Raw genomic sequence first — 412,737 nt, 5'->3', positions numbered from 1 at the left:
CTTCTTTCCGTCGCTCTGGCTCTACCTTCCGTCGCTCGGATTTCTTTCCGTCACTTCGACTCTTCCTTCCGTCGCTCGGATTTCTTTCCGTCACTTCGACTCTACTTTCCGTCGCTCTGGCTCTTCTTTCCGTCGCTTGGATTTCTTTCCGTCACTTCGACTCTTCTTTCCGTCGCTCTGGTTCTTCTTTCCGTCACTTCGACTCTTCTTTCCGTCGCTTCGACTCTTCCTTCCGTCGCTCGGATTTCTTTCCGTCACTTCGACTCTTCTTTCCGTCGCTTGGATTTCTTTCCGTCACCTCGCCTCTTCTTTCCGTCGCTTTGGCTCTACTTTCCGTCGCTTGGATTTCTTTCCGTCACTTCGCCTCTTCTTTCCGTCGCTCTGGCTCTTCTTTCCGTCGCTTTGACTCTTCCTTCCGTCGCTCGGATTTCTTTCCGTCACTTCGACTCTTCTTTCCGTCGCTCTGGCTCTACTTTCCGTCGCTTCGCCTCTTCCTTCCGTCGCTCGGATTTCTTTCCGTCACTTCGCCTCTTCTTTCCGTCGCTCTGGCTCTACTTTCCGTCGCTTCGCCTCTTCCTTCCGTCGCTCGGATTTCTTTCCGTCACTTCGCCTCTTCTTTCCGTCGCTTTGACTCTTCTTTCCGTCACTTCGACTCTTCTTTCCGTCGCTCTGGCTCTTCTTTTTATTGTTTTAGAACCCTTGATACTAAAGAGATTAAATTTATGCTCATTCTACAAAACAATCCATTCCTAGTTTAAGTGAACTTATTCACAAAGTTATTTTATTATTGAATAAATGCAAGTGTCTGTTAATCGACATCCATCTGCTGACAAATCTTCATTCCTTAGTGTTCCTTCTAACTTAAATCCGAGTTTTTCTGGAATGGAACGACTCTTATAATTTGTTGATTCACACCTAATTTCAATTCTTTTGAATAAGTTTTGATTTAATCCAAAATTAAAGTTGAATTAATCCAGTATCCAATTTCACATTTTGGAATATCCCAATCAATCCCCTGAGAGCTCGCTACTCCAATAAATTCATCAGTTTCCTTATGAAAGATAAGAAAACGAAGGCTTTCTCTTTTTAAAAAGCTGATATAAGCATTTCTTAGGTTAATCTCTGTTTCTTCAATGCTAGGAATTTCTTGAGCAAAGGGCATCCACGCTTTTAATTCAGTAAAGGAATCTCTAATTGCTTGGTTAACAATATTTCCGTCTCCAGAATAATTTGGAGCACGAAGAATTAACCTTTCTGTTGTTAATTGTGTTGGAATATCTAATAGTAAAGGATTATACATTTCATTTTCCCCTTTCAAATCAATTTCTAGATAAATAAAAATTACAACAAAAAACTCTCCCTCCCAAGACATTCCTCTTGAAGACTAGAACCAACTTAGTTTATTGATATGTCACCATATCAACCTCTTACCCTACTTAATATCGTCAGAACCCGTCTCACGATCCTATTTTTTTCCAGTTAATGGTAAGATGTCAGAGGCTTTTTTCATTAAGATCACTATTACTCCTTTTCAGCAAATTCTCATCAACGCTTGATGCATTTAGAATTTTTATATAAAATTGTAATTATTGTCAATAAATCTCTTATCCAACTATCCTGTGTTGTTCAATAAAGAAAAAAGAGCTGCAGATGCAACTCAATTTTTTTCAAGTAAGGCACCCCGTTCGTGAAGTAATACATTAGCCTTGATTACTTTTTTCAAATTCATTCTTTAATATAGACATAATATATAAAGACTCGAAACCTTTATCATTTTTTATACATTCCCTTAATGTTCCCTCAACCACAAATCCTTGTTTTTTGTAAAGATTAAAGGCACGCAAATTGTTTACTTTTACATCTAACCATAGACGATTAGCATTATGTTTCGTAAATACCCACTCTTTAATAAGTCTGATTGATTCCTTCCCATAACCCTTTCCTTTATCCCTAATAGTAATCCTTACAAGCTCGATGCTTAAATCAGGATTCTCTAATCCAGCAATAATCATATAGCCTACTGGATGATTTCCTTTCCCACCTTCTACAATCAAGTGTAATATATCAGTATTTTCGATTGCCTTTTCATGCTTTTCTTTAGACCATGGGATGATAAATTTTGCATTTTCTTCATTTGATTCTAAGCTACAAACAAAATCTATATCCCTTAATTCGGTATTTCTAAATGTTAATATTTCAGATTTCAAAATCAAGAAAAACCCTCCTCACTTTTCTTTCAATTCTAATATATAATACAACTTGCTTGTTCAATTATCCTGCACAGTTAATTTAATAAAGAAAAAAGAGCTGCAGATGCAACTCAATGATCTTCAAGTAAAGAACCCCGTTAATTGAAGAAGACACTTTTAAAATATTAGCGAATTTCTTTAATCAATATTAACTAGACCGGACATCAAAATATCCATAATCACTAAAAAAAAAACAATAATAGGATACAAACAATTACATAAGCAACAGATTTCAATATTCCTTTCGGTGCCATGAGGAATCCTAAGTTAAATTACTTGCAAAGGTCAATAACCTCAAAAAAAGAGCGTCAATCCTTATTGGATTAACGCCCTGATTTATTTTAAATCCTTTTTATTCCTGATCAAACCATAGTAGCTCTTTATCATCAACGTCGCCATTATAATTGATAAGAATTTCATCTCCAGCTTTTATATCTGTGTAAGCAAAGAAGTCAAATGTGCGATTTTTAAAATTAATCTCATAAGTTGCATTAGGTTCATAAGAATGGTTAAACAACATTCCATAACCAAGAAGGATAGCTGATTGACCGATTCCATATTCAAAAGCATAATCACCGAGTAAAGTTTGCTCAATGTATTGGTGCTGTTCGTTTGGATAAGAAATAACAGGTGCTTCGTGTAAAAGCTCTCCTTTTTTGATATCACATGTTGCAAATACCCCTCTATTGAATTCTCCATCACTTAAAGGAGATGTTTTTATCTCTATCATGTTTGTTCTCCTACTCACTTTTAATATATTCTGTAATACGTATAGCTAATATGTCGTATCATAATTAGCGTGATTCTTTTGGTGGTTGGCAAACTTCACATTTACGTTGATTTTTATTTTTAAATTTTGTAAATGTTTTTTCAAAATTGCTACCACATGCACATTTTAATAGTAATTTTTGAGAGAAACCGTGATATTCAGTCGTTAGTAACTTACTTTCTGAATTATTCTCTACAAATTCTTTAATTTTATCAATCGTCCATTTTTTATTCAATCTCTTACACCTCTATATTTTATCTCATGCGGAGGCTTTCCTAGCGTCCGTTCAGTTATAAGGAACTTCTTTCATTACCTTAAGCTATTCATTATAACATGAACTGGTAAATAATAAAACAGATTCAAAATACCTTCATCTAACGCCTCACTACAAAAATTGATACGTCTTCGGTTACTAATCCCAAAACGTTATTATTGGCAGCCTTTCTTTGTTATAAGTTCCACCAAGAAAGATTTATTATGCCGATTCCATACATCAAATACCAATCATCTGCTTAAGTTGTTCAAAAGGGACATATCCAATGATGGGTTCAGATGATTTATTGTGAATAAACAAACGGGAATAAGGAATTCCCATTACCTTATATTCTGCTGCAATATCTGGGCTTTTTTCTACATTTACCTTTATAATTTTTATCTTACCACTGAATTCTTCACTGAGTTGATTAAGAACCCCTGCAAGCATTTTACATGGGCCACACCACTCCGCCCAAAAATTTAATAACACAATTTTTTTAGTTTTTAATTGTTCTCTTAATTCTTTCTTTGTTGTTACATGAACAATCGACATAATTCTTTTCCTCCCTTGTGAAAATAAAAATCTTGAAGTTATAATATGCTTAAAATTATTATTAGACCCTACTCTCCCTTTCATCACACATTAAAGACCTTTAATGTCCACAATAGAGCAAAAACAACTGCCATTGTATCTATTAATGAAGACTGACCTTTAGCTGTCTCCCACACTGCAAAACATTTTCCTGTGATGTACGCCCTACCTTATCAACAAAAAAGCTATCATTGTTTTTCAAATGACAGCCAAGCTACTCTGGAAATCGGTTCGGACGCACAAAGTTTGGTACTTTATTTCAAGTCGTGATCTAAAATAATTTTGTTTAAATAGCCATCCTCACCATGAAGGTTCTGAATGGATTTAGTAATGACAGTTATATTTTCAATGTCGAGGCAGAAAGTTCATGACCATTTATGGCGATCACTAATCCTCTATTTCTAAACCATGTAATGCTTTCCATTAATAATAGTTCTATCTTCTTTTCCATACAATACGTTTTTTGGATTGATCACGATGAGTAAAACCGCTACTACTGAATAAAGAATTGCGCTGTACATGATTAGCTCCAATAAATTACCATTTATTAAGCCAATAAAGAAATTAAATAATTGGTGGATAATGATTGGAATGATTAAATTTTGATTTAAATTATAAAATGCTGTCATGACGATTTTAGTGGAGATAAGTGCAATCATAAAAAATAGTATATATTTGAGTAAATCCATGCCCATATACCCTGTAGTAAACCAAATAGGAAGATGCCACATCCCCCACCAAAATCCAATGATTATCGAAGCTTTTAATGGCGAATGCTTCTTTTGAAGCTCCATTTGAGCGAATCCTCTCCACCCTAGTTCTTCACCTAGCGGCCCAGAAAGTAGGTTTTTAAAAAAGAAATAGATCAGCATTCCCCATGAAGAAATCGTAAAAACAGAGTCTACTTCATTGTTTTTCGATACGAGAAAAACAATCATCAAAAATATAAATGTTTGAATCAGCATCGCAGAAAGAATCACCGAAAACTTAAGCTTATTGTTAAATTTCTCTTTAACAAATTGCATAAAACTTTGCCTAGGATAGATTTTTTTAAACAATATGGCAAAAGCAAAGGTTGAGGACCAAGCTGATATACAGAGCGTTACATCAAAAATCCATTTAGGAAATCCTAACACTCTTGTGGCTCCGACAAGACAAAAAAGTGGCAAAAAAATGATATTGGTTAGTAAAATAAAACTTGCTACCGGTTTTTTAAGTTTCTTTTCTCTATTCATACATATTCCCCGTTTCAAACTAAATTTCGTTTTAAGATACCTTTAGCTTAAACCTAGGGGTTACTCTCAGGTCAACACTTCCTTCAAATAAATGAAGCAATATATTTAGAAAAACCCGAACAAATGGCTCGGGTTTTACACTATACTACTTTTTGTCCTAATCTCAATCTATTCATCGAAATAGGAAGTTTTAATATTTTTCTCATCCAAAAATTTTTCGATTTTTAATTGCTGCCTTCCGTTCGCTTTAGTAAAATGCTCTGAAGCAAAATCTGATATATCTGTAAGGTTACCATTTTCGACCATCCCAACAATTTCATCTTCAAATTGTATTAACGTTTTTCTGATCGATGAAACAAATTCATAGATTGTCTTTGAAGGTTCTTTATAATCATCAGGGATAGTATTATTACTAATAAAATCAATGAAATTCGCATCATTCTTTTCCCCTTCAGCTACTAAAGTATGTAATTTTTCCTGATCAGATTTAGAAGCATCCTCATATGTAGAAACAATTATCTGCATTTCTCTGTCTAACACATGACTATAATCCATATACTTTTTTATACTGGCTTTCATTTCTTCTTCGCTAATCGTTTCATTCTTTTTATTAGAAACAAAAATATCGTCAGGAATTTTAACGAGTACATTGTTAACAGGTTTTTCCTTACTTTCTTTATTGTTTTCTTCGTTAGGCATTGTTTCTTGTGAACAAGCACACATCAATACAATCGTGAACACCATGAATAAAAATAAAGTAAATCTTTTCATATGTATCTCCTTCTTCATCCATCTTGTCATTAATTTGACCTTTCTTATAATTCACCTTCATTCACGAAATCGTCTCTACTTCCTTAATGATCGAGCCATTTTACAATAAATGATTACAGGCTATACACTTCGCACCCTAGTGTACTAGTTAAATAGTACACTATGACTTTAAATTCCGCAAGTATTTTTTCAAATAAAAGGAAGAACCCCTATATAAAGGGCTCTCCCTTGATAAAAATGAACAAAGTATGGCTCTTCAGTAAAGCGAGGGAACTAATAAGTTTCACTTGATAGGTACATAAATCTCTAAAAATACCCGTTCAAGTCCATCTTCATAAGTGGTCAGTAATAGGTTTATATAAACTTGTCCCAAAAGTTCATACCCTTTTTCTACTGCGATTTTTCTTAAACTCGCTTCCACGTGTTGATCAATATTTTTTCCGCCAGTTGACCATCTTCCATCTTCAATTATTGTATAAATACATTTTGGATGGGATAGGATCTCACCGTCTATTTTTCCATCCAAGTCTTCCAATTTTCTTACAATGATAAACTTATCTTCTATAATACCTTCTTCATTAAAGTTGATGACTCTTCTTAAAGATGTGAGCGTAACTGCTTTTTTTAAACTGTCCACATTCTTTTTTAAAGTGTCATATTCATCATATGCAGTATAATGTTCTATTTCCCCCTTTATTTCTAAAGGTTTCATTTCCTTGACTATGTATTGCCCTAAAAATTGTTTAATATTCTCACAATCTTCTTTTACTATATGAAGCTTTTTTAATAGAAGTTTTTTATATTCTATTTCCCGTAAAACCTCTTGTTCTTTCTCTTCTAATAATAATTGTATCCCCTCAATACTCTTACTTTTTCTTAATTCCTGAATTTTTTTAATTTCAATATCCATTTCTCTATAGAAATTGACTGTTGTTATATCATAAATATCAAAACGATTATAAATTCTATATCCATTCTCCATATTTTGCTTTGGCTTTACTAATTCCTTTTCCTCATAAAATTTCAACGTATCTCTAGATACACCTAAAAAATTAGCTACTTGCCCAATTGTGTACATTTTCCTCTCCTACCTTTGATGCAAAATCTTTTTCGAACTACATAACCATATAATACCATTCGAAAATTAGAGATGCCAGATGATACTCAGTAATTATTTTCCTAAAAAAATAAAAATAAGAGCCGTCGAAACAGCTCCAGGTTTTTAAAAACCTTTATTCTTCAAATGATAAATTTGTCGGTTCCTCTAAAAGATGGTTTTCAAAACAAATGTGGGTTGTAGGGATATCGTTATCAACTACTTCAAAACTAAGCCCATCCAGCCAAACTTCTCCTTTTCCTGTCAGTAAAATACCGAACGATATTATTGCACTATTTTCTGGTACATCCAGAACTATAGAATATCGATTCCAACTATTTGTACCAATGATTGGTCTATCACTCATATTATCAAATTGCAAAATATCCTCCGATGCATTATCTACTCGCATCCAAAGTCCCGCAAATTGTTTAACATTTTCAGTTTTAATAAACCCCGATAGTTTAACTCTTTTATTTCTAAATTCATTTGCCTTAAATTGTTGCATCATTGTTGCAAATTCATCTGGATCCCGAACCGTTTTTGATTTTAAATATCCCGATGCTTTTCCTTGATGAACAGTTTCTTGATCTATTCCTATTTCATAATTATAAGGATGACTCCCACTTATGAACCAGCCTTTAATTTTTTCTTCCATTATTGATTCCTCCTTGTTTTTTCTCATAGCTCTCATTACTTTTCTGTATTGCCCTGGTGGCAAACTATATAGTTTTTTGAATGCTCGTGTAAAGGATTCTTGTGACTCAAATTGATAATAGAACGCGATATCAATAATTCTTTCATTCGTATGAAGAAGTATACTTGCAGCATTTGCAAGTCGCCTCATTCGAATATATTCCGTGACAGACATGCCAACAGAGGTTTGAAAAACTCTGTGAAAATGATATCTTGAAAATCCGCTTACTGCATCAATATCATTGGCGGAAATTGGCTCATGTAAATGTGATTCAATCCAATTTATTGTTTTTTGAATTAGCCAATCATTTTTCAACGGTATTTCACCTCCTCTTCCCTTATAATCATAACGAATAAAAATTAATAATTTTTGACTTTTTTTGCGATATTTTTCAAAACCGCAAATACTTTAACAAAACATCTTCAATTAAATACGACACTTTAATTCATGTGTAAAATTCGACTACGGGTATAATAGCAAGTGACTATTTTACTCCTTTTACCATTCTGCCTTTCACTTTAAGCTATCCACCTAAAAAAGATAAATGCTTAAACTTGCTAAAAGAACTTATTCTGCTTTAACATAATTAAGCAATGATAAGTGACAGTATCCATTACTCTTACACAATCTAAAAAAATCTTTACCGAAGGAGTGGTAGAATTGGCACGTGTTTTATTTATTAACGGTGGATCAGAAGGACATATCAATCCAACTATTGGCGTTGTGCAGGAGTTAATTTCGCGTGGAGAAGAGGTCGTGTTCTTTACGATTGAAGCTTTTCGAGAGCGTATTGAGCAGACGGGAGCGACTGTGCGCACATTTGATGGTCAAAAATTTATCCAAGCTTTTATTTCAGGTGGAAGAAATCATTTACTTGAAAGGGTCAATGGACTTTTACTTACTGCAGATGTCGTCATACCTAGCGTTCTTGAACAGATTAAAGGAGAACATTTTGATTACATCATCCACGATTCTATGTTTGGCTGTGGCTATTTACTTGCCAAAATCCTTAAGCTTCCAGCAATCAGTTCATGTACATCTTTTGCCGAGACTAAACAATCATTTGATAAAACATTAGAACATCTTTCAAAAAATATTCCAACCGAAGTTTTAAAAAAGGTGAACGATGATTTTCAACAGCTAACAGCAAAAATTAAAGAAAAATATGGCGTTGAAATCCATTCACCTTATGAAGTTTTTTGTAATCCCGCACCACTTACAATCGTTTATACAACGAGGGAATTTCAACTTAACGGAGAAGCATTTGATCAATCCTATAAATTTGTAGGCCCATCCATTTCTTCACGATCCACACAAGAAGATTTCGACTTTACTGCAATCGAAGGTAAAAGCCCCATTTACATTTCACTCGGTACAGTCTTAAATCAAGCTATTGATTTCTATAAACTTTGTTTTAAAGCATTTGGAAATACTGAGCATACCATTGTTATGTCTATTGGAGGACAAACAAAACTTGATGAATTGGGAGAAATTCCTGACAACTTCATTGTAAAACCTTATGTTCCACAAACCGAATTGCTAAAATACACTAAATTATTTATCACACACGGCGGCATGAACAGTACGAATGAAGCGCTCTATAACGAGGTTCCGCTAATCGTTATCCCACTTAGTGCAGATCAGCCTTTAATCGCTCAGCAGGTAACCACTATCGGAGCAGGTATTCAATTACAAATGGAAAGTTTGACGGCAACTCAACTATATGAAACTGCAAATCATGTGTTAAACACCCCTTCCTTCCATATAGCTGTTGCAAATATTAAAGACTCCTTCCAAAAATCAGGTGGGTATCACAAAGCTGTCGATGAGATTTTCAAATTTACAAGTCAATAGGATATATAAATTTATTAGCTACCATCATTGGTGGCTTTTTTTATGTAGATAAAAAAGCTAGGACAACATCCCAGCTTTTTGCACGTACTTTGAAAAAGGAGGAGCTACGAATCACCATTTTTTAATGTAATCGATCATCAAACATTAATTGTATTTGAATACCGAACGGGTCCTCAAGTATCCCATATGCTTTACTAAAAACATTACTTGATAACGGAACAATAATTCTTACTCTCTCATCTGTCGTCAAGCTTTTGTAAAAATGTTTGATTTCTTCTAAGTTCGCACTTTGTATACACAATGAGGTGTTGTTCCCTACTACATATTTTTCTGTGACATCCATTGTATTCTCTGCCATCATTATCTTTGTTTTCCCAATTGTTAGGACAGAATGAGTAATATAGTGTTTATTCTCCTCAGTAATGTGCAGCGAGCTATCATGATTTGCCATGTCTTCATAGGTAACGAATAACAATTCCTGCGCATTAAAATGCTCTTTGTAAAAATCAACCGCTTCCTTAGCTTTGCCGTTCATGGATAAGAAAACGGCTACTTCTAGTGTTGTACTCAAAGTATCAATCTCCCTTTAAATATTGATTTTAGGAAATATCCTATCAATTGATATTACCTTGACCTTATTTTAAGATATAAAGGTATCAAAATATGATACCTTTATTCAGTAAAAGACTCCTACTTTTCCAAAGATTTTGCGATGATTGCAGATATGAATCCTTTTTTCGGGTGTTCCCAACAGCTACTGAATGAAGATAAAGCCTCCGGCGGATGTCACGGATTTTCAAGGGAATGAATTGTGCTCGTACAATTCAAAATCCAGACGCCATGACCGTCGAAATTATTAGGAGATTCACATGAAAAAATCAGAAAGATTAAATGACATGATTAGATATTTGAATAGTCATGAGTACTTTAATTTAAGTGATCTAATGGCTAAATACAATATTTCCAAAAGTACGGCTCTTCGTGATATTAGTTCATTAGAACAATTGGGTATGCCTATTTTTGCTGAGCATGGTAGGCATGGACGTTATGGTATTTTAAAAAATAGACTGTTATCCCCTATTATTTTTACAATTGATGAAGTATATGCTCTGTACTTTGCCATGCTAACATTAGAATCTTATCAATCAACCCCATTCCATTTAAGCGTTCATAAACTTAATGAAAAGTTCGAAAACTGTCTATCTAACAATCAAATACAACAAATTCACAAAATGAAAAAAGTTCTTCAATTTGAAGTAAATCAGCATAATAATATTAGCCGTTTTTTAGATAAAATTTTAAAAAGTATTCTTACTGAAAGTAGCTGTAAGATTCATTATTTGAAAAATAACGAGCAAAAAAATTACCATATTCAATTTTTCAAAATTTCCGCTAGGTTTGGTCAATGGTACGCTACTGGAATAGACTTCAATACAAAAAAATATAGAGTTTTCAGATGTGATAGAATCACTTTTATTGAAGAACAGGATATAAACTTTCACTTTTCTTTAGATGAACTTATTAATCGTTCATTAGAAATTTATCAATCCGAGGAGAGTATTGACTTTGAGGTAGAAATTTTAGCAGCAGCAAAGGATATTTTTTATAAAGAACATTATCCTTCCATGACATTAGAACTTGAAAATAAAACAGTCGTGAAGGGATTTTATAATCCTGGCGAAGAGGAGTTTATCGCTAACTATTTTATAAGGTACGGTCAAACTATTATTTCAGTGAAGCCTGAATCATTAAAACAAAGTATTCAAGCTAAAGTAGAAAGCCTCTTAGATCACTTCAAAAAATTATAATTTTTTGGGTTGCCCAGCTGAGTATAAATGATTTTAATCAAACAAAGAAAAGGAGAAAAGCACTTTTCTCCTCTTTTTTAAAACACAGCTATGCTTTACCATCATCTGTCTTTAACCAATTTACAATCGCTACTATCGGGAATGTGATTAATGCTGTTAGAATTGCAACTATAGGTGCAACACTAATTGTTTGTGCAACATACATCAAGTACATAATTGGCGCAAGTAATAGAATACTTGGAACTGTCCATCCTCCAACTGCTATATAACGGTATACGCCAATAGCCCAATTCGCTTTTAATACAATTGGTAAAATCAACAGTAAACTAATGATCGCTGGGATCGTAAATGCGTAACTAACACCTTTGAACGTAAAACTAGTCATCACGGCCAACAAAATCCATAATACCTGCGTACTCATCACGAAATTCGCTAGACTGCATTTTTTCGCAATCCACTTCGTAAAAAAGAAACTGAACACAATAGCGAGTAGGAGCATCAACGTAAGAATCGTCGTATCATAAGTACCAAACATAACCATACTATATTCATTTATTCCACCGTAAAATACGATAGTTAAGAGATGAACTAAAAGGAAATAGAAGATGAAAATGGCAACAAGACTACCTATCATCGCAAAGAAAATTAAAACAAAACCCTTAATTTGTATCACTTGCTTTTTAAAGCAGTAGTAGAATATCGCAGCTGTTAGGACTAGTAAAACAACCATCAATGGGATGACTACCTTTTCAGAGTACACGACTACTATCTTTTTCATTAGTGGAAAGTAAATTGCATCACTTTTACTTTCTTCTATGACTTTAAACTCTTTTGCATCCATCATCATAAACTTTTTCACTAAAGGAAAAACATAGCTCCCAAAGTGACGAATTGTTCCCTCATCACTATTTTCCACACGATCTATCTCCGTATGATACGCCTCTAATCCATTCATATTGGCAAAATTATATCCTAATTTTTTTGTCACTTTAAATTCAGTAAAATCTGTATCGTTCGGCATCCTTTTATACATTTCAGAAACAAATGAATAAGCCACGGGGTATGGAACGGTCTCTTTATACAATTGCACTAACTTTAAATCATTTGGACTCGTTTCAAACAAAATCGGTACCCCTGTATTTCCTCTTGCTTCGAAATTTAACATTACACTTATTTTATTTAAAACATCCGTTCGATCTTTAAAAGCACTCGCTCCAAGTAAACCTACCTCCTCTCCGTCTGTTAGCACAAAATAGATTGTATTTTTAGGTGCCGGCATTTGTTTTAACGCTCTTGCAGTCTCCAAAATTGTGACAACGCCGTAACCATCATCAGAAGCTCCTGGGGCCTCTGATACAGAATCATAATGAGCTGTTAATAAAATCGCATGGTCATCTCCTGAAGTTCCCGGGATTTTCGCAATAATATTTTCAACAGTCTCTGGACCTATTTCCGCAGCAAACTTCTCATCTCTAATATCTTTAACTAGCTTCGCTTGAATTTCAACAGGCACATCTATACCTTGAAAGTATTTGACAATATAATCTTTGACCCTTTTATTTGCAGGAGAGCCCATTGGATGTGGTTCCTTTGCAACTTCCTTTAAATAATCAAGAGCTCGTTCTGATGAAAAATCCTTTTCAGTTCCCCCCATTTCTTCTGATGAAGGACTTAAAAATTGGCTAAAACTTATAAATAATGTTAACAAACCTAGTAATATCGCAAAAATAAGCAATCTTCTTTTTTTCACCTATTACTCTCCTCATTCTTTTTATTTATTTAATACCAAATTTCATGGCCACCTAGCCCTATCATATGGTTTATTTTCCATTTATTTCGCAATCCCACACTAAGAAATAATGTAAAGGCATACACAAAGATTCTTGATATTACATCATGTCCACCATATCGTTGAATTCAGTTCGGTGCATTCAAAAAACACACAACATGATTCAAAATATGATTGGATTGAAGAGAAATTAAATTGTATTTAGAATTGTTGCAAAGCGATAATGAAATAATAAAATACATTCAAACACATCAAAATCTTTCTCACCGTGAAATCATTCAAAACTTGTTGCATCTTTTCCTCAATATGGTTTAGGGGATTCTCAATATTTCGCATTAATTTAAGCAACACAAAAATAAAAATTGAGTGTTGCTTTCCTCCACTTTAGATTGATGAAGAGTTGCCCATGAAAAAACGAACACCTACTTTTTTAGAGAATAGAAAAATATCCTTTATTTTCTTACAACATCATTGACAATGCATTAGATTTTTTATATTTTGTAATAATGCGTAAAATTTGTCAAGCGGCATGAAAACAAAGAATGGGGTGTATTAAATGAGGATTATAAAAGTTGTAGATCATAACCACAAATGGAGCAACGACTATCAGAAAGAGGAACGTTCAATTAGGGCGATCCTTCAAGAAGAATTGGTGAATTGTTTTCATATTGGAAGCACATCAGTTCCAGGCTTAAAAGCAAAACCAATTATTGATATTTTACTAGTAGTCAATGATATTCATAAATTGGAGTCATTTTCTAAGCAATTTCAAGAGATTGGCTACGAAGTTAAGGGCGAATTCGGGATAACAGGAAGAAGATATTTCCGGAAAGGTGGCGATCATCGCACACACCAAATTCACGCTTTTCAATATAACAACATTGCAGAAATAGAAAGACACTTAGCATTTAGAGACTACCTTCGAGAGCATCCCGAAGTTTGCAGGCAGTATGGGGAAATAAAGAGCCAACTTGCCAAGCAGTATCCAAATGATATTGATGGCTATTGTAACGGGAAAAACGATTTTGTCAAAAGTGTTGAAAAAGAGGCTATTAAATGGCATTGGTCTGTCCGTTAATATCGATAACCATTTAGTGGCTGTCCTTGAAAGCCCACATTACTATGAAGAATTTAGGATGTTGAGTATTTATCGGACAATATTATATAAGCCGGTGTAATGAATGAAAAAACCGTAGCCTTCTAAAATGCTATTTAGCAGGCACATAAAAATAATTTTTAATAAATTAAATCAAACCGTATCGAGACGAGTATTTTGAGCATTATTTAGCCCTGCAAACAACATTTAGTATGACGTCAAAAATAGATATTCGCATTCAGTATATAAACATAATCCCGCTATAACATGCTTCTTTTGTAGAAAGCGTTCCTGCTTATTACGGGAACGCTTTCGAATCTCCCCATATGAAACAAACATTCACTTCTGCTGACTAATTTGTCATTTTTCTCATCACCCACTCAATCGGTCCTCTGTTAAATTTTTTGCTCCATAAAACAGAAAATAAAATACTCGCTACGAAAAACAATAGTGTAAATACTAATGAAAATGCTAACGTTTGGTTTTCTAACCTATTTAACAATGCCAATATACCAACACCGATGAATACATGGCTTACATAATGGGTTAAGGTTAATTGTCCTGTTTGAATAAGTGATTGTATCAACCATTGTCTAGCAAACTTTTCTACAATATAAATAGAAACAACGATGACGATTGTTGCAGAAGCTGAATTTGATAAAATATATAAAAGGTTTGGTGGAATTGGCCCTGTTTGAAACAAGAATTCTGCACTGTTTACATCCAACATCGTTAGAGATAGGCGCATTAAAACTTGTGAAAGTACCTCTATAGTAATGAGAGAAAATATAGAAATAATTAACATTTTGTTTCTAATTGCTTTCTCCGATAAATTCAGTCTGCCAAGAATCATTCCAAGTAAAAAGAAACAGATCCAAGGGAATACTGGGTGATACCCATTAAACAAAAGATTTCTGATAAAACCTTCTATAGTCCAAAAATCTAGATATTCCATAAATGGTTGATCTGGATGCCATCCCTTCAAATAATTCATCTTCACTTGTAAGACTTGTGAGGTAATTAAAAAAAAACTAGATAGAAAGATCATGAGCTTTGTAGAAGCTACGATAAGAAACGATGCAATCAGCATATAAATACCATAATAATGGAGGATATCTCCAGTCCAATCCGCCACATATAAAAGTAAACCTAAAATGGAAAGAAAAGCGGAACGTTTCGATAATTTCAACCTATTTTCTTTAATAGTAGAAAGGTCTCCGCCATTTCTAGCTTTTCTTGTCATCAAAGCAACTCCGATACCGGCCAACGTCACAAAAGTGGCAGATGCTCTTCCTTCAAAAAGTCCAGTAAACCATATTAACCAATCCGGCCCTCTTCCTGTTGCTCCCATAATAATTTTAAAGTTGACTATAAGCATTCCAAACATAGCCAAGGCTCGAGCAAAATCTAATCCTTCAATCCGTTTAGATTGTAACTGTTCGGTCATAAATGTTCCTCCTTATGTTATAGCGCTCTGCTTAATACATCATCAATATAAACTATAGGGTTGACCTAATGTCAAACCGACTTTTTTTGCCCAACTCACAATTCATTTGCCCATTATAACCTACACAGCGCAAATCCTTTAGATTTATCACAGGGAATTTATGCCTACAAATGATTCCAATCCTCTTATTATCAATGATTACTGTTTTATCCTAGGTTTATTGTTTGACATTAGGCTAGCCCTAAAGTTTATATTTATCTAGAGAAGAGGGATATTATGGATGAAACAATTACAATAAATCAATTGGCTAAAATATTTGATATTAGTCATCATCAAATACGATATTACGAAGAAAAAGGGCTCTTATTTCCATCCTTCACGGATAATAATAGGTACCGAAAATATTCTCTGAAGGAAATTTATCAACTTGCTCAAATATTAATGTTGAGAAACTTAAATCTGTCAATCGCACAAATTAAAGACATGTTAACTTCGTATGAAAAAAATGATTATTTGAGTTTGTTAAGAGAAAAATCAAAAGAACTTTCAGACGAAATAAATAAACTGCAAAAGATTAAAAAGGCAATTGATCACCATTATGTAAATATTACAAACAAAAAAGTAAATTCAATAAAATATTTAAAAGAAAGTCATTTAGAAAAAGTAATCACTTTAAAAGCGCAGGAAACATTATCAGCGAAAGATTTTTTAAAATTACAATTATCAACGCAATTTTTTTATAATGATATTATTTATGTTTTTGAAGAAGATGAATATCATATATGTATAAAAACAGAACATAAAACTGATTTCATTATGAATGAAGGTAAATATAGTTCTATATTTATGATTATTGGTGAAAATGATGATGAATTTGGGGAACAAATATTATCCATTATCGACAAGAAAAATGCCCCTATCTATGCAATGGAGCTGTCAAGCGGGATTTTTACTAATAGTAATATTCTTGAGTTAGAAGTTCTAATTCCAGAAAAAAGTGATATCTAATCAGTTTAATTTTTTGAATATTCACCACACGCTAGAATGTTATAGTACAAACAACAAAGGGGTTAGAAAGCTGTTATTGCAGTAAGATTTTGCTCGAACTCATTTACAATCAAATGTGTATCTATCATTCAGGACTCAATCAGAACAGACGAACTCCGAATGACTCGAAATGGGTTAATAAATTATAGTGTTAACGGCTCGCATATTGAACAGAATCGTTCAACATGCGAGCCGTTTTTACCTAAATTATACATTCATATCTGTAATAGCAGGAATATTTATTTCCTTTACACATGAAACTGGTGATAAATTAATCACACATTGGACAATGGCTACAATATCCTGTACAGGAATACGTGTACCTTCATACAATTTAATTGCTTTTTCGGCCCCTTCTTCAAAAGGTACTTCGGCAGCCAATTCTCCTGGATTAATACACGTTACAGTGATCTTATCTTCTCTCACATGCTCGCGTAAAGCATTTGTAATGCCTCGTAAGCCAAATTTAGATGTCACAAAGGAAACTTGTTTATTATTCGTATGATCTAAGCCTGCTGTCGATCCTATTAAAATTATTTTTCCATTTCCCGCCTGCCTCAAATTAGGTAATAACGCCTGAATATATGTAATTGTGGAAGTTAAATTAATATTAATTAAGTTTGCAATATCCCCAACCTCATCTTTATCAAACGTATAGTCATCTTCAAAACCACGCTTTTCCCATACTCCAACATTGTAAATTAATACATCCATAGCAACGCCTTGTAAAGCTTCTTTTAAAGTAGGAATATGTTGTTGACTAGATAAATCAATAGCCAGCCATTTACGACTGACGCCATCATTTATATCTAAACTACTTGGTCGTGTTCGAGACACCACCCAAACTGTATCCCCTTTTGTAGGTAACCCCTTTACAAATGCATCACCTAATCCTTGGCTTGCTCCAAATATTATAAAGTTCTTACTCATCCAATCACCCCTTCTATATGACTACAATGTAAGTATAGTAAATATAAAAAACAGTAACAACTAATGTGATTTATGGGAATATTTAGGTACAAAAAAGTATTGACCCCCTCCAATTTAAACTTCTTTCACCCAATACGTTGTGCAATCATCACTTCGATCTAAGAAACCATATTCAATTAGGTATCTTCTTATTGATACGTAATCACTATAAATAGGCTTTAAAATTGAATTTATTTCTTTTTCGTTATATTTACGCCCTACCTCAAACTTCGTTACAATGTATTGCAATATAATAATTTTTCGTTTTTCTTTACTTGGAAAACTTTCAATTGATCCATCTAAGCCATTTTTAAAATACGTCGCTAGTACTTTTTCTTTCTCGTCTACAGTAATCGCATAACGTTCATCCACCTGTGTTGCCCCCTTATGAATTGGTTCGTAAACTTTTGTTGTTTCTAAAGCTCGCATAATTGCTAGAAAAACTTTTGCTTGTCTTTCTTTTTCTTTCAATTTAAATCGATGCTGTCGAATGGTTGAAATGCTATTTGCAGAAGTGCTATTAACAATTTCTTTATCTGGCGCCCCTGTTGCAAATAGCTTAAGCAATTCGGTTTGGATATCTGATAGCCCTGTATCCTTCTTATCTAATTGAAGTAACGCTTCAAACACAGAGATATGTTCATTCTCAATATGGCGTTGCATCGCTTTTTTAGCCGTAAAAAAACGATCATCTATTTTGAATACTTCTTCGGCATCAAATATTCCTTTACAAAATACACACTCATATGCATCACCTGTATCTACATATTCCCTCGATAATTCATCTATAGTTAAATCGGTTAAACTCATAATCAAAACCTCTCTTTGTTCATCATTTAATAAACAATATACAATAAGTTTATTTGTAAACAACGGTAGCATTTGTTTATCTAAAAAAGAAGAATCCATTTTGACAATACTCAATCAAAATAGATCCCTCTCCGCTTTTACTATATAAAAAGTTAATATTCGTTTTTTTCACTTTGCCGATATATGAAAACACTGCTTATTATGCCAAGTCCACCAAATAGCAAAACCCATATATTCTTAAAAAAAAGTCCATAGAGGGTCATTACACTACTAATAATTCCACTTGAAAAAACACTGGCTACGATGGATTTTTTTGTTGGTTTAGGGAATTGAATAGAGGTTCCCAGATTTTTATTTCCCCATTTACATGCCGTATCCATGATATTTTGTAGTTTGTCTAACATCCTCTTCTCCCCCTAGTGTTAAAATACGAAAAAAGAAAAAAATGCATTGGACATTGCACCCAAAAAAGCCAACATGGAAAATGATAAACACACCATTCCGGCAATCTTTTTCGCCTTCCGTTCTCTATTGTTTTTAGACATTAAAACTAACCCTAAGATTAGTAGGAAGATTGCTAAAATGATATTCATTGCGATAAAGAACGGTGCTGTTTCTTTTAGAAAGTCTATAATACTCCAAAATAAACTCATTGAAATTTCCTCCTATTTAATAGAATAGAGCTTCTATTCAAAGATGCTTGCGACCAATTGCTTAGTCATAAATTGAAATGCGGCTAAATGATCACAGTTTTTTAAAATTCCTTCTTTACTCGCAATGCTTGAAAGAAGGACGGTGAAGGTCGAAAAGGCTAAAGTTTCTGGTACCTTCAATGTAAGATTTGCTTGTTTGATTGCTGTACGGAAAAGTTCACTACTATTAAACATTAGTTTTTCTTTCATTTCCTCCGAAAGTTTATTATAAAACGATGTGAAATCAGTCGTTTTCACGTCATAAAGAAATGGTTTGCTTTCGTATTCATAGTAAAGCTGGATTATTGCTGTTTCAAAGCCGGACTTTTCAGGGCATTGTTCAATTCGCTCAAGGAAATTTCCATATATAGTTTCTTGAACGTCATATAGAACTTCAAAAAAAAGTTCTTCCTTACTGGAATATAAATTATAAAAAGTACCTGTTGATATTTCTGCTTTTTTACACAACGCGCCAATGCTTGTTTCTTTATAACCCTGAGAAATCCAAAATACCATACACTCATCTTTCAATTTACTTTTAATCAGAGTTTTATCTTCTTCTGAAAAAACTTTCTTCCCCCTTGCCATAGATGATTCCCTCCTTTATGAATTATTTATATGAATATTCATATATCATATTCACATCTTATCATTAACACCAATTTTTAACAAGGTATTAAATAACAAATTAATTCATTTCATTGAAAATCACTCTAAACTTTTGATCTCACAGTACATAAAAAGCCAACGTTTTGAATAATGTTTTCTTCAAAACGTTGGCTTTTCTTTTTTTATTTTCCCCACATTTCACAAGCATTTGTCACTGTAAGAACTTCCTCCATTCCTCCCAAGCTTCCATATAGCCATTAAGATCGTGAGGATGAACTTTAATACACACGCCAATACGTGTATATAATTGAAAAACAACTTCATTCAAAAGTTGTTCCTTCGAAAAGGATGCATTTCCGTTCCACAAGGAAAACGATGAAAAAAGTGTATGTAAATCTAGACTATCTGGTGAAGAACAAAATGCATAGGTAAAATCGTAAATTTTAGGACCGATTAAAGGTGATGGGTCAATTACGCCTTTTAACTGATTACAAGCATATACAAAAATATGAACACCTGTATCTCCGTGTAGGTAATACTTCTTCTCTTGATTATGGTAAGTTTTTAATTTATTTACCAATAACTCTACTCTTTTATGATCCTCACTCGGCAAGAGCTTACCTATATTCATTTTAGAAGACTCGAAACTACTCTGATTAAAGTCTGACCAGGAGCTTCTATTAATACCATTTACTCTTCCCCAAGGAATGTCTTTGTCCACCTTTTCATTATGATTGAATAACTCTTGCGTTAAAATTTCCATCCATTTCAATTTCAATCCTTGATGATAGTGTGTTTCTCCGGGTATATAAGCGTACACAATAAATTCTTTTTTATGATCAGTGTAAAGAACATCCGGCAACAAATTTACCTTTTTATAGGCAAGCAGGAATTCCTTTGCGGAAGATATTTCCACAGGATGGTCGATCTTTATCACAAAGTTTGGCATTTTTTAGCACAGTATCATATATAAAATACCTTTAGTTGTACCACTTTTTAACTTCTTTAATTCTAGATGATGATTTTATGACCAAGCCTTTATTTATTAGTAAATCCATGATTTCATTTATTTTTTCCATTTCTCAATCCTCTTTAGACGATTTAGTTCACTAACTTAATAAGTTCGCTTGCCTTTTTCAACAATCCTGCTTTTCAATAAGAAAAGCTGCCTATGTCTTTGTACTCCGTTAGCTCAATAAGATAAGTTGCCTTTAACTTTACCCAGTGACTAATTTCATTATCGGCATACTGTCATTAGTGTTTCACAAATATCCACCCTAGGAACAAAAAACGGCAGATATGCATCTCTTAAAATTCATACCTGCCAAGCTGCTTACTCAAATTTATTAAAATGTATGTTCTTCAATTTAATGAATGTTGTTATATATTTGCTCGATATAAAGTGAGTAATCTGCATCTAGTTTTTCTTTATTTTCAATGATGATTTTACCTTCATATAATGATTCACCAGTACGTAAATCACCGATAAGGAACAAATGACCACCCGAAACACGATCGACTAAATATAGTTTACCATCTGTAATTTGTAAAGAAGGTTTTTCTTTAGCATTAATGCTTGGGTATATAAAGTTTATAGGCTCTTCCCACTGATTCTTCTCTATATTATAACGGTTCAGTACTAAACCATTGGTTGAACGAACAGGAATGAATATATCTTTTTCTTGAAGAATGATCCAGTGCTTATATGGTTTTAATTCGGCCGGAATTGTCCACTCCTTCTGTTCATTATTCAGATAATTATACAAATACATTGGGCTAGAGATAATTTCACGCTCACCATCTTCTAGATATTTGTATTTTTCAACCATATATAAGAAATAATTTTCATTTTGTATTTTTTTATTGTCATTAAATATATCGATGCTGGCGCGGCTTACCTCGTCTGACTCTATTTTTGCAATAATTGAGTCTTGTTCTAATTCCTTTTTGTTTTCATCAACCGTATATAAGTGCAACTCTTCCTCATCATTGAGATTGCTTGTTGCTAATATTTTTATTTTCCCATTTTCTACATAGACATCTCTCTCATTGATCCAGTCATATCTTACTTGGTCTGGCATATTGATTTCAAATGAAGAACTTTCATTTGTATTTTTATCAAGTATATCGATTTGCAGAGTGAAAGAACCTCCTCGGCCCTCTTTATTTGAAAAAATCGTGTAAATTAAACGGTCTTCGTCTTCAAAATACTGACTAGGATTTGCTTCTTTTCCACGCATAAACTTACGGTGTTCTTGAATATATTTTTGAAACATCACAGGGTAATATCGTCCCTTCAACTCTCCGATAAAAGACTCACTCTTATTAGTCGAACCATCCTTTGATATATCTAAGCTACGATAAATTTCATCACTTTGATAAGTTGCATGAAGGATAAGATTGTCGATTTCTCCCTTATCTCCGTTAGTAGTTTCAATTTTAAAAGATACATTCTTTGCCATTGCCTGTTGAATATAGTAAGAACCGATTGTCGTCAAGATGATTAAACTAATCAATATCGTTTTCCAATATTTTTTCATTACGATCCCCCCTTAGACCATGATTTTATATTTTAGCAAATGATTTGCGATCCAAATGGCACTGACTAATACGATGATGCTTATTAACAGTTCCATTAGGAAGACTTCTAGTGTGTAAAAATAGCCATTTAATAACCTATTTACTAATAGTGGCGCAATAAATACTCCGAACGAAAGTATTCCATAAACGATTGCGATAAAAATGCCTTTTAAACCGTAACTTCGTTCAATTAAAATGGCCGTGAATAGAACAGCTACAAAGATTAGCCCGACTCCATAAATCAGGAAAAATTCCGTTAAGGTATTCGGATACAACCATTCCAACATTTGTAAACTTTCAAAATCATAAATGGAAAAATGCGATTGTAAATCTGTTGGTATAATATGATTAACAATTTGTATTTCGATTGAGATTAATACTATTTGCAAGGTAACTAAACCAAGTACAAAAAACATAATTGTCGTTAATTTTGAGAAATAAATAGTAATTCTTTCAGTTGGCAACATTAATAATCTATAAATAAATGTATTTTTTCCAAACCAGTCCCGATACCAAATAAAGAAAACATAAATCATCAACATAGCTATGCTAAAAAAGATTGGCAGCAGAAACCATTCAGAATCAACGAACTGATGAAAAGAAAATAACCCGTATTCTTCAATATATTGGCTCATTGATAGTTGATTTCTATACATCACCTGATCCGCGCCATTCATATATTCTTTTGACACGACAATCGCCCCAATGAACTGACTGACAATTATCAATCCTATTAAAGTTAGGTACAGTTTGAAAAATCGATTTACTTCGAAATTAAGAAGTTTTAAATAGTTTTTCATCCACGATACACCTCTCTCATGACATCAACGACTGATTTCCCTTCCTTTTCACGCACTTCCTCTACGCTAAATTCTTTTAATACTTCACCGTTATCAATAAGCACTGCCCTATCAATCAAGTGTTCAATATCACTAATTTCATGGGTTGTGATAATCACACCACGATCTTCAATTAAATGACTTGTAAACACTTCTGCAATCTGCTCCCGAGAAAAAATATCAATACCAGAGAATGGCTCATCCATCAGTAAGTAATCCACATTTAGTGCCAAACCTAATATCATATTGACTTTAGCCATATTCCCCTTTGATAAATTGGCAATCCGTTCAGTAGGATCTAGTTTAAAAAATTTCAGCAACTCTTCTGCCCTTATAGGATCCCAATTTTTGTAAAAATTAGCCATGAACGCAAAGGCTTCACAAATTTTCATTTGCGGCAACATCGTAATCGTATCTGGAATAAAGGTAATTTTTTCAAAGCTTTCTCTTCGGATTTTTTCACCATCGATCAAAATTTCGCCACTATTAATTGGAGTGAGTGCCATAATAGCTTTCATGATCGTCGTCTTCCCTACTCCGTTAATTCCGATTAAACAAGTAATTTCACCTTTTTCAGCAGTAAAAGAAAGACCTTTTAATACCCGTTTTCTGCCGTATTTTTTCTCGACATTTTTTACTTCAATCATTTCGATTCCTCCGATTCTCCGCTTTCGGCATCATGCTTTTTCTTAACTATTTCCAACACTTCGGATAACGGCACATCGATGGATTTAATAGAACCTAAAAATAAGTCAACCGCTTCGATAATCAATTCCTCACGGACACTTTTAAGGACCGCTTCATCTTTAGTAATGCAGCTCGGCATATTCCCCTCAGTAAAAATCAATCCTTGTTCCCCCATTTCCTTATAAGCTCGTTGTGCAGTATTTGGGTTAATCTTCAGCTGGTTGGCTAGCTCTCTTCTTGATGGAATCTCCTGGCCAGGCTCAAAATACCCCTTGGCGATTTGCTCTTTAAAATGCCGGATAACCTGAACGTACACTGGATCCCGATTATTAAACTTTACAGTCAATTAACTCAACTCCTAGAAAATCATATTTTCGTGTATTAAGCACTTAATACAGTTTGAGCATAAGGTGGGCTAAGTACTTTTAAAGAACTATCCGATATATTATTTAGCCATTACCCCGCTAATCGATCTCGGTGTATTAACAGCTTAATACACCACCCTCAAAAAATGCAACAGTGTATTAAGCACGCAATACACCTTTCGTAATGTATTATATGCTTAATACACTTCCTATGTCAATCAGTCCCATGGAAATATATCTCAACGTTTAAAAAGACAACCAATTGTTAAACTAATTTGCCACGGAATTGAAATAGAAAAAAGCTCTACTCCATAATGAAGTAAAGCATGCGTTTGTTTAATAAGAAACTAGAATTCAAACATTGCTTAATTACCTTGTCGATACTTCACAGGCGTTAGGTGCCAATAATGACATTATTATAAATTTTATGTAAAATCACCCTAACTACTGTAGTCACATCATCTCTCAAATAATTTGGAAATCCATCTTGAAACATTTGCTTTGTATAATGATACCAAAGTGTAGAACAACTAAACCAGATGATTAAATAAATAAAGAGCAGCCTATGAGCCAAGCAACCCGTTTGTTAGATTGTTTCCAAAATCTCCGTTGCGATTACATCAAGTTCTTCTGCGAGTTCATTAGGTGTAGGTGTTTCAACCACTTTTATAAAACACTCTCTAAACTGAACTCTTGACTCTACTGGCAATTCAATAACCAAAAACTTTAAAATAAACCACTTCTTCGTTGAACGAGTAATCTATCTATAATCTTTTATTCCACTTTCAAAAGCCTGTCTATCGTCATTCCCAATCCCGTGCAAGGCTTCTTGTAGAGCAAATGTACTTTTATAAAATTTAACTCGCTCAGATATTTCAATACCGTTAGGATATTGGTGAATACACATATCAAAAAAATCCTCACCATAGCTAGAGAGTATTCCAGCAAAGTCATACGCTGGATCACCTATACCAGAACCACCAAAATCTATTATTCCTGAAATCATACTTGTTTCTGGATTCCACAAGATGTTAGACGCTCCGAAATCTCCGTGTATAAGGGTTGTATCTAAATTTGAGAATGCTTTCCCTTTTAGGAACGTTTCAAAAGATTGTGATATTTCCTTTTGAGCGTCTTGTCTGATAAAAGGAAATAATGTATTTTGAATTTTATCATACAGCTTATACATCTCCTCACTAGGATTACGAACCTTTAGTTTCAAATCCCGGCTTGCTTTTTCTCCTGAAATAGAATGGAGTTCTACAAGAAAAGAAACAAGTTGTTTTGCCAACCCTTTTACCAATTCAATACTCTCAACCCCTGTTAAACTTTCATTCCACAAAGGAACACCATCTATTAGTTTATAGCCAGTAAAGACCTTACCTGGTTCTATCTCTTCTAAAGACTGATAGATGGGATACGGAATAGGAGTAGAAACGATTCCTTTAATATATTTCAAAATATCCGTCTCTCTCCTTAATTGAATGATGCCATTTTTATATTTTGGAAATCTAAAAACCAAAGAATTGTTGACAATTAACACATCATTATTCTGTCCAATTTCATTAGGATAAAAGTCTTCAATGGAAAGGTCAGAATAAACAGATTGAATGTTTTCAATAAAGTTATTATTCATTTTAAATCCCTCCTTGTGGTCACTTTCTATTGTTTTGATCACCAAACTTGTTTAACTTTCCTGCACAGTAGTTTACCTACAGTTCTTCACAAACGTTAAATAGATTTTAACATAAATATCCAACAAAAAAATCACCTCTAAAAAACGAGGTGATTTTCATCAATCTTTATTATAAACAATCTATCTTTTTAAGCTACTATGCTCTAGTAGCCAAAAGCGAATATATGCATTCATTTTTACGAAGCATCTTCAAATTGACTATTATATAGATCCGCGTAGAATCCTTTATCTGCAAGTAAATCTTCATGATTACCACTTTCAATAATATCACCGTCTTTCATCACTAAAATCAAATCGGCGTTTTTAATGGTTGAAAGTCTATGCGCAATGACAAATGATGTTCTGCCCACCATCAATTTATCCATTGCTTGTTGAATAAGTGCTTCAGTACGCGTGTCAACAGAGCTAGTAGCTTCATCTAAGATAAGCAAAGGTGCTTTTTTAACCATTGCCCTCGCAATCGTAATAAGCTGTTTCTGTCCTACAGATAAACTTGTATGATCGTTTAAAACTGTATCGTAACCTTTTGGCAACGTTCTAATAAAGTGGTGCAAACCTACTGCTTTACATGCCGCAACTACTTCTTCATCGGTTACATGATCTTTGTTATAAATGATATTTTCCTTAATGGTACCTTCGAATAGCCAAGTATCTTGCAGCACCATGCAAAATAAGTCGTGAACATTTTTACGAGTAATAGATTTAGTAGGTACGTCCTCAATCATAATTTCCCCGCTATCTACTTCATAAAAACGCATGAGAAGATTAACAAGCGTTGTTTTACCAGCTCCAGTAGGTCCGACAATGGCCACTTTTTGACCGGCTTTTATATTTGCAGTGAAATCTTTAATAATCAGCTTTTCTTTCGTATAGCCGAACTTAACGTTTTCAAACTTCACATTCCCTTTAACATCTTTGGCATGTAAAGTGACTTTCTTATCACTTTCATCTTTTAGCTCTTCTTCTTGTAAGAACTCAAATACACGTTCACTTGCTGCGGCAGTTGATTGCAAGCTTGTAGCTGCCTGTGCTAACTGAGACAACGGCTGCGTAAATAAGCGGATATACACCATAAAGGAAACAATAACACCAAATGTAATGGAACCGTTCATTGTTAATGCAGCACCTACTACACAAACAACAACATAGCCTAAATTTCCAATAAAGATCATGAGCGGCATCATCATGCCTGACATAAACTGTGCTCGCCAAGCGCTATTAAAAAGACTTTCATTAATTTCATTAAATTTTTGCGTTGCCGCTTTTTCCGCGTTATACACCTTCATGACATTATGCCCTGAATAAATTTCTTCAATATGGCCATTTATTCTACCAAGGTCTTGCTGCTGGCGTATAAAGTATTTTCGGGATCTTGAAATAATAAAGGTCATTAATACAAATCCAACGAATGTTGCAGCAATAGCAGAAAGTGCCATCGTAACATTAATATAGAACATCATAATCAAAGATCCAAAGAACATAACTCCCGCTGTCACTAACGAACCAATACTTTGGTTTAGAGACTGTCCAATCATATCTACATCATTCGTGACACGACTTAACACATCTCCGTAGGTTGTAGAGTCAAAGTATTTCAGCGGTAATCTATCGATTTTGTTCGCAATATCTGTCCGTAACCTTTTGGAAACTCGCTGCGTAATAGTAGCCATAATAAACGCCTGTATATAATTGAATATAAAGCTCAATCCATACAAAATAGCAAGTAACAGTCCAATTTTTCCTATTGCCGTAATATCAATCTCACCGGGCATGCCTTCCATGATCAAATCGGTGATTTCACTCAGCTTATTGGGTCCAATGATTGTGAAAATTGTTCCTGCAACTGCCAATACAATGGCAAAGATAATCGCTGGTAAATAAGGTTTACAATAGGCAATCAACTTTCCCCAAGGCTTTTTAAAATTCTTGGGCTTTTCTCCAGGAGCCATCATATGACCTGGACCACCCGGACCTTTTCGGGGCTTATTTGTTTGTGTATTACTCATTTTCCAACTCCTCCTTCGATAGCTGTGAATAGGCGATTTCCTGATAAGTCTTACAAGTTTTCAATAATTCACTATGTTTCCCCATACCAACGATTTTACCTTCATCAAGAACAATAATTTTATCAGCATCTTTAATCGTTCCAATTCGCTGTGCCACAATCAAAGAGGTTGCTCCTTTTGTCTCTTTTTTCAAAGCAGAACGAAGTTGACGGTCTGTTTTATAATCTAGAGCAGAGAACGAATCATCAAAAATAAAGATTTCTGGATTTCGATTCACCGCTCTTGCAATAGAAAGACGTTGTTTCTGTCCTCCTGAAAGATTTGTTCCACCTTGTGCGATAGCCGCTTCATAATGGCCGTCCATTTTCTCCACAAACTCTTGCCCTTGCGCAATTTCCACCGCTTTTTTAATTTCCTCATCTGTTGATTGAGTCTGACCGTTATCACCGTAGGCAACATTAGATTTTACCGTACCTGAAAATAATACGGCTTTTTGAGAAACGTAACCAAGCTTATTATAAAGAGCTTCATGTGTATATTCTTTCACATCGATTCCGTCGACTAATACCTCTCCCTCGGTAGCATCGTAAAATCTTGGGATTAAATTAATCAGCGTACTTTTACCACTACCCGTAGAACCGATTAATGCGACAGTTTCACCTTTATGTGCTGTAAAGCTAATATCTTTTAAAACATAGTCCTCTGCATTAGGATATTTAAAGCTAACATTACGCAGTTCAATTTCACCTTCGATCCCCTTTGGTGACGATTGCATTGCTCCCTCCATAATTGTCTGAGGTGTATTTAGTACTTCATTCACACGTGCTACAGATACTGCTGCTCTCGGTAGTAAAATGAACGTCATTGATAATAGCATAAATGCCATAACTACCTGCATTGCATAAGATGAAAATACTACCATATCACTGAACAAACCGATGCGATCCATGCCCCCTGCATTCGAAATCAAATGAGCTCCAATCCAGTAGATAGAAAGAGTTAAACCTGACATAATCAGACCCATTCCTGGCTGCATAAGTGCCATAAGGCGGTTCACAAAAAGATTTGTATCCGTTAAATTCTTATTTACTTTTTCAAACTTTTCTCCCTGATACTGTTGTGCGTTATAAGCATGAACAACACGAATACCAGTTAAACCTTCTCTTGTTACCCGGTTAAGATGATCTGTCTGTTTTTGAACAATTTTAAATTTCGGTAGCACAAAGATAATTAAGTTGCCTATCATAATAAGTAAAACGATGACAGCCACCCCAGTTGCCACTGACCACTCCCAACTTTTCCCGGTAATCTTCAAAATAGCCCATATTGCAAGGATAGGAGCCTTAATCATAACTTGAAGTCCCATTGCAACCGTTTGCTGTATTTGCGTTATATCATTAGTAGAACGAGTAATGAGACTTGCGATTGAGAAACTATTAATCTCCTCCATAGAGAAAGATAGCGTTTTATCAAAAACGCCTTTTCGCAATTCCTTGGAAAGAGACGTTGCTACCCTTGCTGCAAAATAGCCCACAATAACTGCCAATATCATACTGCCAAGGGCACATAACAGCATCTTTCCTCCAGCTGTCCATATCTCGCTCGTTTTACTGCCCTCTGTTTGCACAAGAGTCGTAATTTTAGCCATATAATCTGGTAACTTCAAATCCAAATAAACTTGCCCTACAATGAACACAATACTAGCAACAATTAGCGTCCATTCTTTCGCTTTTAAATATTTAAATATTTTCACCATATTTGCAGTCCTCCTCATTTAGTTAGCATGCTAACTATATAGTCATAAAAACACCAAAATAGCGTCTTCTTCAAGATTCTATATTTTCTTTCATAGCATCCATTACTTCAAAAAACACATTAACCTTCTCTTCCGGGATACCTGTTAGTAATTTTTGTTCAAGAAGCGCTCTACGAGTCATGATACTGTCATGTATTTTCAGCGCATCTTCTGTTAAGACAATTTTTTTGAGTCTTGAATCGTAGGGTACAGATTGCCTTGTAATCAAACCGTTATTTTCCATAGCCTTTAGTATTCTAGATGCTGTTGATTTACGAATAGAAAAGTCTCTTTCAAAATCTTTTTGAAAGACATCTTTATTTTGGTTTTTGTAAAGATAACTTATCGTCCACCCATGCATGGCAGTAAGGTTATCTTTTTCCATTAGGCTTTGATCCAATTGTCTTCTCATTAAGAGCGACAATGTACGCAACTCTAACCCAACTGATCTCTTTTTGCTCAATTTTCTACCTCCTATATGATAACGTGCAAACTTTAGTATTTAAAATGTGTACTGGTGGGGCATGTCGTATTTAACTCATTACATAATTTTAGTCGTAAGACGCTTATGCCCTTAGGTAAAAGATCATCATGTTCAGATTTATCTTCTATTCAGTTTGCCATATTGCCTGCAAAAAGTTCAACAAAAAAGTAAAACCACTTTTTAGTTAAAATAAAGTATGCTAAGTACTGACAAAATAACATTGTTCATTTTCACTCTTCTAAGCCTGAACATTAAAAATTTTACAGCTTGGAATCCGTTGGAAGAAACGTTTTTTCAGTTTAGTTAGGGATTAAGTTTACATATCTAATTTAGAAATGGGAAGAATATAAATGAGCTAGAACCCAATAAGAATTTACAATTTTCAGGAGGATAAGTATGTCTACATTTAATTTGGGTGATAAAGTCCCCGATTTTACTCTTCCAGCAGTTAATGGCGAAGAATTCTCTTTTGTATCTCATCAAAACCAGCATAAAAGTTGGCATCTCATTATCTTTTTCAGAGGATCATGGTGCCCTGTTTGTCTTCATGACTTAAAAGAGCTTGAAGAAAGCAAAAGTTATTTTGAAGGCAAGAATGTACACCTAATTACAATCTCAACGGACCAGTTAGAAAATTTAAAGAAAATGGTTGATGAACATAACATTACTTTTACAGTCTTAACTGATCAAGCGTTAAAAACATTAAAAGCATATGATGTTTTTTATCATGGAGAAAATGCTCCATATGAGGATCATGGTACGCATGGAGAGCCAGCTTATTTCCTGGTTGATGAAAATGGACAATTGCTATATCAACAAAAACAAACCAGCCCATTTGGACGCCCATCATCTACTGAACTTCGCAAAATTATCCAATATATCGGAAAGAATTTAAAGACAAATCAATAAATAAAAATATTTGATTGGGCTCAATTGGAGAGCAACATATGTAGAAAAACAATCCATCTCGAATAATTTGCTTTATACGATTGCTCTAAAATCTAAAATGTTTAAAAATTTAAGGTAATCTCATTTTGAGTAAGATGTGATTACCTTTTTCTGTATATGGAATCAACAAAGCTAAATTTTATTTGTAGCTACTAACATAAATTCGAACTTCGTAAGTTATTCATTAGACTATATTTTCATGTTTAATTCTCTATTGGGGTTATAGAATTGTAACCATTTATCAGCTTCACTAACCATCCACGTTCCAAAGTCATTTAAAAACGATAACAATAGATTTGCATCTATTATGGGTGTTATGGCATATTCAAGTGCTTTTTTCATGTCGTTTTCCTTTTCAGGGAAATAGTCCGAAAATAATTTATAAGCAGGATATAAATCCCTTGTATATGTATTTGCTTTAGTAATGACAAGCGCAAGTCCTGCTCTTACTAAAATTTTCATTATCCACTTGCAACAATCTTTCATATCCTCCATATCAGAATTATCTTGAAGATCATCACAGGCATTTTTAATTTGACCTTGTAAATGAATAAGGTGGTCATTTGCTAAAGCTTCGTCAGCTCTATATTTTGGTAATTGGGGTATTAAGTCTGCTCCAAACACACATATGCCATGGGTTTTGAGTATGAAACTAATGATTGAAAAAGATGACGTATTTAAAATATCTTCTACACAGTAGTAACTCAGTTCAATACCATCTACACAAGTATGTTTTTGATTTAATTGTTGTTCTACTTCTTTTAACCGCTTTACCTGTTGTTTATTAGGGTTTTGCTTTGTAACCGCTATTGTGTCTAAGTCCGCTACGCCTTCAATACCTATCCCTTTTGGAATAGATCCTCTTATGTATACACTATGTAAGTCATCTTGAAGGTGAGTGGAATACGTATTAACCACATCGTAGATCACAGGATGAAAAATTGGGTTGATTTTATCCCAGTCTGAATGGTTAATAATGTGGCCGTCTCTATCAGTAATACATAAACTTCCAATTTCTTTAATAGTAGTCATCTCATAGCTCCTTTTATTAATTTATAGTCACTTTGTCTACCTACAATGCTACGCCTCTCACATTGTTTGTATGTAGCTCATCATACCCTACTAGAATCCGCTGAACTATTTTCATAGCATTTTATCGTTTGCCAAAAGTCTGCATCTTTTGTTCTCTTGTAAAATTTATAAAAGGGTTCTTTTTGGTGAGCAAGTTCTTTATAGATATTAATTATTTCCTGTAAAAGATTTTCGATATGCTGTACAGGCACTCTTTTCACAAATAGCTCCCCTGCCTGTGCATTTTTACCCATTGGAACAGCGCCTAAATATACATCGAAGCTATCTTTCTGATATACAAGCCCAATATCATCATAAACGGCATTATAGCAAGCTGATGCACAGCCATTCATATTAATGCGAATCCTGCTTGGTACTTCCAAGCCTTCCAGCTGCTGATACAGCTCCTCTGTAATCTGTGCTGCCTCCATTTTATCGCCATCACAAAAATCACAAGCCTTCATAGCTACAATCTGACCTTGCTTTACAATATATAAGCCCACCTTTTCCAGCTTCCTTTTGGCCGTCATTAATTCTATTGTCGGTATAGATAGTAGTATACTGTAGGACGCAGAATATTTAATAGCACCCCTCACTCCGACTACCTCTGCGATTGTTTGAAATTGTGCTGGTGTATAATGTTTGTTGATAATGCCAGGGCTCACAGCAAGACGTGTAAATTCACCTTCTCTGTTTAACTTAGCAAATGTTTTTTCAGGAATATTATGGCTAAAAGCATTTATAGTCATTTTTACCCTCCTATGAAAAAAGCTAGCACATGGCTAGCTCTTCTTCTTTATTGAAAGCTTTCTGGATAAAATCCTTGTGCCAAAATTCGAATTGCTTCAGCCGCACGAACACCCTCAGATGCTGCTGATAGTGGTAAAATAACGAAACGTCCGTTTACTACCGCTTCCGTTTCTTTTAGTGCCGGATCATTTTTTAGGAAATTAATTTTTTCTTCAGCAGTAGTTGAACCATAGTCAATTACAACGATAACTTCAGGGTTGCGCTCAACTACATCTTCCTTTGAAACGGTTGTCCAGCCAGACTCAACATCGCCGAATATATTTTTTCCACCTGCTACTGTCACAAGTTCATTCATGAAGTTTTGTGCAGCTGTGAAAACTTCTTTCTCACCACTATCAAATACAAGAATACGTAAATTACCCTCCTCTTGCGGAAGCTTCGTACGAATGTCCTCTACATCTTTTGTCATTTGCTTTATTAATTTCTCTCCACGCTCTTCCACATGGAATATCTTAGAAATATTGCGGATATCGTCAAAAATATCCTCTAACTTAGGATTTGTAATGCTTGAAGATGTATGTAAATAAGTGTGGATGCCAAGTGCTTCTAGTTCTTCTGGTGTTCCGACACCCTTCTCACTAAACCCACTTTTCCAGCCTGCATATAAAAAATCTGCTCCTGCATCAATCACTTGTTCCTTTGTTGGGTATTGTTCAGCTAATACTGGAACTTTTTCATACGCTGCTTGTAACGGTGGATAAATTGCATCATCTAAATATGCTGTTCCGACCATTGAATCCTCTAAGCCTAACGCTAGCATAATCTCTGTCACATGCTGATTTAAGCTAATTGCCTTTTTTGGTGCTTCCGAATAGACTTGTGTCGTATCGTTATTGTCAATCGTTACTTCCGTTGCTCCTGCTTTTGCTGGTTCTACTTGTTCGCTTTTCGATAATGATTCCTGTTTTTCCTCGCTAACACAAGCTGTTAACATACTTAGCATTGCGATTGCAAGAACAAGCCATACGCCTTTTAATGTCTTCATGTCTACTTCTCCTTTTTTCTAAATAATCTATAGAAAGAAATCTAAAACTCCTAACTAACTATAAAAATTGCTCAGATATATAAAAAATATGCGGCTTTTTCGTGACAGGATGTACACTAACTTCCGCATGTACACCAAACACCTTTTGTAACAATGAGGGTGTTAATACATCAAACGGAGTTCCATATGCCGCTATTTCTCCGTCCTTTAAAACATAAATTTTATCGCAATAAGTTGCTGCAATATTTAAATCATGCAAGGCTGCAATGACCGTGATCGGCAAGCCCCGTACTAAATCCATGAGCTGGAGTTGATGCTGAATATCTAAATGATTCGTTGGCTCATCTAATACCATGACCTTAGCCTGTTGCGCCAATGCCCTTGCAACAACGACCCGTTTTTTCTCACCACCAGATAAGGAACTAAAAGTGCGTTCACTTAAATGCAGTACCCCTGCTTGCTGCATCGATTCCTCAACAATAGCTAGGTCTTCTTTTGTATCTACTTCCAAAAGCCTTTTATGCGGTGTACGTCCCATTGCCACAAGATCTTTAACAGTGAACTCAAATAGCACTGGTGTTTCCTGCCCTACGACGGCAAGTTGCTTTGCTATCAACTTTGAAGATTGCTTGTAAATATTTTCATTAAATAAAAATACTTCTCCCTCTTGAGGTTGTAGCATACGGTACATATTTTTTAAAAGGGTCGATTTCCCACTGCCATTTGGACCAATTATGCCCACAAACTCTCGTTCTTGAATATGTACAGAAACATTGTTTAATATTTTCACCTGCTGCACGGCAAAAGTAACGTTTTTTGCAACGTATACCATTTAATTCTCCTCCCCGAAAGAATACATTTGCTTACGCAACATCCATATAAAGAATGGGCATCCGCATAAAGCCGTTATAATTCCAATCGGCATTTCCTCAGGTGCAATCACAATGCGCGCAGCTGCATCAGCCCATATTAAAAATATCGCACCAATTAATGCACTGACTGGCAGTACAAACTTATAATTTGAGCCGACAATCATGCGTACGATATGTGGAATAATCAGGCCAATAAAACCAATTGCACCACTTACAGCAACAAGGACACCTGTTAATAGGGAAATTACTAAAATTAGTAGTAATCGAAATTTCTCTAAATTAACCCCTAGCGTAACAGCAGATTCTTCGCCAAGTAAAAGTAAATTCAAATGGCGTGCATGTAGACGTAAAATTATGTAGACGATCGTTAAAACTACGAACGGAATCATTATATTCACCCATTTCGCTCCGGCCAAACTTCCCATCATCCAATAGATCACTGCCTTTATGCCCCCCTCTTCCTTCGTTATCATCAGCATAAAATTCGTCATTGCTGACAAAACTAGTGACACGGCAATTCCGGCTAATAATAATCGAACAACTGAAATTCGCCCCCCAACTCGTGCTAAGAAAAACACAATCAGTACTGCAATTGTTGCACCTATAAAAGCAGCAAATGATAGCGCATACATACCTAAAAATGAAAAAGTGCCAAGTAAAATAACAGATGTAGCCCCGACAGATGCACCGGAAGATACCCCCAAAATATAGGGGTCCGCGATTGAATTACGAACTAAAGCTTGAATAGCAGCACCCGAAATAGCAAGCCCCGCTCCGACTATTATGGCAAGTACTACGCGAGGAGTACGAATTTGCCATATGATGATTTCCTGTGAACGGCTCCAATCCAATGTAATGCCAAGTGGATTGAACGGGATATGCGATAAAATAATGCGCCATACAATACTAGGTGTAATAGACACAGAGCCTACCATGATCGCTAACGTCATGGATATTAAAACGACACCCGTTAATACGAATAAAAGTAAGTTGATTTTTCTTGTTGTTGGATTCTTCAAAACGCTCTCCTCTCTTAAAGCAAAGGGCATAAAAAAAATCCCCTTATTTACAAGAGGATGGCATAGTTAAATAAAGGGCGTCGATTCCCAGTCACTACAACCATCCTCGTGGTTCTATGTAAGTTTGTTGCTTTTATTGGCAGGTCTCCTGGCTTAGGTTCATCATCTATACGCCTTCCCATAGCTCGCTACAGTGACATATTGTATAGACTCTCCATTACAGTTGCGGGACAGCACCGGATTTGCACCGATTTCCCTTTTAAGCAAACGAACAAGTCATTCGCACCAACAAAATAATATTTTATTAAGTTATAAGAGGAACAATATCAGAATATTTTCCAGATAGCAATTATAATATATATTACAATTAAGCAAAAATGGTGATAAACGAGCGATTAATAGCTGCAAAACAGAACTATTGAACATTAATTATTATTAGAAAAATAAATAAATTTAGATAGCGATTTATCTTACCTTACTATACAAATTCCTCACAGTACACTATGAGTAATCGCCTTCCTCTCTATATTTAATATCAGGGTGGATAATCCGGTGTTTTAATTTTGACTGAATTAAAATGTCTAAAAGACTAAACTTAGAGTTCTTAATAAAAGATGGACTCAATTATTCATATAACCGTTATCCTTAAAATTCATTTATAATTATTAAACATAAAGTTGTAATTATTATTAATAGGAGAAGAGCATATGAAAATAGTAATTGCAGAAAAACCAGACCAGGCTGCAAAATTAGCTTCCCCCTTTTCTTTTACAAAAAAGCCTGGTTATTTCGAAGTTAAGCCAAACACCTACTTTCCGGCTGGAGCACTTATCACATGGGCGATTGGACATCTATGTGAACTGAAAGCCCCGGAAGAATATAATTCTACATGGAAAAAATGGACATTAGAAACATTACCTATTATTCCAGATCGATTTGAGTATAAAGTGACGAAGTCAAAGTATAAACAATTTAATGTAATTAAAAGTTTAGTAAAAAGATCAGACATTGAAGAAATCATTATTGGTGGTGATGCTGGGCGTGAAGGTGAATTGATTATCCGTACCATTTTAAGAGTATGCGGTGTTAATAAACCGATGAAACGTCTATGGATATCATCTTTAACAGAAAACGCTGTAAAAAATGGGTTTGCAAATTTACTACCAGAAGAGAAAACACGTGATATATATTTTGAAGCACTAAGTCGTTCATGTGCAGACTGGCTAATTGGCATTAACACATCCAGATTATACACGGTACTCCTCAAAAGAAATGGCGTGAAAGATGTATTTTCAATTGGTCGTGTACAAACACCTACACTTGCACTAATAGTAAAAAGAGAGCATGAAATTGCAAATTTTAAATCAGAACCATTTTGGGAAGTAGAAACAGAGTTTGATTTCGATGGAAAATTGTTAAAAGCAAAATGGCATAAAGATAACATTTCAAGAGTTCAAGAGGAACGACAAGCCATTGCGATTGCTAATTTCTGTCTCAATAAAAATGTAGAAATTAATAGTATTAAAAGAGAAACAAAGGAATATGCTCCCCCATTGTTATTCAACTTATCTGCATTACAAGCTACAGCAAACAAAGCTTATAAATTGTCACCACAAAATACGCTGGATATTTTGCAAAAACTTTATTTAAAGGGTGTTGTTTCCTATCCAAGATCTGATTCACAATTTTTAACGAAGGAAGAAGCAAAAACACTACCAAAGATACTAGAGCATTTAAGTAAAATTGATAAATACAAAGGTCTTCTTCCGCCACCGACAAGTTCAATTATGAATAATAAAAGATATGTGAATGAAAAAAAAGTAACCGATCACCATGCAATTATTGTTACCGAGCAAATACCTGATGTAGCAAAGCTAAGTCCAGAAGAAGAAAAAATATATGATTTAATTGCAAGACAAGTCATTGCAGCACATTACAACAATGCCATATTTTCTTACACAACAATTCATTCACTTGTTGATAAACGTGCAGAGTTCATCTCTAAGGGCAAAGTGCTAATAGAAGAAGGTTGGCGTAAGGTTATTTATCATTCTAAAGATTACTCACCTACAGACAAAGATGAACTGCTCCCCCTATTACATGAAAATGAGCAAGGTATCGTTGCGAAAGCGAACGTGAAAAAAGGTGAAACCCAGCCACCAAATCGTTTTTCTGAAGGTAATTTGATTACCGTAATGAAAACAGCGGGTAAACATTTAGAAGATGCGGAATTAGAAAAGGTCCTATCGAAAACGGAAGGATTAGGTACTGAAGCTACACGCGCTGGAATTATTGGTACATTAAAAGAGCGAAACTATATCGAAGTTAAGAAAAACCAAGTCTTCGCAACGGCTAAAGGAATGTTACTTATTGAGGCACTAGGTGAAAGTATCTTAACGTCCCCTTCCATGACAGCCAAATGGGAGCAACGACTATCTGAAATAGGTGAAGGCAACGCTTCTCCTAAAGCATTTATGGAACAAGTCAAAAAGCTTGCTGACAAATTGATTTCAGATGCTAACAAGCGTGAAAAGGAATGGGCATTTAATCAAAATGCAGTCGATAAAATCACTGCAAATAATCCGTATACTAAAAAATATACTAAAAGAAAAACAGTTGTTGGGAAATGTATCCTTTGCGAAGGATCAATCATAGATCATGGCACTTTTTACGGTTGTTCAAATTATAAAACAGCAAATTGTAAATTCTCGGTTTCAAAGAAACTATTAAGAAAAACTATTTCACAATCGAATATGAAAAAACTCTTGGCAGCTGGTGAAACAGACTTGATAAAAGGATTTCAAAAAGGCGAAAAAACTTTTAATGCCCACCTTATTTGGGATAAAAAAGAACGTAAGATTAATTTTAAATTTCCACAATAACTTATTGAAAATCGTTTGTATAAATTTAAAATAAAGATTAATCAAATTAATACCTATGCCTTGATAGGGAAAAAGAAAGAGCATGTTTTAAAAAAGGAATAATCAAAACATGCTCTTTATATATGGTCATTCTATAAATATTTTGATCATTTCTATGATCGCGAACGAAAGAACCCGCCGAAGTGACGGAAAGAATCGCCAGAGCGACGGGTGGAACTATCGAAACGACGGAAAGAATCGCGAATGACGGAAGAACGCGCCGAAGTGACGGAAGAATCGACCAGAGCGACGGATGGAACCATCAAAACGAAGGAAAGAACGGACGAAACGACGGAAAGAATCGCGAACAACGGAAGAACGCGCTGAAGTGACGGAAGAATCGGCAGAGCGACGGATGAAACCATTAAAGAATAAACATTCAAACATTTTTCGGTGAAATATAGTAATGCCGATATTTTTTAGCAAAGCCTAACTCACTATTTATCATAATGTTTTTATAGCAACTTTAGACCTTTTGTTGTTCCAACGTCACTCCATTCCTGTTTCTCTATTTTACGGTGGAATAATTTTCACACATTCTTCACTTGTTTCTCAAAGTATTCATTTTGCAAAATACCCATATGAATGATGTCATACCATGTACCATCTCTAAATAGACTTTGTCTACTGCTTCCTTCCTGATGAAACCCTATCTTGTTGTACAAACTAATAGCTTTATCATTAAATGAAAATACTTTCAGGTAAACTCGATGGAGATTCATTTCGTAAAAAGCATAATCCAGTAGTAATTTCAATCCCTCTGAACCATATCCTTTTCCCCAATATTCCTTTTCACCGATGTCAATAATACATTCAGCATTTCTATTTTTATAATCAATGTTGATTAATGCAACAATGCCAATTGGTGATTCCTTTCCTTTTTCAACCATAATATAGCTTTTCCCTGCATGAGTGCCCAAAATAACATGATCTACAAAATCTTTCGTTTCTTCCATCGGATAAACATCTAAAGATGGATTCGTGGAATGCATAACTTCCACATCATTTCTCCATTTGTGATATAGTTCTGTATCTTCTTTGGTCATTTTTCTTAGTCTCACCCTAGATGATTCAAATAACATAATATTCACTCCTCGTATGTTTCGGATTTTGGATTGATTAATTTTTCTAAAGAGAACAGTAAGACGGATAATTGATCCTTTACTTTTGTTTGTTCATGTCCCAGTTGAAATGTGTCCAACATTAAACCGTTAATAAATGATAGGATATATCTCGCAATTGAATCAGTAGATTGTTGAGGTCTAAATTCTCCTTTACGCATACCTTCTTTTAATACTTTTTCTATTGCTTCAGTAGTTCGATTATAGCGTTCAGAAATGTAAGGGAAATTATCTTTATTATTTACGTATTTATATGATAAAAAGAATTCCGCCTTTGCAAAGACCAATGTTTGGTCAATTGCCTCAATATAAATTTGCTGTTCTTCAATCCAGCTTTTTAATTGTGGCCAAAGTAGGCCTTCATCAGATGGCACAAAATATTGAATGTCTTTCTGGTCATCATATTTTAAAACTTCGATAAAAACATGATTAATATTATTGAAATAGCTATACAATGCACCTCTGGATATTCCAGCTTTGTCCATAATATCTTGCATAGTTGTGTGAACAAAACCTTTCTCGATAAACACCTTCTTAGCCGCTTCTATCAGTTCTTTCTCTCGTTCTTTTTTATATTCTTCACTAACTTTTGGAGCCATAAGCCACCTCCTTAATGAGTGACAAAATGCACCTAAAAAACTATACACTATTGTCGTTTATATGTCAGATTATACCGACACTAGTGTATAGTTTCAACCTTTTATATTCATAACATGGGCGATGTCTTAAAAAATTCATATTCTACTATATACGAATGTGATGAGTCAGCATTTAAGAAAGCAATCCGACTAAGTATTTCACAAGTAGAGGAAAAGAAAATAGAACTTGGTATTCAACAATTAGCAGCTTGTATAATCGAAATGTATAAGAAAACTAAAGATTATCCAATATCATTTAAGCCTTATCTTAAAAGAGCGGATAGAATAGACTGACACTCTTATTATTTAGAGAAATATCCCGTAGATGTTAGATATAATAACTACTACGGGGTGTTTATACTACTTTCAATTAAGTTCGTGGCAACCATGACTTTTTCCATCTGAATGAAAATGAATTAGAAATATTAATATTTGGGACTGCTAGAAATCTATATAGTTGCCAAGTATTCGTTATATCTTTTATTAATTCTCTCCGAACAGATAAACCTATTTCAGCTAATCTGTATAATTTCAAAGCATTTTAAACAATCCTGTTTTTTATTTTGCTCAATTAAGAATTCTAACAGTAGAAACATATACTGTTCATTGAATTCATCTAGCTCTAGCAACTTTTGTAAGCAATTATATTTCAAAAGAGAATTAACAAAATTTGTACTTACAACATACTCTTCAAGCGCATGCAATACTCTTTGCTTTAAGCGGAGTCTTATTTGAATAGCCCATGAATATTCTTCCCCCATAGCAATTTAGTTATTGCTGAATTGACGTCTCATATTGATTCTCCCATTCTGTAAATTCATTTTTCCCCCAGCCAAATAAATGGAACCCCTAGTAATCTATTCATAATGATTGACATCTTCATGAATAGTGCTAATATTGGAAATAAATTAAATAAAATAAATAACTTATCCGCTAGGGGTGCCTTTGTAAAGGCTGAGATTGAAGTGTAACTTCGGGACTCTATGAACCTGACCTGGTTAATGCCAGCGTAGGGAAGTGGTATACGGAAATTTGTCCTTTTCATCTCCAGCCACTTTCTTTACCAAAAAGAAAGTGGCTTTTTTGCATCCTACATTTGAAAGGCGGGTAAGTCTTAAAGAGGTGACCCCCATTACTCTATTATCAAAAGCGATTCATCTCATTTCTAATGGAAAAATGCCAATGGAACAACTAAGTGAAATTTTAGCAGACATCCATCCATATGCCGACGCTATCCATTTGCGTGAAAAACAAATGACGGCAAAAGAATTATATGAAGCAGTCAACCTGCTTTCCCGAGTTGGCGTTCCGTTATCCAAAATAATCATTAATGACCGGGTAGACGTTGCCGTTATTACAGGTGTGGAAGGAGTCCAACTAGCCTATCATAGTTTGAATGCATCTATGATTAAAGCCAACTTTCCTCAATTGACGGTTGGCTGTTCCATTCACTCGGTCGAAGAAGGAAAAAAGGTTCAACGCTTGGGAGCCGACTATGTGATATATGGTCATATTTTTTCTACCCAATCAAAGCCAGGATTGGAACCAAGGGGTTTAGAGGAATTAAAAAAGCTTACTGGTTCACTAGATATTCCTGTTATTGCAATCGGCGGTATTGCTCCTGAAAATACTAAACAGGTAATAAACAGCGGGGCCGACGGTATTGCTGTGATGTCAGGCGTTTTAAACGCCGATGATCCTCTATCTGCAATAAAAAGCTATCAAAAAGAAGTTAAAATGGAGATGTGTTGAGTGAAAAATACATTTGATGTTGCCATTATCGGGGGAGGAATTAATGGCTCTTCCATTGCCTATCAACTTTCTAAACTAGGAAAAAAAGTCGTCATTCTTGAAAAAGGAACTTTGGCCAATGAAGCCTCCAGTGCAGCAGCAGGTATGCTGGCAGCACAGGCGGAAATGGAACACGACGGTCCATTTTTCCAGTTGGCATTAAAAAGCCAGGCGATGTTCCCCTCCATCACTAACGAATTACTGACATATACGGGGATCGATATCGAATTTGTGAATAAAGGCATGTTAAAAATTGCAGAAACGGAAGAATTAGCTACAGCGTTAAAAAGTCAGGTATTGTTCCAGCAGAACTGGGATTCCGGCATCCAATGGCTCGATGCAACACAAGTAAGAGAAATGGAACCTGCATTAGCACCAACTGTTGCCGGTGCTATGTTCCTTCCAAATGACGGCCATGTGCAGCCTGCAAAATTATCACTTGCCTTCGCAAAAGCTGCAGAGCATTTTGGTACAGAAATCCGCGAAAATACAGAGGTTCTTTCTTTTATCTATGAAAACGGCGTTGTCAAAGGAGTATACACATCAGCGGGAGCCTTCTATTGTGAACAGGTCGTTGTCGCTACCGGCGCCTGGGCTGCCGATTTAATGAAAAATACGGGAATCAACTTGACCGTTTATCCTGTGAAAGGAGAATGTTTTTCTGTAAAGCCGAATAAGCCGATCGTTCACAGGTCGATTTTTTCAGATAAACGCTGTTATTTTGTTCCTAAGCGAAATGGCGAAATTTACATTGGGGCCACAGTCGTGGAAAATACGTTTGATAAACAAGTAACGGCTGGAGGAATTGCTACCTTGATTGAGCAAGCCGTGAAGCTGATTCCCCAGCTGAAAGATGCCCCGTGGGAACGGGTGTGGGCAGGAATTAGGCCGCAGACAGCTGATGGGATTCCCTATATTGGCGAGCATCCTACTATTAGGGGGCTATTTGTAGCTGCCGGACACTATCGAAACGGAATTCTATTAAGCCCGCTTACTGGCAAACTCACAGCCCAGTTGCTTACAGGTCAAGTGGAAGATGAACAGTTTCTTTCTGCGTTTCGCATTGATCGATCTCAAATATCAGTTAGTTAGGAGGACAAATCTTGGAAGTGATACTAAATGGAGAAAATTTGAAGTTGTCAGAGGAAATTGTGTACGTTTCGGACCTGCTCGAATATTACAAACTGCTAGATAAAGTAGTTGTAATTGAGGTAAATGGAGAGATCCTGAACAAAGTTGATCATCAGGAAACCCTGCTCTCTGACCGAGACCGCATTGAAATTGTACATTTTGTTGGAGGCGGATAATTATGTTAAAAATAGGTCCTTATTCATTTCAATCCCGTTTGCTGCTTGGAACAGGAAAATACCCTAATTTTGATATCCAAAAGCAGGCTGTTGCTGAATCGGATTCAGAAGTCCTGACATTTGCCGTTCGGAGAATGAATATCTTTGAAGCGAACCAGCCAAATTTTTTACAAAAGCTTGATATTAAAAAATATACTTTATTGCCAAATACAGCAGGAGCCAAAAACGCAGTCGAGGCCGTCCGCATTGCAAAGCTAGCGAAAGCATCCGGCCTTTGCGATATGGTTAAAGTAGAGGTTATTGGATGTGACAAAACATTACTTCCTGACCCTATTGAAACGTTAAAAGCAACAGAAGAATTAATAAAGGAAGGGTTTATTGTGCTTCCGTACACATCAGATGATGTTGTTTTAGCCAGAAAGCTGCAGGAATTAGGCTGCCATGCCATAATGCCAGGAGCCTCACCAATCGGTTCCGGACGGGGAATCATTAACCCGCTTAACTTGAGTTTTATCATTGAACAAGCAACGGTGCCCGTTATTGTCGATGCTGGTATCGGCTCTCCTGCTGATGCAGCAATGGCAATGGAACTGGGTGCTGATGGAATTTTATTAAACACAGCTGTATCTGCAGCAAAAGACCCTGTCAAGATGGCAAAAGCTATGAAACTTGCTATTGAGGCCGGACGCCTTTGCTTTGAAGCTGGTAGAATTCCGAAGAAACGATATGCCACAGCGAGCAGTCCTTTGGAAGGGATGAGTATTGGATGAATGATCGCTATTCACGACAGCAATTATTTGCACCAATCGGAGAATCCGGACAGCAAAAAATTTCAGCTAAACATGCATTGATTGTTGGAGCTGGGGCGCTGGGAACAACAAATGCCGAAGCACTAGTCCGCGCGGGAATAGGTAAACTGACGATTGTGGACCGAGATTATGTGGAATGGTCAAACCTGCAGCGTCAACAGCTATACGCTGAAGATGATGCAAAAAACAGGATGCCTAAAGCGATCGCAGCAAAAAAACGCCTGGAGGCCATCAATTCAACTGTAACAGTCGAAGCAATAGTAGCGGATGCGTCAGTGTTTGAGCTTGAAGAATGGGCAAAACAGGCCGATCTCATGATTGATGCGACCGATAACTTTGAAACAAGAATGATGATGAATGATGTCTCGCAAAAATACTCAGTACCCTGGATCTATGGCGCTTGTGTGGGGAGCTATGGTATTACATATACGATCATTCCTGAAAAAAACCCTTGTTTTTCATGTTTATTGGAAACAGTTCCTATCGGAGGTTTAACGTGCGATACCGCGGGAATCATCGGTCCTGCCGTGCAAATGGTTACTGCCCATCAGATAAGTGAAGCTTTAAAAATATTAGTGGATGATACAGCAGTATTACGGAATAAATTACTATCTTTTGATCTTTGGAAAAACCAACATAGTGCAATAAAAGTGGATAAGATGAAAAAAGATGATTGCCCATCATGCGGGAACAATCGGACATATCCCTACCTATCCTTTGAAAATCAAACAAAAACAGCTGTACTATGCGGAAGAGATTCTGTTCAAATCCGGCCTTCCGCGAAAGAAGAACAGGATTTAGCCAAACTGGAAAAAGTTTTTTTGCAGCAAGGCGGAAATGTTCAGCGCAACCCTTATCTGTTATCTTATAGTGTCGATAATCACCGTTTGGTTATTTTTAAAGACGGGCGAGTTTTAGTCCACGGAACAAAAGATATTGCAGAAGCGAAAACACTGTATCATCGCTATTTAGGATAAAAATTTGAATGAGGCTGGACAAAAAGTTTTTAGCTGTTGAAAAACCCGAACTCATGACGAAATGCATTTAACGTTTCCTAATAGTTCGGGTTTTCTTTTTATATACTGCTTTTGAAATTTACCTTCTTAAGGACCGCATAGCAACTCCATTTTTCCCCCATCTTGTACCGCTTTGGTGGGATATATAATAAACCCTTTCGTATCTCCAACTGTACCCTATCGAGTAGAACTCTCGATAGGGTACGGTTTAAGATTGATGCAGTTTTAATAAATGCTGATTAATATGTCATGCCCCCGGGCAAGGCTTTGTTCATAAAAATGGATTAACTGATCGAGTTCCACTATAAGTTCTGCGAAAAGCTCCACGGCTTCATCGTCCGCCCAAATATCCGGATAAATCTGTTTGGCTCTAAAAATTGCTGGCTTGAATTGTTGCTGCAAGACAGTCCTATCCATAGAATGAAGAGCTTCTAAAATCCGGGGAAGCTCTTCAGAACCAATGACGCTGACAAATTCTTCAGTATCCAGTACGTGAACGCCGACAATGGCCTTGCTTAATGGGTGGTTCTCGATTGGCTGTGAGGCAGAGATCCCTGTTAGCAAACAATGCAATCCGTCCCATAATTTATCCATTTCATTTACGGGACAGCTATGATTTTCCATAAGCTCCTCAAGTCGCTTGACGATATGAAAATTATTTAACTCGGCAATTTCATCCGCTAAAGCATTGTTTAATGATAAGTAACTGGCCATAATTCCCATCGTGTATCTTCCCCTTTATTTTCTATCAATTATATCTCATCATTCAAAACGGGGCGTTTGGTCCGCCCCATTCCGATAAAAGGGAATTAGCACTAATTATTTCAAATCGTTATTTTATCATTTAGAAGAACGCTTGGCTGATCACAAGCTATTTTATAGACAAATTTTTTCCGTGCAATATGGTAACTTTTATCTTCTCCATAAAAGTTAACCTTCATTTGTTCTAATTCTTCATGGCGATATTCTGCTAATGGCTTTTCTTTTTCATCTCTTTCTCGTTCTGCTTGTTTATTTGCAATAATTTCATCATAAAGAGACGAAGATGCCCAATATTCAGCAACTTTTTGTATTTTTTCATTAAATTCCTGGACATTACCTTTAAAATAATCATCAATTAATCCGATTTCTTGTGCTTTTAATGTACTTAAGGCAGGACATGTTTCAGTAATTTCAAAAGCTAGCTCTTTCCCCAAACGCTTTGGTAATAAATACGTCCAATATTCTGAACCATATAGGTTCCCCATTTTTTTATAATGAGGATTTAAAACAACACCTTCTCTTGCAAAAATAAAATCACCTGTAAGACCTAATATGACCCCTCCTGCACCGGCATTTCCTTGCATTGCAGTCATAACAATTTTGTCTGGTGTATTTAGAATTTCAAGAATCATATCATCAATCGCATTAATATTTTCCCACGATTCATCCCCTTGATTTTCAGCATATTCAATAGTATTTAAGTGAATGCCATTAGACCAAAAATCATGTCCACCCATTAAAACTAATACTTTACTATTTTTTGTTTTCGCTTCTTTAATGGCTTGTTGAAGTTTCTTACAGTGTGAGGTGTGCATAGCGCCATTATAAAAATCAAAATGCAAGTACCCTACTTGATTTTTTTCTTTATAGTAGATTTCTCTGTATGTTCTTCCTTCAATATCGTCAAAAGGATTAATAGGTAATTCAGGAACATTCCTTAATAAATGTGCTAGAGCAAGTGATGCTGGTAACTTTATTCCACCTTTTTTCTTTACGTGACTAATCCAAACACTCCCATCAATCGTTCCTACACAAACTGCATCATCACGATAGCCAAGAATTTCCCCACTATTCCCAACTATTCTGTCATCTACATGACAACCGAATAAATAGTACTCTTCACCGAATATAGTATCGAGAACGCCAGGGTTACTATCAGCAGCACGAATTTTTCTTGCAATAGTTTCAGAATTATCACTAAGCCAATGAATTCTACGGTCAGATTGTTTCATTGTTGGTAAAAGTGTACCTTTCACATTTGAATGATTATAATCTAATGGTTCAGGAAAATACTCTTCTTTTTGATACGCCTTAAACTTCTCCAATAAATCAAGTAATCCTTTTACAGCTGCATGTGTTGCTTCATGTCTGTATAGCGTACTTTTACTAACTTCACGCATCGAATAATTATTTGAAGACCAAATATCTCCTGCATCCATTTCCTGCTCTGCTTGAAGTAGTGTAACTCCCCATTCTCTCTCCTGCCCCATGATCGCCCAATCAATAGAAGAAGGTCCTCTATCCCCTTTAATACCAGGGTGTACAATAACACATACATACTTCTTCCAAATTTCCTCTGGGATGGCAGTCTTCAGGAACGGACAGACAATCAAATCTGGTTTTGAAACTTCTATTGCTTGAATCATTGCGTCTATTGTTGAGGTGATATGAATATCCACTTCATATTTTCTATCTGTCAATTCAACGTAAAAACGTTGGCTCATGCTGTTATGTGCGGATGTTATAAATAATATTTTCATTTTAATCCTCCGATATCTTTCTATTTGGTAATGATAAACAAATTTAACAGGGCTTGTTATTGTCTTTAAATACACAATGTATACCCCATTGAACCAATGGCGTGCGTTTTTTCGGATACTTGATTGGTCTTTTAGTTCGCATTAGAATTCCTAAATGTAGCCTGCTTATGTGCTGATGAGTCATTTACTAGTTGACAATCATGCATTATGCACGTGGGCATTTTCTTTTTCAAGCCCTGAAAAAAAAGCGCCCTTTAATTAGGAAAATTTCCCAATGTTCTCATTTTATTTTTTCGAGGGATGTGAGTCAATGCAAGACATAAAATAAATACAATAAAAAACTTCAAAATTACAAAATTGACATATAATAGACAAATTATCAATAATAACCAATTTATTGACGTTGGAAATGTTGATATATCAATAGTCTGAACCACTTTTCAGAAAAAGACTTTTTTGATCGTATTTTTATATAACCCCTTTGATGAGTACGTTTTGGAAAAGTAAATTGGTTATAATTAAATCCACTAAGCTGAAGGCGTTTTAGTAATTGCTGATGGGGGAAAATGGACAAAACTAGTCAAAACTTTAAAAAGTGCGAGAAATCAATTCCTGATTTCCCGCACTTTTCTGATTTTCTCACTAAATCTCTGCCTCTTCCCTTTACGAAAACAGATAGTTAGCTTTTACATATTAAACTTGCATCAACTGCAACGCCTTCTTTACCTCCTGTACATCTTTTGCTAATACGCTCTTCACATTCGATCCGAACCATTCCAATGATGCATCTACCTCCACGATTGAAAGTACTTCTGCTAGAAATTCATTATAATCAATTGCACCTTCAAACAATGGAACCATCCCTTCTCTCGACCCTGCCGCAGCATAAACATTGTTTGGAGCAAAAACATCGAGGTGTGCGCGTGAGGCAATATTTTTAAAGTGAAAATGTGAGATATAAGGACGAAGTTGCTTTGTGGCGACAATAGGATTTATCCCTGATTCCCATATATGCAAAACGTCAAAGTTCACTCGTAGGCTTGAGTGATTCGTTTCTTCGAGTAACTGCATCGTCGATGGTAGATTATCTGTCAATGTATTCGGATGCGTTTCAACAAGCAAATATTGCCCTTTTGACTTAAGATAATCACAAAGCATTCTTAGTCTGAAAATAAGTTCTTCCCTTTCTTTCCGACTCGTGTCTGAGCTGCCCTTCTTTCCTACAAATGTGCGAATCTTATTTGTTCCCCAGCGCCTAGCAAGGGCAGATAACTTCTCTGTTTCAGCCATCATCTCGGAAATTGGTGCTTCTAATGGCAAATAATCACTAAGCATACTCGTTTCTAAACCGTAGGAGCTTAGCCAATCTGCTCCATAATGTAGTTCATCTGCCAAGTTCTTTGCATGAACACCCCACAGCTCGATTCCTTGAAAACCTTGATTTTTTGCAAATTGGGCTAATTGGTCAATGGAGTGGAGATAGTGCCGAAACGAGATTGTACAAATAGATAGTTTCATACTATAACCTCTTTCTTATGCTGTAATGTTAACCATGCTTCAAAACTTTCTTGTAATCCATGCTTAATCTTGAACTCAAGGAGATTTTGTTCTTCTAATTTCGCGAAAATATCTTTAGCTACTAATAAATCTTGTGTCATCGCAAGTTTCATCACTCGATACTGTATCGTTGTATAGCCATTCACTAAACGCTCAATATCATCACACCATGTGTCAAAGCTTTCCTCATCGCGGCCAAGTGCTTCCCAAAAAAATGCAAACGCATGTTCATACGCATATTTTCTGATCGCTATAACCGGCAATTGTTTTAATGCAGTCGGAAGTTTTGACATATTTTCTTTTTCTTTTCCTGCAATATACTCTTTCATAATCTCGGCAATTGCATCGGTCAACGGATTACAATGCAGCTTTATACATGTATTAAAATAGGCTTCAACCGTCTCTGTAGTTGGCGCAATAATCGTCTCAGAATTAAAGTAATAACCACCTTCGACAGTTGGCTCTTGGATTGCAGCTAAAATTCTCTCTTTCGGCAAAATCCCTTCCCAGCGAAAATCAGGGTCATACATAAACCAATCTTCCTCATTTTCTGTTGATTCTAGCATCACATAATGAGGGAATGGACGTTGATGAAATTTATTCTCTCGCTCTGGAAGCATCGATAAATCTAGCATCACCATCACATGTTGATGTGGAGATTTATTCTCTAATAACTTTAGCAGTTTGTTTATATTGTCTTGTTTAGATTGCTTGTCGTCATACCATTTGTATAGCTTGATTCCATAGAGCATTTCATACCATATTTGAAAGAAATGATGATCAATTTGATCAGAGTGGTATGTTAGCACTCCTTTATCGAGCACATCAAAATCTGCGTCCCATACCCCAAAATAGTAAGGCCTATGATCGACGCCTTCCGTTCTCTTAATAACCTCACAAACACAGCTTACAAAACAATGCACTTTTATCATTTTTAGCCTCCGATTATTCTACCTTTTGCTGTTTTTCTAAAAAGCTTGCCAGTGCTCCTACTGTTTTGAAATCTTTAGGAACGAGAACCTCATCAGGAATGGAAATGCCAAGATCCAACTCTATATGAAGAATCAGTTGAAGGACCATAATGGAGTCCATATACAAATCCTCATTTAATCGGGCACCTTCATTAAAAGAAGACAGTGTCTGCAACTCTAATGAATTTTCCAAAATTTCATAGATGCTCTTAATCAATTGTTGTCGCGTCATACTGGTATGCCTCCAAGCTTTTTTCTACTTACTTTGCCATTCGGTAGCTTTTCAATTTCATGAACAAACACAAACTCCATCGGAATTTGATGTGGGGCGAGATATTTCCGGCACCATTCTCTAAGCTCCATATTATCTATCGGTTCGGTAGACACGTATTGTGCGCATACTCGCTCTCCTGATAAGTTGTCTTGTTTCTTATAAACGACTGCTTCGACTATTCTTGGGTCATTCATTAACACGGTTTCAACTTCTTGCGGATACACATTCAAGCCTGCTACATTAATCGTGTCATCCATTCTTGCAAGAAAAGAAAGAACATTATCTTCTATAAAGCCGAGATCTTTTGTATAAATTGTTTGTGTAGACGATTCAATGATAATTTCGCTCGGTGTTTGTTTGTCACCAGCTGTCACCTTCACATGAGGAAGGGGGTAGCCCATTTGTTTCGGATCTTTCACATTAGGATGAATCGCAACACACCCGGATTCAGAGCAGCCATACTGCTGTAATACTTGGTTAGATTTCTCTCTTAATGATGTCAACCAACTGTGCGGCATCATAGTTCCTGACGTCATCACACGATCAAATTGTTGATCAATAGGTAATAATCGACTTAATGTATAAAGTAACGCTGGAGCCGCATAGAGTATGTGCTTAGAAAATTCTTTTAGTTTTTTCAAAATATATTTAGGATTACTATTCGTAATAATAACTGGCTTTGCCTCTCTTCTCATGCAAGCCAAAACACCACAAATGAATCCATAAGAATGCGTAACCGGACAAGCGACAACAGAATTTGTCATGGAATCGACAGGTAAAGTCTTCACATAACTTGCAATTTCTTCTTCCACTGAACTCCACGTTCGTTCAATACATTTCGGTGTTCCTGTTGTACCTGAGCTCATTTGAACTAATACGCCTTCTTGGTTATTGGAATGATTTGATAGTTCGGTGAAAGTATCAATCGATTGGAACATTAAAAGATGACTACCTGCTGAAGAAGCTATCCGTACAGCTCCCTCTTTTGGCGTCGCTGGATGGATTGGAACAACTGATCCACCTTTTTCGCGAATGTATAAACAAAGAGCTATATATTGGAAAGTGTCATCCGTACAAATAGCTAGTCTGCGATTGTTACACGCCCTTAGCTGCGGTAAGCTTTCATATATTTCAAATTGCTTCTCGATATCTTCTACTGTATAAAATTGATCATTGACATAAAACATCATCATTTCCCCTTTTTATCTGCTTGCGCCAACGCATTGTTGACGATGTGTCGAAAATTACCTTCTTCTTGATTGTGAAGTTTCTTTGTTAGCAAAGATTCAACATAAATTTGTGTGCTAGTATGCTGAAGCTGTTCATTTCTTGAGCATAATGATGGAAAGCGTTCAAAGTGCTTATGTATTCCGTCCTTAACTCGACTCCAAAAATGTGTTTCTGCAAATCCATACTGCTCTTCTAGCACATAAGATAGTTCACTTAAATGAAACACGAATAGTGTATCCATCGCTAACTCTCGTAAAGCCTCAACAGAAGACATCCAATAATAATGATCGACAGGTGCATCTTTAAAGCGATCGTGTATCGTTTCAAAGTCTGGAATTAGGCTTCTGTCTGCAATGAATTCTTCCATAAATTCGACACTGTCATGGAAATCCCTTAGTACAACCCGAGTCGGCCACCCATTTTGATGTAATAAAATCATATTTTGCGCATGGCCCTCAACCGCAATACCATGGGCGACAAGCAGGTGCCACACAGGAATAACACTCACTTCGATCAAGCGTTTTACCCATTCCTCCGTTCCATATCGGCAAAGCCAATCATCAATAAATGGACGCCCATCTATCTCCATCATCATTAGTACCGTAAACGGTACCGCTTCCTCCTCATCCTTCATATACGAGCGCACGCTTCCTCGCCATATGGAGCCAAGCTGTCCTTCTAGTTTGCTATTATGTTTGTTTACATTCGGTTCAAAAATAATCCCTGCATATTCTTCCAGTACAACAAGAGACGCTTCCTCTCGTAAATAGGCGTCTAATTGAATCACCTGTTTAAGCCATGCTGAAATATGAGGAGCAGCACAAACAGCATGAGCATGTAACTTTCGTAATGAAGAGGTATTCACCATATTCATCGAGCATTTTAATTGCGCCTTTTTTGGATTTGTAAAATTCCATAATGTTCGCACTGATTGGGTTGCCCGATAGTAATCTCCTTGCACTTTTAGAGGTATTAGATCTTTTTGCTCCATTAAGCCAGCTAGTTCATGCTTCATGTTATGCCACTGCCAAGGATGAACAGGTAAAAACGTATATTCTTCAAATGTTCCATCGAAAACCGCTAGCGTTGCAAGAAGGTCTTCCCACAGCAAAAGCCCTAGCTCTCTTTTCCAAAAGTTCTCTTCCTCTTCAAGAACAGAAATTCGTACGTAGCTTCTTCTCACTGCAACCCATTGCAGGGTAAATGATTGCTTTGCCTCAGGGCCATAGTGTTTATGGTCGTCGATCGTAAAACCGGTTCTGGATTTAAAACAAGGATGATATGGATGTCCTTCAATGATTTCTGATTCTAATTCTTCATAGCTCGAATTTCTTCTCGACGTCGGCATTTGGAGATGTCGATCATTCCATTCACATAGCTTACTCGTTAAATGAAGTTCTTTTAGTAATCGAACTTTGTCTCTATGAGTCGAAAGTAATTCATCAACTAGAGCCTCAAGCGTTGCCTCTAGTAACGTTTCCTCTTTTCCTACTAGAAAAATACTATCTCCCTGTATTCTTATGCGATCAAATGCCATTCTTCTTCCTTTACAACGATAGGTGCATTTCTGACCAACAAGCGTAAAAATTGAAGTCCATTTATCTAGACGAGTTTCTTCATATTTAATTAGTCCTTCAAAAATCATTGCTTCTACAAGTTGCCGCCTTACACGTAGCTCTCCTTGTTTAGAAGCTAAAGGCTGTAGCTGCTGCATACTCTGCCTCCTCATGCTGAAGAACGAACGGATTTGGAATTTTCGTATATACCGCTTGTTCAAGTTCGGCTTCTAGTTCATCTACATCGTGAAACCTTGTTAATAGATTTGCTTTAAACGCAAGCTCTTCTTGTTGTAAAATGTTACGAACAAATGCCTTCCCGAAACCTGTAAATTCTTTTTCTAATACGTGCAGTTGATCGGTAGACCACTTCAAAAGAATTTTTTCATCGATTAGCTGATCTGCTCCAAATCGAGAAATAACGGGAAACAATTGATTCATAAACAAATAATATGTAAATCTATCTTGAATAAGGGAATCTTCGTAAAATAGCTCAGCTGTTTCATGTAAAGAAGGCTCTATTGAAAGAAGTTCTTCTTTATATGCTTTTGATAAGTAATATCCTTGGTTATCACGATAATAATAAGTAGTTGGATAACATGAAGAAATGTTTAACAGACTATTTTGCTGGTGTGCTTCAAGAGCTATCCCATGCTCATCGTATAATCTTAATAATGATTCAATAGCACATTTCCAATAGACTTTAAACCAATCTAAACTTACACTCTGTAAAGAGCGGAACTCAGATTGTGAGATTGTCTTAATGAGCTGACACAATTTTGATTTTTCATTTGGTAAGGGCTCTTGCACGAGAGTAGCGATCATGCATATTCCTTCATCATATCCTTTAGGAAATACGTTTGAGCGAAAAATAACCTCAAACCCTGATTCCGTCTGATTTGGGAACTCTACAGTCATATAGGCTGGGTCATCAATCATTCGGAAATATGGATAATTTTGCAAGAAATTAATCTTATTCATTAACCGAGCCATAACAATTCCAGCTTTTAGTTCATGCGTTCTATTTACCCTCAATGAATTCGTTATTTTTACAGGAATTGAAAACTTATACATCATCTCTTCATTTGGGCTATATACTGTTCTTATCGAAGAGGTTGCTGTATACAATGCCCCAAGCGCACCTTCGTATTTTATCAATCCTTCAGCAAGCGCTTTTTTTACATACTGTTGCTGTAAAAGCCACTGTGCTTGAAGCGGATGCATCGGAATGAGGCAATCTTTCTTTGACATAACAAAATCAGGTTGTGATTTTGTTAAAGACTGATAAATGAGTTCACTCGCACTTTTTTCTAATACAGAGGACTCTTTCACAATTTTAGGGTCGACACGAAAATAGTGAAGTTGGAAAGATCCTTGTAGCTCTGGAGCAAAACTCATTTGTTGCCAATTTGCCATACCTTGTCTGCTTTTAGGTGTCGGATGAAGCCAATGTCCAAATAAGAGAGACTGCTCAGCTTCAATAAATGTAGCGTTTGCTCCATGTTGTTTTTTATCTTTCAAACTATTTTCAATATAATTTGCCATTGTTTGATAGCTCTCAATGATGCGCAGAATAAGTTCATCAAAATGGGGAGAAAATTCAGGACATCCATCCGCCTTTTCCATTAAATGTAGCTCTTGAATGAGCATGATGAGTATCGTTAATTTATCTTCGACAAGCCATTGTTTTTTATTCGTACAATACTTCAACGAAACACCAAATTTATGTCTTCCAACAAGAGATTTGTATTCCACACCTAATGCAATACGGGTGTTTTGTATCGGCAACTCAAGCTCTAACATATGTCCCTCTGTAATTAGGATAGTTAGTCGCTGTTCTGTTATCCACTCCTCCTTTTCGATCCAATGTCCGTTTTTCACTTCTCGTATATAACAATTCATAAACGCCTGAAACGTTGCATTTTCTGCAATCTGTTTAGCAATCTGTTGCATGTAATTAGCCATCCTTTCACAGAATCTTCTAGCTAGTAAATGATAATGGTTCTCACCGTTTGTTAAAAAAATTTGTCTTTCTCGCTAGAAAGACAGATAATAAGAAGTAAATGGAAATAAATGTGTGGCTGACGAATGGTACACATTCCTAAAAATTAAAAGAACATTAAAAATTTATTAGGATAATATGTACGCGATATGATTGATAATGATTATCATTTTCAACTATATTTACATAATACAGGAAATTCATAATTGGTCAAATGTCTAAAGACCTATATAGCAATACAAGTAGCAAAGATTTTTTCTTCTATCACTTATCCGATTTTATTGATTTGTGATCTATTGTGACGACAAAATAGTACAAGGAGAAAACGCTATCTCGGAATGAATGTACTTTTGTTTTTGTATACCCATAATTTTTTTATTAACAAAATAAGAGCCGCATTAATATGCGACTCTTCATCTCTACTTTATTAATTCCCCTGACTTAGATTTTTATGACCGAACTTTGCTAAAAAAGGGATATGTTTCGTTAGTTTGTTATAGATTTTAAATAGAACTTGTACAACCGGCTCCAAAACTTTGGAGAACTTGATAATGACTAAACTTGCCCCAAGTGACAGAAGGGCTCCACCAATCACATCGGCTGGATAATGTACGCCGACGAAGATACGTGAAATACCTACTAAGATGGCCCATACTAATACAGGATACTTCCACGAATCTTTTCGTAAAAGTAACGTCCACGCTAGAGCGAATACTAATACTGAATGATCACTTACAAACGAAGAATCATCAGCATGTGGGACTAACTGATGAACATCATATGTAATGAATGGTCGTGGATGATAGTTGAATAGGTGAATGAGTGCGTTTAGACCCAATCCAAGTAAACATGTAAAGACAATGTAAAAAGCTGTATATTGTTTTTCTGTCCTTTTTTCTTTGTTTGCTGTAAACCATAAAAATAACATGAATACGATAACGATATAAGGAACGCTATCAGTGATGAAAATCATTCCTTTATCCAGCAAAGAATAGCGACCAGCTAGATCATTAATCCATTGAAATATTCCATAATTCATTTTTAAATCTCCTTGCTTTTCATTTCTCAGTAAATTAACGTTTTTCAAATATGCGCTACTGCCATTTGAATAACCCTTTCATACATGACGTCATCGTAAGCCTCATAGTTTCTTTTATTTACAAAAAAATCCCCATTCATCAACAAACCGCAGATGAAACTGAAAAATTCAATTTCTCTCCCAAATTCTTTTTTTACAATATTGAATCACAAACTAGAAAATATTATAGTAAGCTAGCAAAAATCAGCATAAAGATGATAGAATGTTTTAATAAAGGGGGCTTTAAATATGGGGAAATTAAGCAAAAGGAATATACTGTGGATTGTGCCAATCGGAATATTAGGGGTGTTCTGGTATTTTTACGGTCCACAAAAGGACATTACAGATAATGAATATATTACATATGTAAAAAACTATTCATTCGAACATAGTAGTAAAACAATTGAATCGGGTTTTGCTAGCGTTTGTCAAAATCCATACTGGGTGTATTTTGAAACCCAAAAAGGACAGGATGTGGTTGAATTTAAAGGAGACTGTCCAGTCAATAATAAAGCCTCGAAAGTGAATGTTCAATTTTTAGTTGATCGTGATATGACAAATGTGAGGTACGGTGCAATGTTAGTCGATAATACAATGCAAGAGGAAGCGGATCGAGATCAATACCTTCTCGCATTAGTAGGGAAATAAATAGGTAAAAGCTCTCGGTTGAAAGCGACCGAGAGCTTTTTTTGATCGAATCGACGGATAGCAGAGCCATACTGACGGATTGAGCTACTCAACCAGCGGATAACTCCTCACAACAGACTTAAAAAATAAATTATTTGACAGCTTTCCAAATGGTCCATCTGTCCTTTTCAACTATAAAACTCTCAGTTGAAATCGACTTATCCATATAATTCACTAATTCATTTAATTCTTCATCGTCTAACTCGTGCAAAATACTTCTGCCTGTTCTTTCCCGTAAATCTTTTAACAATTGCTCTTTTTGTTTATACACATTTCTTGTTTCCCATAGCTGTACTTCTTGCACCTCGCTAAACCCAATTGCCTTAAGTGTTTCAATTACTAGCTCACTTCTATGTCTGCGTTTTATTTCTTGCTCTCTTAATTTTGGAAAACGCTCAAAGAAATAGCCTCTAATATGGTGGTCATCACCTTTTAATAAACAATCTTCAGGTGTCCGGTCTTGGATAATGTAAATCCCTTTATCCTCCAAAATTCTATATGCCTCTTGAAAACAAGCTTTTAAATCTTGGATATGATGAATTAAAGCTCTTTCTAGTACTAACTGGAAGCTGTCATTGTCTAAGCCTGTAGCTAATGCATTTCCTTGCTTGAAAGTAATATGATCATAGTTTTTACAATTTTCTTTTGCCCCAACGAGCATAGCCTGTGAAAAATCCACACCTATTACAGAAGGTACACCCATATCTGCTAATGCTTTAGCATAAATGCCTCCGCCACAGCCAATATCTACAGCCTTCGAAGTATGCATGATCGGGACAAGTTCTTTTATTGCTTCGATCCACGAGTGGTCAGCCTGTCGAGTTGTATAAGTAGTTTGATTGTCTTTGTTGTGAAAATCAATGCTCATCTTTATCACTCTTTTCTTGATGGATTTTCCTACTAACATTATTTTACAATCAGTCGAAACATAAGTAAAATCAATGTTAATTATCAATTTCCATAAATTAATCTTATTACCTAAGTTATATCCTCCCAATAAACCGATGATCATGACAAACAAGCCTGGAATCCTCAGAATTTTAATTGCTCCAATACAGGTTGGTGTTTGGAATGATCTTTTGGGATATAAATCGCTCCATACAATCTCTGAGTCGCTATTTTGGAGAGTCCCATTACTGGGTGAAAAAGCATTGTCCTAAGGTGCAAAAGGACATATAAAGGAAGCAACATTTTACCGAGTATTTACGCTGGTTGATCTATCCATGACTACTTTTCCGCTATGTTTGAAAGATTAGGAGATTCCTTTCTTCAGTGAAGTCCTTTGGAACTCTGCTGCAATTTCATTATGCTGAATTGCTGTTGTAAGTATTTTAGTATTACTTCTAATAGTAGTAAAACGTAGTTCCTATAAGGAAAACGCTGTTTCACCAGAAGGATTTTGATATAATATGAAGGAGGGTGAAGTTTAAGAATTGTTTGAAACAACAAAAAAACTCACGCATTTATTTATTGCATGAATCTTTTTATTTTTATCTATTCAATATCTACAGACTGGATAATGTTTAGCTCAAGGATTCGAATTTCCTTATTTAGCTTAGCAATGGCTGCTTCTATTTGTTCAAAGCGTTCTAAATAATTTTTACTGGCATTGTGCGTAGGTAGCGTTTCTTTTAACGCTGCCTGCCCCGCATATAAAATCTCAAGTAAATCCAGCTTTTCAAAATAAGCTGTGCTATATTGTATTCCCATTTCACAAAGCCCCTTACTGTTACTTTTTCACCACTAATAAAAATCCTAGCCTTTACTAGCACTATAACCGAAAAAAGCAAATGCAAAACTATATCTTAGTTATCATTTATTAACCAATAAAAGGTATATAACAATGCCTTACCTATATTTCCGTGGTTAAAACATACTTATCTATTTTTTAATATAGAATAGACAAATGTATCATGCGCCTGACCGTTTTGATACATATAATCTCGAAGAATCCCTTCCTTTTGAAAGCCCACTTTAGTTAGCAGTTTATTCGAGGCTTCATTTTCTATAAATACAACAGCACCTATACGGGTAAGACCCATATGCTCAAAGCCATACGACACAATTTCGGTAACCGCTTCTTGTGTATATCCTTTTCTCCAATAATCAGGATGAATTTCATAACCGATCTCTGCCCGTCTATGGCTAGGCGACCAAGCGTTATAACCAATTGTGCCGATTATACCTTTTGTTTCCTTTCTTTCAATCCCCCACCTTATCCCTCTTTTTTCAGCAAAGTTCTTTGAAAATAAATTCACTAAACTTTGTGCTTGCTGTAAATCAATAAATGGCTCTTGTCCATAATAGCGAGTGACTTCTTTATGAGAAAAGCAATTAAATACACCCTCCGCATCATCCTGCGTTAATTCTCTTAAAATAAGTCTTGCTGTCTCTAAATTAGGAAACATTCATTCTCCCCCTTTATTATCATCTATTCTCCACACTTCTAGTAAAATCCTTTAAAAACAAAAAAAGCACACCCAATAGAATGTGTGCTCACTTTGTTAAAGTGATGTTAGCCAAAAATTTGTGCGGCTATAGCAAATAGTGTATTATTTCTAGTCGGCATTTCCTCTGCATGAAGAATCATAACTGGAGGTCTATTTACCTCTGTAAAACCATTTTGCTCTAACCACTTTATCATTTCAGCATGTCCAGATGGTACATCCATTCTTAATTTTCCATGATGGTCTTTCGCTAAAGTATTCATTATGAGACTAGCTGTAATAGAATTAAGTGCTATGATTGGGCCTAACATTAGATTTATCGGACCTTGAATGGACAACCCAAAGCCAATAATATTTGTTTGATGATCTCTCACAACGATACAATGCTTAGCTTGTTTTACCCTATTCCGTAAAAAATTACTTCTTTTATCTCCAAAGGCGGCTGCATCTAAGCGGACAATTTCAGCAAAATCACTCTCATTATAAACTTCAATCGTATACTCATTAGAAGCTAAGTTATGTACACCGCTATAATTGTCAGCCAGATATTTATGCACATAATCTACAGTTGTAAAGCCTAGCTTCTTATATAATGGTTCTCCGTCTTTCGTTGCGACGAGCATAATAGCTGTATGTGGTGAAACACTTTCAATACATTTTTGAGTAACTAATTTCCCTAGGCCTAGTCCTCTGTAATTTGCATGCACAATGACCATCCCTATCGAAGCTAAATTTGTATCATATGTCATAATGGCAGCACTTGAAACAATTTTCCCTTCAGCATTTTTGTGCCCAAATATTTTACCTGACATCATCACGGTTTTAATTTCGGATTCATCATAATCCCACCCGACAGAGTCAGAAAGATCCATTAATCCAGGAATATCATTTGCATCGAATAATACTAACTGTAACTGTTTATGAGATGTAGTCATTTAATCCCCCTATAAGAACGTTTGTTTCTATTTTACACATATTTTATAATGTGTACAAGTAATTTTTTTGAAAGTTTAGATTTATCATTTAAATTTGGTGATGACCATTTGCATTTTATTACGTTCATTCGGAGTGAAGACTGGAGCGTAAAAAACACCTATTGACCCAATGAAAGCGCTCTACCGGAATGGAAAGAAACCAACGCTTTCGGTAATTAAACCAAACTATTAAAGTTATTCATAATTTTTCTATTTATGCCTTTTAAAAATAGCAAAAATCTTTATAATTGTAACTAGAACTATGCACTCCTACTTTAAGCATATTTAGGTGATTGAAAATGACATCTTATGAACGAATACTTATTATGGTCCCGCCGTTTCCCTAGCTACGTCTACTCTTTGCTAAAGAAGTAGATTTTGCTTGTAGGAGGGCAATAAGTTGAAAAAACATGTAGCACCATCTTTACTATTAATGATTGTTCTTGTAGCTTTTCCACAGATTAGCGAGACAATCTATTCACCATCTCTACCTGATCTTTCAGATGCTTTGAATGCTTCAAATCGCTCTGTACAGTTAACCTTAAGTATTTATTTTATAGGGTTTGCTTTTGGGGTTTTTTATTGGGGATGGATTTCTGATTTTATTGGACGAAGACCGGCCATGCTAGGCGGTTTAATTTTTTATAGTATTGGCAGTTTCATGTGTTTTTACGCAGAAACTATTACTTTTCTATTAGTTAGTAGATCTATACAAGCTTTTGGGGCGGCGACAGGCTCGATAATAACGCAAACCATCTTGCGTGAAAGCGTATCTGGTAGTAAGAGACATGCTATGTTTGCGCAAATTTCTGCGGTGATTGCCTTTACCCCTGCAGTAGGGCCGCTGATTGGTGGCTGGGTCGATCAAGCATTTGGTTTTAGAGCTGTTTTTTTTGTGCTCGTTGCAATGAGTATTTTGTTGTTTATTTACACTTATTTTAGACTTCCAGAAACAACAGATACATCAATGAGAAAAAAAATTGCTATTTTCCCAGTTGTAAAACGTATTATTTCATCTCCACGGGTACTTGCCTTTGGATTGCTAATTGGTGGGATAAATGGCGTGCTATTCAGTTACTATGCCGAAGCTCCCTTTATCTTTATTGATCATTTCAATTTATCACCAGGACTTTATGGATTTCTTGGTATAATTGTGGCGCTTGCCTCTATTATTGGTGCCATGATTTCCAAAAGACTCGTCAGCAGCTATCAGCCAGAGAAAGTAATTCATCTCGGTTGCTCTGTGATGACTGTCGGCGCTTTATTGCTACTAATCGTTAGTTCTTTCCCATTGCCTAATATTGTCTTACTAGTGGGCATTTTAGTAACCATTTTTATTACCTTATTAGGATCAGGAATTGCTCTACCTAATTGCTTAAGCCTTGCACTTGTCAACTTTCAGGACGTTATCGGGACAGCTGGCGCAATTTTCAGCTTAGGCTATTACTTACTTGTAAGTTTAATAACATCAGGTATGAGTTTCCTGCATAATGGTTCGTTGACGATTATGCCACTCTATTTTTTCACACTATCGATGATACTGTTTTTATTCGGAAGAAAATTTATTGTTTAAAATATTGTAGCGGGAATATATAAACAATAGCACTTCATTTATCGGCCACCCTATTTTATATAAGGGTGGCTGCCTCTTTACTGAAAATAATAATTGACGACTTCTTCAGCAGAATGAAAGATAATATTACTTTGGGTTTTATAAATAAACTTAGGTGAAGTACAAGCTTTTTCAAGACTTTTTGCGTACTTTAATGTATCTGTCATTTGCTCAATAATTTCAGAGTAGCCATCAAGATTATTGGAGATTTTCGGCATCATTATATCGGAAACATCCAAAACAATAGAAACTTGATCCTCTGCATAATTATTTAAATTGATGAAAAAGCACTCCTCTAAATCTTTCGAATGCTTGTCAACATTAATAACTGCTTCACTATATTTTGCGATTAGTCCAGTAGATGTCACTGTAATTGTAAATCCTTGTTCGGTTAGTTTTTTATTAATGGCATCTAAAAAAGTTTTGACTTCCTCATCCATTTTAGGCGTTACAGTTGTCTGGATTAAATGATCACAATTTTGATGAATGGTATCAATTTCTGCCTGATTATCAACGAGTAATTTAAAGTTTGATATCGAGTACACACTAAATCTCCCCTTTATTATAAGTTTGACATTAGGGCGTTTTTTTAGACATTTTTTAGCCATATATTTTTAGGCTGTTTTCAAAAAGATTGTTACTGTTAAAACATAAAAACAGAGTTAATCTACAAGATGTGTAAAATTAACTCTGTTTTTATGTTTGCTATTTCTTAAAGCTAATATTGAAAGCCCCTAAATAAAGAATGTTATTCATTGTTTCGTTTTATCATTAGTTTACGATCCTTGTCTAATGGGTGATTCCCCCGCATATCCACTCGTTGTCTATTCTGATTCGATTACGGGAACTAAAAAGATATAACAAAAGGCTGTCACAACAGCCTTGCTAAACTTAAAGTAAATGTTTAACCATTGTATAATAGCTACTTCCAGGCGGATAATCTTTTATTTCTCCAACAACTTGATAATCTCTCGCTTCATAAAACGTACGTGCTTGAAAGTCATATGTAGTTAATAATGCCTTCGTAGCACCCATTTGCTTGGCTGTTTCTTCAGCTTTGGCCAGTAGCTGTCCACCAATACCTTTTCCACGGTATTCTTTACTAAACCAAAATTTATTGATTTCAACCCAACCCCAATAAACCTCAGCTGTGATGCCGCCTATCCATTGCTGTTGATGATCAGTAACGATTAGGTTTAACGAACGAATAGACCCCTTTTGTCTACTTTCTTTATGATACGGTGAATGTTCATCGTTATACTCTTTTAATTTTGTATTTAAAAACGTAGTAAAGTCATCGTGATTTTCTAATAAAATCTCAATTTGATAATCCATATAAATCCCCCTTCTATATGTATTCTATGCTTTATAACGCTCCATTAGCTTTTCCTGATGCGCTGAAAAAATTTCTTCCAGTGAAATATCATATTTATTTGCTATAACAATAATATTCCCTAAAACATCTCCAAGCTCCTCTACTAATTCTTGCTTATTTTCTTCATATGATTGAATCTTTTCATCTGGTCTATCTCTACCAATCTCTAACGCTCGTATAGCTCTCGCCACTTCTCCAGTTTCTTCAGCTAGAAAACCAATACGCGTAAAAATGCTTAAATCAGACCAACCACGAGTATCATAGTAATCCTTTAACCATTTTTGAAACTCATTTAATTCCATTTCTATTTCCTCCATTTCTTTCCTCTCGAATTTAAATTATACTATAAAAGTGAAACGTGAATCAGGGGGCTTTTTCATCCCCCGCTAAAGTTCACTGCCCGTTATTGCGGAAATATACTTATCAGATATGGGGGAACAATGATGGATAGTATTGCAGTATTTTGCGGATCAAGCATCGGTGCATCAGAAGCATATAAAGAAGGAGCTATTCTTCTAGGAAAAGAATTAGCAAAACGTAATATTACCTTAATTTATGGCGGTGCGAGTGTAGGTGTGATGGGAACAGTTGCAGACACGGTACTTCGTGAAGGCGGCAAGGTGATCGGGGTTATTCCGACATTGTTAGAGGAAAGAGAAATTTCTCATAAGCATTTAACAGAGCTAATTGTCGTCAATTCTATGCATGAACGCAAAAGCAAAATGATGGAACTTGCTGATGGCTTTATCGCTTTACCCGGAGGCCCTGGTACGTTAGAAGAATTTTTTGAAGTATTCACTTGGAATCAAATCGGCCTTCTGCAAAAGCCTTGTGGACTTTTAAATATCAATCATTATTATGATTTACTCATTGGGTTATTTGACCATATGCAAAACGAACAATTTTTACAAGCCCAATATCGAAATGCCCTACTTGTAGATGAAGACGTTGTGGGACTATTAGATAAATGTGCAGCTTATGCTCCTCCTACGGTTAAAACGTATCAAACGAATAAATAGGATATTGGATTGAATTTAATAAACATTCTTCTGTTACAAAAAAACAGCTGAAATCTATGAAATCAGCTGTTTTTCATTTGTCTAAGAGATTTAAATAAAATATGATCTTTCTACACAATGGGCCGTTGATTTCCGTACCAACTGAGTGCTTTCTTAGAGGCGTCCGATAAACCACTTTGGTTGCGTAGCTTCGCTTTCGCACAGATTTCTCCAGGGTATTATCTGTGACGCTAATCCCAAGGAATCACTCAGGCTCCACTCCAATCAACCAATCCACATAGCATGGATCTATTGGTAATAGATGCTTCCGTGCTTATGTATTACAGTCTATAGTGTCTCAATCTTTAATTCCCTAGCCTGTATCATTAATTCACAAAGTGGACAGTCAAATAATACGTGTAATTCAAACCCTGTTTTAGTTTTATAAATTTCATCATATAGCCACCAAGAACCTTCTAATTGTTCTGGAATTGAACACTTCTCTATATCACTAAAAGTTAGTTTTACATTTGTGTCGTACCAACCTACACTTGTTCCAGCTATCATAAGTGTAATTGAAGTTTCAGTGGAGGAGAAAGATAATACTTCTCCATCATGTAATGATTTTGTATGTATTTCAAGAACTTGAGATGGTAGCTGCTCTTTTATTTCTTCAAATTGTTGTAAATACTGTTTACATATATTTCGACTACGACTTTGATAATTTTCATTCCACTCTTCAGCCATTTTTCTTAATTTTTGAGATGGATATTCTGTTTTTAGAGAACCCTCTAAAATATATGGATGAAATGGCGCCGGAAGAAACGTTAATAAATCATTTTTTCGCCATTCCAACTCTGCTTGTAACATTTCAATATAGCTTGTCCCATCTTCGTTTTTCCAATTTAAACTTTCTTCCCAATCTTCTTTACAGTCAGGAAAAGTTAAAAAGCCATAGACTTGCATTTCGCGATACCAATTTTTAGTAAAATATTTCAATTAAAAATCCCCTTCTCTTACTGATCTTTATCGTTTTTCTTCTTGATGAAGAAAATGAAAAAACGAAACTATCACGCTCTAACAATATTCCATCTAAATCAAAAATACCGCTTGAATCATTCATATGCGTCCGTTTTATTTAAAACTCCATTCTATAACTCCTTTCGTTTTTTCACTGCCACTACCGCTATCATGACCATTACTAACTTCATCACCAAAATTAATGCATAAATGCTAAAGGATATGATCGCTGGCAAAAGCACTAACCACCAAGACCATGCGATAACATCCGTGAGCTTTAATACTATAAAGACAATTGTTAATACTTCAGCAATTCCCATATTCACACCTCCATACACCTGATTTTCATCATTCCGAATTTAGCGAAGTCTCAAACTTTATTGTTTTACAACTATTTAAGCACTTTACCTACAATATTTGAACTTTTTCGATCATCACCAAAACGTGTGGTTGATTTCTGTTCCGACTGGGCGCTTTGTAGCTGACGCTTCGCTTTCGCTACAGAAAACATTTGTTGCTGACGCTTCGCTTTCGCTACAGAAAACATCTGCTGCGCTGCAGGGTCTCTGGCCAACACGATGTTGTGCACGAAGACGTTATCACAGGATATGATTCTTTTAGCCTTCGTTCCTCTATTACTGATACCCAAGGAGTCGGCCAGTCGGAACGAAGGTCAACTATTTACATAGTAGACGTTTTAACAAAAGTCAGCCACAACTTTTGGTAATGAACCAACTTTTTAACAAAAAAGAAGAACCTTTTCATTTGGTAATTCGTCTAAATATTGAAAAAAAACAAGTTCCAGAGTAAATAAAAGGGAGAAATGATTATGAAAAGACCAATTAAAAAAACTTGGATGATTGCTTCAGCACTAACAATAGGAATGGCTGTTCTGACGCCACTTCATGCAGGAGCTACTGCAGTGGAACCAACAAATGGTGTTACTGTTCAAATCGAACAACAAGTTACAGGAACAATTCAAGGAATCAGTGATGACGGGCTTTTTTTAAAAGGTAGGGATGGTAAAAATTACTATATAAACTTCTATAAATTTTCTGAAGAACAACTAAAAAAAATGAACCTAGTAGAAGGACAGGAAATCACAGTTGAAGGCAGCGTAATAGAGGATTTTTCAGACTTCTATACATTCGAAGTTTATAAAAAAGAATTGCCTAAAGAGGTAACAAATGAAGATTTAACAAAATTAGAAAAAATGTTTAACGAAGCGAAGAAGCTAGAAAAAGAAGCTGACAAAGCATATAAAAATAATGTTGAAGATGCAGAAAAGAAATATCAAGAAATTCATAATATTTATGTAGATATGGGTAAAATTATTAAGCCATATTATTTAGCTACTTGGCAACCTGAACCATTTGAGAAATATCTAGAAAATATCGGCTTTAGTGAAAAAAATATAGAAGAAAATGATAATAAACAGCTTAAAGCTATTTATGAAGAATGGATAAAGCTTGAAAAAGATAATCAAGATGAAAAGGCTAACGAAAAAATGAAAGAGTTCCACAAAATCCTTCAACCGTATTTTGATAAACTTTATCCAACTCCAACATTTGAAGTGTTTATCGAAAGATTTGAGTTAGATATCCCTGCTGAAGATTTAGCAAAACTAAAAAATATTTATGATAATGCTCAAAAAGCAGAAAAAGATAACAATACCGATGATTCTGTTAAATTATGGGAAGAATTCTATTACATCATTGATCAATTCATTAAGCCTCAAACATTTGAAGAATACATGGCTGACTATGATTTCAAAGTTAGCGAAGCGGATAGCCAGCAATTAAAACAGCTCTATGAAGAAATCTTAAAGCTAAATCTAAAAGAAGACAAAGTAAAAATTGAAGAGAAATGGGCAGCATTTCACGATATTTTAGAACCATATTTCCAAGCAAATAAAGAAATTTTAATTTCACCTTCTAAACTAACAGTTAACGGTCAAGACTATCTTCCACAATAGGTAAAGGATGGGGTGTCTCACCAATCAATGCAGATGATTGGTCGGATTCCCCTTTTTAGACTTATTTCATCTATTTTACCTCTATAGCAGAAATACTTTTGTATCATCTTCCAGAAATATTATATCGATAAGTCCCCTTCTGTTTCGGTACAGCGAAAACACTATCATCTACCTTTATTAGCTCGGTCTCATCGCGACCCAACTATTTCCATACTTCTATCGCATCATTAGGTGGCTTCTCAAAATTTATTTAAATTTATGGTGAAACAGAAAACGGAACAATTCTTTTATTAGCAATAATTTCTGGTGGTAGGATTTTTAACAACGCCATTCATTATTTAAAAGGTTTTTCCAACAATATGTACCTTAATTTATGTTCGATGTTTTAAATTTTTTTTTAAAATAATGAACCTTTTCATCTGGAAATACGTCTAAATATTGGAAACATTAGTTCCAGAGTAAATAAAAGGGAGAATTGATTATGAAAAAACCGATTAAAAAAACTTGGATGATTGCTTCAGCACTAACAATAGGAATGGCTGTTCTGACACCACTTCAGGCAGGAGCTACTGCAGTAGAACCAACAAATGGTGTTACTGTTCAAATCGAACAACAAATTACAGGAACGATTAAAGGCATCTACGGGGATGGCATTGATCTAAAAGGCAGAGATGGTAAAAACTACTATATCAGCTTTTATAAATTTTCGAATGAACAACTTGAAAAAATGAACTTTGTAGAAGGTCAAGAAATCACTGTTGAAGGTAGCGTAGCAGAGGATTATTCAGATTTCGACACATTCGAAGCTTATAAAAAAGAATTGCCTAAAGAGGTAACGAAAGAAGAGCTAACAAAATTAGAAAAATTATTTAATGAAAAGAAAAAGTTGCAAAAAGAATTGTCAAATGACATGACAGAAGAAGAAATCGATAAGAAACTTGAAGAAATTGGTAAAATATATAAAGAAATGGATAAAATCACAAAACCATATATTTTAGCTAAGTGGCAACCTCAAACATTTGAAGAATATATGGCAGATTTCGAATTTAGTGAAAAAAATATAGTTTTTGAAGAAAATGATAATAAAAAACTTAAAAGTATTTACGAAGAATGGGTAAAACTTGAAAAAGATGGTCAAGAGGAAAAGGCAGTCGAAAAAATGGATGAGTTTTATACAATTCTTCAACCGTATTTTGAAAAACTTTATCCAACTCCAACATTTGAAGATTTCATAGGAGGATTTGAGTTAGATATCCCTGCTGAAACTATAGCAAAATTAAAAGATATTTACGATAAGGCTCAAAAAGCAGAAAAAGATGACAATGCTGATTTGTCTGAAAAACTATGGGAAGATTTCTATTACATCATTGATCAATTCAGAACGCCTCCAACATTTGAAGAATACATGGCTGACTATGAATTCAAAGTTAGTGAAGCGGATAGCAAGCAATTAAAACAGCTTTATGAAGAAATCTTAAAGTTAGATAAAAAAGAAGACAAAGCAAAAATTGAAGAGAAATGGGAAGCATTTAATAATATTTTAGAACCATATTTCATTGCAAATAAAGAAATTTTAATTACTGCTTCTAAAGTAACAATTAACGGTCAAGAATATACTCCACAATAAGGAAGAGAATGGAGGTATCTCAACAATCATTTAGGATGATTGTTGGGATTCCTTTTTTGTTATTCCATAGTATTTCAAGTTTTTTGGATCATCACCAAAACGTGTGGTTGATTTCCGTTCCGATTGTTTACATAGTAGACGTTTTAACAAAAGTCATCCATAACTTTTTGTGATGAAGAGGATCAAATTATCCAATTTATGCAATCAATCGTGTAGTTAAGTAATTAATTATGTAAAGACACATTGAAAATTAACCTTCAATGTGTCTTTTATTATTTAAAATACCATTCATTTACTTCTATAGCAAAAATATTAGAAGATCCCTCTTTGTCCCATTTTCCAGAAATACTATATTATAAGTCCCCTTCTCTCTCGGTACAGAGAAAACACTTCTTTCTCATCGCGACTCAACCATTTCTACTTCAAACCCATCAATATATTTCGCAAACATTATGTTTACTGTTGGTACTAATTTACTCTCTGACTATCCAACAGGCTTTGGTAGTCCAGTATTCCAGATAAATACGATAATAAATAACATACTAATTATTTTTACCTTTAGACTTCTCAATTAAAATCTCTCCTATTCAGTATATATAATTGCTATTATCATTTCGTTGCAGAGGAAAATGAACTTCACTAATTTGCCACCAGTAAATTATGTATAACAAAAAAATGAATTAAGTGAATAATTAGCAAGCCTATTTGACACATTACATATAGGAGGTGGAAGAGTAATGTCTAAAATAATTGGTGTGGAACAATCGTTAACAAACGTTGAAGACGCTTTAAAAGCAAAAGGTTATGAAGTTATTCAACTTCGTACTGAAGAAGATGCAAAAAAATGTGATGCCTGCGTAATTACTGGGCAAGACAGAGATATTATGGGGATTAGTGATCCTATTATGGCAGGACCTGTTATTGACGCTGATGGTCTTTCTGCTGACGAAGTACTTCAACGTGTCGATAAATATTTCCACTAATAAAATGACTAGGTGCTGTCGCTATAGCTTTGCTGACTATAGAGCAGCACCTTTTAATATTTTCTATATATTCTAATAAATTGTAAATGAATTTGACCTCCATTTTTAGTTACCAAAGCATAAGAGACCACCCTCACAAGGAGTAGCCGTTTAAATAAATTTTATTGGCAAACACCTAAAGGATTATCGTCTGGATCATAAAAGGTAAAGAATTTCCAAGAACCCTCTCCGTGAATAGGATTGACCTTTACATTCTTTTCAATTAGAAATTTATAGGTTTCTTCAATATCATTATTAGGGATAAAAATTGTAATATTTACCCACCCCAAAATTATTATTTGGAAACTCCATTGGTTTATGATTTAAAGTTTTAACTAAACATACTACGGTTTGAGAATGTTCAGCAATCTTCATTACAGCAGCCTCCTCTTCGATGTAGATTAATTCAAAACCAAGTATTTCTGCATACCAATCGGCTGAAATTTTTGGGTCTTTAACAGGAATAAAAACACCCTCCATCCCCATTAAAAGTGGTTTAGTCATAAAAATATTCTCCTTTTAATCTTTTTATCAACTTATATTTGACAATTTTTTGCGAAATCCTTTTTTTAAATAAAATCCCTCCTATTCCAGTATTTAGTTCCAAAAGACATCTTTCATTTAGATTACCTCTAATCAGATATATTTTCATAATATTCCCATTTACAAACAATACTTGAAGAGACTTTGTTATTTGTTCAAAATAAATTACATTTTCTGCATTTGGCTATTGAAAAATCATGACGATCGTTTCGACTCTTCCTTCCGTCGCTCTGGCTCTTCTTTCCGTCACTTCTCCTCTTCTTTCCGTCGCTTTGACTCTTCCTTCCGTCGTAAATTAATTAGAGATAATCGAAGAGAGACATCATTGCAGATTTATTCATATAACATCCTAGATTTAAATTTTTATCACACAAGTATTCCCATTTATAACAAGGACACAAAGTGATAAGTATCCTCAAAAAAATGGCCATCGTATCTTAACTAACACAACTGTTTCATATGCTTCTCCGATATGGAATGGCATACTGCTATAACTTTTTCAATTGATAAAAGTCCAAAACAAAAAATAATAATACTCGATAGCAAAGGTTTAATAGTTCAATGGAAAAACCAAAAAAAGACAGCATTAATTCTACAAAAATTTGTAGATCTATCCTGTCTTTTTTTACAGCAACACTTATAGAAAACAGCCTTTAATGCTATGTCACTTTATACTTTTGATTAATCAAATTCTAAAACATTTTTTTCTACTACTACTTGATAAACTTCTTTCGTACTGATTAAAATCGTTTTATAATGTTCTGTTTCAGTAAATGAATACCAAGGCTTCTCATTGAAACCATTAGAAAGCTCCTCTGTAAATGTTTCTTGTTCAATATTATTTTTGATTTTATATTCTTCTTCACGGCCTTCGTCAAAGTAAAACTTTACTTTATATTCATACTCCATAAATCGACACCTCCCATCTACTTATATAATGGGTTGTAAGTACAAAAATTATGAAACATAATAAAAAGCCACACCTAGTTAGGTATGACATTTTTATATGCTCCACTTCTACTTAACTCTTCACTCACAATTCTTTAAAACGATTCCCCTCAAAATCCATTGGTTCATTGGAAAAAACAAACATCTTATCCGCATTACTCTTAAATAAGAGAGCTATTTTGCATACATAATTCTTTAAAATTACAACCTTTACAGTGCCATTTTTCAAGGGATTGCTCAAATTCCTCAAGGTCCACGGGTTCATTAGAAAAAATATCCGCCTGATATTTTTTCATTTCTAGTACACTTCGCTGAAACGTATGTAATATATTGTCCATATCAAATGCTGTTAAGGCATATTTTTTTCGTTTACCCGTCAATAAATATTCATTATAGACATCAATTTGGTCAAGAGATACACGATATTTCTGTTGAATATAGTATGCGTAGAGCGCTAATTGCTGGCGATCATCATCGGATTCTCCGCCTGTTTTCCAGTCGATAATAATCCACTTGTCTGCTATTTCATCGTAATAATGAAAATCCATTACGACGAAAACTTGTATCCCCTCTATTTTCATGGAACGAAATTGTTCAGGCTCACCAATTTTTAGGGAGCCTTTTTGAGCGGTAATTTGCTGGAATGTTGCACTGTTTAGAAAGTTGTCAAAGACTGCGGTCATTCGCTCCTTATAGTCTTGTACAAGTTCAGGATTTAACTGCCCATCGTAATAAATTTCCTGCATCATATAAAATTTATTCGGCTTATGTCTCCATAAATCTACATGGCGTGTAGAATCGATAAAAGCAGCATTAAGCTGGCCACGTGCACGATTTACTAGCTCAGCAACAGTCGGCGCCTTACCGGTCTGCAAATAATCATTGATCGATTGCTCGATTAAGTGATGGACGATTTGACCAAATAAAATCGGCATGGATTGGAGCTTTTTTAAGCGATAGACATGTTGATGAGACGGCTCTACATTATAACTTAGCCAGCCATTATGAGAAAAATAATATTCATAGCCATATTTTCGCGCACAGCTTGTTAACGTTTTATGACGTGACAGTGACCACGAAAAAGATGGAAAAGGTGTGATTTCAAACATGGATATCGCCTCCCTATATCTGTATTTTATCCATTTTGCCTTGGCGTAATTGCCACTGCTGCTTCGCTTTCACGGCATCCGCTGGAGGCTTTATCTTCATTCAGTAGATCTGTTTGGATATCCGCTGAAAAGGATCACATCCCCATTTATCTTATTACATAGATGTGTCCTCTACTGAATGAAGATAAAATCATATAAGAGTTGTACTATTAGCACAATGGTTACGATACGTAGTAATAGCTTAACTTGGCTTGCCTTAACCTTTCTTGCAAGGATAATCCCTATTTGCGCACCAATGACAGAGCCAACCATTAACACGATGGTCAATGGCCAATCAATTTTACCTGTAGCAATATACGTAATTGCGGCTCCAGAGCACATCGCAAAAACACCTACACGTGACAGACCTACAGCTTTCATATAAGAGATTTTCTCATGAGCATATGTATAAAGTGCTAGCGTACTGCTCCCAGGACCGAACATCCCATCATAAAAACCAACACCAAGAAGTATTGGACCGTTTTTACGATTCATTGTAAAGCTTTCTTTTTCTCCAAATTCAGCTCCACCTATAAAGGACATAATAAGGGCAAAGCCTAATAAAGTAATCGCAATGAACGTCAATGTTTGACTGCTCATAAACGATGCAAACAGACCACCGAGGGTACCACCTATTAGGGAAACAAGTAGTACTGAACGCATTTCTGACCATGACAATTCTTTTCTTTTATAAATCGTATAGAAGCTTGAAAAGGCGCTGACCATATTTGAAACTTTATTCGCACCAATCGCTGAATGGACTGGTACCCCCACTAACATCATAGTTGGTAATGTAATTAACCCTCCACCTCCAACTAATGTTCCAATGACGTTGCCAGTGATACCTATAAGTAAAAATAGCAAGTATTCCATTTAATCCTTCTTTCTATAACACACAAAATGGTATTCATATGATACAGTATAACAGACTGCTACTTAACTTCCTTCAACAAGTGTATTATGTAGCGAAAGCGAAGCGTCGGTACAACAATTATGCCGAGGCAAAATGTAACTAGATAAACTACGAGGTGAACGAATGCTTGAACAACAAAAAAACACTTACACCGCGTTTTTGTAAGCAACTAACGCTAATTGTGGCGACCATTTTCTTAGCTGGCATTACGGCAACGCTAATCCAATACAGTAGGCTCCCCGCAACTATACCTGTTTTGCAAAGCTTTACAAGTGAACATGCGCAATTTGGTCCGAAAATCGCTATTTTTTATTTACCCTTTATTGCCTTTATGCTATTTTTACTTTTACAATACTTAGAGATTAGAGCTGCTTATCCTATTCCACGTAAAAATAAGCCTACCTTATCTCATACAGAGCGACAAAATGGGATCATTATTTTTTGTCTCATCAAAAATAGTATACTTCTGTACTTTACATATTCACTTTTCAATGACTTAGCAGTAGCTTTAAGCCATCATCGTATTTTACAGCAGTGGCATGCTTATTTATTTCTATTTGTACTGTGTACTATATTTATAATGGGAGTCGTTCGTGGAATTTTTTTGAGTAAGAGGGAATAGAGCATACTCCACTCTAATACTGCGTTGATGGGTAATTAAAACTATTAATAAAGCATAATAATTAAAACAAGTATTGCACTAATAATACTTATTTTTATCGTTTCTACTTTATATATAGAATATGTCTGTACTATGATATTATATGTGTCATAGACAAGGTTTCGTGCTATTCTCCTTATATAAGTGCCCATAGCAGCCTCATTTCTAAACCGTCCTTTATAAACACGGATAAAGGTTTCCTGTGTTAAATCCTCCGCTAAAACTGGATCCGAGACCATATAGTAAATAAATTGAGATAAATGCATTGAAAATATTGTTCATAAAGCTCTTCAAACTCCATCTTCTCACCTCTCTTACTTTAATAGACGAATGAATAAACAAGATCTGTATGTAAAATGTAAATTTACTAAGTAAAAAATAGACTACCTGACACCATATAGCATCAAGTAGCCTAAATTTCTTACAGATCAGTTTTCATTTTTTCAAATGCATGTATTAACACATATTTTTGTACACCGCGAGCCATTTCAATGCTTTCCTGGGCATGCTGATGAAGGGCTGTTTCATTGTTCTTTTTGTATGCATAAACCGCTTCAATTGCTGGCTGCATCCACGGCTTTGTTAGCTGATCGCTGCGCATGTCAGTTGTTCGTTCTTCAAGTGCTGCGATATAACATTTTGCATAGCTAGTTAAAGGCTCTTTTTTTATTTTATCGGCCGCATCCTTTGCTTCCTCTAAATTCTCTTTCATGATCGCCATTAGAAATTTATAGTTATACTTCATTGCTGGCTGCTTATATTTTACGATGGCTGTTTCTAATGAGTGAAGCTGCTCTTCCCTAGTCCCATAAGCAAGAGTGTAAGGATAGGCAAAAAACGGATCATTTTTACGATCTTTTACTAATTTATCTACCATCTTCATATTATTTGTCCTAAATAAAATATGTATATGTCTATAAAGCATTGCCATCACTGTAAGGGCAATAATGCAGATTGTAATGGATAAGTGCACGCCTGCTAGTGATAGTAGTATTGTTAAAATAAATATGAACAAATAAAATATGGTAAGTTTTGTAATTCTCATAATTCCTCCTACTGTAGTTTCCTCCGCATTTTTCGAGAAAAAATAAAGCCAGCTCCAAGGAAGAATACAAGCGCCATAAACTTCATGAGAGGAATAATAAATAACTTGCTAATCACGAAAACAACCAAAATATAATAGACTACCATTAACAGTAAAAATAACGTCAGTTTATTCACTGTGCTTCCTACTTTCATTCAGTGCTGTTTCAATGGCCGCTAGCGCTTTCGGTCCCATTCCATGTAAATTTTTCAACTCTGATAAATCAACCTTTTCCAATTGCTCTAATTTTGTATAGCCTGCCGCATTCAATGCACGTATAGCAGGTTTCGCTACTCCCTTTGGCCATTCCGTCATTTATGCTCGTCCCTTCTTTTTTCGTCTTTTGAATAACACTACTCCTATAATACCTAATATTAGTATAGCAAGTGAGACGACAAAAAAGTCGTAAATGCTATATTATTATAACGGTTTATTACGGTGATATTCGCGTCCTGAATCCGCTTTGTGCTTGCACAAAGAACTCCCTTTCCAATCCGGAGACTTCAGCTGCTGAGAAAGTTAATATTAAACCTACAAGCAAGCAACCTTTTACTACCTGCTTGTTGAACTGTACTTCAATCTTTATTATGCAATCGAATAGGATGAAATGCAAATAAGCTAGGTCTTTAGAGCACATTGAACATTGCCATGAAAGAGGCAATCAGATTACTAATGCCATGTATGCACCAGCTTGTTAGGATGGAGCCATTAGACTTTCTCTCATTGATCCACCCCAAGAAATAACCTGCAAAAGCGGCTGACATAACAACTAATACGACGACTCCAAAAGGAATAAAAGAAAATATCATCAATCCATGTAAAATGCCAAATAGTAAACTTTGTACGATATTTCCTATTTGAAAACCAAACCTATGCATGAATCGTTTCAGTAAAAAGCCTCGGAACAGTAGCTCCTCTGAAAACCCAGTTTGTACAATAGCATAGAAAAAGGCTGGTATGAGCGCTGAAAAACCAAGTCCTGTAAAACGATTGGACGCTAAAATTGAACTGTCTAAGTAAAGATAAGTAATTATAGTGAGTGGTAAGGTTAATAAAACAATAATGAATAAAAACCATATAAAATATTTCCCTTTATTTTCAATGACAAGCTTTTTGAGGCCGATCCATCTTAAAAATGATTGTTGCTTTCTTGCTGTAAAAAACCACCATATAAACGGTATAACTGAAAATAATATGACTTGAAAAATTGCGCTTAGTACACTTTCCAAAACCATAATTTCCCTCCTCTGTTCAAAATGTTTTACACGAAGAATGACAAGTGATGGTAAGCTGTTTTCCGGAAATCGCTAGTTGATGGTTGAAGTTCGCCGGCAACATCTGCTTTTCAGCCGCTTAATGTTTGAATTGCGCTGCTAACTCCTGCTTTTCCGCCACTTAATGCTCGAATTGCGACGCTAATTCCTGCTTTTCCGCCGCTTGATGTGGAAACTCGTAGGTGCTCTATATTGCGTCCTTCTTCATGTTAAGCATATTAAACAACAGAGTTGAAATCAAGATTTTTTTTAATGATAATCATTAAATAATTAACCATTATAAATAAATATTAAATGTTATTCAGTAAACATTTAAAGAGCGACTAGAAAACTCTAGTCGCTTTTACTCTTTATTTGGATTTCGTTCAATAAATTCTGTAATGTCATCTTTTAAATCATAAACTAAATTAAAATAATGACGCTCATTCATTGCACCCTTCTTGCGCCATTTTTGCATTTCTTGATAGTGGAAAGTGATAAAATAACTTTCAATCTCACGACGTTCTATCCCTTCCTTTTTTGCCATATCGACAATAGAAAGACCTTCTTTCCAGTATTGATCATAGACGTCTTGCGTTATCCCAAGCACCTTACAAATAGCAGCATAATCGTATTTCACATGGTAAACAAGCTGTCCATCTTCACCATTTGCATGTTGTTGAATTACATTATTTGCATAACAAATTGGTGTAAAGCTCATTATAAGTAGGCTCGTGAGAACTATTTTTTTAAATGGTGCTTTCATGGTTAAACCTCCTTCATGTTTTCACTAGTGTGTGAGGTTTAAAAAAATCATATTCCTTTGATCACAATGCTTTTCGAAAAGAAAAGCACCATTTTTCATATCCTAATCGATCTTCATAAAAACGATGCGCACCAGTCCTTTGAATACCAGACTCTAAAGCAATATAGTGCGCGCCATTTTCTTTGCCCCATTTGTGAAGATAATGCAATAATATTTCTCCATAACCTAATGAACGATACTTCTCATCCGTCACTAAATCATAGACAAAAATATGGCGTTCACTGTAAAAGTTGACTCTCCAACTTAATCCGGCGACAGCCACAATGTACATATTTTCGTATAAAGCAAATAACAAATAGCCATCTTGGGTCATTTCTTTTAATAATTGGAGGTATTTTTCTACTGTTAATTCCGTACGAAGCTGCACCAGAACGTAATATGCTTCCATCCACTCCTGCTGCGTTGTTAATTGTTTGATTGCTACAGTCATTATTCAAAACTCCTCTTACCAATATTTAATATAATGAAATACTCCGTCGTCTATTTTCATCCCGAGCTTCTCATATAATTTTTGAGCACGAACGTTGTCTGTCGCTGTTTCTAAAGCTATATAACGCGCCTCTTTCTGTAAACAGTAAGAATAACACTGTTCAATTAGACCCTGTGCTACACCTTGTTTCCTAGCATGCTCTACCACGAATAAATCGTTTAGAATATACGCCTGTTTCATTGCAACAGAAGAAAAAATAGGATATAGCTGGACAAAACCAACTGGCTGCGCATCCAAATAAGCTAAAAAGATTACCGATTCCTCCTTATTTAAACGCTCCATTAGAAACCGCTCAGCCTGTGCTAAATCTGATGGTTGACCATAAAATTCTCGATAGGCATTAAATAATGGCACGACGTCTCCAACAGTTGCAAAGGTAGCTGTACAAATCTCCATAATCGTTTCTCCCCATTTCTTTTACTATGTAATTCTTGTATTATGATAAAAAATGAACTGGCATTTAAAAAGAAACAGTTTTCTACATTCCAACATGTCAAGGAGGGACTTTATGGACGATTTTATTTTCTTATTTACAGATCAAGAGGCAAAATATAAACAAATTTATCAACAAATCAAATGGTTAATCGAACAACGCAGATTAACAACGAATGATTCGCTTCCTTCTATTAGAAGGCTAGCCGAAACTTTACATGTTAGTCGGAATACAACTTTAACTGCCTATGAGCAACTCGTAGCGGAAGGATACATACGTGGTGAAAGACGAAAGGGCTATTTCGTGAATGAATTTGAAAAAGTTTTTTTTCAGGAGGAGGAATGGCCTAGCCTTAGTCAAGAAATTAAAACTAACAGTGGAGATGTCATCATTGACTTTCGGGCTGGAGCTGTCGATCAACAACATTTCCCTGTAAAAATATGGCGGCAAATGGCTAATCAAGTGTTACCTTTACAAAAATGCTATGAATATGGCGACCCTTTCGGTGAGCCACTTCTAAAAGAACAGCTTGTACATTATTTGCTTCAAGCTCGTGGCGTTCATGTAAATGAAGAGGACATTATTATCGGTAGTAGCACCCAGCAAATGTTAATTTATCTAGGCTTTCTATTAAAGCAACATTTCCCAAGTGTTATTTTAGAAGACCCTGGCTACAACGGTGCACGAGAAGCGTTCAAGCTGCATGACTTTCAAATAGAAACTTTACCTGTGTCGGAAAAAGGTGCAAAGCTTGAGCATTTAAAGCATTTACATTCGCGCTTACTCTATGTCACACCTTCTCATCATTTTCCATACGGTGTTTCCATGAGCATTCAGCAGCGTCAAACTTTAATTCAGTGGGCTAAAAAAGTTGATGGTTATATACTTGAGGATGATTATGATAGTGAATTTCGTTATACGCAACAGCCATTTCCTGCTCTCGCCTCACTCGACAAGTCACGTGTGATTTATATGGGGACATTTTCAAAATCATTTTTACCAGCTATTCGTTTAAGCTATATGGTACTACCGCAATCACTTATACAGCCATATAAAGAACGCTTTGCTTATTTTGAACATAACGCCTCGTCCTTACATCAATTAACAATGGGGAAATTCATGGAACAAGGTGAATGGACACGGCATATTAAAAGAATGCGTATCACCTATAAACATAAAATAAATGCTCTTGTAGAGGAGCTTAACAAACAGTTCGGAGAAAAAATTACGATACTTGGAGAACAATCTGGGCTTTATATATTAGTGAAGGTGCAAACTCAATGTTCAGAAGAGCAGCTCATTCAAAATGCACAACAATACGGAGTCAAAGTCTACCCTACTAGCCCATATTTTCTACAACAGCCAAGCTCTACACCCATTATACAATTAGGCTTTAGTAAATTAAAAATGGAGGACATCATTCTTGGTGTACAACTGCTAAGAAAAGCTTGGATTAATAATACGCCATAACTGCAAGGGTTATGGCTACTCTTTATCTCGATCATCATATGTTTTTATCAGCACATTCAACATGTTCCACTCTTCTTGTCCAATAGTTTTTATCCCGAGTGGATCTTTAGGTAATCTGATTGCGGTTTTCACTTGGAGCTGAGCAGTTCTTGCGTTGACCCGATTCGTTTTCTTTTGAATCAATAAAAAAGGAATTTGTACAGCTGTCCCTGCACAAATCCCCCAAAAATTTTTTAAAAATAATCAATAAACGTTGGAATGCCTACTGGTAGTACAGTCTCTAGTAGTGCAATTTCAATGGCATTGCCTTGTAAACGCTCAATTTTTTCTAAATAACTCGGTCGTTTATAGCCTAGTAACATCGTGGCAAGTGTTTGAACTGTTAGTTGAATAGCATTTTCTGACTGTGTCTCACTTACTTTTTCAACTGCAACTTTTCCGTCTTGCTTCGTTATAACAAATGTACCATTATTCCATGCAACAATGCGATCACGAACAGCTAGTCTAAGCTGAAAATCATTTCCTGTGAATGGGTAGCGTAATAGAAATTCCTTTACGTCAACAATTCGTGCCATAAAATAAGGGGATACCTTCTGAATAATTTCACTATCCTCTAACAGAAAGGCAACGGCTTCATTGCCTGTTGTTTTACCATAGACGTTGTAAATCATTGAGTTATGTGCTGAGACAAAATTCCATAAACCTTTACGCGCTTCTTCCAGCAAATAGACAATTTCGTCGATGTAAAAATTTTCCTCCATAATACGGTAAAACATATAACCCTGTGGTATATCATCCTCATCATAATAAACCGCTGCCTGGAGGTTGACATCACTATCGATAAATTTTTCCTCCCAAAAGTCTTCCTGAAACTTTTCATTCCATGCGATACTATTACGAACCATGACACCGTGCGTTTTCTTTGAATAATGCGCATAAATAGTCACAACGTCTTCATGTTTCGGATCGACACGACGGATTTTTCCATTTAGGCCACCGTAGCGAGGAAGCTGCGTATCTTTGATTTGAAATTCCACAATATCACTCATAATTTCCCAACCCCTTTTTCGGTAATAAGGGATAGAATATGGGAATAAATAGGATATGCATTGTCCTTCGTTTCGCATCCGCTCTAGAGTCTCAATAATAAGACTTTCCATCAAACCATGCCCAGAATATTCAGGGTACGTTCCGACAGCAGTGATGCCTCCCATTTCATAAATCCTACCATGAACGTTTACCTCAAAAGGTAGGCATAAAATTTGAGATACAAGATGTGAGCCATCGAACCAACCAATCGCATGTCCTTCATTAAATTGCTTACTTTTGGCATTCACAAAGCGACGATCCTTATGAATGGACATGGACATTTGAAAAACATAATTAAGCAAATCTATAAACTGTGCCATTTCATCTAATCGAATTTCTCGCATAACTAAGCCTTTACGTTGATTCATGATTCTCTCTCCTCATCAAATAACTCTGAAAAAATGGTTTCCGGTGCATTTAAAAAACGCTTCGTAACAATGTAATGTATAGTATCCTCATAACGAATAGCTTCAATCTCTCCATTATCAAAACTATAAATTGTAGCATTCGGATAGCCAAGTAAAATAGGTGAATGTGTGGCGATAATAAATTGTGCCTCGTGCTCTAAATCTTTGATAATTTTGAGGAGGCTTAGCTGTCTCGTTGGTGACAACGCCGCTTCAGGCTCATCTAATAAATAAATGGCCTTCCCTTTAAAGCGATTCATAAACAGCGAAAGAAAGGACTCCCCATGTGATTGATGATGTAACGACTTACCACCAAAAGCGGCATACTTATTTGGATGATTATCCAACAAATCAATATGACTCGCAAATTGATAAAACGTTTCCGAACGTAGGAAAAAGCCATTTGAAACCTTTGGCCACCATGATAAACGAATGAATTCTCCAAGTGCAGATTCCGCTTTATGTACTTCATATATATTTTGACGGCCGCCCCCCGCTGTATTAAAATCACAGCGATCAGCTATAGCCTCCAATAGGGTTGATTTCCCAGAGCCATTTTCCCCTACAAAGAAGGTAACGTTCGTAGGAAACTCTAGCTCCTGTAAATCCTGCAAACTTGGTATATTAAAGGGATATTGATCTTTCTCTGCAATTTCTCCCTGTATTACCTTACATGACTTTAAATACATTTCGTTTCCTCCCTTATTACTATTATAACGTGCCTACGCTTTTTGCCAAACATAAGCCACGCATAGCTCTAAAGGAAATCAATGCCGAAAAGTCAAAACATTAATGCAAATCATAAACTCATCATTGAACTTGACCTATAACAATACCTAATCCCTAGGTACAAAAATTATATTATGAGCATTAAAAACACCGTTGTAACTACTAAAATCTATGAAATATTTCCCGAGAAATAAATAAAAAACATGTCGAAAGTTGCAATAAAAAATAATAAAATTATGCCATAATATAGCGATTTACAAAAAATAATGAACTAGCATAATCAGACTGACTCCCATTTTGAACTGCTATTTTTCTCGTTACAGCTAATATTAAACATAATCTGTTAATTCCGAAAATAATTTCCCTTACATTCCGTTTATGTCTTTATTACAACCCCCTATTTTTTTATCCTTAAAGATTGTCTACCAAAAAGATATACCACCTTATGTTTTGGGATGCTCAATTCAGTCAGCTCTTATTTTTTTAGCGTCAAAAAAATAGACAAACCGAAATTCTCAGTTTGTCTACATTATTAGTAGTTTTACTCTAAAGCTTTGGAAATAAAATTAAACATATAAGAGTTCATCTTAGGTCCTCCATTCATCGGGTTCCCATTAATAACAAATGAACCTCTATGAACACCTATAATCTGATTATCAGTGTTTATTAATGCTGAACCCGATTGTCCTGGTGCAGTATCAATTGTATAAAAGGCTACAGATGCATCCTCTCTAGTAATATTTCCTCTCGTACCAAATTGAGAAATTTCACCACTCGCCTGCATTAAATCTCCCGGATAACCATAAATACCGATATTTTGATTAAGAAGATTATTCACCTGTTTGATTCCAAGAGTTCCTGCAACATCTCCTGCCTGTTTATTGTCTTTTGATACATCCAAAACAAGAATAGCGAAGTCTTCAGAGCTCGAACCAGTTGAAGCCCAATTAGCAGCTACATAATAATCATTAACTTTATAAGAACCAAATAATCCAACACTATTACTTACACCAGGGTAAACCTTTGCACTAGTTATAGTTTCTTTTGTTTCTGGATTTATTACACAATGTCCATTTGTTAAAACTTTATTTTTGCCAACTAAAGAACCTGTACAAGAACCACCTTTTCCATCAGGCCAATTTATTTCGATATACGTAATTGCACTATATGGCAATTCTTTAGTATTCTCTACTTTTTTTCTACTATCGTCACCGATGACAATACGTGGTGATATTTGTAAAGGTCCTCTAGCAGTAGAATCATTAATAACAACTGGTGGTGGTGTAATATCGATAAACGAGTGACCTTCCATTATTGAATCAATCTGGATAGGCGAAATTTCTCCCGAACCTTGAACACTTGGTATTTCATTATTTAATGACCAATCGCTAACATTAAACTCCTCATATTTAATGATTTCACCTTTCGAGTTTACCATGTCATAAGGATGTGACATTTTACTTGGATCAAATGAAAATTCACCTAAAGACTCATCTGCAAAAACATTCATTGGCACTAATAAAAAGATAAGCATAAAGAACAACCTAATAGTAATTTTTTTCATTTTATTCCTCCCTTTGGTTTAAGTCTATTTATAGTTTAATAGAAACGGAAGGAAAAATAAAGATAAAATATTAAAAATTGGTAAAATATAAATAATTCTGAATATAATTAAAAATTTAGTGATCTTAATACATTTCAATCTTCAGGATTAAAATCTTTTCTCTATGCTCTACCCCAATTAACAATGTTCTAGATTTTTAGCTCTTATCATACATTGAGTAAAACCTTCCCCTTGCTCATTATCCTCATAAACCCCTGTCTTTTTTACATTACATACAAGCAATAATAAAGGAAGGTTTTTTTCTAGGCTTACTAAAACATTTATAAGGAGAAGGATTATGTTTGTAACTCATTTCTATGAAAACAAGACGTCCGTTTTAAGTCAGCTGCTCGTAAATTTACCTACTGTCGAAGAGAACATTAAAATTAAAGGACGTAAAGCTAAAGTTGTTCAGATTGTTCAAATAGACGACAACAACTATCAGGTAAGTATCATTTTTGAAAAAATAGCTAAAAAACAACCATTAAAAGAAATTGGCAAGAAAAAGAGATAGCTCTTCCCTATTCACCTTCCGACGCTATCATTTAATGATAGCGTTTTAACTTTAAAAAAAAGGGAATCGAACTATAAGAGAAAAATCCATTGCGAATTATTCTCAACGATAAAATCGTCTTCAAGAAAAGCATTTGACTTTTTAATTGATAACAATTATCATTATCAATAGATTATTTCTTACTCCGAAATGCTTAGTTCAGCATCCCCCTATTTTTTTGAAATAAGCATGTATCAAACGGATATTCTTACATCAGACTAAGAATATCTTTTTTTAACTTTTATCAACAGCTGTTTGACACCCGTTGAAAGAAGTTTAATTCTCCGTCGAATGTTTACTTAATTGGAGAGATTTACATAAATAAAGGAGCTGTTTTACATGGATTATCGTATTGAAAAAGACACTATGGGTGAAATTAAAGTACCTGCAGATAAAATTTGGGGTGCTCAAACGCAGCGCAGTAAAGAGAATTTCCAAATCGGAACAGAACAAATGCCTATTGAGCTAGTTCAAGCCATGGCCATTTTAAAGAAAAGTGCTGCGATAGCCAATAATAAATTAGGTAAGCTTTCAGATATAAAAGCACATGCGATTGTGCAAGCAGCAGACGAAATTTTAAAGGGTCAATGGAACGATCAATTCCCTCTTGTAGTTTGGCAAACTGGTAGTGGTACACAGTCAAATATGAATGTCAATGAGGTAATTGCTCACCGTGCAAACCAACTTTTACAAAATGTTGGCGAGGCTGAGCGCATCCATCCAAACGATGATGTCAATAAATCTCAAAGCTCAAACGATACCTTCCCAACGGCTTTGCATATTGCTGCAGTATTAAAAGTTGAAGATTATTTACTGCCGCGACTACGCTTATTAAAAGAAACACTTGATGACAAAGCAGAAAAATTTAAAGATATTATTAAAATTGGTCGTACACATTTACAAGACGCTACACCTTTAACTTTAGGTCAAGAAATTAGTGGCTGGGTAGCAATGCTTGCTAAATCTGAGCAAATGATTGTCCAAAATATTAAATATATGAAGGAATTAGCGATTGGTGGAACAGCAGTTGGAACAGGTATTAACGCACATCCCGAATTTGGTGAGCGTGTAGCAGCAGAAATTAGTCAATTAACAGGAAAACATTTTACTTCGGCTGCAAATAAATTCCATGCACTGACGAGTCATGATGAAGCTGTTGTCGCACATGGCGCATTAAAGGCTCTTGCAGCTGACTTAATGAAAATTGCCAATGATGTTCGCTGGTTAGCGAGTGGTCCTCGTTCTGGTATTGGTGAAATTACGATTCCAGAAAACGAGCCAGGCTCATCTATTATGCCTGGTAAAGTAAATCCAACTCAAAGTGAAGCGATGACCATGGTTGTTACACAAGTTGTTGGTAATGATGCAACAATTGCCTTTGCCGCTTCCCAAGGTAACTTTGAGTTAAATGTTTTCAAGCCAGTAATTATCTATAACTTCTTACAATCAACTCGCCTACTAGCAGACACAATGAAATCATTTAATGATAATTGCGCTGTCGGTATCGAGCCAAATAAAGAAGTGCTTGACCACAATTTACAAAATTCATTAATGCTTGTAACTGCACTAAACCCTTATATCGGTTATGAAAATGCGGCAAAAATTGCGAAGAAAGCCCATAAAGAAGGCACAACATTAAAAGAAGCAGCGATTGCAACAGGTTTACTAACAGAAGAACAGTTCGATGAATATGTGGACCCTGCAACGATGATTTATCCAAATGTAAAGTGATATAAGTGCAAGTTGAACACACAAAGCTGACAGAACTTTGATATATCAACGTTTTGAGGTAATGGGCTCTCTTCTGACCAAGCAAGTTATTGTATAGTACAGCATGTTTTTGGGGCTAAGTTGGGGCTAATAAAATACGGCGAGCGTGTGTACAGGAATATGTGAGTATAAAAGATTGGGGCTAATATGCTTCAATCTTTTTTGTTGGTCAATTTAAGAATAAATTACTCACATAAAAAATAGCACTGCTAGTCACAGTGCATTTCTATAAACAAAAATAATAAAAACCCACACCTTGTTAGATATGACTTATTAAGTATGTACTATTTAAACAATGCTATTATTGAAATAATTGTTCCAACAATGGCTATGATTATTGCACGTCTATCCTTACTTTCTTGAACATTATTTTTCAAAATATTTTTAAAAGCTCTTATTAATTTTGTTAATTCATATAAAATTGGAATCCAAAAGATAGTGAACAAAAACACTAAAATATAGTTATTTAGTTCATTTAATTGTCCCCCACTATTAATAAATTTATGAACTTCTAAAATAATTGTAAAAATAATTGCATAAGGAAAAAATAAACGTACTATTTTAAATGAACTAAAGCTAATAATTTTAGGTTTACTGAAAATATAAATGCCTTCAATAAGCATCACTAAAGCACCTATAAATATCGTCATCTCACCTGCACTAAAGTAAATAAATATATCAGTGATAACTCTATTATTTGCAATACACAATTTGGACAAGAATAAAGCTAAAACAATGGATAGTCCTAACAATATTAAATAATGTTCTACTATTTTTTGAATACTTCAGAAGGGGGGCTTTATACACATGAGGAAAAAAATATTAATTTTAGTAGCAATGTTACTACTATCAGTTATCACTTTTTTACCTACCAAAGGATTTGCTCAAACACAAGAATTCCTTAGTCAACAAGAAATTGATAGGTTATTAACAAATAATGATGTAATATCACCCACAAGTAGAGTTACCACTTTAGATGAAATGAATTTGATAGAGAATTACTACGAAGAAAACCCTAATGCGATGGACGAAAATATTGAAGAAATATTAGATAAATTAAACTTAGACCAAGTTGAAATAATACCTAGTGAAAAAATTGATGAATTAAATGCTACTAAAAAAATTCAAGCAAGGGGTAGTGTTAATCTTGGTAGCGTAGTTTTTCGTGATATGAGTCATAGTGATACGCTATTTTATGCATCTTTATATGCTAGAAATGCTGGTTTAAGTAGTATAGATCAGATTGGTGGCAGGGTTTATGGTTATGCAATGCTACCAAATACTAATTACTCTACAATTGTAATGAATAATTTTTTCAATGAAACCTACATTAAACCGTTTATTGATAGAAAAATAGGATCTTATAATATCGCTCACTATAAAAATAAAGCCTCATTCATGGCAGATTATGTAGTAAAAGATGGAAATAGTGTATTAACACCTACACCTGCTGGTGTCGAATTTAATGGTATTAAATGATTTAATCAAAGTTAAAGAAGCTCTATGACCTAAAACAGTTCATAGAGCTTCTTCTTGTTTTAACAACGTAAAAAACCACTATCTTTCAAAGTATAATGCCCAGACTCCGTAATGCTTTCAAAAGAATATATAATAGAATTATTATTCTCAAACTCTTTAAAAAACTTAACGCTTTCAAAATTACACAATAGATTGCTAAAGCTTTCAACACTTCCAAAATCTTGATTTTTCTTATATACCTCCACTGCCTTTTCTAACGATTCTCTCAAAGCAACCCTAGCCATTTCTGTAAGTTCTTCTTTTTTAGATAGTTTGCTCGTCCTTTGATGATCTTTTAATAAATCCATTATTTCACTATCACTTAAAAGTTCAGAGCTACGCATAATTTTCAAATAACACCCTCCTAATTCATAAATAAGTCTTATATGACGTTACCAGTTAATAGTTTTTTATATATACTGTTATATGTTTTACCTTTTATTTCTACACTATTATTGTATGTTTCTTCTGCGTTTTTCTCAAACTCTTTTTGTAAATAAATCTATATGATTTAACACCGTATGAAAACTCATACAATTCCTTAAAGTATTGCTCCGCTGATCGTATTAAATACTTGGCCAACTCTTTTGATGTCGCATCCTTCAAAAGTGAAAAGACCACTCATAAAGAGTGGCCCTGTCAAACTAATAATTCGAAGCAATTACATACTTGAGAAAGAATTTGAAATCTTTTGATTTCCTCTTTGTTCAGCTCTTTCCATAGCTCCTGCATTCCTTTCGTATATTGGTGAAGCTTTGGGGCTTCAATGGAGTAATATGGACTTTGATAATCGAACAATCACTATTGAGCGTCACAGAGGAAATAACGGTGTTGGAACCACAAAGACACAAAACAGTGAGCGCACCATAAAAGTTGATGATATTGTCTTGCAGCAGTTAAAGAGTTATAGAACGGCTGTCAAAGCTTTGTTGCTATCATATGGCCGTAAATTAAATGATAATATTTCGAAAGATGACTCTTTTATTTTCATATCACCTTATAATGGTGAACCTTTCATTCCCACAGGGTTAAACGCAACATTTAATCGTGCTGTAAAGGCAGCTGGACTTCCAGCGACTACAATACACGGATTACGGCACACACATGCCACAATTTTGATGAATAACGGTATCCCTGTTAAAGCAATTGCTGATCGTTTAGGAAATACGCCTGAAATGATTCATACTGTTTATGGTCATGTTCTTCAGGAATTGGAGGAACACACTATTTCAGTATTTAGTCAAAGCTTAAAAGAAAATGGGGCTAAACGTGGGGCTAACTTATAACAAAAACTCATCTGACCCTTTATATATCAACGTTTATAGATAATCAATTATTTTACCAAATGTAAAATAACAGGCGTGCAAGTTAATCATATAGCACCTTGATAATGTGTTCCATTATATACTTGGCTAATTGAGGCTAAAATCGAGCAATTAATAAATCTTTAGTGAGCATATTTATAGAAAAAAGTAGGATTGGGGATATACCTCAGTCCTTTTTTATGGTTTTAATGCCATCACCTCAAGCCTATTTTGGTGCATAATTTTAATTTACTTCGATCCATAAAAATACTCCCATTGGATAAACAGATTTTAATCTATCTACCTAATTGGGAGCATTTCATTTCGAATAACCGGGCTTTATATTTTTTTATGTAGAACAAAATTAAGCAAGATAATATTCACACATATTTCAATTTCTATATTCCTCTCTAGTAATTGATCTTCTTTAAAATCTAAAAGTTCTTTTTCTGTTACATTTATAATTTTGGACAAGCTTTCTGTTGTTATCTCGTATTCCACTAACAAACTATTCAATATTGACTTTACCCTATCTTTAGCATTAAAATCATTAAAACCAAAATTCAACATTGTTAATTTATACTCAATTTCTTCAAATTTTTCATTTGTGATGCTAATTGAATCTTTCATTATATTTTCTATGTCATTTATGGGTATATCAAACATTTTAGAGAGTTGTTGAAGCCGTAAATTAAATTTTTTAATTAACTCTTGAAATTGTTCTCTAAAATAATCAGATTGGGTCGGTCCATTAGTGAGAAAAGATATTTCTACTTTTTTCTGCTTTTCATCCATACTATTTCACCTCTACTTTATTTTAGTGAAAATACATATGTTGTTATGAACAAAGGCGGCGTAATATCTACAATGGATAATAGTGATGTCAGTCATGCTTTCCGTTCAACAATAACTGATACTGTTACTTCAGTAGATGATCAAGTACCCTCTAAGATAGACACTAAAAAGTCTCTCTTAGAGGGTATCTTTATTTACAATTAACATAAAAACTAGATGGAGCACCGTTTAAGTGCTTTGTAAATTCCTAATTACTTCTCTCCAACTGGTTTTAATAATTTCACTGGAATCCAATGTGTGGACTCGTTGTTGTCACCTTTTTTCCAAGTTACATTTAGATAACCATTAATTTCAAGACCTTCTGAAAATAAAATACTTCCCTTTTTCAATGTACTTATCGTTGCAGATCCTTTAATTGGATCGAGTATAAAATCTGTATCTTTTGTTAGCTCAAAACGCACGCCTATTTCGCTTCTTTTCGACTCAGAGATTTTAAGATCTATACCAGGATACTGTATACACTCTTTAGAACTAACATCATTCGGACCGCAATAAGAAATTATTTGTCCATTATTTGTAAAAGAAAAACCCGGGTTGGTTCTTTCATTGAACCACATTCCGTAAGTTGCGGTATTACTATCACGATTAATAAAGATATAAGTTGGATTTTTATAAAAAGTTGAACGAATTTTTATTGGTACTTCTTTGAAAACTACCAAATCCGTTGCTTGTACCCGATATTGCCCCATCTGGTAAAATGTTTTGCCATCATATTTTTCAATATCATACGTTCTAAAGAAATTATTTCGCTTGACCACTAACGAATCAAACGTACCATTTGGATTTTTCTTGTACACCTTGATGTCTTTTTTAAAGGTCATTTTTCCGGTTTGGTCTTTTACAACTTCTGCTCCATCATACATCACTTTCGCTTCCGATTTTGTTGGATGTACTACTGCAAAAACAAATGCTACTAGTAACACCATAAAAAATTTTTTCATGATTCTCCCCCTCGTAGCTTTATTTTAAATAACACACTCCAATAAGCATTAAATACCAATATATTCTAATATTTCGGATCATCACCAAAACGTGTGGTTGATTTCCGTTCCGACTGGGCGCTTTGTAGCTGACGCTTCGCTTTCGCTACAGAAAACATTTGTTGCTGTCGCTTCGCTTTCGCACAGTCAAAACATTTGTTGCTGTCGCTTCGCTTTCGCACAGTCAAAACATTTGTTGCTGTCGCTTCGCTTTCGCACAGTCAAAACATTTGTTGCTGTCGCTTCGCTTTCGCTACAGAAAACATCCGCCACGCTGCAGGGTCTCTGGCCAACATGATGTTGGTCACGAAGGCGTTATGACTGGATGTGATGCTTTTAGTCTTCGTTCCTCTATTGCTGATCCCCGAGAAGTCGCCCAGTCGAAACGAAGGTCAACTATTTATATAGTAGACGTTTTAACAAAAGTCGTCCACAAACTTTGGTGATTAATTAATATTTTACCAAAAATATAATGTTCTACCAATAAAAAAATACAAAAAAGATTGAACCTACATGTATCAAACGCTTTTGCAACTCATCACTATTCTTTTTGTAAATGAGCGATATTAGTCCCCTATTTTTAACTAGACATGACACTAGTTAATGTTTTATGATAAATCGATTAGAGAATATCAGCTGATTAAAAAATTGTAGAGGGGTGTTCGTTGATGACAAATAGCAAAATGAATCCAAAGGTTGATGAATTTTTAGGTAAAGCTAAAAAGTGGCAGGAAGAATATTCGGCGTTGAGAAATATCGTTCTTGCTTGTGAATTGACTGAAGAATTTAAATGGATGCATCCTTGTTACACACTTGAGAAAAAAAACATCGTGTTAATACATGGATTTAAAGATTATTGTGCCCTGCTCTTTCACAAAGGAGCCTTATTAAAGGATGCCAATGGGGTATTAATTCAACAAACTGAAAATGTACAGGCAGCGCGCCAAATTCGTTTCACCAACATTCAAGAAATAGTTGGCATGGAAACGATTATAAAAGATTATATTCTAGAAGCCATCGAAATTGAAAAAGCAGGTTTAGAAGTGCCCATGAAAGAGCATAAGGAATACATAATTCCTGAAGAACTTCACCATAAATTCAATGAAATGCCTACCTTAAAAACGGCTTTTGAAAAATTGACGCCAGGACGACAAAGAGCATACATTCTACATTTCTCTCAACCTAAACAATCCAAAACTCGCGTGTCGAGAATTGAAAAATACACGCAACACATCCTTGATGGTAAAGGATTAAATGATTAGTTTATTAAATGGGAAAATAAATAACTCTGTTATAAAAAAGTCGAAGCAAATGGCTTCGATTTTTTTTATTTCGGCTTTAATAGAGATTCAAAGAAAAAAGACTATCTGTTTAGTAGATAGCCTCTTCGATAACATAACGACAGTTTTACTCCTCCCAGAACAATTCATCTAGGGTTTTATTTAACGTTTTACATATCGCGATACATAAATTCAAAGTCGGGTTGTATTTACCTAATTCAATTAAACCGATTGTTTGCCTAGTAACCCCCACTTTATCAGCCAATTCACCTTGTGATAAATCATGTTCAATTCGAGCCATTTTTAAGCGTATGTTTTTCACATTGATCACCACTATCTTCATCTTCTAACATTCTTTGAATAACTCGATCACTTTTCTTTTTAGCAAGCCCATAAAATAAGAGTAAAATTCCGGCAATACATGATGCATACAACAACAGTGACACAAAAAATACCAAAAAGAAAAAATATATTGCTTGTGGTGTACTTTCTGCGTAGTTGAATGCACTGTTAACACCCATAATAATTGCAATAATCATACCAATAGCAACACCGAAAATAATAAATTTAGTACTTAATTTAAACTTACTTGTACTATTGTGAATCTCTACTTCATCAGTAAAGATGCCGAGATAGGCTACTCTACCACAATAATAAACTGCTGAGAATAATAAAATCAACCGTTCAGTTGATACATTTTCTGAGGACACTCCCTCTGTTATGAATTTTATTAGGATCGATATTAAACATATTACAATGACAAAGAAAAAAATCTCCTTGTAAATTTTATTTTGCTGATTTTTAATTCGTTCATCGACGTGTTTACTTTTCCAAAACATCCATATTTTCCCCCTTTATTTTATGATTTTAATTATACAGAATATCTGTCTCTTTGCAATATATATATTGCAAAAAGTTAATTATATTTTTCATTAATGAAATGATACCCTTTGTGCGTACGTCTCCCAGACGTCGGTTTTACAAAAGACAAAACAAAAAAACCACTCATTTGTGGGAGGGCACTGAAAAACTTACGTTTTCATAAAAGCGAACCTTTCTCAGATGAAAATAAGGCACTTCTTGTTCAATTTTGAACAGGAAGTGCCTTATTTCTGTCTCTATTCCTTATTTATTTTCGTTTAATAGCTTTAATATCCGTTTTAAATTGACAGCGAATATCGTTGTAGCTCTTGAATTTCCATGCCAAATAGACCCGCAGTCGATGCCGTATCGTACCCGTGTCCGTTTTTTAATTCACTATTCTTCGCTTCTACTTTGTAGCGATTTGCGGTTAATTGCTTAAATGCTTCCGTATTTTGAAATGCCTCTTGTTCGGCATGTGTATCCGACTTAATTGTGACAGAATATGTTTTACTTTTTGAGCCTTCTTTATAACAGCCCTCTCTCCTTGGACATACTTTGCATTTTTCAATGTCAAAATAATAGGTCTGACTTTGACTCTTACTCGTTCCTTTTTTACCCGTACGTGCTTTTCTTGTCGCGAGATGACCCGCCTTACAAACAAATCAACGGGATATGTGTCTTATACCCGAAGAAAGAAGATGTACTTAAACATACGAATTGGAGGAATGGCATTACGTCCATTGTCTAAACAATATTTTGTTTTTAACTCTTCTAAAATGAATGAAAAATCAACAAGTTCATTGATTTGATGAAGTATATTATCTTTTGGCACAACAATATCGTAGATCGCCATATATGGACTTAAATGAAGGGTTTCTTGATTTGAAATCATCGGGGGCACCACCTGCACATTATTTTTTTATTATAAAGGAAAGCGTGACTAAAATAATAGTGTGATACATTGCGTTGTTTGGAGAAGCATCGCTCGACTCCTGCGGGAAAGCGAGACAGACGAGACCCCGCACGAAGCGAAGCGTAGGAGGAGGCTCGGCGCTCGCCCGCGGAAAGCGAGCGGAATGCTTCGGAAAACAACAGTAGCGTCACAGTGCCAAATGAAAAAAGCGAGGTATTCAACGATTTACTCGTTAAATACCTCGCGATGTGAGAAGATATAGACTTTTTCAGTGCCCTCCATTTGTGGAGTGGTCATTTTTATTATCTTTATTAAGGTTTAAGCTTTCGATCTATCAGTTAAACCTAAAGTCAATATGCTCGATCGGCCAACAGACGATACTTGTTGTACCCATTATTTTTTCTTTAGGGATGAAACCTAACTCAGGATTTCTACTATCATTACTTACACGACGATTATCACCTAATACAAAGTAATGCCCTTTAGGTACAGTAGTTTCACCTAAGTCTTGTTCTAACGTAAAATCATATGTAAGTGACCCAGGATCTTTTAAATCCTTCTTGTACTGATCTAAATAAGGTTCACTGTACTTTTCCCCGTTTATGTATAATTGATCATCCTTATACTCAATTTTATCTCCTGGTAGACCAATGATACGTTTAATAATATTTTTTTCTTCATTATCTATCATCATGTTATTAATAACGACAATGTCAAATCGATCAATTGGCTTAAATTTTGGACCAATTTTATTAACAATAACACGATCACTTTCTTCCAATGTCGGTTCCATAGAAGCACCCTTTACGAGTACTGGCGTAAATAAAAACTGCTTGACTAAAAATGCCACCAATAAAGCGAAAGCAATTGCTTTTACCCATTCAACAAACTCATTTGTCTGTTTTCCCTGTATTTCTTCTCCCAAAATTCCACCTCCTAGTATTTCTCTTAATTAATACGTAAAAAAAGGAAAATAGTTTCAATTTTCTGTTCGTAATTTTAAAATAATCAAATATAGGGAGACAAGTGCGTCTCCCTCTTCTTTAATATAGGCAGCCTTTTCACGTCCTCGAACTCGTTCCAATACTTCTACCGCCGTCATTCTCCCAACGATCAATGTCCCAAACAACATCAACATCTTCCCAGCCGTCTTGTATTTCTCCGTTAGGAAGGGTACCATTTCTTACTATAGAAATAACACATCATCCTTTTTAATAATATTTCATGTTTCTATATTATGTAATGTTATTTGTTTTGTTCATCGCCAAATACGGGGGATGTAAAAAGGAAGGATTACTTTTAGGTCTGAGAGTATTTGTTGCAACTGGATCAATGTTATGAATTTTTTTAGCTAATAGGAATTTCCCCAAAGTTAAGGTAGTGAATCGTTAATGTAGTTAAACTAACTGATATGTTTTTTCTGGAAAAAAGTATACTGTTCATGAAAATAAAGAGGCTTAATTGAAATAAATTTTGTTTAACCAAGTACAATTGTAATTCCCTTTGTTTATACAACTATACAGGGAGTGGCGAGCATGATAGCCCCCGACCGGTTAGCTGCCATTGATATAGTTGGTTTCTTGGCTAGCGAATCATGCGGGTAGAGGCTCCGTGTCAAGTGTAATTATTCACGCACATGTATAGAAACGTAGTTAATTTAGCGAAAGTGTACATGATTAGACTAGCAAAAATGTACATTGTTATTTTGACATTTGCAGAGGTTAGGACAAAAGGTTTTAAGCAACTAGAAAAGCCGAACTATTAAAAATTACTAACACAGCATTCTACAATAGTTCGGCTTTTTGTTTTCAAATAATAAAAAGTGAATTTTACCATTCGGCTTTGGACACAGTTAAATTAGGTATGTCCCAGCCTGTTTATACGAAAGAGTGAAAGCTTTGAGGGGCTAATAAGATAGAAACTTTCGTTTTATATTTTTCCAACCTAAAAATTCTTTTATATATTCAGCAGGAGTTATGACAAGTAAACTTTTAAATTCTTTGTAATAATGGGAAGGATCATAGTAACCATATTGGTCAATGTTTACAGGTGTCTCTTCAAAGGAAAAATGTTGAAGTAGGAGTTGAATACGAATGAATTTGCTTAGCTTTTTTGGTCCAAAACCTGTTTTTTTGTAAAAAAGTTCTCGGATATATCGCTCAGAATAACCTGTTTTATGCTGAATTACAGCTGGTAAAAACAGCCCATTATTTTCAATAATAGAATCAAAACAAGTTGCGAATATTTCATCACCCAAGCTTTTATCCTTTTTTTGAGAACCAAAATACTCATTACAAATCTGCACCCTTTGTTCGAAATCTTCTGCTTCAAAAACAGATTGTATAAATTTAGAGTCTAGTGTGCAGCCTAATTCAACATTAACAAACGGTTGTTGAACAATATGTTTTAATGCGCAATTGTATTGAATAACTGTTTGTTTTGGATTTAGACGAACACCAAAATATTTACCTTTTGGGGTAAATGAATAAATTTCACGTGTAGTCGGGGTATTCCCTAAGACAACCTGTTTATTTTTGCCCATGTAAAACATTAAATCTTGGCAGGCATCAGGAATGACATGAATATCACTATTAATGCCTATTGGTTCAAACTCATAATAAAATAGTATATCCTGGTTTAAATGGCTGTTTGGAGCAAGTTCTCTATAAGAATACGTTTTTTGGACCAATTCAGGTTGGATTGGATAATAGCTACTCAATAAACCGCCCCCTTTAGTTCACTCTTAGGTAAAATTAAAAGAATCCTTGCGCTTGTTCATTGTAACTAGCTAAGACACATTTAGTTGATTGATACGATTCTAAAGCTTTTAAATGATTTTCTCGACCGATACCTGACTTTTTATAACCGCCAAATGCTGCACCTGCAGGGTATTGGTGATACGTATTTATCCAAACACGTCCTGCTTGGATCTCTCGACTTGCTTTATAGGTAATGTTTGTATTACGTGACCATACAGCTGCCCCTAATCCATACATCGTATCATTTGCGATTTCAATCGCTTCCTCAAAGGTTTTAAACGTAGTCACTGCCAATACAGGACCGAAAATTTCTTCTTGGAAAATACGCATTTTGTTATGGCCTTTAAAAATAGTTGGTTGAATAAAATAACCATCTAAATTATCAAGGTGATTTTCGGCGCCACCGATTAAACATTCTGCACCATCTTGTTTGGCAATTTCAAAATAAGAAATAATTTTTTTATGTTGTTCTTCTGAAGCCTGTGCACCCATCATTGTTTCAAGTTCGAATGGATTACCAACTTTAATTTGCTTTACTCGTTCAATGGCTTTTTCCATGAAACGATCATAAATAGACTCATGGATCAAGGCTCTAGATGGACAAGTGCAAACTTCACCTTGATTTAAAGCAAACATAACTAATCCTTCAATTGCCTTATCTAGATATCCGTCATCAGCATCCATGACATCCCCAAAGAAGATATTAGGCGATTTGCCACCTAATTCTAGTGTAACAGGAATTAGATTCTCAGATGCATATTTCATAATTAGTTTGCCGACAGCTGTAGAACCCGTAAAGGCCACTTTGGCAATACGTGGGCTTGAAGCTAACTCTTTTCCTGCCTCTACACCAAAACCATTAATGACGTTTAAGACACCTTTTGGTAATAGGTCTTGAATAAGTTCAACTACGAATAAGAATGATACCGGCGTTTGTTCTGCTAATTTTAAGACAACACTATTTCCTGCAGCAAGTGCTGGTGCCAATTTCCAAGCTGCCATTAAAATAGGAAAGTTCCATGGAATGATTTGGCCAACTACACCAATAGGTTCTTGGTAATGGTAAGCTACTGTATCCCCATCAATAGGCGTCACTTGCCCTTGTTGTGCGCGAATGGCACTTGCAAAATAACGGAAATTATCAATTGCCAATGGAATATCAGCATACATCGTTTCACGAATCGCTTTCCCGTTATCCCAAGTTTCTACCCTTGCAATTTTTTCAAGATTTTCTTCCATACGATCAGCAATGGCTAGTAAGATTCGTGCCCGTTCTGCTACGGGTGTTTTCCCCCAAGTTTTTTGGGCTTCATGAGCGGCATCTAATGCTAGCTCTACATCTTCTTTTGTTGAACGGGCTACTCGTGTAAATACTTCTTTCGTGATAGGTGTACTATTATCGAAATACTCACCATTTACAGGTGCTACCCATTCACCACCGATAAAATTGTCATATTGCCTTTTGAATTGAATGCCAAATTCTTCAATACTCGGTTTAACATTTACCTTTACCATAATGATCGACCCCCTTTAATGATGATTATGATGCTGTTGTTCCTCTTTTACAGGCACCTCATTTTGAATCTCAAAACTACTTACTACTAGTACACAAATCATTACACTAGCCACAATGTAAATATGCTTTGGAATGGCTTTTATAAAGACAGGAAACATTTCACGATTCCATACACCGATAGAAATGATAGCACTTACAATAAATAGCATTGTAAAGAAGATAATGCTTAATGTTAAATATTGAGAGGTCATTAATGTTAGCATCACGCCCATCATTGCTCCCATAAAGCTAGATCCTACACTTTCCATGAATAGGTACAATGGTAACCCTATTGATAGTAAATAGCTTAAGACAATAGCAATAATAATAGATGCTATTGCACCTAATACCATATCGGAAAGCCACGTAGCCATATTCATCCCAACAGCGGTACTCATTGTCATAGAAATCAGCATTATACAGCACTTGGCCATGCCATGATTGGCAAAACGCTGTTTTAATAAACGGTTAGTGATTACCGTAAAAGTAACAATTACCAACATGCTTAGGAATGGTAGCATATTATCACTCCTCGTAAGCGTTTTATTGTATATGACAAGACGACGTTGTGTGACACTTCTTGGCGGGTCTAGGAACGTCTATCGCTGGGTTTCGATCAAAGAATCCGACTGGTTTTAATTGGAAATTTATGTATGCAGTTGGCATGACAGGCCAATCTTCAGGGCGCGGAATATGATGATGGCCCATTGTGTACCAAACGACGATATCTTCATCATCAATTGAACGGTTATTCTCAACGTATTTTGGGAGTCCATCTCCTCCAGCATGTTGATTTGGATACATACCTGTTGCATATTTTTCATTTTCATCAAATTGCGTAACGTGTAAATGATGTTTAAGGAAACCAGCACGTTTCATAACGCTTGCTTCGTCATGAGCAAATGGGAAGCAATTTTCACCAGGCAAAATTTTATATCCAACCGGTTGATTCACCCGGTTAAGTGAGTTTTTATTGATAATTTTCCAAGTACGCTGCGTTTTTAAATCTAAATTACGTAACGCTTCCTTCTCCGTTTTAAAAATACGTGAAATAGGATAGAAACCATTGCCGTTCGGATTGTGTTCTCCCAATGTTTCTGATACTGTTTCTGTTTCAACTACTGAGTTATTTTTACCGTCTAGCATCATATCAAGTCGGAAATTAAAGAAGTGTTGATGATGTGATGCGTTTAATCCTGGAGAAATCTCAGATCCATATTTTGTTTGAATGCCATCCTCACATGTACCAGTGTTTAAAATACCTGTAAGTTTGACTTCAGCTTCAATCGTACCGTCTTGGTAGAAGCTCCAATAGAAGCCATAATCATAATTGCCAACTGTACAGAAAAATGAAATCACTAGACGACGTGAGCGCCGTACTTCTACATGGCCTGTACGCCAATCTGTATGTTTCCAACCAATCCCGTAATCTTCTTCGTGTAAGCAAATGGCATTTTTGATCGTACGCGCATTTCCTTTAACATCAGCTACAATACCATCAAAGTATTGAATTTCTCCTAAGCAGTCGCAACCTAGCTCTAACGAATTGGCTAATTGACCCATGCCATATTCACCAGCATCAAAGGCATTTTGTGTGTTATGCGAAAATGTTGGTTCACCATAAGGGACGACCATTTCTGATAATGCTGCACGATAAAGAACTGGACGATCCTTGCCTTTGTCATGGTAATTAATTGTGTATAATACAAGGCCCTCTCGTGGAGTAAATCCATAGCGGAAACTCCACTTTTGCCATTTGATCAAATTACCTTCAATTGTAAAGCTTGGACCTTCAGGTTGAATGATTTCCAATGGCTTTAAGTCATTTCTAAACACAATGGATTCATCAACTTCAGGATGGTAATTCCCTGATGTTGTTGGAATTGGACGTATTCCATGATCTTCTACTTTGTAAACTTCCATTTTGTTTAGGTCTACATACGATACAATACCTGTTAAAGGGTATGCATATCCGTTATCTTCTAATGATTGTTTTTGCCAACAAATCGCACGAAGTAAACGTTTACCTTCATGTTCCTGAACGCCAAAATTCCCTGCTGACCAAGGATCCACCATAATTAAATCAGGATTGTCAATGCCACGTTTCTGTAAAGCTGCTACAAAATCAGGGTGGCTCTTTACTAATTCTTCACATTGCTCAAATTCCTCAAGGGCTACATTCGGTTGTACACCAGGGATATGTTCGTAGGAATCAACTTTTTCTGAAGTTAAATTTACAACTGCTTCAAATGTTTTCAATTCTTTATCATCTAAAATCACTAAAAATACTTGGCGATCTACCGTATTACCTGGTTTGTAATTTAGTACTTCTGATTTTTTAGGTTCATGTAACATGACCGACATAAATCGTACATGTTCAGACAACTGTTGCTGTTCCTTGACAATTTGAACAGCTTTTTCAATTTCTACTTCAGATAATGGTGATAATGGGTGGCTTAGCTCAACGTTTGGATTAACCTTTACTGACATCCTATCAACCCCTTATAATTTGTTCCCTTTCATTATAATCAGAAAATTCAGTGAAGTGATTGTAAATAACGGCATTATTATAGATAGGTTGATTTTTAGCTAATAAAATACATTTTTCTACTTTAAACGTTCTGTATTTTTGTAAAAAATCCCAATTGAGCAGCAGTTACAGTCATTTGCATTACTCCATGTAATTTCCTTAAATTAAATATGTATTACGTGTTTGCAAAGGATAGTATTCTTTACCCGTTCCGTTGGCTTGTTTTAGAGAAAAACGTAGTATTTGAAAAACAAGTGGAGCAAATGTTTATTTCAGCTTGTAAACAGCCTCAATAAAAAGACCATCAAAAATGATGGTCCTACTCAAGAGCATCTTCTATATTGGCAGATCTAATTGTATAATGAAGTTCCTTTATATTAAATTCTTGGCTGTTTATGCGCATTATTGAAACCTCTTTTACTTAGTTTTAAAGATAGTACTTGGCTCAATGTTCACGAATCGATTGTGCCAAACGGACTCGTGGTGCTTGATAATTTGTTGTGCGTTTAATACGTGACTATCTAGGGTGGTATGTGCACCTTCCACTATAATATTATGATGGTATCCATGACTATAGGCATTCCGGATGGTCGTATCAAGACAAAATTCTGTTTGAGCACCAGCGAAAATAAGCTGCTCAATTTGTTGTTCCTGTAAGTATTGCGCTAATTCCGTTTGATAGAATGCATCCCACGTTGTTTTTTGAATTACTTTATCATCTGGTTGTCTTAGAAGTCCGTGATATAGGTCCCAGCCTGGTTTGCCAAATGCAAAATCGTCATCTTTATTTGAATCCGTATGCTGGATAAAAATAATTGGAACTTCGCTGTGCCGTGCCCATGTTATTAACATATTAATGTTATCTAGTACTTTTTCGTAATCAAATAAGTAGTTTTCACTATCCAAAAAAAATGCTTCCTGCATATCCACTATCATTAATGCCTGCTTCATATAGTTCTCCTTTCGGAATCTGACTTTAATTCTTTCATTGTACAAAAAACTTTTTTCCATTTAAAGAGAATTATGAAAAGAGAGGGAGACTTTCATGGATGTTGGTACGAAGGAATATCACAGGACGTGATGTTTTCCTCTACCCTTGGGTGGCAAGTACTAATTTGTCAGCAAGTTTTATATTCTCCTTTAAATAATTTGGTATAGAAGAATTATCGAGTATTTGTTCAGTTGTCATCCACACGACACTGTCAACTTCATCAGGACTCTTTGCAAAAGCTTCTCCGTGCTGATGATGACAAAGAAATACGATGTCTACTACACTAATACCAGCATCCGTCAAGAAGGAGGAACTATTAACATACCTTAGATTTGAAACCTCCACCCCAACTTCTTCGGCAATTTCCCTTATAAGTGTTCTTTCTAAAATATTTGTTGAGAACCCCTCCTTTTCGACCTTCCCACCAACTAGAGACAATACTCCCCCTGCATGTTCCTCTTTTTCACTACGTTTTATTAACAGCCAATTTTTATTTTTGTATATTGCAGCTTCCACATTAACGATAAACATATTATCGCCTCCTAAAAAAGTATATTATATGTATTTTCTGCATCAGAAGAGTCTTCTCCTTTTTCGATTTATTTTACCGTAAGTATTTTGTTGCATGGTAGAACGAATGTTAGCAAAAACGATTAAACGGCTTAAGCCCACTAGTTTAAAGGGGTTAAGCCGTTCAAAATATTGTCCACAATTTCCTCCGTCACTTGACAAGAAGAAGTTCAATTGTTTTATTTCATTAACTCTTCAACAAATTCAACTGGTACATATGTTTTTGTTGGTTCTAATAAAGCTGGTGCTACTTTAAAATAACGAAGTGCTTTATTATAGCCATATTCTTTTTGATCACGTGTAATTGTATAAGATAATGCGCCTTTAGAAATAATGGCACCATTTCCTGTTGATTCTACTTTAAAGCCCAACTCTTCGGCAATTAAACGTAGTGGTACCATTTTAGTACCTTCGACCTCATAAAAGTCTTTATTAATAATTTCTTGTACTGCAGCTTTAGATGGATCCACTTCACCTGGCTCTTGTGCAATCGTATCTAAAACGATAACTTTTGAAGGTGGTGTTTGTGCTGGGATACTCATTGTTGCAATTGTATAGAACACTAGTAAATGTTGTTCTGCTAAATCCTCTGCCTTTACTTTTTTACCAGACAGGCTAAGTAATTCCGTTTCTTTACCAATATTTAGTTTTAACGTATTATCAGTATTCACTAATTCTTTATTGAAAAAGTTTACTTCTACAGTTCCCATTTCTTTTGTTTCAACAATAATTACCTCTGGGTTATATTGTGGTGGATAAATCATCAGCATTGGCTTATTTGCATACGTGTATGCCGTTACTTTATCACCTTTTTGTAGTTTAACTTCTTTACCAGTATTATCGAAAACTAGTGTTTCGTCATTCACGACAAAAACATTTGTATTGTCTTCCTCTTTTACAGTGTAATATGTTGAATCATCACGTTTTTCAACACTCTCAATTGTTCCAGCTATTTTAATAAAAATAGGTTGAACTTGTGGATTTTGCTCATTATTATCAGTAGCGTTCGTCACAACCGCTTTTCCTTCGTTTGCTGATGCAGTTGGAGCTACTACAGCGCCCCCGATTAATAATGCTGACATGGCAAATGGTACGACTTTCGTCATTTTCATAAAAAAGCATCTCCTTCATTTCACGAATTCATAGTAGTAGTCGGCTATAAAAGAAAAAGGTTACAATATTGCCATCATTTATTTTAATCCGCTAAAAAAGCCGTGATTCTTTTACGGTAAAGAATCACAGCTTTCTCTTATGCTGGCTTCGATGAGTATTTTGTTCGGTTCGCGAGTATTTCCTTGCTTCGCACACGTTATTGCGTTTAATCGTATTAGTTTAAAACATAAATTGAAGAAGATTTAATATACGCTGTAAAAAATATTCCCGTTCGTTTTGTTTCTTCCTTATTTTCAAAGCCATATCTGGGAGATCGGTAATGACGCCATTGACATTTTTCCGAATAAAATTGTGTAATGACTGATCTTTATTTAATGTCCAGACAAACAGTTTAATTTTTTGTTGCTTCATCTCTGAAATCAGCTGATCCGTTACCCAAGCTTCCTCAAGTGATATAAAATCAACTGTTTCATCCATCGGCCCGATATTTAATGCATAGACAATCCCTACACGTAAATTCGGTGCCAATTTTTTTAACTGTGACATCATTTGTGGGTCTGATGATTGGACATAATACGTATCGAGCACCTTATAAGCTTTTAGTTTTTCTACTAACTTGGGCAATACATCTTCTGTTTCTTTACCATGAACTTTCAATTCAATCAGTAAGGAAACATTTAAAGCTTTTGCTATTTCAATAAAATCATCTAAAGATGAAATTTTGTCATTAAAACCATTAGCATGAATCGTTAACGTCTTTAATTCACCGAGTGTCATATTGGCTATAACACCATTTTTACCTGTAAGTCTTCTTAATGTTCGATCATGAAATACAACGAATTGTCCATCTACCGTTTGCTGAATATCGACCTCGATTAAGTCTGCACCTGCACTTGCTGCGCTGACAAGGCCACTGATTGTATTTTCCACATTCCCCTCTGTGTAGCCACGATGAGCAATAATTTTTGTATCTGGTACATAAACACTTTTCTCTAACGAAATAATATTCATCACACTTAATGCGATAAAAACAAACAAAATGATAAATAACAATGGCTTATAGCGCCTTCTTCGAAATTTCGGTGTAAACCTTGTCTTGCTTAAAGGGGTGTAATAAGTAAAGGCTACCATTACTTGTGAAATCATTGCTTGCAGTATACTAAATAGCACGACGAAAACTATTTCTAATAAAGCAATAGTGATCCCCGCAGTGACAAGGGCTGTACTCGGTATCAAACGCTCCAACATATATAATGGCAAAGTACTTATAAGTGTAATGCCAAGCATCACAAGTAGAAGAACTGTAACTAGCATAGCTAATAATCCAAGAAGCTTTAACAAGTCCCGCTTTGAAAAACGCCAGCTGTATATTAATGAACGACATAGTGATATTTTGGGCTGGATTGTAAAAATCGGCAAAGCCAATATACTACGTATGCCCACTATTACTAAAACAATTACCATAGCAAAATAAAGTAAACGACCCGAACGACTACTCATTATTTCATCTATCAAAAAGTGCGGAATGGTCATCTCTTGTGTTAACGTTAGTGGAAATATAAATGAAGCTAATGGCAATAAAAGTGCACTATAAATAAATAAAAAAATGATTTGAATACTAAAAAAAGAAAGTACCTTACGATTAAGCTGTTGCCATATGTGTAGATATCGATATCGAATTCCCCGTTGTTGATAAAAAGCCATTAAAAAAAGAAAGCCCATTTCATAATAAATAAATAGAAAAATAAGCACAATCAAAAAAAGAAACATCAAAATGACAAAGGGATGCACCATAAAACTTTGAATATTTTGCTCCGTAATATGTGTGTAGCCCGTTACTCGTAGTATTAGCTTAAATACGATAGCCGTCATTGGAACAATTAATAAAAACTGAAATAACTTAATCAGCGCGAAAACCTGTATATAATCGATGCGATACATATAAATATTGTAGACAGCTTGTCGCATTACTTGTCCCTCTTTATGCATTTACTCACCTCAGTCATACCTATCGTATCCCCTATCTTAAGCATCTTTCCGATTTTTATAAGCTCTTCCTATACAATATGTAAAGTCATTTATTTCTAATTATTTTCTGCTCTTGAAATACAATTTGTTCCATATAATATGCAAGGAAAAATGATAAGATTTCTGTATTTTTAGTGTCTATAAATATTTTTTTGAAACTTTTTTGTATGTAACTCGGTAAATAATAGAATCGATACAAAATAAGGGGGCTAATAATTTTGACACAAACAATGTTTCATCCTGGTGATATTATTAGTACAACCATACTTTTTGTCATTTTCCTAGCGATATTTTTCGTGATGATTCATACGATTAAAAGAATGAAATCGACTGCTCCTTCGCCTCCACAAGAAACACTTCAGCAACAAGTAGAGGATTTAACAGTACGAGTGACAATACTTGAGCAACAATTGGAAAATTTATCAGAAAGACGCTAGCTCCTAAAGAATGAAAAAGAGGCTCGGAGAAATGTGTCTCAGTCAACAAAAATACCGAACTATCCAATGAAACGCTTATGAAGTGTTTCGGTATAGTTCGGTTTTTCTATTCGGCTTTATTAAGGAACCATTTACTTTGTCCAAGCCTCTTCATGTTCTTATAAAAATATTATGTCAATGAATTAAGATGTTATAAAAGACTCTATAGCAAAACACAGGTTGATTTCCGTTACGACTGCGCTCTTTCCTGCGGGCATCGGGGCAACAAATGCTTTTTTTGCGCGAAAGCCATGCGACAGCAGAAATGTGTTTTCTGTGTGAAAGAGTAAAACACTTTAAAGTCACAAGCCAGAATCATTTTTTCACTTGTTTTAAAATCTTCTATAAATCAAATTTCATAAAATAACGTTCTTTGTTAAATAGATGCATTAAAGTAAAATACAATATGGTTCATTTTTCACTCATTATTACGTTTAACGCTCCAGCTGCTTTTGGCCATCCCACAAAAATGGCCATTTGTGTTATTAAGGAAATAATCTCCTTTCCATTAATTCCATTTTTTTCGGCCAATTGTAGATGAAATCGTATACATGAAACATGGTCAGATAGAATTCTTAATAGTGGTTATTTAAACGAAGACAGGAGACATGTTGTAACAGGTATCCAGAAAGAATCAAGACAAATTGACCTTTATAGTGAATTATCCTTGATTAAAGTACCTGTATAATTATTAAGGGTGGAACTGATGGTTCACTTTTGAAAGAAATGGAAGTTGGAAATATAGGAATTACCTTAATGATGTGAACATAATTGAGATAGCTAGTTCGGGACATGAACTATGGGAGCCAGATTTAAATAAATATCTTCAAATAATTAATGCATTCTTAGAAAAATTGGATAGTTCTTGTTAAGCTAGGTCCTGCACCGTAGGGGTGTTTTTATGTTCGATAGAACTCTTTACTTAGGAATCCCCCACTTCTAAACGAAGTGAAAGTGGGGGTAGTTCAATCAATAATTCCAATTTCTAGAGCCTTGTGGACAGCTTCTTCCTTGTTACGCACTCCCAACTTTGAGTAAGCTGTTGAAGCATAGTTCCTGACCGTACCATTCGATAAATATAGCCTTGAAGCTATCGTATTGTATCGAAGTCCTTTTGCTACTAGCTGCAATATTTCTATCTCCCTAGCTGTTAGCTCATAAGCGGTTGCTTTTGATTGTGGTGTCTCTTTTTGCTCAACAAACTTCTCAAATATTTTGTGAGACATCCCCTGATCAATCAGTGTCCCACCTTTGTGAATAAGTCGGATCGTATTAGCTAGCTCCAACGTTTCAATAGATTTGAGTACAAAACCATCCGCACCGTTGCGAAGCGATTCTAACGCCTGTTCGGTATCTTGAAACGTTGTAAAAATCAATACGCGGATATGTGGCCATTGTTGCTTAATCTTTTTGGTTGCTTCGATTCCATCCATGTGCTGCATATCTAAATCCATAAGTATAACGTGGGGTTGAAGGCGCCCACACAAATCGATGGCTTGATTGCCATCCTCAGCCAAACCGACTACATTTAAATCTTCATATCTATCGAGTAGTGTCCTCAAACTTTCTCGAACAAATGGCTGGTCGTCTACAATTAACAAACGAATAAGTCCATCTTTTATTTCAATTTGTCGCGGTATGGTACATGTAACAAGCATTCCTTCCTCTGGCTTTGTATATACAGACAATTGCCCCTGCAAATTCATTGCCCGTTCTTTCATCGCATTCATACCGAAGCCTTCCTGCCATTCTACATTTCCTTTTCCGTTATCTTGAACTTCTAACCTCGTATATTGTTGTTCAAACTGCAATGAAACTATAATTTCAGTCCCCTGACCATGACGTACTGCATTTGTAAGACATTCTTGTAAGCAACGAATGAATGCGATCTTCGCTTGCTGAGACAGTTGATATTCCTCTCCGAATGTCCTAAAACTTACATTTACCTGAGCGTGCTCCTGAAATTCGGCTCCAAGATTTTGTAGAGATTGAATCAAGGAAGACGATTGACACGGAGAATCCATTTGATGTAGGTAACCTCTCACGTCCTCGATGCTTTTACGTCCCATTTCAAGCAAAGAATCTAGCCTCTGTATACCCATTTCAGTAGCAAGTTCGGTACGCAACGTTTCCATCCCCATAATAATAGAAGTATAAGCGTGACCAACTGTATCATGAAGCTCGCTCGACAGCCTGTTCCGTTCTTCTGCGAGTGTAATACGTTCAATCTGAGACATATATTGCTCAAGTACCGCGTTTTGTTTACGAATCGCTTCATTTTGCTTATGATTGACAATTAATAAATGGAAAGCGAAGCCCATTACATAAGCAAGTCCATGGTAGGTAACCATAATCCAATAGCTATTACTTGGCGCAACCGCATAGAAAATTCCAGTTGTTATAAAAACTGTTGTTGGAGCTGTCCAATAATAGGAAAGATGCTGACTATTCGCAGCAATTAGAAAAACCGATATAAGAAATGTAACGTTAGCTCCCGGAAATAAAGAAGTTAAATATATACACAGTCCCCCATATAGCAGTATTTCTGTGAACAAGTAGTATTTGTAATTGAACAATAAGGCTACCCATGGAATCGAGAAGGCAATAATTTCCCAAAGAATAATAATCCAAAGTGGCAATGTTAAACTATCCTGAAAATCGAATGTGGTTATGGCGATAGAGACACTAACAAGTATACGGACTCCTAACATAATCCAATCGTACCAAACCCAATACTTAACCATTTCAAACAAGTCATTTACCCCCTAAATAGCCTACCTTTTTACTTCCTATATTATAAATTAATCCTTCATACATTGTTGTTGTACTTTTTAATTTCACACTGCAATTCTCTCATAGAAGGTAAACTTCTATTGATTTAGTTGCCGGATCATGCTACGTGTATAGCCCCCAATTTTCTTTGTCAAACGATCTACTATTCTACTACTTATGGCGATAAATACTATACCCATAGACATTACAAAGAGTGACTTGGCAAAAGTATCTATCTGTATGAATATAATATTCATTTCGATGTAGCTATACAGTAGCGGTGCGAACAGCAACATAAGTGGCATTATATAAAAAATGGTTGCACAAATGAGACTAAAAATGCCAATCACAAATTTCTGCATTAACCAATAGACAGCAGACCAATTGCGACGATCGGTAAGCACTAATTTCACCTGAGTCCAGTTCGATGTATCTATTGTTATACTTCTATCATAAGAGTCTGTTGAAATATCTGTATAAATTTTCGTCTGTATGCGCTCGAATTGGATAAAAGGTGTAGTAGTCTGTAGTACGCGTATAACTAGTGGAATCCCAATTACCGAAAATGAAAGGGTGAAGCTGAATAGCAGAGCTATTAGATAAAAACAAAAATAAAACAATCCTGTAACGAAAGTTAGCAATAAAAAATAACCATTCTGGATGAATCTTGATTTCATAAAGTTCTCGCTCCTATCTATGTAATAACCGAATTGTACTGCTTTTTTTGTCATTTTCACTAGTGTAAAAGTGTCATATGACAATTCTAAACGATGCTAAAAAGGGGAGAGTAACCTACTTCTGGTTAAAAAAGATGCTTATATCAATCACCATAAAACAATCCCGTTCTTGCAGATGCAAGAACGGATTGTTTTGTACTTTTATTGAATATGAGATGGACTTGTTTTTCGAATATGAAAAATAATATCAAATTGCTCAAGCAATGACTTATCAAAGTATGCCGATTCGTTCGGTACGAGTCGTGCTCCTATACTTAGTAATGGTCTTTTTGTTTTAACCCATTTCTCTGCTGGTCCTTTAAGGTTACGGTTATCCAATAAAAACATTTTATAGGGTACTTTTCCGAGGGTATAATTGAAACTATTTACATCTTGTGGAATCGGGTCCGTTATAATCTTATCTTGGGTGTCATTGTATAAGGTGAAATTCCCCTCCGTGGTTGTACTGCCAATTGTGACATAATTATTGTCTAAACGTTCCTTCAAATACTGCCCCGCAACATAAGGGTATAATTTCTCATCGATAATTCCTTTAGCTATATGAATATTGTGTCCCCATACCATCGTTTTACCACCCAATGTCTCTTGTGCCCACATTGCATGATCGGCCAAGTATTGCTCATGTAGCTTTAACATACTTGGATAGTCGTTAGGAATTAGCATTGTGGTAAATTTCTCTATTGCACTTGCCGTTGCTTTCGCCCAGATGTACTCGGGTGAAGCTATTTCTGTGTTGGCTTGCTTATTCTCATCTTTTAATAATCGAGCTACTCTCTCAGCGTTTGCCTTGAACTTTTCTTTTATTTCAGGAGCAAGGTCCATATATTCCTGTGTACTTCCATTAAAAGCCGACAATTCTTTATAATTTTCTTCTACTTCTGCCAGCAAATCTGGCCGATGCAGCCTTACATAATCAATTACTTTATTAAAGCAGCCTTGGTCCAACTCCTTTAAGTCGAGCCCAATAAATTGGATCTTTTTTTTATTGGATGGATCAGCATTATAATCTTTCATCCACTCAATCATGGCTATAATTTCATCAGTAGGATATAAATAATTTAAAAATTCCCTAGGGTTTCCTTTTCCTGTTTGGATATATTCATTTAGTTTTAAGCCGTTTCCCCAATCTTCTTCCATTGTGAAATTTGTAAAACCCATCTCAGTAACTAAATATTTCACAAGGCGAAACTTCATAGTGAAAATTTCAGAGCTTCCATGAGTATTCTCTCCTAATCCTACATATTGTGCGCTCCCAATCATCTTCTTAAGTGGTTTTAAATCCTCAAATGATTTTGACGGCTCTATCGTTTTTAATGGATAAGCCTGTGATTGTATTGATTTAACTATATTTTTTTGGATTGATTGGCCTGAATTTTCGACTGCTACTTTTTCGACTGCTACTGTTTGAGCCTTTCCTACTTCTCCACATCCTGTGACTAATAAAGCTGTACTAACCATTGCAATTATTCTTTTCTTATTCATTTTTTTCCACCTCAATTGAATTATTTGTAAAAGCAAGATTGATTCATGTACTTGCACGAATCAATTGCCTTAATTCAATTGTTATCTATCCCATATCATATTTTCTAGTTACATATTGTCATAAGGTTAATTGACACAGGTCATAGGAAAATCATTACACTTTTGTACTATCGGCTATGACAACTTATAAATAATAATTACATTGATGAGTCGCAAGTAAGACTAGATTATAAATTTGGGAGGGATTTTAAAGATGAATTAATCTGTATGCCAAAATATTTTTATTCTAAGTTGTGTCTGTGGAAATGACAGGAAGTAAATACGATAAACAAATGAATTAAAGGGGAAGGGCGGATTACAATGATATTACACGCAAAATCGTTCCACAATAAAGATAAAATCCAACGTGCTAAAATAGGACTTCAACTCTTTCTGAGTATTTTAATCATTACTTCTATCATCCTAAATGTAGTAGTAATAATTACGAAAAGTATGCCGCTTATTGTGGTATATATGTTTACCCCAGCATTTTCTTCTGTTTTGACTCGCATAATACTGAAAGAAGGGTTTAAAGATGTATCTTTTAGTCTCGGTAACTTAAAGATATGGAAGGGGATTGGTTTTGCTCTGCTAATCCCTATGATTATTTGTGGAATTACTTATTCTATCGCCTGGTTGAGCGGAATTGCGGGGTTTCAGAATCCCGAAGGTGGTATGTTAGAACCAATCTACAATATACTTGGGCTTCAGTATCTAACGGCCCCATTCAGTTTCATTTATCTAGTAGTATTGAGCGGCATTTTCGGAAGTTTACTTAGCTTAATCCCAGTTTTGGGAGAAGAAATGGGTTGGCGAGGTTATATGCTCACAAGGCTAGTCGATGCAGAGTTTTCACGGCCCATCCTTATTAGTGGATTGATTTGGGCAACGTGGCATGTTCCAATAGTTATTGCTGGTCTATATGTAGAGGGACCATCTGTCCTTCTTTCAGTACTTGGCATCTATTTTTGTATTGTGCCATTCAGTTATATTACAGCCTATTTACGACTTATCACAGGTAGCATTTGGCCTTCGGTTATCATCCATACTACTTGGAATGCCATTATTCAAGGACCTTTCGCACGTGCAAGTACAGGATATCAAACTGAGATTTGGATTGGAGAATCTGGTTTGATAACCGCTACTATTATCTTAATTACTGCAATAATTACGTCTCAAATGGTAAATTTCACCAAATAGCATACGGATGTGTTTTAAATTCAATTAGTGAAATGTAACAAGGCGAAATAAGATGCTCCTAAAAATATTAGGAAAATATGGTTAACTTATTCATAAAGATCATAATTAGTCACATGTTATATACAAATATAATGGAGGTGCAATTATGAATATTCAAAGACATGAAAGTAATACAAATGAGATTCTTAAAAGGAAACTATGAAATCGCTATTGACTCGTAATCGGTGTATGGTAGCACTCATAGTCAAGAATTTACAATTGAAAAGTAGCTTTCACTAATTTAGCAATCGGGCGTGATTGTTAAGAAGCGTAGCTGTCCTTATTAAACTAAAGCACCCTTTAGTAAAAAAAGGAAAGGATTCTACATATTAGTAATATCTAATATGTAGAACCCTTTAAATTTCCTATCTTTTTTTAAATTAGGTCTTGATAAGCCTAATGCATTGGGATTATTCAATAACACAAGCGCAGCGACTAAGTAATGAGGAGAAAGGAACATTAAAAATAGGACTAACAGAATCTGTTGCCCAAAAATTAATCACGCCGATATTAAACTATTTAAACAATGAAAAACCGTACATACATTGTGATTTTGTCGTGGGAAATACAGCGCTTTTATTACCAATGGTAGCTCAAAATAAAATTGATTTTGCTGTTTGTGGAAACACCAAAGATAGCTCCAATGTGAATTTCAAGCCACTTTGTAAAGAACGAATAGAATTTATTGTCAATAACCCTAATCATCCAATATTAGAAAAAGAGACAGTTGAAATATCAGATATCATTAATTACCCTATTATAATTGGAGAGAATAGCTGTTTTTATTCTCAATCTGTAAATGCTTTCTTATCAGAAAACAATTTATCCTTTAAAAGAGTCTACAATTGTAGTGCATTGCATCTCATTCCACAAATGATTTTTGGGAATGTAATAGGCATTATCCCAAACGGAACTTGTTTAGAACAAACAAGTATACGATTAAAGGTCAATGGATTTGATCCCCAAATGCCTATAGGGTTATTAATTTCTTTTAAAAAAAGAAACTATTTAAGCCAGACAAAACTACAACTTATGAAATTAATTGAATCGTTATTGGTCTAAAAAACAAGATTGTTGCTATTCAAAAAATAGTGAATGTGAGGGTTTTAGTTAAAAAAGTGATAAGTGAACAAAAGAGCTTCATATTTCCTAGTACGTAAATTAAGACAAACTTAAGATTTATCCTACTTTTTTCTTCATTAATTTAACTTATAATCTTTTAAGTAAAGAAGTATAAGGGAGAAAATAAGAATGAAAAAGTTGAGCTTTTTAATTTTTGCAATTTGTATAGGTGTAACAGCCTTTAAGATAGTACCGTTCTCTCAAGATGAAAAAGGTGTAATAGTAAATACCTATAATGCGAATGGTGTAGCGGAGAGTAAGTTGTCCCCTGGAACTATGAAAAACGTAGAAATTCCAGTAGAACAAATTTATCAAGGAAATTTGCTTTTAGTCAACAGTAAGCACCCAGTTCACAATGAAAGTATAAAATCAGATGTCATTCATTTATATGCTCGCAAAGAATTAGTAAAAGGATACAGAGTGTTTAATAGCGAAACATATTTATCAGAAGATATAGCAAGTAAATTTTCGAATATGGTTCTTGATGCGAAAAAAGATGGCGTTTCTAATTTTTTAATTTCCAGTGGTTTTCGAGGATTTGATGAGCAAACTAAACTTTATAAAGAAATGGGTTCCAATCGTGCCTTGCCAGCAGGTTACAGCGAGCACAATTTAGGTTTATCGCTTGATGTGGGGAGTACACAAGGGAAGATGGAGGTAGCACCTGAGGGAGAGTGGATTGCAGAGAACGCTTGGAAATACGGTTTTACGCTACGTTATCCTGAGGATAAAACGGATATAACGGGAATTATGAATGAACCGTGGCATATCCGCTATGTCGGTTTACCGCATAGTGCGATTATGAAAGAAAAGAATTTTGTTTTAGAGGAATATTTAGACTATATAAAAGAAGAAAAACATATTTCTGCTACTGTAAATGGTCAAAAAAATGAAATCTTTTATTATCCTGTTACTGAAAATATCACTATTAATGTGCCGGCCAATCTTCGTTATGAGGTATCGGGCAATAATACGGATGGTGTGATTGTGACAGTATTTCCTGATGACGTGTAGAACACTCGACTTTTCACGGAGAGTCCGCGGCTTCTGTGGAATGACTTGCGCTGAAACACCCAATGAAGTAGATTGAAACCAAGCCCGTGGAAAGCGCCACTCGGTGTGAAAATCAATGTTATTAATTATTTATTTTAGCGACACAAAAACGCTGTAAAGTTTATTCTTTACAGCGTTTTTCATAAACGATACGCCCATTAACAACCGTATAAGCGACTTTTACTTGTGGAATATTTTCGATAGCTATTGTAAAAAGATCTTCTTCTAAAATAGTGAAGTCTGCAGTATAGCCCTTTTCAATCTTCCCTCGAGCATGGTCTTGAGCTATTATTTGTGCAGCTCCTATCGTATAGAGCCTAACTGCCTCAAAGCGTGAAATCTTCTCTTCCGGACCGTAGCCATTATGCGATTCCCCAAAATTCCGCCTTGTAACTGCAGCATATATACCATATAAGGGATTTGGCACTTCAATCGGGGCATCACTGCCACCTGCAACAACTAATCCACGATCTAGTAGTGATTTTAATGGGTGTAAGCCTTTTGCCCGTTCCTCCCCTAGCCTAGCTAGTTCTGCCTCATACTCTCCCTGCACAAATTGAGGCTGCATATCTACTGCGATAGGCAACGCAGCGAGTTTTTCTAAAATCCCTTCATCGACTAAGCTACAATGAATAACACGATCTAATTGACCTTCTCGAGGCGGATGAGCAGCAAATACTTGTAAAATTGTTTCAATGGCTAAATCGCCAATGGCATGCACTGCCACTGTTTGTCCATGTTGACGTGCAAGTTTTACATATTCCACTAGTTGTTCTGTTGAATGTACAAGCATACCGCAATTGCCTGGTTCATCACAGTACGGTTCACGAAGAGCAGCAGTACGTCCTCCAAAGGCACCATCGATAAAGATCTTCATGGCACCAAACTCTAAATACGGAGAAGATACTTCTTTCATCTTAGCAACTTCCTCAAATACCGTGTGGTGTTGTAATAAATGAACTTTAAACGAACGCTTTGCCTCGATGATCTTTCGAAAAGCATGTATTGGTTGAAGCGGTGGCCCGTAATAGCTTAAATCCTCAGAATGAGCACCTACTAAACCATATGATTGCAGCGATATTACCGCCTTTTCGAGGGCATCCTCAATATATTCAGACGTAATATGAGGCATATGGTTGACAATCATATACAATGCTGCATCTTTTAAAACCCCTGTTAGCTGTCCATCCACCTTATCAATGACCCCACCCTCTGGAGATCGTGTGTCATTAGTTATTCCCGCAAATGCCAGCGCCTTGGAATTAGCTAAAATTAAATGGTGACAGCTACGCTTAATAATTAAATGTGCTTCCCCTAAGGCATCAAGCTCCGCTAATGTAGGGAAAATAGGATTTTTAAATTGCGTCTCATTAAGCCCAATCGCGATTACCCATTCATTTGCGGGAACTTCTATCATCCGCTCACGAATAATTGCCAGCAGCTCTTCCTTACTTCTGACGTTCGATACATCAATATGCTTTAATTTCTCCCCGTAGCCAATAATATGTAAATGACTATCGACAAAGCCTGGATACATCACATTGCCTTGCAAATGTTGAATAGAAGTAGCATGTGGCGACAAGCTATCTACCGAGCCTGTCGCCACAATTTTTCCTTCTTTTACAAGGACTGCTTCAACTGTTTCGGCAACTTGCGCCATCGTGTAAATTTTTCCACCCGTCCATAATGTTGCCAAAACAATTCCTCCTATGCAATTGCTTCTAATTACGTCTCGGCATAATTACCGTCCGGAATCGGCTTTAATTTCTTTCAGCGAGTGTTTGGCCCCCACTGAAAGAAATTAAATGTGCTCGCTCTAAGCGACGACGTACTATTACACCAAACCATGCTGCTAGAACAGCTTTCACAATACCTACGACGATAAATGGTGCCGCTCCACCCATAAAAGCAGCTGTCCAAGTTAAATCTCCGACAATTTTTAACCAAGTCGTTCCAAACGCCAATGTCACAACCATTCCTATGATGTTCGCGACAATTGCATGGAAAATAGTCAGTCCAAATGTATCTAAGTATAAGCCCATTATAATGGCCGTAACAAGGAATCCAACAATATAGCCACCTGTAGGACCAACTAAAATACCTAATCCCCCTGACATACCGCTAAATACCGGAAGACTAGCTGCACCGAGTAAAATATAAAGCAGTACTGATAGCGTACCAACTCTTGTCCCTAAAATCGTTACGACTAAGCCTACTGCTAATGTTTGTCCTGTAATTGGAATAAGTGGTAGCGGAATCGTTACTTGTGCAAGAACAGCAATAATCGCTGCACCAAATGCCGCTAACACAAAATTATATGTACTACTCTTTTTCAAACTAAATGGCCTCCCTTTGTACGTTAACTCATGTTGTAAATAAGTTAACACAAAGATATAGCAAAAAAAAACTGTTGTCAATCTATTTTGAAAAATTGCTATAAAAAAAGAAATTGCTATAGTGAACTAGCAATTTCTCTTCACAAATTACCAAAGCGGATCGTTGGTAGGGTCATTTTCTTGCAAATCAAAGACATATGGTGCTAATTGACGATAATAAATAAGAACGCCAGCTATAAAGAAAATAATCCCAATCGTAATATTATTAAAAATAAATTGCATAAAAGTAAAAAAAGGAACCGGAAATACTAAAATGCCACCTATTTGCATAGATTTTTTTGTACGATATTGTTTTTTTCTACAATAAGGACATTCGAGTTGTCCATTTTTCCGGTACATTTTTCGTGCTTGCTTCTCGGACCAAGTTTCCCCACACTCAATGCACACCGGTAGGCCATATCCTTTCTTGATTAGCACAAGTTTGACGATAAAGGCAACGCTTACGAAAAAGCTAAAAAGCAAAATACCTTTTACGAAATCGTTTTGTAAAAATGTCAATATACTCCATGCATCCGCTTCTTGCTGTAAGCTAGCTGCCTGATGATTCCCTGATTTTTTATTGTGTGATAATAAATAACTAAAACCAATGACAAAAATCGTAAACGTTGCTAATACCACACGATATTGCCACGGACTACTTCTTCTTTGTTTCGTTTTTCGATAAGCTTTTTGGGCTATTGCTTGTTTTTTTTCATCTGTAAGTTTTACATCCCGAAGTTCATTTAGTACATCTTCTTTAAATTGATTCATGGCGTAACACCTCCCAATCATAATCACCGATTGCTGTTGCAAGTTGCTTTCTCGCACGTTGTAATCTTGTACGTATTGTTGCTTCTGGACAACATACGAGCTGCGCAATTTCTACTGTCGTCATATCTTCAAAATAATAGAGAATTAATACTTCCCTATATGTAACAGATAATGTAAACAAAGCTTCTACTAGCTCTCGCCTTGTGGACTTAGCAAGAAATTCCTTTTCAGGCGTGATTGCTGTCGTACGCCCTGTTATTTTTTCAAAGAGTGTCAGTCGTTTACTTTTCCAGCTACGCAAATAATCATGGCTTCGATTGACCGTCATTTTTACTAAATATGTACGTAATGATGATTCTTGACGAAATTGCTCCTGCTTTTGATAAAAGGCGATAAACACATCCTGCACAATGTCCTCAGCCGTTGCTTCATTTTTCACATATAAATAAGCAACCTTTAGTAAGTAATCACCGTGCTCTGCAATAATTTTTTCGATATCCATTTGTTGTCTCACCTTCTTTCTAAACTACTGACGGATGCCACTTCATTTCCGATTCATTTTATTAAAAAAATTTTATAAAGAAAAGAATCTGCCAAACTCCAACGACTGTGCGTTGAAATGAAGCAGATCCTTTATGATTAAATCTTTAGCGGATGTTTAAGAAATTAAAAATATTTCGCTGAATAGAACGCTTACATTTTAAAATTCGCCAGTACCATGATCTGACCTGTTTATATACTATTTCCCACATCATTATATTGATTAAAGAACGTAATTTGGTTACGTCCATTGCGCTTGGACGTATACAATGCTGTGTCCGCATTATGGATCAGTTCTTCGACCGCAGTAATTTGGCCTTGTTTATTTGTACTTACACCAATACTAAATTCTAAATGGACAGTCTCATCATTAATTAGTAAAGACAGAGAATTTAATGTTTGATAAAGATTTTCCGTCATCGTTTGAACAGATTCACCTTCCTGTAATTTGCAAAGTACAATAAACTCATCTCCACCAAAACGAGCTACTATCGATTCATATGCTTGAAAATAGTCCTTTAATGTAGTTGCAGTAATCGTTAAAGCATCATCACCAAACAAATGACCATTTGTATCATTGATTTCCTTAAAATGATCTAAGTCAATCATCATTAATGCTAATTGCTGATTATCTACTGAAGCTTTCTCCACCATTTTCTCTGCTTTCTGATCAAAATAGCGTCGATTATAAATATTCGTTAATGGATCAATGTAAGAAGTTTTTTCAAAATGTTTTTTCTGGTCATCGTACTCCATCTCAAATAATAAATGAGTATAATTTTCCCTTTGAATTTCCAATAAAACGTCAATATATTCCTTTTGTATCGAGCACAATATAATTTTATTACCTTGCTTTTCTATTAGCTTCACCAAAGAATTGTAGATCGTTTGAAGCATAGATAAATCATTATTTTTTAAGGCATAGTGCTTCGACTTTTGGTACAAATCAATGGCCTCGCAAATGCGTCCCTGTTTTTCACAAAGTAAAGCATAGGCATTTATAACCTCCAATTGTAGCTTTGAATAAGGAGGTTTCTGAATCGTCACTAACAACTCTTGCAATAATTCAGCTGCTTCATCAAATTCCCCCAAACTAATTTGGGCAACAGCTAAGTTTATTTTTGAATACATAATCCCTGAATATGGATTTTCATGCTTGGTCTCAAAATAATTGGCATAGTATAAGCTCTTTAATGCAAAATCCTTTGCTTTTTGATAGTTCCCTGAAGAGTTTTCTAAGTCGCTCAAATTATTATATATTTTCCCTATACTATCTATATGTTGAATACGCTCAGCAATCTTTAGTCCCTTAAACATAAACTCTTTAGACTTCTTTATATGGCCAAACGTTCCCCAATAAATAGCTACAATAATATAATGATGAATTAAATCAATATCATCGCCATATTGAAAGGTTAATTCGCGATACTTCTCAAGTACACTAATAGAAACTTGCAAATCACCTGTTTGGAAATAGCTTGCACAGCTATAGCGTAGTAACAGGATTGCTTTTTTATACATACCAAGCTCAATAGCACTTTCAATTGCGGCACTACTTAATTCTATATATTCTATAAAGCGATTTGCATCATACAATTCATTTAGTGTAATCCATAGTTCCTCAAACTCCTGTGTATTCATACCGCCCCTCCTTCTATTAACCCCTACTTCTTTAATACTATCTTTATGTGCATAATATTACAATTCCTCAGACTCATTTATTTGTAAATTAATGAGTAAATTTAACCTTAAAATACCATACAGTGATTCATTTATCCCAAAAAGATAATATACACCCCTATAAAAACGACCTTTGAATATTTATGATAGTACAAAAACTATAATTTCCCAACACAGAAAAAACAAGCCCCCTTCTTTAAAGAGACTTGCAGAATGTTTGAAATGAATAAAAATTACCGTCGCTGGGCACTTCATCTGCTTTGTTTCAGAATGTTAAAAAGCACGTAGCAGTCCACGTTCTTCATAATCTTGCAGCAAAAATTTGATAAAAACCTCTAGTACAATGTCCTCTGCCGTGTCATAAATATGCGAGACGTAAGAAATGCTCTGCATGTTCATTCATAATTTTTTCAAGTATGCCTCCCAACTCCCCTTATAAACTACTGCCAATAATTGACCGTTTCACTTCATTTCATAAAAATTTGAAAATTCATATTGACCTTGGAGCATACTCCAATATTAGGATAAAATTAGGAGGTGCTTACATGCTTATTAAACAATTTGCAACTAAGTATAATTTATCTACCGATACCGTACGTTACTATGAAAAAGAAGGATTACTACATCCACATAAACAGGACAATGGCTATCGAGTGTATGATGTCACTTGTGAACATACTATAAAATTTATTTTAGTATTAAGACAGCTCAGCTTTACATTACAAGAAATTAAACAGCTGCTGAGAGCAAAAGCCAACTTCAAATACCTGCAATCAACAAACAGTACAGCTATTCTCAACAAAAATCACCAACATTGAACAGCAGTTATTTTTTTATCAGCAGGCACTTCAATCCTTACAGCTCACTCAAACATTAATGGCTGAAGTATCAGACGTTTAAATAAAAATCAGGGTTGAAAACTTTGTATAATATTTTTACACAATATTAAGGACTTGACTAAAGTTTCGCTGCTAACAAGCTTTTTCGCGGTTCTATCAGCGATTTTTGCACTTTTATCAGCGATGTTCGTGGTTCTATCAGCGATTCTTGCACTTTTATCAGCGATGTTCGCGATTTTATCAGCGATTCTTGCGCTTTTATCAGCGATTCTTGCGCTTTTTTTTGTAGTTAGTTGGAGTATGTTTGGTTCACCCTAGGCAACATTTCCATTAAATAGGATGTGGCATTTTATGTTTGAATTTGCGATATTCTCTTTAGCCGTTATAGCTCTTTATACAACTGGATGAACAGTGTCCGTATTTAACTAACGCTAAAAAATCCACGTTTTTAAAGTGGATTTTTTAGCAGGTATGTGTATATCGTTGTAAGGTTAGCTTTAATACCGTTTACTCCCTTCCACTCCTTATACTCCTTAGGTAGATCAAATTCAGCAATAAAATCTTCTCGTGACAATTTTCGTTGAAGAGCTTCTTTTGCACGTTGGGTCATGAAAGATAAATACTCAATTAATGTATCGCATAAAGTCAAATCAGCAATATTACCATGACCAGGCACAAGTATATTTATATCGATTTGTTTAACTCGCTTTAATATCGTCAAAAATTCTTCTGGATTATAAATCGGTACATGTAAGTTTTCAGTCGCTATATCACCCATAAAAGCTATTTTTTCTTTAGGAAGGTACATAAATGTATCACTCGGTGAATGTCCACCGCCTAAACAGTATAATTTCACAGTTCTTTCGGAACCGGTGATAGTTAATTTTTCTTCAAACAACAAGGATGGTAGTACAATTTGTAATTGAGATAGGTCATCTAACACTTTCGACATTTCTTGATATTGATTGATTAAGCTTGCTTTTATAATGTTGTCTTCTGTCGAATCGATTTGATTTTTTAACTGAAACAGGTAATGATTCATGTCCTGCTCTTCCTTCTCATAATCTTCAATCTTATTTTTTTCTTTGCACAATTTCTCCGTTACATATGTAGAAACAATCGTTGTATCTGAAAATACTTGATTTCCAAAAACATGATCCCCATGATAATGACTGTTAATCAAATACTTTACTTTCTTACCCGTTAAACTTTCAGCTTGGCGCCTTAACTCATCCCCCGCTGAAGGAGTACTTAGCGAATCAAAAACTAGAAGCTCATCACCTAAATCAATTATTCCTGCATTACTCCAAGCACCCTGACCCGGTTTAGCAATAGCAGCAAACACACCGGCACATAAAGTACGCAAAGTAAAATATTTTGTTTCTACAATCCCCTGTTCCATTTATAACTCCCCCTAGAAGTTTTTACATATTATAACATTCACATTTGAAGATAAATCAAGAAAATCCACTCTTTTTACAAAGTGGATTTTCTCATTGTATTAAATAAGTCGCTTAATCTTCGTTTCATATAACGCAACAATTAGTAAGCCACCTAGTATAGGGGTTAAAGAACTAAAACTAAAATAAAAACCTTCATCATTGTATTGTCCTAAGAAATGAAATTGTAGCCATGGAACGCCATATGTTTCACCTACACCGTATAAAAAAACTGTGCTAAATAAAAACAATGCGAGACATTTTATAAATTCATTTCTTTTCATACCCATTCACCTCACTTAACGATGGTCATTTGTTTTGTATAGGCTACAAGATCTTCAATTGTTCGCTTAGAGTCTACAATAAACATGCTATATTGATAGCCGTTTTCCTGCCAGCTAATCGAATGGAATTTATTCTCGTCCATTACAATACCTTTTTGACCTCGGATGTCCATTTCTTTTTCACCTTTAATAGGCTCTACCTTCTTAGCACTACTATTTGCTTTAAAAACTGTTACTGAAATATCTTGCTGACCATTTTTCGCATAACTAAAGGTATACTCTGAACGATCTTCTATCCCTTTATCTAATGAAATTTCCTCCAAAGTTAGTCCGTTTCCTTCTGGCACCATTAAAAATTCGCCAAGCTGTTCTTTCACTGTATCCAGTGTCACTGACTCGGATTCAGGTACATTTATTTCTTCCACTTTTGCATCCTTTGGAATATCAAGTGTAAATTGTGCATCATCAATTTTTGCCTTTTCATCTATTTTCGTATACTCTGTTATCATTTTATTTCCAGCGCCATTTGTGATTGTTTTTAACGTTACCCATGTTTTTTTATCGACCCATACTTCTATATCGCCTATTAAAGTATCATCTTTTTTAGCTTTCGCTACAACTTTATACGTATCTCTTCCAGCAATCTTCTCCTCTCCCGCCATTTTCACATCATGTGTATCCTTTACTGCGTTAAATAGTAATTCTAACTGGTCTCTTTGTGATGGGATTTCATCTACCCCACCTTTACTAATATCTATTTTATGAACAGTGTTTTTCACAACATCATACATAATAACCTGTGAGCCATTGTTGACTGCGATGCTATGCTCACCATTTTCAGCAGTTGATTCAATTCGTCGTTTACCATCTTTAGTCCACTCTTTGACTTGAATTTTTCCACCAGCCTCGCCCATATCCATTGTGTATTCACCGTAATAAGCGAGTGGTTCTTTCGTTTCCTGTAATGCATGATCAATAATTTCCTGTGGTGAATACGCCCCCTCTGTATTACAACCTACTAAGCTAAATGTTAATGCGGCAACTAAACCTGCTGCTCGTAATGATTTTTTCCACTTCATTATGAATTCTCTCCTTTAAATGGTGGCAGCCAGCAAAGTACAGCTGTTCCAAAGCCTTCTTTCGATACAAGCTCTACTGTCCCACCGTGTTTTTCTATTATTTGTTTTGCTATATTTAATCCTAGTCCAGTGCCACGCTCCCCAGCCTTTGTCCGTGCTGTATCTGCTTGGTACATGGGCTCGAATAGTTTCTCAATATCCTCTTTTTTGACACCTTGCCCGCTATTTTGCACAATGATATACATACCATGCTGCTTATTCAGTGCTGGTGATACAAAATCAAAGCACCCTATAGGACATTGTCCAGCATTAACGGCTGCTAAACCTATCGTTGTCCCCACTGCTCCATAACGCCAAGCATTACTCATTAAATTGTCGATCACCCGTTGTAGCTGCTTCGGATGCACTGCATACATACCCGCTATGTCACAAGTAACTTCAAGCTTAAATCCTTGATCTTTACATAGCTGCTCATAATCTGAAAGTGCCATTTCAAAAAACTCGGCCCCATCAACTGCAACAAGTTCTAAATGATAGCTTGTCGATTGCAGTAAAGTGTACATTAGTAAATCCTCTAGCATATGTTTCATCGTTTCAGATTTTGTTAAAATAATTTGTCGGTACTCGTCTTGCTGTTCTTTTGATAATGCCTTGCTTTGTAAAGACTCAGCATATGCTTGAATAGCTGTAAGAGGTGTTTTTAAATCATGGGAAATACTTGCAATCATTAACTCCTTTTGCCGTTGTTCAGTTTTCAAGTGAGCACGTGCTGTTTCAATTTCGTCCTGCATGGCAAGAAAGGTTTGAGCAAGTTCTCCAATTTCATCTTTTCTAGCCACTAAATTTGACTCAACATGCTCTCCCTTTGCAAAAGTACGCATTTGTCGCATTAGTTCATGTAACGGGCGATTTAATTTACGGTTAAGTAGCATCATAACTGCAAAATAAATAAGGAGAAATAATACAATAGAGCTAGCTATTACAAGCCAAGAACGACTTTCTACGCCTTTTACCCAATCCTTCCTAACTAATTGAATCTCATAAACCCCAAGCAATTCTCCATCTTGATAAACAGGCTCTTTATAAGTAAAGGCATTGTAATTTTGCTTTAGCTCATATAAACCTTTAAAAACTCTATCTTTAGAATCAAACACCAGTTTCAATGGATCAGAGGAATACAAACGTAAGCCTGATTTCGAGTAAAGTGTAATGGAGAGCTGATCATTCGTTAGTGCTTCAATTTCTTTTATATCTGCATTTTTCGTATAATACAGCGGATTTTCCAGAATAGATTTTACCTGATTGAGCTCTGTTAATTTTTCGAAATACTCACCAACGTTTTTATCTTGATAATAGGCATTAATCCATACATAAAGGCTATAAGCACCTGTTATCGGTAAAACCATCACGATGAAGAAAGTGATGAGTAACCATGTTTTAATTTTCATAGTAGCTCACCGATAAAGCGATAACCTTTGCCCCATACTGTTTGTATATAATACGGTGATTTTACTGGATCTTTTAGCTTTTCCCGTAGTGCCTTTATATGTACTGTTACTGTATGTGTTTCATCTACGCTCGCCTGTTGCCAAATATGTTGATAGAGCTCTTCTTTTGAAAAGGTTTGGCTTGGATTTTTCGCAAGTAGTTTTAACAGAGCAAATTCCTTCTGTGTTAAGGCAAGCTCTTGATCATTAAGGCGCGCTGTTTCCTTTTGCCAATCAATTTTTAAACCGTGTGTAAAGGATGTAACTTCTTCCGCTAATTCTTTTTTCGTATAACGTTTCCAGCGACGTAAGTGTGAGGCTACACGTGCCTTTAACTCCTCTAAACTAAATGGCTTCGCTATATAGTCGTCAGCGCCCTGCAAGCCCTCAACCTTATCTGCCTCTTCCTTACGCGCACTCATCATTAAAATAGGAACATCACTTTCCCAACGAATATTTTGGCAAACCGTCAGACCATCCATCTCAGGTAACATCCAATCGACTAACACTAAATCGAACGTATCCGCTTGAAAATCAGTTAATCCTTCAAGTCCTGTTGTTGCCCAAGTAATTTGGTAACCCTCTTGCTCAAGCGTATCCTTCACAATACGTCCTATCGCCGTATCATCCTCAATTAGTAATAGCTTTTCTCTCATCTGTTTTCCTCCTGAACTAACCTTACTATGTAAAAAGACATTTTTTCTGAACTTTATACTTTCTTTATAATTATCATAGATTTGGTTATCCGTCACTTCTCATTTTTTCCGTCGGCCAGGATGAGCGATCTGTCGGCTTCTTTTTGAATTCGTCGAACTGGGCTGGTTATCCGTGGTCCTACTCGGCCTTTCCCTCGTTTTGACTTTTGCTTTCCGTTTTGCTCGGACCTTCCGTCGATTCGCCTTTTCTATCCGTCGTTCTGCTCGGCCTAGAAGTGGCTTGGTGATGTTTTGACCCAAAAATAAATGTGACAAAATCGGTAATATATGTAATTTATTTAAAAAACTACAATTTCCGACAACATTTTCATTTTTGTTGTGTTATGGTTGTATTGTTCTATTAAATGCAACTTATTAATAGAAAAAACTAATACAAAGGGGAGTTAATTATGTTAAAATCAAAAATTTCAAAAATGGTAGGATCACTTGCTTTATCAGGAGCTATACTTATTCCTGCAGTATCAGCGAATGCGTGGACTGAGTATGTTTATGTCAAGGACTTATATCCCGATGCAGTTGATTATATATTTGTAAATAACGGAGCAAATGACAAGTATGTAATCGTACAAGAAAGAGGATATGATGGCAAAATATACGAAACAAAGGTAAAATGCGATAAAATGGTTGGTAGTAAGTGTCATGTAGCAGTTGAAAGAAACTAGATAGGGCATTTTAGTATTTATTGGAATACATAAATACTAAAAAAGGCGCATTGACTCATTAACGAGTTATGCGCTTTTTTTGTTTCTCAGGGAGTGAAACCTAGTTGTTTAGTTAGTATCAAGAATTATAATACAAACATCACTCCACTATTTAATTTTTAACATATATAAACCAAAGAAAATTTCGATAGAAAACAAATTAAATTAATAGATGGAAAGAACCTCAAGAAAAATGGTTTCTTGAGGTTCAGCAAAACTTAAAATAATATTGATTCTTATTTAGACAAATTTTCTAAACCAATAAAGGATAATTGGTTTTTTTCATTAAACCCAAAACTAACTCTTTCACTTACTATTTTTTTGAAACTTTTAAGTCGTTAGAAAAGATAATATATAATTTTTCGTACGCAAGGCAAAGCTTAAAACTCTCAGGTTCGTCCCTATATCTACGATAAGGCATTAAAGGTCTATTTGACAGGTCGTGGAGGTTCATACGGCGGCGCTGTACGTTGGAACAATGGTCCAACTTACGGTGTTCCTACACTGGCTTCCAATACCCAAGGTGTTCGGATTGCTACATTTACTATACCTAAAGGAACTAGTGTTACACATTCAGTCTATACTTCTACAGCTGGCTCGCTTAACACCCCAGCGGCGATACTGATTACAGAGTAATTAAATATATTACAGAATTTCTCGTTAAATAAAGGAACCCTGTAGCTTATCGTAAATTCTACTATGAGCTACAGGGTTCTCTACATATCGTAATAAAATATTCATTTCTTGCAACGTAAAACTAGGGAAAACGGGAAAACTGCTATATTGGGCAGCACTAATTATTTGAGCTATATCTATAAGGATAAAACCTGAAAGAATCTCTTCCCATCCCCACATTAATCTAAATGATTTTTTTATATTGAGATAGTCGTCTTTATTAAGAACATTAATAACTAGCAGATCAGTTTAATTACTGCTATTTCTTTCATAATTCCATATCTGATAATCAAGTAATCGTGGGGTAATATTCGAATACTGTTTTATAAGTATTTTAGTAGTTTCCTCTAATAAACTTTGCGCTTCTTCAATCTTAACCTTTCTCTGAAGCGCTTTTTCTAAAAATCGTACTATCATTCTATCAGGTTTTACCCACTGGTCATCCCCAGCTAACATGTAAAAATAAACAAGTGAAATACCACTTTTTTGACCTGGTATGGCTCTAATTTCTTTTTCAAATTCTTCATTACCGTATATTTTTTTTACATCTTGTAAATAGTTTACTCCATGCTTAATTAAGACTTTACAGAATAAATAAACTGCTTCCACTTTTAATATGCCGTTTGTTGGGGAGGTTCTTTGCTTATTCTTGAATACATCGCTCACAAATATTTCTAATTCTAAACTTTCAAAAGAACTTAGAAATTGTTCAATTGAAAATTGTTCATTTATTTCAGGAATTTCGGTTCCAAAGCGTTCCTTATTAAGTTTAAAATAACTACAAAACCTATTTACTGTATTTTTAACCCCTTCATACCGAACACCTATAGAAAATACTGAGTCAATAACACAAAGTGGAAGATTAGGGTAATAATATTCATCAGGGAGTTTTGCACTTTCTAGTTCTAAAACTTCCTCACAGAATACAGCAATTTTATTATTATCTTTATTTAGTGCTTGAGGCATAACCATTCTCCTTTTAATCTTTGATTTCTTAACTATTTTTAACCTCAAAAATAATAGTTCATAGCAAGTCTAGCTTATAAGTAAATTCACTTATCTTTTCTCCATTACTCATATATCTATGTAAATCATAAAACTCCTGTTTTAAGTATTCAACCAAATGTTGATTATATAACTTCTATTTAGACACCCGCTCTAAACGGTCAATTATTCTTTCCATCGCACTGCTCTGGCCTCCGTCACTTCGTCTTTTCTTTCCGTCGCTCTGCTCTGGCCTTCCGTCGCTTCGCCTTTTCTTTCCGTCGCTCTGCTCTGGTCTTCCGTCACTTCGTCTCTCTTTCCGTCGCTCTACCCTGTCTTTCTGTCTGTCAATCCATTTCGAATTAATTAAACAAAAAAGGAATGCACGCAATTTGTGCATTCCCTCCCACTATGTTAGAAAAATAAACTTAATATGAAATAAATAGCTGCAGCCATGACTGCGGAAATTGGCATGGTGATTACCCATGTTGTCACGATTTTTCGTGCCATGCCCCATTTAACACCTTTTACACGGTGTGCTGTTCCTACTCCCATGATAGATGAAGAAATTACATGTGTTGTAGAAACTGGTAAGTGAATTAATGTTGCACCGAAAATGATGGACGCAGAAGCAAGGTCTGCTGCAACACCGTTTACTGGACGGATTTTCATAATCTTGCCACCGACTGTTTTGATGATTTTATAACCACCTACAGATGTACCAAGACCCATTGCACATGCTGCTGCAAAACGTACCCAGAAAGGAATGTCATCTGTGTGATGCAAGCCTCCTGCAATTAAAGCGAGCGTAATTATCCCCATTGCTTTTTGAGCATCATTAGTACCGTGAGTAAATGATTGTAAAGCTGCTGTACCAATTTGCATTGTCCGGAAGCCTTTATTCGTTCGATATAAATTTGTATCCTTAAATAGAACTTTCAATAAAGTCATCATTAAGAAACCGGCTGCAAACGCAAGTAATGGCGAGAAAATAAGTGCTTGAATGATTTTTATAAAGCCGCTATAGTTCAATACATTAAAGCCAGCAGCTGCAATTGCAGCACCCGCCACTGAGCCAATTAATGTATGTGATGAACTAGATGGAATTCCAAAGTACCACGTTACTAAATTCCATGTAATGGCAGATAATAATGCCGCTAAAATAACGACTGAACCTGTAGTATCTCCATTAAAAGCATTTAAGCTAAACGGGTCAACAATATCTTTTGTTAATGCTTTCGCTACCCCAACGAATGTAATAGCTCCAATGAAGTTCATAAGTGCAGCCATGTATACTGCAGTACGTGGCCTCAATGCCCTTGTCGATACAGAAGTTGCAATCGCGTTGGCTGTATCATGGAAGCCGTTAATAAAATCGAACACAAGCGCGAATATAACGACTAATATTGTTATCAGTAATATCGTATCCATTTCGTACTCTCCATCTTACGCGTTACGCATAATTATTGTTTCAATTGTATTAGCTACAGTTTGACAGTAATCTGCAATATCTTCAAATTGTTCATAGATACTCTTGAATACCATGAGGCGCATCGGATCTTTTTCTTGAATAAATAATTGCTTCATTGATGAGCGGAAAATTTCATCACATTCACGCTCATAGTCCTTAATTTGAATAGCATGTTTACGCATTTCAACAAGCTTTTTACTATTTAATAGCTCCATTGCTTGGACCATTTCATCTGTACTTTTCGCAATATATGTTAAGAATTGGCGCATCGGGTCTGTAACTTCTGTTAAATTGTACATGTCAAAATGAGCAATACAGCCTTCCATTCCATCAATAACATCATCTAATTTATTCGCAAGTGATAAAATATCTTCACGCTCGATAGGTGTCATAAATGATTTATTGAGCATAACGATAAGCTCGTGAATCAATTTATCTCCACTTGTTTCATATCGCTTCATTGTGTCTGCGATTTCTTTTAATGAATCTATATTTTCAATACGTGCGTTATGAGCGTAATAAATACCTTCTTTAACGTTTTTAGAAATGTTTAATAATGCTTTAAAAAATGGATCTTGCTTGTTTGAGTTGAACATCATGTTCCTCCTGTTGAATGAATATTGTCGATTTCTGCAATCATCATAACAAAACTTTCACATAGTTCTACAAATTTTTAAAGATAAAATAGTTGAATTTACAAAAATGTAATATAAAATTTGCCACAATTATTTTTAGGTACTTTTATAAGTTGAAAACGTTGGAAACTCGATAACAAAAAATATCAATTTTCCTTAAAAATCACCGTTTTTTCTTTTATTTTTATAAAAATACTTGAAAAAACTATTTTTTTCTTCATTTTTTCTTCATTATCAATGTTAAGGAATTGTAAACGATATTTACATAACGAAAGATAAACTACATTGTCATTTATTACAATTCGCAGTACTGTTATAAGAAAAGTTTATCTTACAAATAAGGATGTGAGTATCATACATATGGATATCGATTTACTATCACTTGTAATTCTTTTAGCACTTGGCTTTATCGCATCCTTTTTAAATGCGATTGTCGGTGGCGGAGGATTAATATCGTTACCTGCGCTTTTGGCTGTTGGTTTACCTCCAAGTACAGCAATTGCCACAAACAAACTTGCCAATACAGTTAGCAATGGGACTAGCATGTTAACTTTTTTACGAGCTGGCAAAGTTGATGTGAAAAAGAATAAGAAAATAATGCCTTTTATTTTTATTGGTTCATTCATGGGTGCATATACGGTGCATCTCGTATCTCCAGCTATTTTAAAGCCTCTAATGCTTGTTATGCTCTTACTAGTAACAGCTTATACGGTTTTCAAAAAAGATTGGGGTCAAAAACCTGAAGAGCGATCATTAAGTACTCTTAAGAAAATAGCCTTCGTTGGCGCTTTTGCTGCTGTTGGCTTTTACGATGGTTTCTTCGGGCCTGGTACTGGTTCTTTTTTTATTTTCCTTTTATTAATGATGGGAAATGATTTCTTACAGGCAGCGGGAAATGCAAAAGCCTTTAATTTCACATCGAACTTAGCAGCGCTTGCTATGTTTTTACTATTAGGGAAGGTTAATTTTGTATACGGTCTACCTATGGGCTTCGTTATGATTTTCGGTGCGATAATGGGGTCAAAATTTGCGCTGAAACGTGGGACAAAAATGATGCGTATTATTTTTATCATCATGACTTGTACATTAATTGTAAAAAATGCATGGGATTATTTTAATCTCCATTGAGAAAAACTCCTATCGATTTCATTGACAATATTTATCAATCGATTGACAAAATATATTAGCGTGCTATAATTCTTTTAGGCTTCACCGCGTTGAAGCGAGGAAGTAACAAGTAGGAGGATTAGCATGTTTCGAATTGAAGCTAAGAGTAACCCTCGATTTATTGAGGCAAGCTTTATAATACTATTAATAATTGCCATGATGGCGCTCAGTATTGGTTTTTTAAAAGCAACACCCCATATACCTATTTTTCTTGTCATTTCACTTTTAATTGCCTATGGATTACTAAAAAAAGTTCCTTTTCGTGAGCTTGAAACTGGTATGATTGCTGGTGCAAGTGCTGGACTTGGGGCTGTTTTTATTTTCTTCTTTATTGGTATTTTAATTTCCAGTTGGATTATGGGTGGCACAATTCCAACACTTATCTACTACGGCTTTTTAACTATTACACCAAGTTTTTTCTTTGCGATCGTATTTTTGATTTGTAGTATCGTTGGTGTTTCTGTAGGTAGTTCTTTAACTACTGTAGCAACTGTTGGCGTTGCCTTTATGGGAATTGCTGGTGCAATGGACATCTCTTTAGCAATAACAGCTGGTGCGATTGTTTCAGGAGCTTTCTTTGGTGATAAAATGTCTCCGTTATCGGATACAACAAATCTTGCATCTGGTACGGTTGGCGTCGATCTTTTCGAGCATATTAAAAATATGGGTTGGACAACGATTCCAGCATTCGTAATCTCATTCGTCCTTTATGCAATATTATCACCAACAGAAGCAAATACTTCATTTGAAACAGTTGAGCAATTTAAAGATGGATTACTGTCTACTGGACTTATTCATTGGTATACATTATTGCCAATTGTTGTTCTTGTTATTATGACTTTTTACAAAGCGCCTGCACTTATCACACTCGCAGTTGTTTCAATTATTGGTGTAGGACTTGCCTACATACAAGAACCGATTGCACTATCGAATGTCTTTAAAATCCTTTTTGAGGGCTATGTATCTTCTACAGGGAATAAAGACGTGGATGCATTACTGAGTCGAGGCGGTATGAACAGTATGCTATTTACAATTTCCTTAGTCTTATTAGCTTTAACAATGGGCGGTCTATTATTTACGCTTGGCATTATTCAAAGTATTTTAGCGAAGGTAGAGAGCTTATTTAAAAGCGCTGGCTCTGTCATTACAGGAGCTGCCATTACGGGGATTGGTATTAACACATTAATTGGTGAGCAATATTTATCTATCCTACTTACTGGGGAAGCTTTTAAAGCACAGTTTGCAAAGGTAGGACTTGCCCCTAAAAATTTATCCCGTGTTATGGAGGACGCAGGTACTGTAGTCAACCCTCTTGTTCCATGGAGTGTTTGTGGTATTTTCATTGCTAGTGTACTAGATATACCAACAACAACTTACCTGCCCTTTACTTTCTTCTGTCTACTAGGACCAATTTTGACGATTATCTTTGGTTGGAGCGGTAAAACATTAACAAAGCTTGAAAGATAAGATTGGTAGCTGATGAGTTTGTCAGCTACCTTTTTCTATTCTAGGCCGCACTTCATCATCCCACGTAATTTTCTAAAAAAACGCCTTTATTTTGATAGCGTTCATCGAAACAAATGCTTATGTGATCAAAAATATGACTTTATTTCAACATTTGGAGAAAGTTTAATAGATTTGCTTGCACAAGGAATTTGATAGCAAAAGTGATTTAGCTCACGAATCTGATGGTAAAGGACCTATAAAATAACAAAAGAGTATGTTTTGAAATAATAGTTCAAAACATACTCTAATTTTTGCTCTACTGACTACTTAATGATGTTGTCACCTTTAGTAAAGTACTTACTCATTTTTTTCATTGTCCTTTGATGATAAAAAGTCTTCTAATGCCTGTTTGTTCTTATCGAGGTCAATATCCAAGACGTCACCTACGTTGACACGTTTGTCTTCATAGCCATCTGCAACAGGAATTCGTAAAGTATCAATACCTTTAGAGTTCCCTTTTACTATCCCTTTTGCAATTGTAAGGATTGTTTTATTATCAACATTTGTATCAATGTAGGAATCTGCAACGCCAAGTATTTTTGGCAAATTCATTAAGCTCGAAACACCGATTTGTTCTTTCACCTTACCCAAAACCTCTTGCTGGCGTTCCACTCGCCCAAAATCACTTAAGCGATCGTGACGGAAACGTACATAACCTAATAACTCGTTTCCATGTAAAACTTGTTCCCCAGGATGTAATGTCATACCAATTCCATGAGACATTTCATAAGGAATATCAACCTCTATCCCATCAGGTGCTAAAAGATCTATAATTTTAGGGAATCCTTTAAAATCTACAAGAGCGTAGTAATTTACATCAATATCAAAATTTTGCTTAATTGTTTTCCTTACAAGTTCAGGACCACCTAAAGCAAAAGCAGCATTTATTTTATTCATTCCGTGCTCTGGGATGTCGACATACGTATCCCTCATAATTGAAACAAGCTTGACATCATTTGTCGTTTGATCGTAGTGAGCAATCATTAAACTATCCGATCTACCATCCTCGTCTCTAGCGTCACTTCCCATTAATAGCACATTAATTTGACCAAATTGCACATCCGCTCCTTCGAATGGGTCAAACGCCTTTTCGTTATCTTTTAAATGACTATCGTCTGCCATAGCCAATCCGCTATTATATTGATAAACTCCATAAATAATCCCTGCTACGATTACTAATGCGAATGCTAAGAACAAATTCCTTAGCCATTTACGGCCCTTTTTGCTTCTTTTCATAAATAAATCCACCTATCACTTAAGTCTAAGTTATTTTTTTAGTAATGCATTTGTAGTGAGTTGCACAGCTATTGCATCGTCTAGATAACCAATAGGAAATAAATAATCCGGTATAACATCTACTGGAATAATAAAATATAATAATGTACTTCCAATTAAGGTTAGTTCAAAAATAGTTCCCTTCCCCAATGTAAACTTCTCATATAATTCTTTTAATTTGCTTATAAACGGCCCAATGCTTCCTACACTCTTTATTTTTTCGTCAAAATCATTAAGAATCGAATTTTTACCTTCCTCTGTTTGCGCATAGAGTCCATAGCTTTCTAGTTTCTGTTCAACGTGAGACACCGAAAATTCATCATCATAAACATTAGAAGATTTAAGAAGAGATTGTATTGCGTCAACAGAGGTATGAATATCTGAATCTGATTCTTCTTGTCTCTGTTCAATTGGGTATCCTGCTGCTTCAAAAAGATTGATTAAAGGAACATCAAGGCATTCTGCAAATTTTTCTAAATGTTGTGGTGTCGCATTTCTCTTACCATTTATTATCCGTGAGATCGTAGCTGTGTCGATTCCAGTGAGTTCACTAAACTTCCGCATAGATAATGAACGTTCTTTCAATAACTCTCTCAGCATTAAACCAAGTGTACTGTTTTTCTGTTCAGCCATTATCGATTCTCCCTTCTTACAGGCTTAAAGTAGTGTCAAACATGAAATGATCATTCTCAAGAAGTGTATAATTATGTTGACATTTTGTCAACAAATTAATTAGAAGAAAGCAGCAAAAGCGATGATTATCAACATTACTCCACTAATTATTGTTCCAAATTGCCCTACAGTAAATGAACCAATCCGAACATCTGCTACTTTACTCCCTAACTTGACACCTAACCAAACAGTAATAAAACTCCCAATTGCAGCAAGTATCGAGATGACAAGTGGTGAAAGACCAAGTAGACCTGCACCTACACCATTCGTTAATGCATTCGCCGCTAAGGCAATGCCGAGAAGTACAGCCTCTCCCCATCCAATTTCCCCAGACTTATTGAATTGAGCTTCCTCGGGATTTCTTAAAATATCTTGAACATTATTATTAGCATTGTTTTTATTCTCCTTTGAAGTTTCTTGTTTCCGCGGTTTCGCCAAAAGAATAATCCGAATTCCGATTATACATAATAATATCGCTCCGATGACAACAGGAAGCATACCTGGAAGAATTTTTGACAGCCATACGCCAAATGTAATGCCTGCCATACTCATTAGAAAACAAATGATCGAGATTAAAATATTTTTATCAAATCTAACATTTATCTTTCGAATGCCGTAAGAAAGTCCGACACCCAAATTATCAATACTAGATGAAAAAGTAAAAGCCAAAATGATTAACCAAGTCATCATACCACATCCCTTATTTTTTTATATCATATTACACGTATTGACAAATGGTACCTACTTACCCGAAAAATGTTGACAAAAAAACAACTTTATTTTGGTAACACAATAAAGTGTGTGAATGAATGGCTTTCAGCGATTACAATCCGGCTGGGGCTTTCAATGAACCAATTAAGCCAACGGGTATTAGTCAAAAAAGGTGGTCGTTTCGTTGCTGAAATGGGAGGTCACGGTAATATTGCGTCTATTGTTTGGGCACTGCAAAAAAGTATGGAGGAATTAAAACTGTCTTATATTGAGGATTACTTCCCTTGGTATTTTCCAACTTTAGAAGAATATCAGTCGAAATTAGAAGGCGCTGGATTTACAGTTGAAATGATACGCTATATGAGCGCCCAACACCGCTTCTAGGCGAAAACGGGCTACGTAATTGGCTAAAAATGTTCAGTTATAATATGCTAAAGCATTTATCAGAAACTGAAAAAGAACAGATTTATGAAAAATGTGAAAAATTATTACAGTCAAAATCTTATCAGAATCATCAATGGTTTGCTGATTATTGCAGATTACGTTTTGTTGCCATAAAAAAATAACAGCCATTACACACATGAAATCGCTGATAATTAACGTAGCACGTAAAAACGCTCGGAAAATATCCAAGCGTTTTTCTTGCTATTTATTTAATTCCAGACTGCATTTCGTAATTTCTAACGAGCATTCCGTTTGATTTTAACATTCCTAACTTCTCATAATAAGGGACTAAGTCATCATCACAACATAAATCAATCATATAGATATCTTCAAGTTCCTTTAACATTTGTTTGACTAATTCCTTGCCAATACCTTTATTTTTATACTCCGGCAAAACTTCAAGGAACGGAATGTAGGCAGATAAAACGCCATCGCTAATCGCTGTTATAAATCCTACTACTTGATTCGTATGATCATCTAAAGCAATGACTATCTTACTACTGTTTGTTAACAGCTTTAAGTGAGTTTGTGGATTAGGTGGATTCGGCCAATCTACAAAAAAGCCATTCAACATTTCAGAAGAAATTCCATCGAGAGAATTTTGGTATATCAACTTATATCAACTCCTAAATTATTCTTTCATTTTTAGGTAGATGATAGGTATTAAAAATATAGTAGCAAAATGGCAACCTCCAAACATTTCTGGGATTGCTATAAGATATTCGATTTCAAGTTCTTAAAGTCCTTCTTTTTGTACTTTTTGATTACACTCAAGGAATAAATCTTGGTTATATCCAGTAATTTAAGTAAACAACTAGAATGTATATTTTCATTTACTTTAAATATTCTTCATAGCATTTTCAAAAACCGCCTTAATTTAAAGTAAAAAAACCCCTCACAAGCATGATTTTACACAAATTGTGAAGGTTCATAAAAACATTCTATCTATCATGAACGAGGGATTAAAATCACCAAAACACCAATTAAACAAATGCCTGCTCCAACGAAATCCAAGATGTCTGGTTTTTTCCCATCGATTCCCCAGCCCCACAAAATGGAAAGGACAATAAAAACACCTCCATAGGCAGCGTAAACTCTTCCAAAGGTTGGGAAGGACTGAAAAGTAGCGACAACTCCATATAAAGCCAACACAATCCCGCCTATAACTCCCCAATAAAATGGTTTACCTTCTCTTAACCAAAGCCAAATTAAATAACCACCCCCTATTTCGCCAATTCCTGCGAGGATAAATAATAATGTTGCACTAATCATTTTTTTCACTCTTTCTGTATATGTTTCAGTATCTGCTCTATTATACATAAAAGCACGTTACAAATAATGAAATCAAAAATTCTCCTGTAAAACGAAGGGTAAGAGACAGTTTAATTAAACTGAGGTGAAAATATTTAAAGATGATGTCGCTATTATGACTCCCGTTTCCCGTAACAATCGGGTATAGATTATCGTTATTAGTACATAAAGACCCTACTATAATATTTTGATTAATAACCCCATTTGGTAATTGCGTATATTATTTCTTTTGGGTTCGGATCGTGTTCTAAATAGCCTAGATAGTGAGAAACTAGAACACCATGGCTAAAATCTTGACTAATAATCCAAATAGCATCATTGTTGATATGTTCCCATAGAAGTCTAAAGTTCAATAATGCCCATTTTCCGTCAACAAGAAAGATTGGACAATCATCTATGCCAAAAAACAAGTACACTAATCTATTTTCAATTGTAATTCCTTCCACATAATGAATAACCTCTTGTTCCCAACTAAATTCTTTTCTGAAATCACTATATTTAATCGCAAAATCCACTTTATGTAATTCATAATTCCATTTCTCGTGAACTTTATTTAAAATTTTTTCTAATTCTGGAGAAGTAATCAACTCACTTTTTTCTATAACACTTGAAATATGTTTAGGAAATAAATTCATTAAATTAGTTCTCTGATTTTTTTGTTTGACAACTTTTATTTTTTGCTGCATTAGTCTTTTTCGTTCATCCATAATCTCACCCCAATGCATTTTAGCACTCTTATAAAAAAATTCGTGTGAAAATACCGATTTTCAATAATTCTTGAATTAAATCACCCCAATCATATATTCCCACTTTAGATAAAAAGTGAAATTCAAATTAATTACGATGTTTATAGGCTTCAGCAAAGGCGCTTCTTCCTCTCTACTACAATCCCCAGTATGTAATCGTATCTGCTATGCCTATAATAATCAGCATAACACCCGCCACAATTTGTATCACTCTTCCCATTTTCATACTTGTACGCATAATGAATCTTTTTGCGTCAAAGAAATGAACAAGCCCCAGTATCACTAGTAGTGGTACTGAAGTTGCTATACCAAAAATGGCCGGTAACACTACACCATATGAGGAGGTTACGACTGTTGGCATTAACCACACGAAAAATAGCACAAACATCGTAGGGCAGAAGGCTATGGAAAAACTAGCGCCCAGCAGAAAGGAGCCAATTTTACCTTCTTTTAATACAGTCGGAATATAATTAGGAATTCGATTTAAAAATTTTAATTTTAAAATTCCTATTAGCACGAGTCCTGTTATGAACATGATCGGACCAAGTGCTTTGCGAAAAATAGGAAAATACTTAGTCATCTCAGTTTCAAAGGACTGACCGAAAAGCCAGGCGAAGAAACCTATTAAACTAAATACAACGACTTTCCCTAGAATAAAAAACACAATTTCTTGCCAATTGTTTTTCATTTGCAAAGTCCGACTTCCATAAAAGGTGATAGCACTCATGTTCCCCGTTAATTGACAAGGTGCTAAAGCGCCTATTAATCCAAGAAGAATCGCAATAATGAACGGGGAATGTTCGTAAGAGTTTAAAAAAACTGTAATCGGTCCACTAATGACTTGGCTTATTTTCGAAAATAAACTATACATCTATAAACACCTTCTATTTTAGATAAACTGCTTAACATGCCTCAATATCCTCTCGAAAAAAACATAAAAGAAAAATCCCGTATTAAAAATTAACACAGGATTTTAAGCAAACTGCATTTTAACTACAATTAAACATTAATCCACCTTAATTTGACCCATCATTCCATTATCCTCATGCTCCAGAATATGACAATGGAACATGTAGACGCCCTTATGCTTAAATTGTACAGCTATTTTTACTGTCTCATCTGGTTTTACGGAGATACTGTCCTTCCATCCTTGTTCATTTTCAGGTGGCTTTTTCTCATCGCGTGAGAGTATTTTAAATTGTGCTCCATGAATATGGAATGGATGAATCATCCCACCCATCATATCTGGCTTATTATAAATTTCCCATACCTCAGTAACACCTTGTTTTTGGGTAAAATCAATTCTTTCCGGATCAAATTTCTTGCCATTTATCGTGACCATGTCCATCATCCCAAAGAGTTCCACTTTTTTTGTAACAGGTAAATCCATTTCTTTATCTTCCAATGAAAGATCATTCAAATTTTTAGGGACCATACTCGTTTCTCCACTTTGATCAGTAACTACAAGTGGTAAAAGGACAGATCCATCCTCATTTATTAAAGCTAGGTCATTCACGTTCTGGATTTTTGAAAAGTCAACTACGATTTCTGCCCTTTCGGATGGCGTTAGTGTCATCTCTTTTAAAGAAACGGGTTCATTTAAGAAACCACCATCCGTGGCGATTTGAAGAAAGGAATCCCCAGTACTCAATTTAAACGTATAATTTCTCGCATTTGACCCATTTAATAAGCGAAGACGCACTTTCTCTTTGTTTACAGTTAATTTAGGATTGTACGTTCCATTTATTAATAATGTATCTCCAATCGTGCCGTCCGTGTTCATTGCAGCACTATAATTCAATTGTTTCTTCTCATCAAATGTTCTATCTTGGAAAATCAAAGGAAAATCGTTCTTCCCATAGTCATTTGGCAATCCTAGACTTTTTGAATGATCATCTTCAATGTAAATCAAGCCTGCAAGTCCGTTATATACCTGTTCAGCCGCTCTTCCATGTGGATGAGGATGGAACCATAGCGTCGCCGCTTCCTGATTCACTTTAAATTCGAGGGTTTTTTCTTCGCCTGGTTTAAGAATGCTTTGTGGACCACCATCTTTTTCCCCCGGCACCTCTAGTCCATGCCAATGAAAAGTTGTATCCTCATCCAGTTCATTTATAGTTCTAATCTTTACAGTTTCACCTTTTACAAGACGAATCATCGGGCCGAGAAACGACCCATTATACCCATACGTATTTGTTTGAACACCATCGAATATTTCTGTTTTTCCTTTTTGTGCCCTAACTGTGTATACAACTTCATCTTTTTTATTACGTTTAAGTTCAGCAGGGATTTTTACTTCATTTACTCCTGTCGAATTATTTAAACTAACGACATTACTATGACTCTCATGACCATTCATCATGTCATGATCCATGTCCTTCATATCTTTTGAAGAGTGATCCATACCTTCCATCTTCATCTTGTCATGATCCATGTCCTTCATATCTTTACTATTTCCTTGGCTACAAGCCCCAAGTATGCTCAAACTTGCGATAATACTTGCTACTAATACTATTTTCCTCATATCAACCATTCCTTTCACCATAAGTATATAGAACAGTTGTGTAGGAATTATGTAGAAAGAGGCATTTGTATCCAAAATGTAGTTCCTCTATTTTTTTCACTTTTGACGGAAATTGTACCGCTATGTGCTTCCACAAGTTTTTTGGTAATTGTCATACCAATACCATTGCCAGTATATCGATTTTCCACTCGATAATTTCGCTCAAAGATTTTTTTACTTGTTTCTTCATCCATACCAATTCCATTATCATGTACAAGAATTATATAATCGTCATTTTCTTTAAATAATTTAATTAGTATAATGCCATCTTTTTGCACATGGTACATAGCATTTTTTATAATATTGTGTAGAATTTGATTCAATCTCAAAGCATCTACCTTTGCATGGATTGTTTTGTCTAAATCTAAATCTACCTGAATTTCTTTTTCAAGTAATTCACTTGCCAAGGTAATCACAGACTTTTCAATTACATTAGCAATCGGTTGCTCTTTCATCATGACCTTAAATGTAGGATTATTAATATCATTTAAGGTATCCAATTCTCCAACAAGAAGAATTAGCCTATCAATTTCCTCAACACATGCTTTCAAACGAGCTGGAGTAGCTGTCCAAATCCCATCTTCAAATGCACTTAAATAGCTTTTTATTGAGGCTAATGGATTACGAATTTCATGTGCAAGATCCTGTGTCATTTCTTTACGACGGAGTTCATAAGTGTTTAACGTTTCATCTAGTTTCATCAGTGATCTACCTAATTGACCAATTTGATCATTAATTGTATAGCTGATCTTTAAGTGCCGGTCTCCACGCACTAATCTTAACGCAAAATGATTCAGTTCTTGGATAGGTTTCGTTAATGTTTTTGCAATTAACAAACTAGAAATTAGTATAAAAATAAGCAAAAGGCCTAATGACCACATGGCCGTTTCCCTTAATGCCATATCAAAATGGTGAATTAATTCCTTAGAATCTGTAATATGGAGCATCATCAAATGTTCATGACCTTTATACAGTAATATCCCTGTGATAAATAAAAGTATGCTTGTAGAAAAGATAGCTATAATTAAGGCAATTTTTATATGAAACTTCATTGATTTATAACCTTTTCATTTATTTTGTAGCCCAAACCGAAGACAGTTTGGATGTACTCTTCCTTAACTTTTTTACGGATATTTTTAATATGTTGATCCACAATACGTGAATTCATGTCCGAATCAAAGCTATATATTTTTTGAATAATATCACCCCTGCTAAAAACCTTTTTAGGATTTTCAGCTAGTAATAGTAAAATGCTAAATTCATGTGGTGTGAGCTGAATACTTTGATGATTTACTAATACTTTTCTTTCCTCTTTATGGAGTTCCAACTTTCCTAAAATAATAATTTGGTTTTTATATGAACTGGGTAACAACCTCTCTGCTCTTATTAATATTTCTTTAGGGTGAAATGGTTTAACGACATAGTCATCTGCACCCATTTCAAATCCAATTACTTTATCATCAATAGAGATTTTTGCTGTAAGCATAATCACAGGAATATCGTAATTTGATTTTACATAATGGCAAATGTCTTCACCGGCTATATCAGGTAACATTAAATCTAAAATAATCATATCAAGAGGTACTTGATCAATCATTTGGATTGCGGATTCTCCAGTATGTGCAACATATGTATAATCTCCGTTTTTTTCAAAATAAGATGCCAATACCTCTGTAATCTTTTCTTCATCATCTACGATTAACACTTTCATGTTCCAATTACACCAACTTTATATAAGAATTCATAAAACAAATTTCATACATACTCACAAGCTAATAACCTGTTAATGAATTTTTTAGATTTTGAACTTTAAGTTAGAGAAATCTTTAATTCTTGCTCTATATTAATTATTAACTACATCTTTGTAAATCAGATGACAAAAACATCACGTTGTTCTGCGTCTCTCAAAAATCTCTTTTTTCGCTGCAACAATAAAAGTTCGTAACCATTCTGTTTCCATAGACACGCCTCTCTAGTTTTTTATTCATTATATCGAATTCTATTTACATCTTGAAACATTTTCTACACAACATTAACGCCTTGGCATAATTGCGTCCGTAATTGGCTCAGATGTTTTTTTGCGCGAAAGCGTAGCGGCAGCGGCACAGATGCAGGGCAGATAGCCTTTGTCGCAATGGATGCGAGGATTTAGGCTAACATCCTTTATTAACCCCTTTCCGCCGTGACATCCGCCGGAGACTTTAACTTATGTACACCTGCAAAAAAAGCAGTTGAAGCTCTACAATTTCTTGTATCTTCAACTGCTTTTTATTTTGTCTAATAGTACATGACTAGCTGGACATACCGAGGACGTTTCCCTACTCTTGTAAATCTGTTAATATCACAACATTTGGATGCATTGTTAAAACACTTGCTGGCACATCTTCCGTATAGTCAGAAGCAAGTACATGTTTTAAAACATCACGTTTTGCATCTCCAACAGCGATTAACAAAATGCATTTTGCGCGCATAATGGAGTGAATCCCCATCGTTATGGCTTGCGTCGGAACTTCTTCGATAGAATCAAAGAAGCGTGCATTTGCTTGGCGAGTAGATTGTTCAAGCGTTATCAGATGTGTCAATGAATCAAATGCTGTTCCTGGTTCATTGAAACCGATATGGCCATTTTGTCCAATACCAAGCAATTGGAAATCTAACGGATGCTGTTGTAATAAAGATTCATAGCGTGCAGCTTCCTCTGTAGGGTTATCAGCTAAACCATTCGGCAAATAGGCTTCTTTAAACGCTTTATGACGAAATAAATGTGTAGCCATATAATATGCATAGCTTTGTTCATGTTTAGCACTTAGTCCAACATATTCGTCTAAATTAAAGCTAATACAATCGGAAAAATCAACCTCAGTCTCACAGATTTTAGAATATAGCGGTTCCATTGTACCTCCTGTAGCTAAACCGAACGTTGTAGCACCGTTATTTTTTGCATTCGTTATAATGTCTACTGCACGAGCGTATAATTCATTTCTAGAAGAATAACGTTCTAATTTCAATTCTAGATGCCCCTTTCCTCAAATTCATTAAAGCTCCATTCCTTGTAAATCACATTCTAAAAGTTGTAATCTTCCCTTTTTATTCAAATCCTTGTTTATTACTTTTTAATAGAAATAATATTATTAGAACCAGCTCGTTGGAAACCTGATTTTTCAAGTGTAACTCCTCGTCCAATTAAATTTGTAAATACAATTGGTGTGACGATAGAAGGTACTTTGTCTTTAATGTTCTTTAAGTTTGCTTTTAATAACGGATCACCCCGTTGAATCAACTGCCCCTCTGAAACTATCATTTCAAACCCTTCACCGTTTAGCTTGACAGTATCTAAACCAACATGAATTAGTATTTCTACACCTGTATCGGATTTTAAGCCGATAGCATGCTTCGTTGGAAAAATCATGACTACTCTTCCATCAAACGGTGCATAAACCGTACCATCTGTCGGATGAATGCCAAAACCTGGTCCCATTATACCTGATGAAAAGGCTTCGTCAGGCACTTCAGCTAACGGTATTAAATCACCTGTCATGGGCATTTCAAAATCATCTGAAGAAATTGTTGCTTGTGCTACAGTCTCTTTAATAACAGACGGATCTTGCTGTACAGAAATATGTGCAGGAGTTGGGTTACCTTTTTTCAGGCGATCTTTCATAGCTTCAGCTAAAAATTCGACGGATGTACCGATAATCACTTGTACGTTTGTCTTATTAATTCGCATAACACCTCGCGCACCCGTTTGTTTTAACATTTTTTCATCCACCTGATCCACATTGCCAACAGTCATACGAAGACGGGTTGTGCAGTAGTCAACTTGCTTAATATTAGTTGGTCCACCTAACGCTTCGATTGTTTTGTAAGCTCGAACATCTAAATCGTTAGATAGAGCTGAATCAGCTTCCGTTCCGTCCTCCTCTTCATCCTCACGACCAGGTGTTTTTAAGTCTAATTTCTTGATTAAGAAATAAAAAATAACGAAGTAAATAGCGCCAAAACCTAATCCCAATGGAATTAATAGCAATGGTCTATCTGCTAAACCAAAGTTTAATAAATAGTCAATTAAACCTGCTGAAAAACCGAAACCATCACGGAATCCAATCATATAAGAGATCGCAAGCGAAATACCTGTTAATACAGCATGGATACCATAAAGTACAGGTGATAAGAACATAAAGGTAAATTCAATCGGCTCTGTCACGCCTGTTAAAAATGCTGTTAACGCGATGGATACAAACATACCACCGACTACTGCACGTTTTTCCTTTTTCGCTGCAAAATACATCGCAAGACACGCTGCTGGTAATCCAAACATCATGATTGGGAAGAAACCTGCTTGGAAATGTCCTGCTGTTGGGTCTCCAGCTAAAAAGCGATGGATATCCCCTTTGACCAGTTCGCCTGCAGCATTTGTAAATTCGCCAAAATCAAACCAGATGATTGTATTAATAACATGATGTAGACCGACTGGAATTAATAGACGATTGAAAAAACCATACATTCCAACCCCAAGTGATCCTGCACCAATAAACCAGTTCCCTACTGCATCGATTCCACCTTGAATTGGTCCCCACACTAAAGCTAAAATACTAGCTAAAACCGCCATTGTAATAGACGTTATAATCGGTACAAATCGCCGTCCTCCAAAGAAGGATAACCATTCTGGAAATTTAACATTATAAAATTTGTTATACAGTAAACCTGCTGTAACACCAGCAATAATACCGCCAAATACGCCCATATTTAAGTCTTTATTAACGGCCCCTAAGACTGCGACTAATATAAGATGGGCAATGGCACCTGCTAACGCAGCACCACCACTATTATCGTGCGCAAAGCCTATAGCAATACCGATTGCAAAAATAATGGGTAAATTACCTAAAATAGCATCACCTGAAGCAGCCATAATGCTCGCAATATAATGCACAACGTTATTCGGTACTGCACCAAGCATATCATCAGAGCCTAAACGTAATAGTAATGCAGCTGCTGGTAAAGTAGCGATTGGAAACATTAACGACCTACCAATTTTTTGTAAGAAAGCTAACAATTTTCCGCCCCCCTTTAGGTATAGTTGTCTATACCAATTATTGTACTATCTATTATATTCTTTATCTAGAAAAAAACAACCAATTTTCAGAATTTTCGATTTTTATAGCTTGTATTCAACCTGTATGTATTTTATATTCTAAAAATTGTCTCATCCAGACAAAAAAAGCACCTCCAATTGTTAGTTATATTTCTAACAATTGAGGTGCAGTTCATGAAAGCTAACGCATTTTTATGCTGTTACATCACGTTTCATAAATGTCATATAGCTGATCACAAGGAAAATTACAGCGTAAATCGCAAGAATTGTGAGTGAGAATGGCATTGTCATACCATCTATTATAAAATTGCCTTTTTCATACTGTGTTAAGTCTGAATGTGTTAGCCAAATATATTTAACGATTTTAAATCTGCTTAGGAACATCACAATCATTCCACCTGTAAAAGATAAGAACATCGTTAAGCCAATCGCTAAAGAGCTTGAACGGAAAACTGAGCCCACTAAGAAAGCAAACAAAATTGACATAACAAAGCTTCCGCCAGAAAGTAAGTAGTGATAAGCTAAATCATTCCATACTGCTTTTTCAACAATTTGACCATTGACCATTTCTAGCTCAACACCAGTTGTACCGCCAAATAGTATCAGTCCAACAAGAGCACTTACTACTACATTGACAACAAACAATAAGAGTCCAAATATGAAAGTTGTAAGTAATTTTGACGTTAATATTTTTGCTCGGGAAACCGGACGCGTTAATAGCATTTTAATCGTACCAGTAGAGAATTCACTAGATACAATACTTGCTGCAGTAATAACTGTAAACAATGTCACTAAAGTCAGCATGCCACCTGTCAATGACATAAAACTCTCTACGCTACCATCTACTTGTGACGGCACATTATTGGCTAATCGATACTCCGAAATAGCAATTTGCTCCTCAAAGTATTTTTTATCCTCTACCGATATATTGTCTTCGTTCATAAACTCTTTATTATTATTAATGGCCTGTTGTTCACTTTCCTGCCACGTTATATCTTCTGTTATTTTTGTATCAAAGTATTTCAGCATAATACCTGGACCAATAATAAAGAGGATAACTAGCGCGACCATTACCCAAGTTCCTTTTTTATGCCATAATTTCATCCATTCATTTTGAATTAGCTTCAGCAATTTGGCCACCTCCTGTCATTTCTAAGAATTGATCCTCTAACGTTTTTTGATGCGGTTGTACAGCAAATAATTGAATTCCTTCATTCACAAATTGCATTATTAGTTTCGGTATATCCTCTTTCTTTATTTCCACCACATAACCGTTATTTTCTGTCACAAAGTTGTAATCAAGCTTTTGTAGAAGTGCTGCAGCCTGATCATTTGGTGTAGCTTCAATATAATAAAACGAAGAAGTTTCAACGTTGATATCACGAATATCAATGAGTTTGCCATTTTGTATAACAGCTACTCGATCACACATTAACTCAATTTCGGATAATAAATGACTGGAGACAAAAACAGATACTCCATCCTCCGCCGCGATTTTACGTAAATACATACGAAACTCTCGGATACCTGCTGGATCCAGCCCATTTGTTGGTTCATCTAAAATTAAAAATTTTGGTCGATGAAGCAGTGCCTGTGCAAGTCCTAAACGCTGACGCATCCCTAACGAATACGTTGATACCTTTTCATGAATGCGTTTCTCAAGACCAACTTGTTTAACGACCTCTTCAATACGCTCTTTTGTCACATTTTTATGCATACGCGCAAAGTGCAGTAAGTTTTTATAGCCCGTCATAAATTTATACATTTCCGGATTTTCTACAATTACGCCGACCTTACTAATCGCTTCTTCATAATTGTCCTTTAGGGAAAGACCATCAATAATGACGTTCCCCTCAGTTGGATGCATAAGCCCTGTCATCATACGGATTGTCGTCGTTTTCCCTGCGCCATTCGGTCCTAAAAATCCAGTAATTTGACCTGGATATAAATCGATATTCAATTGCTGAATCAATTGCTTACCACGAATGGTTTTTGAAATATTTTGCAATTGAACAATAGGTTGTGTTGTCATTAATTTCACCCTTTCTTATAAAATGCCTTCATCCATTGCACAGCATCCTTATTCGACATATCTCGAATCGTCTCTACTTCCTCATGTGCAATAATCGAACCATTTTGCAATAAAATGATTTGATCTAAAATAGGCTCTACTTCATATAATTCATGTGTTGATAATAAAATTGTCTGATGTTCAATATCAGTAAATTGAATTAACCCTTTAATGAGCTGTTCACGAACAATAGGATCAAGACCAGAAAATGGCTCATCCATTACATAATAAGGTACTTCTCGCCCAAGAGTTGCGGCCATTTTCATTCGACCACGATTGCCCTTTGATAATTGCCGTAGTTTCACACTTTTATCAACTTGCAAAAACTCCGCAACAATACATGCCTTATCATACGAAAAATCTTCGAATTGAGAAGCATAATGCTGAAAAAGCTGCTCACCTGTGTAAAAATCAAAAAATAAATCAATATCTGGTAAATAAGCAATTTTATCAGCACTTCTACGTGTAACAGGTGTTCCATTTAGCAATACTTCCCCACTTGATGGACGTAATATGCCTGTCAACACTTTTAGTAGTGTCGACTTGCCACTACCATTTTCTCCAACAAGCCCAATGATTTGTCCAACCGGAAAGGAAAATGACACATCCTGAAGAATAGGCTTTTTCATATAACGAAAAGAAACATTCGATAACTGTAGCATTTATTTCACCTCACGATTTATTTTGTAAAACAACAATCATCTCTTCCTTTGAAAATCCAAGTGCTTCAATGGAAGTTAAAAAATGATCTGCTAATTGTGTTTTCATTTCTTCGCGTAAAAGCGCAATTCGCCCTTCTTCAGTTGTAATAAATGTACCTTGACCTCGTTTGGTTTCCGTTATATTCATCGCTTCTAACTCCTTATACACCCGTTGCACAGTATTTACGTTAACACCTGTCTCCACTGCATATTCTCGAACCGAAGGAAGTCGATCCCCAAGCACTAACTTTCCTTTCAGGATGTCCCCACATATCCTATCTACGAGCTGACTATAAATGGGCTTATCACGTGAAAAGTCGATTGTCATCGTAAAACCACCTTTTCAAACCACTTAGTCGCTATGATAAATAGGACGGCTACCAAAATAAAAGTTGCTACTTCATCTACGATATACATGGTGCCCCAACTTAAATTCATTGTTTGTGACTTCGGAAAAAATGGTTCCAGACCCGTTAATGGAATACCTATACGATGGAAAATATTATCATATAATTTACTTTCTGTAAATTTGAACCATAAATTCAAACTAAAGAAAAAGGTAAACATAGTGATAACCACAGAAAAGTTACCAAATAAGTGTTTCATTTGGAGATTAAATGCAAAAAATAGTAGCACTATCACAAACATCATCAATTGGAAAATAACAATAATTGATACAACAAGCATAATCAATAAAAGCATTTGGGCGAAGTTGCCTATAATCTCTTCTTTGATATTGTATATAGCTATACTTACAAAGATAAAATTGAAGATAGCGTATCCTATTAAGGAAAATACAATTTTCACACCTACAAGCTGCGCAATGGAACTAGTTGAATGCAGCCAGATCTCTTTGGTCCTTAAGTCATTACGGATGCTAACTAGATATTGTAATATCGAAAAAAATCCACCTAACAAAAGTACTAATATCGAAAAGAAAAATGGCAGCTGGTTTTCCATCGTAAATTCACCACTAAAACGCCTAATTAAATATGGAACGATTAATGACAGCATAATCCCAATAAAAATGCCACTGAATAGCCACGCCCTATAAAGCAACCATTCCTTTTTCAACAGCCCTGCAAAATTTTTCAACATAAACACCTCGAGTCATAGTGTACTAGTTAAATATTACACTATGACTTTTAAGTTTGCAAGCATTAAATGCAAAAAAAGGAAGAACCTAAAAAAATAGGCTTCTTCCTTCAGTTGTAATGCAATATATGCGTCTTCTGCAATATTGGGGGTGATTTCCCGAGGCGGAAGTGTTCCGGCTTATGTTGGCATTCGCTGCTAAAAGTGTGAGTTGCGCCGCTAACCAAGCAAGGATCGCCACTAAAACTTGGAATTCCGCCGCTAACCAAGCGAGGATCGCCGCTAAAACCCAAAATTCCGCCGCTAACCAGGCAAGGAACAGTCCGCTGAGCTGCTTGGTCGGCAGGAAGTTGATCAAGAAGGCGTTATTACAGGACGCATTCGTTCCCCCCCAGATTCTCATTCAGCCTTTGTTGATCTAACAACTTATATCCCTATTTCCCACATTTTCTCCGTTACTTTCCCTAGTCTGTCATCAATATTCGTTCCGTCAAACTTTGGAAGCTTTAGCTCACTTACGATTTTTCCATCTCGCATAAACAAAACACGCTCTGTCCGCGCCGCTACCTTTACATCATGAGTGACAAGCATTATCGCAGTTCCGCCCTCGTTAATTTCGGAAAAGATGTCCATAATCTCCTGTGCTGATTTTGAGTTAAGAGCACCTGTTGGTTCATCGCCGAAGATGATTTTCGGGTTGTTCAAAAGCGCTCGACAGATCCCTGCTCGCTGTAGCTGCCCTCCCGAAACTTGTGTAATGTCGCGCATTTTAAGCTCCTCTATACCAACTCTCTTCATAAGTGCTCGTGCCTTCTCTGATATTTTTGCAACATTTTTTCTATTCTCGCGCATTAATGGCAGAATAATATTATCTAGAAGATTTAGATTTTTAAGCATCGTTGGCTGCTGAAATACAAAGCCCATTTTAGTTCTACGTACATCTGAAAGTTCAACCTCCCCGATTGACGATAGATTAATGCCATCAAAAATAATCCTTCCGCCGTCAATACTGTCCATGCCGCTTAATGCAAACATTAGCGTTGATTTACCCGAACCAGAGGGTCCCATTATTGCAACAAACTCACCCTCGTTTATGTCAACGGACGCTCCGTCGAGAACATTGCACTTTTCATCACCCTCGCCGAAAGATTTTACAATATGTTCACCGATGATAATCTTCTTCATAAGCTACTCCTTTATATTTTCGGATATTTTTATTTTCCCCGCGCCCGATGTACCAATTATTGTTGTGATTAGTACCGAGCAAACCATCATTAACGGACAAAGCACGTACGCGGAAAGTGGATTGATTGAAAAACTAAACGACGACGCCCCAAACGAGGAGATAACCGCCCCTGCCAGTACTTCTCCGAGTGTATTTGCTAGTAGAGTACCAAGAATAATTCCGATCATTGATACGAATACCGCTCGCGATGCAAACTGTATCGTAATATCCGGGTTTGTAAAACCTAATGCTTTCATAACGGCAATAGAATATCTGTCCTTTGTGACAAGCATTTTCATAAACAACAGTGTTACTAGTACCGTTATTATGAGTGCTATGGCAATTGCAGCAATGGATGCCTTACCTACCGATTTTATAGTCGAGCCGAATGTTTGAGTTACAAATTCATCGATATTGGAAATCTTAGCGAAAGTAAATCTGTCCGCATACTCTGAGACTTTTTCATTAACAAGAGATTTATGTGAAAGCTTCGCGCAGATCACGCTCCACATTATACCTTCCGAATTATCAGTAAAAACAGCCTTTGCCGTTTTTCCGCCGTTCGTAATGTCAGAATAAATGCCACTTACCGTGAGCTTTATGTCCTTCCCCTTCCTCACGACCGTAATGACATCACCGACATTTTTCCTCATTTCATCAGCGTTCAAGGATGAAAGTGCAATTTCGTTTTCAACTACGGGTGCTCTGCCTTCGGTATATTGAATGGGGAATATCGAATGGTCGCCAAGCTCGATTTTTATATTTTCTTCCGAACCGTCTTCCATTTTTGTTTTAAATGTCTTTGTTGTAAGGATGGTATATTTTGAAATGAACCTGTCGTTGTTCATAGATGTTAAAACTTCGGCAGATTTTTTAGAAATATGATCAGTCTGCTGAATATCGATACGAATATCGTAGTTTCCAATACCCATATATTTAATGAAACTTGTTGAGGAAATCGTGTTGTAAAGGTTTTGTGGAACAATTATGATAAATGATGAAATTACAAGTACGGCAAGCATTGTAGCGTAAAGTCTTTTCCTTGCAAGAACATCTTTGATACCGAGAAAAATATTCGTGTTAAGCAACTTATTTCTATGCAGGCAAAAGCGCTTTGTCCCTGCGTTTTTTTCCTGTGAAATGCCAAAACGTATTGCTTCTGCAGCAGATATTTTCCGAAATCGTCTTAGTACTCCGCTTACATAGGCAATTATCGCTAGGAATACAAGCAGAATGCCAATTATTCCTAATACCGCGGCAAACGAAGCGTTTTTGCTTTCGCCCATATAAAGTCGGATATTTTCAAGAAGCAGGTCTTTGAATATTAACGAAAGTGCAAAACCGAGAATACTCCCCGCTGCTGCAATCGCTGTGTACTTCGCAAGATAAATTTTCTTAATGTCAGAAAGACGCAGCCCTAACGCCTTCATAACACCAATTTCACGGTAATCATCCTCGATTTTCGCAAGGAGTGTAAAACGGATGCACAGAAAGGCGATTGCAACGACTAGAACGCTTATAAGAAGGATAACTGCTATCAGCAGCCCATCGGAAATTGCGTTAAGTGTTTTGAAAAGTGGATATGTAATCGTTGGTCCGTTCGCTTCAAGCCCTGCGGAGGCATAAGCAGTTTCAAATTCACTAAGCGCAGATAAATCCTTTAATCTAAACTCAATCAAATATTCCGTACTTCCATTGTCTTTTATTGCCACGTAATCATTCGGGCTAACTAAAAATCTTTTTGAGGAAGACAACATAGAATTCATCTGTGAATCACGAAGGAAGCCCGCCACAGTAAATTTCTTTCCACCGATTACGGCTTTATCACCGACCTTTATATCGATGTCCTTCATATAGTTTATCGGAACATAAAGCTCCCCATCGGATACGTTTATGACGTTTCCATCAAGATCAAGAAGATAATCAAATTTTTCACTCTGTATACTGAAACCATTGTCTTGAACATTATTTACAAGCGAACGATCACCTAAAATAATTTGCCCATTGTCCATATTAAGAAACTCAAGCACTTGAAATTCATCAACATAGTTGTTTTGCTCCGCGAAATTCGTAAGTCGTACAGTATCAATATCCCCCGAGTGCATTTGCATAAAATGCGGCGTTTTCGCTTGATTCATTAGAGAATCGATCGCACCAGAAAGATTGACAATAAGTATCGCCGAAAGGGAAACGAGCATGGCCGCAGCAGCGACAAATATCATTGTTGTCAACGTTATCAGTTTGCTTTTAGCAATGTCATTACGGATTAATCTGAAATACATACGTCACCTCTGTTTTCAAGCTTTTTAACTGACTTCAAATTGAACAGAATGAACGAAGGAACACATAATAAAATGCCAGCGATTATGATGAGTAAGCCCGTTCCTTTACCATAACCTGTACCGGTGTTAGCAGGCAATCCGCCGTCAATTAGCTGCAAGTATACCCGAAAGCGAAGGCAAAAACGCAAGTAAAAATCTAAGCGTCATTGCCGATGCCTTTCCCGTCTGCTGGAAAACATAGATCGCAAGCCCAAACACTGTAAGCCCGCTCCTTATTGCTGAAATTAGCTGCCCTGACCAAAGCAGAAGAATTTTTTTGAAAATATCCTCTGAATCAACCATCGTTGTTTCTATTTTCTTCACCGCCATTGCCAAACATTTTCATCATGTACATAAGACTTCCGCTTTCGACACCGAGTAGTCTTTCTACGTTGAAGACAAAAGCTGGTATACGCGCAGCACGTTCTTCATCGGTTATATCAACCATATCATCATCAAAAACGGTATTCGTATAGGCCACAATCATTTCCATACATTCATACGGATACGGTGTACTGAATAGTCCTTGCTCAATCCCCTCACGGATTATTTCCGTCAGTATTGGGGGAAGACCGTTCATAATAACCTTTTGTATTTTCTGATGCATAAGCGCGTTCTGAGGCTTATGTATATGGTCAATAATTTCCTTGCCGTTTCCATCACTTATGTTTAATGCCATCACAACACGAACAATTCGCTCGTGAACGGCTATGCTCTTATCTGCAGCAATTCGAGTGGCTGCACTTAAAATTTGAGCATTATACCGCTCAATTAGCGCGTCCATAATATCTTCCTTCGACTTGAAGTGATAATACAGCGTTCCTCGTGCAATTCCGACCTTTTTGAGAATATCGTTAGTACTAGTGCCATCAAAGCCCTTCTGACCAAAAAGCTCATCAGCCACATCCAGTATTTCGTTTCTGCGCTCCATCGCTTCTTTTCTCATTTTTAACCCTCCTCATAGACCGACTGTCTGTCGATGAAAATTATAGCATTTTACAATAAATTGTCAATAGGCGGCTGTTCCGATTTTGTAAATATCTAGAGATCAATTATAAATTCATCCATACAAAATTATCCTTTTAACGCATAATAAGTGATAGAATAAAATGTAAAAAGTTAATGTGTTAAGTGAGGTAAACATCATGGCTGAAGTAAAAAAAATCGATTATACAATAGGAAAAAAAATACGTGAAGGCTTACAGGCCGATTGCCAAAGCTGTTTTGGTCTATGTTGCACAGCTTTAAATATTGCTGCTTCTAGCGACTTTGCCATTAGTAAAGCAGCTGGCACACCTTGCCCTAATCTACAATCCAATTTTAGCTGTCAAATTCATAGTACACTTAGAGATCAAGGGTTTAAAGGATGTACAGTTTTTGATTGTTTAGGGGCAGGGCAAAAAGTGTCACAAACAACTTTCCATGGACAAGACTGGCGACAACACCCTGAAATTTCAGAGAAAATGTTTCGTGTTTTTCCGATTATGGAACAACTGTATGAAATGATTGCCTACGTCGCAGAGGCATTATCGTATACGGTCGATTCATTCCTATTTAACAAGCTACATAGACAATTAGAACAGCTACAGCGTGCAACTGAGCTAGAAGCAGATGCAATACTAGCAATAGATATTCCTAATTTCCGACTGCCGGTGAATGTTTTACTGTTAGAAACAAGTGAGCAAATTCGCCAAAGCTTTATCGAAAAAATTAATGGAAAAAGCGCTCGAAAGTATGACTATCGTGGAGTTGATTGGATTGGAAAGAATTTAAAGGGCAAGGATTTAAGAGCAACTGATCTTAGAGGAGCTTATTTAATTGCCGCTAACCTACAAAATGCAGATTTAAAAGGTGTTGATTTTATAGGTGCGGATTTACGTGACGCCAATTTATGCGGCGCAGACCTTTCTAGCAGTATGTTTTTAACCCAAATGCAAATAAATTCAGCACAGGGCAATCAACAAACAAAATTACCCTCCCACCTAAAACGTCCGTCACATTGGCATAACTAACTTCTGAAAGAGGGGAAGTCAGCAATCCCCCCTCAAAAATTGAGAAAAAACACTATATTGTTTGCTGAAAGCTGGATGGTATCTAAAATAGATTGATTAAAATTAATCACCGCTTTGACTGTTCAAAGAGATGCAATGCAACATATGAAGATGTCGAAGCGCTCCTGGAAATGAGAGAACAACATAACAAAAGGACTTTCGTATATGAGTTATAATACGCATAAGTCCCCTAGATTGTGGAAGCAAAAATTCATAAAAAAATTGTAACCAATGATTAAACAATCCCTACTCTAGTAAAGCCACATTTATAGATTATTAATTACCAATACATTTAAAACCCAACCAAGAATTGAAATGATAATAATACTCCAAGCATTTTTCTTACGCTGTATTACACCTACAATTCCCATAATCACCCCTAGTAATGGTGAAAATAGAATACCTATAATATATGCAAAAATATTGTAGGTATTATAACTGTAGGTTTCATTACTTTCATTACCGTGTTTTTCACTAACCATCTTCATTCCCCCGTCTACTTTAGGCCAACTTGATGTTGGTCACTGAGTCATGTGTTGATGTTCATAAAACCCTATTGTGCTGTTGCTTGGCTTTAGTACAGATAAAACCTATTATTGCTGGTGCTTTGCTTTCGAGCAGATAAAATCTATTGTTGCTGGTGCTTTGCTTTCGAGCAGATAAAATCTATTGTTGCTGTTGCTTCGCTTTGACACAGATAAATTGCCTCTAAGTTCCTCTATATCAGTGGAGGCTTTGACATCCGCCAAAAGAGATCCAACTTTGAGTTAGCTCTCGTAGTAATTTTATGTAGCCTATTCGAATTAAAACGCAAATAAGTTACTCCTTCTTCCATTTATAGGGAATATTTGCCCAATCGTAAAATATATTAAAAAGGAAATATAAAATTGAAGTTCCAATAATTTGCCCCCATTGAATGTCATCACGAAATACCATTGAATGATAATAAATAGTATGAAAAAAATTAGCGAATAGTGTATATTTTGGTTCATCACCAAAAGTTGTGGATGACTTTAGTTTAAACGTCTACTATGTAAATAGTTGATTGGAGTGGAGACTGGGCGACTCCTCGGGGATCAGCGTCACAGATGAGACCCTGCAGCGCAGCGAAGCGGCTCATCGGACGCCCCCAGGAAGCTCTGCTCTGCGCGAAAGCGAAGCGTCAGCGGCAAAGCGCCCAGTCGGAACGGAAATCAACCACACATTTTGGTGTCGATCCTATACTTTTCTTTATATCTTTTACCATATCCATCCTCCCCATACAATAGTACCCTTTTCTACTTGTTCAGGAAAGGCAACAATACAATTAATTACATAAAGTCGTAAAGTTGTATTGTAAAAATGAGCCTATTTATTTTCCTTTTGTAACGATGCAGTAAATTATATCAACGTCCAATTTACAAAAAAATAAACCTTTGTTTAGTGCTCATATAGATTCATTTTTTTATTGAAAAGCAAAAAGGCAGATGAAAATAAATTCATCTGCCCCTCCTATTTATTTTTGTTTCTTTTTATAAATGACCGTAGCTACAACAAGTAAAAGTAAAATCGCTTGTCCAATCATTGTTTCTACTGTTGGATAAAAACCAATGAAGCTCATAACTGGCAAGCCATCTACAATTGTTGTTGAGACTGTATCTCTTAGCTGCAGTGTATGCAGACTGACACCAATTATTTTAAACGCCAATACATAGATTAACACTGTTGCCACTGCGAAAAATTTATGAATTGGAATTTTTCCACTTGCTTTCAGTAACACAACTGCAAAAATAGTTAATAATATAAGTGCTACTACGATACCTAGCACAAATTGAGATGTCTCCATTTTAGGTGCAATCCCCGCATAAAAGACAAGTGTTTCTGCCCCTTCACGGAAAACGGATAAGAAGCTAATTACTGCCATCGCAAACACCGAGCCACTTGAGATGGCATTGCCCATTTGTTTGGAGATATAGCGATTCCAGCTTGTCACGCTTGATTTACTATGGAGCCAAATACCAACGCCAATCATCATCGCTGCTGCTAGTAATCCAATATAACCTTCCATCAGCTCTCGACTTGTATCAATTGTCGCAGATTGGAAAAGTGTCGACATTAAAACAGCTGCTATCGCTGATACGAAGATGCCTACTAATGCGCCAACATATATCCATTTGCGCATTGTTTTTTGTCCAGATTTCTCTAAGAACGATACTAATGCCATAATAATAAGCAGTGCCTCTAAGCCCTCTCGCAGTAAGATTAATGATGCATCCCACAGAGTATAATCCGAGTCACCTTGAATCAGTTCAATTTCAGTGCGGAAAGTATCAAGCTTACTTTGAACTGCTTTGGTATCGACGTTAGACTTTAATAAGTCACTAACGAGGATCGGCATATCACTTTCAATTTTTGTATAAAGGCTGCCGTTACGTGTGGAAATACCAATTTCTACACTTGGCCATATTTTAATGAACTCTCGAATTTTATCAGATGCAGCCTTGTAATCACCTGCATCGATAAAATCGTTTGCCTCATCAATATAAGCGACTAGTGTTGCTAAAGAATACTCACCTTCAACAACTTCCGCCGTATCATTACCTGCTACAAAATCCTCGATTGTTTGTTTTAATTCTGCATATTGAGATTGCATTAAGGCTACATCTGGCTTTTCCGAAGCAAGTGAGATTCGGATAAAGGCCATCTGTGTTTCAATTTGTCCGTACATCGCAATACTTTGCTCACGTACAGGACGTTCTATTTTCTTCCATTTCGTATTAAAATCCTTATATGCTGCGTCGATTTTAGTTAAATCACCACTTGCTAAGGCATCTTCAAATGCTTTCATGTTAGGTTTAAATTTTGTGCCAAATTCTGCTCGCTGCGCAGCTTCATCTACAGGATTCTCAAGCTTTTCTAAAGCACGTAAGGCATTTGACAAGTCAGACAATGCCTTTAAACGCTCTTCTTTGGAAGTAGCTTTAACTGCTTGCGCAAGAATTTCATCTACTTTTACTTTTGCGTCCTTTTGCTCAGACGTGACCGATGCCCAGTCTGTGGCAAATTGTTCAAGTGCATGTTCTGCCTCGGCTTCTTTGTCCTGCTTCGTATTCATTAGCGCATCACTAATAGAAATGTACAAATGACTATATGATTGCGCTGCCTGCACTGGTACTGCAAGTGCCAATAACAAGCAAAGTACTAAACTACAGCGCGTTAAAAAGTGCTTCACCTATATAACTCCCCTTTGATACACCAGGGAAGCAAGCAAACACTGCGCTGCCTCGATGGGTAATGTACTCATTCAATTTATCCATTCGCCCTAAGCTATTTTGGACTGTTGTAAACTGGGCTGGGTCTTTTTGATAAGATATAAATAATAGTCCGGCATCATGCGTACCCGTATTCGTCATAACTCCAGATGCATAAGAGTATGAACGACGTAAAATACGTGCACCCGATTTACGTGCCAAGTGCACATGTGAAGTATCTGGCATAATATATTCACCATTACTATCCTTCGCCTCTACATCGAAATCATCAAATTCTTTCTTTTTACCAATAGGTGCACCACTATCGCGATAACGACCAAATGTTGCTTCCTGATCTTTTAAAGATGTACGATCCCATGTTTCAAGATGCATCTGTATTTTACGAGCTACTAAATAAGAGCCACCTTTTAGCCAACCTTTATCGACCCATACTACTTTATTTAAATCTTTTTCATCGGTACTCGATGGATTTACCGTACCATCCTTGAAAGCAAATAAATTTCTAGGTGAGCCTCCGCCAGCTGGGAATGAGTTAAATCCTGCCTGTGACCATTTAATTTCTACCTTACCAGAAGCTGCACGAACTAAATTACGTACAGCGTGGAATGCCACTTGTGGATCATCCGCACATGCTTGAATACAAAGATCCCCACCAGTAAATTCTTTTTGTAATTGATCCTTCGGGAAATGAGGTAAGTCTTTTAATTCCTCAGGCTTCAAATGCTGGATACCAAGTTTATCAAACAAAGAAGGTCCTACACCTATTGTAATCGATAAGTTTGAAGCATCTAAGCCATCCGCTTCACCCGTATCTCCTGTCGGCACTCTAGTATTTGTTGTTAAATCTACCATTAATTCACCATTCATTAAACGTACAACAAGAGGTGTCCATTGTTTGAACAACTCTTGTAGTTCTTTCTTTGATGTAAATAAAACATCCAAAGAAGCAAAATATATATTTGTCTGAACAGGTGTAATAATGCCAGATTGATGTTTTCCATAGAAATCAACTTTGTTAACTGCTGTCGTGCTGTCTGCAACAGGCTCAAACACATCATAGCCCATTACTTTCATAACACCACCTAAGCCAGAAGCACCGATTGCTACACCAGCTACTCCCATACCTGTTAACTTTAACATGTCACGTCTAGATATTTTTTTATTGATCCATTTTTCATCATTTGACACTGTCATTTATTATCACTCCAAAATAATACCCATTTGGCTTAATGGTTCTCCAAGTTGATTTACGGCTGCTGCAAGTGCTTTTGTGTTTTCTTCAGTTAATTCTTCATAAGAAACATACCCGCCATTAGCCGTTGCATGCTTGGCCAATAAATCATCTACTGCTTTGAACTTTTCATCCAATGTTACTACTAAGTCTTTGTCTTTCGCTTCTAATTTCGGACGTAGGATTTCAAAGATTTTTTCTGCACCTTCAATGTTGGCTTTAAAGTCATATAGGTCTGTGTGAGAATAGATTTCTTCTTCACCAGTGATTTTAGATGTTGATACTTCATTTAATAAATCAACCGCACCTGTAATCATTAAATCTGGTGATACTTCTACAGTTTGAACTAAAGCGTGTAATTCTTTAGCGTCTGCTAGTAATTGATTTGCAATTGCCTCGTAGCCTGCAGTTTTATTTTCTACCCAAAGCGCATGTTCAAGCTTATGATAACCTGACCATTCTTCTTCGCCCTTACCTTCTTCTTTAATATCAGCTAAACGACCGTCAATACGTGGATCCAGGTCGCCAAAGCTCTCAGCGATTGGCTCTGAGCGCTCGAAATACATACGTGCTGGTGCATAGGCAGCTTTTGCTTTTTCAATGTCACCGGCTTTAAATGCGTTCACAAATTTTTCTGTTTCTAGTAAGAATTGATCCATTTGCTCTAAGGCAAATTTTTGATAGGCAGCAGTTTCAACGGATAAATCAACTTTTGTACCTTTTTCTACTTGCTCTGTTGCAGGCTTATCTTCTTTTTTAGCTTCATCTGTATTGCCACAGCCAGTCATAAGAATGCCCCCTGCAACTAATACTGACAATAATGATGTTTTTTTCATGCTAAGTACCTACTTCCGAAATAGTTTATATAAGAATGATAATGATTATCATCCTCGATTGCAAGAAGTATTTTTAATTAAAGAAAAAAACATCATTATCTAGGTGATAATAATGTTTTTTCTTCAATATAAGATTCTAAACTATGAAATTTTTGCTTGTTTTACATTTTCACTTTTTCCATATAAAAAATAATAAAGGACAATTGAAACTAAAATAACGAATACCATCGCAAAGAAAATAGCACTGTACCCCGAAGTCGGAACGAAGAATCCTAAGAAATAAGGACCAACACCTAAACCTAAATCATATAAAATAAAATATGTCGATGTCGCAAGTCCTAAACGTTCATTTGGTGTAACTTTAATAGCGATTGCTTGCGCTACTGAATTGAAATTGCCATAGCCAATTCCTATGCAAGCAGCAGCTAGTAAAAAGACAATACTACTTGTCGCCGAACTAAAAGCGTACATACCGACTGCAAAAATGACTAGACATGGATAAATTACAATGTTCGCACCTCTAGTATCAAGTAATTTCCCTGTAAATGGACGTGTCGCTAAAATGACAATTGCATAAATAATAAAGAAATAACTTCCCGCTGTTACCAAATCAAGCTCTTTCGCATAAAACGTCATAAATGACATAACCCCTGAATAGGCAAAGCCAATAACGAGCGCCACAAAAGCAATTGGCACAGCACGCATTTCGATAAAATTGGATAGCTTAAATCCTGTTTTCTCAGCCATTTCTTTTGCCTTCTTCGGTGCATCTGGAATGGTTACGATAAAATACATCAAAAAGCAAACAATAGCTAATACGGAATCAACAGCAAAAATCATCCGGTAATCTGCAAACAGCTGTGTTAAAAGAATACCTACAAAAGGTCCTATAGCCGTTGCTAAAATAGCACTTAAGCTATAATAACCGATACCTTCCCCTCGTCGCTCAGGCGGTAAAATTTGGGCAATAATTGTTCCTGTCGCCGTACTAGCCACCCCAAGTGCAATCCCTTGTACTAAACGATTAAGCATAAGAAAGGGCAAATTCGTCGCGATAAAATAAGACATCGTTGATAGCATAAACAATAATAATCCACAAAATAGTGTTTTTTTGCTACCCCAATCCCCAATGATACGTCCAGTCCCGAGACGACCAAATAATGTACCAATAATAAAAATACTCGATACAAGCCCTGCGGTACTAGTTGAAGCCCCAAAATGCTCAACCGCATAGCCTGCAATTGTTACCATCAATAAAAAAAATATTAAGGTAATGGTAAAGTTAATGACTGAGACGATTAAAAAGTCCTTCGTCCAAAGTTTTTGTCTAGATGCTTCCACTTTTTTTCTCTCCTACTGATTGATGTTTGCACAAATGTTCGCTAAAACTTGTGTCGCAATTTCAATATCTCGCTCTGATACCCCTGCGAGTGCCTGTTCCATAGTTGGTTTTAAATGCGCTTGAATTTCTTGCACAATCAATTCACCATTAACCGTTAATTGTACAAGCTTTTCACGTTTATCCCTACCCGCTACCGTTTCCACGTAGCCAAGGTCCACAAGCTTTTGTACAAGCCTTGTCACACTCGGCTTTTCAATATACATAAAATTCGCAATATCAACAAATGTATGTGGCCCTTTATCCTTCAATAATCGAAGGAGAGCCCATTGAGAGCTATACAGTTGATATTTCCCTAACTGCTCATTCACTAAATTAATAAACGGTCTGTACATTAAGCGGTACTGATTAAAAAACTCTTGTTCAATCGTCAAAAATATCACTCCTTTTTAGTTAGTTAGCCTAACTAACTATATATCTTTATTTTTTATTTGTCTAGTCGGAATTAGCGAGAAATTTGGCATTTTGAACTGGGGAGCCGTCGGGCTGGTTGTTCTTTCCGTCACTTTTTGGTTTTTATCCGTCGGTACCTTAGTTCCTTCCGTCGCTTCAAGACTTCTTTCCGTCGATGGGGCTTTGCTTTCTGTCGGCCCCTAATTCTATCCGTCACTTTAGGGTTTTCTTTCGTCGGTACCTTGATTGCTTCCGTCGCTTCGACACTTCTTTCCGTCGATGGAGCTTTGCTTTCCGTCGCCCCTAATTCTATCCGTCACTTTAGGGTTTTCTTCCGTCGGTATCTTAGTTCTTTCTGTCGCTTCGAGACTTTTTTCCGTCGATGGGGCTTTGCTTTCCGTCGCCCCTAATTCTATCCGTCACTTTAGGGTTTTCTCCAGCGGAACCTTGGTTCTTTCCGTCGCTTCAAGACTTTTTTCCTTCTACATTTTTTAGCAAAATTTCAGACCGCTTGAATTTTTGCAAGTTAATTAATAATTAAATATTTCCTATTACTTTTTGTTCCCTCAGCTTTCAAAGGTAACTTTTGTAGTAATTTATAAGCGGTATTCGGCGAATCGATTGCAAAAAACTCACAAAAGCTTCTATTTGTTAACGTTTCGCCTACTAGCAATCGATAATCTTCAAGCCTCCTAAAAATGGCCTCTCGATCAACTGCTCCGCAGCATTGACAATACCATTTTGGGTAACGATAGTTCATTGTCTGTCCATTTAAACAACTTTCGCATAGCACGCCTTTTACTAAATCCTGAACAGGCAATACTATTTCTCTTTTTATGGGCCTATGCATGGACAATAATTTAGAAGCAAATTGAAAGAGCTTTTTCTCATTCACCACTGTCTCTTTATGCAGTTGAAGCCATTCTCGTACGTGATAACGTAAACCTGAAACATGAAAAATTGGTTGTCCCCTTAAACTTTTCGATAAAATAGCATTCTTCGTTGCCAAAACGACAGCATATTGAACGGGAATCTCAAGCCTTGACTGTTGTAACATACCCATCATCCACTCCATATGGCGTCTACTTTGATGAATTGGATTCGTCATTCCCACGACATCGCCTTCTGTTGTAGTTCGCGTAAATTGATGAAAAGATTCATCGAAATCTAGAAAGCCTGTCACATTTTTAATTTCGAGTATCAATATAAATTGAGGACAAAGTAAAACGGTGTCTATTTGATGAGTAGTACCATACTGATTAAGAATTTGTAAATCATGAAGAAAATAATGAGGTTGAGGTAACATGATTTCAAGCCATTCGGCATCTACTCTTTGCTCCCCAGCAAAGCCTGCGTGTATACGCCTCAACCTCTCAAAATAATTAATGTATTCAGTATGTGTGCTAGGTAATCTTCGTATCAATGCCTCTAATATTTTGTGTTGCTCCGATTCATGACGTTCTAATAAAATCATTTTTTCACCTCCTATACCTATTTTATAAAAAAAGAACCTCATAAAAAGGGGTTCAAAAAAACTTGAAATACAAGGGGTAAAAATAAAATTTTTCACCTAGTTTTTTAGACAGAAAGAACGAAAAATTTCCAACGTTTCAGCTCTTGATAGTATTTTTTTGCTCGCTTTCCGTCGTTCTGAGACTTCTTTCCGTCGATGGGGCTTTCCTTTCCGTCGCTACAAATTCCATCCGCCTCCTTAAGATTGCTTTCTGTCGTTGTCCTAGTTCTTTCCGTCGGTCTGAGTCTTCTATCCATCGATGAGACTTACCTTTCCGTCGCTACAAATTCCATCCGTCTCCTTGAGATCGCTTTCCGTCGTTGTCCTAGTTCTTTCCGTCGTTCTGAGACTTCTTTCCGTCGATAGGGCTTTCCTTTCCGTCGCTACAAATTCCATCCGTCTCCTTGAGATCGCTTTCCGTCGTTGTCCTAGTTCTATCCATCGATGAGACTTACCTTTCCGTCGCTACAAATTCCATCCGTCTCCTTGAGATTGCTTTCCGTCGTTATCCAAGTTCTTTCCGTCGTTCTGAGTCTTATATCCGTCGATGGGGCTTTCCTTTCCGTCGCCACAAATTCCATCCGTCTCCTTGAGATTGCTTTCCGTCGTTGTCCTAGTTCTTTCCGTCGTTCTGAGTCTTCTATCCGTCGATGAGGCTTTCCTTTCCGTCGCTACAAATTCCATCCGTCTCCCTGAGATTGCTTTCCGTCGTTGTCCTAGTTCTTTCCGTCGTTCTGAGACTTCTTTCCGTCGATGAGGCTTTGCTTTCCGTCGCTACAAATTCCATCCGTCTCCCTGAGATTGCTTTCCGTCGTTGTCCTAGTTCTTTCCGTCGTTCTGAGTCTTCTATCCGTCGATGAGGCTTTCCTTTCCGTCGCTACAAATCCTATCCGTTTCCCTAAGATTGCATTCCGTCGCTACAAAACCTTTCCAAAAAAACAACTGAACAGCTAAAGCCATTCAGTCGTTTTTTCGTAGTAAATATAAAAAATATGGTGCACCGATACATGCGACGATAATACCTGCTGGCACTGTCGCACTTGAAATAGCTACGCGGCCAATTGTATCCGCTAGCATTAGTAAGCTTGCACCGATAAACAATGTTACGGGTAAAAAGAACTGGAAACGCGGTCCGACAAGCTGCTTTGCAATATGTGGAGCCATGAGACCAATAAAGGCAATGCCTCCTGTGACTGATACAGCTGCCGCAGCTAGTGCTACAGAGACAATTATTAATTGTAAGCGCTCTCGTTCGATGTTTAAGCCTAAGCCAACCGCCGTTTGTTCGGTCATTGCCAGTACATTTAACACATTTGCTTTATAAAAAATAAATGGAATGCCTAGCACAAGCCAAGGCAATAAAGCCCAGAAAAATGGCCAATCTGCTCCCCAAATATTGCCTGCAAGCCATTGCGCGATAAATTGCACATCATTACGCTCAGCTGAGGAAATTAATATGATCATTACACCCGATAAGGCAGATGCTACACCTACTCCGACTAAAATAAGTTGGACCGGCTGCACACCTTCATTGCGCTTATACGAGAAAAAGTAAATGCAGAGTGCCGTTAATAAAGCGCTACAAAATCCTACAAGCGGCAACATATACGCAAAGTTAGGTACATCTCCATTGACAAGGAGATAAAAAAGTGTAATCCCAACACCTGCACCCGCATTAATCCCAATAATACCAGGGTCCGCTAAGTCATTACGGGTCACCCCCTGCAAAACGGCACCAGCTAAAGCTAAAGCCATACCGGCTGCTGCCAGTACAAACAATCTGGGCAAGCGAACAGAGAACAATACGAATGATTCTTTGAAACTACCATCTCCCATTAAAATCGGTATGATGCGATCAATCGAAACCGAAGCTGCTCCCATTGAAATACCCATAACAAAAATGACTATTGTTAATAAGATCCAAGCAATTAGCCAGCTACGTTGTTTTTTTCGCCCGACATTAAACAATTTGACGCCCTCCCTTCCGAACAAGAAGTAAGAAGAACGGAAGGCCAATAATTGAAATAATCGCAACTACCGGAGTTTCATATGGCGCATTAATTATTCTACCTGCAAAATCCGCTGTTACCATAAACCATCCACCGATAATAGCACTCATCGGTAAAACAAATCGATAGTCTGTCCCTACAATTACACGGACAATATGTGGCACCATTAACCCAACAAACGCTAGATTACCTACAAGTGCTACTGCGGACCCTGCAAGAATGACAACGACAAACATCATAATTCCTTTAATAACGGCTGTATTTTGTCCTAACCCAACAGCTACTTCTTCATTTAAACTTAAAATGGTTAACTGACGACTAAACGCAAACGCAACAATTAATCCGACCAAAATAATAGGAGCAATTATTAAAGCTTGCCATGTAGTGCCTATTAAACCACCACTCGTCCACATCGAAACATCTTTTGAAATTTGAAATAATATCCCCGTACCATCTGCTATTGCTTGTAATAGCGCGGATACAGCAGCCCCAGCCAAAACTAACTTTAATGGAGAAAAACCATTTTTTGTTGAAGCGCCAATACCATAGACAGCAATCATCCCTACGCCTGCACCTACGAAACATGCAAAAATAAGCATATAATACGACGAATTTGGGATAAATGCCATCGTCAATGCAAGTGCTGCATTCGCACCTGCTGTGAGGCCAAGAAGTCCCGGATCTGCTAATGGATTTCTAGTAACCCCTTGCATAATAGCCCCAGCAACTGCGAGTGCACTACCTACAAAAATAGCAGCAATAATTCGTGGAAATCGAATTTCCCGTAAAATAGTATAATGCTTACCGCCGTCTCGTCCTACAATTGCTTGAAAGACATCTTCAATACTCGTATTTGCCGCTCCGATACAGAGCGAAATCGTAACTGTCACTGCTAATAAGATCAGTGCAAGCAACACCTGAAGCCAAAATGGGAAATGTCGAAACTTTGTCATTTGCCTTCGCTACTCTCTACTGAAATTATTGTAAAAATTTCTTTTTAAAGAAATCTAGTTGATTTTCTAAAGTGATTGGGTCATTAAAATAAAATTCGTTGCCATTCACTTCAAATAAATGACCATTTTTCTCAGCCTTTAAATCTTTAAACCACGCAGCATTTTTGATGGCGCTATCCTCGCCTTTAAATGTACTAAAAATCACATAGTCACCCGCATAATCACCTAATACCTCTTGAGAAATGGCTAAATAACCTGGTTTTAAAGCACCTTCCTTCACTTTCTCAGGCATTTTCAAGCCCATTTCTTGATATAAAATTTCTGTTCCGCGACCCCAATTATCGCCATAAACATACATTTGTTTATTGAACATTTCTGCAACCGTAACCGTTGCGTCTTTGCCGATTTTTTCTTTAATTTTTGTACCCGCTTCTGCAGCACGCTCTTTAAAATCTTTTACCCAATCAGTTGCTTCTTTTTCTTTATTGACAACTTTACCGATTTCAATAAATTGCTGTAAATAATCTACTTTACCATAAGTAAATAATACGGTTGGTGCGATTTCTGCTAATTTATCCGCATTTTCAATACCATTTAAACCAATAATCAAATCTGGCTCAAGCTCGATAATTTTTTCGATATCCGTATTCTCAACAACTACTGCATCTTTAATATCATCTTGGAATTTCGGATTATCTGCAGCCCATGAATCGACACCGACAACATTAACGCCAAGCTGTAGTAAATCTCCGACAAATGAAGATAATACAACTACACGTTTAGGGTTAGCTGGTACTTCAATAGGACCTGATTCTGATTGATACGTTATCGTTTCTGCGGATGCTTTATCTTTAGAGCCCTCATCCGTCTTCTCTTCTTTATTGCCGCACGCTGCAAGCACTAGTACGACCATCATAAACATTGGTAATAGCCACTTTTTCATAAATATATCTCCCTTTTACACTGTTTCTAGTAAGTTATATGTAATGCACATTGGCTTATCTGTTCGTGGATCTTTACCAATGACTGCATCAATATTAAACACTTTTTCTAATACTTCAGGTACCATGACTTCCTCTGCAGTACCAAACTTCACAAGCTCTCCTTTTGATAGCGCCACGATAAAATCTGAAAAACGTGCTGCTTGATTTAAATCATGTAGCACCATAACAATTGTGCGTCCCTCTTCTTCGTTAAGCTTGTAAAGTAATTCTAAAACCTCTAACTGATGGGCCATATCTAAATACGTTGTTGGCTCATCTAAAAAAATAATATCGGTCTCTTGCGCTAATGCCATCGCAATCCACACCCGTTGACGCTGTCCACCTGATAAGGCATCAACCGTGTTCTGACGAAAGTCATCCGTTTTAGTTACCTTTAAGGCCCAGTCAATCATTTCTTTATCTTTTTGCGATAAATTACCGAAGCCCTTTTGATATGGAAATCGACCGTAGGATACAAGCTCTTCGACTGTTAAACCATGTGCACTTTCCGGGCTTTGTGGCAAGATAGCAAGTTCTTTCGCTAATTCTTTCGTGTTCATCTCGGAAATATTTTGACCATCTAATATGACCTGCCCACTTTTATGCTTCAAAATCCTTGTAATAGCCTTTAAAAGTGTTGATTTGCCACAGCCATTGGAACCAATAATGGTCGTTATTTTACCGTCTGGAATTTGTAGCGATAAATCATGCACAATCGTTTTGTCCTCATAGCCGATACGAATCGATTCAACTTGTAAACGCACAACATAACCTCTCTTTCCTTTTACTTCTTTCCATGCTATGATAACGATTAGTCGATAATGATAATCATTATCACTATAGTTAGTCTAGTTTTCCTATAAAGTTTTGTCAAACACTTTTTAACTTCTTCCAGTAAGTGTCTTTTGTAACGTACGTGAAACGGTAGTTACAAATATCTTGCGACAGGTACAGGAGTCTCCTACCTCTATCGATTCTAGACGCAATATGCTAAGGCATAATTGAATATTTATTTTTTAAGGATGTGGTGATATAAATGCAACATTTATACGATGTAACAATTATTGGTGGTGGCCCTGCAGGTCTATATAGTGCCTTTTATAGTGGTTTACGGGGATTAAAGACGAAATTAATTGAGAGTCAGCAGCAGCTTGGTGGGAAAGTTTTACTTTATCCTGAAAAACTCATTTGGGATATTGGTGGACACCCTCCTGTATTAGGTGAACAATTTGTAAAACAGTTAATTGCGCAGGCAAAAACCTTTGATCCAACCATTTTAACAAGTACAAAAGTCGATTTCATCGAGCGCCAAGATGATATTTTTGTTCTACATACTACACAAGGAGATAAACATTATTCTAAAACCGTTCTTTTAGCAGTTGGTGGTGGTATTATTAACCCTCAAAAGCTCTCACTAGAAGGTGCAGAAAAATATGAAATGACTAATTTACACTATACTGTGCAGTCTTATCGACACTTTGTGGACAAGGAGATTATTATTTCAGGAGGCGGAAATGCGGCTATTGACTGGGCAGTTGAACTTTGTCCTATCGCTAAAAATGTAACTGTAGTTTATCGTAAAGATAAGTTATCTGCGCATGAAGCAACAATACAAGAAGCTTTAGATGCTGGCGTAAAGATTGAATGCCATACAACTATTTCAAAATTGACTGCTAATGCTGATAAAACAGCGATTCAACTAGTGACATGTGAAAACTCAAAAACAAAGCAAAGCTATACGCGTCAAATCGATGAAGTAATTGTTAGTCATGGCTATAACCGCGAAGCATCATTAGAATTGGATCAATCACTGACCATTCCGAAAAAAAATGATTACTATTTCGAAGGAAAAGCAACGGGAGAAACTGTGCAGCCTGGTATTTTTGCAGCGGGTGATATTTTAACGTTTGAAGGAAAAATCAATCTACTTCTAGGTACCTTCCAGGATGCAGCTAATGCCGTAAACTCTATCAAAACGTATTTAGAGCCTACTGCCTATCGTCATGGGGTCGTGTCATCACATAATGAAGTGTTTAAAGAGAAAAATCGCTCTATTATTGAAAAGCAACTTAAATAAGCATTCTAAACAAGAACAACAACCCCTCTTAAGAAACGTTATCTTCAGAGGGGTTTTAAAGTCTTTCTTACTATTTTTATAAGGCGGACTTTAAAAGATCCATCGAAATAATCTACCTAAAGAAATTTAAAAATGCGCCCATTTGCCGTAACATACCAACTCCATTTGTTATTGTTCCTGCATGGTTCATAATGGTATTTAAATGCTGTGGTAATCTTCCAAATCTAGAAGTTTGGGGCTGCTGATTAGGGTAAAAGAAAGGTTGCCCTCTTCTACCTTGAATAGGAGGGCCAAAACCTTGTCTATATCTTGGTGGGAATGGTCTCGTTCTAGGATTCGGTGGATAAAATGGCATCAATTCACCCCCTATCAAATATCTTTTTACTAGTATACGTCTGTATTTTTTTATTGTTTAGACTATCGGAGAAGTTGCTAAAAAAATATGTAGATATGTATTGTAAAATGTTGAAGCCCAACTATCTATAATTCTCCTCTTCCTTTTTGTAAAGATTCCTCATGACATCTCTGGAACCATACTATTTTTAATTTCATATTATACAAAAATACGAATAAAGAAGGGATTCCGATTCAAAATTCAAAATATCTAGATTTTCTGTCCAAATTTGGTGTAGGCGGTGCCCATCCCGGTGGTATTAATCTAACAAAGGAAATATTCAAGGTAGAAAGCATTAGCGAAAATTCCCGCATTTTGGATGTAGGCTGTGGTACAGGCCAAACTGCTGCCTACTTGGCGGAGACATATAAAGCAAAAGTAACTGGTATTGATATCAATCCTGAAATGGTGGCAAAGGCTAAAAGGAGAATGAAAAAAAATCACTTACCCGTAAAAATAATTCAATGCTCAATTGAACAAGTTCCATTACCTGATCATACATTTGACTTTATTATTTCTGAATCTGTTCTTTCTTTTGTCAATAAACCTAATGCCCTTAAAGAAATTTTCCGTTTATTAAAAAATGGCGGTCGGTTTATTGCCATCGAATTTACTATTCATCAACCACTTGAAGAAAAAATTGAAAAGGAAATCAAACAGTTTTATGGATTTGATTCTTGTTCAATGAAAAAGGATTGGGTAGCTTTGCTTAACCAGGCTGGTTTTAAAAATATTCGTATACAAAAAAATAAATCGATCTTCTCCATTCCTGAACTTCATCACTCGAAGGATATTGCACCTGAACTTTATGAAGTAATGGATAAACATTTTGATATGAACTTAAAGTATGATGGCGTTTTAGACTATAGAATTTATTCATGTACTAAATAATGTGGGTAGAGCAGCAGACCTGTTCAACAAAGTTATAGCGGGAAATTAATCCTCTGTGTCTTTCCCGCTTCTTTCTTTTTTCCCCATTCAGATTAAAATGGAGCAAAATTTCCTCCTTTGTCATCCGTTTGCATATATTTATCTTCATTAATCGCAACTGCATGAATGCCCTCAATAAAAGTATTAATTAAGATCAAGAAGCTTTTATTGATATTAAGTGGCATCCCAAAGCCCCCCATTTGTTCAATAGAAGTGAATCCATGTAGAATACTTCTTAATCCTCTGACCATATGAATCGCAATTTCTTCATGCAAATTATAGGCATCAAGCACTTGAAGTACAAGTTGCACAACAGCTTCTTGGGCTTGCTGTAGTTCTTGATCGTTGGCATCCGGAAAGCGAGTGCTAGCATCGTATAACCCCGGGTGCTCTCTAACAAATTGAATATATGCCTGACTAATTGCACGAACAGCATCATCACCTGAACGTCCTACTGCAGCTTGTAGCATATATTCATTTAGTTTTTTTACGCCTTGAATAGCTAACTTCTGCTTCAATTCATTTAATCCATCAAGATGGTTATACAAGGAAGGTGGCCGTATTTCCAATTTTTCAGCTAATAGTCCAATTGAAAGTTGATCCAATCCTTGTTCATCAACTAGCTCCGTTGCCTTTTGTAAAATAATCGATATATCTATTTTCATTCGACGGGACATTTTTTTCACTTCCTATTTAGATTGTCTAAAATTTTTTTCTGCTTCGGCTATTGCTATGTCCAAAAGCTCCTGTGGTTGCTTTAACATTTTCCCGTGCCCTACAGCAAGTAAGCTTGGATTTAAAGCCCTTAATTTTTTTGCACTTATTAGTGCTGTGCTTTTATCCCAAGTTGCAAGAGCAGGAAATGGAAACAGCAGATTCATCACTCCAGACACTAGTAGTTTTCCTCTAGTTACGAGGGCATCACCAGCAATTAAACTTCTATTTCGTGTATCAAAAAGAGTGATGGAACCAGGTGTATGACCTGGAGTTGCTATCACTTCTAATGAGCCAACACGATCACCCTCTTCGAGTAATAAGTCTGGTTTAGTTTTAATATTTTTTGGTATGCCCCCCCGAATTGGTGTATTTTTTTCATTTGGAAGTAATGCACTATTTCCTTCCAATAACAAAGCATCTCTCGAAGAAATGCACACCTGACTATCTGGTAATAATTCTTTTAACGTATCTAGAGCTCCTATATGATCACTATGTGCGTGAGTAATAATGATTCTTGTAATCGGTTTACCAATACTTTCAGCCGCTTTTATTATACTTTTTGCACTATATGGTAGGGCTGCATCGATCAGTGTAAGCTTGCTTTCTTCTTCTACAATATAACAATTAACAGGAAAAACTCTTGGCATAAATGACAATTGAAACACGGTACCATTCTTCGTAATCTTCATTCTAAATCATATCCCCTTCGTTAACTAATTGTATTATAATTTTAACTAACGAAATTAGTTTTCGCAATATTTAAATTTATAATTTAGATAAGACTTTGATTAAAAGCCTTGAATAATCTTTAACTTGCATAAAAAAACTACACCTCAATTGTTAGATGCTGTGTCTAACAATTGGGTGCAGTTCTTTTCTAAAATTTATAATTCAAGCTCGTTATTTTTGGACTGAATGATGTAGGAGTTATATGAGTCCCACGTATAGTGTCCTACATTAAATTCTTTTAGGTCAATTATATCCTTTAAATATTAAGGGACAGTACAATTCCAGTTCAATTTTTCTATCTTAAGTGGAAAATTGTTCGACTCTTCAGTTACTCCATATAGATGATGTCATTTATTTTGAGAAAGTTAACAGACTAATTGCTAATAATTTTATTGTTAGTTTCAATGCTAATCAACTTGTTTAAACGACGAGAAACATTATATATCAACAAATGAGGAAGGTCCAATTCGTATGCCAATTAACCTCCCCATTTCATTGTTAACCCGTTAGTTTTCGCTAAAATGACACCTGTCATAAAGAACCTTTGACTGGTGTGAATATGTTTTTTCGTTTCGTTTTCTTATCATTATTGTAAGAAAACAAAGAAAGAGTGATTTTATGATGAAAGTTCAACAAAGATTACCCCTAATCGATATGTTACGAGGCTTTGCCGTATTAGGGACACTTGGCACAAATATTTGGATTTTTGCATATCTTGGAGACATTTCGTATATCACAACGAGTAGTTATTCAGGTTGGTGGTCATTGAACGATTTTTTACGAATGGCAGTCCTTTTTTTAGTTAACGGTAAACTCCTTGGTTTATTAACAATCATGTTTGGCGTTGGTCTGGAATTAAAATATCAGCAAGCTTTACGAAAAGGAAATGTTTGGCCAGGCATGTATATTTGGACGATAGTCTTTTTATTTATGGAGGGTCTTATCCACTTCACCTTCGTTATGGAATATGATATTTTAATGAGCTATGCTGTGACAGCTATTATCGTTGCCTTTATTATCAAATTTGGTGACAAAGCGATTAAACGTGCATTATACGTTTTTGGTAGTTTCCATGCACTAATGATTCTATTGATTTTAGTCGGCACATTGCAGGGTGGTGCTAATGTTTCCATTGGGCTCGATCCAATCGTTAGTCTTTATGAACATGGCACTTGGTTTGAGCAAATACAAAATCGTTTAACATATTTTCTTTATTTTAGAACGGAAGCTATTTTTATTATCCCCATGAATATCTTTTTATTTTTACTTGGTGTTAAGCTAATGAGGAATGGTGTATTTTTACAAGATGATAGAGGACGTCAGGCGCGTCAAAAGCTATTCAAAATTGGGATTTTTATTGGGATACCTTTAAATCTCCTAATCTTTATTCCTGGAGGCGTATTTGATTTACCTGTTCGATATTTATTTGCACCAATCCTATCTATTGGTTATATTGGAATATTAGGTAAAATGGTAGAATATAAGAAGCTTGATTGGTTATGGAAGAGGTTTGGTGAGATTGGGAAAATGTCTTTAAGTTGCTATGTGCTGCAAAATATTATTGCATCTATCATTTTCTATGGCTGGGGCCTAGGATTAGGTGGAAAATTAAATAGTATTGAAGTTATCAGCATTTGGCTAACCCTTTCCCTTCTACAACTTTTCATTGCACATATTTGTATCAAGCATTTTCATATTGGGCCAATGGAATGGGTTCGGAAACATGCCATTCAAAGTGTCACACAGAAATAATCGCAAAGGGTTGGTGTGAACTATAAAGATTTATCCAAGAGATCAGGCAAAACACTATTTAATTATCGATGTTGTATCACTCGTTTTTTTATTTACTATGGTATTAAGTTCGAATTCTCAATTACCGTTAATAGCTAAAATAATAATTCTTATGTTATTTTTAATAGCCTTCTATGTTGCTTTATGGTTTAAAGATTGGCGTTTACTGTTAGCTTCTTTACTAGGCTTTACACTTATTATCATACTGGGTATTTATGAAGGGTCTACTATGTTATTGTTTGGATTTACATTTGCTGATTTAATTGGGAGAGCTAAAAAAAAATGGCATATTGCTATAGGAATGATTGCCGTTGCCTTAATGTTTTTTATAGTTATTTGGTTTGAATCGGGAGCATCTTATAAATTACAATTTCAAGCATTGATCCCCATAATGATCATTCAGCTACTATTTCCAATGCTAATTTACTACGTAGAAAAGTCCAAAAAATTACAATTGGAATTAACGGAGGTAAATACCCAGCTTGTTCAGCAAGAAGAAAGACAACGTATTGCAAGGGACCTCCACGATACGCTTGGCCATACATTGACAATGATTAAAGTAAAAACCGAGCTAACTACAAAATTAGTCGATAAAGATACGATGCGTGTGAAAGATGAGTTAAATGATATTTTAGCAACAACACGAACAGCATTAAAGCAAGTAAGAGAATTAGTTTCCGATATGAATTTTATTTCGTTAGAAAGTGAGCTTAATCATTGTAAGCAACATTTACAAACAGCAGATATCTCCATAAAAATAAAAAATAACTGTCCTAAGCTACTACTAGCTAGTGTGGAAGAAACGATGCTGTCCTTATGTCTTCGTGAAACAACAACCAATATTATTAAACATAGTCAAGCAAAAAAATGCCAAATAGATATCAACTATATGCATGGAATTTTAAAGATAAACGTTGTGGACGATGGTATTGGCTTACATAACCAAGGGCACGGGAATGGACTCTCATCGATGAAAGAACGAATGAATGCCCTTCAAGGAAATGCTTCCGTTGACAATTTACCGACAGGCGGAACGATTGTGACTTTATCAATGCCCATCCAACACTATAAAAAGGAGCCAACTACATGATAAGAGTATTATTAGCAGAAGATCAACAAATGTTACGTGGCGCCTTAAAGTCCTTATTGTCGTTTGAGCCAGATATAGAAGTGATTGCAGAAGTTTCAGATGGTCAAACAGCATGGGAATATATTCAACAAGAGCTACCCGACGTTTGTGTATTGGACATCGAAATGCCCAACCTTACTGGTCTGGAACTTGCCGAAAAAATAAGACAGGCAAATTTACCGTGCAAGGTGATGATTGTAACTACCTTTGCACGCCCTGGCTATTTACAAAAAGCGATGGATTGTGAGGTACAAGGTTATTTATTAAAAGATGAACCAATCGACTATTTAATTGAAACAATACGAAAAGTGATGCATGGTGAAAAAGTAGTTAGTAGAGATTTAGCTGCTACGTTATTTATGAAAGAACAGAATCCACTAAATGATCGTGAAATTGCAGTTCTGCAGCTTGTAAAAGAAGGACTCACAACAAATGAGATTAGTAAAAAATTATTTTTAACGAAAGGCACTATTCGAAACTATTTATCTACTTCTATTCAAAAACTTCATGTCGAGTCTAGACAACAAGCTGTGCAAATCGCCAGTGATAAAGGGTGGCTTTAGAAAAAGAAAAGCGATACTGTATTCCATATTTATAGGATACAGTAATCGCTTTTTTAATGGACTTCTTTTTTATTTTTAGATACTAAATTTATTATTATTTCAACGAGTACCACAGCAATTAATGATAGCCCAAATAGTGGCATCAGTATACCTAAAATAATCATGAAGATGATAAAAGGAATGGATACCTTTTGAGAGATTTTAGGGGGTGCAGATAGCATACCTTGTTTCTTTCGTAATAGCCATGTACTAACTCCCCAAATAATAACTACTAAAAATGCAAGACATACTAGTAAATTGATTAATTTATTTGCCCAACCAAACAAGTGACCTTCATGTAAAGGAATTCCCCATGTGAACCATTTGGCAAGAATACCATAGTCCTCATATCCAACCTTGTCTATAAATTTTCCGCTATATTGATCAAAATACATGGTCGTTTCATCATATGGACTAACATCAAGCCCTGTAACACCAGTGTTACTAGATTTTGCAACTGTATAGACACCGTCTTCACTAGTAGGATAAATAATAGCGTATGGTTTTGATATATTCATTGCATCAATTTCATGTTGCAGCTTTTCTACACTCAGTTGGTTAGGGTTAGCAACATAGCCCATATTAGCCCCCATACCATGGTGCGCTGCATGTGCCGAATCGGACGATGGAGGGGTTTCTTGACGAGTAGCCCAAGGAATCTCACTGACATCAGATGTAGGTGGCTGCTGCTGTAATAACGGCGTACCGAAAGATGGATGATCTTGTGAAGCTTGATAAATATATTTCCCCATTAGCGCTGACCATGGTAAACCTGTGAAAATAATAACAAGCATCGGAATTGTTATAATTGTTCCTATAAGTGCATGGAATTTTCTACTCTTTTGACGTTTATTCGTGTGCTTTGTTTTCTTTAGTATTTTTGCTTTAAACGTCATGTAAATGCCTGAAAGTAGTAAAAAAATAGCCCAACAAGCCGCTAATTCTACTAAATAATTGACAACCGTTCCTCCAATAAATAAGGAACTATGAGCATTTCTCATAATATTTGCAAATGTGTAATCAGCATCCTGACCACCGATAATTTGGTTATGACGATCTAGGAATACATATTTCTCTTTGCCATCTGCATTCTTCATCGATAAACGAGTATTGTAAGGCTCTTCTAACTCTATAATTTTATTTGTTTTATAGCCAGCATATGATTCTTCTGCAAGTTTAACAGCATCATCAATAGTTTGAACCTCGGTTTTTCCACTTTCACCAAAAAAGTATTTATCATATAACTGATTTTCAACATTGGTATAAAATAAATAACCTATACCACTTAACGTTAGTGAAATAAGAAGTGGAGTAATAAATAACGCGGCATAAAAGTGCGTTCGCCAAAAGCTCTGATAAAGCGTGTTCTTCATGTCTAATTCTCCAATCTATAATAATAAGCGCAAAATTATTATATAGATAAAAAGTGAAATAAGTATGAAGTCCTAGAGGTTTTTTTATGACAATTAGATGTATTCCTATTGATATAATTAGATTAAAACCGTATTTTCATAGAAAAAGTGTCACTTTAGACGTTATTTTGCACATCGCTTCATTCTTGAAGTTATTACTGTTTGCACAGCTGAATGAACCGAAAGTCTACGCGTCATCAGTGACACGCTGATATCAGAAGACCAGCAAAAAGCAAGGTATAGAGTCCATCAGCTCTTCGCAGTTAGGTCTGCTGATCAAATCAAGTGCCATCTGAGTTTTTCCAACAGATTTTTCTAGACTTGGTCACGCAAATTAATGAGAAAACGGATTTTAAGCAGCGTCGAAAAAATACAACACCACTAAAAATCATTGATTCCAGCACACTGCCATTGAACTTAAACAACCATATATGGGCTAAATTCCGTAAAACAAAATCAGGTGTGAAGTTACATTTGCGCCTTGTTTACCTAGAAAAAGGTAGTTCGTACCCTGTTATTCTAATTTCTTAATATCCTCTATCAGCATTTCAACATTTTCTTTTTTTGTGCCCAACTGGTACAAAATCTTACAACACTTTGGGTATCATCGATTTTTTCCCATAAGGAAAAAGAATATTTTTTGCTTAATTTCCTTAATACATCATTTGGCAAAATGGGAAACTGTTGATTTGTTTTGGATTATCGTAATGAATAGCCTTTTAAACAAACGCCTCTCGAATAGTTGTTTAAAAATTCTTATTCCATGAACAGAGGAGGTTGGTGGAAGCAATAGTAATTAGGTTTGACTGGGAAAATTGTCGATGATATAAAAAAAGACACCGAAGTGTCTTATGGTTTTCAAAATAAGCATACCGATAAAACATTATGCTTATCTTGGGAGCGAGGTATTTTAGCGGTGACTGTATACAAACCATGTAATGCTTGCTGTTAATAATGCTGACGAAATCAAAGCTGTAAGAACACTATATGTTCGCCAAATAAGTATGGTTGACCAATCGAAAGCACAGCACAGTATACCCAGGGCAATCGTAGCGATCAGGAAAATAACTGTTATGATTATTCTCTTTTTTGTCATTGGCTGTCGCTCATTCGTTTTTCTTCTGCGTAATCCTAAGAGAAGTAGCAAAACGGCCAATAGGCAAAGAATAATTGTGAGAGACGACAAAATGATATCCAAAAGCTGTGTGCCGCTCATTTCATATGACTGAGTTAGATTGCCGTCTAATATATCTTTAACTTTAAGTACCAGGTTTATATTGGTATTTGCGCCGTTGCTCAGCAAGCAAACGGCTGTTCGTTCATTTAGCAGTATGGCTACTTCGGTTCTGAAATTTGGATTGCCCCCAGTGTGTTCTATAATCGTTTGGTCGGCGTTTACCGACCAGCCTGCCGCATAATACATATCGTTGACAGCCGAAACAGACATATCACCCCTATGTGATTTTTCGATAATCGTGTGAAATATTTCGGGTATGTCCTGCACGATACCCATCTGTATGCCCATCCAACGCGCCATATCTTTTGTATTAGAAATGATGTAGGCTGCGGGTTTATTCCCAGCATAATCCGGAGCTTTAAAGGGAGTTGTCATAAAAAAGGAAGAACGGTAGCCCTGTGCCAACTGTCCAGTGGCTTGAGCATCTTCTTTATAAACATACGTCTGGTGAAGACCCAACGGCTTCAATACCTGTTCACTCATAAAGTCTTCATAGCTTTGTCGTGACACAATCTCAATAACCAAACCCAATATGTCATAATTAACGGTTCCGTAGTTATACTGTTCACCGGGAGGGAACGCCAATTCAGCATCCACGAGCATTTCCACAGTCTTTTGCAACATATCCGGTGTATTGCCTTGTGGAATATTTTGAGTATGCCTAATATTTGTTAGACCACTGGTATGGTGAAGAAAGTTATTTAGTGTAAGGCTTTGCATATCAACAGGTTCCCCTTGATACTTTAACGTAAACCAAGGTAAATATTTTTGGACAGGGTCAGTCATTGAGAGCAGCCCTTGCTCTTCCAACAGCATAATACCCATACCGGTAAAAGCTTTACTGACCGAGGCTAACTCATAGAGTGTATTTTCACTTGCAGGCAACCCCTTTTCACGGTCTGCATACCCTGAAGAAAAGTAGAGCACTTCATCATCAGCAAGTATTGAGATTGACATTCCCGGCACACCTGATATACGACGAGCATCATCTAGCAACGCTTGTATTGCCGCAGATTTCGAATCTGACAACGCATAACTTTGTGTTGCAAATCCTGAGAATAATATAAATATCGTTAATACAAAAACAATAATCTTTTTCATAAACCCTCCTTTTTGAAAAATTATAAGAAAATCCAACTACTAAACTAAATTGATTGTGATAGTTACACTTAAACGAACAGATGTGATAGTTCAATAAGAAGTAAACAAAGATGGATGGTAATTTGAAACAACTTCAAAGAGCCATGCTGCGTTGAATGTAGTAAGGTTCTTAGCTTTTATTAATCAAAATTCAATAACTTTATTGTCATTATACACCAAAACATATGCAAAATAACGTCTAAAGAGTCAAAAAAGGCTACATAATGTTCTCCCTTTTAAGGGACATTATGTAGCCTTTTAACCTTGGTGAAGACTATTAATCAGTGGGGCTATTACGCTACTTTTTATCCAATTAGTTCTTTCATTACATTCGTATACGCGGTTAGAATATCATTTTCATGAACAGCATTTTGCTCTATATACTCTTCAACTATCTCATTTAATGTTTGAGAAGTACTTGTATATTGCGTTTCCATGACTTCAAATTTTAATAGATTTTCATAATACTCGATTACTTGTGGATTCATGTGTAACACTCCTTCAATTTTAGCATAAAAAAACATCTTTCCTTCATCAGAAAGATGCCTACTATGACAAATACACGACATAATACGGTGATTGACACGGCGAAAAAAGCTTTCTATTCGTTATAGAAATAGAAGCTACCTTTTTAGCAATCATCGTACTATGAGCATGCAGAAGAATTTCTCTAGTCACACTCAACACCCCCTATCCTCGTAGGTTTTTTGGCTGTACTAGATAAAGGCAGGTCTCCTGGCTTATGTTCATCACACTTTTCACCTTCCCATTACAATGCGTAACAGTGGTCTTTTGAAACATGCTCACATTTACAGTTGCGGGACAGCGTCGGATTTACACCGATCTTCCCTTTTAAACAAATCGAATTGCTGATTTGTACCTCTATCTTATTATTCCGTTTTTAATATTATACCATAGTGGTTTGTGTACCTATAACGTATAAATTATATAGAGAACACAACACATGCTTATCATTCAATGAACTTTATTGTAAAGTTGGTACTTCATAAAGTCAAATTTTAAAAAAACACCCACGGAGTAGTCTTTTTACGGATTAATTAAAGCGCCTTAGTGTAAACTTAAGTCTCTTTCTAGTTTATTAAATATGGTGAAAATATAACTGTTAATCAATTTGTTCTATGTATTGGGAAATAATACTTACAATTTCGAAGACGGGTAAAGTCCCATCAACAATGATATCAGAATTCGGTTTTATTGTTTCTAACATCTCTAGATATCCACGCCTTCCTTGTGAAATATACCCCTCCATATCCATTAAAATATTCTCAACAGTACTATTCTTAAAATCTCTAGATACTCGACGTGCCATAGCAATATCCAAAGGAGTATCAATAAACACAGTAAAATCAATGAATTTACTTGTTTTAGAATGTTTATAGGCAAACGGAAAGTCCATCACTATGTAATTTAAAGGTTCAGTTAGTAATACTTCTAAATCACTCATTAGAGGAGCCAAGTTCCACTCATCATAATTAGCTCCATTGTCAATCCAATCGATAATATCATCAGGACCATCAAAATCATATTCATCAAAAAATAGTATTTTAGAATTTTGTAATCTTTCGTTTAGGTGCGTCGATATAGTCGTTTTTCCTCCGCCAGAAACCGCAGCAATAGCAATAACTAGTGGTTGCTTTCCTTTTTTCATAAAATTCCTCCACTTTTGTATTTTTTTATCTAAATCTATTCTGTCCAACTAAACTACGCCTACAATTTTATAATACCTGATTAATCCGTTTGAAAAGCCTCAAACATTTGAAGAATACATGTCTGACTTTGAGTTGTTAGTGAGGCCTATAGTAAGCGATTAATATAACTTTATGAAGAGTATCAAGCACTTAATAAAATAAGGGGAAATATGGTGATCTTTTTACAATATTTTAGACCCATATTTTAAAGCAAATGAAGAAATTCTTATCTCAGCTTCTAAAATAATGAAAATCAGCCAAGACTATTTTCCACAACATTAACGAGTAAAAATTCGGGGTTATCCAAAAAGTCATTAAACAAATGATTTAGGGATTAACCCCTTTCTTATCTCCGCACAATATACCCTACTATACGTGGCACTATTACGGGGTTCTTCTTCTGTTTTTTGTTTAGTTATTTTATAGCAAGGACTCTTTTGTATGATTGAAAAATGCTTTCAGACTTTTTAACTATAACTAGATCTTAAAATGTAGATTGTTGTACTTGTTGACGAAGTGTTTTTGCTGCTGCTACCATATTCATCAATGCTGAGATCGTTTCTGGCTCCTTCCTTGTTTTTAAACCACAGTCAGGATTCACCCAAAATTGATTTTTTGATAAAACCTGTAAACTATCCTGCATTATGCTTAGCATTTCCTTTTCACTCGGTACACGTGGACTATGAATATCATAAACGCCTAGCCCAATTCCTTTTTCATACGGATTGACTTGCAAAGAAGAAATTAACTCGCCATGGCTACGTGACGTTTCGATGGAAATAACATCAGCGTCCAATGCACTAATTGGCTCGATAAAATCATTAAACTCGCAATAGCACATATGTGTATGGATTTGTGTTTCATCCTTCACGCTAGATGTAGCAAGTTTAAAAGCATTTACCGTCCACTCTAAGTACGTTCCCCAATTTTCTTTACGGAGCGGCAAGCCTTCTCGTAATGCTGGTTCATCAACCTGAATAATTGCAATACCTGCAGCTTCAAGTGCTTTCACCTCTTCTCGAAGTGCCAAAGCAATCTGATACGTTACATCCTTTCGAGAAATATCATCCCGTACAAAGGACCAATTTAAAATTGTCACAGGACCCGTAAGCATACCTTTTACATAGCGTTTCGTTTGGCTTTGGGCATAGGCTGTTTCTTTGACTGTCATCGGTGCATCCCATGCAACGTCACCGTAAATAATTGGTGGCTTCACACAGCGGGAACCGTATGAAACAACCCAGGCTTTTTCCGTAAATGCAAAACCTGTTAGTTTTTCGCCGAAATATTCAACCATATCTGTGCGCTCAAATTCACCGTGCACAAGAACGTCGATATCTAATTCCTCTTGAATAGTAATCCAACGCTTTGTCTCATGTTCTACAAATACTGCATAATCCTCATTTGTAATGTGTTTCTTACGCCATGCACTTCGTGTACGTTTGACTTCATCTGATTGCGGAAAGCTCCCAATTGTTGTCGTTGGGAACAGTGGTAATTGCAATGCTTGCTGTTGAATCTTTTGCCGTGCTTTAAAATCACTATGGCGTTCAAAGTCTTGTATCGACACTGTTTGAACCGCTTTTTGAACATCTTTATTTTGACGAATCGGATGATTTTTCAAAGCTTCAATCGCCTTCATACTTTCCGATAGTTTGTAATTTGAGGGACTGTCTTGGCCCTGTAAATATTTTGTTACTTCTATAATTTCAACTAATTTTTCATCCGCAAAGGCGAGGGCATTTTTAAGAACTGGTTCAAGCTTCGTTTCAAGTGTAGTCGTAATTGGAACATGCTGTAAGTTACATGAAGATTGAATCCATAGTTCTTTTGCGTCACTTAGCTGTTCAATAGCTTTAATAGTTGAGCTAACTTCTGCTAGATTGGAACGCCAAATATCTCTTCCATTAATAATACCAACAGCCAATATTTTATCTTTTGGGAAGCCAAATTGACGTAATGCCTCCATGTTTTTACCGTAGCCATGCACAAAGTCTAACCCAATCCCACGAACAGGAAGTTTTACAATTGACTCATACGCTGTTAATGATTCGAAATAGGTTTGTAGCATAATTTTAGCTTCGGGTACTGAGACAGCTAATTGTGTATAAATTTCTTGAACAAGTTTAACTTCCGCTTCATCTAATGTTGTGGCAAGAAGTGGTTCTTCTAATTGAATCCACTGTGCACCTGCATCCACGAGCTCCTTAATGACATGCGTATAAAGTGGTAGTAATGCTAAAATGAATGTAATCTGCGATATTTTGTCATAGCCTTTTGTTAATTGACAAAATGTATAAGGGCCAATCAATGTAGGCTTTGCAGTAATACCAAACGCTTCCTTAGCCTCTAAAAAATCCGCCAAGATTTTATTTTCTGTTAATTGCAAAGCTTGTCCATCGTATTCTGGCACAATATAATGATAATTTGTATTAAACCATTTCGTCATCTCACTAGCCACGGCTTTTTTACTACCACGAGCTACCCCATAGTATGTTTGTAAATCAACTTTGCCTCCCTGCCAATCAAAGCGCTTTGGAACTAAGCCAAACATCATTGCCGTATCTAACATTCTGTCATAAAGGGTGAAATCTCCAACAGTTATCAGGTCTATTCCGAGTTGAAGCTGCTTGGTAATTCGGGCTAGACGAATATCCTTTAAGTTCTGCAAAAATTCACCCTCTGAAAGCTCATTTTTCCAAAAAGCCTCTAAAGCCTTTTTCCATTCACGATCTTCTCCGATATACGGATAACCAACTATAGTACTTGTATAAATCATGTTCATCTCTCCTATTCATTAATTATGCCTCGGCATTATTGAGTCCGGAATCGGCCTATGTGCTTGAGCCCAGTACGAGGGCCGACATGATGTCGGTCATTTCGCTCTTCTTTCTGATTCCGTAACAGAGGCGTTAACTTCTAATAAGAAGTAAAAAAAAGCCACTCTCCTTTTTTTGGAAAATGGCTGTTATCGCAAATTAAAAATAGCTATGAAAAAACAATACGAAATTGTTACAAAATATCGCATGATTCTTTGTCGCACAGGGCCGATACGGTCACATCTCACCACCTATTTCCACGTAGGTATTTGGTGTGTACTAGAAATTGGCAGGTCTCCTGGCTTCTCATCAACACGCCTCACAGCCTTCCCAGTTTCCCAGTGGCAATTGTGATTTGCTCCGATATACAGTTGCGGGACAGCGTCGGATTTGCACCGACTTCCCTTTTAAGCCAAACTTTCATTTGGCACCAACTCTTACACATTATTTAATTATGTTTTACTATAACACACATTTTTCAGAAAAGTAGATTTATTTCCATATTTCAATCCAACACTTAGGAGCCCCACACATCTAATTACCAAAATACCCCTTGTAAATGAGTGTATATTTTGTTATTTTTAAGTTAGTTATCTAACTAACTAATAACAATGGGGGTGTCAATAAATGGCAAAGCCTACTGGTATCGAAAAGTCAGATTTATTAATGGCTGCCAAGTACAGTTTAGTAGAAAAAGGGATTGAAAAATTCACCTTAAAGGCTGTTGCTGAGCAAGCTGGTGTAACACAAGGAACTATTTATTATCATTTCAAATCAAAAGAGCAAATCATTCTCGAAATAGTTCAAGACATCTGTGAAAATTCTTGGCATGAGATTTTGACGACCGATCAAGAAATGATTCAATCTGCTCTTCTCTCTGCAAAAAGTCGATATGAAAATGATGCCTTTTATCATAAATTATTTTTTACCTTAATCGTCTATGGCTTTACGAACCCGACTATTAGACAGCAAATAGGACAAATTTTAGCGGCCGAAAATGAACATTTGCGCAATATTTTCAATAAATTATGGGATACATCACCAATTGATGGTGTGTCGATGGAAACTTGGAGCATTTTTTTCAACGCGCTAATTGATGGCTTGGCCATACAAGTGATGATGCGGGACGATTTCGATGTAGCTATATTTTATCAGCAATTAGAAAAAATCCTTGAGACATTGCATCGTCTAGGAAAATAATTAGAGGAGGAACACTATGCGATTCTTTTTATGCTGGGGTTTTGGCATTTGGTTTGTAGCAAGTGCCGTGTTTCGATTGATAGGGCATTACTTTTTTACCTTTAAAGAACCTCTCCTCATGATAGCTACTTACATTGTAGCTTTTCCAATCGTTTGGCTAGCGACAATACCGATTTATTCTATAAAAAAATAAAAGGTACAGAGCGATTACTGGCTGCAATCTGCATCGCATTACCTGGAATGCTTATCGATGCAGTCGTGTTATTAGTCTTCGACGATATGTTTCCCAATTTATCGGCTGTCTTAGATCGATATTTCGCCTCATGGCTATTATGGGCTTGTTCCCTATTTGTCATGACTGGTTTTACAAAGGCCACATTCGTGAGAAAAAACTATTCCTTCGTCAAATTAAAGGATTTGACAATATTAGCCTAGAAGTAAGTATCGATTACAATTAAAGGAGTGGGAAAAATGGTGATAGGCTTACATCACGTTCAAATAACAATTCCAAAAGGTGAAGAAGAAAAAGGGAAACATTTTTACTGTCAAGTATTAGGACTACATGAACTTGAAAAGCCTGATTCGTTGAAAGGACGAGGTGGATTTTGGTTACAGGTCGGCAATAAAGAGGTACATGTGGGGACAGAGGATGGCTTTGATAGATTAACGACAAAAGCTCATATTGCTTATCAAGTTGAAAATATAGAACATTGGAAGAAGGTATTAGCCGAACATCATATAGAAATTTTCGATTCAGTTCCTATTCCTCATTTTGAACGCTTTGAATTTAGAGATCCATTCGGTAATAGAGTAGAGATGATTCAAGAAATTTAAGGAAAACAGTTGACTGGAAGGCATGCTGTAAATCTTTAGCAAAGCAACGCCGTTTTAACATAATGTCATCAGCCTTCTAAAGAGCAAAAAAGATCCACACACAAAGGCAGTGCCTAAATTTGTAAGCATAATGAGAAGTACTAGGGGCGTTCGAGACCTATCTCGCTTGCGCTCTAGTGTCTCATTTGTGACGCTGATCCCCAATGCTCACTCTCCTCTCTAATCAAATTCCCGAAGCCTAGATCTGACATCTCATTTCACACTATTTTATAGTGATAGCAACTACTTATCTTTAGTTGTAAGCGTGGAACAGCCGTGCGAAACAGTTCAACACTCACTCCATGGAACCGCTATTTCTCGCTAAATCCCAAAGACGAACTATCGCTAAGTATTCCATGGTAATGTATAAGTATGATTGTCGTTTAGTCTTTCAATGCCTACTTTCAACGCATAAAAAAGCTTGTACTTCCTGCCCCTTTGACTTTCGTTTTCCACTAACACTTCACCCAACTGAAACATTTGTAATAAAACTGTAAATTAAGGCGATGAAGCCTTTTATATAAGGTGTTTACAGCGAATCCCCATCCAGCGTGGTAACAATTTCCTCAAAGAAGCCCTACTTTTTCATGCTACGATTAATTCCAGTGACAAACCAAATTAGGATTAATCCTAACAATAGCTTCAGGAGGAAATTAACAACATGAATAAACGATTTTTAACAACAACATTAGCATTGACGATAGGTTTTAGCACAGTGGGGATGGTACAGCCAACTGTTCAACCTATAGAAGTTGAGGCTGCAACAACAAATGCCTATAATAACTCACAAGCTGTTAATGCGAAAGCAGATCAACTAATTCAAACTGGAAAAAGCTTAATTGGTAAGGCAACGTACAGCAATTCTGTATACAAGGCTACATATCCTTATAAATTTTCTTGTGCTTCATTTATTATGTACATTTTCGAGAAAAATGGTGTTGACCTTGCAACTTATAATGAAGATTATATGTTACAGCAAGGAACGCCGGTTAACAGAAATCAATTACAAAAAGGTGATTTACTATTCTTTAAGAGTAAAAAAACTGGGACAGACCCTGACCACGTTGGTATGTATATCGGAAACAACAAAATGATTCATATGGCTGATTCTAAGCAAAATATTGTGATTTCTGATTTAAATAGTAAACCATATTATAAAGATAATTATGTAGGGGCACGTAGAGTATTACCTTCATTACTGTCAGCTAATCCTGCAACGAAAGGCGATAAGATTGTTGAAAACGCCTTTAATTATAAAAATAAAGTAACGATGAGCTCAACAAATAATGAAGCAAGTCTTCGCTTTACAGCGCCAGGATATGTAGATTTCGTCTATCGTAAAAGTGGCGTTAAACTTGGTACAACCAATTTAAAGCAACTAATGAATGTTGGAACAACGGTTTCACGTACCAATTTAAAAAAGGGTGATTTAGTGTTCTTTAATAGTGTTAAAGGCTCTAAAAACCCTTCACAAGTAGCTATCTATGCCGGAGATCAACGTATTATCATTCCAAGTTCAAGTGGTATTACTACAAGAGTACTAATGGTTGACTATTATAAAGAGCATTATATTACAGCAAAACGTGTTTTTTAAGAACGTTTACTAGCATCATTTCAAATACTTGAATTTGCAATGCTCAACACAATTAATGTTTGCTGGAACAAATGTATTTCAGCCCTACAAAAATACCGAACTATCCAATGAAACGCTTATGAAGTGTTTCGGAATAGTTCGGTTTTTCTAGTTATCGTGTTTTGTTAATTTAGAGATTATTTGGCTTTATGAAGGAGCCTTTTCGTTATGTCCCAGCTTGTTAATTATTTACGTTTTAACTGATTCGCAAATTCTATCATAGATCTGCTAGACATTGGACCTTTAATAAGGACAATGGTTTCACTATCAAGCTTCTGCTTTAGTACATCTAAAACACCTGTCACATCTTTAAACTTATGAACATCTGCCTTGGTGCCGTCCTTCAACGCTTGGTTCGCAATATTTTCTGCTCTATTGCCAATAGTAATAAGCGTATCAATAGTTCTTTTCGCAACCATTGTGCCAATTTCTCGATGATATTTTTCTTCGAAATTTCCTAACCTCTTAATGTCACCTAAAATAAGAATTACTTTCTTCCCTTTTCCTATCGTATCTAAAACTTTTAGTGCCGCTTCAACAGAAGTCGGGTTATTTGTCCAAGTATCATCTATTATAGTACATTTACCGATGCCTGTAGAAAATTCTAAGTGTCTTGCCATCGCTTTGAACGTTTTTAATTGCGAAATTGCAACAGCAATGGAAAGTCCCATTTCCTTTACGGCAGCTATAGCCGCTAATGCGTTATATACTTGGTGTTCTCCGTATCCTGGAACAAATAAATTGTATTTGTTATTTGACACTTTTAGTACAAATTTCATGCCGCCTTTTGTAAATTGTATATTCGTAGCTTGATAATCTGCCTTTTCGTTAACGCCAAAGGTAATAATCTTTCCTTTAAATTTATTTAGGGGGATTTTTTTAATGTTTTCATCATCACCATTAATGATTAACGTGCCATCTTTTCTTATTCCTTCTACAATTTCAGCCTTTGCCTTGATATAGCCATCTAGATTATTGCATCCATCTAAATGATGGACACCAATATTCGTAATAATACCAATCGTAGGCTGATAGATCATACATTGGTGTTTAATATTACCGATATTACCTAGCCCTAATTCAAAGATAGCTGCTTTTGTATTCTGATCAATTCCAGTCAAGTACGGTAAGGATTGCCGTGGCTCATTTTTACTACTGACAGATGCTTGAACATTCCATTCCTTACTAGCTATATGTTTAATCATTTCTTTCGTTGTCGTTTTACCACATGTTCCGGTCAAAGCAACGACTGGTATTTGAAATAAATTTCTGTAATGTCCCATAAATTTCCAATAGGCATGCAAAATAGTCTTGACGCGTATAACGGTCGTATTTTTCAGCGCATTTTTCAATTCCTCTGATGATTTATCAGAAATGACAAGAGATGGTCCCTTTCGATCTATTTCTTGCCAGTTAATTTGATCACTTTTACTAACAAACATAAGTGTATGATTTTGAGTCAGTTCATGTCGGTTATAATAAATTGCATGTTTAACAGACCAGTGTTCAGAACCGCTTAATAATTCTCCTTGTAATAATTTTCTTATATCGCTCACACTTATATGTTGCAAGTTAACTACGCCCCCTTTCTATAAAATTATTTCTGAATAAATGCGTATCATAGTTTATGCATTTCTAGCAATTAACTATAAATATGCTCTTTCTAGTAAATGATAAAAAATAATATTTATTTAGGTGAAATCTATTCAGAAGTTGAAGATTTTTTTATTTTTAAATCATCTGCCAACTTAGAAACTTCTTTACTATACATATCACCTTTAATGAAAAGAACTGTATTTTCATCTACAATTTCTTCTAACAATTTATAGACGCGCGTACTATTTTTAAAAATATACACCGGTGAACTCATTCCTGCCTCAATGGCGTGAAGCGCCATAATACTTGCATGTTCCCCTATTGTAATCAGTACATCGACTCCAATTTCACTAATTAATTCTCCCGCTTGTTCGTGAATTATATATCCCCAAGACCCTAAATCTGTTATCGTCCCAATAATGGCAATCTTTTTCTTGCCTTCTCCGAGAGCCTTCAAAACCTTTAATCCTGCCTCCAAAGAAGTAGTCGTTATATTCCATGTATCATCTAGTAATATGGAATTATTAATGCCCTTAAACACCTGAAGCTGCTTATTTAATTTTCGGAATGATTGCAGTTGTTCAGCTGCTAAAGAAATCGGCAAACCCATTTCACAAATAGCTGCAATTGCCGTGAGCGCATTATATACTTGATGCTCGCCAAAACCTGGTACATAGATTTCATAGAGTTTCTTCTTGTGATAAACATTGAACAGCATACCATTTTTGTGGTAGCGAATATTTCTTGCCTGAAAATCACAGGATTCATGCTTACCTACTTTTATAATGCGTCCTTGAAACTTTGATAAATCTATTTTACTGGTGTTGACATCATCAGCATTAAGGATTAAGGAGCCTGTGGGACTAATAATGTCCAGCATTTCACCCTTTGCTTGGATATACCCCTCTAAAGTTTTACAATAATTCAAATGGTGTGCCCCAATATTTGTAATAATCCCAATAGTCGGCTTGAAATAGTCCCCCGCAAGTTTGATGTCCCCCGGTGAACCAACAGCAGTTTCAAAAACGGCTGCATCGGTACGATCATCAATATTCAGTAAATATTGTAAAGAAGCAGTTCTAGAATTACTACTAAGTGGCGTGGATACTACATTTTTTTCTGCAGAAAGGATATGTTTGATCATTTCCTTCGTCGTCGATTTTCCAGAAGTACCCGTAATGGCTACTACAGGGATATTAAATTGATTACGATAAAAATTTACAAACTTCCAATAGGCCTCATCTGAATCTTCTACTCTAATCATAATTATTTGCTCAGGTAATTCATTTTGACTGTATCGTCTATCGGTTACAAGCACTATAGGATAAAGTGACTTATACTCTTTCCAGTTCACAATACGCTTATTTGTAAAAAGGACGGTATTTGGTTTTTTCACTTGCTTCAGTCGATAAGCTCCATGTTGAATCAACACTTCGTCCGACCCTTGCACTAATTGGCCTGCAGTTATCGCTTTTAAATCCTGCACCGTAAGAGGCTTCATATCAATCTCCCCTCCTTTCCCCTCTAGTATATGTAACTTCTTAAAAGTTGCTTGGATGGATGCAAGATACATAACTAGAAGAAATCACTTTCTTCGCATATATATATAGTTGATTAAGTATCTAACGAACAATAGAAGGAGTGATATAACTGAAAACAATTATATTTATCGGCACTAACAAATCCGGGTCAAGTCGTGAAGCAACAAGAGCAGCAGAAAACCTAGGTTATTATACTGTCCTTTTTACAAACAACAAAAAGCAATTACAACAGCGAAAAGCCTACCCAGATATTCATAAAATGATTCTTATTGATACTTCGAATATAGAGGACATGAAAGATGAAATTTATAATTTAACTAAAACTGGGTTAGAAATAAAATCTATTGTTAGTTTTGTCGATCCTTTTGTCCATATTGCCTCAATTTTATGTGATGAATTTTGCGACAACTATACATCTTCAACAGCTATCGAAATAATGGAGGATAAAGAAAAAACGAGAAATTTTTTAAAAAACCAGCCTTATTCTCCTAAGTTTTTTCTTCTCAAGCCAAATGAGTCCTTTTCTAATAACATAGAGTTTCCACTTATTGTGAAATCTCCAAAATCAACAGGCTCCAAAGATGTATTGTTAGCAGACGACTCAGACCAACTGAAGAAACATCTGAGCCATCTGCGCAGTAAAAATCCCCGTGAAACAATAATGATTGAAGAATATATCGAAGGCCCACAATATTTAGTAGAAGCACTTGTCTATAAACGGCAAGCTAATATCATCGGTATTATTGAACAAGAAATTACTCAAGGTAAACGTTTTATCATTACTGGTTATGGTGTTCTCGTTAAGGCTCCAAAAGAAATTCAAGCAGGCCTTGAGGAAGTTCTTCAGTCTATTGTTAAAGCGTTTAACATCGAAAATGGTGCTCTGCATTTAGAGCTTCGTTTAACAAAGAATGGCTGGAAGCTTATAGAAATTAATCCGCGAATCTCAGGGGGAGCAATGAATACGATGCTACACGCCGCCTTTGGATTTAATTTAGTGAAAGAAACACTTAAAATATTTTTAGGTGAGCGTCCCGATATCAAACCAAAGCATAGAAAGTTTGTCTATACAAAATACGTCATTGTGGAAAGTAAAGGGATTTTAGAAAAAGTTATTGGAAGAAATAAAGCAGCTCATTCACCTGGAGTTGTGGATGTCTATGTGAAGCCGAGAAGAGGGACATTGCTAATCCCTCCCTTATCAATGGGACATCGTTATGCATATGTAATCGCGGAAGGTGCAACATTAGCGGAAGCTAAAAATAAAGCCATTAACGCCGCAAAAGAAATAAAGTTCATTCTAAAATCTTAATTTCTTTCAATGCCCTCATTATTTAGCTATAAAAAATATCCCGAATAATTGTATCCTTCAAAAGGTCAATTACTCGGGCTTTTTATTTATTCTTGAAATTTTTGATCTAAAAATTTCACCGTATCAAACATATTCGTTTTACTAGCACCCTTTACTAAAATGGTGTCGTGAGGTTGTATCACTTTCTCTAAGAGTTCATGTAATTCATCCTTATTCAGGAAATGATAAATTTTAGAAGGATCCATCCCTACTGCCTTCGCTGCTGCGCCCATTTCCTCCGTTCTAAAACCATAAGTGATGAATAAATCTATGTTTTGCTCGTAAATGTATTCGCCCAATTTACGATATTCCTCTTCTCTCAAATCCCCTAATTCTCGCATTTGACCAATAATAGCAATTTTACGTTTCTTCGCTATATTTGTAAGAACATCAATAGCTGCACGTACGCCCTGAGGATGGGAGTGAACGGTATCGTCAATAACTGTAATATTATCGCGACAGTTATAAATTGTTAATCGTCTAGGTGGTTTTTTGAAATTTAGCCCTGTTTTAATATGTGCTGGACTAAATCCTAAATAATCTGCAACCGCAATGGCATTGAGTGCATTATATACATGATGTTCTCCTAAAATTGGGATATACATTGCAATTTCCTGCCCATGCAGCTTTATTTTAAAGGACATACCGATGTCCTTATATTGGATATCATAAGCTTGGTAGTCCGCTGTGCTATGAATACCTACTGTTAGGATTTTTCCTTTAAATTGCTGTGTCTCTAAATACTTAGAATTATCATCGTCCTTATTGAGGATTAATAAACCGTTTTGATCCATCCCATGTATTAATTCCGATTTCGCCTTAGCTACTCCTTTAATATCTCCATCAAAATTACCGACATGAGCTAAACCGATATTTGTAATGATACTAATATTCGGTTGGATAATGCTACAGTGATTTGTTATGATACCTGGATAAGCCATCCCATACTCAAGCACTACAGCCTCATGTGAAGCATTAATTTCTTCTTTATGTTTTTTCGTATGCTCTGTTGTATTCCAATAATCTTTTGACTCAAAGATATTCCATTTTACCGATAAAATGGAGGCAAGAAATGCTTTTGATGTTGTTTTTCCAGCACTGCCGGTAATCGCAATAATCGGTAAAGCCTTTTCTTTTGCTAAAGGTTTTTGTTCTGGTAAAGGTTTTTGTCCTGCTAAAGCTTTTTGTTCTGGTAAGGCTTTTTGTTCTGGTAATGCTTCTTCTACTAAAGATTCTTCTACTAAAGCCCTTTCATCAGATGAATCTTTAATTTTCCTATATTGCCTGATTTCCCTTTTAATTTGCTTCTGGTTTTTAGCAAGGTACATTGCATACCTTATAGTATTGATGACCACATCTAATTCTAAATAAAAAGCTGGAGGGCAACCTGGTCGCCAGTTCACTTCATACATCCAAATTTTCCTTTGTTCATCTAAGCCTACATCAATGCCAATTTCATCAATAACTTCTCCAAATTGCGTCATCTGGATTTCATCTAAATGTCGAGCTAGTGATAAAGAAAAATGCTCTAACATACGCCGAATATCATAAGCATCTTCTTTAAATTCCTGCTCTAAAAATGGATCTAAATAATTCGTAAAACCACCGTTGTTAATATTCGGTATAATCGAGCCATTTGGTGCAATTCGCGGATAAATCGTCGTTATAACCCATTTACCTTCACCGTTTTTTTGAACATGTAGACGAAAATCATAAATTTGACCTGATTTTGTTTTGGAATGAATATAGGGTTGCACGATAAAGGTGCCTGTAGAAAGTTGCTCTCTAATTAACTCATCTAGCTTTGACTGTGTACATAACGTAGTTTCCCTATCCTTCTTTACCTCAAAGTTAGTTCTTCCTACTTTCGAAATAAAATAAATCCCTTTTCCCTTCCGGCCATCTATCGGTTTAAATACGACTTTTTTATAAAAAGCCATAAATTTATGGAGTAATTCAACATTTTCAACAACCTCAGATGGAATTAAATATTTATCAAATTCCTTTGCTTCTTTAAGTCGCTTCATGACATTCCATTTATTCCCTATAGAATGAGTTGTAAAAGGTATTTCCTTTTTCAATTTCTCAATAATATCCTTTGATACCGATAATTTTTCTGGACTTCCTGCATTGTATATAACATCCGGGAAGGGCATCATTTTTTCATGCCAATCACCATTTTCATATACCTTTCCTCTAATGGAACGTTTATCAAAGTCAACGCTTTTTGGCGTAAAGTAAAAAAATTGAGCGCCTTCTGCTTGTGCAACGGCCGCAAATGCATATGACTTTAGAACAGTTCTAGGATCTAGCCGATGATGCAACATTCCAATAATTGTCATCCATTAATCTCTTCCCTTCATAGGATTCTCTCTAATAAATTCAATGACTACAACGTGCACCTAGACAGATGCTCTAATTTTCATGTTATTTTAGTCGTATTTTCGGCTTTGTGCTTAGGCTGCACGAAGGACGACACGATGTCGGTCATTTCAGTAATGCCACAGGCTGATGCAGGTTAGCTAGCCGTTATCGTATAGATGCGATATTTTTAGGCTAACATCTTTTTTAGCCCCTTCGATTTCCGTAACATCCGCCGGAGGCTTTAGCTTCACCATTTGGGCTCAATGATAAATTTCCCTTTTAACATGTCAGGCTTTAATAACTGAATTGCAGATATACCACTTAAGTCAATGGATTTTTCTGAGGATGTTCGCTCTAATCGGACAACCTCTGCTATTAAATTCGTATCATGTCCTTCATAATCATAGGCTCGCAAAAGCGAAACTGTTCCGCGGCAACTTTCTCGATCAATAGCCTCTATGCGAAAAAACTCTGTTTCAAACTGCTTTACAGTATCCATCAACCTTAAATGACTGCCGTTGTGTGTTATTAAAAAAAAAGGAATCGTATCGCCTCCCACTAATTTCACAAGAAGCTGACCAAAATATTTAGAATGAAAATCCTTTATCATATCCTGGAGTGCTTTTATGTCGTAGAGCGCTTCACATAGAAAATGTTTTTTTTTGTTTTCATTATTCATTTCCTTCGCTCCTTCCAAGTCTTAATAAGCCATTTCTCAAAAATTGTTTTAATTTACTAGCATTGATACTAGTGGAAGATCAACTGCCATGAACGAAAGTTTCACTTTATTCAACATCCTCTCGTTATAATATGTAAAGACAAGAAATATGATAATTTTTTTCGGATAAAACTGGTCATGTTGATTGCATATGTATGCTTCAAAGCAGAGTGAAAACATTTACACTATTTTTACGCAATCTTCGTAAACTATGACGAAAAATCAAATTAATTTAAAAAGTTTTTTATTTCAGGATAGCTTTCAATAAAAAAAATCGTATTTAATAGTGAACGATGAAATAGATGCCTCACCTGTTTGCCTTGATAAGTTTTCGGATAAACAATAGTTCTATTCACTGGCTATTCAAGCAAACTGGTAAGAAGCGACTAAACTTAGAAAGGAGTTTGTTATGAACATACAAGCTGAAAATGTCGTTTATGAACTACAACATCACAATGAACATGCTTTACATTTCATCATTGAGCAATATGGTGGATTACTACGAAGCATCATCACTAAACATCTCTTTCCTTACTTAGAAGAAGTTGATGAATGTTTGGATGACACACTACTTGCTATTTGGGAAAATGGTGAATTTTTCGATGAAGCGAAAGGATCTTTTAAAAATTGGATTGCGATCATTGCTAAATATAAAGCGCTGGATCGAAGAAAAAAATTACAACGTTATAATGATCGCTACATCTCAACTTTAGAATTTGAAGAGTCTTTCACAAATACTGAGAGGACAGAATTAGAGGACGTCGAAGAGCTGTTACAACATTTATCTGTTGAGGACCAATTATTATTTAAAAAATATTATTTAGATAATGTAAATTCCAAGAACATTGCAAAAGAATTTAATGTGTCTGTCCCGGTTATACATAACAGACTTTCCCGTGGACGTCATAAACTTCGTGCATTAAAACAAAAATGGATTACAGGGAGGCTATAAAAATGAGTGAATTATTTAAACTATTTAATCGAGCAAAGATTCAAACAGAAAAATATGATGAAACCCCGTTGTCAGATTTAGAAATAGCACGTATAAAAAAACGACTGCATTCAAAATTGAAAACTCAAACATCAAAAAAGAAGAAGCTTACAATTTTAAGTGGAGTAGGTATCGCTATGCTTGCCGCTACAATAGCCATTTCTAGCCCAAATGCACTTGCTAAATTGCCCATAATAGGTAGCTTTATTGAACAATATATGAATCACCCAGCTGTTAATGACGAAATGTATACAACGTATAAAAATATAATCGGACAAACAAAAGAAAATAAATATGGAACCTTAACGTTAAATGAAGTTATGTTAGATCAAGGAGAACTTTTCATCACGACTACTTATCATAGCAATAAACCCGTTCCAAACTCGGAATATCTTCAATTTAATAAGCACCTTCCAGACACAGATTACCTGCCCCTTATCCCTGAAATAAAAATAGATGGGAAGGAAGTAGAGTCTGGCGGAGGAGGAGCAGGTAATGATAAAATCGATGACCAAACATTTGTCATTTATAGTCAGATTAGCATTCCAAATATTGAGCTTTCTAAGCCACATGACATTCAGTTTTCTTTTAAAAACGATAAACTTAGTGACCCTTGGGAATTTAATTTCACTGCCACAGGTGAAGCCATTGCGGCTAAAACAACAGAAACCATGATTAATCAATCTTTTTCTTTACCGAACGGACAGAAAGTTGTAGTTGAAAAAATTACTCAATCACCCGTTTCATTAATTCTTTATTATCATATGTTTCCGGCGCCTGACAAGACAATGGATTATGATGTCCAATTTAGATTATACGACCAGAATAATAATGAGTTAGGTCAGTCTGCTTTTAAAACAATGCTCGAAAATTCTACACTTCGCTTCCAGAAGGAAAATATGGAGCCAATAACAAATATCACACTCGTTCCGCACTCTATTAATGTAAAAAGTGGCGTTCCTCACAAGGATGTTGTCAAAGTGTTTCATGAGTACACAATTACTACCCAATTGAACAAATAAGTCTACCAACCTTGAATTATAAAAAAGAAAACGTCCAATTTGACAATGGACGTTTTCTCTTTAGACGTTACGTTGTGGCATTATTTTGACTCCCATGATTTAGTAGAATAACTCCACCAATGATTAATGTAATGCCTAAAGCCGAGTAAAGATTAAAAATATCTCCCCATACAACAATTCCCACAATGACTGTTAATGCTGTGCCTACACCGGACCAAACGGCGTACGCAATGCTTAGTGGTAGCGTTTTTAAACATAGAGATAATGAATAAAACGAAATGCCATATCCAAATGCGACAGCTATTGAGGGGCCTAGAACTGTAAATGCTTCTGAAAACTTAAGCATCGTTGTTGCAAATACCTCACTGACAATGGATAATGTTAAAAATAAATAACCCTTCATTTACAAATCCCTCCTTAATGTCCGCTACCTGCAAGGTTAAGAATAACTACACCGACAATAATTAATAAAATACCGATAATTTTTTTTAGGTTGAATAACTCCTTATAAAAGACTACACCGATGACCGCCGTTAGCGCCGTTCCTACTCCCGCCCATATCGCATATGCTGTACCAATTGCTATAGATTGTAATGTTAATGATAGAAAATAAAAAGCTGTTCCATATCCAACTACTACACCCACTGACGGTAGTAATCGTTTAAAGCCATTTGTCAGTTTCAACATCGAGCTAGCAAAAACTTCTGAGATAATTGAAATGAATAAAAAACCAAAAGCACTCATGTATGTTAGTCCTTCCTTGTCATGTGCATTAATTGTTCAAAGACACCGTCTGTCGCCTTAGCGGAAATCGGTGCGATATTTAATAGTTTCGAATAATACAATCCATCAATCGTTAACCGAATCAGATGAACAATGGATTCCTCCAAACCATCTTGGAACAATTCGTCTAGTAAACAGTCATAAACTGTTGAGATGGCTGAATGGTCATTTTGCATAATTTGAATCGCAATATTTAAGGATGCCCCGTTCGCTAGATCTTTTTGTGATGCGAAGATAAATGCTCTCGTCAATCTCCCTATCCCTTGCTCAAGGCTTGCTAAATGTTCATAGGATTGTACAACCTCATTTAAAATCGTCTCAGCGATTGCAGTTTGCAGCGCATCCTTCGTCTTAAAATGATACAATAATCCACCTTTGCTAATATTTGCTTGACTAGCTATTTTATCTAAAGTTAAAGTACTTAAATCATTGCCCTTTAAATAATCAATCGCCGTTTGGATAATATGTGAACGTTTTAAATCTGCTTTGGATGACATATAATCGCTCCCTTTAAAAATAAAAAAACCGTCTGGTCGGTCTTTTTATATTTTATACCTCTTATTTCACATCCGTCAATTACAATGCCAAAAATTTTGGGATCTGATGCTGGATGAACTTGTGAAAAGAACATAGTAATAAGGAGATTGAAGCCAAGCTCGCGGAAAGCGCCAGTCCGTAATGAAAATCAACCTATGCTTATAGCTACACCAAATTTCGAATTCATTCTTTTGTCACCAAACTAAAGCCCTCTCAAAAAATTGAGAGGGCTCCTTAAATTAGCGATTCTTTCCGTCGTTTCTTCCGTTCTTTCCTTCGTTTCGATGGTTCCATCCGTCGCTCTGGCGATTCTTTCCGTCACTTCGGCGGGTTCTTCCGTCGTTCCCGATTCTTCCGTCGTTTTGGCCGCTCTTTCCGTCGTTTCGATAGTTTCATCCGTCGCTCTGCCGATTCTTCCGTCACTTCAGCGCGTTCTTCCGTCGTTCCCTATTTCGGCAAGATAAACGTTTCTTTTTTGCCTTTTGAAGTATCCTCCGCTCCTTTATTTCGGATAGGACCTAATTCAATTTTAAAAGCTTTATCTTTCCAAATTTTTTCATATTGCTCTTGATCTAAAACGAATACTTGTAATAGCTCGCCAGTTTCTCCAGCTTTAATAACTTCATTATAATTGTAATTTAATAGCATACCTCCCCTTAATGAATATTGCTTACCATCATTAACTGTCAATTTTATGACATAGATGATATTCACTTATCGATATGTCAACGTTAAGCTGCATTGCTCTCTTTTAAATCCGAGATAAAACAAAAAAAAGCTAGAAAAGATAAGCCTCTCATTTCTAGCTACTTATAGCTAGATGATTTTCGTCTTATAACAATCCTGCCTTTGTTAAATAGTCTCGTGCCACTTCTTCTATGTTTTGGCCTTTTACATTTACTCGATAATTCATTTCGCGCATCTCATCATCTGTTATTTGATTTGACAGCTTATTTAAGGCTGTTTCAATCTCAGGGTATTTTTCTAACGTCTCTTTCCTTAGTAAAGGAGCCCCTTGATAAGGTGGGAATAGTTGCTGATCATCTGCTAAAACTTGCAGATGATATTGACGTATTTCACTATCCGTTGAATAAGCATCTAATAAATCTATATTTCCTGATTCGATCGCCTGATATCTAAGCTTCGGCTCCATCGTTGTTATGTTAGAAAGTGTAATACCGTAACGCTTTTGGATACCCAAATAACCATCTTCTCGATCATTAAATTCCAATGTGAAACCTACTTTTATCTTTTCTTGGATAGGCTTAATGTCTGAAATTGTTTGCAAATCATAAGTATCAGCCATTTGTTTCGATACTGCCAATGCATACGTATTGTTATATCTCATCGGACTTAGCATCACCATGCCAAATTTATTCATCATGCCTTCTTTAGCCTGATGATAAACATCTTCCTGATTATTATTGATGGCTTCCTCTTTTAAAAACTCTGAAATTGCCGTTCCAGTGAATTCTGGATAAATATCGATGCTGCCAGATTTAAGTGCATTAAAAACAAAGGATGTTTTACCAAGTCCAGGTTTTAATTGCACCTTTAAGTCTGTTTCATTTTCAATAAGCATTTTATACATATTAATAAGAATCTCTGGCTCAGAGCCAAGCTTACCTGCAATGATAATTTCTTCTTTCTCTTTGAAGTTTAGTAATGGGAAAATCATCATTATTAATGCCACTATACTAATAATACTTAATGCCGAAATTGTTTTTTTAAACGACAGTGATTCTAGTTTTTTTAATAAAAAATCGAAAACTAATGCTAAAATCGCCGCAGGGACAGCCCCTAAAATAATAAGTGCGGTATTATTTCGGTCAATTCCAAGCAAAATGATATCCCCTAATCCCCCAGCCCCGATTAATGCCGCTAAAGTTGCCGTTCCGACGATTAATACCATAGCTGTTCGAATCCCTGCCATAATAACAGGCATAGCAAGAGGCAATTCTACTTTCACTAATCGCTTTCGCGTATTCATCCCCATCGCCCTCGCAGCCTCTTTTAAAGACGGATCTACTTCGTTTATCCCAGTAAATGTATTACGTAAAATCGGAAGAAGTGCGTAAACAACTAAAGCAATAATTGCAGGTACTTTTCCGATGCCAAACAACGGAATCAACAACCCTAATAACGCCAATGAAGGAATCGTTTGTAAAACTGCACTAATACCGATTATACTTTCTGCTATTTTCTTTTTATTCGTTAAATAGATTCCTAGAGGGATAGCAATCACTACTGCAAGAAATAATGCAATGAATGAAATTTGAATATGCTCGACTAATGATGCCAATAGCTGGCCTTTTCGTTCGTTAAACACACTAAAAAAGTTAGCCATTTAAATTACCTCTTTCTAAGGAATCATGTGCTAGATAACGAAGCATCGTTGCTCTCGTGACAACACCAATTATTGTCCCGTTCTCTTCCACACTTAAACATTCATATTGAGCTAATTTTTGAAGAATGGTATGCAAAGAATTTTTTGAAGAAATGGTGTTCTCTCGATTTCTTTGCTGAACCTTATCAGCAATTGGTCTAAGTACAGCTTGGATATGAAAAGTCCCATACTCTTTTACCCCAACAAATTCGCGAACAAAATCATTAACAGGCTTGTCTATGATTTCACGTGGAGTACCAATCTGTATAATTTCTCCATCCTTCATTACACATATACGATCACCAAGTTTTAAGGCCTCTTGCATATCATGCGAAACAAAGACAATTGTTTTTTGTATCGTTTGCTGAAGCTCGAGAAGATCATCTTGTAATTTTGTGCGGCTAATCGGATCTAAGGCACTAAAAGGCTCATCCATTAAAATGATTTCGGGATCAGCTGCTAATGCACGAACAACACCGACCCTTTGTTGTTCACCACCAGAAAGCTCATTTGGCTTACGCTGACTATATTTGTCTGGTTCAAGTCCAACCATATCCAATAACTCGCTAACTCGTTGCTGGATTTGCGGTTTACTCCATTTCTTTAATTCAGGCACAACAGCTATATTTTCTTCAATCGTCATATGGGGAAAAAGAGCAATTTGTTGTAGGACATAGCCGATATTCCATCGTAATTCATGAATGTTGTAATCACTAATTCTTTTACCATTAATGCGAATAGTTCCTTCTGTTAAATGAATTAATCGATTAATCATCTTTAATAAAGTTGTTTTTCCACAACCACTCGGTCCAATAAGAACAAAAAATTCTCCTTTTTTAATCTCTACATTAATAGCTTTTACTGCGACTTGATCATTTACATATTTTTTTGTGACATTTTCAAATGCTATCATTGTATAAGCTCCTTTTAGTAATGTGCCTCCAATGTTAGTTCAGAATGGACATCATTTGCAAAAATTACCTTAATCATTTTAGCAACAATATATATTGACTTAATGTTTTAATCTAGAAATAAACTCCTATTTTTATCCTCTTCATTTCATATACGTTCAGCATAGTAGGTCTAGAACTATCTCTTTTAAAAGGAATATCGAGTTACTATATATATTTCAGTAACTAAAATCATTTTAAACTTAATTTTTTGTTTTATATCAAGACATTGGTCCTCTTGACGCTCTCCTCTATTTGTCTCATAATTTCCATAGAAAATCGTATACTGTTTTTGAATACAAATAAATAACCTTCCATAAAGATTTCCTTTCAAAATGACTAACTTTATAAATGTGCATACTACCATTTTTGATTTTTCAGCAATGATAGTAACTATATTTTAATGGGTCTTTCATTTCTCGATTATGCTGGAAATTAAGGAACTAAATGAGGGGTTTTTTCGTTATATAAATGATGTACTCTATTAAAAAAACCGACTTTATTTCTATTTATAACTTTGTAATAATTAGAAATATATGAACCCCGTTATTGACAAGAAAGGAGGAAGATGTGGTAATCTACCAACATCAATAACAATGAAATACTTCATTAATTTTTTCAAAGTTCTTATGATTACTGTTATTGTTATCAGTATTTCATTTTTTATGGTGACTCAATTTTTCAATACTCATGAAACTAAAGAGTCTGTAGTTGTCGATAGCAGCCCTAGTATAGAGGAGTTTATTGGCTCTATTGCTGAAATTGCTCGGAAACAAGGTTCCGATAATGACTTGTATGCATCGGTTATCATTGCGCAAGCGGTGTTAGAAAGTGAGCATGGACAAAGTGGCCTTGGATCTGCCCCAAATAACAATTTATTTGGTATGAAAGGTAGTTACCAAAATAACTCGGTAACAATGGAAACATCTGAGGATGATGGTTCAGGTAATATGACAAAGGTGAAGGCTGCATTTCGCAAATACCCTTCCTATGAAGCTTCCATACAAGATTATGTGAAATTAATGCGCAATGGGGTTTCCTGGAACAAAAATTTCTATGCAGGCGTTTTTAAAAGCAATACAAAATCCTATACAGATGCTACAAAGTTTTTAACAGGCTCCTATGCAACAGATTCACGATACAATGAAAAGCTAAATGCAGTGATAGCAAAGTATGATTTACAACAGTATGACAGTCCTGTGAAAGATAAAAAAACAATTACTGTAGCTGATGGTGACTCTCTTATGCATATTGCAGAGGCTCATAATGTTAAAGTTACATCCATAAAACAATGGAATCAGCTTCGCTCTGATAGAATTGAAGCCGGTCAACAATTAAATATTTATAAATATTAATATAAAAAATCTCCATGAATAATTATAGACATGGAGATTTTTTCTTATACTAACTTATTAATCTGTAAATCACAGTTTCTAAATCAAAGACTCGTTTATTCAAAGCGTAAGTTCTACCTTCTACCTGCTGAGCAATTTTTCCAGTAAACTCACTTAAATTTTCGATAATATTTTTCTGAAGCTTTGCTTGCCCAATTTTAAGTTCATATACATCATTCTTAAGTATTTGTACATCACTTTTAAGTTCATGCACATCATGTTCAATTTTATCTAAGCGCAGTTCAATTCCGTCAAAACGTTTGTTCATTCCGACTAATTGATAATCTATATTTTCAAAGCGAGCGTCCATTCCATCTAGCCGTAGGTCAATTCCATCAAATCTTTGATCAATAGTCTCAAGACGTTGGTCAATTCCATCAAGTCGCTTGTGCACTGGTGTTAATTCTTCTTTTAAAACGGAACGTAACAACTCTTTTAACTCTAGATTCAATTCATATCCCCCAATCCCCTAAATTTTGATTTCATTATAGCATAATGCAAATAGGTTATCTCTATCAATAATTTCCCGAGTCGTCTCAAAGATTAAAAAAAGAGAAGCTACGTCTAGCGGAGGGCACTGAAAAACTTACGTTTTCATAAAAGCGAACCTTTCTCAGATAAAAATAAGGCACTTCTTGTTCAATTTTGAACAGGAAGTGCCTTATTTCTGTCTCTATTCCTTATTCCTTATTTATTTTCGTTTAATAGCTTTAATATCCGTTTTAAATTGACAGCGAATATCGTTGTAGCACCTTGAATTTCCATGCCAAATAGACCCGCAGTCGATGCCGTATCGGCGCAAAAGCGTGCAGCACATGAGTTAGCGGATGAAGCAGTCAAAGAAATCATTTTAAAAGCGTATCATTTCCGAGGACGTAAGAAAGGTGCACGTCAAATTAAAATGACGTTAGAAAATCAATATGGGATTACGTATAACTTAAAACGTATACGCCGCATTATGAAGAAATTCGAGATTGTATGTCCAATTCGAAAAGCTAATCCGGCACGTAGAATGGCCAAAGCGACAAAAGAACATCGTACATGTCCAAATGAATTACAGCGTAACTTTAAACAAGGTGTAGCAGGAAAAGTATTATTAACAGATATCACGTATTTGACGTACGGAAACGGCAAACGTGCTTATTTATCAACGATTAAGGACGCTGAGACAAACGAAATTTTAGCGTATGAAGTATCAGCTTCATTAAGTATGGATATCGCGCTCAATACTCTTCGTAAATTGAAGCGAAATCACCACCATTTAACGAACGATGCATTTATTCATTCAGATCAAGGATTCCATTATACGAATCCAAAATTCCAGAAACTTGTGAAGGATATGGGACTAGGGCAATCTATGTCACGCCGAGGAAACTGTTGGGATAACGCCCCGCAAGAATCCTTCTTCGGCCATTTTAAAGATGAAACTAATCTGAAAGCGTGCGAAACATTAGAAGAAGTAAAACGAGAAGTGAAAAGTTATATGATATATTCCAACCATTATCGAGGGCAATGGAACTTGAAAAAGCTGCCGCCTGCAAAATACAGACAGCAGCTTCAAAAGGTTGCCTAGCTTTTTTTTCAAAATGTCCTTTACAAAGGGTACACTTTACCCCTTAACATTTAGGAAATCGGCTTTTTCTTTTAAAAATTTCACTTAGAATATTCCAAGAAGTCTAATTAACTTTAGATCCATTCATAAAAAGTCATCATAAAACGACTATTCTTCAAATGGCCATTTTGGTAGCATTTTTACCAATGACTTATCTTGACGTTTTCCTAATACATAGTCAGCCTGCATAATCGTATGAATCTCCCGCGTGCCTTCATAAATAACTGGTGCTTTCGAGTTACGTAAATAACGAGCGACTGGATATTCATCCGAATAACCATATGCTCCATGAATTTGGACAGCATCATCCGCAGCTTTATTCGCAAAATCACAAGCCTGCCACTTTGCTAATGATGTCTCCCGCGTATTACGTAAACCTTTGTTTTTCAACTCTCCAACACGATATACAAGTAAGCGGCTCATTTGATAGCCCGCTTCCATTTTGGCAATCATTTGCCCTACTAGCTGGTGCTCGCCAATAGGCTTACCAAATGTTTCGCGTTCATGACAGTATTTCACACTCGCCTCAAGACATGCTTGAATAAGACCGACAGCACCTGCAGCTACTGTAAAACGACCATTATCTAGTGCAGACATGGCAATTTTAAAGCCCTCTCCCTCTTCTCCAAGGCGATTCTTTACAGGTATACGTAGATTTTCGAAAAAGAGCTCGCCCGTATTACCAGCACGAATACCGTATTTACCTTTAATGGCCATCGATGTAAAGCCCGTCATCGAACGCTCTACGATAAATGCGCTAATACCATGATGCTTTTTCGATTTATCAGTGTAGGCAAAAACGATAAAATGGTCAGCTAGATCACATAAGGAAATCCATGTTTTCTGTCCATTTAACACGTAAAAATCTCCATCCCTTACTGCGGTGGTAGACATTGCAGCTACATCTGACCCTGCTCCAGGCTCTGTTAAACCAAATGCCCCAATCCGAACTCCCTTTGCCTGCGGAACAAGATATTGTTGTTTTTGAGCCTCTGTTCCCCATTGCATTAAGGTCATGCTATTTAAACCTGTATGAACTGAAACAGCTGTACGAAACGCTGTATCGCCACGTTCAAGCTCTTCACAAACGATGGCGAGTGCATTGTAATCCATCCCACTACCACCGTATTGTTCTGGTACACAAACACCCATTAAACCTAGCTCAGCAAGTCTTGACCAAATTTTCGGATCAAAGCCACCCTCAGCATCCCACTTCGCAATATGTGGCATAATCTCAGCATCCACAAACTGCCGCACTGTTTTACGTAGCATTTCTTGCTCAGTGGTAAATTCAAAATTCATGACCAAGCACCTACCATTTCACAATCATTGCTGATATATGAGACGTCTCCTTAATGACTACACCACGTTTTGCCATCTCTTTAATATAAATGTCGCCCGGAACAATTGATTCAGGTGCAAATACACCGTGTTCTGTAATTTTATTTTCCCCAATCATTTGAGCAACGACAGAAATTGTATTTGCTGTTGCACGAGCCATAGCCGTTTCATTAATGGTCATATCTTTACGCACAACCATTTCGAACTCATAAGTCACTTGTTGTTGCGCTTTTTCACCTGCTACAATTACGCGTAGTAGCACTGCATCAGGTTTTGTACCAAGTTCGAGTTTCTTTTTAAGTGCCTCACGAACAACTGGGCGCACAGAAACCTCTTGATCTTCTACCTCTACCTTATTACTAGCATCGAGGAATCCTAAATCTGCTAATAACTTAAACTTCTCTGCATGTCCTTTATAACGAATTGTTTTATATTCTAGTGTTTGGACATTCGGGAATGTCTTATACAATGTCGATATACCGCCAGATGTATAAAAAGCCTCAAGCACACCAAAATCTTTGAAATAAATAGGTTCAACACCTGATAACGATGGAACTTCTTGAAGTTTACCTTTTTGAATCATTTTTGACGGCTCTGTATAATGATCAAAGACACCATCTAGGGAAAATACACGTGTATAGTGAAGAGGTGGCTTCGGCTCTGTTGGAATACCACCTACAAATAGTTTAATAGATTCTACCTCATCTAATTTCGAAGCACCGTAACCCGCTAAAATGTTGACCATACCTGGAGCAACACCCAAGTCCGGAATAATAGTTACACCTTTAGCTTTTGCCTCTTCGTCGAGATCTAATATTTTTTCTGTTACACCGCCAATATGACCACCTAAATCCACGGAATGGACACCAGCTGTGATTGCTGCTCTTGCAACACGCTCATTAAAGGAATAGAACAATGCATTAACGACTACATTGCCTTTTGAGATAACTTCCAATAACGAGTCATCGCGCTCAGCATGAAGCTCTACAACTTCAATCTTATCTGTATTTAAAGTGTCTACAAAGTTCTGCGCTATTTTCACGTCTATATCCCCTAAAAATACACGCTCCACTTTGCTATTTTTTATTAAATCACGAGCTACCTCTTTCCCCATTAAACCTGCACCTAATACAACAACTTTCATCAAGAACATCCCCTTTCATTGATCTGTTATTCTGTATCGATTTGTGCTCTTTGTAATTTACCGCTATAGTCTACATAAATACTTTTCCATTCTGTATAGACATCTAAAGCAGCTACACCCGAGTCACGGTGACCGTTCCCCGTACCTTTTGTGCCGCCGAATGGCAAATGGATTTCAGCACCTGTTGTGCCAGCATTCACATAAACAATACCTGTATCTAAATCTCGTTGCGCGCGGAAAATCGTATTCACATCTTGTGAGAAAATTGAACTGGATAAGCCAAATTTTACGCTATTGTTTACTTCGATTGCTTCATCCAAACTTGCTACTTCAATTAAAGAAACAACCGGACCAAAGATTTCTTCCTGTGCAATAATCATGTCAGGTTTCACGTTGGTAAATAGTGTAGGCTCATAATAAACCCCTTTATCGTAAGGAGGCTCAGATAAAATTCTACCTCCAGCTAACAACGTCGCCCCTTCTTGTTTGCCGATTTGCACATAGTGATTAATCTTTTCCAATGCGGCTTTGTTAATCACAGGTCCAATCTTCACACCTTCATCCAGGCCGTCCCCAATTGTTAGCTTTTGCATTTCGTCTAATAGACGTTTTTCTAGTTCCTCTCTTACATCTTTATGCACGATCACGCGACTACATGCCGTACATCTTTGACCGGCAGTGCCAAATGCGCTCCATAAGATACCTTCAGTAGCTAGCTGTAAATCAGCATCATCCATAACTATGACTGCATTTTTCCCACCCATCTCTAATGAAATCTTCTTCAGGTGTTTACCACCTAACTCTGCTACTTTACTACCTGTTGTTGTAGAGCCGGTAAATGAAATGACCTTAACATCTGGATGTTCAATCAATGCTGTTCCAACTGTTGGCCCCGTACCAAAGACGATATTTGCCACTCCGCCTGGTAAGCCAACTTCTTCAAAAATTTTGCCCATCTCATACGCCATCATTGGCGTCTCATTTGACGGCTTCCAAATGAACGTATTGCCAGCAACTATTGCAGGGAATGACTTCCAAGTCGCAATCGCTACAGGGAAATTCCACGGAGTTATTAAACCTACAACGCCAATAGGTGCCCGTACACTCATGGCAAATTTATTAGCTAGCTCTGACGGTGTTGTCTCCCCAAATAACCGTCGCCCTTCACCAGCCATATAGTAGGCCATGTCTATCCCTTCCTGTACTTCACCTCTAGCTTCTTCAATAACCTTCCCCATTTCTTTTGTTAAAACGGTCGCCAAATGTTCCTTCTTCTCTTTCATTTTTTGACCGATGGCATATAAATAGTCAGCACGTTTAGGTGCAGGTACTAATGCCCAGCTTTTTTGCGCAATTTTTGCAACCGCTACCGCTTCATCTACCTCACTTGCAGTAGATAACGGTATTGTAGCTAGCTGCTCCCCATTAGCAGGGTTGGTCACTACTATACTTTGTAAATGTGAATTTGTTACCCATTCACCGCCGATATAGTTTTTAATTTCCACTACATACACCCCCTGAACTATCTATTGTGCCTCTGACTCAATGTTACCAACTGCATTGCTTTCAAACAGATATCATCTATTACTCTATAGTATATAAAATTAAGCGTGTCAAAATTCCGAATTTTAAATATATAGAGGTTTAAAGAGCGTGCTTTTACATCAATAACATCGGTGACAATCATCAGAGGCTTTATTTTCGTTTGCTGAACCATTGATGTCAGTTACGGATGAAAGTCTTTTGTGAGCAAATATGCCTCGGCATATTTGCGTTCGGAGGTTTTAACCTTTCAGCGGGATGTTTGCCATTCGCTGAAAGAAGTTAAAACAATCACAAATTCCAGCTAAACAAAAATAGAAAATACTCATTCCAGTGTTTTATATTCGCCATTTACTAGTTTATTCCCTTTTTTTCTAAAATATTTAATTATACGATGAAACTAATACAACTTATAATCGTATATAATAACAAAATTATTTTTTGGAGGAATCCTTTATGAATAATCACGAAATTGACTACAAATTATATGGCGACGATATGCAATACGTGCAAGTTGAGCTTGACCCTCAAGAAACAGTGGTAGCTGAGGCTGGAGCTTTAATGATGATGGATGATTCTATCCATATGGAAACGATCTTTGGCGATGGTTCAGCAGGAAGCCAAGAAAGTGGACTTATGGATAAATTATTTGGAGCTGGCAAACGTCTAATTACAGGTGAAAGTTTATTCATGACGACATTTACGAACGTTGGTTCAGGTAAACGCCATGTGTATTTTGCTTCTCCATACCCTGGTAAGATTATTCCAATGGATTTAAGCCAATTGAACGGCAAGATTATTTGTCAAAAAGATGCCTTTTTAGCTGCTGCAAAAGGAGTTTCTATCGGCGTTGAATTCCAGAAAAAAATCGGTGTTGGCTTCTTTGGTGGTGAAGGCTTCATTATGCAAAAGCTTGAAGGTGACGGCATGGCTTTTGTACATGCAGGTGGCACTATTCACGAAAAGACTCTAGCACCTGGTGAAGTATTACGTGTTGATACAGGCTGTTTAGTTGCTATGACATCTGATGTAGATTACGATATCGAAATGGTCAAGGGCGTAAAGACTGCATTATTTGGTGGTGAAGGTATCTTCTTCGCTACTTTAAAGGGTCCAGGTAAAGTATGGATTCAATCATTACCATTTAGCCGTTTAGCAAGCCGTGTCTTCGCTGCAGCACCAATTTCTCAAGGCGGTGGCGGTCAATCTAGAGGTGAAGGCGGCATTGGCGGTTTATTTGATATGTTTAATAAATAATGGACGCTATTTAATCAATTATGCCTCGGCATAATTATAGCTGTCGCTACAGCTAAACAATGCGTCCGGAATCGGCTTTTGTCTTTTTATGCAAAAGCGTAGCGACATCAGCACAGTTTTTTTGCGCAAAAGCGTAGTTCTAACGTAGCAACAGGTATAGCTGGAATTAGTTAAAGGAGCACATCTAATCACGATGTGCTCCTTCTCTTATAATTACAGTTGATTTACACCATTTATTCACCAAAAATTAATTCTTTACCGTTTTACCACGAAAGGACCCTACCTTTAGTGTCATCAATCTATTCGATTCGTTACAGCCTTGCCCTGCCCATATGCGGTAAGCTCTTTAACGTTTAGCATCAGCATAGCCGTTCTAGTTTGCAGCGAGGCACTACCGATATGCGGGAGTGCTACAACGTTTGGAAGCGTCAATAAGGGATGATTCAAAGCAATAGGCTCTTGTTCAAAGACATCTAGCCCTGCAGCCCATAGCTTACCGTTTTTTAACGTATCATACAGTGCATTCTCATCGATAATGCCACCACGTGAAGCGTTAATTAATACCGCGTCATCCTTCATTAAAGCAAGTTCTTCTACGCCTATAAGTCCTACAGTATCATTGTTAAAAGGTGTCATAATCACAACAAAATCCGATTGTTTTAAAAGATCCTCCACCGATACATATTGAAAGCCATACATTTCTTCTACCTCATGGCGGCGTCTACGATTGTTGTATAAAATTTTCATATCAAAACCTTTTGCTCGTCTTGCAACAGCTTGGCCAATACGTCCCATACCAATAATTCCTATAGTGGATCCTGAAACATCTTTACCTACTAATTGCATCGGATACCAGCTTTTCCATTTACCCTCACGCAAATATCGTTCACTTTCTGGAATTCTTCGAGCAGTCGCAAGCAATAATCCCCATACTAAATCTGCAGTCGTATTTGTTAAAACTCCTGGAGTATTAGTTGCCATTATTCCGCGCTTACGCAAAGCTTTGACATCAATGTTATTGTATCCAACAGCTAAATTAGTCACGAGTTTTAGTTTGGGTGCGTGTAATAATAACTCTTCATCGACTTGGTCAGCAAGCGTTACCCACAATACTTCACAATCTGCAACAGCTGCCAATAGCTTTTCCCGTGGTATAACAATTTCCTCCTCCTCCCATTGTTCGATATCATAATACTCTTGCAACGGTTCAACTATATGCGCTGGGAACTTTCGTGTAATAAATAATTTCTTTTTCATATTCCGAACACCCCTCAATTCAATTCGCCTATAGCGTAACACTTAGAACGCTCATTTTCTAGGGAATTCTTATCTTTACGTGGCACTCTTCAAACTTCAGAAAGGCGATTTTGTCTTATTTATAAAAAATAATAATAAATTGTCATAACGTGTGATTGATTTCCATTCCGACTGGGCGACAGAATAAAGTAACAGGATTCATATAAATTTGTGTGTGAATCTTCTTTAGAAGGTGTATGTCGATAAAATTTAAAAGTTGGGTGATAAAACCCGAAATTTTATCGATAAATTTCAAAAGTTGGTCGATAAAACATAAAAGTGTTTCGATAAATTCAAAGAGATGACATTTTGTTAAAGCGTATACCATGTGAATAAGTGGAGTGAAGCGGCTCATCGGACGCCCCCAGGAAGCTTTAGCGTAGTGCTAACGTAGTAGCAGCAACAAATGTTTTTTTCTGTAGCGAAAGCAAAGCGTCAGCTACAAATGTTTTATCTGTGCGAAAGCGAAGCGGCAGCTACAAATGTTTTATCTGTGCGAAAGCGAAGCGGCAGCAACAACAAAGCGCCCATCCGGAACGGAGAACACCCCCTCACTATGATAATAAATAAAAAACTATGCACGGGCTTTATGCATAGTCGTTAGAAATCTCTAATTGTTGTATCTAATCGATTGGCAACTTGTTTTAATTCCTCGGAAGATTCTCCAATCGTTTCTATAATTTCCGCCAGTTCCGTTATTTTTAGTCCGACGTTTTGGAAGTTTGAGATAGAACCGTTTACTGAGCTAGATATTGCGTCGAATGCTTTTAAAGATTCCTCATTTTGCTCAATACTATTGTTCACCATCTCTTGAATGTCATGAATTGCTTGAACAACTTGTTGTGTAATCCCATTAGACATAGTTATGAGATCCGCAATTTGTTCAACCGACGTTTTCGTCTGATCTGCAAGCTTACGAACTTCGCTCGCTACGACAGCAAAGCCTTTTCCGTGCTCTCCTGCACGTGCAGCCTCAATAGCCGAATTTAACGCAAGTAAATTTGTTTGACCAGAAATATTTTTTACTATTTCAATAACAGCATTAATTTTGGAGGAAGAATCATCTAATTGCTCCACCATACCCGACATTTCAACTGTCTTATGATGAATTTTCCCTGTTTGCTCATTAATTAATATTATTTTAGAATAACCTTCAGACGATACCTCTTGCATTGTTTTTGCCTCATCGATACTTTCCTTCAAGTATTCATTCACTTCCTTGGTGTTATAAACGAGTTCTGTCACTGTTTCATTGGTACTATGAGATTGGGTCTCTAGCTGCGTAGATATCCCACCTATAATTTCCTTAACATGTTCTCGAACACTATGCTGTTGCTTCTCAATTAGTGTATTAGCATAATTATCATATTCTTCTAGAACAATCTGTTGTTCAAAATTACACATTTTACTAACGGCCTCACAAAACTTTTCTTCTTCATCCCTCGTTAATTGAAGCTTATAAACAATCTGTCTTAAAAATTTTTCAAGATTTTGAAAGGCTGCTAAATACCACTTAGGATACAAGTTAATCTTCACATGGATTTTTGCTACTTGCCTTCTCTTCTTCAAAAATGCATCGTCTATACGCCCTTCGAACATTTCTATAATATGATGGCTTAATGTTTGGCGTAACTTCTCACTAGAGCTATACTTTTCAATCACCTCACGTAATGTTGGCACACTCTCAATCGCATGATAAAATGCCGCCACTACCTCTTCAACATTTCGTTCAATATACGGTTTTAAACTTCTAATTAACTGTAAATCCTCTCTAGTTAAATTTACTAGATTTAACTGTAGTAAACGTTCCTGATCTTGAATAATAACCCCTATACTTGATTCATCAGTAATCTCAATTGTATTCTTCTTAGACTTATTTCCAATTTGGAACAATTTTCCCACCCCGTTGTATGTCTATTCTACTAAATATAATCAGAAAACAAAAACCTCTCTGAATTCAATTATAAGTTCTTTACAACTGTAATGACAATATATAGGGAAAAAATATCTGTTTTCAATACGCGATAATCTATCATACTACTCTCGAACAATACTTATTAACCATGCATTTCTTCTTAATTTAATCATTTATGCCTCGGCCTAATTGCCGCTGTCGCTTCGCTTTCGCGCAGAAAACATTTGCCGCTGTCGCTTTGCTTTCGCGCAGAAAACATTTGCCGCTGTCGCGCAGTCCGGAATCGGCTTAGTACTTAGAGGGTCAACACGATGTCGGTCATTCGTTTATGCCACAGAACGTGGCGTTCGTAGGCTTAGTTCCTCTTTTGGCCGAAAACGTAGCAACAGGTAAAATTTGTAACCTGCTGAAAGAAATTAAAAAAAGCCACTCATTCTTAATAGAAGAGTGACTTTATTATTTACATAAAGATAATAACAGCTAGTACAGCAGCTAGTACTATACGATAAATAGCAAAAGGCATTAATTTCACTTTTGAAATAAGTGCTAAGAAGAATTTAATTGATAGTAATGCGAAGATAAATGAGCTAATAAAGCCTACTACATAGAATCCAAAATAATCCATAGATAGCGTATCCCAGTTTTTCAGTACAGATACTAAACTAGCACCCGCCATAATTGGTACTGCCATAATGAAAGTAAAATCTGCCGCCACACGGTGACTCATACCAAATAGTACACCACCGGATATGGTAGCCCCTGAACGGGAGAATCCTGGCCAAAGTGATAAACATTGTACTAATCCTACTTTAAAAGCTAAACCATAAGAAATTTTATCTAAAGAATCGACTCTTGGTCTTTTCGGAGCTAATTTATCGGCAGCAATCATTAAAAGTGCTCCAGCTACTAAAGCATAAATAACATGCTCTACTTTAAATAAATGATCATCGATAAAATCTTTGAACGCAAAACCTAATATAACTGCTGGCAACATACCCACAATCACATGTAGTAAGTTGAAGTGACCTTTCACAGATTTCGATTGGCCATCAATTTTATAAAGTCCCACTAAATTTAACATTCGCTTCCACATAACAACGACTACGGCTAAAATGGAGCCAAGCTGTACAACAATTTTAAACGTATTGGCGGGATACATCCCTAAAAACTCCTCTGTCTTTAGCCACATATCGTCTACAATAATCATATGTCCTGTCGACGACACTGGCGCAAACTCTGTCATTCCCTCGACAAAGCCCAAAATAAGCGCCTTTAATAATTCAATGATATCCACGTTTTCACCTTACCTTTTATAAATTAAATACTAACATATTATAAAATACACTTTTTCATATACTATGACTATAACATTCAGTTATGAGTAGACTACCTTATCACCATAACGTGGGATTGATTTCCGTTCCGACTGGGCGCTTTCGCACAGAAAACATCCGCTTCGCTCATCTGTGAAGCTAGTCCCCAAGGAGTCGCCCAGCCTTCACTCCAATCTACTTAGTCACATGTCATTTATTTCAAAATGTCTTCAGATGACGGACCAAAATCATCATAATACAGAGATTGCAATTTACCAACTAACGGAAATTTATATCTACAACCCATAACTCGGAACGGCTGCCTATTCGCATTGGCGGACCCCAAAAGCCAAAACCTGATGAAACAAGTGTATGCATTTTTTCTTTTATCTTATAACCATAATCAAGTTCAAATACACGAGCCGTTATATACTGATTAGGCCATAGTTGACCTTTATGTGTATGCCCTGACATATGGAAGTCTACGCCCATTTTTGCAGGGGTAATTAAATCATTTGGGGTATGATTCATAACAAACCAAGGCAAATCATCTGCAGTCTTCAATGCATCTAATTGCTTTCTATCCTTATTTGTAATATCCTCTTGCCCCGTTAATACTATCACATTATCGATTCTAATAGTTTCATCACACAAAACTTTTACATTAGCATTTTCCATCTCTTTAATAAATTCAGGGATTTTCTTGCCATAGTATTCGTGATTGCCTAGTACACCGTACACTCCATATGTCGATGTTAATTGCTTCATCACATCTGCCATTCCATCTTTAGCAAACCATTTAGGATCGTCATCCACAATATCCCCCGCTAAAAAGACGATGTCCGGTCGTGCTTCATTCGATAAAGTAACAAAGCGTTGTAAATGGCTTTTATTTGAGAGAACCCCTAAATGAAAATCTGAAGCAACTACAACTCTCATCAAATCTAGCTCACTACTCTTTTTATCCATCGTTATTTCTAAATGACGGACAACAGGTGAATATGCTAAATAAGTGCCTACAATACTTAGTACAAAAAATATAGCAATCGCTATACTTCCAATGATCTGTACACTTTTAAAGGGGCTTAACCAAATAATCAAGTGTGCTAACAAGCACAGCATTAATCCGTATTCAAAAATAAACATCCAGTAATTATGGATTATTGAAAAGACTCGTAAGGACTCATGCAATCTACTAATAACAATACTAAACGCAATGATATACAGTACTACCCAATATAAAATTGGGGAGCGGAACCATCCCATTGCCACAAGCCACTGTCTCAATCCCCATCCTAAGTAAAAAGTTAACGCACTATATATACTTATTAATAGAATTCCACCGATTACTTTAGGCATTTCAGTTCCCTACTTTCATATAGTCTTAGTTGATTATAGCATTATACTTAATTTTTAAATTTGCATTAAGTATTTCTATTGAAAGTATGTAAGGGCAACCAATGTGCTCATTATATTGTACATTTTTCTTGTCATTTAATTGTATGATTTACATGACAATTTAATTAGAAAGGTGACAATATCGTAATCTAGGCTCTCTTCTGGTTTACAATGAGACCTAAGAAAGCACCTATAAATAATACACTTTAATTTTTCTGAATTTTTAAGTAACATTGTAATTGCAAGAAAAAATTTCGCATGTACGGGAGAAAAAAGGGGTGTTGTTCATGGCAAAATATAAATTTGAATCAACAGAGCATGAGTTATTTCGTAAAACATTACGTAAGTTTTTAGCAGAAGAAGCTGAACCATACTATCCACAATGGGAGAAAGATCAACTTATTCCACTTGAGTTTTGGCGTAAGCTTGGAGAAATGGGCTATCTATGCCCTCAAGTAGAAGAACAATACGGCGGTCTCGGACTAGATTTTAGTTTTGGCGTTATTATTCAAGAAGAGCTTGAGCGTATAGGTTCGAGCCTTATTGGCGTTGGTCTGCATAATGATATTGTCGTTCCTTATATTGAAGCATACGGCTCAAATGAGCAAAAATCACGCTGGCTACCAAAATGCGTTACAGGCGAAAATATTACTGCCATTGCTATGACAGAGCCAGGTACAGGTTCGGATTTGGCAAACATTCAAACAACTGCTATTCGTGATGGCGATCACTATATCGTCAACGGGCAAAAAACATTTATTACAAATGGTATTCATGCTAATTTAGTAGTCGTTGCTGTAAAAACAAATCCTCAGGCTGAAAAAAAACATCGCGGTATTAGCCTCCTTGTCATCGAGGACGGGACGCCGGGCTTCACGAAAGGTCGCAAACTCGAAAAAGTTGGCATGCACGCGCAGGACACAGCAGAGCTCTTTTTTGAGGATTGTCGCGTACCTGTAGAAAATCTCCTTGGCGAAGAAGGTAAAGGCTTTATCTATATGATGGAAAAGCTACAACAAGAGCGTCTAGCAGTAGCCATCGCTGCGCAAACGGCTGCTGAGGACATGCTGGCCTTGACAATTGATTATGTAAAATCACGCAAAGCTTTCGGAAAACCAATTAGCGACTTCCAAAACACACAATTTAAAATAGTTGAAATGGCAACAAAAATTGAACTGGGCAAATCATTTTTAGAATCTTTAATAGAGGAACATATCGCAGGAAATGATGTTGTGACAAAAGTTTCGATGGCAAAATACTGGATAACGGAAAATGCACGCGAGCTTGCTATCCAGTGCATGCAGTTACATGGTGGCTACGGTTATATGGAAGAATACAAGATTGCTAGAAGATATCGAGATATTCCTGTCATGTCCATTTATGCAGGTACTAACGAAGTCATGAAAGTGATTATTGCCAAGAATTTAGGACTATAACTAGGTATTAAACAAAGTAAGGTTCTTCGGCGAAACGAGGCATTCATTAAGTGATGGATGTTAGTGCCGTATCGACGGATGTTAATCCTCAGCGACGGATAAAAGTGCCTTAACGACGGATTGAAAACTAACCGACGGATGTTAGCGCCGTATCGACGGATGTTATAGACTAACCGACGGATAAAAGTGCCATAGCGACGGATTGAAAACTATGCGACGGATGTTAGTGCCGTATCGACGGATGTTAATCCTCAGCGACGGATAAAAGTGCCTTAACGACGGATTGAAACCTAACCGACGGATGTTAGCGCCGTATCGACGGATGTTATAGCCTAACCGACGGATAAAAGTGCCATAGCGACGGATTGAAAACTATGCGACGGATGATAGTGCCGTATCGACGGATGTTATAGCCTAACCGACGGATAAAAGTGCCTTAACGACGGATTGAAAACTATGCGACGGATGTTAGTGCCGTATCGATGGATGTTATAGCCTAACCGACGGATTCAAGTGCCGTATCGACGGATGTTATAGCCTAACCGCCGGATTGAACCGGCAAAGTCGTGGATAGAAACGCCATAATCGTGGATAGATCGGCCAAATCTGTTTTTCAAAATAAAAGAACAGCGGCAAAATGTTTGCCGCTGCTTTTTTGTTTATGCTGTTGGAATTCGAACAATTACTTTAAATAAATCTCCATCTACCTCTATACTCATACGAGCACCATGCAAATCTACAATGGATTGTGCTATGGCTAAGCCTAGCCCTGAGCCCTCTGTATGGCGTGATGCATCAGCTCTCTTAAAGCGTTCAAATAACTCATCAGCATTCTCGCTAATTTCATATTTTGCAACATTCTTCACCGTGAATTCAGCATCACCTTCTGCCGTCCGTTTCAATGTTACATAAACACGTGTGCCTTCTAATGCATATTTCAACACATTAACGATTAAATTATCGATTAATCTCCACCATTTTTGTCCATCCACATATGCGTAGATTGGCTCATGTGGTTTTGTCATGCGTAAATCTAAATGCGCCTGTGCTAAATCTTCCTCATGCTCCCCTACTGCCTGCTGTATAAGCTGGGTTAAATCAACTCGAGTGCGATGAAGCTCCATATTCCCACTTGCCATTTTAGATACTTCAAAAAGATCTTCAATCAGTAATTTTAGACGTTCTGATTTTTTATCAAGGATATGAATGTATTGCTTACGCTCTTCCTCTGTAACATCAGGATTTTTCAATAAATCTGTATACGTAATAATAGATGTTAACGGCGTGCGTAAGTCGTGACTAACATTCGTAATAAGCTCTGTTTTTAAACGCTCACTTTTTGCCTGCTCATGCATAGACGTGCGTACGCCTTCCCTTAAATGATTAAGATTTTCTGCATGCCCAGCGAGTGGTGATTTGCCCATTACCTTGACATCGCGATTTAAACGTCCTTCTGCCATATCCTTCGTGTCCTTCATAATTCGGTTTAAATAGCCCATTCTAGAAAGGAAGAGAATCATGGCTGGTATACCGATCATTGCGCAGATAACCAACATTAAAAAGGGGAATCCGCCACCTGCTGCCATTGTAGCAACAAGGCTGCCACCACCGAAAAACGCTGCCCCAATCATAACAACGGAATGTAATGCTATGGAACGATTTATAAATAAATCTGTGATTGATCCGCCAAGTGACCATAAATAACTAGCTTTTAAGTCTTCTTTTAATTTCTGTGTTGTATTCACTCGATCATACAACCAAATAAGCTGTACAAAGAACAGCATTGCAATAATGATTAAGGCACCTATTTTAAACAACAAACTAATTAAGTAATGTACATAGTTAGATTGATACGGAACAAACTCAATCGACTCAAAAGCAATTTCAGATGCTATAATATATATGAATGCACTTATTAATAAGAATCCAATTGGGTAATCAATTTTCATCTTTGCAAGAGCTTCTTTTTCTTTTAAACCTTGTACCATCTGCAGCACTTCTTTACGCCCTTTCCATGCAAAGATAGCTGCCACAATACTCGTTAGCCATATAAAGTAGAACATGTATTGATTGCGTGTAAAATGGTCATATCCTCCCAAGATATCGGCTTCTTGAGCTGATTTTTTTGAAATGGTTATGATACCAGTGTAATCAGAACTTTCCCTCAAATCCTCTATATCCACGTAACTATCAGCCCGGTAGCTTAAATTATCACTTATATTCCAAGCAGTTAATGGGTGTTGTCCGTTATACTTAATTTTGAACGCACTACTATCCGAAACATCACCGGAACGATATGTTTTGCCTGTTTCAATGTTCGTTAATTCATAAGACCAATAATTATAATTTTTCGCAAAACTCTTTGCTTCTTCATTTGCTGCCTTTATATATTGATCAACAAGCTCTTCCTTTTGAGCTAGAATTTTTTTACGGACATGCTCATCATCCTCGAAATTACCCGTAATATCTTTAATTATTGCATCCCGCTCTTTCTCAAGCTTGGCTTTTAATTCCGTTGCATTTACATTAGCAGCTTCTTGGATACGTCCTTCATATTGAGTTTTAATACTATCTATCTGTTCTCCTAATGTTCCATAGCGATTACGATGTTCCTCTATTTCACTTTGTGTAACCACAATTTTACTTTTCAAATCCTCAGCTATTGGCATGTTCAACACTAATGGTCCTAATTCTGACTGAAAATTATCAAGTTCATGCTGGAAATTTTCAGATTGAAAATACGACTTTCCAATATATTGGTACCCGATCTTAGAGAACGTAAATATACCGAAAATTGCCCAGATTAAACATAAAAGAACGAGAAGAGGTTTCCAATTTTTTAACATACTTTTAACTCCTCTCTAAAAAATTCTCTCCAGTAATTGTAACATCCCGGAAGAGCGTGAAGTTACTATTTGGTAGGCATACACACCGAAATAAATTAGTCCAATAAGCCCTGCTACAAACCCTGCAATTGTAACATACTGCTCTATTTTATTTTTCCATTTTATAGCCAACGCCCCACACCACCTTTAAATAGCGTGGATTTTTCGGATCTGCTTCGATTTTTTCACGTATTTTTCGAATGTGTACAGCCACAATATTTTCTGCATTGTAAGCCTCCTCATTCCACACACGCTCATAAATCTCTCTTATCGAAAATACCCGCCCTACATTTTTCATTAATAATTCCGTAATCTTATATTCGATTGGTGTTAATCGAACAGGCTCACCTTCTAAAATGACTTCCTTTGCATCTTCATCTAATACAAGTCCGTCGATTTCCACCTTTGCTGCTCCCTCATTGTACGTCCCAAGTTGTACATAACGTCGCAACTGAGATTTCACTCGAGCCAGCAACTCTAGCGGATGAAAAGGCTTTGTGACGTAATCATCAGCGCCTACAGACAAGCCATGAATTTTGTCGCCATCCTCCGCCTTTGCACTAAGCATAATAATTGGAATGTTGCGCTCTTCTCTAATTTTAAACGTCGCTGTAATTCCATCCATATTTGGCATCATAATATCTAAAATAATTAAATGTACTTCATTGTTTTCTAATTTTTCGAGTGCCTCTAAGCCGTCAGCAGCTTTAATGACATTGTAGCCTTCATTCTTTAAATAAATTTCAATACCATCACGAATATCTTGATCATCGTCTGTTACAAGAACTGTTAATTTCGTCATGATATACACCTCGCTCTCAATTAATAGTGTACCTTTTAAATCTTAAAAACCAGTTAGTATAAAAATGAAGAATTTCTTAAGGTTTTAACTTTGGCGGGTGTCACGGAATCGAAAAGGATTTCACAAAAGGATGCTCGCCGTTATCGCAGGACGTGATCGTTTTAGCCTTCGTTCCCATCCCCAAGGAGTCGGCTAGACGCCCCTCCAATACAGGGCAATATATATGTCAAAGAAAAGACCTGCAGAAAAGGCTAGTCTAGTTCCCTCAGATAGCCCCTTCCCCATTGTTACATAGTTGATGTTCCCCGCAAGATTTCCAAAGTTCCCTTTCTAAAGCATCACTAAAGACAGGAGAGAGCTACTAAACGATAAAATGGTTCCAATAGCTACACCTGTAAGCCGAATTGATGAGAAAAAAAGACCTAGAATAAATGTCCATTTCCTTGAACATTTCAGACAGCTTTTTTACATTGCAAAATGGTAATAGCTAATCATCATTATTGCCCCCGTAACCGTCACAACTCATTAACATTAATAATACAGATTTATCCAAAATCAAACAATTACCATTTTCCTTTTTCTTTCATTTATTAACCTATAGTAGGCTTTCTATTAAAGGGAGGTTATAATAAAAGCAATAAAAGGAGCGAAATTTATGTATAAAACAATTGAAGAAACAGCCATCGAACTTGGTATGCCAGAGGATCAAGTTCTTCGCCTAGTTTACGAGGGCCGTATTCGTTCAGTATACGACGGTGACCAAATACTAATTAATAGCGGGCAATTTAGCACTTATTTTGAGCAGTTAGATCGCATTAAAGAGGAAATAGAAATTTGGCGGAATACACCTATTCCAGAGGATATCGATGTTAAAGATGAGGATTAAAAAATGCCTATCATTCAAACAAGTAGAACATTGTTGAATGATAGGCATCTATTATATTGTTACGACAAATCCAGCTCGCTTACCGATAATTTCCGCATAATCCTCAACCATTACACTAGCTGTTGGATACATGCCTGCCCCAGGTCCAACTAGCGTCAATGTGCCAATATAATTAGTATCTAATGCCACAGCATTATTGACATCATCAACTGGATAAAGTGGATGTTCTTTATCAACTAATTGCGGGCCAACCTTTGCGACCACTTTACCATCTGCTAGTTTCTCAACCTCAGCAACGTGGCGGTAACGCAAGCCTTTTTCACATGCTTCTTTTACTTGCTCTGCCGAAATACTATCAATACCTACTACTTCGACGTCAGCCCAGTCTGGTTGTTCTCCAAATGCCAAAGCACTTAAAATCATTAATTTTTTAAAGGCATCCTGTCCTGAAATATCATTATATGGATCTGCCTCTGCATACCCTAAATTTTGCGCTTCTTTTAGTGCGGTCTCGAACGACCAGCCTTGTGAACGCATTTTCGTTAAAATATAGTTGGATGTCCCATTTAAAACACCCTGGATACGACTAACATCATTGACAAGCAAAATGTTTTTCATCGTTTTAATAACTGGTACACCGCCAGCAGTCGTTGCCTCAAAGCCTACAAAAACACCGTTTGCTTTTGCAAGATCCTGTAGTTCCAAGCCTCGTTTTGCAAACATTACTTTGTTAGCGGTGATGACATGACATTTATGTTCAACAGCGCGCTTTAAATAAGTAAATGCTGGCTCCTCATTGACAATCGCCTCAAAAACAACCTGCATACCTGGTTCAGCTAATACTTCATCCATACTAGTTGTCATTAAATGCGCTGTGCCTGGTACACGTTCACGGCTAGTATCAGTAACTAAAATTTTTGCTACTTCTAGCTCAATTCCTAATTTATTTTTAAGCTCTTCACGCTTTTCGTTTAATATATGGTAAATTCCTTGACCTACCGTTCCAAATCCTAATATAGCTGCCTTTATAGTTGCCATTGTTGTATTCCCTCCAACTTACATTCCGCAGTTTCATTAAATTTATTTCGTCTCAGCTTAATTCGTACATATTTTGAATTGTGCGCCGACTTTATAAAGCAGGTCAATTTGCCGTGTTTCTAACACTTCGTTTTCAAACAGATATTTAGGTTAAGTCATCTAACCTTCGCTACTCTGAACGAAAATAAAAAACCTTTGAAACACACACAAATTCAAATAATTCAAAAATCAACTTAAAGAAAATTGTAACGTAAATACTTACATTGCACAAGAAAAATCTTTCTAGGATGGACATTTGTTTTCTGTAGACGTGCAAAAGAAATCGTTTTCATCCCTTTTATTATATGATTTTTCACTAGAACTATAATGATGGAACAATTATTGACTGTTCTTTTATCAATTATGCCTTGGCAATTGCGTTCGCATCCGGCTTTATGCTGGCACAAAGCCGATTCCATGCGCCGGGGGCTTCAGGCCAATATGATGTTAGCCACTCAGTTGTTGCTGTCGCTTCGCTTTTGCACAGATAAATTGCCACAGGACGTGGCGTCCTTTAGTTCAGCAAATGTCTTTTGTACCCATAAGCGGAGCGATAGGTTCAGACGTTTGCAAACCTACTGAAAAGAAACTTAACTACGCATTAATCTCACCAACTATAAATGTGAGAGATTTCTTCTGTAACAGCGCTTCCGTTACAAATATATTTGCTGAAAGAAGTTAAAAAACAAATGCCTTTCTTCTATTATATATATGTATGTAAAGACATTCATAAAAATTGTTCTTTTGAAATATATTAATAAAATTTTTTCTGTATTTTTTCATCGTCTAATTTAAAAAACTCATTCCCTGTAGCAGCAGAGAATGAGCCAAAAATATGAGGGATAATTAACTAGCGTTGGCAAGCAATTTATAACGATATTGTATTAAAGCTTGTTGAACTAATCCTATTTCCTCCCGCGTAAAATTTGGTATTGCATACGTACGTTCAACTAATTGGAATGTACCGTATTTTAAATAATACTCTGTCGCTGGAAGAGGAATATGATTTGCTCCATAGCTTTCATAAGCTTCGAAAACTTCTTTTACTGTATAGCCTTCCTCTTTGACATAAACCATTTCAATAAAAGCAGAATGTCCAAAGTTCTCTTGCCATTTACGTTCAACTGACGCAAGTATGTTTTGAATGGACATGTTGTTCACAAACACATGACCTTCATTTAATTCATAAATAAGATAAGATGCAATGTTTTGCGCACTATACACATTTCCCATTTAAAACACTCCTTTATCATCAGTTTTGTAGCAAGAGTAGCTACTGGCTGAGTAACTACTCCTCTTCATCTATTCAAAAGTGGGGGAGCACTTATGAAACTAAATTAGTTTTAGCATTAATTGAAAACATTGGTTCTAGGTTGGTAGCCCTTCGAACACTTTTCTTATTACCTAGTATAAAACAAGGAATTTAAAAAATCAATAATACTTATAAAATTACTAGGTATTAAATTTTCAGCTTCTTCACCAAATGAGGCGAGCGGATGATGTAGCAACGTTTGACGCATTACCAAATGAGGCCTATCGAATGAGAAAATACGTCAACACTACAACATTACCAAAGTCCTTTTTATTAAGCTTCTACTTTTTGTTGTGAAGCTGTTACTTGTTCAATAGCTTGTTTTAAATCTTCAATGATGTCCTCTACCGCCTCTAAACCGATGGATAAGCGAATGAGCGACTCGGTTACGCCAGTTTGGATTAGCTCTTCAGCAGATAATTGCTGATGTGTAGTAGATGCTGGATGAATAATTAATGATTTTGCATCCCCTACATTTGCTACGTGCGAGAATAATTTCACACTATCTATTAATTTACGCCCTGCTTCACGTCCACCTTTAATACCAAATGTAAGCACTGAACCGAAGCCATTTTTTAAATATTTTTTAGCTAAATCATGGGTAGGGAAATTTTCTAAGCCATTGTAATTTACATATTCCACAGATGGGTGGTTTCGTAAATATTCAGCTACCGCTAATGCATTTTCATTATGTTTAGGAATACGCAAATGAAGCGTTTCTAAACCTTGTAATAAATTAAATGCTGCATCTGCACTTAATGTTGGACCAAAGTCGCGTAGTAATTGCACACGCAATTTTGTGGCGAATGCTGCCTCTGCTGTGTCAATACCATAACGTAAACCGTGATAAGAAGCATCTGGCTCAGTAAAACCTGGGAAACGGCCACGAGTCCAGTCGAACTTCCCTGCATCTACTACAACGCCACCTAAAGTTGTTCCGTGGCCACCAATCCATTTTGTTGCGGAATGAACAACAATATCTGCACCGTAGTCAATTGGTGTAGAGCCATATGGTGAAGCAAATGTGCTATCAATAATTAATGGCAAGCCGTTTTCATGTGCTATATTTGCTACTGCTTCAATATCTAGTACCTTTAAACTTGGGTTACCGTAAATTTCAGCGAACACGGCCTTTGTTTTATCAGTAATAGCTGCTCGGAAATTTTCTGGATTTGTTTCGTCTACAAAAATCGTTTTAATACCGTAGTTTGGTAGTGTGTTGGCGAATAAATTATAAGTACCTCCGTATAAAGAGCTACCTGCAACGATTTCATCGCCTGCCCCTGCAAGATTTAAAATGGAAAATGCGATAGCTGCTGCACCAGATGAAAGTGCTACTGCTGCTGTACCGCCTTCTAATAAAGCGACGCGTTTTTCAAAAACATCTACAGTTGGGTTTGTAATTCGTGTGTAAATATTGCCGGCTTCCTCTAAGGCAAAAAGACGTTGCGCATGAGCTGTGTCTTTAAAAACGAAAGCCGTTGAGCGATATATCGGTACTGTTCGTGATCCTGTTACCGGGTCTGGCTCTTGGCCACCATGTAACAGCAATGTTTCTGGTTTAAATTTTGTCATTGTATACCTCCAAATGGTTATTTTTTTACGATGGTACCGGAGATGAGGAGGATTTTTTTAGTAGAAAACAAAAACCCTCTTCAGCTAAGAAGAGGGTTGCGGTTGCAAGTTTTCCTCCCCTTATCTGCCAGATCCAATAAGAATCTGTAGGAATTAGCACCTTAGCAAGTTCATCACTTACTGGTTGCCGGGCATCATAGGGCCTATCCCTCCGCCGCTCTTGATAAGAGTATGAGATTCAATTTCCATCGTTGTTACACAGTATAAACATAGACTTTTTCACTGTCAATACTAAAATTTTATTTTTTCTGAAACTTCCGTCTGCTTTTTTACGTAATACGAACGCATACACTATTTTGATATTTATAGTTTTTATCACCAAAATGTGGGGTTGATTACAGTTCCGACTATGCGCTCTCCTAGGGGACCCAGTCTCTACTCCAATCAACTTTAGGGCATTTGTTATAACAAACGTCATTCCTAACTTTTAGTGACGAGCCTATTTTATTTTGAAAGGAGAATTTTTATGATAAAAGCCGTTATTATTTTTCTTCTTGTTGGTTATTTGATTGGCTGTATTCACGGCTCTAAAGTTGCTCAGTTTTTATCTGGAGTAGATTTAAAAAAGACTGGTCATGGCAATGCGGGTGCATCTAACGCAACACTTTCCCTCGGCTGGAAATACGGCATATTAGTTGCACTGATCGATATCGGCAAAGGCGTTGCGGCTATAATCTGTGCACATGCCTATTTAGCAGATATAACACAATTAACAGAAATACAAGTTTGGCTCTTTACGTATATTGCAGCTGCCGGTGTCATTCTAGGTCATAATTTCCCATTTTATATGGGCTTCAATGGCGGTAAAGGAACTGCTTCAATCATTGGGATATTACTTGCGATTGATTGGACAATTGGCTTATTTGCACTCATTTTATTTGTTATGTTATCTTTCGTAACGAACTATTTAATTGTCGGTGTACTTGAGTTTTATCTCGTTTTCTGTATAGCCACATATTTATGGATTCCTGGAACAGTCCCAACGATTATTGCCCTATTACTTTTTGGTATAGCCATCATTTTGCATATCGAAAATATTAAGCGCTTGCTGCTAGGAACTGAGCCTAAAGTGACTTCAGCATTCAAAAAGAAAAAATAAGGATCATCACCAAAACGTGTGGTTGATTTCCGTTCCTACTGGGTGCTTTGTAGCTGACGCTTCGCTTTCGCTACAGAAAACATTTGTTGCTGCCGCTACGTTAGCACTACGCTTTCGCACAGAGCAAAGCTTCCTAGGGGCGTCCGATGAGCCGCTTTTGGTGCTGCCGCTACGTTAACACTACGCTTTCGCACAGAAAACATCCGCTTCGCTGCAGGGTCTCTGGCCAACAGATGTTTTTTGCGCGAAAGCGTGAGTACAACGTAGCGACAGCAGCACGATGTTGGTCACGAAGGCGTTATCACAGGATGTGATGCTTTTAGCCTTCGTTCCTCTATTGCTAATCCCCAAGGAGTCGCCCAGTCGGAACGAAGGTCAACTATTTACATAGTAGACGTTTTAACAAATTCATCCACAACTTTTGGTGATGAACCAAAAATATAATATCTTTTGGATATTTTTGTCTTTTCTATGACCATCAATTTTCTCGCAACTGCCCATTATCGCTATATATAGAGGGTATTTCACATACTAGTTTTTTTACAATAAATAGACAAATTAACTTTCTTCATAAAGCATTTTACTAGCCGATGTGAAAATTATAGTCATGTTTAAGAAAGGATGAAAAAGTATGTCTACTTCTGAACAAGCAAAACCAAAACGTAATTTGAAACCACTCTGGATTGGATTAGCCTTCGCTTCATTAATCATCATTACTTTTTTACCTAACAACGGCGATTTACCTGTAGCCGGACAACGCGCTTTGGCTATTTTAGCTTTTGCTGTCATCCTTTGGGTTACAGAAGCAGTATCCTATCCCGTTAGCTCTGCTATGATTATTGCTCTCGTTACAATCTTATTAGGGTTAGCTCCATCAATGGAAGATTCAACGAGAGAGCTAGGCACTTCGGATGCATTAAAATTAGCATTAAGTGGATTTAGTAATTCAGCAGTAGCACTAGTAGCCGCAGCACTTTTCCTAGCGGCAGCCATGCAGATTACCAATTTACATAAAAGACTTGCGCTTTGGATCCTTTCACTCGTAGGGACAAAAACGAAAGCCATTGTATTCGGTGCTATTTTAGTATCTATTGCACTCGCATTCTTTGTCCCTTCTGCTACTGCACGTGCAGGCGCAGTTGTGCCAATACTACTTGGGATGGTAGCAGCATTTGGTTTACCACGTGATAGTCGACTTGCTGCTCTACTTGTCATTACCTCTGTGCAAGCTGTCTCTATTTGGAATATCGGTATAAAGACGGCAGCAGCTCAAAATATGGTCGCTTTAAACTTCATCAAAGAACAATTTGGTGTGGATATTTCTTGGGGTGCTTGGTTACTTTATGCAGCTCCCTTCTCAATCATCATGTCAGTCGCTCTATTTTTCATTATGATTACACTAATTAAGCCTGAAACAAGTAATATTGCAGGTGGTAGAGAAGTAATAAAAAAACAGCTTGCAGAACTTGGTCCACTAAAGGCTCCTGAAATTCGTTTAATCATAACATCAGTAGTTTTACTATTTTTCTGGGCTGCTGAAGGCAAACTTCACCCATTCGATACGACAACTGTCACAATCGTTGCAATCGCCATTTTATTAATGCCAAAAATCGGAGTCTATTCATGGAAGCAAGTTGAACCACATATTCCTTGGGGGACAATTATCGTCTTCGCTGTAGGAATTATGTTAGGCACTGTCTTGCTTAATACAAAAGGTGCATCGTGGTTATCTGATAAAGTATTCGGTTCACTCGGATTAGATTCTATGCCAATTCTTGCAACAATCGCGCTTGTTACTTTATTTAATATTCTTATTCATTTAGGCTTTGCGAGTGCAACAAGCTTAGCATCTGCGCTTGTACCTGTATTTATCGTTTTAGCCTCAACATTAACGACTAATGTCGATCAGGTTGGTTTCGTTATCGTACAACAATTCGTCATTAGCTTCGGCTTCCTCTTACCTATTAGTGCACCGCAAAATATGCTTGCGTATGGGACAGGAGCCTTTACAACAAAAGATTTCTTAAAATCCGGTATTCCATTAACGATTATTGGATACATTCTAGTTCTTTTATTTTCTGCAACCTATTGGAAATGGATTGGTTTACTGTAAGAAGCAAGGTTTTTTTAAACAACTGAGGGGATTTACCTAATCACTTCCCAGCTTACCTGATTCACTTCTCGAGAATGCTTTTGGATTTCATTTTTAACAAATTAAAAGCCTTGAAGGAACAAGTCAACTGTCCTTCAAGGCTTTTATTACTTTATTATTTCGATAAAGCTGGATTCTTCATCGTACCATTTTTAGCGTAGTTCACATGCCATGAGAGCGCTTTTTCTAGATTGTGTGGCGTATGGTGTCCACCTGTTGCTTCATTGGCATCATTAAAATACTTCCATAATTGCTCACGATATTCCGGATGTGCACAGTGATCGATAATGAGGCCAACCCGTTCTTTTGGAGCAAGTCCACGTAGGTCTGCTACTCCCTGCTCTGTGACGATTACGTCTACATCATGCTCTGTATGGTCTACATGCGAGACCATTGGCACGATACTAGAAATATTTCCACCTTTTGCGTAAGATTTCGTGACGAAAATACCTAATCTCGCATTACGTGCAAAGTCCCCAGAGCCGCCGATTCCATTCATCATTTTTGTGCCAGAAACATGCGTAGAATTCACATTCCCATAAATATCTACCTCTAGCGCTGTATTAACAGAAATTAACCCGAGTCGGCGAATAATTTCTGGTTGGTTAGAAATTTCTTGCGGACGTAATACTAGTTTATCTGCATATTTTTCAAAATTACCATAAACTCGGTTTCCAACTTCCTCAGAAAGGGTAATAGAAGTAGCAGATGCAAAGTTTACCTTCCCTGCATCAATTAATTCGAATACTGCATCTTGCAGAACTTCTGAATATACTTCTAAGTTCTCAAACTCTGAATCTTTAAAGCCTAATAAAACAGCATTTGCTACTGAGCCTACACCTGATTGAATGGGTCTTAAGCTTGTTGTTAAACGACCTACTTTAATTTCTTCACGTAGGAAGTTTAATAAATGATTGGCCATAATACCTGTTTCTTCATCTGCAGGAACAATCGTTGATGGTGCATCTAAAATATCTGAAATCACAATGCCTTTTACTTTATCTAAATCTAGTGGTATACCAATTGTGCCAAGCCGATCGCATACATTTTGTAATGGAATCGGATCACGTTTTCCCTGTGATCCCGGTACAAAAATATCATGGACACCTTCTAATGCATCAAGCTGAGCTATGTTCAATTCAATGATGATTTGGTCTGCTTCTTGCACAAAAATAGGAGAATTGCCAACTGAAGTAGTAGGAATTAGCAAGCCGTCTTCTGTAATAGCAGCCGCTTCAATAATCGCAAAATCAATAGGACCAATAATTCCTTGGCGCACTAGCTCCGCATTATGTGATAAATGCGCATCAACAAATGTAATTTCGCCACTGTTGATTTTATTACGAATACCGGCATCTGCTTGGAAAGGTCCACGTTTACGAATAACGCCAGCTTCTGCTAAGTATTGGTCAACTTCCGGGCCAAGCGATGCACCTGTATATACATCTACCTTGAAGCTCTCTTTTTTCGCTTTCTCCACAAGTGCAAGGGGCACCACTTTAACATCACCAGCACGTGTAAACCCACTCATCCCAAGTACCATACCATCCTTAATCCAAGACGCTGCTTCTTCTGCTGTTACAACCTTGCTCCGTAACTGTTCATTACGAAGCTTTTTCGCCAACTTTTCTGCCATCCCTCTTCCTCCATCCCACTTTATTTTGATTAACTAAATTACTCGGTTTAATCCTCGTGGTATAGTCATCCAATTATTAGAAATCCAACCAAATAAACCACCCGTATATAATTTTAAACTATTTAGAATTTTTAATCTATAACTAACGAAATATTTTATATTACGAGAAATTTTATGCATCGCAAATTATTTAAAAATAATTTTCAACACCTTCTATAAATTTTGCCTTGGTGTAATTGTAGCTGTCGCTTTGCTTTCACTACAAAAATATTTCCTGAAGGAAGATAAATTCGATTTTGAAGAAGAAGCGTGATATGCTCTTGATATATAAAGGGGAAAAGGAGATTTTATAAATGGTTAAAGAATTATTACGGAACCACTCCTCGGTTCGTATTTATGATGGAAATCCGATTTCAAAAGAAATTATAGAAGAATTAATTTCTACTGCACAAATGGCTGCTACGTCCCATTTCGTACAAGCTTATAGTGTAATTTGGGTAACAGATGCAGAGAAAAAAGAAAAATTAGGGTTGCTCTCTGGTAATCCTCGTCAATACGAAACTTCTGGCGGTGCCTTTGTCTTCTGTGTAGATTTCAAGCGTCTGCAAACAGCAGGTAAATTAGAAGGTGTCGATATTGTGGCTGATTCAGCAGAAAACGTACTTGTTGGAGTAGCTGATGTATCATTATTCGCTCAAAACTTTGTCGTTGCGGCGGAATCTATGGGATATGGGATTTGTTACATTGGAGGCGTACGTAATAAGCCTGAAGAAATAAGCGAATTATTCAATCTACCTGACTATGTTTTCCCACTTTTCGGCTTAACAATTGGGGTTCCTGCTCGTCGTAATGAAGTGAAACCTCGTTTACCAGTTGCAGCAGTATTACATGAAAATGAATACAATGCAGACAAATACGAGGAGCTTTTACCAGCTTACAACGACACAATGGAAACATACTATAATAATCGCTCATCTAATCGAAAAATTGATAACTGGACAAAGCAAATGGCTGATTTTTTAATTGAACAGCGCCGTCCTCACATTAATGAATTTTTAGCGAAAAAAGGGTTCAATTGGAAATAATTTCATCAGCAAACTATGTGGAGTTACTATCAAATGATAGTAACTCCCCTTTTTTCTATTCTACATTGTCCGCCCGTTAGCCGCTACCGCATGGATGCTATGTTTTCTAGGCTAACACCCTTTATTAATTCCTCCGATTTCCATGATACCCGCCAGAGGCTTTAACTTCTTTCAGCGGATGTTTAGAAATCCGCTGAAATGAGTTAAATTTAGGTATAAATTGAACAAAAAGACTCTTTCCTTTTCAAACAATTCCATTAATACTAATAGATGACCGCTATGTGAAAAGGAGTTATGTATAAATGTCCTATATCAATAAACACCTTGCTCGTACATTAGAACAACAACATAAGCGAAGTGTAAGAGGTCTATTTTTAAAAATTCAAGACTTAAATAATGAATGTACTTTATTAAGAAAACGACTTGAACCGCATATCGACTTAGTCGTTTATAAAGATGCTATTAATTATGTGAATCAATTCGTTTCCCACACTACTATCCTCAACTTGAAATTTATTACAAATACACAAAATCTAGAGGTCGTGGTGTTACATGCACTTTTATTAGCACATATATTAGAAAACGAAGATTCTCATCCTTTTGAATATGAACATCATTTACTGCAAGGGTACATACATGAAATATTTGCGTTAAACGATCATGCAAAAGCACTTTTTACTAACCACCTGGAAAAGATGCTTCACTATATGGAATCTCAGCCAACATAAAAAGAGACGATCTTCTTAGCATAGTACTACTAGATCGTCTTTGTTCCTCATTCAAATTGACTTCTATTGTAATCCTTTAATAATCAGTGATCGAACTGGTAAGAACTGCTCTCCTGTATCTCCGTAAGTGAGAATGACATCATCACCTTCTTGCAAATAAATGGCAAGCGGTTCTGTTTCTGAGCTTACTAAATAGTTTTCACCGTTATTTAGTAAGAACGATACAACTGTATAGTCACCGAGACGTTCCTTGTAAACGCGAAGCACCTTTCCACTTGCATTTTTCTTTTCCGCATGTGAACTTCCTTCGACTGTAGTTCCACCGCGGCTTAAGGCTGTTTTATATAATTTTAATGCCTCTTTAGGAGTCGTTGCATATACGGAAATTTCAGGATTTGCCGCAGATACGATGAAGTAATTTTGTAAGAAACCATTTGAATCAAGTACCGCTGTTAGCCAGCTTGCTTCACCGTAAAAGTTATACAACACCGGCATTTCTCCAGACCATTTTTTCTCTATAAATTTCTTCTCGATAATTTGCAAGTTACCTTGTGAATCCATATAAGAAGCGTCTTGATTTCCAGTATAATAGGTTGCTTGCCCTGTTCTAGCATTTGTTAAGGAATAGCCAAGCATTGAATCGACACCCTCTTTAGGGCTCGTAAAGTCTGTGAAATAATACATTTCGCCCTTCTCGTTAAAAATTGGGCTAACATTTTCCTCTGTTCCCTCATCAGAAGGCAGCTTTACATCTTTCTTACCAAACTTACTGTTCCAAAATCCATGAACATAATTACCGAAATAACTATTTTGTAAGCTTACCGTCTCTGGAGAAACCGCTCCATCAATAAATTCTGGAACATCCTCCAGCTTAATCACTTCTGATTTTCCTGTTAGCGCATCTACAAGCACAATCCCTTTTACATCGAAGCCATTACGCGCAGAAATAAATTCACCATATGAACGAATGTAGTATGGTTTACCATCATCATCAATTTCAAGTTGTACATCTCCGCAAAAAACAAGGAATGGATGTTGTAAACGTATATGACGTTCTAAATTTGAATTTAAATAAGCAGACGGAACATACTTCATTTCCTGCTTAACAAATTTAGGATTGTCCGCTGAATCCGTTGCACTCATCATAAAGTAACCAGGAGTCGAACCACCGTTCATCCATTTAAAGAAACCAGAAAACTCAACTGGGGCAATATAAACATACTCACCATTCACTTTTTGAATTTGTAAGCGTCCTAGCTCATAATAACTTGTATTCGGTACTTGTCCGAACGCTTTTTTCATCTTATTGCGTGCGAATTTAGGAGGAACACTAGCTGGTGTTTGTGTTTCATCGAATGGTTTTATTTCAACCTCTTCCTTCATTTCAGCTGATTTAAATTTTTCATTAGCATTCCATAAAGGAGCTGATAATACATACACGGCAACACCTAAACTAGCTAAAAATAAAACACCCTTTATTTTTCTTTCTATACCACCTGCAAGAAGCGCGCCGCCTAATGTTAATAAAATAATAACGGGCCAAAAAGCAAGCCAGTTTACATCCATTGTTGTTACATATACTGTTATACCAGTAGCTAAAAACCCTAGTACAAATACACTGATAAAGAAGTAACCAATGACCTTTTTAGATCCACCATCTTCTCGTTTTTTTGTTATAAGCGGTGTTAATAAAACACTCGCGATTAGCCCAATGACTGCCGAAGCTATTAATAGCTTAGTCATTTTGTTCACCCTCTCTAACCTTACTGTCCACTTATTTACGACTACATACCAAAAAAGTTTCATACATAAGATAAATGGGTACCCTCTCGTACATTTCTTTCACAAAAGAATAAAGGAAATTGTTACATAGATAAAGAATTTCAAAGAAAAGGAGATGAGAATTTTGTCTAAAAAATTTTTAATAGCATTTATTATTTTGTTCGGTCTTTATTATGTTTTTTTCCTGTCCCATATTGCAGAAAGCTTGATACTTATCTTTAAAGTTATTCCAATGCTGTTAATCATTATCTTAGCCGCTACATCAAAAAATTTAGGCATTAAAAAGTATCAACTACTGATTGTCATCGGACTTGTGTTTTGTATGGTCGGCGATTATACCCTACAATGGTTTCTAATTGGTCTAACAAGCTTCTTAATCGGGCATATTTTTTATATCCTAGCCTTTTTTTCTACGAATGAACGACAAGTACCTGCTTGGGCGAAGATTGTCTTACTCGTTTACGGAGCAAGTATGGCTGTGTGGATTGCAGGTACTGTATTTTCATCAGGAGAAGTCGTGCTTGGTATCGCTGTAATTGCCTATGTTTCCGTCATATTAACGATGGGTTGGACTGCCATTCGAACAGGTTCTACATTTGCAACGATTGGCGCTCTGCTCTTTATTTCATCAGATTCCTATTTAGCTATTAATAAATTTGTTATGCCTTTACCATTTTCACATGAGATTATTATGTTGACATATTACAGCGCCCAAATACTAATTGCCTTAAGCATTTCTCAATATTCCGAAATCCGAAGTAAAGTGTTACAATAATAACAATTATGACTCGGCATAATTATGTCCGGAGGTTTTAGGCCAACACGATATTGGTCACTCAGTTGTGTGTTGTTGGTGTTGTAGTTGCTTTGCTTTGCTTTCGCACAGATAATTGCCACAGCATGTGGCGGTCTTAGACTGAGTTCCTCTATTTCAGTGGATGTTTGCGCGCCCGCTGAAAGAAGTTAAACACATACACATTAGGAGGCCATACTTATGAAAGAACAAGTAATCGAGCGTTTAATTCGTTATGCAAAAATTGATACACAATCTGATTTCACAAGCGAAACAACTCCTTCAACACAAAAACAATTTGACTTATTGCATGTACTAAAAGATGAACTTGCTGCAATAGGCTTAACTGACATTACATTAGATGAAAATGGTTATTTATTTGCAACACTCGAAGCAAATACAGATAAAACAGTGCCTACTATTGGCTTTTTAGCACATGTGGACACTACAACAGATTTTACTGGCACAAACGTTAAACCACAGCGCATTGACAACTATGACGGTGGAACGATCCAGCTCAATGAAAATCTAGCGATGTCGCCAACAGATTTCCCTGAGCTTAAAAATTATGTAGGTCAAACGTTAATTACAACGGATGGTACTACATTATTAGGTGCTGACGATAAAGCTGGTATCGCAGAAATTATGACGGCTATGGAATACCTAGTAAATAATCCTTCTATTAAACATGGTAAATTGCGTATAGCGTTTACACCTGACGAAGAAATTGGCCGTGGTCCTCATAAATTCGATGTGGCTGCATTTGGAGCCGACTATGCTTATACAATGGATGGCGGACCACTTGGCGAGCTACAATACGAAAGCTTTAATGCTGCAGGCGTAAAGGTTGTGACAAAAGGTACGAGTGTACACCCTGGATCTGCGAAAAATAAAATGGTCAATGCCATCACAATGGCGATCGCTTTCCAAAATGAAATGCCTACTGATGAAGTACCGGAAAAAACGGATGGTTATGAAGGCTTTATTCACTTAATGGGCTTTAACGGTTCGATCGAGCATACTGAGCTCTCATATATTGTCCGTGACCATGACCGTCAAAAGTTCGAAGCGAAAAAACAATTAATGCTTGATGCTGCGGCAAAAATTAAAGCCCAATATGACGAGGATGCTTTAAGCATTACAATGGAAGATCAATACTATAATATGGGCGAAAAAATTGAGCCTGTAAAAGAAATCGTTGACATTGCACGCGCAGCGATGGAAAAGTTAGATATTACGCCAATTACATTACCAATCCGTGGCGGTACTGATGGTTCACAGCTTTCTTACATGGGCTTACCAACACCAAACATTTTTGCGGGTGGCGAAAATATGCACGGTAAATTCGAATATGTATCTGGTGAAACGATGGAGAAAGCTACACAAGTCATTATCGAAATCGTACAGCTCTTTGAACAACAAGGAAAATAATTATGAAGAAGGGTCTACCCCTTCTTCATAATTTTTTAAAAATCAATAACTGAATTTTCAAATTACATAAAGGATTTTGAGGTGATTTTAATGAAAGAAATTGCATTAGGCATTTTAGCCTCACTTTTTTTTGCTGTTACATTTATATTAAATCATGCAATGGAAATGCAAGGTGGTAGTTGGCTTTGGAGTGCATCTTTGCGGTATTTCTTCATGCTTCCGTTTTTACTTGTGATCGTCTTCTATCGAAAAGGTTTTTCCAAACTATCAGGTGAAATGAAGGCACAGCCTGTCGCTTGGCTATTTTGGAGCTTTATTGGATTCGTATTATTCTATGCACCACTGACATTTGCAGCAGCGTTCGGTCCAGGTTGGCTCGTTTCTGGAACATGGCAATTGACAATTGTCGCTGGCGTATTACTAGCTCCCCTATTTGTTTCAATAGTAGCTGAGAAAACAGTACGTCAAAAAATACCGCTTATTTCATTACTAATTTCATGTGTCATTTTAGTTGGCATTTTACTTATCCAACTACCACAAGCACAATCTGTTCCGTTTAAAAGTTTAATGCTTGGTATTTTACCTGTTGTCATCGCTGCATTTGCCTACCCTCTTGGTAATCGCAAAATGATGGAAATCTGTGGCGGACGCATCGATACATATCAACGAGTTCTCGGCATGACCATCGCCTCGATGCCTGTATGGATTATGCTAGCTATCTATGCATTAGCAACGGTTGGGCTACCTTCCATCAACCAAGTGATGCAATCGTTGCTTGTTGGTATAAGCTCTGGTGTCATCGCCACAACATTATTTTTCATTGCAACGGACCGTGTTCGCGATCACCAAGGAAAGCTTGCAGCAGTCGAAGCAACACAATCCACAGAAATACTCTTTGTCATTATTGGTGAAGTATTATTGCTCGACATTGCATTCCCAAATCCAATTGCACTCGCAGGCTTAGGTGTCATCATTGTTGGCATGCTGCTACATAGCTACTATACGATGATACTAGGGAAAAAAAGCGCTGTTCATAGCAGCAGCCCTACTCAGTAATATGAAAAATGTACATTACTTAATTTACTTTTAGTATTGTACATTTTTTATTCTAGAGAGCACTATAATTTGTAAATCATTGTTTTAGATGTCCCTACTACTTCATAATCTTTAAAACCTAGTTTTTGATACATATTAATAGCCGTGTCATTTTCGAGGTCTACACTAAGTGAAATGGTATTGTATCCTGCATCCTTTGCTTGTTGAATTATTTTATGCATTAGTAAAGTCCCCACCCCTCTTCCTCTTACTTCTTTTGAAACAGCCATTCCTATTTCAGGCGTGTTGCCATCAATATAACCGTAGCCTTTATTATTGTCGCCAAATAATCTGTACCAGACTGCCCCAACAGTTTGATTTTCTGTATCAAAGGCAATCAACACTTTAGCTCCCTTTCTCCCCCAACCTTCATGATATGTTCTTATGCCAGGCGAGTTTAGTAAAACTTCTTTTGATGGTTTATTCTCAGGAATATGGATAGATTCATATAACATATCTAGAAAGAACTCAAACTCTTTTTCATTACCACCTTCGAGATTTCTAATAAAGAACATAAAATAAACACCCCTCCTCATTAAGGTATATTATATATTAAATTGTAATTTTTGGTATAATGATCTAAGGTTACATATTTTTTAGGATTAGCGTGAGGTTGAATCACAGATGAGACCTTGGAGAGAGCAATGCGAGTGAAAAGCGAAGCGGAGCCTAGCCGGAACAGAAATCAACCACACGTTATGATAGGGATTTCATTTTTATCGGAACATATTATCATTTTATCGGAATATTATGCCGTTTTATCGGAACAATTGCCGTTTCAATCAAAAAAAGACGACTCAATCACAATGGAGTGAGTCGTCTAGAGATTTTACGTTCCCAAAAAATGAGGGGGGTTTTAGGAGCGTTATCATGAACTAGCAAACTTCTGGAGAAAAGTAGCTAAAGTTCATCCTCTCTACACTGTATTGTAGAGGAGGAATAATCTTTATACGATAATGATAATCATTATCAATTACAAAGTCAACATTAATCTGAAAATTTTTTAAGTTTTTTTTACGCCTTCTTCAGCGAGCGACGATATTGCCATTGCTTTAGCTGAAAATGAAAGAAACAACCTATACAAAAGCCTGCAATTGCTAGCGATAAAGCTATAGCGACCATTCCCGTAAAGAGATAGCCAACCACCTGCCATTGAAGCAAGTAACCTAAAATCCCTCCTGCTAAACAGAAACTAGCAATACTAGAATTAAATTTTTGCTGTTGCGCATCCTCTGGTATATATGTAGATAGCGCATTTTTTAGAAACAGCTTCCCTACCCGAATAATAGGATTGTAATTGCATAAAACACCAAGTAAATTTGCTACTAAAGGAATTGCTAAAATCCAAGCAACCCCCGTGATCCACGTTAGAATGACACTTAACAAAATTGTCCATTGATTGAGTCGAACGAGGGGCCTTGGAATTGCATGAGGCTGTGACATTTCAAAACCCACCTTTCAGATACGTTTAATGCATTTTACTATATTGCATACCATTTGTGAAGCAAAAATGATTAATTTATAATTGAAGTAGCAGAAGATTGAAAGAAAAGGTGATGACAATGCCAGCATTAACGATGGACCAAGTTCGACAATTGAATTCCTATAGCATTTATACAACAGAACCAAAGCGGACATTATTTACATTAGCTGATATACATAAGGACTTTTACCACCCTGACTTTTTAAACCTTATGATGGGAATAACGGAGGCAGCAACAGAAACAGCCGCTATTTCGCACTTTGCACGCCGCTACGGTATGTTTTTCGCTATGCAACTTTACATGCTTGCTGCCTATGATGAGGTATGGAATGGAAAACCTATCGAGCTTCGCTTTGATGCAGCAAAAGAATTCGACAGTTTTACAGTCGCAATGTTTGTTAACCCTAACGATTGGCGCTATGTCGAGGAGGAAGAACGTCAAACTGTTATTGAGAACATTCTATATGATGGGCATGTTATCGTTCAACAGCTCCGTAAAGTAACATCTATTTCCCCTCTTACTATTTGGGAGAATTTCTTTGGATATCTACTTTGGCACTATCATGTATTGCTTTCTAATCCTGGACTAGCTGATCAAGCGATGGAGGATATTGAAGCTTTAGAGGACCCTAAAACATGGGCTCGCTTCTCCAACAAATCTTGGTGGGCACAATATACAGGAGGTCAAAGCCCCACTACTTTAGTGAACGTTCCTGTACGAAAATCATGCTGTTTTTCTAAAGACATACCTGGTTTAATGGCTTGTGGCTTTTGCCCGATGAAATAAAAATCTCCTAAAAAAAGCCTTACCTCTCACAATAAAAGGTAAGGCTTTTTCTGTTATTTATTTTTCATAAACGACAAACCAATCATTTTGCTCCTCAAACATAGAAGTACCTGTATACCCCTGCTTCAAAAGCTGTTGCTGACTAACTGTATCTCCCATCGATATCGACTGCTTTTCTGTAAAAGTAGGTAGCTCTTGACGCAAATCTTTATAAAAAATATAGCGTAGCTTATCTACATACTTAATCTTTAATCCCTTCACGACTAATCCTTGAGAAAATTTATCTTTCAAGCTAGGGATATTATATGGCTTTACTGTTGAGCATACATAATCATATTTTTCTAAATCGATATGTCCCATAACAATTTGGGCTAATGTTTTTTGTAATCCATAGCCACGATATGTTGGTGAGACATTCGATATTTCTTGATATAACACTTTATGAAATTCATCCTCGGCAATTCCACAATCATAGCCAAGGTGTTCGGCATCAACAGGTGGATTCAATAATGCACGAAAGGCAATTAACTCATCTCCTACGTAAGCACCTATCATCATGCCATTGCCGCTTAAAATATAGTTAAACTCCTCAGTGCTTAGTGGTTGTAAAACACTTTGGTCCGCTAATGCTTGATAAACTACAAGCTGTAAGTTTTCAATCTCTTGCAAATGCTGAAGATTTAATGTTGTCACAAAAAACGGCGTTTCTCCAAGCATGCCTTCGTAAATTTTTTCCATTCCGCCGCCTCCTTAGGCTGTTACAATTGTTGAGAACTTACATAATTCTTGAAGGATTTCTTCATCTATGTCTACACCTAATCCTGGTTTTTCATTTAAACAAATAAATGGCACATCATAGTGTAAGTTTCCAACATCCTTAGAGAATTTTAATGGACCTGTTAATTCTACACTTGTCATTATTTTTTTAGAGAATGCTACATGGAAACCTGCTGCTGAACCAACCGATGATTCTACCATTGAACCGATTTGACATTCAATGCCTGCCATTTCAGCCATCACTGCTAGTTTCATAGCAGGATAAATTCCACCGCACTTCATTAATTTAATATTGACTTTATCTGCAGCACGCTTTGCAATAATTTCACGCATTTCACGTACACCGCGAAGCCCTTCATCAATCATTAATGGTACATCTGTTTTCGACTTCACTTCTACCATACCATCAATATCTTCACTATCTACTGGCTGCTCTAACCAATCGATATTTAGATCCTTTAATGCACGTAAACCTTGTAAAGTAGTTGACGCATTGCCCCATCCTTGGTTTACATCTACTCGAATGGCGATATCTTCACCAATACGTTCACGCACCGCTTTAATTCGAGCAACATCACGGCCTACCTCTGTTCCTACCTTCATTTTAAAAGATCGATAGCCCATCTCTACACGGGTAACCGCCTCTTCTGCCATCGCCTCAGGTGTTCCAATGCTTAGTACATGTGTAATCGGGAATTTCTCATGATAACGCCCACCTAGTAGTTGATACACTGGGACTTGTAATGCTTTCCCTGCAATATCGAAACAAGCAATGTCAATCGCTGCTTTCGCTGCTGGTGCATCCTTCACGACTTTATTCATTTTATCGTGAAGTTTTTCAAAGGCCATTGGGTCTTCTCCGATGATTGCAGGGGCAAGCTGGTTCTTTAATACAGCATATGTGCTCTCCCACGTCTCCCCTGTTACGTGCTCATCTGGTACTGCTTCACCGTAGCCCACAATTCCTGTGTCTGTCGTCAACTTCAAAATAATAGAAGGCATTGTATCATATGTAGCATAGCTGATAATAAATGGATCAATAAGTGGTAAATGAATTGCAAAAATTTCTACTTGTTGGATTTTCATTTTGATCAATCTCCTGTATAATATAGTTGTCGCTAATACGTCGCTAATTGTTGAAAAAATATAGAATAGAAAAGGAACTTTGCCTATGTCTACTAAAATAGCGATTATCTGCTCTAAAGCATTTATGAAGCGTATAAACAGTATCGCACAAAACATAGAGAATATTCAAATAGATTTTCACCTTTACAAGCAACCTACAGAAGCACCCGTTTTGTTAAAGGAAATGAAGCCATGTGATGCCCTATTATTCGGGGGAACACTCCCCTATTTACATGCCCGACCTGCACTGTCAGAACTGCCAATCCCATGGAATTATATTAAACAAGATGAGACGGCAATTTCTACAACTTTATTATCGCTTATAGCCAATCATGCAGTACCTTTAAATAGAATTTCCATTGATGTTATGAATCCCGCTATTGTAGAAAATGTTCTAACAGAAATAGAGTATCGTGGTTCAAAACCATATATCCAACCTATTTCTATCACGAAATCCACCCACTCTATATTGCAGCATCATATAGCTTTATGGGAGGCTAACAGCATTGATTTTGTCATAACAAGTATCCATAGTGTGTTCGATGAATTACAAGCTCTTCAAATACCTGCAATGCGCATGTTAGATGCTACTAACTCCATTGTACAATGCTTAGAGGAAACGAAATCCCAATCACTTCTTCTAAAATCCGAATCTGTCAAAGCTGTAGTTGGACTTTTAGAAGCTCTTGAAAATAAACCTATAGAACATGATATGTTAACGCATATCGCCGCTACTACACATGCAACTTATAAAGAAATTTCACCTTACTCTTTTGAGCTATATACGACAGCTGGGCATTTGCAAAAGGCACTCGAAAAAGAGACCTTACAGAACTTGTACCATCAAACTGATCAGCCATTTAAACTAGCTTTTGGGTATGGTCATTCAATATTTGAAGCTAACCAAAATGCTAAAAATGCTTTAACATTTGCTAAACCTTGTGAAATTTATATACTAGATGAACATAAAAATTTGCTAGGTCCATTTCCAAAATCGGAAGTAAAACTAGCTTTAAAAACAGATGATCCTTACATTTTACAAATGGCAAAGCAAACAAGCTTAAGTCCATTAAATATATCCAAGATCATTCATTTTAGCCGAGAGCGACAATCAGCGCAATTTACATCCCATAATCTTTCTGAATACTTACAGGTTACTCGTCGCACAACAGAGCGCATAATTAAAAAATTAGTGGATAACGGTTATGCAAAAGTTGTTGGTGAAGAAATGACACATCAACAAGGTCGCCCACGCACAATATATGAATTGAATTTTGCAACCTATTAAGAGCAATGATGCCGAGGCATATTGCTTCCTTCTGAAAGGAATTTAACTGAAAGCTCTCGCAGATGCCTTTGCATCCGCGAGACTTTAATTCCTATCCGAAGAGATTTAATCAGCCATGACCATATCAGTATTATTTAGTTCTTCCTCTTTTTTGCGCTTCTCTGCTGCTTCCATTTCTTCCGGTGTCAGCTTAACAATTGCAAATCCGATATATGCATAAAAAATAGAAATGATAGGTACAAGGAAATTAATAATTGCATATGGTGCATATTCCATAGCGCCTACCCCTAACGTTGCTAAAATAAAGACTCCACAAGTATTCCATGGGAAAAATACAGAAGTTAGTGTGCCCCCATCTTCTAACGCACGAGATAAGTTTTTCGAATGCAAGCCACGCTCTCTATACACATTCGCAAACATACGTGACGGAACAACAATTGAAATATACTGCTCAGAACATGTGGCATTTGTTGTAATACATGCAGCAATCGTTGAAGCAACTAAGCTTCCTGTTGATTTAGCAAATTTCATAATGACATTCATAAGAGCTTTTAACATGCCGGAATATTCTAACACCCCACCGAATGTCATAGCCACAATTGTCATTGAAACCGTATTCATCATCGAATCTAAGCCACCACGGTTAAATAGATTGTCCACCATGTCATTGCCAGTTGAAATCACAAATCCTTCTTGTAAAGCATGTACAGCCATTGTAGGTGTGCCGCCTTGTACGAAGATTTGTAGTAAGAATCCTGAGATTATTCCGATAATTAAAGCTGGAATTGCAGGGACTTTTTTCGCTACCAATACAATTACACCAACTGGTACAAGCAATAACCAAGGAGAAATAACAAAGCTTTCCTCCATTACTTTTAATGTTGTTAAAATGCTTTCGGATTTCATTGAGATATCTGCGAAGCTTCTTCCCATGATACCAAATACAACAATGGCAATGACTAATGCTGGAATTGTTGTATAAAGCATGTGCTTAATATGATCAAATAAGTCGGTACCTGTTAAACCTGCTGCGAGGTTAGTAGTATCCGACAACGGTGACATCTTATCACCAAAGTACGCGCCTGAAATAACAGCTCCAGCAATCATTGCTGCAGGGATTCCCATACTTAAACCGATACCCATACCAGCAACACCGATTGTCGCCATCGTCGACCATGAGCTACCAATTGCCAGTGAAACAATGGCACATAACAGCATGATTGTTACTAAAAACCAAGCTGGAGAAATTAATTTTAAACCAAAATAAATCATTGTTGCGACAACACCGCCGCCAATCCATGCGCCAATTGTCAAACCTACTAAAATAATAATAACAATGGCTGGTAAAGCTAGACGTATCCCCTTATACATCATTTCCTCAATTTCTATCCACTTAAATCCATGTATTTTAGCGACAATGGCTGCTACAGTTGTTCCAATAATAAGTGGTACGTGAGGACTTTGCTTTAACACAACTACTGTAACTAGCATAGCTATAATCATTATTGCAAAAGTCAGAAGTGCCCAACCCGCATTAATCTCTTTTTTCATGAATCCATCCCCTTTTTTGCACTAATTGTTAATCTCGATTGTCAAAGACGCAAATAATTTTTACGCTTTTTTAGCGTAATATTCAAAAAATTAAAAGTCAACGCAAAAATTTTATGCTTCTCTAGCAATTTCGACTATTTTTGCGCATTAAAACGCTTTCAAATAGCCATTTGAGACAATACAAAATATTCATACATTTCTACAAAAAAGAAAAGAAAAAGGAACTATATCAAAAGAATTTTGCACTTTTGATATAGCTCCCTCTCGCTAACGTTATTCATATTCAGGTTTTTTTTCTAGCACACAAGCAAGTACCTGTGCAGCATCAATTAGTGCATTGCGTTCAAAAGTCATTTTTGGATGATGTAATCCTGGAGTTAAGTCGGCACCAATCCCAATCATCGTTGCTTTTAATTCAGGTTTTTTAACTGTGTAAAAATGGAAATCGTCACTTCCAGGTGTTGTTATTTCCTCAGCTAAATGCGTTTCTCCAAGCGTTTCAATAATCGCGTCTTTAGCCATACGTGCAGCAACTGAAGAAACCTCTGCGCCAGGTGTGAAATCTAACCATTCCCACCCCATATCAATCTCAAACTGCTGCTTGATTGATGTTAAGCCAAACTCAATACGACTACGAAGCAATTCTAGTTGGTTATTACGTTGCGCGCGAATATCCATAGAGAAGCTCGCAGTACCTGGAATAATATTCGTACTACCACCATCTGCAACAATTTTCGTTAACTTTGCCGAATGAGGCTCGAAAGGTGATAAATGTATGCTATTGAGCATTTGTTGTACGGCCATAATAACATCGATTGCATTTTTACCTTGATGAGGTCTAGCACCATGGGCATCAGTACCTCGTATTGTTCCTTCTAAAAAATATGCCGAACCATGATGGATAGCGGGTGACACCTTGCCAAGTGGTAGCTCTTCAATGGGTCTTAAATGAACACCAAATAAATGCGATACGCCCTCAACAGCTCCGCGTTCAAAGGCTGCACAGGCTCCATTTCCAAGTTCTTCAGCAGGCTGGAAAATAAAACGAACGCGATGTTGCAATGGTTGATCTTTTAGCAGTAATAAAGCACCTAGCACCATCGTGATATTTGCATCATGCCCACACGAATGGTTCGCTTGCCACTTCCCATCCACTTCTTGCCACAAAGCATCTATATCTGCACGTACAGCAACAATTTCATCACCTGTACCAATTTCTGCAATAAGCCCTGGAACATCCCCTAACAACCGATAGGATACGTTTAACTCATCTAAAATCGACGCTATCTTTTTAGTAGTTTCAAATTCCTTCCAACTCACTTCAGGGTATTTATGAAAATGATCAAACCATTGATAAATTTTCTCCTCTAACATTACAGCATTTGACATAACTACACCTCTATACGCATTTTTGTTTCCCATTATACAGGAAACTATTTCGTAAAAAAAAGAGGACAATGAACATAACGCGTAGGTTGATTTATGTTTCGACTGGGTGCTTCGCTGCACGTCTTGGGCAAAAAACGATGTTGACCAAGTCGTTATCACAGGACGGGATGGTTTTAGCCTTCGTTCCTCTAATGCTGATTTCCAAGAGTCGCCCAGTTAGAACGAAGGTCAACGGATACATTTTAAAAAATATCACTTTCAATTTTTCTAAAAAAAATGAAGGACCGTGTTAAAAGTTATTTCTACCTTTAGCACAGTCCTACAAATATTTATTATAAACTTGTAAAAAAACCTTCTGGATATTCATCATAATGCACCATCAATAGTTGCTCCTCATTTTTTTCCTCTTCCATATTAAGCTCCAGTTCCTGATCCATTAAATATGTTTCAAATTTTGAGTTAAACAAATTTTTCATTTAATCATCTCTCCTTTTTATTTGATTGAATTTTCTGATAAAAGAATTATACAATGACCTTTGTAAAAAAACAATAAACGATGCTCCTTATGCATAAAAAGTATAAAAACCATCTACTTTTTAGATTAAAATTCGGCGTTAATGAGAAAAAGAGATGTATCATTACGATACATCTCCCTTCATGGTAAAACTTATAAAACAAGTGTTCTATATACTTTGCACGCTTCCATTACCCCGTAAACATGCAAAGCATTTACTAACCTAGAAAATGAGTAAGCCCTTTTTACCTATTCCTTAAGCTATAGCGCCCGTTTTACTTTTTTGATCACCATCACCGTTATCTTTTTGTTGCGTTACATATTGAATAACAAACATAACAATAAAGATTGCTAAACCAGCCCAATCTGAGAATTTTTCTGGATAGATCAGTAATAAACCAGCTGCAATCGCAATAATACGTTCAAACCAATGCAATTTGCGATACCAGAAACCGATTACTCCCGCACCTATCGCTACCATCCCTGTAATGGCCGTGATTACTACCCATATAATTTCAGGTATAGTTGTATCAATCATTAGTAATGCCGGTGAAAATACAATCATATACGGAATAATAAATGCTGCAATCGCAAGCTTCGCTGAGTTTACACCTGTTTTAATTGGATCTCCACCAGAGATTCCCGAAGCCGCAAAAGCTGCAAGTGCAACAGGCGGGGTTATATCAGCAATAATACCAAAGTAGAATACAAAGAAGTGTGCCGATAATAACACAACTACTGGTACTAATTCCTGTGGTGTATTCGGTGATAATAACGCTACGATCGCAGGAGCAGCAATTGTTGATGTGATTACATAGTTCGCTGTTGTCGGAGCTCCCATTCCAAGAATTAAGGAAGCAATCATCACAAAAATTAGCGTTAAAATAATACTACCACCAGCTAATTCTACTAAACTATTAGCTAAACTTAAGCCTAGACCTGTTTTTACAACAACACCTACGATAATACCCGCACAAGCTGTTGCCGCTACAACACCAAGTGCTGTACGAGCCCCTTCAACTAATGCATCAATAATATCCATTGGCTTTAAACGTGTTTCCTTATTAAACATAGCAACGCCAATTGAAATAAGAATACCGTAAAGCGCTGCATGCATGACTGGTGTACCTGTTAACATTAAAACAATGATAGAGATTATCGGTAATAGAAGGTAAATTTTCTTAAATACCTCTCGACGATTTGGCATTTGATCATCACGTAAACCTTTTAAACCTACACGTTTCGCTTCGAAGTGAGTCATAATCCAAATGCCTGTAAAATAAAGCAATGCAGGTATCGCCGCAGCCTTTGCAATATCCCAATACGTTATTCCACGACCGATAAATTCGACCATTAAAAACGCTGCTGCACCCATAATCGGAGGCATTAACTGCCCACCCGTAGATGCTGCTGCCTCAACCGCACCTGCGAACTCCTTACGGTACCCAAGCTTTTTCATCATTGGAATCGTATATGATCCAGATGTTACAACATTCGCTACAGAGCTTCCTGAAATCGTACCTTGAAGTGCACTAGAAAAAACCGCCACTTTTGCAGGACCACCAATTAATTTACCTGCAAGAGATACTGCTAAATCATTAAAGTATTGGCCAACACCTGTTTTGACAAGGAATGCTCCAAAAAGCAAAAACACAAAAATAAATGTGGCTGAGACACTAATTGGTGTTCCAAAAATCCCATCTGTCGTAAAATACATGAGATTAACAATACTCTCAATATCTTGCCCTCTATGCGCCATGAAATCTGGGAAATATGGTCCGAAATAGGCATATATTAAGAAACATATAGCAATGATAGTAATCGGTATACCTACTGCACGACGGGCTGCTTCAAGCACCAACACGACAGCTATAAGACCTACAATAAAATCTGTTTGCGAAATAGTACCGTTACTATTAACAAGCTCTGTATAATTCATTGTCCAATATGAACCTACAACAATGGATAATACCGCTAAAATATAATCAAACCATGCTATTTTATTCTTTGCTGCTTTTTTTCGAGCAGGGAATAACAAGAAAATTAGGGTCAAACCAAAACCTAAATGTATCGTGCGCTGAATTTGCGCTGGAAATTGGCCTTTAATTGCCGTGTAAAGCTGGAACAATGAAAACGCTAGTAATCCAAAGAAAATGACATGCTTCATAATGCCCGATACCGTTCGGACATTGGATTCAATATCATATTTCTCAAGTATCGCTTGTTGCTCTTCAGCTGATATTTGTTCGAATTCTTCTTTTTTTACTTCGTCGTTTGATGTATGCTGTGTCGTCATTTCATCCTTACTCCCTTCCATTGTTCATAAAGCGATAAACGCTTCACCTCAAATAAATAGGATTTTCCCCTTTGTAAGTCTTTTTTTAAATCGTATTCATAATTCTCGTAATCTAATACAAGGTCTAAATCCAAATCGGCAATATAAATCGTAAAATTTTCAATGACTTCATTGTCAAACTGCAAAAAATATTTACCATTGCGTTCTGTTAATGTTTGATTTTTTTCTGCATAGCTTGGCATGCCGATTGCTAAACTTTCATACTCCATCCCTAACATTTGAATACGTGTTCCGTCTATGCATTTATAATGTTCGAGTACATCCGTTTTATGGATAGAGTGAGTATATCTAATTTCAAATGTATCCTCAGTTGTCAGTGGTATATAATGCACTATCGGATCATTTATACGTGTTTCCGTAAATGCGAATACCTTTTGAAGAGGAAGAAAAATGACTAGACTAAAGCAAATACATAAAAAAGCTAAAACAATTATGATTGTTCTCTTTCGCACTGCATCTGTTCCCCCACATCAATTATGCCCTGGCATAATTCAGTGATTGTCGCCGGAGGCTTTAGACCAACAAATATTTTTGCGTGAAAGCGTAGTACTAACCCAGCGTCAGCAGCATTTATGTTGGTCACTCAGTCATTGTAGCTGTCGCTTCGCTTTCGCACAGATAAATTGCCACAGGACGTGGCGTTCTTAGACTGAGTTCCTTTATTTTAGCGAATGTCTTTTGTACCGAAAGCGTAGCGACAGATACAGGTGTTTGAATTCGCTATTACTCACGGCTTATACTTAATGGAAGAAAAGAGACTCGAAGCTTTACGCAATCCGAGCCTCTTCGTATTAAGAAAATAACTTTTCACTTGCTATAAGCTATAGTTTGATAAAATTTAAACCCAAATGTTCTGTTATTTCCTTTCATCAAAGTATTTTTGAGCACCTGGATGAACATCAATACTAATACCATCTAAACCTGTCTTCGCTTTGATAAACTCCCCTTTCGCATGGGAAATCTTACCTGAATTATCATAAATAGCTTTCGTCATCGAATAAACAACATCTTTCGGAAGATCTTTTTTCACTGCTAGCATAGCAAGAACCGAAACTGTTTCTGTGTCATTCGCAATCCCATACGTACCAGCTTTTACTGTATCTTTTGCATAATAAGGGTATTTAGCAATTAACTCATCTGCTTTACCAGCATCCATACCGATAATATTCACTTTAGTTGTTGCATTTAATGCCTCTACTGCACCAGTTGGCGTACCTGCAGTAATAAACGCTGCATCAATTTGGCCTGATTGTAGACCGTCAGTAGACTCACCGAAATCAAGATTTTGCGCTTTGATATCATCCATTGTTAAACCATGGATTTCAAGTAATTGTTCAGCATTTGCGTAAGTACCAGAACCTGGCGCACCTACAGATACCTTTTTCCCTTTTAAATCAGCGTATGATTTAATGCCTGATGCTTCAGTCGTTACTAATTGTACTGTTTCTGGATAAAGTGCACCTAAAGCAGCAATTGAATCGATTTTTTTGCCTTCAAACATAAATTTTCCTTCAGTAGCGTAGTAAGCAATATCTGATTGTACAAATGCAATTTCACCTTTACCATCTTGCAAAGCCGTCATGTTGGCAGCAGATGCTTGAGATACTTCAGCAGTTGTTTTAATGCCTGTTTCTTTAGAAATGAAATCAGCAAACGTTCCACCTAGTGCATAGTAAGTACCTTGCGTTCCACCTGTTAATAAGTTTAAAAATTTCGGCTTTTCAGATGATGCCGATTCGCCCTTATTCGAGTCCTTTGAACCTGTTCCGCTATCAGACCCACACGCAGCCAAAATCAATAGCGCAAAGGCACTTAATAGCATTAATAGCCTAAATTGTTTTTTCTTCACTGTAACCTTCCCCCTTGGTTAAAAGTAATAATCTACTTAAAATTATCAAACATAGTATAATAATGTCAATCTATTTATAGTAAATTCAGTCTTTTATAATTATACTATTTTTCTTAAATACCTATTATTCATGGAGTTCACCAATAACTACCTCACACTATTTTTATCTACATTAAACTATTAAATTCTTTTTGCAAGAAAACTTTTCTAGTTCCCGTATGTATAAAAAATGTATGTTTATAATTAAAATAACCGTTTAATTCTTCTTTTATAAGAGGAATACTTATCATCATGTGAGGGGATTTCCGTTCCGGCTTATATACTTAACATTCATTTTAATAAACCAAAATATTGTCGATTTTTACCCCCAAAACAAAAATACTGTATCTAAAGTGTTTTGCTTCAGATACAGTCGAGTCATTTTCCTTATTGGATAATGCCACAAGCAATTCTAGCACCAGAATTACCGGAAGGATCTGTTTTATAATCATCCTCAGATTCATGAATGATTAATGTAGTACCTCCATCACGTAACAATGAGTTAGCCGCATTTTTTTCTAATGTTTGTCCTTCAGCTAAGAAAGTCATATCTACTTTACCATCTTCTCCAACTTCTAAATTCGGAAGATCCCCTAAATGGTATCCCTTAGGATTAAGCTTCCCATGCTCTTTATGCGTCGGATTAAAATGCGGACCTGCTGATTCAAATGTTGGCGGTTCACACTTCCCAACTGCATGGATATGAATGCCGTGAGTTCCGGGTGGCAATCCTGATAGCGCAAGTGTCACCTTAACCCCATTATCCTCTTCCTCAAAATAGGCATTGCCATAGCTTTCATTATTTTTACCAATTACTTTCGCAGTTGCAGTTGGTCCTGAACTTGCGTTAACTGCCACTTTTTGCTCCTTCTTTTCAAAGAAGCTACAACCACCGACAAATACTAATAAAGAAATAATTATTAAGCTCATTTTTTTCATAAAAATACCTCCTCTATTTCAGATGGTTGCCAACATTCCTTCCACTTATGCAATTTCGCTGAGAATTTTGTGAATTGTTGGTTACAAAGTAAACTTTGTACACTTGGCTTTTAACCAATGTTGATTCTTAAAAACAATGCAAAATAAAAGGATATCTCCATTCTTAGAGATACCCAACAAATGACATTAATTTAAAATTTTTACAGTTACATGTTTGACGCCCCACTGACGAGCTTGTCCCTCGGTAGGAATAAATACATCAATTTTATTACCTTTTATCGCTCCGCCAGTATCTGCTGCGATTGCTTCTCCATAACCTTCAACCCAAACTCTTGTACCAAGAGGAATTACACGCGGATCTACAGCAATTACCTTTAAGTTCGGATTTGCTCTGATATCTGTTCCATTCGCTGTCACCCCTGAACACCCTTCACAATACGCTGTATAGGCAGTTGCTCGCATTGTTAACGTTTTGCCCGTATTCGTTGGAGCACTCACTGTGTTTGTGCTTGATGTCGTTACTTTCTTTTTACTTGGTGTCGTTGCTACCTTTTTAGTTTTGTTTTCGGCAGTTTTAGGTTTTGCCGCGGATGCTTTAATAGCCAATGTTTCACCTACATAAATTAAATCAGATGAGAGATTATTCCATTCCTTTAATTCTTGCACTGACACTCCGTTTATACGAGCAATTGTAAATAATGTATCACCGGCCTCAACGAAATGTTGATCTTTCAACGATTTATCAATTTTTGGCTCAACTACATTTAAATTTTGCTCTGGATAAAACCATGTCGAGCCTGTCTCATCCAGTGGCTCATAATCTCCTAAAGTTAAATTGTAAATTTTTGAGATTCCCCATAACATATCGAATGGCCTAAAAGAAATTGTGTCCTTAGCAAAGGATGGGCTAGCACATACACCTAATCCCAAGATCAATGTTACAGCTAAAGCTAAAGCTTGTTTTTTCATATTTTAAAACCTCCGTATTTTAATATGTTGCAATCTGCTGCTAGCACACTAGAGTTAGGCTCTTTTATGCAAACATGCTAGAGAATGCAATTAATAACTCAGGACTAATGAACCTGATATTACGAATTATTACTATAAAGGAGGAAAAATATACAATATTGAATATATTTTTGGTAAAACGAACAATTTTACGAAGAAAACCGCAGCACTATTTGCAATTTTTACATATTGGAAAATTGGTGTTTTTATCCGATAATATGGTAAAGGGGAATTTTGGATGGAAGTTAATAAAATAACAACTTTACAAATGATTGTTATGCAATACTCAATCTAAATACTGCAGCTGCTACCGAATTATTAAAAGATCAACCATAGCAGCAAGTAGCTATACATCCACATAAGGGGTCAGTCATTGATATTTCAATTTAACCTACTTCACTACTTATCAATTATGCCTTGTCATAATTGTAGCTTTCGCTACAGAAAACATTTGCTCCAAAGAAGTTAAAATTAATATTCGAAAGTTGGTGCCCTTTTTTGATTAGAGTGATAGTAATGGATGATGAGCCATTAGCTCTTTTAAACTTGGAGAAAAAGTTAAAGGAATTTAATTCAATAGAGATCATTAAATCTTTTACAACTGCAAAAGATTTGCTGGCAGAGGGACCGAGCTTGGATTTTCAAGTAGCATTTTTAGATGTTGAAATGCCTAACTTGAACGGTTTAGAGATTGCGCGTCTAATAAAAGAATGGAACAAGAATATTTTTATTGTATTTGTCACTGCGTATCGGGACTATGCTGTCCAAGCATTTGAAATATACTCCATTGACTATTTACTAAAACCTATTTCAAAGGCTCGTCTAGAAACAACTATTAACAGAATCCAAGAGCTCCTTCACCTAGAAAATAAATCAACTCCTATACAAATACGAAATAAACCCGCGCTTACAATACAATGCTTTGGAGGATTCGTTGTTTTACACAATAACAAAGCCGTCCATTGGAGAACGCTTAAAACAAAAGAATTATTTGCCTTTCTTTTTTCTAACCTAAATAGCCAAGTACCTCGCGATTCAATCATCGATGCTTTATGGGCAGATACAGAATTTAAAAAGGCAAGGGTACAGCTTCATACAACAGTTTCCTATCTACGCACTACTCTTTTAGCATTGGGCTATTCAGAAGTCATACAGTATACAAATGGCTGCTATATTTTGCAACTAGAGGCGTTTCAATGTGATGTCCATGACTTAGAGCATATTTTAAATGCTAAAGCAGAGACTGGAAAGATTGATGTAGAGATGGCTGAGTCATTAATTCAAAGCTACCAAGGTGAATTTATGGCCTCATTAGATTATCCCTGGATTACTAGTAAAGCAAATTTTATGAACAACAAATTTACTCTTTTACTACATGATTTAGTAGAGCATTATACAGCAATACATGATGTTAAAAAACGAGAGCAAATTTTACTTTTAACGATAGAACATAATCCATATTCCGATAAAACTATACAACAGCTAATAAAGCACTATTTAGAAGTCGATAATCGAGCAAGTGCAATAAAGGTTTACAATACTTTTAAGAGTACCTTGTTAGCAGATCTCAATATTTTACCGGAGCAAGAAACGACTGAGCTATTTAACACTATATCTGTCGAAAATCTATAAAAGGCATCGAGAAGATTACTCTCGATGCCTTTTAGCTATGTATTCATTTCACCAGTAATGAAGATCGACCGTCTTACTACTATAGCATGGGGTTGATTTCCGTTTTTTGTAGCTGCCGCTTCGCTTTCGCACAGTAAACATTTGTAGCTGCCGCTTCGCTAGCATTGCTCGCTCTAGGGTCTCAGACAACACAAAGTTGGTTCACAGGACGTGATAGTTTTAGCCTTCGTTCCTCTATTGGAGACTTATTTGATAGTTTTTTCAGATAATTCTTCAACTACACAGATACAATTCCTCCCTGACTGCTTCGCCTTATATAGTGCCTGATCAGCAATTGTAATAATCTGATTAGCTGTTTTAATATTAGCTGTAAATGATGTAATGCCAGCAGACATTGTCACAGGTCTTCCACATGCAGTATCTAACATGGCCTGCTTAATGCGTAAATTCTCCGCTATTTCTAAAGCTACATCTATTGTCGTGGATGGCAATATCACCAAAAACTCTTCCCCACCATATCGAAAGCACATTCCTTGTTTCTCTATGTTCTCCTGCATATGACCTGCGAAAGCTTTTAAAACTTCATCCCCTACGGTATGACCATAAGTATCATTTATACTTTTAAAGTCATCTAAATCTATTAAAACTATTGAGTGCGGCACTTTATTGATAATTAACTCATTTAAAATTTGATCCATTCTTCTGCGGTTAGGAATTCCTGTTAATGCGTCTAAGTTCAGTTGGTTAGTTAAATCAAATATTCTGTTTCCGGAACTAACAACCATGTTTTGCACTACTTTTTTTAATGAATGTGCTTCGTAATACCAGCCATTAATTTCTTCAAGTTTCTGTACTTCTTCTCTCTCTACACTAATAAAAAGCTGTTTTAAAGGTCGTGCAATTTTGAAAGCAAGCCATAAAGCTAATACAAGTACTGCGACTAACCATAATAGTAAAGGCATGAGTATACTTTTTATGAATGCGCTAAAAGAAACTACTCTTTCATCAAGTAACTTATCAACCACTTGCACCATATAAGGTTCGATTGATTGATCTCGATTTGGTTCCCTCAGTTTCTCTTGTACGTAGCTCTCCGTGATTTTCGAAACTTCCTTCACGTAATTTTCCTGCATGACAATATTATTTTGCATAAGGATGTCGTTAAAATTTTGATAACCACTCCAAATACTAACACTAGAAGTCGCCAGTACTATCATTACCGTCATACTAACAATAACAAACGATAACTTAAACTTGAATTTACCCACAATAGATCATTTCTCCCATTGAGATTTTATTCCTTCATCATACGTCACGCCTCTTAAAAAAAACTTAAAAACGACTTATTATTTGCAAAAATATGTATTAAAATGTGCATTCCGAAAGGAAATAGGACACTCGCCCCCCCTTTCAAAATGCCGCCATACCAACACTCCCTCCTCACTTAGTCATATTTTTATGAAAATATTGCTTTATAATTAATCGATAAAAAGTTTTTGTTGATATGTTGGTTGTAGCGGAGAAAACGGCTCTCACTTGCCCACAAGCAGCCTGTAGCGGAAAACAGCTTCACTAATACTTTCTGACCGGTCCGAAAGTATCACTTATCCATTATGCTTCGGCACAAAGTTATGGCGTTGGGATTAATCTAGGTGTACGTAATACAGAGTTACGCCTTGACCCCACAGAGGTGACAAATCAACATATTAAACGAAGGAACAACTGTCACCTTCCAAATTCAAGAAAAATAGTTGCTTACTATTAACAGAGCCACCACCTTCTCAATTGAGTTTGTAGTGGCTCTTCTCTATAATTTCAAGTTACAATTATTATATTGATGTAGATATTTTAAGGTTTTTCCAAAAATATACACTATGTAGATAAGTTGTTTAGAGTGAAGACTGGGCGCCCTTTCGAGAATGAGCTTCACAGATGAGACCCTGGAGAGAGTGAAGCGGCTCATCGGACGCCCCCAGGAAGCTTTGCTCTGTACGAAAGCGAAGCGGCAGCTACAAATGTTTTCTGTAGCGAAAGCGAAGCGACAGCTACAAATGTTTTTTCTGTGCGAAAGCGAAGCGGCAGCTACAAATGTTTTTTCTGTGCGAAAGCGAAGCGGCAGCTACAAAGCACCCAGTCGGAACGGGAATCACCCCTACGTTATGGTGACGGGCTAAATTTATGGTTTTTAAAAATTAGGGTACATTAATAGTATGTTATTAAAGAAAGGTCGATACTATGTACAAAATATACATAATAGAAGATGATCCCAATATTTTAAAGATTATTGTGGAGCATTTATCAAAATATCAATTTGAATGTTATACCGTTCAACAATTTAATCATATAGTAGAGGAATTTCAAGCTATTCAACCTCATCTCGTTGTAATGGACATTAATCTTCCAACCTATGATGGGTACTTTTGGTCGCGCAAAATCCGTCAGCTATCCAAATGCCCGATTATCATTGTATCTGCTCGTGTGAATGATATCGATCAAGTGCATGGGATTGAAAATGGTGCTGATGATTTTATCACTAAACCCTTTTCACTAGATGTGCTTATGGCAAAAGTGAATGGGCTTATTCGTCGTACATACGGAGAATATGCTTCCTCCGAGTCTAATTCAATATCCATTACTAATACAACGTTAAATTCAAATACCGTTCGACTTTACACTGAGAAACACGAGAGCTTGTTAACGTTAAAAGAAATGCAGCTTAGCAAATTACTATTTGAAGCTTATCCTAATGTTGTTCCTCGTCAAAAATTATTAAGTGCCATTTGGGATGATGAATCCTTCGTTGAAGAAAACACTTTATCTGTTAATATTGGCCGATTACGTAAAAAATTCGAGGCTATCCAATCTAGACTAGAAATTAAAACAATTCGTGGGCTTGGTTATCAATTAGTGGAGGCAGAAGAATGAAGCTGTTCTTTCGAGATCATGTAAGTGTCATCATTCTTTATTGTGTAAGCTTTCTATTATTACCTTGGATCATTCAGTCATTAGATGATTTATCTTCACACTATTTTTATTTTATCTTTCTCGTTAGCTTCCTATTTACCATTTGGCTGATTGGACGTTATTATCGCAGAAAAAAACTTTATGCTCATTTACAGAACAACACTTTAACAAGCGATGACCTTCATCTGTATGAACCACAGGCTATGATTGAGCAAGCCTACAGTGAAAAACTACGACAAATGCAATATTTATACTTAACACAGCAGCAACATTTAGAGAAGCAAGGAAAAGAACAACAGCTTGTTCTTTCACATTTTGCCCATCAAATGAAAACGCCATTGTCAGTTATTCAACTGATTATCCAATCTAACGCAAATAGCCCATCCGAGCATTTGCAAACAATTAATCTAGAATGCGATAAGCTGACATTTACTCTTAATCAGCTACTAACCTATCAACGTACGTCCAATCTTGTGGCTGATTTAAAAATAGAAGCACTCTCATTAAAAGAACTTATTAAGGAAGCTGTGAACGATTTAAAGGATTATTTCATTGCCAAAGAAGTTTTTCCAAAAGTGATGCTTGTTGAAAACACTATTATTTATTCAGATCGAAAATGGTTAAAAATTGTGCTTTATCAAATTATCAATAATGCCATTAAATACGGAGAGTCTGAAAGTTCTATTCAAATTATTTATGACGAAGCTACTTTACGAATTCAAAATTATGGAGATACGATTCCGGAGAGTGAAATTTCACGTGTCTATGATTTATTTTATACAGGTGTGAAAGGAAGAACGAACGGTGAGGCAACAGGTATAGGCTTGTATTTAGTAAAAAAGATTTTAACCGAATTAGAACACCCTTTTACTATACAGTCTCATGAGTGCGTCACTACCTTCTCCATAGATTTTTCAAATAGCGTGAAAAAATCATGACTGTAAGTTCGTAATATGACAACTTTGTCATATTGACGTCATTTATCCAAATAGGTAAAATGCTGCTCCTTCTTTATACTTAAGCTATTCAATCGAAGTAAGGGAGTTGTTCAAAGATGGGAAAATCAATCCTACAAGTGACCAATCTGCAAAAAGAATATATCGGAGAAATAACATATAAAGCATTGAATGGCATAGATTTCAAACTTAGTGAGAACGAATTCGTAGCCGTTATGGGGCCTTCAGGAAGTGGGAAAACTACATTTTTAAATAGCATATCAACAATCGATCGCCCTACTGTTGGTGAAATTCTTATCAATGGTAGAAATCCATATTCATTAGATGATGAAGAGCTTGCTAAGTTTCGTCGTTCAGAATTAGGTTTTGTATTTCAAGATTTTAATCTTGTACACACATTAACAGTAAAAGAAAATATTTTATTACCGTTAACTTTAGATAGTTTACCTGCCGATAAAATGCAGCATCAACTTAAACATATATCTCAATTTCTCGGAATTGAAGAACTTTTGTCAAAACGAATTTACGAAATTTCTGGTGGGCAAAAACAACGTGTAGCTATTGCTCGTGCGGTTATTCACGAACCGAGTTTATTGTTGGCCGATGAGCCTACAGGAAATCTCGATTCAAAAGCAGTAAATGATGTTATGAACTTATTTAGTTCTATTCATACAGAACTAAAAACTTCCATTTTAATGGTGACACATGATCCTTATGTAGCAAGTTTCGCAAATCGTATTATTTTCATTAAGGATGGTAAATTATATAACGAAATTCATCGTGGTCATAATCGCAAACAATTTTACCAGGAAATCATGGACACACTTGCTTTTTTAGGTGGTGGACAGCATGAGCTTTAATCATATCGTTATTCAAAATATTTTACGTGATAAATGGACTTACGTTTCGTATTTCCTTAGTAGTATGTTCTCTATCATTATTTTCTTTCTATTTTCAGTTATTGTATTTCATCCAAGTCTTACAAATTTAGATCCCGACTCAACACTCGGCCTTGCATTAATGTTAGCAAGTTTGCTCGTCTATTTGTTTTCGTTTATTTATATCGCCTATTCCATCATGGCCTTTTTAAAGAAGAAAACAAAAACACTAGGTATTTTTATGATTACTGGTGCATCTATGAAACAAATTCGTACGCTCGTTTTTCGTGAAAATATTCTTATCGGTGTATTGGCCATTATTACAGCAGTCATTCTTGGGCTTGTCATTTCGCCTCTCTTCTTAATGGGTGCCAAAGTTGTTTTAAATGCAGAAACTTTCAATATGTATGTCCCTATTAAAGCAATCATGTTAACTATTGGTTTATTCCTTGTATTATTCATTGTTATTTCAAAAGTAATGACAAGATTTATTAATAAAGAAGCTTCCATTCAACTATTAAAAAGTGATGTTGTCATCGAGAAATCGATAAAACCACATTATCTTTTATTATTCATAAGTATTATGATTTCCATTGGTTTAGGTTATTTTTTAAGTACAGATTATGATATTGGCGGTAGTCTTTTCTATGTAGCTTTTTTCGTGAGTGTTCTTTGTACAATATATTTAATCATCTCACAAGGATTGCGCTTCCTGCTAAAGGCTTTTGAGAGATCGACAGCCTATATGAAACAAACAAATATGCTACTTGCTTCTAATCTGAATGCAAAAATGAAATCACATGCAAATATGCTATTTTTAATCACTATTTTATTAAGCGGTGTATTTTTATGTACAAGCATTTTATTTAGTTCTTACTACAATGTTGAAAAGGATAGCGAGGCAAATTATCCATACAGTTTTCAGTATATTGCCGCTCCTAAGGCTAGTCCAAGTAAAGTAGAAGCCGATATTGAAAATATTGAAAAACAATTATCCACAGTGGATTCACAAAATTATTTTATTGAGTTCAAATCGGATGAAGAACGTAGAATTGGCTATATGTCAATTTCCGATTATAACTTGTTACACAATGAAAAGGTTAGCTTACGTGCAAATGAATTTATAGCAGTTGCCGGCAATCGTAAAACATTACCCATTACTAATGTAAGTGATGACAAATATCTAAGGCAATTTAAGCTTGTATCTGTAAATGAAAAAAATCTATTAACAACAGGTTTCCAACAAACGTATTTTATTGTGCCCGATGAAGTTTATAACAACATCAAATACCCTGTCTACAAAACCTATTTATTTGAGTTAGACAATTGGACGGCACATACAGCTTTAGCAAAAAAAATTATAGAGGATTTCCCACATATATATGAGGAACGTTATGTAACTTCAAAAATCGAATTGTATGACGCAGAGATGTTCATAAAAAGTGTTATGTTCTTTATCGGCTCTATGTTGAGCTTGATTTTCTTAAGTGCAGCTATGAGCATACTCTACTTCTATTTACAAACGACACTTCTTCAGGAAAAAGAAAAGTATGCGGGTATACGAAAACTTGGGCTATCTAAACAAGAGTTATTCACTGTTGTTTCTAAAGAGTTGGCAATTCTTATATTTGTACCATTCACGATAGCTATTACGATGTTATGCGCTACATTATTTGCCATGCGAACAATGGTTTCAGCAGCATTTTTACAAGTTTCAATGATGAGCTCTTTATGCTTCTTTGCCCTGTTCTTCGTTAGTTTTATATTTATTCGCAAAAGTTATTTCAAACGCTTGCTTAGCAATTAATAAAAAAAGTCCGCACTCCTCTTTAGGGTGCGGATTTTCATAGTGTGGAAAAACAAAATTAAAGATGATCTTTGAGGATGTTGTGGCGCATTGAGTGAGGGTGGGTTCCTTTCCGGATAAGAGCCACAGATGAGAACCTGCAGCGACAGCTACAACCGCCCAGTCGGAACGGACACGTTATGGGGTAATGAGCCAGCTTCTTACCAAAGTACAGGCTTTGCTACCATTAGCCATAACATAATTAGCAATAATAAAATGTACATCCATGCTTTACGATGTAACAATGAAGCAAATTTTTGCTGGTCATAGGCGGGTGTATTAAATGTCTGTAAAGTCGGTTTGAACGCTCTTGCTAAAAAAACAATGGAGGCCAACATCACAAGAAATGTTAGAACAATCCACGAGGTACTCCAATGATAACCCGCATGCCACATTAATAAAATACCAGATGCAACAAGAACATGCCCCGAGTGCTTGACGATCGTAATTGCTCCTTTAAAAGCCTCAATATATGGTGACATTTCATTATGAGATGCTGTACGCATTTTCTTAACAATTGTTAAAACAACGAACAAAGGCCCAATCGAAAGAATGGCACTTAAAATATGTATGTAAAGAAGAAGTGTATAAATCGAAATCATGGTGCAAACTCCTTTTTATCTTTTTTCAGCAATTATTTTATGTAGCGAAAGCGAAGCGGCTGCTACAAATGGTTTATGTAACGTAAGTGAAACGGCAACGGCAAATGTCTCCCACCTATATATATGGTGAGATAAATGTGAGTATCAGTTACTTACATTATGCCGAGGCATTATTTATTTAGTTCCCCTCATTATAGCACCAACATAGGCGTGCTTTAGCGTCAATTGTGAATCCTTTGTAAACGCAAAATGAATCATTGTTAAATTGTTTGAAATTTGCACAAAGAGGGTATGGATTATAGTAACATGCACATATAAACCAAAAAGGAGTGATTTTTATAGGAATTCATCAATTTTTTACAAGCCTTAACGATTTAGAGCGTATTATTCGTTGCCCTGGTCGCTTCAAATTTGAAGAGCACAATGTGGCTGCTCACTCTTGGAAGGTATCGCAGTATGCGATGTTCTTCGCCACACTTGAAGAAATGAACGGAGCTACAATCAATTGGAAATCATTATATGAAAAAACCATTAACCACGACTTTGCTGAAGTATTTATCGGCGATATTAAAACACCGGTAAAGCATGCTAGCCCAGAGCTTAAACAAATGCTTGCACACGTGGAAGAAAAAATGATGGAGAAATTTATTATTGATGAGATTCCACAAGAGTTTCAGGCCGTTTTCTTTGAGCGTATGAAAGAAGGTAAGGATAAAACTATAGAGGGTCGCCTACTTGAATTTGCTGATAAGCTTGACCAATTCTACGAAGCCTTTGCTGAGTTAAAACGTGGAAACACAGATAAAGAATTCGTGCATATGTATCAATCAGCCCTTTCCAAGATTTTAACTATTCCTCTTGAAGCGTCAGTTCACTATTTCCGTACTGAGATTCTAAAGGATGCTGTGAAGGAAAAAACACATATTGATATTCAAGCTTTGACCAATGAAGTATTAACATCAAATTAATAGTGTGCATGTAAGTTTTCCGAACGAATTAACTCACGGAAGGCTTTTTTTATTTTCTCAAAAAAGTCGTATAATGGAAGGAGATCGATTGGAGGGAAGCTTTTGTCACAGAATTGTTCAATTGTAGAGGATTTATTACCTTTGTATAAAAAACAAGTGCTCCAAGCAACTACTGTAGAATTTGTCGAACAACATTTAACTACTTGTGAGCATTGTCAGCAGCTCGCTACTTCAAAGCAATCTCTTGGCTATCATTTATTAATGAAAAGAACGATAACGCTTTTCCATCTTGTTTTTATCGTACTATCCTTTATGTTTGCTATTAACTCTTCCTTACTTGGCAATCAAACAAGCTTTGCTATATCTTACGCGATTTTCGGCTATCTTACTTATTTCTTTTACAAAAATATTTGGATTGTTTTTGCCATCAGCTCGGTACCTGTTTTCGTATGGGCTATTATTAACAATATCAATAATTCACTCTATGTCACTCACTACTCCTTAACGGAAATTGGTACGCTGTTAATTGGAGCTAGCTTCATAGCCATTCTACATACTATTTTTGCACTATTCGGTGCTGCTTTTGCAATTCTATTTCGTAGGTTTACAAAATAATATCAGTAGAAAGAAGTTGTCTCAATGCAACTGAGACAACTTCTTTTATCACCAATTATACCCATTCATAATTAGATATACCCTCTAGACCTTGAATCATCCATAGTTGCTTTGCGGCCATGTTACAGCAGTGCCATACATCCACCGGAGGCTTTATTTTTATTCAGTCGGTGATTAGACACCTACTAAATAAAAATAAAAAAGAGTCGATTTTGAATAGCTTCCAAACCTAGTTGGAGTGCCTCATTTCACGACTCTTTTTTTAGTAATTATGCCTTTTTTACGAACTCTGACTTTAATTTCATGGCACCAAAGCCATCGATTTTACAATCAATATTGTGATCGCCTTCAACGAGACGAATGCTTTTCACCTTTGTCCCAATTTTTAGCGTCGAAGAACTACCTTTAACCTTTAAATCCTTAATAATTGTAACAGAATCACCGTCTGCAAGTAGATTGCCATGAGCATCCTTTACGATTAACGTATCTGTCTCCTGTTCCGTGACATCAGTGCTCCACTCATGCGCACATTCTGGACATACAAAGTTTGTTCCGTCCTCATATGTGTATTCAGAATTACATTTTGGACAATTTGGATAAGCTGCCATTTCTGCTTCCTCCTTAGACTTTATTGCTAGGTAAACCTATATATTCTCCTATCTTTACATACTTAGCACTATTAAGTAAAGAATGTTCGTATTTTTCGTTCGTATTTGTGAAAAATATTTGAATCTGTTAAATGCTTTTGGAGATATTTCATTCTGGATATTCATGAATTGGGACACTCGCCCATTGACTTTTTTGTACAAACCATCTTACTTGCATGTTTGTTTAACATGCCTTATTATATCCTTAAAGGCTGCATTGTTCGTATAATATTAAGTTTTAACCTTTAAGCTGTAAAAGGGAGTTTTATTATTGGAGTTGGAATGACGGGCCTCACACTAAGGTGCATGAGGATAAGCAGGAAAGCTTCTGCGAACACCCACTTTGAGGAGTGGTGGTTTAAAACTTTCTATAATAACTACGGCATACGCGGCTTTTTAATTTAATCATACAGCCACACGGCTTTGAAGCATTTCTCTCATAGTGAAAACTATGGGAGATTTTTTGTTTGGGCAACTTTGAGAGAAAATTGGGAGAGATAAGTTTTCATTCTATGGTCTAAATTTATCACGGTACCATAAAAGCTAGAACATCAGCCAAAGGTAAAATAATATACATCATATCCCCCTGGAATTCCTAGCAAGAAAAACAATATTTATTACTGCTATTCGTTAATATTAAGTATCTTGTAATAAGCAAAAATGATGGTGGAGATCCCAATTCCAAAAAGGATACTTCCAGCAGCTAAGAAATTATTGTATAACCTTCAATGACAATTAGGTATTGAGAAGTGTCCATCCCACCTTGTGTAACTATCTGATATTCAGCAAGTGATAATCCAATATCAACACTGAAAAATAGCAATATAAAACCAATTGCAGTTATTACAGAACCTAAAGAAAGTCATTTTACGATAAATAAAAAGAATCCATTTTGAAAAAAGATTGATCAAAATGGATTCTTATCCCTCAAATTTAAGGTTGGTTTTTATAAAAAAAGATCGATTATTTTCTACCAATAGGCTTTGGATCTACAGGTTTTTCTGGTTGCTCTGGCCCTTCAGGTGTGTCTCTATTGCTACTGGTGAGGATTTCCGTCTTTTAGAACAAAAGCAGTTTTACTTTCCACACCTGTAGCAGATATAGACTTTATACCATATGTGTATACTTTACTATTATTTGCAGTAGTATCTACATAAACAGTATTACCTTGTGTGTTATAAACCACGTCTACTATATTTTTAACGTCTTCATATGATCCTTCTTTTGTTCCATCAAATCGGTATATTACATATTTCCTTGATTGAGTACTATTTTCATCTGTAATAGTAAGCTTCCTGCCGAAAGACTCTTTACTCAATTTAACATCAGTTGGAGGTAAAGGGATTGCAGAGCCTTTCCAATAAATTGTAGGTGTTAAAGCTTTATAATTGTATAGTTGTTGATTTAGATAAGAAGCATATCCAAGAGCGTTATTGTTAATACTTCTTAGAGAAAAATGCATTTGTCCTTGAGCATTTTTATTTGCTCTGTTGGCGATTACTTGGCTGATAAGTTCCGTCTTATTATTCCATGCAGTATCAGAATCATTTCCAACTTTATGATTGGCCATGCCAATATATAAATTAACAGGATGGACTTTTGCGTACGTTTGAACTTCTCTTCCCCACCACTCTAATAAAACAGAGTAATTTGCTGCTTTATAATTTCTGGACCAATAGATTTGAGGCGCAATATAATCGATACTTCCATCTTTAATCCACTGTCTTGTATCAGCATAAAGATCATCGTAGTTACTCATTCCATTCGTGTTACTACCAGTAGAATCTTGCCCTTTGTTTCGCCAAATTCCAAACGGAGATATTCCATATTGAACATGGGGTTTAATTGCCTTAATGCTTGCATAAACCTTTTTTACTAATTGATTAACATTATTTCTGCGCCAGTCTTCAATATTCTTAAATGAGCCACCATACTTTTTAAAAGTTTGTTGATCTTGAAAAGTCTCTCCTTTTATTTTATAAGGATAGAAGTAATCATCCATATGTACAGCGTCGATATCATAGTTGCTTACTAATTCTTCTATGGTTGATAATAAGTAATTTTGAACTTCCGGCAAACCAGGATTTAAATAGTATTGTTTACCGTATTTCACTACCCAATTAGAATTTTTACGGGCTACATTATCGGCAGCAAGATAAGTCAAAGATTGCGAAGGCATAGTGACCCTATATGGGTTTACCCAAGCATGAAGTTCTAATCCTCGCTTATGTGCTTCGTCCAGCATTATTTGCAATGGATCAAAACCCGGATTGGTCCCTTGTTTATTGCCTGTTATATACGATGACCATGGAGCAAGCTTAGACGGGTACAGTGCATCATTTAATGGCTTAACTTGAAAAATAACTGCATTAAAGTTATCAGCTTTTAATTTGTCTAAGGTACTTTGAACCCATTGAGTATATTGGGTTTTACTCATACCTGCCTTCATATCAATATTAGATACTGTTGCAATCCAGGCTGCACGCATTTCATGTTGAGGTAGTGAATTAGCTGTAGCCTTTTGATTTGTAAAACCAGGGATAAGTAAAAGTAAAACAAAAAAAGTTACTAAGCACTTTCCAAAAAAATTTTTAAACATAAATAATGAAATCTCTCCTTTTAATTCTCAGCTATTAAAACCTAGCTGTTACTATAATCTAAGTAAATACCATTTCAGCCTATTCTATAAAAGTAGGAACTGATTTATCCTTCCAAAAAGTGTCTTACAGTAATTAGGTCTGTAGCATTTTGTCGGCAGGACCCTCTAGTGGTAATTTCAATTGTTTACGAAGCTCGTTGGAAAATTTTATTCTATTTTCTTCGCTCACTATATAATACCACAAATCTCCAATTATTCTCCCTTCACCGGTAATTTCCATTTATTTAAATTCTTGAAGCCAATTTTATGATAGCGTTGAATAGCAATCATTTGTTAAATTCGTTGGATAAGTGGACCATACGGTGGAAGGATTGGAAGAAATTCTTCATAAGATAAACATCAGTTTTAATATAAATGTCCAATAAAAAAATCATCTCAAAGGATAACTAAAGAGATGATTTTTATCAAACTTTATTACAAATTATCAATCTTTATTATAAACGTTCAATCTTTTTTACAAAGCTACAGATTGTTGAATAAACAACTGCATAATGTCTACGTATTGTTCAATAAACTACATAACAATTATGAAACTATCTTCTACTTTCTTCGTATATTAACTAAGTCAACTAATTCTCGAGGTGATAATAATGTACGAATACAATTTCGTTAAAGTGGAACTAAATGCTTGGGGTAGTAAACCAAAAGAAGATTATCAAAATATAATTCACCAATACGCATCTGACGGATGGAGATTTGTTCAAATTTTTGCTCCTTCAACTAAAGGATATGGTTCCGCAGCCTATTTTGAATTAATTTTCGAGAGACCCCTTAATTAGATTTGAGGGGTATTTCTATTTTTGGGGACATAATGTAGAATTCTGTTTACTTAAACTCATCAGCTTTTTATCACTGAACAGTTTTGTTCTAATGTGCCTCATTTTTTGCATTACTTTTTATTAGACATTAATAAACTAATCTATTTTACAGCAAATGCTCATTCCTTTTGTGATTTCTTATTGAACAAACCTTCCTCGTTAATTTAAGTATTCTTCACAATACCACCTAAATATTAAAATAAATATCCAATTTTATTTAAAACTTTTATTCCGTTAAATGGCCTTCAACGAAAACGAGCACTGATTCTTGTTACAGAATCGCGCCCGATTGTTTTCTGTGTTCCCAAACTTTAAATTTAGGAACGTTTTTTGAATTTTTAAAGCATGACAAAAAACGAGGATTGGTTCAAAAATTTGATTAATATATTATTTAAGCATTAATGAAATAGAATCCGATTCTTGATTAATAATCATATCTTGTTGTTCAGAAGTGCCATCTGTATAAGTTACAGTTACGTTAATTTGTATGTCACCTTCAATCGTATCATAGGGAGGTATCGCTAATGAATATTTAAATTGTTCCTGCTCATTATATTTGACCGTAAAGGTACTGCCTATTTCTTTTATAGCTTGAAATATTTCTGAATTTGGTTCATTGGTTATATAATTAATTTTTTCTAGTAATAGCTTTTCTCTGTTGTTTACCTCTTCCTTAGTAAGTGTTACATCTTCTATAAAAATCCCTTCATTTATTTCATATTGAATAAAATCAATATTTTCTCCAGAAACATTGAGCATAATATCGGTAAAAATTAAATTCCTACCGTCCCCACTTATACTATTTAAAACATCTACTCGATCTATAGTAGATAAATCAATGGTAGTTTTTGCTTTTAAAAGTTCATGACCTATACTGTCATCTGCATAAACTGTAATTGTAAAATTTCCCGTTTGAGAATCACCATACTTATTTATAAATGGCAAACCGATAAGAAGAACCATGAGAATTCCAAACACACTTGCGACAGTACCCCATTTTTGAAAATTGATTTGGCTCGACTTTTCTCGCTTTGCATCTTGGTCATTCATTTTCAATCGATTTTCCATCGCTTTAGACATCTCCATCGAATTAACAGCATCTTTTATTTTATGAAAATCCATCATTCGTCCTCCTCTCGATAATTTTGGCTAATAAGCTCTCTACCTCGTTGTAATCGCTTTTTAACAGCTGCTACTGTAATGTTTAGTATTTTTGCTATTTCGTCTACTTTATAGCCTTCTACATAATGGAGTAGTAACACAATTTTATGTTTGTGAGGCAATTTCATAAGGGTATCAAGTAAACCATAATTTTCTTCATTTTTACAATATAGCTGCAAATCATTTATATCTAAGTGCCTACGAATAATATTGTACCTTCGCATATTTTTACAGCGATTTGTCGCAACTGTAATCAACCAAGCTTTTTCGTGTTCGGGATCGTTAAAAGCAGGAGACTTCGATAAATATTTTATAAAAGTATCTTGCACAGCATCTTCTGCATCGGATTCGTTGCATAAAATAACTAAGCATATCCGAAATAGCATATTGCCATATATATCAACAATTCGTTCTAAATCTATTGCTATTTCAGTTGAACAAATAGATTGTTGCAAAGCTAATCACCGTCCTTTCACTTACTACACACTTGAAAATGTCATTTGGTGACTTTTTATATTATTTTTTACAAATATTATTACTAATTAATTTTACTGTTTGGGGAAAAATGAGGAAGCTGTTGGGAGAATTGATATTCTACCGTTTTTCTTTCATAGAAAAAGCTTTATTAGAATTCATCATTAAGTACCTTGCATTGTCATTATACTTGCAGCTTTAGCTAACATTTCACCGATTGCTTCGTAGTTCCTAACCCATCCTCCTTTTTTTCATTTGATTCTTCTACCCTTTATTACACTTAAACCCTCTATAATTGGAATATTTTCTATGATAAAAAGGTTATAAAACCTACCTAATAAACAGCAATGAATAAAGCCCTGGTTAACTATGGTTGGCACTTATTTCAAGTGGAGAAAAACATAAAAGAATGATAGAATTTTCAATGGAAATGTAGTTAATTATTACTACATAAAGAAAGGTGATTGATAAAAATGCAACAACAAACTTCTGAAAAAAACTATATAGTAATGATTTTACTATGTTTCTTTTTAGGTGGCCTAGGAATACATCGCTTCTACGTAGGTAAAATTGGTACTGGTATTTTAATGATTATAACTTTTGGTGGACTAGGTATTTGGGCATTGATCGATTTAATTATGATTATTGTCGGCAAATTCAAAGATAAAGAAGGAAAAGAAATAAAACCTTCTTAACAATAGAAAGGCGTTAGTTAACTTCGGTTAGCTGGCGCTTTTTTGAATAGAGCAATGTTGTTTATTTCAGGGAGGGTTGATATGCGCTCTATGATCTATTTCACCTTGCAACTTCAGTTCTAAATAGCGTTTTCTTAATTAAATTTGTTTAGTGAACCCCTTTTATCCTCATATTAGCGCCGTTTTCTTTTTTCATACCTAAGACTCCTCGTCTTTATTACTGTTTTGTTCATTTAATCTGTCAATTATTTTTTGTATATAAGTTAATCCGTCTTAAGGCTGAGAAGTGACACCTCCTAAAGTTTGTTTCCAGCAAAAAGGAAAAGTGTTACTATTAAACTACATTAATCGGAGCATTAAGATTCATCATTAGAAGTCGGGAATCCATTTAAAGAGCGCATTGCTTTTAGAATGCTTTTAACCGCACTCGTTCCAACTATGTGATTCCTTCGTGACCACATTCTGTTTCTCCAAAGTGGCACATTGGACATTCGCCCAAAGAGAGGTTAAACAAGTTATGGTAGTGAACCATAAACAACTACAAATAGAAGAAGGTGTTTATATTTGAGTATGAAAATATGGTGGGCTTTAAATATTGTATGGCTATTCATTTTTGCTGCTGGGGCCATATTTATTGGCTTACGAGAAGTTGATTTTGCAGGGGTAGTTCAAACTCCGGAAGTTAGAATGGTCTCATTTATTATTTTGGGTATTTTATTTTTATTTGTTGTACTATTTCAACTAATGCTACTCATCTTTATTCATTTTGTTCGAAAAGGTACAACCAATACTTCCACAAAAACAACAAGGCTATCTTAATTAAGGTCGGCTTGTCGTTTTCTAAGTCACTTTAATAAAGTGGCTTTTTTAATTTGTACAAATGTAAAAGTGCCTGTGCAACTCCCCTTCTACTCTTCAATTAGGCTGTACCCTTAGCCATCTTTGATCATAAAAAAACTGCACTCCAGTAGTTAGAGTGCAGTCAGCTGCTTCTTTTTCTAAATTAAATAACGAAACCAACAATTGTAGCCGTTAAAATACTAACAAGTGTAGCTCCATACAACAACTTTAAGCCAAAACGAGCAACTACATTCCCTTGCTTTTCATTCAAACCTTTAACTGCTCCGGCAATAATACCGATAGATGAAAAGTTTGCAAAGGATACAAGAAAGACTGAAATAATAGCCAATGTATGAGCACTCATAGACTTAGCTACTTCTCCAAGGCTAATCATTGCAACAAATTCATTCGTTACTAATTTTGTTGCCATAATTCCTCCAGCAGTAATAGCATCTGCCCAAGGGATACCCATTAGGAAAGCAATTGGTGCAAAGATATAACCTAAAATATCTTGGAAGGATATACCGAAAATCATATCAAATAGTGAATTGATTAAATCCATTAATGCTACGAAACCGATCAGCATAGCACCAACAATGATGGCTACTTTAAATCCATCCATGATATATTCTCCAAGCATTTGGAAGAACGATTGCTTTTGTTCATCTATCTTTAAAATATCTTCGCTTGCTTCTACTGTATACGGATTAATGATCGAAACAATTATAAAACCGCCAAACAAGTTCAAGACAATCGCCGTTACAACATATTTTGGTTCAATCATCGTCATATATGCTCCAACAACTGACATAGAAACAGTCGACATTGCTGATGCGCATAATGTATACATTCGTTGTGGACTAATCTTATCTAATTGTTTTTTAACAGTAATGAATACTTCAGATTGACCTACCATTGCAGAAGCAACAGCATTATAAGATTCCAATTTCCCCATACCACTTACTTTACTTAAAAGGAAACCTATCCCTTTCATGATGAGAGGAAGAATTTTGAAATGCTGTAAGATCCCTATCAATACAGATATAAAAACAATAGGTAATAACACATTTAGGAAGAAGGAATACTCTCCTTCATTCGCTAAACCACCAAAAACAAAAGTTATGCCCGTACTTGCGTAAGCCAATAAATGATCAAATACTTTTGTAAATCCTTTGATTAGAACATAACCAACCTTTGTATTTAGCAGTATAGCTGCAAATACAAATTGGATGATTAGCATAATAATTATGTTTTTATATTTTATTTCTTTTTTGTTTTTACTCATTAACAGAGCTAAACCAAAAACAAGTAACAATCCACAAAAGGATATTAAGTATCTCATGCGTTCCTCCATAAATATATTGATATTTTTTGTGCGATCGATATCCGAAACTACAAATCCTTCTTTCACTCATTATGTTCCATTATTGAAACTTGAATAACAGCTATAGATCTTATAACTGAAAATATGTAGTTAGTCAGACGTCAGACAAATCACTTCACTATACATTGTTTTCACTAGCAATTCAATAGTTAAAAGAAAAAAACTCACGAAAGGTGTATACGCTTACAAAATTATCGTTTTATAAAAAAAGACCATCATATATATGATAGTCTCAGGATGCTACAAATTTTTGTAATCTTTATTCAAATTTTACTGATTTTAATGTACTTATAAGAATCTATCGCTGTCCTTAAACACGAAAATACTAATATTCAATAACCTAAGCGACTATTAAAACTACCCATCACCTATAGAAATTTTTGATAATTATTCATTAGCATTTCAATTTCTTTATAAAAGTTAATGCTTGTTGAGTAGATTCAATAAGCGATACATCACCTTTATTTCCTCTTAACTTTAATGCTTCTTTAAAGCATTTTTCTGCCTCAGCAATTTCCCCTAATTCTAACAAACACTTACCTTTATGTTGTATGGCGAAGTCCAAATATAACAAATTATTTTTTGCCTTACATTTATCTAAAACTTCGTTGAAGATTCCTAATGCTTTCATTGGATTACCGTTATATTTTATTGCCTCTCCAAGACGTATTAATGACACGGTTTCTCGATTGCTGTTATGCTGATTGCTAGCAATAGTAACGCATTCAGTTAAAATGTTAACGGCTTTTTGTGGTTCCCCGTAAATTCTATATAAGTTCCCCAGCGATCCCATTAGAAAATATTTCTCCTCTTTATTCAAAATATTCGCCAGTAAATTTTCAGCAATATCTATTATTTCTTTTAATCTACAAGGATTAGAAGTCTTTTCTCGAAGATACTCATTGCTATCAAAATAAATTATTTCATTTATTGTCAAAAGACAGTTTTTAAACTCTGAAAAATTCATTTTATCAATACCCCCAATTTATTAAAAATTAAAACAGTGGCGTAAGGCAAATTTTGATTTTATGACGTACGAAATAAATATCGGTTTTTTTATTATATACTTTTACCAGAATCAAACTTAAAATGTAAATATAAAGTTTTATTACCAAAAGTTATAAAATAGGCGCTTCTTGGGGGTAGATGAGAGGCTGCCACGTTATGGTGATGAATTCATTTTTATAGGAATACTTTTAAGCTTTAACAGAACAATTTTCAGTTTTAGATTAGCCAAACTGAAATTAGCGTAACTTTCGAAACTCGATTACATAAGAATCAGTAAGGAGTATTTTAAATGAAAATAAAGAAGAGTATGTTGTTTTTTATATCACCACTATTTCTTTTAGCTTCTTGTAGTGATGATGATCCAGCTGGTAAAAAGGATGAGAAAATGTATGTATCCTCAATACAACAAAAGGAAATATATGAAATTAAACAACCTGCAAAATCTAATGTTTCAAGAGGGTTGATACTTAGTAATATGAACAATTCATTAAATGTCAGTGAAATTGAAATAGGATTAATGGATTTATCAGTCAATTACTTTCCTACAAAGAAATTTTATATGCAGGAAGGTCAATATTTAGATAGTAAAATTATAAATAAATGGTTAGATAGAAAATCAAAAGAAGGTTTAGGATTAAACCCACCTATAAAAAAAAGTACTGGAGATGTTTTAGAGGATGAGAAAAATAATCCTAAAATATTATCTCATGTCTTAGAACAAAATTTCGTTAACAAAGAAAGTGGAAAAGTAGAAGGAATGTCATTAGCCATATCCTTAAATGAATTTTATGACATTAGAGTACATGATGATAAAGGCTTAACTTATACAGATCAAGTTAAAGTCGATACGAACGAAGATAAGGTTAATGACGTAGAAAAATACGGTAAGAAAATAGCCGGAACTATAATAAAAAATATAAGAAATAATAATAAAATACCCAACGTCCCTATTTATTTAACCTTATATCAAGAATCCAATAAAAACGATATAATTCCAGGAAGATTTTTAGCTCAAACATTTATTCCTGAAGGCGAGGATAAAATAGATAAATGGGCTGGGATAGATATAAAAAATTATACATTCCCTTCAGATGCACTTTATAGTTTAGACAAAGATACTTATAGTAAATTATTAAGATTCAAAGAAGATATCCGAGAAGGCTTTAAACATCTAAATCCTAAAATAGTTGGTAAACTTCGATATGAAAACGGGAATTTAACCGAGTTAAAAATAGAAGTTAATGCGCCTTTAATAAATGATACTGAATTGATAGGTCTTCTACAGTTAATTAGTACCAAATTGAATACTACTTTGTTCGATTACATTCCTATTTCTATTCGTATTATAGATCAAAATCAAGATATCGGGATTGTCCTCTGGGATCCAATTGAAAAACAGATTTATGCAGCTCCATTATAATTTCACTTCTTTCAACGGGTGTACAAAAATCCGCTGAAATAGAGAACTCAGTCTAAAAACGCCACATCCTGTGGCAATTTTTCTGCGCGAAAGCGAAGCGACAGCAAAAATGATCTTGTTGCTACAATATTAGCACTACGCTTTTGCGCAAAAACTTCTGCAAGCCTGAGCCAAAGCCGATTCCCGAAGCTATTTTGTAGGAACATAATTTGGTTTTTTTATTACCTTCCTTCTTTTTGTATAATTCACCTCCATTTTGCGCATATATGGTAGTAACAAGGGAGGTTATTACATTGAAGAAATTATTTTATTTGTTTTTACTAACCACACTACTATTATCCGCTTGCGGGAAAAATACCGCTCCTAAGGAGGTTGCAGTCGATAAAAATACTTCTGTTGAAGATATAGTAGGAGCTATCGTTAAAAACAAATTCACGGTTGAAGAAAAGGATGGTATCGTTTCAATCGCTATACAGGACAATGATGTGAAAAAAGGTATGAAAAATCAAATGCTGAAGGATTCCACTAAAATATTTGCAGAGCTATCTAAGCTTCAAAATGTTAAAACGCCAGCTATTAGTTGGTATGCCCCATTAACAGGAGCTAAAGGGGGCAAATCTATGACTGAGCTTTTAAATATTTACTTTAGTGAAGAAGATTTTAAAAAGACTAATTGGGCAAACTATACTCAGTTAAATATCGAATCCATTGCTACTCATTATCACCAAGATGCTTCTTTAGGACAATAGAATATTCCAACACCAAGATACCCCTCTGTGTATAACAAAGGGGTATCTTTTTACTATTTACTTATAGCTTCAGAAAAATGTCCTTTTCCATCTTTTAGATATCAAATACCGCATTCGTATACCACGAGGGTATCTACATGTAGGCTCATACCGTTTTAAATACCCTCTGTATTCATCAATACGAGACGCCAGCCATCGGGATCTTCAATTGTGATACCTTTTTCGGCCCAATATGGATTTTCTGGCTCTACCTCAGGGTAACCCATTTGCAATAAACGTTCAGCAATAAGCTGTATCGTTGAACGCTTTGGAATATATAATACGAGCAAATTCTCCTTTGTTGGTGCTGGGCAAGGACTTCCTTCAATGTGCTCTATAAACTCTAAATGATAGCTAGCATTCGGAAGACCAATCATGATACCGGTGTAGCCTCGATGTCCTGAAAAAGAGCCGATTTTTTCTAACCCTACGCCTTCACAATAAAATTCTTCAATTTCCTTTAATTTATCAGTCGGTCGTGCAACGCGTACCTGTGCTACTTGTAATTCATCTGACCATTGTTGTCTCATAGTTATTTTTCTCCTTTTCAATCATTGTATAATTGCAAAATAGAGCTAGAGAACCGCCAATAGTCTGAAAAATAACCTTCAACCTTCACGCTCTTCATATTGCTGAAGTGATTGACTCTCCTACTAAAAAACCAGCCCTATGAAGGAACTGGTTACATTCAATCACTTTCCCCGCATTAACGGGCAGTAATTGCGTATCGAAAGAGCAGCGACAGGTACAACCTCGAGATGAATCGGAAGCAAACTAGTTATGAGAGGTTAACTGCCCGGAAACGCCCGATTAGAGAAGACTAATAATCAGTCGGGTTGAAGAAAATGCCCACTGATTAATTTCACTTTATACTGTTATGGCGACAGTAAAGGAAGCAGCTGTTTTCTCTTTTACTTCCTCTAAAGTAACACCCTCTGCTAATTCTATAAGCTGCATCCCTTCATCGGTAAAATCAAAAACAGCCATATCTGTAATTAATCTATGCACAACGCCCTTTCCTGTTAACGGTAGCTCACATTGTTTTTTTATTTTTGACTCACCGTTTTTATTGACATGCTCCATTACAACGACTACTCTTTTTGCCCCGACTACAAGGTCCATGGCACCTCCCATGCCTTTTACCATTTTCCCTGGGATCATCCAGTTCGCAAGGTCACCCGTTTCCGATACTTCCATGCCACCTAAAATAGCAAGATCAATATGACCGCCACGAATCATGGCAAATGATTCGGCGCTATCGAAGAAGGAAGCGCCAGGAACAGCTGTTACCGTTTCTTTACCTGCATTAATTAAATCAGGATCGACTGCGTCTTCTACTGGATATGGACCAATACCAAGAAGACCATTTTCCGATTGTAAAAGAACGTCATAATCAGACGGAATTGCATTGGCCACTAGCGTTGGGATACCAATACCTAAATTGACGTTCATGCCGTTTTGTATTTCTTTTACCGCTCTATTTACGATTTTTTGTCTTGTATCAGCCATCACACATCCCCCTTTTTCACCGTTAAACGCTCGATACGCTTCTCATAATTGCCACCTAGTAAAACGCGTTGCACGAACACTCCCGGAGTATGAATATGATCCGGATCTAACTCTCCTACTTCAACAATTTCCTCTACTTCTGCAATTGTAATTTTCCCTGCCATAGCAGCTAGAGGATTAAAGTTACGTGATGTTTTTCTGAAAACTAAATTTCCTAGCTTGTCTGCCTTCCATGCTTTGACAAGGGCAAAATCTGCAACAATACCTTTTTCTAAAATATATTCCTTGCCATCAAAAACCTTTACATCTTTTCCCTCAGCAATAGGTGTTCCAACACCAGTAGCTGTGTAAAAGCCCGGAATTCCAGCTCCGCCAGCTCGCATACGTTCTGCCAACGTACCTTGTGGTGTCAATTCTACTTCAAGCTCCCCGCTTAAAAACTGCTGTTCAAAAATTTTATTTTCACCTACATAGGATGCAATCATTTTTTTGATTTGTTTATTTGCCAATAAAAGCCCTAAACCCCAATCATCCACACCACAGTTATTGCTTACAACTGTTAAGTCCTGCGTTCCCCTTTGGACTAGTGCCGCAATTGATTTTTCAGGGATACCACATAGCCCAAAGCCTCCTACAGCTAATGTATCCCCATCTTTAATATCAGCGACGGCTTCCTCAAACGAATTCCAAACTTTTCCCTTCCCCACATCGAAACCCCCTAAAATTGCTCAGTTATTAAGAAAAATTCTACCTTAATACTATTTTATAAGTAAAGGAATAAAATAGAATATTATTTATTCTAAAAGTGCATAAATCAATTTTCAGAACGTATTGTATTGAGTAACTGCTTTAAGGCAAAAGATTGATATGTATTCTTCTTCGTAATAACACCTAAACGCCATGGCATATCAAAATGAAGTAACGGAATAATTTTGACATTTTTATTCGTATGTTTTGCGGCTATTGAATATGGTAAAAGTGTCACCCCTAAATTCGAGGAAACTAGTTCCACTATTAAATCCCATTGCGAGCTTTTATAGCCGATTATTGGTGTAAATCCTGCGCTTTTACATGATTTAATAACATAATCATGCAGTGTGAATTCCTCTGTGAAAATAATGAATGATTCATTTTTTAAATCTTGTAATAGAATATGATCTTGCTGAGCCAATGGATGGGACTCATTAATAAAGACAAAAAATTGGTCCTCCACAAATGATTGGATGGTAAATTTCCTTTCGTCTGCAGGTATGACAACAATCCCCATATCAACATCGCCATTTTCTACTAATGTTCCGATCATTTTAGCTCCACGTTCCACGAGCTCTAAATGCACCTTTGGATATTGCTTATGAAACTTTCGCGCGATTTCAGGGAAAAATAGTGTGCCAATTAATGGTGGTATCCCTAATTTAATCGTACCTGTTTCGATGTTCGATAAATCATCCAATAATATATGTAAATCGTGTACAGAACGTATTATTTTTTGTCCTTGTTTATAGACGATACTACCCGCGTCTGTTAACTCTATATTGCGTGTAGATCGGTTTAATAACTCTACATGAAGCGCATTCTCCAACTTTCTAATGCTTTTACTTAATGAAGGTTGTGATACAAAGGATTCATTTGCTGCCTTTGTAAAGCTCCCATGTTCAACGACAGTCATAAATGCTTGTAAATCTCGCAACTCCATATATATACCCCCATTTATTCTAATTTGTTATAAAAAATATTCCCAAAACCCCTATGTAGTAATAAATTCTCCTCATATTCTAGCAATCCTTCTTCTTAAAAATAAGTAGATCAAAACAATAGCGCTAAGGCTTTGTTATGATTTCAATAGTATTTAATTCAGCAATAACAACAGCGACATCATTTCTACATTACGCTCGTTTTATCGTACTTAATACCAATTTTATCTTCCTTAATTCATATTTCTATGTACAATTAGCAGTAAGGGATGGACGAAAAGGAAGGGGAATTCTAACATGAAAACGTTAACGAGAATTTCAAATGCTATTATGGAAAAATATTTACCTGATCCATATATATTTGTCACTATACTCACCGTATTGACGTTATTATTAGGGGTTACATTAACAGATTCTTCTCCGCTCGATATGGTGATTTATTGGGGAGATGGTTTTTGGAAACTATTAGAGTTTACAATGCAAATGGTAATTGTCTTGGCTGCAGGTCACATTTTGGCGAATAGCCCAGTCTTTAAAAAGGGATTAGCAGCTATTGCAAGTAAAATAAAAACACCAGGTATGGCAATTATTATTATTACATTCGTATCACTATTAGCTTGCTGGATTAACTGGGGATTCGGACTTGTCATTGGTGCCCTTTTTGCAAAGGAAATTGCTCGTCACGTTAAAAAGGTAGATTATCGCTTATTAATTGCTAGTGCCTACTCAGGCTTTGTAATTTGGCATGGGGGATTAGCTGGCTCAATTCCGTTATCCATAGCAACTGAAGGTCATAAGTTCGCTGATATTATGGGGATCATACCAACAAATGTTACACTTTTTTCAACATATAACTTATTTATAGTCATCGTTATCGTCTTCACTTTACCGTTGTTTAATCGTTGGATGATGCCAAAGGAAGAAGATACGGTTGTAGTTAACCCTGCTTTATTAGTTGAAGAAAAAACAGAGTTACCTAAGCCCGAAAACAACTTTGCCAGCCGCTCTGAACGTAGTTATATTTTAACGATTTTAATAGCTATTATCGGACTTGTTTATTTAGTACATCATTTTATGACGAAAGGCTTTGTTCTTGATTTAAATGTGATTAATACGATTTTTATTGTATTAGGGGTCATTTTCCACGGGACACCACAGCGCTTCCTTGCTGCTGCACAAGATGCCATTAAAACGACAACAGGCATCGTTTTTCAATTCCCGTTTTATGCAGGGATTATGGGCATGATGACCGCTTCTGGTTTAGCTGCCGTATTCTCACAATGGTTCGTTCACATTTCCAATGAACATACATTTTATTTGTTTACATTTTTCTCAGCAGGACTTGTTAACTTCTTTATACCGTCAGGCGGTGGACAATGGGCAGTACAAGCTCCTATTATGTTAGACGCTGCAACCACTTTAGGTGCCGACTACGCTAAAACTGCTATGGCAATCGCGTGGGGTGATGCTTGGACGAATATGATTCAACCGTTCTGGGCACTACCAGCCCTTGCAATCGCCGGATTAAAAGCTAGGGATATAATGGGCTTCTGTTTATTCGTTTTAATCTTTACAGGCATTATTATTAGCATCGGCTTCCTTTTCTTCTAACTAAATATAGAGTTTTAAACTTCACTGGATGTTTATCCGTGAAGTTTTTTATTTACCCTCCGAGCATAATCCACTCCCACTCGTTAGTTCAAGATGCTGTTAAGTGGTAATGTTACACCAATCAACTTGTCTTCCTGATTCACAACAAAGTGGGGAAAGAAATGTATCGACCAACTTAAAAACAATTCAAATGTATTAACTGCAAACACGAAGCTAATGCAGACTGAAATACAGCCCGCAACATTATTATGGACGACATCGAAGAATCATAAAAAACAAATCGAAGTACAAAAACAACAAGCCAGCAAGACGATGACAAAAAGCTGCTCTTTAAATAAACCGCTTTGGGTATCGATTAACTGGCTAGGACATTCAATGTAGAATTTACTTCGTTTCCATCCAAAGGTCTACCATTCTTTGACGTTTTTCTCAACACCTTAATCTATCTTTTATGGCTAAAAAAGTGCCTTTCAATCATAGTTGATCAGCCCCTTATGCATTGCTGTTTATTATGTAGATCATATGTGATTTTACCGATAAAACAATCATAATAAATTTGATTAATGCCCAGATACCCAAGCAATCTAAAGTTATAATCATTATTTTATCTTTCCAGCGTAGAAGTGGTGAGCTCCGAAATAACCTAGAAAGAAGCAAAGTAACATCGTTAGTTACTATATAACTTCTATCTGATGTGTAATCCATTTTTCAATCGCATTAGTTATACACAAGAAGTGAGGGGTTCCCTATGAGAACTTCATGTACCCTCATAGCTCAAAAAAATATTTAACGGTCGGTCTAAACGCCTAATTAACAAATCTAATATATAAAAAAAGAGGATATATGCTCTTATATTGAACATAATATCCTCTTATTAGTTTAGTCTATTTAACATTAGTGGGCTTTCTCGAATGCTAGCTTAATGCCAAACCCAATTAGTACTGCACCTGTCAATCCTTCGATAACCGTTTTCGTCGTTGGCTTTTTCATAAATGCGCTAATTTTATCCAACAAGTAAACATAAAATACAAACCAAAATCCTGTTAATGCAGTATAAATAAGCCCCATTATAAGAAATGGCATAAATGTACCGCTTTTACCATCTACAAACTGAGGTAAAAATGTTAGAAAAAATACAGCCACCTTTGGGTTTGTAACGTTCGTTAAGAAGCCTTGCTTAAAGCATGATTGTTCTGAATATTTATGTTCAATTTGGGTTTCGTCTTGTACAACTGGAGACTGTGTACGTATTAATCGTAATGCCCATAAAGTTTTAATACCTAAATAGCATAAATAAACCGCGCCGACGTATTTTAAAATGGTAAATACATATGCTGACTTTACAATAATCGCGGAAAGTCCAATAACCGCTGCAAAAGTATGGATCAATAATCCACAGCACGAACCGAGTAAAGTTTGTAAGCCCCCCTTTCTGCTTACGGTAAGTGTATTTTTTGTTGCAATGGCGGTATCCGGACCAGGCAAAATAATTAATAAAATGCACATTAATAAAAACACAGATATGTTCACCACTTTAACGCCCCCTCCTAGTCAGAAAATTATAAAAATAATTTTAACATAAATAAGGATTCACAAAAAGACACAGTGAAAGTTTATCCAATGTATTTATAATTGACATATAACCTTAAGGTGTTATATATTCATAAAACCTTAAGGTTATATTTTTGCGAAGGAGTTCATTTTAATGACAGAAAAACTAAAGAATATTGTTAAAACAGTTACACTCAATGCACCAATTGAAAAAGTATGGGAAACAGTAACGGATGCTGAAAAGATTGCTTCTTGGCTTATGCCAAATGATTTTAAGCCTGTTGAAGGTCATGAGTTTACAATACAATCACCATTTGGTCCTTCACCATGTCGAGTAGAACAAGTAGATGCTCCACATTTTGTTCGTTTTGCATGGGATACAGATGGATGGTTTGTCACTTTTGAACTGAAAGAAATTGGTGAGCAAACTGAATTCACATTAACACATGGTGGCTGGAAAGAAGCTTCACATATCATTCCTAAAGCCAACATGCCTGCTGAAGCCATTCGTACAACAATGGAGGGCGGCTGGACAATGCTTATCGGCAAAAAATTAAAAGAAGTTGTGGAATCACAATGACACAACTTGCTGTAAAGTATGATGTTTTTCAAGCAATCGCTGATCCAACAAGACGTCATGTCCTACAGCTACTTGCCGCAAGTGATAAACCGATCTCACTTATTTCTGAGAATTTTTCTATAAGCAGAACTGCTGTTGTAAAGCATTTAAAAATTTTAGAGCAAGCTGAGCTAGTGTCTGCTCAGAAAAAGGGACGAGAAAAAATATACACATTACATGCCGAAAAACTAAAAGAAATTGAAGACTGGCTTCAGTACTTTGATTTATTTTGGGATAATAAATTGGCACAATTACAAAGTATTTTTGAAGAAAATTAAATGTAAAGGAGCTGTCCCTACTATTAGACAGCTCCTCGTTTAATAAAGATAAAATAAACCACCATTAATAATTTCTATTTTAATTTTAGTATCGTATTGTTCCTCTAATGCCTTCTTTTCGATGTCATAGCATTCTGGCTTCTCTTCTTCTTCCTCATAAAAATAATCAAGTACACGTTGATCATGCTGCCATCGTTTTTTTGCTTCCGTAGCCCATGAATGGTCATCCCGTTCAATAATCTTTTCAATAGTAGCATGTAATCTTTCGAGTGCTCTAAGAGGCTTAATAATATATTGAACATGAAAAGCATTGTCTGCTGGGACAGTGTCAAATTCAGATGTACATATCGTCTCTTGAAAGTCCTCTTTTATGATCCCTGTTAGTAAGTTTATGCCAAATGAATAAAGTGTTTCTTTCGTTCGATCGCAGCAATACGACACTTTAAAGTTGACACCTAGCCAAGGAGTTAGGATAACTTGCCCTATTTCATTATCCACCTTTTCAAAAAGCTGAACATAGGCTCCTAGCTCCCTTGTTGCTTGAAAAAGCTGGTTCATTCTTGGAGAACCAAAATGAATAGCTTCTCCATAAAGGTTCCCTGCTGATGCTGTTTGATTTGTAATGAAAGTTACTTGAGCTGGATTTGCCTCACTGTTTGTAGCTTCTACGTATTGCCAATAAAAAGGGCGATTCATTATTTTTTTATCAATATCAACCGTTAATTGTACAGTAAGATAATGCTGATCTTCTCCTAATATAGGGCAATCAGTTTCATTAAAAAATTGGCGTAAATAACTATGAACTTGCTGTGGATACATGGTCCTTCTCCCTTACACTATACAGATTCTTTAAAGTTAGATAGAATCGCATCTAAATCGCCTACTACCTTTTCGAACACATCAATTTTCGTATGAAGTAATGCTAATATGTTCTCTTCAATCGTATTGACAATAGCCAGATTATAAATATGGACATCATGCTCTTGCCCTAATCGATGGACGCGCCCTATTCGTTGCTCTAGCTTCATAGGATTCCAGGGCAGATCATAGTTAATGACATGATGACAAAATTGAAGGTTAATCCCTTCGCCACCTGCCTCTGTTGCGATTAGAACCTGTGCCCTTTCCTTAAAAAGATGCTTCATATAATCACGTTTACTTTTATTATATTTACCGTTGAATAGGACACTCGTTATACCGTTGGAATGTAAATACCACTGCAAGTAAATTTGAGTAGCTCTATACTCTGTAAAAATAATTACTTTGTCTTTGGCTTGTTCGACTATTTCAAGGGTCTTTTTCGCCTTTGAATTCACTTCTAAAGCCATTAATTTTGCTAGTATTCCTTCAATTTCTTGTGGCTGCGCATTGTCTTCAAGCATTTTAGTTAATGTTAAACCTGTTGCTTCCTTGCTACTACACATTTCCTTTTGCAATGTAATCATTGAAAATGAGCCTGTATTTTGAAGCGTTCCAAGCAGATTATAAACTTCCTCTTCTTCCTTCGTAAATTCGATTGGAATAATTTGAACACGGCGATTTGTCCATTCAATACCCGTGTCTTCTCTCCTATTCCTCACCATCACCTGATTCACTAATTCCTTTAAAAAATCATCATGCTCTAAATCATGCTTACTTGCCGAAAATGCGGCTTGAAATGTATCATAATTGCCAAGATGACCAGGCTTAAGTAAGGAAATAAGATAAAATAATTCAAAGACATCGTTTTGAATCGGTGTAGCCGTTAATAATAAACAGAACTTTTTCTTTAAGCTTTGGACGAATTCATAAATTTGTGTTTTATGATTTTTTAATTTATGAGCTTCGTCGATAATTATCATGTCGTAATTCTGCTCATAAATTCGCTCTTTGTGAGGACTCTTCTTTGCCGTATCCATACTCATAATAAGGACATCATGGCGCTCAATCTGAACATTTTTCTTATAAGCTACTGCCGGAATGTGAAACTTTATATTTAATTCTTCAACCCACTGATTAACAAGAGATGCTGGCGCTAATATTAATGCTTTTTTTACGAGGCCACGAATCAAATATTCCTTTAAAACTAAACCTGCTTCAATCGTTTTACCAAGACCTACTTCGTCAGCTAAAATCGCTTTACCATTCATACGTTCAATGACTGTCTCTGCTGCTTCCAACTGGTGCTTAAGCGGCTTTAAATTTGGTAAATACTTCGTTGCCTGTAAACCTGTGAAATCAGGAATTAGCTTCATTTTCACAATGTCATAATTCATCTTGTACAATGTCCAACTATCCCATTTTCCTTGTTCATTCAGTTTATTGATAAAGCCTTCTTCCCATTCGGACGACCTTTCTATTTTCATGATCATCACCTCATACCATTATTTCTAAAGTTTAGGTTGTCCAAAAAAGAAAAAGCTATGTTAAACTTTTGCGAAAGAAAAACTTCTGATGAGTTTTTCCATCAGTTCAATCGACAAAGCGTAGATCTTTTATCAATTTTATGAGTTTCAAAAATAGATGCTATGACCTCTGTTATCGCTTTCGCAAAGGTAAAACATTGCTGAAGATATATTCTTAACGAAGTAGTTAATTGTAGTGGAGGCTGGGTGATTCCTTGGGGATCAGCGTCAAAGATGGAACCTTACAGCGAAGCGGCAGCAGGAACGAAAATCAACCCCACGTTTTGCACTGCGCAAAAGTCCTACTCCTTTTTTAGCAAATTCATAATATATTGCCTTAATTTCGTACAATTTAAAAGGATAATGGTATTAAGATAGTCTTTTTATTTACTTCCTTTTTTCATACAATTAAAGAAGTATCACTTTTCCAAAAAATAACGCTTTAAAAACGAGATTATACCTAATTTAATAGGGCTTACATATAACGAGGAGGTTACTATGAAAATTCTTGAAGCATTGACATTGACAATGCCTTACATTCATTCAGCTATGAAAGGCGAGTCCATGATTGGATTAGTAGATAAAGAGAGTGAGAGTATTATTGCTTATTTACCTGGGAAACGGATAGATTCTGGGTATAAAATTGGACAAAAAATTCTCCCAGGTGATGTAATTTTACATCTCCCACTTAAAGGCAAAAGTACTGATGCACCTGTACCAAAAGAATTTTATGGTGTGGAATTTAACGCATTTTCTTTTCCAGTTCGTGAAAATGGGCAAATCGTAGGCGCGCTAGCCTTTGGAATACCTATTGACCATTCTCTACAAATGGAGAAATATATTGTTACTATGAATGATATTATCCAAAATCTACAGGATAAAGTACATACAATCGCCTCTCATTCGGAGGAGCTAGCTGCAACTAGCGAGGAAATTAATAAGCAGACACAATTTGCTTTAGAGGATGCTGAAAAAACAAATGGTATTACGGATTTGATAAAAAATATTTCTCGTCAAACCAATTTACTCGGATTAAATGCGTCAATTGAGGCAGCACGTGCAGGTCAACATGGTGCCGGTTTTAATATAGTTGCACAAGAAGTTCGCAAGCTGTCTACTGAAACAACTACTGCTACCGATAACATTGAAACCTCACTTCGAAGCATCAATGATAATCTTGAAAATTTAAAGCAAAACATGACTCAAATACATGGTGCCACAAACGAACAGGCACAACTTGTTCAAGACTTTAGTGAAATCATTGATGAGCTTAATACGCTTAGTATCGAAATGAAGGGTTTTATGTCTAACGTAATGAAATAAAGGCATAATCAACGGAAAAATCCGGCTCGCTTTCTGTGGTCAATTTAGAACCACATAAGTCTGCGCGGATTTTTTACTTTTAGGCACTGCTCGGAATAATTACCGAAACAACAAAACCAATGGCAAAAATCGACAAAATATACTGTATGAGGATCATCTCCAAAACGTGTGGTTGATTTCCGTTCCGACTGGGCGCTTTATAGCTGCCGCTACAGAAAACATTTGTTGCTGACGCTTCGCTTTCGCACAGAAAACACTCGCTGCGCTGCAGGATCTCGGGCCAACAGATGTTTTTTGCGCGAAAGCGTGAGTGCAACGTAGCGACAGCAGCACGATGTTGGTCACGAAGGCGTTATCACAGGATGTGATGCTTTTAGCCTTCGTTCCTCTATTGCTGATCCCCGAGGAGTCGCCCAGTCGGAACGAAGGTCAACTATTTACATAGTAGACGTTTTACCAAAAGTCATCCACAACTTTTGGTGATGAACCCTGTATGATATTACTTTTTGGTACACTATTGAAAAAAAACAAAAAATGAGGTCAACATGACAAGGAAAATATTCATTCTACATGAGATTTATGGCGTCAACGATTTTATAAAAAAGCAAGCTGAAGCATACAGTAAGGCTAACACTACTGTTGAGTGCATTTCTTTCTATTCAGACGATAGAATATTTCAATATGAACAAGAGCAGGAAGCCTATGAATATTTCATAAGTGAAGTTGGCTTTGATGCTCCTCTCGGTAAATTAACTGAAAAAATATTAGAAGCTAGGACCCTTTTTGATGAAGTACTGTTAATCGGATTTAGTGTAGGTGCAACATTAGCTTGGAGACTATCAACGCTACCATTACAAGGTATCATTTGCGTTTATGGTTCACGCATTCGTCAATACTTGGATACAAGCCCCTCCTGTCCGACGCTCGTTATATTACCAAGTTATGAGAAAAGTTTTAATGTCCATGAATTAAAAGAAATACTCGATACATTTCCATTTGTTCAAACGAGACAATATATAGGTCAGCACGGTTTTATGGACTTTCATAACGCAAACTATCAACATGGTAGTTTTTTACAATCACAAAGTGAAATCTCGCAATTTTTGGAATCAAATGAAGGCAAGGAGGACTAAGTAATGAACCAAAATGAAAGCATAATTATTGACCCTTATATAGAAGGAGGAAATGTAATTTATCCAAACTTTCACCTATCTATGCAGCCAGGTATTATTATCGGCATTCATACGGATGTGTCAAAAATACATACATTAACACAATGGTTTTCGAAGCAAAGTAATACGCATACACATTTTCGTGAAAATGCCTTGTATGAGCGACTGACGGTTCGAGAATATATTAACTTTTGCTTAAAGCTTTTCAATGCTTCTTCTGAAAAGATGGAGGATCTATTAAAATTATTCGCTTTAATGGAGCAAAAAAGCATTAAAATTAGCAAGCTTTCGAATGGAGAAAAGCAACGTTTAAAATTGATTCATACATATCTCAATCAGGCACACATACATGTTTTAGAAGAGCCATTCCAAAACCTAGATGAATTTTCTAAGCAAAACGTCATTCAGTTATTGGATGCACTTCGAAAAAAGAATAAAACAGTCATTTTATTATCTAACAATCTTGAGGATTTAATTATTTCGAGTACAGAAGTACATAGATTGGATATTACGGGTATACATGCATTAGACGTTAAAGAGGATGGAACAGAACCAACTCCCACCTCTCAAGAAAACGTACCGATTCGACTTGATAAAATCCCTACAAAGAAAAATGATAAAATCATTTTATTTAATCCCCCGGAAATCGATTATATCGAAAGTGTTGAGGGTATTGTTTCACTATATGTTGCAGGTGAAGCCTATCCATGTACATTATCATTAAATGATCTTGAGCAAAAACTGACACCGTTCGGCTTCTTTAGAAGTCATCGCTCTTATATCGTGAACTTACAAAAGGTACGGGAAATCATTACTTGGACTCGCAATAGCTATAGCTTAGCCTTAAACAGCAATGAAAAGACCGTAGTACCTTTGTCGAAAAATAAACTCGCAGATTTAAAGGAAATACTCGGAATTTAGTAGATTTCCCAGGAAATAAACGACTCCTGTCAGCTGAAATATTTCGCCACTAAAGGTCATTTCACAGCCTTTCACCTGTAATTTAATGTTGAGACCCTTATTGTCCCTTATAGTGTAGATATCAACAACAACACAGGGAGGTTTTCAAATGAACGCAGTAATCGATGTTCAGCATTTGAAAAAAACATTTAATAAGGAAACAGCATTACAGGATGTTTCATTTTCCATTCAAAAAGGTGAAATATTCGGCTTTCTTGGACCTAGCGGATCCGGAAAAACTACTACTATAAAAATATTAACAGCACAAACTGAAAAAACTGCTGGCGACGTTTTATTGTTTGGCCGCCCAGCAAATGAGATGAAACAAAGTAATAATCGTAAACGCTTCGGTATTTTAACAGATAATAGCGGACTATATACGCGACTTTCAATCGAGGAGAATTTATTACTATTCAGTAATTTATACCAATTATCTAAATCTGCCATTAAAGAAGCGTTGGATTTTGTTAACTTATACGGTGATCGTAAAAAGAAGATTAGTCAGCTTTCTAAAGGAATGATGCAACGTGTTACGCTTGCACGTGCTATCATGCATAAACCCGAATTATTATTTTTAGACGAGCCAACTTCTGCTCTCGATCCTGTTAATACACAGCATATTTATAGTGGCTTGCGCAAATTAAACGAGATGGGTACAACAATATTTTTAACAACACATGATATGAGTGAAGCCGAAATACTTTGTGATCGTGTAGCCTTCTTACATAAAGGTAAAATTCGAGCAATTGGTGCGCCAAAGGACTTGAAAAAAGAGTTTGGTGATGACTCTATTACAGTTGAACTAAAAAATGGTGCTAGTGAGGTCATTCAAAACGGAAAACAAGATGCTGAAAAACTGTTTCATTGGATGCAATCTAACGAAGTTTCTCGGATATATACGAACGAGCCAACACTAGGGGATATTTTTATGCAAATAACAGGGAGTGATTTAGTATGAACATTTCAATGTCACGTATTCAGGCTATTTTTATGAAGGATTATAAGGAATTTTCACGTAACTATGCGGTATCCGTTATGGTATTTATGCCACTTGTCTTTGCATTTTTGTATAATAAATCGGGCTCCGCTACTATCGCAGCCTATTTCTTTTCAATTAATATAGCATTTTCTATGGTGACTACCTACGTACAATGCTGTCTAATTGCCGAAGAGAAAGAAAAAAATACGCTTCGTAGTCTCATGCTTTCCCCTGCTTCACTTGTCGATATTTTAATTGGTAAAAGCTTGTTTGTCTTTATCATTACAATGGTAGTTGTAGCCTTAACTATATTCATCGCTGGCTATAACCCAGCTAACCTTTTCATCTTAGCTATCGCTTTAATACTTTCGACTGTGTTTTATATTGCACTAGGAACATTATGTGGATTATTCTCCAAAACGATTATGGAAGGATCTCTTATCACTCTACCTGTTGTCCTTATTTTCACATGCGGCCCTCTTACACTAGCTTTATCTTCTGCTAGTCCGATTGTAAAGATTGCTGAATGGTTACCAAGCTCTCAATTAGTACTACTAGCTGAAGCTTTAGAAGGATCATACACAACAATGGATATCATTATTCCAATAGCTTCAATTATTGTTTGGTCACTAGTGACTTGGATTGTAGCAGGATTTATTTATAAAAAGAGAATGGTCGACTAATTTTTATTAAAAGCCATTAATATACTTTATAAAATGTGCAACATTATAATGAGGTATTTTTAAGCTGAACTAATTCAAACAATTTAGTTCAGTTTTTATTTATAAAAACGTGTTAAAAGATGTGCGTTTTGACTGAACTGTCAATATCGAAGCATTTAGTTAGATAAGGAACACAAAAAGACCGAATAGTGCTGAAACACTACTCGGTGCGTAACAAAATAAATCGCTTCAAAGGCGCTTAGTACATCAAGGTTTTAAACTGCTCGTATGCTTGGGGCAGTTTACTTTTTTGTGCTGAGAAAATATATGTGATGTAGGTTAGTTTAAAAAATAGAGCCCATTTTAATGAAAAGTTTAATCCGTTGTTAATTTCATTTTTCTAAAGAAGATTTCGATTGTGTTATTCGTGTTGCTACGAAACAAGTAATTATGATAATTACTGATAAAATCAAAAATTCCTTATGTAATCCAAACGCAATGGCTTCCTTTATGCTTTGTAAATTTGAGTTTGAAAGTGAAGTATCATGATTATTATTGAATATTTGACTAACATCTATATGTGATAAATCTTGCTGTCTACTTAGATATTTTGTTGCTTGTGTCATAGAGATAGCTGTAAATACTGCAATTCCGATTGTTTGACCTAAACTCTGCATAAATCGAAAAGATGCAACTGATATTCCTCTTAATTTCCAGTCAACTTCAGACTGAACCACTACTGTATATGTTGTGGTAGCGAATCCCATTCCTGCACCAATGAACGCTGTATAAATCATAAATAACCATACAGGCGTTTCAATTGAAGCTGATGACAATCCTAAACAACCGATAAAAATAATAATCGAACCCAACAAAGTAATAAATCTAAAAGACTTTTTAGAGATAAGCCTGCCAGCTATAATGGAGCATAGAGGCCACATTATTGAGATGGGTATCATAACTAATCCTGATTCGGTTGCTCCACCACCATAAACGCCTTGAATCCATAAAGGAATGTGGAATGAAATAACAATAAACACTGAGCCTAATAAGAAAATAGCTAAGTTAGCTACTGTAATGGGACGAATCGAAAAAAGTTGTAATGGAATAAGTGGCTCTGGGGATTTACGTTCAATAATAATAAAAAGAATGAAGCTTATAATACTTACAGATAAGGTTAGTAGCGTATGCATTGATTCCCATGGCCGATTTAATATGTACAATAAAGAGATAATTGCAATGGTAAAAGTAATAATCCCGCTATAATCAATATATCGTTTTTTCTTTTCAAATGTTTCATGCATAGAAATAAACAATAAAAACATAGAAACGATCCCAAATGGCATGTTTAAATAAAATACCCATCGCCAAGAAACATAGTCAACTAAAATCCCTCCAACTAAAGGACCGACAATTCCTGCGATTCCCCATACACTACTGAGCCAACCTTGTACTTTTGCTCGTTGCTCAAATGGATAAATATCTCCGATGATCGTAAAGGTTATACTGGATAAAGCACCGGCTCCCATGCCTTGAAGTGCTCGAAAAATAATAAGCTGTAACATGTTTTCGGATAAGCCACATAAAATAGACCCGATTAAAAATATTGTTATTCCTATATTAAACATCATTTTGCGACCAAATAAATCCGCTAGCTTTCCGTATATTGGGGTAGTGATTAATAGGGTCATTAAATAGGCCGAAACAACCCAGCTCATCATTTCTAAACCACCTAAATCACCTACCATTTTCGGCATCGCGGTTCCTACGATAGTACCCTCAATTGCAGATAAAAAAGTGGCAATGAAAATGGCCACCGTAACATTTCTTGTATTCGTCTTCCTATTCATTAAAACCCTCCTTAATTATTCCTCAAGGTTTAAATGTTGAACAAGTTTGCTTAAGGAGCTGGATAAACTTTCTAATTCATCGTCGGTTAAAACTGAAAATGAATTTCGGTTACTTTCTTCACATAATGGTTTGATTTGTCTCATAGTATCCTTTCCTTTTGAAGTCAATCTTGTTCTAGTAATCCGTCGATCTTCAGCGTCTGGAAATGTCTCGAGATACTCCCCATTTTGTAAACGTTCAACAAGCCCAGTAATTGTTTGTTTCGTAACTAACGTATCTAAGCGAAGATCTTTTAGGGTTACTTCTTCCTCGCGCAGAATGGTCCCCAAAATCATCCATTGTTGTGCACTTTTTAAACCAACTTGTTGTGCCAATCCGCCTCCAATCCTTCTAAGTAAACTAGATGCACGAAAAACGTCTAACATAATATCCAAATACATTTCATCTCGTTTTTTTTTCATATCGTTCCCTCCATAAAGTCAATATATTGACAATTGGATTGTAGCAAAGTCCAGAAAAATAGTCAACAAACGTACTATCAATATACGAACTAAAAAAGGTATGATAACCTCTACTACCGAACTTTAACTAATGCTGTACCTATAATCAAAGTGTAAACTTACATATCCTGTTATTAATGCAAAAAATAAAAAAATGTACACAACTAAAATTTAATTTTAGTAATGTACATTTTATAGTATGTACAACATATTAAACTAGTACGGATGAAATCAATCCTTTTGTACAACTACTTATCTTTAGCGTTACAAGGTTGACCATTCTTTTTACCCCTATTTCTCTGTAGCATCAACTAGCAACTGCTGCAAATGGTTTTTTACTTTGGGCCATTCTTGTAGCGTAATGCTGTACATCACTGTATGACGAATCGTACCATCCTTCCGCACCATATGATTACGTAAGACCCCCTCCTTTGTTGCCCCTAAACGTTCAATCGCCTTTTGAGAACGTAAATTTTCGTGGTCTGTTTTAATTTGAACACGCTGTAAGTTGAGTACTTCAAAGCAGTATTGTAGTAATAAATATTTGCAATTCGTATTAATGGCCGTACGCCAAAAAGCCGGTGTTATCCATGTAGTACCTATTTCAAGTCGTTTATGCGTTTCATCAATGTCCATAAACCGAGTCGAACCAATGATTTGCCCAGATTTTTTATCCACAATTACAAATGGAAACTCAGTTTTTTCACGCTTTGTTGCTAATGCCTTGTCCACAAAATTATTCACATCGAGCATTTTCTCAATTGTTGTGGACATGTGGGGCCATATCTCTGGATAACTAGCTGCCTCCAATAACCCTTGCGTGTCCTGTTGTTCTAATGGCTTCAGTAATACTACCTCATTTTCTAATGCTTTAAAATTCATGTTGCTTCACTCCTTTTTTTATTATTTAACGATATTTTTGATATGATAGGTAGAACCAATTTTTTAAAAATACACCATACCAGGAGGTGCAATATTTTGGAATTATCGATCTCGTTTACTGGAGATGCGTCGAAATACGTGCAAATCTACGAGGAATTAAAACAAACCATTTTAAAGAAGAAGCTACTGGCCCATGAGCAATTGCCATCTAAACGAACGCTGGCTAAAACGCTTGATGTTAGTGTCCATACGATTAAGGAAGCTTATGAACAATTACTAGCTGAAGGCTATATTTATAGTAAGGAACGCTCTGGTTATTTTATAGCGCCCTTTGAATTTGAATGGGAACAGCAGCAAAATCAGCACATATCCCCAGCTATAACACCAACTACATATACTATAAAATTTGATTTTAATAACGGACATGTGGATAAGGACGCTTTTCCATTTTCAATCTGGCATAAGCTGTTGAAAAAGCACTTTAATGTGGATAATTTAACAACAAGTCCTTGGCCTGGAGAAGCTATATTACGGACGGAAATCGCTCGCTATGTTGAACGATCAAGAGGAGTTACTTGTGAAGCATCACAGGTGTTCGTTTATAGTGGTACACAAAATCAGCTTCAGGCTCTCTGTCACTTTTTTGGCCAAAAAGCGCACGTTGGCTTAGAGGAGCCTGGCTTTAGAAGAGTACGTGCAACATCGCAACAATGTGGATTAATAACTCATGCTATTCCTGTTGATAACTTAGGGGTATCAATACCGAAAGAATTCATCCACATGTTATACACAACACCCGCACACCAGTTTCCGCTCGGGATGGTCATGCCGGTTGAACGGCGTGCAGAACTTCTACAATGGGCTAATTCTGCGAAGGCATTTATTATTGAGGATGATTATGACTCGGAATTTCGTTATAAGGGGCTCCCTATTCCCTCTTTAGCAAAGATGGATCAGCTGCAACGTGTTATTTATTTCGGAACCTTTTCTAAAACGCTTATCCCATCGCTCCGTATTAGTTATATGATTTTGCCTAAATCGTTAGTCGAAAAATTTATGCTTTTTAATCAGGAGCAAAAATCTGTTGTCTCAAAAATAGATCAGCTTGTATTAGCCAATTTCATTGCTCAAGGCTTATTCGATAAGCATTTAGCCAAAATGCGTACTATTTATCGTAAAAAGCAACAGACGTTACTTGCAGCTATTAACACCCATTTTTCTGAGGAATTCGAAGTAATTGGTGAAAAATCTGGGCTACACATCGTTATGAAGTTACCAAAAAGGCTATCTGAGCATAATGCCATTAGGCTCGCACAGGAGGTAGGAATTAAAGTGTATCCATGCTCAACCTCCTATCAGCAAGGCTCTAAACATGCTATGGTCATTATGGGGTATGGTGGGCTAACCGTTGAGCAAATTAATGAAAGCATTGCATTACTTGCAACAGTTTGGTAATCCCCATAAACCTTTTTATAGCTAAAAAAAGATGACCTTGATAGTACATATCAGCGTCATCTTTTCATCATTTAGTCAATATTAATATCTACCACTACATTTTTAAGGTACTCATCAAGATTCCCTTTATTTACAGTCTGCATAATAGTTGACCGTTTTTCCCTGTTCTCTAAAGCTTCAATGATTAAATTACCAACGTTTGGGTAGTAATGCAACCAGTCGAAAAAGTCATTCTCATTCGCCGTTACTTCATTCACACCATGGAAGCTGTACACGGTACCAAACACATCTACCATATCATTCATCCATCTATTATAAGCCTCGTAACGATTTTCATTATGCAAAATGGTCTGAAGCCGTTTGGCAGGCATTAATTCTGTAAAGACCACTAGTTCTGTATTCGGGAATGCATCTTTTATAGCTTGAAGCCTTGTTCGATAGTCAGTATCATACATAAAAGGCTTAGCTGACTCTGCTTTAAAATTCTTTTGGAATTTTTGCCACCCTTGCTCCATATCATCATTTGGATACGTAGTTTGTGCAATATTATGACGTGTGTAACTACGCGCACCATCGTAATGATTTGCTTTTGAAATATCATAATTAAAAAGAGCATAATGCATCGTGCTTGCTGAAAATAAGGACTTTACTGCATAAAAAGGTGCCTCCGACGTCTCGATATAAGTTTGCGGCGGATTCGATGTACTAGGTTTGCCAGCATTCGCCGAATCAAAATATAACTCAATAAAAATTCTCTTAAACGGCTTACCATTTTTCTGTTCAGCATATTTCATATAAGGCAAATATTCTGTAATATGCAGCCCGCTCAATGAATAGTTATAAACATTTTCTTTTGTAAAAGCCCTCTCATCAAGATACGTAATCCTGCTCGTTCCCATTAATAAACTATCATAGTTAAAATCATGGCTATTGATATAATTTGTTTTTAATTGTCTTTCATCAAAGCCAAGCTGATAGTCGTTAAAGTCATTCGCATGTGTGTAATTCCAAAGAGGGTCAATATAATAATTGAAACCCATAATTCCGAAAACAGGTAATCCTATTACTACGAAAGATGTGGCAAATAATTTTACTAACCATTTTTTCGGATCCAAGTTCATTCACACCTTTATTTAGAAATTAAAATATAAGAATATACTATTTTTTTGCATATAATAAATAGATACTAGCACTAACGCAATCATAAATTGCGTATAAATAATTGCTCCCCAATTAAATTTCATCTTATCCATTAATTGAATAGAATTTAATGCCGTAAATGCAATAACAAGTGTGATTAAAAGTCCTACAACAATCACTATTGGATCACTGAATGAAAGTCCCAAAATATTAAAAGCTTCCGCTTGCGCAAAATTCGTGTGCGGCTCCGTAAAGAAATTAGTAATAGCTGTCATGTTTGGCGTAAACATTTTGGCTATAATAGTATTTGCTTGCTCAATACTTGTTGCACGGAAATATACCCAAGCGATATTAACAAATTGGAAAGTCATAAACCATGAAAGTAAATACGGAAGCTTAATACGTGTTTTACTAAAAAGTCTCACAACTACAGACGCAAAGCCATGCATCAGTCCCCATAAAATGAAATTCCATCCTGCACCATGCCAAAATCCACTGATGAAGAAAATAATTAATATATTTAGATAGGTTCTATATGCCCCTTTACGACTACCACCTAATGGAAAATAGACATATGTAGTTAAAAACCGGTTCAACGTCATATGCCACTTTTTCCAAAACTCCTGAATATTACGTGCTTTATAAGGAGAGTAGAAATTTACTGGCAGTTTAATATTAAATAATAATGCTAAACCGATAGCCATATCAGAATATCCACTAAAATCATAATAAAGTTGCACTGTATACGATAATGAGGTAATCCAAGCTTCTATAAAACTTAAGTTACTATAATTGGCAAAGCCTTCATTCGCCCATATGCCTACCGTATCAGCAATAACAACTTTCTTGACTAAACCAATTGCAAAAATAAATAAACCTCGTGCAACATGTTCATAAATAATTTTACGATTTCCCTTAGTATCATACTGTGGAAGCATTTCATCATGCTGAACAATTGGTCCTGCAATTAACTGCGGGAAAAACAAAATAAACAGCGCATAATGGCTAAATTTATAATGAGCTGTTCCATCACGATAACTATCAACTATAAAAGCAATTTGTTGGAATGTAATAAAACTAAGTCCTAATGGTAGCAATAAGTGCAACAGTGCAAAATTGGTACCAAATAAACTATTTATATTACCAATAAAGAAATCGGTATATTTATAGTAACAGAGAATGATAATATTGAAGATAACGCCAATTATCATATACGTTTTTCTCCAACGACTATTGGTACGACTAATTATCCGACTTAAAGCAAAGTTCACAACTATTGAGATTGTGATGATCGCTAAATAAGTTAACTTAAAATAGCCGTAAAAAATCAAAGAGCTCAGTACCAGCCAATAGATCGCATATTGCTGGTTTCTGAAACGATTTAATAAAAAATAGATAATAAATGTTATAGGTAAAAACAAGAAAATAAATTCAAAGGAATTAAAAAGCATTGCACCACTCCCCTAATTGCCATTCCTTTATATTCAAAATTTAAGACCCCTCACCACAACATTTCCGTTCCGCGCTTACCTGAAGGCGTTCGCTTGCGCTCCAGGGATCATATCTTTGCCGCATTTCCAAAGGATCAACAAATCAACCTAAAAACACGACACACGTTAAACAAATATTTAGTGAAGAGCCTATCAAATTTAATGTTTTAATATTATATTTACATCACTTAAATTAGCCATATAACACTTTAACATTGATACACTCGTAAAATCTAAATGAAATAAATACCATTGTTATATTCATTATGTATTTAAAGAGGCCAAATATTATATTATACTAAAAAGTTAAGCTAAAACAAATAACGATTTCAAAATAAGGTAGAGAAAGACAAAAACCTATATAATAATACCTCATTTTAACAATTGTTTAAAGGAAATTCCTGTTTGTAGTCGAAAAATGAAAGTTAGAATTATACCTACAAATAATGTGGTGACTCCTAATTGGGTTTTTACTAGTTTGCATTCATTCTATTAATGGGTGGGTTTGATTCACAACCATGCTTTTTTAAAGCTAAAAGATCTAAAACAAACATAACCTCTGTATAGCGTGTTGATCACTATACAGAGGTCAATCATTTATATTTTAATTAAAATCTTCCCTTGTTGCTGACGACTTTCCATCAAATCATGCGCTTTCCGCATGTCTTCTAATGCAAAGATATTAGCAATTGGTACTTGGAAACTTTCATCCTTCAATAAGGTAAACATCTCCTGTGCAACTTGTTGTAGCATTTCAGGGTTAGAAGCTCGAGTCGTTCCTAAGCTAAACCCTTTCACATTGCGGCAGCTACTATGCAAGTCAGATGTTTTTATATTCCCAGCTTTACCACCGCTATTTCCAAATTGCACTAGCGTACCATACGGAGCTAAACAGTTAAAACTCTCTTCCGTAATATTCCCGGCAATGGAGTCAAAAATAATGTTAACACCATGACCATCCGTATATTCATTTACTTTCGCACTAAAATTATCGTATGTCAGTACATGATGGGCACCTAGTTCAAGGGCAATTGTCGCTTTCCTCATATCACCAACAGTACCAATAATCTTCTTGGCACCTAGCTTTTTCGCCATTTGAATGAGCATTGTCCCTGCCCCACCGGATGCAGCATGAATTAATACGCTATCATCTGAGCTAATTGGAGCAATTTGATGTGTCAAAAGATAGGATAGAAACAAAACCGTTGGCACCGCGGCCACCTTTTCCAAAGGGATATCATTCGGGACTTTAAAGACGAGCTGTTCTTTGGCCACCACATATTCTGCATAGGCTCCATTTTTCGGAAATGCAATAACTTGGTCTCCCCTTTTAAAATTACTGTTCCCATCAAAAACCTCTTCAACTATACCAGCTACATCTAAACCGAGTATCATCGGAAAATTTGCTTTTGCTTTATTACCTGTTCTATTTTTAATATCGGCAAAATTCACACTCGTATATGTCGTACGTATTAATACTTCCCCTGCTGAAATAGTCGGCTTTGGACATTCTACGTACTTTAAAACATCAGAAGTGCCAAACTCATTAATGATCACAGCCTTCATAAATTTCCCCCTCCTTGTTATAGTTACATTATAAAATAAAAAGGAATAAATAGTAGGTATTTCCATTGAAATGAAAATGGTGAAAGAACAATACAACAGAATCTCTATACTCCAACTGCCGCTTTGTCGGGGCTATCCACAATTTTGGCTGTTCTATCCATGTTTTTTACCGCTCTATCCACGATTTTGACGATTCTATCCGCCAATTCGGTTCTACTTCAGTCATTTCAGCTCTTCTTTCCGTTGCTTTGACTGCTCTTTCCGTCGCTCTGGCTCTTCTTTCCGTCGCTCTGGCTCTTCTTTCCGTCGTTCTGACTGTTCCTTCCGTCGCACGGGCTCTTCTTTCCGTCGCTCTGATTTCCTTCCGTCGCTTTGACTGCTCTTTCCGTCGCTCTGGCTCTTCTTTCCGTCGTTCTGACTGTTCCTTCCGTCGCCCGGGCTCTTCTTTCCGTCTCTCTGATTTCTTTCCGTCGCTCTGGCTCTTCTTTCCGTCGTTCTGACTGTTCCTTCCGTCGCTCGGGCTCTTCTTTCCGTCGCTCTGATTTCCTTCCGTCGCTTTGACTGCTCTTTCCGTCGCTCTGGCTCTTCTTTCCGTCGTTCTGACTGTCCCTTCCGTCGCCCGGGCTCTTCTTTCCGTCACTCTGATTTCCTTCCGTTGCTTTGACTTTTTACAGTTGGTATTCACTTTCCCTAAAATTCTACGTTTACCTTATCAAAACAAAAAAAGCATGAATCAATATTACTATTGATTCATGCCCATAAAATTAATACGCTAAGCCAAATAATGCTTTAATATGTGTAAGATAGCGAATGTTAGACGCTTCTTTCATAAGTGTTGCAGGAAGACCTTTAAGTTCTGTGTTGCTAGCACCGATCGTCGCAACAGCGTCTTTACGACCTAAGCTTGCAAGTGTACCAGAGTTAATTGCAGAGAAAGGCTTCATCTCTTGGTTTTTGTATTGTGCGAATAAGTTGTAACCAGCGCATTCACCCATTTGCCATGCAACTTGAGCAGTTGGAGCATATAGTGGACGCCCACCATCAGCTGGTAATGCAACAGATGCGTCACCGATTACGAATACATCTTCGTGAGATGTAGATTGTAAGAATTCGTTAATCGTAGCTTTACCGCGGTCAGCAGCAAGGCCAGACTCGCCTACGATTGGAAGTGGCGCTACCCCACCTGTCCAAATAAGTGTATTAGCAACGATTGGTTCGCGATCTTTAAGAGAGATAACATTGCCATCAACGCCTGTTACAGGAGTACCTGTAATGAATTCAACGCCACGTTTTGTTAAGCTTTCAGTTGCACGTTGGATAAGTGTATCCGGAAGTACTGGTAAGATTTTTGGACCAGCTTCAACAAGTTTAATTTTAAGATCAGCAAAGTTAACACCGTGTTTTGCTGCGATTTTCGGGAAGTTGTCCACGATTTCACCAACAAGCTCTACACCTGTTAAACCGCCACCACCGATAACGATTGTTGCATCTGCTTCGTCTTTTGTTTGTGCATATGCTTTAATACGATCTTCGATATGTTTGTTAATTTTATTTGCTTCGTTCACTGATTTAAGTACCATAGAGTTTTCTTCTAATCCAGGGATACCGAAGAATCCAGTTTGGCTACCTAAAGCTACTACTAAAGTATCGTAATTTAAAGTATAACCAGTATCTAGGTCAACTTTTTTACTGTCTACATTGAATTTTGTAACTTTAGCAATTTGTAAATCGATATCTAAACCTTTAAAGATTTTTTTAAGTGGTAAAGCAACAGCACCTTCAGCAATAGTACCACCAGCTAAACGGTGAAGTTCAGTGATGATTTGGTGTGTTGGGAATTGGTTTACTACAGTAATTTTAGCTTCATCAGCTGATAGATACTTACGTGCTGTTAATGCAGTTAAAACGCCAGCGTAACCAGCACCTAAGATGACGATTTCTTTTGACATGATTAATTAATCCTCCGTCCGTACGTTTTGAATATATCTCAAGTCGAGTCTTATTTAGCTTTACGTTCAGCGCTTACTTGTAAGAAAGCATTAACAAAACGGAAAACACCTTGAACTTGTGGGTCTTTTAACATTTTCATAAGACCGAATAAACCAATTACTTCTTGGCTTTCAGAAGCACGGTCTTTCGCTTCAATTGCAGTAGCTGCAAGGTTTTTAGCTGAGCCTACTACTGGGCCAGCCATTTCTGTTACTGCACCAACAGTATCATTTTTAAGTACTTCGTCAGTTGCAACAGCTTGAGCAAACTCATATGATTTTGTTAATAGCGTCATCATTTCAGTTAACTTAGGTAATTGTTCAACTAAAGTTGTAAGTGATTCCTGAACCTCAGGCTTTAATAATTGATCTAGCACATCCAGTTGTTCTTGACTCACAGTTAATTGTTCAGACTGTGTTTGGTTTTTCGTTTCTGACATTTTGAACTCTCCTTTGCCATCACTATCACTATTTTATATTTTATTGCTTCCATGTAAAAAAGACCATTAAGGCACTTCTTAACAGTCGTTACAGCGCTTATATCTTACAAATCACCAGTCTCAAGAGCTGGATAGCAATTCGTATAATTTGTTATTACAATGTTAACTTTATTTTGCAAAAAGCGCATCATAATTCCATCCTATCTTGTCTTGGTGACGTTACAACCTCCATTATAAGGTTGTTTGTATATTATTTCAATGAGCTAAATCACAATTTCGACAATCTTTTCAAAATTCATTGATTTGTAACTAAATATTTGTAATTATGTTTGCTTTGTAGCCCAAATACAACATTTTTAATCTCAATTTTATTAAAATACCTTTGATCTAAGCTTCCCCTAAATCGATTGCATAATACTTATTTTATTTCCAACATTAATATTACATAAAATGGAAGTAATCATTTTTCAACAGATTTCCAGAAAAAGTCTATAATTTCTCTCGCAGCCATAGCTTCTGATTGAAATATCCTTTTCCCTTCCCTATCTTTAATGTATCCTACTGACATTAAAGCCATAAACGAATGGGCAAAAAAAGTAGGATTCCCTTTCCGAATCGTACCTAGTTCCATCTCTAACTGCATCGCCTGCTCTATCGTTTTATACATATTATTTTCCGATGCTTGCACTTCTTTTAACTGAGATTCCGATAAATTAATTGTCGCTTCTCTCATAAAATTTTTCATATCAATATCTACAGTGGCCGATAAATGAATTTCAACAAGCTTCTCCAACCGATCTTTAAATGATATTGACTCCTCTAAGATCTGTAAAATGGACAGTTTAATTTGTTCCATCATTGCTAGCAACGCTGATGTATATAAATCCCCTTTAGTCGGGTAATAGTAATAGATAGTAGCCTTTGTAACGTTACAAGCTTTTGCTACATCAGCCATCGAAATATTTTTATAGCCTTCTTTGATAAAAAGCCTCGTTGCCGTTTCAAGAACAATATCTTTTTTTGGTTTCGCATTCTCATTATGGCGAGGTCTTCCGAGAACACGCGGTGACTGCTTCAACAATTTCGCCTCCTTATAAAGGATTCATTTTAGACATAGTATAGCATATAATTTTTTTACAATTGATTAATTAACCTTCCAGTATATATAATTAAAATCACTTATATGAAACGGAGGTCTTTAAATGAAAAAGCACCCACTAGAGCAATGGGGCTCAATGGTAACAAGTAAAAAAGGGCGCTTTTTAGCCCTTGCCTTTTGGATTGCACTTGTTGTTGTACTGTCGTTTGCCTGGCCACAGATTAATAGTATTAAGAGTGAATCTGGTAAAAATTTATCCGAAAGTGAAATGTCTCAGCAAGCAGCAACTATTATTGCAGAACAATTTCCGAATGATGCAGGTACACCATTATTACTTGTCTGGCATCGAGATAGCGGGCTAACTACTGATGATTTTATTGCTATCCAAAAAGTTTACGGAGAGCTTAAAGCTAAACCGTTAGCAAATCAAACTGTTATTCCACCATATGATAAAATGCCACCTCAAGCCTTTTTAGCGTCAGCATCTGACAATGGCACAACAATTGTCACTCCTGTTTTCTTTGAAAAAGGTGTGGCTACGGATGCGTTACGAGAGAGTTTAAAGACATTAACAAAAACAATGGATAAGTATAATATCCAACTAGAAAAAGACTTAGTTAGTGACAATCTTCATGTGCGTTATTCTGGACCGGTTGGTATCGCTACGGATGCTGTCAGTTTATTCTCCCAAGCTGATGTTAAATTACTAATTGCAACAGTGCTCCTTGTTTTAGTATTACTAATTATTATTTACCGTTCACCGTTATTAGCCATTATTCCATTATTGGTTGTTGCTCTTGCCTACGTCGTTATAAGTCCAACGCTCGGTTTTTTCGCCGATCATGGATGGATTGATAAGGACTCGCAGGCTGTCTCTATTATGACTGTATTACTCTTTGGGGCAGGTACAGACTATTGTTTATTTTTAATATCAAAGTATCGAGAGATATTATTTCATATTGAAGATAAAACTACCGCCATGAAGCTTACTATAAAGGAGTCTGGCGGTGCGATTATGATGAGTGCATTAACGGTTGTTATCGGTTTAGCTACTCTTAGCCTTGCCCATTATGGTGCATTCCAACGCTTTGCAATTCCGTTTAGCTTCGGTGTACTGGTGATGGGCGTTGCAGCGTTAGTTGTACTTCCAGCGATTCTTGTTATTATAGGTCGCGTTGCCTTCTTCCCATTCATACCGCGAACAGAGGATATGGCTTATAAAAAAGGAAAAAAACAGCACAAACCAACACATAAAATAAGCCGCAAAATCGGGCGCACTGTAACGCATAAACCATGGGTGGTCATTGTTGTCACTATACTGTTCCTTGGTGGGTTAGCAGCATTCGTACCACGTATTCAATATACTTTTGATCTATTATCGTCATTCCCTGAGAATATGCCATCCCGTGAAGGCTTTAAATTAATAGAAGAAAATTTTTCCCCTGGCGAATTAGCTCCAATTCAGCTCGTCATTGATACTGAGGGTATAGATATCCACTTGCAGCAGCAATTAGCTGAAATCTCTTATATTGATAATGTTACAGATAGCCAAATTGGAGAAAAAAATAACACTATCCAATTGTACGAAATTTCTTTCAATGCGAATCCTTATGCTAAGGAATCGTTAGCTCATATTCCAGAGCTTAAAACAGCGGTTATAAAAATGCTTGAGGATGAAGGTATAAAAGATGCACATAAACATATTTGGATTGGCGGCGAAACAGCTAGTCAATATGATACACAGCAATTAATTGTACGCGATGAAACTGTTATTATGCCAACAATGATTGCTTTAATTGCTTTATTATTATTCATTTATCTACGTTCTATAACAGCTACTGTTTACTTATTAGCAACAGTTATTATTTCTTATTTCGGGGCACTTGGTGCAGGTTGGCTAATTTTACACTATGTAATGGGGACAGATGCCATTTCAGGAGCAATTCCACTCTATGCATTTGTGTTTTTAGTGGCTCTCGGTGAGGATTATAATATCTTTATGATTTCGGAAATTTGGAAAAAGCGCAGAACAGTAGATCATATAACAGCTATTGAGGAAGGTGTCGTACGAACAGGAAGCGTTATTACATCTGCTGGTCTAATTTTAGCAGGAACATTCGCTGTCCTTGCTACCTTACCTATTCAAGTACTAGTGCAGTTCGGTGTCGTTACGGCAATTGGCGTGTTGCTTGATACATTCATTGTACGTCCATTGCTAGTACCTGCTATTACTACTGTTCTCGGTAAATATGCGTTTTGGCCAGGAGCATTATTTAAAAAGAATGATTAAAATTACTGCACGGACATTTGCGTAAAAGGTTAGGATGATTTTAAAATACTCATCCATCCTTTAGCTGTCGCTAATATCCGTGCTTTTTTAGTGCCGATACAACAATACGTTGCTAGAATGCATCTAAAAAACTCCCCTGCGATAAACAGAAATATAATTTTCATCCATTTATCTATAGGGGAGCATATCGACTCATAATTATTTTGTTGGTTTTTTCAAATCCATTGAAGCAGCTGCGCTTTCAACTTTAACACGTTTTAAGAAGAATGCGAGCACAAGTGCAACAACTGTAATACATGCCGCTATGAAGAATGAGTGTGTAATACCATCTAATAAAGCATTTTGCATAATGTGATCTTGCATTTGCTGCATTTGTTCTGGTGTCGGTGCAACACCTGATTGTGCTGCATTCGCTTTTGCATCTGCAATTAATTCTTCGGCTTTTGCTTTTGTACGGTTATTCATGAACGTTACCATCACGGCACTACCAATTGCCCCTGCCACTTGCTGTACAGTATTATTAATAGCTGTACCGTGTGGGTTCATCATTTGTGGTAATTGGTTTAAGCCGTTTGTCATAATCGGCATCATAACCATTGACAGACCAAACATACGAATTGTGTACAATGACACAATAAATGTATAACTTGAATCTATTTCTAACTTTGTTAAACCGAATGATGCAATAGTTGTAATCGTTAAACCGATAATTGCTAGTACACGTGGTCCAAATTTATCGAACAGTTTCCCTGTAATCGGCGACATAATCCCCATTGCAAGTGCCCCAGGAAGCATCATTAAACCTGCTTTAAATGGATCAATTCCACGAATCGATTGTACATATGCAGGCGTTAAAATCATCCCAGAGAACATAGCCATTGACACGATAACCGAAATAGCTGAACCCAACGCGAACATTGGGTATTTATAAATACGTAATTCCAGCAAAGGCTGATCCATACGTAGTTGTTTAAATATGAAGATGATTAAAGCAAGAAGGCCAGCTGAAATTGTGCCATATACCCAAGGACTTGACCAACCTTTATCCCCTGCCGTACTGAAACCATATAGAATACCACCGAATGCAATTGTTGATAATAGTACTGATGGGACATCTAAATGAACTTTACGTGTCTCCATTACATTATCTAATTTCCAAATACCAAACAATAAGCTAATGACAGCAAACGGAATGATCATTTGGAATAGCATACGCCAATCATGGTGCTCAACAATATATCCAGATAATGTAGGACCGATCGCTGGTGCCGAAATCATAACTAGACCGAAAATACCCATTGCTGCCCCGCGTTTTTCTTTCGGGAAACTAATCAGCATTACGTTCATTAGAAGTGGTGACATACTTGCTGCACCTGCTGCCTGCACCATACGACCTGCTAAAAGTGTACCGAAGTTAGGTGCAAAGCCCGCCATTACCGTACCGATTGTAAAGACTGACATTGCTGCAATAAATAAATGTCTATTTTTAAAGCGTGTTACAAAGAATGCTGAAGCAGGTACTAAAATACCACTTACAAGCATATAACCTGTTGCGAGCCATTGTACGGATGAATACGTTATACCAAAATCTTTCATGATTGTTGGTAATGCAACATTCAACAATGTGTTATTTAGAAAAGCAACAAAAGCACCCACAAATAAAATACTAATCATCCCATAGGGGGGCTTTTTCAATGTTTGCTCACTATTCATTTATATCCCTCAATTCTTTCTTTGTTTTTTCGATAAAACTTATTTTATACTCGCAGTCTATTTTTTTCAACAGTAAAGACTATAAAATTTAAAAACATTGATATATAAGCGTTTTCAATATAGAATAAGAGTATAATATTTTTAAAAAAGGTGAGGTTATGAACAAAAGAAAACGACAAATCATTACTGCTGCCCGTGCTCTTTTTATTGAAAAAGGATTCGTGGATGCATCGATGAACGACATCATTAGTGCAGCAAAAATTTCAAAGGGCACATTTTATAATCACTTTTCTTCTAAAAATGAATGTTTAATCGCCATATTAGATGAAGGTCGCGAAGAAGCAAGTAATCGCCGCCACGAACTTCTTTATGGTAAGGATCCTACTGATTTGGAAGTATTAACACAGCAAGTTGCAGTACTCATGTATGTCAATCGAGAACATAATTTAATTCAAATTTTTGAATCGATTTTCCATTCTAGGGATATTGAATTAAAAAAAATAATTTTAAACTATTATTTACAAGAGCTGGAGTGGCTAGCCAATCGACTTGTACAAGTTTTTGGAGAAGAAGTTAGTCCAATTAGTTATGAATGCGCGGTACAGACACTTGGTATGATTAACCTTACATTACGCGCAGTCTTAATTGCTGACTATAAATATATAAATCGAGAAGCCATTGTACGTGTAGCATTACGCAATATTAGCGTAATTATACCCGTTATGCTTGAATCAAAAGAAATCATCATTAGTACAGAAATGATCAATACGATCCAAAACGTCGCGAATTTTAAAACGGTTAATAAGGAAACGGTCATCGAGCAATTAACAGGCTTTAAAAAAGGACTAGCTAAGAACGAAACAGTTGAAGGGTTAGAATACGTGGAATTCTTATTAGAGGAATTACAGCGTGAGAAACCAAAGCTGTTCATTATCGAATCACTTCTTACACCTTTCCGTAAAGCATTCGTTGGAACCGAACACGCAGAAGAGGCACGTGATATCGCTAATAGCTTATGGCGCTATGTAAAAATTGAACGACCATCAGAGCGGTGCATCAAGTAAAATAACCATATAAATAAAAGAAGCTAAATAGAAAGTCAAACACCATGACTTTCCATCTAGCTTCTTTTTAAGCTTCTATCTTAATAAATTAATTTTTTATGCGCATTTAATAAACCTATAAGTTGATTGGAGTGGAGACTGGGCGACTCCTTGGGGATCAGCAATAGAGGAACGAAGGCTAAAAGCATCACATCCTGTGATAACGCCTTCGTGACCAACATCGTGCTGCTGCCGCTACGTTTCACTCACGCTTTCGCGCAAAAGACATCTGTTGGCCCGAGACCCTGGAACGAGCAACGCGAGTGAAGCGGCTCATCGGACGCCCCCAGGAAGCTCTGCTCTGCGCGAAAACGAAGCGTCAGCGGCAAATGTTTTCTGTAGCGAAAGCGAAGCGGCAGCTACAATGTTTTTTCTGTGCGAAAGCGAAGCGACAGCAACAAGGCGCCCAGTCGGAACGGAAATCAACTCTCATACAATGATGAAGACATTTATCATTTAACTTGACGATCTTTCGGCCCTAGCCAAAAGCCAATCCCAATGCTAATAGCTACTACAAGAAAAGGTGCATACAAAATAATAAATTGATTCATTATAGTTCCCCCTATGCATGATGATCATGTTTACCGCAAGCATAATCACGATCAAACACAAACCATTTCATTACTAAATATAGTGAAGGTATGAGTAGAACTAACCCTCCAACAAACGCTATCACTAATGCTATCGCCATTGTTTCATTTGTAAAGCTATCATAGACCGACAAATGCGGATACAGTAAATACGGATAATGTGAAATACCATAGCCGAAAAATGCAAAGCCAAACTGAGCGACCATTAAAAAGACGGCTATACCATAGTTTTTCTTTTTATATAAAAGAATTAATGTTATAAGAAATAGCACACCCGAAATGGCGAAAAGCCACCACAGATTTAACATATTTTCATAATGCTCAGGCACATGTCCCTTTAACTCCACCATAATCCCTATTACACTTATTACGAGCGGCAAAGACCAACCGAGCGCATATTTTCTCATTAAATCTGAAGCATGTTCATCTCGTGCTCTTTTCCCATACCATGTTAAAAAAACAGCCGAAATATACAAAACTGCCACTATACTTAATAGCACAATAGACCAAGTTAACGGATTCGTGAAAAGTTTAGCCATCTGCAAATGCGGTTCTTTATTTACCATTTTCACGAACCCTCCCTCAGATATCGTTAACACAATAGAAAGGGATGCTGGTATAAATAAACCAGTAATTCCGTACATCATCGTATAACCAATGTGTCCACCTTTTTCACTGTAGGATTCAAATGCATAATAACTCCCTCTAATTGCTATCAATATTAATGAGATACTGACTGGCACTAGCAAAATTGTACCGTAATAATAAGCCGTTTGAGGAAAGAAACCTACCATTCCAACAAAGAAAAATACAAGGAAGACATTGGTGATTTCCCATACCGGAGATAAATAGCGCTTAATAATATTAGCTAGTATTTGGTCTTTTCCAATCAAGACACTATAAGCATTAAAGAAGCCCGCTCCAAAGTCTATGGACGCAACAATGACATAGCCAAAAAGAAATAACCATAGTACTGAAATTCCTAATATCTCTAAGCTCATTGCCCTGCACATCCTTCCACTTGTTTATGTTCTTCAATTTCAAGTTCAATTGGATTGTTACGGAACATACGAATAAGTACGACGATACTTCCTATCGCTAATACAATGTACAGCCCTGCAAATAGTATGAGCATAGTATCGACTTGACCACTTGTTGTGGCAGCTTCAGCCGTTTTCATATAACCACGAAGTATCCATGGCTGGCGTCCTACTTCCGCAAACCACCAGCCTGCCTCTACAGCAATAAGCGATAATGGACCACTTGCTACTACTATTCTATTGAAGCTTTGTGAAGAAATAAACTTCCATCCCCGCCACTTCCCTAGCACATAACTAACTGCTACGACTATTAATAAAGCTCCGATTACTACCATGATGTCAAACAAATAATGGATATAAAGTGGTGGCTGTTCATCGTTCGAAAATTGGTCTAAACCTTTTACTTCAGCAAAAGGATTATTATGCGCCAATACACTTAATGCGTATGGTACTTTAATGGCGTATTTCACTTCTTGTCCATCCAGCATGCCGAATAGCACAAGTGAAGCATCCTCTTTTGTTTCAAAATGCCATTCAGCAGCAGCTAACTTTTCTGGTTGATATTCAGCTAAATACTTCCCTGAAAAGTCACCTACAACGAGTGCCGCTAGCGAAAATACTAGTCCAAGTTTTAACAAAAGATGGAAGGCTTTTTTATGATACACATGCTTCGATCCTCGCAGCATACGGTATGCCGCAATAGAAGCTAATAAAAATGCTGCTGTCATATAAGATGTTACTAATACATGTGCTACCTTCGTTGGCATTGCGGGATTTAACATAGCCAATACCGGTTGAATATTTACAAGCTCTCCATCTACAAGGTCAAAGCCCTGTGGCGCGTTCATAAATGCATTCACAATCGTAATAAAAACAGCGGACATAGATGCACCAATAGCTACCGGGATCAATAATAAAAGATGTCTCTTTGGATTTTTGAATCGATCCCATGTATATAAATAAAGCCCTAAGAAAATTGCTTCAACAAAGAACGCGAACGTTTCCATAAACAATGGTAATGCGATTACCTGACCAGCCAATTCCATAAAGTTTGGCCATAGTAGTGATAGCTGCAATCCAATCGCAGTACCAGTGACAACTCCAATTGCCACAGTAATTACAAACCCTCTTGCCCATCTTCTTGCGAGCAATAAATAGTGTTCGTCATTATTTTTCAATCCAACCCATTGAGCAATCATGATCATTAAAGGTATACCGACGCCAATTGTTGCGTAAATGATATGGAATGACAATGTTAACTCTGTTAAGGCTCGACTCCACATTACAGCTGAATCATTCATTTTATTTCATCTCCTAGGTACTAAAAATTCTCCCAATTATCGAAAGAAACATTATTCCAGCTACTAAAAAACTTATAAGTATCAGCTTTTTCTCATGTGATTTATACGTAGCAACCTTTTGTTTTTTCATCATAGTAAATCAACCCAAATTTTAATTGCTGTCGCTAAGATGAGTACTGCTAAAATACTTTGCAAAATTTTCGTATTCATTTTTTTACCTATTTTTGCGCCAAGTGGAGCCGCCAGTAAACTTGCCACTATCATGATGACTGCAGGATAGTAATCAACTTGCCCTGTCATTAACTTTCCGATTGTCCCTCCGATTGATGAGATAAACGTAATTGCTAGGCTAGTGGCAATCGTCATACGCGTTGGAATACCGAGCACTACAAGCATTATCGGAACAAGCAAGAAACCACCTGCAGCACCAACAATCCCTGAACCAATCCCGACAATAAATGCTAAAATTGCCGCTAGTAGCTTGTTGAATGTTACTTCATTCATCGGCTTATCATCGATTTGTTTCTTAGGAACAAACATCATCACAGCTGCAATCAATGCTAAAACGCCGTATACGATATTCACACTGTTTTCAGATAAAAACTGTGATCCGTAACTCCCAACAAAGCTACCAGCTAAAATTGCTCCACCCATATAAATAATGAGAGGCTTATTAAGATAGCCACCCTTTCGATATGCCCAAACACCTGCTATCGACGCAAAAAACACTTGTACCGCACTGATGCCCGAAACTTCATGTGCTGAAAATGCGACTAAGCCAAAAAGTGGCGGTATATAGAGTAGCATTGGGTATTTAATGATTGAACCGCCTATTCCCAACATACCGGACACAAAAGATCCAACGAATCCAATCAAGAAAATGACAATTATAAATGTTATATCCACTGTGCTTGCATCTCCTTTTATTTATGTGCTTTCAGTATAGTCCTGCTGTAATTTCAGACATATAGGGGTTTTCCACTATTAGCTTTACTCACTGTGACAATATTGCAAATTATTTTGGATAGAATCAATTGGCATAATTACGTCCAGAGTCGGTTTTTGTGGCAGCAGCAGTTTTTTTGCGCGAAAGCGTAGCGCCAGCAGCAGATGTTTTTTGCGTGAAAGCGTAGCGGCAGCAGCAACATAAGGGCTGACACGATGTCGGTCATTTCGGTATTGCCACAGTACGTGGCGTTCTTAGACTGAGTTTCTCTATTCCAGCAGATGTTTGGATATTTACTGAACGGAGATAAAAAAAGACCACCCACGTCCGAGCGATCTTCTGTAACCAATTTAATGCTTTAGATATTATTTTTTCATAGGACATAGCACACAGCTTCTAACAACAAGAGGTTTTTACATATAGTTATTTGCAAGCCCATACTGAATAAGCTCAGCTTTATTACTTAAATCGAGCTTTTGCATAATATTTGATTTATGATTTTCAACCGTTTTACTACTAATATATAGCTGCCCAGCAATTTGGATATTCGTATACCCTAAAACCGTTAACCTCATTATCTCCTGCTCACGCACAGTTAAAATACATTGATCTTCATGCCCTTTATGTTCAAATAATTTATCCAACTGCTCCTGTGGAAGACCAACGTTGTAATATATGCGACCACTATATACAGCATGGATAGCCTCATAGAGAATTCCACCTTGACTATTTTTTAAAATATAGCCATGGGCTTCAACAGCAATCGCTTTTTGAATATAAGCAACTTCATTGTGCATTGTTAACATAATAATTTTCACGTTAGGCATTTGCTTATGAATTTCTTGAGTAGCCGTAAATCCATCTAACCCATTCGGAATGGATACGTCCATCAAAATGACATCCGGGTTTAATGATATTGCCTGAGTGATCGCCTCCGCTCCATCACCCGCTTCACCTACAACTTCTATATCCATATAATTTTCCAATAAAAGAACAATTCCTTTACGGATTAGCACATGATCATCTACTACTAAAACACGAATCATCTAAAGTCATCCTTCCAATTAGGTACTTGGATACTAATTTGTGTACCTTTATTGTGAGCTGAAGTAATTTTAAAAAATCCGCCTAATAATGTAATTCGCTCCTCCATATGCTTTAAGCCAAGCCCTTCCTTCTTCACTTCCTGTAGATTAAATCCTACGCCATCATCTTCTATATGGAGCGTTAAATTGGTAGCTTTCTTCTCGAGCCGAATGACAACTTTAGAAGCTTTCGCATATTTGGTGATATTGTGTAAAGCCTCCTGTACGACGCGATAAATATTGATTTCTACAGATGGATGACAACGTTCTTCAAAATCTGTTTCTAACGATATAGTAATATCAGGATGTACCTTTTGCACCGAATCGACAAGAGTGCCTAATGTAGGTGTAATCCCTAACTGATCAATACTATGAGGGCGAAGTTGATAGGAGTACAATTTAATATCATTCATTACTTGCTCTAGCTCATTGCGTACTTCTTCAATATACGTATTTAGCTTTTCATTGTCTTTGACATAAGATTCAATTGCTTGTAGTGCAACAGATACTGTATATAATGATTGGCCAACGCCATCATGTAATTCCTGCGCAAGCCTTTTATGTTCTTCCTCTTTTGCCTCAATCAGCTTTTTAATAATAAGCTTTGAAATCCGGGCCTCTTCTTCCTTTAACTGAAGGGTCTGATCTCGCAATACTAGCAGAAACTCTTGCTCGTTCGTTTTACCGTCTGTATACATCAATGCCGTGCTCATTTCAACATCTATCTTACTACCATGATACGTCGGCATTTTCGATAAAAAATAGGGAATTTCATTATGCTCTATTAAATAACATGTATGTTCGCTTGGAGACTTTTGACGGTTTTCACAAAATGAACAAAAAGGCACTCGATCTCCTAATTTCCACCCTGTTAACCGCTCCGCCGAGGGATTCATCATTAAAATCTCACGTTTGTGATTCATAATCATAATTCCATCTTGAATATATTGAAATATTTGCTGTAAATATAGCTGTTCTTTCTCCAATTTAAACACACTCCAGACTTAAAATTGAAAGTACAACAAGAATCAATGCATTCCTTTAAATTTCCTTGCTACTCATACTTCGCCCTATACTTTTTCTTCTATCATGCTATAACTCTTAACTTCATGCCCTGCTTTCCGAATGATACGAACACTCATATTTTTTTCTAACTGCGTTGATGCAATAATATGAAGGGGCTTTTTTGGTAGTTCATGTATGTGACGGACCAAATAGGAAATCGGTAAATTTAATGCATTTGGTGTAAGTGATTTGTAAGAATCATTATAATCACGTACATCCACTATCGCCGTTCCCGCATTTAACTCTCGCGGTAAACACTCCTGTATTTGACGTACTGGGACATGGCGTTTATAAATAATTCTACCAATAATAAGAAGGAATATACTCAAACTTACAATAATCATTTTTTAACCCCTTTTAACGAGAAAAAGGTTGTCTAAATTCGTTTCGCTCTTACAGACGAGGTCTCATCATTCATTTTTATTCAACGATTTCTACTTCTCATCTTCTAAAGTGCTAAGCAAAGAAAAATAGCAGACTAGTATTACTAGTATGCTATTTTCTTCTAGAACAACCTCTTTAAATTAAACTTTCTTTTTTAGCCATTACCGCTTGTTGCCAGGCCATGTAGCCACCTGTTAAATTTACAATGTTATGAATGCCATTTGCTTTTAGTACACTTACAGCAATTGCAGAACGAGCGCCGCCTTGGCATTGTACAACAATTTTTTTATCTGTTTGCAATTCATCTAAACGTTTAGATAATGTACCAACCATAATATGTTGAGCGTTTTCAATATGCCCCGCATCATATTCTGTTTGATTGCGCACATCCAGCACATGAACTTTTTCACTTTCAATTAATGGTTTCGCTTCTAAAGGCGTTATATTTTCATAACTTTCTAGAGCATTAGCCTCTTTCAAAATTTTCGTTACATCCCCATAACCAACAACATTGTCGATACCAATAGAACGTAAAGCTATTAAAATATCATCCAGTTGCGAAGGATTAATTAGTAAATATAATGGTTTTGTATAATCTACTAGCCAACCAGCCCAATTTGTCAAAGAATTATTGCAAGGAATGTTTAGTGTACCTGCGATAAATCCTTGTGAAAAGTCTTCCGCTGGACGTGTATCAATAACCTGCTTTCCATCCGCAAGAAGTTGAGCAACCTCTTCATAGCTTGACACGACCTTCACGGGTGATAGATTTTTAAGAAGCTCTATCCCTACTTTATTGACACGCTTCATAACAGCGAAATAATAAGGAGGTTCCGGTTGCCCATCTAGTAACGCGTCAATAAATTTTTGCTCATCATCAAATTGCATAGCCCAGTTGAATTGTTTCTCATACCCTACTGTTGAAGACGGCACAGCTCCTAATGCTTTACCACAAGCACTTCCTGCTCCATGAGCCGGCCAAAGCTGCATGTAATCTGGTAAAGCCTTAAAGCGTTCTAATGATTTAAACATTGCTTTGGCGCCCGATAGTGATGTACCCTGAATTCCAGCAGCTTTTTCTAGTAAATCAGGTCGTCCAATATCACCTACAAAAACAAAGTCCCCCGTAAAAATCCCCATTGGTTTATCTGCTACACCGCCACGATCCGTTAATAAGAAGGAGATACTTTCAGGCGTATGTCCAGGTGTATGCATAACTTTAAAGATAAGATTACCTATACTAAATTCATCACCATCTTTTAATAATTGATGGGGAATACCTTCCAGATTTTGATATTTCCAATCAGCATCCCCTTCATCGGAAATATACATCTTTGTTCCAACACGATCTGCTAACTCACGAGACCCCGCTACAAAATCAGCATGAATATGCGTTTCTAATGCGCCAACAATTTGCATCTTCTCTTTTTCTGCTAATGCAAGATAGGGTTCAATATTACGCATCGGATCAACGATAACCATTTCTCCCTTCGCCTGACATCCCACAACATAAGAAGCGTGTGCTAATTTTTCATCGTAAAAATATCGTAATAACATGTTAAAACTCCCCTTTATACTCAGTTTTTTTCTTTTAAAATATCTAATGCCGATTGGACATAATTCAGTGTTTTTTGAACAGCAGGATCTTTCAGCCATTTAACAATTGAAAAAACATTAATATGCTGAGGCTTTTCTTCTGCTCTTTGCTGTACCATTTTTACGAAATCTAAACCTGTCTTTCCTTTTTCAACATATGGATCGATATAGCTCTTTAAATTATTCATTGTATAGTCTGTTGTTTGTTTATCCTGAAGTACTGCTTTTCCAAAATCAACGATGTTTTCTAACTGATGAATGATTTGAACAAGCTTTGGCAATTTCTCTATAAGCTGCACAATAGCTGTTATCGTTTCTGAGCCTACATTATAAGTAGTGATAAATTGTTCGTATCGATTTATTGTCTTTTCATCCGTCAATACCGCTTTCCCAAAATCCACAACATTTTCAGCTGAATCTATCGTTTGCTCTACATTCGGTAATTTATCCAACAATCGCTGTAAAGAGTGTCGAACTTCTGGTTTCTCAAGCGTTTCAATTATTCGATATAATTCTTCGCTCATACTTACCGTAGCATTAGCCATGCTTGTCGCCTCCCTTCATTTGTAATTACATTGTGCCTTTCAACATGCCATCCCAGTACATGACAGGCAGTAAATCCTTTTTCATGAAATACATACTGGATCTTTCCACCGCCTGGTTAAAAGGCATCGATTCGACAGGCTCTTTATTGTAATCAAACTCAGCTAGTATCAGTTTGTTGTAGCCTGTTACAATCGGGCAAGAAGAGTAGCCATTATACATTTGTGTCATTGGCTGTTGGCGCATTAATGCAATAAGATTTTGTGCAATAACAGGCGCTTGCTTGCGTATAGCTGCACCCGTTTTGGAGGTTGGGAGATTGGCATTATCACCTATCCCAAACACATTGCTATACTTTTTATGTTGCAAAGTAAATTTGTCGACATCTACCCAGCCACATTCGTCCGCTAATGCACTTGTTCGAATAAATTCAGGTGAACACATATAAGGTGTTACATGAATCATGTCGTATTTAATTTCTTCTAATAGGCCCGTATCTAAATTTTCAAAGATAGCTGTTTTTTCATCAGCCTTAATTTCAATCAAATTTCGTCGGAATCGAGCATCAATATTTTTCCGCTCAATTACCTTTTCAAGTGCTTCACGGTATTTTAAAACATCGAAAATTGCTGGATTGGCCGAACCAAAAATAACGTTAATATTGTCACGAACATTGACGTTATTAAAATGGTCCTCTGCTAAATGCATAATTTTCTGTGGAGCACCGCCACATTTTACTGGCGTGTTTGGATGTGTAAATAATGCTGTTCCCTCTTTAAAATTACGGATCGTTTCCCACGTATAATCCACATGCTCAAAAGAGTAATTGCTGCATACACTTTTAGTCCCAAGTGCTTCCTTCAGCCCTTTAATAGCACCCCAGTTTATCTCTATCCCACCAGCGACGACTAAAAAATCATACGTGTACGTTGTACCATTTTGTGTTAGCACCTGGTTTTGATTGGGATCAAAACTACTAACAGCTTCTTTTAACCAAACAGCTCCTTTAGGAATAACGGACCTCATTTCACGTTCTGAGTCCCATTTATTAGCTGCACCACCTCCCACCAATGTCCAGAGTGGTTGATAATAATGTTTTTCTGCAGGATCTATGATGGCAATCTCCCCTTGAAGCGAATGAGATTGACGAAGTAAACGTGCAGCTACGGAAATACCAGCCGTTCCTCCTCCAACGATGACTACTTTAAAAGAAGTCTTCATGTGTACATCCTCCTTATCATGCTGTCTTTCGTATACAACTTTTACACCTTAATAATAGGTATAAGAGAGAGCTGTTCATATAGGGGTAATCCCCTAAAAAATTACACACCAATACTCAAATAGCACAAAAAGGCAGTACAAGGTGAATGTTTCATCACTTGTACTGCCCAAATTAACAGTGTTTTCTTTACTTTATCAATCTAAAACGAGCTCATAATCATAACGCGGTGTTGTTTGTTCGAGGCCAAAAAGCGCCTATTTACATTTAAACTTTATGATGAACACTGTACCTTCCGCTCCCGATTGGACACTAATGGTACTATTGTGTAAATCAATTAATTGCTTAGTAATCGCCAATCCTAGGCCTGTCCCCGTTGTATCGTCCGTAGTATTCGTCCCTCGATAATATCGCTCAAAGAGGTTATCGAGCTCCTCTTGAGGAATTCCTGGACCTTGGTCGGCGATTGTCAGCATAATCTCCTGTCCTATATTTTGCGCTTCTACATTTACCTTTGTACCGTCAGGCGTATATTTTTTAGCATTCGTTATGAGATTATCTAAAATGCGCTTTAATAAAAGCTCGTCCGCTTCCAACATCACATCCCCATATACGTTTACAGACACTTGCTCATCTGCAAATTGAGGTAACCACACATTAAGTGGTATTAATACTTTTTCAAGCTTGATCGCTCTATTTTTTAATTGGTACGTATAGGTTAAGTCTTTTATAAGGGCATCCATGTACGTTGCCTTCTCCTGCATCGTAGTTGCAAAGACACGCATTTCTTCCTTCGACCACTCATAATCCTCCGAAGCTAGCATTGTTGAATAACCATAAATAGAGCTTAACGGTGTCTTTAAATCATGGGATAAGCCTGTTATCCATTCCTCACGTAATTGCTCTGCATGCTTAATTTGCCTTTCGTTGGAAGAGAGGCGATTTGATAAGTTATTAATCGATTCATCGACGGGCTGAAATAATTTAAATTTCCTTTTTAATTTTCCTGTCTTTCGATGATGGATATTTTTATCTCTTACTTTACTGTAGTCAAACTGCGTCAGTCGCTCGATACGAGATAATACATAAACGAGTGGACGTACAAATTGACGAGAAATGCTAATCGATAAAAAGATGATCCCTATTAACAAGATAATATGTCCCCCAAAGAAGACGGAAACAAATAACACCATCGCTTTATTAAAAGGCTCGTCAAATGGTTTGTACGCTGGATTCGGCATACGTACAACTAGTGTCGAGCCATCCTCTAAAGCAGTATTTCTCGACAGCTCTTTATACTCAAAAATATCGTAATTCTCTTCCAACAATTGAGGCTTATGGAGCTTCTTATGACGTTCACCAATGACTTCTACCCGATCCCACTGCCCATTATAAATTTCAACAGATGCCTTCTTATCCTGCAAACGTTGGCGCAGTTCTGAAGAAATCTCCCCTTTATCCTTCCAATCTCGAACTACTTCCTCAAAAAGCGGTTGGACAGGTAAAGCCGGAAGGAATAACAAATGGTATTTAGGAATCTCCCACGTGTGCATCCCTGGCCGTTTAAGAGTCATTATTTCGTTATCTGTCATACTACATAATTCACATGTGTCTCCCGTGTAATCAACAATGTCCATCGATTGATTGAACAAATACAATTGCCCCAAGTTCTCCTCAGCTCGCTTCGCTAAGTAATCGGCAATCTTAATAGATTTCCCTTTTTCTACGACAGCATCATCTTTAATCTCAGAGACACTCATTATATGAATATCGTCACCGACATGATGATTAATAAAGTATGCAAAAGACACCAAACTTATAATAAAGCCAGTAATGATTAGTAAATAAAAAATGATGAAATAAGATACAAAACGAAGTGTTAATCTCCTAGCTGGCTTCATGAATGAACATCTCCAACCAGTTTATAACCAATCCCCCTTACAGTAATAATGCAAGTTGGTTTACCCGGATTCTTTTCTATTTTTTCTCGCAGTTTTCGAATATGAACCATCACAGTATTATCATCAAACAAACAGTCACCCCATACACGCTCATAAATTTGCTCTTTTGATAATACTTGCCCTACGTTTTCACATAAATACTTCAATAAGTAAAATAATCGTCCGCTAATAATTTCTTTTGTACCATTTACAGTCACCTCAGCTGCATCCATATCGAATGTAAATCGACTACATGAAAATAAATGACTACTCGGAGCATCTTTTTTCTTCATATATCTGGTAAGCTGAACCTTCACCCTCGCAACAAGCTCAAGTGGATTAAATGGCTTCGTAATATAATCGTCTGCACCGTTCATAAAACCGCGAAGCTTATCTGCATCACTACCTTTTGCCGTTAAAAAGAAGATAGGCGCTTCACTTTGCTCTCGAATCATATTCGCCATATCAAGTCCGCTACCATCCGGGAGCATAATATCTAATAGATAGAAATCAAAAACCTTCGTTTCAATTTTCCTTTTTGCTTCTTGAACAGTGCCGCAAAGTGTAATGTTTAAAAATCCTTCTTTTCTTAAGATAATTTCAATCATTTCTGCAATTGCACGTTCGTCCTCTAATACTAAAATTGATGCGTCTTGCATGCTATCACCTTCTTTTAAGAATACTTTAAGGTAGCCATCATTTCACGATAAGCTTTCTCCACTACAATATGTATAAGATAACCAATTAAGGAGATAAAACGCAATGACAACTAACCGTGTTACTTTTATTGATACAATGCGTGGTTTTAGTTTATTCGGCATCTTAATGGCGAATTTATTGATTTTCCAGTTCGGCATGTATGGCAAAGATGAACCAAAAGATCTATCCCTCCTCGATAATGGAGCGTGGTATTTTGTAAAAATCTTTATAGAGGGATCATTTATGCCGATCTTCACCATTTTATTTGGCTTCTCTCTTATTAAGCTTATAGAGTCTATTCGTAGAAAAAAAGATAAGAGTCGATGGTCCATTTTACGCCGCGCAACAGGGCTAATTGCTTTAGGTTTACTACATTCAACATTTTTATGGGATGGCGATATTTTATTTTCCTACGGGATGATGATATTGTTTTTAATTCCATTTATTAATCGTAAACCGAAAACTTTATTCATTTGGGCTGGTATCTTCTTAGTACTTATTACTAGCTTATCATTTGGTTCCACAGAAGAAACGAAAAAAGAACAGCAAGAGTTAGCAACCTATGTAGAAAAAGCCGACAATGTATACGCTAACGGGAGCTACTTAGACATTTTTAATTTCCGTGCAAATGATGTACCTCCGGGTATGGATGATGCAGGATTAGTCTTTGTCTTATTAGTGTTCCTTGCACCAATGTATACTTCTGCATTGACCCTATTCGGCATGGGGCTTGCTAAAAAGCAAGCTTTTGTGAATATGGAAGATGAAAAGAAATGGTATAAGCTCGGCGCTCTTCTTGTTCCAATTGGGCTAGCTTTAAAGAGTTTGAGTTTTATTATAGAAAGCAATTTTTCCGGTATGCTGTTAATAGGTGGATCTGAATTATTAGCAGTTGGCTATGTCTGCCTTGCAGCTTTAATATATAAAACTCGCTTAGTACAACGTCTCGCTCCTGCCTTTGAGAGTGTTGGTAAACTATCATTAACTAATTATCTAATGCAAACTATTATTTGTACAACAGTATTTTATGGATATGGTCTAGGCTTATACGGCAAGTTAGGCGTGTTTGGCGGTATTTTATTTGGAATCGTCGTGTACAGCTTGCAATGTGTTTTCAGCCTTGCCTATTTCAAGAAATTTAAACGTGGACCATTTGAATCTGTACTGCGAGTATGGACGAATTGGTCTTGGAACGGACAGATTAAAATAAAACAGAAAGGAAGTACTTTACATGAATAGTGACTCCAAAGAGGACTTTACTGATACATGGTGGTTCTTAGGAATCTGTACTGCTGTAGCTGCCATTTTAACACTATTTGCTTTTTAATCTAACAATCAACTTTACTTGGGAACAACTATACAACAATATCTTGCAATTCGTTTTCATTCGCCCCCTACTGTATACTATGACTACACATACTATACAGCTTAGGGGGCGTTTTTTTGCTACAGCGAATTATTATTACTGGCTATAGACCACATGAATTGGGCATTTTTAATGACAAGCACCCCGGCATTGCCATTATAAAAAAAGCACTCGAAAACCGCCTGCGTATATTGATCGATGAAGGTTTAGAATGGGTAATTATTAGTGGCCAGCAAGGTGTAGAAACATGGGCTGCTGAGGTTATTCTTATGTTAAGAAAGGAATTTCCTCATTTAAAATATTCTGTTATCACTCCTTTTTTAGAGCAAGAAAAAAATTGGCAAGAACATAAAAAAGAGAAATATCAAGCATTAATAGCTCAAGCAGACTTTGTAACGAGTGTAACGAAAAAACCATACGAGGCTCCGTGGCAATTTATCGAAAAGGATAAATTCATTATTCAAAATACAGATGGTCTGCTGCTTATTTATGATGAAGAAAATGAAGGCTCCCCGAAATATATGAAACGTCTAGCAGAAAAATATATGGAAACACATGACTATATACTTTTGATGATTACCGCTTATGATTTACAAATAGTAGCTGAAGAAATGCAGCAACAAGATTGGTAGGGAAAATATTGCTATAATTTTCCGATAATTATATACTTGAGCTAGTAATAGCGCGTGGTTGATCTCCGTTCCGACTGGGCTCTTTCCAGGGGGCGTCCGATGAGCCGCTTCAATCCACTTATATAAAAAAATATCATCTCTAACTTTAGATGATAAGTATTAGCAATAGTTACTTCTTTTTTAAAAATTCACGTCTTTTTTCTACCCTTTAGTGCTAATTTCCGAAAAGGAGCTGCTAACATTTGAGTAAAAAAATCGAAATGGTTCTTGAGTCGTCGCCGGTGAATGTTTCTCATGATACGTACCGCAGGGAGTGCAAATATACACGCGGGATTCATATTGAAGAACAAGAGTTTAAAGCAATTTTAAATGCAATGTGCCACGATTCTCGCTTGTATTTTGACTTCCATAATCCACGCAGAGAGATTAAAAAGGGAACATATTTAAATGGACACTCTGGGTTAGCCCATAGTATTTATAATTATTATAAAACAAATCATAACATTGAACTGACCGAGATTATAAACGGCAAAGACTTTTATGTAAAAATAATATAAAAATTCCATATTATTAAAGTGGGTTGTTCTTACATAGCAACCCACTTTTATGTCCGTAAAAAGAGCTACCCTATATAGAGAGGGCACTGAAAAACTTACGTTTTCATAAAAGCGAACCTTTCTCAGATAAAAATAAGGCATTTCTTGTTCAATTTTGAACAGGAAGTGCCTTATTTCTGTCTCTATTCCTTATTCCTTATTTATTTTCGTTTAATAGCTTTAATATCCGTTTTAAATTGACAGCGAATATCGTTGTAGCACCTTGAATTTCCATGCCAAATAGACCCGCAGTCGATGCCGTATCGTACCCGTGTCCGTTTTTAATTCGCTATTCTTCGCTTCTACTTTGTAGCGATTTGCGGCTAATTGCTTAAATGCTTCCGTATTTTGAAATGCCTCTTGTTCGGCATGTGTATCCGACTTCATTGTGACAGAATATGTTTTACTTTTTACGCCTTCTTTATAACAGCCATCTCTCATTGGACATACTTTGCATTTTTCAATGTCAAAATAAAATGTCTGACTTTGACTCATACTCGTTCCTTTTTTACCCGTACGTGCTTTTGATTTGAAATCATCGGGGGCACCACCTGCACATTAGTTCTTTTATTATATAGGAAAGCGTGACTAAAATAATAGTGTGATACATTGCGTTGTTTGGAGAAGCATCGCTCGACTCCTGCGGGAAAGCGAGACAGACGAGACCCCGCACGAAGCGAAGCGTAGGAGGAGGCTCGGCGCTCGCCCGCGGAAAGCGAGCGGAATGCTTCGGAAAACAACAGTAGAATCACAGTGCCAAATGAAAAAAGCGAGGTATTCAACGATTTACTCGTTAAATACCTCGCGATGTGAGAAGATATAGACTTTTTCAGTGCCCTCCGTCTAGCTTCCCTACACTTTATTATTTAAATAAGCTGCCAACAGCGGTAATAGATGTCGCCAAATCTTTCCGATATTTTTGATGCTGTTCGTCCAGACTGTTTATATTAACCTCGTTCCCAGCAAGCGAAGAATGTACGTAAAGGTTGTCGCCTAAATATAGTGCAATATGTCCTGGGAAGTATAATAAGTCTCCCTTTTGTATGTGTTCTAGGGATATTTCCTGGATAGGAAAACCTTCAACGATTTTGGCATCGCGATAAATATATACTCCGTTTAGCATATATGCCATAGAACATAGACCTGAGCAATCAATACCTAACGGCGATTTTCCTCCCCAGCGATAGGGTGTTGCTAAATAGCTAAGCGCCGTTTGAACTACATTTTCTCGTAATTGTTGCTCGGATAAGCTATTTTCTGGAATTTTTTCTTGTAACCATTGCCTACGTACATAACCAATCTCTTCTGCCACTAATTGCACTGCTGCCCATTCAGGATCTAGCTCGCCAATAGCCGTTGAACAGATGATTGAGCCTTTAACGAGTGTCATCATTTTCGGACTCTGAATTCGAGGCTCCTGCAAAACATCAGCGAAGCTTTGGCTAATAAAATGATTCGCTTCTTGTAGCCAGATGTCCGTTTTTGCAGCATCCACCAGGAAGTTATCCTTCTGGCAATAACCTTCATAGCGATAAGCAGTTTGTATGCGGATCCAGTTCTTATCCACTACTTCTATAATTCGGACAACCATTCCATATAGTAGCTCATCCACTATTTCTGAAACTGCTTCTGGCTTTGCATGTAAATTTGCAATCATAGATGTCACAATGGCATTCACTCTTTCATCTCCTTTCTCTTTACCAAATAATCATAAACAACTTTGGATATTCGACCAATTAGCTGCCTTGCATGATCATTGCTAGTAACCTCAGTGACGAAAACGCCAATTAGATAATCCCGAGAGCTGTTGTAGACAATTCCAACATCATGATCTACTGTATCAAGACCACCTGTTTTATGAGCAACTTTCACATCATCTACTAAGTAACGTTTTAGTGATTCGTGTACACGTTGACGACTTAAAATATCTATCGCTACCTCACTAAATGCTGATGATAACAAGTCCCTACGATAAATTCTTGCAAATAGCAGTGCCATATCTCTTGCCGTCGTTGTATTATCGAAGTCTTTTGCTAGCCTTTCGAAATCCATCATCTTTCGTTGAATGGTAGTTTGCAGCAGCCCAATTTGACGAAAATATTGATTGAGTGTATCTATCCCTAGAACATCGATTAATACATTTGTTGCTGTATTATCACTCATAATAATCATCCACACTAAAAGCTCATAGATAGTACTTTGCTCTAAACGCTGTTCACTAATAACACTAAAATCAACCCATTCTTCTGGTGCTATCATAATCTCTTGCTCTAATGATAGGTTGTTGCTTTCTACATAATTTAGAACAGCAAGCAATATAGGCACCTTAATTAAACTTGCACTGGAAAATGGGTCTTCTAGTTTTTCGCTAATAAAAAAATGCTCCGTCTTACAATCTTTCACAAACATATGCACTTTATAGGGAGCTTTTTGAAGAATCCGTGTAATCGTTTGCTTCATAATTCACACCTACTCTATAACTTTTAACAACTGATTCTCCGCGTCCATTGTCATCGTTCGACCAAATGGTAGTGACATCGTTGGTAAACAGTGACCGCATGTAATGTCCTTTATAATAGGTTTATGAAGTGGACCTAAAATTTCTTGAAAAATTGTTTGTAGTGATAGGCTGCGTTCGGGATGTTTTGGATTTTCAGGACCACAATTTGTCCAAGCTCCCAATAAGATTCCGGCCACCTCATCTAGTTTGCCTGCCAATTTTAGCTGTGTAAGCATCCGATCCACACGTTGCTCACTTTCATCTACATCTTCTAAAAATAAAATTTTACCCCTTGTATCAATTTCATAAGGTGTCCCAAGAGATGCCGTCACTAGTGTTAAGTTCCCACCAATAAGTTGGCCTGTAGCTTTTCCGGCTACAAGCGTCGTCATAGTTTGCCCAGGTGGATTTTCAAGACAGTAGTCCGTACGTTCTGTTGCCGTCACACTTTCGATAAAGGACTTCCACGTATACTGATCCATCTCTGGCCGAATAAATTCTGTAGAGGGCATTGGTGTATGATACGTAACAAAGCCACATTGTTGGTTAAAAGCGATATGTAATGCTGTTACATCGCTATAACCAGCAAATACTTTTGGGTTGGCTTTTATCATATCGAAATCTAGAAGCGGTAAAATTTTCGTCGCCCCGTAACCACCACGTATGCAGAAAATGCCGTCAATATTAGTGTCCCTAAACATTTGATTTACTTCAGATGCTCTTAATTCATCAGAGCCTGCTAAGTAACCATGCCTCGCCTGACATGTTTCCCCAGCGATAACCTTAAAACCTAGCTTTTCAATACTTTGAACGGCAGGGAGAAATTTTTCAGGTGGGGTTGCACCCGAAGCACTTATTAGACCAATTGTGTCACCTTTTTTCAATGCCTTTGGACGAATCATTTGCTTACCTCCATTTTTAGTGAAGTTCGGTATCTTTCCAATTCCCCTTCATTAGCCAAGACAAAATGACCTTCTTCTATTTCGGTAAATGACGGTGGCTGAATGTCATAGTTATGCTGTGATGGATCATAGATTTCTACGACTTTATCACGCTCCTTATAGGGATTCGGCTCCGGTACTGCCGATAATAATGCCTTTGTATAAGGATGAAGAGGATTAGCAAACAGCTTTTCCGTCTCAGCTAGCTCAACAATTTTACCTTTATAAATAACAGCAGTTCGATCCGTAATAAATCGGACTACCGATAAGTCATGCGCTATGAATAAATAGGTTAAATCATTTTGCTGCTGTAGATTGGCTAGTAAATTTAATACTTGTGCACGAATGGATACGTCTAATGCTGAAATTGGTTCGTCCGCAATAATAAACTCTGGCTCCATTACTAGTGCACGCGCAATGCCGATCCGCTGACGCTGCCCTCCTGAAAATTCATGTGGGAAACGACTTGAAAACTCCGGTAATAATCCTACATTTAATAAGGCATTGCGTACCTTCTGTTGACGATCAGCCTCATTTTTAAAGTTTTTTGTATTCATAAGTCCCTCAGAAATAATATAATCTACCTTTGCGCGTTCATTTAGCGATGCCATAGGATCTTGAAAAATCATTTGGATTTTCTGTGTAATTTCTCGATCCCACTCTTTCGATATTTTGCCATTTAGTTTCTTTCCGTGATACAGTATTTGTCCTTCAGTAACTTCATTGATACGCATAATAGCTCTGCCGATTGTTGTTTTTCCAGAGCCTGATTCACCTACTAAACCGAATGTTTCACCTTTGTAAATATCGAAGCTGACATCATCAATCGCTATAAATTTATTTTTGCCTTTCCCAAAAACAACCTTTAAATTTTTTACCTCAACTACTACTTCTTTATGACTCATGCGCATATCGTCTCCCTTCTTTAAAAAAGGCTTGTAGCGCTTCAGGGGGTTCTACTTTCGGTGCGAGTGGATCTAATAGCCACGTACGAGCATAATGTGTGTCACTCACCTGAAAAAAGGGTGGACGTTCCACAAAATCAATCTTTAACGCATATTGATTGCGGGGAGCAAAAGCATCTCCTTTAATTTCTTGAAATAGATTTGGTGGAGTGCCTTTGATAGAATAAAGCTGCTGCCCTTTTGAGCCTAGTTGTGGTAAAGAAGAAATGAGTGCCCATGTATAAGGATGCTTGCCATTAAAGAAAATTTCATGCGTCTTCCCTATTTCGATAACATCACCTGCATACATCACTGCAATACGGTCAGCAACCTTCGCTACAACACCTAAATCATGCGTTATATAAACGGTCGTTAGTCCATATTTTTGTTGAAGATTTTTTAAAAGCTGCAAAATTTGCGCTTGGATTGTTACGTCTAATGCAGTTGTTGGCTCATCACATATTAAAATCTTAGGCTTACACGCTAGCGCAATAGCTATGACAATTCGTTGACGCATGCCGCCTGAAAATTCGTGAGGATATTGCTTATAACGCTTTTCCACATCGTGAATGCCAACATCTTTTAGCAATTTTAACGTTTCTTCATATGCTGCCTTGCCCTTTAAATTCTGATGTAAAAAAACACATTCCTCAATTTGCTTGCCAATCGTTTTCAGTGGATTTAATGATGTCATTGGATCCTGTGTAACCATTGCCACTTCTTTTCCACGAATACTTAGCCACTCCTGCTCGGTTTTAAACTGTGCTAAATCCCGTTCATTGTAAATAATTTCTCCCTGATCGATGTAGCCATTTTTATCGAGCAAGCCCATGATTGATTTCATTAAAACAGATTTTCCTGAACCTGATTCGCCAACGATTGCTAGACTTTCACCTTTGTATAAATCAAGGGAAATATTACGAATGGCCGTTAGTACCCTGCCACGAAGTGTAAATTTAATGACTAGGTTTTGAATAGTTAAAATACGTGTTTGAGTTTGTGTCACTTCCTACATCCCCTTATACGTGATTTTTCGGATCTGCTGCATCTGCAAATGAATTTCCTATAATATAAAATGCAATCGTAATGACGCTTAATACAATACTTGGGAAAATAAGCTGATATCTTAATTCTGGCGACATCATGAGTACTCGTCCTTCATTGATTAAATTTCCTAAAGACGGCTCACTAATCGGTAAGCCTAATCCGATATATGTTAAAAACACTTCTGAGCCTATAGCAAATGGTATCGCTAGACTCATTCGTAACATAATGACGGAAATAAGATAGGGTAATAGGTTTTTTAAAATAATTCGATAATCAGGTGTTCCTAAACATTTTGAGGCTAAGTTATACTCACGATCACGCAAAATAACAATTTGATTGCGTATAAATCTTGCCATTTCTACCCAGCCCGTTATACACATTGCAATAATAATCGTTGAAATACTTGGTCGTAAAATATAGGACATTAAAATTAGGACAATCGTTGTTGGTATGTTATCAACGACATTGTAAAGCTGTGTAATGGGTGCCTCTAATTTCCGCGAAAAACCCCAAAGTGTACCGATCGTAATACCGACGATAGCCTCTACTAAAGCAACCACACAGCCAATAAATAATGAGGTCCTTGTTCCTGCCCAAATACGTGACCATAAATCCTGCCCAATGGAATTTGTCCCAAACCAAAATTCAGCGTTTGGTGCAACATTACGTGCTTGGAGACCTGTCTGCTCATCTATATATATTTCAGTCGGTGATTTTTGTACTGGTAAATACGGTTGTAAAATGGTAAAAGCTACGATAATTAGCACACCAACTAATAAAAAGACAGCAATGCGATTTTTTAAAAAGGATTTCCATGTTGAACGCCAATAGGAATAATTAGAATAGGCTGTTTCTTCAGCTTGACGTTCATCCACTTCCGCAAAATCGAACAATGATTCACGTGATTTGTTTGAGATATTGTTTATTTCTTCTGAATACATTCCCATTAACGTACACTCTCCCCTTTCCCCAATTTAATGCGCGGATCAACAACGGCCATTGCAATATCACCTAAAATTAGGCCGATAATGCCAAGCGAAGAGAATACAAGCACTAAGCCTTGTACAATCGTATTATCCTGTCGCTGTATGGCATCTACGAGTAAGCCCCCCATACCAGGAATAGAATATAAGGATTCAATGTAGATGGAGCCTGTAATGGTAAAAAGAATAGTTGCTGGTAAATACTGTGCCATCGGAATAAAAGCGTTTCGTAATACATGTTGAAACATTAATGTACGCTCTTTCACTCCTTTTGCTCTCGCTAGCTTTATATAATCTTTGTTTAGTTCATCCACCATGTAACGCCGCATCCACATAGCATAGGAAGCAGTCGGTGCTAGCGCCATTGAAATCAGTGGTAAAATCCAAGTAATAGGATTATATTCATCGAAAAGCATTGGTAAATGAAAAATTTCTGTAATATACATTTGAATAACTAAATAATAGACGGCGGCTGGCACTGCAACGATAATGACAATATAGCCTGTCCCTAAGCGGTCCAGCCAGCGTCCCTTCATCTGGGCCATCACTATGCCGAGCGGAACTCCAATTAGAAGAGATAGCGCAACCGCCCCTAAACCAAATAGCAAGGAATACAGGATCTTATCTGCAATAATCGTGACGACTGGTACATCTGTCCGATATGTAACAGATTTACCTAAATCACCATGAAACAGCTTAGCGTAAAAATTTCCCAACTGTACAAGTAACGGGTCACGTAAACCTAAATTCGTTAAATATACTTCTTGCTGTGCAGGTGACATTTTATTCGCTGCTGCCCCTAAATAACCTTCCTCCGGCATTAAGCGTAGTAATGAAAAAACAATCGTAATGATAATAAATAGTGTTAAAACTGATTGTAATAAACGTTTACCTATATACCTCAGCATCATTTCATCCTCCTTCTTCAGAAAGACAGAAGGAGATGCCGACTTTTTTATTTCGGTATCTCCTTCATAAATACGAACCGCTTTTGACTTTTTCTTGAATGTAGCAAAGATCCTACTATTTTCTCCATCATCAATGCCCGATTGTTTCAGCTATCCATCATTATTTCGCTGCTTTAGCTAACGCCTCCGCACGTTCCTGCTCCCATTTTGCTAAAGCTTCTTTAAACTCCTCGTTACTCATTGGTTTGTCTAAAACTCGCTGACCTTTAACTTTCTCGGTAGTCACACCAAATGGTGAATATTGAGCCTCAAACGGATTTAATTTAGAAGCTACATAGCCACTTCCCCCAACTGAATAGGGGATAACAAATGCCTCATCAATTAAGAAGGCTTCCGCTTTGGCAAATAATTCATAACGTTTTGCTGTATCAATCGTCGCATTTGCTTCGTCCACTAAGTTTTGATATTTTGATTTTCCGTTTGCTTCTGTATATCCTTCAGCTAGCTCCGGTTTATTATAAGTACCGCCTACAATGAATGGATCCGTATACGTTGATGGGTCGGCATAGTCTGGACCCCAGTTTGCTTCAAGAAAAGCAAATTTACCAGGTTTACGAACCTCTGATAAAAAGCCTGTAGATGGTCCTGCCTCAATGATAATATCTACATAATCAGTACCTAATAGTTTTTCAATCTGCTGTTCAACGACTTGTGAACGATTTGCCCAATCTGGCATACCGGAGTTATAAGGCATCAATACTTTTACTGGGAAGGTTACTTTTCTTGCTAGCGCTTTTTTCGCTTTTTCCTTGTATTCCAAAGCTTTCTCTTTGTTGAAAGAGTCATTATTTGTACGATCAGCTAATGGTGCTAACTGTGTATAGTCAACCCCCTCCACATTGACAAAGTTTTTAGGAGTGATCGTGTTGCTAAGCAAATCTTTTGGATGATAAGGTTCTAAAGTTAACATTGCAGATTCACGGTCGAGTGCATGGAATAGCGATTTTCGGAAATCTTTATTATTGACCGCTTTCTTCCAATTTCCAGGCTCGTATTCCGCATCAAATTGCGGATTAAAGTTTAAAGCATAGAAATACGTATAGAAGTTATTTTGCGTTTGGCGAATTTGTGATTTTTTCTTATCATCTTTAAACCACTCATCAATAATAGAAGTTGGAATACTCGCTGAATCGACTTCTCCCCGTAAAAACAATTCTGGTGCAACTGTAGCCGCTTCTTTATTGTATTTATAACGAATACGATCAATCAGAACATGGTCTTTATCCCAATACGTATCGTTTTTCACAAGTACTCGCTCATTTTGCGGTTCAAATTTATCTAAAATATAAGATCCGTTATAAAGGAAATTTTCACGAGTTGTACCAAAACTATCACCTTTTTCTGCTATAAACTTACCATTAACCGGAAAGAAGCAGACATAATTCAACATAGAAAGGAAATAAGGTGTTGGCTTTTCTAAAGTATATTCTACTGTATGTTTATCTATCGCCTTTATGCCAACCTTCGAAAAATCTGTCAGATCACCGTTATAGAAGGCTTCTCCATTTTTCACAACTGTAGCAATCCAAGCTGTTGATGATTCATTTTTCGCATCAAGGACATAATGTAAGCCATCTACAAAATCTTGAGCAACAACATCCGCATACTCTTTGCCATCATGAGTGACCCATTTTGCGTCGTCACGTAGCTTGAACGTCCAAGCTGTAGTATCGTCATTTGGTGACCATTCTTTGGCTAAGCTTGGTTGTACAACACCATACTTATCATACTCAATTAATCCATCAATCAAGTTCGCCGCCACAGCAAACTCATTGGTTTCAGAGGTCTTTAAGTAATTTAACGTTTTTATTTCCCCCGAATAAACAACGCGATACTCTGATTTTTTTTCACTTGCAGAATCATCACTGCATGCTGCACAAATCATTACAGCAAGACACACGAAAAGCAACCAATACCTTTTCCTCATAAGTATCCCCCTAGTAATCTTATTTATCTACATTAAGTGACAGTTAAAAATCTCACGTTAGCGGAACGAGATTAACTATCAGTCGTCAGTGAGGGGGACGAACCCCTCACTGATGAAAGCAACACTTTATTACGAGAATCCTAATCCAACTGCATCCGTCATCCTAATTCGATCATTTTCAAATAGCGGGCCACCGACAATAGGATCTTTCAAACATAAACTAGGACCGTCTAAATCTACCATCGTGATATTTTTCTGTGATGCGGCAAAATGTGCAGCAGCACTAACGCTAATTTTTGTCTCTAGCATACAACCAATCATGCATGGTATGTCATTCGTCTCCGCAATGTGGCAAATTTTCTGCGCTTGATAAATGCCTCCTGTTTTCATGAGCTTAATATTAATCAAATCTGCAGCTCGCTTTTCGATAATGGTATAGGCATCTTTTGCAGAGAAAACACTTTCATCTGCCAATATATTTGTCAATGTATTGGCCGTTACAAATTGCATCCCTTCCAAATTATGGCAACTAACAGGCTGCTCAACCAATTCAACATTTGTACCAGCATCTTCAAGTGCACTAATAATTTGTACAGCTTGCTTCGGTGTCCAGCCCTGATTCGCGTCAACCCGTAATGTTATGGCGTGTCCAACTGCATCACGAATAGCAACAACTCGCTCTACATCCCCCGCTGGATCTTTCCCCACCTTAATCTTTAAGATTTGAAAACCACGCTGTACGGCGGCTACACTATCCTTCACCATTTCTTCAGCATCATTTACACTTATCGTAATATCTGTTATTAACTCTTTCCGGTAGCCCCCTAATAATTTAAACAGAGGTGTTTGATAGTGTTTTGCAAATAAATCATAAATTGCCATATCTACCGCAGCTTTTGCACTGGTGTTTTGATAAATACTGTTGTCAATGCGCTCCATGATTTCTGTTAATTCTTCAATATCCATTCCGATAATGGCTGGCTTTATATACTCTTCTATAGTGTGAGAAATAGACTTTAATGTTTCACCAGTAATAGCTGCAGTCGGTGCCGCTTCACCGATGCCTATTTGCCCATCGTCAGCGTGAACATAGACGGCAATGTTGTGAATACTATGAACGGTTCTTAAAGCTGTTTTAAACGGTGTTATTAGCGGTGCCTCTACCTTCCCTACGACAATATTTTTAATTTTCATCCATTCACCTACCTTTAAGTTACTTATGTTAAGAACTGTAAAAGTCGAAGCACCTCATAAAAATCATCCGTTACGAATTCCACTGTATTATGTGGTTTAAACGTAGCATTCGGGTAGAAAGAATTTCGATATGCTCGTGTATGATCACGATAAATGATTTCCACTACAAAGCGGTCTGGTAATGAGACTTGTAAATCTTCACGTGCCACCTTCATCGAATCCTCGACAAGTCGTTTCGTTTCCATAATCGTCAGCTGTGGACTCACGCTAATGGTCGCATTTCCTATCCCTTCTTTCGTGGCAAATGTGATGATGTTATGATTGATAGATTGTATTTCCTCAGTTAATCCTACATCGCCACTAACGAACGAAACTGGGACACCATGTAAAGCAGCCGCATACGTATTAATTAAAAATTCACTCGCATACTCCCCATTAATTTTCACATCGGCAAAAACACAAAGCGTATGTGCTAAAGGATTACGCGCGCTCCCTCCTTTACTGTGATAGCCAATAAAAACGGCGCGATCAAAGCTCTTATCAAGTCCTGCAACCATACACATCGGGTCATATGTCCACCCTCGAATAACCTTGCAAATTACTGGTAGATTAGAAATATCAAGATTACGTGCTGAATCATGAGCATCCTTTAATAAAATTTCTGTCGCTCCACCAAGAATAGCCCCCTCTATAGCGGCTTCTACTTCCTTTGTCATTTGCTTTTGGAAAAACTGATAATCTGGCGCGTTTAGCTCCGTCTCACTCCAAGCTGTTGTGCCAGTAATTCCTTCAATATCTGCACTAATATAAACCTTCATAGCAATCGAAACTCCTTTACTTTATTATCTTGGATTATTGCGTCCACAGCTCCATAACTAGCTTCCTGCGCCCCTACACGTCTAGCCCATGAAACATTATTAAAATCGTAATGCCACCATTCCTCTGAATAATTTGTAAACCCAACCATTGTCATACAGTTAAATAGAAGACGCCGATGAACACAGGCTTCCCAATCTTCCGCTGGATGTTGTTCAAAATAGCATGTCGCAGATTTTTCACTAATTTCATCAAATGCTGTACCTAAATTTAAAGCATTGCCATCTAAGTCTCCCAGTGTTACATCAATCGCTCCCCCTGTTAAATGAGGAGCCAAATGAGCATGATCAATGCTTGGAAACGCCACGTATTTGCGCGTTTCCTTCTCAATCTCTTGTTGGGTAAAATGAGGGAATTGTTGCTTCATTTGTATTGAAAAATGACGAAACAAATACTGCTGCACCTGAAATGGTCTATAGCCATCATATAAAATAAGGCTATAATTATTAGGTAACAACAAAAGTGCTTGTGTGAGTCGTTCATATACACCCTCACGCAAATAAATTGCACGTAAACTATTAGGAATTTTTTGTTGATAATAAATGGGCTCTATAAATATTCTAGGGCGATCTTCTCTGATTTGAATTAATGGCTCCCCATTTTCATAAATGGCCGGCGTTGACTCCTTCATCGAACAATTATCTAGTTCAATGGGTTGAAAAACGGCGTACTCTATTGTACACACCCCCATTTCAAGATTTCTGGAACGTATTTTTAGATAATTCAGTTTTTTTAATGAATGTTAGCATACCTTAAAATCATTGACTAGATAAAAAAGTTAACATGACAAAATAACAGCTATTCTCTTCCTTTCAAACAAAATCAGTCAATCCTTACCCAAAAAGTCGAAAAGTCATGTTTTTTCACTTATTTAAAAATTTTATTCATAGCTGTACTGGAAGATTACTAAATAAAACAAAAAATGACGAAAGGAATCAAAAAATTGAAAAAGCAGCGACTTCATTTGCAATAAAAAACCTCCATTTTGAATAAACATTGCTCAAAATGGAGGTTAATTGTTTCCAACCAACTAATATTTTTTTATTATTTCACGCACTAATGATGATGTATCATATACAGTGGCACGGATATGACATTGTATAATTTCCTCATTAAGGCTAAAAATTCCTCTTAAATTGATAGTTATGTATGGTGATCCCTAATAGATTCTGCTGGCAAATTGGCAATCACGAAGCCCTAGTTCCATTAGTTGCTTCTTTATCAACTGTGCAATACGCTCGCTCTGTATTGTCACGATTACGAATAGACCGTCCCGGGATTCTGGCGACATTCGTTCTAATGTACTAGGCAAACTAACAGGGAGTCCATTGATGACACAGCCGACTTTTTGCTCGCTGTTATCCAAAAAACCTTTTACATTGTACCCCGCGTTCTGCAAGATTCTAGCTGTGCCTTCGCCGCTATATCCTGTAGGGAATACATAAATCATCTCTTTGTCCTCTTGACCGTACAACAATGCCAATGTCGTTTCTACAACCAATGTACGGTACATACATATTCCGATGAAAGGGCCATACACGTTGATCAATTCAAATAAATAATAATTCCGCGGCAATTTTTCAACCAGTGGAAAAATGTCCATATTCTTTTCAATGATGTCAGCTAATTCGTGTAACTCCCTTCTACAAAACGTATCGCAACGGGTTGCGAATAAGCCAAGTAGAAAGTCAACACGCGAATAGATGAAGTCGCGCCGGGCATCTTCATAATTCTTTTCATGAAGAAACCTCAGTAAATGCAAAGTTACGATGAGATGAGACTTGCTGTTTAAATATTCTTTCGTTGCCGTTACCGATCCGCTTGCTCTCGGGCGATAACAATAAAAAGGCTCATGTAGCAAAGCGAATGTATTGGCGCAACATATTACTTTCGGAAACCATTCCTCATCCTCCGAATGGCATCCTTCGGGAAACGTAATGCGGTTAGCCAATAATAATTCTCGGCTTACAATCAATTTCCAAGAGGTGCATAACAGATTAGGCAAGCCGAGCAGGTATTGTGCCATTGAACTTGAACAACACCCTTTAAAAACGTCTGGATCGAGAGTAACGTCGTTCGTAATGTACGCCCCTTTTTCCGGTACGCAAACAAACCGCCCCATAAGCACATCTGGACTAGAACGCTGTAATAAATCTTTGATTTGTAAAAATACCCCATATGTATAATAATCGTCGCTATCGCAAAAATGGACATAGTCTCCTGCTGCTATTCTTAAACCTGCATTCCTTGCCCCCGCAGGAAGGCTATTCACATCCAGATGAATTGTTTTGAAATGTTTGTAACGTGCTGCATAATCATCACAAATACGGCCACTTTGATCCGTTGATGCATTATCGACTAATATAACTTCATAATCGATATCACTCTGGTTTAAGATGCTTTGAAGGCATTCGTCCAAATACGATTCGACATTATATACAGGGATAATAACGCTTAGAATCGGCATGTATTCCTCCCCTTATGTCACCGCATAACATACAGTTTCACAAAATCCATCGCTGTAATGCCTCATAAATAGTTTATATTCTGGTACTAGCTGCTTTAAATACAAAGGTATTTGTACGATATCCAACGGTTTATGATACACGCATATAGCAAGTTTTGGTTTATATTCTCTTATTGTCTGCTCAGCACCTTTGAGCGCTTCTAACTCTGCACCTTCTATGTCCATTTTGATAAAGGTAACGGGCTCCCCCTTGAGCGCTTCATCAACAGATATAACAGGAATCTCAATATTTCCGTTGGCGCTTAACCCGCTGGCTACACTCCCCTGTGCATTGAAGGGGAGCTGGTCTTTTTTACTCCAAAGGCCGCACGGTATAAGCTCAATATTTGCCGATTGTGCAAACTTGTCAAGAAACTGTTTGTGTTTAAGTTCCTCCGGTTCAAAAGCATAGATTCTCTTATACTTGCCTCCGGTTTGCTCAAGAAACATTTCTACGGTATCGCCGGTGAAAGCCCCTCCGTCAACAAAGACTTCTTCCTCAGACAATGCGATTATATCGGATTCGAAATACTGGGGAGCCTCGCTTTTCAAAGGAATCAGATGTTCGCGGTTCCCAGTAATACAATAATTGATTCGTTCATAAAAAACATGCTTGGACTGTTCATCTGCAAGCATGTTGTAAACGGTGTTAAAATCAGCGGTATGCATACTCACTACCGCTGAGTAATTCCGGAATAATAAATAAAAAGCAATGTCTGATGCGACAATATGTTCAATCAGGTTGTGGTGCAATTCGTTTTCTTTTAATTGAACAGATATTTCTTCACTGTATTGATATGATGTAATAAGAATAATACTATCACTATACTTTTTCTTTAGATCATCAAAGCTTATGATAGGAACCCCCTCTATTTGAGTTCCCCGCTTTCTTGAATCATTATCGCAAAAGAGAAGCCTGTCGGCTATATGATGAGCCCTGAAATATCTCAGGTATTCAACCCCAATCTCGCCAGCACCAAATAAAACAATAGCAGTACTTTCGGATTTTTTTAGAAGTTCGGCGCATTTATCGATAATTAACTCTAGGTAATTAGGCTTATTCATAACCAAATCCAACGAAATATCTTTTACCATTCACATCTCCAATTCCCTTTCGATAATATCCAGTTTATTCAAATCAAAAAGAAAATAGTCCAACTAGGTTTCGTTGTTTTTTTCTGCCGCGTTTCATCGACTACCGTTTTCTTCAAGTTCCATCGGAAATTCGGAGGCTTAATTTCTCTTCGTATATTTGCACTAGAACCAAACACTGTATCATCACACATCACAATAATTTTTATTGAACAAAATCATAGACATGTGAAACATCGATTTGTGGAGTAAGCGAGGGTTCAAACCATTCGTCATTGTTTCATGTACGAAAAAAGGATTGAAACGATTCATGCCGTTATAAACGAAGCTAAAATCTGACCCAGATTTTAGTTTTTCGACATACGATTGAATTGCATATCATATTCTAAAATGTATAATTTTTCACAACGATAATTTAAAGATACTTAAACTTTTCACCAAACCTCATCCCAGCATATTCATCGACATATTATATTTCATCGGGGAATAAGGAGATAACCAGATAATCTGTAAACTTTAAAACTTTCCCTTTTCTATGAAATGTGGCATTATGTTTAATTTTTCGATAGACAATAAGAGACATGGTACCACTCAAACAAGTCCCCCGTATTATTCCAAGAATAACAACAAGTCACGATTTTCTGTGTTCCACACTGACCTGTGACGACATTCAAACTTTTGTAACGTTTGTCGTCGGCATCACCAAGAACCTTTTCCCTTTTGGGCACAGGCTTCTATTCGCAGTCATAACATTCGTCAATACCTTCAGTGACGAATATAAAAAACTTTCTTCAAACTAAAGTATAAGGGAGCATTAATTAGCTGAATTATCATGCATTTAAAGAGGAGCAAAACAATGATTTGCTTTCGGTCTTTTAGACCTAAAGCTGAAATGGAGGTTCGTATGAAAGTAGTAATTCTCGCGGGAGGTTTTGGTACTCGCATAAGTGAAGAATCGCATTTACGACCTAAGCCAATGATAGAGATCGGCGATGCACCGATTTTATGGCATATTATGAAGATTTACTCTCATTATGGCTTCAATGAATTCATAATTTGTTGCGGTTACAAGGGACATATGATTAAAGAATACTTTGCCAACTATTACATACACCGCAGCGATATGACATTTGACTTTACAGCTGAGAACAAGATGATTGTACATGCAAACGTTGCGGAGCCATGGAAAGTTACCGTTGTTGATACGGGGTTGCACACACAAACTGGTGGACGTCTTAAGCGCATTGCACCCTATATCGGCAATGAGCGGTTTATGATGACTTACGGCGACGGTGTCAGTGACATTAATTTAACAAAACTCGTACAGACGCACGAAAATTCAGGAAAGATTGTCACATTATCCGCGATTCAACCAGGTGGACGATTTGGCATGCTTAACATCAACGACCGTGACGGAACAATAACTGGGTTTCATGAAAAGGCGCAAGAAGACGGTGTTTGGATAAACGCAGGCTTCATGGTGATGGAACCAGAAGTCTTTGATTATATAGATGGAGATACAACGATTTTTGAGCGTAAGCCACTTGAGCGCTTGAGTGCGGATGGCAAGCTAGGTGTCTATAAGCATAACAAATTCTGGTCCTGCATGGATACAGCTCGGGATAAAAGGGTACTTGAAGCGGATTGGGCGAGTGGCAACGCGAAGTGGAAAGTGTGGGTGGATTAAATCATCAATCTTTTCGGTGATAGTGCGAAAATAGTCTAAACCAGCAGAGTAAACCGTATAAATGGTTATGAACTGGATATGGATAATTTTAGCAAATAAGCTGTCCGCCAACTAGAATGTCACACTGGTACTAAAGGGATTATGAAATTCAGAAAACGAATTTTATTTACAGCATAACTAGCATAGAGGAATACCACGTTCTGGTATTTGCTTGACTATTATTTTGAAGATAAGGAATTCAGTGTATTGCCACCTTTCATTAAAATGGATATTAAAGACGCTACATGGTTCCACAGAAATAATTAAGCAAGGTAAACCAAAACCTACAATTTACATATACCAAAATCTAGAAGAGAATTCTAAATTACCGAGGACAATACTCGGTATTCAGAATGATTATATGTGCTATGACACCATATTGTATGTGGGATAGGAGGAAAAAAATGCGTATTGCCGTGTTTGGACTTGGATTTGTCGGACTGACCACTGCACTCGGTTTTGCGGACAAAGGTTTTTCTGTGTACGGATATGACATTAACAAAGAGCACTGTGCAGTGATATCCGGCGGAAAAGTCCCTTTTTTTGAGCCAGGATTGGACGATGCGCTCGCGCGGAATCTCGGAACAGCATTCACCTTGGTGGACAGTGCAATAGAAGCGGCGTATAAGAGCGACATCTGTTTTTTCTGTGTTGGAACGCCGAGTCTGCCTGACGGTAGCGCGGATTTGGAACATTTGCTATTTGCAATTGACAGCGTTCTTGAAACAGTCTCCCAAGTATGTGTGCTTGTCGTAAAATCCACGGTTCCGCCGGGAACGCTTAGCGAACGAGTCACGCCGCATGTCCGTGCTAAGGGAGCAAACAATCCGGTTGTGGTAAACCCGGAGTTTTTGCGCGAAGGTAGCTGCTGGGAGGATTTTATAAACGCTGACAGAATTGTCTGCGGCGTGACTGACGATATAGCAAAAAGTGTGCTCGCGGAGCTTTATATGCCGTTTGGCGCGCCACTTCATTTTGTAGAGCCTAACACGGCTGAGTTTATTAAATATTTATCAAACTCCTTGCTTGCAGCACTAATCAGCTACTCGAATGAGATGGCTCTACTAGCAGATGCAGTTGGCGGTATCGAAACGGCAAGGGCGTTTCGCATTCTGCATGAGGACAGCCGGTTTGCCGGCGCTGAAATTAGCAGCTACATATATCCCGGCTGTGGTTACGGTGGGTATTGCCTGCCGAAAGACACAGCTGCCCTTGACGCTGTCGCACTAGGCCGAGGATTCACGCCGCGAATACTTGAAAGTGTAATTTCTCTTAATAACGAAATGCCAGATCTGACTGCTCGAAAAATTGCTCATGCGGCAGGCAAAAAAACTGAGAAAATCGGTATACTCGGTCTGTCGTTCAAACCAGGCTCTGATGACGTCCGCGACAGCCCAGCGGTGAAGATCATCAAAACATTAATACGAGACGGTTATGTTAATATCTATACCTATGACCCACTTGCTATGCAGAAATTTCAAAACATATACAGACTTCCTATTACTTATTGCGAATCGCTGCACGAAGTGTGCAAAACTTGCCGCACGGTCGCACTTGTGACCGCTTGGGAAGAATTTAAAGGAATTGATAAGACCTTTCCGGATACACACTTCGTCGATTGCAGGTATTTCTTAGAAAATTAAGTGTTAATTGGACTGACGTGGCAAAACATTTGTATAGATAAGGAATGGTGAACAATATGTCGGATAATAGAATTTTACTAGAGGACTTGCGGCGTATCATGGATGGCTTAACAGAGTACGAGCGCAGTGCTTTAACAGGAAGGAAAATATTAATTACGGGCTTTGCTGGCTCCCTTGGATTTATGCTTGTGCAGTTTTTTGCCCACTATGGGCAGCTACTTGGTGTAAAACATATATACGTGCTTGATAATTATATTTTCGGAAAGCCCAAGTGGGTCCACGCAATAGAAACCCACCCCCTGTTTACGGTGCGCGAGGGCGATGTCATTCGGGAGGATTTTTCGTTTGCCGGCGACGCGGACCTTATTTTTCATATGGCGTCACTGGCGTCTCCTGTATACTACAGATTGCATCCAATCGAAACGATGGACGCCGATGTTGTCGGGCTACGGCGCCTGCTTGACTTTTACAGTGGCAGAGGCATTTTCAATTTGTTGTTTTACTCTACCAGCGAGGTTTATGGCGATCCTGAACCAAAAATGGTGCCAACGCCAGAAAGCTATTGGGGCAACGTTAACAGCTCCGGACCACGCTCCTGCTACGATGAATCAAAACGGTACGCCGAAACGCTCTGTTATAATTTTCATTATCAGAAAGCCTTCCCGGTGACGGTGTTACGGCCGTTCAATAGCTTCGGACCCGGACTACATTCAAATGATAAACGCGCCCCAGCGGATTTTGCGATGAATATTTTGCAGAATGAACCGATTGTCTTGTATAGCGACGGTAAAGCGACTCGTACCTTCTGTTATACTTCGGATACGACGCTCGCGTCGCTAAAATGTGCGTTGTACGCGCGATACGACATCTTCAATATCGGTAACGACACGGAAGAAATGACGATTTTGGAATTAGCGGAGCTATATTGTTCCGTTGGGAATTCCCTCTTCGGATATAACGGGAGCATCATATTTAGTGAGCATACAGATAAACATTACAATACAGACAGCCCACAGCGCCGCTGTCCGGATTTAAGCAAAATAAAAACAGTACTGGCTTACACGCCGACCGTAGATACGCGTACTGGAATAGAACGGTATTTGAGATATTTAGAAATGAACGGGAATAATGAAAAATAGATCATAAAAGAGGTGTAAATATGCAAATGTCTGGGCAAAGACCGCTTGTAAGCTTTATCGTAAGTGTATACAATCTAGAGCGTTATATTGGTGCGTGTTTGGACAGCATCATTATTCAGCCCTTTGATGATTATGAAATCGTTTTGGTTAATAACAATTCTACTGACGGAAGTGATGCCATTTGTAGAGAATACGCAAAGCATAATAAACAGATACGATATTACGCGCTGACCGGTGAGTCGATTTTCGGCAGGGCGGTCATATACGGCACCCAAAAAGCGTGTGGGCAATATATACATTATATAGATGGTGACGATATGTTAGCTCCGGGCGCATATGGCGAAATAGCAAATATTTTACGAAACAATGCTCCCGATGTGCTTTTCGGGCGGTTCAGTACTGTTTTAGAAGAAAGTATCATTAATTTTACTGACACATCTTATCAAACTGAACGTATTAACGGGCGAGATAAGGATCAAGCTCTTGAATACCTAACCAAAGTACAGCCATTTAATATAGCAACGTGGCGACTGATTTTTTCACGAAAATTACGGGAGTATTATAATGCGTCCATAAAAAGTTTAAAGACGCCAGCGAATATTTACCATGATGTCTACGTATCTATCCGTACTTTGCTCTCGGCGCGCTCGGTACACTATGTTGACATGTTGGTTTACATATACCGTGTGCGTTCTTCATCAATTTCGAGAATACCCCCATCCAAGGCTGTCTCGGAGTGCTGCAAGCTGTTGCACTCCTTGACGTTGTTGATGCGCTATGTGGCAAAAACGGAACAAGAGCGAGGTTTTGTCCGCGTCTATATGGAACAATTTCGTTACCAACTCATTGCTGCATTATGCACCGTAAGCAATGAACAACTAACCGAAAGCGCCGCCGAGATAGATAGATACTTGGAGCAAAAAAATTTGGAAGATACGGACACGAGCTCGAAAGACTACGGTTGTTCTGTAATTGATACACTATTATCAGAGGGCACTGTAGTGGGCCTTGCCAGTTTACGAGTACAATACTTTAACATAATTGAGCAAATGGCCAGGAAAGTTTTAACAAAGAAGGGACATATATATATTGCTCCAACGGGCCATATTGGTTTATATTTAAAAACTGCTTTTGAGGCAAGCAACCTTTCTTTTTCTGGTTTTTTTGACAACGATGTACAAAAAAATGGAATGTTAGCTGATGGAATTCCTGTTTACCTCCCTGCCGCTGTAAAGAAAAGTGCTGGTGACAAGCCAATCACAATCCTGATTGTATCCGGATATCAAAATGTGAGAGAGGAACTCAGGAGACAGTTTATCGCGCTGGGTATTGATGAAAGCGATTTGCTTTTCGTCGAATTCTAACATTTGGAGAGGTGTCTATGCCGTTTATTAGCGTTATTTTGCTTACATACAACCGTGAGCAGTACTTGCCAGCCATGCTGGACTCCTTGCGGAATCAGACATTCGGTGATTATGAGCTAATTCTAGTCAACAATGGTTCAACGGACGGTACAGCGGAACTCTGTACCGCTTACGCAGAAGCGAATGCGCGAGTGAAACTATTAACAATATCGCAAAACAACGGTGCATCGTCTGGACGCAACAGCGGTCTTGCTGCCGCTACAGGCGAATATGTTGTATTTGTGGATGACGACGATCGATGCGAGCCATCGATGCTCTCGTTTCTCGCCGATCTTGCACGTGAAGAGAATGCCGACATTGCTATGTGTGGTAGCTATAACGATTTCGGGGATAGGCTGGAGCCGTACTTCATTTGCAATGATCGGTTCGTTTTTGATCGATTACAGGGATTAAGAGAGTTATTAAAACGTCGCCTATACAACGCCGCACCACCGCCCAAGATCTTTCGGCGCAGTTTGTGGACGGGACTGTCATTCCCGGACAATGTACTGGTGGACGACATTCACATTATCTACAAGGTATTTGAGCGAGCAGGGCGAATAGCTGTGTGGAATATGCCGATGTATTATTTTAGGAAGCACTCGTCCAACATGACGGCGTTTATACATAACAAGCAGATGACGCCGGAGTTGCTTGATGAGTATTTGGCGATGTATCAAACACGGGCAGAATACCTCTCCAAACGTGCACCGGAAATTGTTGAAGATATTGAAAAATCTTTGTTCGCTTTTATGCAACGTATGTGTGAGAACATTAAATCAAATAGCTTAACGGGCTTTGAAAAGCAACTAGAGTATATGATGAATTACCTCGTTAATCTGGGAGAGTAATCAACTACGCCATGGCGTAATTACGTCCGGATTTTGAATTGTGCTAGCACAATTCATTCCTTTGAAAATCCGTGACATCCGCCGGAGTCTTTGGGCCAACTAGATGTTGGTCACTCAGTCGTTGCCACAGGACGTGGCGTTCTTAGACTGAGTTTCTCTATTTTAGTAGGTGTTGGACACCCACTGAAAAGGTATCAAAATCGCATTCATCTCACCACCTATAGAGGTGGAAGTCTTCCGCTGAATAAAGATAAAATGCGGATCGCCAAAAGATATGCGAATTTTCCAAAGTGATATAACCGCCTGTACGCTGGCCGATTCAAATTGCACACGCATTTGTGGTAACTACAAGAGGTCCTTCTTAATGTACAAAGAAACATTCTGTATAAACGCACATAATCTATAGGAAATGAAAAAAACGTGAATTTATAAAAATATTTCTATATGCTTAGGGGATGATGTTGCTTGAAAAAGTGTATTTTCTACACTTACGCTTATAATGCGGAAAAAACGATAGCGCGCGCGATTGAAAGCGTTATTGCCCAGACTGACCAGAATTGGGTTTGGTATTTATTAGATAATGCTTCGACAGATGGAACGGGCGAAATCATCAAACAATATGCTTCCAAAGATTCGCGTATTATTGCGCTTAGAAACAAGCAGAATCATGTTCATGAAAAAGGGCATAGTTGGACAGAAATAATTGAGAATTACGATGAAAGCGATTATTTCTGTTTTCTCGATGCAGACGATGAATATAAAACGAACTTCTTGACGAATATGGGACGATTTATATCAAATCACAATCTCGACGTTGCCGCTTGTGGACATGATTTTATCGATGAAACAACCAAGGATCTAATTGCTGTTCGTAGATTGGGGCAAAACCTCATATTAGATACACCAGAAATGTTTAACACATATTTTACTCATTATCATCAGTTTATGAGGACAGTATGGTGCAAACTTTACAAGGTGTCGGTTTTACGTAGGTTTAATTTTTCACGTATACCAAGTTTGCACTACGGTGCAGATACACTGTTTACAATTGAAAATTTTCGTAATGCCAGCCGTGTCGGTATCCTCGCAGACTCATTACATAAATACTATATGAATCCACATTCTTCTTCGCATCAGTTAGACGCTAGTCGTATTACATGCGACCGTATACTTGACGATACAGCACGCGCGTTTCTAATTGAAAAGTGCGGAGCCATCAGCCTGCAGAACGAGCAGTTTCTTCATGTTGTCTACTATAACGGAATATACGACACGATAGGCGTTATACTTAAGGAAACCTTGACACAATATGCAAAACTGCAAAGCCTGTATGATGTACTAACCCACAAAAAAACCAAGGAACTGTTCCAACAGATCGCTTTTCCTGATGAGGAGTTGGATTTACTGCGCACTCCAGTTACAAACTGGCTTGTTGGACAAAAAAAATATCAAGCCTTTAACAGTGCTGAAATGACCGTTGAAATACTAATGGCCATCTATCCACACTTATCTCAATTTATAAAAAAAGAAACGCTGAAGTATTTACTATTGGAAATTCCTGATATGATCCCATATGTTCTACGAAAAGACTACAATAGCATGATTGAACGTTTTCAATCTTGGTATAAAACTCGCAATGTAGATGATCCTTCGTTAACAGAAATGGAAATCATGGCGTATCTTGCCGTAAATAAGCCGGATGACCAGCTTTTGTTGCTTTTTTTAGACATCAAAAAGAAACGACCTTTGTCGTCAAAAAAATTGAATATTGACTCGCTAATTGCCAATCTACTCACAAAGTATCCTTTGCTCCAAAATATCAGTGGCGACTTAGTAGCTATTTTTTCAAATACGGTTTGTTGGATAATGAAGGGAGATCTTAACCGTGCGTTTGATGAGTTTATCTCTACTTCACAGAACACTGAAATACCTAACGCTGAAGCTTATATCTTGTTAGGTCAAAACTTGTCAGCTGCTTTAAAAAATCTCTGAGGTATACACATTTCCGCACGATTAGGAACTTGCCAAGTTCACACAATTATTACCGAATGACGGACGTTTTTCTAATTTAAAGAATGATCCTGAATCTACTGAGAAACAGCAACAGCAATCGCGCTAATTCCAGTGGGTGTAGTTTCGTTAGTGGGGGTACCGTAATAGTACCTCTTTTTAATGCCTTCAATATCTGCACTAATATACTTGTGCATCTAAACGTCTTTCCAATTATTAATATCGTTATGCCACCATTTCACTGCATAATTCGTAAACCCCAGCCAACGTCATACAGTTAAATAACGTCGATGCTTCCATGCCTCCCTTTTCCCCACTGGATGCTGTTCAAAATAGCGTGTAGCAGATTTTTCACTTAAAGCATTACCATCTAAATCTCCTAGTGTTTCATCAATCGCCCCGCCTGTTAAATAAGAAGCTAAATGACCATGATCAATGCTTGGAAACGCACATACTTTCGCATTTCTCTTTCAAACTCTTGCTCAGTTAAATGCGAAACCTACTCTATTATTAATGGTAAAAGGATTACCTTGTTTAACTAGATTTGTATCTGCATAAATAAAAGAAAAACTCATTGCTTTACTCGAATAATTCCGTTCGGAAGTTTTGCTTAGAAGTAAATCGAACTACGATTAGCTTTTGTGTCCTTACGCAATGAAAAATTAAAGATATTTTGCAGTTGTTTATCAATCGGTAGTAAAGGGCTGAAGTTAGTATGCTCTACATTTCATCTAATGACATCCCATCATTCATAAAAGTTAAAATTCATAAGCTTCTACTTTATGTCCATTTCGACCAATTGTAGTCTGTGCCTGTGAAAGTGAATTTAAAATGGCTTCCTCGGTTGCTTCTGCTGCTGCTGCAAATAATTGATTCATAATAGGATGATCCTCACGTAGTTGTGTACGTGTTTCGACAAGCTCATCTGATTGATGGGCGATACGGTGTGCTGTTGTAAAGCCAATGACTATATCCCCACTCCCATGTGAAAAGTGACTGCCTGTACGTCCAAGACCAATGCTACAGCGTTTAATAACACGTGTCAGTTGACGATTACTAAGTGGGGCATCTGTGGCAAGTACGATAATAATGGAGCCATCTGTTGGAGATATTGTCGATTCGCTTTGACCGCTAGTAGCAACATAGTGGTGTGCTAAAAAGTCAGAGCTTTGCCCGAAATTACTGAGGACCATACAGCCTACCATATAGTTCGTTGACCCATGTGTCACAATTCGAGAAGATGAGCCAATCCCACCTTTATAGCCAAAGCACATCATTCCTTTTCCAGCACCAACTGCCCCTTCCTCTGCAGTTTCAGTGGAGGCCTTGCGAATCGCTTCCAAAGCATGCTCAGGTGTAATTGGACATTCCCGAATGGAATTTAAATAACTATCATTACATTCCCCAACTACGATATTAATAGTTCCTGTTAAAAGTCCTATTTCGCTATTCGTATCTAGCATAAATTGCAGCGTTCCCTGTGTTACAGCTGGAACGCCAAATGTATTCGTTAGCATAATGGGTGATTCAATAACCCCAAGTTCATTTACTTGTACGAGCCCTGTCGTTTTACCATAGCCATTTATGACATAGCTTGCAGCAGTAACCTTTTGCTGAAATAAATTGCCTTCATGCGGTAAAATCGCAGTTACTCCTGTACAAGCATAGGCGCCGTCTTGATTCATTTTCTCATCAAGTGTTACATGCCCTACACGCACGCCAGCTACATCCGTAATACAATTTTTCTCACCAGTTGATAATGTGCCTATGACGATCCCCATTTCTCGTACTTTTTTTGGCATATTAGTCATTCCTTATGCATCGCCATATTTACAGCAGCCTGTGCATGTAAAACTGTTGTATCAAAAATAGGTACGTTCACATCTTCTTGTTTAATAAGTAATCCAATCTCTGTACAGCCTAAAATAATGCCTTGTGCGCCTGATTGCACAAGATTCTCTATCACCTGTAAATAATAGTCCTTCGACGCTTGTTCAATTCGACCCAAGCATAATTCTTCATAGATGATACGATTGACTTCAGCGCGCTCCTCAGCTAGCGGAACAAGCACTTCAATGCCAAATCCCTCTATTCTAGCTCGATAAAAATCTTGCTCCATCGTGTACTTTGTTCCAAGAAGGGCAACTTTCTGTAAACTAGCTTTTTCTATTTGATTTGCTGTCGCATCAGCTATATGTAAAATTGGAATGGTTATTTTTGCCGCTATGATATCAATAACCTTGTGCATTGTATTTGTACAAATAACAATAAAATCTGCCCCTGCACTCTCCAAAGATTGCGCTGCCTCTGCAAGGACTTGCCCTGCCTTTTCCCACGCTCCCTCAGCTTGATAATGCTCAATTTCTTGAAAATCTACACTATATAAAATACATTTTGCTGAATGCAAGCCTCCTAATTGTCGCTTTACCTCTTCATTCATCAGGCGATAATACTCTGCAGAAGACTCCCAGCTCATACCGCCAATCATACCAATTGTTTTCACGCATACTCCTCCTTTAATTTTACTACTATATAATCATTCTATCTCAAATAAGGAAATTTTCAAAAAGTTTTTAAACCTCTCTTTTCAAAATAGCCAATATCTAATTAATAAGATGGGTATAGAAGCAACAACAACATTTATACTAATAAAAAAGTAAATACCATCCTTCAAATCAATGCTAATAGCATACACAAAACCCATTAAATCAGTAATGAACGATAGATAAAACTTAGAAATAAAAAAGTGACAATTCCTGCAACTAACCTAATCACCATATCCATCAGCAGAAAACGTCATACGTAACCTCCTTTTATTACAATATGCATTTTTCTTTTGCATCATTATATTATTTTCTCGCAGTAAAGTTGCGACAGATGGTTCATCACAATATCTATGTTAAGTATAAGTAAGTCCTTCACTGCACTTGCATTTGAACTAGATATTTCAACTATTGGAAAAATATTTAGTAATAAAATCGTTTTCTAAAATTCAGTATTTTCTAAAAGTGGATATATTACAAAAAAACAGTGTAAACTGAAGCGTATTGAGATTGGAGGTAAACAAAATGGAATGGATATCGAATATTGTAAATGAGACTAATAGTATTTTATGGACATATTTCATTATCACACTATTATTAGCTGCAGGGTTTTATTTTTCCTTTGGCACAAAGTTTGTTCAAATTCGACTTTTCCCTGAAATGTTTCGTTTAATAGTGGAAAAAAGAGATGGAGACTCAGGTGTTTCTCCGTTCCAAGCATTCACGATTAGCGCTGCCTCGCGTGTAGGTACTGGGAATATTACAGGCGTTGCATTAGCAATCGGAGTAGGTGGACCAGGAGCCGTATTTTGGATGTGGATCATCGCCGTATTAGGAATGGCGACTGCCTTTATTGAAAGTACGCTTGCACAGGTGTACAAAGTAAAGGATGGCGATACGTTCCGTGGTGGACCAGCCTATTATATGGAAAAAGCATTAGGCCAACGAAAATTAGGGATTATTTTTAGTATTCTTTTAACGTTAAGCTTTGGCTTTATTTTTAATGCTGTACAATCGAACACGATTGCAACTTCTGTTGGTGAGGCTTTCCATATTAAACCTTATATCATTGGTATTATGTTAGTTGTGTTAACGGCCATGATTATTTTTGGTGGCGTACATAGAATTGTAAAAGTTACGCAAGTACTTGTACCCGTGATGGCAGTTTTCTATTTAGCTGTAGCCCTTTTTGTTGTTGTGACAAATCTGTCTGAAATACCTGCCGTTTTCAAGCTGATTTTCACAGAAGCGTTTGGTCTTAAAGAAGCAGCTGGTGGAGCAATCGGAACTGCTATTATGCAGGGCGTACGCCGTGGTTTATTTTCAAATGAAGCCGGTATGGGTAGTGTACCTAATGCCGCAGCTACAGCAAATACGTCACACCCTGCAAAACAAGGATTAGTGCAAAGCTTAGGTGTATTCTTTGATACAATTATGATTTGTTCTGCAACAGCGTTTATCATCATTTTAGCGGGTCTATATAATACAGGTGAAAGCAATGGAATTATTCTTACACAAAATTCCTTAGCTGTACATGTAGGTTCATGGGCTCCTTACTTTATCGCTATTGCTATTATTTTCTTTGCCTTTAGCTCCATCGTAGGAAATTACTATTACGGTGAATCTAATATTGAGTTTATGAATGCGCATAAAGGCTGGATGTTTGGCTACCGTATTTTAGTGCTTGTTATGGTGATGTTTGGTTCTCTTGCACAGGTACAGCTTGTTTGGAACTTAGCTGATCTGTTCATGGGACTAATGGCTATCATCAATATTACAATCATTATATTACTTGGTAAAATTGCCTTCCTCGTGTTAGACGACTTTACAAAGCAAAAGAAAAACGGCAAAAACCCTGTATTTTATGCAAAATCAATCCCAACATTGAAAAATACTGATTGCTGGGAAGAAGATCGATAATTATTGAAAAACGCCATTCCTCTATTGAGGAATGACGTTTTTTTATGGAATCAATTATGTCTCGCCTGAAAGCGTAGCGGCAGCAGCACCGAGATGGTCACTCAGGCATTTTCACAGGTTGTGAATTTTTTTAGCCTGAGTTCCTTTATTTCAGCGGGTGTTTGGACACCCTCGCATACATCTCACCACATATTTAGGTGGGAGACTTCTGTAACTGTCGTTTCACTTACGTTACAAAAGACATTTCGCTAAAAGAAGTTAATATTTAAATTGACTAATTAGCTGCTTTAGCTCATCTGCCATATGCGCAAGAGCTTGTGCAGAAGCATTAATTTCTTCCATTGAAGCTAATTGTTCCTCTGTAGACGCTGCAACGTCCTCTGAAGCAGCTGCATTTCCTTGTGCAGAGAATGCTAAATCCTCCGTAACAGCTGTCACCTCTTGTACACTTGCTGACATTTGTTCAGATGCAGAAGATACCTCTTCCATTTTAGGAGTAATTTTATCCATACTCGACTTAATCACTTGGAATTTTGTGATAGCTTCGTCTGATACATGTAGTCCATTTTGAACATCTTCTGTAACTTTTGCCATGATGTTTACAGATTGTTCTGTTTCTATTTGAATGCCATGGATTAGCTCGAAAATTTGTTGTGCAGACGCCTGTGATTGCTCGGCAAGTTTTCTTACTTCATCAGCAACGACTGCAAAGCCTTTTCCGTGCTCCCCTGCTCTTGCTGCCTCAATCGCTGCATTAAGAGCCAGTAAATTAGTTTGATCTGCAATGCTTGTAATAACATCTAAAATAGACGTAATTTGCTTAGAGCGTTCATGTAGTGTTTGAATTTTCGTATTTGAATCGGTCACTGATAGATGAATAGAATGCATTTGATCTTTTGTATCTCGGACTGCCTGTCCACCCTCGTCTGCTTGTAGCGTTGCATGCTGTGAAAGATCCGTCACGGTAGAAGATATCTCCGCGATATGAAGAATAGCCTTCGAAAGCTCCTGTAACGATTCTGCATTCTTATTGGCACTCGTCGTTTGCGTATCTGCGCTCGTCGCAACATCTTGAATCGAAATGGCCACTTTTTCTGTAGCAACGCTCGTTTGGTTAGCATTGGCTGTTAACTCTTCTGCCGACGAAGCTACCTCTTCGGCATTTTGTTCAATTTTTTGAATAAGAGTTCTTAAACTGTCTTGCATATCGTTAAAGGCATGCCCTAGCTGTCCAATCTCGTCATGAGATTTTACCGTCACTTTTTCAGTTAAATCACCCTTACTTATGGTTACTGCACTATCCTTGAGCGCTTTAATCGGTTTTATAATTGCCTTAATGACAAAGAAGAATACAATCCCACTGATTACAATTGCGGCGATTAGTACGAGAAACGTCTTATACAAAATAGATGATGCTGATTGGTCAATTTCCTTCGCAAAAATCGTCCCTGTGATTTTCCAATTTGTCAGTTCATTCGTTGTAAAGAACATAATACGATCATCACCGTCAAAGACATATTCAAACGTTCCCGATTTGCCATCGTATACTTTGTCCATGAAGCTTTCTTTTATTTCGCTACCCGGTTCAATAGTCGGATGTGAAATAACCAATTTATCTTCATCAAAAATAGAAGAATATCCATTTTTCCCAATTTTAATAGAATTGGATATTTTTTGAAGATTCGTCAATTTTATATCAATAGCAACTACCGCAGATTTATCTTTTACCTGACGAGCAATAGTTACGACCATATCTCCAGTACCAGCATCAATATAAGGTTTCGTAATTAAAACTTCTCCCTTTAATGCTGTAGCCTCTTTATACCAGTCTCGTTCCAAAAGATTATAATCAGCGCTATTCGATTTAGGTTCTAGAAATAATGATCCCTCATTTGTTCCAATATAAATGCTCAAAACATCCGGATGTAGCTTTATATATTGTTGAAATTTTGTATGTACTGCAGATCCCTGCTGATCATACATAGAAGAATCTATTTCCTCGCTAAACACATTGATGTCGTTTTCTTTTTCGCTAATTGTTTTATCAATTAACGTATTTAAAATATTTACACTTTCATTCGCACTAAAAAGTATTTCTTCTTTTATCGAATTTTTTGCTGAAAGATACGATAAGCTTCCTACAGAAATAACTGGGATTAGTAAGATAAGAGCAAATAATGTGTAGAGCTTACCCTTAAAGCTTCCAAATAATCGTTTCATGCATTAGCTCTCCTTTGTTTTCACAAGTTTTTAAAATATGTTTTTCCGATTTTAGGTTTCAAAAAAAGAAAACCGCCTCGGTTCGCAACCTTCCCTTCTCTTATCGATTAAAATTTCTTCCTATACTTTTATCGGACGAAATACTTAAATTCAAACCCCTTTTTTCATTTTTTTGATTTTCTTAACATAAATTCTTCTATTCTTGACACAACTTCAATATGTAGTGAAACATAAAATCCCTATGAATCACGTTTTAACTATGATGCATAGGGACTATTGTTGTTAGTATTTAAATGCTTAAATCGATTCTTGTAGGTCAACCGCCATTTTTGCCAAATGTGTAGAGGCTACTGCTACTTCTTCCATCGCTGCGTTTTGTTCCTCAGAGGATGCCGCAACACTTTGAACATTGCTACTTGATTTCATAGATACTTCGCTAATGTAGTAGATTTCTTTTACAAGTTTTTCGATATCTTGATGGATCATTCGAATAGCTGCTGTAACTGATTCGGTTTGTGCTTGCACACCATTAATGGCATTGTCAATTTGCATGAAATTATCGCTTGCCACATTTACTTTTTCACGACCGACTTTTACAGAATCATTACTATTGATCATGTCTTCCTCGATTATTCTTGTATCCTCAGTAATTTGCACAACAATCTTTTCAATATCTACTGCTGCTAAATTCGATTCATCCGCTAGCTTTCGCACCTCTTCTGCCACTACGGCAAAACCCTTGCCATGCTCACCGCTTCGTGCTGCTTCTATAGAGGCGTTGATAGCCAATAGATATGTTTGGGTAGCTATATTTTTAATAACATTGACTGCTGAGACGATTGCTGCAGTATTTTCATCTAAGTCTTTAACACGTGTACTTAGCTCTGCTGTATGTTCCGCAATTTCATTCATCTGTTCAATGACATTACGAACTGAGGAACATCCTATGCTAGCCATATTTTTAGTTTCTATCGTTGCATCGTTCACATGATCAATACTCGTTGATATGTCATTCATTTTTTTAAAAATATGGAAGGATAAGTTACGTACATCACCAGTCAATGTGTCCTGTTCTTCAATACCATGGGCAATATCTTGAATAGATTCTGAGACAACTTCTGTTGCCTGTGTCACTTCCATACTACTCGCTGTGAGCTGCTCGGAAGTTGCTGCTACTTGCTCAGATGAATTAGCGACATGCTTCATAGTATGACTAAGCTTTTCTGACATCGAATTAAACGAAGCTGCCAGCTGCGCAAACTCATCTTTTGTTTTAAATTGCAGGTGCGTTTGTAAATTGCCATTTGAGAATTTGTTCATTTCAACTACCGTTTGTTGAATATTTTTAGCGACTCTACGACCAAAAGCTGTCGCAATAATAATGCTTATAAGCAAGGAAACAATTGCTAGTATGGCAATTTCTTTGCCACTGTTGTAGCCTCTATATGCGCCTGCATTTCGTCCTGCTGAGCCGTTGCCATCGTTTTTCCAAACTCTACAAGCTTTAGAGAGCCTTTCCCTAAAATCGGTAATGCCAACTGCTGTGCTTGCTGTTTTTCCCCACTTTGAAAAAGCGGTACAATTTGTTTATCTATTGGCTTTTCCCATTCCTCTAACTGCCTTAAAAACTGATCAAAATTCTTATTTTTATGTCCGAGTTCTTCAAGACGATGTATAGATTTATGTAAAGTATCTCTTATTTCGAGATGATTATTGAGCATGTCTTCTTTACCATATAATATATACCCCCGAATAGCAGCGTTTGCCCGAACCGTTTGGAAGGAAATGTCATTATACAAATTGATTAATTCCGTCTTTTTTTCGATTTCCGCAAGTGTTTTGTTATTTCCATTTAAAAAGTATATGGCAATGCTAGTAATTAGTAATAGAAAGACTAAAACTATACCAAAAGAAAATTGCAGTTTTCGTTCTACCGTTGATTTCATACGACTCCCTCTATTCCCCTCTAAACATTAATTCTCTTAAAGTATAGACCAAATTCACCTATCCCCCTATAAGAAGTGCGTCTTTTATCATAAATTAAAACAAAAATTTTACAAAAATATAACACATCACCAAATGTCTTGACTTCTCTAAATTCTGAACAGCAGTTTTAAAGACGCCTTTATTTATGGAGTTTTTTGTCACCAGTAAAATTTTAGTTACCATTTCATCGGACGCCCCCAAGATGCTTTGCTCTGTGCGTCTGCACAAAGCTAGCAGTCGTAACGGAAGTCACCTCCTCGTATGGAACTGACCAATATTTTTAATTAAGAAAAAACATTCACTACGCTTCCGTTATCTATTTGGGTACAACACCCAATTTTAGGTATAATATGGATCATCACCAAAACGTGTGGTTAATTTCCGTTCCGACTAGTGCTTTCCTGGGGGCATTCAGTCTCCACTCCAATCAACTATTTACATAGTAGAAGTTTTAACAAAAGTCATCCACAACTTTTGGTGATGAACCTATATTATTAAAATAAAAATAAGAAAAGGAGAATAATAGAAAATGAGTAAGCCAAATTTGTATGTGAGTTTAGTAGTAGGCTCTAATTGTGATATCATTACGCTCGGTACTTGAGTCATTTGGTGTTCGAGTAACACTTCATTTAATAGGAAGACCCAATGATTTTATTGATGTTTTATCAGGAGAAGATTTGAATGATCAAATAGATTATTTAATTTTAAACTTTCACGGGGATGAAGGACGCTTTTGCATGCAAGCCCACTACAAAGAAGCGGGCTTATTATTTTCCTCTTTTTTATTTCGAAGTATTCCTCGATAAAAATAATGATATTGATTGAGATAGATTTAGTGCTTAAACTGTTTGTTTTACGGTCACCCAAATATCATATTTATCACATAAATCGTAAAACTGGTGAAGTCTATCATTGACTAACTCCTTAATCGACCAATTTTCTTCTTTTACATACTGCTGTATACCATGCTCCCCTAATGAAACATCATATTCAACTATACTAAATAAATCCTAGAACTCACCTTTTTGGAACTCATCATTATACGGTTTAACTTAAATTTAAGTTCCATTTTCAACACTTTCAATACTTCAAAAGGGGTACCATTTTTTATTTAATCTCTTAATTGCTTACCATTAATTCGACTTTTCCATTCTCTCATATATATTCAGCTCCAAAAATAATATATAGTAAACCTTACCATAAAATTTATATTGCAATGAAGAATTATTTTTCATTTTTTCGAAAAGTAGTTCAAGATACGTTATGTCTCTTTTAATTACTTTTTCTTTTGGTACTTTAAGGATAACTTCTTTTCCGACATCTCCTAGTAGCTCCCAATCGTAGTCAGTAATCTCTCGATAGATGTTAAATAGTTCGCTCCATGCCCAAAAATCTGTTTTTCCTTCCTCATATTCCATCTCATCAATCGGTAACATGCAATAAGCAGAAAGCATACGATATGAAATTACATTTGAAATGAAGTAGTTATAGGTTTTGTCATCCTCTACACCTGGTAGATTGAAATTTTTATTTACAAATTCTGTACACATTTCCTTTAACTTATTCCATGATTCCGGTTCTTGTTGTTCAATATCTAAGTACGCCTTCTCATTGAGATTTAATTCCACAAGCATTTGATTAACACTTTCTGCAATTGCAGCTTCAAAATCTTGCTCTGCTTCATTACTCATGAGAATACGTAAACCTTGGTTATGGACTTTGTTTGAAATTGCTTGATACTTCGTCTTGTAAATTGAAAATGTAATGTCCTCTTTAAAGTAGTTTTTGAGTGTAACTGTACGTACCTCTTCTTAAGACTGCAACCAACTTTTCAGTAATTTTGTACACTAAACAGAAAAATTTTGTAATTATTTAGTTGCTTTCTTACATAATTAAAGTAGTTAATAGTTCCTGTTATCATAGTCAATTACGAATTTTCAGAAGAAAATGTGTTAGTATTTATTTGTAGAATGTATAATGCCTTTTGAAGTTAACTACAATTGTGTTATAGGTGGTGGTATCTTGAAAAAAGACATGATTAAAGTGGTATCTGCTTTTGGTATTGGTTCTATTTTAGTTTTATTGGTCCCTTTTGTATTTAAACTGCTTTTATAGTATGTCTGTTTCTCAAATAAATCAGAACCACCAGTATAACTGGTGGTTTGCTCTGCGCGTGAAACGCTGGGGTACTGGCCCATGTCTAAAGACATTCTGAAAGGTCTGCTAACCGCACTCCGTTTCCACACAAACCGCTAAAGCGGCTTACTTATTTTTTCTTTCTCTTGATTTCTTCTCCTGTGAATGGGTCAATGAATTCTTTCATCGTCATTTGATCTTGCAAGATATCTTCCTGTAATTGATTTTTTATATACTCCTGAATCTTTTTCTTATTCCGACCGACTGTATCCACATAGTATCCTCGACACCATTTAATTGACGATTACCATATTTATACTTTAGATTCGCATGTCGATCAAAAATCATTAAACTACTCTTCCCTTTTAAGTAGCCCATGAACGCGGACACACTCAGTTTTGGCGGAATGATTACCAACATATGAATATGATCTGGACACGCTGTTGCCTCTATGATTTCTACACCTTTTCTTTCACATAATTGGCGTAATATTCTTCCTACATCAGCTTTAATTTGACCATAAATTATTTGTCGTCTATACTTTGGGGCAAACACAATGTGATACCTTACAATTCCATGTTGTATGTGCTAAACTTTTATTATCCATTTTTAAAGACTCCTTTCGTACGAAGCCGGTTGACCAGACCTGACTTGATTGTACGTTTGGAGTTTTTTATTGTCCATAGCTAAAAGCTTTCCGGAACCCCCTGCACAGCAGGGGGTTTTCAAAGAATACAATAAGAAAAAACAAGAATCCTTTTGATTAAAAAGGATCCTTGTTTTTTTCAAAATAAATCATTGATTTTACTCATCAACGAATATAGTTGTTATTTAAGCTTTAAAACAAGCTATAACAGCTGGTATATTAGCTCCACCTATCACAAAAACTCCACCTACACAAGCTGCACAAACTGGTACTATGCCAGTTCCACAAGCTCCGATACAAGTTGCTGCTACAATTCTTGCTACAGTTAAATCAATTAAGAGTACACCAGCAAGACAAAGTGCAACTTCTCCGACTCCTAATGGTTGTACAACATTTTCTCTAACTTCAATGTTTTTAGCTTTATCGATTGCTTTCTGTACTTCACTATTACTTAAATATTCAATATCTGTAACTTTTTCATTGAATAAGTTTCCGTCATTATATGTGGCAATTGCCACTGTATTTTCTGGACTTTTTGTTATTAATGTCTCACTATAAGTTAATATTTCGTCATTTTGAATAATTAATGTTAAATTACTTAAAGGATTATAATCCTCTGATGCAATTGGAATTGTCAAAACCGTATACGTTTCATTATCAGCAGAAATTTCACCAACATTAGCGCTACTATAATTTAAATCAGCGTCTTTAGCATTAGATACAACTTTATTCATTGATATTGCATCTTGTGCTATCTCTTTAATTTCTTGGATTTCACCTGGTTCTTCTACCACACTTAACATTTGTGCAGTTTGACTTAATTTTTCAAACTCATTAGATTGTGCATTGGTCTTTAAGATTGGACTAGACCCTCCGAATACAAATAGTGCTATTACCGTCATTACTGCAATGGTTCTTTGCCATGTTTTCATTCGAATCTTCCCTTCTCTTAGTTATTTGGGAATTATGGTTATCATTCCCAAATAACTTAACTATACCAAACATTCAGAAAATTCCAACCACTATTATGATTTTTCTATAAAAATATATATTAATTATAGGAAATAGTATTATTTTCAAAGCTCTCTTGTCTTTAGGAATTCAGTATAAAAATAAAAAAATGCACACCACTAAGATTTCTCTTAGTAATGTACACTTAGAGTATGTAAGCTACTTTAATTTTGAAAATTGTTTATAAGGTGGGTTTTAATTAAACCTAAACTATCCGTATAATTTAGTTTATTAATTGAATGATAGGTCATTTATTTTTAATTCACTCATACTCGTTATGGTTTATTATAATGGACTAATTTAACCTGTCAAAACAGAGTTTAAAGTTACAGTTATTAGTTATCTATTAATTGATATTCTTGATTTTCTATTAATATTTCCATTTTAAAGATAGGTACTTCTTTTCTACAAAAAAAGATCCCGATTAATTATCGAGATCTTCTACTGTTGGTAAATAATAAATCTTAAACAATAATAAAGTCGTTTAATTCTTTACTAGTTATGAAGCCAATCTGATGATAAATTCTTGCATCTTCTTTATTAATTTTGAAAGGATTTCCCTTAAAGAGCTAGGTCCCGAAGTTTATGAGTTAAATGAACCAAGAGGTGAATTTTTCGGTCCTCAAGAGATCTTAAATTATTGTAAATTAAAAGATGTGAAGGTAATTGCCTCTGGCTGTACTTTAGGTGAAAAACAGCTAGCAAATGCCTTTTTAAAAAGTGGTTGCCATTCATATTTAGGCCCGAATGATTATATAGATGGGAATGCCAATTTAATGTTTCTTATAAGATTTATGTACGAAATCATTGCCAATAAGCGAACACAGCAGGAAGCCTTAGAACTCGCAAAATCGATCGACGAGGAAACTTCAATGTATCAGCTTTATTTTGCATAGCAGATAAATCCGAAGAGGCTGGGATAAATGTGTTGTAGCCAACAAAAATACCGAACTATCTAATGAAACTCTAATGAGTTGTTTCGAAATAGTCCGGTTTTTCTAGTTATCAAATTTTGTTAATTTAGAGATTATACGGCCTTATGAAGAACCATTTAGTTATGTCCCAGCCTATTTCTTAATTATTGTTGATGTTTTTTTATCATAGACTCTGTAAAAATCTGAGATTGACCCTTTGGAATACTTAATGTTTGCCAATTAGAACCCTTTAGTTGTTTAGCGATATAAACGATTTGACCGACATGTTGTGAATAGTGGGACATTTGTCTTTCGATAGCGTCTATGACGGAATGCCGTTCTCCTCTTATCGTTACATACCTTTGTAAATCAGTTTCCTTTAAACCTAGTAAAGCATCTAAAAATACTTGCCAGCCCTTTTCCCATACCATCATAATCTCTTCTTTTGTCTGAAGGCTATCGGTAAATTCATCGTCACGATTTCTCGTTTCCTTCTCACCATCAGTCGTTAGAAAGTCAGTCCATCTCGATAGCATATTACCGCTCACATGTTTTACGATAACGGCAATGCTATTGGATTCTTCATTGAAAGCCCAATGCAGTTGTTCATTATCCAATTGTAAAAGTGTTTTATCACCTTGTTCTTTCACACTTTTAAACCTTTTCTGAACAACGTTTAAGTAAGTCTGCTCCATGCTCATTCATGAAAGCCCCCTTTGTTCCATTAACTGCTATAAATATTCTATTTCAAACAAATACACTATAAACGAGGCTAAAGTTATAAAGGATTAAATTTGAACAAAAAAACCGTCTCTTCATACTATTGAGACGGTTTCCTTCTATCTATTATAAATTTTCATCAATATATGTTTCTATATCTGATGCAATTGTGTCAATAGGGACATCCTCGGCATTATCTGCAAATCCAGAATACATTTTTACGATTTTGCCATCTTTATCAACTAAGAAAAATTGATTTCCGTGAATCACTTGATCTGTCTTAGGATCATCCTTTACCCATATTTTAGTTGATTTTACAGCGAACTGCTCAATATATTTTTGTGAATACCCAGTAAGAAGATTCCATTTTGATTCATCCGATACATTATATTTGCCTAAATAATTAGCTAATATTTCCGGCTTATCTACATCTGGATCAATTGAAAACGCAACAATATTATAATCTTCCACACCTTTTTTCTTCAGCTTTTCTTGAACTTGCGTCATATTAAAGGTCATTGGTGGACAAATCGATGTACAATTTGTAAAAATATACATACCAATCCATGGTTTCCCTTTTAAACTCTCTAAAGAAACTTTTTCTCCGCGTTGATTAACATGTTCAAAATCCGGTAACTCCAAGCTATAATCTGCTTTAAATTTTGTATTTCCACATGCACTGAGCACTGTAGCTAATGCAAACAGTAGAACAAGCCCCATTATTTTATTTCTCATCTTTAACACGCTCCCTACTAACACTATCCCCATCCTATCGTACGATGTAAATATTGGCAAGGACACTCAAGTGACAGCTTTCGTACATCTTTGTGAAATCGATTTCACTTTAAGGAAACAAGTGCATCATGAATTGCATCTAATTTAACTTCTACTCGATGTAGTAAATAAAACGACACTAAGATAGGAAAACCGATATCCGATATCATGTTTAACCACTGTTCCATGCGGCCCCTCCTTTACTAAGCTTATAATAAATACTATTGCTAAAATGGCCCTTGCAGAAAATTCCGCAAAGACCATTTCATGACTATTCGATCCCTAATTCAAATTCTCTTACTTGTCGATCAACGATGTGAGCCCCAGTCATTGCCACCAAAGCACTAGCTTGTCTATCAAAAACATTTTTAGCGATAATCGTTTGCATGACCTGTTGAATTTCCTCCGCTGTTACATTTGGCTTCGGTGTATCAATCGCAATCGTTGTCGTTTTCCCTGCTGCTGTCTCGAATTGCAGCTCTAAAACTTGTGTCATTGCTTTCCCCCCCTTAGGATAAATCTGTTGTTTCTTGTTTTAAAATGCTATCTAGTGCGTGTGAAGATAGACTTGCAATGGCCTTTGCTACGTCTACTAAATCCTCCGCTGTATGCGAGCCGTTTAAATTGCGGTACGATTTAATTGTAAACACGGGCTCGTTTTGTGCATTCTGTCCAGTAACATACTTCAAGCGCAATGTAGCACCTACGAAATTGACTTTTGCCATGAGCGTCACCTCCTTTTACAATATATACTGACTTATTGCTAAAAAAGGGACATTTAGGATGGATTTTTTTCTGCAAGCTTTTATAATAGAGTAAGAGAAGGCAAAGAGGTGAACGATTTGTTAACTGGTTGGTTTTTATGGTTTATCCTATTTTGGGTAGTTGTGCTTATTTCGTTTATGGCGATAGGCGGATTTTTCATGTTCCGCAAATTTTTAAAGGCATTACCGAAACAGGACGGTAAATCTGATTTAGATTGGCAAGAATATTATTTAGATAAAACGATTCATTTATGGGGACAACCTGAGAAGGAGCTTTTATATGAACTTGTAAGCCCTGTACCTGAGCTATTCCGACAAGTAGCAAAGGAAAAAATTGCAGGGAAAATTGGCGAACTAGCTTTAGAAGAAAAAGCACCTGCCATTAGCCAAGATTTAATTATTCGAGGCTATATCCAAGCAACACCAAAGCGCGACCATAAATTTTTACGTAAAAAGTTAGATGAAATGCAAATTGACATCGCTCCATATGAGCATTTGTTTGATTAATGGTACGCTGCACAATGATTTGTGCAGCGTTTTTACTGACCTTAGATAAGTTTCATCATATATTCTCTGCTAGTACAGGGGGGTGATCCGTCACTTCAGCAATCCTATCCGTCGCTCTGCGTTCTATCCTTCATTTTGTCTCTTCTTTCCGTCACTTCAGCAATCCTATCCGTCGCTCTAAGTTTAATCCTTCATTTGGACTCTTCTTTCCTTCGCTTGGACAGCTCTTTCCGTCGCTCCAGCAATCCTATCCGTCGCCTTGCGTTCTATCCTTCATTTTGTCTCTTCTTTCCGTCGCTTGGACAGCTCTTTCCGTCGCTCCAGCAATCCTATCCGTCGACCTGCGTTCTATCCTTCATTTGGACTCTTCTTTCCGTCGCTTGGATGGTTCTTTCCGTCACTTCAGCAATCCTATCCGTCGCCCTGCGTTCTATCCTTCATTTTGTCTCTTCTTTCCGTCGCTTGGACAGTTCTTTCCGTCACTTCAGCAATCCTATCCGTCGCCTTGCGTTCTATCCTTCATTTTGTCTCTTCTTTCCGTCGCTTGGACAACTCTTTCCGTCACTTCAGCAATCCTATCCGTCGCCTTGCGTTCTATCCTTCATTTTGTCTCTTCTTTCCGTCGCTTGGACAACTCTTTCCGTCGCTCCGGCAATCCTATCCGTCGACCTGCGTTCTATCCTTCATTTGGACTCTTCTTTCCGTCGCTTCGACGGCTCTTTCCGTCACTCCGGCAATCCTATCCGTCGACCTGCGTTCTACCCTTCATTTTATCTCTTCTTTCCGTCGCTTGGATGGCTCTTTCCGTCACTCGGATGGTTCTTTCCGTCGCTTGGACAGTTCTTTCCGTCACTTCAGCAATCCTATCCGTCGCCTTGCGTTCTATCCTTCATTTTGTCTCTTCTTTCCGTTATTCTCTAGCTCCCATCAATCGCTTCTGCCTTTCATTCCGCCATTCGAGCGACGCTTTCTGCCACCTTTGCCAAGCCTCTCAATCGCTCGAATCGCTCTTTCCATCAGCCAAATTGGGCGCACACAAAAAAACTACACTAGATGAAATCTCTAGTGTAGTTTGCCCATTAAATATTTTTCAGCGGAATTGTTTTTTTGATTTTAATAAATTGAATAAGCATTGCGATTCGCCAAGGAAGTAACATAGCGAACGCTAAAATCCAAAACATTCCTGCTAACTCACCAACGTCAATGGAGCTACTTAATATCATTTTTGCAATTACCCGGAATACTAAAAGTCCGATTAATATAAAAACGAATGCTTTTGAACGCTTTAAATAAATATCTTGGCCTTTTACTTCAAATTTAGAAGTAGCAATTAAGATTGTTGAGAACACCATTCCGACTGCTGCCGCTTCAAGGATTTGCATAGGCGGTACTCGAAATTGTTCAAATAAAAACATTAACGCACCTGAAGACATTGCAATTGGTGGAATGATAATTTTCTTCTCATTTGTCGGTTTCTTAGATGCTCGCATACGTAAAACCATGACAAAGGTACCCATAAAAATGGCCATTATGGTCGAACCTATTACATAATATTGAGAAGGGATATTGCTAAACATAAAAATTCCTCCTCTAATGTCATTGACAATTTTGTCCAAGTAATTGATCAACTACAGCCTTTAATCTTTCTGGCTCGAAAGGTTTTGTCATAAAATCCTTTGCGCCACTTTCAATTGCTTCTACGATTAACTTTTGTTGTCCTAAAGCTGTAATCATAATTATTTTTGCATCTGGAAATTCGGGGATGATTTCTTTTACTGCTTCTATACCGGTCATTACGGGCATTGTTACATCCATCGTTACTAGATCTGGTTGTAACTCACGATACATCGCCACAGCTTCTTTACCATTTCCTGCATTGCCGACTACCTCATAACCCCATTCAGTAAACATATTACTGATTGCAACACGCATAAAGAGCGTATCATCCACTACTAAAACTGTAGGCACCTGTTCATCTCCCCCCACGTAATAGTACAGTATGGCTTCTTTAGTTTAGCAGATTAGAAGCCTGTAAATCCACCAAAAATAGGCTGTAAAATGCGTGTTAAATATGATAAACCGTCGAAGAATAACATTACACCAACGACAATCATAATATAACCGCCGAATTTTACAATTTTTTGGCTATGTGTACGAATCCAAGTCATACGTGCTATAAAGAAAGATAACACGAAAAACGGAATCGCAAAGCCTAAATAATAAGCCAACATATAGCTAATGCCTGCGCTTGGATTGGCACCAGCCAATGTAATAATCGATGCTAAAATTGGACCTGTACAAGGCGTCCAACCAGCCGCAAAGGCTATACCGATTAATACTGATCCAAAATAACCAGAAGGTCGATTTTTAAATTGGAATTTTCGATCCTTCATTAAAAAGTCAATTTGTAGTAATCCCACAATCATTAAACCAAATACAACGATTAGGATGGCACCAACCTGACGTAATAATGTGTGATAATTAAGGAAGAACTTGGCGGCTAATGATGTTCCTAGTCCAATCATAATAAAGATAATTGAAAATCCTAGTAAAAAGAAGAGGGTATGCAAAACTGCACGCTTTTGCATCATACCTCGTTCCGATTTTAGCTCATCTAACGACATACCTGTTATGTATGATAAAAATGCTGGATACAGCGGTAGAGTACATGGTGAAATAAAGCTTAAAAACCCTGCACCTAAAGCTAAAAATACGTTAATATCAGTTTCCATATTTTCTCACTCGCTCCTTACAGTTACTGTCTCCATCGTACCAAAAATCACTGTAAATTGCGCCCTTCCTGTTTGTGAACGTTTCATGGCAAAAAGGTGTTTAAAAAGTGAAGTTCCATCATATTATCATCCAAATTAATTTTCAGACCTTATTAAATCAACGTGTATTTGCTAATGTACTTTTGCATTATGCGCTCCCCTTATATTATCTGTCAACAAAATTCACCATAATTCTACACTTCAAGTTTTGTCTCCAAAGACACTAGCAACAGAGCTTTTGGCAGGCTGTTGTATAGCCTCCATTACCTGCCGCTTGCGCAGTTGTAGTACCCTTTTTTATTTACTGTTAATAGTTCGAAAATTAACTTTCTTCATGTATAATTAAAAAACAATAGAGCAATCGATAGCGATAAATGAGGTGTAGTCCTTGGAATTAAGAAAAATTAAACCGAAAAAAATATATGAAGAAGTATCTGAAATACTCTATGAAAAAATTAGAACTGGCGAACTGAAGCCAGGTGACCGACTTGATTCAGTAGAACAACTTGCTGAACAATTACAAGTAAGCAGATCTGCCATTCGAGAAGCTCTTTCCGCTTTAAAAGCAATGGGGCTTATTGAAATTAAACAAGGCTCAGGTACATTTGTTAAAAGTAATCAATCCAATCAACTTGATTTCCCCTTATCAACTGCGATTTTAACAAATAAGCAAGATATCTCACATTTGTTAGAAGTACGTAAAATTATCGAAGTTGGCGCTGCAGCTAGTGCAGCCATTCATCGAACAGAAGAAGACATACAGTCAATGATGCAAATTTTAGATGAGATGAAACGGGTACAAGGAGATGGAGAGCTAGGAGAAAAAGTGGATTTTCAATTTCACGCGGCCATTTCTGCAGCATCCCAAAACCCCCTACTTACAACTATATTGGACCAGGTTTCAGGTTTAATGATCGCAACGATGAAAGAGACACGTCGAATTTGGTTGTACTCTAAAAAAATTACGAGCGAAAAGCTGTATGATGAACATATGCAAATCTTCCTTGCGATTAAACAGCAAAATGAAGAGCTTGCCAAACATGCTATGGCTTCACATTTAAGTAATGTGGAAAAGATCTTAATGCAATATTTTGAAACAACTAAAACTATGAAATAAAAGCTGAGACAAAAGCGTTTTTAGCCAACAAAAATACCGAACTATCCAATGAAACGCCTATGAGAGTGTTGCGGAATAGTTCGTTTTTCTTTTTATCGAGATTATTTTGCTTACGAAGGAACTATTTAATTTGTCCGACTCTCTTTGAATTTTTTGAAAATTAACAATAAACACCTTTTATTCATCTGAACAGTTGTAGTATTATAAAAAATATATTTATCACCAAGTCATCTGATGACCTGTTGATTAATTATTTAAAGAATAATAGAGACAAAAAGGAGCGATTCTCATGAAAGTAACACTTTTTGCGACTTGTTTAGTTGATATGTTTCAAGGTGATGTAGGAAAAGCTGTTGTGGAAGTTCTAGAAAGACTCGGCTGTGACCTAGATTTTCCTGAAAATCAAATTTGCTGTGGACAACCCGCCTATAATAGTGGCTATGTAAAAGACTCTAAAAATGCTATGAAAAAAATGATTACCGCCTTTGAACATGCCCAATATGTTGTCTCCCCTTCTGGTTCCTGCGCTTATATGTTTAAGGAATACCCAAAAGTGTTTAAGGGAGATCCCGTTTGGGAGCCAAAAGCGCAAGCATTGGCAGATAAAACATATGAATTTACTGAGTTTATTGTAGATATATTAAAGGTCGAGGACGTAGGAGCACATTTAGAGGGCAAGGCTACTTATCATACTTCCTGTCATATGACACGACTACTCGGTGTAACAAATGCACCGTTTAAACTATTAAATCAAGTGAAAGGCTTACAGTATGTAGAACTCCCAGGAAAAGAAAGATGCTGTGGGTTTGGCGGAACATTTTCAGTAAAAATGGGCAATATTTCTGGAGAAATGGTCAATGAGAAAGTACAAAATGTTGAAGAAACGGGAGCAGACATTTTAATCGGTGCAGATGCTGGTTGCTTAATCAATATTGGTGGTCGAATTAATCGACAAGGTAAGCCTATTAAAGTCATGCATATTGCGGAAGTATTAAATTGTCACTAAAAGGGGGTAAAAGAAATGTCCATGAAAACAAGTGATGAACGCTTTAATCATCGTGTAACGAAAGAATTAGAAAATATGTTTATGCGCGGAGCTGTATCAAGCGCACAGGAGCGCTTACAAACACGTCGGCTACAACAAGCTGATGAGCTCGGACATTGGGAGGAATGGCGCTCTCACGGCGAAGAAATTCGAAAGCATGTGCTGGCGAACTTAGATTATTACTTATATCAGCTAAGTGAAAACGTCTCTAAAAGAGGTGGACATGTTTACTTTGCGCAAACAGCGAAAGAAGCGACAGACTATATTCAAAGTATCGCGAAAAAGAAGAATGCTGCTAAAATTATAAAATCAAAATCTATGGTGACGGAGGAAATTGATTTAAACGCCGCTTTAGAAAAGCTCGGGTGTGAGGTCATTGAAACGGATCTTGGAGAGTACATTTTACAAGTGGATGATCATGAGCCACCCTCTCATATCATTGCTCCAGCTTTGCATAAAAATAAGGAACAGATTCGTGACATTTTTAAAGAAAAACAAGGTTATGAGAAAACCGAAAAGCCTGAAGAACTAGCTCTATATGTACGTGAAAAATTAAGAAATGATTATTTAACAGCAGACATTGGCATTACAGGCTGTAACTTTGCTATTGCGGAGAGCGGCTCGATTACACTCGTGACAAATGAAGGAAACGCAGATTTAGTAACAGCCTTACCGAAAACACAAATTACGGTAATGGGAATGGAAAGAATTGTGCCTACATTCGAAGAGATGGAAGTACTTGTAAGCTTATTAACAAGAAGCGCGGTTGGGCAAAAGCTAACAAGCTATATTACGACATTAACGGGGATCAAAGATGAAGGTGACACAGATGGACCAGAGGAATTCCATTTAGTCATTGTTGATAATGGACGTTCTGATATTTTAGGCAGTGAATTCCAGCCTATCTTACAATGTATACGCTGTGCAGCTTGTGTTAACGCATGTCCTGTTTATCGACATGTTGGTGGTCATGCTTACGGATCTATTTATTCTGGGCCAGTAGGTGTCGTTCTTTCACCATTATTAGGTGGCTATGAGGATTTTAAAGAGTTGCCATATGCCTCCACATTATGCGGTGCCTGCACAGATGCTTGTCCTGTCAAAATACCATTACATCAGCTTATTCATAGACATCGCCAAGTAATTGTCGAAAACGAAGGAAAGGCATCTGTATCTGAAAAGTTATTAATGAAGGCCTTTGGTCTAGGTGCTTCCTCCCCTGCCCTATATAAACTGGCGACAAAAATAGCTTCACCAGCGATGGCTCCATTTACAAGGGATCAGAAAATTTCTAATGGCCCTGGCCCACTAAAAGCATGGACGGAAGCAAGGGATTTTCCAGCCCCCAATAAAGATAATTTCCGTGACTGGTTTAAGCACCGACAAAAAGGAGGCGATGAATAATGACAGGTACAATTGAAAATAGAGATGTATTTTTAACGAAAATTGCAAAACAGCTTGGACGTGCACCAAAAACAGAAATCGTACGGCCTACATGGCAATATAACCCTCAAGATCGCGTCCTAAATGATGCTACACAAGATGAGTTACTAGAGGTTTTAGTTGAACAATGCAAAAATATTCATACGGATATTGTCATTACAAATACAGCTAATCTTCCTGCAGATTTACAAAAAGTAGTTGGAAATTATGGCGGTCAATCTGTTATAACATGGAAAGATGAGCGTTTTGAAAACTATGGCCTAGGAACATTAATGACGGAGCAATGGCCTCAAGAAAAGATTCAACTGTATGAATGGAATTCTGAGCAGCCACAGGAAAATATTCGACAAGCTGAAAAAGCTAACATTGGCATTATGATAAGTGAAATTACATTAGCAGAATCGGGAACTGCAGTACTTTTTAGTGATAAGGATAAAGGTAGATTAGTTAGCTTTTTACCAGAGAAGTCTATTATTTTAATTCCTAAAAGTACTATTGTTCCACGCATGACGCAAGCAGCCCGCTTTATTCATGAAAAAGTCAGACGTGGCGAGCAAATTGCCTCTTGTATCAACTTTATAACAGGACCAAGTAATTCTGCGGATATCGAAATGATTCTGATCGTTGGTGTACATGGACCAATTAAAGCTACTTATATTGTGATTGAAGATTTGTAAAACCGATCAACCAGGCATGCTTCAACATTGAAGAAATGCCTGGTTTTATCTGTTGCAATAGTATCTCGTTAAGTTAATCACTGATAAACTTTCAATAATCACCGATTAATTCTCTGTTACATTAATTTGCTACACCCTCAGTTACTATCTTCTTTTGTCCATAAAACTCTGGATGTGCTTCTTTTAAGACAGATGTTCGTAGCATTACTAGTGATATCGTCACGATAATGGCACTCGTGACAAGTAAAATAACCGTTGCTGGGAATGTATCGTACAAGATGCCGTATACGACCATACCAATCGGCATCATTGACATCGCCATTGTTTCCATTAATCCCAATACGCGTCCACGATATTCTTCTGAAATTAACTTTTGCATATAAACCATAATTGGCATGTTGACCCCCATCTCAAAAATAGCGAAAATAAAGTAGGTTACAATATAAAAGATTACAATAGCTAGATAGGATAAATTCGTTATTAATGGAACAACCGCGAGTCCTAAACTGCTAGCCAACAGCAATAAGCTAATTTTAGAAAAACGTAGTGGTGCCTTAACCTCTTTACGTGTTGCGAAAACGAGGGAAGCTACAAGCATACCAACTGCACCCGAAGCCTCTATAAAACCAAAATGCGTTGATTTTACTTTTAGTAATTCAATAATAATATAGGTCCCCCCTACAACGATGGCAGAGAAGAACAAATTAATCCATAATGAAATCCACATGATTGTTTTAACAACTTTTTGTTGCTTAATATAACGAAAGCCACTAGCAAGCCCAGCCCACATCTTTTCCTTTTCTACAGTAAGTTCTCTTGTACTATAGAGCGTAAAATTCATTGTCGCTTCTAAGCAAAAAGCAATTACATAGGCCACCATATGTACAAGCAAAAAAGCTTTCATAGAGAACAATCCATACATCATTCCACCGATTACTGGCCCACCAATTGCTGCCAATGACACTGACATTTGATTGAATGACATTGCTTTCTGTAGGCGTTCTGGATTTACTAGAGTAGCGATTGAGGAAGAAAATGTTACACCTGAAAAGGCCGAGCAAATTGTATTAAATACAGTTGCTATATAAATAGCATAAACCGACAAACCGACCATTTCTGTATAGAGTAGTAACCCCGAAACGGTCAATATCGTACCTGCCTGTGCGAATAAAATCGTGCGTTTCTTTGAATAATTATCAGCTACATACCCTGCCAGAGGCGCGACTAATGCACGAGGCAAAATGGAACATATCATAGTAGTAGCAAAACTCATCGCTGACCCTGTCAGTGCCAAAATATATAAACCTATCCCAAATGACAATACATGTGACCCTAACAACGAAATCATTTTACTAGTTGTGAATGTCCATAAATGGTACGTCGCCCTTTTGTATTTTTGCGCTTCATCCATCTAAAATCCCTCCATATTTTTAATTATTTTAAAAAGTTTAATTTTATTAAACAAAATATAACACAGCTCCTACTTTTCATACAAGAAAAAGTTTAATATAATTAAACAAAATGATATTGATGAAAAAGGAGGCGAGGCAATGAACTCTTTAGGCGCAAGAATTCGCAAATTAAGGAAGGAACAAAAATTAACATTAGAGGCACTTGCCGGTGATCGTCTAACAAAAGGAATGTTAAGCCAAATTGAAAATGATAAGGCCAAGCCTTCGATGGAGAGTCTAGAATATATTGCAGAGCGTTTACATGTAAAAGCAAGTGAATTACTTGAAGAAATAGCCCCTTCTACGATACGTCAACTTTTAGAGCAGGTGGAAATATTATATGCAGAAGTAGAGCTAGGTAAGAATACAGAAAATTTGCAGCAAATCAAAGAGATGATTATGCCTTATGTAGAACAGCTTCCTCTAAGCTATGAAGCTGGTCGTTTACTTTATATATATGCAGTAGCTCAATATCAGGCGGGATTAACGACATGGGAATCACCGCTTCAACAAGCACGCTTTATGTTTAAAGAAATTAATTTACTAAGTCATTGGTTTGAAACGTTTATATTACAGTCCGCGATATTCATGGAAGATCGAAACTATAAAATGGCTTATTCCTGTATCTTACAAGCTAAAGAAGAGGCTGAGCAAGAAAACTATCAATTAGATTCACGAGATGCTGGAAAAATGGCTTATTTTATTAGTGTTTATCAATTAGCAATAGGAGAACATGAAGCAGGTAAACAACTCGTTAAAGAGACAATTGCCAATGCACATAAAAATCAATTTTACTCTTATATCGATGATATGTACCGTATTGCAGCGTTTTGTGCCATGATTGACAATGATTTTGAGCAAGCAGAACATTTGATCAAGAAGCTAGAACAGTATCGAGTTTTTGCGGAACAAGTGGATGTAGATGCTTTTATTTTCACATTACGAGCACATTACTATAACAATTTCACTCATGATTATGAAAAGGCATTAGAAGAAATAGAGCGCTTTCGCCTACTTATGGATTTAGGATCGGTTAAATTTGATGAAAACCTATATTATTCTGAAAAGGGGAAATCCTTATATTTACTAGGTCGTTATGAAGAAGCAAAGGAAGCTTTTGAACATTTTACAAATGTTCCCCCATTCATCTTACATCCATTTGATATACTAGGCTTAAATGAGTGCTTTTCCTATAAAGCACTTTGCTATGCACATGTCGGTGAGTTAACAACCGCCTACGAAATTGCCAAAAAGGCCTATACAGATTCTCAAGATTTAATCGATCTGCCCTATAAAGAAAAAATCGAAGAAACGTATTATTCAATTAAAGCACAAATAAATTCGGTTCAATAAATAAAAGGGATTGCACATTTTAAAATTTATGGGCAATCCCTTTTTGACTTTTAGCTCGATTTATTTTTCTTCATTTCCTTCTGAATGTTGCGAAGGGCTTTTTTCGAGCCGCGCTCAATATCATGCTGAAGCTTACGTTCTTTATAATCTACAAACAATGTCTCTAAATCATATCCTTCTGGGTATAATTCTGTTGCCGGTAGCTCTAATGCCAATCGTTTAACATTTACCTTTACGAATTCTCCCTCATAGCACACGACAACATTATAGAAATTATCCATTTCTTGATAAACGATTCCAACGTCAGCATGATCTAACAGCTTTACACGATCTCCCTTTTTAAAGTCATACTTTACTTTAGCTCTCGCTTGCTCAAACTTCGGCTTTCTGATTTTACTATCATCTACTCGTTCTAGGAAATAATCCTTATTGTCGATATAGTCCTTCGCTCTTTGCAAAACGCTTTCACGGATATTCATTTTCTTAGAAATCCATAAAGCATTACTGTCTCCTGATGTTCCGATTACTAATTGATATAACGGCTCTAATGTTTCACTATTAAAACGCATAGCCGCATTCATAAAATCACTATGCATTTCAGAGAAACGCTTAATTTCACCATAATGGGTAGTTGCTACTGTCATGCAGCCCATATGATAGAACTCCTCTAAAATGGAAATCGCCAATGCTGCTCCTTCATTTGGTTCCGTACCACTCCCTATTTCATCAAATAGCAAAAGAGTATTATTATTGGATGCTCTCATAATATCCGAAAGATTTTTCATATGGGAAGAAAACGTACTAAGTGCATTTTCAATACTTTGATTGTCACCAATGTCTACAAAAACTTGATCAAACACAGCTATTTCAGTACCTTTATCTGCAACAATATGGAAGCCTGACATTATAGCCAATGTTAACAAGCCAATCGTTTTGAGAACAACGGTTTTACCACCTGCATTCGGTCCTGTAATGATCAAGCTACGATAGTCTTTACCAATTTCAAAATGAAGTGCCACCGCATTACCTGTTAACAGTGGATGCGTACAATTAACGAGCTTAATATAGCCAACATCATTTAAGCCCGGTTCTACGCCTCCAATATGCTTGCTAAACTTAGCTTTGGCAAAGACCATATCATATTGGCTAATTAACTCCATGTTGATATTGATTTCACGGATATTTTCCAAGAGCAGGCCTGATAATGTCGCCAAAATCTGATATTCCTCCACCGCTTCCTCTGCTTTCAAAGTAGCCAATTCCACATTTAATTTTGCTACTGTACTAGGCTCCATAAAGACCGTTGCACCTTTAGATGAAATTTCTACAATAGTTCCTTGCACATGATTTTTATAGGAAGCCTTAATGGGAATCGTGTATCGATCATCCTTTTTACTAATAAAGAACTCCTGGATATACGTTTTATTGGCACTATTATTTAAAAATTTTACTAAGCGGTCTTTAATTTTCTCCTCTGTTGTCTCGATATGATTGCGGATACGCTTTAAATCTCTACTAGCAGCTGAATCTACACGATTGGCTTTAATCGCAAAGTTTATCTCCTCTTCCACACTTTTAAATTCAGTCATCGAATTAGCATAGGATGCAAGTACTGGCGCAAAAAAATCCTTCTCCAGCATAAATTTTTTAATTTTTCTACAGCCTCTTAAAAAGTCTGAGACGCTAACTAATTCACTAGGGTCTAAAATTATCCCCTTTTCAAGTTTTTTAATGGTATTGTGAATATTTGATACTCCTAAAAACGGAACATGACCTTCCGCATCTAAAATTGCTCGTGCCTCAGTCGTTTCATTTAAACGATTTTTAACAACTGTCATAATTGGGCTCGGCGTTAATTTATCTAATAACTGTTTACCTAATCCACTGACACAGTATGATTTAACGATTTCCTTCAATTCATTGTATTGTAACTTCTCAAAAGTAGTATGATTCATTGTTAATGTCTCCTCACTATGATTTTTCCATAATCATTCATGAAGATACCTACTCAATAGATAGCAATGATTTTTTACGCAATTAAAAAAGAGAAAAAAGCTGTGGGGATCCCACAGCTTTTACATTACAAGGCATGTGTAAAAAAGCATCGCGAAAAAAACTTCAATCCATTATGCCTCGGCATAATTGCGTTTGCAGGCTTTAGGCCAACACGATGTTGGTCACTCCGTCGTTGCCATAGGACGTGGCGTTTTTAGACGGAGTTCCTCTAGCCGCTATTAACAGGGAAGTATTTTTCAGAGCATTACACGCTTAATAAAGTATTGTAGGTATCTTCATAGGTATCGAAATAAATCCATGACTAAATAAGGGGTCACTTTTATGACTAAATCCCCTGTCGTCATTCCATTTATTTCATTCAGTTGTTCCTATTTAGAACCTACCGCACTCATCAAAAGCACCTCTCATTAATTTATAATATTCATCATTGTTATCTAATTGATTGACGTTATATTACTATATGTTGACAAAAAAGTAAAGTTGCTTATTTTTGTCTAACAATAATTAACCTATAAATGGACAAACCAACAATTAAGCAAACTGTTCCAAGTATTTTAGTAACCTAATTAGGTATTTATCTAACCAAATTGCTCCATAGAATAGACTCACTTGACCAAAGCCTTCATCTTCATGTACTACTATCCTACCTAAGCTTTTTTACCTCTTTATTTTTAATACAAAAAATTTTTTCCTTCTTTACATAAGAACTAATATGACCTAATTTTTTAAATTTTTTATCGTACCATATTCTATTATTTAAATTATCTAGCCAGAAAGTTGCTTTTTCCAAGTCACCATTCTTCATAAAAACTTTTATAATTTTTTTAAAATGGGGGCTGTATTGAAATTCTTCACACTCTACGATAGTCATTCCTTTATGAAAATTATGGGAAGCCTCTTTATACATTTTTAATTCTGAGTATAATAGCCCAATATAAATATAGGCACTTGACATTTCCCTAATATCCAATGGTTGTTTCAAAGCATTCGTCATAATATTAATCGCTTTATTTTTCATAAAAAAAACATCATATAGATTGGCTTTTTTGACAATGCGATTATACGCTCTTGATGCTTTATCTTTTGGTAAATTTTTTATTTAGAATACCCCCTGTATCTTTCCCAGCAATATAACTAAAGCCGTCATTGAATATTTCTTTTCTATATAACTATCCGTTCTGTGCTTCATCTTCTTCCATATGACTTAGTTTTGCACAAAGATAACCAACTATATATTCTCTACTTGTCATTTCTTCTATATTTTGATTAGCTACTAGTTCTCCAATAGCTTCGGAAATAATATGCCATAATTCTGTGGTTTCATACTTTTTATATGGGTGATTCATTTTAATCTCCTTTTATTTGTATGATTTCCTAGTTTAAAATACCAAAAATATATTACCATACAACTATTTCATCGTTATAGTGCAATGTTTAGCAAAGATCCCTCAAAATATATTAATCCATCCAAAAAGGACCTGTAGAAAATTTCTACAAGTCCTTTTTTTAAGCAGATTTCTGATGAGCCCTTCTCGTTTCAATGATTTTCGAGCCTGAAAATAGTAGTAACGCTGCCCAAATAATGCTAAATGCTAATAGCTCTATTTGACTAAACGGTTCTTTATAAAGCACAATTCCTAAAATTAATACTATTGTTGGCGATACGTATTGAATAAAGCCTAATAAATAGAGTGGAATATTTTGTGCACCTTTTGCAAATAAAATTAATGGCACTGCTGTCACGATACCACTGACAATCATGAGGCTGTCTGTTGTCACATCAACATGTAAAAATGATGCTTGATTCGTTGTAAAAAGGTAAATATAGTAGCCTAATGCAAACGGTACAATAAATAACGTTTCAATAGCTAGACCTCTTGTCGCATCAAGCTTAATTTTCTTTTTCAGTACACCGTAAATGGCGAAGGATAAAGCAATAAGAAGTGCTACCCATGGGATTGACCCATAATTAATCGTTAAAATAATTACAGCGATAAAGGCAATTCCGGTAGCTGCCCATTGCGCACGACTAAGTGCTTCTTTAAAGAAAATAACGCCAAAAATAACTGACAGTAAAGGATTAATATAATAGCCTAAGCTCGTTTCAATTAAGTGGTTATGGGTAACTGCCCAAATATATAAATACCAGTTCATTGAAATAACAAAGGAAGCTCCTGCAAGCTGCCAAAAATGCTTTTGGTGTGACCACAAATATTTTAAGTCTGCGATAAGATCTTTACGCATTCCAAATACTATTACTGCTATTACTGTAAAGACGAAGGACCAAATGACACGCGATAATAAAATTTCCATACTAGGGACATGCTCAAGCAATTTCCAATAAAGCGGAAATGCACCCCAAAAAGCATAGGCTAAAAATGCCGCCAAAACCCCTTTTTTCTCATTTGACATTGCCTCTAACTCTCCTACTCCATATAAATCTATACGACATTCTTAATATTACCATTTAAAGAATAGACTTATTATAGGGCTTTGAATGGTGACTGTAAATGCCAAATTTTAATAAATTGGCATAAACAAAGTTACTCTTTCATTTCAGATTCAAGCTCAGAAATATATTTGCGTACCGTACTATAGCTAATATCAGGATTAATTTGTCGTTTTATGCGAATGTGGATTTCTTTAATGCCAACTCCCTGCTCACGCATATCGCGAATCATAGATTTTAAAGGACCTGACAGAGATTCCTTTGACAGAGCAGTATATTTACTTAATTCAATTAATAGCTCTGTATTTTGTCGGCGAATCTCCTTTAGCTCATTTACGACACAATTATATTCTGTTAGCTTTTTTTGTAAGACGGTGTTTTGCTGCTTTATTTTTTGCATGTCTTCCACAAGCTCAATATTTTTCTTCTTTAACACTTTTCTCTCTTGCTCTAAAATAGTGTGCTTTTCATCTAAATCTATATTCATGGCATTGTACAGCTCTTCTATTTGCATTAATTCTTGGTAGCGACTTTTTAACACGAGCATTAGGTTTTCTGTCGTATTGATTGCTAGCGCTCCATCCTTTAAACGTTCACATGATAATGAAGTAGGATTCATTTTGCTCATCATCTTTTAACCCCATGATTGATTATTTTATGTAATCGAATTGCATTGTTTAGCATCTTTCCTCTTCCCTCTTCTTTGATAATCATTCTCATTTACCTTATCATAATGAGGAATTTCTATTTTGTCAAAAAAAGCTTCTTGCAAAGTAAGATGCAAGAAGCTTTACGATTACATTTTTTTCAGTTTTTCATATTCAAGCTGCAGACGTTCGATACGTTTACGGCCTTCCTCTCGATTTCTTGCTGTTTCTGCTTGAATTTGCTTCGTTTCTTGAATACCAGACATAATTGTTTGCCATGTCGTTTCAATTGTTTCGATTTTAATGCTTGGGCTACCAGCCGCACGCGCGATATTAACACTATTTTTGCTAATATTTTCTGCATTTCGTACAAGCATTTCATTCGTACGACGGTCTAATTCACTCATTGAATCTGAAATAAGCTTTTGGCGTTTTAACGTCACCGCATGGATAAGCCCTTGCTTAAATATAGGAATTGTCGTCACAAACGCAGAGTTAATTTTAGCAATTAAATGGTTATTCCCTTGCTGCATTAATCGAATTTGTGGAGCAGATTGGAATGAAACTTGTTGCGCCATTTCTAAATCATAACGACGCTGTTCTAGTAAATCAACGGCACGTACCATCGTTTCATATTCCATTGCCGCTAATTGATCACCAGTTTGTGCTTTTTGCTCAAGTGCTGGTAAGGATGAACGTACTTCATCTGTTTTCACTTCAATTGCCGCGATAAATTTACTTAAAGTTTGGAAGTAATTTAAGTTTTGATCATATAAATTTTCAAGATCAATGGTATTACGTTTCATTTCACCTTCGTATTTTTGAACCTCGCGGAAAATGACATCCACTTCTTTGTTCATGCTGTCATATTTGGATAGAAACTTTTCTAATTGTTCCTTTCCTTTATTAAACAGCTTCGTAAGGAAGCCACCTTTTTTATCCTCTTCAAAATCTTGAGGATCAAATTTATCCATAATTCTATTTAAATTATTTAATAATACACTTGATTCCTCAAGCTTGCTTGTTTTCATCGTGGCTAGCATTTTATCTGAAAAAGTAGAAATACCATTCGCAGTTTCTTTTCCAAGCTCTAGCATAGCAATTTGGTCTTTCACATCAATTTTTTGTGCTAATGCATGAACCTCAGGATCTTGCTTTAAAGCAAGTTGATTTTGAGCGATTTGTGATAGCTCCTGCTCAGAAACAAGTACTGGTTTTTTTGGCTCTTGCTCCACCTGCAATAATGGATTAGGTTGTAGTAATGGATTTTCTGATGCAAATGGATCCTTTGATTTTAATAGGTCGTTGTCGAATTCAGACATAAAAGTTTTACCCCCTGCGATTTATCTCTTTTATTTACATACGATTCCAAGCTGAAAAAGTTTCATTTTAGTCAAGTTTTACAAAATAAGAGTCATTGAACTATTGACAAAAAGCTTTAATTGCTCAAGATCATTTAAGATTTTGCCAACTCATTTACGCATAGGTAGCTGCTGCTCATGTTTCACAAAGAACTGTTCTTTCTCCTCTTGTATCGCTAGGCGTTGACTAGGTGATTTTTTTAATCTTCAATCAATCTTGACTAACAAAACTACACCCTATTCTATAAATTATAGCTTGTTTCATTTGGAAATTCGACTGAAACCACGAAATATTTTACATAGTTTTCTAACACTAGTGTATTTTAGGACTTACCTCATGACATAGGGTTGATTCCTGCTCCGACTGGGCGCCATAACGATGAAAAAAGCAGCTGCTTACTGTTTTATTAAAAGTCAAGCGTTCAACAAAATCCATTGAAATATGTTAAACCTTTTATTGTAATTCGAAACGAAGTACATAACTTCTTTATGTGTTATCCCTCAATCCTTAACAATTAGCAACTGCAAAAACTCCATTTTGAAAAAAGATTGATCAAAATAGAGTTACTCTTTTTAGATAAGTCATGAAATTCCTCCTGTTTTGTCATACGTAACTCTCATAATTTGCTTTTAGTTGATTTTGTAATCTTGCTCTTATAATCCCAAATCCGTACAAATAATGAATTTTGGGTTTATACTAGTTTTCCGTGGAGGTGATGACATGAGAAAACAAAATAAGCCAAAGGGATCGAGGAAAAGAGAGGAGTTTTGTCAGCTGAACAAAAGATGAGTGCTGAAATTGATTAATGGAGGTATTTTATGAAAAATAACAATCATTTTAATTTTTACAAGCTTTGGCTAGGGCAGTCTATCAGTTTGTTAGGTACCCAGTTTACAATAGTAGCTTTACCTCTTTTTGCATTAGAGGTGCTAGAAACAAGTGAGGCGAATGCTGCCTTGCTTCGTGGGATTATATTCGTACCTTACCTAATTTTCGGATTAGTAGCAGGTGCTTTGATAGACATCCTTCATAGAAAAAAGGTTTTGCTAATTTGTAGTATATGCCAAGGCGTTTTATTTTTATCAGTATTCATACTGACTGTATCAAATATAATAACGTTCCCTTTATTGGTGTTTCTCATGTTTTTAAATGGAATATTCACCACTTTTTACAACATTACAATTCCTACTTTCTTACCTGAAATATTAACAGATAAAGACAACTTAAAAAAAGGAAATGCGCAACTAGCCCTTTCGGAGTCACTTTCTATAGTAATCGGTCCTATGCTAGCAGGAATCGTAATTACTCTAGTTGGATTAACAGGCATATTCACTGTTGACGCGGTAACGTATTTTGTTTGTTTTTTGTGTGTACTATTTATTTCAAGGTTTAAATCGCATACAGAAGGCACTTTAAAAAACGTAAATATAAAATCGATATATATAAACATATATGAAGGTTTGATATATTTCAAAAAACACCCTGTATTGGAACCAATTGTAAGTTGTGGCGCAGTTTACGGTTTTTTTAAATATATACTAAATAGCATTTTAGTAATATTCCTATATAAGGTAATGGGTCTATCTGAACTTGAAATTGGCTTTGTTGTAGGCTCTGCGGCTATAGGATTTTTAATAGGTAATACGATACTCGTCAAAAAAAGTCAACAAATTAATAACACAAAAATGCTTGTTTATAGCGCTACTGTATCAGTTATAGGCCTGTCCTCAATACCGATAATGGGATATTTTGGAACCGTATTCGGTATAGTAGCAGCAAGTATCATACATGGTATCGGAGAAGGTGTATTTGGTCCTTACGCTGCAACCATACGACAACTCGTCTCACCAAATCACATGCTGGGCAGAGTAAATGCTGTACAGCGTACGCTAAATTGGGGAGCTTGGGCATTAGGGAGTTTTGCTAGTGCATTTTTAGTTTCAATATTTGGGCTTCAAACTACGTTCTTTATAGGGGGCTTTGGAACAACATTGTGTTTAATAGTGTTGTTAAGGCGAGGCGTATCAAAAGGAACCAACATTGAATATATGAGTTCAATTTAGAGGAGATGATTATGATGTATAAAGTATCAAAAGGAACTGACATTGAAAATACACCACACATTTTATTTATAGGAGGATGGACAAAGCCTATACAAGATGCTTTAGACAGGGGGTATAATGTTTCCTATTTAGGCTCTTACACTAAACACATATATTTCGATGGAACTATCTTAGAAAAGTGTTTCTATAAAAAAGAAATAGATACAACAAACATACCCGTGTGTATCTACTATGCTGAAGAATTGTTCAAGGAGAAACCATTTGATCTAGTTGTATCTTTCAACGAGGTAGCCTTGGATACTGCAAGCATTATTGGAAAGATTTTTAATGTTAAAGGATTTTCTTACAACGCTAATATGATAACCCGCAATAAAAACATGATGCGTGAACTTCTAGTAGGCAAAAACTATTCGATCGATTCGATAATTTGCAACAACATAAAAGACATTGATGAATTTTTGCATAAAAAAGATAGTATTATAATAAAACCTCCAATTGGCGTAGGTGGTAAAGGGGTGTTAAAGCTAGACATAGGAGATGACGTAGAGATATTTATTAAAGATAACGATATTCAACTACCTATTTTAGGGGAAGAGTACGTTGAAGGTGACGTAGTTTATACGGTCGAAGCCGTTTCTTATAACAAAAAACATTCTATACTAGCCATATCAGCTGAAATATTTAAAGCGGATACGTTTTTAATAAACTATACTATTATGCCGGCACCTATAGATGAATCTCAAAAAAAATTAATCATTGAGAAAGTAATGCTATTCTTGGACGACATACAACTAGAAAATGGCATTACTCATACAGAAGTAAAGGTAGACAAACAAAATAGGCCTATTATCATCGAGTCTCAAGTTAGGATAGGTGGAGGTAATATTTGGAAAATGGTAGAACTAACAACCGGTATATCTCAATTTGGATACTATTATGATGCATTGGTTACTAAAAATATAGATGAATTTAGATGTGTGCCTTCAAAATGTCAAGCTATGTCTTTAAGCTTAATTCCAAAACCAGGTTGCTTAAAAGAAATCAAGTTTAAAGGGTTAGCTAACATTTCCGAGGTCGTATCGATTGATCTTTTAGTAAAAGAAGGTGACACCATACCAACTATTGTAGACAGTACTCACCGCAAAGGATATATATTATTTACAGCTAATGATATAAAACATATGTACGAAGTTGCAGATAAAATATGTGACAATTTAACGTTTGTTTATCAGGATTTGTCAGAATGGAAACCTTCTTTTAAAAAAATATTTTAAAAGAAATGTGGCACATACTAGTCTATGTCAAGAAAAAGGACAATTTGAACCACGTGTGTCTTTCCCTTATTTATTTTATTTCCTATTCAATATTCATCTGTATCAAAACTACAATATGCAATTCGTTGTTAAGAAAATAGAGGCACCTTTTAGTAATTGTTGGAAATTCGAATGATTTTTGGATCATCGCCAAAACGTGTGGTTGATTTCCGTTCCGACTGGGCACTTTGTTGCTGCCGCTTCGCTTTCGCACAGAAAAAACATTTGTTGCTGCCGCTGCGCTGCAGGGTCTCGGGCCAACACGATGTTGGTCACGCAGGCGTTATCACAGGATGTGATGCTTTTAGCCTTCGTTCCTCTATTGCATCCCCGAGAAGTCGCTCACTCCAATCTACTATTTACATAGTAGACGTTTTAACAAAAGTCATCCACAACTTTTGGTGATGAACCCGATTTTTATAAAAAGATTTTCTCTCAGTCTCTATATAATGAAAGAATCTACTAGACCGTAGAAGTAGAAAATTGATTTTTCTACCACGGCTTTCTTTGTTAAATGTAATAACATGCAGGGCGCACATAAAAAGCACATCACTAAAATTAAATTTAGTAATGTGCTTTTTTATTAAATGTGTAACATTATAAGTGAAACACTATAAGGCCTAATGTACAATTACTTGTACTTAATCTTACAGAGAATAGCTGCTTTCATCATGTAGTCACTTTTAGGACCGTTTTAATTTTCTTAATAACGCCACCTGAACTATATGTTAGTACGCTGCGTTTATAGAATGAAATACTGAATAAATAAGCAACAATAATTGTCGCTATTAAAATACCTAATGATAGAAGTGGTACCATTACGCCAATATCAGTAGCCCCGATACGCATCGGCATAATCATCCCAGATGTAAATGGAATATAAGAGAATATCTTAATGATAAGAGTATCCGGATTCCCCATTCCCGATAACATAACATAGAAACCAATTAATGTAATCATCATGGCTGGCATTAATACTTGACCTGCTTCTTCAACTTTAGACACTAAAGAGCCGAATAATGCACCAACAATTAAATAAAGAATAATTGTTAATAGTAAGAATAGCACGGCATATATCACATAACTAATCGATAATTCACTAACGATACTAGATGCCATATCCCAAATAACACCGTTTTTCGCAAATTTCGCATAGATTAGGAAGACAACTATAATAATACCCATCTGTGTTAATGCAAGTAATAATACACCAGCAATTTTTGCTTTAAAATGGGTAGCTGGTTTTACACTTACTAGTAGCATTTCCATTGCACGTGAACCTTTTTCAGTTGCAATTTCCGTTGTAATCATAGATAGGAATGTAGAAATAAAGAAGTAAATTAAAATACCTACTGCATAAGATACAAATTGTCCTGATTGTTTTTCTTCTTCGCTTTTACCACCTGTAGACTCTGTATTTAAGTTTTTATCAGTAATAATCGTTTTGGCATCCATAATTTGAGTTGCTTGTTCAGGCGTTAATGATAACTGTTGTACAGCATAATTTTGACCAGCAAGTTGCAGAATCGAATTTATCGCACCTTGATCATTTAATTTCAACGGAGTGAAAGTGGCAATTTCAGCATGTAGCTGTCCATCTTGATCTGTTATTTTAATGATTGCATCTAGCTTTTCGTCTTTGACCTTTTTCTCTAGCTCCGATATATTCGATTCATTTTGTATAAATTCCATATCGCCATTCGATACAAAGAGACCACTTAAATCAGCTGTCGTTTCATTGACGATTGCAATTTGTTGCGCTTGATCATCACCCGTAAAAAGCTCTTTAATATCTGACCAGAAAACTGCAACAGACATCCCAAGTATATAAATGCATGTCATTACAACAAAGGATTTTGATTTTATTTTTGATGTGTAAAGCTGTTTCATTAACAAATTAAACTTCGACAACGTTGCCACCTACCTTATCTTTAAAGATTTCATCTAACGATAAATAATCTAAGCTGAATTTTTCTATATATTTACCATTGGAAAGCTTCTCGAAAATGCTTTGTGCATAGCTCTCATCCTCTAGAGTGAGCACCGTTTGCTCTTTCTCCACACGAACATCTTTGACTCCCTCTAGCGTTAACAATTGAGTTGTCGACCATTCTGTACGTACTGCCAATCTAGTTTTTCCGTATTGTTTCTTTAAATCTAGTAGACTACCTGAAAACAGAGAGACTCCTCGTTTTAATAGACAAAGATGATCGCATAGCTCCTCTACATTATCCATCTGGTGACTAGAGAACAAAATCGTTGTGCCCTGTTCTTTTAAATGCAATATTGCATCTTTCAGTAAATCTTTATTTACAGGATCGAGTCCACTGAATGGTTCGTCTAGTATTAAGAACTGCGGTTTATGAATAAAGCTAGCAATCAATTGTACTTTTTGCTGGTTCCCTTTTGACAACGTTTCAGCCTTATCTTTTCGTCTTTCATCGAGCTCAAATCGGTTAATCCAATAATCAATCTCCTTCTTTAACACCGACTTCTTCATGCCACGTAGCTCGCCAAAAAAGTAAAGCTGATCTTCTACCTTCATCGTCGGAAAAATGCCTCGTTCCTCAGGTAAATAGCCAAGTACATCACGGTTGATGGCATTAACGGGTTTGCCATCCCACGTAATTGTACCCGCCGTTGTCTCCTGTAAATCTAGAATCATTCGGAACGTCGTTGTTTTACCAGCTCCGTTTTGTCCTATCAGCCCAAAAATCTCCCCTTTTTCAATGGTGAAATTTAAGTTGTCCACTGCTGTGAAGTCTTTGTATTTCTTCGTGACACGCTCTAATTGTAATGTCATCCTTTTTCCTCCTACGCTTCGAATATATGTATTTCCTGTTGTAGTCCTTTTTTACGTCTTTCAACCTTCAAAATTTGCATACACATAATTATTACGACTACAAAATTTAAAAATGATAATCCCGTATTTAAGAATCTTTCCGTTGATTCACCAAGTCCAATATAAAGATTGATAAATCCAATTAATAGATTAAGAAATGCGACGGATATAAAAAGACGACTTATTGATTTTAAATACTTTATTTTCGAAGAACTATCTGAAAACAATTCAAATGGACCTTCTGATTTCTTTTTACGGTAATAAGCCCATACGCCAAATTTTGAAACAAACTCAATATTCATCGTGTCTAAAAAATCATAGTAATCCTGGTTTTTGCCTTTGACTAGTTCATTACGATAAATATATTGACCTGGTTCCCCTTTTTCAAAAATAAAATATCCCACCATTGTACGCTTTAGATGCCAACCTTGCTCCGCCATATCATTTACCCACGCTTCTTCCTTTTCATAATCGAGAAAAAAACGATACACTCTTTTTTTCATAAAGTCCCACCTCCAATCTTTAATCGTATAAAACTGATGCGAACTCCTGGTTAAATATGCGCTTTGATAATCGTCTATTAATTATTTTTTCTGATTTCCCAGAAAATAATTATGAGGCAAATACGAAATCCCATACTTATGTAGCTTTCTAATTGGCATTAATGGAACAGTCTCCTATACTAATCTGTAAACAGATCTAAATCCTTCTTCAATTTATTGCGCACACGAACAAGTTTTAATAATGGAATAGAAAAAAACACGACTACAAGAATATTAGTGATATTCATTGATAATTTCATCCAGTCTATTGCGTGTGTTGAAAAAAACCCACTCAGACCAATTAGTCCTATAACCAAATTAAGAAGGATAAGCGATAGTAGCAAGGAAATTCTTTGGGACAGCTTATTAACTTTATTTTTCTTATCAGAGTAAAGTTCAAAAGGTCCATCATTTGCTAGTTTCCTAAAGAAGACGAGATTGCCAGAACGATCTACCTGTTCAATTCCTGAGGACCTCAGAAATTTAAAGTATTCGTCTTCATACGAAGCACCGTAGCGCTCTAATTCGTCATGCCGATAAATATAGCTACCTGGTTCCCCACGTTCGAATGTGAAACGTATCCAAGCGAACTTTTTTAAATGCCAACCTTGTCTTGCCATATCGTTAACCCATTTCTCAATATCATACGGGTTAACAGCCAATCGATATTTATTCATTTGTTCCATCCTCCCTCGTTATACGGATGCCGTTGTCAAAAAGTTCCCTTAATCTCAAAATTTCGTATTCAACGACTTTTTTTCCATTCTCTGTAATGATGTACTCCTTTTTTCGTCCATCACCGTCAAGCGCCTCAATCCATCCTCGCTCGAGTAAAGTTTTAATAGCTCCATAAATCGTCCCCGCTCCAAGCCGAACACGACCATCACTCATTTCCTCTACCAATTGCATGATACCGTAACCATGTCTTGCATCAAATAAAGCTAATAAAATATAATAAACGCCTTCTGTTAATGGCGGGTGCTCTTGCGTCATACAAATCCCCCTTTTTTATATCGTCCAACAATATATCGTCAGCTGATACAATTAAAATATATCAGCTGACGATATAGTTGTCAACATTGTTTTTCCATAAAAAGTTATTCAATTATTCTCCGGCATAATTGCTTTCGGAAGCTTTTAGTCAAAGTGCGCGTAGTGTAGCAATATATTTTGATTCTCTTCGCGTTTCCTGGATACCCGAACATTTCAGCAGTTCTTGGCATCAACAAGGCAATCTGGTCATCTAAACGTTTCCTGATTTCGCCTGTCCTTCAATATTTATATTGCGTTTGAAATTGTTATATGCTAGCATGTAAGTAATTACTTGCATGAAAGGAAGAACGCTATTGTCAACAAAAAGCACCGTAGAACGAATCACTGAAGCAGCTTTACAACTCATTAGTGAGAAGGGCTATACTGCGGCGACAACGAAAGCTATCGCTGAATTAGCAGGGGTCAATGAAGTAACAATTTTTCGCCACTTCGGAAACAAGCGTGGTATTTTAAAAGCCATTATTGAGCAATTTTCCTATTTCCCTCTTTTACAGCAAGAGATCAATAAAAATGTTACATGGGATTTGGAAACGGATTTACTAAACTTCTCTATCAAGCATTTTAACTTTTTAATGTCTATTAAAGACTTTGTCATGATCGGCTTTAAAGAAGCCATGCAGTTTCCTGAGATTAATGAAGAGATTGCTAATATCCCACTGCATATTAAAAATGAGCTTATTCATTATTTTCAGGAAATGCATGAAAGAGGGAAAATGAGAGAGATTGATTTCGAAGCAGCAGCGTTATCTCTTATTGCTGTTAATTTTGGCCATTTCATGTCACGTGCACGCTTAGGAACAAATGTTTCTCATATGCCATCTGAAGAATTATTAAAAACAAGTATTTCAATTTTTTCTAGGGGATTGACTCCCTAGAAAAAATTTTTCCTATCAATGCAAGTAAGTACTTACTTATATCGGAGGTTTATTTATGAATGGTTTACAAGCTTTATTTAAAGTTCGAGAAACTTATATTGGCATCGTCATCACAATTGCATTTCAGATCATTTTCTTTTCCGTATGGATGACCGCCTATGATGGTCTCAATGACCGAACAGACAATTTAAAAATTGGACTAATTAGTGAAGATGCAGAGATGGGGCAACAAGTAGTAAATGAAATAAAAGCCACCCTACCTTTCACATTAGAAAATTACACTTCTCTTGACAAAGCTGAGCAAGCATTAAATCGACGTGATATCCATATGATTATCCATATTCCAAGCGATTTTACGAGTCAATTACAAGCCGGTAAAGAGGCTGAAATAATTTACGCTATTAATCAAGCAAATGCTAGTATCGCAAAAAACATGATGGATGGAATAGCCAAACAAGTAACTGAGGAAATTAACCATAATATTTATCCTTTACAACAGGGCAAAACCATTGAAGCATTTTCTCAAAAGTTCTCACAGCTTCCAATGGAACAAAATACTGCGCAAATTAACGCAGCCGTTGCTACCACAATTATGAGTGTAAAGGATCGTGCGATAAATTCTACTATTATTAAAACGAATAATGTTGAAGAGTTTGCTGCAAATTTTGTGCCATTGATGGTTATTATTTCGTCATTTGTTGGTGCAATGGTCATGATTATGCAGCATCAGCAGGCTGCACAACTTGTGCAACATACAATTTCAAAGTGGCAATTGTTCCTAGCAAGACAGCTTATTAATATTGGTGTTGCCTTTTCCCTTCCACTATTAACGCTTGCCTTAATGCATCTATTTAACATTTCAAGTCAAGTAAATTTTTTATCAGTCTATCTTTTGCAAGCATTAATGTTCTGGGCTTTCCTCTGCCTAGCACAAGCCTTTATCATCATTTTTGGCAATCTGGGTATGATTTTTAATATTTGCGCTCTTTCTATGCAGCTTGTTACTTCAGGTGCTCTAGTTCCACAAGCGATGCTATCTGATTTTTACAATAAACTAGCGTCGCTTCTTCCAGCTACTTATGGAGCTGATGGCTATTTCACCATTATTTTTGGTGGAAGCACTGATAATTTAATGAGTGATTGTAGCTCGTTAGGAATGATCATTGCTGTAACATTGACCATTTCTACTATCGTCGTTGCTTTTAAAAAATCAAAAGTACAAAACGAACACGAGCAGGTAGTCCCTGCTACTATTCAATAAATAGGTCAAAAAAGCGATGTACTAATGAACGAATTAGTACATCGCTTTTAGAGTTAAAAAATAAAATGGTAAAGGGTATCATTATGTATATGATAGAGCTAAAATGAAGATGATTTTCGTTCCAGGCTTGCCCATCAACATAAGAAGACACTATTTTGCGAAGTGCTTGATTGGAGTAGAGACTAAGCGACTCCTTGGAGATTAGCGATATAGATGAACGAATGCTAAAACTGAAATCACCCCCTCGTTTTGCAAAAGAGCTGTGCTGTACATTAATATGACACCTTAATTCATACTAGTTATGACAAATGAGTGCTATTCGCCTATTTATTCTACACTTCTAATCAACCCTTCATCACTTTTCACCAATTTGTAAAATACCGGCAAGTTGTTTATTTAAGGTACTTACGCTATCTACAAAATCTTGACGATACCATTGAATGATTAGGCCAATGATTGCGTTTGCTTGGTACGCACTATAATACTCAATCGATATCTCATCATGTACTTTATTATGGAGTGCGATATCTCTTTTTAGCAGAGCAAAAATCCCATCAAATAACATGTAATAGTATGTCAGCGGCACATTCTTGGAAAAAACAATACGATAGAACATTTTAAAGCGCTCAATATGATGAAAAATACGAATAGTATTTGGATCTATTTGGTTTTTATCCAATGTTGTTACTGCACGGTACGGTTCTTCATAGGAATTATTCAAATCCCTCATAATTTCCTGAAAGTATTCCTCAAATAGGCCTTCCTTTTGCTCATAGTGCAAGTAGAAAGTACCCCTATTTACCTTTGCGACCCGACAAATTTCTGCGATTGTAATGTTTTCTAAAGGCTTCTCACTCAATAACGTTAGTAAAGCATTATGTAATGCTTGCTTCGTTTTGACAACTCTTAAATCGTTAGCGCCCAAATTTTTTCCCCCTTACTAAACAGATTTTTTAGATGTGTTGATTACTGAACAGTTCTTAGTATTTTGCGCATTGAAATCGCTTACAAAATTATTATATTATTTTAATGAACACATGTTCAATATTTAACATTTTATATCCTCGAAATCACTGGAACAAACGCTAGTGAAAGAACATAAATTATAGGAGGTTTTTGAGATGAGATTAGACGATAAAGTAGCTATCGTAACAGGTGCAGCATCAGGTATGGGTAAAGCCATTGCAGAGAGCTATGCCAAAGAAGGAGCAAAGGTCGTAGTTTCTGACTTAAATTTAGAAGGTGCACAAGCAGTTGTTGCGGGTATCCAAGCAGCTGGTGGCTCAGCGATCGCTATTCAAACGAATGTTGCCTCAACAGAAGACTTACAACGCTTATTTGATGAAACAAAAAATGCTTATGGCAAATTAGATATTCTAGTGAATAATGCTGGTATTATGGATGGCATGGAGCCAGTCGGTGAAGTTTCTGATGAACGTTGGGACAAAGTATTCGCGGTGAATACAACTGCCGTAATGCGTTCGATGCGTATGGCAACAGAGATTTTCCTTGCTCAAGGACATGGAGTCATTGTAAACAATATCTCTGCTGGTGGTTTATATGGCGCTCGTGCTGGGGCTGCCTACACTGCTTCTAAGCATGCTGTTGTTGGTCTAACAAAAAATACAGCATTTATGTATGCAGATAAAAATATACGCTGTAATGGTATCGCTCCAGGTGCAGTGATCACAAACATTGCCTCTTCCATGACAAATGTGAGTCAAACAGGTGCAGCTCGCCAAGCACTAGGTTTAGCTATTAACCCACGTGCAGGACAACCTGAGGAAATTGCTCAGCTCGCTATATTCCTTGGTTCAGATGAAGCAAGTTTTGTCAACGGACAAGTAATTACTGTAGATGGTGGCTGGACAGCTTACTAAGCTTCACCATACGAAAAAGCACGCACATAAAATCATTGTGCGTGCTTTTTGATAATTTTATATTTAAATTTTTTCCACTCTTCTTGCTGGGAATAAGCATCCTATAAAAGCACCAATTAACGCTGGTAATATCCATCCTAAGCCCATGTCGTAAAAAGGTAATAAGTTGGAATAAGCTTTTTCAATCGCATCAAAAATACCTAATTTCGCTGTAGGAATGCTACCTACTAACGCTTTATAACCATCAATTACACTAATAAAAATTGTAAAAATCATAGCAATCGCATATACCGTTTGCTTATTTTTAAATAGTGATGAGCATAATGCAAGGACAATTAAGACAATTGCTAGCGGATATAAGAACATCAGCACTGGAATAGCAAACTTAATAATATTCGTTAATCCGAAATTGGCGATTGTAAATGACACAACGCACAATAAAAAAACAAACCATTTATAGCTTAATTTTGGGAACACTTCGTGGAAAAATTCACTACAAGATGTGATTAAGCCAATACTTGTCTTTAAACAAGCAAGGACAATTATAACTGCTAATAAAATAGCCCCGTATGATCCAAAATAGTGATCTGCCACTGCGGCAAATATTAAGCCACCGTTATCAAATGTACCAATAGCTTCAATACTCGATGCCCCCATATACGTTATTAAACCGTATATTAACGTCATTAATGCCATGGCGAAAATACCAGATTTCCACGTTGCTTTAGCAATTTCCTTTCTATCTGATATTCCTGCGCTTTTAATTGCGTTAATTACAACGATACCAAAAGCTAATGAGGCTAAAGCATCCATTGTGTTATAGCCTTCTTTAAAGCCTGTCATAAATGCCGAATCAATATAATCTCCAATTGGCTGCTGGAAATAGCCCATCGGTTTTACAATACTAATAATAATTAAAATAAATAACACAATCAAAAATGCTGGTGTTAAATATTTTCCGATATAATCCATAATTTTCGCTGGATTCAATGAGAAATAAAAAACGATGGCAAAAAATACGAAGCTAAATAAAGCAAGTAAAAGTGTTGTATGCTCCGCTTGTATATACGGTTCAAAGCCAACAACAAACGGAACTGTCGCTGTACGTGGAATCGCAAAAAAAGGACCAATCGTTAAATAGAGGGCTAATGAAAAGATGACGCCGAATAATGGGTGAACACGGCTCGCTAAGTCACGCAATCCGTTGCTACCTGATAAACCGATAGCTAAAATGCCTAAAAACGGTAAACCGATAGCTGTTACTAAAAATCCAATTAAGCCAAACCAAAAGTTAGTCCCTGCTAATTGTCCAAGCTGAATTGGAAAAATAAGATTGCCTGCTCCAAAATACAGTCCGAAAAGCATTGTACCAATGACTGCATATGTTGAAAAAGGTATTTTCTGTTGCATTTTGATGTACTCCTTAGATGTATTTAACCATTGCATACAATTTATATGAAGAGATTTCTCATTACAATTCCACTATATTAACATAGCATTTATTTAAAAAACAATAGTTGTTTTTTCCTTTTAAACTTTTCACTGGTGCTGTCATACACCTTCACGTGGAAGTGAGGACTTCTTTCGGGGGTAAATAGAGAAAACTAAAAAGAGCTGTCTGCTGACAGCTCCTTAGTTTGCTACAGACCAATCTATGTGATCTAAAAACTTGTATACGTCCTCATACACTTTTTCACGTTCTTTATCTAAAGTTATAATATGACCAGAATTTTCATACCAAATAATCTCTTTATCATCAGTTTCTACAGTATCTAAAATGAATGGTGCACTTTCTTGATAAAGTTCATCATCTAATGAACCTTGTAATACTAATGTAGGTGCTTTAATTGTAGATAATTCATCTCGTGTTTCTGTAGTTAAACGAGTAACACCGTCTAGTGAATCCTTTGGTGTAATACGTAGTTCATGTAATTCAGAAATAATTTGATCTTTTGATTTATTTTCAAAATGTTTATATAAACGAGCGTAATGATAAAGTCGGGTAAATAAACCTTTAGAATTGTCGCGTGTTATAGGTGCACACATTGCAACAACTGCTTTAACTGGAAACGTCTCTGCTACTTTTAAAGAAAATACACCGCCAAGTGAAATCCCTGCTACAGCAATTTCCTCATAGCCTTTACTTTTTAAGAAGTTATAACCTTCCACAACATCGTTCCACCAGTCTTCTGGTCTTGTTTCAAGTAACGCTTCTGGTTCTACACCATGCCCACTATAAATCGGTGCATGAACCGTATAACCACGTTTTGATAAAAATTCTCCTAGCTTTTTCACATCTTTTGTGCTACCTGTGAATCCATGCAATAATAGTACGGCTTTTTTGCCTCCCTCAATAGTTAGAGGTTGTGGCTTAGTTAAATTCATTTTATAGTATCCCCTTCACGGAAATTTGTAATTGTGTAATTTATGTGTCTATCTTAACACCCTTTATTCATAATGTACAATTTATAGTTTTTATCATATTAATGTGTTTCATGCATTAACGATGTGAGGTTAATGACTGTTATATAACGCTTTTGGTTATTTTTATTTTTGCATTTCATTTTTCAAGAGCAAAGTTTTTAAAATCTTTTTTCTAGCATTAACGGGCCTAACTTATCTGTAGCAAAAAAAAGAAGTCAGAATTTTGTGATTTCAAAGAAGATAGGTGAGGGATAAACTGCCCAAAAAGCGCGATTCGTGAAGATTAATTATGAGTGGGAAAAAGTTTCACTTTATGTGCCTATACTTCCTACTCTTTTACCGTTATAATGCTGTTAACTCAAAAATAACGAGAATAGAGGTGAAATAATGGAATGGCAGCAATTGGAATACTTTGTCACAGTAGCAAAGCTTGAGCATATGACTCGTGCAGCTGAAGCATTAGCGATTTCTCAACCGGCATTAAGTCGTTCGATTTCAAAGCTTGAAGAGGAATTAGGAGTACCCTTGTTCGACCGTCAAGGACGTTCGATTATGCTTAACCGATATGGCGAGCTTTTTTTGTATCGTGTCCAACGCATGCGTAAGGAGTATGAAAAAGCCGTTTTAGAATTACAGGAGCTCAATAATCCAGAGCTAGGAGATGTATCACTCGGTTTTTTACATACACTAGGGACTAGCATCGTACCTGATTTGATTCGCGCTTTCCGTCAGAATCATCCACATATACGCTTTCACTTTACACAAAATTACTCACATTCTCAGCTTAAGCAATTACTTGCGGGAGAGTTAGACCTTTGTTTACTTGCATCGATTGACACGGAGCCGCCTGTTTGCTGGAAGGAGCTGTGGCGTGATGAGCTTTTTATTATGGTGCCGATCGACCATCCATTCGCTAACCGGACGAGCATTAAAATGAAGGAACTTGAACATGAGAATTTTGTTCTGATGAAAAAGGGTTACGCATTGCGCCGTACAGCTGATAAATTATTAAATGCTGCAGGTATTAAACCGAAGATTACTTTTGAAGGTGATGAGGTATCAACAGTTGCTGGTTTTGTAGGTGCTGGGCTTGGCGTCTCGTTGCTACCTGTGGATGAAGATTTGAATCCAAATAAATTAGCTAAAATTCGTGTAGAGGATATGGTTTGTGAACGGATAATAGGTATGGCTTGGATTGAAAATCGATATCTTCCACCTTCAGCAAGGCAATTTCAACAATTTGTATTCAATTTTTACGAAAAGTAATGGCTAGTCATAAAAATTGTACCCAAGTGAGTAACAATGGTTACTCGCTTTTTTTATTTACGAAGAGCGTTCCATAAAGAAAACAACAATAAACCACCTTCTCCAAATGAAAGGTGGTTACTGTAAAGATGCTACTTTATTTCACTACATATTTTAATTGATACGAATACATATCTGTCGTATCCCCATTAAGCTCAAAAAGCCCCTGCTTTGCAAGGGTCAGCAGGCGTTTCTCCACAAACTCTTCACTTAAATAGTCATCAATTGCACCAAGTGTTTCACCGATAATACGCATTGGTATAAGCCATTCTTCATTTAGTTCGGCATGGGCTCTTTCCGCACATTCCATAATAATTGGATCCAATGCGTCTTCCGCTACATGTACTATTCCATCTCGCCAAATTCGCAGTGTACTATGGTTTTGTTTCAGCTCTTCCCATTCCTTTGCAAGTTGCTGACACTCATCAATAGAAAAGCGCTTGGCCTCAGAACGGAGTTTCATGAGCAAATCTGCTGAAAGTTCACCTGATTGACGAATCCTCAAGTTTGGCTGTACACGCTTTAGGCCCTCTGTAGCATCAATCCCATATACCATACTACATTTATTGATCAATTCGCTCATAACAAGACGTAACCCAATCTCTTCATGAGTACTTTGGCTGTACCAAACCCAGACATCGACATCGCACGGTAAAGCTGCAATTTTTTTCTTCCATGCTTGTTGAAGATCCTCGTACAACTCACGTTCTTCATTGTCCCTAAAGATATAGGCATCTAACCAGTTTTTTCGTTTTTCTGGGCTGCTTAGTGGACCAATCGAGAAAATCTCATGGACACTAAGCACTGATTCATCCCTTTGTAAATGATGCTGTCGTATTGCATGTTTTATCGAACCTTGTGTAGATAAGCTAAACGTTATATGTAAAATCGCCATAAAAATCCCCCAATTTACTGTTTACTCAGCGCTATTTGTATCCCAATAAAAGTGAAAAGTACGCCTTGAATCATATTTAATCGTTTAGCAATTGCAGGCTTACCAATAATCATCCCCCTTACTTTACCGGCAAAAATGCTAAATAATGAAAATAGTAAAAGCGCTTGTACTAAAAATACAAAACCCAAAATTAACATTTGTAAACCTACATGGCCATTAGAAGGATTTACAAACTGTGGCAATAGTGCTAAGAAAAATAAAGAAACTTTTGGATTTAAAATATTCATTAAAATACCTTTTCGATATAACGTCATATAGGCTTGTTCATTTTGCTGTTCCAGTGTGAATGGATCACCTTTCGCGCGAAACGATTGCCAAGCTAAATACAATAAATACGCTGCTCCTGCAAACTTAACAATAGAAAAAATTACTGTTGATTGATAAATAATCGCTGAGATTCCTAGAACAGCCGCTCCTATATGAACGAGCAAACCTGTACAAAGACCAAGTGATGTCGCTATACCAGCCTTTTTATCCTGTGTAATACTTTGCGCAAGAACAAATAAATTATCTGGTCCAGGCATTAATGTTAAAATAATTGCTGCTCCTAAAAACGCCAATAACGTTGAAAACGTCAATACTACCCCTTCTTTCCATTACTTTTAAATAGGCTCATAACTTAACATATGTTTTACCAAAATGTCACACCCGACTTTCGGTAATAAACAATTACTTTTAGAAAAGAACTATTATAATGTGGTTTTATTTCCATTATACTACACGAAGATTCTCTTTTTCTCAATTTTCACAAAAACATCTAACCAATTATGCTCGCTTATGCAACACTTTTCTCTTTTAATACATTATAATGAATATTATCATAACGTAAAGGTCGTATCGTTTTGGAGAAAGAGGTGTTTGTCCTTGGCAGTAAGTGATATTGTAAAGCAATATGAAGACGAGCAAGGAAATATCTATTATAAAATGAAAACACATGATATCGAGGTACAAGCTACACAAAATTCAGGGTTAGCGCCAGTTATTACTTACTTTATGGGTGACAAAGAGATTACTGATGATATTCGAAGTTTACGTTTTAGCCCTCGCCCCCCTTCAAGTTATATTCAAGATTACGATGAATTTCAAACTATGCTATATGCTAAAGAACAACGTGCCATCAACGAACTATATGAACAAATGAGTATAAAACCTAAAAATATGTCTTCAGGAAAGCAATTATTATGGAGCTTTTTCGTAATTATTATAGCGATGCTCCCACTATTAGTCGCAATCTGGTGGTACAATTAAACAAAGTTGTGCTTCCCTCTCAACTAACCTCGATTGTTCATTATTACCTACTTATTTATTCAAAACTTTTTATTAACATTCCTAATTAGCTTGACAGACTTGTTAAAGTAGTGCATTCTTTATTCAATTACTTTTTGAGGTATGAGACATCATTCAAAAAGATATTCAATTATAAAAATAAAAGCGGCGAAGACTAGTACGTAGAAACTACTTGATCAGAGAGCGATGCCCATCGGCTGTAAGGCGTTGCACAAGAAAGACTAAAGAACCTACTTCGTAATACGTCCTAGCTAATCTAGGCGCAGTCTCAAGCGTTATGAGCGAAGTGGAATGTCAATGACGTTCAATGTAGGTGGTACCACGGAAAGCAAACCTTTTCGTCCTAATTATTAGGATGAAAAGGTTTTTTTATTTTTAGCAAATCTTAATGTTTAAATCATAATGCAAATGTAATGGCGAATTGGAGGTATTGCAATGGAAAGAAAAAGAATCGTCGTCAAAATTGGGAGTAGCTCCTTAACTAATGCAAAAGGTGAAATTGATAAAATACGTTTAATGGACCATGTTCAAGCGATAGCTGAATTAAAAAAAGACGGTCATGAAGTATTGCTTGTTTCATCAGGTGCAGTTGCAGCTGGCTTTAAACAGCTAGGGTACCCTTCTCGTCCCGTCACAGTAAAAGGAAAGCAGGCTGCGGCAGCAGTTGGGCAAAGTTTACTTATTCAAATTTACAATGCGCTATTTAGCATTTATGATATTGTACCTGCTCAAATTTTATTAACGCGTACTGATTTTTCAAAAAAGGAGCGCTATAAAAATGCCTATGCTACATTTGAAGAATTATTTGAGCGCTCCATACTACCAATCGTTAACGAAAACGATACAGTATCTGTTAGCGAATTAACCTTTGGTGATAACGACATGTTATCGGCACTAGTAAGTGGCCTTGTTCATGCCGATCAGCTCATTATCCTAACAGACATCAATGGTTTGTATAACGCCAATCCATCTAAAAACCCACATGCCAAACGAATTGATCGTTTAACAGAGGTATCTGATGAGATGCTTGGTTTTGCAGACGGTGCAGGCTCGAAGGTCGGTACAGGTGGTATGGAATCCAAATTACTGGCAGCTCGAGCAGCATTAAATGCAGGTGTCAAAGTGTTTATTGGGACTGGGCACGGTGCTAAAAAGCTTGTCGACATCTTGGAAGGACATGGTGATGGTACATACGTTGAGCATGATGCGCTGGCTGTTTTAACAAATAATAAACAGTGGATTGCACTCACGGAAGTATCTGGTAAAATTTTTATAGATAGCGGTGCTGAGCATGCCTTATTGGCAAATGGGAAAAGCTTGTTACCCGCTGGTGTCTACCGTGTTGAAGGCGACTTCGAAAATGGAGACGTTGTCGAGGTCCACAGTGACAAGGGACTGCTTGGGCGTGGTGAGGTCTTATATTCTTCCCTAGAGTTAGCACATGCGATGGGAAAACGTACAGATGAGTTAGCGAATTATCCTATTGAGGTCATTCACCGAGATAAATGGCTAAAAATTCAAACAAATTAAGGAGGAATTCACATGACAAGTGAAGTTCAACAAAAAGGAAAGCTAGCAAAGGCCGCCAGCTATATTTTAAATATTAAAACAACTTGCGAAAAAAATGAGGCTCTCACAAAAATTGCTGAGCAATTAATCATTGATCAAGATACTATCATTGCTGAAAATGCAAAGGATTTAGCTCATGGTGAGAAACAGGGAATGCCTGCTTCTACACTTGATCGTATCATGCTAAATAAAGAACGAGTGGAAGCTATGTCAAGTGCTATTCAGTTACTTGTTGAATTAAATGATCCAGTAGGTAGTCTTCTAGAGAGAATAGAAAAAGATAATGGACTATTGATTGAAAAACGTCAAGTGCCAATTGGCGTTATCGGGATGATTTACGAGGCGCGACCTAATGTAACAGTGGATGCGGCGACATTATCATTGAAAACAGGTAATGCAGTCATTTTACGTGGTAGCTCTTCTGCCAAATTTTCTAATGTAGCACTTGTGGCAAGTATACATCGTGCACTTAGCAAAACGTCTATCCCTGTGGACGCTGTACAATTAATCGAGGATACGAATCGTGAAACTGTTAAAGAATTATTCCATTTAAAAGAATACTTAGATGTATTAATCCCTCGTGGCGGAAAAGCACTTATTGATTTAGTAGTAAATGAAGCCACTGTACCAGTACTAGAGACAGGTGCTGGCAACTGTCATATTTATGTGGACCATTCGGCCGATTACATAAAAACAGAGAAAATTTGTATCAATGCGAAAACGCAACGCCCATCGGTTTGTAATGCGGCAGAAAGCATACTTATTCATCCTGATTGGTTTAAGGAGCACGGCAAACAGCTACTAAATGCTATGCATCAAGCAGGTGTGACAATTATTGGTGATGAAACTGTTTGTCAAGCTCTTGAATTCGCTCAACTAGCAACAGCTGAAGACTATGCAACTGAATATTTAGATTTAAAGATCAGCGTTAAAATTGTGGAAAACGTTTATGAAGCAATCGAACACATTAATAAATACGGCACGAACCACTCTGAAGCCATCATGACTGAGGATCAGTTAGTAGCAGATACGTTCTTAAATAGCGTGGATGCGGCAGCTGTTTATCATAATGCCTCCACTCGCTTCACAGACGGTTTTGAATTTGGCTACGGTGCAGAGATCGGCATTAGTACGCAAAAATTACATGCTCGAGGTCCAATGGGTTTACCAGCATTAACATCAACAAAGTATTTCATTCACGGTAACGGCCAAATCCGGGAATAATTGTAAAACTATTAATGAAGAGTCGGCAGCGTATGTCAACTGTCGGCCTTCTTTCCTTAAGATTTTAAGATTCTTCTCCAAGATGAGGCAGTTTGAAACTATACCTGCGAAGATTCTTCTATTAGCCGAGCAGGTACTAACTCTACCTAAGCGAAAACTTTAAAAACGGGGCGAAACGTTAAGTTTCCCCCTATCATAATTTTATAGAAAGAAGGTTTTGGATGAACATTTCAGCGATTATCAAACTAACTGTATCAATGGCCCTTTTTGGCTCTATTGGATTTTTTACCGTTCATACTGGCGTACCTGCTACCGAGCTAGTATTTGTTAGATGTATTTGCGCTACCCTCTTTTTAGGAGGATTGTGGCTGATTACAGGTGGTCATAAAACAGAGATATGGGATAAAAAGGAAATATTACGTACACTTCTATGCGGTGTCTTTATTGTCTTAAACTGGGTATTTTTATTTAAAGCCTTTGAAGAAATGTCAATTTCCATTGCCATTTCAATCTATAATTTAGCACCAATATTCGTATTAATATTTGGCGCATTGTTTTTAAAAGAAAAGATGACTATTCAAGCATTGCTAGCAACAGTAACCTGCTTTATCGGCAGTATGCTCATTATCGGTTTAAATAATTTTATGTCACTCTCTGAATTTATGAAATCAGGTTTTATTTGGGCATTACTGTCTGCGTTGTTTTACGCGTTTACGATGCTCACAAGTAAAACAATCACAAAGCTTAGCTCCTATGCCTTAACATATATCCAAACTGCAGTCGGAATTATCATACTATTGCCATTTGTTAATTTTTCATTATTTGAGAGTTTAACGACTACAAACTGGCTATATATTTTAGGGACGGGCTTTATTCATACAGGATTTGTTTACTATTTATTTTTTGATAGTATTCGTAGCCTTTCTACCATTCTAGTTTCAGTATTAGTATTTGTTGACCCAGTTGTGGCTATATTGCTTGATATGCTATTGCTTGATTTTATGCCGAGCTTCATGCAAACAGCTGGTATTGTATTAATTTTTGGTGGCATTTTTTACACAATTTACGTACCGAAGAAAAAGCGTGTGCCTCGTAGCGGAAGCGAAGCGTCAGCTACAGACCCCACCCACCTCTAAAGGTGAAAAGATGGAAGGTACGGAAGGTATGGTTCCTTTTCAGGTGATATCTAAACATCTACTGAAATAAGGAACTCAGTCTAAGTACTTGACGGAACGGTCATGCTGAGCGACGGATGCAATTGAAGGCGACGGTACGACCTGACTGAACGACGGATGCATTGTGCAGAGCGATGGATAGTGACGCCAAAGTCGTGGTGAATAGCCTGCCAGAGCGACGGGACGGCCTGACAAAACGACGGATGCATTGCGCAAAGCAACGGAAAGAAAGGTCAAAGTGACGGATAGAGCCGCCAAAGTCGTGGATAGCCTACCAGAGTGAAGTCATACCTTCCACTGCTTGAATCGCGAACATCGCTGATAAAACCACAAACATCGCTGATAGAACCACAAACATTGCTGATAAAACCACAAACATCGCTGATAGAACCGTGAACATCGCTGATAGAATCGCGACAAAACGATGGATGCATTGCGCAAAGCGACGGAAAGCCTACGTCCTGAAGCAATTTTTCTGTACGAATGCGAAGCGACAGTAATATTTTATTTAAAGGAGAATTCCCCCGTGAGTAAACTTTATGCAATTGGTGAATTATTAATTGATTTTACACCTACTGAACAAAATGCTTCCCTTGCTACAGTTGAGCAATTTACTAAAAATGCTGGTGGGGCTCCTGCCAATGTTGCCGCTGTTTGTGCAAAACTCGAGCAACAAGCTGCCCTCATTACACAGGTAGGTCAGGATGCTTTCGGAGATTTTCTCGTAGAAACGTTAAAAAAAGTCGATGTCGATACGAACTATATTGTTCAAACAGATAAGGGTGAAACAAGTCTAGCCTTTGTTTCCCTGACAAGTGATGGAGGCCGTGATTTCTTATTTTATCGTCGCCACGCAGCAGATTTACTTTACACCAAAGAACAACTCCCACCTAATTTATTAACTGATCACGATATTCTTCATTTTTGTTCAGTTAATTTAGTGGAAAGCCCTATGAAACATGCACATGTAGCATTGATTGAACAGGCCCATCAGGTAGGTAGTCTTGTTTCCTTTGATCCCAATGTTCGCTTACCACTATGGAATGATGAGAAGGCATGTCGTCAAACTATTTTAGAATTTTTACCAAAGGCACATATCGTTAAATTGTCCGAGGAGGAGCTTTTATTTTTAACAGCAAGTGAGGATGAAGAAACAGCAGTCCATTCATTATTTCAAGGGAAAGTACAAGTACTCCTAATAACTCGTGGCGCAGAAGGTGCAAGTCTTTATACTAAAAAGCATCATGTAAAGGTACCAGCTGACAACGTTCATGCGATTGATACTACTGGAGCAGGCGATGCCTTTATAGGAGCATTGTTAGCTATTCTTCTTAACAAGCAGATTACAGCGATCAATCTAGTCGAATTTTGTAAGGAGCAGGCTATCCCCCTCCTTACTTTTGCAAATCGCTATGCAGGAGCTTCGACCGAAAAACATGGTGCTATCGCATCTTACCTTACTAAGCGTGAATTGCCATTTAAGACATTAAGCTCTTTTGAACATTTTGAATGAAAACAGGACTAGGCAGACTTCCACTTAAATTATGAAAATGAATGACTAACCGACTCAATTAGCATATTAGATTACTTGAAAAGTCCAAAAGAAATCGAATAACATAATGGAAAATTTCTTCCCCACGCCACGATAGCTTCTCAAGCACTATTGTTAAGGAAATCTAGTAAAAAACAGGCTACTCAAAAAATAACTTGGTAGCCTGTTTTATTTTGAAGGAGAGGATACACTTGAAATTAGATCATGTTGTTGAAGTTTTACTTGAAAGTCTAAAGGATGATCAATATATTGAAGCTGTATTTTTAAGAGGATCGATGGCTAGAGAGGAGCATGATGAATTTTCAGATATTGATATTTATTGCGTTGTGAATGAAGAAAATGTCGCAGCTTTTTTGCCGAATCGCATCCAACATATTGAAGCTTATAAGGAAACATGTTTCGTTGATGATATCTATATTATTGCACCTCAGCTATTAGTCGTATATGAAGATATGATTCATATCGATTTATTTACAATAACGCTCTCAGAAATAAGTGAAAAAGATGTCATTAAAATATTATTTGATCCAAATGGAATCCTTACAGCTAAACAAAAGAATACTACTTTGTCATTAACTCCACTCGAATTTCAAGATGCTGTAGATGATACTGTCTGGTATTTGTATCAATATTATTGGAGTGCCCAACGTGGAAATGGGATTTGGAGTGTTCATTTACTGCTGAATAGTTTAGAACACTTCGCCAAAGTACTACTGCATAAATATTGTCCTGAGAGGGCTTTACTTGGACTTAAAACGTTATCTAATTCATTACCCACTGACCCATTGCATGAAATAGTCGATATTATGAATTGTTTGAGCATTGTAACTCATGAATTGGCAGTAAAGAAATTAGTGAACGCCTTCAGCAATGAGTCAGCTTGGATTTTTGAAAATGTACCGAATAAAGAAAAAATTAAGCCATTATGGGAAAAAATAAAAGCGCTATTACACTAAAGTAAAATAGCAAACTAACATTGGTTTGCTATTTTTTAAAATGAAAAATAAATACCACCACCACTACACCCTATTAAATTGTTTTTTTCATTAAAATATGTGGGATGCCACAATCCATAAATTCTTCGCCTTCACGCTTATAGCCTAATTTTTCATAAAAGCCCTCTGCATAAGATTGTGCGTTTAATTTATATTTTGTTAAACCTTTTTCAAGTGCAATTTCCTCTAAACTTTGGATAATCACTTTTCCTAAACCACATTTGCGGAATTCTATTAATATGCAGATACGCTCTAGTTTGCCATAGCCATCTACAACTCGCAGTCTGCCTGTGCCAACAGGTTGTTCGTTATAGTATACAAGAATATGATCACATGCTGCATCTAGTGTGTCGAATTCATCAAATTCTTCTTCCTTAGGTACCTGTTGCTCCTCTATAAAAACTTTTTGACGGATGGCAAATGCTGTTTGTAAATCTTGTTTATGTATAATTTTTTTCGTGTTCATCTTTATATTCCTCCTCGTTTTTTGCTGTTAGGGACGTACTCTCCATTGATAGAACCTTGTTTTCCTCCGCTAGTTGAGCTGTCTACTTCGCCGGTAAAACTGCTTTTTCCGCCGCTAAAACTTCTTCTTCCGCCGGTAAACACATCATTTGCGCCGCTAAAGACACTGTGTGTGCGGAACCTCCACCTGTAGATATTATGAAGTGAAATTTCCTTGCATGGATGATAATATATAGTATAGAGCATTTTTTATTGCAAATACAATAAATTTTTCGGAGGCAATAAATGAAGGAAATTTTGCGAGATATTGGTGCGATTGCGCGGGCACTTGATTCCATTAGTAATATAGAGTTTAAAGAACTTGATTTAACAAAGGGACAATATTTGTATGTCACTCGTATCTGTGAAAATCCTGGTATTATTCAGGAAAAGGTAGCTGAACTATTGAAGGTAGATCGCACAACAGCCTCCCGAGCAATTCAAAAGTTAGAGACAAAAGGTTTTATAGAAAAGCGTAATGAAATGGGCAATAAGAAAAACAAACAGCTTTTCCCGACAGAGAAAAGTCTCAAAATCTATTCATTGTTAAAGCGAGAAGAAGACTACTCAAATGCTAGAGCATTAAATGGTTTTTCGCCTAAAGAAATTGACAGTATTCATGACTTATTAATACGTATTCGTCAAAATATTGAAACCGACTGGGAATATGTAAAGAAAGGTCATACACGAAATTATTAAAGGCGATTCCATGCGCTTCTGAGCATTTGGGATCGCCATTCTTTGCGAAGAATACCTTTTTAGCGATCTATAAATGTCAAATTGTGCTCCCTATCTTTTCACCATTTTACTGTTGATTGATCGAACGTGTTTATTTAGCATGTATTGGTGCCAAAAACTGAAAATCATTCAAACACTCTATAATTGATTTGATTAGGTGCTGATTTTTTGCGGGCCCTACATCGTCTCAATAGGCTTTTGAATTATTGAAAAAAACAACACCTGCTATTTTAAGCTTTTGAACGTGGATCCAATAAATCGCGTAACGCATTACTAAGCATATACAAACCTAATACAAGTATTGTAATGGCTCCACCTGGTGCATAAGTGTACCAAGGTGCTCCAACTAAATAAGCTTGTGAATCTTTTAGCATTCGTCCCCAACTAGGATTTGGAGGCTGCACGCCAAGCCCTAAATAACTCAGTGCAGCTTCAGCAAGCATTGCAGTCGCAAAGGTTACAGTTGCAGCGACGATAATTTGCGATGAAATATTGGGTAGTATATGGCGAAACATGATGCTATAAGGTTTTACGCCGATTAACTTTGCTGCTAATACATATTCATTGTCACGATGTTGGACGAAACCACTACGTGTAATTCTAGCAATGGCTGGTATGGCGATAATGCCTAATGCAATAGCTGTATTAACAATCCCTGGTCCAAATACCGCAACGAGCATTAAAGCTAAAATAATACCTGGAAAAGCCATTAATGCATCCATTATGCGCATAAAGATTTCATCAATCCAGCCACCCACATACCCCGCTATACCACCAATTAAAATACCAAAAATTGTTCCGATAGATACAGTTAGTAGACCGACTGCAAACGCCGTTTGTGTTCCTTTCATCATACGGCTAAAAATATCCCGACCAAATTCATCCGTACCAAAAAGATAATCACTACTTGGACTTCGTAATTTTTGAGGTATATTCATCGAGTTCACATCATGTGGTGTATAAAAAAAGCTGATAATCATTACGATTAGAAAACCGACAATGATTAGTAGACCAATGATTAGATTGATATTTTTCCTGTACCTTTGCCTATTCTTCATCGTATCCACCTCTCATCGTAATCGGATTCTAGGATCTACCACAGAATATAAAATATCGACCATAAAATTGATCATGACTACCGCTACTGTAATATACATAACGATTCCCTGTACTAATGGAAAGTCACGATTACTAATAGCCGTGATGAGGAGTTGACCGATACCCGGTAGTGAAAATACTTGCTCCACAATAATTGTCCCTGCGACAACTTCAGCCATGATTAATCCAAATACCGTTAATATTGGAATCATCGAATTTTTTAAGACATGCTTATACATAACATTTTGCTCAGACATCCCTTTACTACGAACCGTACGTACATAATCAAGCTGAATTTGCTCTAAAATCGCCGAACGCACATAGCGGAAATTGACCGCAATTTGTGGAATCGCTATTGTTAACGCTGGCAGAACGAGTGTACTTAACGCTCCTGTTACACTTTGCGTCCATGGAATATACCCACTTATTTTAAAGAAGCTGAATTGCATGCCAATATACAAAATAAGAATCATCCCAAGCCAGAAAGAAGGAATGGCCATGCCAACTTGTGTCACTGTCGACAATGAGACATCACTAAGCTTATGTTGTCTTCTCGCTGCAAACATCCCCAATGGTAAGGAAATGAGTAGCACAATTAAGAGCGTGAGCCCAGCCAATGACATCGTTACAGGTAGTCTGTCGAACAGTAAATCTTTTACTGGCATCGAAAAACGAATGGAACTTCCTAATTCCCCTGTTAATAATCCCTTCATCCAATCTGTATATTGCTCGTAAAGGGGGCGATTTAAGCCAAGCTCTGATCGCATATTTTCAATTTGTGTAGGATCCGCTTCCGTGCCTAACATTGTTCGAACCGGATCACCAGGTAAAATTTGAAAAACACCGAATGTAATGATCGATACTAGAAGGATGGTTGTTAGTAACAGAATGAATCGACGTACTATATACATCATCTAGCACTCATCCCTTTCTAGTTAGAAAATTTAACCTCAGACATATCATGGTACCAGAATGGGTAGCTCTTTAATCCCGTAACTTTTTTATTAGAACCCCAAACAATCTGATAATCTGCGATGTAAACCGCTGCTGCCTGCTCAGCTAAAATTTCCTGTGCACGATGATAATAGTCAATTTGTTTTGCCTGATCTCTTTCCTTTAAAACATTTTCCATAATTTTGTCGTATTCAGCATTTTTAAATTTGAAAAAGTTTTCACTTTCATTTGTTGAAATGTAATCATTTAAAATATCATAGGCAGAGGCACGGCCTGTTAAATCGATTGTTGTCATTTGATAGTCGCGACCAAAGTAAACTCGGTCTAGCCAAATGCCCCATTCTACTACTTCAATTTCCACATCAATACCGATTTCCTTTAAATTAGCCGCTACGATTTGCGCAATATTTGAATACATATCATTATGCGAAGATACTGTAATTTTTGTTTTAAAGCCATTAGGATAGCCTGCTTCTGCTAATAATGCTTTGGCTTTTTCCACATCTCGCTTATACTTATTTTCCAAGCCTTTCTTTTGATAGTCCCCCATCGCTGGACTCATATTTGAACCAAGTGGTACAGCATAGCCTGCAAATACTGAATCGATAATATCGGACTTATTAACAGCGTAGTTAATTGCTTGACGGACCTTTACATTATCAAAAGGAGCTTTCATTTCATTAAATGTAACGATTAATGATGAGTTATTATTTTGATGAGATAAGTTATAGTTATTTTCTACTTCACTTACGCGCTGCCAAGGTACACTCGTTAAATCGACTTCATTGGCCATTAAACTCATAATCGCCGCTTGATCATCCGATTGGAAGGTAAATGTCACTTTATTCAAGTATGGTAACCCTTCGTTCCAATAGTGTTCATTTTTCTTCAATTCTAAATTAGAACCTGGAGAGTATTTAACAAAAGCAAATGGTCCAGTACCTATTGGATTTTCATTATGTTTTCCATCATTACTTTTTGGTAAGATGGCTGATTGTCGAGCAGTTAATGAATATAAGAAGTTGGAGTTTGGCTCTTTTAGCTTGATCACAAATGTATTGGCATCAGGTGCTTCTGTTGACGCAACATTATCAAAACTATTTGACATCTTTTCGCCACCGTTTTTCCCCATTAAACGATCAAATGAATATTGAATATCCTCAACCGTTAAATCCTCACCATTATGAAATTTAACACCCGGACGAATTTTGAATGTATATGTTAAACCATCGTCAGATAATGAATAGCTTTCGGCTAGCCCTTCTTTTAAAGTACCATCTGTTTCTGGTGCCATAAGTCCCTCAAAAATATTGAGTATCATTTGGTAAGATATAGATGCTGTTGCTTTATGTGGATCTAAAAAATCTGGGTCATCATTTATACGTACTACAATGTCTTGTGGTAAATCTGCTACTGTTTTCCCTTCAGAACTTGCATCTTTTTTGTCATCATTTGAACAGGCACTAACGAGTAAAACTACTATCAATGTCAACAACAGCCTCAACCAATTGTTCTTCAGACTCACGTTATTTCCCCCTATTCCCTATGTGCTTATTTGAATGCTTTTATAGCTTTCTACTCCAGCTAATTTATCAGCAGCTTTAATGCCAGTAATGATTGCTTCCTCCATAGCTCTTGTAGCCAAATGGCCCAAATAGTCAACTGGAAATCTTTTATCCCCCGTGCCAAGCACGAAAATCGTATCCCCATCCAGCATTGTGTGTACAGGATAGATTGTTCGCGCGAGTGCATTTTGTGTAAGCTGGGCTATTTTTTTTGCCTCTACTTTTGTCAGCTTGGCATTCATTGCAATAACACCAATTGTCGTATTCGTACCAGGTAATCCTTCCGATTGCATATGCTCCTCTAAATAAGCACAACAATCGAGCCATTCTCCTGTTTGTAGATTCCTTGCACCTGCTAGCGTTTCTCTTGTATTAGGATCTTTTACATCCCCAACAGCATTAACAGCAACAATAGCACCCACTACAACCCCCTCTTTGCCAGCTATAGAGGCGCTACCTAGTCCCCCTTTCATACAATATTGAGGACCTGCCAATTTCCCTACAGTCGCACCATAACCAGCTCCTGTATTACCATTTACCAATGGACCAACAACTGCACTCTTTGCCGCTTTATAGCCCATTGAAGCAGTAGGTCTTGTTTTGGGATCACCGATAAATAAATCGAACAGCACCGCACTAGGAACTATTGGAATCGTAGCAACACCTACCTTTACTCCAACTCCCTGCTCCTCTAAAAATTGCGTGACTCCTGTAGCAGCATCCAATCCGAATGCACTTCCTCCTGACAAGCAAATCCCATGAGCATGATCAATTCCGTTAATAGGATCAAGTGCATCAGTCTCTCGAGTGCCTGGTGCTGAGCCTCTTACATCGACACCGCAAACAGCACCATCTTCTACTAAAATCGCTGTACAGCCTGTAATGCCTTCACTATGTTCTGCATGCCCAACTTTAACGCCAGGCACATCTGTAATATTTCCAAACATCGTACACACCTCGCTTTAGCTAGTAGACTGATTTTTCAGTCTACTTTTCATATAAAAAGCACGCTACCTGTTGATGGTTATTTTCTTCCTGAAGCACAGGTCGTTCATGATGACATCTGTTCATCACATAAGGACAACGTGTATGAAACGCACAGCCTACAGGCGGATTCATCGGGCTTGGCAATTCACCTTGTAACGGTATTTCTTGTTTCGGTTGATTAAAATTGATAACTGGAATGGCTGATAGCAAAGCCTGCGTATATGGATGCAGAGGATTCGCATATAACTCCTTCTTCGTGCCTATTTCCACTACCCTCCCTAAATACAACACAGCCACTCGATCGCAAATATGTTTTACAACGCTTAAATCATGTGAAATAAATAAATAGGTCAAATGAAATTCATCCTGTAAATCCATCATTAAGTTTAAGACCTGTGACTGGACCGATACATCTAGTGCAGATACAGGCTCATCCGCAATAATGAACGCTGGATGAATAGCAAGAGCCCGAGCAATCCCGATTCGTTGTCTTTGACCGCCAGAAAATTCATGCGGGAACTTTCGCATAGCATCTTCTGGTAGACCTACCTTTTGTAAAAGCTCCTTGACACGTTCTTTACGTTGCTCTTTTGTTATTGTTAATTGCAGTTTCATCGGTTCTTCGATAATGGCACCTATTCGCATACGAGGATTGAGTGATGCAAAAGGATCCTGAAAAATCATTTGCATTTGATTGCGAAAGGTTTGCAACTTACTCCCCTTTAACTGTTGAATGGGCTGTCCTTTATATAAAATTTCTCCCTCGGTTAGTTCGACGAGTTTTAAAATAGTTCGGCCAAACGTTGATTTTCCGGAGCCGGATTCTCCTACAATGCCAAGCGTCTCGCCGCGGAAAATTTCAAGCGAAATATCATCGACTGCTTTAATGACTTTTTTCTCTTCCTTCATCGACTTACGTTTCACAGGAAAGTAGGCTTTTAAATGATTAATTTCAAGCAAAACTTCTTTCTTCGTCATGATCAAGCACCCCCTTCTCCATAAATAAATGACAGCGCACTTTATGCTCGTCTTGAATATGGATTACCTCCGGCTGCACGTTATGACATTGTGCCATCGCAAATGGACAGCGTGGTGCAAAGCGACAGCCCTCCGGTAACGCATAAGCTGGTGGAACCGCGCCAGGGATTGACGGCAACCTTTTAACATCTGTCTCTAAATTAGGCATTGTTTTTAAAAGAGCAGCTGTATACGGATGCTTTGGATTCATAAAAAGCTCTCGCACTGGTGCTTGTTCTACGATTTGTCCTGCATACATAACCAAAACGCGGTCTGCAGTTTCTGCTACGACGCTCATATCATGTGTAATAAATAATATAGCCGAACGATGTTTTTCCTTCATCTTTATCATAAGCTTTAAAATTTGTGCCTGTACGGTTACATCAAGTGCCGTTGTGGGCTCATCCGCAATCAGCAGCTGAGGGTTATTGGACATGGCAATAGCAATCATGACACGCTGGCGCATTCCACCTGATAATTGGTGGGGATATTCAGCAATAATCTTTTCCGCATTCGCAATACCGACTTCTTTTAACAACTGTAGAGATTTCTCTTTCGCCTCTTTTTTTGAAATCCTTTGATGTCTACGAATACCTTCTATTATTTGATTACCGATTGTAAACACAGGATCTAATGATGTCATCGGTTCTTGAAAAATCATACTAATTTCATTGCCTCTTATATTGCTCATCTCTTTATTTTTATAGTCTAAGAGATTTTTACCATTCAATTTAATCGTACCAGCTGTCATTTCTCCTGGCGGTATGGGCAGTAATCGCATTATCGATAACGATGTAATACTTTTACCGCTTCCAGACTCCCCTACAAGCGCAACGGTTTCTCCTTTACGAATCGTAAAGCTTACATCATCAACAACTTTTGCCTCTTTACCATTTTTTAAATGGAATTTAATTTTTAAACGATTTACCTCTAAGAGCACTTGATTTTCTCTTGACTGATCCATATGCATTCCTCCATCTCACATTTGATTTGGTGGTGCATAGCGTATCGCGATATTTTTCATTTGTGTATAATTTCTCAACGCGACAAAACCTTTTTCTCGGCCAATGCCGCTCTTTTTATAGCCACCAAACGGCATTTGAATACCGCCTGCTGCACCGTAGTTATTAACAAATACTTGTCCTGCTTTTATACGGCTTGCAACATAATGCGTAGTATCTAAATCCTTCGACCAAACGCCTGCAACTAAACCATAATCTGTACTGTTCGCTAAAGTAATTGCTTCCTCAACGGTATTAAACGTCAATACCGTCAACACCGGCCCGAAAATTTCCTCCTGTGCAAGTGCATCGTTAGCTGCTACTCCTGCAAGTATTGTTGGTTCAACATAATATCCTTTTTCATAGCCCGCAATCGTCAGTGTCTCTCCACCAGTAATCACGTAACCATCTTCTTTCGCTTTTTGCAGCAGTGTTGAAATTTTCGTATATTGTCGTTCATTAAGAAGTGGACCCATATTAACGTCTGCCTCACCTGGACCAACTCTTAAAGCTTGAAATTTCTGCACTAACTGAGCAATGAATTTTTCTTTAGCACTTTCTTCAATCAGTAATCTAGCTCCTGCAGAGCATGTTTGCCCGGCATTCTGAATAATGGCACGTACAACACCATCAAGTGCTTGCTCCATGTTGGCATCCGCAAAAACAATATTTGGTGATTTCCCACCAAGCTCTAACGTAACAGGTACAACATTTTCAGCAGCTGATTTCATCACTGCAATTCCTGTTGGTACAGAGCCTGTAAATGTAATATGATTGATATCAGGATGAGATGTTAAATACGGCCCTACATCGCAACCTAAGCCTGTAATATGCTGAAAAATACCTCTCGGCAATTTATCAGCAAACCATTCCGTTATAGCGTGCGTAGTTAATGGCGTATCTTCCGCACTTTTGACAATTACTGCATTGCCAGTAGCAATTGCAGCTGCTACACTTCTCGCTGTGATTTGAATAGGATAATTCCAAGGCACGATATGTACGGTAATTCCAACAGGCTCTAACACTACCGCATTTAAAATGCCGTCCTCAATGGGAATCGTGTCCCCCATTACTTTATCAGCAGCTCCCCCATAAAACTCAAAATAGCGAGCTGCCGCTTCAATATCGGCTCTTGCTTGTGTTAATGGCTTACCAACATCACGACATTCTAATA

The 412,737-nt window shown here is 36.5% G+C and carries 381 protein-coding genes, 1 other RNA gene, 11 pseudogenes and 5 riboswitches (1 of these 398 only partly in view); of the genes and pseudogenes, 119 read left to right on the top strand and 274 right to left on the bottom strand.

Annotated elements, in window-relative coordinates:
* Positions 1-758, top strand: a 758-nt coding sequence (locus tag MY533_RS09410) for a hypothetical protein (protein WP_248718897.1), incomplete at its 5' end; no start/stop codon positions are given.
* Positions 759-776: 18 nt separating this feature from the next.
* Here MY533_RS09410 and MY533_RS09405 read toward each other — a convergent pair.
* From MY533_RS09405 to MY533_RS09365, 9 genes and pseudogenes are all read right to left on the bottom strand, one after another.
* Positions 777-1,300 (bottom strand): annotated as a pseudogene (locus MY533_RS09405) (GNAT family N-acetyltransferase).
* Between the two features lie 400 nt (positions 1,301-1,700).
* A complete protein-coding gene (locus tag MY533_RS09400; RefSeq protein WP_248718896.1) occupies positions 1,701-2,213 on the bottom strand; it encodes a GNAT family N-acetyltransferase in 513 nt (170 codons plus the stop codon).
* A gap of 388 nt (positions 2,214-2,601) precedes the next feature.
* Entirely contained in the window at positions 2,602-2,979 is a 378-nt protein-coding gene (locus MY533_RS09395; RefSeq protein ID WP_132358511.1) for an SET domain-containing protein, read from the bottom strand.
* 64 nt (positions 2,980-3,043) lie between these two features.
* A complete protein-coding gene (locus MY533_RS09390; RefSeq protein ID WP_132358513.1) occupies positions 3,044-3,253 on the bottom strand; it encodes a hypothetical protein in 210 nt (69 codons plus the stop codon).
* A 258-nt stretch (positions 3,254-3,511) separates the two neighbouring features.
* Positions 3,512-3,826, bottom strand: coding sequence for a thioredoxin family protein (locus tag MY533_RS09385; RefSeq protein WP_132358515.1), 315 nt, complete (start codon positions 3,824-3,826; stop codon positions 3,512-3,514).
* A 440-nt stretch (positions 3,827-4,266) separates the two neighbouring features.
* Positions 4,267-5,100, bottom strand: a complete 834-nt coding sequence (locus MY533_RS09380; protein WP_248718895.1) for a CPBP family intramembrane glutamic endopeptidase — start codon at positions 5,098-5,100, stop codon at positions 4,267-4,269.
* Positions 5,101-5,268: 168 nt separating this feature from the next.
* A complete protein-coding gene (locus tag MY533_RS09375) occupies positions 5,269-5,871 on the bottom strand; it encodes an NDxxF motif lipoprotein (protein ID WP_248718894.1) in 603 nt (200 codons plus the stop codon).
* Positions 5,872-6,154: 283 nt separating this feature from the next.
* Complete coding sequence (locus MY533_RS09370; protein WP_248718893.1) at positions 6,155-6,949, bottom strand: MerR family transcriptional regulator; 795 nt, start codon at positions 6,947-6,949, stop codon at positions 6,155-6,157.
* A 154-nt stretch (positions 6,950-7,103) separates the two neighbouring features.
* Positions 7,104-7,979 (bottom strand): helix-turn-helix domain-containing protein, encoded by an 876-nt coding sequence (locus tag MY533_RS09365; protein ID WP_248718892.1) that lies wholly within the window; start codon positions 7,977-7,979, stop codon positions 7,104-7,106.
* Between the two features lie 345 nt (positions 7,980-8,324).
* Here MY533_RS09365 and MY533_RS09360 point away from each other — a divergent pair, with 345 nt between their 5' ends.
* Positions 8,325-9,518: a macrolide family glycosyltransferase gene (locus tag MY533_RS09360; protein ID WP_248718891.1), complete on the top strand. Its 1,194-nt coding sequence runs from the start codon at positions 8,325-8,327 to the stop codon at positions 9,516-9,518.
* A 121-nt stretch (positions 9,519-9,639) separates the two neighbouring features.
* Here the strand turns inward: MY533_RS09360 and MY533_RS09355 are convergent, their stop codons facing one another.
* A complete protein-coding gene (locus tag MY533_RS09355) occupies positions 9,640-10,089 on the bottom strand; it encodes a VOC family protein (RefSeq protein WP_248718890.1) in 450 nt (149 codons plus the stop codon).
* A gap of 298 nt (positions 10,090-10,387) precedes the next feature.
* Between MY533_RS09355 and MY533_RS09350 the strand changes: the two genes are divergently transcribed.
* Positions 10,388-11,326, top strand: a complete 939-nt coding sequence (locus tag MY533_RS09350) for a helix-turn-helix transcriptional regulator (RefSeq protein WP_248718889.1) — start codon at positions 10,388-10,390, stop codon at positions 11,324-11,326.
* Between the two features lie 88 nt (positions 11,327-11,414).
* Here the strand turns inward: MY533_RS09350 and MY533_RS09345 are convergent, their stop codons facing one another.
* Complete coding sequence (locus tag MY533_RS09345) at positions 11,415-13,076, bottom strand: M28 family peptidase (RefSeq protein WP_248718888.1); 1,662 nt, start codon at positions 13,074-13,076, stop codon at positions 11,415-11,417.
* A gap of 595 nt (positions 13,077-13,671) precedes the next feature.
* Between MY533_RS09345 and MY533_RS09340 the strand changes: the two genes are divergently transcribed.
* Positions 13,672-14,193, top strand: a complete 522-nt coding sequence (locus MY533_RS09340; RefSeq protein WP_248718887.1) for a GrpB family protein — start codon at positions 13,672-13,674, stop codon at positions 14,191-14,193.
* A gap of 370 nt (positions 14,194-14,563) precedes the next feature.
* On the opposite strand, the gene MY533_RS09335 is transcribed toward MY533_RS09340, so the two are convergent.
* Positions 14,564-15,658: a DUF418 domain-containing protein gene (locus tag MY533_RS09335; RefSeq protein ID WP_248718886.1), complete on the bottom strand. Its 1,095-nt coding sequence runs from the start codon at positions 15,656-15,658 to the stop codon at positions 14,564-14,566.
* Positions 15,659-15,934: 276 nt separating this feature from the next.
* Between MY533_RS09335 and MY533_RS09330 the strand changes: the two genes are divergently transcribed.
* A complete protein-coding gene (locus MY533_RS09330; protein WP_248718885.1) occupies positions 15,935-16,666 on the top strand; it encodes a helix-turn-helix domain-containing protein in 732 nt (243 codons plus the stop codon).
* Positions 16,667-16,912: 246 nt separating this feature from the next.
* Here MY533_RS09330 and MY533_RS09325 read toward each other — a convergent pair whose 3' ends face one another.
* The 15 genes from MY533_RS09325 to MY533_RS09255 form a co-directional block, all read right to left on the bottom strand.
* Positions 16,913-17,635 (bottom strand): SDR family NAD(P)-dependent oxidoreductase, encoded by a 723-nt coding sequence (locus MY533_RS09325; protein ID WP_248718884.1) that lies wholly within the window; start codon positions 17,633-17,635, stop codon positions 16,913-16,915.
* A 114-nt stretch (positions 17,636-17,749) separates the two neighbouring features.
* Entirely contained in the window at positions 17,750-18,598 is an 849-nt protein-coding gene (locus tag MY533_RS09320) for a DUF2087 domain-containing protein (protein WP_248718883.1), read from the bottom strand.
* Positions 18,599-18,636: 38 nt separating this feature from the next.
* A complete protein-coding gene (locus MY533_RS09315) occupies positions 18,637-18,888 on the bottom strand; it encodes a hypothetical protein (protein ID WP_248718882.1) in 252 nt (83 codons plus the stop codon).
* A gap of 18 nt (positions 18,889-18,906) precedes the next feature.
* Positions 18,907-19,137: a hypothetical protein gene (locus MY533_RS09310; RefSeq protein ID WP_248718881.1), complete on the bottom strand. Its 231-nt coding sequence runs from the start codon at positions 19,135-19,137 to the stop codon at positions 18,907-18,909.
* 33 nt (positions 19,138-19,170) lie between these two features.
* The gene (locus MY533_RS09305; protein ID WP_248718880.1) at positions 19,171-19,764 is read right to left on the bottom strand and encodes a TetR/AcrR family transcriptional regulator; all 594 of its coding nucleotides are present in this window, start codon (positions 19,762-19,764) and stop codon (positions 19,171-19,173) included.
* 232 nt (positions 19,765-19,996) lie between these two features.
* Positions 19,997-20,734, bottom strand: a complete 738-nt coding sequence (locus tag MY533_RS09300; RefSeq protein ID WP_248718879.1) for a hypothetical protein — start codon at positions 20,732-20,734, stop codon at positions 19,997-19,999.
* Positions 20,735-21,152: 418 nt separating this feature from the next.
* On the bottom strand, positions 21,153-22,325 hold the full coding sequence (locus tag MY533_RS09295) for a hypothetical protein (RefSeq protein WP_248718878.1): 1,173 nt from the start codon (positions 22,323-22,325) through the stop codon (positions 21,153-21,155).
* 12 nt (positions 22,326-22,337) lie between these two features.
* The gene (locus MY533_RS09290; protein WP_248718877.1) at positions 22,338-23,165 is read right to left on the bottom strand and encodes a hypothetical protein; all 828 of its coding nucleotides are present in this window, start codon (positions 23,163-23,165) and stop codon (positions 22,338-22,340) included.
* Positions 23,162-23,851, bottom strand: coding sequence for an ABC transporter ATP-binding protein (locus tag MY533_RS09285; RefSeq protein WP_248718876.1), 690 nt, complete (start codon positions 23,849-23,851; stop codon positions 23,162-23,164). The genes MY533_RS09290 and MY533_RS09285 overlap by 4 nt, the downstream gene beginning before the upstream one ends.
* Entirely contained in the window at positions 23,848-24,237 is a 390-nt protein-coding gene (locus MY533_RS09280; protein ID WP_142507663.1) for a GntR family transcriptional regulator, read from the bottom strand. The genes MY533_RS09285 and MY533_RS09280 overlap by 4 nt, the downstream gene beginning before the upstream one ends.
* A 605-nt stretch (positions 24,238-24,842) precedes the next feature.
* A complete protein-coding gene (locus tag MY533_RS09275) occupies positions 24,843-24,989 on the bottom strand; it encodes a hypothetical protein (protein ID WP_256469531.1) in 147 nt (48 codons plus the stop codon).
* A 27-nt stretch (positions 24,990-25,016) separates the two neighbouring features.
* On the bottom strand, positions 25,017-25,892 hold the full coding sequence (locus MY533_RS09270; protein ID WP_248718875.1) for a phosphotransferase family protein: 876 nt from the start codon (positions 25,890-25,892) through the stop codon (positions 25,017-25,019).
* Between the two features lie 236 nt (positions 25,893-26,128).
* Positions 26,129-27,958 (bottom strand): ABC transporter ATP-binding protein, encoded by a 1,830-nt coding sequence (locus tag MY533_RS09265; protein ID WP_248718874.1) that lies wholly within the window; start codon positions 27,956-27,958, stop codon positions 26,129-26,131.
* Positions 27,951-29,714, bottom strand: a complete 1,764-nt coding sequence (locus MY533_RS09260) for an ABC transporter ATP-binding protein (protein WP_248718873.1) — start codon at positions 29,712-29,714, stop codon at positions 27,951-27,953. The genes MY533_RS09265 and MY533_RS09260 overlap by 8 nt, the downstream gene beginning before the upstream one ends.
* 70 nt (positions 29,715-29,784) lie before the next feature.
* Positions 29,785-30,216 (bottom strand): MarR family winged helix-turn-helix transcriptional regulator, encoded by a 432-nt coding sequence (locus MY533_RS09255; RefSeq protein WP_248718872.1) that lies wholly within the window; start codon positions 30,214-30,216, stop codon positions 29,785-29,787.
* A gap of 417 nt (positions 30,217-30,633) precedes the next feature.
* Here MY533_RS09255 and MY533_RS09250 point away from each other — a divergent pair, with 417 nt between their 5' ends.
* Positions 30,634-31,146, top strand: coding sequence for a peroxiredoxin family protein (locus MY533_RS09250; RefSeq protein WP_132358561.1), 513 nt, complete (start codon positions 30,634-30,636; stop codon positions 31,144-31,146).
* 228 nt (positions 31,147-31,374) lie between these two features.
* Here MY533_RS09250 and MY533_RS09245 read toward each other — a convergent pair whose 3' ends face one another.
* From MY533_RS09245 to MY533_RS09225, 5 genes are all read right to left on the bottom strand, one after another.
* Complete coding sequence (locus MY533_RS09245; RefSeq protein ID WP_248718871.1) at positions 31,375-32,217, bottom strand: nucleotidyltransferase; 843 nt, start codon at positions 32,215-32,217, stop codon at positions 31,375-31,377.
* A gap of 80 nt (positions 32,218-32,297) precedes the next feature.
* Positions 32,298-33,005 (bottom strand): precorrin-3B methylase, encoded by a 708-nt coding sequence (locus MY533_RS09240; RefSeq protein ID WP_248718870.1) that lies wholly within the window; start codon positions 33,003-33,005, stop codon positions 32,298-32,300.
* A 47-nt stretch (positions 33,006-33,052) separates the two neighbouring features.
* Positions 33,053-34,051, bottom strand: a complete 999-nt coding sequence (locus MY533_RS09235) for an ABC transporter substrate-binding protein (protein WP_248718869.1) — start codon at positions 34,049-34,051, stop codon at positions 33,053-33,055.
* A 58-nt stretch (positions 34,052-34,109) separates the two neighbouring features.
* Entirely contained in the window at positions 34,110-34,883 is a 774-nt protein-coding gene (locus tag MY533_RS09230) for an ABC transporter ATP-binding protein (RefSeq protein ID WP_248718868.1), read from the bottom strand.
* Entirely contained in the window at positions 34,884-35,873 is a 990-nt protein-coding gene (locus tag MY533_RS09225; RefSeq protein ID WP_248719186.1) for a FecCD family ABC transporter permease, read from the bottom strand.
* 189 nt (positions 35,874-36,062) lie between these two features.
* Positions 36,063-36,247, bottom strand: a riboswitch (cobalamin riboswitch).
* Between the two features lie 402 nt (positions 36,248-36,649).
* Here MY533_RS09225 and MY533_RS09220 point away from each other — a divergent pair.
* A complete protein-coding gene (locus MY533_RS09220) occupies positions 36,650-38,824 on the top strand; it encodes a DNA topoisomerase III (RefSeq protein ID WP_248718867.1) in 2,175 nt (724 codons plus the stop codon).
* A 569-nt stretch (positions 38,825-39,393) separates the two neighbouring features.
* Here the strand turns inward: MY533_RS09220 and MY533_RS09215 are convergent.
* Both MY533_RS09215 and MY533_RS09210 read right to left on the bottom strand, forming a co-directional pair.
* Positions 39,394-39,945, bottom strand: coding sequence for a GNAT family N-acetyltransferase (locus tag MY533_RS09215; RefSeq protein ID WP_248718866.1), 552 nt, complete (start codon positions 39,943-39,945; stop codon positions 39,394-39,396).
* 5 nt (positions 39,946-39,950) lie between these two features.
* Positions 39,951-40,583, bottom strand: coding sequence for a TetR/AcrR family transcriptional regulator (locus tag MY533_RS09210; RefSeq protein ID WP_248718865.1), 633 nt, complete (start codon positions 40,581-40,583; stop codon positions 39,951-39,953).
* Between the two features lie 964 nt (positions 40,584-41,547).
* Positions 41,548-41,655: riboswitch (TPP riboswitch) on the top strand.
* Here MY533_RS09210 and tenI point away from each other — a divergent pair.
* The 5 genes from tenI to MY533_RS09185 all read left to right on the top strand — a co-directional run bounded on the left by tenI (position 41,655) and on the right by MY533_RS09185 (position 45,506).
* Positions 41,655-42,374, top strand: coding sequence for a thiazole tautomerase TenI (tenI, locus tag MY533_RS09205; RefSeq protein ID WP_371873326.1), 720 nt, complete (start codon positions 41,655-41,657; stop codon positions 42,372-42,374). Its footprint overlaps the riboswitch before it by 1 nt.
* A complete protein-coding gene (gene thiO / locus MY533_RS09200) occupies positions 42,375-43,505 on the top strand; it encodes a glycine oxidase ThiO (protein ID WP_248718864.1) in 1,131 nt (376 codons plus the stop codon).
* A gap of 17 nt (positions 43,506-43,522) precedes the next feature.
* The gene (gene thiS / locus MY533_RS09195) at positions 43,523-43,720 is read left to right on the top strand and encodes a sulfur carrier protein ThiS (protein WP_366151255.1); all 198 of its coding nucleotides are present in this window, start codon (positions 43,523-43,525) and stop codon (positions 43,718-43,720) included.
* 2 nt (positions 43,721-43,722) lie between these two features.
* Positions 43,723-44,490 carry a thiazole synthase gene (locus MY533_RS09190; protein WP_248718863.1) on the top strand — a complete coding sequence of 256 codons (768 nt, stop codon included), beginning with the start codon at positions 43,723-43,725 and terminating at the stop codon, positions 44,488-44,490.
* Positions 44,487-45,506 (top strand): thiazole biosynthesis adenylyltransferase ThiF, encoded by a 1,020-nt coding sequence (locus tag MY533_RS09185; protein ID WP_248718862.1) that lies wholly within the window; start codon positions 44,487-44,489, stop codon positions 45,504-45,506. The genes MY533_RS09190 and MY533_RS09185 overlap by 4 nt, the downstream gene beginning before the upstream one ends.
* A 264-nt stretch (positions 45,507-45,770) precedes the next feature.
* On the opposite strand, the gene MY533_RS09180 is transcribed toward MY533_RS09185, so the two are convergent.
* From MY533_RS09180 to MY533_RS09140, 9 genes are all read right to left on the bottom strand, one after another.
* Positions 45,771-46,268, bottom strand: coding sequence for a YfbM family protein (locus tag MY533_RS09180; RefSeq protein WP_248718861.1), 498 nt, complete (start codon positions 46,266-46,268; stop codon positions 45,771-45,773).
* A gap of 101 nt (positions 46,269-46,369) precedes the next feature.
* A complete protein-coding gene (locus MY533_RS09175; protein ID WP_248718860.1) occupies positions 46,370-48,067 on the bottom strand; it encodes a hydrogenase maturation protein in 1,698 nt (565 codons plus the stop codon).
* A 693-nt stretch (positions 48,068-48,760) separates the two neighbouring features.
* On the bottom strand, positions 48,761-49,585 hold the full coding sequence (locus tag MY533_RS09170; protein ID WP_248718859.1) for a sugar phosphate isomerase/epimerase family protein: 825 nt from the start codon (positions 49,583-49,585) through the stop codon (positions 48,761-48,763).
* Positions 49,582-50,556, bottom strand: coding sequence for a DUF6005 family protein (locus MY533_RS09165; RefSeq protein WP_248718858.1), 975 nt, complete (start codon positions 50,554-50,556; stop codon positions 49,582-49,584). Before MY533_RS09165 ends, MY533_RS09170 begins: the two co-directional genes overlap by 4 nt.
* A gap of 13 nt (positions 50,557-50,569) precedes the next feature.
* Positions 50,570-50,827: a petrobactin biosynthesis protein AsbD gene (gene asbD, locus MY533_RS09160; protein WP_248718857.1), complete on the bottom strand. Its 258-nt coding sequence runs from the start codon at positions 50,825-50,827 to the stop codon at positions 50,570-50,572.
* On the bottom strand, positions 50,824-52,062 hold the full coding sequence (locus tag MY533_RS09155) for an AMP-binding protein (protein WP_248718856.1): 1,239 nt from the start codon (positions 52,060-52,062) through the stop codon (positions 50,824-50,826). Before MY533_RS09155 ends, asbD begins: the two co-directional genes overlap by 4 nt.
* The gene (locus tag MY533_RS09150) at positions 52,059-53,813 is read right to left on the bottom strand and encodes an IucA/IucC family protein (RefSeq protein WP_248718855.1); all 1,755 of its coding nucleotides are present in this window, start codon (positions 53,811-53,813) and stop codon (positions 52,059-52,061) included. Before MY533_RS09150 ends, MY533_RS09155 begins: the two co-directional genes overlap by 4 nt.
* Positions 53,785-55,608, bottom strand: coding sequence for an IucA/IucC family protein (locus MY533_RS09145; protein ID WP_248718854.1), 1,824 nt, complete (start codon positions 55,606-55,608; stop codon positions 53,785-53,787). Before MY533_RS09145 ends, MY533_RS09150 begins: the two co-directional genes overlap by 29 nt.
* 476 nt (positions 55,609-56,084) lie before the next feature.
* A complete protein-coding gene (locus MY533_RS09140) occupies positions 56,085-56,696 on the bottom strand; it encodes an undecaprenyl-diphosphatase (protein ID WP_248718853.1) in 612 nt (203 codons plus the stop codon).
* 288 nt (positions 56,697-56,984) lie between these two features.
* Between MY533_RS09140 and MY533_RS09135 the strand changes: the two genes are divergently transcribed.
* Positions 56,985-57,383, top strand: a complete 399-nt coding sequence (locus MY533_RS09135) for a glucosamine 6-phosphate synthetase (RefSeq protein ID WP_248718852.1) — start codon at positions 56,985-56,987, stop codon at positions 57,381-57,383.
* Positions 57,384-57,513: 130 nt separating this feature from the next.
* Here the strand turns inward: MY533_RS09135 and MY533_RS09130 are convergent, their stop codons facing one another.
* The 4 genes from MY533_RS09130 to MY533_RS09115 all read right to left on the bottom strand — a co-directional run bounded on the left by MY533_RS09130 (position 57,514) and on the right by MY533_RS09115 (position 60,804).
* Positions 57,514-58,290 (bottom strand): class I SAM-dependent methyltransferase, encoded by a 777-nt coding sequence (locus tag MY533_RS09130; RefSeq protein ID WP_248718851.1) that lies wholly within the window; start codon positions 58,288-58,290, stop codon positions 57,514-57,516.
* A gap of 626 nt (positions 58,291-58,916) precedes the next feature.
* Positions 58,917-59,132: a hypothetical protein gene (locus MY533_RS09125; RefSeq protein WP_132358601.1), complete on the bottom strand. Its 216-nt coding sequence runs from the start codon at positions 59,130-59,132 to the stop codon at positions 58,917-58,919.
* 167 nt (positions 59,133-59,299) lie between these two features.
* A complete protein-coding gene (locus tag MY533_RS09120) occupies positions 59,300-59,830 on the bottom strand; it encodes a GNAT family N-acetyltransferase (RefSeq protein ID WP_248718850.1) in 531 nt (176 codons plus the stop codon).
* Positions 59,831-59,937: 107 nt separating this feature from the next.
* Positions 59,938-60,804 (bottom strand): GNAT family N-acetyltransferase, encoded by an 867-nt coding sequence (locus MY533_RS09115; RefSeq protein ID WP_248718849.1) that lies wholly within the window; start codon positions 60,802-60,804, stop codon positions 59,938-59,940.
* 439 nt (positions 60,805-61,243) lie between these two features.
* On the opposite strand from MY533_RS09115, the gene MY533_RS09110 reads away from it, so the two are divergent.
* Positions 61,244-62,416, top strand: a complete 1,173-nt coding sequence (locus MY533_RS09110) for a multidrug effflux MFS transporter (RefSeq protein WP_248718848.1) — start codon at positions 61,244-61,246, stop codon at positions 62,414-62,416.
* A 77-nt stretch (positions 62,417-62,493) separates the two neighbouring features.
* Here MY533_RS09110 and MY533_RS09105 read toward each other — a convergent pair whose 3' ends face one another.
* The 3 genes from MY533_RS09105 to MY533_RS09095 form a co-directional block, all read right to left on the bottom strand.
* Positions 62,494-63,000: a hypothetical protein gene (locus tag MY533_RS09105; RefSeq protein WP_248718847.1), complete on the bottom strand. Its 507-nt coding sequence runs from the start codon at positions 62,998-63,000 to the stop codon at positions 62,494-62,496.
* A gap of 346 nt (positions 63,001-63,346) precedes the next feature.
* A complete protein-coding gene (locus tag MY533_RS09100; protein ID WP_248718846.1) occupies positions 63,347-63,790 on the bottom strand; it encodes a GNAT family N-acetyltransferase in 444 nt (147 codons plus the stop codon).
* 24 nt (positions 63,791-63,814) lie between these two features.
* The gene (locus MY533_RS09095; RefSeq protein WP_053482762.1) at positions 63,815-64,132 is read right to left on the bottom strand and encodes a MazG nucleotide pyrophosphohydrolase domain-containing protein; all 318 of its coding nucleotides are present in this window, start codon (positions 64,130-64,132) and stop codon (positions 63,815-63,817) included.
* A 141-nt stretch (positions 64,133-64,273) separates the two neighbouring features.
* Here MY533_RS09095 and MY533_RS09090 point away from each other — a divergent pair, with 141 nt between their 5' ends.
* Positions 64,274-64,849, top strand: coding sequence for an LOG family protein (locus MY533_RS09090; protein ID WP_248719184.1), 576 nt, complete (start codon positions 64,274-64,276; stop codon positions 64,847-64,849).
* Positions 64,850-65,176: 327 nt separating this feature from the next.
* Here MY533_RS09090 and MY533_RS09085 read toward each other — a convergent pair whose 3' ends face one another.
* The 3 genes from MY533_RS09085 to MY533_RS09075 form a co-directional block, all read right to left on the bottom strand.
* Entirely contained in the window at positions 65,177-65,827 is a 651-nt protein-coding gene (locus tag MY533_RS09085; protein ID WP_248718845.1) for a DUF4085 family protein, read from the bottom strand.
* Positions 65,828-65,979: 152 nt separating this feature from the next.
* The gene (locus tag MY533_RS09080) at positions 65,980-66,168 is read right to left on the bottom strand and encodes a transmembrane Fragile-X-F protein (RefSeq protein ID WP_248718844.1); all 189 of its coding nucleotides are present in this window, start codon (positions 66,166-66,168) and stop codon (positions 65,980-65,982) included.
* Positions 66,169-66,239: 71 nt separating this feature from the next.
* Entirely contained in the window at positions 66,240-66,437 is a 198-nt protein-coding gene (locus MY533_RS09075) for a hypothetical protein (protein WP_248718843.1), read from the bottom strand.
* 240 nt (positions 66,438-66,677) lie between these two features.
* On the opposite strand from MY533_RS09075, the gene MY533_RS09070 reads away from it, so the two are divergent.
* The 3 genes from MY533_RS09070 to MY533_RS09060 all read left to right on the top strand — a co-directional run bounded on the left by MY533_RS09070 (position 66,678) and on the right by MY533_RS09060 (position 70,433).
* On the top strand, positions 66,678-67,823 hold the full coding sequence (locus MY533_RS09070; RefSeq protein WP_248718842.1) for a hypothetical protein: 1,146 nt from the start codon (positions 66,678-66,680) through the stop codon (positions 67,821-67,823).
* A gap of 481 nt (positions 67,824-68,304) precedes the next feature.
* Positions 68,305-69,450, top strand: a complete 1,146-nt coding sequence (locus MY533_RS09065) for a hypothetical protein (RefSeq protein ID WP_248718841.1) — start codon at positions 68,305-68,307, stop codon at positions 69,448-69,450.
* A gap of 737 nt (positions 69,451-70,187) precedes the next feature.
* Positions 70,188-70,433: a YkuS family protein gene (locus tag MY533_RS09060; RefSeq protein ID WP_132358618.1), complete on the top strand. Its 246-nt coding sequence runs from the start codon at positions 70,188-70,190 to the stop codon at positions 70,431-70,433.
* Positions 70,434-70,594: 161 nt separating this feature from the next.
* Here the strand turns inward: MY533_RS09060 and MY533_RS09055 are convergent.
* The 4 genes and pseudogenes from MY533_RS09055 to MY533_RS09040 all read right to left on the bottom strand — a co-directional run bounded on the left by MY533_RS09055 (position 70,595) and on the right by MY533_RS09040 (position 73,984).
* Positions 70,595-70,976 (bottom strand): annotated as a pseudogene (locus tag MY533_RS09055) (VOC family protein).
* A 720-nt stretch (positions 70,977-71,696) separates the two neighbouring features.
* Complete coding sequence (locus MY533_RS09050; protein WP_248718840.1) at positions 71,697-71,924, bottom strand: hypothetical protein; 228 nt, start codon at positions 71,922-71,924, stop codon at positions 71,697-71,699.
* A 200-nt stretch (positions 71,925-72,124) separates the two neighbouring features.
* On the bottom strand, positions 72,125-73,072 hold the full coding sequence (locus MY533_RS09045; protein WP_248718839.1) for a PD-(D/E)XK nuclease family protein: 948 nt from the start codon (positions 73,070-73,072) through the stop codon (positions 72,125-72,127).
* A gap of 171 nt (positions 73,073-73,243) precedes the next feature.
* Positions 73,244-73,984 carry a sulfite exporter TauE/SafE family protein gene (locus tag MY533_RS09040; RefSeq protein WP_248718838.1) on the bottom strand — a complete coding sequence of 247 codons (741 nt, stop codon included), beginning with the start codon at positions 73,982-73,984 and terminating at the stop codon, positions 73,244-73,246.
* A gap of 167 nt (positions 73,985-74,151) precedes the next feature.
* On the opposite strand from MY533_RS09040, the gene MY533_RS09035 reads away from it, so the two are divergent.
* A complete protein-coding gene (locus MY533_RS09035) occupies positions 74,152-74,646 on the top strand; it encodes a DUF1648 domain-containing protein (protein WP_248718837.1) in 495 nt (164 codons plus the stop codon).
* A 44-nt stretch (positions 74,647-74,690) separates the two neighbouring features.
* Here the strand turns inward: MY533_RS09035 and MY533_RS22280 are convergent, their stop codons facing one another.
* The 7 genes from MY533_RS22280 to MY533_RS09005 all read right to left on the bottom strand — a co-directional run bounded on the left by MY533_RS22280 (position 74,691) and on the right by MY533_RS09005 (position 78,734).
* On the bottom strand, positions 74,691-74,951 hold the full coding sequence (locus MY533_RS22280) for a sigma factor (RefSeq protein WP_371873324.1): 261 nt from the start codon (positions 74,949-74,951) through the stop codon (positions 74,691-74,693).
* A gap of 155 nt (positions 74,952-75,106) precedes the next feature.
* The gene (locus MY533_RS09030) at positions 75,107-75,730 is read right to left on the bottom strand and encodes a hypothetical protein (RefSeq protein ID WP_248718836.1); all 624 of its coding nucleotides are present in this window, start codon (positions 75,728-75,730) and stop codon (positions 75,107-75,109) included.
* Positions 75,731-75,898: 168 nt separating this feature from the next.
* Positions 75,899-76,084, bottom strand: coding sequence for a helix-hairpin-helix domain-containing protein (locus MY533_RS09025; RefSeq protein WP_132362777.1), 186 nt, complete (start codon positions 76,082-76,084; stop codon positions 75,899-75,901).
* 311 nt (positions 76,085-76,395) lie between these two features.
* Entirely contained in the window at positions 76,396-77,004 is a 609-nt protein-coding gene (locus tag MY533_RS09020) for a CPBP family intramembrane glutamic endopeptidase (protein WP_248718835.1), read from the bottom strand.
* Between the two features lie 382 nt (positions 77,005-77,386).
* Positions 77,387-77,788 (bottom strand): hypothetical protein, encoded by a 402-nt coding sequence (locus MY533_RS09015; protein ID WP_248718834.1) that lies wholly within the window; start codon positions 77,786-77,788, stop codon positions 77,387-77,389.
* Between the two features lie 61 nt (positions 77,789-77,849).
* Positions 77,850-78,278, bottom strand: coding sequence for a GNAT family N-acetyltransferase (locus MY533_RS09010; protein ID WP_248718833.1), 429 nt, complete (start codon positions 78,276-78,278; stop codon positions 77,850-77,852).
* Positions 78,279-78,293: 15 nt separating this feature from the next.
* Positions 78,294-78,734 carry a GNAT family N-acetyltransferase gene (locus MY533_RS09005; protein ID WP_248718832.1) on the bottom strand — a complete coding sequence of 147 codons (441 nt, stop codon included), beginning with the start codon at positions 78,732-78,734 and terminating at the stop codon, positions 78,294-78,296.
* A 112-nt stretch (positions 78,735-78,846) separates the two neighbouring features.
* On the opposite strand from MY533_RS09005, the gene MY533_RS09000 reads away from it, so the two are divergent.
* Positions 78,847-80,241: a MocR-like pyridoxine biosynthesis transcription factor PdxR gene (locus MY533_RS09000; protein ID WP_248718831.1), complete on the top strand. Its 1,395-nt coding sequence runs from the start codon at positions 78,847-78,849 to the stop codon at positions 80,239-80,241.
* A 233-nt stretch (positions 80,242-80,474) separates the two neighbouring features.
* On the opposite strand, the gene eis is transcribed toward MY533_RS09000, so the two are convergent.
* The 3 genes from eis to MY533_RS08985 all read right to left on the bottom strand — a co-directional run bounded on the left by eis (position 80,475) and on the right by MY533_RS08985 (position 84,030).
* Positions 80,475-81,698 (bottom strand): GNAT family N-acetyltransferase, encoded by a 1,224-nt coding sequence (gene eis, locus MY533_RS08995; RefSeq protein WP_248718830.1) that lies wholly within the window; start codon positions 81,696-81,698, stop codon positions 80,475-80,477.
* Entirely contained in the window at positions 81,695-82,426 is a 732-nt protein-coding gene (locus MY533_RS08990) for an AAA family ATPase (protein ID WP_248718829.1), read from the bottom strand. Before MY533_RS08990 ends, eis begins: the two co-directional genes overlap by 4 nt.
* A gap of 581 nt (positions 82,427-83,007) precedes the next feature.
* Complete coding sequence (locus MY533_RS08985; RefSeq protein WP_248718828.1) at positions 83,008-84,030, bottom strand: trypsin-like serine peptidase; 1,023 nt, start codon at positions 84,028-84,030, stop codon at positions 83,008-83,010.
* A gap of 337 nt (positions 84,031-84,367) precedes the next feature.
* On the opposite strand from MY533_RS08985, the gene MY533_RS08980 reads away from it, so the two are divergent.
* Positions 84,368-84,583, top strand: a complete 216-nt coding sequence (locus MY533_RS08980) for a hypothetical protein (RefSeq protein WP_132362795.1) — start codon at positions 84,368-84,370, stop codon at positions 84,581-84,583.
* Between the two features lie 378 nt (positions 84,584-84,961).
* Entirely contained in the window at positions 84,962-86,353 is a 1,392-nt protein-coding gene (fumC, locus tag MY533_RS08975; RefSeq protein ID WP_248718827.1) for a class II fumarate hydratase, read from the top strand.
* Positions 86,354-86,676: 323 nt separating this feature from the next.
* On the opposite strand, the gene MY533_RS08970 is transcribed toward fumC, so the two are convergent.
* A complete protein-coding gene (locus tag MY533_RS08970; RefSeq protein WP_248718826.1) occupies positions 86,677-87,111 on the bottom strand; it encodes a hypothetical protein in 435 nt (144 codons plus the stop codon).
* A gap of 88 nt (positions 87,112-87,199) precedes the next feature.
* Between MY533_RS08970 and MY533_RS08965 the strand changes: the two genes are divergently transcribed.
* The gene (locus MY533_RS08965; protein WP_248718825.1) at positions 87,200-87,871 is read left to right on the top strand and encodes a hypothetical protein; all 672 of its coding nucleotides are present in this window, start codon (positions 87,200-87,202) and stop codon (positions 87,869-87,871) included.
* A 59-nt stretch (positions 87,872-87,930) separates the two neighbouring features.
* Here the strand turns inward: MY533_RS08965 and MY533_RS08960 are convergent, their stop codons facing one another.
* Positions 87,931-88,263, bottom strand: a complete 333-nt coding sequence (locus tag MY533_RS08960; protein WP_248718824.1) for a hypothetical protein — start codon at positions 88,261-88,263, stop codon at positions 87,931-87,933.
* Between the two features lie 402 nt (positions 88,264-88,665).
* Here MY533_RS08960 and MY533_RS08955 point away from each other — a divergent pair, with 402 nt between their 5' ends.
* On the top strand, positions 88,666-89,196 hold the full coding sequence (locus MY533_RS08955; protein WP_248718823.1) for a site-specific integrase: 531 nt from the start codon (positions 88,666-88,668) through the stop codon (positions 89,194-89,196).
* A gap of 357 nt (positions 89,197-89,553) precedes the next feature.
* Here the strand turns inward: MY533_RS08955 and MY533_RS08950 are convergent, their stop codons facing one another.
* Together MY533_RS08950 and MY533_RS08945 are read right to left on the bottom strand one after the other, a co-directional pair.
* Positions 89,554-90,009, bottom strand: a complete 456-nt coding sequence (locus MY533_RS08950) for an HTH domain-containing protein (RefSeq protein WP_248718822.1) — start codon at positions 90,007-90,009, stop codon at positions 89,554-89,556.
* A 251-nt stretch (positions 90,010-90,260) separates the two neighbouring features.
* Entirely contained in the window at positions 90,261-91,010 is a 750-nt protein-coding gene (locus MY533_RS08945) for a hypothetical protein (protein ID WP_248718821.1), read from the bottom strand.
* A 707-nt stretch (positions 91,011-91,717) separates the two neighbouring features.
* Between MY533_RS08945 and MY533_RS08940 the strand changes: the two genes are divergently transcribed.
* Entirely contained in the window at positions 91,718-92,311 is a 594-nt protein-coding gene (locus tag MY533_RS08940) for a YdeI/OmpD-associated family protein (RefSeq protein ID WP_248718820.1), read from the top strand.
* Between the two features lie 145 nt (positions 92,312-92,456).
* Here MY533_RS08940 and MY533_RS08935 read toward each other — a convergent pair whose 3' ends face one another.
* From MY533_RS08935 to MY533_RS08870, 14 genes and pseudogenes are all read right to left on the bottom strand, one after another.
* Complete coding sequence (locus MY533_RS08935) at positions 92,457-92,651, bottom strand: helix-turn-helix transcriptional regulator (protein ID WP_248718819.1); 195 nt, start codon at positions 92,649-92,651, stop codon at positions 92,457-92,459.
* Positions 92,617-93,168: a DUF6773 family protein gene (locus tag MY533_RS08930; protein ID WP_248718818.1), complete on the bottom strand. Its 552-nt coding sequence runs from the start codon at positions 93,166-93,168 to the stop codon at positions 92,617-92,619. Before MY533_RS08930 ends, MY533_RS08935 begins: the two co-directional genes overlap by 35 nt.
* 286 nt (positions 93,169-93,454) lie before the next feature.
* Positions 93,455-93,855 (bottom strand): annotated as a pseudogene (locus tag MY533_RS08925) (transposase); the annotation flags it as partial.
* 17 nt (positions 93,856-93,872) lie between these two features.
* Positions 93,873-94,085 (bottom strand): transposase, encoded by a 213-nt coding sequence (locus MY533_RS08920; protein WP_248718817.1) that lies wholly within the window; start codon positions 94,083-94,085, stop codon positions 93,873-93,875.
* A gap of 355 nt (positions 94,086-94,440) precedes the next feature.
* Positions 94,441-95,031 (bottom strand): signal peptidase I, encoded by a 591-nt coding sequence (gene lepB / locus MY533_RS08915; protein ID WP_305884018.1) that lies wholly within the window; start codon positions 95,029-95,031, stop codon positions 94,441-94,443.
* 54 nt (positions 95,032-95,085) lie between these two features.
* The gene (locus MY533_RS08910) at positions 95,086-95,244 is read right to left on the bottom strand and encodes a hypothetical protein (protein ID WP_248718816.1); all 159 of its coding nucleotides are present in this window, start codon (positions 95,242-95,244) and stop codon (positions 95,086-95,088) included.
* 768 nt (positions 95,245-96,012) lie between these two features.
* A complete protein-coding gene (locus MY533_RS08905; RefSeq protein ID WP_248718815.1) occupies positions 96,013-96,825 on the bottom strand; it encodes a helix-turn-helix domain-containing protein in 813 nt (270 codons plus the stop codon).
* 34 nt (positions 96,826-96,859) lie between these two features.
* Positions 96,860-98,380 carry an aldehyde dehydrogenase family protein gene (locus MY533_RS08900; RefSeq protein ID WP_248718814.1) on the bottom strand — a complete coding sequence of 507 codons (1,521 nt, stop codon included), beginning with the start codon at positions 98,378-98,380 and terminating at the stop codon, positions 96,860-96,862.
* A gap of 15 nt (positions 98,381-98,395) precedes the next feature.
* Entirely contained in the window at positions 98,396-98,941 is a 546-nt protein-coding gene (locus MY533_RS08895; RefSeq protein ID WP_248718813.1) for a hypothetical protein, read from the bottom strand.
* Positions 98,942-98,963: 22 nt separating this feature from the next.
* Entirely contained in the window at positions 98,964-100,910 is a 1,947-nt protein-coding gene (locus MY533_RS08890) for a primary-amine oxidase (RefSeq protein ID WP_248718812.1), read from the bottom strand.
* 457 nt (positions 100,911-101,367) lie between these two features.
* Positions 101,368-101,901, bottom strand: a complete 534-nt coding sequence (locus tag MY533_RS08885; protein WP_248718811.1) for a cysteine hydrolase family protein — start codon at positions 101,899-101,901, stop codon at positions 101,368-101,370.
* A 139-nt stretch (positions 101,902-102,040) separates the two neighbouring features.
* Positions 102,041-102,472, bottom strand: coding sequence for an NUDIX hydrolase (locus MY533_RS08880; protein ID WP_248718810.1), 432 nt, complete (start codon positions 102,470-102,472; stop codon positions 102,041-102,043).
* A 218-nt stretch (positions 102,473-102,690) separates the two neighbouring features.
* Entirely contained in the window at positions 102,691-103,623 is a 933-nt protein-coding gene (locus MY533_RS08875; protein ID WP_248718809.1) for a stalk domain-containing protein, read from the bottom strand.
* Positions 103,624-103,843: 220 nt separating this feature from the next.
* Positions 103,844-105,613: a glycerophosphoryl diester phosphodiesterase membrane domain-containing protein gene (locus MY533_RS08870; RefSeq protein WP_248718808.1), complete on the bottom strand. Its 1,770-nt coding sequence runs from the start codon at positions 105,611-105,613 to the stop codon at positions 103,844-103,846.
* Positions 105,614-105,870: 257 nt separating this feature from the next.
* On the opposite strand from MY533_RS08870, the gene MY533_RS08865 reads away from it, so the two are divergent.
* The gene (locus MY533_RS08865) at positions 105,871-106,089 is read left to right on the top strand and encodes a hypothetical protein (protein ID WP_248718807.1); all 219 of its coding nucleotides are present in this window, start codon (positions 105,871-105,873) and stop codon (positions 106,087-106,089) included.
* Positions 106,090-106,539: 450 nt separating this feature from the next.
* Here the strand turns inward: MY533_RS08865 and MY533_RS08860 are convergent, their stop codons facing one another.
* From MY533_RS08860 to MY533_RS08845, 4 genes are all read right to left on the bottom strand, one after another.
* Positions 106,540-106,701 carry a carboxymuconolactone decarboxylase family protein gene (locus MY533_RS08860; protein ID WP_256469529.1) on the bottom strand — a complete coding sequence of 54 codons (162 nt, stop codon included), beginning with the start codon at positions 106,699-106,701 and terminating at the stop codon, positions 106,540-106,542.
* Positions 106,702-107,093: 392 nt separating this feature from the next.
* Positions 107,094-108,881: a helix-turn-helix transcriptional regulator gene (locus MY533_RS08855; RefSeq protein ID WP_248718806.1), complete on the bottom strand. Its 1,788-nt coding sequence runs from the start codon at positions 108,879-108,881 to the stop codon at positions 107,094-107,096.
* Between the two features lie 117 nt (positions 108,882-108,998).
* Entirely contained in the window at positions 108,999-109,577 is a 579-nt protein-coding gene (locus tag MY533_RS08850) for a sensor domain-containing protein (RefSeq protein ID WP_248718805.1), read from the bottom strand.
* A 201-nt stretch (positions 109,578-109,778) separates the two neighbouring features.
* Positions 109,779-111,119, bottom strand: a complete 1,341-nt coding sequence (locus tag MY533_RS08845) for an erythromycin esterase family protein (RefSeq protein WP_248718804.1) — start codon at positions 111,117-111,119, stop codon at positions 109,779-109,781.
* A 360-nt stretch (positions 111,120-111,479) separates the two neighbouring features.
* Between MY533_RS08845 and MY533_RS08840 the strand changes: the two genes are divergently transcribed.
* From MY533_RS08840 to vanY, 3 genes and pseudogenes are all read left to right on the top strand, one after another.
* Positions 111,480-112,358 carry a CPBP family intramembrane glutamic endopeptidase gene (locus tag MY533_RS08840; protein WP_248718803.1) on the top strand — a complete coding sequence of 293 codons (879 nt, stop codon included), beginning with the start codon at positions 111,480-111,482 and terminating at the stop codon, positions 112,356-112,358.
* Between the two features lie 435 nt (positions 112,359-112,793).
* Positions 112,794-113,459: pseudogene (locus tag MY533_RS08835) on the top strand (LysR family transcriptional regulator substrate-binding protein); the annotation flags it as partial.
* A 189-nt stretch (positions 113,460-113,648) separates the two neighbouring features.
* Positions 113,649-114,533, top strand: a complete 885-nt coding sequence (vanY, locus tag MY533_RS08830; RefSeq protein ID WP_248718802.1) for a VanY-A/VanY-F/VanY-M family D-Ala-D-Ala carboxypeptidase — start codon at positions 113,649-113,651, stop codon at positions 114,531-114,533.
* Between the two features lie 160 nt (positions 114,534-114,693).
* Here vanY and MY533_RS08825 read toward each other — a convergent pair whose 3' ends face one another.
* From MY533_RS08825 to MY533_RS08805, 5 genes are all read right to left on the bottom strand, one after another.
* Positions 114,694-116,268, bottom strand: coding sequence for an amidohydrolase (locus MY533_RS08825; RefSeq protein ID WP_248718801.1), 1,575 nt, complete (start codon positions 116,266-116,268; stop codon positions 114,694-114,696).
* A 64-nt stretch (positions 116,269-116,332) separates the two neighbouring features.
* On the bottom strand, positions 116,333-116,908 hold the full coding sequence (locus MY533_RS08820) for a biotin transporter BioY (protein ID WP_248718800.1): 576 nt from the start codon (positions 116,906-116,908) through the stop codon (positions 116,333-116,335).
* 147 nt (positions 116,909-117,055) lie between these two features.
* Entirely contained in the window at positions 117,056-117,718 is a 663-nt protein-coding gene (locus MY533_RS08815) for a TIGR04104 family putative zinc finger protein (RefSeq protein WP_248718799.1), read from the bottom strand.
* Positions 117,705-118,220 (bottom strand): sigma-70 family RNA polymerase sigma factor, encoded by a 516-nt coding sequence (locus MY533_RS08810; RefSeq protein WP_248718798.1) that lies wholly within the window; start codon positions 118,218-118,220, stop codon positions 117,705-117,707. The genes MY533_RS08815 and MY533_RS08810 overlap by 14 nt, the downstream gene beginning before the upstream one ends.
* 230 nt (positions 118,221-118,450) lie before the next feature.
* Positions 118,451-119,899 carry a GGDEF domain-containing protein gene (locus MY533_RS08805; protein WP_248718797.1) on the bottom strand — a complete coding sequence of 483 codons (1,449 nt, stop codon included), beginning with the start codon at positions 119,897-119,899 and terminating at the stop codon, positions 118,451-118,453.
* 584 nt (positions 119,900-120,483) lie between these two features.
* Here MY533_RS08805 and MY533_RS08800 point away from each other — a divergent pair.
* Positions 120,484-120,756: a MerR family transcriptional regulator gene (locus MY533_RS08800; RefSeq protein WP_248718796.1), complete on the top strand. Its 273-nt coding sequence runs from the start codon at positions 120,484-120,486 to the stop codon at positions 120,754-120,756.
* A gap of 469 nt (positions 120,757-121,225) precedes the next feature.
* Here the strand turns inward: MY533_RS08800 and MY533_RS08795 are convergent, their stop codons facing one another.
* The 5 genes from MY533_RS08795 to MY533_RS08775 form a co-directional block, all read right to left on the bottom strand.
* Positions 121,226-122,179 (bottom strand): MBL fold metallo-hydrolase, encoded by a 954-nt coding sequence (locus tag MY533_RS08795; RefSeq protein ID WP_248718795.1) that lies wholly within the window; start codon positions 122,177-122,179, stop codon positions 121,226-121,228.
* 99 nt (positions 122,180-122,278) lie between these two features.
* Positions 122,279-122,500, bottom strand: coding sequence for a hypothetical protein (locus tag MY533_RS08790; protein ID WP_132362857.1), 222 nt, complete (start codon positions 122,498-122,500; stop codon positions 122,279-122,281).
* A gap of 11 nt (positions 122,501-122,511) precedes the next feature.
* Positions 122,512-123,579 (bottom strand): LolA family protein, encoded by a 1,068-nt coding sequence (locus MY533_RS08785; RefSeq protein ID WP_248718794.1) that lies wholly within the window; start codon positions 123,577-123,579, stop codon positions 122,512-122,514.
* Positions 123,579-125,027, bottom strand: coding sequence for a HAMP domain-containing sensor histidine kinase (locus MY533_RS08780; RefSeq protein ID WP_248718793.1), 1,449 nt, complete (start codon positions 125,025-125,027; stop codon positions 123,579-123,581). The genes MY533_RS08785 and MY533_RS08780 overlap by 1 nt, the downstream gene beginning before the upstream one ends.
* The gene (locus MY533_RS08775; protein ID WP_248718792.1) at positions 125,024-125,722 is read right to left on the bottom strand and encodes a response regulator transcription factor; all 699 of its coding nucleotides are present in this window, start codon (positions 125,720-125,722) and stop codon (positions 125,024-125,026) included. Before MY533_RS08775 ends, MY533_RS08780 begins: the two co-directional genes overlap by 4 nt.
* A 449-nt stretch (positions 125,723-126,171) precedes the next feature.
* Between MY533_RS08775 and MY533_RS08770 the strand changes: the two genes are divergently transcribed.
* Together MY533_RS08770 and MY533_RS08765 are read left to right on the top strand one after the other, a co-directional pair.
* Positions 126,172-126,444 carry a hypothetical protein gene (locus MY533_RS08770; protein WP_248718791.1) on the top strand — a complete coding sequence of 91 codons (273 nt, stop codon included), beginning with the start codon at positions 126,172-126,174 and terminating at the stop codon, positions 126,442-126,444.
* 471 nt (positions 126,445-126,915) lie between these two features.
* Positions 126,916-127,119, top strand: coding sequence for a hypothetical protein (locus MY533_RS08765; RefSeq protein ID WP_248718790.1), 204 nt, complete (start codon positions 126,916-126,918; stop codon positions 127,117-127,119).
* A gap of 288 nt (positions 127,120-127,407) precedes the next feature.
* Here the strand turns inward: MY533_RS08765 and MY533_RS08760 are convergent, their stop codons facing one another.
* From MY533_RS08760 to MY533_RS08750, 3 genes are all read right to left on the bottom strand, one after another.
* Positions 127,408-128,124: a DUF8548 family protein gene (locus tag MY533_RS08760; protein WP_248718789.1), complete on the bottom strand. Its 717-nt coding sequence runs from the start codon at positions 128,122-128,124 to the stop codon at positions 127,408-127,410.
* A 432-nt stretch (positions 128,125-128,556) separates the two neighbouring features.
* On the bottom strand, positions 128,557-129,573 hold the full coding sequence (locus MY533_RS08755) for an inorganic phosphate transporter (protein WP_132362871.1): 1,017 nt from the start codon (positions 129,571-129,573) through the stop codon (positions 128,557-128,559).
* 15 nt (positions 129,574-129,588) lie between these two features.
* On the bottom strand, positions 129,589-130,209 hold the full coding sequence (locus MY533_RS08750) for a DUF47 domain-containing protein (protein ID WP_132363005.1): 621 nt from the start codon (positions 130,207-130,209) through the stop codon (positions 129,589-129,591).
* A 399-nt stretch (positions 130,210-130,608) separates the two neighbouring features.
* Between MY533_RS08750 and MY533_RS08745 the strand changes: the two genes are divergently transcribed.
* Both MY533_RS08745 and nhaC (MY533_RS08740) read left to right on the top strand, forming a co-directional pair.
* Positions 130,609-131,376: a sulfite exporter TauE/SafE family protein gene (locus tag MY533_RS08745; RefSeq protein WP_248718788.1), complete on the top strand. Its 768-nt coding sequence runs from the start codon at positions 130,609-130,611 to the stop codon at positions 131,374-131,376.
* Positions 131,377-131,499: 123 nt separating this feature from the next.
* Entirely contained in the window at positions 131,500-132,882 is a 1,383-nt protein-coding gene (gene nhaC, locus MY533_RS08740; protein ID WP_248718787.1) for a Na+/H+ antiporter NhaC, read from the top strand.
* Between the two features lie 336 nt (positions 132,883-133,218).
* On the opposite strand, the gene MY533_RS08735 is transcribed toward nhaC (MY533_RS08740), so the two are convergent.
* The 3 genes from MY533_RS08735 to ytaF form a co-directional block, all read right to left on the bottom strand.
* Complete coding sequence (locus tag MY533_RS08735; protein ID WP_248718786.1) at positions 133,219-134,157, bottom strand: LCP family protein; 939 nt, start codon at positions 134,155-134,157, stop codon at positions 133,219-133,221.
* Positions 134,158-134,187: 30 nt separating this feature from the next.
* Positions 134,188-134,829 (bottom strand): helix-turn-helix domain-containing protein, encoded by a 642-nt coding sequence (locus MY533_RS08730; protein WP_248718785.1) that lies wholly within the window; start codon positions 134,827-134,829, stop codon positions 134,188-134,190.
* A 99-nt stretch (positions 134,830-134,928) separates the two neighbouring features.
* On the bottom strand, positions 134,929-135,555 hold the full coding sequence (gene ytaF, locus MY533_RS08725) for a sporulation membrane protein YtaF (RefSeq protein ID WP_371873342.1): 627 nt from the start codon (positions 135,553-135,555) through the stop codon (positions 134,929-134,931).
* A gap of 159 nt (positions 135,556-135,714) precedes the next feature.
* Between ytaF and MY533_RS08720 the strand changes: the two genes are divergently transcribed.
* Entirely contained in the window at positions 135,715-135,963 is a 249-nt protein-coding gene (locus MY533_RS08720; RefSeq protein WP_248718783.1) for a hypothetical protein, read from the top strand.
* Between the two features lie 265 nt (positions 135,964-136,228).
* Here MY533_RS08720 and MY533_RS08715 read toward each other — a convergent pair whose 3' ends face one another.
* The 17 genes from MY533_RS08715 to MY533_RS08630 form a co-directional block, all read right to left on the bottom strand.
* Positions 136,229-136,636 (bottom strand): GNAT family N-acetyltransferase, encoded by a 408-nt coding sequence (locus MY533_RS08715; RefSeq protein WP_248718782.1) that lies wholly within the window; start codon positions 136,634-136,636, stop codon positions 136,229-136,231.
* A gap of 335 nt (positions 136,637-136,971) precedes the next feature.
* Complete coding sequence (locus tag MY533_RS08710; RefSeq protein ID WP_100544371.1) at positions 136,972-137,295, bottom strand: YnfA family protein; 324 nt, start codon at positions 137,293-137,295, stop codon at positions 136,972-136,974.
* A gap of 230 nt (positions 137,296-137,525) precedes the next feature.
* Positions 137,526-138,041, bottom strand: a complete 516-nt coding sequence (locus tag MY533_RS08705; protein ID WP_248718781.1) for a hypothetical protein — start codon at positions 138,039-138,041, stop codon at positions 137,526-137,528.
* Between the two features lie 175 nt (positions 138,042-138,216).
* Positions 138,217-138,951 (bottom strand): urease accessory protein UreH domain-containing protein, encoded by a 735-nt coding sequence (locus MY533_RS08700; RefSeq protein WP_248718780.1) that lies wholly within the window; start codon positions 138,949-138,951, stop codon positions 138,217-138,219.
* Positions 138,952-139,086: 135 nt separating this feature from the next.
* On the bottom strand, positions 139,087-140,604 hold the full coding sequence (locus MY533_RS08695) for a multicopper oxidase family protein (protein WP_248718779.1): 1,518 nt from the start codon (positions 140,602-140,604) through the stop codon (positions 139,087-139,089).
* Between the two features lie 47 nt (positions 140,605-140,651).
* Positions 140,652-141,695 carry a sensor histidine kinase gene (locus MY533_RS08690; protein ID WP_248718778.1) on the bottom strand — a complete coding sequence of 348 codons (1,044 nt, stop codon included), beginning with the start codon at positions 141,693-141,695 and terminating at the stop codon, positions 140,652-140,654.
* Entirely contained in the window at positions 141,692-142,354 is a 663-nt protein-coding gene (locus MY533_RS08685) for a response regulator transcription factor (RefSeq protein ID WP_248718777.1), read from the bottom strand. The genes MY533_RS08690 and MY533_RS08685 overlap by 4 nt, the downstream gene beginning before the upstream one ends.
* A gap of 607 nt (positions 142,355-142,961) precedes the next feature.
* Positions 142,962-143,651 carry a glucosamine-6-phosphate deaminase gene (locus MY533_RS08680; RefSeq protein WP_248718776.1) on the bottom strand — a complete coding sequence of 230 codons (690 nt, stop codon included), beginning with the start codon at positions 143,649-143,651 and terminating at the stop codon, positions 142,962-142,964.
* A gap of 98 nt (positions 143,652-143,749) precedes the next feature.
* Entirely contained in the window at positions 143,750-145,696 is a 1,947-nt protein-coding gene (nagE, locus tag MY533_RS08675; RefSeq protein WP_248718775.1) for an N-acetylglucosamine-specific PTS transporter subunit IIBC, read from the bottom strand.
* 231 nt (positions 145,697-145,927) lie between these two features.
* Positions 145,928-146,875: an ABC transporter permease gene (locus tag MY533_RS08670; RefSeq protein WP_248718774.1), complete on the bottom strand. Its 948-nt coding sequence runs from the start codon at positions 146,873-146,875 to the stop codon at positions 145,928-145,930.
* Positions 146,844-147,767 (bottom strand): ABC transporter ATP-binding protein, encoded by a 924-nt coding sequence (locus MY533_RS08665; RefSeq protein WP_132362899.1) that lies wholly within the window; start codon positions 147,765-147,767, stop codon positions 146,844-146,846. The genes MY533_RS08670 and MY533_RS08665 overlap by 32 nt, the downstream gene beginning before the upstream one ends.
* Positions 147,768-147,772: 5 nt before the next feature.
* A complete protein-coding gene (locus MY533_RS08660) occupies positions 147,773-148,468 on the bottom strand; it encodes an ATP-binding cassette domain-containing protein (RefSeq protein WP_132362901.1) in 696 nt (231 codons plus the stop codon).
* A gap of 10 nt (positions 148,469-148,478) precedes the next feature.
* Positions 148,479-148,835: a GntR family transcriptional regulator gene (locus MY533_RS08655; RefSeq protein ID WP_248718773.1), complete on the bottom strand. Its 357-nt coding sequence runs from the start codon at positions 148,833-148,835 to the stop codon at positions 148,479-148,481.
* Entirely contained in the window at positions 148,832-149,605 is a 774-nt protein-coding gene (locus MY533_RS08650; protein ID WP_248718772.1) for a hypothetical protein, read from the bottom strand. The genes MY533_RS08655 and MY533_RS08650 overlap by 4 nt, the downstream gene beginning before the upstream one ends.
* 423 nt (positions 149,606-150,028) lie before the next feature.
* On the bottom strand, positions 150,029-150,787 hold the full coding sequence (locus tag MY533_RS08645) for an ABC transporter ATP-binding protein (RefSeq protein ID WP_248718771.1): 759 nt from the start codon (positions 150,785-150,787) through the stop codon (positions 150,029-150,031).
* Between the two features lie 3 nt (positions 150,788-150,790).
* Positions 150,791-153,109 (bottom strand): ABC transporter permease, encoded by a 2,319-nt coding sequence (locus MY533_RS08640; protein WP_248718770.1) that lies wholly within the window; start codon positions 153,107-153,109, stop codon positions 150,791-150,793.
* 334 nt (positions 153,110-153,443) lie between these two features.
* Complete coding sequence (locus tag MY533_RS08630; RefSeq protein WP_248718769.1) at positions 153,444-154,094, bottom strand: TetR/AcrR family transcriptional regulator; 651 nt, start codon at positions 154,092-154,094, stop codon at positions 153,444-153,446.
* Between the two features lie 199 nt (positions 154,095-154,293).
* Here MY533_RS08630 and MY533_RS08625 point away from each other — a divergent pair, with 199 nt between their 5' ends.
* The gene (locus tag MY533_RS08625) at positions 154,294-155,160 is read left to right on the top strand and encodes a pentapeptide repeat-containing protein (protein ID WP_248718768.1); all 867 of its coding nucleotides are present in this window, start codon (positions 154,294-154,296) and stop codon (positions 155,158-155,160) included.
* Between the two features lie 305 nt (positions 155,161-155,465).
* On the opposite strand, the gene MY533_RS08620 is transcribed toward MY533_RS08625, so the two are convergent.
* From MY533_RS08620 to MY533_RS08570, 11 genes are all read right to left on the bottom strand, one after another.
* Positions 155,466-155,681, bottom strand: coding sequence for a hypothetical protein (locus tag MY533_RS08620; RefSeq protein WP_248718767.1), 216 nt, complete (start codon positions 155,679-155,681; stop codon positions 155,466-155,468).
* Positions 155,682-156,694: 1,013 nt separating this feature from the next.
* Entirely contained in the window at positions 156,695-158,410 is a 1,716-nt protein-coding gene (locus tag MY533_RS08615; protein WP_248718766.1) for an FTR1 family iron permease, read from the bottom strand.
* Positions 158,385-159,644, bottom strand: a complete 1,260-nt coding sequence (gene efeB, locus MY533_RS08610) for an iron uptake transporter deferrochelatase/peroxidase subunit (protein ID WP_248718765.1) — start codon at positions 159,642-159,644, stop codon at positions 158,385-158,387. Before efeB ends, MY533_RS08615 begins: the two co-directional genes overlap by 26 nt.
* Positions 159,645-159,650: 6 nt before the next feature.
* Positions 159,651-160,517, bottom strand: coding sequence for an iron uptake system protein EfeO (gene efeO / locus MY533_RS08605; RefSeq protein WP_248718764.1), 867 nt, complete (start codon positions 160,515-160,517; stop codon positions 159,651-159,653).
* A 141-nt stretch (positions 160,518-160,658) separates the two neighbouring features.
* Positions 160,659-161,858 (bottom strand): MFS transporter, encoded by a 1,200-nt coding sequence (locus tag MY533_RS08600; protein WP_248718763.1) that lies wholly within the window; start codon positions 161,856-161,858, stop codon positions 160,659-160,661.
* Positions 161,859-161,870: 12 nt separating this feature from the next.
* Complete coding sequence (locus MY533_RS08595) at positions 161,871-162,299, bottom strand: MarR family winged helix-turn-helix transcriptional regulator (RefSeq protein WP_248718762.1); 429 nt, start codon at positions 162,297-162,299, stop codon at positions 161,871-161,873.
* Between the two features lie 536 nt (positions 162,300-162,835).
* Positions 162,836-163,783, bottom strand: coding sequence for a nuclease-related domain-containing protein (locus tag MY533_RS08590; protein WP_248718761.1), 948 nt, complete (start codon positions 163,781-163,783; stop codon positions 162,836-162,838).
* Between the two features lie 999 nt (positions 163,784-164,782).
* A complete protein-coding gene (locus MY533_RS08585) occupies positions 164,783-165,790 on the bottom strand; it encodes a FecCD family ABC transporter permease (RefSeq protein WP_248718760.1) in 1,008 nt (335 codons plus the stop codon).
* Positions 165,783-166,784, bottom strand: a complete 1,002-nt coding sequence (locus MY533_RS08580) for a FecCD family ABC transporter permease (RefSeq protein ID WP_248718759.1) — start codon at positions 166,782-166,784, stop codon at positions 165,783-165,785. The genes MY533_RS08585 and MY533_RS08580 overlap by 8 nt, the downstream gene beginning before the upstream one ends.
* Before the next feature lie 25 nt (positions 166,785-166,809).
* Positions 166,810-167,727 carry an iron-hydroxamate ABC transporter substrate-binding protein gene (locus MY533_RS08575; RefSeq protein ID WP_248718758.1) on the bottom strand — a complete coding sequence of 306 codons (918 nt, stop codon included), beginning with the start codon at positions 167,725-167,727 and terminating at the stop codon, positions 166,810-166,812.
* Between the two features lie 15 nt (positions 167,728-167,742).
* A complete protein-coding gene (locus tag MY533_RS08570; RefSeq protein ID WP_248718757.1) occupies positions 167,743-168,531 on the bottom strand; it encodes an ABC transporter ATP-binding protein in 789 nt (262 codons plus the stop codon).
* 272 nt (positions 168,532-168,803) lie between these two features.
* Here MY533_RS08570 and MY533_RS08565 point away from each other — a divergent pair, with 272 nt between their 5' ends.
* Positions 168,804-169,844 (top strand): NAD(P)/FAD-dependent oxidoreductase, encoded by a 1,041-nt coding sequence (locus MY533_RS08565; RefSeq protein WP_248718756.1) that lies wholly within the window; start codon positions 168,804-168,806, stop codon positions 169,842-169,844.
* A 112-nt stretch (positions 169,845-169,956) separates the two neighbouring features.
* Here the strand turns inward: MY533_RS08565 and MY533_RS08560 are convergent, their stop codons facing one another.
* Positions 169,957-170,199, bottom strand: a complete 243-nt coding sequence (locus MY533_RS08560; protein ID WP_248718755.1) for a hypothetical protein — start codon at positions 170,197-170,199, stop codon at positions 169,957-169,959.
* A 183-nt stretch (positions 170,200-170,382) separates the two neighbouring features.
* On the opposite strand from MY533_RS08560, the gene MY533_RS08555 reads away from it, so the two are divergent.
* Entirely contained in the window at positions 170,383-171,129 is a 747-nt protein-coding gene (locus MY533_RS08555) for a class I SAM-dependent methyltransferase (protein ID WP_371873341.1), read from the top strand.
* A gap of 92 nt (positions 171,130-171,221) precedes the next feature.
* On the opposite strand, the gene MY533_RS08550 is transcribed toward MY533_RS08555, so the two are convergent.
* Complete coding sequence (locus tag MY533_RS08550; protein WP_248718753.1) at positions 171,222-171,845, bottom strand: TetR/AcrR family transcriptional regulator; 624 nt, start codon at positions 171,843-171,845, stop codon at positions 171,222-171,224.
* 12 nt (positions 171,846-171,857) lie between these two features.
* Complete coding sequence (locus tag MY533_RS08545) at positions 171,858-172,574, bottom strand: MBL fold metallo-hydrolase (protein WP_248718752.1); 717 nt, start codon at positions 172,572-172,574, stop codon at positions 171,858-171,860.
* A gap of 661 nt (positions 172,575-173,235) precedes the next feature.
* Here MY533_RS08545 and MY533_RS08540 point away from each other — a divergent pair.
* The 3 genes from MY533_RS08540 to MY533_RS08530 all read left to right on the top strand — a co-directional run bounded on the left by MY533_RS08540 (position 173,236) and on the right by MY533_RS08530 (position 176,097).
* A complete protein-coding gene (locus MY533_RS08540) occupies positions 173,236-174,366 on the top strand; it encodes a DUF418 domain-containing protein (protein ID WP_248719182.1) in 1,131 nt (376 codons plus the stop codon).
* A 151-nt stretch (positions 174,367-174,517) separates the two neighbouring features.
* Positions 174,518-175,495 (top strand): sensor histidine kinase, encoded by a 978-nt coding sequence (locus tag MY533_RS08535; protein WP_248718751.1) that lies wholly within the window; start codon positions 174,518-174,520, stop codon positions 175,493-175,495.
* Entirely contained in the window at positions 175,492-176,097 is a 606-nt protein-coding gene (locus MY533_RS08530; protein WP_248718750.1) for a response regulator transcription factor, read from the top strand. The genes MY533_RS08535 and MY533_RS08530 overlap by 4 nt, the downstream gene beginning before the upstream one ends.
* Positions 176,098-176,150: 53 nt before the next feature.
* On the opposite strand, the gene MY533_RS08525 is transcribed toward MY533_RS08530, so the two are convergent.
* The gene (locus MY533_RS08525) at positions 176,151-177,509 is read right to left on the bottom strand and encodes a PepSY-associated TM helix domain-containing protein (RefSeq protein WP_248718749.1); all 1,359 of its coding nucleotides are present in this window, start codon (positions 177,507-177,509) and stop codon (positions 176,151-176,153) included.
* A 167-nt stretch (positions 177,510-177,676) separates the two neighbouring features.
* Here MY533_RS08525 and MY533_RS08520 point away from each other — a divergent pair.
* Positions 177,677-178,061: pseudogene (locus MY533_RS08520) on the top strand (IS4 family transposase); the annotation flags it as partial.
* A 1-nt stretch (position 178,062) separates the two neighbouring features.
* Here MY533_RS08520 and MY533_RS08515 read toward each other — a convergent pair.
* The 6 genes and pseudogenes from MY533_RS08515 to metE all read right to left on the bottom strand — a co-directional run.
* Positions 178,063-178,247: pseudogene (locus tag MY533_RS08515) on the bottom strand (low specificity L-threonine aldolase); the annotation flags it as partial.
* A gap of 211 nt (positions 178,248-178,458) precedes the next feature.
* Positions 178,459-179,886: a serine hydrolase domain-containing protein gene (locus tag MY533_RS08510; RefSeq protein WP_248718748.1), complete on the bottom strand. Its 1,428-nt coding sequence runs from the start codon at positions 179,884-179,886 to the stop codon at positions 178,459-178,461.
* Positions 179,887-180,230: 344 nt separating this feature from the next.
* Entirely contained in the window at positions 180,231-180,413 is a 183-nt protein-coding gene (locus tag MY533_RS08505) for a hypothetical protein (protein ID WP_132362959.1), read from the bottom strand.
* Positions 180,414-180,474: 61 nt separating this feature from the next.
* Complete coding sequence (locus tag MY533_RS22110; RefSeq protein ID WP_256469519.1) at positions 180,475-180,603, bottom strand: hypothetical protein; 129 nt, start codon at positions 180,601-180,603, stop codon at positions 180,475-180,477.
* Between the two features lie 29 nt (positions 180,604-180,632).
* Positions 180,633-180,824: riboswitch (cobalamin riboswitch) on the bottom strand.
* Between the two features lie 224 nt (positions 180,825-181,048).
* Positions 181,049-181,594, bottom strand: coding sequence for a nucleoside/nucleotide kinase family protein (locus MY533_RS08500; protein ID WP_248718747.1), 546 nt, complete (start codon positions 181,592-181,594; stop codon positions 181,049-181,051).
* Between the two features lie 524 nt (positions 181,595-182,118).
* Complete coding sequence (gene metE, locus MY533_RS08495) at positions 182,119-184,413, bottom strand: 5-methyltetrahydropteroyltriglutamate--homocysteine S-methyltransferase (RefSeq protein WP_248718746.1); 2,295 nt, start codon at positions 184,411-184,413, stop codon at positions 182,119-182,121.
* Positions 184,414-184,723: 310 nt separating this feature from the next.
* Positions 184,724-184,903: riboswitch (cobalamin riboswitch) on the bottom strand.
* A gap of 177 nt (positions 184,904-185,080) precedes the next feature.
* Here metE and MY533_RS08490 point away from each other — a divergent pair.
* From MY533_RS08490 to MY533_RS08470, 5 genes are all read left to right on the top strand, one after another.
* Complete coding sequence (locus MY533_RS08490) at positions 185,081-185,653, top strand: TetR/AcrR family transcriptional regulator (protein WP_248718745.1); 573 nt, start codon at positions 185,081-185,083, stop codon at positions 185,651-185,653.
* A 16-nt stretch (positions 185,654-185,669) separates the two neighbouring features.
* Positions 185,670-185,846 carry a hypothetical protein gene (locus MY533_RS08485; RefSeq protein ID WP_248719275.1) on the top strand — a complete coding sequence of 59 codons (177 nt, stop codon included), beginning with the start codon at positions 185,670-185,672 and terminating at the stop codon, positions 185,844-185,846.
* Complete coding sequence (locus MY533_RS08480; RefSeq protein ID WP_248718744.1) at positions 185,807-186,088, top strand: DUF5367 family protein; 282 nt, start codon at positions 185,807-185,809, stop codon at positions 186,086-186,088. The genes MY533_RS08485 and MY533_RS08480 overlap by 40 nt, the downstream gene beginning before the upstream one ends.
* Positions 186,089-186,124: 36 nt before the next feature.
* Positions 186,125-186,487: a VOC family protein gene (locus MY533_RS08475; protein ID WP_248718743.1), complete on the top strand. Its 363-nt coding sequence runs from the start codon at positions 186,125-186,127 to the stop codon at positions 186,485-186,487.
* 700 nt (positions 186,488-187,187) lie between these two features.
* On the top strand, positions 187,188-188,120 hold the full coding sequence (locus MY533_RS08470) for a C40 family peptidase (protein WP_248718742.1): 933 nt from the start codon (positions 187,188-187,190) through the stop codon (positions 188,118-188,120).
* A gap of 224 nt (positions 188,121-188,344) precedes the next feature.
* Here the strand turns inward: MY533_RS08470 and murF (MY533_RS08465) are convergent, their stop codons facing one another.
* Positions 188,345-189,730, bottom strand: a complete 1,386-nt coding sequence (gene murF / locus MY533_RS08465; RefSeq protein ID WP_142507865.1) for a UDP-N-acetylmuramoyl-tripeptide--D-alanyl-D-alanine ligase — start codon at positions 189,728-189,730, stop codon at positions 188,345-188,347.
* Positions 189,731-189,861: 131 nt separating this feature from the next.
* On the bottom strand, positions 189,862-191,256 hold the full coding sequence (gene murF, locus MY533_RS08460) for a UDP-N-acetylmuramoyl-tripeptide--D-alanyl-D-alanine ligase (protein ID WP_248718741.1): 1,395 nt from the start codon (positions 191,254-191,256) through the stop codon (positions 189,862-189,864).
* A gap of 149 nt (positions 191,257-191,405) precedes the next feature.
* Between murF (MY533_RS08460) and MY533_RS08455 the strand changes: the two genes are divergently transcribed.
* Positions 191,406-192,608 carry an ATP-grasp domain-containing protein gene (locus MY533_RS08455; protein WP_248719181.1) on the top strand — a complete coding sequence of 401 codons (1,203 nt, stop codon included), beginning with the start codon at positions 191,406-191,408 and terminating at the stop codon, positions 192,606-192,608.
* Positions 192,609-192,694: 86 nt separating this feature from the next.
* On the opposite strand, the gene MY533_RS08450 is transcribed toward MY533_RS08455, so the two are convergent.
* Positions 192,695-194,989, bottom strand: coding sequence for a YheC/YheD family protein (locus tag MY533_RS08450; protein WP_248718740.1), 2,295 nt, complete (start codon positions 194,987-194,989; stop codon positions 192,695-192,697).
* A gap of 269 nt (positions 194,990-195,258) precedes the next feature.
* Positions 195,259-195,690: a hypothetical protein gene (locus MY533_RS08445; RefSeq protein ID WP_132362975.1), complete on the bottom strand. Its 432-nt coding sequence runs from the start codon at positions 195,688-195,690 to the stop codon at positions 195,259-195,261.
* A gap of 448 nt (positions 195,691-196,138) precedes the next feature.
* On the opposite strand from MY533_RS08445, the gene MY533_RS08440 reads away from it, so the two are divergent.
* Positions 196,139-196,681 carry a sigma-70 family RNA polymerase sigma factor gene (locus MY533_RS08440; protein ID WP_248718739.1) on the top strand — a complete coding sequence of 181 codons (543 nt, stop codon included), beginning with the start codon at positions 196,139-196,141 and terminating at the stop codon, positions 196,679-196,681.
* 2 nt (positions 196,682-196,683) lie between these two features.
* A complete protein-coding gene (locus MY533_RS08435; protein ID WP_248718738.1) occupies positions 196,684-197,742 on the top strand; it encodes a DUF4179 domain-containing protein in 1,059 nt (352 codons plus the stop codon).
* Positions 197,743-197,809: 67 nt separating this feature from the next.
* On the opposite strand, the gene MY533_RS08430 is transcribed toward MY533_RS08435, so the two are convergent.
* From MY533_RS08430 to MY533_RS08405, 6 genes and pseudogenes are all read right to left on the bottom strand, one after another.
* Complete coding sequence (locus MY533_RS08430) at positions 197,810-198,145, bottom strand: DMT family transporter (protein ID WP_132362981.1); 336 nt, start codon at positions 198,143-198,145, stop codon at positions 197,810-197,812.
* 14 nt (positions 198,146-198,159) lie between these two features.
* The gene (locus MY533_RS08425) at positions 198,160-198,486 is read right to left on the bottom strand and encodes a DMT family transporter (RefSeq protein ID WP_248718737.1); all 327 of its coding nucleotides are present in this window, start codon (positions 198,484-198,486) and stop codon (positions 198,160-198,162) included.
* 5 nt (positions 198,487-198,491) lie between these two features.
* A complete protein-coding gene (locus tag MY533_RS08420; RefSeq protein WP_132362985.1) occupies positions 198,492-199,022 on the bottom strand; it encodes a TetR/AcrR family transcriptional regulator in 531 nt (176 codons plus the stop codon).
* 487 nt (positions 199,023-199,509) lie between these two features.
* A pseudogene (locus MY533_RS08415) lies at positions 199,510-199,752 on the bottom strand (DUF5068 domain-containing protein); the annotation flags it as partial.
* 142 nt (positions 199,753-199,894) lie between these two features.
* Positions 199,895-201,409 (bottom strand): ABC transporter permease/substrate-binding protein, encoded by a 1,515-nt coding sequence (locus MY533_RS08410; protein ID WP_248718736.1) that lies wholly within the window; start codon positions 201,407-201,409, stop codon positions 199,895-199,897.
* Positions 201,402-202,361 (bottom strand): ABC transporter ATP-binding protein, encoded by a 960-nt coding sequence (locus MY533_RS08405; protein WP_248718735.1) that lies wholly within the window; start codon positions 202,359-202,361, stop codon positions 201,402-201,404. The genes MY533_RS08410 and MY533_RS08405 overlap by 8 nt, the downstream gene beginning before the upstream one ends.
* 702 nt (positions 202,362-203,063) lie before the next feature.
* On the opposite strand from MY533_RS08405, the gene MY533_RS08400 reads away from it, so the two are divergent.
* Entirely contained in the window at positions 203,064-203,753 is a 690-nt protein-coding gene (locus MY533_RS08400) for a glucosaminidase domain-containing protein (protein WP_248718734.1), read from the top strand.
* A 49-nt stretch (positions 203,754-203,802) separates the two neighbouring features.
* On the opposite strand, the gene MY533_RS08395 is transcribed toward MY533_RS08400, so the two are convergent.
* The gene (locus MY533_RS08395; RefSeq protein ID WP_248718733.1) at positions 203,803-204,243 is read right to left on the bottom strand and encodes a hypothetical protein; all 441 of its coding nucleotides are present in this window, start codon (positions 204,241-204,243) and stop codon (positions 203,803-203,805) included.
* A gap of 342 nt (positions 204,244-204,585) precedes the next feature.
* Between MY533_RS08395 and MY533_RS08390 the strand changes: the two are divergent.
* A pseudogene (locus tag MY533_RS08390) lies at positions 204,586-205,365 on the top strand (IS3 family transposase); the annotation flags it as partial.
* A gap of 147 nt (positions 205,366-205,512) precedes the next feature.
* On the opposite strand, the gene MY533_RS08385 reads toward MY533_RS08390, so the two are convergent.
* From MY533_RS08385 to MY533_RS08375, 3 genes are read right to left on the bottom strand one after another with little or no spacing between them, the layout of a single operon-like run.
* Positions 205,513-206,706, bottom strand: a complete 1,194-nt coding sequence (locus MY533_RS08385) for an acyl-CoA dehydrogenase family protein (protein WP_248718732.1) — start codon at positions 206,704-206,706, stop codon at positions 205,513-205,515.
* Between the two features lie 10 nt (positions 206,707-206,716).
* On the bottom strand, positions 206,717-207,889 hold the full coding sequence (locus MY533_RS08380) for a saccharopine dehydrogenase family protein (protein WP_248718731.1): 1,173 nt from the start codon (positions 207,887-207,889) through the stop codon (positions 206,717-206,719).
* 26 nt (positions 207,890-207,915) lie between these two features.
* Positions 207,916-209,394 (bottom strand): aldehyde dehydrogenase family protein, encoded by a 1,479-nt coding sequence (locus MY533_RS08375; protein ID WP_248718730.1) that lies wholly within the window; start codon positions 209,392-209,394, stop codon positions 207,916-207,918.
* A gap of 493 nt (positions 209,395-209,887) precedes the next feature.
* Between MY533_RS08375 and MY533_RS08370 the strand changes: the two genes are divergently transcribed.
* Entirely contained in the window at positions 209,888-210,688 is an 801-nt protein-coding gene (locus MY533_RS08370) for a TIGR00266 family protein (RefSeq protein ID WP_248718729.1), read from the top strand.
* A 294-nt stretch (positions 210,689-210,982) separates the two neighbouring features.
* Here MY533_RS08370 and MY533_RS08365 read toward each other — a convergent pair whose 3' ends face one another.
* The 4 genes from MY533_RS08365 to MY533_RS08350 all read right to left on the bottom strand — a co-directional run bounded on the left by MY533_RS08365 (position 210,983) and on the right by MY533_RS08350 (position 216,571).
* Positions 210,983-211,945, bottom strand: a complete 963-nt coding sequence (locus MY533_RS08365) for a 2-hydroxyacid dehydrogenase (protein ID WP_248718728.1) — start codon at positions 211,943-211,945, stop codon at positions 210,983-210,985.
* A 639-nt stretch (positions 211,946-212,584) separates the two neighbouring features.
* Entirely contained in the window at positions 212,585-213,886 is a 1,302-nt protein-coding gene (locus MY533_RS08360; protein ID WP_248718727.1) for a globin-coupled sensor protein, read from the bottom strand.
* 473 nt (positions 213,887-214,359) lie between these two features.
* Complete coding sequence (locus MY533_RS08355) at positions 214,360-215,193, bottom strand: undecaprenyl-diphosphate phosphatase (protein ID WP_132364696.1); 834 nt, start codon at positions 215,191-215,193, stop codon at positions 214,360-214,362.
* 298 nt (positions 215,194-215,491) lie between these two features.
* Positions 215,492-216,571: a metallophosphoesterase gene (locus tag MY533_RS08350; protein ID WP_248718726.1), complete on the bottom strand. Its 1,080-nt coding sequence runs from the start codon at positions 216,569-216,571 to the stop codon at positions 215,492-215,494.
* 326 nt (positions 216,572-216,897) lie between these two features.
* Here MY533_RS08350 and MY533_RS08345 point away from each other — a divergent pair, with 326 nt between their 5' ends.
* Positions 216,898-218,046, top strand: a complete 1,149-nt coding sequence (locus MY533_RS08345; RefSeq protein WP_248718725.1) for an acyl-CoA dehydrogenase family protein — start codon at positions 216,898-216,900, stop codon at positions 218,044-218,046.
* A gap of 659 nt (positions 218,047-218,705) precedes the next feature.
* Here the strand turns inward: MY533_RS08345 and MY533_RS08340 are convergent.
* The 3 genes from MY533_RS08340 to MY533_RS08330 are packed head-to-tail and all read right to left on the bottom strand — an operon-like array spanning position 218,706 to position 221,733.
* Positions 218,706-220,892 (bottom strand): sensor histidine kinase, encoded by a 2,187-nt coding sequence (locus MY533_RS08340; protein WP_248718724.1) that lies wholly within the window; start codon positions 220,890-220,892, stop codon positions 218,706-218,708.
* A 15-nt stretch (positions 220,893-220,907) separates the two neighbouring features.
* Positions 220,908-221,063: a hypothetical protein gene (locus MY533_RS08335; protein ID WP_248718723.1), complete on the bottom strand. Its 156-nt coding sequence runs from the start codon at positions 221,061-221,063 to the stop codon at positions 220,908-220,910.
* Positions 221,041-221,733 carry a response regulator transcription factor gene (locus MY533_RS08330; RefSeq protein WP_132363670.1) on the bottom strand — a complete coding sequence of 231 codons (693 nt, stop codon included), beginning with the start codon at positions 221,731-221,733 and terminating at the stop codon, positions 221,041-221,043. Before MY533_RS08330 ends, MY533_RS08335 begins: the two co-directional genes overlap by 23 nt.
* A 655-nt stretch (positions 221,734-222,388) precedes the next feature.
* Between MY533_RS08330 and MY533_RS08325 the strand changes: the two genes are divergently transcribed.
* Complete coding sequence (locus tag MY533_RS08325) at positions 222,389-222,619, top strand: MerR family transcriptional regulator (RefSeq protein WP_049667308.1); 231 nt, start codon at positions 222,389-222,391, stop codon at positions 222,617-222,619.
* 51 nt (positions 222,620-222,670) lie between these two features.
* On the opposite strand, the gene MY533_RS08320 is transcribed toward MY533_RS08325, so the two are convergent.
* The 3 genes from MY533_RS08320 to MY533_RS08310 all read right to left on the bottom strand — a co-directional run bounded on the left by MY533_RS08320 (position 222,671) and on the right by MY533_RS08310 (position 226,583).
* Positions 222,671-223,657 carry a homoserine dehydrogenase gene (locus MY533_RS08320; RefSeq protein ID WP_248718722.1) on the bottom strand — a complete coding sequence of 329 codons (987 nt, stop codon included), beginning with the start codon at positions 223,655-223,657 and terminating at the stop codon, positions 222,671-222,673.
* 885 nt (positions 223,658-224,542) lie between these two features.
* A complete protein-coding gene (locus tag MY533_RS08315) occupies positions 224,543-224,929 on the bottom strand; it encodes a hypothetical protein (protein WP_248718721.1) in 387 nt (128 codons plus the stop codon).
* Between the two features lie 352 nt (positions 224,930-225,281).
* The gene (locus MY533_RS08310; RefSeq protein ID WP_248718720.1) at positions 225,282-226,583 is read right to left on the bottom strand and encodes an O-acetylhomoserine aminocarboxypropyltransferase/cysteine synthase family protein; all 1,302 of its coding nucleotides are present in this window, start codon (positions 226,581-226,583) and stop codon (positions 225,282-225,284) included.
* 117 nt (positions 226,584-226,700) lie between these two features.
* Positions 226,701-226,813: riboswitch (SAM riboswitch) on the bottom strand.
* Positions 226,814-227,109: 296 nt separating this feature from the next.
* On the opposite strand from MY533_RS08310, the gene MY533_RS08305 reads away from it, so the two are divergent.
* Together MY533_RS08305 and MY533_RS08300 are read left to right on the top strand one after the other, a co-directional pair.
* Positions 227,110-227,742 carry a glycerol-3-phosphate acyltransferase gene (locus MY533_RS08305; RefSeq protein ID WP_248718719.1) on the top strand — a complete coding sequence of 211 codons (633 nt, stop codon included), beginning with the start codon at positions 227,110-227,112 and terminating at the stop codon, positions 227,740-227,742.
* Between the two features lie 631 nt (positions 227,743-228,373).
* The gene (locus MY533_RS08300) at positions 228,374-229,855 is read left to right on the top strand and encodes a DASS family sodium-coupled anion symporter (protein ID WP_132363680.1); all 1,482 of its coding nucleotides are present in this window, start codon (positions 228,374-228,376) and stop codon (positions 229,853-229,855) included.
* 154 nt (positions 229,856-230,009) lie between these two features.
* On the opposite strand, the gene MY533_RS08295 is transcribed toward MY533_RS08300, so the two are convergent.
* Entirely contained in the window at positions 230,010-231,530 is a 1,521-nt protein-coding gene (locus MY533_RS08295; protein ID WP_248718718.1) for a succinyl-CoA:acetate CoA-transferase ScpC, read from the bottom strand.
* Between the two features lie 353 nt (positions 231,531-231,883).
* Here MY533_RS08295 and chrR point away from each other — a divergent pair, with 353 nt between their 5' ends.
* Positions 231,884-232,615 (top strand): class II chromate reductase ChrR, encoded by a 732-nt coding sequence (gene chrR / locus MY533_RS08290; protein WP_248718717.1) that lies wholly within the window; start codon positions 231,884-231,886, stop codon positions 232,613-232,615.
* 302 nt (positions 232,616-232,917) lie between these two features.
* A complete protein-coding gene (locus MY533_RS08285; RefSeq protein ID WP_248718716.1) occupies positions 232,918-233,343 on the top strand; it encodes a hypothetical protein in 426 nt (141 codons plus the stop codon).
* Positions 233,344-233,406: 63 nt separating this feature from the next.
* On the opposite strand, the gene MY533_RS08280 is transcribed toward MY533_RS08285, so the two are convergent.
* Positions 233,407-235,086, bottom strand: a complete 1,680-nt coding sequence (locus tag MY533_RS08280) for a hypothetical protein (RefSeq protein WP_248718715.1) — start codon at positions 235,084-235,086, stop codon at positions 233,407-233,409.
* Positions 235,087-235,249: 163 nt separating this feature from the next.
* Here MY533_RS08280 and MY533_RS08275 point away from each other — a divergent pair, with 163 nt between their 5' ends.
* The 3 genes from MY533_RS08275 to MY533_RS08265 all read left to right on the top strand — a co-directional run bounded on the left by MY533_RS08275 (position 235,250) and on the right by MY533_RS08265 (position 238,405).
* Entirely contained in the window at positions 235,250-235,900 is a 651-nt protein-coding gene (locus MY533_RS08275) for a lysoplasmalogenase (RefSeq protein ID WP_248718714.1), read from the top strand.
* A gap of 219 nt (positions 235,901-236,119) precedes the next feature.
* Positions 236,120-237,349, top strand: a complete 1,230-nt coding sequence (gene pepT / locus MY533_RS08270; protein WP_248718713.1) for a peptidase T — start codon at positions 236,120-236,122, stop codon at positions 237,347-237,349.
* A gap of 90 nt (positions 237,350-237,439) precedes the next feature.
* Entirely contained in the window at positions 237,440-238,405 is a 966-nt protein-coding gene (locus tag MY533_RS08265; RefSeq protein ID WP_248718712.1) for a DMT family transporter, read from the top strand.
* 62 nt (positions 238,406-238,467) lie between these two features.
* On the opposite strand, the gene MY533_RS08260 is transcribed toward MY533_RS08265, so the two are convergent.
* Both MY533_RS08260 and MY533_RS08255 read right to left on the bottom strand, forming a co-directional pair.
* Complete coding sequence (locus tag MY533_RS08260; protein WP_248718711.1) at positions 238,468-238,959, bottom strand: GNAT family N-acetyltransferase; 492 nt, start codon at positions 238,957-238,959, stop codon at positions 238,468-238,470.
* 499 nt (positions 238,960-239,458) lie between these two features.
* Positions 239,459-239,887, bottom strand: coding sequence for a DUF4395 domain-containing protein (locus MY533_RS08255; RefSeq protein WP_248718710.1), 429 nt, complete (start codon positions 239,885-239,887; stop codon positions 239,459-239,461).
* Positions 239,888-240,006: 119 nt separating this feature from the next.
* Between MY533_RS08255 and MY533_RS08250 the strand changes: the two genes are divergently transcribed.
* Complete coding sequence (locus MY533_RS08250; protein ID WP_248719179.1) at positions 240,007-240,714, top strand: Fe-S oxidoreductase; 708 nt, start codon at positions 240,007-240,009, stop codon at positions 240,712-240,714.
* Between the two features lie 57 nt (positions 240,715-240,771).
* On the opposite strand, the gene MY533_RS08245 is transcribed toward MY533_RS08250, so the two are convergent.
* A complete protein-coding gene (locus tag MY533_RS08245) occupies positions 240,772-241,452 on the bottom strand; it encodes a GNAT family N-acetyltransferase (RefSeq protein WP_248718709.1) in 681 nt (226 codons plus the stop codon).
* A 12-nt stretch (positions 241,453-241,464) separates the two neighbouring features.
* Complete coding sequence (locus tag MY533_RS08240; RefSeq protein WP_248718708.1) at positions 241,465-242,577, bottom strand: mandelate racemase/muconate lactonizing enzyme family protein; 1,113 nt, start codon at positions 242,575-242,577, stop codon at positions 241,465-241,467.
* A gap of 85 nt (positions 242,578-242,662) precedes the next feature.
* Here MY533_RS08240 and MY533_RS08235 point away from each other — a divergent pair, with 85 nt between their 5' ends.
* A complete protein-coding gene (locus MY533_RS08235) occupies positions 242,663-243,904 on the top strand; it encodes a hypothetical protein (protein ID WP_248718707.1) in 1,242 nt (413 codons plus the stop codon).
* Positions 243,905-244,009: 105 nt separating this feature from the next.
* Here MY533_RS08235 and nhaC (MY533_RS08230) read toward each other — a convergent pair whose 3' ends face one another.
* The 8 genes from nhaC (MY533_RS08230) to MY533_RS08195 all read right to left on the bottom strand — a co-directional run bounded on the left by nhaC (MY533_RS08230) (position 244,010) and on the right by MY533_RS08195 (position 253,510).
* Entirely contained in the window at positions 244,010-245,455 is a 1,446-nt protein-coding gene (gene nhaC / locus MY533_RS08230; RefSeq protein ID WP_248718706.1) for a Na+/H+ antiporter NhaC, read from the bottom strand.
* A 273-nt stretch (positions 245,456-245,728) separates the two neighbouring features.
* Positions 245,729-246,844, bottom strand: coding sequence for an amidohydrolase (locus tag MY533_RS08225; RefSeq protein WP_248718705.1), 1,116 nt, complete (start codon positions 246,842-246,844; stop codon positions 245,729-245,731).
* Between the two features lie 332 nt (positions 246,845-247,176).
* Positions 247,177-247,320: a hypothetical protein gene (locus MY533_RS08220; protein WP_248718704.1), complete on the bottom strand. Its 144-nt coding sequence runs from the start codon at positions 247,318-247,320 to the stop codon at positions 247,177-247,179.
* A 294-nt stretch (positions 247,321-247,614) separates the two neighbouring features.
* Entirely contained in the window at positions 247,615-249,654 is a 2,040-nt protein-coding gene (locus tag MY533_RS08215) for a TRAP transporter permease (RefSeq protein ID WP_132363710.1), read from the bottom strand.
* The gene (locus tag MY533_RS08210) at positions 249,651-250,166 is read right to left on the bottom strand and encodes a DUF1850 domain-containing protein (RefSeq protein WP_132363712.1); all 516 of its coding nucleotides are present in this window, start codon (positions 250,164-250,166) and stop codon (positions 249,651-249,653) included. Before MY533_RS08210 ends, MY533_RS08215 begins: the two co-directional genes overlap by 4 nt.
* A gap of 404 nt (positions 250,167-250,570) precedes the next feature.
* Positions 250,571-251,563 (bottom strand): TAXI family TRAP transporter solute-binding subunit, encoded by a 993-nt coding sequence (locus tag MY533_RS08205; protein ID WP_248718703.1) that lies wholly within the window; start codon positions 251,561-251,563, stop codon positions 250,571-250,573.
* A gap of 426 nt (positions 251,564-251,989) precedes the next feature.
* Positions 251,990-252,541, bottom strand: coding sequence for a superoxide dismutase family protein (locus MY533_RS08200; RefSeq protein ID WP_132363714.1), 552 nt, complete (start codon positions 252,539-252,541; stop codon positions 251,990-251,992).
* Between the two features lie 186 nt (positions 252,542-252,727).
* Positions 252,728-253,510 (bottom strand): 3D domain-containing protein, encoded by a 783-nt coding sequence (locus MY533_RS08195; protein WP_248718702.1) that lies wholly within the window; start codon positions 253,508-253,510, stop codon positions 252,728-252,730.
* A 555-nt stretch (positions 253,511-254,065) separates the two neighbouring features.
* Between MY533_RS08195 and MY533_RS08190 the strand changes: the two genes are divergently transcribed.
* Positions 254,066-255,181 (top strand): response regulator, encoded by a 1,116-nt coding sequence (locus MY533_RS08190; protein WP_248718701.1) that lies wholly within the window; start codon positions 254,066-254,068, stop codon positions 255,179-255,181.
* A gap of 245 nt (positions 255,182-255,426) precedes the next feature.
* Here the strand turns inward: MY533_RS08190 and MY533_RS08185 are convergent, their stop codons facing one another.
* Entirely contained in the window at positions 255,427-256,449 is a 1,023-nt protein-coding gene (locus tag MY533_RS08185; protein WP_248718700.1) for a GGDEF domain-containing protein, read from the bottom strand.
* 967 nt (positions 256,450-257,416) lie between these two features.
* On the opposite strand from MY533_RS08185, the gene MY533_RS08180 reads away from it, so the two are divergent.
* The 4 genes from MY533_RS08180 (at position 257,417) to MY533_RS08165 (ending at position 261,786) form a co-directional block, all read left to right on the top strand.
* Positions 257,417-258,106 carry a response regulator transcription factor gene (locus tag MY533_RS08180; RefSeq protein WP_248718699.1) on the top strand — a complete coding sequence of 230 codons (690 nt, stop codon included), beginning with the start codon at positions 257,417-257,419 and terminating at the stop codon, positions 258,104-258,106.
* Positions 258,103-259,083: a sensor histidine kinase gene (locus MY533_RS08175; RefSeq protein ID WP_248718698.1), complete on the top strand. Its 981-nt coding sequence runs from the start codon at positions 258,103-258,105 to the stop codon at positions 259,081-259,083. The genes MY533_RS08180 and MY533_RS08175 overlap by 4 nt, the downstream gene beginning before the upstream one ends.
* A gap of 116 nt (positions 259,084-259,199) precedes the next feature.
* Complete coding sequence (locus tag MY533_RS08170; RefSeq protein ID WP_248718697.1) at positions 259,200-259,961, top strand: ABC transporter ATP-binding protein; 762 nt, start codon at positions 259,200-259,202, stop codon at positions 259,959-259,961.
* Positions 259,951-261,786, top strand: a complete 1,836-nt coding sequence (locus MY533_RS08165) for an FtsX-like permease family protein (protein WP_248718696.1) — start codon at positions 259,951-259,953, stop codon at positions 261,784-261,786. The genes MY533_RS08170 and MY533_RS08165 overlap by 11 nt, the downstream gene beginning before the upstream one ends.
* Before the next feature lie 200 nt (positions 261,787-261,986).
* On the opposite strand, the gene MY533_RS08160 is transcribed toward MY533_RS08165, so the two are convergent.
* Entirely contained in the window at positions 261,987-262,427 is a 441-nt protein-coding gene (locus tag MY533_RS08160; RefSeq protein WP_248718695.1) for a DUF2269 family protein, read from the bottom strand.
* A 329-nt stretch (positions 262,428-262,756) separates the two neighbouring features.
* Between MY533_RS08160 and MY533_RS08155 the strand changes: the two genes are divergently transcribed.
* Complete coding sequence (locus MY533_RS08155; protein WP_132363732.1) at positions 262,757-263,395, top strand: YfbR-like 5'-deoxynucleotidase; 639 nt, start codon at positions 262,757-262,759, stop codon at positions 263,393-263,395.
* A gap of 102 nt (positions 263,396-263,497) precedes the next feature.
* Positions 263,498-264,010, top strand: coding sequence for a zf-HC2 domain-containing protein (locus MY533_RS08150; protein ID WP_132363734.1), 513 nt, complete (start codon positions 263,498-263,500; stop codon positions 264,008-264,010).
* Positions 264,011-264,279: 269 nt separating this feature from the next.
* Here MY533_RS08150 and MY533_RS08145 read toward each other — a convergent pair whose 3' ends face one another.
* A complete protein-coding gene (locus tag MY533_RS08145) occupies positions 264,280-264,618 on the bottom strand; it encodes a zinc ribbon domain-containing protein YjdM (protein WP_132363736.1) in 339 nt (112 codons plus the stop codon).
* A 245-nt stretch (positions 264,619-264,863) separates the two neighbouring features.
* Between MY533_RS08145 and ssrS the strand changes: the two genes are divergently transcribed.
* A non-coding RNA gene (gene ssrS / locus MY533_RS08140) (6S RNA) lies at positions 264,864-265,056 on the top strand.
* Between the two features lie 637 nt (positions 265,057-265,693).
* Here the strand turns inward: ssrS and MY533_RS08135 are convergent.
* Entirely contained in the window at positions 265,694-267,256 is a 1,563-nt protein-coding gene (locus MY533_RS08135; RefSeq protein WP_248718694.1) for a glycoside hydrolase family 10-like protein, read from the bottom strand.
* 650 nt (positions 267,257-267,906) lie between these two features.
* Between MY533_RS08135 and MY533_RS08130 the strand changes: the two genes are divergently transcribed.
* A complete protein-coding gene (locus MY533_RS08130) occupies positions 267,907-268,095 on the top strand; it encodes a DUF4177 domain-containing protein (RefSeq protein ID WP_132363740.1) in 189 nt (62 codons plus the stop codon).
* A gap of 426 nt (positions 268,096-268,521) precedes the next feature.
* Here the strand turns inward: MY533_RS08130 and MY533_RS08125 are convergent, their stop codons facing one another.
* On the bottom strand, positions 268,522-269,259 hold the full coding sequence (locus MY533_RS08125; RefSeq protein WP_248718693.1) for a hypothetical protein: 738 nt from the start codon (positions 269,257-269,259) through the stop codon (positions 268,522-268,524).
* On the bottom strand, positions 269,256-269,750 hold the full coding sequence (locus MY533_RS08120; protein WP_248718692.1) for an RNA polymerase sigma factor: 495 nt from the start codon (positions 269,748-269,750) through the stop codon (positions 269,256-269,258). Before MY533_RS08120 ends, MY533_RS08125 begins: the two co-directional genes overlap by 4 nt.
* 492 nt (positions 269,751-270,242) lie before the next feature.
* Here MY533_RS08120 and MY533_RS08115 point away from each other — a divergent pair, with 492 nt between their 5' ends.
* On the top strand, positions 270,243-270,464 hold the full coding sequence (locus MY533_RS08115; protein ID WP_132363744.1) for a TM2 domain-containing protein: 222 nt from the start codon (positions 270,243-270,245) through the stop codon (positions 270,462-270,464).
* Between the two features lie 570 nt (positions 270,465-271,034).
* A complete protein-coding gene (locus MY533_RS08110) occupies positions 271,035-271,283 on the top strand; it encodes a DUF3923 family protein (RefSeq protein ID WP_248719178.1) in 249 nt (82 codons plus the stop codon).
* 184 nt (positions 271,284-271,467) lie between these two features.
* Here MY533_RS08110 and MY533_RS08105 read toward each other — a convergent pair whose 3' ends face one another.
* Together MY533_RS08105 and MY533_RS08100 are read right to left on the bottom strand one after the other, a co-directional pair.
* Entirely contained in the window at positions 271,468-272,646 is a 1,179-nt protein-coding gene (locus MY533_RS08105; protein WP_132363748.1) for a NupC/NupG family nucleoside CNT transporter, read from the bottom strand.
* A 436-nt stretch (positions 272,647-273,082) separates the two neighbouring features.
* Positions 273,083-273,655 carry a tetratricopeptide repeat protein gene (locus MY533_RS08100; RefSeq protein WP_248718691.1) on the bottom strand — a complete coding sequence of 191 codons (573 nt, stop codon included), beginning with the start codon at positions 273,653-273,655 and terminating at the stop codon, positions 273,083-273,085.
* 330 nt (positions 273,656-273,985) lie between these two features.
* Between MY533_RS08100 and MY533_RS08095 the strand changes: the two genes are divergently transcribed.
* Together MY533_RS08095 and MY533_RS08090 are read left to right on the top strand one after the other, a co-directional pair.
* The gene (locus tag MY533_RS08095) at positions 273,986-275,116 is read left to right on the top strand and encodes a CamS family sex pheromone protein (RefSeq protein ID WP_248718690.1); all 1,131 of its coding nucleotides are present in this window, start codon (positions 273,986-273,988) and stop codon (positions 275,114-275,116) included.
* A gap of 293 nt (positions 275,117-275,409) precedes the next feature.
* On the top strand, positions 275,410-275,865 hold the full coding sequence (locus MY533_RS08090) for a hypothetical protein (RefSeq protein WP_248718689.1): 456 nt from the start codon (positions 275,410-275,412) through the stop codon (positions 275,863-275,865).
* Between the two features lie 155 nt (positions 275,866-276,020).
* Here MY533_RS08090 and MY533_RS08085 read toward each other — a convergent pair whose 3' ends face one another.
* From MY533_RS08085 to MY533_RS08070, 4 genes are all read right to left on the bottom strand, one after another.
* A complete protein-coding gene (locus tag MY533_RS08085; RefSeq protein ID WP_248718688.1) occupies positions 276,021-276,434 on the bottom strand; it encodes a VOC family protein in 414 nt (137 codons plus the stop codon).
* A 337-nt stretch (positions 276,435-276,771) separates the two neighbouring features.
* Positions 276,772-277,413 carry a 3-oxoacid CoA-transferase subunit B gene (locus MY533_RS08080; protein WP_132363758.1) on the bottom strand — a complete coding sequence of 214 codons (642 nt, stop codon included), beginning with the start codon at positions 277,411-277,413 and terminating at the stop codon, positions 276,772-276,774.
* Positions 277,413-278,120, bottom strand: coding sequence for a CoA transferase subunit A (locus MY533_RS08075; protein WP_132363759.1), 708 nt, complete (start codon positions 278,118-278,120; stop codon positions 277,413-277,415). Before MY533_RS08075 ends, MY533_RS08080 begins: the two co-directional genes overlap by 1 nt.
* Positions 278,121-278,227: 107 nt before the next feature.
* On the bottom strand, positions 278,228-279,106 hold the full coding sequence (locus tag MY533_RS08070; RefSeq protein ID WP_248718687.1) for a LysR family transcriptional regulator: 879 nt from the start codon (positions 279,104-279,106) through the stop codon (positions 278,228-278,230).
* Between the two features lie 295 nt (positions 279,107-279,401).
* Here MY533_RS08070 and MY533_RS08065 point away from each other — a divergent pair, with 295 nt between their 5' ends.
* Complete coding sequence (locus MY533_RS08065) at positions 279,402-280,715, top strand: short-chain fatty acid transporter (RefSeq protein WP_248718686.1); 1,314 nt, start codon at positions 279,402-279,404, stop codon at positions 280,713-280,715.
* A 599-nt stretch (positions 280,716-281,314) separates the two neighbouring features.
* Here the strand turns inward: MY533_RS08065 and MY533_RS22275 are convergent.
* Positions 281,315-281,380 carry an NINE protein gene (locus tag MY533_RS22275; RefSeq protein WP_371873340.1) on the bottom strand — a complete coding sequence of 22 codons (66 nt, stop codon included), beginning with the start codon at positions 281,378-281,380 and terminating at the stop codon, positions 281,315-281,317.
* A 229-nt stretch (positions 281,381-281,609) separates the two neighbouring features.
* Positions 281,610-282,248: a LysE family translocator gene (locus MY533_RS08060; RefSeq protein ID WP_132363767.1), complete on the bottom strand. Its 639-nt coding sequence runs from the start codon at positions 282,246-282,248 to the stop codon at positions 281,610-281,612.
* A gap of 172 nt (positions 282,249-282,420) precedes the next feature.
* On the opposite strand from MY533_RS08060, the gene MY533_RS08055 reads away from it, so the two are divergent.
* Positions 282,421-282,846, top strand: a complete 426-nt coding sequence (locus MY533_RS08055) for an SRPBCC family protein (RefSeq protein ID WP_248718685.1) — start codon at positions 282,421-282,423, stop codon at positions 282,844-282,846.
* On the top strand, positions 282,843-283,163 hold the full coding sequence (locus MY533_RS08050) for an ArsR/SmtB family transcription factor (protein ID WP_132363771.1): 321 nt from the start codon (positions 282,843-282,845) through the stop codon (positions 283,161-283,163). Before MY533_RS08055 ends, MY533_RS08050 begins: the two co-directional genes overlap by 4 nt.
* A 39-nt stretch (positions 283,164-283,202) precedes the next feature.
* Here MY533_RS08050 and MY533_RS08045 read toward each other — a convergent pair whose 3' ends face one another.
* Together MY533_RS08045 and MY533_RS08040 are read right to left on the bottom strand one after the other, a co-directional pair.
* Positions 283,203-283,982: a YqhG family protein gene (locus tag MY533_RS08045; RefSeq protein WP_248718684.1), complete on the bottom strand. Its 780-nt coding sequence runs from the start codon at positions 283,980-283,982 to the stop codon at positions 283,203-283,205.
* A gap of 17 nt (positions 283,983-283,999) precedes the next feature.
* Positions 284,000-285,514, bottom strand: coding sequence for a DEAD/DEAH box helicase (locus MY533_RS08040; protein WP_248718683.1), 1,515 nt, complete (start codon positions 285,512-285,514; stop codon positions 284,000-284,002).
* A gap of 531 nt (positions 285,515-286,045) precedes the next feature.
* Here MY533_RS08040 and MY533_RS08035 point away from each other — a divergent pair.
* The 5 genes from MY533_RS08035 (at position 286,046) to MY533_RS08015 (ending at position 290,664) form a co-directional block, all read left to right on the top strand.
* On the top strand, positions 286,046-286,870 hold the full coding sequence (locus tag MY533_RS08035; protein ID WP_248718682.1) for a methyl-accepting chemotaxis protein: 825 nt from the start codon (positions 286,046-286,048) through the stop codon (positions 286,868-286,870).
* 545 nt (positions 286,871-287,415) lie between these two features.
* A complete protein-coding gene (locus MY533_RS08030; RefSeq protein WP_248718681.1) occupies positions 287,416-288,003 on the top strand; it encodes a dienelactone hydrolase family protein in 588 nt (195 codons plus the stop codon).
* A 3-nt stretch (positions 288,004-288,006) separates the two neighbouring features.
* Positions 288,007-288,963: a LytTR family transcriptional regulator DNA-binding domain-containing protein gene (locus MY533_RS08025; RefSeq protein WP_248718680.1), complete on the top strand. Its 957-nt coding sequence runs from the start codon at positions 288,007-288,009 to the stop codon at positions 288,961-288,963.
* A 148-nt stretch (positions 288,964-289,111) separates the two neighbouring features.
* Complete coding sequence (locus MY533_RS08020; RefSeq protein WP_248718679.1) at positions 289,112-289,960, top strand: ABC transporter ATP-binding protein; 849 nt, start codon at positions 289,112-289,114, stop codon at positions 289,958-289,960.
* Complete coding sequence (locus tag MY533_RS08015; RefSeq protein ID WP_248718678.1) at positions 289,957-290,664, top strand: ABC transporter permease; 708 nt, start codon at positions 289,957-289,959, stop codon at positions 290,662-290,664. The genes MY533_RS08020 and MY533_RS08015 overlap by 4 nt, the downstream gene beginning before the upstream one ends.
* A 371-nt stretch (positions 290,665-291,035) precedes the next feature.
* Here MY533_RS08015 and MY533_RS08010 read toward each other — a convergent pair whose 3' ends face one another.
* From MY533_RS08010 to MY533_RS08000, 3 genes are all read right to left on the bottom strand, one after another.
* Positions 291,036-292,493: an MDR family MFS transporter gene (locus tag MY533_RS08010; RefSeq protein ID WP_248718677.1), complete on the bottom strand. Its 1,458-nt coding sequence runs from the start codon at positions 292,491-292,493 to the stop codon at positions 291,036-291,038.
* Positions 292,494-292,508: 15 nt separating this feature from the next.
* The gene (locus MY533_RS08005; RefSeq protein WP_248718676.1) at positions 292,509-292,955 is read right to left on the bottom strand and encodes a MarR family winged helix-turn-helix transcriptional regulator; all 447 of its coding nucleotides are present in this window, start codon (positions 292,953-292,955) and stop codon (positions 292,509-292,511) included.
* Positions 292,956-293,285: 330 nt separating this feature from the next.
* Entirely contained in the window at positions 293,286-293,876 is a 591-nt protein-coding gene (locus tag MY533_RS08000) for a GNAT family N-acetyltransferase (protein ID WP_248718675.1), read from the bottom strand.
* A gap of 96 nt (positions 293,877-293,972) precedes the next feature.
* Between MY533_RS08000 and MY533_RS07995 the strand changes: the two genes are divergently transcribed.
* Complete coding sequence (locus tag MY533_RS07995) at positions 293,973-295,331, top strand: MocR-like pyridoxine biosynthesis transcription factor PdxR (protein WP_248718674.1); 1,359 nt, start codon at positions 293,973-293,975, stop codon at positions 295,329-295,331.
* 71 nt (positions 295,332-295,402) lie between these two features.
* On the opposite strand, the gene MY533_RS07990 is transcribed toward MY533_RS07995, so the two are convergent.
* The 6 genes from MY533_RS07990 to MY533_RS07965 all read right to left on the bottom strand — a co-directional run bounded on the left by MY533_RS07990 (position 295,403) and on the right by MY533_RS07965 (position 303,033).
* Positions 295,403-296,446 carry a hypothetical protein gene (locus tag MY533_RS07990; protein ID WP_248718673.1) on the bottom strand — a complete coding sequence of 348 codons (1,044 nt, stop codon included), beginning with the start codon at positions 296,444-296,446 and terminating at the stop codon, positions 295,403-295,405.
* An 18-nt stretch (positions 296,447-296,464) separates the two neighbouring features.
* Positions 296,465-297,922, bottom strand: coding sequence for an MBOAT family O-acyltransferase (locus MY533_RS07985; RefSeq protein ID WP_248718672.1), 1,458 nt, complete (start codon positions 297,920-297,922; stop codon positions 296,465-296,467).
* A gap of 636 nt (positions 297,923-298,558) precedes the next feature.
* Entirely contained in the window at positions 298,559-299,527 is a 969-nt protein-coding gene (locus MY533_RS07980) for a quinone oxidoreductase family protein (protein WP_248718671.1), read from the bottom strand.
* 764 nt (positions 299,528-300,291) lie between these two features.
* Positions 300,292-301,476 (bottom strand): NAD(P)/FAD-dependent oxidoreductase, encoded by a 1,185-nt coding sequence (locus MY533_RS07975; protein WP_248718670.1) that lies wholly within the window; start codon positions 301,474-301,476, stop codon positions 300,292-300,294.
* Positions 301,477-301,526: 50 nt separating this feature from the next.
* Positions 301,527-301,955, bottom strand: coding sequence for a helical membrane plugin domain-containing protein (locus MY533_RS07970; RefSeq protein WP_049667242.1), 429 nt, complete (start codon positions 301,953-301,955; stop codon positions 301,527-301,529).
* A gap of 460 nt (positions 301,956-302,415) precedes the next feature.
* Complete coding sequence (locus MY533_RS07965) at positions 302,416-303,033, bottom strand: TetR/AcrR family transcriptional regulator (RefSeq protein ID WP_248718669.1); 618 nt, start codon at positions 303,031-303,033, stop codon at positions 302,416-302,418.
* A gap of 124 nt (positions 303,034-303,157) precedes the next feature.
* Between MY533_RS07965 and MY533_RS07960 the strand changes: the two genes are divergently transcribed.
* Positions 303,158-305,344, top strand: a complete 2,187-nt coding sequence (locus tag MY533_RS07960; protein WP_248718668.1) for an MMPL family transporter — start codon at positions 303,158-303,160, stop codon at positions 305,342-305,344.
* A 198-nt stretch (positions 305,345-305,542) separates the two neighbouring features.
* Here MY533_RS07960 and MY533_RS07955 read toward each other — a convergent pair whose 3' ends face one another.
* Positions 305,543-307,057: a DHA2 family efflux MFS transporter permease subunit gene (locus tag MY533_RS07955; protein ID WP_132363800.1), complete on the bottom strand. Its 1,515-nt coding sequence runs from the start codon at positions 307,055-307,057 to the stop codon at positions 305,543-305,545.
* Between the two features lie 158 nt (positions 307,058-307,215).
* On the opposite strand from MY533_RS07955, the gene MY533_RS07950 reads away from it, so the two are divergent.
* Positions 307,216-308,121, top strand: coding sequence for a TetR/AcrR family transcriptional regulator (locus MY533_RS07950; protein WP_132363802.1), 906 nt, complete (start codon positions 307,216-307,218; stop codon positions 308,119-308,121).
* A gap of 491 nt (positions 308,122-308,612) precedes the next feature.
* On the opposite strand, the gene MY533_RS22270 is transcribed toward MY533_RS07950, so the two are convergent.
* From MY533_RS22270 to MY533_RS07895, 12 genes are all read right to left on the bottom strand, one after another.
* The gene (locus MY533_RS22270; RefSeq protein WP_371873321.1) at positions 308,613-308,711 is read right to left on the bottom strand and encodes a cytochrome bd oxidase small subunit CydS family protein; all 99 of its coding nucleotides are present in this window, start codon (positions 308,709-308,711) and stop codon (positions 308,613-308,615) included.
* 11 nt (positions 308,712-308,722) lie between these two features.
* Entirely contained in the window at positions 308,723-309,751 is a 1,029-nt protein-coding gene (locus MY533_RS07945; RefSeq protein ID WP_248718667.1) for a cytochrome d ubiquinol oxidase subunit II, read from the bottom strand.
* The gene (locus MY533_RS07940) at positions 309,748-311,091 is read right to left on the bottom strand and encodes a cytochrome ubiquinol oxidase subunit I (protein ID WP_248718666.1); all 1,344 of its coding nucleotides are present in this window, start codon (positions 311,089-311,091) and stop codon (positions 309,748-309,750) included. Before MY533_RS07940 ends, MY533_RS07945 begins: the two co-directional genes overlap by 4 nt.
* A 129-nt stretch (positions 311,092-311,220) precedes the next feature.
* Entirely contained in the window at positions 311,221-311,997 is a 777-nt protein-coding gene (locus MY533_RS07935; protein ID WP_248718665.1) for a sulfite exporter TauE/SafE family protein, read from the bottom strand.
* A gap of 453 nt (positions 311,998-312,450) precedes the next feature.
* Positions 312,451-313,083 (bottom strand): response regulator, encoded by a 633-nt coding sequence (locus MY533_RS07930; RefSeq protein WP_248718664.1) that lies wholly within the window; start codon positions 313,081-313,083, stop codon positions 312,451-312,453.
* On the bottom strand, positions 313,080-314,117 hold the full coding sequence (locus MY533_RS07925; protein ID WP_371873319.1) for a PAS domain-containing sensor histidine kinase: 1,038 nt from the start codon (positions 314,115-314,117) through the stop codon (positions 313,080-313,082). The genes MY533_RS07930 and MY533_RS07925 overlap by 4 nt, the downstream gene beginning before the upstream one ends.
* Positions 314,118-314,192: 75 nt before the next feature.
* Entirely contained in the window at positions 314,193-314,531 is a 339-nt protein-coding gene (locus MY533_RS07920; protein WP_248718662.1) for a rhodanese-like domain-containing protein, read from the bottom strand.
* Positions 314,532-314,706: 175 nt separating this feature from the next.
* Positions 314,707-316,128: an MBL fold metallo-hydrolase gene (locus MY533_RS07915; protein WP_248718661.1), complete on the bottom strand. Its 1,422-nt coding sequence runs from the start codon at positions 316,126-316,128 to the stop codon at positions 314,707-314,709.
* Positions 316,129-316,148: 20 nt separating this feature from the next.
* Positions 316,149-316,712 carry a helical membrane plugin domain-containing protein gene (locus tag MY533_RS07910; protein ID WP_248718660.1) on the bottom strand — a complete coding sequence of 188 codons (564 nt, stop codon included), beginning with the start codon at positions 316,710-316,712 and terminating at the stop codon, positions 316,149-316,151.
* A gap of 25 nt (positions 316,713-316,737) precedes the next feature.
* Positions 316,738-317,931, bottom strand: a complete 1,194-nt coding sequence (locus tag MY533_RS07905) for an NAD(P)/FAD-dependent oxidoreductase (protein WP_248718659.1) — start codon at positions 317,929-317,931, stop codon at positions 316,738-316,740.
* A 255-nt stretch (positions 317,932-318,186) separates the two neighbouring features.
* On the bottom strand, positions 318,187-319,830 hold the full coding sequence (locus MY533_RS07900) for a sensor histidine kinase (protein WP_132363820.1): 1,644 nt from the start codon (positions 319,828-319,830) through the stop codon (positions 318,187-318,189).
* Positions 319,827-320,528: a response regulator transcription factor gene (locus MY533_RS07895; protein WP_248718658.1), complete on the bottom strand. Its 702-nt coding sequence runs from the start codon at positions 320,526-320,528 to the stop codon at positions 319,827-319,829. The genes MY533_RS07900 and MY533_RS07895 overlap by 4 nt, the downstream gene beginning before the upstream one ends.
* Positions 320,529-320,631: 103 nt before the next feature.
* Between MY533_RS07895 and MY533_RS07890 the strand changes: the two genes are divergently transcribed.
* The 3 genes from MY533_RS07890 (at position 320,632) to MY533_RS07880 (ending at position 323,123) form a co-directional block, all read left to right on the top strand.
* On the top strand, positions 320,632-321,807 hold the full coding sequence (locus MY533_RS07890) for a DUF418 domain-containing protein (protein ID WP_132364866.1): 1,176 nt from the start codon (positions 320,632-320,634) through the stop codon (positions 321,805-321,807).
* 204 nt (positions 321,808-322,011) lie between these two features.
* Positions 322,012-322,566 (top strand): SLOG family protein, encoded by a 555-nt coding sequence (locus MY533_RS07885; protein ID WP_248718657.1) that lies wholly within the window; start codon positions 322,012-322,014, stop codon positions 322,564-322,566.
* A 242-nt stretch (positions 322,567-322,808) separates the two neighbouring features.
* The gene (locus MY533_RS07880; RefSeq protein ID WP_248718656.1) at positions 322,809-323,123 is read left to right on the top strand and encodes a hypothetical protein; all 315 of its coding nucleotides are present in this window, start codon (positions 322,809-322,811) and stop codon (positions 323,121-323,123) included.
* Positions 323,124-323,319: 196 nt separating this feature from the next.
* Here the strand turns inward: MY533_RS07880 and MY533_RS07875 are convergent.
* From MY533_RS07875 to MY533_RS07810, 14 genes and pseudogenes are all read right to left on the bottom strand, one after another.
* Positions 323,320-323,687 (bottom strand): annotated as a pseudogene (locus tag MY533_RS07875) (transposase); the annotation flags it as partial.
* Between the two features lie 337 nt (positions 323,688-324,024).
* On the bottom strand, positions 324,025-324,840 hold the full coding sequence (locus MY533_RS07870) for an SH3 domain-containing C40 family peptidase (protein WP_248718655.1): 816 nt from the start codon (positions 324,838-324,840) through the stop codon (positions 324,025-324,027).
* Complete coding sequence (locus MY533_RS07865; RefSeq protein WP_248718654.1) at positions 324,837-325,622, bottom strand: serine hydrolase; 786 nt, start codon at positions 325,620-325,622, stop codon at positions 324,837-324,839. Before MY533_RS07865 ends, MY533_RS07870 begins: the two co-directional genes overlap by 4 nt.
* A 9-nt stretch (positions 325,623-325,631) precedes the next feature.
* Positions 325,632-326,564: a S66 peptidase family protein gene (locus tag MY533_RS07860; protein WP_248718653.1), complete on the bottom strand. Its 933-nt coding sequence runs from the start codon at positions 326,562-326,564 to the stop codon at positions 325,632-325,634.
* Positions 326,561-327,508 carry an ATP-binding cassette domain-containing protein gene (locus MY533_RS07855; RefSeq protein ID WP_248718652.1) on the bottom strand — a complete coding sequence of 316 codons (948 nt, stop codon included), beginning with the start codon at positions 327,506-327,508 and terminating at the stop codon, positions 326,561-326,563. Before MY533_RS07855 ends, MY533_RS07860 begins: the two co-directional genes overlap by 4 nt.
* Positions 327,498-328,553 carry an ABC transporter ATP-binding protein gene (locus tag MY533_RS07850; protein WP_248718651.1) on the bottom strand — a complete coding sequence of 352 codons (1,056 nt, stop codon included), beginning with the start codon at positions 328,551-328,553 and terminating at the stop codon, positions 327,498-327,500. Before MY533_RS07850 ends, MY533_RS07855 begins: the two co-directional genes overlap by 11 nt.
* A gap of 13 nt (positions 328,554-328,566) precedes the next feature.
* Positions 328,567-329,541 (bottom strand): ABC transporter permease, encoded by a 975-nt coding sequence (locus tag MY533_RS07845; protein WP_248718650.1) that lies wholly within the window; start codon positions 329,539-329,541, stop codon positions 328,567-328,569.
* Entirely contained in the window at positions 329,541-330,488 is a 948-nt protein-coding gene (locus tag MY533_RS07840) for an ABC transporter permease (RefSeq protein ID WP_305884014.1), read from the bottom strand. Before MY533_RS07840 ends, MY533_RS07845 begins: the two co-directional genes overlap by 1 nt.
* A 157-nt stretch (positions 330,489-330,645) precedes the next feature.
* A complete protein-coding gene (locus MY533_RS07835; protein WP_248718649.1) occupies positions 330,646-332,472 on the bottom strand; it encodes a peptide ABC transporter substrate-binding protein in 1,827 nt (608 codons plus the stop codon).
* A 129-nt stretch (positions 332,473-332,601) separates the two neighbouring features.
* On the bottom strand, positions 332,602-333,666 hold the full coding sequence (locus tag MY533_RS07830; protein ID WP_248718648.1) for a dipeptide epimerase: 1,065 nt from the start codon (positions 333,664-333,666) through the stop codon (positions 332,602-332,604).
* Positions 333,667-333,689: 23 nt separating this feature from the next.
* Complete coding sequence (locus MY533_RS07825) at positions 333,690-334,484, bottom strand: M55 family metallopeptidase (protein ID WP_248718647.1); 795 nt, start codon at positions 334,482-334,484, stop codon at positions 333,690-333,692.
* The gene (locus tag MY533_RS07820; protein ID WP_248718646.1) at positions 334,481-335,173 is read right to left on the bottom strand and encodes a M15 family metallopeptidase; all 693 of its coding nucleotides are present in this window, start codon (positions 335,171-335,173) and stop codon (positions 334,481-334,483) included. The genes MY533_RS07825 and MY533_RS07820 overlap by 4 nt, the downstream gene beginning before the upstream one ends.
* Before the next feature lie 528 nt (positions 335,174-335,701).
* Positions 335,702-337,009 (bottom strand): glycosyltransferase family 2 protein, encoded by a 1,308-nt coding sequence (locus MY533_RS07815; protein ID WP_248718645.1) that lies wholly within the window; start codon positions 337,007-337,009, stop codon positions 335,702-335,704.
* Between the two features lie 12 nt (positions 337,010-337,021).
* A complete protein-coding gene (locus tag MY533_RS07810) occupies positions 337,022-338,143 on the bottom strand; it encodes an FkbM family methyltransferase (protein WP_248718644.1) in 1,122 nt (373 codons plus the stop codon).
* Positions 338,144-339,044: 901 nt separating this feature from the next.
* Between MY533_RS07810 and rfbF the strand changes: the two genes are divergently transcribed.
* From rfbF to MY533_RS07780, 6 genes are all read left to right on the top strand, one after another.
* Positions 339,045-339,827, top strand: coding sequence for a glucose-1-phosphate cytidylyltransferase (rfbF, locus tag MY533_RS07805; protein ID WP_248719177.1), 783 nt, complete (start codon positions 339,045-339,047; stop codon positions 339,825-339,827).
* Positions 339,828-340,270: 443 nt separating this feature from the next.
* A complete protein-coding gene (locus MY533_RS07800) occupies positions 340,271-341,509 on the top strand; it encodes a UDP-glucose dehydrogenase family protein (protein WP_248718643.1) in 1,239 nt (412 codons plus the stop codon).
* A 98-nt stretch (positions 341,510-341,607) separates the two neighbouring features.
* Positions 341,608-342,648, top strand: a complete 1,041-nt coding sequence (locus MY533_RS07795; RefSeq protein ID WP_248718642.1) for an NAD-dependent epimerase/dehydratase family protein — start codon at positions 341,608-341,610, stop codon at positions 342,646-342,648.
* Positions 342,649-342,668: 20 nt separating this feature from the next.
* Positions 342,669-344,012: a glycosyltransferase family 2 protein gene (locus MY533_RS07790; RefSeq protein WP_248718641.1), complete on the top strand. Its 1,344-nt coding sequence runs from the start codon at positions 342,669-342,671 to the stop codon at positions 344,010-344,012.
* 17 nt (positions 344,013-344,029) lie between these two features.
* On the top strand, positions 344,030-344,902 hold the full coding sequence (locus tag MY533_RS07785; protein WP_248718640.1) for a glycosyltransferase family 2 protein: 873 nt from the start codon (positions 344,030-344,032) through the stop codon (positions 344,900-344,902).
* Between the two features lie 465 nt (positions 344,903-345,367).
* Positions 345,368-346,894 (top strand): glycosyltransferase family 2 protein, encoded by a 1,527-nt coding sequence (locus tag MY533_RS07780; RefSeq protein ID WP_248718639.1) that lies wholly within the window; start codon positions 345,368-345,370, stop codon positions 346,892-346,894.
* 776 nt (positions 346,895-347,670) lie between these two features.
* Here MY533_RS07780 and MY533_RS07775 read toward each other — a convergent pair.
* Together MY533_RS07775 and MY533_RS07770 are read right to left on the bottom strand one after the other, a co-directional pair.
* The gene (locus MY533_RS07775; protein ID WP_248718638.1) at positions 347,671-348,714 is read right to left on the bottom strand and encodes a DmpA family aminopeptidase; all 1,044 of its coding nucleotides are present in this window, start codon (positions 348,712-348,714) and stop codon (positions 347,671-347,673) included.
* Positions 348,715-348,719: 5 nt separating this feature from the next.
* The gene (locus MY533_RS07770; RefSeq protein WP_248718637.1) at positions 348,720-349,415 is read right to left on the bottom strand and encodes an aspartate/glutamate racemase family protein; all 696 of its coding nucleotides are present in this window, start codon (positions 349,413-349,415) and stop codon (positions 348,720-348,722) included.
* A 565-nt stretch (positions 349,416-349,980) separates the two neighbouring features.
* On the opposite strand from MY533_RS07770, the gene MY533_RS07765 reads away from it, so the two are divergent.
* Positions 349,981-351,375 carry an alanine/glycine:cation symporter family protein gene (locus MY533_RS07765; RefSeq protein ID WP_248718636.1) on the top strand — a complete coding sequence of 465 codons (1,395 nt, stop codon included), beginning with the start codon at positions 349,981-349,983 and terminating at the stop codon, positions 351,373-351,375.
* 258 nt (positions 351,376-351,633) lie between these two features.
* Here the strand turns inward: MY533_RS07765 and MY533_RS07760 are convergent, their stop codons facing one another.
* The 3 genes from MY533_RS07760 to MY533_RS07750 all read right to left on the bottom strand — a co-directional run bounded on the left by MY533_RS07760 (position 351,634) and on the right by MY533_RS07750 (position 355,541).
* On the bottom strand, positions 351,634-353,595 hold the full coding sequence (locus tag MY533_RS07760; RefSeq protein WP_248718635.1) for a methyl-accepting chemotaxis protein: 1,962 nt from the start codon (positions 353,593-353,595) through the stop codon (positions 351,634-351,636).
* Positions 353,596-353,892: 297 nt separating this feature from the next.
* Positions 353,893-354,990, bottom strand: coding sequence for a methyl-accepting chemotaxis protein (locus MY533_RS07755; protein WP_248718634.1), 1,098 nt, complete (start codon positions 354,988-354,990; stop codon positions 353,893-353,895).
* An 11-nt stretch (positions 354,991-355,001) separates the two neighbouring features.
* On the bottom strand, positions 355,002-355,541 hold the full coding sequence (locus tag MY533_RS07750; RefSeq protein ID WP_248718633.1) for a CHASE3 domain-containing protein: 540 nt from the start codon (positions 355,539-355,541) through the stop codon (positions 355,002-355,004).
* Positions 355,542-356,110: 569 nt separating this feature from the next.
* On the opposite strand from MY533_RS07750, the pseudogene MY533_RS07745 reads away from it, so the two are divergent.
* Positions 356,111-356,321, top strand: a pseudogene (locus tag MY533_RS07745) (delta-aminolevulinic acid dehydratase); the annotation flags it as partial.
* A gap of 393 nt (positions 356,322-356,714) precedes the next feature.
* Here the strand turns inward: MY533_RS07745 and MY533_RS07740 are convergent.
* From MY533_RS07740 to MY533_RS07730, 3 genes and pseudogenes are all read right to left on the bottom strand, one after another.
* Positions 356,715-357,272 carry a hypothetical protein gene (locus MY533_RS07740; protein ID WP_248718632.1) on the bottom strand — a complete coding sequence of 186 codons (558 nt, stop codon included), beginning with the start codon at positions 357,270-357,272 and terminating at the stop codon, positions 356,715-356,717.
* A 575-nt stretch (positions 357,273-357,847) separates the two neighbouring features.
* A pseudogene (gene tnpA / locus MY533_RS07735) lies at positions 357,848-358,324 on the bottom strand (IS200/IS605 family transposase).
* 224 nt (positions 358,325-358,548) lie between these two features.
* Positions 358,549-359,295, bottom strand: coding sequence for a hypothetical protein (locus MY533_RS07730; RefSeq protein ID WP_248718631.1), 747 nt, complete (start codon positions 359,293-359,295; stop codon positions 358,549-358,551).
* 594 nt (positions 359,296-359,889) lie between these two features.
* Between MY533_RS07730 and MY533_RS07725 the strand changes: the two genes are divergently transcribed.
* On the top strand, positions 359,890-360,270 hold the full coding sequence (locus MY533_RS07725) for a hypothetical protein (RefSeq protein WP_371873314.1): 381 nt from the start codon (positions 359,890-359,892) through the stop codon (positions 360,268-360,270).
* 182 nt (positions 360,271-360,452) lie between these two features.
* On the opposite strand, the gene MY533_RS07720 is transcribed toward MY533_RS07725, so the two are convergent.
* From MY533_RS07720 to MY533_RS07700, 5 genes are all read right to left on the bottom strand, one after another.
* A complete protein-coding gene (locus MY533_RS07720; protein ID WP_248718630.1) occupies positions 360,453-360,989 on the bottom strand; it encodes a DUF1572 family protein in 537 nt (178 codons plus the stop codon).
* A gap of 145 nt (positions 360,990-361,134) precedes the next feature.
* Positions 361,135-361,743 carry an SCO family protein gene (locus MY533_RS07715; RefSeq protein ID WP_248718629.1) on the bottom strand — a complete coding sequence of 203 codons (609 nt, stop codon included), beginning with the start codon at positions 361,741-361,743 and terminating at the stop codon, positions 361,135-361,137.
* A gap of 104 nt (positions 361,744-361,847) precedes the next feature.
* A complete protein-coding gene (locus MY533_RS07710) occupies positions 361,848-361,970 on the bottom strand; it encodes a YvrJ family protein (protein ID WP_082337366.1) in 123 nt (40 codons plus the stop codon).
* Between the two features lie 83 nt (positions 361,971-362,053).
* The gene (locus tag MY533_RS07705) at positions 362,054-362,278 is read right to left on the bottom strand and encodes a DUF2922 domain-containing protein (RefSeq protein WP_248718628.1); all 225 of its coding nucleotides are present in this window, start codon (positions 362,276-362,278) and stop codon (positions 362,054-362,056) included.
* Positions 362,279-362,291: 13 nt separating this feature from the next.
* Complete coding sequence (locus MY533_RS07700; protein WP_248718627.1) at positions 362,292-362,507, bottom strand: DUF1659 domain-containing protein; 216 nt, start codon at positions 362,505-362,507, stop codon at positions 362,292-362,294.
* A 117-nt stretch (positions 362,508-362,624) separates the two neighbouring features.
* On the opposite strand from MY533_RS07700, the gene MY533_RS07695 reads away from it, so the two are divergent.
* Entirely contained in the window at positions 362,625-363,053 is a 429-nt protein-coding gene (locus tag MY533_RS07695; protein WP_132359427.1) for a DUF2621 domain-containing protein, read from the top strand.
* Between the two features lie 1,079 nt (positions 363,054-364,132).
* Here MY533_RS07695 and MY533_RS07690 read toward each other — a convergent pair.
* The 3 genes from MY533_RS07690 to MY533_RS07680 are packed head-to-tail and all read right to left on the bottom strand — an operon-like array spanning position 364,133 to position 365,785.
* Positions 364,133-364,630, bottom strand: a complete 498-nt coding sequence (locus MY533_RS07690) for a CcdC family protein (RefSeq protein ID WP_248718626.1) — start codon at positions 364,628-364,630, stop codon at positions 364,133-364,135.
* 19 nt (positions 364,631-364,649) lie between these two features.
* The gene (locus MY533_RS07685) at positions 364,650-365,021 is read right to left on the bottom strand and encodes a response regulator (protein WP_248718625.1); all 372 of its coding nucleotides are present in this window, start codon (positions 365,019-365,021) and stop codon (positions 364,650-364,652) included.
* A 53-nt stretch (positions 365,022-365,074) separates the two neighbouring features.
* Complete coding sequence (locus MY533_RS07680) at positions 365,075-365,785, bottom strand: cytochrome c biogenesis CcdA family protein (protein ID WP_248718624.1); 711 nt, start codon at positions 365,783-365,785, stop codon at positions 365,075-365,077.
* Positions 365,786-366,212: 427 nt separating this feature from the next.
* Here MY533_RS07680 and MY533_RS07675 point away from each other — a divergent pair, with 427 nt between their 5' ends.
* The 4 genes from MY533_RS07675 (at position 366,213) to MY533_RS07660 (ending at position 370,106) form a co-directional block, all read left to right on the top strand.
* Positions 366,213-366,941, top strand: a complete 729-nt coding sequence (locus MY533_RS07675; protein WP_305884012.1) for a FadR/GntR family transcriptional regulator — start codon at positions 366,213-366,215, stop codon at positions 366,939-366,941.
* 289 nt (positions 366,942-367,230) lie between these two features.
* On the top strand, positions 367,231-367,947 hold the full coding sequence (locus MY533_RS07670) for a (Fe-S)-binding protein (protein ID WP_248718623.1): 717 nt from the start codon (positions 367,231-367,233) through the stop codon (positions 367,945-367,947).
* A 15-nt stretch (positions 367,948-367,962) separates the two neighbouring features.
* Complete coding sequence (locus MY533_RS07665; RefSeq protein WP_248718622.1) at positions 367,963-369,390, top strand: LutB/LldF family L-lactate oxidation iron-sulfur protein; 1,428 nt, start codon at positions 367,963-367,965, stop codon at positions 369,388-369,390.
* The gene (locus tag MY533_RS07660; RefSeq protein ID WP_305884011.1) at positions 369,390-370,106 is read left to right on the top strand and encodes a LutC/YkgG family protein; all 717 of its coding nucleotides are present in this window, start codon (positions 369,390-369,392) and stop codon (positions 370,104-370,106) included. The genes MY533_RS07665 and MY533_RS07660 overlap by 1 nt, the downstream gene beginning before the upstream one ends.
* Before the next feature lie 121 nt (positions 370,107-370,227).
* Here the strand turns inward: MY533_RS07660 and MY533_RS07655 are convergent, their stop codons facing one another.
* Positions 370,228-371,517 carry an MFS transporter gene (locus tag MY533_RS07655; protein WP_248718621.1) on the bottom strand — a complete coding sequence of 430 codons (1,290 nt, stop codon included), beginning with the start codon at positions 371,515-371,517 and terminating at the stop codon, positions 370,228-370,230.
* A 139-nt stretch (positions 371,518-371,656) separates the two neighbouring features.
* On the opposite strand from MY533_RS07655, the gene MY533_RS07650 reads away from it, so the two are divergent.
* Positions 371,657-372,910 (top strand): helix-turn-helix domain-containing protein, encoded by a 1,254-nt coding sequence (locus MY533_RS07650; RefSeq protein WP_248718620.1) that lies wholly within the window; start codon positions 371,657-371,659, stop codon positions 372,908-372,910.
* Positions 372,911-372,960: 50 nt separating this feature from the next.
* On the opposite strand, the gene MY533_RS07645 is transcribed toward MY533_RS07650, so the two are convergent.
* The 6 genes from MY533_RS07645 to MY533_RS07620 form a co-directional block, all read right to left on the bottom strand.
* Positions 372,961-374,865, bottom strand: a complete 1,905-nt coding sequence (locus MY533_RS07645; protein ID WP_248718619.1) for an endonuclease MutS2 — start codon at positions 374,863-374,865, stop codon at positions 372,961-372,963.
* Positions 374,866-375,569: 704 nt separating this feature from the next.
* The gene (locus MY533_RS07640) at positions 375,570-375,944 is read right to left on the bottom strand and encodes a hypothetical protein (protein WP_248718618.1); all 375 of its coding nucleotides are present in this window, start codon (positions 375,942-375,944) and stop codon (positions 375,570-375,572) included.
* 151 nt (positions 375,945-376,095) lie between these two features.
* Positions 376,096-376,272 (bottom strand): hypothetical protein, encoded by a 177-nt coding sequence (locus tag MY533_RS07635; protein WP_248718617.1) that lies wholly within the window; start codon positions 376,270-376,272, stop codon positions 376,096-376,098.
* 160 nt (positions 376,273-376,432) lie between these two features.
* On the bottom strand, positions 376,433-377,338 hold the full coding sequence (rarD, locus tag MY533_RS07630) for an EamA family transporter RarD (protein ID WP_248718616.1): 906 nt from the start codon (positions 377,336-377,338) through the stop codon (positions 376,433-376,435).
* Positions 377,339-377,469: 131 nt separating this feature from the next.
* On the bottom strand, positions 377,470-378,006 hold the full coding sequence (locus MY533_RS07625) for a hypothetical protein (protein ID WP_248718615.1): 537 nt from the start codon (positions 378,004-378,006) through the stop codon (positions 377,470-377,472).
* A 165-nt stretch (positions 378,007-378,171) separates the two neighbouring features.
* Positions 378,172-379,344: a toxic anion resistance protein gene (locus MY533_RS07620; protein WP_248718614.1), complete on the bottom strand. Its 1,173-nt coding sequence runs from the start codon at positions 379,342-379,344 to the stop codon at positions 378,172-378,174.
* Positions 379,345-380,202: 858 nt separating this feature from the next.
* Here MY533_RS07620 and MY533_RS07615 point away from each other — a divergent pair.
* The gene (locus tag MY533_RS07615) at positions 380,203-381,447 is read left to right on the top strand and encodes an MFS transporter (protein ID WP_248718613.1); all 1,245 of its coding nucleotides are present in this window, start codon (positions 380,203-380,205) and stop codon (positions 381,445-381,447) included.
* A 14-nt stretch (positions 381,448-381,461) separates the two neighbouring features.
* Complete coding sequence (locus tag MY533_RS07610; RefSeq protein ID WP_248719174.1) at positions 381,462-382,721, top strand: ATP-grasp domain-containing protein; 1,260 nt, start codon at positions 381,462-381,464, stop codon at positions 382,719-382,721.
* 708 nt (positions 382,722-383,429) lie between these two features.
* Here MY533_RS07610 and MY533_RS07605 read toward each other — a convergent pair.
* From MY533_RS07605 to MY533_RS07585, 5 genes are all read right to left on the bottom strand, one after another.
* Positions 383,430-384,680, bottom strand: a complete 1,251-nt coding sequence (locus tag MY533_RS07605) for an ABC transporter permease (RefSeq protein WP_248718612.1) — start codon at positions 384,678-384,680, stop codon at positions 383,430-383,432.
* A complete protein-coding gene (locus MY533_RS07600) occupies positions 384,658-385,563 on the bottom strand; it encodes an ABC transporter ATP-binding protein (protein ID WP_248718611.1) in 906 nt (301 codons plus the stop codon). Before MY533_RS07600 ends, MY533_RS07605 begins: the two co-directional genes overlap by 23 nt.
* Positions 385,564-385,574: 11 nt before the next feature.
* Positions 385,575-386,105, bottom strand: a complete 531-nt coding sequence (locus tag MY533_RS07595; protein WP_248718610.1) for a DUF2812 domain-containing protein — start codon at positions 386,103-386,105, stop codon at positions 385,575-385,577.
* A gap of 179 nt (positions 386,106-386,284) precedes the next feature.
* Positions 386,285-386,821, bottom strand: a complete 537-nt coding sequence (locus tag MY533_RS07590; RefSeq protein WP_248718609.1) for a DUF2812 domain-containing protein — start codon at positions 386,819-386,821, stop codon at positions 386,285-386,287.
* Positions 386,814-387,137, bottom strand: a complete 324-nt coding sequence (locus MY533_RS07585) for a PadR family transcriptional regulator (protein WP_248718608.1) — start codon at positions 387,135-387,137, stop codon at positions 386,814-386,816. Before MY533_RS07585 ends, MY533_RS07590 begins: the two co-directional genes overlap by 8 nt.
* Positions 387,138-387,490: 353 nt before the next feature.
* Between MY533_RS07585 and MY533_RS07580 the strand changes: the two genes are divergently transcribed.
* Together MY533_RS07580 and MY533_RS07575 are read left to right on the top strand one after the other, a co-directional pair.
* On the top strand, positions 387,491-388,072 hold the full coding sequence (locus MY533_RS07580) for a TetR/AcrR family transcriptional regulator (RefSeq protein WP_248718607.1): 582 nt from the start codon (positions 387,491-387,493) through the stop codon (positions 388,070-388,072).
* Positions 388,073-388,127: 55 nt separating this feature from the next.
* Positions 388,128-389,333 carry a YhgE/Pip domain-containing protein gene (locus MY533_RS07575; protein ID WP_248718606.1) on the top strand — a complete coding sequence of 402 codons (1,206 nt, stop codon included), beginning with the start codon at positions 388,128-388,130 and terminating at the stop codon, positions 389,331-389,333.
* A gap of 355 nt (positions 389,334-389,688) precedes the next feature.
* Here MY533_RS07575 and MY533_RS07570 read toward each other — a convergent pair whose 3' ends face one another.
* Complete coding sequence (locus MY533_RS07570) at positions 389,689-390,258, bottom strand: TetR/AcrR family transcriptional regulator (protein ID WP_248718605.1); 570 nt, start codon at positions 390,256-390,258, stop codon at positions 389,689-389,691.
* A gap of 196 nt (positions 390,259-390,454) precedes the next feature.
* On the opposite strand from MY533_RS07570, the gene MY533_RS07565 reads away from it, so the two are divergent.
* Complete coding sequence (locus MY533_RS07565) at positions 390,455-391,213, top strand: SDR family oxidoreductase (protein WP_248718604.1); 759 nt, start codon at positions 390,455-390,457, stop codon at positions 391,211-391,213.
* Positions 391,214-391,276: 63 nt separating this feature from the next.
* Here MY533_RS07565 and brnQ read toward each other — a convergent pair whose 3' ends face one another.
* On the bottom strand, positions 391,277-392,623 hold the full coding sequence (gene brnQ / locus MY533_RS07560) for a branched-chain amino acid transport system II carrier protein (protein WP_248718603.1): 1,347 nt from the start codon (positions 392,621-392,623) through the stop codon (positions 391,277-391,279).
* Positions 392,624-392,845: 222 nt separating this feature from the next.
* Positions 392,846-393,598, bottom strand: a complete 753-nt coding sequence (locus MY533_RS07555; protein ID WP_132358820.1) for an alpha/beta hydrolase — start codon at positions 393,596-393,598, stop codon at positions 392,846-392,848.
* Positions 393,599-394,024: 426 nt separating this feature from the next.
* Here MY533_RS07555 and MY533_RS07550 point away from each other — a divergent pair, with 426 nt between their 5' ends.
* Positions 394,025-394,903, top strand: a complete 879-nt coding sequence (locus MY533_RS07550) for a LysR family transcriptional regulator (protein ID WP_248718602.1) — start codon at positions 394,025-394,027, stop codon at positions 394,901-394,903.
* Between the two features lie 136 nt (positions 394,904-395,039).
* Here MY533_RS07550 and MY533_RS07545 read toward each other — a convergent pair whose 3' ends face one another.
* Positions 395,040-395,837, bottom strand: a complete 798-nt coding sequence (locus MY533_RS07545; RefSeq protein WP_248718601.1) for a DUF1835 domain-containing protein — start codon at positions 395,835-395,837, stop codon at positions 395,040-395,042.
* A 14-nt stretch (positions 395,838-395,851) separates the two neighbouring features.
* Positions 395,852-396,475, bottom strand: coding sequence for a LysE family translocator (locus MY533_RS07540; RefSeq protein WP_248718600.1), 624 nt, complete (start codon positions 396,473-396,475; stop codon positions 395,852-395,854).
* A 286-nt stretch (positions 396,476-396,761) separates the two neighbouring features.
* Here MY533_RS07540 and MY533_RS07535 point away from each other — a divergent pair, with 286 nt between their 5' ends.
* The 6 genes from MY533_RS07535 (at position 396,762) to MY533_RS07510 (ending at position 403,660) form a co-directional block, all read left to right on the top strand.
* The gene (locus tag MY533_RS07535; protein WP_248718599.1) at positions 396,762-397,145 is read left to right on the top strand and encodes a sodium:proton antiporter; all 384 of its coding nucleotides are present in this window, start codon (positions 396,762-396,764) and stop codon (positions 397,143-397,145) included.
* 474 nt (positions 397,146-397,619) lie between these two features.
* Positions 397,620-398,714, top strand: a complete 1,095-nt coding sequence (gene proB, locus MY533_RS07530; RefSeq protein WP_248718598.1) for a glutamate 5-kinase — start codon at positions 397,620-397,622, stop codon at positions 398,712-398,714.
* Between the two features lie 12 nt (positions 398,715-398,726).
* Entirely contained in the window at positions 398,727-399,977 is a 1,251-nt protein-coding gene (locus MY533_RS07525) for a glutamate-5-semialdehyde dehydrogenase (RefSeq protein WP_248718597.1), read from the top strand.
* A gap of 221 nt (positions 399,978-400,198) precedes the next feature.
* A complete protein-coding gene (locus MY533_RS07520; protein ID WP_248718596.1) occupies positions 400,199-401,113 on the top strand; it encodes a DMT family transporter in 915 nt (304 codons plus the stop codon).
* Positions 401,114-401,678: 565 nt separating this feature from the next.
* Positions 401,679-402,665, top strand: a complete 987-nt coding sequence (locus MY533_RS07515) for a carbohydrate kinase family protein (RefSeq protein ID WP_248718595.1) — start codon at positions 401,679-401,681, stop codon at positions 402,663-402,665.
* A 230-nt stretch (positions 402,666-402,895) separates the two neighbouring features.
* A complete protein-coding gene (locus MY533_RS07510) occupies positions 402,896-403,660 on the top strand; it encodes an aminoglycoside 6-adenylyltransferase (protein ID WP_248718594.1) in 765 nt (254 codons plus the stop codon).
* A gap of 73 nt (positions 403,661-403,733) precedes the next feature.
* Here the strand turns inward: MY533_RS07510 and MY533_RS07505 are convergent, their stop codons facing one another.
* The gene (locus MY533_RS07505; RefSeq protein ID WP_248718593.1) at positions 403,734-404,165 is read right to left on the bottom strand and encodes a GNAT family N-acetyltransferase; all 432 of its coding nucleotides are present in this window, start codon (positions 404,163-404,165) and stop codon (positions 403,734-403,736) included.
* Positions 404,166-404,449: 284 nt separating this feature from the next.
* On the opposite strand from MY533_RS07505, the gene MY533_RS07500 reads away from it, so the two are divergent.
* Positions 404,450-404,902 (top strand): MarR family winged helix-turn-helix transcriptional regulator, encoded by a 453-nt coding sequence (locus tag MY533_RS07500; RefSeq protein ID WP_142510828.1) that lies wholly within the window; start codon positions 404,450-404,452, stop codon positions 404,900-404,902.
* A 269-nt stretch (positions 404,903-405,171) separates the two neighbouring features.
* Here MY533_RS07500 and MY533_RS07495 read toward each other — a convergent pair whose 3' ends face one another.
* The 7 genes in view from MY533_RS07495 to MY533_RS07465 are tightly spaced (at most 40 nt apart) and all read right to left on the bottom strand, a layout consistent with a single transcriptional unit that may run on beyond the window.
* Positions 405,172-405,999 (bottom strand): ABC transporter permease, encoded by an 828-nt coding sequence (locus tag MY533_RS07495; protein WP_248718592.1) that lies wholly within the window; start codon positions 405,997-405,999, stop codon positions 405,172-405,174.
* Between the two features lie 12 nt (positions 406,000-406,011).
* On the bottom strand, positions 406,012-406,953 hold the full coding sequence (locus tag MY533_RS07490; protein ID WP_248718591.1) for an ABC transporter permease: 942 nt from the start codon (positions 406,951-406,953) through the stop codon (positions 406,012-406,014).
* Between the two features lie 17 nt (positions 406,954-406,970).
* Positions 406,971-408,512, bottom strand: coding sequence for an ABC transporter substrate-binding protein (locus MY533_RS07485; RefSeq protein WP_371873339.1), 1,542 nt, complete (start codon positions 408,510-408,512; stop codon positions 406,971-406,973).
* A gap of 24 nt (positions 408,513-408,536) precedes the next feature.
* A complete protein-coding gene (locus MY533_RS07480; RefSeq protein ID WP_248718589.1) occupies positions 408,537-409,505 on the bottom strand; it encodes a P1 family peptidase in 969 nt (322 codons plus the stop codon).
* A 40-nt stretch (positions 409,506-409,545) separates the two neighbouring features.
* Positions 409,546-410,523, bottom strand: a complete 978-nt coding sequence (locus MY533_RS07475) for an ABC transporter ATP-binding protein (protein ID WP_248718588.1) — start codon at positions 410,521-410,523, stop codon at positions 409,546-409,548.
* Positions 410,498-411,526 (bottom strand): ABC transporter ATP-binding protein, encoded by a 1,029-nt coding sequence (locus MY533_RS07470; protein ID WP_248718587.1) that lies wholly within the window; start codon positions 411,524-411,526, stop codon positions 410,498-410,500. Before MY533_RS07470 ends, MY533_RS07475 begins: the two co-directional genes overlap by 26 nt.
* Before the next feature lie 15 nt (positions 411,527-411,541).
* Positions 411,542-412,737, bottom strand: the 3' portion of a protein-coding gene (locus tag MY533_RS07465) for an aldehyde dehydrogenase family protein (RefSeq protein WP_248718586.1). Its footprint extends 262 nt past the window's final position; the window shows 1,196 of its 1,458 coding nt (coding positions 263-1,458); its start codon lies beyond the right edge, outside the window — the gene reads right to left on this strand; its stop codon occupies positions 411,542-411,544.

The organism is Lysinibacillus sp. Ag94 (genome assembly GCF_023242215.1).
Taxonomy (GTDB): domain Bacteria; phylum Bacillota; class Bacilli; order Bacillales_A; family Planococcaceae; genus Lysinibacillus.
The sequence above is the reverse complement of the archived record's forward strand: the minus strand, read 5'-3'. Positions and strand labels throughout refer to the sequence as shown.

Coding starts and splice junctions, on each gene's coding strand:
- MY533_RS08990 (WP_248718829.1), bottom strand. CDS start 82,426: ATGTATTTAAAGTCATGTAAGGTAATACAGGGAGAAATTGCAGAGAAA.
- MY533_RS08535 (WP_248718751.1), top strand. CDS start 174,518: ATGTTATTTTTAATAGCCTTCTATGTTGCTTTATGGTTTAAAGATTGG.
- MY533_RS08880 (WP_248718810.1), bottom strand. CDS start 102,472: ATGTTTATCGTTAATGTGGAAGCTGCAATATACAAAAATAAAAATTGG.
- MY533_RS08985 (WP_248718828.1), bottom strand. CDS start 84,030: ATGAAAAAAATTACTATTAGGTTGTTCTTTATGCTTATCTTTTTATTA.
- MY533_RS07930 (WP_248718664.1), bottom strand. CDS start 313,083: ATGATTCGTGTTTTAGTAGTAGATGATCATGTGCTAATCCGTAAAGGA.
- MY533_RS08015 (WP_248718678.1), top strand. CDS start 289,957: ATGAACATTTCAATGTCACGTATTCAGGCTATTTTTATGAAGGATTAT.
- MY533_RS08790 (WP_132362857.1), bottom strand. CDS start 122,500: ATGAAAAGAAATGAATTTATAAAATGTCTCGCATTGTTTTTATTTAGC.
- MY533_RS08190 (WP_248718701.1), top strand. CDS start 254,066: ATGGATGATGAGCCATTAGCTCTTTTAAACTTGGAGAAAAAGTTAAAG.
- MY533_RS07970 (WP_049667242.1), bottom strand. CDS start 301,955: ATGTCAGAAACGAAAAACCAAACACAGTCTGAACAATTAACTGTGAGT.
- eis (WP_248718830.1), bottom strand. CDS start 81,698: ATGAATCAACGTAAAGGCTTAGTTATGCGAGAAATTCGATTAGATGAA.
- MY533_RS08045 (WP_248718684.1), bottom strand. CDS start 283,982: ATGTATCCACAGCAAGTTCATAGTTATTTACGCCAATTTTTTAATGAA.
- MY533_RS08850 (WP_248718805.1), bottom strand. CDS start 109,577: ATGAAATCAAGATTCATCCAGAATGGTTATTTTTTATTGCTAACTTTC.
- MY533_RS07670 (WP_248718623.1), top strand. CDS start 367,231: ATGAAAGTAACACTTTTTGCGACTTGTTTAGTTGATATGTTTCAAGGT.
- MY533_RS07895 (WP_248718658.1), bottom strand. CDS start 320,528: ATGCAAGACGCATCAATTTTAGTATTAGAGGACGAACGTGCAATTGCA.
- MY533_RS07610 (WP_248719174.1), top strand. CDS start 381,462: ATGTATAAAGTATCAAAAGGAACTGACATTGAAAATACACCACACATT.
- MY533_RS09140 (WP_248718853.1), bottom strand. CDS start 56,696: ATGAATTATGGAATATTTCAATGGATTAATGATCTAGCTGGTCGCTAT.
- MY533_RS08490 (WP_248718745.1), top strand. CDS start 185,081: ATGGCAAAGCCTACTGGTATCGAAAAGTCAGATTTATTAATGGCTGCC.
- MY533_RS07905 (WP_248718659.1), bottom strand. CDS start 317,931: ATGAAGACTTCTTTTAAAGTAGTCATCGTTGGAGGAGGAACGGCTGGT.
- MY533_RS09230 (WP_248718868.1), bottom strand. CDS start 34,883: ATGGTATACGTTGCAAAAAACGTTACTTTTGCCGTGCAGCAGGTGAAA.
- MY533_RS07835 (WP_248718649.1), bottom strand. CDS start 332,472: ATGAGGAAAAGGTATTGGTTGCTTTTCGTGTGTCTTGCTGTAATGATT.
- MY533_RS07750 (WP_248718633.1), bottom strand. CDS start 355,541: ATGAAATCAACGGTAGAACGAAAACTGCAATTTTCTTTTGGTATAGTT.
- MY533_RS08500 (WP_248718747.1), bottom strand. CDS start 181,594: ATGAAAAAAGGAAAGCAACCACTAGTTATTGCTATTGCTGCGGTTTCT.
- MY533_RS07980 (WP_248718671.1), bottom strand. CDS start 299,527: ATGAAGGCTGTGATCATTAATGAGTTTGGCACTTCTGATGTTTTAAAG.
- asbD (WP_248718857.1), bottom strand. CDS start 50,827: ATGACGCGACAACAATTGATTAAGAGCATCTATGAAATTTTGGAAAAT.
- MY533_RS07490 (WP_248718591.1), bottom strand. CDS start 406,953: ATGATGTATATAGTACGTCGATTCATTCTGTTACTAACAACCATCCTT.
- MY533_RS09285 (WP_248718876.1), bottom strand. CDS start 23,851: ATGATTGAAGTAAAAAATGTCGAGAAAAAATACGGCAGAAAACGGGTA.
- MY533_RS08410 (WP_248718736.1), bottom strand. CDS start 201,409: ATGGCTAACTTTTTTAGTGTGTTTAACGAACGAAAAGGCCAGCTATTG.
- MY533_RS08125 (WP_248718693.1), bottom strand. CDS start 269,259: ATGATGGATTTTCATAAAATAAAAGATGCTGTTAATTCGATGGAGATG.
- murF (WP_248718741.1), bottom strand. CDS start 191,256: ATGAAGCCTCTTACGGTGCAGGATTTAAAAGCGATAACTGCAGGCCAA.
- MY533_RS07690 (WP_248718626.1), bottom strand. CDS start 364,630: ATGTTTAGCAATATCCCTTCTCAATATTATGTAATAGGTTCGACCATA.
- MY533_RS08240 (WP_248718708.1), bottom strand. CDS start 242,577: ATGAAAATCCAACAAGTAGAAATTTTTGCAATTCATTTACCACTTATT.
- nhaC (WP_248718706.1), bottom strand. CDS start 245,455: ATGAAAAAAGAGATTAATGCGGGTTGGGCACTTCTGACTTTTGCAATA.
- MY533_RS09305 (WP_248718880.1), bottom strand. CDS start 19,764: ATGGCAAGGGGGAAGAAAGTTTTTTCAGAAGAAGATAAAACTCTGATT.
- MY533_RS08475 (WP_248718743.1), top strand. CDS start 186,125: ATGGTGATAGGCTTACATCACGTTCAAATAACAATTCCAAAAGGTGAA.
- MY533_RS08805 (WP_248718797.1), bottom strand. CDS start 119,899: ATGAATACACAGGAGTTTGAGGAACTATGGATTACACTAAATGAATTG.
- MY533_RS07620 (WP_248718614.1), bottom strand. CDS start 379,344: ATGTCTGAATTCGACAACGACCTATTAAAATCAAAGGATCCATTTGCA.
- MY533_RS07575 (WP_248718606.1), top strand. CDS start 388,128: ATGAATGGTTTACAAGCTTTATTTAAAGTTCGAGAAACTTATATTGGC.
- MY533_RS07795 (WP_248718642.1), top strand. CDS start 341,608: ATGGATGGCTTAACAGAGTACGAGCGCAGTGCTTTAACAGGAAGGAAA.
- MY533_RS09295 (WP_248718878.1), bottom strand. CDS start 22,325: ATGAAAAAATATTGGAAAACGATATTGATTAGTTTAATCATCTTGACG.
- MY533_RS08700 (WP_248718780.1), bottom strand. CDS start 138,951: ATGTATAGTTTATTTTCGAAAATAAGCCAAGTCATTAGTGGACCGATT.
- MY533_RS07600 (WP_248718611.1), bottom strand. CDS start 385,563: ATGACATTACAATTAGAGCGTGTCACGAAGAAATACAAAGACTTCACA.
- MY533_RS09050 (WP_248718840.1), bottom strand. CDS start 71,924: ATGGAGTATGAATATAAAGTAAAGTTTTACTTTGACGAAGGCCGTGAA.
- MY533_RS07840 (WP_305884014.1), bottom strand. CDS start 330,488: ATGATGCTGAGGTATATAGGTAAACGTTTATTACAATCAGTTTTAACA.
- MY533_RS07715 (WP_248718629.1), bottom strand. CDS start 361,743: ATGAGAAATAAAATAATGGGGCTTGTTCTACTGTTTGCATTAGCTACA.
- MY533_RS08840 (WP_248718803.1), top strand. CDS start 111,480: ATGATATTACACGCAAAATCGTTCCACAATAAAGATAAAATCCAACGT.
- MY533_RS07910 (WP_248718660.1), bottom strand. CDS start 316,712: ATGGCTAATGCTACGGTAAGTATGAGCGAAGAATTATATCGAATAATT.
- proB (WP_248718598.1), top strand. CDS start 397,620: ATGGAAAGAAAAAGAATCGTCGTCAAAATTGGGAGTAGCTCCTTAACT.
- MY533_RS08245 (WP_248718709.1), bottom strand. CDS start 241,452: ATGGAAAAAATTTACGAAGGCATGCTTGGAGAAACGCCGTTTTTTGTG.
- MY533_RS08350 (WP_248718726.1), bottom strand. CDS start 216,571: ATGCCTAAAGTAATCGGTGGAATTCTATTAATAAGTATATATAGTGCG.
- MY533_RS08530 (WP_248718750.1), top strand. CDS start 175,492: ATGATAAGAGTATTATTAGCAGAAGATCAACAAATGTTACGTGGCGCC.
- MY533_RS09395 (WP_132358511.1), bottom strand. CDS start 2,979: ATGATAGAGATAAAAACATCTCCTTTAAGTGATGGAGAATTCAATAGA.
- MY533_RS09325 (WP_248718884.1), bottom strand. CDS start 17,635: ATGAGTAAGAACTTTATAATATTTGGAGCAAGCCAAGGATTAGGTGAT.
- MY533_RS09170 (WP_248718859.1), bottom strand. CDS start 49,585: ATGAAACTATCTATTTGTACAATCTCGTTTCGGCACTATCTCCACTCC.
- MY533_RS08305 (WP_248718719.1), top strand. CDS start 227,110: ATGATAAAAGCCGTTATTATTTTTCTTCTTGTTGGTTATTTGATTGGC.
- MY533_RS08145 (WP_132363736.1), bottom strand. CDS start 264,618: ATGGCAGCTTATCCAAATTGTCCAAAATGTAATTCTGAATACACATAT.
- MY533_RS09240 (WP_248718870.1), bottom strand. CDS start 33,005: ATGACTATAAATGCTTTTAGCCATAATATTCCTGAAAAAACATTTGCT.
- MY533_RS07470 (WP_248718587.1), bottom strand. CDS start 411,526: ATGGATCAGTCAAGAGAAAATCAAGTGCTCTTAGAGGTAAATCGTTTA.
- MY533_RS09065 (WP_248718841.1), top strand. CDS start 68,305: ATGAAAAAACCGATTAAAAAAACTTGGATGATTGCTTCAGCACTAACA.
- MY533_RS08065 (WP_248718686.1), top strand. CDS start 279,402: ATGAAAACGTTAACGAGAATTTCAAATGCTATTATGGAAAAATATTTA.
- MY533_RS07740 (WP_248718632.1), bottom strand. CDS start 357,272: ATGAGTAATGAAGCAGAGCAAGATTTTGAAGCTGCAATTGCAGAAAGT.
- MY533_RS08900 (WP_248718814.1), bottom strand. CDS start 98,380: ATGGTAAAGGTAAATGTTAAACCGAGTATTGAAGAATTTGGCATTCAA.
- MY533_RS07725 (WP_371873314.1), top strand. CDS start 359,890: ATGATAAATTCTTGCATCTTCTTTATTAATTTTGAAAGGATTTCCCTT.
- MY533_RS08755 (WP_132362871.1), bottom strand. CDS start 129,573: ATGGATACGATATTACTGATAACAATATTAGTCGTTATATTCGCGCTT.
- MY533_RS09155 (WP_248718856.1), bottom strand. CDS start 52,062: ATGATGATGTTTTATGTCAATGATCAATTTTATACAGTAGAAGATATC.
- MY533_RS07825 (WP_248718647.1), bottom strand. CDS start 334,484: ATGAAGGTTTATATTAGTGCAGATATTGAAGGAATTACTGGCACAACA.
- MY533_RS08890 (WP_248718812.1), bottom strand. CDS start 100,910: ATGTCAGTAAAGGTTAATCCAAACGTTGAGCTAAGCCACCCATTATCA.
- MY533_RS08105 (WP_132363748.1), bottom strand. CDS start 272,646: ATGAGATACTTAATATCCTTTTGTGGATTGTTACTTGTTTTTGGTTTA.
- MY533_RS08280 (WP_248718715.1), bottom strand. CDS start 235,086: ATGACTAAGCTATTAATAGCTTCGGCAGTCATTGGGCTAATCGCGAGT.
- MY533_RS08385 (WP_248718732.1), bottom strand. CDS start 206,706: ATGAATTTTGAATTTACCACTGAGCAAGAAATGCTACGTAAAACAGTG.
- MY533_RS07700 (WP_248718627.1), bottom strand. CDS start 362,507: ATGGCAAAAGTCAATTTCGTAGGTGCTACATTGCGCTTGAAGTATGTT.
- MY533_RS09370 (WP_248718893.1), bottom strand. CDS start 6,949: ATGTACACAATTGGGCAAGTAGCTAATTTTTTAGGTGTATCTAGAGAT.
- MY533_RS09245 (WP_248718871.1), bottom strand. CDS start 32,217: ATGACTACTATTAAAGAAATTGGAAGTTTATGTATTACTGATAGAGAC.
- MY533_RS08340 (WP_248718724.1), bottom strand. CDS start 220,892: ATGTTAAAAAATTGGAAACCTCTTCTCGTTCTTTTATGTTTAATCTGG.
- MY533_RS07775 (WP_248718638.1), bottom strand. CDS start 348,714: ATGCCAAAAAAAGTACGAGAAATGGGGATCGTCATAGGCACATTATCA.
- vanY (WP_248718802.1), top strand. CDS start 113,649: ATGAAAAAGTTGAGCTTTTTAATTTTTGCAATTTGTATAGGTGTAACA.
- MY533_RS08400 (WP_248718734.1), top strand. CDS start 203,064: ATGGTGACTCAATTTTTCAATACTCATGAAACTAAAGAGTCTGTAGTT.
- MY533_RS09100 (WP_248718846.1), bottom strand. CDS start 63,790: ATGGATTATCAAATTGAGATTTTATTAGAAAATCACGATGACTTTACT.
- MY533_RS08655 (WP_248718773.1), bottom strand. CDS start 148,835: ATGACAATCGACTTTTCACGTGATAAGCCCATTTATAGTCAGCTCGTA.
- MY533_RS08220 (WP_248718704.1), bottom strand. CDS start 247,320: ATGAAAAATTTGTTTAACTCAAAATTTGAAACATATTTAATGGATCAG.
- MY533_RS07500 (WP_142510828.1), top strand. CDS start 404,450: ATGAAGGAAATTTTGCGAGATATTGGTGCGATTGCGCGGGCACTTGAT.
- MY533_RS08810 (WP_248718798.1), bottom strand. CDS start 118,220: ATGGATATCGAAAAAATTATTGCAGAGCACGGTGATTACTTACTAAAG.
- MY533_RS08010 (WP_248718677.1), bottom strand. CDS start 292,493: ATGAATAGGAAGACGAATACAAGAAATGTTACGGTGGCCATTTTCATT.
- MY533_RS07760 (WP_248718635.1), bottom strand. CDS start 353,595: ATGAAACGATTATTTGGAAGCTTTAAGGGTAAGCTCTACACATTATTT.
- MY533_RS07625 (WP_248718615.1), bottom strand. CDS start 378,006: ATGATGAGCAAAATGAATCCTACTTCATTATCATGTGAACGTTTAAAG.
- MY533_RS08260 (WP_248718711.1), bottom strand. CDS start 238,959: ATGTTCTTTATTAGAAATCTCGAAGGTGGTAATGAAAAAGAGTTTGAG.
- MY533_RS08175 (WP_248718698.1), top strand. CDS start 258,103: ATGAAGCTGTTCTTTCGAGATCATGTAAGTGTCATCATTCTTTATTGT.
- MY533_RS08930 (WP_248718818.1), bottom strand. CDS start 93,168: ATGTTTTGGAAAAGTAAACACGTCGATGAACGAATTAAAAATCAGCAA.
- MY533_RS07680 (WP_248718624.1), bottom strand. CDS start 365,785: ATGGAAACTGATATTAACGTATTTTTAGCTTTAGGTGCAGGGTTTTTA.
- MY533_RS08660 (WP_132362901.1), bottom strand. CDS start 148,468: ATGCTACAGTTATCGAATGTTTCTTTTCGTTATATGAAAAAGCCTATT.
- MY533_RS08815 (WP_248718799.1), bottom strand. CDS start 117,718: ATGAATCAATTTAAAGAAGATGTACTAAATGAACTTCGGGATGTAAAA.
- MY533_RS09380 (WP_248718895.1), bottom strand. CDS start 5,100: ATGAATAGAGAAAAGAAACTTAAAAAACCGGTAGCAAGTTTTATTTTA.
- MY533_RS08085 (WP_248718688.1), bottom strand. CDS start 276,434: ATGAGACAACAATGGTCAGATGAATTACAAGTAGCACAGGTACGCGTT.
- efeO (WP_248718764.1), bottom strand. CDS start 160,517: ATGAAAAAAACATCATTATTGTCAGTATTAGTTGCAGGGGGCATTCTT.
- MY533_RS07730 (WP_248718631.1), bottom strand. CDS start 359,295: ATGAAAACATGGCAAAGAACCATTGCAGTAATGACGGTAATAGCACTA.
- MY533_RS08035 (WP_248718682.1), top strand. CDS start 286,046: ATGAAAATTCTTGAAGCATTGACATTGACAATGCCTTACATTCATTCA.
- MY533_RS08780 (WP_248718793.1), bottom strand. CDS start 125,027: ATGAAAATTAAAACATGGTTACTCATCACTTTCTTCATCGTGATGGTT.
- rfbF (WP_248719177.1), top strand. CDS start 339,045: ATGAAAGTAGTAATTCTCGCGGGAGGTTTTGGTACTCGCATAAGTGAA.
- MY533_RS08885 (WP_248718811.1), bottom strand. CDS start 101,901: ATGAAGCAGGCATTAATGATAGTGGATATGCAGGAAGCATTTTTTTTG.
- MY533_RS08505 (WP_132362959.1), bottom strand. CDS start 180,413: ATGAATCCACAAGTAATCGAGTATTATGAAAATCTATTAAAATTTGAA.
- MY533_RS07765 (WP_248718636.1), top strand. CDS start 349,981: ATGGAATGGATATCGAATATTGTAAATGAGACTAATAGTATTTTATGG.
- MY533_RS09115 (WP_248718849.1), bottom strand. CDS start 60,804: ATGACTACATCTCATAAACAGTTACAGTTAGTATTATTCGATGCAAAT.
- MY533_RS09165 (WP_248718858.1), bottom strand. CDS start 50,556: ATGATAAAAGTGCATTGTTTTGTAAGCTGTGTTTGTGAGGTTATTAAG.
- MY533_RS08510 (WP_248718748.1), bottom strand. CDS start 179,886: ATGAAAAAGATTATTGTTTTTGTATTAACGATATTTATATTATTCTCA.
- MY533_RS09045 (WP_248718839.1), bottom strand. CDS start 73,072: ATGTTTGAAATCACACCTTTTCCATCTTTTTCGTGGTCACTGTCACGT.
- fumC (WP_248718827.1), top strand. CDS start 84,962: ATGGATTATCGTATTGAAAAAGACACTATGGGTGAAATTAAAGTACCT.
- MY533_RS07635 (WP_248718617.1), bottom strand. CDS start 376,272: ATGAATCACCCATATAAAAAGTATGAAACCACAGAATTATGGCATATT.
- MY533_RS09265 (WP_248718874.1), bottom strand. CDS start 27,958: ATGAGTAATACACAAACAAATAAGCCCCGAAAAGGTCCGGGTGGTCCA.
- MY533_RS08785 (WP_248718794.1), bottom strand. CDS start 123,579: ATGAAGTGGAAAAAATCATTACGAGCAGCAGGTTTAGTTGCCGCATTA.
- MY533_RS08625 (WP_248718768.1), top strand. CDS start 154,294: ATGGCTGAAGTAAAAAAAATCGATTATACAATAGGAAAAAAAATACGT.
- MY533_RS07525 (WP_248718597.1), top strand. CDS start 398,727: ATGACAAGTGAAGTTCAACAAAAAGGAAAGCTAGCAAAGGCCGCCAGC.
- MY533_RS09385 (WP_132358515.1), bottom strand. CDS start 3,826: ATGTCGATTGTTCATGTAACAACAAAGAAAGAATTAAGAGAACAATTA.
- MY533_RS08980 (WP_132362795.1), top strand. CDS start 84,368: ATGTTTGTAACTCATTTCTATGAAAACAAGACGTCCGTTTTAAGTCAG.
- MY533_RS08265 (WP_248718712.1), top strand. CDS start 237,440: ATGAAAGAAATTGCATTAGGCATTTTAGCCTCACTTTTTTTTGCTGTT.
- MY533_RS07595 (WP_248718610.1), bottom strand. CDS start 386,105: ATGAAAAAAAGAGTGTATCGTTTTTTTCTCGATTATGAAAAGGAAGAA.
- MY533_RS08760 (WP_248718789.1), bottom strand. CDS start 128,124: ATGCCTCAAGCACTAAATAAAGATAATAATAAAATTGCTGTATTCTGT.
- MY533_RS09040 (WP_248718838.1), bottom strand. CDS start 73,984: ATGGAATACTTGCTATTTTTACTTATAGGTATCACTGGCAACGTCATT.
- MY533_RS08485 (WP_248719275.1), top strand. CDS start 185,670: ATGCGATTCTTTTTATGCTGGGGTTTTGGCATTTGGTTTGTAGCAAGT.
- MY533_RS08080 (WP_132363758.1), bottom strand. CDS start 277,413: ATGGCTGATACAAGACAAAAAATCGTAAATAGAGCGGTAAAAGAAATA.
- MY533_RS09190 (WP_248718863.1), top strand. CDS start 43,723: ATGTTAAAAATAGGTCCTTATTCATTTCAATCCCGTTTGCTGCTTGGA.
- ytaF (WP_371873342.1), bottom strand. CDS start 135,555: ATGACTTGGTTAATCATTTTGGCTTTTACTTTTTCATCTAGTATTGAT.
- MY533_RS08735 (WP_248718786.1), bottom strand. CDS start 134,157: ATGAAAAGAAGCAAAAAGGGCCGTAAATGGCTAAGGAATTTGTTCTTA.
- MY533_RS09180 (WP_248718861.1), bottom strand. CDS start 46,268: ATGGGAATTATGGCCAGTTACTTATCATTAAACAATGCTTTAGCGGAT.
- MY533_RS07480 (WP_248718589.1), bottom strand. CDS start 409,505: ATGTTTGGAAATATTACAGATGTGCCTGGCGTTAAAGTTGGGCATGCA.
- MY533_RS07710 (WP_082337366.1), bottom strand. CDS start 361,970: ATGGAACAGTGGTTAAACATGATATCGGATATCGGTTTTCCTATCTTA.
- MY533_RS08795 (WP_248718795.1), bottom strand. CDS start 122,179: ATGGAACAGGGGATTGTAGAAACAAAATATTTTACTTTGCGTACTTTA.
- MY533_RS08365 (WP_248718728.1), bottom strand. CDS start 211,945: ATGAAAAAGAAATTATTTATTACACGAAAGTTCCCAGCGCATATAGTT.
- MY533_RS08300 (WP_132363680.1), top strand. CDS start 228,374: ATGTCTACTTCTGAACAAGCAAAACCAAAACGTAATTTGAAACCACTC.
- MY533_RS07785 (WP_248718640.1), top strand. CDS start 344,030: ATGCCGTTTATTAGCGTTATTTTGCTTACATACAACCGTGAGCAGTAC.
- MY533_RS07860 (WP_248718653.1), bottom strand. CDS start 326,564: ATGATTCGTCCAAAGGCATTGAAAAAAGGTGACACAATTGGTCTAATA.
- MY533_RS08130 (WP_132363740.1), top strand. CDS start 267,907: ATGTACGAATACAATTTCGTTAAAGTGGAACTAAATGCTTGGGGTAGT.
- MY533_RS08440 (WP_248718739.1), top strand. CDS start 196,139: ATGAACATACAAGCTGAAAATGTCGTTTATGAACTACAACATCACAAT.
- MY533_RS08575 (WP_248718758.1), bottom strand. CDS start 167,727: ATGAAAAAGTGGCTATTACCAATGTTTATGATGGTCGTACTAGTGCTT.
- MY533_RS22280 (WP_371873324.1), bottom strand. CDS start 74,951: ATGCATTTATCTCAATTTATTTACTATATGGTCTCGGATCCAGTTTTA.
- MY533_RS08055 (WP_248718685.1), top strand. CDS start 282,421: ATGACAGAAAAACTAAAGAATATTGTTAAAACAGTTACACTCAATGCA.
- MY533_RS07855 (WP_248718652.1), bottom strand. CDS start 327,508: ATGAGTCATAAAGAAGTAGTAGTTGAGGTAAAAAATTTAAAGGTTGTT.
- MY533_RS08730 (WP_248718785.1), bottom strand. CDS start 134,829: ATGGCTGAACAGAAAAACAGTACACTTGGTTTAATGCTGAGAGAGTTA.
- MY533_RS07890 (WP_132364866.1), top strand. CDS start 320,632: ATGACAACTAACCGTGTTACTTTTATTGATACAATGCGTGGTTTTAGT.
- MY533_RS08435 (WP_248718738.1), top strand. CDS start 196,684: ATGAGTGAATTATTTAAACTATTTAATCGAGCAAAGATTCAAACAGAA.
- MY533_RS08445 (WP_132362975.1), bottom strand. CDS start 195,690: ATGAATAATGAAAACAAAAAAAAACATTTTCTATGTGAAGCGCTCTAC.
- MY533_RS09125 (WP_132358601.1), bottom strand. CDS start 59,132: ATGGGAATACAATATAGCACAGCTTATTTTGAAAAGCTGGATTTACTT.
- MY533_RS09070 (WP_248718842.1), top strand. CDS start 66,678: ATGAAAAGACCAATTAAAAAAACTTGGATGATTGCTTCAGCACTAACA.
- MY533_RS07815 (WP_248718645.1), bottom strand. CDS start 337,009: ATGCCGATTCTAAGCGTTATTATCCCTGTATATAATGTCGAATCGTAT.
- MY533_RS07660 (WP_305884011.1), top strand. CDS start 369,390: ATGACAGGTACAATTGAAAATAGAGATGTATTTTTAACGAAAATTGCA.
- MY533_RS07665 (WP_248718622.1), top strand. CDS start 367,963: ATGTCCATGAAAACAAGTGATGAACGCTTTAATCATCGTGTAACGAAA.
- MY533_RS07810 (WP_248718644.1), bottom strand. CDS start 338,143: ATGGTAAAAGATATTTCGTTGGATTTGGTTATGAATAAGCCTAATTAC.
- MY533_RS08800 (WP_248718796.1), top strand. CDS start 120,484: ATGCTTATTAAACAATTTGCAACTAAGTATAATTTATCTACCGATACC.
- MY533_RS22270 (WP_371873321.1), bottom strand. CDS start 308,711: ATGAATCAATTTATTATTTTGTATGCACCTTTTCTTGTAGTAGCTATT.
- MY533_RS09080 (WP_248718844.1), bottom strand. CDS start 66,168: ATGGGAATTGCTGAAGTATTAACAATTGTCTTTATAGTATTAAAGCTC.
- MY533_RS07900 (WP_132363820.1), bottom strand. CDS start 319,830: ATGAAGCCAGCTAGGAGATTAACACTTCGTTTTGTATCTTATTTCATC.
- MY533_RS08695 (WP_248718779.1), bottom strand. CDS start 140,604: ATGAGGAAAATAGTATTAGTAGCAAGTATTATCGCAAGTTTGAGCATA.
- MY533_RS09185 (WP_248718862.1), top strand. CDS start 44,487: ATGAATGATCGCTATTCACGACAGCAATTATTTGCACCAATCGGAGAA.
- MY533_RS08405 (WP_248718735.1), bottom strand. CDS start 202,361: ATGATAGCATTTGAAAATGTCACAAAAAAATATGTAAATGATCAAGTC.
- MY533_RS08775 (WP_248718792.1), bottom strand. CDS start 125,722: ATGAGAGAAAAGCTATTACTAATTGAGGATGATACGGCGATAGGACGT.
- MY533_RS08115 (WP_132363744.1), top strand. CDS start 270,243: ATGCAACAACAAACTTCTGAAAAAAACTATATAGTAATGATTTTACTA.
- MY533_RS08195 (WP_248718702.1), bottom strand. CDS start 253,510: ATGAAAAAACAAGCTTTAGCTTTAGCTGTAACATTGATCTTGGGATTA.
- MY533_RS08550 (WP_248718753.1), bottom strand. CDS start 171,845: ATGTCCCGTCGAATGAAAATAGATATATCGATTATTTTACAAAAGGCA.
- MY533_RS08745 (WP_248718788.1), top strand. CDS start 130,609: ATGGATATCGATTTACTATCACTTGTAATTCTTTTAGCACTTGGCTTT.
- MY533_RS08095 (WP_248718690.1), top strand. CDS start 273,986: ATGAAAATAAAGAAGAGTATGTTGTTTTTTATATCACCACTATTTCTT.
- chrR (WP_248718717.1), top strand. CDS start 231,884: ATGGTTAAAGAATTATTACGGAACCACTCCTCGGTTCGTATTTATGAT.
- MY533_RS09020 (WP_248718835.1), bottom strand. CDS start 77,004: ATGGTTTTGGAAAGTGTACTAAGCGCAATTTTTCAAGTCATATTATTT.
- MY533_RS08545 (WP_248718752.1), bottom strand. CDS start 172,574: ATGAAGATTACGAAGAATGGTACCGTGTTTCAATTGTCATTTATGCCA.
- MY533_RS07550 (WP_248718602.1), top strand. CDS start 394,025: ATGGAATGGCAGCAATTGGAATACTTTGTCACAGTAGCAAAGCTTGAG.
- MY533_RS08770 (WP_248718791.1), top strand. CDS start 126,172: ATGTTAAAATCAAAAATTTCAAAAATGGTAGGATCACTTGCTTTATCA.
- MY533_RS08665 (WP_132362899.1), bottom strand. CDS start 147,767: ATGACAACACAACCTATTGTTCAATTGCAAAATATTTCAAAAACCATT.
- MY533_RS07655 (WP_248718621.1), bottom strand. CDS start 371,517: ATGGATGAAGCGCAAAAATACAAAAGGGCGACGTACCATTTATGGACA.
- MY533_RS08690 (WP_248718778.1), bottom strand. CDS start 141,695: ATGAAGTTTCATATAAAAATTGCCTTAATTATAGCTATCTTTTCTACA.
- MY533_RS09175 (WP_248718860.1), bottom strand. CDS start 48,067: ATGAAAATATTATTTATAACATCCGCACATAACAGCATGAGCCAACGT.
- MY533_RS08920 (WP_248718817.1), bottom strand. CDS start 94,085: ATGATTTCAAATCAAGAAACCCTTCATTTAAGTCCATATATGGCGATC.
- MY533_RS08450 (WP_248718740.1), bottom strand. CDS start 194,989: ATGACAATTATTGGAATGTTGCATCATCGGCTAGATCCTAGAACTGTT.
- MY533_RS07475 (WP_248718588.1), bottom strand. CDS start 410,523: ATGACGAAGAAAGAAGTTTTGCTTGAAATTAATCATTTAAAAGCCTAC.
- MY533_RS08380 (WP_248718731.1), bottom strand. CDS start 207,889: ATGAAAGTTGTTGTATTAGGTGCAGGTTTAATGGGGAAAGAGGTAGCT.
- MY533_RS09375 (WP_248718894.1), bottom strand. CDS start 5,871: ATGAAAAGATTTACTTTATTTTTATTCATGGTGTTCACGATTGTATTG.
- MY533_RS08320 (WP_248718722.1), bottom strand. CDS start 223,657: ATGGCAACTATAAAGGCAGCTATATTAGGATTTGGAACGGTAGGTCAA.
- MY533_RS08650 (WP_248718772.1), bottom strand. CDS start 149,605: ATGTTGAAAAATTTTGCAGGGCTGTTGAAAAAGGAATGGTTGCTTTAT.
- MY533_RS08720 (WP_248718783.1), top strand. CDS start 135,715: ATGAACCAATTAAGCCAACGGGTATTAGTCAAAAAAGGTGGTCGTTTC.
- MY533_RS08135 (WP_248718694.1), bottom strand. CDS start 267,256: ATGTTTAAAAATTTTTTTGGAAAGTGCTTAGTAACTTTTTTTGTTTTA.
- MY533_RS08315 (WP_248718721.1), bottom strand. CDS start 224,929: ATGGGAAATGTGTATAGTGCGCAAAACATTGCATCTTATCTTATTTAT.
- MY533_RS08525 (WP_248718749.1), bottom strand. CDS start 177,509: ATGAAGAACACGCTTTATCAGAGCTTTTGGCGAACGCACTTTTATGCC.
- MY533_RS09235 (WP_248718869.1), bottom strand. CDS start 34,051: ATGAAGACATTAAAAGGCGTATGGCTTGTTCTTGCAATCGCAATGCTA.
- MY533_RS08705 (WP_248718781.1), bottom strand. CDS start 138,041: ATGGATGAACGAAAAAGACTAATGCAGCAAAAAATAAAAGTTGTCAAA.
- MY533_RS08420 (WP_132362985.1), bottom strand. CDS start 199,022: ATGTCATCCAAAGCAGATTTAAAACGTTCACATATTATCCAAACGGCG.
- MY533_RS08940 (WP_248718820.1), top strand. CDS start 91,718: ATGACAAATAGCAAAATGAATCCAAAGGTTGATGAATTTTTAGGTAAA.
- MY533_RS08685 (WP_248718777.1), bottom strand. CDS start 142,354: ATGAAAGTGTTAATCGTAGATGATGAAGAAAAGATTACAGAGGTATTG.
- MY533_RS07820 (WP_248718646.1), bottom strand. CDS start 335,173: ATGAAGGAGTCAACGCCGGCCATTTATGAAAATGGGGAGCCATTAATT.
- MY533_RS09150 (WP_248718855.1), bottom strand. CDS start 53,813: ATGCAGCAGCTACAGCCTTTAGCTTCTAAACAAGGAGAGCTACGTGTA.
- MY533_RS08170 (WP_248718697.1), top strand. CDS start 259,200: ATGGGAAAATCAATCCTACAAGTGACCAATCTGCAAAAAGAATATATC.
- MY533_RS09210 (WP_248718865.1), bottom strand. CDS start 40,583: ATGGCTCCAAAAGTTAGTGAAGAATATAAAAAAGAACGAGAGAAAGAA.
- MY533_RS07565 (WP_248718604.1), top strand. CDS start 390,455: ATGAGATTAGACGATAAAGTAGCTATCGTAACAGGTGCAGCATCAGGT.
- MY533_RS07495 (WP_248718592.1), bottom strand. CDS start 405,999: ATGAAGAATAGGCAAAGGTACAGGAAAAATATCAATCTAATCATTGGT.
- efeB (WP_248718765.1), bottom strand. CDS start 159,644: ATGACAGTGTCAAATGATGAAAAATGGATCAATAAAAAAATATCTAGA.
- MY533_RS07520 (WP_248718596.1), top strand. CDS start 400,199: ATGAACATTTCAGCGATTATCAAACTAACTGTATCAATGGCCCTTTTT.
- MY533_RS09250 (WP_132358561.1), top strand. CDS start 30,634: ATGTCTACATTTAATTTGGGTGATAAAGTCCCCGATTTTACTCTTCCA.
- MY533_RS08620 (WP_248718767.1), bottom strand. CDS start 155,681: ATGGTTAGTGAAAAACACGGTAATGAAAGTAATGAAACCTACAGTTAT.
- MY533_RS09315 (WP_248718882.1), bottom strand. CDS start 18,888: ATGTTAGACAAACTACAAAATATCATGGATACGGCATGTAAATGGGGA.
- MY533_RS09260 (WP_248718873.1), bottom strand. CDS start 29,714: ATGGTGAAAATATTTAAATATTTAAAAGCGAAAGAATGGACGCTAATT.
- MY533_RS08425 (WP_248718737.1), bottom strand. CDS start 198,486: ATGAGTGCTTTTGGTTTTTTATTCATTTCAATTATCTCAGAAGTTTTT.
- MY533_RS09060 (WP_132358618.1), top strand. CDS start 70,188: ATGTCTAAAATAATTGGTGTGGAACAATCGTTAACAAACGTTGAAGAC.
- MY533_RS07945 (WP_248718667.1), bottom strand. CDS start 309,751: ATGAGCTTAGAGATATTAGGAATTTCAGTACTATGGTTATTTCTTTTT.
- MY533_RS07845 (WP_248718650.1), bottom strand. CDS start 329,541: ATGGGAATGTATTCAGAAGAAATAAACAATATCTCAAACAAATCACGT.
- MY533_RS08100 (WP_248718691.1), bottom strand. CDS start 273,655: ATGAATTTTTCAGAGTTTAAAAACTGTCTTTTGACAATAAATGAAATA.
- MY533_RS09300 (WP_248718879.1), bottom strand. CDS start 20,734: ATGCCAAACTTTGTGATAAAGATCGACCATCCTGTGGAAATATCTTCC.
- MY533_RS07940 (WP_248718666.1), bottom strand. CDS start 311,091: ATGAATGATTCAGCTGTAATGTGGAGTCGAGCCTTAACAGAGTTAACA.
- MY533_RS08345 (WP_248718725.1), top strand. CDS start 216,898: ATGGCAAAATATAAATTTGAATCAACAGAGCATGAGTTATTTCGTAAA.
- MY533_RS08945 (WP_248718821.1), bottom strand. CDS start 91,010: ATGAAAAAATTTTTTATGGTGTTACTAGTAGCATTTGTTTTTGCAGTA.
- MY533_RS08645 (WP_248718771.1), bottom strand. CDS start 150,787: ATGAAGAAGATTATCATCGGTGAACATATTGTAAAATCTTTCGGCGAG.
- MY533_RS07640 (WP_248718618.1), bottom strand. CDS start 375,944: ATGAAAAATAAAGCGATTAATATTATGACGAATGCTTTGAAACAACCA.
- MY533_RS08870 (WP_248718808.1), bottom strand. CDS start 105,613: ATGCATAAAGAGGGACAAGTAATGCGACAAGCTGTCTACAATATTTAT.
- MY533_RS08560 (WP_248718755.1), bottom strand. CDS start 170,199: ATGCCATTTTATCCACCGAATCCTAGAACGAGACCATTCCCACCAAGA.
- MY533_RS08255 (WP_248718710.1), bottom strand. CDS start 239,887: ATGTCACAGCCTCATGCAATTCCAAGGCCCCTCGTTCGACTCAATCAA.
- MY533_RS09290 (WP_248718877.1), bottom strand. CDS start 23,165: ATGAAAAACTATTTAAAACTTCTTAATTTCGAAGTAAATCGATTTTTC.
- MY533_RS07505 (WP_248718593.1), bottom strand. CDS start 404,165: ATGAACACGAAAAAAATTATACATAAACAAGATTTACAAACAGCATTT.
- MY533_RS08640 (WP_248718770.1), bottom strand. CDS start 153,109: ATGTATTTCAGATTAATCCGTAATGACATTGCTAAAAGCAAACTGATA.
- MY533_RS08950 (WP_248718822.1), bottom strand. CDS start 90,009: ATGGATGAAAAGCAGAAAAAAGTAGAAATATCTTTTCTCACTAATGGA.
- MY533_RS09120 (WP_248718850.1), bottom strand. CDS start 59,830: ATGTTTCCTAATTTAGAGACAGCAAGACTTATTTTAAGAGAATTAACG.
- MY533_RS08430 (WP_132362981.1), bottom strand. CDS start 198,145: ATGAAGGGTTATTTATTTTTAACATTATCCATTGTCAGTGAGGTATTT.
- MY533_RS08310 (WP_248718720.1), bottom strand. CDS start 226,583: ATGACAAAATTTAAACCAGAAACATTGCTGTTACATGGTGGCCAAGAG.
- MY533_RS07555 (WP_132358820.1), bottom strand. CDS start 393,598: ATGAATTTAACTAAGCCACAACCTCTAACTATTGAGGGAGGCAAAAAA.
- MY533_RS08580 (WP_248718759.1), bottom strand. CDS start 166,784: ATGACAAAGTTTCGACATTTCCCATTTTGGCTTCAGGTGTTGCTTGCA.
- MY533_RS09225 (WP_248719186.1), bottom strand. CDS start 35,873: ATGACGTTAGCGATCATGGTAGGCTCTGTGTCTATTACACCTAGTATT.
- MY533_RS07985 (WP_248718672.1), bottom strand. CDS start 297,922: ATGCTTTTTAATTCCTTTGAATTTATTTTCTTGTTTTTACCTATAACA.
- MY533_RS07615 (WP_248718613.1), top strand. CDS start 380,203: ATGAAAAATAACAATCATTTTAATTTTTACAAGCTTTGGCTAGGGCAG.
- MY533_RS07720 (WP_248718630.1), bottom strand. CDS start 360,989: ATGAGCATGGAGCAGACTTACTTAAACGTTGTTCAGAAAAGGTTTAAA.
- MY533_RS07800 (WP_248718643.1), top strand. CDS start 340,271: ATGCGTATTGCCGTGTTTGGACTTGGATTTGTCGGACTGACCACTGCA.
- MY533_RS08895 (WP_248718813.1), bottom strand. CDS start 98,941: ATGCTACCATTCCTAAGCATGTTGGTAATTGTTACTTTTACGGTAATC.
- MY533_RS08000 (WP_248718675.1), bottom strand. CDS start 293,876: ATGAATTTTAAAGCATTAGAAAATGAGGTAGTATTACTGAAGCCATTA.
- brnQ (WP_248718603.1), bottom strand. CDS start 392,623: ATGCAACAGAAAATACCTTTTTCAACATATGCAGTCATTGGTACAATG.
- MY533_RS09090 (WP_248719184.1), top strand. CDS start 64,274: ATGGATAGTATTGCAGTATTTTGCGGATCAAGCATCGGTGCATCAGAA.
- MY533_RS09130 (WP_248718851.1), bottom strand. CDS start 58,290: ATGAGCATTGATTTTCACAACAAAGACAATCAAACTACTTATACAACT.
- MY533_RS08910 (WP_248718816.1), bottom strand. CDS start 95,244: ATGTTGATGTTGTTTGGGACATTGATCGTTGGGAGAATGACGGCGGTA.
- MY533_RS08370 (WP_248718729.1), top strand. CDS start 209,888: ATGAATAATCACGAAATTGACTACAAATTATATGGCGACGATATGCAA.
- MY533_RS08590 (WP_248718761.1), bottom strand. CDS start 163,783: ATGATTTTATTAGAACGTCATGAATCGGAGCAACACAAAATATTAGAG.
- pepT (WP_248718713.1), top strand. CDS start 236,120: ATGAAAGAACAAGTAATCGAGCGTTTAATTCGTTATGCAAAAATTGAT.
- MY533_RS08025 (WP_248718680.1), top strand. CDS start 288,007: ATGAACCAAAATGAAAGCATAATTATTGACCCTTATATAGAAGGAGGA.
- MY533_RS08845 (WP_248718804.1), bottom strand. CDS start 111,119: ATGAATAAGAAAAGAATAATTGCAATGGTTAGTACAGCTTTATTAGTC.
- MY533_RS08200 (WP_132363714.1), bottom strand. CDS start 252,541: ATGAAAAAAATGAGCTTAATAATTATTTCTTTATTAGTATTTGTCGGT.
- MY533_RS08750 (WP_132363005.1), bottom strand. CDS start 130,209: ATGTTCAACTCAAACAAGCAAGATCCATTTTTTAAAGCATTATTAAAC.
- MY533_RS08110 (WP_248719178.1), top strand. CDS start 271,035: ATGAAAATATGGTGGGCTTTAAATATTGTATGGCTATTCATTTTTGCT.
- MY533_RS07645 (WP_248718619.1), bottom strand. CDS start 374,865: ATGAATCATACTACTTTTGAGAAGTTACAATACAATGAATTGAAGGAA.
- MY533_RS08540 (WP_248719182.1), top strand. CDS start 173,236: ATGAAAGTTCAACAAAGATTACCCCTAATCGATATGTTACGAGGCTTT.
- MY533_RS08710 (WP_100544371.1), bottom strand. CDS start 137,295: ATGATTAGTGCAACATTATTATTTATCCTCGCAGGAATTGGCGAAATA.
- MY533_RS08020 (WP_248718679.1), top strand. CDS start 289,112: ATGAACGCAGTAATCGATGTTCAGCATTTGAAAAAAACATTTAATAAG.
- MY533_RS08630 (WP_248718769.1), bottom strand. CDS start 154,094: ATGAGAAAAGAAGCGATGGAGCGCAGAAACGAAATACTGGATGTGGCT.
- metE (WP_248718746.1), bottom strand. CDS start 184,413: ATGATTTATACAAGTACTATAGTTGGTTATCCGTATATCGGAGAAGAT.
- MY533_RS08285 (WP_248718716.1), top strand. CDS start 232,918: ATGTCCTATATCAATAAACACCTTGCTCGTACATTAGAACAACAACAT.
- nhaC (WP_248718787.1), top strand. CDS start 131,500: ATGTTTCGAATTGAAGCTAAGAGTAACCCTCGATTTATTGAGGCAAGC.
- MY533_RS07920 (WP_248718662.1), bottom strand. CDS start 314,531: ATGATTATTGTAAGTTTGAGTATATTCCTTCTTATTATTGGTAGAATT.
- MY533_RS07590 (WP_248718609.1), bottom strand. CDS start 386,821: ATGAATAAATATCGATTGGCTGTTAACCCGTATGATATTGAGAAATGG.
- MY533_RS08470 (WP_248718742.1), top strand. CDS start 187,188: ATGAATAAACGATTTTTAACAACAACATTAGCATTGACGATAGGTTTT.
- MY533_RS09000 (WP_248718831.1), top strand. CDS start 78,847: ATGGACGATTTTATTTTCTTATTTACAGATCAAGAGGCAAAATATAAA.
- MY533_RS09340 (WP_248718887.1), top strand. CDS start 13,672: ATGAGGATTATAAAAGTTGTAGATCATAACCACAAATGGAGCAACGAC.
- MY533_RS08965 (WP_248718825.1), top strand. CDS start 87,200: ATGAGGAAAAAAATATTAATTTTAGTAGCAATGTTACTACTATCAGTT.
- MY533_RS07790 (WP_248718641.1), top strand. CDS start 342,669: ATGCAAATGTCTGGGCAAAGACCGCTTGTAAGCTTTATCGTAAGTGTA.
- MY533_RS08165 (WP_248718696.1), top strand. CDS start 259,951: ATGAGCTTTAATCATATCGTTATTCAAAATATTTTACGTGATAAATGG.
- MY533_RS09095 (WP_053482762.1), bottom strand. CDS start 64,132: ATGGAATTAAATGAGTTTCAAAAATGGTTAAAGGATTACTATGATACT.
- MY533_RS08180 (WP_248718699.1), top strand. CDS start 257,417: ATGTACAAAATATACATAATAGAAGATGATCCCAATATTTTAAAGATT.
- MY533_RS07705 (WP_248718628.1), bottom strand. CDS start 362,278: ATGACACAAGTTTTAGAGCTGCAATTCGAGACAGCAGCAGGGAAAACG.
- MY533_RS09005 (WP_248718832.1), bottom strand. CDS start 78,734: ATGGAGATTTGTACAGCTACCTTTGCAACTGTTGGAGACGTCGTGCCA.
- MY533_RS08325 (WP_049667308.1), top strand. CDS start 222,389: ATGTATAAAACAATTGAAGAAACAGCCATCGAACTTGGTATGCCAGAG.
- MY533_RS08295 (WP_248718718.1), bottom strand. CDS start 231,530: ATGGCAGAAAAGTTGGCGAAAAAGCTTCGTAATGAACAGTTACGGAGC.
- MY533_RS09145 (WP_248718854.1), bottom strand. CDS start 55,608: ATGCAACAGATTGCTAAACAGATTGCAGAAAATGCAACGTTTCAGGCG.
- MY533_RS07955 (WP_132363800.1), bottom strand. CDS start 307,057: ATGAATAGTGAGCAAACATTGAAAAAGCCCCCCTATGGGATGATTAGT.
- MY533_RS08225 (WP_248718705.1), bottom strand. CDS start 246,844: ATGTCAAATGCTGTAATGTTAGAGGAGAAAATTTATCAATGGTTTGAT.
- MY533_RS09270 (WP_248718875.1), bottom strand. CDS start 25,892: ATGAATAATAACTTTATTGAAAACATTCAATCTGTTTATTCTGACCTT.
- MY533_RS09335 (WP_248718886.1), bottom strand. CDS start 15,658: ATGACCGAACAGTTACAATCTAAACGGATTGAAGGATTAGATTTTGCT.
- rarD (WP_248718616.1), bottom strand. CDS start 377,338: ATGTCAAATGAGAAAAAAGGGGTTTTGGCGGCATTTTTAGCCTATGCT.
- MY533_RS08160 (WP_248718695.1), bottom strand. CDS start 262,427: ATGATTTCGATTTATACACTTCTTCTTTACATACATATTTTAAGTGCC.
- MY533_RS08235 (WP_248718707.1), top strand. CDS start 242,663: ATGTCTACTAAAATAGCGATTATCTGCTCTAAAGCATTTATGAAGCGT.
- MY533_RS07915 (WP_248718661.1), bottom strand. CDS start 316,128: ATGTTATTACGATATTTTTACGATGAAAAATTAGCACACGCTTCTTAT.
- MY533_RS08070 (WP_248718687.1), bottom strand. CDS start 279,106: ATGGAGTTGCGAGATTTACAAGCATTTATGACTGTCGTTGAACATGGG.
- MY533_RS08215 (WP_132363710.1), bottom strand. CDS start 249,654: ATGACGACACAGCATACATCAAACGACGAAGTAAAAAAAGAAGAATTC.
- MY533_RS09330 (WP_248718885.1), top strand. CDS start 15,935: ATGGATGAAACAATTACAATAAATCAATTGGCTAAAATATTTGATATT.
- MY533_RS08040 (WP_248718683.1), bottom strand. CDS start 285,514: ATGATCATGAAAATAGAAAGGTCGTCCGAATGGGAAGAAGGCTTTATC.
- MY533_RS07950 (WP_132363802.1), top strand. CDS start 307,216: ATGAACAAAAGAAAACGACAAATCATTACTGCTGCCCGTGCTCTTTTT.
- MY533_RS08250 (WP_248719179.1), top strand. CDS start 240,007: ATGCCAGCATTAACGATGGACCAAGTTCGACAATTGAATTCCTATAGC.
- MY533_RS08330 (WP_132363670.1), bottom strand. CDS start 221,733: ATGACGAAATTAACAGTTCTTGTAACAGACGATGATCAAGATATTCGT.
- MY533_RS08005 (WP_248718676.1), bottom strand. CDS start 292,955: ATGAAAAAAAAACGAGATGAAATGTATTTGGATATTATGTTAGACGTT.
- MY533_RS09025 (WP_132362777.1), bottom strand. CDS start 76,084: ATGACGGAATGGCCAAAGGGAGTAGCGAAACCTGCTATACGTGCATTG.
- MY533_RS07960 (WP_248718668.1), top strand. CDS start 303,158: ATGAAAAAGCACCCACTAGAGCAATGGGGCTCAATGGTAACAAGTAAA.
- MY533_RS09220 (WP_248718867.1), top strand. CDS start 36,650: ATGAAAATAGTAATTGCAGAAAAACCAGACCAGGCTGCAAAATTAGCT.
- MY533_RS09010 (WP_248718833.1), bottom strand. CDS start 78,278: ATGACTGTAGCAATCAAACAATTAACAACGCAGCAGGAGTGGATGGAA.
- MY533_RS09215 (WP_248718866.1), bottom strand. CDS start 39,945: ATGTTATTTGAATCATCTAGGGTGAGACTAAGAAAAATGACCAAAGAA.
- MY533_RS08050 (WP_132363771.1), top strand. CDS start 282,843: ATGACACAACTTGCTGTAAAGTATGATGTTTTTCAAGCAATCGCTGAT.
- MY533_RS08565 (WP_248718756.1), top strand. CDS start 168,804: ATGCAACATTTATACGATGTAACAATTATTGGTGGTGGCCCTGCAGGT.
- MY533_RS07545 (WP_248718601.1), bottom strand. CDS start 395,837: ATGGCGATTTTACATATAACGTTTAGCTTATCTACACAAGGTTCGATA.
- MY533_RS07650 (WP_248718620.1), top strand. CDS start 371,657: ATGAACTCTTTAGGCGCAAGAATTCGCAAATTAAGGAAGGAACAAAAA.
- MY533_RS09015 (WP_248718834.1), bottom strand. CDS start 77,788: ATGAAAGCACCATTTAAAAAAATAGTTCTCACGAGCCTACTTATAATG.
- MY533_RS08875 (WP_248718809.1), bottom strand. CDS start 103,623: ATGAAAATGACGAAAGTCGTACCATTTGCCATGTCAGCATTATTAATC.
- MY533_RS07585 (WP_248718608.1), bottom strand. CDS start 387,137: ATGACGCAAGAGCACCCGCCATTAACAGAAGGCGTTTATTATATTTTA.
- MY533_RS07975 (WP_248718670.1), bottom strand. CDS start 301,476: ATGTCAAAAGAAATCGTCATCTTAGGTGCTGGTTACGCTGGCGTTTTA.
- MY533_RS09135 (WP_248718852.1), top strand. CDS start 56,985: ATGGGGAAATTAAGCAAAAGGAATATACTGTGGATTGTGCCAATCGGA.
- MY533_RS09030 (WP_248718836.1), bottom strand. CDS start 75,730: ATGAGAATTACAAAACTTACCATATTTTATTTGTTCATATTTATTTTA.
- MY533_RS09350 (WP_248718889.1), top strand. CDS start 10,388: ATGAAAAAATCAGAAAGATTAAATGACATGATTAGATATTTGAATAGT.
- MY533_RS08030 (WP_248718681.1), top strand. CDS start 287,416: ATGACAAGGAAAATATTCATTCTACATGAGATTTATGGCGTCAACGAT.
- MY533_RS07865 (WP_248718654.1), bottom strand. CDS start 325,622: ATGAAGCAAACGATTACACGGATTCTTCAAAAAGCTCCCTATAAAGTG.
- MY533_RS09310 (WP_248718881.1), bottom strand. CDS start 19,137: ATGAGTTTATTTTGGAGTATTATAGACTTTCTAAAAGAAACAGCACCG.
- MY533_RS07830 (WP_248718648.1), bottom strand. CDS start 333,666: ATGAAAATTAAAAATATTGTCGTAGGGAAGGTAGAGGCACCGCTAATA.